Genomic DNA, 461,373 nt, shown 5'->3' with positions numbered 1-461,373 from the left:
TTGCCAGTGAAGCCGGTGTACCCTTCGAGGCCGTCCCGCTTGAGGGTCTGGTCGAGGCCGATGTCGTGATCTCGATCACATCGACTTTCGCGCCCACCATCATGGCCGATCACATCGCCCCCGGCACACATATCGCCTGCATGGGCACCGACACCAAAGGCAAACAAGAGGTCGAAGCCAGCCTTCTGGCGCGCGCCACCGTCTTTACCGACGAGGTTGCGCAATCCATCTCCATCGGCGAGGCGCAACATGCGATTGCGAGCGGTCTGATCGCGCAAAGCGATGTGCATGAGCTTGGTGCAGTCATCAACGGCACCCACCCGGGCCGCACGCGTGCAGACGAAATCACCCTTTTCGATGGCACTGGCGTAGGCCTGCAGGATTTGGCCGTTGCAGCCTCGATCGTCGATCTGGCGGTTGAAAAAGGTGTCGCAACAATCGTCGATTTCTAGCGCACGCCCGGGCCTTCCCTACCCATCAAAGCTGATCCGAAACACGGCACCCGGCGCATCAAGCAGCCGGATGCTGGCCCCCTGCGTCTCAAGCATCTGTCGCACAATCGGCAGGCCCATGCCCGTGCCGCCTGCATCCCGCCGTGTGGTGAAGAACGGATCAAAAATGCGGTCGCGATTACCGGCACTGATCCCCGCGCCATCGTCCTGCACCACGATATGCGTAGCTTGATAGTCAAAGCTGATCGTTTTGGCCCCATGCGCCAAAGCATTGCCGACCAGATGTGTGGCGACAACATCCATGACATCCCGTGGGAGGGGCACCAACCCGTCAGTCAAAACGACTGCCGGTCCGATATCCCCGACAACATCGCTCAAAAGACATTCCCCGGGCGCAATCACATCCTGCGCCCGCGCCAGCGCGCGCTGCCCGTCCAGAAGCGCCTCTATCCGTGCGGTATTTTCGCGAATACCGCGCAGCAGTTGCACACGATCCGCGGCCTCCAGATCAGGGTCTTCCAACAGTTCGGCAGCGCCTTGAATAACGGTGAGCGGCGACTTGAGTTCATGGGTCACATGATCCGCATAACTGCGCAGCACGGTCTCCCGCCCCCGCAGTACCGCGGTCATTTCAAGCACGGCCTCGCCCAATTGCGAAAACTCCGGCGTGCCGAAGTGCGTGGGAGCATCACTGGCGCCCTCATTGCGGGCATAGGCCGTCAGGGCGCGCACGGGTTGCAAAACCAACCGCCAGAGCAGCACCCCAAGGATCACCGTTGCAACAAAGGCCATCAAACCGATCATCCATGAGGTCTCGGCCCAGCCCAGAACACCGCCCGCAACGCGAAAATAGCCGATCCCGATCAGCGGCAGAAAAAATACCGCCGCCAGCGTCCCGCCCAGCACGAAGGCCAGCGGAGGCCGCCACTTGCGGATTACGCGCCGCGGCATGCACCCATCCTGATCCCCACGCCATGCACGGTCTCGATCGCATCAGGGCAACCGGCCTGCCCCAATTTGCTGCGCAGATTCCGCAAATGGCTATCCATTGTCCGGTCGCTGACATTCACGTTGGTGCCGTAGATCGCGTCCACCAACTGCGGCCGCGACATCACGTGATCAGGGCGTGCAATCAGACGTTCCAGCAGGTCCATTTCCCGCGCAGTCAGCAGAACCGTGTCATCGCCCACATGGCACAAATGCCGCGCGGGATCGACGCTCAGGATACCGCGCCGCAGGACAGTTTGCGCGACAACCTCACCCTGTGTGCGCTTGAGGATCGCACGCACCCGCGCCACCAGCTCACGCGGTGAAAACGGCTTTGCGACATAGTCATCGGCCCCCAGTTCAAGGCCGACAACGCGGTCGATCTCGTCCACATGGGCGGTCAGAAAGAGGATCGGCACCTGAGATGTCTTGCGCAACGTGCGGCACACCTCGAGCCCGTCCATTTCAGGCATCCCGATATCAAGAACAATCAGATCAGGGCGCAGGCTTTCGGCTTTTTCCAGCGCAGCACGTCCATCTGGCGCTTCGGCCACACCAAAGCCCGCCTGCGTCAATCCGATCCGCACAACAGCACGGATTTGGGCGTCATCATCGGCAACCAAGATCATTGTTCAATCTCCATGGTCGCCAAACTACGGTGCAAGCGTGCGTTGCGGTAGCCCCATTCACGCCAATCCTCGCGCTGGGACAGAAAGGGGCGATAGCTAAAGCAAAGCTCTGTGCCAGTTTCCAGATCATGCTTGAGGATTGACGGAACAGCCCCTTCACTCAATCCGCAAAGATAGTAATCAGGGCCGCGGTCATCTGCGAGGTTATGGCGTGCGATCAGGCCATCAATGTTCACCAGATTGCACAAGTAAATCGCAAGCAGGCCCAAACCAAAGGCCCTTTTCAGGAACCATCCAACGGTGCGTCGCCCGACGGTCTGCATGATGATCAAGACAAGCCCCAGCGCCACAACAACCATCCAGACAAAGGCGGCAAACCGCAGGCGCGTCAGGCCATAAACATCAACATAAAGATCCAGTCGCAGGATCGAGGAAATCACCAGCACGACATTCTGCGCGATCCAGAGATACAACAACCGCCGCACCAGCGCCCCGCTGCCCAGATAGGGTTGCGCCAAGAGCGCGAAAACACCCGCAAGCAATGCCGTCAACATCAAAGGATATGCCCCGCGATGGGCATATTGCGCGTAGGTCATGCCCTCTGGCAAAGCGACACCACCCCAAAGATAACCCATATCCAGCGACGTCTGGATCAGGAAGATCACATTGAAGACGACCAACGCGCGACTGACCGAGCGTTCACTCAGAAACGCGGACCGCAGGGCGCGCATCTGGCTCGGGTGAGCACGGGTCAAGTGCGGCATGATTTGGGTCAACCGCAGCAAGGGCCAGATGGCAAATGCAATCAACAGCCAGAAAACAACACGCGCGAACTCCGGCAGGACATCAAATTCAGTGCTTGCAAAGGTCAACAGCCATTGGTCCAAAAGTGGGTTCGCCGCAACAAAAAGAAAAAGAAACAAGGCCCCGGCCAAGACAGGCAAGGCCCAGTCGAAAAGCGCACCGCGAAAACCACCCCGCGCGGTGGACGGTAGGCGCATGGCAAAGGCGTCCCGGATGGACTGAACCGCCCCAACGCCGGGCAGCCGTGCAACGGCGCGCCAAAGGGAGGCGCCATGCAAGTCTTCCGCGACGATCATCACCGCGAAGGTACTCAGCCCCAGCAAACCGACCATCACTGTCCCGAACTGGACCACTTCCACCAAAGGGGCGACCGCAACAATCAGGACTCCCAACGCCGCGAACGCACGCCGCTTTGTCAGCCTACGCGCCACTGTCAAAGCAACCGCGCCCCCTATTAAGAGCATCCAAAGGGCCAGGCCAAACCCGGGCCGGAGATCCCAGACCAGCACATCGCCCAACAGCAATGCTGCAATCAGAACCGGCCCTGCGCGGAGCCCGCGTGGCGGGTCCTCGTCATCCAGCCACCACGCATCTTTCGCAATCCGATACGGCACACCGCGCACAACCATAGTCTTTCCTTTCTGCTCTTGTCAGAAAGGACCTACGGGTGCGCCGTGCAAAGCTGACTGTGCAATTGTGCAGGTTTTGTGCAGAGCGTCCTAGACCGCAGCAGCAGCACGAATCGCGCGGATGTTTTCGCCATAAGGTGCCGGATTGATGACCGACCCGCCGCGGAACACCGCAGAGCCCGCGACCAGAACATCAGCACCCGCAGCAGCGACCAAAGGTGCTGTTGTCGGATCAACGCCCCCGTCAATCTCGATATGGATCGGACGGTCACCGATCATGGCGCGCAATTCGCGCACCTTTTCAACCTGACTGTGAATGAACTTCTGCCCGCCGAAACCGGGGTTCACGGTCATCACACAGACCAGATCGACCATGTCCAGCAGCATTTCAACCGAAGACGCAGGCGTGCCGGGGTTCAGCGCCACACCCGCCTTTGCACCCGCACCACGAATGGCTTGCAAGGTCCGGTGAATATGCGGCCCAGCCTCGACATGTGCGGTGATCACATCGGCACCGGCATTGGCAAATCCTTCGATATAGGGATCAACAGGCGCAATCATCAAATGCACGTCCATCACGCCCTTGATATGCGGACGGATCGCGGCACAGGTGGCCGGACCAAAGGTGATGTTGGGGACAAAATGCCCGTCCATGACATCGACATGCACCCAATCGGCACCCTGCGCTTCAATTGCCTCACACTCCGCGCAAAAATTGGCGAAATCAGCCGAGAGAATGGACGGGGCGATCTTGATTGTGCGGTCAAAGCTCATGGGGGCACCTCGTTTGATTGGGTTGGGGACGCCATAGCGTGGCGCTGACGGTTTGTCACGCCAATCACGTACGATTCGGTCTAACTCATGCAGCCCATGGCGGACCACGAAACAGAGATTGCATGAAAGTCCCAGAATCCCTTGATTATTTCGGCCAAAATCACGCGTCTTTTCATGCTGCACCGCAGCAATGACTGTGCTAATTTGATTTCATGACCCAAACACTTTTACATGCTGACATCCTGGCCACCGGCACGCAAATCCGCCTGACGCGGGCGACATTGGCGCCGACACGCCCCAGAACACTGCATGATCACGACTTTTACGAACTTTTCTGGGTGCAAAACGGCAAGGTCCGCCATCATCTCGCCAGTGGGGCCGAGACGCTCGGCGAAGGTGACGTTGTCTTTCTACAGCCGGGACAGCCCCATGCCCTGCAGGGGCGGGGCGAACATGCGCTTGTGGTGTCCCTCAGCATCCATCCCGATACGATCAAAGCGCTGGTTGCGCGGCATCCCGGCGTGGATGGGCATTTGTTCTGGGCGCCCCACGGCCCTGTGCAAACGCACCGTGATATCCGGCAACTGGCGACATTAAACCATGCTGCCGTTCAATTGGAAAACAGCCCCTGCGACACGCTCGCCGCCGAAGCGTTCTTGCTGCCGCTCTGTGCCGATCTGACAGCGAACACCCTTGACACGCAGATCCCCGACTGGCTGGCAACCGCTTGCAACGCCGCCAAATCGCCAGAGGTCTTTCGCGACGGATCAGCAGGATTGGTCGCGATTACGGGCAAAGCGCACCCGCATGTCAGCCGGATGATGCGCAAATATCTGGGGCAGACACCGTCCGACTACATCAATCACATCCGGATGGAACATGCCGCCCGCGCCCTGACCACGGACAGCGAAGCGATCAGCGAAATCGCTGCGGATTGTGGCATCCCCAACATGTCGCATTTCCATAAACTGTTTCGCGCAGCCCACGGGCTGACCCCTTTGCAGTATCGGCAAAAATACCAAAAACAGGTCGTACAACCGGCCTGAGCCGCCGCGACGTCAGGTCAGACAATATAATATTTGACCAAGCGGTCAAAACTTGCCAAGACAGTGCCAAAGTGCCACCTTCACGAGGCACCGCAGGAGGCCACCTTGCAAACCACCTATTCCCCCACGCTTGCGACATCGCAACTGCCGCAAGTCCATGAACCCCGCAACGACGGCATGCCGCTTGATCTGGATTGGGTCATGGCGGTGCAGGCCAATACTTCGGCCATCGAACGGCGGGCACAAACCCTGCCCGGGCGGCGCAGCGTCAAGAAGGATTATCAAGCGGCATGGCTCTGCAAGGCGATCAGCCTGATGGACCTGACCACACTGTCCGGCGATGACAGCGAAGGCCGCGTGCGGCGTCTTTGCGCCAAAGCGCGCCAGCCTGTTGCGCAACCCATCCTTGAGGCCTTGGGCATGGAAGGCCTGACCACGGGTGCGGTTTGCGTCTACCACGATATGGTCGCAACGGCAGTCGATGCGCTGCAAGGCACGAATATTCCAGTTGCGGCAGTCTCGACCGGCTTTCCAGCCGGCCTCTCGCCCTTCCATTTGCGCATTGCCGAGATCGGCGAAAGCGTTGCCGCGGGCGCGCAGGAAATCGACATCGTGATCAGCCGCCGCCATGTGCTGACCGGCAACTGGCAGGCGCTTTATGATGAAATGAAGGAAATGCGCGCTGCCTGTGGTGATGCACATGTCAAAGCCATTCTGGCCACCGGCGAATTAGGCACACTGCGCAACGTGGCGCGCGCTTCTCTCGTTTGCATGATGGCGGGCGCCGATTTCATCAAGACATCAACCGGCAAAGAGCCGGTGAATGCTACTCTGCCCGTGACCCTCACCATGATCCGTGCGATCCGCGATTATCAGGATCTTACCGGCATCAAAGTCGGCTATAAACCCGCCGGCGGCATCAGCAAGGCCAAGGATGCCTTGGTTTATCTGAGCATGATCAAGGACGAACTGGGTGACCGCTGGCTGCAACCTGATCTTTTCCGCTTTGGCGCCTCTAGCCTTCTGGGCGACATAGAACGGCAACTCGAACATCACGTCACAGGCGCCTATTCCGCCCAGTGGCGGCACGCGATTGGATAAGCCATGACCATTAAAGAAATATTCGACACCATGGATTACGGCCCCGCCCCCGAAAGCAGTGCCGAGGCGCTGGCGTGGCTGGCCGATCATGGCGGCATCGCGGGCCATTACATCAACGGCAAATGGGGCGCCATGCGCGACGACTTTGCCACGAACAATCCGGCCACCGGCGAAAGACTGGCAGGAGTCACCAAGGGCACTACCGAAGAAATCGCCCTTGCCGTCACCGCCGCGCGCAAGGCACAGCCCGCTTGGGCCAAATCCGGCCACAAACGCGCCCGTGTCCTCTATGCCATCGCGCGTCTGATGCAAAAACATGCCCGCCTTCTCGCGGTGATGGAAACGCTCGACAATGGCAAACCGATCCGCGAAAGCCGCGACATCGACGTGCCCTTGGCAATCCGGCATTTCTATCATCATGCGGGCTTTGCCCAGCTGATGAAATCCGAACTCCCCGACCGCGAGGCCCTAGGGGTGTGCGGGCAGATCATCCCGTGGAATTTCCCGCTGCTGATGCTGGCTTGGAAAATCGCACCCGCATTGGCGATGGGCAACACGGTCGTGTTGAAACCCGCCGAATACACCCCGCTCACCGCGATGGTTTTCGCCGACATTTGCACGCAAGCAGGTGTGCCGCCGGGTGTCGTGAACATCGTCACCGGTGACGGCGAAACCGGGGCGGCGCTGGTCGCCGCCGATGTCGATAAAATCGCTTTCACCGGATCAACCGAAGTCGGCCGCAAAATCCGCGAGGCAACCGCTGGATCAGGCAAGGCACTCAGCCTCGAACTGGGCGGCAAATCCCCTTACATCGTATTCGAGGATGCCGACATTGACAGCGCCGTTGAAGGCCTCGTCGATGCAATCTGGTTCAATCAGGGACAAGTCTGCTGCGCTGGTTCGCGCCTGTTGGTGCAAGAGGGCATCGCAGAGCGCTTCTACACAAAACTGAAGGCCCGCATGGACGGGCTGCGCATCGGCGATCCACTGGACAAATGCATCGATGTGGGCGCCATCGTTGACCCTGTACAACTGGTGCAAATCACTAAAATGGTCAGCGCCAATACAGAAGGTGAGACCTATCAGGTCAAGGCACCCGAAGGCTGCTTTTACCCGCCAACGCTGATCACCGGCCTGTCGCCAGCTTCAACGCTAATGCAGGAAGAAATCTTTGGCCCTGTTCTGGCCGCGACAACCTTCCGCACCCCTTCCGAAGCCGTCGAGATCGCCAATAACACGCGCTACGGTCTGGCGGCCTCGGTCTGGTCGGAAAACATCAACCTTGCCCTTGATATCGCACCCAAACTCGCTGCAGGCATCGTATGGGTCAACGGCACCAATATGATGGATGCCGCCGCAGGGTTTGGCGGTGTCCGGGAAAGCGGTTTCGGGCGCGAAGGCGGATGGGAAGGGCTGGCAGGGTATACCAAACCGACAGGCACGGCCAAAGCGCTGAAGAAGATCGAAGCCTTCACAACCGAAGACGGCCACCCCGCCGACCCGCTTGATCGCACGGCCAAGCTCTATATCGGTGGCAAACAGGCGCGGCCCGATGGCGGCTATTCCACCCCCGTTTACAGCCCCCGTGGCAAATTGCTCGGCCACGCATCGCTGGCCAATCGCAAAGACATCCGCAACGCTGTTGAGGCCTGCAATGCCGCCAAAGGCTGGTCCAGGACGACAGGGCACCTCCGCGCGCAGATCCTCTATTATATCGCCGAAAACCTGTCCGCACGCGCAGAGGAATTTGCGACGCGGATCAACCAGATGACTGGCGGGCGCGGTGGCGCAGACGAAGTGGAAAGCGCAATCCGTATGCTCTTTACCTATGCCGCATGGGCCGACAAGTATGACGGCCAGGTGCATGGGGTCCCGATCCGCGGCGTCGCTCTGGCGATGAAAGAACCTGTTGGCAACATCGGGGTCCTCTGCGATGACGCAGCACCGCTTGGCGGGTTGATCAGCGCGATGGCGCCTGCGATCGCGATGGGCAACCGCGTGATCCTTGCGGCAAGCGAACCTTACCCGCTGGCCGCAACAGACTTTTATCAGGTTCTGGAAACCTCTGATGTTCCTGCCGGCGTGGTCAATATCCTCACCGGAAGCCACGCCGAGCTTGCCCCCACATTGGCCAAGCATCTAGATATCGACGCGGTCTGGTCATTCTCAAGCAGCGACCTGAGCGCTGTGATCGAACAGGCCAGCGCAGGCAATCTCAAACGCACATGGGTGAACAACGGCAATGCTCTGATGCCATCGGCGCGTGACTATCTTGCCGCCAGCACCGAGGTGAAAAACATCTGGATCCCTTACGGCGAATAAAGACCTCCGGTCATTATTGGCCCGAAAATATCCTGGGGGAGACGCGGCACGCGGCGGGGGCAAAGCCCCCGACAACGCCTACTTTACAGGGCGGTTTTTGTTCTTGTCGCGCCACGTGCCAAGCCAGCGGCTGAACCTGCCTTTTCGCTCTGCGACCTCGGCCTGCACCTCATCGAACTGATGTTCCGCTGCATCAAGCAACGGATCAACCGAGCGTTCGCGGAACTGCCGCCACATGGCGCGGATGAACAGAACCGCCGCCATCAATGCGATAAAGAAGAAGATATTGAACCACGGAATGATCGTCACGTTCGGGTTGTCGATGGGCCGGATTGCCACGGCATTGGGAAAGGCCGAGAAATACTCGTTGCGCCAGCCGTAGTGGGTCATCACGGCCCATTGCGGGTCTTGCGCCGTCGAACTGAGGTCATCTGCCTCGGTTTGCAGGTTTGCGGTATCGAATTTGAAATAGAACGGCCAGCCCCAACCCGTATCCTCGTTGCGATAAACCATCACCTCGGTTGTATCGCGCGGAACGAACCCCAGCAGCCATGTCCGCATTTTGACAGTCTGGATAAACTGCACATCACGATTGATCAGTGTTGCGGACTGGTCATCGGGCCTTGCCCAGAAAATACGGGTCCAGTCGTTCAGGTCCTGCCGTTCCTGATAGGTATTCACGACACGCACAACATCATGTTGCGGCAGCGTGTAATGCAACAGGCCACCAATCAGCAAAAAGACGATTACCCGGAAAGTGATCTTTATCTTGCGCATAACACGTCCTTCAGTTGGCGTTTATCATATAAACGATCGCCCCGATTGCGAGCGTTGGAACCACATAGACCAGCCCGATCAGCTTGGGGCGGATGGACGCATCATAGGCCTTGAGCCCCTCGGTGACAAAAGCATCGCGGGCTTCACGATCCCCGTCAGGATTTTCGGCATCGAATTCATCCTCAAGCCGCTCTTTACGAACCGAGCGTGAGTAGAGCGAGACCGAGAAATAAATCACGGTCAGCCCGATGAAACCGAAAACGACCAGTTTAATAAATCCCATTACCCTCTCCCTCGTCTAATCGCGCCCCATGGACCGACCCGCGCCACCAAATCTGACCGCGAAACGCGCGGCAACGCAGGCGTCGGATCTGTATGGCCGTACAGTGCTGCGCGCGCGCCTGCCTTATCGACTTGGTACTCATGCTCAAGAAAATCAACGACATAGGCCTGCTTTTCCTCGGGCCATTGGGCATAGGCGGCATAGAACGCCTCTTTATGGCAAATAAACAATTGACGGATATCCAGTGGCGTCAGCTCGGCCAAGAGCCTGTTCACAAGATCCGCATCAACATGCGACTTGGCGCGCAGTGTGTAGAAATAGGCTGGATGGTCCGATGTAATCGTGGGCCACGGCCCGTCCTCTTCGGCCCAGCGCAAGAGTGCAGCAAGCCCCTGCCATTCCTGCGGCAGTTGCGCGGCATAGTGTCGTCCTAAACGGCGCAGGTCATGGCGCGTGGCCCCCGTCAGGTCTTCTTTCATTTGGGCCGCCACAGAAGCCACGATGAAATCCATTTTCTGATGCAGGATGGCAGCCGCATCGATGCCGCGTGCCTTGATGATCGGCTCGACCAGATCATTAAGCGACAGAAACCTGGCAATGGCGGATCGATCCCAAAGATCAAAGGTGTAGGGGATCGGCAGATCGCCCACCGCGTCTTTTGCGCCGGCCACGATTGCCGCAGGATGCTCCACGCCGCGAAAGATATAAATCCCGCCAAAATGCGCTGTCCAGAAATTCTCCTGTCCGAACGACATCCTGCGCAACGACACAGGGTTGCGCACCACATCGCCGGTTTTCTTTGCCATGCCGATCATGTCGGCAATCAGCACGTCATCATACCAGCCATCAGGTGCGGTCTTGAAACGGTCAATCATCGCGCCCAGCTTGGCCGCGGCTGCGACGGTGCCGCTGGTGGTGTCGGCCTCGATTGTGATTTTGCGAATGTCAAAAAGCTTGGCAGGTGTGTCGGCCATATAAACCGAATTCACCAGCTCCCCAGCCACCGCATCACGTGCCGTCAGCGCAAAAAGCTCGGCGCGGTTTTCTTCGATGAACTGCCGCAGGATACCACGCGAGGTCGAGAATTTCGCATTCAGAAGCGGTGCTGTCGCCTGTTCGGTTGTCAGCAGAATGAACTGGCGATTGACACCTTTGTGGTTGAGGTAAAGGTCGTCACCAAATTCATCGCCGATCTCTGGCGAGTAACCGGAAATATCAATATGGAACACGTTTTGCGCTGTTTGACGGCCTGTGAGGTGTTTCAGCGCACGATTGTAGCGTTCGACCAGCACCGGTGAGTCCACGCGGATCAGGTTGCCGAACATCAATCCCTTTTCGATCAATAGCTCCATGCTACCACGTCTCCTTGACCCATTTGCGGGGCAGGCCTGCCACCGACAAAATCATGATCGGCGCCCAGATGAGTGCGGCCATCAGGCCAATGCGACCAAAAAACCCGATGCTCGCCAAGAGGCCCGCATCTGCAAACTGTGCCAATGGTACCCCTTGCCAAAGATAGAGCAGCGCAAAGAACGCCGCAGACAACGCAAACAGAACCAGCGTCGAAAGCAAGGCATTCATCATCAACGGCACAACGCCTTCGGGCAACACGCGTGCGAGCAAACGCGGCACCACAAATGCCGCACCCGCCAGAACAAGCACCGGCAGGAAAAGCCCTTCTGACAGGAGCTCAGCCATATGTCCTGACCGCAATCCCGGACGTGATCCGGGACTTCTTGCTGTCTTTCAGGCTGAAGCCCCGGATCAAGTCCGGAGCTGCGTCATGCGTCATGATCCCTTCCCCTCCAGATACCGCTTCTTGGCAATCTCCTGCCGCCCGAAATCACGTACCATCGCGTCAATCGCAACCTCGTCTGATTTATCCGCATAGCGGAATTCGCTGTCGGCGTAGCGGTTGATCTCTTGAATCACCATGTCCACCGTGATCGGCTGGCGTAGCTCTGAAATCATGCCCTTTTTGGTATCATAATCCTTGAACAGGAACAGGTCAGGCTCTTCCATCCATTCGTCGGGCAATTCGAAATCCATGGCGCGGACTTTCACCGCGTCCGTGATGTTCTTGATCGCGCGACCCGTGAACCGCTCATCCGCCTCCTGGATCCCTTTAAGATAGGTCCCCAGTTTCGCAATCGTATCCAGATCGCCAACCTGCGCATGCACCCGCTCGAACACCCGTTGCAGTCCTTCCTCATGCGGGCGGGAATGGCTTTCAAAACTGGCCGCAACGGCTTTCTTGATCTCTTGCGCGCTGAAAACCTCATGCGCCCCGACAGGTATGTTGTGGTTCTTGCCCATCAGCAGGTAAAGGATATCAATGTAATCCTCGCGCGTCTGTGGCCCATCGACCAGAAACCGCGCACCGGCACGCTGACGCAGGGCGTCATCCACGTTCTCGGGATAGTTCGAAAACATCCCGAAGGTGCAATTGCCACGCACAACCGTATTGGCGCCGGCAAAGCTCTCCATCAGAACGGCCGTAATTTCCAACTGCCCCGCCGAGGATTGCCGGTCGCCCCGCTTGCCTGCCAGTTGGTCGATGTCGTCAATTGTTCCGAAACCGATCACCCCGGGATCAAGCACATTATTGATAAACGCCTTGGCATTCTGGCCCGATTTGCCCTGATAACTGTCGATATTGTCCGTGCTCAGGTTCTGATAGCGAAACGGGTAACCCGCATTCTGGCAATACTCATGCATCAACCCCGCCATCATCTGGATCAGCGTGGTCTTGCCGGTACCGGGCTTTCCGTCGCCCATAAAGGTAAAGATGAACCCACCCAGTTCCGCAAAGGGGTTCAGTCTGCGGTCAAAATCATAGGCCATCAGCATCTTGGACAGCTTCATCGCCTGATATTTGGCGATGTGATTGCCCACGACCTCATTCGGCTTCTTGAAGGTCATGGTCAGGGTAGAGCCCTTGGCCTTGCGCGCAGGGGTAAATCCCTGCACCACAAAATCATCCGCTTCCACGCGCCAAGAGGCGGCATTGAACGACGCCAAACGCCCCGCGGTTGAAGCACGCAGCGCAACCCTTTCCATCAACTGCTCGGCATAGGCAAGCACAGTGGCAATCAGCGTCGCCTCATCCTTGGCGAACTGGCCCAGCTTCTGATCCAGCTCCCAAATCGCTCCATGCAACGCCAATGGCGCGTTATCCGTCAGAATTTCTTCCACGGACCCCACATCGACACTTTGCTCACTCGCTTGTGTGGCCAAGAGAAACGATGAGGCATTGGCAAATGTGTAAAGCGCAACCAGAGATTCCGCTGTCAGGTACTCGGTAAATTCAGAAGACCTTTGCTGCGGCAAACGGCCCTCAAGATTGATGCGCTTCAATTCGGTCAGTGCCGTCTGATCCGAAAAGGCATCTGCTACAGTCAGAGCAATCGACAGCGCACGGCGCAGTGCATGCGCCACCGCCGCCTGTGCAGGTGAGGTTAATGGGTCATCGTCATCACTCTCGGCGATCCGGTCCAACAGACGCACCCCGCCCGAAGGTGCAGATGTGCGCGACAGCAATCCCGGCGTCGTTGAGCGAAACCGACGGCGGGTCGCCGCCACATCCGGTGACTTTTCCGGTGCCTCAAGCGACAGGCGCGCCTTGGCCAATCGCGGTGCATGATCGAGATGCATCAGCATTTCCGCAGCGGGGATATAGTGCTTGCGGATATCGTCTTCACGCAGCTCCATTTGATCACTTGATTGGCTCATCGTTTCCTCTTTGTCGTTTTCGGCACTTCCCGCGCCGCATCGTAAGGTGGGTCTTGCCCCACCCTATCTGTAACTCAACACACGTCCCGTATCGCTGACGACGAATTTGCGTACGTCGCGAAACCCTGCAGGATTGCGCTCTGCCAAAGCCTGATAGGGACGTTCGGGCATGATCAAAGACCGCTCCATCCGGCTTGCTCCAGTTTCGGCACCACCACCTTCAAAGGGATCAAGGGCAAAAATCTGCCTCTCAACAGAGCCGAACCACCCCGATTTCACATTCTCGACGCGGTCCGACAGCAGTTCTTCTTCGGTCCAGACCAAGGCCCAATCCTCACCGGCGGGCGCGTTGGCGTCACGCAAGACGTCCCGCAAGGGCCCAGACTGGCGCGTAAACGCATTGCTGTACATCGGCCCGATGTGAAACCGGCGCAAACGGGTGGGGTGCAGGTCGTCAAAATCCTCGTCAAACCCTTTGGCAATCGTCAGCAGCTTGAGATGCGCCAAGGACTGCGCCATCAGATGCGCCTGCGCTTCGGGCCAGCGCTGTTCATCCTTCGGCAGACCGGTCCGTCCCGTATCCTCCAATTCCATCAGGTAGATCGTGGGCAGGTTCACCTGACTGTCATAGACCGCCCAATGCACCAGAAACCGCCGCCTGTCCGCTTCGTTTCCCCGCCACAAGCATTGCGGATCATTGCGCGCCCAGAACTGATCGCCGCGCGACAGTTCTTCGTAGTAGAGGCGCTGCGACAACGCATATTGCAGCTTCGTGGGGATCTCCTGCTCGCTCAGGATCACTCGCACCATCTGGTCTTTCAGATCACCCACGCCCGGCTGCGATGTCAGGTGACGTTCCGCTTGCAACGCATCATTCGCCATCTCCAGCAGCTCCTGATACACAGGAAACCCGCTTTCATGCCGGTCAAAGGTCAGCTTGCCGGAATGCGCAAAGCGACCCGCAAAATGGTACTTGTGCGCCAGCGCCGTGAAGGTCCAATTCAGGCCGATCAGATAGCGCGCCATCACCTCGATCTCTTTGCGATCAAAGCGCCCTTCGGTTTCCATGGTCGCGGCGACCTTGGTCAGGTGGCTGGTGATCTTGGCGAACTTGTCGAAATACCGGCGCGTGACGCGGGTATCTTCCAGTTTCATGTGATCGGCTTGGAGGTCAGGGGCGGTCATATCAGGACGCGTGGGTTTCACCCACCCTACGCCCCATACTGATTGCTGTCGTGCTTCTTCACGATCTCCTGGAACCGGCGCACGAAACGCTCGTCCGCTTTCGCTTTCGCCTCCAGCACCTCGCGGGCAAAGACCATGTGGTCTTCGTGGGCTTCCAGCATATCGGCCATCCGCGCGTTGGTGGCAGACCCGATGGCCGCCATGGCTGACTGCGCTTCCTGATCCGTCTTCACGCCGATTTCGTTGATCTTGTGTGCCACATCCTGCTGCTGCGCGGTTTTCAACGATTTCGACAACGCATCATAAAGCACAACACGCTGTTTGGTGTCTGTCTGGAGCTTGTTGATCAGCACCATCTGTGTGGCCGCCTGGTTCTGCAAACTGTCGATCCAGGTTTTGCCCTTTTCGATATAGCGCTCAAGCGTCTGGCTTTTGGCCAACTGCACCTGTTCGTTCTGCACCATTTCATTGTATTTGCCGTTCAACGCCGCCAACTCGGTTTCGAGTTTCGTGCGCGCCGCAGCATCCTGTTCCACAGAAATTTTGTTTTCCAACGTGATGATCTGGGGGTCCATCGCGAGGATATCCGCGCGCAATGCTTCCAGTTCACCAACCGTAGCTTCGCGCTCTTCCAGCGTCCCGCTCAAGTTTTTCTCAACACTGACCTTTTGCTCATTAAGCACCGCCAACTGCCCTTCCAGCAGCTTCATGATCACATCGGACTTGCTGATCAGATCCTGCAGTTTGTCATCAATCGAGGCCGTGCGCATTCGCTCCTGACGCATACTATCGGCTTTCGCCTTGCTGAAAATGCCGACAAAGCTCTCCATGCCGGTCTTGGAGCGCATTTCGTCAAAGTCCTTGGAAAAGGCTGTGGTGACGTCATCAAGCCCCATGATCAGTTCGGCAATGTTGGCATTCATCAGCTCGGTATGGGCATGGACGTCTTCAAGACTGGCATTTTCGATATCAACCGAAATGTCGGTGCCTTCCGCCATCTTGTTGCGCGCAATTTCGATCCGGCTGGTCAGTTCGGAAATTTTGCTTTGTGCCTCGGCAACCTGTGCCTGAGATTCCTTAATCTGAGTCTCGAAATTGGCCATAAAACGTCCCTCATTTATTCTTTTATAACAGAGACGTAAGTATTGTGGCCCCTGCGTTCAATATCACGCCGCGCGCAAGCGCACCGGCTCGAACGCGAGTTTGGACGTCAATGACAATAAAGAAAAGGGCTTATGCGTCGTCAAAAACTGGCGGGCGATCGTTGGCAACAGCCTCTTCGCCCAACAGTTCTTCGGCCGAAATGATCTTTGGTGGCAGCTCAATGCCACGGCCGAAATTCTCCGGGTCAACACGCTGCGACTCTTCGGGCGAGCGGATAAGAACCTTCATCGGGGCCTCGATCTGGTCATAAAGATGGATCACATCCTGATTGAACATCCGGATACATCCGGCGGAGCCAGAATTCCCGATCGATTCCAGATCGTTCGTGCCATGAATACGGTAATGCGTATCACGCGACCCGCGAAAAAGGTACAGCGCGCGCGCACCCAGCGGGCTGCGCAGCCCGCCTGGAATACCCGCAGCGAAATCACCGTAAACTTCCGGTTCTGTCCGCAACATGTTCTGGGTGGGCGTCCAACTCGGCCACTTGCGCATGAATTGCATCGTCGCCGAGCCGCGAATTGATCGCCCCGCGCGGCCCACACCGACCGGATAGCGCGTTGCTGTGCCATCATCGCGGACATGATAAAGGAACTTGGCGTAAGGATCGACATCCAGCGTGTTGGGTTCGGCCTCACCGTTGTACCAGCCGGTCATCCGGCGATTCACCCCTTGTAGGTATTCAGACGGAATACCGGGAAGGATATAACCCGAATCCTCGATTGGGCCGTAGCCCTCGACAAATGACACCGGCGCCACGGGCTCGATCTCCATTTCCGGAACGCGCGGTGCACAGGCTGCCGCCGTGCTTGCCATTGCCATCGCCGTGAATGAGCGGCGGGTGATTTTCGTCACTGATGTCATTACTTTACCCAGAAATTTCCGAATCCCCTGATAGCACTCTCCGGCATGATGACAAAACCGACCTCAGGCGATAAATCGCACATCTTTGTAAAAACGTGATATTTGACACGGTCGCGGTCCGGTTCTTACCCCGTTCTTGAGGAAATAACGCACTAGCTGACAAAATCCCCTAGCGCCAAACCCTTCAATATCTCATCTGCAGCCATTGCTTTCTTGCCTGCTCTCTGGGCCTCGGTCACTTCGATCGCCCCGCTCCCGCAGGCAATCCGAAATCCGCCAAGCACCTGTCCGGGTACACCCTCACCGTCAGCAAGCCGCGCACCGAGCAGTTTGATACGTTCACCTTCCACTTCGTACCATGCGCCCGGAAAGGGGGATAATCCGCGGATCAGCCGGTCAATTTGCGCTGCGGGTTGTGTCCAGTCTACCCGTGCCTCTGTCTTGTCGATCTTCGCAGCATAGGTCACGCCTGCTTCCGGCTGGGCCTGCGGGGTCAACTGATCCAGCTGCGCGAGCGCCTGAACAATCAGCGCCGCACCCATTTGCGACAGCCTGTCATGCAGCGCACCGGTGGTTTCCTCGACACCGATCGCAGTTTCGTCACGCAGCAAGACGGGGCCAGTATCAAGACCTGCTTCCATTTGCATAATGCAAACGCCCGTCTTGGCATCACCTGCCATAATCGCACGATGAATAGGCGCAGCCCCCCGCCAACGCGGCAAAAGCGAGGCGTGGATGTTCAGGCACCCTGCCTTGGGCGCGTCCAAAATCACCTGCGGCAAGATCAAACCATAGGCCACGACCACAGCAATATCTGCATCCAGTGCAGCAAAATCGGCCTGCTCGGCTGCACCCTTCAATGACACAGGGTGGCGCACCTCCAGCCCCAAAGCCTCGGCGCGCAACTGAACAGGTGAGGGGCGGTCCTTTTTGCCCCGCCCCGCCGGACGCGGAGGCTGGCAGTAGACAGCCGCAATCTCGTGACCCGCATCAACAAGTGCATCCAGAACCGGCACCGAGAAATCGGGTGTACCCATAAAAATTATACGCATGACCACCGTCTTTCCATGTCCAGTCAAACTTCCGCGCGGCGCGCATCCCGACATCAGCGCCGCTGCAATTTCGCTGCTTTCTTTATCAGCATATCCCGTTTCACCCGGGTCAGGTGGTCAAAGAACATCTTACCCGCCAAGTGGTCAATCTGATGCTGTACAGACGTCGCCCAAAGACCGACAAAGTCCTGTTCTTCCCATGCGCCGTCTTTATTCATAAACCGCACCGTCACGGCGCGCGGTCGCGTCACTTTGGCCCAAACACCAGGCAGGTTGGGTGACCCTTCTTCATGCACGCGCGGTTCGATACTACTGTGCAAGACCGAAGGATTGGCCATGCGGATCGCCTGACCCCGTCCTTCAGAGGCATCTACGACAGCCAAAGCCATATCAATGCCCAACTGGGGCGCCGCCAAGCCCACACCCGGCATATTGTCCATGGCAATGATCATTTCATCCCAGATCGCGCGCACCTCGTCGGTGATGTCCGCCACAGGTGTCGCGGGGTTACGCAGTGCCGGATGCGGCCAAATGACAAAAGGACGATGTGTCATTGCAGCACGCCCGTTTCTGTAACCAATAGGCCGTTCAGATGGTCAAGCTCATGACAAATGCAAATCGCCTGCACACCTTCAAACCGTCCGTGATGCGCCACGCCATCCAGATCCTGCCAACGTAATTCCACCCAAAGCGGACGACTGACATCAAAACTTTTACCGGGGATCGAAAGGCAAGCCTCGGTCCCGACGGCCTTATCTTCGGACTGATTTGCGATTTCCGGATTAATGAAGATCATTGGCGACGGGTCTGCATCTTTCCAATCTGTATCGACGACAAAGACCCGTGTGCTGACACCCACCTGCGGCGCGGCCAATCCGCGACCGGGAGCGGCATACATCGTCTCGAACATATCGCGCACCAGCGTGGCCAGTTGATCATCGAACTGCTGCACAGGTACCGCCGTTTCCAACAAAACCGGATCACCCTCAAATCGCAGCTCAAGCACCGCCACGCGTCAGCCCCGCGCCATTTCGCGTTTCAGTTTCTGCATCTTGCGCGTGATCATTTGCCGTTTCAGCGGACGCAGATAATCAATGAATAATTTACCATCCAGATGGTCGATCTCATGCTGCACACAGGTCGCCCAGAGCCCGTCAAACCGCTCGCGTCTTGACTTGCCATCAAGACCCATCCACGACACTTCAACCTCAGCAGGGCGCTCGACCTCTGCGTATTGCTCGGGGATCGACAGACAGCCCTCCTCATAGACGTTGCGCGCGTCCGACGTCCAAACCACTTCCGGGTTGATCAACACCATCGGCTCTGGCGTTGCATCATCCTCTTTGGCGCAATCCATGACCAACATCCGGTCCATGACCGCGACCTGCGGCGCGGCAAGCCCGATACCGGGCGCGTCATACATTGTTTCCAGCATGTCATCGGCGAGACGACGCAATTCGTCGTTCACCGAAGTCACAGGTGTAGCGACCTTTTTCAGGCGCGGATCGGGATGGATAAGAATTTTTTTCAGTGCCATGGCGGTGATCTAATGCGTCGCGCCGCCCATCGCAAGCACAGCACGAATTTTGGCTTGCACCCCGTTTCGCAACACCGCAATTTGCCGTTGAAAATTCAGGAGCAGCCCATGTCATTCAACACGCCCGTCGACCGTCGCGGAACCAACAGTACCAAGTGGGACCTGATGGAAAGGCTTTATGGCGTTTCGCCAAAGGACGGGCTGGCAATGTGGACGGCAGATTCGGACTATGCCACAGCGCCTTGTGTGATAGAGGCGCTGAAGGCGGCCGCTGAACATGGCGTCTTTGGCTATACATTCGCAGATGACGCCTACTTCAGTGCGATCCAGTGGTGGATGCAAACCCGTCATGGCTGGTCCATCGACAAAGACTGGATTCTGACGACCCAGGGGCTCGGCAACGCGATTGCGCTCTGCCTTGACGTCTGGACAGAACCGGGTGACGCCGCCGTCATCTTCAGCCCCGTGTATCACGAATTCGCACATAAGGTGAATAAAGCCGGCAGGGTCGTTACCGAATGCCCGCTGGTCCGTCAGGGCGATACCTATATGCTGGATCTGGACGATGCCCAAGCGCGGCTGACCGGGCGCGAAAAAATGCTGATCTGGTGTTCACCACAAAACCCCTCGGGGCGCGTTTGGACAGCAGATGAACTGCGCGCGGTCTCTGCCTTTGCACGCAAAAACGGGCTGCTGCTTGTCAGTGACGAGATCCATCATGATCTTGTCTACGCTGGACATTGCTTTGTGCCCACGGCTGTCGCAGCGCCGGACGACACAGACAATACCATCTATCTGACTGCGGCATCGAAAACGTTCAACATTGCGGGTCAGCGGACAGGCAATATGATCATTCCTGATCCAACATTGCGTAGTGCCATGCAAAAGCGCCTTGCGATGCTCGACTACAACCCTTCCGCACTTGGCGTGGCCATGATCACCGCCGCATATTCTGTGGAAGGTGCGGCATGGGCAGACGCGCAGATCGACCATTTGCAAAAAAACCGCGAGATTTTCGACGCAGGTATCAATGCAATCCCCGGGGTCTGGTCGATGCCGCTGCAATCTACCTATTTGGGGTGGGTCAGTTTCGAAGACACCGGCATGAGCCATGAAGAGGTCTCAGCGCGTATCAGGGACACAGCCAAAATCGCCGTGTCCCAAGGGCCCACTTTCGGTGCTGGCGGTGAAAGCTTCATGCGCTTCAACCTTGCCACGCAAACGGCCATTGTCGAAGAGGCAGTCCGCAGGATGCAGGCCGCTTTCGCAGACCTGCAGTAGCGTTAACGCCCGATCAAACCGGCCGGAACAAAATCCGGGCGCACAAAATCGGCGGCAGGGCCGGAGGCAACGGGGGTGGCCCATTTGAACTCGAACACCCTTTCGTTCTCTTCATCGACAGAAGACACGACAAGACAGGTGTAAAGGTGCTTTGGTCCGTCATAGATATCGACATGCCCGCGCAACCGCTCGGACCCTTCAAGATCCAAGGCAAAGCCACCATCCCAGAACCTGCGGATCCGGTAACTTTGGTCGCCATCCTGCACCGACAAACGATCTTTGCGCTTCAATGCAGCTTTGCGCGCCTCTTCCAGACCCTGACGAACCGCATCAGGCAAAAACGTAAACATAACATGTCCCTCCAGACATGTCAGAAGATGACCCCAGAAAGTTAAAATTCAAATGACAAAATCCGCCGCAGTGCAGAAAGGCCTTAATTTCAGGCTTTCACACGTGGTCGCAACACATGCGGCTTGGCCGCATCATAGAGCGCAGAGTCCGGAAACCCGTGCGAATCGGACAAGGCGGGCCCCACAAGAATCAGCGCGGTCCGTGTGATCTTGGCTGCACGCACCTTTTCGCGCACATCCGTCAACGTGCCACGAATGATCATCTGATCAGGCCAACCCACGCGGTAAATCACTGCAACCGGACAATCCTCGCCATAAAACGGGACCAGTTGCCGCTCGATTTCGCGCAAGGCCCGAATACCCAGATGGATCGCCAGCGTCGCACCGGTCCGCGCAAAATTCTCAAGCGTCTCACCTGCCGGCATGCCTGTCGATTTCATCGACATGCGGGTCAGGATGATGGATTGCGCCACTTCCGGCACGGTCAATTCCGTGCCCAGAGCAGCGGCGGCCGCAGCATAAGCAGGCACACCAGGGATAATCTGATAGTCGATACCGTCCGCCTTCAGGCGACGGATCTGCTCGGCAATCGCACCATAAAGCGACGGATCACCCGAATGCACACGCGCGACATTCTGGCCCTTGGCATGCGCTTGCAAGATCACGCCGTGGGTATCATCCAAAGTCATAGGCGCGGTATCCATCACCAAGGCATCGTCGGGCGCACAGGCGACCACTTCGGCAGGCACCAAAGAACCTGCATAAAGACAGACGGGGCATTCCCCGATGATCCGTGCCGCTTTCAGCGTCAGCAACTCCGGATCGCCCGGTCCTGCACCAATAAAAAATACGGTCATTGCAAGACCCTCATCTTTCCATGTCCAATCAAACTTCCGCGCGGCGCGCATCGGGACGGCGGGTGGGGCGCATTTGGCGCCAGCCAAAAAGCGTCATCCCGCCAGATCCCCGTCAATCTTGCGCGCATATCCGCGCGGCGTATACATCCGTGGCCCTTCGCCAAGAGCCGCCAGCTTTGAATGCGACGAGCCCACCAAAACAACCGTCAACATATCCACCTCATCCACCTGCAACTCATCCAAACGGCGATAGCGCACATGTTCCTCCGGCCGCCCCAAGGACGAGGCCAACATCACCGGCGTTTCAGGCGGGCGGTGCTGCAAAAGGATCTCGCGTGCCTCCGCCAAAAGCGTCCGACGGCGCATCGACACCGGATTGTAGAACGCGATCACAAAATCGCCCATCGCTGCGGCTTTCAGCCGCTTCACAATATCTTCGCGCGGTGTCAGCAAATCGGACAGCGATATCGCACAGAAGTCATGGCCCAAAGGTGCACCGGCGCGCGCTGCCGCCCCTTGCAACGCACTCACACCGGGCGAGCAAACAACCTCGACACGGCGCGCCGCATCCGACACCCCCATCTGGTCGGGTCCGCGATCCAACAGTTCGAACACAAGTGCCGCCATCGCATAAATGCCAGCGTCACCCGAACAGACCAGCGCCACGTTCTTGCCCTGCCCTGCCTGTTCCAGCGCATAGCGGCAGCGATCCTCTTCCCCACCCAACGGAAAATCCGACCGCGCCTTGCCCACGGCCAAGGGCCCCAGCAAATCAATATAAAGCCCGTAGCCCACAAGCTCTTCGGCCTCAGACACCAATCGCGATACCTCGGGCGTGCGCCATGCTGCCTGACCGGGTCCGATGCCGACGACGGACAAGCGACCCCGCGCACGGCCCGCCAGTTCCACCACAGGCTCCGGCGTCACAACAAGCGCACAGGTCGCATTCGCTGTCTTGCGCTTGGTCACCAGAAATTCGCCCTGCGCACCGGCCTGCGCCAGTGCGGCGGCCTCGGCCACGCCATGCGTGCCGACTTCGGCAAACACAACGTCGGACGGATGCGCCAGACGCGGCGTTTCCGCCTCCAGTGCTTCGGCCTCAAACAGCCGCATCGGCACACCCAGATCATTTGCCAAAGCAATAATCGCAGGCTCATCGCCTTTCAGCGTGATCGTATTGACCGAATGCACAGCCTCGTGCGCAATCCCCGCCTCTTGCAGGACATCCCTGACCAAGTCCGCCAATTCCGCAGGCGGGCAATTACGCGCACAACCCACACCCAAAGCCACCCGCTGTGGGGCGAACTGCAAATGGTCTTCCCCCAGATCATCCTGATGCGCCATCGTACAAGACAAGCGCAACCCGTCACCCTTTGGCAAATCGGCAAGCCACGGCGCGTCGCCCGTCACCTGCGCACCACCACCGGCCAGCAACCCCGCCATCGCGGCCTTGGCATCGCCACGGTTCACCAAACGCCAGCCCGCAGGTGGCTCATCCAGTGCAATCCCGAGGGCCACATCACCCGCGGTTGTCACCGCTGATACGGCGTTCAGCGCCTGCGCAATCGACGCCGACAGCCTGTTGGCACCCCGATGCCCGCCCAAAAGCGGCACAACAACAGCCCCGTCATCGGACACGGAAATCACCGGCGGTTCGGTCGTCTTATCCGCCAGAAGCGGGGCGACCGCCCGGATCAGAATACCCGAGGCACAAACCCCCACAATCGGCACACCCGCCGCAAACAGATCGCGCGCATGATCCAGTGCATTGGCAAAGAAAGCATCCGCTTGATCAACGCGGCCCTCGCGCCCATGGACCTGGGCACCAAGCACAGCGGCGACCTTGTGGGCTGTCGGCTCACCAGAGCGCGAAAGCGCCAATACGACGGGTTTTACAGCCACGGATCGGCCCCTTTTGTCAGCAAAATCATTGAAAAATACGGTGCCTTTTCCGGCGCATCCGCCAGCGGCAAAACCACCTCTTCCGGCAGCGTTGCACGCTCCACATAAACCGCACCTTCGGTCAGGCCGAGGGCATCAATCACACCCTTGATCTTGGCCAGATGCCGCCCGACCTTCATGATCACAACGCTTTCCGCACCTTCGATACGCGCGCGCAGTTCGTCCTCTGGCAAAGGTCCGGGCAGCACTGTCAAACGCTCGTTCCTCGCCGCCAGTGGCATTCGCGCACGCGCGGCACAGGCAGTAACCGAGGTCACGCCAGGCACAATCTCAACGCGGTACCTTTCTGCAAGTCGGGCAAAGAGATACATGAAAGACCCGTAAAAGAACGGATCGCCTTCACACAGGCACACAACATCACGCCCCGCATCAAGGGCCGCCGCAATCTCTGCCGCTCCCTTGTCATAGGCGGCCTGTGCTGGGGCACGTTCCACCGACATGGGCACATCCATGACGATCTCTTGTGCATCAGGCGCGATCAAATCCGCAGCAATCGCCCGTGCGAAACTCGCAGCCCCTGCAAGTGTGGGATAGGCCACGACGTCTGCACCCTCAATCAGCCGCGCGGCGCGCAGTGTCATCAAATCAGGCGCACCCGGCCCGACCCCCACACCATACAAAATCCCTGTCATCGCTTCACAAGGCTCCACTGGGTGACCGGCATCGACGGACGCCAGCCCGTCAGACGGCCCACAGGCTCTGCGCGGTGGACCTGCAGTTTCACCAGATCACCGCCATGATCTTTGTGCAGCGCAATCAGCTCTGCCTCGCTTTCCAGCGTCACGGCATTGGCCACCAACCGGCCCAAGGGACGCAAAGCCGCCCAAGCCGCATTAAAGGTCTCGCGGCTCAGACCGCCGCCGATAAAAATAGCGTCCGGTGCGTCCAGCCCAATCAGCGCCGCGGGCACGGACCCTTCCACCAAAACCAATTTCGGCACGCCCAGCGCCAGCGCATTGGCGGCAGCCATGGCGCGCCGGTCCGCACGCGGTTCAATCCCGATCGCACGGGCATAGCGTGCAGCGCGCATCCATTCGATTGCCACCGATCCACAGCCTGTGCCGATGTCCCACAAGAGCGCCCCGCGCATCGGCATCAGCTTGGCGACCGTGGCGGCGCGCACCTCCTGCTTGGTCATCGTGCCGTCAGACAGGAACAGATCATCCGCCAGCCCCGGCACACGCGGCAGGAGCGCTGCATCAGGTGCCGCGACACATTCAACAGCAAGCGTATTGAACGCGGGCACGGTGTGACCCCAACTTTCGGCCAACCCGTCAAAGCGGGCCTCATCCTTGCCACCCATCGCGGCAAGCACCGTCATGCGGGATTTGCCAAAGCCGCGCTCGGTCAGGAAACGGGCGATCTGGGCGGGGGTTTCGGCCCCTGTCGTCAGCACCAGCAATTGCGCATCAGGCTGGATAAAGGCGATCATCTGCTCGACCGGACGACCATGCACCGTGAGCGTCTCAACATCCGGCAGGGACCAGCCCATGCGCGCCGCCGCCAACTGAAAGGCAGAAAGCTGCGGGTGGTATACGATCTCGGCCGGATTTATCGCACGTCCGATCCGCGCGCCCACCGAAAACCAGAGCGGATCACCGGTCGCAAGGATCACAACACGCCTGCCGCGCAGGTTTTCAATCGTCGAAATCAGCGCATCAAAGGGGTGCGGCCATGCCAGACGCTCTGCAGTAACCGTTTCCGTCAGCGTATGGTGCCGGTCACCGCCAATGATCACCTCGGCGGCCTCGACCACGGCGCGGGTTGCAGGGACAAGCCCCTCCATCCCGTCTTCGCCAATCCCCACGATATGAAGCCAGGGATCAGTCATCGCTTGGCGCCCTCTGGCGGCGGCTTCGCGCGGAGGGCCCGCAGGGGCTGACAAGCGCATGGTTATACATCTTCCGGTAGCCCCGCTGCCAAAGCATTTACTGCTGCCGAAGCCATCGCGGAACCACCGCGCCGCCCGCGCAGGACGACATAGTCACAACCGCGCGGGTTTGCGGCCAGCTCTGCTTTGCTTTCAGCGGCACCGACGAAACCCACCGGAAAACCAAGGATAACCGCAGGTTTCGGCCAGCCAGCATCAAGCAGCTCAAGCAAATGGAAAAGCGCCGTCGGCGCGTTACCGATAGCGACCACTGCACCCGCGATGCGGTCGCGCCACAGCTCCACCGCAGCAGCAGAGCGTGTATTCCCGATATGCTGCGCCAAACCCAGCACCGCGGGATCGTTCAGCGTGACGATCACCTCATTGTTTGCGGGCAGGTAGCGGCGGATGATCCCCGCACCCACCATTTCGCAATCGCAGAGCACCGGCGCACCAGCGGCAAGCGCTGCGCGCCCGGCATCCGCAGCATCTTGCGAAAAAGCCAGCCGGTCCGCGACCTCGATCATACCACAGGCATGGATCAGCCGCGTGATCAGTGGCTGCATCGCAGGCGCGAACCTCTCAAGCCGCGCCTCATCGCGGACCGTTGCAAAGCTTTGCGCGTAGATCGCGGAAGGGTCTTTTTCGTAGGGGCGCAAATTGCTGTCTTTCGCTTGCCGTGAACCTTAGGTCCTGGCTTTGGATTTGCGCGCGCTTTCGGGACCATGCGGATGCTTCGCATGAGGATAAGGCGCATGGTGGTGATCATGTTCGTGATGGTGGTGGTGATCGTGGTCATGATCGTGATCGTGGTCGTGATGATGGTGGTGGTGATCATGTTGATGATCCGCAGCCACAAGGCGGCACATACCGGTGCAGAAGGTGTCACACAGGCTGCAATCGGCCACGTTCGATCCGGGCGCGCTGGCACCTTGGCCTTCGACATGATGGTGGTGGCTTTCCTGCACGGCCCCGACCTCGCCCTCGAAGCCCAGAACAGCGGTGCGGTATTTGCACATCACACAGGTGGACGGCGGCACAGCGCCAAAGGCAGGGTGCGCGCGGTCCTCGGCGCTGATTTTGTGGCTTTTGCCCTCTTCGAGCGCCAGCACCTGGCTGCGATAGCCGCAGATGCCGCAGTTGGGCGGCGGCGTCGCACTGACCTGTTCCATGATCCGTTCAGCAAAAGTCTCCAGCACCTTGGGGTGATCACCCAGATATCCCGCTTTGACAAACTGGATGCCGGGGTGTTCGGCCGCCACCTGATCTGTGAAGCCGTAAATCCGGTCGATCAGGATGCCCGAAAAGAGGAAATACGGAAACACAATGACGCGCTTGTAAGGCAGGCGCGCCACATGTTGCAGGCAGGGTTCGACCAATGGGAAAGTCACGCCGGAATAGCCCACTTCGCACCAGCCAAAGCCCAAACCCTCTTGCAGCATCCGCGCGATCTTGGCCACATTCCCGTTGGCATCAGGATCTGATGCACCGCGCCCGATCACAACAAGACAGGTTTCGGTCAGGGGCAGCGCGCCATGGTCCGCGTTGGCTTGATCAACAGCGTCCTGAATACGGCCTGCAGCGGCCGCGATCATCTTGGGATCAACGCCCAATTCGCGCCCGTATTGCACCGCGATCCCGTGTTTGGCTGCATAAGTATTCAGAACCGTGGGAATATCGTTCTTGGCATGCATCGCGGCAAAGAGCATGCCCGGCACGGCCAAGATGCGCGCGCACCCGGCCTCGCGCAGCTTGTCCAGACCGTCACGGATCACAGGGTTGGCAAATTCCAGATAGCCATACTCGGTCATCCAGTCATCCGGCAGATATGCGGGCAGTTTGTCCGCCAGGGTCGCGAACTCGTCAACGGCGGATTGACTGCGCGATCCGTGGCCGCAGATCATGACGCCGGTTTTCATGCGCTTTCCTCTTCCAGCTCTTCCAGCTCTTCGTCCTCTGGCTCTGCGTCTTCTTTCTTCTTTTTCAACTCACCCCAAAGGGCCACCAGACCTGCCAGCGCAATAGCCGCACCTGCAACCCAATGACCATGACCCGCGACCTCGGCCCAGTGACCCGGATGCGCAAAAGCCGATGTTCCGGCAAAAAGAAAGAAAAGTATCAGCAGTCCCCGCATGGGCATCCTCCGTTTCTGTCATCACAAGAGGCCCCGACAGGCGGGTCTTGACGATGTGATGTCCGGCTCCCGTTTTGGGTCAACCGTTCCATCCCCAACCTCTCTGGCCGCAGCGCGGCTTCGTCGGCATCTGTATAGACAGTGCGTCACGCAGGAGCAAACGCTTAAGCGACGCAATCATGCCTTGTGGCGGCAGGCCACAACACCCTCCTGTGCACTCATGCACCAAGCATGCGCCCTGACGGACCTTTGTTTTATGGCGCAGGCGGGCTAGGTCGAGGCTCAACAACGAAAGGATGATAAGATGGGTCAGCTTGTAGATGGCGTTTGGCATGACGTCTGGTACGATACCAAGAAATCCGGTGGCGCATTCGAGCGCAAGGAAGCTCAGTTTCGCAACTGGATCACAGCAGACGGATCAGCGGGCCCTTCCGGCGAGGGCGGCTTTGCAGCACAAAGCGGTCGCTATCACCTCTATGTGTCATACGCCTGCCCCTGGGCGCATCGCACGCTGGTCTTTCGGCAGTTGAAGGACCTGACCGACCATATCAGCATTTCTGCTGTGCATCCTGACATGCTTTCTGATGGCTGGACCTTCGAAACCGATGAGGACGGCGCCACAGGAGATACGCTTTATGGCGTGCCCTTCGCACGCGATATCTATCTCAAGGCGCTGCCCGATATGAACGGCCGCGTCACCGTCCCCATTCTGTGGGATAAAGAACGCGAAACGATTGTCTCCAACGAAAGCTCAGAGATTATCCGGATGCTGAATTCTGCTTTTGACCACATCACGGGCAATACCGATGATTACTGGCCGGAAGAACTGCGCGACGCCATCGCTCCGGTCAATGACCGGATTTATGACACCTTGAACAACGGCGTCTACAAATCCGGCTTTGCGACAACGCAAGCGGCCTATGACAAAGCGGTCTATCCGCTCTTTGACACGCTCGACTGGCTCGAGGAGCGTCTTGGCGAAAACCGCTACCTGATGGGTGATCGCCTGACAGAAGCGGACTGGCGCCTCTGGACTACGCTGGTGCGGTTTGATCCGGTCTATCATTTGCATTTCAAATGCAATCGCAAGCGGATCGCGGATTATCCGAACCTTTCAGGGTTCATGCGCGAGTTGTACCAGATGCCGGTAGTAGCCGAGACCGTGAATATGGCACATATCGTGCGGCATTATCACTATAGTCACGACACGATTAACCCGCACCGTATTCTGCCAATCAATCCTACACTGGATTACGACGCGCCGCATGATCGAGGGCAGTAGTGCCATAGTGGTGGACGATCGCCGCAAGGTCCTGCGGCGGCGTTGCGGTTTTGACGAAGGCGCGCGCGTTGGCGGCGTAGTTGAAGATTGACCCATCTGAAAAGAAGGTGGTGTCGGTCACAAAAACGATATTTGCGCGCGGTTGCCGAAAACGGACCAGATCGGCGACCGCCAATGCACTGCCCTCGGCAGGCATCAGATCCAGTACGATCACGTCGAAAATTTCCCGGGAGATCAGGTTCAACGCCCTTGCCGCCCTTTGAACAAGGGTGACATCTACCTCAAGCCGCTCAAGATGCCGCTGCCAAACGCCTCCGAGATTTTCATTTCGTTGGACAATCAGTGCGCGCATAATTACTCCCCGTTCGAGACAGTTTTAGGAATTAAGTTGATGGTTTTTTAACCCTGGTAGGACAGCACTGTGCCCAATGTGTTAACGAAGTGTTAACGTGAAGACGGCACCTATCCTAAAAGGCAGGCTTACGCGCATTCGCTTGAAAGCGAGGCGAAAATCCGCTTGAAGAACCGCAAAAATATTGGGCCAAAAAGCATGACAACCTGGATCACGATCTGCGACACCTGCAAACAAGAGGGCTGGGACGCGGGCGACATGGCCCAAACCGACGGGGAAGTGCTGGCTGAATTGATCGAGACTGCAGCGAGCGGTATAGAAGCGGTCAAAACACGGCGCGTATCATGCTTGATGGGCTGCAAGAACGCTTGCAACGTCGCAATCCAGGGTGAAGGCAAGTTGAACTACACTTTGGGCACATTCACCCCGTCGCGCGAGGCGGCAGAAGGTATTGTCGCCTACGCTGCAGCCCACGCGGAGTCGGACACGGGGCAAGTGCCCTATCGGACATGGCCGCAGGCGGTGAAGGGCCATTTCGTCACCCGTCACCCGCCATTGCCAAAAGAATGATAGAGAAGCGCGATCATGGGGGCGGCATCGATGCCGCCATTGCGGCCTACGGTGGTGACCGTGCCGGCTGGCTGGATCTTTCAACGGGCATCAATCCGGTGCCATATCCCATGCCTGCCCTCCCGCATGACGCATGGACAGCACTGCCGGACGAGGCTGCCTTCGACCGGCTTTACGCGCTCGCGCGGCGCTTCTGGAACGTTCCCGAGGATGCCGCAATCCTCGGTGCGGCTGGCGCCTCAGCCATTATTGCAGCGCTGCCCCGTGTCATTCCGACAGGCGCGGTCTGTATCCCCGGCCCCACGTATAACGAACATGGCGCAGCTTTTGCCGCAGCAGGGTGGCGTTTGGGTCAAGACCCAAGCCACGCTTTGGTCGCGGTACACCCCAACAATCCCGACGGACACATCTGGCAGGCCAGCGATCTGGATGCCGCTTATACGATCATTGACGAGAGTTTCTGCGACATCATACCCGATCAGTCGCTGATCCATCTGGCAGCACGCCCCGGCACGGTTGTAGTCAAGAGCTTCGGCAAGTTCTGGGGGCTTGCCGGTTTACGCCTTGGCTTCGCCATCGGCGATCCTGTCATCATTGCCAAACTGCGCGACCTGCTGGGACCGTGGCAGATATCCGGCCCCGCCCTCGCCATCGGCGCCGAAGCGCTCTCCGATCCTGCATGGGCTGATGAAACCCGCATCAGACTGGCAGATGACACAACACGGATGGACAGGCTGATGACACAAACGGGGGCGGCGTTGGTTGGCGGCACCTCGCTCTTCCGGCTCTACCAAGTGGATGAGGCCACAACCCTTCAAACCAGACTTGCCAGAGGCCACGTCTGGTCGCGAACATTCCCTTATGCCCCTGACTGGTTGCGCCTCGGATTGCCCGCACCAGACCGCTGGGAACAACTGGAAGCCGCACTTTGACCCTTATCCTTGGCATGATCCTTGATGCGCTTTTGGGAGAGCCGCGCTGGCTCTGGTCACGCATACCGCACCCCGCAGTCTTGATGGGGCGCGTGATCGGGTGGTGCGATGCGCGCTTCAACACAGGCGAACACAAAAAACAGTCAGGTTTCCTTACAATGCTTGCGCTCTGCGCCATGGCCGCGATGCTGGGATGGATCATCGAGAGTGTGCCAGGATCTCTGCTCGATGTGATCATCGTCGCGATTTTGCTGGCGCAACGCTCGCTTGTTGATCACGTACAAGCCGTCGCAGACGCCCTGCGCCTGTCCCTTGGCGACGCCCGCCGTAGCGTTGCGATGATCGTCGGACGCGACACGAAGGATATGGATGCCCCCAGCGTCGCCCGCTCGGCCATTGAAAGTGCCGCGGAAAACCTCTCTGACGGGGTGACCGCACCCATTTTCTGGTTTGCCGTCGCGGGCCTGCCCGGCCTGCTGATCTATAAAATCACCAATACGGCCGACAGCATGATCGGCTACCGCACCCCCCGACACGAGGATTTCGGCTGGGCTGCGGCCAGGCTTGATGACCTCCTTAACCTGATCCCTGCAAGGCTGACCGCCCTGATGATCTGGGCTGTCACATCGCGGCCCAACTTAGGCGCGATCCTGCGCGAAGCCCCGTTGCACCGCTCGCCCAATGCAGGCTGGCCCGAAGCGGCAATGGCGCATGGTCTCAATATCGCGCTCAGCGGTCCGCGCAGCTATGACGGCATCATGCAGCCATACCCCTTTGTGAATGCAGAAGGGGAACGTTCGCTGGGACCGGATGATATTGATCGCGCGGTTCAGACACTCTGGCGTACATGGGCACTGACCCTCGCACTGGCATTCATTGCCGCCCTCGCGTTGTCCTGATCGGCAATATTCCCACCTGCGCAAGGGGCTAGCCTTGCGCTGCACAACCGCACTGATACGCTGCAGGCATATTCTTGCCACGGAGATTTCAATGCGCAGCGCCATTTTCGCTCTATCCATTCTCGCAAGCACCGCCAGCGCGCAAACCTGCGGCGGTCCGGTGGGTCCCTTTTTCGAAGGTGTCAAAGCTGAAGCACGCGCGACAGGCATCCCGGCCCAAACCGTCGATGCGTTCTTCGAGGGCGCGCAACTGGATCAGGCCGTGATCAACGCCGACCGTGCGCAAGGCGTGTTCCAACGTGATTTCATCAGCTTTTCGCGAGCATTGATCAGCCAGAACCGGATCGACAACGGGCGCATCTATGGGCAAAGGCTGGACAGTACCTTCGACACAATCGAAGCACGTTTCGGCATCCCGCGCGGCGTGCTCTTGGCCTTCTGGGCTTTCGAGACCGACTACGGGCAGGTGCAGGGATCGTTCAACACCCGCAACGCGCTGCTGACACTGGCACATGATTGCCGCAGACCAGAGCTTTTCCGCCCCCAACTGATCGCTGCAATTGAACTCTACCGCCGCGGCGGCATGAACCCGGCGTCAACCACTGGGGCATGGGCCGGCGAAATCGGGCAACTCCAGAAACTGCCGCGCGAAATCATCCGCCAAGGTATGGACGGCGACGGAGACGGGATTGTCGATCTCAAAGGCTCATCGGCAGATGCGCTGATGACAGGCGCAAATGTGCTGTCATCCTTGGGCTGGCGGCCGAATGAACCCTGGCTGCAAGAGATTGTTGTCCCCGAAAACCTCGACTGGGCGCAAACCGGACTGAACCACAAGGCCAGCGTGCGCGACTGGGCCGCGCGCGGCGTGCGGGCCCGCGAAGGCGCGCTTGGGCCTGCAAACCTTCAGGCCTCGGTGCTGCTCCCTATGGGACGCGATGGCCCTGCCTTCCTCGCCTACCCGAATTTCGAGGTCTACTTCGACTGGAACAAAAGCTTCGTCTACGTCACCACGGCTGCTTATTTCGCAACACGGCTTGGCGGCGCGGCGGTCTATGATGCGGGCAACCCGACACCGGCGCTGAGCGGCCAGCAAATGCAGCAACTCCAGCAAAAGCTCACCCAGCGCGGCCATGACGTGGGCGGCATTGACGGCATCCTGGGCGCGATGACACGGGCCGCCGTGCAAGCCGAACAAATTCGCCTCGGCCTACCTGCCGACGCTTGGCCCACAATCGACCTCTTGAACCGGCTATAAAGGCACTTTTGTTATTACTGGCCCCTTAAATATCCCCGCCGGAGGCTCCGGCTCAGGCCACCATCGCCGCCGCTTTTTTCAGGTCCACCGACACAAGCTGCGACACGCCTTGTTCGCCCATGGTCACACCGAACAACCGGTCCATCCGGCTCATCGTCACCGCATGGTGGGTGATGATCAGGAAACGGGTCTCGGTGCGGCGTGTCATCTCGTCCAAGAGATCACAGAAGCGCGTGACGTTGGCGTCATCAAGCGGCGCGTCCACCTCGTCCAGCACGCAGATCGGCGCAGGGTTCGCAAGGAACACCGCAAAGATCAGCGCCAATGCTGTCAAAGTCTGCTCGCCACCCGACAACAGTGACAGCGTGCTCAGCTTCTTGCCCGGCGGTTGACACATAATCTCAAGCCCCGCCTCAAGCGGATCATCGGATTCAACCAGAACCAGTTTCGCCTCTCCGCCGCCGAACAAATGGGTGAACAGCAAACCGAAGTTCTCGTTCACCTGCTCGAAGGCTGTCAGCAACCGCTCACGGCCTTCACGGTTCAGGCTCGCAATGCCCGAGCGCAGCGCCGCAATCGCGGCCTCCAGATCGGCCTTTTCGCTGACCAAAGCGTCGTGCTCGACCTGCACCTCTTTGGCATCTTCCTCGGCCCGCAGGTTCACCGCACCCAACGCATCACGTTGCCGCTTCAGCGCATTCACCTGCCCCTCGACCATCTCGGACGCGGGCATCTGATCCACATCCATCTCAAGCGTCTCAAGAAGCTTCTGGGGCGTGACCTCCTGCGCTTCCATGATCCGCTCGGCGGCATAGGCTACAGTCTCTTTAGCTGCATCAGACCGCGCTTCTGATCGCGCGCGGGCCTCGCGGGCCTCGGAAGCCAAACGTTCGGCGTCACGCTCATGATGGCCGGCATCACGAAGGGCGCTATCAGCCTCGGCCAGCTTGTCTGCCGCGGCCTTGCGCCGTGTCTCCGCCTCATCAATCGCATCCGCCAGTTCGGCACGCTTGGCGGCAATTTCCTCTGGTGCTGCACTGGCCTCAACCAGTGACGCCTCGGATTCTTCCTTGCGCTGCGCCAGCTCCGCCGTCCGTTTGTTGGCGGTTTCCAGACGATGCTTCCAGCCGCTGATCTCTTTGGTGATCTCCTGACTGCGCTTGAGGCGCATTTCACCTTCGCGGCGCACCTCGTCATGGGAAGAGCGGCGCGACATCATCGTGATCCGCGCGGCCTCGACCGTCATCTTGATGTCTTCAACCGACGCACGTGCCGCATCCAGATCGCCCAGATCCTGCGCCGCCTTCTCGGCCTCCGCCAACGCGCGCCGCGCCGTCAGCGCCTCTTCCTCATTGCGTTTCACCGCCAACCCGAGGCTTTCCAGCTTGCCCTGTGACAGGTTGCGCTCGGCCTCGGCGCGACTGGCCGCACGGTTGGCATCTGCGACAGCTTGGTCTGCATTGCGACGGGCCTGCCGTGCGGCATGATCCGCTTCGGTCTGTTGCTTCAACAATGCAGTCAGGCTTTCATGCGCCTGTGCCGCTCCATGGGCCGTCGCAGACACCTCTTCGAGATCCCGCTTCAACTCGGTCAACCGGTTCAGCTGTTGCAATCGCAGTGCTGCTGCTGAAGGCGCATCTTCCGCACCCGCGCGGAACCCGTCCCACCGCCATAGGTCACCCTCAACCGATACCAACCGCTGACCGGGTTTCAGATCGGCCTGCAAACGCGGCCCGTCAGCTGCATCCACCAGACCGACCTGCGACATGCGCCGCGCCAAGACGGCGGGGACCGTGACATAGTTTGTAAGCGCCTTCACACCTTCCGGCAGCGTTTGCGGCGCCGCATATCCGGGCAGCAAAGCCCAGCCAGATTTGGCATCTGAAGCCACTTCCGGCGCACGCAGATCATCCGCCAATGCAGCGCCCAGCGCCTTTTCATAGCCGCCCTGCACGCGCAGCAGGTCAAGCACCTGCCCTCCCTCTGCCGTGTCGCGTTCGACAAGTTTCGCCAGCGCAGCCACCTCGGCACGCAGCGCATTCGCCTCGCCCTCGGCCTCGGAGCGCAAGGCACGCGCATCACTTTCGCGCGCCTGCGTTGCGGCCCGCGCGCTTTCCGCTTCGTTCAACGCAACATCGGCGGCCTCTGCCGCTGCAACGGCCGTTTTCTCTGCTGCACCCGCAGTGGCGAAATCGGCCTCGGCCTTCGCCAATGCCGCCTCTGCCTCTTTCATGGCCGCCTTTGCGCGCGCCGCCTCGTCTTCGTGCTTGCGCAACGTTGTGCGGTTATCATCCAGCAGGCGCTGCGCAGATTGATGACGCGCCGCAAGCCGCGCCACATCTTCGGTCAGTTGCGACAGATCGGCCTCGCGTTGTTGCAAAACACCTGCCGCTTCACGCGCTGCATCTTGTGCATCTTTCAGGCGGTCCTCATGGCCTTCGCCTGCCTTCTCAATTTCGCGCGCTTCCCATTCCAGCCGCGCGATCGTTTCGCCCGCATCCTTGTTCAGCCCGCTTTCGCGTTCCATATCGCGGGTCAGCTGATCAATGCGGCCACGCAGCGTCTCGATCATGTCCAGTGCGCGCTGTTCCTGATCCTTCAGGGTATCGCGCTGTACCTGCAATCGCTGCAACACAGCCGCCGCAATCGCCTCTTCCTCGCGCAAAGGCGGCAAGGCCTCCTCGGCACGCGCACGGGTCTTGGCGGCTTCGCGCGCAGCTTTTTCGGCTTGTGCCGCTGCGGTTGTGCGTTCGCGCAACTGTTCGGCCGCGGCCAAGAGCGCCTCATCCGCCTCTTTCCAGCGGCGGAACAGCAACATCCCCTCGGCACGGCGCAGTTTGTCACCAATCTCGCGATACCGCGCAGCCTGCTTGGCCTGCCGCGCCAATTGGCCCAACTGGGCCGCCAGCTGGTCGATCACGTCATCCACACGTGTCAGGTTTGATTCTGCCCCCTTCAGCTTCAACTCGGCTTCATGGCGACGCTGGTACAGGCCCGAAATCCCCGCCGCCTCTTCGAGAATACGGCGGCGCGACTTGGGTTTGGCGTTGATCAGTTCCGAAATCTGCCCCTGCCGCACCAAAGCCGGCGAATGGGCACCGGTCGAGGCATCGGCGAAGAGCATCTGCACATCGCGGGCGCGCACGTCCTTGGCACCCACCTTATAGGCCGATCCCGCATCACGGGTGATCCGGCGGATGATCTCAAGGTTGTCATTATCGTTAAACGCGGCAGGTGCCAGACGCTCACCGTTATCAATGACCAAGGAGACTTCCGCGAAATTGCGCGCAGGCCGCGTGGCGGCGCCTGCAAAGATCACGTCTTCCATCCCGCCGCCGCGCATCGCAGTGGGGCGGTTTTCACCCATGACCCAGCGCAGCGCCTCAAGCAAATTCGACTTGCCACAGCCGTTGGGACCCACGACACCGGTCAAACCATCCGCGATGATCAGATCGGTGGGGTCCACAAAGCTTTTAAAGCCATTCAGTCTGAGTTTGCTAAAGCGCAACGATTCTTGCCTGTATGATTCCTCGACCAGCGAAAGCATCGCCTCGCAAGACTGCACGAGTCAACGCCCCCAACCCCGCATGTGCCATGTTCCGCCATGTTATCCACAACATATTGCGGCTTTTTACAGGTTTTTGCGCGTTTCCATGCCTGCGTAGGGTACCGCGCGACCGGGTGGTCGATGAGATGCTGTCCTTGCCAATGCATCCAATTGCCTTACCTTCACGTAAGAAAATCCATATAAACCGGAAGATCGTGACCTAGGGGAAACCAATGCGCAATATCACTTTTCTTGTCGTCGGTCTGGCGGCGGGCACGTTTGTAGGCACAGTGCTCAATGGCAGTGACTTGATCGCGAGTAGTGCGCACAGCGGGCACCAAATGGGTTCCGCGCCATATGATACGCTCAGCGACGATCGCAAGAATATCTGGCCCGCCGATCTGCCAGCGCCGACTGTCGCACTTGATCTGCAGCCCGATCCTGCCTCTGGACATAACCTCTTTGTCACCCTCGACGGCTTTGAGATGACACCCGAAGATGTCAACAAGGCGGTTGAGCCAGGAACAGGCCACGGGCACCTCTTTATCAACGGGGAAAACGTGGGTCGCCTATACGCACCGATGCGCCATTTGGTGAACCTGCCCAAGGGCGAAGTGACCGTTCACATGTATCTGGGCGGCAATGATCACAAGGTCTGGGTCGTGGATGGAGAACCTTTGTTCGTCGAAGAGACATTTGTGATCGAATAGCCCTCTTGCAACTCGTGCGAGGTAACGCAAGAAAGGGGTCCGTCACACGCGTTATGGAATGGACCCCGATATGCCCGCCAAGATACCAGCCACAGTTGTCACAGGTTTCCTCGGAGCCGGCAAAACGACCCTGATCCGCCACATGCTGCAAAACGCACAGGGCAAGCGGATCGCGCTGATCATCAACGAGTTTGGCGATCTTGGCGTCGATGGTGATATCCTCAAGGGCTGTGGCGATGAGGTCTGTTCCGAGGATGATATCGTTGAGCTGTCCAATGGTTGTATCTGCTGCACCGTGGCCGATGATTTCATTCCCACCATGGAAGCTTTGCTCGCGCGGGAAAACAAACCAGATCACATCGTGATCGAAACCTCCGGCCTTGCCCTGCCACAACCGCTTGTGCGCGCGTTCAATTGGCCCGGCATTTCGACGAAAGTCACCGTGGATGGCGTTGTGACCGTTGTGGATGGCCGCGCCGTCCACGACGGCCAGTTTGCCCATAACGTCGCCGCCGTGGATGCCCAGCGCGCGCTGGACGAAAACCTTGATCACGAAACACCCCTGTCGGAACTCTTTGAAGATCAGGTCGCCTGCGCCGATATGATCGTAGTGAACAAGATCGACCTGCTGGACCCAGCCGAGGCTGATGCGCTGACCGCGCAGCTGAAATCAGAGGCGCGTGACGGCGTACAGGTCATCAAAGCCTCGATGGGCGCTTTGCCTGTTGATGTGCTCTTGGGGCAAGGGATCGGGGCCGAGGCCGATCTGGCTGCGCGCCATGAAATCCATCACCATCACCACCATGACGACGAAGAAGACGATCACGATCACGATCACGCGCATGAGCACGGCCACGATGAATTCGAAAGCTTCATCGTCAGCCGCGGCGAAATCGCCGATCCAAGCGCCTTTGCAGCACAAGTTGCCGATGTGATCCGCGCCAACAACATTCTGCGCCTGAAGGGCTTTGTCGCTGTCGCAGGCAAACCCATGCGCCTGACCTTGCAGGCCGTGGGCCCCCGTGTGGACACCTATTTCGACCAACCCTTTGGTACCGCCCTGCGCGAAACGCGGCTCGTCGTGATCGGCGAAGCTGGCCTCGACCGAGCCACGATCACCGCCGCCCTGCAAGCATGATCATCGTTGCGCGAACAGACCCCCACCATCCACAGGCCACCGCTTTGCTCAAGCAAAGCCACGCCTTGATGCAAAGCCTGTTCCCACCCGAGGACAACTTTTACCTCGATATCGACGATCTGGTAGCCCCCAACATCCACTTCTACACCGCACGGATGGGCGATGATATTCTGGGCACAGGCGCTCTGATGGTGAAAGCGGACTACGGCGAGGTCAAATCCATGTTCGTGTCCGAAACCGCGCGGGGCAAAGGCATCGCCGCCGCATTGCTCCGCCAGATCGAAGACACCGCCCGCGACGAGGGCCTGCGCATGCTCAAACTCGAAACAGGCAACGTTCTAAAGGCCGCGCACAGGCTCTACGCGCGGCATGGTTTTGTTGAATGCAGTGTCTTCGGCGATTACGCCAGCGCCAAAAGCTCGATCTTCATGGAGAAAGCGCTGTGACCTCAGCCTTTCTTCTTCTCTGCCGCCGCCTTTTTCATGCGCGCCAGCAAAGCGGCCTTGTCTTCGCGTGCACCAAAGGGCTTTTTGCCCGATCCATGTGCATTATGCTCTTCGTGCTTGGGGGCTTTCTTGCCCATTTTCGGCGCTCCTGCGGCTTTGTAATCCATGATCTCTCTTTCACGTTTGCGCGCGCTTTAGCACGGGGGCAAAACGAATGCACCTGCTAGCAGCAACACCCGGTGCAATCAGCGACGGCAGCGAACCGGTCGATCTGGGACAAACCCCTGCCGATGTGGTGATCATCTCCGCAGCCGACACAGAACTCGCCGCGCTGGCCGAGGCCCGCGCCGAGATGGCAAATCCTCCCGGCTTGCGACTGGCGAACATGATGCATCTGACGCACCCGATGTCGGTCGATTTGCATCTGGATGATTGCGCCACAAAATCAGGACTGGTGATCGCGCGTATTCTGGGTGGCGCAGGCTATTGGAAATACGGCCTCACCCAATACGCTGCCCGTCTGCGCGAAGCGGGTATCCCCTTTGCGGCCCTTCCTGGTGACGACAAACCCGACCCTGAATTGCGCGAACTCTCGACCATCAGCCCGGAAGACTATGACACGCTGTGGTCATACCTAGTCGAAGGCGGCCCCGAAAACACCACCAACCTTCTCGCCTATGCCAAAGCAATGCTGGATGGCGGCGAAAAACCCAATCCGCCGCGGCCGCTTCTGCGCGCAGGCGTCTATTGGCCGGGCGCCGGGATCGCTGATCTGGCTGCAGCACAATCCGGCTGGACAACAGGCGGACCTATCGTGCCGATCATCTTCTACCGCGCGCTGGTCCAAGGCGGCGGTCTGAATCCGATCAACCGTCTGACGCGCAGCCTGGCACGCGCAGGGCTGAACCCGCTGCCCATTTTCGTAGCAAGCCTCAAAGACCCCGTCAGCACCGCCACGCTTAACCAGATCTTCGACGCAGCAGCGCCGGACGTGATCCTGAATTGCACCGCCTTTGCCGTGGGCAGCCCGCATGACGGTGATGACAGCCCCGAAAATCCGCTCCTCAGCAACAACGCACCCATCTTTCAGGTCATCCTCTCCGGTGCCGCCGAGGCGTCATGGGCCGAAGGTCTCCATGGTCTCACCGCCCGCGATATCGCTATGAACGTCGCCTTGCCAGAGGTCGACGGGCGCATCCTCTCCCGCGCTGTCAGCTTCAAAGGCGAGGCCTTCTTTGATGAGGCCACCGAATGCCCCATCGCCACCTATCAGGCCCGCGGCGACCGGATTGATTTTGTCACGCAACTGGCCAAAAACTGGGCCCGCCTGCGCCACACACCCGCCGCGACAAAAAAAACCGCACTGGTCCTCGCCAACTATCCCAACAAAGACGGCCGGCTCGCCAATGGTGTTGGCCTCGACACGCCTGCGGCCACAGTTCACGTGCTGAACTTGATGAAAGACAAGGGCCACACCGTCACGCCGCCCACCGACAGTGCAGCACTCATGGCGCAAATCATGGCAGGCCCTACCAATTGGCTGACCGACCGCGCGGACAAGGAAGGGGGCGAAATCCTCCCTCTCGACACCTACCTGACTTACTTTGAGGCCCTGCCATGGGACATCAAAGAACAGATCACAGCGCGCTGGGGCAAACCCGAAGATGACCCCTTTATCATCTTGCCGAAAATACTCCCGCCGGAGGCTCCGACAGAGCCCGCGAAAACAGGGTTTGCCCTCAGCATCCACCGTTTCGGCAACGCCCTCGTCGGCCTGCAACCGGCGCGGGGCTATAACATCGACCCCACCGACACCTACCACTCCCCTGATCTTGTTCCGCCGCACAACTATCTGGCCTTCTATTTCTGGCTGCGCCACTACTGGGGTGCGGATGCCATCGTGCACATGGGCAAACACGGCAACCTCGAATGGCTGCCGGGCAAAGCCGTAGCCCTTTCCGAGACCTGCTGGCCTGAGGCAGTCTTTGGCCCGACGCCACATATCTATCCCTTTATCGTGAACGACCCCGGCGAAGGCACCCAAGCCAAACGGCGCGCATCGGCCGTGATCATTGACCACCTGACCCCACCGCTGACGCGCGCGGAAAGCTATGGGCCCTTGCGCGATCTCGAAGCACTGGTTGACGAGTACTATGAAGCGGCAGGCGTCGATCCCCGCCGCATAGACCACCTCCGCCGTGAAATCCTGTCACTCTCTGATGTGACCGGCCTGGCCAAGGACGCGGGCTTCACCGGCGACCAGGACGGCGATCTGGGGAAACTTGACGCCTATCTCTGCGAACTCAAAGAGGCACAAATCCGCGACGGGCTGCATATTTTCGGGCAATCCCCGACAGGCCAACAAGAACGCGATCTCGCGATTGCCCTGGCCCGCGTCCCGCGTGGCGATGGCAAAGGCAAAGACGCGTCCCTCTTGCGCGCACTGGCCGCAGATCTCGCACTCGGCATCGACCCGCTCGATTGCGATATGGCAGATGCACCACCGCAAAAACCAGTCACGCTGTCCGATTGCACCACATGGCGCACAAACGGCGATACGGTCGAAAAACTCGAGAACCTCTCCCAACGCCTCGTCTCCCGCGAAGAGCGCCCGCCAGGGCCGATGAGCGCGGCGGTGCTGGGCGAAATCCACAACCATATCCTGCCCACGGTGCAGGCCTGCGGCGCTGCTGAAGGCGCGGCCCTTCTGCGCGCACTGGATGGCCATTTCGTCGCCCCCGGTCCATCCGGCGCACCGACACGCGGCCGCATGGATGTGCTGCCGACGGGGCGGAACTTCTACTCGGTCGACAGCCGCGCCGTGCCAACGCCAACCGCTTGGGCCTTGGGCTGGAAGTCTGCAAACCTGCTGATCGAAAAACACCTGCAAGACCACGGCGACTGGCCCCGCAGCCTGCTGGTCACCGCATGGGGCACCGCCAATATGCGGACAGGTGGCGACGATATCGCCCAAGCGCTGGCACTCATGGGTGTCAAACCCACATGGGACAGTGCCAACCGTCGTGTCACGGGGTTCGAGGTGCTACCCCAATCCGTCTTGGGCCGCCCCCGCGTGGACGTGACCTTGCGTATCTCCGGTTTCTTCCGCGATGCCTTCCCGCAACTGATCGCGCTCGTCGATAGCGCCGCACGTGCGGTGCAAGACATGGATGAACCCGTTGATCTGAACCCTGCCGCCGCGCGCGCAAAAGCGGGCGAAGACCAGACCCGCGTTTTCGGCTCAAAACCCGGTGCCTATGGGGCTGGCCTGCAGGCACTGATCGACGAACGCATCTGGGCGGATAAATCGGATTTCGCCGAGGCCTATCTGGAATGGGGCAGCTACGCCTACGGCAAAGGCGCTGAGGGCCGCAAGGACCGAAAAGCCTTTGAGGCGCGGCTGACACAAGCCGAAGCAGTCGTGCAGAATCAGGACAACCGCGAACACGATATCCTGGACAGTGACGATTATTACCAGTTCGAAGGCGGGGCCGCCGCCGCCATTAGCACGCTGCAAGGGCAGGAGCGGCCGATCTACCACAACGACCACTCGCGCCCTGAGCGGCCCGTCATCCGCACACTGGAGGACGAAATCGGCCGCGTCGTGCGCAGCCGCGTGGTAAACCCCAAATGGATCGACGGCGTGAAACGGCACGGCTACAAAGGTGCATTCGAGATCGCGGCAACTGTGGACTACCTCTTCGCCTTTGCCGCCACCACGGGTGCGGTGCGCAACCACCATTTCGATCTGGTCGAAGAGGCCTTTATCAAGGACGAGGCCACGCGGGATTTCATCGCCGATGCCAATGCACCAGCGCTGAAGGAAATCGCGCAGCGCCTGCAAGAGGCGATTGACCGCAACCTCTGGCAACCCAAATCCAACTCCGCCCGTGCGCGCATCGCAGGATTATTGTAGGGTGGCTGAAACCCACGGATCGAAAGTGAATACCATGACGGATGATAAAGACCGCCACGCGATGAAAATGGCCAAGAAGAAGGCCGCGCGCGACAAGATCATGGCGACAAAGACCGACAAGAAAGGGCTGGTTATCGTCCATACCGGCAAAGGCAAAGGCAAATCCTCTGCCGCGTTCGGCATGATCTTCCGCTGTATCGCCCATGACATGAAATGCGCGGTCGTCCAGTTCATCAAAGGCGGTATGTCCACCGGCGAACGCGACCTGATCCTTGCTAAATTCAGCGACACCTGCGCGTTCCACACCATGGGCGAAGGCTTCACCTGGGAAACGCAGGACAAATCCCGCGACACCGAAATGGCACAGGCCGCCTGGGCCAAAGCCAAAGAGCTGATCCTGGACGAGACAAATCACATGGTCCTGCTCGATGAAATCAACATCGCGATCCGCTATGATTACGTGAGCGCCGCCGAGGTTGTCGCCTTCCTGCGCGACCATAAACCGGAAATGACCCATGTGGTCCTGACGGGCCGCAACGCCCACGAAGACCTGATTGAACTGGCTGATCTTGTGACTGAAATGGAACTGGTCAAACACCCTTTCCGGTCGGGCATCAAGGCGCAAATTGGTGTGGAATACTAAGGCGTTCAGTGCCGGAGGCTGTCAGATGCACCATGTAATCAAACTGAGCGACAGCGACTACATCGCAAGTGGCAGTGAGCGTGATGTCTATCAGCATCCCTCCGACCCCACAAAACTTCTCAAGGTGCTGCGTGACATCTCAAACCAACGCATTCGGTTTACGTTCCGCGACATCTCGACATGGCTCTTGCCTGATGCCCGCCTGCGTCTGATCCGTAAGGAGTACGATGAATACCTGCGCATTCGTTTGCGCTTCCCTGAACCACAAATGCGCCTGCCTATTACTCATCTATATGGTCTCGCACCGACAAACCGCGGTTTGGCCTGCGTCGCAGAGCGCGTCTCGGGCGCGCAAGGCGGGGTGGGTGAGACCATGAAGACCTTGCTACAGCAAGGGCGGTTCGAAGAAGAAGAGCTTCGCCTTTTCAATACTTTTGTGACCCAGTGCTTTACACTCGGCATCCGCGCCGGTGATCTAAAACCTCATAACCTTGTCTTTGGCTATCGCGAGGCGGGATATGAGTGTGTGTTGGTCGACGGGTTCGGTGACATACACGCTCTGCCCGTTCGCTCGATGGGGCGCTGGGCAAACGCGTTGGGGCTTCATGACAGCTTCAAGATATTGGCCAAGCGGACCGGTTTGGTATGGGATCGCAAGAACCGCAGCTTCCAACGCGCCGCAGGTGAATGATGTCACCGCCGCGACCCGCCCATCTCAACCACGATCATTGCCGGAGTACTTTATGCCCAAACACCGCGTCCTGACTGAATTCGGCATGGGTACCAGCCTGCGCCGGCAAGACTATACCCAAGCTGCGCGCCGTGGATTGCAGGACGCGCTGTGGCACAACTCGATCAATATGGCCGAGCTCTTCGGTTTTCCCAAAGAAGCGATGCTCATCGATGTAGAGATTGGCGTGCAAGAACCCGATCAAGTTGACACCGCAAGTCTGCTGGACATCTTCCCTTACGGCCAGCCCACGATCACCGTCCACCACGGTGGCCTTGATATCCCCCGCCCCGACGGCAAGCCGACGGTCATTGCCAATGTCGCCATCAATGTCTCATTCGAAATGGAGCGGACCTGATGGAGCAACGGATCATCATCGAAATGGGCATGGGCAACGACCTGCACGGGATGGACTATCAAAAGGCCGCTGCCCGCGCGATCGAAGACGCGATCCGGCATTCCACTCTGCCGATATTCGACAGCATCAACCTGCCCCACGGCGAAATGCGGGTGCAGGTCACCGTTGCTGTGCAAGAGCCTGACAAAATCGACCCGGAGGCCCTGACCTCCGGCCTGCCGCGTGGCCGCGCGCATGTCAGCGTTGTCAAAGGCGGGCTGAATATACCCAACCCCGAAACAGGTGACACCGCCGTGATCGCCACAGCGGCAGTCGAGGCCTTTTTGCCGTCTCAAGCGGGCAAATGGGTACAAGACTAGATGGAGCTGACGCAGGCTCATCGGGACGCCTTGCAGGATATCCTGCTCTGGCGGCGTGATGTCCGGCACTTTCTACCCGATCCGGTCCCGCAGGAAGTGCTGGACCGGCTGCGAAAGGCGATGGATTTTGCGCCTTCGGTGGGAAATGCGCGGCCCTGGCGGGTACTCCACGTGAAATCGACTGATCTGCGCGCGGCCGTGATCCGCAATTTCGAGGCCGCGAATGCACAGGCCGCCGCAGCCTATAAAGACGATCAGCGCGCCGCCTATAACCGGCTGAAACTTGCAGGGCTCCGCGAAGCGCCGGTCCATCTCGCCATCTTTACGGAAAGAGACCCCAAAGCAGGGCACGGTCTGGGGCGCCAGACCATGCCAGAGATGCTCGCCTATTCTACGGTAGCCGCCATCCACACCCTTTGGCTTGCCGCCCGCGCCGAGAACCTTGGCGTCGGCTGGGTTTCGATCCTCGATCCGCAGGCTGTGGCGCATAGCCTGCATGCGCCCGACAACTGGGATCTGACCGCCTATCTCTGCCTTGGCAAAGCCGCCTCGGATGATGACACACCGCTGCTGCATCGCAACGCGTGGCAAACCAACGCAGAAACCATCTGGCAGGATGTCTAGGCCTTCTGCGCCGCAGCCCTGACAGCACTGAGCGTCGCGGCGGTTGTCAGCGCCTCCTCATCGACCTGACACTCGATGATAGCCACGGTGCCTGCGGCTTGGGCGCGCGCAAAGGCTTCGGCAAAATCCTCTGACCGCGTGACCTTCTCACCGTGCCCGCCATAGGCGCGCGCGAATGCGGCAAAATAAGGGTTGGCAAGTGCAGTCCCCGACACCCGCCCCGGATATGTCTTTTCCTGATGCATGCGGATCGTGCCGTAGCGGCCGTTGTTCATCACCACGACAATCGGCTTTGCGCCATGCTGAACGGCGGTCGACATCTCGTTGCAGGTCATCTGGAAACAGCCGTCACCCGCAAGGCAAACGACAGTGCGGTCCGGATGCGCCAACGACGCGGAAATCGCTGCCGGAAACCCGTATCCCATCGACCCGGAAGTCGGGGCAAGCTGTGTGCCATATTGCTTGTAAACGAAATAACGGTGCAGCCATGCAGCATAGTTCCCTGCCCCGTTTGTGATCATCGCATCATCTGGCAGATGCTCGGACAACCATTTGATCACCGCCTCTTGCTTCAGCGCGCCGGGGCTTTCCTGCGGGGTCAGCCAGTGGTCATAATCAGCCCGCGCAGCGCTGCTCCAGCCGGACCAATCGCCCGCATGTTCGGCATTTGCCAACTGGCGCAGCACCGCAGGCGCGGTGGCGTTGATTGCGATGTCAGGGGTGTAAACCCGCCCCAGTTCATCCGCGTCGGCATGTACATGCACAATCCGCTTGGCCGGATTGGCGGGGTCAACCAGCGTATAGCCTTGCGTTTCGATATCGCCGAACCGCGTTCCAAGCAGGATCAGCGTATCCGCATCGCGCACCCGCTGTGCAAGTTTCGGATTGATCCCGACGTTCAGATCACCAGCATAATTGGCATGGTGGTTATCCATATAATCCTGGCGCCGGAAGCCTGCTGCGACCGGGACATTCTGGCGCTCGGCAAAGGCCTGCAGATCGGCTTGGGCCTGTGCAGACCAGTGCGGGCCACCCACGACGACGAGCGGGCGTTCGGCCTGTGCCAAAGCGTGCAGGATCGTTTGCGCCGTGCTCTCTGGCAGCGGATTTGCGATCACCTCGGGGATATGCAGATCGGGCACATCGGCGCTGGCGCTGAGCATGTTCTCCGGCAGGGCCAACACCACAGGACCGGGGCGGCCCGACATGGCGACACGGAACGCGCGGCCGATATATTCCGGCAGGCGGTCGGTGTCGTTCACCTGTGCGACCCATTTCGCCAGACCGCCAAAAAATGACTTATAATCAACCTCTTGAAAAGTCTCGCGATCCGTCTGCCTATTGTCGATCTGGCCGACAAACATGACCATCGGCGTGCTGTCCTGCATCGCGATATGGATGCCTGCAGAGGCATTGGTCGCCCCCGGTCCACGGGTAACAAAACAGACGCCGGGCTTGCCGGTCATTTTGCCGTAGGCCTCGGCCATCATTGCGGCACCACCTTCCTGACGGCAGACGATGTTGGGAATGCCGCTGTCGTACAGGCCATCCAGGGCCGCAAGAAAGCTCTCGCCCGGCACCGAGAATACCCGCTCTACGCCGAGCTTAACCAGTTGATCGCTCAATATTTTTCCGCCATGCCGGACCATGATGTTCTCCCAGATTTTGCGGACAGCATGTGCCATGCACATAGCCTGTGCAAGGGCTACTGTTGCGCTTTGCAACCTGCGCTCTATCTGTCCTGAAACCGTTGAAAGGATTACAAATGACAACTCTTCTTGGCATTTCAGGCTCGCTCCGCAAGGCATCGACCAACACGCTTTTGGTCCAGAACGCAGCGGAGATTTTTGGCGCCGATACATTCACCCTCGCCGACATCGATTTTCCCCTCTTCAACGGCGACGTGGAAGCGGCAGACGGTATCCCTGCGAAGGTCCAGACCCTTTCCGATCAGATCGCTGCGGCGGATGCGGTCATCATCTCCACGCCCGAATACAACAAGGCACCCTCGGGCGCCTTGAAGAACGCGCTGGATTGGGTCAGCCGGACCGAGGGCAATCCTTGGAACAACAAACCTCTTGCCATCATGTCAGCCGCTGCAGGCCGCGCGGGCGGCGAGCGTACGCAGTTTGCGCTTCGCCTAATGATGATGCCGTTCCGGCCCGACATCTTGCAGGGACCAGAGGTGCTCGTCGCGAGTTCTGGCAAGGAATTCGATGAAAACGGCAAGTTGACGGGCGAGATTTATATCAAACTCCTGACCGAGTTGATGGATGCGCTGAAGGCCCGTATTTGATGTACAGAAGCTGTACACACCCTGTACACAACCTGTACGTACAACCGTATGGCGGGTAAAAGGCCCAAAGCGAGAAACTGGAGACATAGATGGCACGTGGCGCAGGTGGATCTGATGGCGGGACCGGCAGCTTTCTGATCGGGCTGATCATGATGGTGGGCGGTGGCTATCTGTTGCTGAATGGCATTGTGGTGCGGCCAAACTTCGGGCTGGGCAGCCGCGTTTTCGGGATCGGCGGCGTGCCGATCACTTCAGGCATGATCCTGATCCCGTTCATGTTCGGGATCGGGATGATCTTTTACAACGCCAAGAACTGGCTGGGTTGGGGCATCGCAGGCGCGGCACTTGTGGCGCTAATCTTCGGTGTGATCGCGAATATGACCCTGCAACTTGCACAGATGAGCGCGTTTGATCTGATCGTGATACTGGTGCTGCTGGTCGGCGGGATCGGGCTCTTTTTGCGGTCGCTCCGGGCAGGCTGAACGCGCCGCCTTGTCCAATTCAGCGTCGTGCCGTAGGCCTCAGGCGCAGAAATCGGACACCTGGCCAGACCAACTGGTGAGTTTTTCTGGCCAACCGCAATTTGCAAGATGATGGCAGAGCCATCGCCGTTGGCATCAGAGGCTTCCTGCAGAAAAGCAGCGCGCGCGCCAAAAACTCTGCCATCCTTGTCCCTTGTTCTTGCATTATTCGGCTGCGATCTGTTTCGGCCCTGTCTTGGCTGCAGGGGAGAGCAAGCGCATCAGAAGGCCAGGCGTCTTTGCGGAATTGGTCGCGGCTTTTTCGGCGCGCCGTTCTTTACGCATATAAGTATGATAAAGCGCAGGCACGCCGATCAGCGTGAGAACAGACGCAAAGCCGAGCCCTGCCATGATTGCCACCGCCATTGAGGCAAAGAAGGCATCTGTGAGCAGTGGCACCATGCCAAGGATTGTTGTGGCCGCCGCAAGGACAACCGGACGCAGACGACTGACAGAGGCGGTCACAATCGCTTCCGATTGCGCAAGCCCTTCCTCAGATTTCTGGTTGTCGATTTCTTCTACGAGCACGATGGCGTTCTTGATCAGCATGCCCGATAGGCTCAGAAGACCCAAGAGCGCTGTAAAGCTGAAGGGTAGGTTCGTGAACAAGAGGCCAAAACCAACACCGGTGACGCCCATCGGCACGACTGTCCAGATGACGGCGGTCTGGCGCAACTTGCCGAACAGCAGGATTGTGATCAACAGCATCGTGCCAAAAGCCAGCGGCATCTGCCTGCCGAGGCTTTCCTGCGCCGTGCTGGAACTTTCGAACTCTCCCCCCCACTCCATCCGGTAACCGGGCGGCAGCGGCATGTCCTCGATCGCGTTACGCACCTGTGCAAATGCTTCAGGAGCAAGCACACCCGGAATGGTAAAGGCCTGCACACTGATGGTGGGCGTGCGGTCACGGCGCGCGATCACGGTATCGCGGGCAATCACATTGAAGCCGTCAAGCACCTGATCCAGCGTTGTGTAGCCGTTGATGCTGGGCGCATAGATCGGTTGATCAAGAAGGTATTCGCCGCCCAGTTGTTCATGGCGTGGCGTGCGGATCAAGATAGGCAACTGGCGGTCGGCTTCGCGGAAGGTGCCAACCTGCAGTCCATCAGTGGCAAGTGCGATAACCTGAGACACGGATTGACGCGTGATCCCCAGCGCCTGCGCGCGGTCCGTCGCAAAGATAGGTTGCGTTGTCAGTTCGCGTTCACGCCAGTCGATACGTTCCGTGACCAGAAGGTCGGTCTGCTTTTTCAGAATATCCTGGGCTTCATCTGCCAGTCCACGCAGGACCATCGGATCCGGACCTGATAGGCGCAATTCGACATCTGCGCTTACGGGGGGACCATAGATGATCTGCTGCACCCGCGTTTCGGCCCAAGGGATCGTGCGGGCCGTGAAGTCTGTCAGACCTGCTGCAAGTTCGGGAAAGACGTCAGAACTGGTCATGCGGATGACCAATTGACCGTATGAGGGTGATGGGTCCGCAGTGGGATATGTCAGCAGGAAACGGGTCATGCTGGCGCCAACCGTCGTGGTGACAGCTTCGACCTGCGGCTGTTCCAGCAACCACGCCTCGACCTGTGCAAGGTCGTCGCGGGCGGTTTCAATCGCGGTGCCTTGCGCGGCTTTGTAGTTGAGATAGAAAATCGGCGTCGTGGCGGGCGGAAAGAACTGTTGCTTGACCATGCCCATCGCGCCTAGGCCTGCCACCATCGCCCCGATCAATGCCATGATCACCAACCAGCGGGCACGAAGCGCGCCGCGCACAACCTTGCCGTAACTACGGAAAAAGACCGTGTCGTAAGGATCTTTGGCCTCCGGGTTGGTGTCGGTAACAAAGAAGTAGCTGCCCAGAAGCGGTGTGACTGTGACCGCCAGCAACCATGACAGCAGTAGCGAAATTCCGATGACCGCAAAGAGCGAAAACAGGAACTCGCCTGAGCTGTCAGGGCTAAGTCCGATACCGGCGAACGCCATGATACCGATGATGGTTGCACCCAGCAGCGGGACTTGCGTCCGTGCGGCGACCTCTGTTGCCGCCGCAACCGCCTTGCGGCCCCGTTTCATCTGGATTTGCATGCCTTCAGCCACAACAATGGCATTGTCCACAAGCATGCCCATGGCGATGATGAGCGCGCCCAGACTGATCCGCTCGACCTTGATGTCGAAGAGATACATGAAGAAGAATGTAAAGCTGACGGTCAACAGCAGCGAGCCCCCCACGACAACCGCCGCGCGCCATCCCATGAAGAGCGCCAGTACACCGATGACAACAGCTACAGACATGGCAAGGTTGGCCAGAAAATCCGAGTTTGCGGTGTCGACAACGCGGTGCTGTTCATAAATCGGCGCGAGCGTAACACCCACAGGCAAGAGTGTCGCGATCTCGTCGATCCGGTCTTCCACCCGCTGACCGACTGCGACGATGTTCTCGGAGTTGAGCCCCGAAACACCGATTGTAAAGGCTTCGGCACCGTTGTGGCGGATCATCTGGCGTGGCGCATCAATGCGGGCACGATAGACCTCGGCGACATCGGTCAGGTTCAGGATTTCGCCCTGCACCCCGAAGGTCAGCGCGCTGATCTCCGAGACGCTATCATCGGGTGCGGGTGCGTCGACACGCAAATCCTGCCGCCCGTTTGACGCGGTGCCGGTTGGTACCACCTCATCAGCGGCGGAAACAGCGCCGACAATCACATCAGGTGAAACACCCAGAGCTGTAAGGATTTCGCCTGATGGCTCGATAAAGATCGCCTCTTCCGGCAGACCGCGGAGTTCGGCATTGGCCACGCCGTCAACCGTGAGCAGTTCCCGCCGCAAGAAGGTGGCGATATCCCAAATGGTTGCATCGTCATAACCCGGCGCGGTGACAGCGTAGAGCAGGCCATAAACGTCGCCAAAACTGTCGTTGACGCTCGATGGCACCGCTCCGGCAGGCAGTTTGCTCTGTGCATCGGCCACACGGTCGCGCAGATCGTCCCAGACCTGGGCCAGTTCATCGCCGCCGAAGGTATCACGGATCGTCACCTCAACCACCGACAGTCCCGGTGTGTTGCTGGAGGTGACGAAGTCAACCTCGTTCATCTGCTGGATTTCGGACTCCAGCACCTCGGATACTTCGATCGCCACCTCGGCCGCTGTCGCACCCGGGTAGGCGGTGGTGATAATGGCAGATTTCAGGGTAAAAACCGGATCTTCCAGCTTGCCGACGCCAAAGTATCCTGCGGCCCCGCCGACCAAGCAAAAGAGGATCAAGATCCAGGTATAGAGTGGCCGTTCGATAGATAGACGCGCAATCTGCATAGCTTAGAGCCCTTCCACGGTGAGGCCGACGAACCGTTTCACTGCGGCTCCGTCCGGAACCAGATGCGCCCCGATGGTGACGATCTCGGTCTCTGCGGGAAGGCCGGTGACGATGAACTCTGCCCCATTTGTCGAGGCCACAGACACCGGGACATGCCTTGCGGTGAATATCGGGCCATTTCCGTCAAGCGCGACGACGACAGTCTGCCCGTCCGCCCGTGTTGTAATTGCAGTTTGCGGAACAATGATGCCGTTTGTCGGGCGGTCAATGCTGGCGTGCACCCGGATCGTCCGCCCGGGTAGCAGCAACTGATCCGCTGCCAGTTCGGCAGCGAGAGAAAGTGTATAGCTTTGGCCGATCTGCGCCGTTTCGGCCCGATACTCGCGAAACGCTAATGGGATCGGATCACTCAACCCTGCAAGATGACCTTCAAAGGTCACAACGCTGGGGTCCCCGATCTGCGCCAGAAGCCTTTCCGGCAGTTCAAACTCGACACGCGTCTCGGACATATTGTGCAGGCGCAGGATAGGCTGACCCGGCTGGATGGTGGTGAATTCAGTGCCCAGCCGGTCTGCGACGATCCCTTTGAATGGGGCGATGATGGCCGCATCGTCAAGAGCGGCCTCGGCTTCGCGCAAAGCAACATCTGCAAGGTCACGCGCCGTTTGCAGGTTTTCGGCCTGCACCTCGGACGTAACGTTTCGCGTGGCCAGTTGCTGTGCGCGGATCAGGTCGCGTTCCGCTTGCGCAAGTGCCAGCCGGCTTCGTTCGACGGCACGCGCGAACGGGGCAATGTCGAGTCGGGCCAACACCGTACCCTCTTCGATGGAAGCACCCTCTGGGGCTTCGAGGGTTTCTATATAGCCGCCGACTTCGAATGAGAGATCAACAGTCTCCAGCGCCGCGACCTGTCCGAAGAACTGGCGTGTTACGCTTTGCGATGCCGCGCCGACCACCTCTGTCTGAACAAATACCGGTGTGTCTTGACTTTGTGCCTGTGCAGTTTGGCAAACGGCGACAAAGCACGCTATGGCAATTGCCCATGCTTTCATCCAACCTTGTTTCATCGCCGAACGCTCCTATTATCTACCTACCGTTCGGTAGATAGGCATAACTCAGACCAGGTCAACTAGAAATGGAAAAAAACAAAGATCGCGACGCAAAGGGCCGCATTATAGATTTGGCGACCGACCTGTTTTTGCAAAACGGCTTCGCGGGAACGTCGATGAGCGCGATCGCGAAAGCGTCGGGCATGACCAAAGCGAGTCTTTATTATCATTTCGCTAACAAGGAAGATCTGTTCATTGCCTGCGTGACCGATGGCTATCAACACGCGCTGAGCTCTCTTGAAGCAATTGTCGCGGACGACCAGGCAAGTCCGGAGGAAAAGCTGTCACAGGCGTTCGACACGTTATACGACACGGTGATTAATTCGGCGGTCGGGCGCATGTCGCCTCTCATTGCCGAAGTATCGCGCGCGTTTCCGCAGGTGGCGCGGTCTTTTCGTGAAGAATATATCCTGCCGCATGAGGCCTTGGTGGCCCAGATCCTTGCCCAAGGGACAAAGGCGGGTGTCTTCAAGCCGATAGACAAGAAGCTGATGTCACATCTGTTTATAGGGCCGATTGTCACGCTTTCGCTTTCGCGGGAGATGTTTGCGAAATTTGACGATCTGGATGAACATTTTCCTGTTGATGAACTCAAGGCAGGTCATCTGGAGGCGATCAAGGCATTGATTGTGATCAAGTAATTTTGGTCTCACGGCAGTGTCATTCCCTATCCGGAAAAGAACGGCCGTGCGCGCGGACCCTGAAGGCACGCCACCCTACATCCATTACACCAAGTGTAGGGCGGCGCTGTTGGCCCTCGTCAATACCCGAGCGCGCACCCGTCTTTGCGCGGGTCACTTCCGCCCTCAAGCACACCATCCTCATGAAGCAGAATTGCCTGTGAGCCGCCGATCGCCGTCTCTGGCCGCACCACGTTGTGGCCCATTGCGGCAAGTTCGGCTTTGACCGCGTCGCTGTAGCCATCCTCGACCCGCAATTCCGCGCCTTCCGCAAAACTGCGCGGCGCGTCCATGGCGGCCTGTGGCGACAGGCCGAAATCGGTGACGTTGGTGACGAAACGTGCGTGTCCGGTGGACTGGTACTGCCCACCCATGACACCGAAGGGCATGTGAACCTTGCCGTCTTTCTTCAGCATGGCAGGGATGATCGTGTGCATCGGGCGTTTGCCGCCGCCGACCTCGTTGGGGTGGCCCTGTTCCAGCGTGAATCCCGCGCCGCGGTTCTGGAACAGCACGCCGAATTTATCGGATGCGATGCCCGCCCCGAAGGAATGGAACACCGAATAGATCAGCGACACACACATGCGGTCCTTGTCGACCACGGTGATGTAGATGGTGTCTTTGTGCACTGCCTCGGCCCCTGGCAAACCTGCTGGCATCGCCTTTTTGGGGTCGATCAGGGCGGCCAGTTTCGCCGCTGTGTCGGGTGACGTCATATAGTCGAGCCGCGTCATATATTCCGGATCGGACAGGAACCGGTTGCGGGTGTCGTAGGCGAGTTTGGTTGCTTCGGCCTCAATATGGACGCGCTCGGCGCCCCACGGGTCCATGCCTGCGATGTCGAAATGCTTCAGGATATTCAGCAGCAGGATCGCGGTCGCGCCCTGCCCGTTTGGTGGATGCTCGTAAAGATCGAGCCCGCCATAGCCACCCGTGATCGGGTCGGTGTAGTCACATGCCGTATTCGCGAAATCATCCAGCGTATGCGTGCCGCCCAGCGCATTGAGCGAGGCGACCATGTCTTCGGCGACCTCTCCCTCGTAGAACCCCGCGCGCCCGTCCATGGCAATGCGGCGTAGCACCTCTGCCTGTTCCGGTGCACGGAAGATCTGCCCTGCCTTGGGGGCTTCGCCGTTCAACAGATAGAGGTCGCGGGCATGGCCAGAAAGGTTATCCACCGATTGCGCCCAGTCAGAGGCCACGCGTTCAGCCACCGGAACGCCGGCCTCGGCATAGTGGATGGACGGGGCGAGAACGGCCTTGAGGCCCAGTTTGCCCCAGTCCTTGGACAGACGGCAAAAGGCATCAACCGCGCCCGGGATGCTGACCGCATCGGCGGAATAGGGTGCGATCACGTCACCTTTGGCACGCAGTTTGTCGGCATCTATTCCCGCAGGCGCACGGCCTGATCCGTTCAGCGCCACAACGCGGTCTTCGCCCGGCGGTGTCAACAGCACAAAACAATCCCCGCCGATACCAGTCATCTGCGGCTCACACAGGCCCAGCAGCACTGCCCCCGCAATCGCAGCGTCCATGGCATTGCCACCTGATTCCATCATTTGCACGGCAACTTTCGCGGCCAGCGGATGCGACGTTGCGCACATACCATTGGTTGCAAAAACCGCCGAGCGGCCGGGGTGGTGAAAATTGCGCATGGGGAGGTCCTTCCTGATATTGCGGTGAACCTAGCCCGATCGCTGCGACGCGCAACGCAAATGTTCAGGCTTTTCCTTTCGGCGACACAGGCGTAGCGTCTATTGCGTTGGAGGGAGTAAGATCATGCGTGATGTTTTCATCAAAGGTGCCGCCCGCACACCGATGGGCGGGTTTCAGGGAATTTTTTCTGATGTGGATGCACCCACTTTGGGGGGCGCCGCGATCAAGGCCGCACTTGCGGGCGCCGGCAAACCACATGTTGATGAGGTCCTGATGGGCTGCGTCTTGCCTGCAGGTCTGGGACAGGCCCCTGCACGGCAGGCAGGGTTTCTGGCGGGGCTGGATGACAGCGTACCGGCCACGACCGTCAACAAGATGTGCGGTTCCGGTATGAAAACAGCGATGATGGCGTTCGACCAGATCGCCCTTGGCGGCGCCGACACGATGGTTGCAGGCGGCATGGAAAGCATGACCAACGCACCATATCTGATGTCGAAACTGCGCGGCGGGGCGCGGATCGGGCACCAGAGTGTGCAGGACAGCATGTTCCTCGACGGGCTCGAGGATGCCTATGACAAGGGCCGTTTGATGGGCACATTTGCCGAGGATTGCGCCGAGAAATATCAATTCACCCGTGACGCGCAGGATCACTATGCGATCGCATCCCTGTCCAACGCGCTCGATGCCGAAAGGTCTGGCGCGTTTGACAATGAAATCGCCCCCGTCACCGTGCATAGCCGCAATGGTGAAGATGTCTTCACCCGTGATGAACAACCGGGCAAGGCACGGCCCGAAAAGATCCCGTCGCTGAAACCTGCATTCCGCCCTGACGGGACGGTGACGGCCGCCAATGCATCGAGCATTTCCGATGGCGCGGCGGCCTTGGTTCTGTCGGCTGACAACAGTGGCGCGCGTGCGCGGATCGTGGGCCATGCCAGCCATGCGCAAGCACCGGGGTGGTTTACGACGGCGCCCGTGCCTGCCGCGCAAAAGCTCTTGGCCAGGATCGGCTGGGACGTTGATGATGTCGACCTGTGGGAGGTCAACGAGGCTTTTGCCGTTGTGCCGATGGCGTTCATGCATGAGATGCATATCCCGCGTGACATTGTGAATGTGAATGGCGGGGCCTGTGCCTTGGGCCATCCGATTGGGGCATCCGGTACGCGCATTATCGTGACCTTGCTGAATGCACTGGAAACACGTGGGCTCAAACGGGGTGTCGCCGCCATCTGCATCGGTGGTGGCGAAGGCACGGCGATTGCCATTGAGCGGGTTTAGAAAGACATGAAAGATACGGCGATGCGCGTGAATTATGATGACCTGACCAAAACGATTGCCGCGCTGACCGAAGGCGAGGATGACGTGATTTCCTTGATGGCGACAGTTGCCTGCGAGGTGCATCACAGCGATGACCGTTTCGACTGGACCGGTTTTTATCGGGTGACCGGCCCCGAGATGCTCAAGATCGGGCCGTATCAGGGCGGGCACGGCTGTCTGGTGATCCCGTTTTCGCGGGGTGTTTGCGGAGCCGCCGCGCGCACGGGTGAAGTACAGCTTGTGCCGGATGTTGATGCCTTTCCCGGCCACATTGCCTGTGCCAGCAGTACACGCTCGGAGCTGGTGCTGCCGGTCCATGACCGCAACGGTGCGTTGCTGGGTGTTTTTGATATTGATAGCGATCAACCCGATGCCTTTGATCAGGCGGATATCGCGGGCATGCAGGCTATCCTCAATCTCGCCTTTGCAAAATAGCGCGCCGCTGGCAGTATCCGCAGCATTCAGCACAAAAACTATTATGCAAATGCTAAGGACCACGGTATATGAATATTTATGTCATTTTTTCACGGTGCGATCATGCGGGATGAAAATGTCACCGTTTCATCGCTTGGAGCGGACATAAGGTCATTGCGCAAGTCACGGCGGATTACGCTGGCTGATCTTGCTGCAACTTTGGGCCGTTCCGTTGGCTGGCTCAGCCAGGTCGAGCGCGATTTATCCTATCCGGACCGCGCCGATTTAGCCCGCATCGCAAAAGCGCTCGATGTCTCGATATCCAGCTTTTTCAAGGTTGCCATCCCCCCGGAAGAAGAAGGGCATATTGTGCGGTCGCATGCGCGCCGCCCGATCGGCAGCCGGACCGAAGGCTTGACCGAGGCGCTGTTGTCACCCGATCTGACCGATGATTTTGAAGTCATCCATTCCGCATTCGCCCCCCACTCATTCTTGCCCGAACCCCTGAGCCGGCCGACCCAAGAGGTCTGCTATATCATCAAAGGCAAGTTTGAGATTGCGCTTGATGGCCAGCACTTCCAGCTTGGGGCCGGCGATAGCTTCCGTTTGCGCGGACAGCAGTTCCAGTGGTGGAACAAACATGACACCCCCTGCGAGATCGTCTGGGTGATCTCGCCGCCGGTTTATTGAGGGGATCGCGATGGCGCTGCATCAACGCTTCGATAGTCGTGCCTTCGCTTTTATGCCCTACATCCTATGCCGCCGACTGGCGCAAATCATCACAAGAGTGCCGCAGTTTGCGTTGACCGGCCTGCGTGGTTGGCGCCTGCTGGACATATGTTTTCCGCCGATGCCGGCGATGATGACTCTTTCACGGACCATGGCCCACATGCCCCCGACCAGAGAAGGTAAACGATATGGCTGATTTCCCGACAACTGCACGTGTTGTGATTATTGGTGGCGGTGTTGTGGGGGTCTCGACCCTCTATCATCTGGCCAAGAAGGGCTGGACCGATTGTGTTCTGCTGGAAAAGAACGAGTTGACGGCGGGATCGACATGGCATGCCGCAGGAAACTGTCCGTCTTTCAGCACTTCATGGGCAGTGATGAATATGCAACGCTATTCGCTGGGCCTTTATAAGGGGCTCGCCGAAGAGGTGGATTATCCGATGAATTACCACGTCACCGGATCCATCCGGTTGGCACATTCCAAGGAACGCATGCAGGAGTTTGCCCGCGCGATGGGCATGGGCAACTATCAGGGACTGAACCTGCGGCTGATGACGCCGGATGACGCGAAAGAGATGTATCCGTTTCTGGAAACCCATGATCTGGAAGGCGCGCTTTATGATCCGGACGACGGAGATATTGATCCCGCGCAATTGACGCAGGCCTTGGCCAAGGGCGCGCGCCAGATGGGTGCCAGGATCGAACGGTTCTGTAGTGCAACGGGTGTCACCCAGCATGCGAATGGCACATGGACCGTGCATACCGAAAAGGGTGATATCGACTGCGAAAAGGTCGTGAATGCCGCAGGCTATTATGCCCAGCGCGTCGGCGAATGGTTCAAACCCTATGGCGGGCGCACCGTGCCAATGGTGACAATGTCGCACCAGTTCTTCCTGACCGAGGAAATTCCCGAACTGAAGGCTTGGACCGAGAAAATGGGCCACAAGGTTCCTTTGCTGCGCGATGTGGATAGTTCCTACTATCTGCGGCAGGACAAGAACGGGCTGAACCTTGGCCCCTATGAGCGCAACTGCAAGGCACATTGGGTGACACCCGATGATCCGCAGCCAGAAGATTTCAGCTTTCAGCTTTATCCCGATGATCTGGAACGACTGGAATGGTATATCGAGGATGCGATGGCCCGCGTGCCGATCCTTGGCACCGCAGGCGTGGGCCGCGTGATCAACGGGCCGATCCCCTATGCGCCCGACGGGCTGCCGCTGCTGGGGCCGATGCCCGGCGTCAAGAATGCGTTCGAGGCTTGCGTCTTTACCTTCGGCATTACCCAAGGCGGGGGCGCGGGCAAGGTCGCTGCGGAATGGATCGTGGACGGTCAGACCGAATGGGATATGTGGGCCTGCGATCCGCGCCGCTATACCGATTACACGGATCAGGATTACTGCCACCAGAAGGCGATGGAGATTTACGGCCACGAATACGGCATGCATTTCCCCCACAAGATGTGGCCTGCAGGGCGCGACAAGAAACTGTCGCCGGTGCATGACAAGGTGCTGGAACTCGGCGGGCAGATGGGTGCCTATAACGGCTGGGAGCGCGCCAACTGGTTTGCCAAGGATGGCGATGACACCTCGCTTGAGGCAACCGAAACATGGGAGCGCGCAGGCCCATGGCAGCCGCGCGTGAAGGAAGAATGCGAAGCCGTCCGCGACGGTGTAGGCGTCCTGGACCTGCCGGGTTTTTCGCGGTTCAATCTGGCGGGTGACGGTGCCGCCGAATGGCTGCGCGGCCGGATCGCAGGCGGTTTGCCAAAGGTGGGGCGCATGAACCTTGCCTATTTCGCTGATGATCGCGGGCGGATCCTGACCGAGATGTCGGTCATGCGGCATGGCGAGGACCAGTTCACGCTGATTACGGCGGCCACGGCGCAATGGCATGATTTTGATGTGCTGAAGGATGCGCTGGATGCGGGGCTGTCTCTGACGGATCACACGACCGAATATTCCACGCTAATCGTGACAGGACCGAAGGCGCGAGACTTGTTTGAGAGCATCGGAACCGAGGCGGATTTGTCGGCAGGGTGGTTGAGCCATCAGGCGGCAAAAGTTGCTGGTGTTGATTGTGCGCTGGCGCGGGTCAGTTTTGCGGGCGAACTGGGTTGGGAAATCCATGCGGCCATTGCCGACATGCCCGCACTTTATGACGCGGTGCTGGGCGCTGGTGCGGTACCCTTTGGCATGTTCGCGCTGAACGCGCTGCGGCTGGAAAAGGGTTATCGCGCGTGGAAAGGTGATCTGAGCACAGATTATTCGCTGCTTGAAGGCGGGTTGGAGCGGTTTATCAACTTCGACAAACCGCAGGATTTCACTGGCAAGGCGGCCCTTCTGGCGGAAAAGCAGGCGGGTGTGAAAAAGCGTTTCGTCACGCTGACGCTGGATGAGCCCGGCCCTGCGGATGCGCCCTACATGTCCACAATCTGGGTGGGCGATGAGGTAGCGGGTGAAACCACATCGGGTGGTTGGGGATACCGCGTGGATAAATCCATCGCGCTTGGCATGCTGCGCGCGGATGCCGCTGTGCCGGGGGCTAAGGTTCACGTTGATATCTATGGCGAACGTTATATAGCGACGATTCAAGAGGATCGGCCTCTTTGGGATCCGGAAAACAGCCGGATCAGGGCGTGATCTTGCCCATCGGACCTATAACATTCGGAGACGCATTTCGTGACAGATATCATCCTTCTTGACGGCGGCATGGGACAGGAGCTTGTCCATCGTGCCGGAGACCGGCCCACACCGCTTTGGTCCACGCAGGTGATGATTGATCACCCCGGACTGGTGGCGCAGGTGCATGCCGATTATCGCGCCGCAGGTGCGACGGTCCATACCACCAACACCTATGCCGTTCTGCGCGACAGGCTCGAAGGGACCGGCATGGAAGATCACTTTGCCAACCTGCAAAAGGCCGCACTTGACGAGGCGCAAGGTATGGGTGTTCTGGCAGGGTCTATCGGACCGTTGCGCGCGTCTTATCGTCCTGATCTGATGCCTGCGCATGAAGAGGCAGTCGCGATTTACACCGAGGTTGCCAATATGCTGGCACCGCATGTCGACATTCTTATTTGTGAAACCGTTGCTTCTGTTGCCCACGCCCGTGCGATCCTTGAAGCCACGGTTGCGACCGGCAAACCTGTCTGGCTTGCCCTGACAGTGGATGAAAACGATGGCACAAAGCTGCGCTCGGGTGAGCCTGTGGCAGATGTCTTTGCCGTGGCGGGGGATGCAAGTGCAATTCTGGCGAATTGTTCGTCGCCCGAGGCGATTAGCACCACAATGGGAATTCTCGCGACATCCGGTAAACCCTTCGGCGGCTATGCCAACGGGTTTACCAAGATCAGCGAAGGGTTCCTGGGTGATAAACCCACAGTGGATGCGCTGACCGCGCGCAAGGACCTTGGGCCTGAGGAATACGCAGGTTTCGTGATGGGCTGGATTGATCAGGGCGCCACGATTGTCGGGGGCTGCTGCGAGGTCGGGCCTGCGCATATCGCGAAGCTGGCAGAAAAGATCAAAGCCGCCGGACATCAAATTACCACACCATAACAGCCGCTTGAGCGGAAAATAGGAAAAAATGCCATGACAAACCTTCCAAATCATGCCCGTGTGGTCATTATCGGGGGGGGCGTCATTGGCTGTTCTGTCGCCTATCATCTGACCCAATTGGGGTGGAAGGATGTGGTGCTGCTGGAACGCAAACAGCTGACCTCTGGCACCACATGGCATGCCGCGGGATTGATCGCGCAGCTGCGCGCGACGGCGAATATGACCAAGCTCGCGAAATACAGCCAGGAGCTTTATGGCAATCTGGAGGATGAAACAGGGGTCGCGACCGGCTTCAAGCGCGTGGGGTCGATCACGGTCGCGCTGACCGAGGAGCGGCGCGAAGAGCTGTCCCGCTCTGCGGGGATGGCACGGGCATTCGGGGTGGAGATCGAGGAAATCTCGCCCAGCGAGATCAAGGCCCGCTATGAACATTTGAATATCGACGGTGTTACCGGTGGCGTGTACCTGCCTAAAGACGGTCAAGGCGACCCTGCCAATATCGCGCTGGCGCTGGCCAAGGGCGCACGGATGAAGGGCGCTGTAATCGCCGAACGCACCAAGGTGAACAAGATCAACAAGACGGGGCGCCGCGTGCAATCTGTTGACTGGGTGAGCGGTGACGCGCGGGGCACGATGACCTGCGACATGATCGTGAATTGCGCGGGGATGTGGGGCCATGAGGTGGGGCGCATGGCGGGGGTAAACGTGCCGCTGCATGCTTGCGAGCATTTCTATATCGTGACCGAGGCGATTGCGGGGCTGACCCAGATGCCCGTGCTGCGCGTCCCCGATGAATGTGCCTATTACAAGGAAGACGCAGGCAAAATCCTGCTGGGCGCGTTCGAGCCGAACGCGAAGCCCTGGGCGATGGACGGTATTCCGGCAGATTTCGAGTTCGACCAACTGCCCGAGGATTTCGACCACTTTGAGCCGATCCTTGAGGCTGCCGTTGCGCGGATGCCAATGCTGGCAGAGGCAGGCATACATACGTTTTTCAATGGCCCGGAGAGCTTTACGCCGGACGATGCCTATCATCTGGGACTGGCGCCCGAGATGGATAACGTCTGGGTGGCGGCGGGCTTTAATTCGATCGGTATTCAGTCTGCCGGTGGTGCCGGTATGGCGCTGGCGCAGTGGATGGACGCGGGCGAGAAACCATTTGATCTGGGCGATGTGGATATCGGCCGGATGCAGCCGTTTCAGGGGAACAAGACCTATCTGTTTGAGCGGTCGAAGGAAACGCTGGGCCTTCTTTATGCCGACCATTTCCCGTTCCGCCAGAAGGCCACCGCGCGCGGTGTGCGGCGTACACCGTTCCACCAGCATCTGCTGGATCAGGGTGCTGTCATGGGTGAGCTTGCAGGCTGGGAGCGGGCGAACTGGTTCGCCGCGCCGGGGCAGGCCCCGGCCTACGAATACTCTTGGAAGCGGCAGACTTTCTTTGGCAATGTCGCCGCTGAGCTGGATGCGATCCGGACCAATGTGGGGATGTATGACATGTCCTCATTCGGGAAAATCCGTGTTGAGGGGCGCGATGCAACGGCGTTTCTGAACCACATCGGCGGCGGCCAGTATGACGTGCCGGTGGGCAAGATTGTTTATACGCAGTTTCTGAATTCCCGTGCCGGGATCGAGGCCGATGTAACGGTAACCCGTCTGTCCGAAACCGCCTATCTGGTGGTCACCCCCGCCGCGACGCGTCTGGCGGATCAGACGTGGATGCAGCGCCATATGGGTGATTTCAACGTGGTCATCACCGATGTCACAGCAGGCGAAGGCGTGCTGGCCGTCATGGGGCCGAACAGCCGGAAACTGCTTGAGGCGGTGTCACCAAATGACTTTGGCAATGGCGCCAACCCCTTTGGCACCGCGCAAGAGATCGAGATTGGCATGGGTCTGGCCCGCGCCCATCGCGTCACCTATGTGGGTGAGCTGGGTTGGGAGATCTATGTCTCGACCGACATGGCGGGCCATGTGTTCGAGGTGCTGCAAGCGGCGGGACAGGACATGGGGCTGAAACTTTGCGGGATGCATATGATGGATGCGGCGCGCATGGAAAAAGGATTCCGCCATTTCGGTCACGATATTACGGCTGAGGATCACGTGCTTGAAGCCGGGTTAGGTTTTGCCGTGAAAACCGACAAAGCTGACTTCATCGGCCGCGACGCCGTGATGCGCAAACGTGACGCAGGGTTGGAGCGGCGACTAATCCAGTTCAGACTAAGCGATCCCGAGCCGCTCTTATATCACAACGAACCCATTTTACGGGATGGCAAGGTTGTGGGGCATCTGAGCTCTGGCGGCTATGGCCACCATGTGGGGGCCGCACTTGGGATGGGATATGTGCCATGCGTGGGCGAGAGCGTGGCCGATGTACTGGCCAGCACCTACGAGATTGATGTGATGGGGGTGCGGGTGCAGGCGGAGGCGCAATTGAAGCCGTTTTATGACCCCGCATCCGAGAGAGTGAAAGCCTGACCACCAAGGTGGCCAGACTTTCGCAAAGCAATTAGCCCATCAACTGGCCCGCTTCGGGCACCCAGCGGAACTCGGCACCGTTGGAGCCTGTGTCGACATAACCGACAGCAGGGAACGGCATGTGATAGCCGATGGCCGGGATACGATCGGCGTTGATCATGCCAAGCACGTTGCGGCGTGATGCGGCGGCAGCCTCTTTATCGGCATCAAAGCGCACTTCCCAGTCAGGGCGTGCCAGCGACCAGACCGGGTGGTTGGCAAGGTCGGCGAAAATCACGAGGCCAGCGCCTGCGCTATCAAGGCGGTACACCATATGGCCCGGCGTGTGACCGAACGCGGCCATGCCTGTGATACCGCTGACGACATCGCCGCCATCACCAAGGAAGGTCATGTTTTCGGCCAGCGGGCGGACGTTCGCCTCGAAGCCTTCGTTTTCGGCGCCAGCCCAGTGGTCGAACTCCATCTGGCCTGTCACGTAACGTGCGTTAACGAAGGTTGGTGCGCCATCGTTCATCAGGCCACCGATATGATCGCCGTGCATGTGGGTCAGGACGACAACATCGACCTGGTCGGCGGTGTAGCCTGCACCCTCAAGGGCTGCGACGGTGGCGGCGGCGTTCAGGCCTGTATCGAAAAGCACGACTTCGCTGCCTGTATTCACCAGTGTGGGTGTGAAAAAGAACTGTGATGCCTCGGTCGACAGGAAGTTGTCGCGGCTGACGGTGGCGAATTCTTCTTCCGACACGTTCATGCCGAAGATGCCCTGAGGCGCTTCGCGGGGCGTGGTGCCGCCCAGGATTGTTGTCACCTCGAAATCGCCGATCATAAAGCGGCGGTGTGTGGCGAAACTTGCACCCATCATCGGGGCTTCGGCGCGGGCAGCTCCGGCGGCAAGGCCTGCGAAAGGCAAGGCCGTGCCGGCGGCAAGCAGGTTGCGGCGTGTCAGCTTAGTCATCGTGTCTCTCCTATTGGTGACGCTTGGTCAGGTGGTGCAAAATGAAATAGGACGCTATTTCCCTTTGTCACTCACGTCAGCGTGATCAGGAGAGCTATTTGATCACTCGCTACCCGCCAGTGGGCCCAATGCGTTCAAACCCTTCAGGATATCAATAGCATAGGCCAGTTGATAATCATCCTCGCGCAGAGCTGCCGCAGCCTCGGCGCGCGCGCGATCTTCTTCGATCTGGCGGATTTCGTCCTCTGTCAGGCTGTCATTCTCCAAAGAACCGCGCAAGCCTGCTTCGGTCCGTGGTGTACCTGCTTCTGCCTCTTCTTCATCCACGGGGCGTGGACGGGGCTGTTCCACAATGATGTCCGGAGAAATTCCGAGCGACTGGATGGAACGGCCCGACGGTGTGTAATAGCGCGCAGTTGTCAGGCGCATCGCCCCGTCCTGGCTGAGGGGAACAACCGTCTGGACAGACCCTTTGCCGAAGGAATTGGTGCCAACGATGATGGCGCGGCGGTGGTCTTGCAACGCACCTGCCACGATTTCCGACGCAGAGGCAGACCCGCCATTGATCAGGACAACAATCGGTTTGCCTTCGGCCAGATCACCGGGTGTGGCATTGAACCGGTCCCCGTCAGACGCCTGCCGCCCGCGTGTGGAGACGATTTCGCCCGCGTCAAGGAAAGCGTCAGAGACATAGACCGCCTGGCTGAGCAGACCACCGGGGTTGTTGCGCAGATCAACGACAAAGCCGTCAATATTGTCGATGCCGCCAGCCTCGGCCACCTGCTCTTCGATCCCTTCCGCCAGGTTCGGGAAGGTCTGTTCGTTGAAGGTCGTGACCCGCAAGACAACGGCATTGCCCTCAGTGCGGCTGCGTACGGCGGTCAGTTTGATCGTGTCACGGATGATCGAGACGTCAAAAGGCTCGGCCTCGCCTTCGCGCACGATGGTGACGATAATCTCGGCGCCAACAGGGCCGCGCATCATTTGCACCGCTTCGTCCAAGGTCAGGCCCAGCACGCTTTCCCCGTCAACGGCAGTGATGAAATCACCCGCTTCGATCCCTGCGGCCTCGGCCGGCGTGCCATCCATCGGGGAAACCACTTTCACCCAACCCTCTTCCTGGGTGACTTCGATCCCCAGACCGCCGAATTCGCCCGAGGTGTTCACGCGCATCCGTTGCGCCGCTTCGGGGGACAGATAGCTGGAGTGCGGATCAAGCGATGTCAGCATCCCGTTGATCGCCGCCTCGATCAGTTCACGGTCGTCAACTTCTTCCACGTAGTTCGCGCGGATCCGCTCGAAAATATCGCCAAAGAGATCAAGCTGTTCATAAACGCTGGTGTTCTGATCCGCTTCTTGCGCCACAAGTGGCCCCGCAACCTGCGTTGTCACAACCAGTCCCAAGACAGCGCCACCAGCGGCAGCTAACATCAGCTTTTTCATCTTCATTCCTTACCTACTCGACCGCAAACCATGCGGCGAGGTTAACCGGAGTTTGCCCCTCTCTTACCTCAAGATAAAGGGCAGAGCCCGGCTGCCCAGTCGCAATCCCAATATTTTCAGTCAATTTCCTGTCATTTGCCGCCAAAAGCCCGATCGGCGCGCCCGCCGGAAGCACCTGACCCGCCACGCCGAAGACCTCGGCAAATCCTGCCATGACGAACATGATGTCGGCGGCTGGTTCCAGAATCACCACCGTTCCATAGTCCAGAAGCGGGCCCTGGAACAAAATCGTGGACGGTGCGGGGGCGGTCACCAAGGCACGTGGTTCGGTACCGATACGCAAACCGGGCCGTCCCGTGCCGTCGTCGGGCAGGATGATGCCGGCAACCGGCAAAGGCAGGTTTCCTTGGGCGGTCAGTATCTCGGTGCCATTCGGACGCGCTTCGGCCAGTCCTGCGGCGAATTCCCCCAAGGTCTGGGTGCTGGCCACCAAGAGCGCGGTTTGCACCGGATCGTCCTCGAAACGGCTAGGCAGATCGGTGCGTTCTGACACCGCCTGTCCGAGCGCCGCACGGGCGGCCTGTGCGCCCTGCAATCCTTCGGTCAAAGTCTGCGCGGCGGCATCCTGGGCCTGCCGTGCCTCTTGGGTCTGCGCCAGAAGTGTATTGAGCCGCGCGACCTCGGCGCGCAACCCCGGTGTCACATCGGCCACGAGCATGCCAGCGCGCACGGTGTTCAGCGGCCCGTCCGGATGTGCGCGCAAGACAGGTTGCGGCGTGTTGCTGATGGCGGACAGCACCCCCAGAAGCTGGGCAAATTCGGCGCGGCGCAGATCGAGTTCTTCGGTCAGGATAGCTTCTTGCAGGGCAATGTCGCGTTGTTCCTGCCGCATGGCTGCCAACCCCGCCTCATAGGCCTGTACGGTTTCGGTCAGCGCCGCGATCCGGTCGCGTGCGCTGTCGGCAGCCTGCAATTGCGCTTGGGCTGCCTGCAATTGGGCGGCAGCCTCGACCGCGTTTTGTTGCGCAACGGCCCCCGAGGCGAAACAGAGTAGTGCAGCAATCAGGCGGATCATGTTACGATCAAACTCCGCCCTGTCATTTCGGGGGGCAATTCCAACCCCATCAGATCAAGCACCGTGGGCGCAAGGTCGGCCAGCCTGCCGTCACGCAGTGACACGCCCTCTGGCCCACCGACCAAGGCTACCGGCACAGGGTTCAGCGTATGCGCGGTATGCGGCCCGCCGGTTTCAGGATCAATCATCGTTTCACAATTGCCGTGGTCTGCGGTGACGATCATGGCACCGCCTGCGGCCTTAAGCGCGGTCAGGACCTGTCCCAGACCCTCATCAACCGCCTCACAAGCCTTGATCGCTGCACCCAGATCACCGGTATGCCCCACCATATCGGGGTTGGCATAATTGGTGACAATCAGGTCATAGCCGTCCTCGATGGCCCTGACGAAATGCTCCGTCACCTCGGCGGCCGACATCTCCGGCTGCAAATCGTAGGTCGCGACCTTTGGCGAGGGTGCCATATAGCGGTCCTCACCCTTCTCCGGCACCTCGATCCCGCCGTTGAGGAAAAAGGTCACATGCGGGTATTTCTCGGTCTCGGCCAGCCGGAACTGGCGCAGCCCGTGTTTGGCAACCCATGCACCAAGGGTATTCTGGATATCGCGTTTGGGAAAAACGGTATCAAACCACGCGTCATGGCGGTCCGAATAGGTTACCATACCGAGCAACGCAGCCAAAGGCGGCTGTACGCGGTCGAAGCCGTCGAAATCGGGATCGGCAATCGCCGCCAGAATTTCGCGGGCACGGTCGGAGCGGAAGTTGAGACAGAAGAACCCGTCATCCTTTCCGATCCCTGCGTAGTCGCCGATCACGGTGGCGGGGATGAATTCATCTGTCTTGCCCGCCGCATAGGCCGCCTCAATCGCGGCCAGTGGTGTGGCGGCAGACCCGCCCGCGCCGTTGATCATCGCATCATAGGCTGTCTCGACCCGCTCCCAGCGGTTATCGCGGTCCATCGCGAAATAGCGGCCAATGACCGTGGCAATCCTTGCGTTTTCAGGCAGGTTTTCAGTCAGCGTTTGCATAAACCCCTTGGCCGAAGATGGCGCCACATCACGCCCGTCTGTGATCGCATGAATGATGACCGGCACACCGGCACCGGTGATCGCCTTGGCGGCAGCAATGATATGGTCGAGATGCCCGTGGACACCGCCGTCGGACACGACCCCCATCAGATGCGCGGCGCCTCCGCTGGCTTTCAGCTTCTCGATGAAACGCACCAGCGCATCCGCCGTGAAAAACGATCCATCCTCGATCGACAGCTCAATCTGGCCCAGATCCATCGCAACCACGCGGCCCGCGCCGATATTGGTATGGCCCACTTCGGAATTGCCCATCTGCCCGCCGGGCAGGCCAGCATCACGGCCATGGGTCAGAAGCTGGGCATGGGGCCCTCGCATGATCTCGTCAAAATGGGGGGTATGCGCCTGCCTGGGCGCGTTGCCTTCAACCGCGTCACGCAGGCCCCAGCCATCAAGAATACACAGAACAACGGGTTTGGGGATGGGCATAGCAACGCTCCTATATTGGTTGATTGCTGTCTATCGCAGCATTGCAATCAGGGGAACCACCACACCTCATCATCTTGCCCGAAATACTCCCGCCGGAGGCTCCTAGGCCCGATGATAAGGACCGCCCGCCAGAATAGAGGCAGCACGGTAGAGCTGTTCGGCCAGCATCACGCGCACGAGCATATGGGGCCAGACCATTTTGCCAAAACTCAATGACGCATCGGCGCGGTCACGCAAAGCGGGGTCAATCCCGTCGGCCCCGCCAATCACGAAACTGACGTCCTGCCGCCCTTGGTCGCGCCATGTGGCGAGAAGGGCTGCAAAGTCCGGCGAGCCCATGAGTTTGCCGCGTTCATCCAGGGTACAGATCAAGGCACCATCGGGCACCGCACGTTCCAGCAGGGCTGCCTCGCCGGCCATGCCGCCGCCCTTTTTGTCTTCGACTTCGATCAGTTGCGCAGGCCCAAGGGCCAGCGCCCGCCCCGTCCGGTCGAACCGGGTGAGGTAGTCATCATAAAGGTCGCGCTCGGGCCCTTTGCGCAAACGGCCCACAGCGCAAATCTGGACCCGCATCAGACGGCGGTGGCCGTCCCCGGCTGCCACATCTTTTCAAGCTGATAGAATTCGCGCACTTCCGGACGGAAGATATGCACGATGATATCACCTGTGTCGATGAGCACCCAATCGCCGGTGTCTTTGCCTTCGGTCTTGGAGATGATCCCGAATTCCTGCTTCAGACGATCCGCAAGCTTTTCAGCCATCGCAGTCACTTGGCGCGTCGAACGGCCCGATGCGATGACCATATAGTCGCCGATCTCGGACTTGCCGCGCAGATTGATCTGCACGATGTCTTCGCCTTTATCATCATCCAGGGATTTGAGAACAGCCGCCAGGAGCGTTTCGCTGGTCACATTTTGTGGGGTCGTCATTGCTGCGACTCCGGATTTGGCTGATGTATCAGCCGCTGTAGAAAGAGACAGTTCATTGTCCTCCTTAAAGCACGTCGTCATGGCCCCGACGCAGGGCATGACCTAAAACTAGCAACGGTTCGGCGGTTTTTCAACATTTCTGAACCGAAAGCGCGCGTGTCGCGGATTTACAGTGCAGATGCAAGCAAGATCAGCCTCGCGGATCAATAAACGCCTTGCCATCGGGCATTGCCAGCACCTGAGGCAGGCGCAGCATGGCCTCCGACAACGGTACGATACCAGCTACATCCGTTTTCCATGCGCCACTGACAAAGCGCTCCTGGATTTCCACAAAGCCCGCACGCACACGGTCCGCCCCCACCTGCTTGATCCAGCGGGTCAGCCAGAAGCCCTCGATTTTCTTGTTCATAAAGATCAGCTGGCCCAGTTCCGTCAGGCAGGGGGCCTCGCCCGACAGCTTGCCATAGTTCACCCATGTGCTGTGTTTGGGCATCGCAAAGAACAGATCAGCCGTGAATTGGTCGCCCACCGCATCAAGCAAAATCGCGGGGGGCAGCGCGCGGAAGGCCGTTCTGGCCTGATCAAGCGCGTCCGGTTGGGTGGACACAATCACGGAATGTGCGCCAATGTCGCGCAGTTCAGCCGCCTGTTCAGCGCGCCGGACGACTGCGATTGGCGCAACGCCATTATCCCTCGCCAGCGCAATCAGGTATTTGCCAAGCTGCGATCCGGCAGCGTTCAGTACAAAGCTTTCCGCGCGGCTTTCCTTGACCAGATCAAACATCGCAATCGCGGTCAGCGGATTGACCAACTGGCATGCGGCATCGACTTCGGCCAGATCTGGGCGGCAGGGCACGAGGCTCGTTACATCGGCCAGCGCATATTCCGCCCATGTGCCGGACCCACCGGCAAAGAAGCTGACGCGCTTGCCGATCAGGGGCGTGTTGCCGGCCACAACCTCGCCCACAGCCTCAAAACCTGCGGGCGCCCCTTTGACGCGCGGTTGGCCGTACTCGCCTTTGATGAAGTGGATATCGGACGGGTTCACCGCCGCCAGATGCACTTTGATGAGCGCTTGGCCTGCGGCGGGCTGTGGTAGGGGTACGTCCTGATAGGCTAGAAAAGGCGACAGGTCACTGATGTTTGGCCCCGTCTGTGTACCCGCATAGCCATCGTGCAATTGCACAAGCGCTTTCATGGATGTCGGAAGTGTCATGGCAGGCCTCTACAGATCGAACGTTGCGAATACAGGCGCGTGATCGCTGGGTTTCTCCCAGCCACGCGCATCGCGCAGCACGCGGCTGCTATGGGCCGCGTTCTTGATATCCGGCGTGGCCCAGATGTGATCAAGCCTGCGGCCTTTGTCGGCCTCGTCCCAATCTTTGGCGCGATAGGACCACCAACTATAGAGCAGGCCTTCGGGGATATCGTTGCGTGTCACGTCCGACCACGCGCCCGCGTCCATCACATCGGCGAAATGTTCCACTTCGATCGGCGTGTGGCTCACGACCTTGAGCAATTTCTTGTGATCCCACACATCATCTTCGCGCGGCGCGATGTTCAGGTCACCGACAAGGATGGATTTTACCGGTTTCTGCGCATGATAGGCATCCCGCATGTCTGTCAGGTAATCGAGCTTCTGGCCGAATTTCTCGTTCACGGTACGGTCCGCCACATCACCGCCTGCGGGCACATAATGGTTATGGATCGTCACGCCGTTTTCCAGCTTGGCCGCGACATGCCGCGCATGACCGAGCCCCGCGTAATCCTCGGCCCCTGCCTCGTCCATGGGGATTTTGGAAAAGATCGCCACGCCGTTATAGCCCTTCTGGCCGCGCGCAACCATGTGCGTGTAGCCCAGCGCCTGAAACTGCTCTAGCGGGATCTTGTCCACAGGGCTTTTGCATTCTTGCAGGCAAAGCACATCAGGTGCCTCGTCGCGCATTAGGCGGGCGACGATGTCTTCGCGCAGACGCACAGAGTTGATGTTCCAAGTGGCAAGGGTAAAGGGCATAAGGCAGGCTTTCCGTTCGGTGTTTCTGGTGAGCGTGTAGGGCTTACACGAGCAATGGGGCCGGGCGGATAAAGCCCGTCGTCAGCCCCCTACGATTGAGAATGGCCGGTGTGCGGCGCGCAACGGCTGCGGGGTGGTTCGGGTCAAGCGCGCCAAGCCGCACGAGGATCGCCGCAATGGCGCAATCGCGCCCACGCTGAGAGCCATCCATGATCTTGACGGCAACGCCCAGTCTCTTTTCCGGGATGATCGCAATGAACACACCTTCGGCACCGGTCTTGATCGCGACTTTATGGTCCATCGCCCGCATCAGATCCGTACAGGTCCGCGTTTCACCCGCAACAAATTCAGGGAACGTCGCCATCGCCTGCGTCAGCCGCGCCGCGGCGGTGCTGCGCACATCCGACCGGTCCTGCGCGCTGGCAAAAAACGCCATCGCGCGGGCAAGGCCATGCACGGTGCAGGCATGGTTCGGCGCGGAACACCCGTCAATCCCGTACATCGGGCTGGTTTCGCCCGTCACATCCTCGAAGGCGGCTTTGACGGCCTGCTGCACGGGGTGGTCAATCAGTTCGTAATCCGGACCGGCGTTGAGGTATTTTGTCAGCGTAAGAAACCCTGCGTGTTTGCCGGAACATTCGTTGTGGATTTGGCAAGGCGCTGTGCCCGAGCAGATCAATTCATTTCGGGCCGCCTCGTCCATTGGCAATGCCGGACCGCAGCGAAAATCATCATCCGTCAGGTCCAGATCCTTGAGCCATTTGCCAACCAGATCCGTATGGATCGCGGCCGCGTTATGCGATGCTGATGCAATCGCCAATTGCTGCCCCGTCAGATTTGCCGCAGCCCCGCTTTCCACCAAAGGCAGGGCCTGAATCATTTTGCAGGAAGAACGCGGATAGATCATCGCCGTTGGATCACCCCAGCTTTCGACAATCTGGCCGGTATCATCACACACAACTGCGTGACCCTGATGGACGCATTCAAGCAGATCTCCCCGCCAGACTTCGACCAGATCAACAGGATTTGCCATTTTCTTGCCCTTTTAAATTGTATATTTCGTTTTTATCGCGCAGAGCGCACCTGTATCGGGGCTTTCCCCCGCAGGCAATTTTTTGCTAGGCGTAGTGGTATCGAGTTGAACAAGGTCTCGCCAGTCGAAAAGGTGCCGTCAGATGCGCCGCAGGCACGGGTGGGGCATCCAGAGGCAAGGACAGCGTGGAGGCTGCAGAATGATTTTGAATATTTCACGCGCAATTGGCGTAGCATTGGCTTTGGTGACGGCGGGTGCCGCCGTTGCACAGGAAGAAAGCGATAACCGCGTTTCAGCGAATACCGACTGGAGCGTTTTTGTGGAAAGCGATCCGAACGAATGCTGGGCCGTCTCGGCCCCCAAGGAAACGCTGAATACACGTGACGGCAATGCGGTCGACGTGCGCCGCGGCGACATCCGGTTGATTGTCTTCTACCGCCCATCCGAGAATGTGAACGGGCAGGTCATGTTTACCGGCGGCTATCCGTTTGCCGACGAATCAACGGCGAGCGTGCAGATCGGTGACACGACATTCCAGATGTTCACCCAAGGCGAAACCGCATGGCCGGCAACCCCTGCCGATGACGCCCGTTTCGTCGAGGCGATGAAGCGCGGGGCGAATGCGGTGATCACGGCGCGGTCGGGTCGTGGCACACAAACACAAGATACATTTAGCCTTTTGGGCTTTACTGCTGCGGTGGAAGAAGCCGCTAGCCGCTGCGCGGGCTAGGCGTTTCACAATAATTTGCGCAAAGGCGGTTTCCTTGTGGAGGCCGCCTTTTTCTCTTATATGCCCCTAAATCCCTGATTGAGAGTGAACCCATGGACGCCAAGGCCCCCATTACGCAGGACGTGCTGACAATTCCGCGCAAGCTGCCAGACGGACCGCGCAACCTGATTGGTTTGTCGCGTGACCAGATGCGGGATGCACTGATTGCGGCCGGCACGCCGGAAAAGCAGGCCAAGATGCGGGTCGGCCAGATCTGGCAGTGGGTTTACTATTGGGGTGTGCGTGATTTTGCGCAGATGACCAATCTGGCGAAAGACTACCGCGCGATGTTGGCCGATACCTTTGTGATTGAATTGCCCGAAGTTGTGACGCGGCAAGTGTCGGATGACGGCACCCGCAAATATCTGGTGCGGATCGCAGGCGGACATGAGGTTGAGGTGGTATATATCCCTGAAACCGACCGCGGGACTTTGTGTATTTCCAGTCAGGTTGGCTGCACGCTGACCTGTTCGTTCTGTCACACGGGCACGCAGAAACTCGTGCGCAACCTGACCGCAGCCGAGATTGTCGGGCAGATCATGGTCGCTCGTGACGATCTGGGCGAATGGCCCGAGCAAGGTGCGCCGAAGGATGAAACGCGGCTTCTGTCGAACATCGTCCTTATGGGGATGGGCGAGCCGCTTTATAACTTTGAAAATGTGCGCGACGCCATGAAGATCGCGATGGACCCCGAGGGGATATCCCTGTCGCGGCGACGGATCACGCTCTCGACATCCGGTGTGGTGCCCGAAATTGCACGCACCGCGCAGGAGATCGGATGCCAGCTCGCGATTTCATTCCATGCGACAACCGATGAGGTGCGGGACCGTCTTGTCCCGATCAACAAGCGCTGGCCGATTGCGGATTTGCTGGATGCGTTGCGGGACTATCCCAAGGTATCGAACTCCGAGCGCATCACCTTTGAATATGTGATGCTGGACGGTGTGAATGACAGTGACGAAGATGCGCAACGCCTGATCAAACTGATCAAGGGCATCCCAGCCAAGATCAACCTGATCCCGTTCAATGAATGGCCCGGCGCACCCTACAAGCGGTCGTCGAACAACCGGATCCGCAAGTTTGCGGATATTATCTATAAGGCTGGCTATGCCTCACCCATTCGCACACCGCGGGGCGAGGATATCATGGCCGCCTGTGGCCAGCTGAAGTCGGCGACAGAACGCGCGCGCAAATCCAAAGCGCAGATCGCACAAGAGACCGGACTTTAATCATCTCTTCACCATGTGACGGCATGGTGAGGGCATGGAGACTGTCACCATATATCTGGGCCCGACGATGGTCGCGGCTCTGCGCCGGATCGGGGAAGCCGAGGATCTCTCGGCCGGACACATCGTGCGCGACGCCATAAAGCATGATTTGTACCGCAGGACCCGCGCGAAGACGGCTCGCAGAGCGGATGAGCGGCTCGTCGCGCCCTCGCGGGCGCTTCTCGCGGATGATCTGGCATATGCGACAGGTTGGGATGATTTACAGGAGCGTCTGTCGCGCAAGGGCTATCAGCTGCGTGAAGCAGGTGGCGGATTGGCCCTGCATGATGCCGCAGGTGCGCGGGTCTGCAAAGGGTCTGATCTGGGGTATAGTTATGGCCGCCTGATCCGGCGTTTCGATGCCCCGTTTCCGGGACATCGCCACAGGTATCTGCACGCAAAAATGCGTTAACGGCCGGGAATCACACCGCGCTTTTGGCCGTTGCCTTCCCAATTCTCCAAAGCGGCCACGGCATCTTCAGCCGTCTCCACAAAACGGAACAGTTTCAAATCATCCGCCGAAATCGTGCCCGCCTCGGCGAGGGCATCCCAGTTGATAATCTTTTCCCAAAAGCTTTGCCCAAAGAGCAAAAACGGCACCTGCGCCATGCGCCCCGTCTGGATCAATGTGAGCGCCTCGAACATCTCGTCCAGCGTGCCAAATCCCCCCGGAAACACGCAGACTGCTGACGCGCGCATCAGGAAATGCATTTTGCGAATCCCGAAATAGTGGAAGTTGAAACAAAGTTCAGGCGTCACATAGGCATTTGGCGCTTGTTCATGGGGCAGCACAATGTTCAGACCGATCGACCGCCCGCCCGCGTCTTGCGCGCCGCGATTGCCTGCCTCCATCACACCCGGACCGCCGCCTGTGACGATCACATTTTCGGTACCGCCTGATTTCAGCGATTTTTCTGTCATCATCTGCGCAAACCGGCGTGCCTCTTCGTAGTATTTCGACAAATCCGCGAGGGTTTGCGTACGCGCCGTATCTTTCTTGGCCGGTTCGGGAATGCGCGCACCACCAAACAAAACAATGGTCGAATCGACCTTGGCCTCGGTCATCAGTAATTCAGGTTTGAGCAGTTCAAGCTGCAGGCGGACAGGGCGTAATTCCTCACGCAGCATAAAATCGTCGTCCGCAAAGGCCAGCGCATATGAGGGCGCACGGGTTTGCGGCGTGTCGGGAGTATGGCTTGCGGCGTCGCGGTCCTGCTGGCTGTCTCGGAACGGGTGCTGCCGGTGGTCTTTCATCATTTGCTTTGTCCTGCCTGCATTTTGCACAAGCTTGCCTGACTGAGCCGGGTTTGCAAGGTCGCCTTGAGCGTTGATTGATCCCGCAACCCCCGCTAGAAGCCTGTGAAATCAATTTACGGAGAAACCCATGTCCAATGCTGCCCTTGAGACTGCAATCGAAGCCGCGTGGGATGCCCGCGATACGATCACCTCTCACACAACCGGTGAAACCCGTGAGGCAATCGAGGAAACGCTGAATGCGCTGGACAGTGGCAAACTGCGTGTCGCCGAGCGTCAGGATGATGGCAGCTGGCATGTCAACCAATGGGCCAAGAAAGCCGTGCTGCTGGGCTTCCGCATCAAGGATATGGAGCCACAGTCCGGTGGCCCCCAAGGCGGCGGCTGGTGGGATAAGGTCGACAGCAAATTCAAAGGCTGGGGTGCCGACGACTGGAAGACTGCCGGTTTCCGTGCGGTCCCGAATTGTGTCGTGCGCAAGTCCGCCTTTATCGCGCCCGGTGTTGTGCTGATGCCATCTTTCGTAAACCTCGGCGCCTATGTCGACGAAGGGACAATGGTCGATACATGGGCAACTGTCGGCTCATGTGCGCAGATCGGCAAGAACGTGCACCTGTCCGGTGGCGTGGGCATTGGCGGCGTGTTGGAACCCATGCAGGCCGGTCCGACAATCATCGAGGATAACTGCTTCATCGGCGCGCGCTCCGAGGTGGTGGAAGGCTGCATCGTGCGCGAAGGATCGGTTCTTGGCATGGGTGTGTTCATCGGCCAGTCCACCAAGATTGTGGACCGCGAGACCGGAGAAGTCATGTATGGCGAAGTGCCCCCCTACTCGGTTGTTGTCGCAGGCTCGATGCCGTCCAAGAACAACGTCAGCCTTTACTGCGCCGTGATCGTCAAGCGGGTGGACGAACGGACACGTTCCAAGACCGGCATCAATGAACTGCTGCGCGACTAGATGATTATCAGCCGGTATCTGGCGCGCAAGCGCGTGGCGGCGGGCATTCGTCCGTCGTTCCGGCAGGCGTGGTTACCCGTGCTCGCCGATACAGCAGCCATTGGTCTGGTGCTTTCGCTGATCTTTCTGCCCGTCGTCTCTGCAACACTGGTGATGGAGTTGTCGCTTGTCTGGCGTATGGTCGTGCTGTTCGTCGTGATCTACATGCCGTTGCAGATCGTGGTCATCTTCTCGACCGTATGGGCAGTCCGGTCGCGCTATGAAGAGAAAGACGACAAATGAGCAAGAAAGAAAGCCGCCAGCAGGTCTATACATTGCTCGTCGAGGTCGGCCGCAATGCGGGTGACGGTCTTCCTGATGGCGCCACCGGCGCGGCACTGATGTGCTATGCCAGCGGCGTGGATGAAGCAGAAGCCGTCCGCGAAACAGTGGCGATCCTCAAGCAGGCCGACCTCGCCCCGCTGGATGTGTCCGGCTATGGGACGTTGGACGAACGGTTGGCCGAAGGCCATGATATATCCGATGATGAAAGGGCCTTGATGGCCCGCGCGCTGGAAGAAAACAGCGTGATTGTCGCCCAAATGACCCCGTTCTTCGACAAGGCCTAGACGGTACACAGCAGCGCCGAGCGCAGCAGGATCAGAATAACCACGACTTGCAGCAACACCTGGGCGGCGAAGAAATCCCCGTTTCCTGACAGAACAGCCAAAAGCCGTTCACGCGCGCCGATCAGAAGCGCAAAAAACGTGCCCAGAATCGCCAGCCCGATGATCATCCCGGCCTGAAAGCCGATAATACCTGTCAGACATGCCTGTGTAGAAATGCTGCGTTCCGCAGTGAAGTAGAGGCCTGCGCCAGCGACGCCCGCTTGCCCAAGACCAAGCAGAAAAAGTGGCACTGCCATGGGAAGGTTTGAGCGGCGCAAAAACGCCGATGTATGCCAAGCCACAAGCCCGAACAAAAGAAAGAGCCAGAGCGGGACGGGGGCAACTGCTATGTAAATCATCAAAAAAGGGCCTGTTTGAGATCAAAAACTGTCAAGCAGACACCCTGCCTCCGGAACCGCTTTGTGGTTTTGGCCGACGCGGACTAGATACATGGGACGCATGCTCCGATCTATCTTAGGCTAACATGAAAACGATTTTGCAACAGACCTTGCCCGATGCCCACGAAGGCGACCCGCGCCTGCCGGGAACGATGCCCTGTGCGGCGAACGACTGGCTGCGCGTCGATGCATCCTATGCTGCGCAAATGGCCTATCGCGCCCAGCTTCTTGCGACACGACCGGAGGCTGTTCTCTACGAGAACGACCGGACCAGCGAAACCGGGCAAGAGGTTCTGTCCGAGGCTTTGGATATCCTGCCTGATCTGGGGTTTCGGGTGAGGGATGATCAGGTGATTTGCCCCGATGGGCGGCATGTATCGCTGGACCGCCATGCCCCGCTGCAGACGCTCGGGCATCTGGTGCAGGAAGATATCTGCATCCTGGAAAAACAGGGTGACGAGCATGTGATGACAAGCGCCGTTCTGTGCTTTCCTGCGAACTGGCGGTTGGCCGAAAAGATCAACCGTCCGCTGACGGGCATTCACGTCCCTGTGCCTGAATATGACGACAATATCGCGGCCCGCGTGCAACGCCTGTTCGACGGTGTACAGGTGGGACGTCCGCTCTGGCGTTTCAACAAATTGCGTTATGTCGATCCGGACTTGCATCAGCCCTACAAACGCGAGACCAACGATGTGATGCCCTTTACGCGGTCAGAGCGGCAATGCATCTTGCGGCTGCCGCGCACGCAGGCGGTTGTCTTCACGATCCATACCTATGTGGCCCGCAACGCCCGATAGGTCTTGCGGGGCTGCAAAAGCAGAGCCCCGCGCCGTAATCATTTGCGTGTTGCCGCCCAGTGTTCGCTGTTTGCGCAAAGTGTCGAGCGCTTGTGCGACGGGTCGTCCTTCATCCGCATCGCGGACCGTGAGGCAAGAAATGCCAGTACAGCGACAAAACCTAACTTACCGAAAGCGAGCATAGCCATTAGTGAACCCATTGTTCATCTCCATGAATTGGTGTGTCGTTTGGTATTGCTTTAACTACGATGCCAATTGATGTGCGGATCTGAAAAATCTATTGTTTTCAATAGTATACATACGCATACCCGCGAAATTCCTCGCAAGTTCAAGCGTTTGGGGTGGTCATGTCATCTTGTCGCAGGGTCAGTAAAAGAGAAGCAGGGCCGCCGCGAAATAGAGCGCGAGGCCGATCCAGCCAAAGCTGGCGGCAAAAACCGCCAAGGCAAAAAGCACGCCAAGAAGCACCGCCATTTCCCTGTAACTCTTGCCGCGCGGTTGGGTTTCCATACGCGCAACCTCGTCGTGCAGGTCGCGCTGCAGGATGCGCGCAGTCACGTGAGCTGTCACGCGAAAGCCCGTCTTACGGGCCTTGGCCAAATGTAGCTGAAGCTCCTCCATGACCGTTTTTAACAAGGCTGGGGGCAGGTTCCAAGTGATCCTTCACCAACCAATCGCAATTTGCATCCCGCAGCGCTTCCCGCTAGCCATACGACAAAGAGGAGTCCCCCATTATGCCCGTCGATCCCGTTGCCCTGACTGCCGATCTTGTCCGCTGCCCATCGGTCACGCCTGAGGAAGGCGGCGCGCTGGTGTTGCTGGAAAAGGTGCTGACGAAAGGTGGCTTTACCTGCACGCGGGTGGACCGTGGCGGGGTTTGCAATCTTTATGCGCGTTGGGGGCGGCAAGGGGCCAATCGGACCTTCGGTTTTAACGGCCATACAGATGTTGTGCCTTTGGGGGATGAGGCGGCATGGACAATGCCGCCCTTTGGCGCCGAGATCAAAGACGGTTTTCTCTATGGGCGCGGTGCCACGGATATGAAATCGGGCGTCGCCGCCTTTGCTGCTGCAGCGCTTGATTTCGTCGCTGACACGCCACCGGACGGGGCGATCGTGCTGGCCATCACCGGCGATGAAGAAGGCGACGCGCTTGATGGCACGACCGCATTGCTGGACTGGATGGCGGCCAACAACGAGACGATGTCGGTCTGTCTGGTGGGCGAACCCACCTGCCCCGATGTGATGGGCGAGGCGATGAAAATCGGGCGGCGCGGGTCCATGGCCGCTTTCTTTACGGTCACGGGTGTGCAGGGTCATGCGGCCTATCCGCACCGCGCCAAAAACCCGATGCCCGCGATGGCGCGCCTGATGGATGTGCTTTCCAGCCGCGTGCTGGATGAGGGGACCGCGCATTTTGATCCCTCATCACTCCAAGTGCTCACGATCGACACCGGCAACCCCGCGACCAATGTCATCCCCGCCCAAAGCAAGGCCACGGTCAACATCCGTTTCAATGACACGCACACGAGTGCTGCGCTGACGGCCTGGATGCAGGAAGAGGCAGATCAGGTCGCCGCTGAATTTGGCGTGAAGATAGCCATGCGGGTGAAGGTTTCGGGGGAAAGCTTTCTCACGCCACCCGGTGAACTCTCTGACCTGATTGCGGGCGCGGTCGAGGCTGAAACAGGGCGCAAGCCGGAACTCTCCACCTCGGGTGGCACATCGGATGCACGGTTTGTCAAAGATCACTGCCCAGTTGTGGAGTTCGGGCTGGTGGGCAAGACGATGCATCAGGTGGATGAACGGGTTGAGGTGGCGCAGATTTCGCAGCTCAAGGCGATTTATACCCGTATCCTGAACGACTATTTTGCGTAAACCTTCGGCGTGACTGGCGCTGACCCAAATCTCTTGTAAGAGATTTGACCAATTCCTTGCGAAGGAATTGGCTGTTTTCCTTTTGCCATGCTAGGCCATGATCATGACACGCATTCCTTCCAAATCCGAAATCCTTGCATGGATCTCCGAGCACCCCACCAAAGCTGCCAAACGCGATATCGCGAAGGCCTTTGATATCAAAGGTGCGGCCCGCATTGACCTGAAGCGCGTGCTGCGCGAGCTGGAGGACGAGGGCAAGCTGACCAAGCGGCGCAGCTCATACCGCGATGCCGAAGAACTGGCCCCTGTCGCCGTGCTTGAAGTGATCGAGGCGGATGCCGACGGCGATCTTTTCGCGCGACCCTTGGAGTGGAAAGGCGAAGGGGCCGAACCGCGCATCCTGATGCTCATGCGCTCCAGTGATCCTGCCCTTGGGCCGGGTGACCGTATTCTGGGTCGCCTGACCGTCGATAAAACCGAAGACCACAGCCACACCGCCCGCATGATCCGCCGGATTGGCACCAATCCTTTGCGCATCCTGGGTGTGTTTCGTCAGGCCTCGGAAGGGGGGCGTGTCCTGCCTATTGATAAGGGCGCAGACAAACAGTGGACCGTCGCCGCTGGTGCGACGGGTGGCGCCAAGGACGGCGAGTTGGTCGAGGCCGAGCAAGCCGGACCCAAAGGCCGCATGGGCCTGCCCAAAGCGCGGATCGTGGCACGTCTGGGTGATCCGACAGCGCCCCGTGCCGTGTCTTTGATTGCGATCCACCAGCACGGCATTCCGGATCATTTCCCCGATGAGGCCGTGGCCGAGGCTGATGCGGCAACACCTGCGGGGTTGGACGGACGCAAGGATCTGCGTGATCTGCCACTCATCACCATTGATCCGTGGGACGCGCGTGACCGCGATGATGCCTGCTATGTTCAGCCCGACCCTGACCCGAAAAACGAGGGGGGTTTCATCATCTGGGTCGCGATTGCGGATGTTGCCCATTACGTCACCCCCGGTTCAGAACTGGACCGTGAAGCGCGCAAGCGGGGCAATTCCACCTATTTCCCCGACCGTGTTGTGCCGATGCTGCCCGACCGGCTCTCGGGGGATCTCTGCTCGCTGCATGAAGGGGTGGAGCGGGCCTGTCTGGCTGTGGCGATGCGGATTGATTCGGCGGGCAACAAGATTGACCATGCCTTTTATCGCGGGCTGATGAATTCGAAAGCCTCGCTGAATTATGAAGAGGTGCAGGCCGGCGTTGACGGGCAACCGAACGACAAAGTCGCCCCGATCCTCGAGCCGATTATCAAGCCGCTTTATGGCGCCTTTGCAGCCCTAATGAAGGCACGCGCCCAACGGCAGCCGCTGGATCTCGACCTGCCCGAACGCCAGATCATTCTGGATGATGCGGGTAAGGTCAGTTCGGTGCAGTTCAAAGAGCGTCTTGATGCGCACCGGCTGATTGAAGAATTCATGGTGCTGGCCAATGTCGCCGCTGCCGAGACGCTGATCGCCAAGAAATCGCCGCTGCTCTTCCGTGTCCACGAAGAACCAAGCCCCGAAAAGCTTGATGCCCTGCGCGAGGTCGCGACGGCCTCAGGCCTTGTGCTGGCCAAGGGACAGGTGTTGAAAACCTCGCACTTGAACAAGCTTTTGGCAGGCGCTGAAGGCACCGAAAATGACGAGCTGATCAATATGGCGACGCTGCGGTCGATGACGCAGGCCTATTATTCGCCCGATAACTTCGGGCATTTCGGCCTTGCGCTGCGGTCCTATGCGCATTTCACATCGCCAATTCGCCGCTATTCGGATCTGATTGTGCACCGTGCGCTGATCAAGGCCCACGGATGGGGTGAAGACGGGTTGAGCCCCTGGGATATCGAGCATCTTTCAGAGACAGCCCAGATCATCAGCGATACCGAGCGCCGCTCCATGACGGCGGAACGTGATACGACAGACCGGTATCTGGCGGCGTTTCTGTCGGACCGTATCGGCGCGGAACTGGGCGGACGGATCAGCGGAATTGCCAAGTTCGGTGTCTTTGTGAAGCTGGATGAAACCGGTGCAGACGCCATGATCCCGATCCGGACCTTGGGACGCGAGTATTTCCATTATGACGCAGACACCCAGACGCTGATGGGCGCGGATACCGGCATGGTGATCGGACTGGGCCAGCGTGTGACGGTCAAGCTGGCAGAAGCGGCCCCTGTGACCGGCGGGCTGATTGTCGAATTGCTGACGCTCGATGACCGCAACGTGCCGCGGGGCCCGTCCAAGGGGCGGGGCAAACCGCCGCGGCGCAAGATGGGGTCGGCCCGCAAGAAAGCGGCCAAAACAGCGCGCAAGGTCAAGCGGACGCGGAAGTAGCCTTGCGCAGATGATAGGTCAGGCCGTGGTGCACCAAAAGCCGCAGGCGCGCGGGTGCGATATCATCGGCGGACCGAAACACCACAGCGCGATTGCCTTCGATCTGCTCCAAACCCCCGAACGTCGCGGCATAGGTGCTGATGATATCCGTGCCGCAATGCGCGAAGATGGCCACACCACCGCCTTTTGCCAACCCGACCCGGAGGGTTGAGCCTGATCTTGTCTCAGGCGTCAGATAGGACGGTTGCCCCCACTTCAGGCTCTCTTCCACCTGCCCCACCTCTGGCGTGGCGTCAGCGACCTCAAAGATCAGATCGCGTAACGATAGGGCCATATCCCGTTCGATCGCAGGAAATGCCGCAAAGACGCGCGCCACCTTGTCGTCGGAGAATGGATATTTCATAGCTCTATCCCCTTCATGGCCCGCTCATCGAAATCATACCGGCAAAAAGCCGCGCCGTGAACAAGAGTTGATTTGGGTCCGCCGGTATTTGCTTTATCACTGTTGAAAAACGAGGAGAGCAAAAATGCACCGCAGGCACTTTATCGCAACAGGTTTGTCCGCTTTGGTTTTGCCACAGATGGCCAGCGCAAACGCCGCAGGTTTTCCGAACTGGATCGCGGGCTTTCGCAGTCGTGCGCGCAATGCAGGGATTTCTGATCGCACCTTTGACGCGGCCTTTGCCAATGTGAGCTATCTGCCCGACAGTATCGAACGCGACCGGAATCAGGCCGAATTCGTGCGCCCTCTGGCTGATTATATGGCCTCAGCTGTGTCCGAGACCCGCGTCACCACAGGGCGCGAAATGGTGCGGCGCTATTCCAATGTGCTGGCCCAGATCGAGGCACGGTTTGATGTGGAGCCCTCGGTCGTCACTGCCGTTTGGGGTATGGAAAGCAACTATGGGTCGCGGCGCGGCGACACGCCCTTGATCTCGACCCTTGCGACACTGGCCTATGACGGGCGGCGCGGGGCATTCTTTGAAAGCCAGCTTATCGCGGCTTTGAAGATTTTGCAGAACGGTGATGTGGCACCAGCCAATATGACAGGGTCCTGGGCCGGTGCGATGGGGCATACGCAGTTTATTCCCACGTCCTATGAGGCTTATGCCGTGGATTTCACCGGCGATGGGCGGCGCGACATCTGGGCGGATGATCCGACTGATGCGCTTGCCTCGACAGCGGCCTATTTCCGGCGCTTCAACTGGCGCAAAGGCCAGCCTTGGGGGGTCGAGGTACGCCTGCCGCAGGGGTTTGACTTTGAACAAACGGGGCGGGCCGTGACGCGCAGCCCTGCTGATTGGGCGCGCGGTGGTGTCGTGGGTGTCGATGGGCGGGCGGTGCCGAACTACGGCGATGCGACCCTGAGCACGCCAACCGGCGCGGGTGGTCCTGCCTTCATGCTGTTCCGCAACTATGATGTGATCAGCCGCTACAACAATGCCGAGGCCTATATCATCGGTGTCGGCCACCTGTCTGACCGTATTCGCGGCGCGGGGCCGTTTCAGGCGGCCTTTCCAGCCGATGAGCGCCGCTTGCGTCGTGCCGAGCGGCGTGAGTTGCAGCAGCGGCTGACAGATGCGGGATTCTCGACAGGGGGTGTTGACGGGCGGATCGGCCCGAACAGCCGTGCCGCGATCCGCGCCTATCAGCGCGCCGTTGGCCTGCCCGCTGACGGGCATCCGTCTTTTGCGTTATTGCAAAGGCTGCGCTGAGCAGGTCCCACCCTGCATGCATGTGGTGAGCGCATCCAGAACGGCCTGCGTGGGTTCCTCAAAGATGCGCCCGCCGCAAGGGCCGGCCTCAATGGTCAGCGGCGGATCGGTTGCTTCGACGAAATAGACGGCATCAACGCCGCTTTGGGCCGTCCCGCACCACGGACCGGCACAGCCGATTTGGAGCATCAGATCCGTGACATAATCGATCGTAAAGCCGTCAGGCGACAGGCCGTGCCCAATGAAACGTGCGGGGATCGGCTCTGGCGTGTGCATCTGTTTTTCCATCACCGCAGGCGGCAAATGTGCTTCGTTGAATGACAATTGCCCGTAAAGCACGAAATAGGTTTCGGGTGCATCCGCGAGCTGCTGGAACGTCATCACAGGATCGGGACGCATACAGCTCAGCGCGTGGGCCTGAGCGCCCAAAGAGGCAAGGGCCGCGGCAAGAAGTAAGGGTTTCATCTGGGTGATCCTCTGTTTGGCTTCAGGCTTTGACGTATTGTACTTTCAAATCCTTCAGAAAACCTTTGGCAGCTTCAGAGTTTCGGGCCGAATTCCGCCAGGACCTGCTCGTAAACCGCGCGCTTGAAAGGCACGATGCTTTCCACCAGTTGATCAGGGGCCATCCATTGCCACGCGGTGAATTCGGGGGTTTCGGTGTCCAGATTGATCTGGTGATCCATCCCGTGAAACCGCATCAGGTACCATTTCTGCTCTTGCCCGCGATAGCGGCCCTTCCAGATGTTTGGCACCAGATCAAGGGGCAGGTCATAGCGGATCAGGCCCGCACTCTCGGCCTCGATCGTGACGAGTTTTGGCGCAATGCTGGTTTCTTCCTCCAGCTCGCGCAGGGCCGCGTCACGACAGTTTTCGCCTTTGTCCACGCCACCTTGGGGCATTTGCCATGCGTCGGTATCACGGTCTTTGCGCTGTGCAACAAAAACATGTCCGCGCGGATTGGCCAGCATGATGCCGACGCAAGGACGATAGGGCAGGTCTGCAATCTCTTCAGGGGTCATAAACGGGCCTTGGTGTTTCATGGGGCGTGCCTTTTTGGTTTGGCCCAAGATTAGGGTCATTGCCAGCGGTTATGCGATAACAAGCCGCGTTTCATGGCGGATGCGGGCAGCAATCCAGCGCAAATGGTCAGGGCGAAACGCCACACACCCTGCCGTGGGTCGCCCGGGACCACGCCAGGCGTGCAGGAAGATCGCCGAACCGCGCCCCTTGACCGCATAGGGCCAGTTCCAGTCGGTCAGGATCACCAGATCATACATCGGATCAGCACGGCGCAGGCGTTCATGGCTGTGCGGATACGGCGCGCGGACCATGAGGTTATAGTCCTCATGTTTGGGATCATCCGACCACAGATCAGAGGGGCCAATCGGCAGCGCCCAATCCGCAGGCCGCGCCATGCGGTCAGGGCGGTAGAGCATCCCCACAAGGCGATGCGTGCCGCGCGGTGTCGCGCCATCGCCCTCTTTCTTGCGGGCCGTCAGCCCGCCGCGCCCGATGGTACAGGGAAATCGGCGGTTCAGAAACCGCAGGTGCGTGGGGGTCAGGACTAGGTCGGTTTGTTTCATGCCCGAGAGATAGCGAAGGAAAGAAGACGTGTCAGCAGACGAAAACCTCTTTGTCGAAGGCACCCTGTTTGACGCTGGCCTTGCGCAAAGCTAGGAACCGAACAGGCGACATGCGACTGACGGCTTGGCTGTTATTTCTCAAGAGACTGTAAATGGATAATCTGACGACCGGACAGTGCCTGTGTGGTGCTGTGAAATTCCGCATATCGGGAGAATTCGAAAGCTTTTTTCTGTGTCATTGCGGGCGTTGCCGCAAGGATACAGGGTCAGCCCATGCAGCCAACCTGTTTTCGTCCACGGCAAAGATAACGTGGTTGTCAGGCGAGGAAAACGTTAAGGAATTTAGACTTGGCGGAACGCAACACAGAAAGTGCTTTTGCACGAATTGTGGCTCTGCGCTGCCATTTTCTCAGGCGAATGATGGCGTGCTTGTCGTGCCAGCAGGGTCACTTGATAGCCCGACCGGCATACGACCCAATGCGCATATATGCTTTGCCGATCGCGCCCGCTGGGACGATGATCTTGCCGCCCTCGAAAGGATCGACGGGCTGCCCGGCTGAAAAATTGATCCGCTGGAGCACCTTATCGATTAACTGAATGACAAAGTGGCAAACGCGGGATTTGGCCTGTCTGATCGACATCGGAGAGTTACAACAAATGCCCCGATTTCGCGGCTTTTGTGGCAAGATAGGCGTGGTTATGCGCGTTCCCGCCCACCTTGAGCGGCACGCGTTCGGTGACTTCGATGCCGCAGTGTTCCATCCGCGCGACCTTGGCGGGGTTGTTGGTCAGCAACCGCACAGCCTTGAACCCCATCCGTTTGAGAATTTCCGCGCCGATCCGGAAGTCACGTTCATCGTCCTCAAAACCAAGGCGATGGTTTGCCTCGACCGTATCAAAACCCTGGTCCTGCAGAGAATAGGCGCGCATTTTGTTGGCAAGACCAATGCCGCGCCCCTCTTGGTTCAGGTAGAGCAGTACCCCTGCCCCCTCCGCCCCCATCTGCGCCAGCGCACCGCGCAGTTGCGGGCCGCAGTCGCATTTCAGTGACCCAAGCAGATCACCGGTGAAACAGGCCGAATGCAGGCGCGAGAGCACAGGTTTGCTGCGGTCAGGTGTGCCGATTTCGACGGCATAATGTTCTTCGGCCCCGTCATCGGGGCGGAAGATGTGCAGGCGTCCGGCCTCGGAGACCTCAAGCGGAAGCCTGGCCGAGATGATCGGATGCAGGGGGCTGAGGCCTGTGTCGAGGGCCGCATCACCAGGGATCAGCGTCAGATTGTTCTGGCTGGCAAAAGCCGCTGCATTTTCCAATGGCAAGACGACAGCGGCGGGCAGGAGGCGCGCAGCTTTGACCAGCGCAATGGCGGCGCGGTGCAACTCGGCCGGACCGTCGCGCAGGGTTTTCAGCGGGCCTTTCATGGGCGCGCGCAGATCGTCAGCGGGGTCTGCAATAGCGCGGACCCAGTTGATCGTCGCGTCGGGTGGCAAAAGAATCCGCGCGATATCGCCGTCATAGGCGCGCGCCTTGAGGGTCTCGGCCCGTCGCCCTGTTACGGCCAGTACCGCCGGTCCACCCAAGGCGCGCAGATCGGCCAGACGGGCCGCATCCAGAGTTTCGGCAGCCAGCACCAGCGCGCTGCCTTCCAGCACAACGGGCACGCCCATGCGCAGGTCAGCGCGGGCGCGCGCCAGTCGTTCAGTAATGTCGGGGCCAAATGCCATCTGCGTCCGCCTGTGATTTGTTTCAACAAATAGCCGTTTGCGCCGGAAAGTGAAACATTTGCACGAAAAATCACACGTCCGTGTGAAAGGGTGAAGGGATTGGTTGTCCCGGACGTATCAAGAACACAAATCTAATTGCGTAACCAAGGAGGATGTCATGGGACAGCTCAAAAAGATTCTATTGGTCGATGATGACGATGACCTGCGCGAAGCGCTGGGCGAACAACTGTTGATGACCGAAGATTTTGACGTCTTTGAGGCAGACGATGGTGCCAACGCGATGATCAAGGCCAAAGAGGGCCTTTATGACTTGATGATCCTCGATGTGGGTCTGCCGGATACCGACGGGCGCGAACTTTGCCGCCTGATGCGCAAGCAGGGCGTGAAATGCCCGATCATCATGCTGACCGCGCAGGACAGTGATGCCGACACCATTCTGGGCCTTGACGCGGGCGCGAACGACTATGTCAGTAAGCCATTCAAATTCCCCGTACTTCTGGCCCGTATCCGCAGCCAGTTGCGCACGCACGAACAGTCCGAAGATGCTGTTTTCCAGCTTGGGCCATATACATTCAAACCCGCCCAAAAGCTGCTTGTAACAGAGGACGACAAGAAGGTTCGCTTGACTGAAAAAGAGACAAATATTCTGAAATACCTGTACCGTGCGACGGACGGTGTTGTCGCCCGCGACGTGCTTTTGCATGAGGTTTGGGGCTATAATGCGGGCGTGACAACGCACACATTAGAGACACATATTTACCGTCTTCGCCAAAAAATAGAACCAGATCCGTCAAATGCGCGCCTTCTTGTGACCGAATCCGGGGGCTATAGATTGGTTGCGTAGTACTCCGACCCGGTGATTTTGGTCCTTTCCCTCCCCTAATCACCGGGTCCCAGGTTCCCGCCGGAGATCGGGTTATATCTCCACCTCCCTGTTGGACTTGCCCGGGCTTCGTGCCCGGGCGTTTTTTTTGGCGGTGGCAATTTTCAACACGCGCCTTACCTTTTGTTGTGAACAACAGGAGACGAAACATGAAATCCGCCAAGCATTTTCTCGAAGAAGCCAACGCACATGTTGTGCGCATCACCGCCGAACAGGCGATTGCAAAACATGTCGAGGGCAAAGCCACCTTTATCGACGTGCGCGATAGCGCTGATATCGCAGAATCAGGCACGATTGCCGGTGCGCACCGCGTGCCGCGCGGGTTTATTGAGTTTGCAGCTGATCCGGAGATGCAGTTCCACAACCCGATTTTCGACAAAGACGCCGAGCTTTGCCTTGTCTGTGGCGCAGGCGGACAGGCCGCATTGGCCGGCAAGACGCTCAAGGACATGGGATACAAGAACGTGATCAACGTCGGCGGTATCGGCGACTGGAAAGAGGCCGGTGGCCCGACCGAAGACTAGGCCAGCGCCTGATCCCAATCGGCGATGAGGTCGCCGATATCCTCGATCCCGACGGATACGCGGATCAGGTTCTCAGGAATACCGGTGTGCGGTTCAATCGTGTGCCGGTGTTCCACCAGACTCTCGACGCCCCCCAGCGATGTCGCGCGCAAGAAGAGTTCCAGTTTCCCGACAACGCGCAGAGCGTCCTCCCGCCCCCCTTTGACAAGCACCGACATGAGGCTGCCAAAGCCGCCGGTCATCTGTTGGCAGGCAATGTCGTGGCCTGTGTGCGAGGGTAGACCGGGGTAGAATACACCTTCAACGGCGGTATGGGCCAGCAGGTGTTCCGCCAGCATCTGGGCATTCTGTGACATACGCTCAACCCGCAAAGGCAGCGTGCGCATGGCCCGCGTCAGTAGCCACGCCTCGAACGGCCCAAGGATCGCACCCGCCATTTTACGATCGGCACGGATCATGCCCCAGATCGGCGCGTCTTTGGCGCGGGTCGAAAGGACACCTGCCAGAACGTCGGAATGGCCGTTGATACCCTTGGTCGCGGAATGCATGACGATATCAGCCCCGAAATCGAGCGCGCGTGTCAGGATGGGCGTGGCGGCTGTGGCATCGACAACCAGTGTCGCATCGCTGGCGTCAGCGACCGCACGGATATCCACGGTTTTCAGCCAAGGGTTCGAGGGTGTTTCAACAAAAACCAGATCAGCAGCTTGCGACTGACAGGTGGTCACCAGCGCCTCGGCCTCCACTTCGATCAGGGTGATATCGCGCCGCGTGCAAAAATCCCTGATCCACGCGGTCGTGCCCCAATAGATCCCTGATTGGACAATCGCCGTCCCGCTATTGGGTAAGGTCCGGAACACCGCCGCAATTGCAGCCATACCTGACGGGAACAGGAGTGTCTCTTCCGCCCCTTCCAGTCTGCGCAAGACCTCTTCAGCCTGACGTAGATTGTCCGAATCCGCCCGCGAATAGATATTGTCGGGACGGACCAGCGCATAGTCAGCGCCACGCAGGTAGGTAGTGGACGGCTGCAGCGCAGGCACAACACCGCCAGATTGAAGATCAATGGCTCCGGCGGCATGCGCTGCGATTGTGGCGGGCTTTTTTGTACTATCCATTTCGCTATGTGGCGCAGAGCGACAGGCGAATGCAAGAGGTGCTTGTCAGCCGTCTGCGGCTCATTGCGCTATGGGCAAGGCGCGACAATGTAAGTGCCATCACCGCGCGCATAGGCGCATTGCTGTGTCGCGTCGTTTTGCGCAACGATTGTCCCCGCAGCAGCACCCGCCAGTGCGGCAATCAACCGCCAGTCGCGGTTGGCATCAAACATATCAGCAGTGATCAACCCAGCAGCGGCGCCGCCGGTCATGCCGACAATCGTCCGTTGCTCGGTTGTCAGGTTCTCGCAGGCGGGCACCGTCAGAAAGGTCACACCAGCGAGTGTCATCGCAATAATCTGTTTCATGGCTTTGCTCCTTTTTGCCTTGCGACCTTGCGCGCCTGTGCGGCGCCCGCAGATCGCGCGACCTTTCTAGCCATGTGTTCCGGATCGGAATTGATATTACGCAATTGCTCCGGCGTGTTGCCCGGGATCAGAACCCTAGGTGACAAAGGCGTCGCGGCCATAACCTTGCAGGAAGAGCAGCGCTGTCAGATCACCGTGATTGATGCGGATATTGCATTCGGCCTGCACGGCCGGTTTGGCATGCAAGGCGACACCGGTGCCCGCCAGTTTCAGCATCCCAAGGTCATTGGCCCCGTCGCCGACCGCCAACACATCTGCGGCTGTCAGACCGAGGCGCGAGGTGATTTCCTGCAAGGCGGTCACCTTGGCCGCTTTTCCCAGAATCGGCCGCCCGACATCGCCTGTCAGCTTGCCGTTCTCGGACAACAAGGTATTGGCGCGATTCTCGTCAAACCCGAGTGTTGCCGCAACACGCGCCGTGAAAGCCGTGAAACCACCCGACACCAGTGCCGCATAGGCCCCGTGCGCTTTCATGGTCTGCACCAGTTCATAACCACCGGGCATATGCGTGATACGCTCATCCAGAACCTGCTCGATGATCTCGACAGGCAGGTCCTTAAGCAGGCCGACACGCTCGATCAGTGCCTCTTCGAAATCAAGTTCGCCATTCATGGCGCGGGCGGTGATATCTGCCACGCGCGCGCCGACCCCCGCCTCGGCGGCGAGTTCGTCGATACATTCCTGCCGGATCATCGTGCTGTCCATATCGGCCAGCAGCATCTTTTTGCGCCGCCCCTCATGGGGCTGGATCACCAGATCGACGCAGGCGGCTTGCAGGTCGGCCCAGACCTCCCACTGGTTGTCCGGCACGGTCGGAATCGCAAATTCAGCGGCCTCGTCAATGGCCAGCCAATTCACATCCCCGCCGCCCCATGCGTTGCGCAGGCTATCAACCAGCGCCCCATCCAGATTGCGTTCTGTGGGTGTTGTAATCAGTGTGACAACCTGCATGGCGGACCTCATGGCAATATTGCCCAAGGTCTAGCGCCACAGCAGGCAGGGTGCACCCCTAAAAGTCGAAAAGTTCGCTGAGGAAGCTTTCGCGCTTTTTCCTGGGGCGGTAATCGTCATGGCCGCCACGCGTATCACGCGGTGGGGGCGGTGGTGTCGCGGCAACAGCGGAGCGTTCAATGATTTTGTCCAGCTCGCCGCGATCAAGCCAAACACCACGGCATTCGGGGCAGTAATCAATCTCGACACCGCTGCGGTCAGAGATAACGAGCGTTGCGCCGTCAATGGGACATTTCATAAGGCGATCCTTTCTACATTGCTGCAAGGTAGATATGTGCCGCTTGCGGCCATGCAACTGGTGCGGCGGAAGGCCGCGCAGGTTTCCGATGGGCGACAGCAGTGTCGCAAAAATCGTCTCATCCGCCGAATTCGGTTCATTTCGCTCTTGCCGCAGCGCGTGACCCAATCTATCTGCGGCGGTGGGACACCCTTCCCCAACGAAGGGCGCATATCTGTGAGGATACCAGCAATGGTTATGACCAAACCGGCAACGCGGCCGGCTAATCCGCGTTTTTCTTCCGGCCCCTGTGCCAAACCCCCCGTCTGGAAATTGGATGCATTGCGTGACGCGCCTTTGGGCCGTTCACACCGTGCGGGCGTCGGCAAAGCCAAGCTTGCCGAGGCGATTGACCTGACGCGCGAAATTCTGGGCGTTCCTGCGGATTACCGCATCGGCATCGTGCCCGCCTCTGACACCGGCGCCTTTGAAATGGCGATGTGGTCGCTCTTGGGCGAACGCCCTGCCGAAATGGTGGCATGGGAAAGCTTTGGTGCGGGCTGGGTGACCGATGTGGTCAAGCAGCTGAAAATCGAGGCGACTGTTCATACCGCCGAATACGGCGAGATCGTCGACATGGCGGCGCTGAATTACGACAATGACGTCTGCTTTACATGGAACGGCACGACCTCTGGTGTGCGTGTCACCTCTGGCGATGTGATCCCTGCAGATCGTGCGGGTCTGACGCTTTGTGATGCGACCTCGGCCGCATTTGCACAGGATCTGCCTTGGAACAAGCTCGATGTAACGACATTCTCCTGGCAGAAGGTGATGGGTGGCGAAGCGGCCCACGGGATGCTGGTTCTGAGCCCCCGCGCCGTTGAACGTTTGGAAAACTACACCCCCGCATGGCCCCTGCCCAAGATTTTCCGCATGACGAAGGGGGGCAAACTGATCGAAGGCATTTTCCGTGGCGAGACCATCAACACGCCCTCCATGCTGGCCGTTGAGGATTATCTGGTTGCGCTGAAATGGGGCCGCTCGATCGGTGGTCTGGATGCGCTGATACACCGCGCCAATGCGAACGCGCGGGCCATCTGGAATTTCTGCGCGGACAAGCCGTGGATCGCGAATCTGGCGGTTGATCCGGCGACACGGTCGAACACATCCGTCTGTCTGAAGTTCACCGATGACCGGATCAAGGATGGCGCGGCATTCGCCAAAGCTGTGGCCAAACGGCTTGAGGCCGAGAATATCGCGCTTGATATCGGTGCCTACCGCGATGCCCCTGCCGGTCTGCGGATCTGGTGCGGTGCGACGGTGGAAACCTCGGACATCGAGGCGATGCTGCCGTGGCTGGAATGGACGTTCGAGACCGAGATCGCCAATCAATAAAGCAACGCCGCCCCGGATTTAATCCGGGGCCTCCCCCTTATCGCAAGAGGTCCCGGATCAGGTCCGGGACTGCGTTTCAAACAAATCAAGGAGCGGCACGATGGCCCCCAAAGTACTTATCTCTGACAAACTCTCTGATGCAGCTGTGCAGATCTTCAAAGATCGCGGCATTGACGTGGATTTTCAGCCCGACCTTGGCAAAGACAAGGACAAATTGCTGGAAGTGATCGGCCAATATGACGGTCTGGCGATCCGTTCCGCCACAAAGGCGACCGAAAAAATCATCGCAGCCGCGACCAACCTTAAGGTGATTGGCCGCGCGGGTATCGGTGTGGACAACGTCGATATTCCGGCGGCTTCCAAGAAGGGTATCATCGTGATGAACACACCCTTCGGCAACTCGATCACCACGGCCGAGCATGCGATTTCCATGATGATGGCCGTTGCGCGCCAGATCCCGGAAGCCAACGCCTCGACCCACGCTGGCAAATGGGAAAAGTCGCGCTTTATGGGTGTCGAGCTGACCAGCAAGACGCTGGGTGTGATCGGTGCGGGCAACATCGGTTCTATCGTGATCGACCGCGCGCTGGGCCTGCGCATGAAGGTTATCGCCTATGATCCGTTCCTGTCCGAAGAACGCGCCACTGAAATCGGTGTCGAGAAGGTCGAGCTGGATGAGCTTCTGGCCCGGTCCGATTTCATCACGATGCACGTGCCGCTGACCGACCAGACCAAGAATATCCTGTCGAAAGAAAACATCGCGAAGCTGAAAAAAGGTGTGCGGATCGTTAACTGTGCCCGCGGCGGTCTGGTGGACGAAGAGGCGCTGGCCGAGGCGTTGAAAGCCGGTCACGTCGCTGGTGCCGCCTTTGACGTCTTCGCGGTGGAACCTGCGACCGAAAGCCCGCTGTTCAACCTGCCCAACGTCGTTGTCACCCCGCACCTCGGGGCCGCGACCACCGAGGCGCAGGAAAACGTGGCGCTGCAAGTGGCCGAGCAGATGTCGGACTATCTGCTGACGGGTGCCGTGCAGAACGCACTGAACATGCCGTCAGTGACAGCCGAAGAAGCCAAGATCATGGGTCCGTGGATCAAGCTGACCGAGCATCTGGGTAACTTCATCGGCCAGATGACGGATGAGCCGATCAAGGCGATCAACATCCTGTTTGACGGTCAGGCCTCCGAGATGAACCTCAAGGCGCTGACAGCGGCAACGATTGCAGGGATCATGATGAAGGCGAACCCTGACACCAATATGGTCAGCGCCCCTGTGATCGCCAAAGAGCGCGGCATCAAGGTCTCGACCACCAAGCAGGACCAGTCCGGCGCGTTTGAAGGCTATGTCAAAGTCACCGTTGTCACCGAAAAGCGCGAGCGTTCGGTTGCGGGGACTGTCTTCAGCGATGGCAAGCCACGTTTCATTCAGATCAAAGGCATCAACATCGACGCCGAGATCGGTGAACACATGGTTTATACCACCAATGAGGACGTGCCGGGCATCATCGGTCTGCTGGGGTCGACGCTTGGCGCGCATAACGTGAACATTGCGAACTTTACCTTGGGCCGTGCGGCCGCAAAAGGCGAGGCTATTGCCCTGTTGTATCTTGATGAACCTGTCCCGGCCGCGGCGGTCAAAGCGCTCGAGGACACAGGATCGTTCCAGCAGGTCAAGCCGCTGACGTTCAACGTCTGATCGGTATGATGATGACCCCCATTTACGCGATCGGTGACATCCACGGCCAGAAACAGATGCTTGATCACGCGCTTGCGCTGATTGCGGCAGACGGTGGCGACGATGCGCAGATCGTGTTCATGGGAGATTACACAGATCGCGGCCCGGACAGCCGGGCCGTGATCGAGACCCTGATGGCGGGCCGTGATGCGGGGCGCAACTGGGTCTTTCTCAAAGGCAATCATGACCGTTTCTTTACGCGGTTTGTCCGGCAAGGGCTGCAGCATGATCCGCGCGTTGCTTCCGGTATCAGCTGGCTGAACACCCGTCTGGGTGGCACTGCAACGCTTGCATCATATGGCGTAAAGGCCGAGATGCGTTTTACAACTGATCGCAAAAGCGGGCTTGAGTTTCTCAAGTCCTGTCTGGGTCCGGACGGCAAAACGGATATCGCCGGATTGCAAGAGCTGGCGCAGCGCGCGGTGCCCACGGCGCATCTGGATTTTCTGGACGGCCTGCCGCTTTGGTACGAGACCGAGGAGCTGCTTTTCGTCCATGCAGGTATCCGCCCGGGTTTGCCCATTGCAGCACAAGACCCCGAGGACCTTTTGTGGATCAGATCACCATTTCTGGAAAGCACCGAGGATTTTGGCAAGCTCGTCGTACACGGGCACACCGCGCTCGACTATCCGCAGCATTTTGGCAACCGTGTCGATCTGGATGGTGGTGCGGGCTATCATCGCCCGCTGTTTCCGGCTGTGTTTGAGGGGCGTGACTGCTGGATCTTGACAGGCCATGGCCGTGTTGCGCTCACACCCTGACCGAACATGCGCATTGGCCCGGCGCCACGCTGCCTATTCGCCCTTTTGCCGCAGCCCCAACTGCCGTAGACCATCGTCATGCCCATTGAATTTACCAGCCTTGACGCGATCCTGAACCACGGGTTTGACACCGTGATCGACGTGCGTTCACCCGCCGAGTTTGCCGAGGATCATATTCCGGGCGCAATCAACCTGCCGGCCCTGTCAAATGAACAGCGTGCGCAGGTTGGTACAATTTACAAGCAGATCAGCGCATTTGATGGCCGCAAGATCGGGGCGGGCATGGTGATCCGCAATGTGGCAGATCACATCGATGGGCCGCTGATGGACAAAGACGGGTCTTGGCGCCCGCTGGTCTATTGCTGGCGCGGCGGGCAGAGGTCAGGGGTGTTCTCGTCCCTTCTGTCCGAGATCGGCTGGCGGTCGCAAACCGTCAAAGGCGGCTATACGGCGTTCCGGCGCTTGGTAAAGGCCGGTCTCTATGACGTTCCTTTGGCGCATCGTTTTATCCTGCTGGACGGCTATACCGGCACCGCTAAAACCGAGATTTTGCCGCGCCTCGTCGCACGTGGCGTGCAGGTCATTGATCTGGAGGGGCTCGCAAAGCATCGCGGGTCGCTTTTGGGGGGCATGCCCGGGGGGCAGCCGTCACAAAAGGCGTTCGAGACGCGGCTGGCCACGGCACTGAACGCGTTGGACCCTGCCCGCCCCGTGGTGATCGAGGCCGAAAGCAGCAAGATCGGGCGGATCGTGCTGCCTGCTTCTGTGTGGTCCGCGATGCTGGAGGGACCACGGATTGTGATCAAGGCCCCGATGGGCGCGCGTGCGGGTTATCTGGCAAAGGCCTACCGTGAGGTGATTGAAGATCCTGATGTGGTGGCCGCGAAACTTGCACCGCTGCGCCGTTTGCGTGGTCATGCCACGGTTGACCGCTGGATTGCGCTGTCGCAAGCGGGGGCTTTGGTCGATCTGTCACATGCGCTGATGGTCGATCACTATGATCCGTCATATGCTAAATCGCGCCGCATTGATGAGCGCGAGGTTCTGGCCGAAGTGACCGCCGAAACGCTGGATGACGCTGGCCAGGAACGTGCCGCAGATGCCATTGCAGCCGCTGTTACTGCGTTCTGAAGACCTGATCTGCGGTGATTTCGCCGATGATGCTGGCGGTGTAGCCCGCTTTCTGGAGCTTCTTGAGCGCCGCATCGGCTGACGCGGGCGCGACGGCGGCCAGCAATCCGCCTGCAGTCTGCGGATCAAACAGCAATTCGATGACAGGCCCCTCGATCGGGCCAGCACCGATGCGATTATCCGCGAACAGCGATGATCGCACACCTGATGCTGACAGCGCCAAGGCGCCTTGCATCAACGGAATCGCATCAAGGTCCAGCAGCACACCCACGCCCGACGCATCACAGATCCCGCGCAAGTGCCCCGCAAGGCCAAAGCCGGTGATATCAGTCATCGCGTGGGCTTTGCCCAAGATCACCGAGGCTGCGGCCTGATCCTGTGTCATGAGGTCAAGACAGGCCATCACGTCGGCACCATTCGCCTTGCCCTGCATGTCAGCGGCCATCACCGTGCCACTGCCGATAGGTTTGGTCAGGATCAGTTTGTCGCCCGGTTTTGCGCCGGCCAGCGTAATCGGCATTTTCGTCAGACCGGTGATCGTGAACCCGATGGTCAGTTCATCACCGAGTGACGAATGCCCCCCGATGATCTTGGCGCCTGCTTTGGCGAAGACCTCAGACGCGGTCGACATGATCTCTGTCATCGTCCGTTCCTGCAAGGCGGCCGACATGCGCGGCAGGATCAGGCTTGCGGTGGCGGCCTGCGGTTTCGCCCCCATCGCCCAGATATCGCCCAGCGCGTGGACCGCCGCGATGCGGGTCATCACCACCGGATCATGTGTCAGCGCGCGCAGGTGATCGGTGCTCATGACCTGGCCGGGCTGCACTTCGGCGGCATCATCGCCGAAATGATCCGCCAAGACGTGCTGCAAGGCGACCCGCCCCACCTTGGCCCCGCAACCGCCGCACATGGGCTTGTCACCCAGCGCCTCTTTCACACCCAGCGCCGTCTTGCGCGGCAGATCAGGGGCCGCCATCGGTGCCAGTGTTTCGAACTGGTCCATGAATTTGCGGTCGATATAATCTTTGAGCTTCCACAACAGCGGGCCTTCGCGCGCAGTGCCAAACTTTTCGGCCAGCGCCGATTTTGCGCCCAGCGAGATCAGTTTGAGGTAGTCGCGTTGCGGCCTGTAGGGGCGCAGGGTGTCACCGGACAGGGCGGCGCGCAGGTTCGCAAACAGGATCGGCGCCTGACGCACCGCATAGACTCCTGCTTTGGGGCGGGGGTTGTCACGCAGATGCGCGCAGTCCCCGACCGCGAAAATTGCTGGATCGCTGGATTGCAGATTGGCATCCACCGTGATGAAACCCTCATGCAGATCAAGGCCCGTTTGCGCGATCCAGTCGTGCGGCTTTGCGCCTGCTGCCCCTGTCGTGAAATCACTGCGGATCGTGCGGCCGTCACGCAGCACAAGACCTTCTGCAAAGATCTCGGTCACCTCGGCGTCTTCGGTGATTTCGATGTTGTTCGCAGTCAGCGCCGCAATCATTTTCTGGCGCGCCTTATAGCCCAGCGCGGTCAGGACGCGGCTGCGGTCAAGCAAGCGGACCGACGGGGATTTATCGCGCAAGGCATGGGACATGGCCATGGCCAGTTCGGCACCTGCAACGCCGCCTCCGATGATTGCGATATGCGGGGCATTGGCAGAAGCGCGGAAGCTGTCCCAGCGCGATGCGAAGGTGCCCAGCGGCTTGGCGGGGATCGCATGCGCCGTAAAGCCGGGCAAATCGGGCATCGCAGAGGTGATACCGATATCGACCGAGACCACATCATAGGCGATGGGCGGACGGCCTGAAACCGCAACGGTTTGCGCATCCTTGTCGATGCCAGTGGCGTAGCCGTCGATGATCCGCGCACCAGCAAAGCGGGCCAGTTTCACCAGATCAATATCAAGCTCATCTCGGGTGTAATGCCCTGCAACAAACCCCGGCAGCATTCCCGAATAGGGCGCAGTTGGTCCGGGATTAATAACCGTTACCCGCACACCCGGCAAAGGATTCATGCCCCATTTGCGCAGCACAAGCGCATGGGTATGACCGCCGCCAATCAGCACGAGGTCGCGGGTCAGGGGGATACTGTTCATACCTTGTTGTAGCGGGGTCGCTGTCAGGGGGAAAGCCACTGTCCTTGCCAATGACGATCACGTGAGAAACCGGCACGGCGATGGTCAGTCCCGAGGTGGACAGCGTCGATGGTCGTGACATGGCATTGCAGTACGGCGAAGGTCTCCGGATCGGGCGATTTGACATAGTCGAGCGCTGTCGTGATCGGCTGACCAGGGGGCGGTGTGACACCGTAGGATTGCCGGGCATGATCGGGGATTTTCTCCCAAAGTGCACGGGTCTGCGCGCCCGAGAGGATCGTCACTTCGGCCTGTAGCCTGATTTGCAGGTTCTGCTTGGCATCCCAGATATGCAGCGCTGCGCGGGGCAAGGCCCGCAGGCTCTTGATCTTGTCGGAATAGAGATCCGTATGGACAGTGACGGCCCCCGCCGCGCGATCAGCAGACCGCAGCACAACTGTGCGCGCCTCCGGCCACCCTTCGGGTGACACAGTTGCAAAGGTCGGGCGGCGCGCAGGATGCTTGGCATCAGCAACACCGCGGCCCAACGTGCCCCAGAGTTTGTCCCAGATGCCGTCTGTGGTTTCGAACCAGTCACTCATAGCCCGTCATCTCCAAGTATCCGATACCCTCATGGCTGCCCGTGACTGTGACAGGGCCTTCCCAATACGGCACGCTTGTTGCCATCCACGCGTTCTCATTGATCGCGGCAACGGTCACATCGACACCCTGGGCAGGCAGTTCCACACGCCAGCGCACGGGCACATCGCTGTCATTCGTGGCAAGGGGTGTCGCGACCAATGCGCCGTCAGTATAGGGCGTTGTCTGCCCGTCAGGCGTCATCCAGGTGGCAGAGGTAAAGTTCTGGCCATCGGTCTGTTGCAGGCGGAACCCCATCATTTTGTTGCCATCGTCGAATGACAGCGAGAACCAGTCCCAGCCCGTCTGGTTTTCCGCCAATGGCTGTGATGACCATTCACGGTCAAGCCATGCGTTCCCTGTCACCGCGACATCGCCCTCGGGCAGTTGCAGGGTGCCTTCGATGGCAAAGAACGGTTGCGAATAATAGTAGGACGCCTGCCCTGCGGCAGATTTCACCGAATAGCCGCCTTCTCCGTGAAAAATCAGCGGGCCTTGGGCCGTGAGCGCCATGTCATAGGCAAAATCGGCTGCACTTGCAGTCATGTGCAGGGTGTTCCAGTCGCCTGTCAGTGCCCAGTCGTCGATCCAAGCCTCAAATGGGTCCGCCGTCACCCCTGCCTGTCCGATCCCGCCGCGGGCCAGCCGTTCGGCCACATAGTGATTATCGGGTGTCGTGACCGCCGCGTGTCCCATCCACAATTGCGGTGCGGTCCAGCCATCGCCCGCCCCGGGCGCGAGGGCAGAGCGGAACAGGGTCCATTGCAGCCCGTAAGGCGTGCCGTCCGCCGCTTCAAGATTGGCGGTCAGATACCACCATTCGATTCGGTAATCGTTATGCGCGCCGTGATCGGTAGGAAAATTGAATTGCGGTTCAGGTTGCGGAACAGAAAAGCCTTCGGCCTCTGTGCCCAGACCGGCAAAGCCTTGTGCCAGCGCCGGCATGGGCAGGCAGAGAGCAAGGAAAAGCGCTTTAACGTTCATTGGAAAATACCTTGAGCAAATCCGCAGGGGGTGTCCGCGCCAGCCTGCGGGCAGGCCAGAGAGCGGCAAGCCCTGCCGCCAGCAACGCGAAAACCCCCATGCGGGCATAGTCCAGCGGGAATAGATACATCGGCAGCTTCCATCCAAAGGCCGCCACATTCACCACCGCGAGCAAAGCCCACGCAAGCGCAAGGCCCAGTGGCAAGGCAACGACAGCCGTAAGCAGGGCGAGCATGATCGCACGGACAAGTTCAAGCCGCCCGAGTTGCTGACGTGTCATGCCCATGGCCCATGCAGGGGCCAGTTGCGGGACGCGCATGCTGGCAAGCGTCAGAAGGCTCATCAGGATGGCGAATCCGGCGACCGCAAGGGTGAGGATGTTCAGGGCGGTTGTGACGGTAAAGGTGCGTTCGAAAATCGCCAGCGAGATTGCCTTGATGCCTGCTTGGTTGACGGTTTGGGTCGCGGCAATGCCTGTTGCGGCTTCCAGCGCGTCAACAAAATCCGGCACTGCTTCGGGGTCCATCCGCAGGCCAAAGTTTTGGGGTGCGATGTCGGGGTAGAGGGTGGCGAAAACCTCTTCGCCGATCACCGCCTGCCCGATCGGGTTGCCATAGTCGCCGTAGACACCTGCGATGGCAAAGGCGGTGTCTTGCAGCGTGATTTCATCGCCTACCATCAGGTTCGCGCGGCGCGAGAGTTGTTCGTTGATCAGCACCGTTTGCCCTGAGAAGGTACTGCCCCACGGATCGCGCGTTTGCTGCAGGAACACCCAATTGTCACGGTAGGTGGCATGGTCGCGCGCGCCGTAGACCTCGGTCGGTTGACCCGCCACTTCGGTGTCAGCGCTTTGGATCGGCAGGATGATGTCGGTGCGGGGCGTGGCAAAAGTGATCAGGGCCGCGGTTTGCGCGTCGCTTTCGGTGCGCACGTAAAGCTCGGACGCCAGTCTTTGATCGAGGAAATCAGTGAAGGTCAGGCGGAAGCTCGACACCATGGTCGAGACACCGACATTGGCAGCCATCGCAAGCAGCAGCGCCATCAGCGCAAGCGACAGGCCCGGCAATTGCTGGCGTGTATCAGCCCAGAACCACTGGGCGGTGACGGATCGGGCAAGTCTGCTTGCGAGTGCAAGGAGCCGGTCAAGGATGATAGGCAAGGCAAGCGCCGCCCCGATCAAAAGCGCACCCAGCAAGAGAAAGCCGCCGATCATGCCGGTTGCGGTGAACATCAACACGCCCGAGAGCATCAGCAAAATCGCGGCCGCGATGCCCTGCAAGACCGCGCGCCGCCCTGCAGCCATCGCTAACGCACGGGGCTGGGCCGCCGCAAGCAAGGGCATTTGCGACATCTGATAAAGCGCACCACCCGCAGCAAGCGCCGTGCCGCCCAGTGCAATCGCCATACCGGAAAGCCACCATGACGGGCGCAGTTGCAGCGTGCCGGAAACATCGGCCCCGTAAAGCCCGCGCAATGTGGCCGCAACATCGGGCAGTAGCAGGGCTGCGATCACATAGCCAAGCGCCACGCCGATGACGCCTGCAATCAGGGCAAAGAGCATGAGTTCCGCGCCTAAGAGCAGGATCAGGCGGCGCAGCGGTAGCCCCAAGGCACGCAGGGTGCGCACCACAGGGCGGCGCTGTTCGAAGGCGAGGCCAATCGCGCCGTTGACGATAAAGATGCCGACAGCAAAAGAGAGCAGACCAAAGGCCGTCAGGTTCAGGTGAAAGCTATCGGTCAGCCGTGCGATATCGCTCCCGCCCTGGGCGGGCTGCAGGGTCAGTTTGGGGGCAATGGCATCAAGTGGGGGACGCCCGATAGGTTGACCGCGCAGGACGATCAGACTGTCAATCTGGTCTGGTTTGGACAGCAGGCGCTGTGCCACGCCGATATCTGTGACAGCAGTGTTGGGGGCCACATCCGGTGTGACGACGATGTTGAGGCCTGCAAGTTGTTCCGCGACCTCGTAATTGGCGAAAAGCTGGCCCTCACCTGTGAGGAAAGACGTAAGGTCTGTTCCTTCCTGCAACGATACCGGCCCCACCCCGCCCGGCGCTGTCAGTGGCTCAACCCCGATGATCCGCACGCCATCAAGCCGCCCCTGCACCACGGGGCTGACCAGCCAACCTGCACGTCGCAGGGCGACATAGGTCTCCTGGGTCATCGGTTGCCCGTCTCGGCGCACAAGCCTGTCGTATTGCCCCTCACCCAAAGTCGCAGCGGCGGCGTCATAGCTGGCACGCGCCTCGGCGTTGACAGCTTGCACGCCGGACCAGAGTGCTGTGGCCAGCGCCAGCCCCGCCAGCAACGTGAAAAGCTGCAACGGATTGCGCCACCAATGTGACAGAAGCGCGTGAAGGGTCGTTGTGGTCATGCCACGCGGCCCGCCCGCAGATGCAGGCGCCGCGACACGCGCGCGGCAAGGCCTTCGGAATGGGTGACCATCAAAAGGCCTGCGCCTGTTTCGGCGACAAGTTCGAGCATCAGGTCAAGAACGGTGCTGGCAGTGGCCTCATCGAGGTTGCCGGTGGGTTCATCGGCCAGCACGACACGGGGTTTCGTGGCCAATGTGCGGGCAATCGCCACGCGCTGCTGCTGGCCACCCGAAAGCTGTTCGGGGTATTTGGCAAGGTGGGGTGTCAGCCCCATACGTGCGGCCAATGCAGCGTCCCAATCTGGGTCATGACGGCCAGCCAGACGTGCCTGAAAGGCGATGTTATCGGACACACGCAGGCTGGGGATCAGGTTGAACTGCTGGAACACCACGCCGACGGTGCCCCGCCTCAGGGCGGCGCGACCGGCATCATCGAGGGCGGCCATATCACGCCCTTCATGCAGGATTTTGCCGCTGTCGGGTGTATCAAGACCGCCGATCAGGTGCAGCAACGTGCTTTTGCCGCTCCCGGATTCGCCTGTCAGCGCCAGTGTCTCGCCTGATGCCAGCGTCAGGTCGATACCGCGCAGCACGTCAAAAGGACCATCAGCGGTGTGGTAGGTTTTATGAATATCTTGAACGGTCAGTAACATGTTTTTCGCGCCTCTGGGCTAGAGGTAACGCACCTGCCGCAGAAGGAAACGCCTATTGCGTCGATTCGGTCTGCTGCGGTGCCTGTGCGATCAGTTCGACGCGATTGCCCACAGGGTCAGACACGAAAAACCGTGTGACATCCGGCAGTGCCGTGTCCCACTTCACGGCAAGGCCCGCAGTTTCCATCCGACCGGCCAAGGCTGCGATATCGTCAACCACAAAGGCAGGGTGTGCCTTTGTGGCGGGGTGGAAATCAGGATCAACGCCAAAATGACATTCCAAAGCGCCCGTCCGCGCCCAGAACCCACCACGCCCTTGCAGTGCGGCGGGTTTCGCGACCTCTGTCATGCCAAGCAGGTCGCAATAAAAAGCACGCATGGCATTTTCAGCGCCTGCAGGCAGCGCCAACTGGATGTGATCAAGTGCGACGATCATTTTACCTCCCTCATGACGCCAGCGCGAAACCTTTACGCTCACACAGAAGCAGGACTTTCGGACTGATGCACCAGATTTGCCGTGACGTTCTGCTGTTTCTTTTTCTCCGCAACGATACGATCATTCCAACTGAAAGAGAAAGGGGCTGACATGACCGAGATCGTAATATTGGGTGGGGCGCGGACGGCAATCGGGACCTTTGGCGGGTCTCTCGCAGGAACGCCCCCAATTGAACTGGGCACGATTGCAGCCAAAGCCGCGCTTGAACGTGCCGGTGTTGACGCCGGCCAAGTGGGGCATGTGGCGTTCGGACATGTGATCAATACCGAACCGAAGGACATGTATCTCAGCCGTGTCGCTGCCATGAATGCAGGGATCCCTGAGACAACACCGGCGATGAACGTGAACCGCCTCTGCGGATCGGGCGTGCAGGCTATTGTGTCGGTCATGCAGTCGCTGATGCTGGGGGATGCCGATTTTGGCCTTGCTGGCGGGTCCGAGAACATGAGCCGGTCACCCTTTATCATCTCTGATCAGCGCTGGGGTGCCAAGATGGGCGATATCCGCACACGGGATATGATGTTGGGGGCGCTGAACTGTCCTTTTGGCACAGGTCACATGGGTGTCACGGCCGAGAATGTCGCGGGCGAACATCATGTCACCCGCGCAGAGCAGGACGCATTCGCCTTGCTCAGTCAGGAACGCGCCGCCGCCGCAATTGCGGCAGGATATTTTGACAGCCAGATTGCCCCCGTTCCCGTCAAACAGCGCCGCGAGATCGTGGATTTCATGACGGACGAACACCCCAAGGCCACGACATTGGAGGCGCTGTCCGGACTGCGCCCTGTGTTCCAGAAAGACGGATCGGTCACGGCTGGCAATGCCTCGGGCCTGAACGACGGGGCGGCGGCGATTGTGCTGGCGACAGCCGACGCGGCGGAAAAAGCAGGTCTTACGCCGAAATTCCGTATCATCGGGTATGCCCATGCCGGTGTGCGGCCAGAGGTTATGGGCATCGGTCCTGTGCCCGCCGTGACCAATCTATTGACGAAAACAAAGCTGACAGTGGACGATTTCGATGTGATTGAATCGAACGAGGCCTTTGCATCGCAGGCTTTGGCGGTATCCAAGGAGCTTGGCTTTGATCCGGCCCGCGTGAACCCCAATGGTGGCGCGATTGCGCTGGGCCACCCAGTGGGGGCGACGGGTGCAATCATCACAGTGAAAGCAATGTTTGAGCTGGAACGTACCGGCGGCAAGCGCGCACTGATCACGATGTGCATTGGCGGCGGTCAGGGGATTGCGCTGGCGATCGAGCGGATCTGACGGGCAGTCAGAAACCGATCGGTTTTTGTATTTCAGCGAGGGCGGCACCGATGCTCATCGCCGCCAGCGCAGAACTGCGCGGGTTGTCGGGCAGCCCCTTGCCCGCGATCTGGAAATGGAAGGTGCCGAAGGCCCCCTGCACCGAAATTTCGTGAATATTCTCGGTCACAGTAGGGTCGGCGATCAATTCCACCTGCGTCTTATCAAATCCGATTCCCGCAAGGGCGACAGCGGCGGCGACATTGGCGTTCTTGGGATAGGCAAGTGCGGCCTCGCGCGCGGTCCCGTTGAAATGGGGCTTTGGCGCGGCGATCGCATCCAGATCAATCGCAGCTTCGGCGGGTGATCCGCGCCAGCCTTTTGGCGGCTTGCGACCGGTGTAGCTGACCTGAGAAATCGTGCCGACCGCTGCGCTGCGCAGCGCATCCAGCCCGCCGATGGCGCCACTCACCAGATGCAGACGCGCGCCGCCTTCGGTGGCCGCATCGCGCAAGGATCGTTCAATCTGCAGGTCGGCCAAAGCACCAAGCGAGATGGTCATCACGTCAATGCCCAGCGCCAGGGCGACAGGACCGTGTACAGCAAGTGCCTGATGCCCGCCGCAGTCAATCACCAGATCAGGGCGCGATGGCAGATCATTCAGGTCAGAGATAAACGGCGGCGTGGAATCCCCGATCTCTTTGCCGGGGCGCACGATGGTGGCGATCTCGGTGATGTTCAGCGCGGGCAGTTGCGCGCGCACGTAGCGCGCAATCGCACCCTGCCCGATGATGGCAACGGTGCGCAGCATCAGGTTGGGTAATCGCGCAGGAACACCCATTTGTCGCCTTCTGAGAGGTCTGGATCAAATGCATAGCCGCCGCTGCCAAAGTCTTTCAGGCCTTCGGCCTCGGTCACACGGTTTTCAATCACGAACCGCGCCATCGCACCGCGGGCGCGTTTGGCGAAAAAGCTGACAATGCGCGGTTTGTCGTCTTTGACTTCCATAAAGACCGGCGTGATCACCCGCAATTTCAGGGCCTTGCGGTCCGCTGCGCCGAAGTATTCCTGACTGGCGCAGTTCACCAGCGTATCGGTGCCCAGGATCTCGGCCTGAGCGTTCAGCGCCTTGGCAATGGTATCGCCCCAATAGTCATAAAGCGATTTGCCGCGCCGTGTTTTCAACCGGCTGCCCATTTCGAGCCGGTAGGGCTGGATCGCATCAAGCGGCCGTAACAGACCATAGAGGCCGGACAGAATGCGCAGGTGGTCTTGCGCCCATGCCAGATCATCCTCGGTCAATGTCTTGGCTTCCAGGCCCTGATAGGTATCGCCGTTAAACGCCAGTGCCGCAGGTTTCGTGGCGCTTGCTTCCGGTTCTGCCGCGAAAGCATTGAAACGGTCACGGTTCAGACGGGCCAGATCGTCCGAAATGCTCATCAGACTTTTGAGCTCTTTCAGCGTCAGGTTCTTGGCGGTCTTGGACAGGCGCACTGCGTCTTCCTGAAAATCAGGTGCAGTGGCGGGAATATCAACAGGCTCCATGTCGAGCGATTTGGCAGGGGAAACGACAACAAGCATCTGGGTATCCTTTCGATCTTGCACAGGGATGTAACATGACCAGCCACATTGACCACCCCTCTGGTGTCCGCACACCTCTGGGGCTATGTCTTGGCCAAACAAAAGGGAGTGCGCCATGAAACTTTGCCGGATCAGAACAGCAGACGGGATCAAACCAGCAGCAATGGATGCTGCGGGCGCTTTGCGTGATTTGTCAGGACACATTGACGATGTGACCGCTGCTCAGATTGCACCGGACGCGCTGCGCGCCCTTGCCGCCATTGATCTTGACGACTGCCCTGTCATTGCCGGCAAACCAGCCCCGTTTCTAAGCGATGTGCGGCGCGTCTTCTGCATCGGGCTCAACTATTACGACCACGCCGCAGAGATGAATATGGCGATCCCCGATCACCCGATCCTGTTCATGAAGGCCTGCGAGGTCACAGGCGCGCATGATCCGATCATCATTCCCAAAGGGGCGACCAAGACCGACTGGGAATTGGAACTGGGCGTTGCCATCGGCAGCCGTGCTCAACACGTAACAGAGGAAGCCGCACTGGACCACGTCGCGGGGTATTTCGTCGGCAATGACGTGTCGGAACGGGCGTTCCAGCTTGAGTTCGGCGGTCAGTGGATGAAAGGCAAATCCGCAGACAGCTTTGCCCCGATCGGCCCTTACCTTGTGACCAAGGACGCGGTTCCGGATGTGCAGAACCTTTCAATGTCGCTGGAAATCAACGGCGAGCAGATGCAGAAAGGGTCAACCAAGACGATGATCTTTTCGGTGGCGCAGATCGTAGCGCATGTCAGCCAGTTCGTCACCCTGCAGCCCGGCGACCTTATTCTGACAGGGACACCGCCCGGTGTCGGCGTTGGTCATAAACCACCCCGCTTTATGAAAGCGGGCGATATCCTGACGGCAGAAATTGAAGGGCTCGGCGCACTGCGGCAAGAAGCCGTCGCATTCAAAGGCTAGTTGAGCTGGACCTGTAACGGGTACTGGCCATCCTCGAACGGACCAAACAGATCATCCAGATCAGGGTGGTCTACCGGTTCGCCCGAATAATCCGCGACAAGGTTCTGTTCCGAGACGTAGGCCACATAAAAGCTCTGCTCGTTCTCGGCCAAGAGATGATAGTAGGGCTGGTCCTTTTTGGGCCGGCTGTCCTCTGGAATGGCATTGTACCATTCGTCAGTGTTCGAAAACATGGCGTCCACGTCAAAGATCACACCCCGGAAAGGGTGCTTTCTGTGGCGTACAATCTGGCCAAGATGATATTTCGCGCGCGTTTTGAACATGGTCTTCCTATTTGTCTCCTTATAAGTCTGCCGCACGCGAAAAGTCCACGCTTGCAGCCAAGATTTAAAGGAAACAGTTTGTGAACCTCGTCCTGACAGTCCTGAATATCACCGCGCCGGTCTTTCTTTTGGCAGCTGTCGGATTCGTCTGGGTCAAACTGGGGTTTGAGTACAGCGTCACTTTTGTCACCCGCATGGCGATGACGCTGGCGGTGCCCTGCCTGATCTTTGTGGCGTTGATGAACATAGACGCCGCACCGCAGGCGATTGCCACGCTTTCTGTGGCCGCATTCATGGCCTATCTGGTTGTGATGGCGGGTTGTTTCATTCTTGTGAAAGCAGCGCGGCTCGACACGCAAACCTATCTGGCACCGCTGATTTTCGGCAATACAGGCAACCTTGGCCTGCCGCTGGCGCTCTTTGCTTTTGGCGAGACAGGGTTGGGCTATGCGGTGGTCGTCTTTGCGGTGATGGCAATCTTGTCTTTCACGATCGGGATCTGGATGGTGGCCGGTGCAGGATCATTCAAACGCGTTTTGCAGGAACCCTTGGTGGGTGCGACCCTGCTGGGCGCGCTGTTCTTGTGGCAGGGGTGGGAAACACCGGTTTTCCTGACCAATACGCTGGAATTGATCGGGCAGATGGCGATCCCGATGATGCTGATCACACTTGGGGTCGCAGTGGCGCGATTGGAAACAAAGGCGATGGGACAGGCTGTCCTGCTTTCGGTCGTCAAACTGGTAATTTGCGGCGGTGCTGGCTGGGGGGCTGCGGTCTGGTTCGGGCTTGATCCGGTTGCCGCTGGCGTGCTGATTGTGCAACTGGCCACGCCGGTGGCTGTCACGTCCTACCTTCTGGCCGAAAAATACGGGGCTAACGCCCAGCCTGTGGCGGGTCTCGTTGTAGCCTCAACCCTGCTTTCAGTGATCGCTTTGCCGCTGATCCTCGCATTTGTGATCTGAACCGTCACCACTAGGGGATTCCCACATCGCCCGTTCCGCGCTATGCTGCGAAAAAACAAAGATAAGCGAGAGGCAGATGAGCAGGATCTTTCGCGCAATGGCATGTGTGATGCTTCTGGCAAGTTGCAGCAGCGGATCGGGTTATAACTCGGCCCCGCGCAACCTTGATGATGCATGCAGTATCGTGTCCGAGCGCCCAGAATACCTTCGTGCTTTCAATGCGGTGGAACGTAAATACGGCGTTCCGGTGCCTGCGTTGATGGCGATGATTTATCAGGAAAGCAAATTTATCGGCAACAACCGCACGCCGCACCGCTATGCGCTGGGTGTGATTCCCGTGGGGCGGCAATCCTCGGCCTTTGGCTATAGTCAGGCCCTGGATGGCACATGGGAAGAATACGTGCGCGGACCAGGCGGACGCGGCGCGCGACGGGATGATATCTTTGACGCCACGGACTTCATGGGATGGTACATGACCAAGACCGTCGAAGAGACGGGCGTGCCGATCTATGACACCCGCAATCAGTATTTGGCCTATCACGATGGACGGACCGGTTTCCTGCGTGGCACGTGGCGTTCCAAAAGCTGGTTGATCCGGATTGCCGGTGAAGTCGAAGCGCGTGCCGTCATGTATGACCAACAGCTGCGGTCCTGCCGCAAGCGCTAAAACACAAAAGGCGGCTCTGCCCAGAGCCGCCTTTTCTTGATCTTGTCATCAGGGATCAGTTTCCGCGACTGCGTATTTCCGCGTTGATGTTGAACAGGATATCCCGGATCACGCTGCCCGAGATCAGATCATTCAGGATCACCGTGGTCTCGGTTCCGAATTCGTCGGTGACAATCCACTGCCGCAGTTCAACCGGATTGGCAGTAAAGACCAGTTGGATACTGCCATAGTTGGGGTTGTCGGGGTCTTGCGCAGTGACAGTTGTCGTCGTTCCGTCCGAAACCACATTTGTCACCATATCGGCGCGTTCAAGATCTACGTTATTCTGCAAAATGATGCTGAGCGGCGTCTGGTTCAACGGATAGCGGTCCGGTCCTGTGTTCGAGCGCGGATCAAAGATCGCGACCTGCCCACCACCTGCCATCACCAGAGAGTCGGACGGCGCGTTATACTCAAACCGGATACGTCCCGGGCGTTTGATATAGATCTGGCCGGTACTCAGCGTGCCGTCGGGATTGATCTGGGTAAAGCCGCCTTGTGCCGTCTGAAGCTGGTTCAGATAGGCCGAGATTTGCGCCAGACTGAGCTGCTGGGCCGAAACGGCACCGGCATAGAGCGTGAGCGCCAGAACGGCGATGAAGGAGAGGATACGTTTGTTCATGTCTCTTACCTATGTGTCTGGGTGACGAAATGCACCCTTTGGATAGGCGATACAACAGCATGTGATGTGCTGCTAAGCGATAACATGCCATATGTTTCCTGATAGCGATTTGCGGGTTTTGCCTTGAAGCCAAATCCGAAAGCCGCACCAGAAATGAAAAATGCGCCGTAGAACGGCGCATCTTTGCTAGTCTGAAATCTTCCCAAAGGGATCAGCGGATCCAAACCTCGACACGTGTGTACTCGGACCCTGCGACCTGCCCGTCAATGCAGGTGGCCGGAGACACATTCCCGAAGCCATATGAAGTGACGGTGTAGTTGTTCGCAGCAATTGTATTTGCCGCAACATCAGCGAGTAGCGCCGCAAAAGATGCCGCCGCTTCTTCGGAAGCTGCAATCGCTGCTGCGCTCCCGTTGCTGCTCTCTCCGAAGCCAACAAAAAGGATCTCGCGGCCTTCATTTCCGGGCTGTTCCAGAAAATCAATCAGGTCAATCAGCATCGCGCGGTTCCACGCACCCTCTGCGCCGCTGGCAGGGCCGCCCGTCATCGTGGAGGACAGGCGGTCGGCATCAAACAGCGCCTGGAACATTTCGGCGGCGGCGGCGCGCTGCACGTCGTCAAGTGCTGCCCCGAGCAGGCCACTGATCCGCGCGTTCTTCTCGGCGCTGTTCAATGCCACAGCACTGAAGTTGATGAACCCTTCATTCTCGACCAGACCCTGCGCAACATCGCTCGCGGCAAAGTCGAACACCTCTGCCGGCAAAGCTGTGTTGGGGGTGGCGTTATATGTCGCCATAATGGGCTGGATCAGGGCATAGTCGCCTGAAACAATGTTGAACGGTGTCGGCGCGACAGCAATGCCGCAAGAACCGGTCACATCCACGACAAAGTTCTGGTTGGCATTTGACGTGGTCACAACACCCACACTCCCGGGGAATTGACCGATTGAACCAGCAACACCGGCCTCATCCGACATTGTCAGTACGTTGCCTGCAACCTCGCGTCCGGCGGGCTCCATGACAAGACGCTGGAAGGCGGACCCCGCCTCGGAACTCGGCGGAAGCTGGAGCGGCAGAATACTGACGTCTGCGCCGCCGATCTGGGACCAGTTCGTGACCTCGCCTGCAAAAATCCGTGCAAGGTCGTTTACGGAAAGCGCTGTGATCCCCGCATTCGGCGCCACAACAACAGAGAACGATTTGAGGCCGAGCAACTGATGTGACAATGCCGTGCCCGTCGCCCATGCCGAGGGTGTGTTGTAAACACGGCTTGCTGTGCCGTTGAGGGAAACGCTGTCCACGCGAATATCGGCTACTTCATCGGAGGCACTGACCGCCAAGGACGCTTTGTCGCCTGTCGTGCTGTCCTCCAGGATCAATTCACCAACAGACGTCAGTTCGGCGCTCGTGCTGCCTGCATTTGTTACCGCAAAAGCCCCTGTTATGGTCCGGTGCAATGTACCGTAACTTGCTGTGGCGAACCCGACGGAGAGTGCATCAACAGCACCGGCAATGGCAGGAACGGCATTTCCGACAACGCCCTGAAAGGCCGCTTCCGTCAGACCAAAGTCGTTCGATGCGATGACATCAAGGCATGCATCCCCGTAGCACACGACTTCTGCCGCAGGCACGGCCACGCGGCCAACCGTTGTTTCAACCTGAACCATCACACCGTTGAAGCCGACAATCTGACCCTGCACATTGATGAATTCATCCAAGGAACGTAGCTCAACCGACTGCGCAAAAAGCGCCACCGGCGCAACAGTACAGAACAAGGTCGTGGCAAATCGTGAAATCATTTTTTTAAAGCTCCAGCAAAGCGTCAGCGGATATATCTTGGGACAAGACCATGCAAAACGGGCGAAACTAGGGAAATGCCGACAATAAATGGTTAATTGAACCGGTTTGCGCAACAATGAGAACGCCCTTTATTTAAGGGCCTTCTGCAATTGCAATGAATTAGCGCAGTCAGCCTTTCCACAGTCTCGCCACATTCTGGGTAGTTTGCACTCACAGCATAATAACGCAAGGCGCGGAATCGCGCTTTGTCGGCCAGTGACCGTTTCTAAAGGGGTTTTTGGCCCGCATCCTCTTCACCGAGTTCGCATGGCGGCTGCGTATTGCGCTGCAATGCAGCAAAATCAAACAGCTTGGGGTCGAGCAAATGGGACGGGCGCGCATTCATCAAGGCGCGGAACATGACCTGCCTGCGGCCCGGGCTGTTCTTTTCCCAGCCATCAAGGATCTGCTTGACCTGTTGGCGCTGTAACCCGTCTTGCGACCCGCAAAGATCACAAGGGATAATCGGATAATTCATTGCAGCCGCAAATTTTTCACAATCGGCCTCGGCCACATGCGCCAGAGGGCGGTAGAGGAACAGATCACCTTCTTCGTTCACCAGTTTCGGCGGCATTGTTGCCAGACGGCCACCGTGGAACAGGTTCATAAAGAAAGTTTCCAGAATATCGTCGCGGTGATGACCCAGCACAACTGCAGAACAACCTTCTTCGCGCGCGATGCGGTAGAGGTTGCCACGGCGCAGCCGTGAACAAAGCGCACAGAATGTGCGACCCTGCGGGACTTTATCCATCACGATGGAATAGGTGTCCTGATACTCGATCCGGTGGGGCACACCCATCTTTTCGAGAAACGCCGGCAGGACAGTCGCAGGAAATCCGGGCTGGCCCTGATCAAGATTGCAGGCCACAAGTTCAACAGGCAACAGGCCACGCCATTTCAGCTCATAGAGCACTGCCAGGAGTGTATAGCTGTCCTTGCCACCTGAGAGGCAGACCAGCCACTTCGCATCGCGCTCGATCATGCCGTATTGCTCAATCGCCTCGCGCGTATACCGGACAATCCGCTTGCGCAGCTTCTTGAACTCGGTTGTGGTCGGGGCGCCGTAAAACAGCGGGTGGATTTCAGACTCATCTAGCATGTTTTCGATATGCCAGAACGCCGGTGGTCTGCCTAGAGGCATCCGAAACCCATTGGCCTGCGTATCAGAAATAAGTCATTGGAGAATATCATGCGCCTGATCCTTGCCGCCGCCTTCGCCCTGCTCGCCGCCTGCACTGGCAAACCGTCCTTTGATGACCCCAGCCTCAGCGACCGCAAATTGAACCTTGAAGAATTCTTTGACGGCGAACTGGTGGCCTACGGGCAGTTTCAGGACATCCTCGGCACGGTACGGCGCAGTTTTGTTGTGAATATCGCGGGTGACTGGGATGGTGAGCGGCTGAGATTGGTTGAGGATTTTGTCTATGAAGACGGGTCGACCGAGCAACGGATATGGACGCTGACCAAGACCGGGCCGGATAGCTGGGTCGGCACGGCCCCGGGCGTGATCGGGCAGGCGACAGGAGAGGAACAAGGCGACCGCTTCAACTGGAAATACGAGATTGATCTGCCGGTGCCGTCAGCCACAGGCGAGACAGAAACCTTGCGTGTGACCTTTGACGACTGGATGTGGCTGCTGGCGGAGGACCGGTTGCTGAACCTCGCCTACGTCAAACGCTACGGGCTGGATATCGGCACGGTTACGATTTCGTTTGAAAGGGAGTAGCAAAGAAATTTCGTCGAAATTTCTTTGGGTCCTGTAGATTTTTCGTCGAAAAATCTTCAGTCCGGCACGTTATCGATCCCCGACCCACCCCAAGGGTGGCAGCGCAGGATGCGCCGCACGGTCAGATAGCTACCTTTAAGCGCCCCATGCTTTTCGAGCGCTTCCAGCGCATAGGCCGAGCAGGTGGGATGATAGCGGCAACTCATCCCGACCCATGGCGACAGCACAAGCCTGTAGGCGCGGACCGGCAGCGAAACGATATAGGCAAGCGGGCTCATCCGTGGACCTTTTTCATGGCGCGGCGCAGATCTGCGACCAACTTGTCGAAAGGTAGGGTCGCGGTCAGGTCTTTACGACCCACCAGAACATAATCCCAGCCATCACGGCCCATTTCCGGCAAAACAATCCGCGCCACTTCACGCAAACGCCGTTTGGCACGGTTGCGGGCAACGGCGTTGCCGACTTTCTTGGAACAGGTATAGCCGACACGGATACCCGCCGCTTCTCCCTCGGCGCGTTTGCGCCCCTGAAGTTGGATGCCGGGGGTACCTTGCCTGTGGGCGTGTGACGCGCGCACAAAGTCCGCACGCTTGGTCAATACGCAAACAGAAACCGCCGGAGTGCCTGATACAGGCGCAACCGGCGGTTTCAAATCGGTCAAAACGGCTGTCGCGCTTACGCGCTCAGCTTCGCGCGGCCTTTGGCACGGCGATTGTTCAGGATCTTGCGACCAGCCTTTGTGGCCATGCGTGCGCGGAATCCGTGACGGTTCTTGCGAACCCGGTTTGATGGTTGGAACGTGCGCTTCATAGCGTGCTCTCCGGTTTACGGCCAAACCCAAAAGGATTCGAGGCCTGTCTACAATTCAGACCCGTCCTTTAGAGGGGGGGTGGCATCATGTCAACGCAACAGGCGGGATGAAACTGCAACATTTCGCAGATTTATGCGTTGCCAATTGTTTCAATCCTCACAGAGCACACCCCGAAACTGAAACATCAGGGGGGCTTTGCATCAATGGGCTGTGAAGTGGGTACCCTGATCAAGCGGATCAGTCCATTTAACACAACAGCCAAGCAGCCCCTCAGGACAGAATGTGATGACCGATATGCCAGATGCCCCCGCCAACCCGCTTCTCAAGAAGCTGCCTTTGATTGTGATTATTGTTGTGGCAATTCTCGGCGCTTATTTTTTGCGCGACTACCTGACCTTCGAGGCCTTGGCTGAAAACCGCGAGACGCTTCTGGCGTTCCGGGATGCCAACTATGTCTTGACCGTGCTGGTGTTTATTGCCGCTTACGTTGTGATCGTGGCCTTCTCCCTGCCCGGCGCGACCATCGCGACACTCACCGGCGGATTTCTCTTTGCGACCTTCCCGGGTGCCTTGTTCAATATGACCGCAGCCACAATCGGCGCAACGGCGATCTTTTTAGCCGCGCGCTGGGGGTTTGGTGAAAGCCTTGGCAAGAAACTGGAAACCTCGCAAGGTACGGTAAAAAAGATCAAGGACGGGATTGATGAAAACCAGTGGTCGATGCTGTTTCTGATCCGCCTTGTGCCTGCTGTGCCGTTCTTTCTGGCCAATCTGATCCCTTCTTTCCTCGAAGTACCGCTGCATCGCTTTGTGATCTCGACTTTCCTCGGCATTATCCCCGGCTCTGTCGTCTATACGTCTGTCGGTGCGGGTCTGGGTGAGGTCTTTGCCCGTGGCGAGACACCGAACCTTGGCATCATCTTTGAACCCCAGATTATTTTCCCGATCATCGGTCTTTGCGTACTGGCCGCACTGCCGATCCTGATCAATGCCTTGCGCGGCAAGAAAGGTCTTTAAGACATGAACCGGATCAAAACAGATATTTGCATCATTGGCGCTGGATCAGGTGGGCTGTCGATTGCGGCGGGTGCTGTGCAGATGGGCGCAAAAGTAGTCCTGCTTGAAGGCCATAAGATGGGCGGCGATTGCCTGAATTATGGCTGCGTGCCGTCCAAGGCGCTCATCGCCTCGGCCAAACAGGCCTATGCGATGTCGCACGGCGCGTCCCTTGGCGTGGCTGAGGTGGAACCTCAGGTCGATTATGCCGCAGCCAAGGACCACGTCGCTGACGTGATCGCCACCATCGCGCCTGTGGACAGCGTTGAACGTTTCGAGGGACTGGGCGTGCAGGTCATTTCAGAGTTCGGCAAATTCATTTCACGCACAGAGGTGCAGGCAGGTGACACCATCATCGAAGCACGCCGATTTGTGGTTGCCACAGGCTCTGGCCCCTTTGTCCCGCCGATCCCCGGGATTGAGGATGTCACCTATTACACCAACGAGAATATCTTTGATCTGCGCGTAAAGCCCAAGCACCTGCTGATCATCGGCGGCGGCCCTATCGGCATGGAAATGGCGCAGGCACACCGGCGTCTGGGCTGCAATGTAACCGTCATTGAAGGGGCCAAGGCCTTTGGCAAGGACGATCCCGAAATGGCGGCGATTGTCCTGGAAAACCTGCGTGCCGAAGGGGTGAATATCGTTGAGGAGGCGCAGGCCGAAAAGATCACCGGCAAGGACGGTACGATCACAGTCCACACCCCCAAGGGAGATTTCACCGGATCACATCTGCTGATGGCGGTGGGGCGCAAGGTGAACACCGAAAAGCTTGATCTGGATGCCGGCGGGATCGCCCATGATCGCGCAGGGCTCAAGGTCGGACCTGATTTGCGCTCTGTCACCAACAAAAAGGTCTATGCCGCGGGCGATGTGGCAGGTGGGCTGCAATTTACACATGTCGCGGGCTATCATGCAGGGGTTCTGATCCGTTCGATGCTTTTTGGTCTGCCCTCCAAGCAACGCACCGATCACATCCCCTGGGCCACCTACACGGACCCTGAACTGGCCCAAGTTGGCCTGACCGAGGCGCAGGCGAAAAAGAAGTTCGGGCCTGCACTAGAGGTCGTGCGTTTTGACTTCCATCATAACGACCGCCTGATTGCGGAACGCAAAACCAAGGGTCTGATCAAGGTGATGGTTGTCAAAGGGCGCCCTGTCGGGGCTTCGATTGCAGGGCATATGGCGGGTGAGTTGATCGGCATGTGGGCCATGGCCATTGCCAACAAGATGAAGATGTCGGCGATTGCCAATACCGTTCTGCCCTATCCGACGGTCAGTGAGGTTAACAAACGCGCTGCGGGTGCCTATTTTAGCCCGAGACTTTTTGATAACCCCACGGTAAAGCGTGTCGTAGGCTTTGTGCAGCGTTGGCTGCCATAGGCCGCTAAAACGAGGCAATATGACCAACTCTCTTTCAGGTCGCTTTCTGATCCTCACGGTGATCTTCGTGATGCTGGCCGAGGTCTTTATTTTCGTCCCCTCGGTCGCGCGGTTCCGCGAGGATTACCTGCTTGCGCGGCTTGAACGCGCGCAGATCGCATCGCTGGCACTGGAAGCTGATGACATGATCAGCCCAGCACTCGAGAGCGAGTTGCTGCGCAATGCCGAGGTCTACAACGTGGTGCTGCGGCGCGATGAAATCCGGCAACTGGCACTCTCGTCGCCGATCCCCTCGCCCATCACAGCGACCTATGACATGCGCGACCCCAGCGCGATGACCTTGATCGCAGATGCCCTGCGCACGCTGGTGGATCCCGAAGACCGGATCGTGCGCGTCATTGGTAATCCGGTACGCGACGGCGGGCTCTTGATCGAAGTCACAATGGACGAAATGCCCCTGCGCAATGCGCTGTTGGAGTACGGGCGCAATATCCTGTTCCTCTCGGCATTTATCTCGATCATCACGGCAAGCCTTCTGTTTCTTTCGGTGCAGATACTCTTGGTGCGCCCGATCAAAGGGGTCGTGAGCCAAATGCAAGCCTATGCCAAGGCCCCCGAGGATGCGCGCCAAATCATCACACCGCGTGCGAGCGTGACCGAGCTGCGCAACGCCGAAGAGGCCTTGCGGACAATGCAAACGCAGATGACCAGCTCGCTCAAACAGAAGGAGCGTTTGGCCCAGCTTGGCGGCGCTGTGGCGAAGGTGAGCCATGATCTGCGCAATATCCTGACATCAGCACAGCTTTTCACTGATCGCATCGAATCGTCCGATGACCCGCTGGTCAAACGCATGGCGCCAAAACTGGTGGGCTCGATTACACGTGCGGTGAACCTGTGCGAAACAACGCTGGCCTTCGGACGGGTTGATGAGCCTGCGCCGCGCCTGTCACGCGTTAATCTGGCGCAAATCGTCGGCGATGTGATTGATAGCGAAAGACTGGCTGCCGCCGATTACCCGCTGTCTTTTGCCGAAGATATCCCCGCCACCATGACACTGCGCGCCGACGGCGAGCAGCTTTACCGCGCGATTTTCAATCTTGTGCGCAATGCCCGTCAGGCCATCATGGCCACCGGCGAACCGGGTGAAATCGGGCTGCAGGCAATCGAGGATGATCTGACATGGTGTCTGACCATTACAGACACAGGGCCAGGCCTGCCCAAGAAAGCGCAGGAACATCTGTTCCAGCCGTTTCAGGGGGGTGTGCGCAAAGGCGGCTCGGGTCTGGGGCTCGTTATCGCGGCCGATCTGGTGCGCGGCCACGGCGGGCGGCTTGAGCTGAAATCAACAAACGCCCAAGGGACGACCTTTCTCATTCAACTGCCAAAAGAGGACATGGCGCTCGCACCGGCAGCAGAATGAGAAAGAATGTGAATTGGGCCTTGCATCGCAGGTAATCCCCGTCTAAATCCCCGATACGCGGATTGGTAGCTCAGTTGGATAGAGTACTTGACTACGAATCAAGGGGTCGGGGGTTCGAATCCTCCCCAGTCCGCCATTTCAATCAAACAGATGTCTCATTGTGCGTCTTGGGCTTGGTTTCCGCGTCCGGAATATCTCTGGCTAGCGGTCCGAAGCCATTGAAGACAGGTCAATTCCCCGCACAGGCTGCGTAGGCGTGCCGTTCGATTGGACTTTGGCCGAAACGGGCAAAAGGGTACGATAGCGTGCTGCTGTCGCACGCGCATTGACACATCGCTTGCCGGCAGACTACAACTTATACGTTATCAGTATCACTGTTCGTTCAATCCAGTGTCATTCTGTTACAACTGCAAGATACGGTGATCGTGCGCGCTGCTGCGCAATCTGGCGCGATTCGTACCCGTAATTAGTTGCCTTCGTTTCCGCGTTGCGTCCCAAAAAGCGACATTCCGCACTCATGGCGGGCTGTATACTTCAGGGTACTGAAAAACAAATGGTTTACAAAGGCTTATAAAACCTCAAAAAATTTAATGGAAACTAAGTTTCAAAATAAAAATGCTTGACGAAATAAAGTTGCGCGCTCAATACAGCCTAGACAGCGAAAGGCTGCACCTTGGTGCTGGAACTCGCTCTATGAATGTGGCGCGTTTTGACAGCGCAAGAAGGCAAAGGCGGTTCTTGGTGATGATAAAGTCCATCCTGGTTCCCGTACGTGGTGATGGCATGGTCGCAACCGTACTTGCACATGCAGCCGAGCTTGCCAGACAGCATCAAGCACAGGTCAATGTCGTGCATTGCCGTGCCCAAGCCAAAGATCTGATGCCTGCGGGCATCCCCCTGAATGACTTTGCGCGCAAGGTCATGATGGAGCAGGCCGTAGAGCTTGCAAACCGTCAGGAAGACCACCTGCGCGGCATCTTGCATCGCTTGGCCCGCGAATTCGGACTGAGCGAGAATGGCGAGGTAGAGGGCTCTGTTATCTGTACTTTCACCGAAGAGCAGGGACGCATGGCAGATGTGGTCAAACATGCTGGCCGGTTGTCGGACCTCATTGTTCTGCCGAAGCCCCAGCGTGAACGAAATCTTGGCGAAAGCTCTTTGAAAGCCGCACTTTATGGCGCTGGACGGCCCGTTCTGATTTGCCCGGGGCAACTCCAGCCGGATGAAACCTTCGCCCGGCACGTGGCAATCGGCTGGAATGGATCACTGCCGGCAGCACGTGCGGTCGCGTCCTCTCTCGACATCGTTCACGCAGCCGAGAAGGTCACCATTTTGACAGGTGGCAAGGTGCAGACGCATGGCCCGAGCGTGGACGAATTGGTGGATTACTACGCATTGCGCGGCATCACCGCCGAGATCGTACGCTTTGAGGGGAAAGACCCTGCGACCGAGTTGCTCAAGACCAGCAAGAACATCGGAGCGAGCCTGCTGGTCATCGGCGCCTATAGCCATAGCCATGAGACAGAGATGCTCTTCGGGGGCAACACCGAGCGCATCGTGGACAAGGCAGACATGCCGATCCTGATGGCGCATTGAAACAGTCTTGGGCCGCGCAACGGCCCAGGATGGCGGGGCAAGACCCCCCAAGCGAAATAAAAACCGCGCAGCAAGCGCAAACTGCATGTCCGGAAGTCCGGACCCTACACGGAGGAACATAACATGAAACTTACGAAAAGGCTTTTTCTGGGATTGGCCGTCGGTGGCACCCTTGCAACGCTTCCCATTTCTGCCCTCGCACAGGATTGGCAGCCAACGCGCCCGATTGATTTCACGATCATGGCTGGCCCTGGTGGTGGCGCAGACCAGATCGCGCGCTTCGTGCAGTCTGTTGTCGAGGCAAACGATATGACAAACCGCCCTCTGATCCCGACCAACCGTGGCGGCGGTTCCGGCGCGGAAGCACTGTTGCATCTGAATGACGCGCGTGATCCCGATCATACGCTGATGGTGACGCTGAACTCTTTCTACACAACGCCGATCCGCCAAGAGGCTCTGGGCATCGATATCGAAACATTCACACCGATTACGATGATGGGCGTCGATCCCTTCGTGCTCTGGGTACACAAGGATTCGGGCATCACGGACTTTGACGGATTTCTTGCGAAAGTACGTGAGATGGACGGCGAGTATGTAATGGGCGGCACGGGTGCCGGTCAGGAAGACTCGATCGTGATTGCCTATATGTCCGGCGTCTACGACCTCGACATCAAGTACATCCCTTACGATGGCGGTGGCGCTGTGGCCAAAGATCTTGCCGGTCAGCAGATCATGGCGACCGTGAACAACCCTGCAGAAGCAAAGGGTTTCTATGAGGCTGGCGATTTCGTGCCGCTCCTTGCCTTCTCGGACACACGTATGGACGCCTACCCTGATGTGCCAACAATCAAGGAATTGGGGCACGACTTTTCTTACTATAACCAGCGGGCCATTGTCGGTGCGCCCGGCATGTCGGACGAAGCTGCGGCCTATTACCGGGACATCTTCGGTCAGGTCTACGCAAGCGACGCGTGGCAGGACTACCTTGTCTCTGAAAGCCTGTCGCCCCTGCCGATGGACGAAGCAGAAACCCGCGCCTACTGGGCAACGCAGGTTGCAAACCATCGTCAGCTTTTGTCCGAAATTGACGGCTAAGCCACACTAACGGAAAGGGGGCAGACATGCGCCAAGGTGAGATATCGCTCGCAGGGTTTCTTGCCCTCTTTTCACTCTACCTGATGTGGAAGAGCGCCGAACTTCCCATCGGTTATATTCGCGGCCAAGGGCCGGGTGGCGGGTTCTGGCCTTTCTGGTTGTCTGTGGGCATGCTTCTGAGCTGCTGTGCCATCGCCTGGAACTGGTGGCGCGGCAAAAGCCCGGCATCCGTATCGGATGAACCTCTTATGGACCGTTTCGGATGGCGGACAGTCATCCTTGTCGGCGGCGGAGTCGCTGGATTTGTTGCCATGATTTCCGTGGTGTCGATGTACGGTGCGGTCGGGCTTTTCCTTGTCTACTACCTGCGTTTTCTGGGCAGGCATTCGTGGCTTCTCACACTGGCGATGGCGATTGTCCTGCCCATTGCGCTGTTCTTTTTCTTCGAAGGCGCGATGCAGATCTCGATGCCACAGGGCATGCCATTCACCCAGCCATTCTTCGATGTGATGTACGACATCATTTACTGACGCACCCGCGAACCGAGGACCATCATGGAAGTTTTCTCATCTCTTGCCGACGGCATTTTGCTGGCGCTCATGCCGATCAATCTGATGTTGATCCTGATTGGTGTGACCGTCGGGCTCTTTATCGGCGCGATGCCCGGCTTGGGATCGGTGAACGGCGTAGCAATCCTTTTGCCAATCACGTTTCTGGTGCCGCCAAGCTCGGCCATCATCTTTCTTGCGGCCATCTATTATGGCGCGATGTACGGGGGTGCGATTTCATCGGTGACACTGGGGATACCCGGGGCATCCACCGCAGTGGCCACAACATTTGACGGGCGCCCGTTGGCGCTTCAGGGGCGTGCCAGTCTGGCCCTGGTCACTGCGGCGCTGGCGTCCTTTGTGGGCGGCACTGTTGCCACCGTCCTGTTCACACTCTTTGCTCCGCTTCTTGCGACAATGGCCCTTTCGTTCGGTCCACCGGAAATTTTCGCCCTGATGCTGCTGGCATTTGCCACTTTTGTAGGGCTTGGCGGCGATGATATTCCCAAGACGATCTTCTCTATCTGTTTTGGACTGGTCCTGGCGACTGTCGGCTTCGACACAATCTCAGGCGAACCGCGGCTGGTCCTTTTTGACATACAGGGGTTCTTGCGCGGGATCGGCTTTATCGTTCTGGCCATCGGTGTCTACGGCATCGGGGAAATGATCTGGACGATCGAACAAACGCGCGGTGAAGTGACAACAACAAACCCCAAGATGACCGCCAAAGGTATGATGGCGGACTCCAAGGAAGCGACGAAAAAGGGCTGGAAAGGGACGTTGATCGGCTCGTTCCTCGGCTTCTTTGTCGGTGTCTTGCCAGCAGCCGGTGCCACGCCCGGTTCGCTGATGTCCTACGGTGTTGCCAAGATGCTATCACGGACCCCGGAAGAATACGGCAAGGGCTCCCCCGATGGGGTTGCTGCTCCCGAGGCCGCCAACAACTCGGCATCAACGGGCTCTATGCTGCCGATGCTGACACTGGGCATTCCCGGCTCGCCGACGACAGCGATCCTGCTGGGCGGGATGGTGATTTGGGGTCTTACACCGGGTCCGCGCCTTTTCCTTGACCAGAGCGAGTTTGTCTGGGGCCTGATCGGGTCCTTCTATATCTCGAATCTGGCGGCGGTTCTGATCAACCTTGCATTCATTCCACTGTTTGTGTGGATGCTGCGGATGCCGTTCACCATCCTCGCCCCGCTGATCTTTGTGCTGTCCATCGTTGGTGGCTTTGCAGCGTCACGCAGCATGCATGACCTGTGGCTTATCGTGATCTTCGGACTTGGCGCGTTCTTTATGCGCAAGTTCGACTATCCCCTCGCGCCCGCCGTTCTGGCGATTGTGCTGGGGCCGATTGCAGAACCAACATTGCGTCAATCCTTGCTTTTGTCGTCAGGCGACCCGATGATCTTCCTGAACAGACCAATCGCAGGGCCAATCACGGTGATCGCAATCTTCCTGATCCTCTTGCCCGCGTTTAAGCTGTTGCGCCGCAAAAAGCGGGTCGCCGCAAACTGACCGATGTACAAAATCTGACAACAGATCGCGTCCATCCAAACACCAAACGACATGAAAGACACGCTATGCAAAGACTTGAAGACCTGATCCAGCCGCACCCCGATACGGCCAATGCCATCGGTGCACCCGGCCGCGACTGGATGACCTATGCTGACCTGCGGGCGCTTACCCAAGACGTGCGTGCGGCATTGCGCAAAGCAGGTATCGGCGCGCGTGACCGTGTTGCAATCGTCTTGCCCAACGGCCCTGAAATGGCGGCTGCTTTTGTCACGGTCGCGCAGTCGGCGACCACGGCCCCGCTGAATCCCGCCTACAAAGAGGACGAATTCGCGTTCTATCTTGAGGACCTCAAAGCGCGCGCCATCATCGTGGAGGCAGGCTATGACGGACCTGCGCGCGCGGCCGCGAACCGTTTCAACATGACGGTGATCGAACTGACCGCGACCGAACCGGCGGGCACCTTCACGCTTGCGACCGATGTGACAGGCGATGTGTCGGATGCGGTCCCCACAGCCGATGATGTGGCCCTTATCCTGCACACATCGGGCACCACATCGCGCCCCAAAATCGTGCCATTGCTGCAATCGAATGTCGCGGCCTCTGCCGAGAACATCCGTGCGTCACTTGCTCTGACGCCGGAGGATTGTTGCCTCAACGTGATGCCGCTGTTCCACATTCACGGTCTGATTGCGGCTGTCAGCGCGTCGCTTGCCGCCGGGGCATCGATCAGCTGTGCACCGGGTTTTGATGCGCTCAAGTTCTATGGCTGGCTCGAAGAGGTCGATCCCACGTGGTACACCGCCGTGCCGACGATGCATCAGGCTATTCTGGCACGCGCGCCGCGCAATGCGGAGATCATCAAGAACGCGCGCTTGCGCTTCTTGCGGTCATCTTCCTCGTCCCTACCCGGTCCTGTGATGACCCAACTGGCCGAGACCTTTGGCGCGCCCGTCGTCGAGGCCTACGGCATGACAGAGGCCGCGCATCAGATGTGCTGCAATCCGATTGAACCGGGCCGTCAGAAACCCGGCGCTGTCGGTCTGCCCGCCGGTCCCGAAGTACGCATTGCCCATGAAGTGGAAAACCGCCTGATTGATGGCGTGGGCGAGATTGCGATCTCCGGCCCCAACGTGACACCGGGCTATGAGGCAAACCCCGAAGCGAACGAGAAGAACTTCTTTGAAGCCGAGGGCAAGCGCTGGTTCCGGACCGGCGATCAGGGCATGTTTGATGAGGACGGTTACCTGTCGCTCACCGGTCGCCTGAAGGAAATCATCAACCGTGGCGGTGAAAAGATCAGCCCGCTGGAGGTTGACGGCGTCCTGTCCGATCACCCCGCCGTCGGGCAATGTGTGACCTTTGCTGTCCCGCACGCCAAACTCGGCGAAGACGTTGCGGCCGCCGTCGTGCTGAAAGAGGGGCAAAGCGCCACGGACCGCGAGATCCGCGATTTCGCAAGCGAACGGCTGGCGGCCTTCAAGGTTCCGCGCAATATCCTGATCCTGGATGAGATCCCGAAGGGTGCGACCGGAAAGCTCCAGCGTATCGGCCTCGCCGAGAAACTGGGCCTGGGATAAGGAGCGCACCATGAAGATCTGTATTTTCGGGGCCGGTGCAATCGGCGGCTATATGGGTGCAAAGCTCGCGCAGGCCGGGGCAGATGTCAGCCTTGTGGCGCGCGGCCCGCATCTTAAGGCGATGCGGGAAGACGGGTTGCGTCTGATTGAGGAAAGTGGCGAAACCACGGTGAAGGTCACAGCTTCGGACGACGCGGCCGATCTTGGGCCACAGGACTATGTGATTGTCACGCTGAAGGCCCACTCCGTCCCGCCGGTGGTGCCAAAAATGCAGCCGCTGATCGGTGAGAACACGACCATTGTATCGGGCGTGAACGGTGTGCCTTGGTGGTATTTCCACAAAATCGGCGGTCCGCTTGAAGGCACGCGGCTGGAAACAGTCGATCCCGGCAACGCACAATGGGACGGCTTTGGTCCGGACCGTGTGCTGGGCTGTGTCGTCTACCCTGCCGCCGAGGTCATCGCACCGGGTGTTGTCAAACACATCGAAGGCAACCGCTTTTCCTTGGGGGAACCTGACGGATCAAAGTCCGAACGCGCGCTTACCCTTTCCAAGGCGCTGGCAGATGCGGGGCTCAGGGCGCCTGTCCGGCCGAAGATCAGGGACGAAATCTGGGTCAAGCTCTGGGGCAATCTGTCGTTCAATCCGATCTCTGCGCTGACCCATGCGACGCTTGATGTTCTGTGCACAGACCCCGGCACGCGCGAGGTTGCCCGCAACATGATGCTTGAAGCGCAGGCGATTGCCGAAAAGCTGGGCGTCAAATTCCCGATTGATGTCGACCGTCGCATCCAGGGCGGTGCCGATGTGGGAGCGCACCGCACATCCATGCTGCAGGATCTGGACCAAGGACGCCCGATGGAAATCGACGCGCTTGTAGGCTCGGTGAAAGAACTTGGGCGCGTCACCGAAACGCCGACACCAACGATTGACACGGTGCTGGCTCTGGTCGCATTGCGTGGCAGGGTAGCTGGCCTTTACGGCGTTTAAGGCAAAGGTTTTGTTGAATTTGATAACGCCGCAGCGGGAAACCCGTTGCGGCGTTATGTGTTATCTGCCGCACAAATGGTGCAGCCCGCAGGATCAGATAGCGATTGCCGCACCATCAGCGCGCGGATCACTTGCACATTCCATCAGGCCGGAAGGGTGCATCACCACCGCCCCGGCGTGACCTGCCAGATCAGAGAACGGCGCGATCATCTCAACCTCATGACCTGCCGCGGTCAGGGCCGCGACAAGTTCGGGATCAAAACGGTCCTCGAGCTTCAGGCTGGTTGTCGCATCACCCCACGTGCGGCCCAAAAGCCACCTTGGCGCTGTCACTGCCGCCTGCAAATCCTGTCCGAATAGCACATAGCGCGTAAAGACTGCCGCCTGTGTCTGTGGCTGGCCTTCGCCACCCATCGTACCGTAGGCCATAACACGGCCATCCGCCAATTGCGCCAAAGCGGGGTTCAATGTGTGGAACGGACGGCGGTAGGGACCCAGTTGGTTGGGCCCCTCCTGCAACGAAAAGCCTGCGCCACGGTTCTGGAAATAGACGCCGGTATCAGGGCATGTCAGGCCTGATCCGAATTCCCAAAAGACCGATTGGATAAAGCTGACAACGCAGCCCTCGCGATCGGCGGCCCCCATCCAGATCGTATCGCCTGCTTTGGCCTCATGCGGCCAAGGCAAGGCGACCTCCGGATTGACCTGTTTCGCCAGCGCATCCAGATCGTCCGCTTGCAGCCAGTCCTGAGCGGGTGTTGCCATATAGTCGGGATCACCCAGTTCCGCATTGCGCTTGATAAAGGCCAGCTTTGTAGCCTCGATCAGACCATGCAGATGCGCGAAACTCTCGGCCGTCTCGACGTTTAAACGGTCAAAGAGCGCAAGGATCATCAAGGATGAAACCCCTTGGGTCGGTGCGATCATGTTATAAAGCTGGCCTGCTTTCACCTGAACTTTCAGCGGCGTGACCTGTTCGGCTGTAAAGCGGTTAAAATCGTCCAGCCGCAGCGGGCTGCCAGCGTTTTCCAGAAATGCCGCGTGGGTTGCGGCAATGTCGCCGCGGTAAAAATCATCAAGGCCCACATCGGCGAGGCGCTCCAAGGTTTGACCAAGTGCCGTCTGGCGCAAACGATACCCCGGTTCCGGTGGCGCGCCATCCACAAGGAAGGTCTCGTCAAAGCCTTCGACACCTTTCAGGGTCGCCAGCTTGTCGGCGGTTGTGAGAGACTGGTTTGCTGTCACTGCGACACCCTCGCGTGCCAGCGCAATCGCGGGTGCGAGAAGTTGTGACAGGGGCAGACGCCGGTCTGCCGGCACAAGGTCCAGCGCTTTTGCCCAACCCTCAATCGTGCCCGGCACGGTTAATGCCGCCTGTGCGCCACGGCTGGGGATCGCATCCGTTGCCCCGCGCGCGGCGTACCATTCCGGCGTTGCAAGCCCCGCTGCACGACCACAACCCGATATGCCCACGGGGGCCTGGCCAGGTCGGTGGATCACCCAGAACCCATCGCCGCCAATCCCGTTCATATGCGGATAGGCCACGGCCACGGCAGCCGCTGCAGCGACCATCGCTTCAATCGCTGTCCCGCCCGCTTCCAGTATATCTCGGCCCGCCAGTGCCGCGGCACGGTGCGGCGCGCTCACCGCGCCGTTATATCCCATCGCTGATCTCAGCATCTTACCCCCCTATTGCCTCTTGCTGCCAAAGTGCCTGTCGCAACAAGCAGAAGACAAGCACTAATCCGCTCCCTGCAAACCGATAGCGCTATCCCTTCCGGCCTTACGCGGCGACGCAATCGGCAAAATACTCGACAGTCCCATCAAGGCCGGTGATTTGAACCAAGCCATGGATGTCCGTCTCAAACCCCGGACAATCACGGGCGAATTCGCGATTGAATTTGAGGTATTCGACAATCTTGCTGTTGAACACCTCACCCGGAATAAGCAGCGGAATACCGGGCGGGTAAGGCGTGATCAGGCTCGTTGTGATCCTCCCCTCAAGCGCGTCGATCGGTACACGCTGCGTCGTGCGCTGCGCGATATGCGCAAAGGCGTCCGAAGGTGTCATGGCGGGGGTCAGATCGCTCAGATACATATCCGTTGACAGGATCGCGACGTCGTATTTCGCATAGAGCTTGTGCACATGTTCGCAAAGATCGCGCAGGCCCATCTGTTCATAGCGCGGATGTTTCGCGCAGAACTCCGGCATCGTGCGCCACATCGGTTGGTTCTTGCGGTAGTCGTCCTTGAACTGCTGCAACGCGGCCAACAGCGTGTTCCAACGCCCCTTGGTGATGCCGATGGTGAACATGATGAAGAAACTGTAAAGGCCGGTTTTTTCCACCACGACCCCATGTTCGGCCAGATATTTGGTCACGATCGATGCGGGGATACCCGCCTCTTCGAAACGCCCATCAAGGTTCAGGCCCGGTGTGATGATCGTGGCCTTGATCGGGTCCAGCATGTTAAAGCCCGGGGCCATATCCCCAAACCCGTGCCAAGCGTCTTCACCGTCAGAGGCCTGCACTCCTTCTTCATCGGTGCGCTTGAGCACCCAATCTTTGGCGCGGCCGATCCCCTCTTCCTCGAGCGCATCAGGGCCCCAGACCTTGAACCACCAGTCATCAGCGCCAAACTCGTCATCGACCTTGCGCATGGCACGGCGGAAATCGAGCGCTTCCTGTATGCTTTCCTCGACCAGGGCCGTGCCGCCTGGCGGTTCCATCATGGCCGCGGCCACATCACAGCTTGCAATGATGCTATACTGCGGGCTGGTGCTGGTGTGCATCAGGTAGGCTTCGTTAAAGAGGTGGCGATCCAGTTTGGTGTCTTGCGAATCCTGCACCAGCACATGGCTGGCCTGACTGATCCCTGCCAAGAGTTTGTGGATCGACTGGGTGGCATAGGTCACCGAATGCCGTGGCCGTTCCCGTTTGCGCCCCATCGAATGGAAGTTGCCGTAGAACGGATGGAAGGCCGCATGGGGCAACCATGCCTCATCGAAATGCAGGTTCTCGATATAGCCGTCCAGCCGGTCCTTGATCGTCTCGGTGTTGTACAGCACACCGTCATAGGTTGACTGGGTCAGCGTCATGATACGCGGCTTGACGGTATCGGCGTCGATATGCGCCAGCAACGGGTTGGCGCGGATCTTGTCGCGGATGGCTCCGATCTCGAACTCGCTGCGCTGGATCGGGCCGATGATCCCGAAATGGTTCCGCGTGGGTTTCAGAAAGATCGGGATCGCACCGGTCATGATGATGCTATGCAAAATGGATTTGTGACAGTTGCGGTCGACCACAACAACATCGCCGGGGGCAACCGTGTGATGCCAGACCATCTTGTTGCTGGTGCTGGTTCCGTTGGTGACAAAGAAACAGTGATCGGCGTTGAAGATACGGGCGGCGTTGCGTTCCGACGCGCCGATTGCACCATTGTGGTCCAACAACTGGCCCAGTTCCTCGACCGAATTGCAAACGTCGGCACGCAGCATGTTTTCACCGTAAAACTGGTGATACATCTGGCCAATCGGGCTTTTGAGAAAAGCAACGCCTCCCGAATGGCCCGGGCAGTGCCACGAATAAGAGCCGTCATCCGCATAATCCAACAAAGCCTTGAAGAAGGGCGGCTGGATGCCTTCGAGATAGGTTTTCGCCTCGCGAATAATGTGTCGCGCGACGAATTCGGGCGTATCCTCGAACATATGGATGAAGCCGTGCAGTTCGCGCAGAATATCGTTGGGCAGATGGCGTGCGGTTTTGGTTTCACCGTAGATGAAGATCGGCACATCCGCGTTTTTCCAGCGCACCTCTTCAATAAAGGCGCGCAGGTTGACGACCACGGGGTCAATGTCGGGGCCCGCGCTGAACTCTTCATCATCAATCGACAAAAGGAAGGCGCTGGCGCGGGATTGCTGCTGTGCGAACTGGGACAGGTCACCGTAGTTTGTAACGCCGACGACCTCGACACCCTCGTTTTCGATGGCCTGTGCCATCGCGCGAATACCCACCCCAGAGTTGTTATCCGACCGGAAATCCTCGTCGATAATGAAAATGGGGAAACGAAACTTCATGATGCTTTCCTAGCTCCAGACTTGGTGGATGACGCCCTCTTGAGAATCGACACAAGCAGCGTTTCGAACCACGATCGTTGCCCACTTATGGGGCTACTTTCGGGCTGATGTCCATGGTGGCCTATATACTTCCCGCTGGCAGTCACCTGCGCCGCAGGCTAGACATATCATGCATCCTTGAGCAGGCCGGAGAGCATATATCACCTTCGCGGTCGCCTGGATATGACGTCAGGACATACGAAGGATCGCAATATGACTGCCCAGAACAAGACACCGGCAACGACGACCACAAATATCATGACGTGGCTGCAGGAGCACCCCGAGATCGAGAGTGTTTTTGTCTGTGTTTGCGATCTGAACGGCACGATGCGCGGCAAGCGGCTGCCGATTGAAAAGGCGCGTGCGTCGCTTGACGGTGGGCTGCGGATGCCGCTGTCGATCCTGAGTATGGATGTCTGGGGCGAGGATATCGAGAACAACGAACTTGTTTTTGAAACAGGCGATTCAGACGGGATCTGCGAACACACCGGCCGCCCGCTTGTCCTGATCAACTGGACCAGCCAGCCCTCTGCCTTGGCAATGTTCTGGATGCATACCGATGACGGCAAACCGTTTCTGGGCGATCCGCGCCATGCCTTGGCCAATATCGTTGACCGCTACAAGGCACTGGGCCTGACGCCCGTCGTGGCAACCGAGCTTGAGTTCTACCTGTGTGATCCCAGCGAAGAGCGCCCGCAGCCACCTTGTTCTCCTGTTACCGGCAAGCGGCTTGATTCAGACGGCGCCTTATCCCTCGATGAATTGCAGCATTTCGACAGCTTCCTGAACGATGTCTATCAGGCCTGCCAAGAACAGGGCATTCCCGCAGATGCCGCAATCTCGGAAAACGGAGCGGGGCAATTCGAAATCAACATGATGCATGTCAACGATCCGCTTCAGGCCGCTGACGATGCCGTGCTGTTCAAGCGGTTGGTCCGCGGGATTGCGCGCAAGCACGGTTTGGCCGCGACATTCATGGCCAAACCCTACGGCGAACGGTCCGGCAGCGGCTTTCACGTGCATTTCAGCCTTGTCGATGAAAACGGCGTCAACCTGTTCGACAACGGTGGCGCGGAAGGCACGCCGCTGATGCTGAATGCCGTCGCGGGGCTATTGGAGACGATGCAGGAAAACACCCTGACATTTGCGCCGCATGAAAATTCCTACCGGCGCTTGCTACCGGGGGCACATGCCCCGACCAGCGTGGCTTGGGGCTATGAAAACCGTACTGCGGCAATCCGCATTCCCGGCGGCAACCACAAAGCGCGCCGGATCGAACACAGGGTCGCGGGGGCCGATGCGAACCCGTATCTGGTGGTTGGCAGTATCCTTGGCGGAGCACTGATCGGGATCGAAGAAAAAATGGAACCTGCCCAGCCCATCGAGGGCGATGCATATAGTCTCAAACTTGACCATCTGCCCCTTGATTGGGCGACAGCGATTCAGGCGTTCAACCGCGGCAAGCACGTGCAGAATATTTTTTCCAAGCGCCTTCAAACCATGCTGGTGGAATGCAAGACGCAGGAACTCAAACGGTTCGCGCGCCACGTCACAGACTTCGAATTCCACAGCTATCTGGAAACCGTCTGACGACGGTTGAAAGCCCGCTCCCGCCTGACCCCGTTCAGCTTGCCTTTGCTTCGGCTTCCAGCGCGAAGCACGCCGCATAACCGGTCTCTGTCGCGACCTGATGGGGCGCATCAACCTTGCAGCGGTCCATGGCCAGCGGGCAACGTGGGTGGAAGGCACAGCCAGGTGGCGGATTGATCGGGTTCGGGATTTCACCGTCGACAGGTTTGCGCCGCCGTCCCGACAGCGCCAGATCAGGCACCGCATCCAAGAGCATCTGCGTATAGGGGTGCTGCGGGGACGAGAAAAGCGTCTTCCCATCGGCCACTTCGACCAGACGACCCAGATAAAGCACACCAATCCGGCTCGCCATGTGCCGCACGACCGAAAGGTCATGGCTGATGAAAAGATAGGTCAGGCCCATTTCGTCCTGAAGGTCCTTCATCAGGTTCAAAATCTGCGCCTGCACAGACACATCCAGCGCCGAGGTCGGTTCGTCACAGACGATGAATTCCGGTTTGGACGACAGCGCGCGTGCAATCGCGATCCGCTGGCGCTGGCCGCCGGAAAACTCATGGGGAAACTTCTCGGCGTCTTTGGCGGACAGGCCCACCGTATCCAGCAATTCACCCACACGGTTCGTCACGTCAGCCCCTTTGAGCAGGCCAAACGTATGGATCGGCTCGGCGATGATATCACCAACGCGCCAGCGCGGGTTCAGGCTTGCGAAAGGGTCTTGAAAGATCATCTGGAACCGGCGGCGCAGATCGCGCATCTCGGTCCCTGTCGTCCCTGTCATTTTGTGCCCGTCAAATTCAATCGTGCCTTCGGAGGCCGCCAGCAGGCCGACAACCAACTTGGCAATCGTCGATTTCCCCGACCCGCTTTCGCCCACCAGCGCAAAGGTTTCGCCACGCTTGATCTCGAAGCTCACGTCGGCCACCGCCGTCAGGAACTGCTTTTCATCGCGTTCCAGCATCCGGTTCAGGAAAGGTTTCGAGATATCGAAATACCGTGTCAGGTGTTCGATCTTCAGCAGCGCATCAGCCATTCGCTTGCTCCTTTGCAGGTGTGTCGATGGCATCATACAGCCAGCAGGCAACCTTGCGCCCGTCTGCATCGCGCAGGACAGGTGCGGGACGTTCTTTGAAACAGCGATCAAACGCCTTTTCGCAGCGCGGATTAAAGGCGCAGCCCTGCGGGATAGCATTCAGGCGGGGCATCGCACCCGGGATCTGCACCAGCCGTGCGTCGGTTTGCGTCAGCGTCGGGATCGAACCCATCAGCCCTGCGGTATAGGGATGTTCAGGTGCGGTGATGACCTGCCGCACAGGTCCGATCTCGGCGATCCGGCCGGCATAGAGCACCGCCACACGGTCGGCGGTTTCGGCGATCACGCCCATATCATGGGTGATCAACATCACAGCGGCACCCCGTTCCGCGCAGATTTCCTTGATCAGGTCGATGATCTGGCTTTGTACCGAGACATCAAGCGCCGTTGTGGGTTCGTCCGCAATGACCAGCTCCGGCTCGGCGCAAAGCGCAAGGGCAATGACAACGCGCTGGCGCATGCCGCCCGAAAAATGATGCGGATAATCGTCGATGCGCCGCGCCGCCGCAGGAATACCCACACGGTCAAGCAAGGCAATGGCCTTTTTGCGTGCCTCACTTTCGGAAATATCCGCATGGGTGCGGATCGTCTCGATCAACTGCTGGGCGACGGTATAAAGCGGGTTCAGGCTTGTCAGCGGGTCCTGAAACACCATGCCAATCCGTTTGCCGCGGATACGGCGCATGGCTTCGGCGCCCAGATTGTCGATCCGTTCGCCTTTCAGCAGGATTTCACCACCGGCAATGCGCCCCGGTGGTTCCAGAAGACCGATAATCGCGGCACCGGTCAAGGATTTACCAGCACCGGATTCGCCCACCACCCCCAGCACCTCGCCGGGCATGATATCAAAAGACACATCGTCAATCGCGGTCAGGACGCCGCGACGTGTCGGGAATTCGACCCGCAGGTTACGGACGGAAAGCAAAGCATCGGTCATATTTGTCACCTTAGCCGTGGGTTCAGCGCGTCGCGCAGCCAGTCACCCAAAAGGTTGACCGACAAAGCGAGCAGCAAGAGGGCGATAGCCGGGAACAGCAAAATCCACCATTCGCCAGAGAAAAGATACTGCTGGCCAATCCGGATCAGCGTACCAAGGCTCGGCTGTGTCGGCGGCACACCGACGCCCAGAAAGGACAGTGTTGCTTCGGCGATAATCGCAAGCGCCAGACCGATCGTCGCAATCACGAGCACCGGTCCCATCACATTGGGCAGGATATGGCGCAAGACGATGCGTGCAGGGTGTACGCCGATGACGCGGGCGGCCTGCACGTATTCCTTGGATTTCTCAACCATGGCGGCACCACGCACCACACGGGCATATTGCACCCAGTCCGACAGACCGATCGAGACGATCAATACCCAGATCGCAACCTCTTCACGCATTGAAGGCGGGATAAAGCCGCGCGCCACACCAAAGATCAGCAATGCAATCAGGATGGACGGAAATGACAACTGCACATCTGCAATACGCATGATCAGGCTATCGACCCAGCCACCGCGCCACCCGGCCAAAAGCCCGAGCCCGATGCCCAGCACCAAGGCAAACACCACGGCAGAGAAGCCCACAAAAAGCGAGATCCGCGCGCCATATAGGATCGTCGAGAAGATGTCGCGGCCCTGATTGTCGGTGCCCATCAAATAGGTATTGCCGGTGAACTGGTTCGGCTCACCGGGCGGGGTGAAACCGTCCATCAGGTTCAGCGACGCCGAATTGAACGGATCATGGGGTGCAATCCATGGTGCAAAGACGGCCCCCAGCACGATAATCAACGCGATTATTGCGGCAACAATCGCGACCGGTGAATTACGGAAGGACCAAGCGATATCACTGTCCCACATGCGAGCAAGGCGGTTCATGTCAGTAAATCCTTAATGCCGTGTCGCCGCGCGATCGACGCGCAGCCGCGGATCGACCGCATAATAAAGTAGATCAACGATCAGGTTGATGATGACGAACACGAGCGCAATCATCATCAGATAGGCCGCCATTACGGGCACATCGACAAAGCGGACCGAGTTGATGAACAGCGCACCCACGCCCGGCCACTGGAAAACAGTCTCTGTGATGATGGCAAAAGCGATGATCGATCCCAGCTGCAAACCGGTGATCGTAATCACCGGCACCATGGTGTTCTTGAGGGCATGGCCAAAGTTGACCGCGCGATTGCTCAGGCCACGTGCCCGCGCGAATTTGATATAGTCGGTGCGGAGCACTTCGAGCATCTCGGCGCGGACAAGGCGCATGATCAGCGTCATCTGATAAAGCCCCAGCGTGATCGCGGGCAGGATCAAAGAAGCGCGGCCCGTGGGTGTCAGAAAACCGGTCGTCCAGCCGCCGATCTCAACCGTTTCACCACGTCCGAAACTGGGCAGCCATTGCAGTTCGACCGCGAAAACCCAGATCAGCAGCACACCGATCAGAAAAGTAGGCAGCGACACACCGATCAAGGACACGGTCATGATCGTGTTTGACACCCAACCGTTGCGTCGCAGTGCTGTGTAAACGCCAAAGCCGACACCAAAGACAAAGGCCAGCACCCCCGACACCAGCGCAAGTTCCAGCGTTGCCGGCAAGCGCGACAGGATCAGTTCCATCACAGGCTGTTGCAGCCGGTAGGAAATGCCAAAATCGCCTTGGGCCGCGCGGGTCACGAATGTCGCGAACTGGCTCAGGAACGGATCGTTCAAACCCAACTGGTCGCGCAACGCTTCGCGGTCGGCGATTGACGCTTCCTGTCCGACCATCGAATTGATCGGGTCACCGACAAAACGAAACAGGGCAAATGACACCAAAGCCACGACAAGCATCACCAAGACGGATTGCAGGATACGGCGGATGATATAGGCCAACATTCTGGAACAGCCCCTTCATTGATGTGCGAATAGGTCAGCCCCATTGACACAAATACAAATTGCCCGCGTGGCGCTAAACCACGCGGGCAAAAGGTTCAAGACGTATTAGTTGTTGAAAGTGACAGTCGTCATCTTCGGCTGGTTTTCAGGATGCACATCAAGATTGATGTCGTCACGCATCGCATAGGCCAGCATCTGGTTGTGTACGTTCAGGAAAACGCGGTCTTCCATCACCTGATCCCAGATTTCCGCGATCGTCGCATCGCGCGCTTCCAGATCGGTCATGGTCGCCAGAGCCTCGATTTTCGCATCAACCTCGGGGTTGGAATAACGCGATCCGTTATATGCGCCATAGGCGTCTTCACGGGTGTGAACGAGGAAGTTGAAGATATATGCGCTGTCAAATGTCGGCACGCCCCAGCCCAGCAGATAGAAATCGGTTTCCCAGTTTTCGATCAGCGGGAAGTGCAGGCTGCGTGTCTGTGACACCAGATTGGCGCGGATGTTCGCGCGGCCCAGCATACCGACCATCGCCTGACAGATCGCTTCGTCGTTCAGATAACGGTCATTCGGGCAGTTCAGGTCAACCGAGAACCCGTCAGGATAACCCGCTTCCACCACAAGCTGCGCGGCGCGTTCCACATCCGGTGAACCGTAGGCGTTCATCTCTTCGGTCCAGCCGTTCACGAATGGCGGCAACGGGGCCGCTGATGGCTGTGACTGGCCGCGCATCACGACCTGCTGGATCGCGTCGCGATCCAGAACGAGGGCCATCGCTTCGCGGATTTCTGGCTTTTTGAAAGGGTTGTCGGCGGCATCAGAGGACCGCAGTGTGTCCGACACCATGTCATAGGCGAAAAAGATGTTGCGGTTTTCAGGGCCAGTTGTGATCTTGACGCCATCAGTCTGCTCAAGACGTGCAATATCCTGCACGGGCACATCCTGTACCACATCGACTTCGCCCGAAAGCAGAGCGGCAACGCGGGTCGCAGCCTCTGAAATCGGGGTGTAGACGATCTCGGTCACGGCCGGGGTTTCGTCCCAGTGGCCGTCAAACGCAGCCATGACGGTACGCACTTCGGGATCACGCGATACCAGCGTGTAGGGGCCGGTCCCGTTGGTGTTGCGCACGGCAAAGTTTTCTTCACCGGCAGCAAAGTTCTGCGGCTCAACGACGTCGTTTGCCTCGGCCCAACCTTGATCCATGATGAATGTGTTTGTCAGGTTCTGTACATACAGCGGCGATGGACCGGTCATTTTCACGTGGACGGTATAGTCATCCACCATCGACACGCTTTCAACGGCACTGTGCAGCGCCTTGAAGCCCGAGCTTTCGGCGCGGACACGGTTCAGCGAGAATACAACATCTTCGGCGTTGAACTCGGAACCATCATGGAACGTCACACCTTCGCGCAGCGTGAAAATCCAGACAGAAGGGTCTTCTTCGCTGATGCGCCAGTCTGTTGCCAGACGCGGGGTCAGCGAACCGTCCGTTGCACGCCCTACAAGCGTTTCATAGATGTGGTGCAGCAATGTCGATGTGGGGCCTTCGTTCTGGGAATGCGGATCAAGCGTCAGCGCATCAGCGACACGTGCCCAGCGCAGTGTCTCGGCGTTGGCAGACACCGAGGTCATTGCGAGGGCGAGGGCGGACACCGAAAGCATTTTTCGCGCATGCGCGAAACTTTGATCCTTGGTAAATATCGACATAGAAGTCTCCTGCTGGTTAAGACGATGATTTGATTTTTTGCTGTCACGCACTGTGCAGGGTAAAACCCCGAAGTGCCAGAGCATGCTGTTTTGTGCTCGATTTTTTCGGGACAGACAACACCTTGGTTTTGGAAAAACACCACTGATTGTGCCCTCACAGTGCGGCAGCTGCCACATTGTCCTGCACCCACCTGCCATGATGCGGAAGCGCGGTTCGATAAAACGATGCGAGCTGCCCTCTCGTTGAATTCTGCGTCTTGTCAGCTACGTCCTTTATCAGGAAAAGGTAATTTCATGACAAAACATAAAGAAAAGAAGACCATTGAGGATGCCACCAGTCTTGCTCCACGGCTGATATACGAGGTGATCCGCCGCGAGGGCGAAGAGGAACTGCAAAGGCCTGCGAAGTCACTGATCTGGTCCGGCATTGCGGCAGGCCTGATGATCAGCTTTTCCGTTCTTGGCGAAGCGATCCTGCGGACCTATTTGCCCGACATGCCCAGCCGTCACTTGATCGAGAACCTTGGGTATAGCTTCGGGTTCTTGCTCGTGATCCTAGGGCGCTTGCAATTGTTCACCGAGAACACAATCACAACCGTGTTCCCGTTGGTTGCAAAACCGACACTCCATATGCTGACCAATGTGCTGAAGCTTTGGGGCATTGTCTTGGCGGCAAATGTGGTGGGTGCGCTGGCGGCGGCCAGCCTGTTCGCGTTCACTCCCGCTATTCCATCGGATCTGCTTCCGGCGATCGCAGCGCTGTCCGAACATGCGCTTGGGTATGATCCGGCAACAGCGTTTATGCGCGCCATTCCGGCGGGTATTCTGGTAGCGGCTCTCGTGTGGATGATCCCGCAGTCAACGCATTCTGTCTTTTGGCTAATTGTGGCGATCACTTGGTTGATCGCGGCAGGGGATTTCGCGCATATCGTGGCCGGATCGGTCGAGATGTGGTTCTTGCTGGTCACTGGCGCAACAACGGCAGGGGACGCTGTCTTTGCGTTTTTCTTGCCCGTCCTTGCAGGCAACATCGTGGGCGGCACATTGGTCTTTACCATGCTGGCATGGGGCCAGGTGCAGGAAGAAATCGACGAGAACCCGAAAGAGTGAAAGGCACCCGCGTCATGCAGTACCGTACCCGAGAGGGGGGAATTGCATGGCGCTGATACTTGCAAAAGGCGCAATGATCTTTGCCAAAATACCTGAAAATCTTGAATTTTGCGTAACAAAGCCTATCTGTATCTTAGGCTGCGCCGAGATTGATTGGCGCGAAACGACGCAAGAAAGAGGGGCGGAATGCCACAGCAAGACCGACCTGGAGCGCCTGCGACGCATGAATATGCCGTCCGCAAGTGTGGCCGCGCCGTAGCCTTCTAATCCCTTGAAATCCGCGCAAGGCATCGCCAGTCACTGGCCCTGTCGCCGCGTCTGATCCGTTCCAGGCCCCCGCGCTGACGGACGTTCCATCATTATCAAGACACGTACGAAGAAAGGAATTTCTCATGCTATTTTCAGTAAACGATCTTTTTGGATTTTTGGCCCAAGCCGAGGACTTTAAGGCCTCTGTGATTGATGCCTTCATTGATCGGAAGACGATGAAAATCAAACACCTCGCCATTGATACGGGGGGTTTATTGTCCAATCACACCGTCGTGGTTTCAGCCGACAAAATTGGCAAGATCGACCCGGACGACCGTTTGGTGACGCTGCAACTGACCAAAGCTGACGTGGAAAATCTGGAAGTCATTGAAAAGGTGGGCCTTGATGACGGGCTGCAATTCAGTGACATCCCCTCGTTGATCCTTGGACCGTCAAGCAAGGACGTCGCTGCTACGTTTCTGGAAAAGAACGCACCGGACGGTAGGCTGTTTTCAGCGCGCAATGTCTCGGGCTCTGTCGCCTGTCACGGGGCAGAGAACCTTGGCAAGGTGATCGGCCTTCTGGCTGGTTCGGCGGACCTGACCGTCAGTCACCTTGCCGTTGATACAGGCGTGGTATTGCCCGAAACACAGCGTGTCCTGCCAATCAATCTGGTGGAAACTGTCGGCAACGCCGATACCAAAACAGTGCTTACGATTGATGCAGCGACGCTGGATGCCAGTCCGCAGCTTGAAAATACCGCCGCCCTTGACCGGCACTGGGCCGACAAGGTTGCGACATACTACGGTGTCTTCTAGTCCAATCCGTTCTGCCGCGCGATATAATCGACAAGATGCGGCACATAATCCTCTGGCCCGCTGCCACCGGCGGCGCTGGCCAGAGCGAAACTGTTTTTCACGGCATTTCCGACAGGATTGGAAAGCGCGACACTATCCGCCATCGCCTCAAGATAGCGCAAATCCTTTAGCGCATTGGTCAGTGTGAACTTATGCGCCTCGCGGTTGCCCTCAACCGCGTAGCCCATGAAGGTTTGATAGAAACCGCAGTCCATCCGGCTTCCGCGAATGACGGAATCGAACTGATCGACCGAAATGCCAACCTTGCGCGAGAGCGCCAGCGCCTCGGAATAAAGTGCGGCATAGCCAAGCGAGACAAAGTTGTTGAGAAGCTTCATCTTGTGCCCTGCCCCACATGGCCCGATGTGCACAATGGCGCCAGCCCAGCTTGCCATGACAGGTTCGAGCCGCGCGAAAATCCCGGCATCCGCCCCGACCATTGTGGCCAATTCCCCCTGCTCGGCCTGCACGGGCGTGCCGCCAAGTGGCGCATCGGCCATGTGGCACCCGACCTCTGCCAGTTTTTGCGCCAATACGATTGTCGATGTCGGATCAGATGTCGAACAATCGACGATGATGCTGCCGGGCTTTAGCTCTGGCAAGAGCGCGCCAACGATCTCTTCCACTTGCGGCGATCCGGGGGCACAGATGTGGATGACCGAACACGTCGCCGCCATACCCGCAAGGTCGCTGACCTCAACCGCGCCAAGGGCTGTCAGACTCTCGATCGGGGTCCGGTTGCGGTGGGCGATCACCGTGACAGGATAGTCCGCCGCGAGCAGGTTCTTGGCAATCCCGTGCCCCATCAGGCCAACACCAACAACACCGATTGTTTCGTTTGTCATTTGGCCAGCACTCCTTTGATTTATCTGTCGTAATTTACCATCACGCTGTCTCTGCCCAGCCTAGGGTTTTCACGACACGAAAGCCAGATGTGTACAGTCTATGGCTTATGCCAGAACGTGCGCCGGACTACGTTATAAAAAGGAGTGCCTTGTGCCTGAAAATTTGAACCTATCGGCGCGTTGAACTAATTTTTGCCACAGTTTTTGTGTCCTTTGTACGCAACCCGTTTCATTGTGTTATTTTTCAGAGCATTCCACGCTTTCAGAAGAGACTTTTCATGGCCGATATTCCCAATAATGCCTCAACCTCAGCAACGCTGACAATTGGAGGCAGCCTTACAAGTGCGATCGACAGTAACGGCGATCGCGATTGGGTGCGTATTGATCTTGGACCGGGGCACTATGCAGCAATCAATTTGACTGGCATTGGTCTGAATGATCCAATCTTGCGGGTCTATGACGCAGACGGGAATTTGGTTGCCATTAATGATGATGTTTCTGAGGGTTTCGACATTGACTCGCGTGTGACCATCGGAAGCGCAGAGGGTGGCACGTTCTACATTGAAGCCGGTGCATTCGACGATTCCGGCACAGGTAGCTATCAGTTGACAGCCACGGAGACGACGCCGGTGGATCCACTTGATTCCGGTCTGGCCCGTGGTGATGACGTTATTACCGTCTACTTTGTAGAAGATGGCAACAGGGCAAATTTTGATGTCAGCCGACTGGGCAGCTCGGAAGTCGTTTCAGATGGCTGGACTCAATCCGAACGTGACGCTGTCATGGCGGCATTGGGTGTCATTTCGAATTATGTTGACCTGAGGTTTGTTTTGTCGACCGAGTCCAACGCAGATTTCCAGATGGTTTTGGATGATAATGAATTAGGCTCTCCTGGGCTTCTTGGTTATTTTTATCTGCCGGGAAACGCAAATTATACGGGCGCTTCCATGGGTGTTTTCAACGCCAACGGCTTTGGCTGGTCGGACGGCCTGACTGCTGGCGGGCTCGGGTTTTCGACGGTGATTCATGAAGCCCTTCACGGCTTGGGGCTCGATCATCCACATGATGGTGACATCGTCTTGGCCGGGCTTGGCGACCAGAGAGCTGGCAACTTCCCATTTGGCATCTACGGCGATTTTGAGCTTAACCAAACCGTCTATACGATCATGTCATATAATGGCGGTTGGAACGGCGCATCACCAACGACAAATTCCTATGGCGATGCCGCAAGCCCGATGGCGCTCGATATCGCGATGTTGCAAGAGCTCTATGGCGCAAACACCACCCACAACAACGGCAACAACACCTATGAACTGGCCAGCGCGAACGCAGTCGGGACAGGTTGGGTTGCGATCTGGGATACAGGCGGGGTTGATACAATCACATATAGCGGGACCCGCGATACCGTGATTGATCTGCGGCCTGCGACACTGGAGTATGAAGTTGGCGGCGGCGGTTTCATCTCAAACGCCTCGGGTATCCAAGGCGGCTTTACCATCGCAAACGGTGTTGTGATCGAAAACGCAACAAGCGGCAGCGGCAATGATATTCTCGTCGGAAACGACGCGGACAATGTTCTGACCGGAAACGGCGGCAACGACCTTTTGATTGGTGGTCACGGTCAAGACACGCTGAATGGCGGTGCTGGCAACGACGACATATCCGGTGGGACCGGCAGTGACGTGATTGATGCAGGTGCCAACAACGACGCAGTCGACGGAAACTCTGGCAACGACACGATCTCGACAAGCGGCGGGACAAACACGATTTACGGCAGTTCCGGGAATGACCAGATCACTGGCGGCACGGGTGCCGACACAGTCTATGCCGGCAGCGGCAACGATCAGATCACAGGTGGTGGCGGCAATGACGCGCTCTTTGGTGGCCGTGGCAATGACACCATCCAAGGCGGTGGCGGTGCGGACGACATCACAGGCGGTCTGGGTCAGGACACGATGACCGGCGGGAGTGGCGCCGATGTCTTCATCTTTAATGCGATCAGCGACAGCTGGGACAACAACCGAGACACCATTACAGATTTTGACACCGAAGCAGACCTCATTGATCTCAGCATGATTGACGCCAATCTGTCGCTTGGCGGTGATCAGGCATTTACCTTCAACTCTGGTGGCGCGCCGACAAATGCGGCTGGCGAGATTTGGGCGACAATGTCCGGCAGCGACACCATCATCTTTGTTGATCAGGACGGCGACGGAATTGCGGATATGGGTATCACGCTTGAAGAAACTACCGGCGTGACTGCAGGTGACTTCATCCTCTAAATAGCGGCCCTGATGCCCTCCGGCACAGTGTTCAGCCCGCCTGCTCTGCCATCCGCTCTTCGCGCTGCCGCCGCATGACGGCGCGTTTGGTGGTCAAGGACGCCGCAATCGTCCCGATGGTGACGATCCCGATCAGAATGGTGGAGAGCGCGTTGATTTCGGGGCTCACCCCCAGGCGGATCGAACTGAACACTTTGATCGGCAGCGTTGTCGCCGATGGCCCCGCGACAAATGATGCAATCACCAGATCATCAAGGGACAAGGTCAGCGCCAGCAACCAGCCCGAAATAACGGCAGGCGCGATGATGGGCAGGGTGACAAGGCGGAACGCCTCGAACGGGGTGCAGCCCAGATCAAGGGCCGCCTCTTCGACCGAACGGTCAAAGCTGACCAGACGCGAACTGACCACCACCGAGACATAGCACATCGCAAATGTCCCGTGGGCGAGGATAATCGTGAACATGCCACGATCCAGTCCGATCGAGATAAAGAGCAGGAGCAGCGAAAGACCTGTAATCACTTCCGGCATCACGAGCGGCGCATACATCATGCCAGAAAACAGGGTGCGCCCGTAGAAACGGCCGCCGCGCACAAGCACATAGGCCCCCATTGTGCCAAGGATCGTAGCAATAATGGATGAAAAGAACCCGACCTGGAACGTCACCCAGGCCGCGTCAAGAAACGACTCATTGCGCAACAACTCGCCATACCACTTGGTCGAAAAGCCGCCCCAGACGGTGACCAGACGGCTTTCGTTGAAGCTGTAGATGATCACAACGATCATCGGGATGTAGAGGAACGCAAAACCCAGTGTCAGCGATGTCGCGTTGAACCATGTCAGCCGTCTCATGTGTCGGCCTCCATCATCTTTTGCTCGTTGCGCTGGTAGAGCACGATCGGGATGATCAGGATCAGCAGCAGGATGACAGCCACGGCACCAGCCACCGGCCAATCGCGGTTGGCGAAGAATTCCTCATAGAGCACCTTGCCGATCATCAGCGTGTCAGAGCCACCCAACAGCGAGGGGATCACGAATTCGCCCAGCGCAGGGATAAAGACAAGGAAACAGCCCGCGATAATACCCGCCTTGGACAGGGGCACGGTGATGCGCCAGAACGCCTCGGTCCGTGAACAGCCCAGGTCTTCGGCGGCCTCTAGCAGCGATCCGTCAAGTTTAATCAACGTCGCATAGATCGGCAGGATCATGAAAGGCACATAGGTGTAAACGATCCCGATATAGACCGCGATGTTCGTGTTCAGGATCGTCAGCGGTTCGTTAATGATACCGATCCACATCAGAAATTGGTTCAGCATGCCTTCCTGGCTCAGAATGCCGATCAGCGAATAGACGCGGATCAGAAAGCTGGTCCAGAACGGCAGGATCACCAGAAGCATCAGGGTCGGCTGCCATTCCTTGGGCGCGTTGGCCATGCCATAGGCAATAGGAAAGCCGATCAGCAGACAGATCGTCGTCGAGATAAACGCGATCTGCAAACTGGAAAGATAGCTTTTCCAGTAAAGATCATCCGTCGCAAGAAACTCGTAATTCTCGAAATCCAGTTGCGACAGAAAATCACGAAAGCCCGCCCAGCCTTCGGACAGCTCCAGCGTTGGTGTGTAGGGCGGGATAGAAAGGGCCACATCCGACAGCGAGATCTTGAAGACGATCAGGAAGGGCACAAGAAAGAGAAGGAGCAGCCACCCGTAGGGAACCGCAATCAAAGAGAAACGACGCATGTTCATCGCGCGCTCCCTCAGCTTTCCAACACGATGCCGGCTGTATCGGTCCAAGACAGCCAGACCTCATCATCCCAGGTAAACGGACGGCTTGACCGCCGGCGGGAGTTGGCGGTCTGCGCCTTGATGATCGTGCCATCCGGCAGCGCCACATGATAGGTCGACAGGTTACCCAGATAGGCGATGTCGAGCACCTTGCCGTGGACAATGTTGTTCCGGTCGGTCGGCCGTTCTGCGGAAATCGCAATCTTTTCGGGGCGGATCGCAAAGCTGACCTTGCCATCGGCAATCGGTTTCGACGGTGTGCCAATGATCGGGCTATGCCCTTCGGACCATGCAATCGACACCGTGTCGCCCTGCTTCGTCGCATAGCCTTCGATAATGTTCACATCGCCGATGAAATCCGCAACATAGGTGCTGTTCGGGGCCTCATAAATGCGGTCGGGGGTATCAACCTGCTTGAGCTTGCCATGGTCCATCACCGCCACACGCGACGCAACAGTCATCGCCTCTTCCTGATCGTGGGTGACCACCACAAAGGTCGTGCCGGTTTTTTCCTGAATATCCATCAACTCGAACTGCGTGTCCTGTCGCAACTTCTTGTCGAGTGCGGACAGCGGCTCATCCAGTAGCAAGAGCTTGGGGCCCTTGGCCAAAGCGCGGGCAAGAGCCACGCGCTGGCGTTGACCACCGGAGATTTGCTCGGGTTTGCGGGCGCCGAATTTCTCGATCTGCACCAGCTTCAGCATCTGCTTGACGCGCGCGTCTATCTCGTCTTTTGGCATCTTCGAGCGGCGCAAGCCGAAGGCGATGTTTTCGTAAACAGTCAAATGGGGAAACAGCGCATAGGACTGGAACATCATGTTCACGCTGCGCTTGTTTGGCGGGATCGGCGAAATGTCCTGCCCGTCCAACATGATCGTGCCGGATGTCGGCGTCTCGAACCCTGCCAGCATCCGCATCATTGTGGTCTTGCCGCAGCCCGAGGGGCCAAGCAGGGCAAAGAACTCACGCTCGAAAATATCGATGCTCAGATCATCAATCGCGGTGAAGTCGCCAAAGCGTTTCGACACATTGCGAAACTGGATCAACGGCTTTGCGTCAGGGTCGTTCCAAGGCTCAAATGCGGTTTGTGGCATAGGGATCGGGGCCTCAGATACTTGTATGTTGCAAAAGCCCCGGCCCGTGTTCCGGGCCGGGGTAGGTCTATCTTATGTGCCGGATTTTACCCGTGTCCACATCCGTGTGAGCGAACGCTGCGAGCGCGCATCAAAAGGTGTGGTGGTATAAAGCGTCTCAAGCGTTGCGGCATCCGGATAGATGGCTGGATCACCGATCACGTCTTCCACCAAGAGCTCTTGCGAGGCGATGTTACCATTGGCGTAGTAGACGTAGTTGGACGCATCCGCCATGTTCTGGGCATCCAGAATAAAGTTCAGGAATGCGTGCGCGCCTTCAGGGTTCGGTGCATCCACAGGGATCGCCATCTGGTCAAACCACATCAAGGCACCCTCGACAGGGGCGTTGTAGGCAATCTCGATGCCATTGTCGGCCTCTGCTGCGCGGTCGCGTGATTGCAGGATATCACCGGACCAACCGAAAGCCACACAGATGTCGCCGTTCGCCAGAGCCGAGATATATTCCGAGCTGTGATATTTCTGAACATAGGGGCGGACAGCGGCCAGAACCGCCTCTGCCTTGGCAAGAGACTCATCGTCTTTCGCGTCAGGGTCTTCGCCAAGATACTGCAATGCAGCCGGAACCATCTCGGTCGGCGCGTCAAGGAAATGCACACCACAGTCAGCCAGCTTTTCCATGTTCGCAGGATCGAACACCAAAGCCAGCGAATTGATCGGCGCGTCTTCGCCCAAACGTGCGGTCACTTCACCAACGTTCACACCAATGCCCGTTGTGCCCCACATGTAGTTGATCGAATACTCGCCGCCCGGATCGTAGGTATTGGTGCGTGCGCTGACCACATCCCAGAGGTTGCCGATGTTGCTCAGCTGCGATTTATCGAGTGGCTGAAACGCGCCTGCTGCGATCTGGCGCTGCAGGAATGTCGCGGAGGGAACGACAACGTCATAGCCTGACCCACCAGCCAGAAGTTTCGTTTCCAGAACTTCGTTGCTGTCAAACACGTCATAGATCAGATCGAAACCGGTCTCTTCCTCGAACTTGGTCAACAGATCTTCGTCGATGTAGTCCGACCAGTTATAGACGCGCACTTCCTGGGCCCAGCCCGCCTGCGCTGCAAGCACGGCGGCCGCAAGAAGAGCGTATGTATTCGTTTTAGGCATGTAATCCTCCGTTAGGAATCCTATTCACTGGCAAGCAGCTTTGATGAAATCATAAGCGTTTGCAATCCCGTCTCATAAATTTGATAGGTTTTGACAACTTAAAGGGTTTATGAAAACAAGGATGCTTGGAACGCAGGCACAAAAATGACCGTACTGATCAGCAAAAAGCCGGAACACGAAACGATCTACCTGCGCGTCAAAGAGATGATTCTCTTTGGCGAGGTCGTTCCCGGACAGCCAGTCACGATACACGGACTGGCGGATTTGATCGGCACCGGTGTCACCCCTGCGCGCGAGGCAATCCGGCGATTGACAGCGGAAGGCGCCCTTGTCACGCTCGAGAATAGGCGCATCGCTGTACCCGCCATGACCACCCGCAGATTGCAGCAGATCGAACTGGTCAGACTGACCGTAGAACCAGAGCTTGCCGAAGCAGCGGTCGCTTATGTTTCACAGAATGATATCAATGAATTAGAACGTCTCGACAGTCTCGTTGATGACGCCATTAAGGGCGGTGATATCCGAGGGTATCTGGAAGCAAATTACCGCTTCCATTTCCATCTCTATCACCTTGCCGACGCCGGTATTCTGCGTAGAATCGCAGAGAGTCTCTGGCTTCGTGTGGGGCCGTCGCTGCGGGTGGTCTGCGGGCGATATGGCACCGCAAATCTCGTGGATCACCATCGTGCGGCAATCCAGGCATTGCGTCAGGGCGATGCACAGAAAACACGCGAAGCCATGACACAGGATATCCGGCAAGGCATGGGGTTCATCCAACAAACAGCGACCGACTGAACGCACAAAATTCAAGCATCGCCATCGAGGTGGCGATTGACTATCACGGCACTTTTGATCAAATTATCGAGCAGCGGCCAAAGCGACCGCTCTCGCGCCTTAGGAGGCACCAATGTCATCAGCGAATAGCGCCAACTGGCAAGATTCTCTTTCCGAAGAGTTCACGGCCTACAGCAAAGGCGCCAAAATCGACGGGGTGGAATGTATCATCCCCGACCTCGTCGGCACATCACGCGGCAAAACCATGCCTGCGACCAAATTCCGGCCCGATATCGAAATGGCACTCCCGATCTCGCTCTTTTACCAGACGGTTTCGGGCGATTACGTCGATATGGATATCGAAAACCAGTGGCTGGAAAAGGACACGATCCTCAGACCGGATATGTCAACCGCATGCGCAGTGCCCTGGGCGGATGACGTATCGCTGCAGGTGATTTGCGATATGTACAACCGCGACGGCACACCGCTTTCTGTCGCACCGCGCTCGATTCTGAAGAAGGTGATGGCCGCTTACGCCGAAAAAGGCTGGAAGCCCGTCATCGCGCCCGAGTTGGAGTTTTACCTCACAACACCCAACCTCGACCCGAATGATCCGATTGAGACACCCGTTGGCCGGACGGGGCGCAAGGTACCAAGCCGTCAGGTCTATTCCATGGTGGCCGTTGATGAATACGGGCCCGTGATTGACACCATTTACACCTACGCCGAACAGCAGGGCCTGCCAATTGACACGCTGATCCAGGAGGGCGGCGCCGGCCAGATCGAGATCAACCTGATTCACGGCGATCCTTTGCACGTGGCCGATCAAGTGTTCTATTTCAAACGCACGATCCGCGAAGCGGCACTGAAGAACAACGTCTTTGCCACATTCATGGCCAAACCCAAACGGGATGAGCCGGGAAGCGCGATGCATGTGCATCAAAGCGTGGTGGATATCGAAACAGGCAAAAACATCTTCTCTGCCGAAGATGGCAGTGCCACAGATTTGTTCCGTTGGTTCACCGGTGGGTCACAGACCTATCTGATGCAGGTCATGCCGTTGATGGCACCTTACGTGAACTCCTTCCGCCGTCTGACGGTGGACGGGCAAAGCGCGCCTGCAAACCTTGAATGGGCCACCGATAACCGCACAACGGGGCTGCGCGTACCACATTCGCGGCCTGAGTCGCGGCGACTTGAAAACCGTGTCATCGGGATGGACTGCAACCCCTACATCGCAATCGCGGCATCTTTGGCTTCTGGCTATCTTGGCATGGTCAACAAGATCGAACCACGCGCAGAAGCCACTCAGGAAGTCTGGGAAAGCGACCTTCCCCTGCCCTCAAGCCTGCGCGAGGCGCTTGATTATTTCGAGGACGCGACAGAAATCCGCAGTTTCTTGGGCGAGGATTTCTGCCGCCTTTATGAGCAAATCAAAGTCGCCGAAAACGAGGAATACCAACGCGAGATTTCGCCTTGGGAACGCCGCCACCTACTTTTGAACGTCTAGCCCAGAGGTCCCCATGAACGTCATTACAAACTACCCCCCGACCGCTGAACTTCAGGCGCTCGATTCCGCGCACCACCTGCACCCCTTTAGTCATGCCAACGCGCTTGCCGAAAGCAAACCGCGCGTGATTACGTCGGCCAAAGGCGTCTGGCTGAAAGACAGCGACGGTCATGAGATCATTGACGGCATGGCGGGCCTGTGGTGCGTCAACATCGGCTATGGTCGGGACGAACTGGCCGAGGTCGCGGCGCGCCAGATGAAGGAGCTGCCCTTCTACAACACCTTCTTCAAAACAACCCATATCCCTGCGATCATGCTGGCCAAGAAGCTCGCTGAACTTGCCCCGGGCGATCTGAACCAGGTCTTCTTTGCCAATGGCGGGTCTGATGCGAATGACACGAACATTCGCCTTGTGCGGACCTATTGGGCCGAGAAAGGCGAACCCCAGCGCGATGTGATTATCTCGCGTTGGAACGCCTATCACGGCTCGACCATAGGCGGCGCGTCGTTGGGGGGCATGAAAGGGATGCACGGTCAGGGTGGCCTGCCAATCCCCGGCATTGAATTCATCGACCAGCCCCATTGGTGGGCCGAAGGCGGCGATATGACGCCCGAGGAATTCGGGCTGGAGCGCGCGCGCCAGTTGGAAGCGAAGATCAAGGAAATCGGGCCCGAACGTGTTGCGGCTTTCATCGCCGAACCAATTCAGGGTGCGGGCGGCGTGATCGTGCCGCCCGAAACCTATTGGCCGGAAATCCAGCGGATCGTCAAAAAATACGATATCCTGCTGATCGCGGATGAGGTGATCTGCGGCTTCGGGCGCACCGGCAACTGGTTCGGCTCGCAAACAGTCGGGATTTCGCCTGATATCATGACAATCGCCAAGGGTCTCAGCTCTGGCTACATCCCGATTGGCGGTTCCATCGTGTCCGATCGTGTGGCCGAGGTGCTGCGGGATACGGAGTTCAACCACGGCTACACCTACTCGGGTCACCCCGTGGCCTGTGCAGTGGCGCTGGAAAACCTGCGGATCCTCGAAGAGGAAGGCATAATCGAAAACGTGCGCGATGTGACAGCACCTTACCTGCGTGAAAAATGGGAAGCGCTGGCCGATCATCCTCTGGTCGGTGAGGCCAAGATAGTGGGCATGATGGCGTCGCTTGCACTGACACCCGATAAATCCACCCGCGCCGTCTTTGCCGCCGAGACAGGAACCGCCGGTTTCATCTGCCGCGACCGCTGTTTTGCAAACAACATCATCATGCGCAGTGTCGGCGACCGGATGATAATCTCGCCGCCTTTGTCGATCACATGCGACGAGATCGACATCCTGATTGCGCGCGCGCGCAAGTCACTGGACGAGGCCTATGAGAAACTGAAAGCTGACGATCTGCTGAAAGCGGGCTGATGGACCTGCTGAGCGTCAACGACCGCGCGGGTGAATACCCGCGTTCCTACTATGCCGACAGTGCGGCGCATCTGGACAGATTTCCCGCCGCAGCGGGTGATCTGGACTGTGATGTCTGCGTGGTGGGTGGCGGCTTCACGGGGCTATCAACCGCCTATCATCTGGCCCAGCGCGGCTATGATGTGGTGCTGCTGGAAGCACAACGCGTGGGCTTTGGCGCCTCCGGTCGCAACGGTGGTCAGGTCGCGCGCGGTCAGCGGCGCGATCAGGAAGACCTTGAGGCGATGGTGGGCGATACCCACGCCCGCGCCTTATGGGATATCGGCTGTCAGGCGACGGATCTGGTGCGTGAACTTTGCAGCAAGGACGAGGTCCACACAGAATTTCACCCCGGCATCGTGCACACGGTCCACCGCGCGCGCGATCATGCCCACAACCACGCCTATGTCGCGCATATGCAGGACAAATACGGCGACGACAAAATCAGCCTGCTGTCACCCGAGGAATGCCGCGAGATTGTGAACTCGCCCGCCTATCATGGCGGCACGCTTGATATAGGCGCGGGGCATGTGAACCCGCTGGAGTTGGCTTTGGGCCTCGCGCGGCTTGCCACCAAAGCAGGCGCGCGGATATTCGAGGGTGCCAAGGTCACTGCGATTGACGAAGGTGATCCTGCTTGCGTCAAGACGGACGACGCAAACATCAAGGCGCTTTTTGTTGTGATGGGTTGCAACGGCTATCTGGGCACGCTGCAAAAGCACGTGGCCGCCCGCGTCATGCCGATCAACAATTTCATCGTCTCGACCAAACCGATGACGCCCGAGGCGCAGAACCGGATTATCCGCAACAACTATGCCGTCGCCGATAGCAAATTCGTGGTGAACTACTTTCGCTTCTCCGAGGATCACCGGCTCTTGTTCGGTGGCACCGAAAGCTATGGCTATAGGTTTCCCAAAGACATTGCGGGGGCCGTCCGCAAACCGCTGGCCGAGATTTTCCCCCAACTCAAAGACGTCGAGATTGACCATGCATGGGGTGGCACACTGGGCATCACCATGAACCGGATGCCGCATTTTGAACGGATTGGCGGGAATATCCTGACGATGTCAGGATTTTCAGGATCGGGTGTCGCGCTCGCGACGCTCTCGGGGCAGATCGCTGCGGAAACCATCGCAGGTCAGGCGGAACGGTTCGACATCATGGCACGTGTGCCGACATATCCGTTCCCCGGCGGGCCAAAATTCCGATCGCCTTTGCTGGTTTTAGCGATGTTGTGGTATAGCTTGCGCGATAAATTGTAGTTTCAATCACGTTGCCATGAGGTAAGGGCAACCAGACTTGCGTTGCGGGCGACCGAAAGGTTCAATGCAAAAGGGCGCAGAGGCGCTTTTTGCCAATTTGCACGGTCTGGCACGTATCCCGCGTCATGTGCCAACCGATACTTTGATGAGTAATTTTTAACAGTCTTATTGAATATCTAAGTTTAGGCCCAATTATGGCCCCAATTTCACCCGATTGCCTAATTATCAGGCAAGAAGTAATGGTGATAAGGTAGCATGGTATGAAAAGCATTTCGAAATCAATGGATCCTGACGAAGCAGCGCTGGCCTTCTTTGGTCAAGACGACGAAGCATTTTTGGAGATGCTGAAAAAGCTCACGGCCAACGATCCGCGCTTGACCGATGTCTTTCAACGGACCCGCAAGCGGTTCCTGGACTCACAAAACTCCTGAGAATTCCCGACGGCGTGCATTGGATTTGACGCTCAGGAGGCGGCATGACAGCGCATTGGTCGCTCACAACTGCTTCAATCGGTCCAAAAACCCTGAAAACCGCTTGACCTTTCCCCCCCTGACAGGTTGAACCACCCACAGACTTTTCTAGGAAAAATGGGTGGTTTTCAGATGGACGACCAGAACAAGAACCTCATCTTGGCAACGGTGCTAAGCTTTGCCGTGATCGTGGCATGGACCACACTGTTCCCGCCCGAGGATCTGCCCGTTGATCCTGCGACCGAAAGCGCCCAGCTGCTCGAAGATGCGACCTTGCCCGCGTCTGATCCAGTGGCACCCACCGCCATGACGCCAACCGATGCGCCAGAGGCAGCCGCCGAGGCCCCACGTGTACCGATTGAAACCGATGAACTGAGCGGTTCCATCTCCCTTTTGGGTGGTCGGATCGATGATCTGGCGCTGACGCAATACCGCGAAACACTTGATGAGGACGCACCGATTGTACGTCTGCTGAAACCTGTTGGCGAAGCGGGTGCCTATTTCGCGTCCTTCGGCTGGACCGCAACCGACGGCATCGATGCAAGCGCGGTTCCTGGACCAGACACAGTCTGGTCACTGGAAAGCGGTGATACACTGACGCCAACCACCCCCGTGACCATCGCGTGGGACAACGGCGCAGGCCAGATTTTCCGCACCGAAATTTCGGTCGATGACGCCTATATGTTCAGCTTTGCCCAAAGCGTCGAGAACACGTCAGACGCAGCCGTTTCCGCGCGGCCCTATGGCATTCTGCGCCGCCACGGAGAGCCTGCAGATCTGAAAAACTTCTTCATCCTGCACGAAGGCATGGTGCGGATGACCGATGGTGAGCTCGAGGAAACCGGCTATAGCGATATTACAGAGTATGCCGTTGATCCGCGCGAACGCACACAGGCCGAGCGTCTGGATGTCACCTCATCCGGCTGGATCGGATATACCGACCACTACTGGATGACCACGCTGATCCCTGAACAGGGTGTGCCGTTCCGCTCCACCTCCAAGTACTTCGATGTCCGCGACCTCTATCAGGTCGAGGCTGTGATGCCGATTGAAACGGTTGCTGCCGGTGAAACCACCACCGTCACGACCCGTCTCTTTGCAGGTGCCAAGGAATGGGACGAAATCCGCCACTATCAGGACGAAGAAGGCGTTGACGGCTTTCTGGATAGCATTGACTGGGGCTGGTTCTTTTTCCTGACCAAGCCGATCTTTGCACTGCTGCACTACCTGAACATCGTGATTGGCAACATGGGTTGGTCGATTCTCGCGCTGACCGTGATCCTGAAAATCATCGTGCTGCCGCTTGCCTATAAATCCTATGTCTCGATGGCAAAGATGAAAGAGCTTCAGCCGGAGATGGAGAAGCTGAAAGAGCGCGCAGGCGACGACAAGCAGGCCATGCAGCAAGGCATGATGAAGCTCTACAAAGACAATAAGGTAAACCCTGCCGCAGGCTGTTTGCCGATCCTGTTGCAGATCCCGATCTTCTTCTCGCTCTACAAGGTGATCTTTGTCACGATCGAACTGCGCCACGCGCCATGGATCGGCTGGATCCGCGACCTGTCAGCGCCTGATCCGTCATCCCTCCTGAACCTCTTCGGCTTGCTGCCCTTTGCAGCGCCCGAACCCGGTTCAATCCTTGCGCTGATATTTATCGGTATCCTGCCAATCCTGCTGGGTGTGTCGATGTGGTTGCAGCAAAAGCTGAACCCGGCCCCGACAGACCCCACACAGCAGATGATCTTTGCGTGGATGCCATGGGTCTTCATGTTCATGCTGGGCCACTTTGCGTCCGGTCTGGTCCTGTACTGGATTGCCAACAACATCATCACCTTTACCCAGCAGTATGCGATTATGCGGAGCCACGGCGCCAAGCCGGATGTCTTTGGCAACATCAAGGCCAGCATCAAGAAAAAGGCTGCATCGGAAGACGCGAAGAAAGAGGGCAAGTAGATGGCACGTGTCGCCGCGTTGTGGCGGCACCCCATCAAAAGCCACGGGCGTGAACCGCTTGAGCAAGTCACGCTCATCTCTGGTCAGACGCTGCCTTGGGATCGCGTCTGGGCGGTCACGCATGAGGCCACAAGGTTTGATGCCGATGCACCCGAATGGGCGCCTTGCGCCAATTTCATGATTGGCACAGGCACGCCTGGCCTTGCCGGTATTTGGGCGATGCTTGATGATGTGGCGGGCAAGATCACTCTGCGCCATGACGCGTTGGGTGAGGTCAGCTTTGATCCGGATGACCCCTCGGATGCGGCGAAATTCCTTGACTGGGTGCGCCCCCTCTGCCCGCCCGACAAACGCCAGCCGACGGGGCTTGCCAAAGTGCCCGCGCGCGGAATGACGGACACGGATTATCCCTCGGTCTCGATCATGACGACGGCCAGCCATGAGGCTGTGGCGGACAGGTTGGGACACCCGCTTGAGGTGGAACGCTGGCGCGGCAATATCTGGCTGGATGGCACCGCTGCATGGGAAGAAATGACGTGGGTCGGCAAGGATGTGCAAATCGGCGAAGCCGTCTTGCAGGTCGTTGAACCTATTGAACGCTGCAAGCATACGATGGCCAACCCGCGCACAGGCGAACGTGACGTTGATACGCTCTCGGCTTTGCGCGATGGTTGGAACCATCAGGATTTTGGCGTCTATGCCAAGGTCATCAAGGGCGGTAAGATCGCCCTCAACGATACGGCAAAGGTAATCTGAAATGGAAATGCGCTTTCCCGAAGTGGAAGAGCCTGACGCACAAACGCTCGAAAAGGGCCGCCTGCTTTTTGCGGGCGAAACAGAGTTCGTCAAAGGCGTTGTCGCGATGGACGGCCTGCCCCCTGCGGACCGGATCGAGGTCTGCTTTGCTGGCCGCTCGAACGTTGGCAAATCATCCCTGATCAACGCGCTGACAGGGCGCAAAGGGCTGGCGCGTGCATCCAACACGCCGGGGCGGACCCAGGAAATCAACTACTTCACGGCAGGCGACATCTATGTCGTCGACCTGCCCGGCTATGGTTTTGCCAATGCGCCTGTGGCGGTTGTTGAAAAGTGGCAGCGCCTGCTCAAGCAATACCTCTCGGGTCGTCAGACCCTGCGCCGCGTCTTTGTGCTGATTGACGCGCGGCACGGGGCCAAAGCGGTGGATGAAGAGATCATGTCACTGCTGGATAGCTCGGCTGTGACCTTTCAGGTTGTCATGACCAAGGTTGACAAACTGCGCGGTGACGCGCTGCAAACCTCGCTTGACAAGACCCGCGCCGCATTGGCCAAACACCCCGCGGCATTTCCTGAACTGATCCTGACGTCGTCCGAAAAGGGTGATGGTATTGCGACGCTGCGCGCCGTCATTGCGGGAATAGAATGAATACAAGGAAACAAGATATGAACCGTGACTGGATCGCAACCGCGCGAACTCTGTCAGAGGCACTCCCTTATCTACAGCGCTATTCCGGCGCAGTTGTCGTGATCAAATTCGGCGGCAACGCCATGGGCGACGCAAATGCGATGGCCGAATTTGCCCGCGATATCGTCTTGATGCGGCAGGTTGGCATGAACCCCGTTGTCGTGCATGGCGGCGGCCCCATGATCAACGAAATGCTGGATAAACTGGGGATCAAATCCGAATTCGTGCGCGGCAAACGTGTCACGGATAAGGACACGGTCGAAGTGGTCGAGATGGTGCTGACCGGTCTGGTGAACAAGCGGATCGTGCAGGCCATCATGGATGAAGGCGGGCGGGCCGTCGGCCTTTCGGGCAAGGACGATGACCTGATGGTCGCCGAGGCGGACGATCCCGAACTTGGCTTTGTCGGCAGGCCGATCGAAATGAATGTGCAGGTGTTGCGCGACCTGTTTTCTGCCGGGATTATTCCGGTGGTTGCACCCGTTGCCACAGGCATGGACTTCAACGAGACCTTCAACGTCAACGGCGACACTGCGGCCGGTGCCATTGCCGGTGCACTGAAAGCGGACCGCCTGCTTCTTCTGACGGACGTGGCAGGTGTTAAGGACGCCGAAGGTAATGTGATCACCCAGATCACCCCTGAACAGGTCCGCGCGATGATTGCTGACGGTACGATTTCCGGCGGCATGATCCCGAAAACGGAAACCGCCCTTGATGCGATTGAAAAGGGCGTGCGTGCTGTTGTGATCCTTGATGGCCGGCTGCCAAACGCCAGCCTGTTGGAACTTTTCACCGAACATGGCGCCGGTTCCATCATTCGCGCACCCCGCGATTAAATGTCGAAGCACGTGGGCATTGCGGCTGACTTGGGCGCATTGCTCGCACCCCATGGGCTGCAGCCCTTGGGCGACTGCCTTGACGGGGACAGCACGATTACCTTGATCGGCCCCGATGAACCTGCCTTCTGGCCCATCTTTGCGGCCTGTCCTGAATACAAAGACGGGCAGCCTGACCCGATGGACCGCTGGTCTACCCGCATCATCGGTGAATTGGCCGTGACGCTTGACGCAGAACCGCTCTTCCCGTTCGGCGGCCCACCCTATGCGCCGTTCTTTACATGGGCCAAACAAACGGGGCGGTTCTGGACATCACCGATCGGATTTCTGGTGCATGACACGGCAGGGCTCTTCACGTCTTTCCGTGGTGCGTTACGCTGGAAAAAGCCAGCGGAAATTGGCAGCAACCAAAAGCCCTGCCTGACATGCGCACAACCCTGCGCCTCCGCCTGCCCTGTGGGCGCGTTTATCGACGGCTATGATGTTGCCGCCTGCAAAGCCCACGTCGCCTCAGAAGCTGGTGCGACCTGCCGCGCCGGAGGATGTCTTGCGCGCCGTGCCTGCCCCGTGGGCCGGGGCACCCGCCTGCCCGCCCAATCCGCGTTCCATATGGAGGCCTTCCTGTGACCCTGCGCCTGATCCTGATCCGCCATGCGAAATCAAGCTGGAGCGATCCATTCGCCGATGATCATGCGCGTGTGCTGAACGCGCGCGGACGTGCATCAGCCGAGGCGATTGGCGCATGGATGGCGGCAGAGGGCTATCTGCCCGATGTGGTGCTTTGCTCTGATGCGATAAGAACCCGAGAGACAGCGGCACTCATCCTGCCTTCACTGGACCCGCAGCCCAAGCTGGAGTTGACCGGCACGATCTATCACGCATCGCCCGATACGATCCTTGATTTGCTGCACCGGCAAACAGCCCAGAACGTCGCCGTCATCGGCCACAACCCCGGCATCGGCATGCTGGCCAATATTCTGGTCAGGGTTCCACCGAAACATCACCGGTTCAGCGACTATCCGACATGCGCCACCACGGTGATTGATTTCGACGGAGAGAGCTGGATGCAGGCCAAAGCCCGAACCGGGTATTGCAAAGCCTTTGTCGTGCCGCGCGATCTGATCGGGACTTCGGCGCAGGATATTGAATGAAAAAGCCCCGGCGCTGACCGGGGCTTCTTCTGATCGAATTTGATTGGTTCTAGTGACCCAAAATCTGGCTCAGGAACAACTGGGTCCGGTCTGATTGCGGGTTGTTGAAGAACTCTTCAGGTTCGTTCTGTTCCACGATCTGGCCCTGGTCCATAAAGATCACGCGGTTGGCGACCTGACGGGCAAAGCCCATCTCGTGGGTCACGCAGAGCATGGTCATGCCCTCTTCGGCCAACTCGATCATGGTGTCGAGCACCTCTTTGATCATCTCGGGGTCAAGCGCCGATGTCGGTTCGTCAAATAGCATGATGCGCGGGCGCATGCACAGCGAACGGGCAATCGCCACACGCTGCTGCTGACCACCGGACAACTGGCCTGGGTACTTGTCGGCCTGCTCGGGGATTTTGACCTTCTCAAGGAAGTGCATCGCGGTTTCTTCGGCTTCCTTCTTGGGCGTTTTGCGTACCCAGATCGGGGCCAGCGTGCAGTTCTCGAGGATCGTCAGGTGCGGGAAGAGGTTGAAGTGCTGGAAACACATACCGACCTCTGACCGGATCTTGTCGATATTCTTGAGATCCGAGGACAGCACGGTACCATCCACGGTGATCTTGCCCTGCTGGTGCTCTTCCAACGCGTTGATGCAGCGGATCAGCGTCGACTTACCGGACCCCGAGGGGCCACAGATGACGATCCGCTCGCCGCGATAGACCGTCAGGTCGATGTCGCGCAGCACGTGGAAGGAACCATACCATTTGTTCATGCCTTCAATGGTAATCGCCAGTTCGTCCGAGACTTTGAGTTGTTTTGCTTCGGCCATAGTTTCAGCCTCCTATCGGTGGTCGGTTGCGAGCCTGCGCTCCAACCATTGTGAGTATTGTGAAATGCCGTAGCACACGACGAAGAACAGAACCGAGGCCGCCATGAACAGCTCCCAGTAAACCCCGTTCCAGTCGGTGGACGACAGGATCGGACCGCGGATCATACCAACGAGATCGAACATCGAAATGACCGATACCAGCGTGGTGTCCTTGAACAGACCCACGGCCACGTTCACGATGCCCGGGATCGAGATTTTGAGCGCCTGCGGCAGGATGATCAGACGCATCGCCTGCGCATAATCAAGCCCGAGACTGTCAGCGGCCTCGTACTGGCCCTTCGGCAAAGCGGCCAAGCCCCCGCGGATCACCTCGGCGATATAGGCGGCCGAGAACATAGTGATCATGATGATCACCCGCAGGATAAGGTCAAACGTTGTCCCCGGTGGCAGGAAGTAGGCCAGAACCACGTTTGCCACGAAGAGCAGGGTGATCAGCGGCACGCCACGGATGAACTCGATGAAGATCACGCAGATCCACTTGATGATCGGCATGTCTGACTGACGGCCCAGCGCCAGCACGATACCCAAGGGCAGCGAGAGCGACACACAAACCACGCCCAGCGTCATGTTGAGCATAAAGCCCCCCATGTCGCGCGACTGCACGGCCTCAAGGAACGGCTCGGCAGGCGCGATAGCACCGACAATGTATCCACCGATAAACCACGCGATAAACGCGGCAATCACGCCACCGAAAAAGCCCATCGCAAAGCTGTCTTTGACGAAGCGTGCATACACAAGGTACCCGATGATAATGCCCAGCAGTGCAAAGAGTGGGGTATAGATCGTGCCACCCCAGATCAGCCAGTAGGCCAGGAACGGATAGATCGCTGTGAAGAGCAGCAATTTACGCGGCAGGTCGAAGAACATGACCGGTGCAGCCGCGACAAACAGCAAAAGGAAGGCCAGTCCCGGACGCCAGTAGAATTCAGACGGGTAACTGAACCCGAACAGAAGCTGGTTCCAGCGCTCCGTGATAACCGAGAAACAGGCACCCGTGGCGCCATCAAGGATTTCACGACACTCTGCCAGAGAGTTTGTGTTCCAGATGCCATTTGCCATCCAGGGGAATGCGCCTGTCACCAGCTGATAGATCACATAAAGCGATACCAGCGTCAGGATACTGTTGGGGATGCTCGAGAACAGGTTCTCGCGCATCCATTTGACCACACCTGCCTCGCTTGCGGGCGGGGGCAACTGCGGCAGGGTTTCGGTGCGAACAAAAGCGACTGAGGTGTTATCTGACATATCAGCGCTCCTTCAGCTTAACAGAGTTGTTGTAGACGTTCATCACGGCCGAGATCAGCAGTGAGATCGTCAGATAGAACAGCATCAGCAGCAGAATACATTCGATCGCACGGCCGGTCTGGTTCAGGGTGATCCCGCCCAGCGTGGACGTGACATCCATATACCCCACAGCAATCGCCAAAGAGCTGTTCTTTGTGATGTTCAGATACTGCGAAATCAGCGGCGGGATGATGACCCGCAAAGCCTGCGGCAGAATCACAAGGTTCATGATCCGTCCGGGACGCAGACCAAGCGAAGCTGCCGCCTCTGTCTGGCCCTTGGAAATCGCCTGAATACCGGCACGCACGTTTTCCGCGATAAAGGCACCGGTGTAGATCGCCAGAGCAAACCAAAGCGCGATCAAAGACCCACGCAGGTGAAGCCCGCCTTGGAAGTTGAAGCCTTGCAGCGAGGGGTAGTCCAGGGTGATCGGACGACCGAGGATGAAGTAGGCAAGGATCACGGGAACAAAAAACAGCGCCACGGATGGCCACAGCATCGGCAAGAGCTGGCCCGTGTCATAGAGTTTTTTGGTCGCGTATCTGCGATAAGCAAAGATCCCGATGATCGAAGCGATAAAGACCCCGATGACGATCCAGCCACTTGCACCGTCAATCACCGGCGCGGGTGAATAGACGCCGCGGTTGGTAAAGGCGAACGCGTCAAAGAGCATCCCCGCGGTTGCATCGTCACCCCGGAAATCACGGGGCGCCGGCATGCTAACGGTCATGATCGAGAAGATAATGATGATCCAGATCAGAACGGGAATGTTCCGGAAGATCTCGACATAGAACGCCATCAGCTTGCGCACGACCCAGTTGTTCGACAAGCGCAGAACACCGGCGATCACACCAAAGATGGTCGCGGTCACACAGGCGAGAAAGGCGACAATCAGGGTGTTGATAATCCCCACAACCGCAGCCCGCAGGTGCGATGACTGGCTGTCATATTCGACGACGGTCTGGTTGATGTCATATCCTGCAGGATCGCCCAGAAAGCCGAACGAAATGTTGAGACCCTGCGCGGCAAGGTTGCTCACCAGATTGATGCCCAGATAGGCCATGAAGCCGATCAGGAGCACGAGAGCGATGAATTGAAAAGTGTAGGATCGATAACGCGTGTCGTTGATAAGCATCGACAAGCGGAACGAACCCTGTGGTGGGTCTGTGACCGACGTCATTATGTATTCCCCGTTGCTTCGGTGCTTTTTGATTTGGTTGCTTAAGCAACTCGTTTGCGCCGATTTTTATGGTCGTCTTGGTGAAAGGGCGCGGTTTGCACCGCGCCCTTTGATCTTATCCGAAGTCCTTAGCGGAATGGAGGCGTGTACAGCAGACCACCATCTGTCCACTGCGCGTTCAGACCGCGTGCCAGACCGATTGGTGTGTTCTCACCGATGTTGCGCTCGAACAGCTCACCGTAGTTACCACCAGCAGCGATTGCATTCTTCGCCCAGTCTGCTTCCAGACCCAGCATTGCGCCCAGTTCACCTTCGGTGCCCAGCAGACGGTTGATTTCCGGGTTGCCTGTTGGTGCAGCTGCCAGCTCTTCGATGTTGGCAGATGTGACGCCCAGTTCTTCAGCGGCGATCAGCGCGTTGAGTGTCCAACGCACAACGTCACCCCAGTCGTTGTCGCCATGGCGCACAAGCGGACCAAGAGGCTCTTTCGAGATGATCTCTGGCAGGATGATGTGATCCTGTGGGTTCTCGAATGCAGCACGTGTCGCAGCCAGACCGGATGCGTCAGTTGTGTAAACGTCGCATGCACCAGCGAGGTACTGCTGCTGACCTTCAGCGTTTGTTTCGATTGGCACTGGCTCATAGCTGATGTTGTTGGCGCGGAAGTAGTCGGCCAGGTTCAGCTCGGTTGTTGTGCCAGTCTGGATGCAGACAGTCGCACCGTCGAGTTCTTTCGCGGAAGACACGCCAAGATCACGTGGTGCAATGAAGCCCTGACCGTCGTAGTAGTTGATGCCAACGAATTCGAACTTCAGGTCCACGTCGCGGCTGAATGTCCATGTTGTGTTGCGTGCCAGCATGTCGATCTCGCCGGAAGCCAGCGCTGTGAAGCGTGTCTTACCAGTTGTTGGAACGAATTCGACTGCATTCGGATCACCCAAAACAGCAGCAGCAACAGCGCGGCAAACGCCTACGTCAAAGCCGTCCCACACGCCGTTCGCGTCTGGTGAAGCGAAGCCGATCAGGCCAGTTGTGACGCCACAGTTCAGTGTGCCGCGCTCTTTCACGTCATCAAGCGTTGCCGCCGAAGCCATGCTTGCAGCAAAACCTGCAACAGTGAGTGCGCCGTAAAATGCGGTTTTTTTCATTTTTACCTCTTCCTGAGTTTCTGCCCCATAATCAGAGCAGCCAATTTTTATCCCGTCCCGATAGACAGTCATGATCGATGAGCCGGTCGAGCCAACTCAATGAAAAGAGAGTTTGGGTATTCTGGCCTAGAGTCAAGGGCAGCAGCCGAAAAACACGGGGCAGATGCCACTAAATGAGGCACTTTTCGGTGTGATCGGTGCAAACACTGGCTTTCCCTTAGGTCAGTGAAAACCTGTAAAACCGTGCAGCATCCTCAAAGGCCTGCCGTTTGATCGCTTCCGCGGCGGTGGCCTCTTCGTCTTCACCCCACTGCGAAACCTGCCAGTGTTCATCTATGCGTGAAAGTAACCATGCCTTTTCAACCGCAATGGCCTCGCGCGTCACCCCGAGTGCGAGGATCAAAGAGCCTGAGAGGCTGATCAGATCGTGCACAGCGGCCAGTGCGAACTCATCGAATGCTGCAAGCTCATTTCTCAGCTTGCCAAGCGCCTCGGGCGGTTGCGCGACATGCATCACCCCTTCCCCGACAGCAAGCCGCACACCCAGCGCATCCGCCGCCCAGTCCAGCATCGGATCCCACGCCTCGGCCTGTTTCCGTATCAGGCCCTCAGGCCCGGCAGCGCGGTAACACAGCAGATCGCTGTCACCATATTCTGCAAGCAAGCCCACGACTTCGTCGCGCTGGGTGCGAACCTTATCAATGGCGGCGTTCGCACCACGGGTTACCGGCATGGTGCGTGGATCAATCACCTTTTCCTGCGCGTCCCATTCCTCTGCAATCGCATCGGCCATCGTGCGGGTCGGCACAGTGAGCGGCGCTTTCGCCGGTGTCCGGACCGGACGCCCGTCAAGCAGCACCGTGAAGCCGCCCTCACAAGCCTCGGCCTGCGCCTTTTTCCAAAATCGCTTCGGTTTCCAGTCACTCATCGGTCAGACACCTATCAGTTGATCCACAGCACCGGCCAGCGCTGCGAAATCGTCAATCATTGCATCGGGTTGCAGGGTCTCTGCGGGATGATAGCCCCAAGTGACCCCGATCTTTTTGATGCCCGCCGCGCGCGCCATATCCATGTCGAACGTCGTATCACCCAGCATGACGGCCTTTTGCGGCACAACACCGGTTTCATTCAGCGCCGTCAGAATCATCGAAGGATTCGGTTTGGACGGATGATGGTCCGCCACCTGTTCGGAATGGAACACCCCCGTCAGCCCGTGCCGTTCGAGCACCTTATCAAGTCCCCGTCGTGACTTGCCTGTCGCCACCGCCAAAAGCGTGTGATCCTGTGCTCGCAACACATCCAGCGCATCAAGCGCTCCGGGAAACAATGGGCCCATCTCTTGGTTCTGGGTGCGCAGCGACATGAAGGCGTCTTTATAGGCCTCTACCATCCGTGCGCGGCGGGTCGCGTCGATATCGGCGCAAAGGGTTTGAAATGCTTCTGCCAACGACAACCCGACAATCGACAAAACCGTTGCGCGTTCTGGCAAAGCCAGCCCTTCGGACTGAAACGCCAGCGCCATCGCCGCCAGGATCTCGGCCTGACTGTCGACAAGTGTTCCGTCGACGTCAAAAATCACCAGTCGCAGTTCACTCATCAGGCATATTGAACGGATCAACGGGCGCGTGGCCGACAACCCAGCCCACGAAATCCCAGGTGTTTTGCATATGCTCTGGCAAAGGCGCTGTGATGTGTAGAATTGCACCTGTCGCAGGGTGTTCGATCGTCAGGCTGCGCGCATGCAGGTGCAGCTTGCGCCCGATCTCGCTCCCCATTCCAGCGCCCCAGCCGTCACCGAGGTTTTCCTGACCTGACCCGCCATATTTGCCATCACCGATGATCGGATGGCCGATCTCGGCCATATGCGCGCGCAACTGATGTGTGCGGCCCGTGATCGGGACCAAAGCACACCACGACGCGCGGCTGGCCAGCGTATCCATCACCGCGTAGTCACTGACCGCACGTTTCGCGCCTTCGACGCTGTCCAGATCACGCGGATGCACGCAGCGCATCTTTTCGTTCTCGCCACCGCGGCCATGACCTGCGGCTTTCACCAATCCGTATTTGATCGTGCCCGCACGAGGATGCGGGACACCCGCGACGGCGGCCCAGTAGATCTTGCGCGTCTCGCGGTGCTTGAGGTTCTCGGTCAACTGCTTGGCCATCATGCGGGTACGGGCCAGCAGCAGAACACCGGATGTATCCTTGTCCAGACGGTGCACAAGACGCGGCTTTTCGTCGTAATCAAACATCAAAGCCTCGGCCAATCCGTCCACATGGCGTGCCGTGTTTGTCCCGCCTTGGGTGGCCAAACCATGCGGCTTGTTGATGGCAATGATATGCTCGTCCTTGTAGATCACGCAGGACTGGATCAGCTTGGCATCGGCCTTGGTCACGCCACGCTTGGCAAGGTTGGCCGCCGCAGCGGCCTCTTCCTCGGTCGGCAAAGGTGGGATTCGTACCTTTTGCCCGATATCCAGACGCGTGTTCGATTTCACCCGCCCGCCATCAACACGCAACTCGCCTTTGCGGCACATCTTTTCGATCCGCCCTTGGGTCAGATGCGGGAACAGGCGGCGCAGATAGCGGTCCAGCCGCTGGTCACCATCGTCAGGGCCGATCACCCGCGTTTGTACGCCACTCATGTCGTCATTCCTTTGGCAAGCCACAGACCCAGCCCGCAGGCCATCAAGGACAGAACCACCGAGCCCGCGATATAGGCACCTGCGGCGGTGAAACGTCCCTCTTCAAACAGACGCAATGCGTCCAACGTAAAAGCCGAGAAGGTGGTGAAGCCACCCAAGAGCCCCGTCATCACAAACGGCAACCAATGCTGCAACCCGCGGTCCGCCAGATGCACCCAGATCACGCCAATGGCAAAGGACCCGATTACATTGACCGTCAGCGTGCCCAATGGAAACGCCACGGTCAAACCGACCACATAGCGCAGCACAGAGCCGATCGCCCCACCGAGGGCCACAGAGATTACCGGTGTCATCATGCCGCCCCCATGGGCCTTTGTGCCAGCCTTGTCAATTCTTGCCCCGTTTGGCACGCAGGCCCGCAAAGAAATCAACGCGCTTTTTCAACTCGCGCTCGAACCCGCGATCCACGGGGATGTAGTAGACGCCGCGCTTCATGGTTTCGGGGAAATAGTTCTGGCCACTAAACCCGTCCTCGGCATCATGGTCATAGGCATAGCCCGCGCCAAAACCCTGTTCCTTCATCAACCGCGTGGGCGCGTTCAGGATATGGGCGGGCGGTGGCTCTGATCCGGTCTGTTTGGCGGCAGCGACAGCACCCTTATAGGCCACATAGGTTGCATTCGATTTAGGTGCGAGGGCCAGATAGGTCACCGCCTGCGCAAGCGCCAACTCGCCCTCGGGCGATCCAAGCCTTTCATAGGTTTCCCACGATTGCAGGCAAATGGCCTGCGCCTGTGGGTCGGCAAGTCCGATATCCTCGACCGCCATGCGCGTGATACGGCGCGCAAGAAACCGCGGGTCCTCGCCACCCGCCAGCATACGGGCGAACCAGTATAGTGCCGCATCAGGGTCCGAGCCGCGCACGGATTTATGGAGCGCGCTGATCAGGTTGTAATGCTCGTCACCGGATTTGTCGTATTTTGCGGCACGTTTCATCAGGCGTTTGGTCAGGTCATCGCGGCCCAGTTTGGCATCCGTTTTCCATGCGGCGACCTGTTCAATCAGATTGAGCAAGGCGCGACCATCACCATCGGCCATATTCAAAAGCGCCTCACGGGCGTGGCCATCAAGCGGCAAAGCGCGGCCGAGTTCCTTTTCGGCCCGCTGCGCGAGCAGTTCGAGGTCTTTGAGGTCAAGACGGGTGAGGATGAAAACCTGGCTTCGGCTCAGAACAGCGGCGTTCAACTCGAAACTGGGGTTTTCGGTCGTGGCACCCACCAGCAGGATGGTCCCGTCTTCCATATACGGCAGAAACCCGTCTTGCTGGGCTTTGTTGAAACGATGGATTTCATCGACAAACAGCAGGGTGCCCTTGCCGTTCTGGCGGCGCATCTTGGCAGCCTCGAACACCTTGCGCAGTTCCGGCACACCGGTGAAAATCGCGCTGATCTGGACGAAATGCAGGTCGGTCTCGGCCGCCAGCAAGCGGGCGATCGTCGTTTTACCCACACCGGGTGGTCCCCAGAAAATCAGCGAAGACAGCGAACCAGAGGCAAGCATTGTGCCCAGTGGCGCATCAGGGCCGAGAACCTGCTGCTGGCCGATGACCTCGGACAGGTTTTTAGGCCGCAAACGATCCGCCAGCGGGCGGGGGCCCGCGGGGGTATCGGTGGGGGTGCTGTCAAAAAGATCGGCCATGGCAGAAACATAAGCTTTGTTCAAAAAAGCGAAAGCCCCGCCAGAATGGCAGGGCTTTGCGAAACTCAGGTGATGCAGGGGAAATTAATCCTCAGCGGCCTCGTATTCGGCCAGACGGGCCTTATCAGCCGCACCTTTTGCGTCAACGTCGCGGTCAACGAATTCGATGATCGCCATTGGAGCCATGTCACCGTAACGGAAACCCGCTTTGATGATGCGGACATAACCGCCCTGACGTTCGGCGTAGCGTGGCCCAAGCACTTCGAACAGTTTTGCAGTGTGCATTTCCTGCTTCAGCTGTGCGTTGGCCTGACGGCGCGCGTGCAGATCGCCGCGCTTGCCAAGTGTGACCAGCTTTTCAACGATACGGCGCAGTTCTTTCGCCTTGGGCAATGTTGTCTTGATTTGCTCATGCTCAATGAGCGAGCCAGCCATGTTCGCGAACAGCGCCTTGCGGTGCTCGTGTGTGCGGTTCAGGCGGCGGTAACCTCGTGCGTGACGCATGTGATAGTCTCCATTTTGTTTTAGGATGGGCCGATGCGATGCGTGTCGCTGGCTCCGTTAGTGGGGCGGAATTGCCCAGGATGTTCCCCGCCAGTGCGGGCATTTTTGGGTGGGCCCGTAAGCCCACCCGAATTCTTAGAACTGGTCTTCGAACTTCTTGGCCAGATCTTCGATGTTGTCCGGTGGCCAGTCCTCAACGTCCATGCCAAGGTGCAGACCCATTCCTGACAACACTTCTTTGATCTCGTTCAAAGATTTGCGGCCAAAGTTCGGTGTGCGCAGCATTTCTGCTTCGGTCTTCTGGATCAGATCGCCAATGTACACGATGTTGTCGTTCTTGAGGCAGTTTGCCGAACGGACGGACAGTTCCAGCTCGTCCACTTTCTTGAGCAGAAGCGGGTTGAACTCGAGACCGTCGTCGTCAGCGCCAGCAGTTGCTGATTCAGGCTCGTCAAAGTTGACGAAGATCGACAGCTGGTCCTGCAGGATGCGGGCCGCGTAAGCGACTGCATCATCAGGTGTCAGCGACCCGTCTGTTTCGACCTTCATAGTCAGCTTGTCATAGTCCAGAACCTGACCTTCGCGGGTTGGCTGCACGTCATAGCTGACTTTCTTCACAGGCGAGTAGATCGCATCAACGGCCATCATGCCGATCGGTGCATCTTCTGGCTTGTTCTTGTCTGCCGCAACATAGCCCTTACCGGTATTCACGGTCAGTTCCATGTAAAGGTCAGCGCCTTCGTCAAGGTGGCAGATCACATGATCCTTGTTCAGGATCTCGATGCCCGCAGTCTCGGAAATATCCGCAGCAGTCACGACGCCCGGGCCTTTGGCCTGAACGGACAGACGCTTTGGCCCTTCCACTTCCATGCGGATCGCAACACCTTTGAGGTTCAATACGATGTCGGTGACGTCTTCACGCACACCGGAAACGCTTGAGAACTCGTGCAGAACGTTGTCGATCTGAACAGCAGTAATCGCAGCGCCCTGAAGGGAGCTCATCAAAATGCGGCGCAGGGCGTTGCCCAATGTCAAACCAAAGCCACGCTCGAGTGGTTCTGCAATGACGGTTGCCTGACGCGCAGGATCGTTGCCTGGCTTAACTTCTAATTGAGTCGGCTTAATCAACTCAGCCCAGTTCTTGTGGATCATATGTCCCTCCATACTAGTCTGCCTTCATGTCCAAAAAGGCAAACGCCCGAGGTTAAAATGACGGATTGGGGCCGTGCGAAATCATGCACGACCCCAAGGCGTTTGGGTGTAATTAGACGCGGCGACGCTTTGGTGGGCGGCAACCGTTGTGGGCCATTGGGGTCACGTCACGGATCGATGTGATGTTGAAACCAACTGCGGCCAATGCGCGAAGCGCGGATTCACGACCGGAACCAGGACCCTGCACTTCGACTTCCAGCGTCTTCACGCCGTGATCTTGTGCTTTCTTGCCTGCATCCTCAGCAGCCATCTGGGCCGCGTAGGGTGTGGATTTCCGTGAACCTTTGAAACCCATCGTGCCAGCAGACGACCAAGAAATGGCGTTGCCCTGCACGTCGGAGATCAGGATCTTTGTGTTGTTGAAAGAAGAGTTCACATGCGCAACACCGGCTGCGATGTTCTTGGAAACCTTCTTCTTGGTGCGTTTTGTATCACGTGCCATTGATCAAGCTTCCTTATTTCTTCTTACCAGCAATGGCCTTTGCAGGACCCTTGCGTGTACGTGCGTTGGTGGATGTCCGCTGACCGCGAACCGGCAGGTTACGACGGTGGCGCAGGCCACGGTAGCAACCAAGGTCCATCAGGCGCTTGATGTTCATCTGTGTCTCGCGACGCAGGTCACCTTCCACTGTCAGGTTGGCGTCGATGTATTCACGGATCGACAGCACTTCTGCATCAGAAAGCTGGTTTACACGACGCGCGCGATCAATGTTGGTCGCTGCGCAGATTTCTTCGGCTTTGGCAGAACCAATACCGGTGATGTAAGTAAGGGCGATTGGAACCCGCTTTGCAGTCGGGATGTTTACGCCGGCAATACGTGCCACGTTGCTATTCCTTTTCGTTGCGGGTCCGTCGTTCCAGACCCTTTTTTCACAACGGAAGCCCGGACCTTTGGGGCGCCGGGCTGCGTCATATGGAGGTGCCTTGTGATCTTTGGGGGCGACCCATTAACCACAAAATGATTCCCGTTTGGGATGGCGCTGTTTAGGGGGCATTTGCCAAGGCGTCAAGGCGCTGGGGCGGCACAAAAGACGATTTGCGCATTCCGCCCCGTACCATAGCAAAATATCAGGATTTTTCAGCGTCTCGCAGTGCCGAAGCGATGCTGGTCGCCACATCTTCCATGCTGGCCAGACCATCCACAGACTTCAGGTCACCCTTGGCATAGTAGTAGCCAACCAGCGGGCTGGTTTGCTTGTAATAGGCCATCAAACGGGTGCGGAGACTGTCTGCGTTGTCATCGGCACGGCGCTGGAAATTCGTGCCCCCACAGTTGGTGCATTTACCATCCGCCGGGATCGGCTTGGTGTTGTCATTATAGACTTCACCACAATCAGCACAGGTCGAGCGTGCGGTGATGCGATCAACAAGCGCCTCGTCATCGACTTGCATCTCGATCACGCAATCAAGGTTCTCACCCATCTCGACCAGCAGATTTCCCAACGCATCAGCCTGCGCCAATGTGCGCGGGAAGCCGTCAAAGATATAGCCGCCCTTGCCGTCGTCACTCTCAAGCTGTTCGCGGATCAGGCCGATCACGATTTCATCGGTGACAAGATCGCCACGGTCCATCACGGCCGCAACAGTCTTGCCCATCTCGGTCCCGCTGGTGCGGGCGGCGCGCAGCATATCGCCAGTGCTCAGCTGCACCATATTGCGTTCTTCAACAAGCTTGCGTGCCTGTGTTCCCTTACCCGCCCCCGGCGGTCCCAGCAGAATGATATTCATCGGCGTGATGGCCCTTTACGTTTTGCGCTACGCTTGCCACGCAATTGAGACTTCTCAATCAGGCCTTCGTATTGATGTGCCACCAAGTGTGACTGGATTTGCTGGATCGTGTCCATACCCACAGACACAATAATCAGGATTGATGTGCCACCAAAGTAGAACGGGATCGACAATTCCGCGCGGATAATCTCGGGCAAGAGTGCCACGAGCGCCAGATAGCCGGAACCCAGCACCAGAATCCGCGTAACGACATAGTCCAGATACTCTTCGGTTTTCTTGCCGGGGCGGATGCCGGGCACAAAGCCGTTCTGGTTCTTCAGGTTTTCGGCGACGTCCTCGGTCTTGAAGGCAACTTCACGGGTGTAGAAATACGTAAAGAAGATGATCATGCCGCCAAAGAAGATCAGATAGAGCGGCTGGCCAGGACCGAAGAGCGCCAGGATGGTCGACATCAAGGGGCCGGATGATCCGCCGCTGAATGTGCTGATCGTGGTTGGCAGCAAAAGCAGCGCGGATGCAAAGATCGCAGGGATCACGCCAGCGGGGTTCACCTTGATCGGCAGGTGGCTGGTTGAACCGTCATAAACCTTCATGCCGCGCTGCTGGCGCGGGTACTGGATGTGGATCTTGCGCAGCGACCGCTCCATGAAAACCACAAAGGTCAGAACCACGATCAACATCAGGATAATCCCGACGATGACCAGCGGGCTGATCGCACCGGAACGACCCTGCGACAGGAATTGCGCAAGTGCGGCAGGGATTTCGGCAATAATACCAACGAAGATGATCAAGGAGATACCGTTGCCGATGCCGCGTGCGGTAATCTGCTCGCCCAGCCACATCAGGAACATACAGCCACCAACGATGGTGATGACCGTCGAAGCCTGGAAGAACGGGCCCGGATCAGCCGCAAGACCACCCGCCTCAAGGCTGACAGCAAGGCCGTAGGCCTGTGCAGTGGCCAGAACGACAGTGAAGTAACGGGTATATTGGTTCAGTTTGCGGCGGCCCTGCTCACCCTCTTTTTTGAGGTTCTTGAGCGGCTCCCACATAGATCCCAAAAGCTGCATCACGATCGAGGCAGAGATGTAGGGCATAATGCCGAGCGTAAAGATCGCCATGCGTGACAGGGCACCACCGGTGAACATCGACAGGATGCCGCCAATGCCCGACTGCGCGTCTTCCATGAACTGCTGCAAGGCGATGCCATCAATGCCGGGAACCGGAATGAACGTGCCAAGACGGTAGATAATCAGCAAACCAATCGTAAACAGGATGCGCTGACGCAGTTCAGTTGCTTTGCCGAAGGCGCTCCAACTGACGTTGGCTGCCATTTGCTCTGCTGCAGAAGCCATATGGGTCTCTTTTCAATAGAAACGCCGCGATACCGTTTCCCGGATCGCGGCGTTTGGGAAAACTTGAAGAGCTATGTAAGCGACGGTGACGCCGCTCACAAGGTCTTACTCAGCCGCAGCCGGTGCTGTGACAGTCAATGTGCCGCCAGCCTTTTCAACCGCCTCAACAGCGCCCTTGGAGGCACCGGTGACAGCAATCGTTGCTTTGGCTTTGAAATCGCCTTTGGCAAGAACGCGGATACCGTCCTTCTTGCGACGCACCAGACCGGACGCGATCAGCGCATCTTCGGTGATGTCGGCTTTGACGTCGATCTTGCCTTCGTCGATGAATTTCTGGATCAGACCAAGGTTGATGACAGCGAAAGTCTTGCGGTTCGGCTTGTTGAAGCCGCGCTTTGGCAGACGCTGGTAGAGTGGCATCTGGCCGCCCTCATAGCCTTTGATAGCTACACCGGAACGCGATTTTTGACCTTTGATACCACGGCCACCGGTCTTACCTTTGCCGGAACCTGGACCACGGCCAATACGCTTTTTGCCTTTGGTGGCGCCCGGGTTGTCTGAGAGTTCGTTCAGTTTCATGTCGCTTCTCCTTTTGCCGGAATTGGCCCCCAGCGACGGGAGCGGCCAAACACGGCGTTACATCTGAGTCGGAGGCGGATGCCTGCCGACTGGTGGCGTATAGACGGGGGGATGGGTGGCGTCAAGAATGGGATGTTGGTTGAAGGCGACACACGCCGGGATACAGCAAATCGCGGCAAAAACAGAAGTTGTAAAACCCATAGGTGCGCATCAGTTCTGTCGCTGACTACGCCGCAAAACAAACGCCCCGCAGTTCCCTGCGAGGCGCATTCATTTCAAACCGTAAGGTGGAACTTGATCCACCTTACCTCAATTCAACGTTCCGCTTTGCCAAAGGCCGCTTCGCGGGCAACGTCGTCGATCAGCAAACGGTTCGTGCCGATATCGGCCAACTCGCGGTCCGACATGCGGTTCAATTGGGTTCTGACTTTATAATAAACCGCCTTCTGCGCGCGTGCCTCTTTCAAAGCTGCCAATTGGGCAGAAATGCGTGCGGATATACGTGCACCGATTTGGGCGGGGGCGAATGTGTTGGTCGTAATAGACATGACTTTCGTCCTTTCAATTGCGTGTTGTGGCACCACGACGGCGATGCTTCTCAACAAATAGCTAGGACGCAGGCTTCTATTGTGCAACTGCAGCATCGGAAATGCCGCCATGCAGCATTTGCATGTCAAAGTTTTCATTCTGCCCAAAGAAAAAGCCCCCGGTTTCCCGAGGGCTTCAATCTGTCAGCACCGTAGGTCGAGGCCTGCCCCGACACTACGTGAAAGCTTATCCACGCTCTTCGATGATCTCGACGAGGTGCGGAATGCTGTTCACCATACCGCGCACGGAAGGGGTATCTTCCAGTTCGCGCGTGCGGTTCATTTTGTTCAGGCCCAGACCGATCAGCGTTGCACGCTGTTTTTCGGGGCGGCGGATCGGGGAGCCGATCTGCTTGACGACGATTGTTTTAGCCATCTGTCAGTTCTCCTTACGCGTCAGCTTCAGCAGGTGCTTCAGCCGCTGGGGCTTCGTCACGCTTGGGCAGAATATCAGCAACCTTCTTGCCACGACGCTGGGCGACGTTGCGCGGGGACTGCTCTTTGCTCAGACCGTTCATGGTGGCACGGATCATGTTGTAAGGGTTCTGCGAACCGATCGACTTGGATACAACATCCTGCACGCCCAGCATTTCGAACACAGCACGCATCGGACCACCGGCGATGATACCGGTACCCACAGGGGCTGTGCGCATCACAACTTTACCAGCGCCGTGACGGCCCTCGATATCGTGGTGCAGCGTACGGCCATCGCGCAGTGCAACGCGGATCATCTGGCGCTTGGCTTGCTCTGTGGCTTTGCGGATCGCCTCAGGAACTTCCTTGGCTTTCCCTTTGCCAAAGCCGACACGGCCTTTTTGGTCGCCAACAACAACGAGTGCTGCGAAGCCAAAGCGCTTACCGCCTTTAACTGTTTTCGAGACCCGGTTGATTGCGACCAGACGGTCTGCAAACTCTGGGGCCTGCTCTTCACGGTTGCGGCCGCGGCCGCGGTTTTCACGTTCTGCCATTGATGGCGTCCTTTATTTTTTTGCCCCTTGGGGCGTTGTCCAATCGCGGGTCGCCCAAGGCGCCGGATCATCGAGCGTGGGTTGCACCCATACTACAGGGGGTTGGTAGGGTGGGCAAAACCCACCCACACCGTTAGATCTTCAGACCGCCTTCACGGGCTGCCTCGGCCAAAGCCTTGATCTTGCCGTGAAAGAGGAAACCGCCACGGTCGAAGTATGCAACTTCTACGCCAGCCTTCTTTGCGCGCTCTGCAATTGCAGCGCCCACTTTTGCGGCGGCTTCGATGTTGTTCTTGCCAACGACACCAAGGTCCTTTTCGAGCGAAGACGCTGAGGCGAGTGTTACGCCGTTGACGTCGTCGATCAGCTGGGCGCTGATGTTTTTGTTCGAGCGGTGTACCGAAAGACGTGCACGGCCTTGGTTGGCTGTGACGCTGCGAAGTTTGTTCCGAACGCGCATGCGGCGCTTCAGAAACAGTTGTCTCTTGCTGTTTGCCATAATCGCGTTCCTTACTTCTTCTTACCTTCTTTGCGGAAGATATATTCGCCTTTGTACTTGATCCCTTTGCCCTTGTAGGGCTCGGGCTTACGCCAAGCACGAATATTCGCCGCAACCTGACCAACCTGCTGCTCGTCGATACCTTCGACAACAATCTCAGTCGGCTTTGCAGATGTCACTGTGACGCCCTCAGGCACCTCAAATTTGACATCGTGGCTGTAGCCCAATGACAGGTTCAGGACATTGCCCTGCATCTGTGCACGGTAACCAACACCCGACAGCTCAAGCTCTTTCTTGAAGCCTTCGGAAACGCCGGTGGCCAAGTTTGCAACCATTGTGCGGCTCATGCCCCACTGCTGGCGCGCGCGCTTGGATTTGCCGCGTGGTTCTACAGTCACAACGTTGCCATCAACGGTGATGGTGACATCGTCTGTCGCCTTGAAAGTCCGGGTCCCTTTGGGGCCTTTCATCTCAACGGTCTGACCTGACACAGAGGCAGTGACGCCTGCGGGCAGCTCAACCGGTTTTTTACCAATACGAGACATAATATCCCCTTAGAATACAGTGCAGAGCACTTCGCCGCCAATATTGGCAGCCCGTGCTTTGGCATCCGACATCACACCCTGAGAGGTGGAGACAATCGACACACCCAGGCCCTGACGGACGGATGGGATGTCATTGGCGCCCAGGTAAACGCGACGGCCAGGCTTGGAAACCCGCTTCACTTCGCGAATGACAGGGTCACCCTCGTAATACTTCAATTCGATTCGGAAAGCAGGGTGGCCGTCTTTGCCATCCTTCTTTTCGTAACCGCGGATGTAGCCTTCGTCGGAAAGCACATCCAACACCCAACCACGCAGTTTGGACGCAGGTGTTTCCACCGACGCTTTACCGCGCATCTGGCCGTTGCGGATACGTGTGAGCATATCACCGATAGGATCATTCATAATATGTGCTCCTTACCAGCTAGACTTGACCATGCCGGGGATTTCGCCATTGGAACCAAGGTCCCGCAGCGCGATCCGGCTGATCTTGAGTTTGCGGTAATAGGCGTGTGGACGCCCGGTCAGCTGGCAACGGTTGTGCAAACGCGTTGCAGAAGAGTTCCGTGGCAGTTTCGCAAGTTCAAGAGTTGCCTTGAACCGCTCTTCTACAGCGATCTCTTTGTTGTTGATGATTGCCTTCAAGGCGGCACGCTTTTCGGCATACTGCTTGACCAGCTTTTCACGCTTCACTTCGCGTGCGATCATGGATTTCTTAGCCATCTCTAAATCTCCCTGGCGCTTAGCTGTTGAACGGCATGTTGAAGTGCTTCAACAGTGCCTTTGCTTCAGCGTCAGTGTTCGCTGTTGTGCAGATCACGATGTCCATGCCCCAGTTCTCATCGATCTTGTCGAAGTTGATTTCTGGGAAGATCAGGTGCTCTTTGATGCCGGTGGCATAGTTGCCGCGGCCATCGAAGGATTTGCCGGATACGCCGCGGAAGTCGCGGATACGTGGCATTGCAACAGTGATCAGACGATCAAGGAATTCGTACATACGGTCGCCGCGCAAAGTTACCTTTGCACCCAGCGGCATGTCTTCACGAACGCGGAAACCAGCGATGGATTTCTTGGCGTGTGTTGTCATGGCCTTCTGGCCGGCGATGGTTGTCAGATCTTCCTGCGCGGTTTTTGCTTTCTTGCTGTCACGGACAGCTTCTGCACCGCAGCCGATGTTCAGGACAATCTTGTCCAGCTTCGGGATCTGCATCTCGTTTTTGTAACCGAACTCTTCTTTCATCGCCGCACGAATTTTAGCGATGTAGAGGTCCTTGAGACGGGGGCTATAGTTTGCAGCGTCAAGCATTAGATCACATCCCCTGTTGTCTTGGCGAAACGCACCTTGTTGTCGCCATCCATACGGAAGCCAACACGGGTTGCTTTGCCATTCTTGTCAACGATTGCGAGGTTGGACAGCTGGATCGGCATCGCCTTTGGCGTGCGGCCACCCTGTGTCGCTTGCGTTTGCTTCTGGTGACGCACAGCAATGTTGATGCCATCAACAACAGCTTTGCCCGACTTGGGGTCAACAGAGCTGATTGTGCCCTTCTTGCCCTTGTCCTTACCGGCAAGCACGATCACGCTATCACCTTTACGGAGTTTCGCAGCCATGGTTACAGCACCTCCGGAGCGAGTGAGATGATTTTCATGAAGTTCTTTGCGCGCAGCTCGCGAACAACCGGGCCAAAGATACGTGTACCGATCGGCTCGTTGTTGTTGTTGAGGATGACAGCAGCGTTGCTGTCAAAACGGATGGCTGTGCCATCGTCGCGGCGTACTTCTTTGGCGGTGCGTACGACGACGGCCTTACGGACGTCACCCTTCTTTACGCGACCGCGTGGAATGGCCTCTTTCACCGAAACAACAATGATGTCTCCAACACTGGCGTAACGACGGTGAGAACCACCCAGAACCTTGATGCACTGAACACGGCGAGCGCCGCTGTTGTCAGCAACATCCAGATTGGTCTGCATCTGGATCATTTGGTTTCCTTTTCCGACCTATGAGCAAGTCCCGATTTCCGTCCGGGGGCCCAGGGTTTCGTTTGAACCGGGTGCTATTGCTTAAGAAGCAATAACCTCCCAGCGTTTGGTTTTCGATTTTGGCGCACATTCCTGAATGCGGACGGTATCACCAACGTTGAAAGCGTTATTTTCGTCATGCGCCCGGTACTTCTTGGACTTACGAACGGTTTTCTGAAGCAGCGGGTGCTTGAAACGGCGCTCGACCGATACAGTCACGGTCTGGGCGTTCTGGTTGCTTGTCACAACCCCTTGCAGGATACGCTTAGGCATTGATTAAGCCTCCTTGGCGGCCGCTGCGGCCTTTTCGTTCAGAATTGTTTTGACCTTGGCAGCGTTGCGGCGGGCCGCACGGATGCCTGCTGTGTTTTCCAACTGACCAGTGGCCTGCTGAAAGCGCAGATTGAAGGACTCTTTTTTGAGGTTCACCAGCTCTTCACGGAGCTGATCGGGCGTTTTGGCCCGCAGTTCATTGGCGTTCATGCCATTTTCCTTTTTCAACATCATCGGCAGGCCGTACGAAACGTCACCCGATTCCCGATGGAGTGGGGGTAGAAGTGCGCCGTTTAGACCCCATCCGCATATAAAGCAACCCCTTGTTGGCAAAGAGTTGCGCCACCTGTCACGCCGCAGTCCCGGACTTGATCCGCGACCGCCTGTTGGCGGCTATGTTGGAGGTCCCGGATCAAGTCCGGGACTGCGCTATATCTGTTTCAGTACTCGCACTACCACACTGCCTGCGCTAAGACACCTGTATGACAGAAATTACATCCCTCTTCGCGACCCGCCTGTATCACGCCAAACTCTCCGAGCATGGCGCGCCCGTTGATCCCGCCGAGCTCGAGAACTCCTGCCTTGTTATCGCGGATGATGACGAAGCCGGCCAGGACTGGTGCGAAGAGCACGGGTATCCCGGCTATACCTCTTATGCCTCACTCAGCGACCTGCCGTGGCGGTTCCCGATCTTCAAAGATCTCGTCGCCGTTCTCGATGCCCATGTCGCGGCCTTTGCCAAAGACCTCGCCTTCGATCTGGGCGACAAGAAACTGCAACTCGAAGACATCTGGATCAACATCCTGCCCGAAGGTGGCATCCACACCGGCCATATCCACCCCCATTCGGTGATCAGCGGCACGACCTACGTCGCGATGCCCGACGGCGCGAGTGCGATCAAATTCGAAGACCCCCGCCTTGCCATGATGATGGCGGCACCCACACGCATGAAAGACGCGCGTGATGAACTGCGGACGTTTTTTTATGCGAAGCCCGAAGTGGGTGATGTTCTGCTCTGGGAAAGCTGGCTGCGCCACGAGGTGCCGATGAATATGTCCGAGGAAGAGCGGATATCGGTGAGCTTTAATTATACATGGGGGTGAACCTTTCTGGGGGATTGATCCGGAGCGCTACGGAGAACGGGCTTTGAAGGAAGCAGTTTTCGCCACAAATGCGGCGAGGATTGTCGCAGAAAGGTGACGTCGGCTCAGAAGTGGGAATCTACGTTTGATTGTTTTGCCCAGGCGCTGAGGTGCGGAGGCGTTTTGCTTGAAATATTGGGAGTAATGAGATTATCTAGAAGTTGCTTCTCTGCAATCTTTGAGGTTTCTGATTTGAAGCAGACATACTTACAAGCAGCGGGCACTCCACTAAAAGCAATTCGGGAGCTATTAGCGCTCTACCGCTTCGCTGGGCGCGACTTGGACAAGAGAGTCGCGGACATTGTGAGCTCGACCCGCTCGGGCATCGAGGAGATGGAAATATTCAGTGGGCAGAGCATTGTGGGCAAAATGTTACTGGAAATTGGGCCGGGTCAGACCAAACCTTTTTATTACGCTCTTGGCCCGCAAAACGACTATACAGCAATTGATCTGGAAATTGCACCAGAAGGGCTGAGCTTCAACGAATTCCTACGTATTTTCCGCGAGAATGGCATGCTACGCGCTGTTAAGTCGCTTGGGCGCCAGGCGCTCGGCATTGATCGCAAACTCGGCAACGCTCTCCGTGCGGAGTTTGGCGGAGCACCCAAAGGGCTTTTCGTACAAGGGGACGCATCAAAGACAGACTTTGATGACGACACATTCGACTATGTGATGTCGATATCCGTGTTTGAACATCTGCAAGACCCCATCGCCGTTATGAACGAGATAACACGCACATTGAAACCGGGCGGAACTGTCTTCACTGTGACCCATCTGTACACATCCATCACTGGCGCACATGATCCGAGACTATTTGTCGATATCGAGGCACTCCCACCTTGGGCACATTTAGATCCAGATCATCAGTCAAGAGTCGCACCCAACTCTTATCTCAATAGACTGAGGGTTTCCGACTACTTGGAATTATTTGAACAAGGCTGGCCAGGTGCCACTCATCGCATCGTTGGCGGTCTGCATGATAAGAAACGCGCGCTGATGGCTCAACTACCGCATTTAGTCAGAGAGGAATACAGCGAAGAAGAGCTCCTCTCAGATGTGATTATCTCACTGTGGATGAAGCCTATGCCTGCACAGTAGGCCAATCGAGGTTTTCTAGGACGCACTACAATCCGCGTACAATCGACGCGGCAACCCGACACTCTCACGCACACGCTTGCCTAGTTGGGATCAATGCCAAAAAAACCTTCACATCACAAAAAGCCCCCGCCGATCTCTCGGCAGGGGCTTCTTTTTTCTCACCGTAGGTCGGGGTTCACCCCGACACCACTTACCAATCTTCGCGAACCACGGTCCGTGTCTTGATCGGCAGCTTCATCGCAGCAAGGCGCAGGGCCTCACGGGCAACGACTTCAGTCACGCCGTCGATTTCGAACATCACGCGGCCTGGTTTGACCTTACATGCCCAAAAATCGATGGAACCTTTACCTTTACCCATACGCACTTCGATAGGCTTCGAGGTAACAGGCAGATCCGGGAAAATACGGATCCAGACACGGCCCTGACGCTTCATGTGACGCGTCATGGCACGACGTGCAGCTTCGATCTGGCGCGCAGTGATACGCTCAGGTTCGATCGCCTTCAGGCCGTAGGTGCCAAAGTTCAGGTCAGACCCGCCCTTTGCTTCACCACGAATGCGGCCTTTGTGCAGCTTGCGGTGTTTTGTACGCTTTGGTTGCAGCATATCATCAGCTCCTTAGCGACGTGGGCCGCGAGGGACAGCGCCCTCTTGCAGCTCAGCATGTTTACGGTCGTGCGCTGACGGATCGTGCTCCATGATCTCACCTTTGTAGATGAAGACCTTGATGCCGATGATCCCATAAGGCGTCATTGCCTCATACAGTGCATAGTCGATGTCGGCGCGCAGCGTGTGCAGCGGCACACGACCTTCGCGGTACCATTCTGTCCGTGCAATTTCAGCACCGCCCAGACGACCGGCAAGGTTGACCCGGATACCGAGGGCACCCATACGCATGGCGTTCTGAACCGCACGCTTCATTGCGCGACGGAAAGACACACGACGCTCAAGCTGCTGACCGATGCTTTCGGCAACCAGTGCCGCGTCAAGCTCGGGCTTGCGGACTTCAACGATGTTCAGGTGCAGCTCGGAGGCAGTCAGCGCGGCAAGTTTCTTGCGCAGACCTTCGATGTCTGCACCTTTCTTGCCGATGATCACACCGGGACGTGCAGCGTGGATCGTGACGCGGCACTTTTTGTGCGGACGCTCGATGATCACGCGGCTGACGCCGGACTGTGCGCATTCTTTCTTGATGAAAGCCTTGATCTTGAGGTCTTCCAACAGAAGGTCGCCATAGTCTTTGGTGTCAGCGTACCAGCGGCTATCCCAGGTGCGGTTGACCTGAAGACGCATACCGATCGGGTTTACTTTGTTACCCATTATGATTGCTCCTCAACTTGACGCACCTTGATGGTGATCTCTGCAAACGGCTTGATGATCTTACCAAAGCGACCACGGGCCCGAGGGCGACCGCGCTTCATGGTAAGGTTCTTGCCGACATAGGCCTCTGCGACGACCAGTTCATCGACGTCAAGGTTGTGGTTGTTCTCTGCGTTGGCGATGGCCGACTGAAGGCACTTCTTCACATCGTCCGAAATCCGCTTTTTCGAGAAAGTCAGGTCGGTCAGCGCCTGCTCGACTTTCTTGCCGCGGATCAGGCCAGCAACGAGGTTCAGCTTTTGCGGGGACGTCCGGAGCATGCGCAGTTTTGCCATTGCTTCGTTATCGGCCACGCGGCGGGGATTCTTATCCTTGCTCATGGCTTATTTCCGCTTCGCTTTTTTGTCAGCAGCGTGACCGTAATAGGTGCGGGTTGGTGAATATTCACCGAACTTCTGACCGATCATGTCTTCTGTGACGTTAACAGGGATGTGCTTCTTGCCATTGTACACACCAAAGGTGAGACCAACGAACTGAGGCAGGATTGTCGAACGACGCGACCAGATCTTGATCACTTCGTTGCGGCCGCTTTCGCGCGATGCTTCTGCCTTTTTCAAGACGTAGGCATCCACAAAGGGGCCTTTCCATACGGAACGAGCCATAATTAACGACCCTTCTTCTTGGCGTGACGCGAGCGGATGATAAGGCTCTGCGACGCTTTGTTCTTGTTACGGGTACGCTTGCCCTTGGTGTCTTTACCCCAAGGCGTAACCGGTGTCCGACCACCAGATGTCCGGCCTTCACCACCACCGTGCGGGTGGTCGATCGGGTTCATCGCAACACCACGCACAGACGGGCGGATGCCCTTGTGACGCATACGGCCTGCTTTACCGAAGTTCTGGTTCGAGTGGTCCGCGTTGGACACAGCACCGACAGTGGCCATGCATTCCTGACGTACCAGGCGCAATTCACCGGATGACAAACGGACCTGCGCGTAGCCACCGTCACGACCCACAAACTGGGCGTAGGTACCGGCTGCACGGGCGATCTGGCCGCCTTTGCCTGCTTTCATTTCGATGTTGTGAACGATCGTACCGATGGGCATGCCGCTGAAGGGCATTGCGTTGCCTGGCTTGATGTCAGCCTTGGCGGATGCGATCACCTTGTCACCAATCGCGAGGCGCTGGGGGGCAAGGATGTAATTCTGTGTACCGTCTTCGTACTGGATCAGCGCGATAAATGCGGTGCGGTTCGGGTCATATTCGATCCGTGCGACAACAGCAGTCATATCCAGCTTGTTGCGCTTGAAATCGACGATGCGGTAAAGACGCTTTGCGCCCCCACCAATACGACGCATGGTGATCCGTCCGGTGTTGTTCCGGCCGCCCGATTTCGTCAGACCCTCAGTGAGAGACTTGACAGGACGTCCTTTCCAAAGCTCCGAACGGTCGATCAGCACCAGCCCACGCTGGCCCGGCGTCGTCGGTTTGTACGACTTGAGTGCCATGTTAGCTTCTTCCGTTTGCTTGGCGGGCCCCTTGCGGAACCCTGATGTGAGAGGCCCCCGTAGGTGCCCGATTTAGAGATGTCGGGGAGAACCCCGACCTACGTAGGCCGGGATTCTCCCCGGCGTTCCGCAACATCACAAAGACCCCGGAACGAATCCCGAGGTCAGGTGATTGAGGGCGTATAGCGGGGAGGGGTGAGGGTGGCAAGGGGTCCGAAGGCGTTAACGTATTGATATGATCAATTGCGCGACAGAGACGTGGCCGATGCCAACCCACGGGCCGGCGCTGGCCCTTGCGCTTGGTGTGGCCGTCAGAGTGCCGGGGCGGGCCCCGGCCTACGTAGGTCGGGGCCTGCCCCGACTCCCTGCCACGCAAACAAAAAAGGCCCCCGCACTGCGGGGGCCTTTCCAACTTCATCGCGAACCGATCTTACAGACCGGTGCTCACGTCGATTGTGTTGCCTTCTTCCAGCGTCACATAGGCTTTTTTCACGTCTTTGCGTGTGCCCAGCGAGCCGCGGAAGCGCTTCACTTTACCTTTGGTGATCGATGTGTTGACCGCTTTGACCTTTACACCAAAGAGGCTTTCAACAGCTTCCTTGATCATCGGTTTGTTCGCGTCGATGGCCACTTCGAAAACAACGGCATTGGCCTCAGACGCCATCGTTGCTTTCTCGGTGATGATCGGCTTGCGGATCACGTCGTAGTGTTCTGCCTTGGCGTTCATGACAAACGGGCCTCCAGAGCTTCGACACCTGCTTTGGTCAGGACGAGTGTGTCCGACTTCAGGATATCGTAAACGTTCGCGCCCATGGATGGCAGAACGTTAATGGTTGTGATGTTGGCGGCGGCCTTGGCGAAGTTTGCGTTCACTTCGGCACCGTCGATGATCAGCGCGCGCTTCCAGCCCAGATTGCCGACCATTTTGGCCAGCGCACCGGTCTTGGCGTCTTTGACGTCGATGGTGTCAACGATCACCAGCTCGCCTGCGGCCACTTTCGCGGACAGGGCGTGCTTGAGACCAAGCTTGCGGAACTTCTTTGTCAGGTCATGCGCGTGGCTGCGGGGTGTTGGCCCCTTGTAGGTACCACCGGAACGGAAGATCGGCGCGCCGCGCGAGCCGTGACGTGCGCCACCGGTGCCCTTTTGGCGATAGATCTTCTTGGTGGAATAGCTCACCTCGGAACGACCCAGCACATCGTGAGTACCTGCCATTGCCTTGTTGCGCTGCCAGCGAACGACGCGGTGCAAGATGTCCTTGCGCGGCTCAAGACCGAAGATCTCGTCGTTCAGTTCGACGGAACCAGCTGCCTTGCCGTCCAGTTTGATTGCATCAGCCTTCATTATTTCTCACCTTCTTCTGGTGCGGCATCTTCTGCCGGGGCTTCATTTGCAGCTTCTGCTTCAGCAGCTTCCAGCGCGGCCTGTTCTGCCTCGGCAGCGGCCTTTGCGGCAGCAGCTTCTTCAGCAGCAGCGGCGGCAGCAGCTTCTTCAGCCAGACGCTTGGCTTCTTCATCCATGGACTGCAGGCCAGCAGGGTAGATCACGTTCTCGGGTGTCGGCTTTTTGACCGCATCCTTGATTGTGACCCAGCCACCTTTGGAACCGGGAACAGCGCCCTTGACCATGATGACGCCACGCTCGGCATCGGTTTTCACAACTTGCAAGTTCTGTGTCGTCACGCGGGCAGAACCCATGTGGCCGGCCATCTTCTTGCCTTTGAAAACCTTGCCCGGATCCTGACACTGACCGGTCGAGCCGTGCGAACGGTGGGACACGGACACACCGTGTGTCGCGCGCAAACCGCCAAAGTTGTGACGCTTCATTGCACCGGCAAAACCTTTACCGATAGATGTGCCGGACACGTCAACATACTGACCTTCGAAGTAATGGTTCGCCGTCAGTGTTTCACCGACGTTGATCATGTTCTCGGGGGCAACGCGGAACTCGGCAACCTTGCGCTTGGGTTCTACCTTGGCCGCAGCAAAGTGGCCGCGCATCGCTTTGGATGTGCGCTTGGCTTTGGCATTGCCTGCACCCAGCTGGACAGCTGTATAGCCATTGGTCTCAGCAGTACGCTGAGCAACAACTTGCAGGTTTTCCAATGCAAGAACGGTAACAGGGATCTGCTTGCCGTCTTCCATGAACAGTCGGGTCATGCCGACTTTCTTTGCGATAAGTCCTGTACGGAGCATATGATCTACTCCTTATACAGAAATCTGGACGTCAACGCCGGCAGCCAGGTCGAGCTTCATCAGCGCGTCCACGGTCTGTGGTGTTGGGTCGATGATGTCGAGAAGGCGCTTGTGCGTGCGGATCTCGAACTGATCGCGGGATTTCTTGTCAACGTGGGGGCCACGCAGAACTGTGAACTTTTCGATCTTGTTTGGAAGTGGGATCGGTCCACGCACAGACGCGCCAGTGCGCTTTGCTGTGCTGACGATTTCTGCGGTGCTTGCATCAAGGACGCGGAAATCAAACGCCTTCAGGCGAATACGGATGTTTTGGCTGGCTGCCATGTCATCACCCTTTGATTAGGGCCTAGATCGGAGAGGAGGACCATGGCTCATCCAGAGCCCTCATCGCGTCTTTTATGTCCAATATATAAAGGGCACGCAAAGCGCACCCCTGTTGGATAGCGGGCGTATAGGGGGAGTCGGGGGGTGTGTAAAGGGGGTTTGCGTCGATTGATCAAGAACTGACGCGGTGCGTGTTCGGCAAATATTGGGCCAATGTCTATTAAGAACCCAATCTGCTGCCCGAGGTGCAATCCGGCCATCGTCCGACCTGGAGGGCTTTGCGGCGTCAGGGGCCGGGGTCGTGCAAAAAAGCAAGGTGAGTTACCTCTGAAAGGGTTACAAAATCGCCCTCATGGGGGAGGTCGGGCGATGGCCGGACTGCGCCGGCCGGTTGTTCTTTAAGGGTGCTTTGGGGTGAAACGAAGACGGCAACTATGTCCGCTTAGCGATCATCTTAATGAATCAACACAAAAGGCCGCCCCAAGTGGAGCGGCCTCTCGTTTGTTCTGTCCGATGTGTCGGGGCGGGCCCCGACCTACGGTTTACTCGACGATCTTCGATACAACACCGGCGCCGACGGTGCGGCCGCCTTCGCGGATCGCAAAGCGCAGGCCGTCTTCCATCGCGATCGGTGCGATCAGCTCGACGTTGAACTTCAGGTTGTCGCCCGGCATCACCATTTCGGTGCCTTCGGGCAGAACAACTGTGCCGGTCACGTCAGTGGTCCGGAAGTAGAACTGTGGACGGTAGTTCGCGAAGAATGGTGTGTGACGGCCACCCTCTTCCTTGGTCAGAATATAGGCTTCTGCCTCGAACTTTGTGTGCGGGTTCACAGAGCCCGGCTTACACAGAACCTGTCCACGCTCAACACCTTCACGGTCCACACCGCGCAGCAGTGCGCCGATGTTGTCGCCGGCTTCACCACGGTCCAAGAGCTTGCGGAACATCTCGACGCCTGTGCAGGTCGTCTTTGTGGTGTCGCGGATACCAACGATGCTGATTTCGTCGCCGACGTTGATCACGCCACGCTCGATACGGCCGGTCACAACAGTACCACGGCCGGAAATCGAGAACACGTCCTCGATCGGCATCAGGAACGGCAGGTCAACCGCACGGGCAGGTGTCGGGATATATGTGTCGACAGCTTCCATCAGGGCACGGATCGAGCTTTCGCCGATCTCGGGATCGCGCTCTTCCAGTGCGGCCAGAGCCGAACCGGGGATCACAGGAATGTCGTCGCCGGGGTACTCGTAAGAGGACAGCAGTTCACGGATTTCCATCTCGACCAGCTCGAGCAGTTCTGCGTCGTCAACCTGGTCAACCTTGTTCATGTAAACGACCATGTAGGGGATACCCACCTGACGGCCGAGCAGGATGTGCTCGCGGGTCTGTGGCATCGGGCCGTCGGCTGCGTTCACAACCAGGATCGCGCCGTCCATCTGGGCGGCACCGGTGATCATGTTCTTCACATAGTCAGCGTGGCCGGGGCAGTCGACGTGGGCGTAGTGGCGTGTCTCTGTCTCGTACTCGACGTGTGCGGTCGAGATTGTGATACCACGGGCCTTCTCTTCGGGCGCGCCGTCAATCTGGTCGTAGGCTTTGAAGTCACCGAAATACTTGGTGATCGCAGCGGTCAGGGTGGTCTTGCCGTGGTCAACGTGGCCGATTGTGCCAATGTTTACGTGCGGCTTATTACGTTCAAACTTTGCCTTTGCCATGGTGTGGCTCCTTCAAATTTAGGTTTGGGCGGCGGGGCAGGCCCCGCCCTACGGGGTGGTGGGTAGGGCGGGGTTCACCCCGCCATCCCGATTAAGCGTATTTTGCCTGGATCTCTTCAGAGATGTTGCTCGGCACTGGATCGTAGTGGTCAAACTGCATCGTAAACTGCGCGCGGCCCGAAGACATGGAACGCAGTGTGTTGATGTAGCCGAACATATTCGCCAGAGGCACCATCGCGTCGATGACAATCGCGTTGCCGCGTGTGTCCTGACCCTGCACCATGCCGCGGCGTGATGTCAGGTCACCGATGATCCCGCCAGTGTACTCCTCGGGCGTTACCACCTCGACCTTCATGATCGGTTCGAGCAGTTTCGCACCGGCTTTGCGCATGCCTTCACGCATACACATACGGGCCGCGATTTCGAACGCCATGATGGAGGAGTCAACGTCGTGGAACTTACCGTCGATCAAAGCCACCTTGAAGTCGATCACAGGGAAGCCGGCCAGCGGGCCGTTATCCATGACAGACAGGATGCCTTTTTCAACACCGGGGATGTATTCCTTTGGAACAGCACCACCGACGATGCGGCTCTCGAAAGAGTAGCCTTCGCCGGGCTCTGTCGGAGAGATGATCATCTTCACTTCAGCGTACTGACCGGAACCACCAGACTGCTTCTTGTGCGTATAGGTGTGCTCGACTTCGTGGCCGATGGTCTCACGGTAGGCCACTTGTGGCGCACCGATGTTCGCTTCGACTTTGAATTCGCGCTTCATGCGGTCGACAAGAATGTCGAGGTGCAATTCGCCCATGCCCTTCATGATGGTCTGACCGGATTCCAGATCGGTTTCGACACGGAAGGATGGATCTTCTGCTGCCAGACGCGCCAGAGCGATACCCATCTTTTCCTGGTCGGCCTTTGTTTTGGGCTCGACCGCAATCTCGATCACCGGATCGGGGAAGGTCATTGTTTCGAGAACAACAGGATCGGCTGCATCACAAAGTGTATCACCGGTTGTTGTGTTCTTCAGACCACCCAGTGCGATAATGTCACCTGCCCAGGCTTCGCTGATCTCTTCGCGGTTGTTGGAGTGCATCATCATCATACGGCCAACACGCTCTTTGTTACCCTTGGTAGAGTTGAGCATGGTGTCACCCTTCATCAGCTTACCGGAATAGATCCGTGTAAACGTCAAAGAGCCCACAAACGGGTCGTTCATGATTTTGAACGCCAGACCGGAGAACGCCATGTTGTCATCCGCACGACGCGGGATGTTGCGTGTCTCTGTCTCGTCGCCGGGTTTGAAGCCCATGTAGTCAACGACATCCATCGGGCTTGGCAGATAATCGACAACTGCGTTCAGCAGAGGCTGGACACCTTTGTTCTTGAAGGCAGAACCACCCAGCACAGGAACGAATGCCATCGCCAGCGTACCCTTGCGGAGCAGCTTGCGCAGTGTTGGCACGTCAGGCTCGTTGCCTTCGAGGTATTCCATCATCGCGTCGTCGTCCATTTCGACGGCGGCTTCGATCATCTTGCCACGCCACTCGTCAGCCATGTCCTTGAGGCTGTCGCGGATCGGAGCCTTGACCCAGGACGCGCCCAAGTCTTCACCCTGCCAAAGCCACTCTTCCATGGTGACAAGGTCGATCAGGCCTTCGAGATCGTTCTCGGCACCGATTGGAATACCGACGGGCACAGCTTTTGCACCGGTACGGTCTTCGATCATGCGCACGCAGTTGAAGAAGTCGGCGCCGATCTTGTCCATCTTGTTGACGAAAACCATGCGCGGAACTTTGTAGCGGTCAGCCTGACGCCAAACGGTTTCTGTCTGCGGCTCAACACCGGCGTTGGCGTCAAGAACACAAACCGCACCATCAAGCACGGCCAAAGAACGCTCGACTTCGATGGTGAAGTCAACGTGGCCGGGGGTGTCGATGATGTTCAGGCGGTGCTTGGGGCTGTCAGGCTCAACGCCGTTTTCTGTGCGCTCCCAGAACGTGGTTGTCGCAGCAGAGGTGATCGTGATGCCACGTTCCTGCTCTTGCTCCATCCAGTCCATTGTGGCGGCGCCATCGTGCACTTCGCCGATGTTGTGTGATTTACCGGTGTAATACAGGATGCGCTCGGAACAGGTGGTCTTACCTGCGTCGATGTGCGCCATGATCCCGAAGTTACGGTAAAGTTCGAGGGGGTAATCGCGTGCCATTGTGGTACTATCCTCTTACCAGCGGTAGTGGCTGAACGCTTTGTTCGCGTCGGCCATCTTGTGGGTGTCTTCACGCTTCTTGACGGCTGTGCCGCGGCCGTTGACCGCATCCATCAGCTCGCCTGCAAGGCGCTCTTCCATTGTGTTTTCGTTGCGCTTTTTCGCAGCAGCGATCAGCCAGCGGATCGCAAGCGCTTCGCGGCGCTCGGGGCGCACTTCAACAGGCACCTGATATGTCGCACCACCAACGCGGCGTGAACGCACTTCGACGGCTGGCTTGATGTTATCAAGGCTCTCGTGGAAGACTTCCACAGGGGATTTCTTCAGCTTGTCTTCAACGCGGTCAAAGGCGTTATAGACGATACGTTCGGCGACGGATTTCTTACCGTCAACCATCAGGTTGTTCATGAACTTGGTCAGAACGATATCACCAAACTTTGCGTCTGGCAGAACTTCGCGTTTTTCAGCGGCGTGACGACGTGACATGTGTCGGTCTCTCTCTTGTTTCTCTACGCAGTCCCGGACTTGATCCGAGACCTCTTGGCGGTTGACGTGGAGGTCCCGGATCAAGTCCGGGACTGCGTCATAACTTACTTAGGACGCTTCGCGCCGTACTTCGAACGACGCTGCTTACGGTCTTTGACACCTTGTGTATCAAGCACACCGCGCAGAATGTGGTAACGCACACCTGGAAGGTCTTTTACACGGCCGCCGCGGATCAGAACCACAGAGTGTTCCTGAAGGTTGTGGCTTTCACCGGGGATGTAAGAGATGACCTCAAAGCCGTTTGTCAGGCGCACTTTGGCAACCTTACGCATCGCCGAGTTCGGCTTCTTTGGTGTCGTTGTATAAACACGTGTGCAGACGCCGCGCTTCTGCGGGCAGCCTTCCATGTGCTGAGATTTGGATCGTGTGACTTTTGGCTGGCGCGGCTTGCGGATCAGCTGCTGAATCGTTGGCATCGTTTGATGTTCCCATCTATTCACATTTTGCGTCCGGCAAACGCGGGTTTCAAAACATGCTTTCACTTCGGAAAGCACAAAAATTCCGCAGTCGAACCCTTACCGGAGGTTCGGTGCGGTGAGCTCCAGAGGAACAAAGCTATAAAAGCGCTCGGTTCTTGGCCACTACGTGGTATGATATCGGAACGACGGAGGATTGCCCCCAGCCCGGATGAGCGGCGTATAGGGGGAGTCTCTTGGCCTGTCAACAGCGCCACGACAGCCACGCGACTTCTGTGTCGCATGCCTGCAATTTCGCCCCTGCTATCGCATATCATGCGGGCTTTATTGCCTAGCAGATCACACCTTGTCCAAGTCATGCTCCAAGGCGCGCCTGTCGTGCCGTCCAGTACAAGCCCCCTTTGTAGGAGACCCTCACATGACACGGATCACACTCAGTCTTATGACGCTTGCCACCCTCGCCGCCTGCGCGGCGACAACCGTCGCGCCCACTGACCCAACCGTCTCGGCCCGCGATGTCGATATCGCGATGTTCGAGGCAGAGCGTATCGCCGATCTGCCATTCACCCCCCTGTCCGACCTGCCATCAGGCGGTGTCACCTACCGTGGTCACGTCGGGGCTGATGTTACGGGGGACGCGCAGGGCAGCATTCTGGGCGATATGACAATGCTGGTCGATTTCGGCGACAGTGATATTTCTGGCAGCGTTACCAATATCAACCTGATTGACCCGAACGGCACCCCCAACCAACGGTTCGGCGGCAGCCTTGGCATAACCGGCACCGAAACAAGTGGTGACCTCGATGCCTTTGCATCCGGTCAGATCTCGGGTGTTGATAACGACGGATTCGCGGTGGAAAGCCAGATGGTACTGACACTCGACGGTGCCGTACGCGATGATTTCAGTGAAGGAGACGCCGTCTTTGGGTCTGCGACGGGCTTTGCGACAGGCGATTTCAACATGGACGTGAATGGCGTGTTCTTCGGCACCGCGAACTAGGGCAACCTATCTGATCCGGTCCGGAACCATCCGGTTCCGGATCCGCAGCTTGGTTTCGCGGTAAAGCGTAAAAAGCCCCGTCGCGACAACAACGACACCGCCCGTCAGCGCCAGCGCATTGGGCCATTCGCCGAACACAAGCACCCCGAGGACGAGCGCCACCAGAAGGCTGGTGTACCGGAACGGCGCAACAAACGCGATATCCCCGAACCGCATGGCACTGACCGAGGCGATATACCCGAAGATCAGGAAACCTGTCGCGCCCGCCAGCTGCAAGCCAGAGAGCGTGGTAAAGGGCTGCCATTCCACAAAGAGAGAGCCAACGCCGCCAAGCCCCGTCACACCGACCGCCGCGACAAGGGCGACGAAGACGGAAGGCACATTACGTGACATCCTGCGCACCGCGATATCACGCAATGTAACACAGGCCACCGCCGCGAGGGCATAAAGGCTGTAAGCGCTGAAATCCGCGCCACCCGGCTGGATAATCAAAAGAACACCGCAAAAACCGACGATAATGGCCGAAAGCCTGCGCCAGCCCAAAGGCTCGCGCAAAAAAAGCGCCGCCGCCAAAGCAACCGAGAGCGGTAGGACCTGCAAAATCGCGCTGACATTTGCGATGGGCATGTTGAAAAGCGCGGTCAGAAAAAAATAGGTGCCGCCGATCTCGCCCACGGTCCGCAGGATCACAAGGCCCCAATCCCGCGCGGGGAATGTATAGCGAAGCTGCCCCAGCACCTTGCACATAAAGACAAGGAATACGATCGCCCCCAACCCGCGGATGAAGATGGCCTGAAACAACGGAATTTCATCCGCCAACGACTTCATGAAAGCATCGTTGAGCGTATAAGCGCACATCGCTCCCATCATCAGAAGCGCGCCGCGAATATTGTCTGACACCACCAGCATGGTGCTGGCGTATCAGCGCGTTTGAAACCTGACCAGCGTTATCGCAGCACGTGCACCGCACATTTTGCGTGGCGCACAACTTTGGCCGCAGTCGACCCCAGCAAATAGTCCTGCATGCCCGGCTGATGGCTGGCGATGATAATGAGATCAACAGCGTTCTTTTCAGCAAAATCCAGGATGGTGCGGGATGCATGCCCATCCACAACAACTGCGGTCGCGTTGTCGACATCCGCCACCAAAGACTTGAGGGTCTCGACCATCTCGGCCTTCGCTCCCTCCAGATGGCCCGGAGGAAGGTACTGCGTCGCATATTGCGGAAGCTGCTCGATGACATGCAGACAGGTGATTGCGCCGCCCTCTCCGCACAGAGCCTTGGCGATTTCCATCGCCCCCTGCGCGTTGCGGTCCGCTTCGAACGAGACGGGAACAAGGATCTTCTTGTACATAGGATTTTCCTTTTGTTGCTCGCCCGAGCCTATCAGAGCGCAGCGGCGCACTCCTTGATCTGGGTCACGCATAAAAGGAAATACCAAGGCAGCGGGCCGGCCACTGCCTTGGATAAATGCTAGTGCTGTTCCGGTACAAGAATCTCGCGTTTGCCGACGTGGTTGGCGGAACTGACCACGCCTTCCTCTTCCATCTGCTCCACCAGACGCGCCGCCTTGTTATAGCCGATCGCCAGTTTGCGCTGGATATAAGAGGTCGAGCATTTGCGGTCCTTGATCACAATCGCCACCGCCGTGTCATAAAGCGCGTTCTCGCTGTCCGATCCGTCACCAAGACCCAGCACCAGATCAATGCTGCTTTCCTGATCATCAGACGGGCCATCAACAACACCTGACATATACTCGGGCGGGCCAAAGCCTTTAAGGTGGTTCACGATCTCTTCGACTTCCTCGTCGCTCACGAAGGGGCCATGCACGCGGGTGATTTTCGATCCGCCCGCCATATAAAGCATGTCACCCATGCCCAAGAGCTGCTCTGCTCCCATTTCACCCAAAATCGTGCGGCTGTCGATTTTCGAGGTCACTTGGAAGGAAATCCGCGTCGGGAAGTTCGCCTTGATCGTACCGGTGATCACATCGACCGACGGACGCTGTGTCGCCATGATCAGGTGAATACCCGAGGCGCGCGCCATCTGTGCCAGACGCTGGATGCAGGCTTCGATCTCTTTACCGGCGACCATCATCAGATCGGCCATCTCGTCCACGATCACAACGATGTAAGGCAGCACTTCGGGCTGGAATTCCTCGGTCTCGAAAATCGGATCGCCGGTTTCATCGTCAAATCCGGTCTGCACCGTGCGGCTGAACATTTCACCCTTAGCCAGCGCGTCCTTCACGCGGCCATTGAAACCATCAATGTTGCGCACACCCATCTTGGACATCTTGCGATAGCGTTCTTCCATCTCGCCCACGACCCATTTCAGGGCAACCACCGCCTTTTTGGGGTCGGTCACAACAGGTGAGAGCAGATGCGGGATGCCGTCATAGACGCTGAGTTCGAGCATCTTGGGATCAATCATGATCATCCGGCATTCTTCGGGGCTCAGCTTGTAGAGCAACGACAGGATCATCGTGTTGATCGCCACCGATTTCCCCGAACCCGTTGTACCGGCAATCAGCAGGTGAGGCATCTTGGCAAGGTTTGCGATAATCGGCTCACCGCCAATATCCTTGCCCAGCGCCAGCGGCAGTTTCTGGTTGCCGTCCCCGAAATCACGGTGCGACAGGATTTCACGTAGCACCACCTTTTCGCGGTTCTCGTTGGGCAGTTCGATCCCGATCACCGACCGGCCTGGCACGGTGGAAACACGGGCAGAGAGGGCAGACATAGAGCGCGCGATATCATCGGACAGACCAATGACGCGGCTGGCCTTCAGACCCGGCGCAGGCTCAAGCTCGTACATGGTCACAACAGGACCGGGACGGACCGAGACGATTTCACCCTTCACGCCATAATCATCCAGCACGCTTTCCAGCATACGTGCGTTTTCCTCCAAGGCTTCATCGCTCAGGTGATGGCGCTGGATTTCGATCGGGTTTGTCAACAGACCCAGCGGCGGATGCTCATAGGTCGCATATTTATCGTCAAACTTCAGTGCAGGTTGCGCTTCGGCCTGTGCCTGACGCGAGGGTTGCGGCGGGCGCTTGGGCGGGTGCTGAACAACGCTGCGTGGCTCTGGCGCGGGCGGTGTGGGCACGCGCACCTCTGGAATTGGCATATGCGGCGCGGCCATCCGTTCCGTATCATCCGCACGGTCCAGCACCAGATCATCATCACTTTCCAACAGGGCTTCTTCTTGCGGCGGTGTAAAGACCAGTGGCTGCGGCCCCCGCCCTGCGGTCAGCGAAGGCTCGATCCGGACACCCGTCGGGGATGGCGGCACGGCACGGTTCTTGATCGCATCAGCGATGCGCGCACTCACACGGTCAGCACCGCCTGCGGCAGGCACACCGTGCGCAACAGGTTCCCGCGTCACCAATTCAGGTTCCGGCATCGGGTCATTGCGTTTCAACAGACCGGACAGGAAACCACCCTGCGGCTCTGGCGCAGTGGCACGGGCCGGAGCAGCAAGCGGTGGTGCCGGTGGCATTTTTGGTACCGTCACAGGTGGCTGTGATGTGGGCATGACGGGGTTCGCGCGCACAACGGCTGCGGCGCGCGCGCGCGCATCGTCGGCCAGTGGGGGCACCGAGAAGGGATCGTCCAAGGCAGGTTCCTGCGCGCGGGCCGCGCGGATTTCATGCATTTGTTCGCGACGCGCTTGTACGGTCGCGGTCATGCCTTGTGCGGCCTGTGCGGAAAGTGCCGCCCCTTTGCCAAGGGCACGCAGCACCATCGCATAAAGCATCACCGTGCCCAGAAAGGCAAAGCGCCCACCGGTTTTCAATTCGGGGCGCGTAAATCCAAGCACAAACGCCATGAGCGCGAGCAGCGCCACACCGGTCAGGAACGACAGAAGTTTCACGCCGAAGATCGCACCAAAGGGCACGATCGTCAGAATAACACCCAGAACGGTATCGCCGAAAAGACCGCCCAGACCAAAGTTGGCAGGCCAATCCACACCCGGCGTCAGCGTTGCGGCATGCACCGAGGCCAGCACAATCGCAACCGGTGCAAAGATCACGCGGCCAATGGCGCGTTCCTGGCCGTGATGCAGAACAAAACGCAGACCCCATGTCAGCAAGATCACAGGCATGACCCAAGTGCCCAGACCGATCACCATCATCAGCGGTGCAGCCACCGACGCACCAAAATGGCCAAGCCAGTTTTGCACGGGTGCATCCGTTGCAGAAATCCAGCTTGGATCATCCGGAGAATAGCTGCCCACCATCACGGCAATCAGCAGACCGACACAGATCAGGCCAATGCCCAAAAGCTCTTTGCTGCGTTTCTCGATCGCGGCCTGCGTGGTGCTGTCCAAAAGCGGGTCGCGCCGCCGGGATTGGTAAGATGCCATTACTCTTGTTCCTCAACCATATAAACAGTCGCGGATCAGGGTCAGACCGCGCTGCATTTCTTGTGTTGGGGCCACCATGGCGACCCGAATGTATGTCTTGCCGGGGTTTTCCCCGTTTGTCTCTCTGCTCAGATATGCACCGGGCAGCACCCGCACGCCGGTTTCCTGCCACAGCTTGACGGCGGATGTTTCGCCGTCTTCGGTCGGCAACCACAAAAAGAACCCCGCCTGCGGGGACTGATAGCCGTCAACATGGCCCAGAATATCATCCGCGATCTCGTACTTGCGGTGATAGAGGGCGCGGTTTTCGATCACATGCGCCTCATCGTTCCACGCAGCAGCCGCAACCGCCTGCAAAGGTTCGGGCAAGGGCGCACCCGCGAAGGCACGCAACAAACGGATGCGCTCCATCGACTTTGGCCCGCCCGCGCAAAAACCGGACCGCAGGCCCGGCAGGTTCGAGCGCTTGGACAGCGAGTGAAAGATCACAACGCGCTCGGGGTCAGCACCCATCTGCGTGGCGATCTGCAAGGCACCGGGGGGTGGCGTGTCGCGGTAAATCTCGGAATAGCACTCATCGGCGAAAATGATGAAATCATGCTTTTCAGCCAGCGTGATCAGATTGCGCCAATAGTCCTCATCCGCGACCGCGCCTTGGGGGTTGGCGGGCGAACAGATATAGGCAATTGCCGTGCGGTCCAGAATATCGACAGGCAAAGCGTGGAAGTCAGGCAAATGGCCTGTTTCTTTGACCGCAGGGACATAGACCGCCTCGGCACCCACAGACAGAGCCGCCACCGCATAGACCTGATAAAACGGGTTAGGCGTCAGGATCACTGGCTTGCCGTTCTTGTCTTCGCGGCAAAGCGCCATCGCGGCGTTATACAGCCCCTCGCGGGTGCCGTTCAGCGTCAGAATTTGTTGATGCGGGATATCCAGATCATAACGCCGCTTGAGAAAACCGCTGATCGCATCCAGCAAGGCGGGTGTGCCGTAGTTGTCCGGATACTTCCCGAAACCTGCCAGATTGTCCGCAATGATATCGCCGACAAAGCCGGGGAACGCATGGCGCGGCTCGCCAATCGTCATGTTGATTGTCTCGGCACCGCGCGTCGGCACGTCTAACAGAGCACGCAAGCGTGGCCACGTCGCTGCCGGAAGGTCCGAAAACCGCTCAGGAAATACCATAACTGCCTCAATTTACGGGATCATTTCGCCCCGCTTTTTTCCAAACTAACGCGGCAGCGGGCGTTCTGTCCAGAAGAAGGGATCAAACGGCGCAGAATTTGTGGCTTTTCGGTCAGTTGGGGGGGTGAAACCCGAGAACTCTTTAACTACCCCAAAGCCCGCTCTGCCGCCGCCGCCAGCCGCAACAGCGCCGCCTCGGTTCCGTTTCGTCCGTTGAACATGATCCCGCAGGACGGCACGCCCGTTGGCAGTGTCACAGAACACACATCCATCAGGTTCGCGATACGTGTATTCCGCAGCGCCAGCAGGTTCTCGGTCTTGTAATAGTCGTCGTCGGACAATAGCCGCGCGGCATCGGGTGGCAGGATCGCGGCGGTGGGCATGATCACCGCGTCGAATTGCGCTGTCTCTGCGGCATATTGCTTGCGGATGTCGCGCAGCAGGTTCCATCCGGCGCAATAATCCGGCCCGCTGACGGTCTTGCCGCCGCGTACCCGTTCAAGGATTTGCGGGAACATCTTTTCGGGATGCGCCTCGACCCGATCGCGCCACCAGCCATAGCTGTCGGCAGCGTAAAGATTGCCCGCCACGTTGAATGCATCGAAAAGCTGCGAAAAATAGCGGTGTTCGATCACGGCGCCTGCCGCCTGCAACCGTGCGACAGCACCGTCAAACGCCGCGCGCGGGGCGTCGCGGACATCGTCGGGCGCTATGGTATCCAGTACCATCAGGCGCACGCCCTCAAGACTGCTCCCCGCAAGATCAACGGCACGACTGCCCTCGAGCGCGGCCAGCAAAAGCCCCGCATCCTCAACCGACCGGCACAATGGACCAACGGTATCAAAGGTCAGGCAGAGCGGCACGACACCCTCAAGCGACAGGCGCGCGTGCGTCGTCTTGAGCCCCACCAGATCATTCCACGCCGAAGGAATGCGGACCGATCCCCCTGTATCAGAGCCGATACCGGCGGCAGCCAGTCCAAAGGCAACCGAAGCCGCAGCCCCTGACGAAGACCCCCCCGGCACGGCATCAGGATCATTCACGCAAGGTGGCGTCGCGGTGATCGGGTTCAGCCCGAGGCCGGAGAACGCGATTTCGGACATATGTGTCTTGCCAAGGCAGACCAGCCCTGCCGCCGTGGCGTTTTGCAACACCTCGGCATCCGTGTCCGGCACGCGGCCTTCCATCAGTGCCGTTCCCGCCTCGGTCGCCACACCTGCGGTATCAAACAGATCTTTCCAGGACACCGGCACACCATCCAGCGCACTGCGACGCATCCCTGCCCTCGCGCGCTCCGATGCCGCTTTGGCCTCGGCGCGGGCGCGATCATGCGTCACACGGGCGTAGATGCGGTCGCGGTGCTCGTGCGCATCAATTGCGTCCAGATAGACCTCGGCCAAGGCTATCGGATCAATTTCGCCCGCACCAATTGCACGGCCCAGATCCGCCGCTGTCATCCATCGCCAGTCTTGCATATTATTCTCCTGTTCGAAGCCACGGTAGCGGCCAAGCAGCGCATGGACAATCCCGTCCTGACACGCATATTGCACGGTATGAAAACAGATCTCATCATTGTGGGCGGCGGGCTCAACGGGCCGGCCCTGGCGCTGGCAACAGCGCAGGCGGGGTTTACCGTCACCATTGTCGACAGCCTTCCGTTGGATACCCGCAAACGGATTGATTTCGACGGACGCAGCTATGCGCTTGCGCTAGCATCCAAGCGGCTTTTGAGCGGCATCGGCATCTGGCCGCAAATCGCCGACAACGCCCAACCGATGCTGGAAATCAAGGTCACCGACGGGCGTGCCGGCGAAGGGCCGTCCCCCTGGATGATGCATTTTGACCATGCCGAGATCGAAGAAGGCCCCATGGGCTTTATGGTCGAAGACCGCCACCTGCGGCGCGCGTTTCTTGATGCCATGGCAAAAGATGACCGGATTACGCATCTGTCCGGCGAAACCGTTGTTGCGCAATCTGTCGATGCAGGCGGGGTGCAGGTCACATTGGCCTCCGGCACGCAGATCAGTGGCAAGGTGCTTATCGGGTCGGACGGGCGCAAAAGCGGCACCGCCGAACGCGCAGGCATCAAGCGCACAGGCTGGGGGTACGGCCAAACCGCCGTCGTCTGCGCGGTCAAGCATGAACAGCCCCACGGCGGTATCGCGCATCAGTTCTTTATGCCCGCAGGCCCTTTGGCGATCCTCCCCCTGACAAAAGACCGCAGTTCGATTGTCTGGAGCGAAAGCGATGCGCGCGCGCAGGCGCTGATGGCGATGAATGACGCGGAGTTTCTCGACGCCCTCCGCCCCGCCTTTGGCAGCTTTCTCGGGCAGATCAGCCTGACCGGTGCGCGTTTCAGCTATCCTTTGGGGCTGACGCTGGCCAACAGTTTCATCGCAGAGCGCACCGCACTGATCGGCGACGCCGCCCACGGTGTGCACCCCATTGCGGGCCAAGGCCTGAACGCCGGTCTGCGCGATGTGGCGGCTTTGGCCGAGGTGTTGGAGAGTGCGCGCGCACGCGGTGAAGACATCGGCGGCGCGCAAACACTGGCGCGCTATCAGACATGGCGGCGGTTCGATACGGCAACGCTGGCGCTGGCCACCGACACGTTCAACCGGCTCTTTTCAAACGACAACCCGATCTTGCGCGCCGCGCGCGATATCGGCATGGGTCTGGTAAACGCCGCACCGGGATTGCGGCGCAGCTTCATCCGCGAAGCGGCAGGGCTGACCGGTGATTTACCGCGACTGATGCGTGGGTGAGTGTTGGACTAGAGGCGTTGCAAGCAAACGAGCGGTCTTGTTGGCATGTGCAAAGATAGCATTACAATTGAGTAAAGGTAGCGTATTTTGATGTTTCTATTGCACCACACACCATAGAAATCGTAGCTCTTGGCCAAATGAGACTTGGTCAGCCTGGCTGCCGCCGCTCTGGCGGCGTAAGGGCTTGTGTGTGAATAGCCAGTCTGCAGCAAGGTACGAGCGCATCTGATGCTTACAGTTATCATCCCCAGTTATAACGAAGAAATCCGTATCGCGTCATGTATTGATGCTATAGCCGCGCAATCCGGGTTACCCAACGGCCATGCTATCCAGGTTATCGTTGCGGCCAACGGGTGTCACGATCGTACAGTGCAACGCGCCAATGAAAGGGCCGCCGCGTTACGGGAAAAGGGATTTGATCTTGTTGTGCTGGATATAGCGCAAGGAAACAAAATGAACGCCCTGAACGAGGCCGAAAAAGTCGCCGCCTATGACACGCGCGTTTACTTGGATGCGGACGTCATTCTCAGTAACACTGTTCTTGTGGAGCTCACGGACATTCTCTCGGCCGAAGAGCCGCGTTATGCGAGCGGTACAGTCCGCATCCCTCGCCCCACGAGCATCATCAGTCGGGCTTATGCGAAAGTATGGACGAACCTGCCATTCGTTCGCGATGGTGTGCCGGGCATCGGACTATATGCAACTAACGCCAATGGACGTGCACGTTGGGACGAATTTCCTGCAATATACTCTGATGACCGATTCGTGCGCCTCCAGTTTGCGCCACATGAACGGTTCAAGACGCAAGCGACGTATGAATGGCCATTGCCCGAAGGTTTCAGCAATCTGGTGCATGTGCGGCACCGATGGAGCGAGGGCAACATGGAGCTGGCTGAAAAATACCCGGAACTGATGAAGAACGACAGCCAGCGTAACAAAACAGCCAGCAATATACTGAGCTTGTTTGCAGCACCTTTTTCATCAGCTATCTTTGTACTGGTTTTTTTCGTAAGCAATGTCCGGGCAAGCCGCACCAAGAATGGCGATACCTTTATCTGGCGGCGCGGTCGGGATTGATCAGGGCATTCTACACGAACCTAACGACCTGCCGGTGTTTGTCGCAGTAGCTGGATCGCATTGGCTGCAATCATAGCAATCCCTCCCAGTTCCATGATCCAATTCATCCTGACATTTGCGATTTCATACCCTATGAAACGGTCAAAGTGGTGAAAACCTGCCGCACGGATAATGATGAAAGTGCAAAGGAACCCAAGACCAGTCAAAGCAAGCCAGTTTTGCACAAATGAGCGCCGCATCATGACAGCCAGGCCAACCGAAAACAGCACACCAGTCATAGCCACAAAACCAATGAAAATGAGCTGGACGGACGCCCGATCTTCATACCAGCCTTGAGCTAATGCAAGGCAACGCCCAGCGGCGGTCAATGCTGATTGCAGATCAAGCTGCTTGTTGATTGATAGTGCCAACAAAAGAACGCCGAGCAGGAACCAGAACACGCGCAGTCTACCCTTCTGGTTCGTCATCACGACGAAAGACATCCCACCTGCCACGACATAAGACAAAACGGTAAACCAACCCATCACGGTAGGATCGCCTATCTGTGGTGACCAGCTTGTGGCGATGCAGGCTGTAAGCTCCGCAAGTGTCATATGAGTCCTATTAAAAAGCACGTTCCGTCAACAACGCATTACCACAGACCGTCGGCTAATACCGTTTGATAATTAGCTTGAACAGCTCTCGTCAGCCAGGCCAATATCGCTGCATTCTCTACCAAATCTGTTACATGACCGCTCGGACTTCTGAAGAATTGCATGAACCATGCTGTCGCTGGTCATTTTCGAGTTCAAACCAAAAACAGCCCCTGCGCGCGAAACGACACTTTTCTAGGCGGACGCCTAATAATTCAATGAAATCAGGTACATAAAAATGAGCTTCTACCAAGAAGAAAGCTTGGTATATCTCGTCGGAGGTCTCAAACAGGCCAAAACAGGCGAAGGGGCTTGATCAACCCGCATAACTGCAACATCTTTATTGCCACAAAGCATGCCTGAGAGATCGCCAAAAAATATCTTGGTGTGTCCGGCCATATTGGATTCGCAGGCCTTTGCCTGCTGCTCAAGAGTGAGAAAACTGTGTTGCGTAAAACAAGTCTCTTTCTTGCTATTTTCACTTTGCTTTTGGGTGCTGGCTACGGCTTGGTTGTCGCAAAGTTCAAAATCTTCCCCTACGCTGCCCTGAACTCGGCATGGGACGCTGTGATGGGCGATAACGCCAACATGCTACAAACCGGACCCTGGACCATTGGAATTTACGAAGGCACTGACCCGCTTGACATTAGACCAACAGAGGGCGCAAGAAACCCGGTTCTTACAGAAGATGACGTCACCGATATCAAGGCAGCTTTCGTCGCTGACCCGTTCCTCCTGCGGGAAGATGATCAGTACTACATGTTTTTTGAGATCCTGAACCAGGCAAACAATCAGGGTGACATCGGATATGCCAAAAGCACTGATGGGCTCGATTGGGAATACGGCCAAGTCATTCTGGATGAAGACTTTCATCTTTCGTACCCAAACGTGTTCAAGTGGAACGATGAGCATTACATGGTTCCGGAGAGCCATGAGGTCTCTTCTGTCCGCTTATATAAGGCGTCAGATTTCCCAGTCGCTTGGGAATATGTCGGCGACCTGTTGGCAGGCTATTTGTTTGTTGACCCGACTGTCTTCTACTTTGACGACATGTGGTGGATGTTTTCCACAACGCCACGCAACGATGTTCTTAATATCCACTTCTCCGAGCAGCTCGAAAGCGGGTGGACCCCGCACACCATGAACCCGATCATCAGAGACGATGCGAACATTTCCCGGCCCGGTGGCGGTGTCATCATACGTAACGGTCGGCCAATCCGCTTTGCGCAGGATGCTGATCCAGAATACGGGATACAGGTACGAGCGTTCGAGATCACAGACCTCTCACCTACAAGTTATGCCGAAGTCCTGATTGCCGATGATCCCGTGCTAGCGCCATCTGGCGAGGGGTGGAATGCTGCCGGCATGCATCATGTTTCGATTATTCAGGCACCCGGAAGGCATTTGGCTGCAGTCGATGGTCGGGACAGGTAGGGTTTTAAAAGGAGATTTAGGCGCATTATCAAGGTGACTTCACAATACTGAAGAGATGATGGTGAAAGAGCCCAGAGCACCAACAAAACTATGATCGCACATGCGATTGATCACTCATTGCGGTCTTCTAGTCATCCGTTTTCTGCAAGCCGGAGAGCTCAAAAAGGCGGACCGAAGGCCTCTATATGCTTAAGAAAGAAAATTGATAAACTTGGCGTTGAGACGATCTGACTTCTGCACCTGTCCAACATCATTGAATGTTGATGTCTAAAAGCTTGCTTATGGCGCTGCGCTTTAGATACATGGTGAGACTAGTTCACGCTTTAGTTAGAGGTTCTTAGTTATGGTAAGAAAAAGTTTCGCCAGTTTCGTACTTTCTGCTGGTTTGGCGCTGTTATTCTCGTGGCCAGCAGAAAGTCATGCCCAAGAAAGGCCTTTGAACCAGCGCGTGATACAATCAGGGCACAGCCTCACTGACGGGATTTTCGAACCTCTGCGGGCGATGGTGCGGTATGCAGGTAGTCCGACAGTTGTCATTGATAAATCCACAATTCCAGGAAGCCCCATGGAAATGCGTTGGGAACAGGCTCCAGGCTACGGCCAACCTGATGCAAAAAGTGATATCGCAAATTACGACACCCTTGTGCTGACCGAACGCGTCCCGCTCTCGAGTACACTCCCATGGCATAATTCAATCGAGCAATCGCTTTTGTGGTTCGAAAATTCATGGGAAAACGGCAACCAAGGAAAGGGTGCTGAGACGATCCTCTACGCAACATGGGTGGACATTGATAGCGGCCCAAACACTCAGTTTCCTTGGAATGATCCTGAAAAGTTCACACCATTTCGCGAACGTCTAGATCTAGAGATGGTCCGCTGGCAAAGCATGTTGGACTATACAAACGAGAATCGGCCAGCCGGTTCGCCAGAAATGCGAATGATCCCCGGTCCGCTCTTAATGGCTGCGATATATGACGAGATTGAGGCAGGCAATGCCCCCGGCTTGGATGATTTTTCTGATCTTTTTGAAGACATGATTCATCTCAATGCGCTCGGAAACTACTATATTGCGCTGGCCCATTTTGCGGTGATCTATGGCCGCGACCCGCGCGGAATGCAGAACATGGGGGGCGCAACCCCCGAACAAGCAAGGTTTATGCAAGATCTCGTTTGGAAGGTGCTTTCTGAATAATTCTCTGCCACTGCCCTGCAACAGGGTTTTGAACTTGAAGCGACGCAGCAGGGTTCCCAAATGTTGTGTTCTCTAAGAGTCCGTATTCGTTGAGCAGACCGACGAATCTGAGCCCTGACTGCCAGTAAAGTGCCATATTTCAACAGGTTGATGTCGCCTGGAGCGAGATTTCGCGCGTGCCTATGACGGTGCAACCGACGCGGCTTCCTTATACCTAGGTTTCGACCATCAGGGTGTCTGGAATTTCATGGTTCAAAAAACCGCTCAGACACCAGATTGCTGTTATTTTAGGAATTGGATACGCGCCTAGGCGCTGCCGCCTAGGTCAAATTGTATCCCAGCGAGTTCTTTCCGCGTGTGGGCTTCATAGTCACTCACCTGCCCATAGTGCCAAGCTAGATGGTGCGTTTTTGGCCTCTTGCGGCACGGATTGTCCGCTATGCCCTACGCAATGACTGTGCAACGCGCAGGCGGCTATCACTGGTCAATTGTTCAGCCATATCATCGCGGCCATTCAACGGCTGCATGCACAGCCAGCTTCAATATTACCGCAAGGCCAAGGAACGCTAAGCGAAGACAACTCGTCTCGACCGTCCAATCGATCCCCAATCTGGGGAATACTCTATCGATCCAATCTTGGAGGCCGAAAGTCACGCTCGGACGGCACAACACGAGGCCTAAACACCCAACGAGCTATGTTGGCAGGCTTGATTGCGGCGTGAGGCCAGAAAACGAACATCTGCCATGAGATGTGACCCAGCCCACCAAATTAGGCCACTGATGCTACAATTAATCTGCCTTTTGCACTAACGCTGCATGTGGGCGGCCAAGTGGTTAGCTCGAAATGGTCACATGCAGGGAGTAAACCTGCTTGTGACATCAAGAAAACTGACATAATTTTGCCTATTGTTGCTGGTATTTGTAATGCTTCTGTTCCCGAGGCTGTTTGGTAGTTCTGTTGCCCCTATCACGAGATGATATCGATTTCGCCGAAACTGACATCGCCATTGTCGGAATGGCTGCGCATTTACCTGGTGCAGATACGGTTGCGGCCTATTGGGACAATCTGAAAAACGGCATCGAATCGATCCGCCATTACAGCAAGGAAGAATTGCTGGCGGCGGGCGAGGCCGCGCATCGTCTGAACAGGCCCGATTACGTGCCTGCTGCGGCACCGCTTTCCGGTTACCAGAATTTTGACACCGAGTTCTTCGGCCTCTCCGCCAAAGAAGCCGCCATCATGGACCCGCAGCACCGCCGTTTCCTTGAGGTGGCGTGGGAGGCCATGGAAAACGCAGGCCATATGCCGGAAAACGCGAAAGGCCCGATTGGTGTTTTTGCGGGCTGCGGCATGGGCAGCTATTTCTATTTCAACATCTGCTCGAACCCCAAACTGGTCGACAATGTGGGGATGTTCCTGCTGCGTCACACCGGCAACGACAAGGATTTCCTGACTACACGGCTGAGCCATATTTTCGACCTCAAAGGCCCGAGTGTGAACGTGCAGACCGCTTGCTCCACCTCTCTGGTTGCGACCCATTACGCCACGCAGGCCCTGCTGTCGGGTGAATGTGACATGGCGCTGGCGGGCGGTGTCACGATCGAACTGCCACAGGACCGCGGGTATATCTACAAAGAGGGCGAGGTGCTGTCGCCTGACGGCCATTGCCACGCTTTTGACCATCGCGCGCAAGGCACGGTTTTCGGGTCGGGCGCGGGTGTAGTGGTCCTGCGCCGTCTGAAAGATGCGATTGCCGACGGTGATCATATCTGGGCTGTCATCAAGGGTTCGGCGATCAACAACGATGGCGCGGCCAAGGCCGGCTATCTTGCCCCCTCTGTAGACGGACAGGCCGAGGCGATTGCAGAGGCGCAGATGATTGCCGAGACGCCCGCCGACACCATCGACTATATCGAATGCCACGGCACCGGCACCTATCTGGGTGACCCGATCGAGGTTGCCGCACTCACGCAGGCCTTTCAGGAAACCACGGACGAGGTGGGGTTCTGCCGGATCGGTTCGGTGAAAACCAACATCGGCCATCTGGATACGGCGGCGGGCGTGGCCAGTCTGATCAAGACCTCGCTCGCGCTGCATCACAAACTGATTCCTGCATCGCTGGGTTATGAAAAGCCCAATCCTGCGATTGATTTCGAAACCTCGCCTTTTCGCGTGAATGACAGGCTGACCGATTGGGTCAGCCATAAAGGGCCAAGGCGCGCCGGTGTGAATTCGCTGGGTGTGGGCGGGACCAACGCCCATGTCGTGTTGCAGGAAGCGCCGGAATTGCCGCCGTCGGATGCGTCGGATTGGCCGTTTCAGATTCTCACGGTCTCGGGGCGTAACAAGGCCGCACTTGATGCCAATTGCGCCGCGCTAGCCGCGCACCTGCGCGCAAACCCTGACCAGCCGCTTGCTGACGTGGCATGGACCCTGCAAAAGGGGCGTCGCGCGTTTGAGCGCCGCCGCGTGATTGTGGCCGAGACCCATGAAGACGCCGCAGCCCAGCTGGAAGCAAACGACCCCCGCCGCGCGTTCAGCCATACGGTCGTGGGTGAAGACCCCGATTATGTTTTCATGTTCCCCGGTGGTGGCGCGCAATATGCGGGCATGGCGCGGGACCTTTACGAGACCGAGCCTGTCTTTGCGGAATGGATGGATCAGGGTCTGGCCATCCTGCAACCCAAGCTGGATTACGATATCCGCGCGCTTTGGCTGCCCGAGCCCGGGCAGGAAGCCGCCGCTGATGCCAAGCTGACCCAACCTTCCGTGCAATTGCCGCTGATCATGATCGTGGAATATGCGCTGGCGCAACTCTGGATGAGCTGGGGTGTGCAGCCTGCCGCCCTGACAGGTCATTCGATGGGTGAGAACACCGCCGCCTGTGTCGCCGGTGTCATGTCTTTCGAGGACTGCATCGGACTGGTGCATTTGCGCGGCAAGCTATTTGATACCGTTCCTGCGGGCGGCATGTTGTCGATTGCACTGCCTGCGGATCAGTTGGAACCCTTCCTGGGCGATGATCTGGATTTGGGCGCTGTGAACGCCCCTTCACTCAGCGTCGCCACTGGTCCGCAATCAGCGCTCGATGATCTTGAGGCGCGGCTGAAGGCCAAGGATATCGACTGCCAGCGCATTCCGATTGATATCGCTGCACATTCGCGGATGCTTGACCCGATCCTGAAGGATTTCGGCGATTACCTGCGGTCAATTGAGCTGCATGCCCCGAAGATCCCGTTCACGTCCAATCGCACGGGTGCATTCATCACCGATGAACAGGCGCAGGACCCCGAATACTGGGTCGGCCATCTGCGCGGCACGGTGCGCTTTGCCGATTGCCTGACCACGCTGGCCGAAAAAGACGACCGCGTCTTTATCGAAGTCGGCCCCGGCAAGGCGATGTCGTCGCTGGCGGGCCAGCATGGCAAGGTGACTGCAAATCAGGTGATTTCGAGCCTGCGCCACCCCAAGGACGATATCGCGGATGATGCTTATTTCATGGCGATGCTGGGCCGTGTCTGGGCCGTTGGCGGCACATTTGACTGGGGCCAGATCTGGGGCGATGCGCGGCGTTTGCGCGTCCCGCTCCCAACCTATGCGTTCCAGCATGCCGCCTATTTCATCGAACCCGGCACAGCGACGACAGATGAGGCCAGCGAGTGGCTGACCCGCAACACGCCGCCCGATGAATGGGGTTATCGCCCTGCATGGCTGCCGCGCTATGCGGCCTGCGACGTGGACGTCACCGGTGATCTGTCCGAGGCCGAAGAACAGATATGGCTGGTCTTTGCCGATGATGCGGGCCTGTGCGCCGCCGCCGCTGAAAGGTTGCGCGACGCTGGGCATGATGTGGTCACAGTACGCCCCGGTGATACTTTTGCGCGTGATGGCGCGGGGGGATATTTCCTTGCCCCTGAACGTGGGCGCGAAGGCTATGATCTACTGATTGCCGATCTCAACACCCGCGATCTGATCCCGACCCGTATTCTGCACGGCTGGATGATTACGGCGGATGAAAGTTTCCGCCCCGGTTCAAGCTTCTTCCACCGCGTGCAGGAACAGGGGTTCTATAGCCTGTTCTTCCTTGCCCAAGCGATTGGTGGCGAGGATTTGGCAGGCGATATTCATATGATCGTGCTGTCAAACGGGGCCGCCCAGCACAAGGGCGAGGCCCTGCCGCACCCGGAAAAAGCCACGCTTGCTGGCCCTGCGCGTGTCATCCCGCGTGAGTTCCCACATCTGACGGTGGCGACGCTTGATCTGGAATTGCCGCAGGCCGAGGGACGCAAGAAGCGCCGGATGGCCAAAGCCGATACCGACCGTTTGGTGGGCCATATCCTTGAGGACGCGCTGGCCGATCCGGGCAATGGCACCGCATTGGTGCGCGGGGGAAAGCGGTTCGCGCTCACCTATAAACCTGCGGCGCTGACCGATTTGCCTGATGACGGCCCATTGCCTGTGTTGAAAGACAAAGGTGTCTATCTGATCACCGGTGGTTTTGGTGGCATCGGCCTGACGCTGGCCGAGGCACTGATCAAACGCTGTGGTGCGCGGATTGCGCTTCTGTCGCGGAGTGCTTTGCCGCCGCGTGACGCGTGGGAGACGACGCTGAGAAATACCCCGCCAACCGCGTCACTTGCACGGCGCATCAAGGCGGTGCAGGCGCTTGAGGCGTTGGGCGGTGAGATCCTGTCGGTCGCGGCGGATGTGAGCAACGTCGAGGATATCCGCGACGCCCGCGCGCAGGTTGAGGCGGCGTTCGGGCCGATCAACGGGGTGATCCATGCCGCTGGCCACATCGACGACGCGCCGATTATGGCCAAGGATGTGACCAGCATCGAAGATGTCTTTGCCCCGAAAATCCACGGCACCCAAGTGCTGGACGAGGTGTTCCCTGACGGCGATCTGGACTGGCTTGTGCTTTTCGCCTCAAGTTCAACTGCTACGGCACCCATCGGGCAGGTCGATTATGTGGCGGCGAACGAATACCTGAACGCCTATGCCAAATCGCGCAGCGGCGGTACGACGATGGTGCGCGCGATCAACTGGGGCATCTGGGCCGATGTGGGTATGGCGGCCGATGCGATGGAAGAACGCACCGGTGCCGCAGCCCCTGCCGAGGTGACGGATGTCAGCGCGCCCATGCTGGATCAGGCGACATTTGATCGTGCGGGCGCGCGTGTCTTTACCGCGTCCTACACAGTGGCGGACCGCTGGTTTCTGGATGAGCACCGCACCAAGGCAGGTGACGCGCTCGTGCCGGGTACCGGATATCTGGAAATGGCCGCCGAGGCCCTGCAAAGCATGGGTGAAACGGCCGCCTTTGAAATCCGTGACCTCTATTTCCTGCGCCCCTTTGCGGTGGGTGATAGCGGATCTGTGAACCTGCGCCTGACCTTGCCGCGCAGTGAAGCAGGCTATGAGTTTTTGGTCGAAAGCGGCACGGATGGTGCCTTTGCCCAGAACGCACAGGCCAGTCTGCAAATCCTGCCCATGGGCGCGCCTGCGCCGCTGGATATTGCCGCCATCGCCGCGCGCTGTGCGCCGCCGATTGAAGCGGGTGAACTGGGCTGGATTGCGTCACCGCAAGAGGCGCATCTGAAATTCGGTCCGCGCTGGCGGGTCCTGCAATCCACGGCCCTTGGCGATGATGAGGGGCTTGCCACGCTCGCGCTGCCGCAAGCCGCGGCGGGGGATGCAGAGGCAGGTTATTTGCTGCATCCCGGCATGTTGGATCTGGCCACGGGCTGGGCTATGAAGCTGATCAAGGGCTATACCGCGCAGCACCTTTGGGTGCCGGTGTCCTATCGGTCGGTCAAGGTCTATGCCCCGCTGCCTGCACAGGTGGTCAGCTGGGTGCGCAACGCGCGCGACAACACGTCAGACAGCGACATCGCCAGCTTTGACATCACGCTTGCCGCTCCGGACGGGACGGTCTGTGTGGACATCACCGGATTTACGATCCGCCAGATGGCCGAGATGACAGGCTTTGGCGCGCAAGATCCTGCCCCTGCAACGGCGGGGCAGGATGATGTGGTACGACCCTTGTCACCTGCCGAAGAACGGCTGCGCCATAACCTGTCGCAAGGTATCCGTGCAGAGGAAGGGGCGGACCTGTTCTTGCGTGCGCTCATCAGCCCGCATCAACAGGTGATCCTGTCGTCGCTTGATCTGGAGGCGCTGATTGCGCAGGCGGGCCAAAGTGATGACGATGATGCCGAAGACGGGCAGAAATTCTCGCGTCCGCAACTCGATAGTGACTATGTCGCCCCCGAAGGTCCGATCGAAGAGCGGCTGGCCGGTTTCTGGCAGGACCTTCTGGGTGTCGATCAGATCGGCGCCGAGGACAGTTTCTTTGATCTTGGTGGCCATTCCCTGATTGCGGTCCGGCTCTTTGCGCAAATCCGCAAGGCGTTTTCCGTTGATTTCCCGATTTCCGTGCTGTTCGAGGCCCCGACAATCCGCAAATGTGCGGCGCTGATTGCCGCACGCGGTGTGACGGTTGAGGGCGGAGATGCGCCAGCCGACGCCCCCAAAACGCATACGCGGCGCTTTACCCATCTGGTGCCGATGCATCAGGGCGAAGGCGGGCGGAAGCCGCCGTTCTTTCTTGTGGCGGGGATGTTCGGTAACGTTTTGAACCTGCGCCATCTGGCCCATCTGATCGGCAGCGACCGTCCGTTCTACGGTTTGCAGGCGCGCGGCCTATTGGGTGACGAAGAACCGCACCGCACGATTGAGGCCGCTGCCACTGATTACATTGCCGAGATGCGGCAGGTGCAGCCGCATGGTCCCTATCACTTGGGCGGTTTTTCCGGTGGCGGCATTACGGCCTTTGAAATTGCCCACCAGCTGCGCGCGCAGGGTGAAGAGGTTGCTGCACTTGTGTTACTGGATACGCCGCTACCGGTCCGCCCAATCATGGATCGCGGCGATCGTTTACGCACGAAATTGCAGGATATCCAGCGCGGCGGTCCGATGTATCTGGTGAACTGGTTCAAGTCGCGGGTCGCATGGGAGATCGCGAAACGAAAAGGCCGCGAAGAGACCGCCGAGGAAGGTCAGCAATTTCATAATCTGGCGATTCAGGATGCGTTCCTGGAAAGCGTCGGCGCCTATCAGGTCAAACCCTGGGATGGGACGATGGCACTGTTCCGCCCGCCCTTGGTGCCGAAATGGACTGTTGGCAACCGGCTCATTAGTTCGGAACGCACCTATCTTTATCCTGACAATGACTGGACCAGGTTTGTTCCGGGTCTGGAAGTGTTCGAAGTCCCTGGTGACCATGACAGCATGGTGCTTGAACCCAATGTGCGCGTGCTGGCTGCCCGCATCCGCCGCTATCTTGAAAGGCCGGCGGGAGTTGCAAACACTTATAGGGAAGCCGCTGAATAGATGTCTGATCCAAGCATCCTGACAATCGTGCTGAATTATAAGACAGCACAGATGACGCTGGAAGCGGCAGACGCCGCGCGGGTGGCGATGCAGGGTTTGCCGGGCGAGATTGTGATCGTCGATAATGACAGTCAGGACGGATCATTCGAGACGATGGCGGCGCATGTCGTCTCTGCGGGCTGGGACAGGACCCGTGTGATCCAGTCGGGCCGCAACGGCGGCTTTGGCGCGGGCAATAACGTTGGTATTCGTGCGGGGCTGTCGGATGGCGGCAGGCCGGATTACGTCTATATCCTGAACTCGGACGCCTTTCCCAAGCCCGATGCGATCCGTGTGCTGTATGACCATCTGAACACAACCCCGAGTACCGGTTTCGCCGGTAGCTTTATCGCCGGTGAAGACGGTGTGCAGCACACCACGACCTTTCGTTTCCCTTCGGTCTGGAGCGAATTGGAAGGGTCCATCCATTTCGGCCCTGTCAGCAAGGTGTTGAAATCCTATCGGGTGCCCAGAGAGTTGACCGAGACAGCCCCTGTCGATTGGCTGGCCGGTGCCAGCATGATGATCCGGCAGGACGTGCTGGATGAAATCGGGTTGTTTGACGAGACATTCTTTTTGTATTTCGAGGAAACCGATCTGTGCCGCCGTGTGCAAAAGGCGGGGCATCAGGGCATGTTCCTTGCCGATAGCGTGGTCACACATCTGGGATCGGTTTCAACCGGAATGAAGGAATGGAAGCGCGTGCCGGACTACTGGTTCGATTCGCGCTGGTATTACTTCGCCAAGAATCACGGGCGTGCTTATGCCACCTGTGCCACGATCATGCATTTGACGGGCGGCGGCCTGCACTGGCTGCGCTGTAAATTGACTGGAAAAGGACATGGCGCGGCCCCGCATTTCCTGCGGACAATGGCTGCGCATGACTTTGCCGCAATATTCAAACCCATGCGCGGACAGCCCCTTCAGGGGCGTCTGCAAACCGGAGAAGAGTGACATGTCCACATTTCGCGCGGTCATCATCGGAAACGAATCCCTTGCCATTCAATGCGGCGAGATGCTGCGTGATGCGGGCCATACGCTTGTTGCCGTTGTGACGCGTAACACGGATGTGGCCGCATGGGCGCGGGATGCGGGCCTGCCGGTTGTGTCCTCTGACGATGATCTGGTGCCGGCCCTGTCGGACCTATCTTTTGACTGGCTCTTATCCATCGCCAACCTTGATATGATCCCCGATGCCGTGCTGGCCCTGCCCGCGCGCGGGGTGGCAAATTTCCATGATGGCCCATTGCCACGCTATGCGGGTTTGAATGCACCGGTTTGGGCGCTCTTGGCGGGTGAGGCCGAGTACGGCATCAGCTGGCATTTGATCGAAGGCGGCGTGGATGAAGGCAGGCTGCTGGCGCAAAGCTTTTTTGATGTGGCCCCCGATGAAAACGTTCTGACGCTGAATGCAAAATGCTATGCCGCCGCGATCGACAGTTTCGCCACGGTGATCGACAAGCTGGCCAGTGACGCCCCCGTCGTGACAGCACAAGACCTGACGCAGCGCACCTATTTCGCCAAGAATGACAGGCCAGCCAACGCCGCACGTCTGGATTTCACCCAAACTGCGCGCAAGATCACGACGCTGGTGCATGCGCTGGACCACGGTGACTATTGGAACCCGCTGACCTGCCCCAAGATCGCGACGGATGCAGGTGTGTTTCTTGTTGCCAAGGCAGTTGCCGAAAAAACCACGTCTGATGCGGCACCCGGCACGGTGATGGCCGTGGGCGATGACAGTCTCACCGTTGCAACTGGCACCGCGCCTGTCACCCTGCGGGGGTTGCGCGATGCGGTGGGGCGCGCTGTCGCTGTCGCAGATGTTGCGCAAGTTGGCGATGTGCTGCCAAAGCTGACACCCGAAGAAGGCGCGGCGCTGACCGCAGCGCTCAAAGCCACACTGAAACACGAGGGGACATGGCGCAAAGCGCTTGCGGCGATGACCCCTGCCAACCTGCCGCTGATCGACATGGGCGCGGGTGAAGGCGAGGTTATCAGCCTGCCGTTGACGGGCGATGCCGCTGATTTGGCTCGCGCGCTTGGGGCGTTTGGGGCCGCGTTGTCAGATGATCCTGTCACGCTGGCGCTCGGTGTCGTACATGACTACCCCGGCTATCTGAATGACTGGGTGCCCGTTGGCGCGGACGATGATTTTGATTCAGCCGCCGCCCGTGGCCCATTTGCCGCCGATCTTTGTGCCCGAATTCCCGGTGGCGTGGCGATGCCTGCCTTGGGGCTGTCGTCACAAGGCCACATCAACGGGACCGCCCTGACAGTGGCGGGGAACACGCTCTACGCCGATACGGGCAAGATGAGCGCGGCAACCGCCCGACTGATGGCCGCGCGCCTTGATCATATGGCAGCACAGATCGCCAAGGGCGAGGCCCCCACGATCCTGTCCGAGGCAGAGCGGCAGACCGTTCTTTATGACTGGAACGCGACCGCCACGGACTACCCTGCCGACCTGTGCATCCATCAGGCCTTCGAGGCGCAGGTCGCCCGCACCCCCGATGCCGAGGCACTGGCCTTTGAGGGCGAAAGCCTGACCTATGCGGAACTGAACACCCGCGCCAATGCGCTGGCTCATGTGCTGCGCGCCAAAGGCGTTGGCCCTGACGCGATTGTTGGTCTACACCTGCGGCGTTCCTCCGCGCTTTTGATCGGGGCCTTGGCTATCATGAAAGCGGGCGGTGCCTATCTGCCGATGGACCCTGCCTATCCCGCCGACCGGACAGCCCATTTTATCGCAGACAGCGGCACGAAGGTGATCGTGACCGACAGCGCCCTTGCCGCCGATCTGCCACCATCCGATGCCGAAACCGTGCTGGTTGATGCCTTGCCCGCAGGTACCGAGACGGGCAATCCTGACAGCGGCGTCACCGGCGCGCATCTGGCCTATATGATCTATACCTCAGGCTCGACCGGTAAGCCGAAAGGCGTGATGGTCGAACACCGCAATGTTGCGAATTTCTTTACCGGCATGGACGACCGCATTGCGCATGATCCGCCCGGTGTATGGATGGCGGTCACATCGCTGTCGTTTGATATTTCGGTGCTGGAGCTGTTCTGGACCCTCGCGCGGGGGTTCAAGCTTGTAATCTCGGGCGACGAAAGCCGTGCACTGGTCGCAGGGGAAGGCAGCGCGCCGGGTGTCGGCATGGATTTCAGTCTGTTTTACTGGGGCAATGATGACGGGATCGGGCGCGACAAGTACAGGTCGCTTCTGGAAGGCGCGCAATTCGCCGACAAAAACGGATTCTGTGCGGTCTGGACGCCTGAACGCCATTTCCACGCTTTTGGTGGGCCTTACCCGAACCCGTCTGTGACGGGTGCCGCCGTTGCTGCCGTGACCCAAAATCTCGCGGTGCGGGCGGGGTCTTGCGTGGCACCTCTGCATCACACGGCACGGATCGCCGAAGAATGGGCGGTGATTGATAACCTGACAAACGGGCGCACCGGGCTTGCCATTGCCTCTGGCTGGCAGCCCGATGATTTTGTGCTGCGGCCCGAAAACACGCCGCCCAAGAACAAACCCGCGATGTTTGATGCGATCCGCGATTTGCGCAAACTTTGGGCCGGTGAAACCGTGGAATTCCCGCGTGCGAACGGCGAAATGCACGGTGTCGTCACGCAGCCGCGCCCTGTTTCAAAGAAACTCAATGTTTGGGTCACGACCGCTGGCAACCCCGAAACGTGGAAAGAGGCGGGGACCAACGGTTGCAACGTGCTGACCCATCTCTTGGGGCAGAGCGTGGGCGAAGTGGCCGAAAAGATCGTGATCTATCATGATGCATTGCGCGCGGCGGGCCACAACCCCGACGATTTCACCGTCACCTTGATGCTGCACAGCTTCCTGTCCGACACCCGCGACCACGCCCGCGAAATCGCGCGTGAGCCGATGAAGGACTACCTGCGTGCGGCTGCTGGTCTGATCAAGCAATATGCGTGGGCCTTTCCCGCGTTCAAGAAACCCAAGGGTGTCGAAAACCCGATGCAGATTGATCTCGGCTCGCTCGACGAAGACGAGATGGACGGCATTCTGGAATTCGCCTTCGAGCGCTATTTCAACGACAGCGGGCTGTTCGGCACGGTCGAGGATGCGATTGAACGCGTCAAAGAGGTCAAGGCCATTGGCGTCACCGAGGTGGCCTGCCTGATTGATTACGGCATTGACGTGGACCTTGTGCTGGAGGGGTTGAAGCCGCTGGCAAAGGTTGTGGCGGCCAGCAATCAGGAGGTCGCACAGGGCGATTATTCCATCGCGGCCCAGATTGCCCGCCATAAAGTCACCCATCTGCAATGCACCCCCTCCATGGCGCAAATGCTGACGATGAACGACGAGGCGCGCGCAGCCCTGTCGGGGATCAAACACATGATGGTCGGGGGCGAGGCCCTGCCGAGTGCGCTGGCCGATGAGCTGCGCCAGATCACAGGCGGGCATGTCGAAAACATGTATGGGCCGACAGAAACGACGATCTGGTCAACCACCCAGACCGCGCAAGCGGGACAGGGTGCGGTGCCCATCGGAACACCTATCGCAAATACGCAGGTTTATGTGCTGGATGATGCCATGCAGCCTGTGCCGATTGGTGTGCCGGGCGAGCTCTATATCGGCGGCGCAGGTGTGACGCGTGGCTATTTCCAGCGTGATGAACTGACTGCCGAACGCTTCCTGCCCAACCCCTTTGCCGAAGGGCGGATGTATCGCACCGGTGATCTGGCGCGCTGGCGGCCTGATGGGCGGCTTGATTTTCTGGGGCGCGCTGATTTTCAGGTCAAACTGCGAGGGTACCGCGTGGAACTGGGCGAAATCGAAAGCGTGATCGATCGGCATGAGGCGGTTCAGCAATCCGTGGTCGTGGCGCGCGAAGACACGCCTGGGGTGGTGCAACTGGTTGGCTATCTGTTGGCCGATGGCAAGGTGGACGAGGCCGCGTTGCGCAAAGAGATGCTGCAATCCCTGCCGGACTACATGGTGCCGCGCCATTTCATGACGCTGGATGCCTTTCCCTTGACGCCCAACAAGAAGATCGACCGCAAGGCGTTGCCGGCGCCCACCCTTGGGCAGGCCCCCGCTGCACCTGCGCCGGTCGCGGCACCTGCGGTGTCTCCGGCCCCCGTTGATTTGGGATCAGAGGCCGAGATCAGCGACAGGATCGCCGCGATCTGGTCTGCGACACTTGGTGTGCCGCAAATCGGGGCGAAAGACAGCTTCTTTGATCTTGGCGGGCATTCCCTGCTGGCAGTGCAGGTTCACCGTGAAATTCGCGCGTCGATGGGTGTGCAGAAACTGTCGATCACCGATATTTTCCGCGCGCCCACCTTGGGTGCGTTGGCAAAGATCGTGGCACAAAAGGTCGGCGCAAAGCCCGCACCACCGCAACCCGCTGCCGAAACGCCGCCGCCAGCGGTGGCACCTGCGGCTGCACAACCCACCGGCGACCCCCTCCAAGACGCGATGGCCCGCCGCCGTGAAATGCGTGAGCGCAGGCGCAATCGCTGATGGAAGGCGTAAGGGCGGCTCTGCGGCAAATGCTTGGCCCCCATGCCGGGATCGGTGTAACTGATCCGGCCCAAGACGCCGCGCTTTGGGATGAAGAGGCCGCCGCAGTCGCCCGCGCCGTCCCGAAACGCCGCACCGAATTTGCCGCAGGGCGCTGTGCCGCGCGTGCTGCAATGGCCGAGATCGGGTTTGCGCCCGCCGCGATCCCGCAGGGTCCTGATCGCGCACCCATCTGGCCATCTGGGGTGTCAGGATCGATCGCCCATTGCGACGCCTGCTGCGTATCCGTTGTCGCCTTGAAGGAAGACCATCAAACGCTTGGCGTCGATATTGAACCGGCTACGCCACTCGCCCCCGATCTGTTCGCGGTCATCTGCACCACGGCAGAGCGCGCGTGGCTTGCGGGTGAACCTGATCCGGGCCTTGCCGCAAAGATGATCTTCAGTGCCAAAGAAGCTGTTTATAAGGCCCAATACCCGCTGACCGGCAAGGTCATCGGGTTTGACGCGGTGACGCTTGATATGACCGACGGCGCATTTCGTGTTGTTGGTGATCCCACCCTTGCAAACATGAAAGGTGCGATCTTGATCGAAGGCGGTCTGATCCTATCTGTTGCCTATGTTTAAACGTATCGCGTTATTTGTTATTGCACCCGCCCTCGCTGTCTTGGCCGCACTTGGCCTCTATGCGCGCGATCCTGCGCCACTTGATAAAGACACCTTTGAAGCGCTTTACGCAGAACCCGCCCCAAAGCCTGATGGCCTGCGGCAGGTCTTCCACATCGGCCATAGTCTTGTGGGCCGTGATATGCCTGCGATGCTCGCCCAATTGGCGGGTGAGGGGCATGACTATACTAGCCAGTTGGGATGGGGCGCGACGCTGAAATCGCACTGGGAACCGGATGTTGCGATCAACGGTTTCGCCGAGGAAAACGCGCATGAAAAATACCGTGATGCACACGAAGCGGTGGAGTCCGGCGATTATGATGCGCTTGTTTTGACCGAGATGGTCGAGATCAAGGATGCGATCAGGTATTTTGACAGCCCAACCTATGTTTATCGCTGGACCGACATGGCCCAGGCCCGCGGTCTGCCAGTCTATCTCTATGAGACATGGCACCAGTTGAATGATGAGACCGGTTGGCTGACACGTCTTGATCAGGATTTGGGTCTATACTGGGAAGATGCCATTCTGCGACCGGCACTTGCACGGGCCGAGACCCCGCAACCGGTGTACCTTATCCCCGGTGGTCAGGTCATGGCCGCTTTCGCGCGCGCCTTGGAAGCACAGGGACCGGTGGGGCCTTTGGCCAGCCATGAAGATCTGTTCAGCGATGACATCCACTTCAACGACTATGGCGCCTATCTGATGGCGCTGACGCATTATGCGGTGCTCTATCAGCAAAGCCCTGTCGGGCTGCCGCACCAGCTATTGCGCGCAGATGGCACAGCTGCGGATGATCCGGGCGCAGAGGCCGCGCGTCTGATGCAAAACGTCGTCTGGGATGTCGTGACATCCCTGCCCCGCACGGGGGTGCGAAGCTGACCTGATCTATTTATATTCGATCAGCACCATGTCCTTGTTGCGAAACCGTCGCCAGAAATAAGTCAGCATGCCGATGACATTGGGCACTTTGGACAGGCTGAGGAAAACAGCCTGATGGCGGGCCTTGTCCGCAGCCAACCCTTCGGCTTGCAAACCGCGGACGGTGCGGACGTAGGACAAAAGATAGAGCAAGGCGACCGGCACCAGCAGCCACGGTGCAAAGATGAAACCCACACAGGCAACAAGCGGAAGGATTGCGCCGAAAACCAAAATGCGGATGCGGGTGCGCCGTGCATATTCAGGGTGCAACCTGCTCACTTGGGTAAAGGCGTGCCCCGCGCGCACCGCCCTCTGCCACCACTGTCCAAAGCGCATCATATCCGCATCGTGTTTCGTCATCTTCTCAGGCAGACGATGCAACCGCCATCCTGCTTTACCGACACGGATGCAGAACTCTTCATCCTCTCCGGCAATGATTCCGGGGTTGAAACCGTTGACCTCAAGAAAGACGGCCGAACGGACGAGCATATCACCACCGCAAACGTCAATATCACCCGCAGGTCTGTGCCATTCGAAATCGGCCAGTCCGTTGTAGACGCTGGCATCGGGGTATAACTCTGAACGCCAACCGGTGACGATGCCCATGTCATCATGTGCGGCAAGTGCTGCAAGTCCGCGCTCGATCCAGCCCGGTTCAACCATGCAATCACCGTCAATGAACTGGACAAATTCCGGCACGGGATCGAGGGCCGCAAAACCCGCGTTGCGCGCCCTTGCGGCGGTGAAAGGCACGCTGAGGTCCAGTTCGACCACCTGTGCGCCGGCATCGCGTGCGGCCTGCAGGCTGTTATCGGTTGACCCGCTATCCACATAAACGATGCGCGGCACGACCCCCTGCAGCGATGCAAGGCTGGCCACCAGGCGCGCACCCTCGTTGCGCCCAATCACGACCACGGCAATGTCGGCTGTGTCTGTCATGCGCTGTGCGTTCCGGTGGTTTGCGAAAGTGGTGTCATCGGTGTCTCCATGCCCGCGCAATCTGGCGATAGTAGGGCACCTTAGCCGTCAGGGAAAAACCTGCGCAGCTTTGCTGCATTCTGTGTCTGATCATGGGCTTTTGCAACGCGCGCACGGCCTGTCGCGCCCATTGCTGCCAGTGTTGCCGTATCCGCCGAGAGCGCCTGTGCCACCGCGGCTTGCAGGGCTTGCACATCGCCTGCTTTGACGATCCAGCCGACTTCTTCATCCACCAGTTCGGGTATTCCCGTGATCCGCGTGGTGACCACCGCACGCCCCATTGCGAGGCTTTCCATCAAGACGATGGGCAGGCCTTCGGCGAAACTGGGCAAGGCAAAAATGCGCGCGCCCTGAATTGCGGCGCGGACTTCATCACCGGTGCCCCAACCGGCCAGTGTCACATGGTTCTCGAGGCCCAATTCTGCAACACGCTTTTCGATGGATGTGCGGTCTTCACCATCGCCGATAAAGACCAGTTCGAGGGTCGGAAAGTCTTTGACCAGAGGCGCCACCGCCTCGACCAGCAGGGCCTGCGCTTTTGCCGGACACAGGCGGCCGACACAGACAATGCGCGCGTTTTCCGGTGGCGGGGTCAGTTCGAATTCGTCGAGATCAATCCCGCAGCGCACCACATGCACTTTGTCCGCACCGGTTCCGCCCGTCGCTGTCAGGATCACATCACGCGCATAATCGGTGATCGCGGCCACAAAGGCGGCATGTGCCACTTTCATCGGCAGGCCATTGGCAGCCGGATCGTCGAATTCATCTGGACCATGGGCTGTGAAACTGTAGCTGGGTCCGCCCATCCGGCGCGCAAGCAATGCCACCGCCGCCGAATTGGTCGAGAAATGCGCATGCACGTGATGGATATTTTTTGCTTTGGCGGCCTGCTTGAAAAAAACGGCCTCGACCAGATAGGCCACGTTCCGGAGCCCCGTGCTGCCTGGACGTGTGGCCAGATGCAGCATTGTCTTTGCCGCGCGGACAAAACCGATCGGGTTGGTGACGATCTCGGTCACGGTCCGCCCCGCCAGCGCCAAGGCGCCCTGTTTGAGGATGTAGGTCGTCTTGCCAACCTCGTCACGGTCACGCGGATCGACGGGTACTTCGGCCCAGTCGCGGATCGCAAAGCGGGCAACTGGCACGCCAGCCGCCTCATGCGCGTGAATCTCGCGCCGGACAAAGGTGGTCGACGTGATGGGATAGGTGTTCATCAGATAGGCAATGCCCATATCAGAGCAGCCCGCGCAGATAGGCACCATATTCTGTCTTGGCATAGCGATCTGCCAGCGCAATCAGTTCCGCATCAGTGATCCAGCCAGCGCCATAGGCGATCTCTTCAGGGCATCCGGTTTGCATCCCTTGCCGGCTTTGCAGGGTGCGCACGAAATTGGCGGCATCAAGCAGGCTGCCGTGGGTGCCGGTATCAAGCCACGCATAGCCGCGCCCCATGGTCTCGACCTTCAGCGTGCCCTCGGCCAGATAGCTTTCCAGCAAGCTCACGATTTCCAGCTCTCCACGCGCGCTGGGCTTGATGGTGCGTGCGCGTTCAGGGGCGGTGCCATCGAGGAAATAAAGCCCTGTCACCGCGTAGTTGGAAGGCGGCACATCCGGCTTTTCGATGATCCGGGTCACACGCCCGGTTTCATCCATCCCAACCACGCCATATCGCTGGGGATCAGCCACGCGGTAGCCAAAGACCGTGCCACCATCCGTCTGCGCATCCGCGCTGGCGAGCAGTTCCGGCAGGCCGTGGCCGAAAAAGATGTTGTCCCCCAGAACCATGGCCGAGGGGCATCCGTCGAGAAAACCCTCGGCAATCAGATAGGCCTGTGCCAGACCGTCGGGGCTTTGCTGGACCAGCCATGTGATCTCTACGCCCCATTGCGTGCCATCGCCAAGCAGGTGCTGGAACTGCGCCTGATCCTGCGGTGTCGTGATGATCCCGATCTCGCGGATACCGGTCAGCATCAGCACTGAAAGCGGGTAATAGATCATCGGCTTGTCGTAGATCGGCATCAGTTGCTTGGACAGACCTTGCGTGATCGGCCAAAGCCGCGAACCGGTGCCGCCTGCGAGGATTAGTCCTTTTCGTGTGCTCATAACTTTGTCCTACGCGATAAGGTCTGTTGCGTCAGCATTCTTGCCAGTGCGCTGCGCCAATCAGGGCGTGCGATGCCAAATGTGTCGAGGGTGCCGGTGCAATCCAGCCGTGAATTGGCGGGGCGTTTGGCGGGGGTCGGATAGTCTGCGGTTGTGATATCGGTGACAGTCACATCGCGGTCTGCGATGTCAAAGATCGCGCGCGCGAAGTCGGCCCATGACACATCGGGTGCGCCGCTGAAATGATAGATGCCGCTGGCCCTCTGTCCTGCGGCCAAGGTCTTGGCGATGGTCAAGCAGGCAGCGGCGATGGCATCGGCGGGTGTCGGGCCGCCGATCTGGTCGGCCACGACTGTCAGCGCATCGCGTGTCTCTGAGAGCCGCAACATGGTGGTGACGAAATTTTTGCCGTCCGCATCAAAGACCCATGCCGTGCGGAGGATGGCAAAGGTACCACCAGCGGCGGCAACACCTTTCTCGCCCGTCAGCTTGGTCCGCCCGTAAGCACCAAGCGGGCCGGTCGGGTCGGTGGGTCGCCACGCAGCACCTGCGCTGCCGTCAAAGACATAGTCGGTCGAGATATGCACGAAGGGGATATTCTTGGCGGCACAGGCCTGCGCCATTGCGGTGGGGGCATCAGCGTTAACGATCCGGGCTGTCGCTTCGTCGGCCTCGGCGGCATCTACGGCGGTATAGGCGGCCGCGTTGATGACAGCATCGGCGTCACTGGCAGCAATCATCGCGGCACAGGCGGCAGGGTTCGTCAGGTCGGCGGCATCGCGCCCGAGCGCGGTGATCTCGACCTCCGCAGCAGGGCCCTCGGCGATCAGCGCGCGGGCGACTTGGCCGGTTCTGCCGAAAACCAATACCTTCATGCCTTGCCCAATCGCGCGCCAACACCTTCACGGTCCAGAAGTGGCTGCCACCAGTCAGGATTATCAAGATACCATGCGACAGTTCTGGCCAGACCTTCTTCGAGCGTGACGGATGGCCGCCAGCCAAGTTCCGTGCGGATGCGTGTGGGGTCAATCGCATAGCGCAGGTCATGGCCCGGACGGTCGGTGACATAAGTGATCAGATCGGCATGAGGGACGGCCTCGGGGCGGTGTTGGTCGAGCAGGGCGCAAATCATCGTCACAAGATCAATATTCCGCGCCTCGTTCTCGCCGCCGATGTTATAGCTGCGGCCCACTTGTCCGCGCGTCAGCACCGTCAGCAAAGCATCGGCATGATCTTCGACATAAAGCCAGTCGCGCACGTTTTCGCCTTTGCCATACACCGGGATCGGTTTGCCGTGCAGCGCGTTCAGGATCACGACAGGGATGAGCTTTTCGGGGAAATGATAGGGGCCGTAATTGTTGGAACAATTGGTCAGGACAACAGGCAGGCCATAGGTTTCCGCCCAAGCGCGCACCAGATGGTCGCTGGCGGCTTTGGAAGCGGAATAGGGGCTGCGCGGATCATAGGGTGTGTCTTCGGTGAATTGCCCGTCGGCACCAAGCGAGCCGTAAACCTCATCCGTAGAGATGTGGTGAAAGCGGAATGTATCGGGTCTGCCTTCTGCGTCCCAATAGCTGCGCGCGGCCTCGAGCAGTGTGTAGGTGCCGGTGATATTGGTCTGGATAAATGCACCTGGCCCGTCGATTGAACGGTCTACATGGGATTCCGCGGCAAGATGCATGATCGCGTCGGGGCGGTGCCGGGCCAGAATATTGTCCACCGCCGCACGGTCACAGATATCGGCCTGTTCGAACGCATAAAGCGGGCTGTCCGCGACACTGGCGACATTGGCCAGACAAGCGGCATAGGTCAGCGCATCCAGATTGACAACGCTATGCCCCTCCGCCACCGCCTGCCGCACGACGGCCGACCCGATAAAACCTGCGCCACCGGTGACAAGAATTTTCATGTCGCATCCTTATAGGTGAAGGGTGATGTAAAGCCGGCAAAGCTGGGCGCCGCTGCATCTTTGTCGGAGAGCACGGCGTCTTGCACATCTATCCCCCAATCAATCGCGAGATCGGGATCGTCAAAGCGGACAGACCCTTCTGTAGCGGGCGCATAGGTCGCCGAGCACTTATAGGCGACAATACAATCGGCTGTGCGGGTGACAAAACCGTGCAGGAAGCCTTCGGGAATGAACAACTGATTACCTTTCTCAGCGGACAATGCGCACCCGACCCACTGGCCATAGGTGGGAGAACCCTTGCGGATATCGACAGCTACGTCCCAGATCGCGCCTTGCAAAACGCGGATAAGTTTCGCTTGCGCAGAAGGTGGCGCTTGAAAATGCAAGCCGCGAACGGTGCCGATATCGCGGCTATAGGACTGGTTATCCTGCACAAACTGGGTGGTGATCCCGTGCTGGGCCAGCGTGTCTGCGTTATAGGTTTCGCTAAAATGGCCACGGCTGTCGACAAAGCGGCGTGGGGTGATCTCCATGACGGTAGGTAGATTGGTTTCATTTAACATGTAGCAGATTTCCAAAACTCATACTGTGCACTTTGCAAAAGACGTCTTTGTCGGCAGGCACGTTTACAACAATGATCCGCACCATACTACGCTGTACTCCAGAGTATAGGAGCGCGAAACGCGAACGTCCAAAGCAATGAGCTGCCTCAACACCTGAAGGTGCCCACACCGCCAAGGCGCCAGCTAATCCAGACAAAATTCCGAAGATTCTCTGCTTAGCAAACACTGGATTTCCTTTTCTGGCATGCAGCAAGTCACTGAATGCGTGCTTCTGGTATCGAGAGCGCACGGCAATGCTCCATAGCCCGCAGCGAGAACAACGTGGTCAATAGATGCGTTTCGCTTGAAACAACTCAATGGCCGCCTTGTAGCTATCGACGGTCTGAGTCGCCACAGCTTCTGGGCTGTAGCGTTCGGTACAATCCATCCAGGCTTGACGACCAAGGCGGGCGGCAAGTTCCGGATCCTCAAGCAAGCGCTGGCAGGCCGCGACCATCGCATCAACATCCTGACTAGGGACCAGGAGCCCGTTGCGTTCGGTCTGGATAACCTCACCAATACCCCCCACAGCTGTTGCGACTGTTGGGCAACCCAAAGACATCGCCTCAAGCAACATATAGCCCATAGTCTCAAACTGCGTGGCAATGAGCGTCAGGTAATGACTTGTCCGTACCGCCATAAGATCTGAATGGCTCATTTGACCGCGGTAATCGACGCGTTTTCGGAGTTCCTCTGGGAACTTTTGCCTAAAGAACTCTTCAAAGTGCAAAGTTCCACTCCCGGATTGAACGCCGTGATCCGGTCCAATGAATGTCAGGGTCAGATCAGGGTTTAGCTCGGCCAATCTGGCAAAGGTCTCCAACGCCAAATCCCCGCCCTTGAGGCTATCGAACCGTCCAACGAAAAGCATCTTGTTCCGGTCGCATTGGTCGATCTGCCAAATCTCGTCTTCATTTGCCGCTATGATTGGGTTTGGAATAGCCACACTATTTTCTAACGAAAGATCATAGTGCTGCATGACGGCCTGTAGTGTGGCAGCACTTGGCGCAGTTATGTAAGTGGCCGCCTGGATCGCCAATCCTTCACGCGTGACGCGGCCGTTGTTAAAAGCCATCGCAGTGTCGGGGTCATCAAAAACTCCCGTTAAGAAGAACGGTCCGTGCAAACGGACAATTACAGGCACTATGTTCCTCTGTGAGATTTGAAGGCTCATTCCAAAGGACTCTTCAATCTCGAGAACCTCAACACCTTTTTCCCTGACCAGTTGACTCAACGCCGCGCTAATTCGGGCGGCATGCCATACGCCCCCTGCCGGTATAGAAGTAAACCTAATCTTCAACTTGAGCCAAATCCGCAAAAGCAAAGAGGGCTGAATCTGTTCGAGGTCGATAGTAAACGGGTCCGGCTCATGCACTCCTGGGCTCAGGATATACACTTCATGGCCAGATGCCCGCAGCATTGAAACGAGTTGCTCCGTGTATGTCACGATACCAGATGCTACACGCCCGGGTGGCCATGATGAGACGTAGATCGCGATCTTCAACGGATGATCTGGTTCTATATCCGTATCCAATGCCTCAACAAACGGTATCTTGCCCATTTTCCTCTTTCTGAACCTAAGTCAAAATACTTAAAAAGTTGCTGGTTCCCGTTCGACTTCGTCCAGAACACCCATTTGAGAAGACTAGCATGGTCTGGTGGGCCCTGCCAGTTTCGCTCGCTGCATGTTTGGGATTATATTAACGAGGCCTCGAGAAGTCGTGTTCCAAGGTGGATCTTGGCGGACAAGTAATGGAACGTTTCTTGGCAGGTAATCAGAAAAGACACATATGAGCGACATTCCTTTTATTCAAAGGACAAGAGAGGCCTTGCGACGATTCAGTCTGCGCTCGCCTCACGACGCAACGACTTGCCACAATTCAGCCAGCCCCCAACCGACAGCGGCACCAACTGCGACAAGGGGCATCAGTCTGATTTCAGACCACCAAGACACCCAACGCTCGGTCCGCCCCTTCACCAAGAGTACGAAGGTCTCTGGAATCCGGTGCAAAGCAACAACAAACAAAGCTCCTGTCGTCGACCCGAACACAAATATCGCAACAGCGAGACCGACCCAGATTGAAGCCGCACGAATTAGACTCAACATGGTCATTTCCCGAAAACGGCGTTCCGCGCTAAATGCCTCTCGAAGCAGACCCGGACCGATCAGAATCAGGCCCAGCGCCAAAATCTGGATCATCCCTGCAACATTTGCATAGCGATCATCATAGACGATTTCGACCAAGGTAGGCGCGAAAGTCAGGAACGCCCCGGCTGCGAACATCGCAAGTCCATCGAACAACAAACGGTAGCTATAATAGCGCGTCTGCAGTTGCGCGGCATCACCGTCCTTTTGAAGCGCAGTGAAGACCTGTAAACCCATCTGCCCATGAACAGCGTTAAGAAACAACCCAACCAGATCTACGATCTGGCGAGCAATATAGTAAAAGCCAAAGGAACTTGCCGACATCGCAAAACCAAGGATTAAGCGATCAGCAACGGACACGACAGCGCCCAAAGCAGAGTGGCTGATGATCCATTTCCCGCGGACCATAATCAACTGAAAATCTGACAAGCTCCAATTCAGACGCATCTTCGGACCTGTGAACATGGTATAGCTTAGGATGACAACAACGACCGAACTCGCAAGATTACCCAAAACCAGCGCCCAGACATTATGCAACCAGAGCGCAAAAACAATTGTCACCACAACAGTAAAGGCCGTGATGAACAACGTCTCAAAGCTGATCTGGCGAAACTTCATCTCTCGCTCGTAGATAAATTTTGCCGGAGATGCGAAACCTGCAATTATTCCGGCCCCGCCAATCGCCGCAACAGCATAAGGCAGTGCCTTATCAGCATAGCTTGAGTTCGGCGGAAAATACCCTGCCTCCTGCATCAAGCTCAGTCCAATCGCAAGCAAACCGCAGACGAGAAAGATAAGTATTCCACGAAGGATTTGGGCGGTCCAGCAAGACCGCAGGAAACCATCATCCAGGTCGTCTTCCTTGGTCAGAATAAGCGAACGCACGCCAATATCCGTGAATTGTTCGAGGATGAAGATGAACATCAAAACAACCGCGAATACACCGAAAATCTCTGGAGACAAAATCCGCGTCAGAACAATCGTAGAGAGTATTCTACTAATGACCTGCACGGAAAAGACCATCGTTGATAGGGCAGCCGATGCAAATATCTTGCGTGTCAGCTCATCGCAATCGGACAGCCGGCGTGACAAGAACCGGCTCAGCCTAGACATTGCACTGCCAATGCGAACACCCGCTCAATTCTCACTCCGGCAGTTGCCGAACGATATGTCTTGTGGGAAATATCGCTGTTACCTTTTGCCAAGACTGTCATCCCTACTGAAAACTCATTCAAACTTATTTTGACGGCATAACCTTTAAGAGCCGAAAACCGAAAACCACCTGCAAACACAACAGGGTGTGTATCATGATATTGCGCGCGTTTGACCTCGTCGATCCCAGAGATGTGCAACAAAAAAATATGCAAGAAGCGAGAATACCTGCGAAAAAAGCGAAAGCGAGGAGCGCTCCCTCTGAGTCCTTTCCATTTGCACAAATAAGCAATGAAGCAACTTCAAGAGGGACATTTCCGTAGAAGGCATGGTAGGCTGACGACGCTCAACTGTCCTCACCGATTGATAATATGCCCAATATTCTTGCCTACGCAGTGCTCTTAATGTGGCCATTGGTTATGATCGGGCTGTTTAAGAAACTGACACCCGATCGTGCGCTGATCTGGTCGTTCTTGGGCGCGTTCATGTTGTTACCAACAGGTGCATACATCGACCTCCCGGTCATCCCTAGTCTGGACAAGTTTTCGATTCCAAGCCTTGTCGGTCTGTTGCTTTGTATGACGATGGTAAAGCAGCGCATACGACTACTGCCGTCCTCTGCAGTCGCATCCATTCTCATGATCTTATTTGTCTTTAGCCCGTTCGCGACCTTGATCAGTAACCGCGAACCGATCATCTTCGGGGAAGTTTTTATTCCCGGCATGTCAATACGCGACGCAGTCTCGACTTCGATTGGCAATGCGATCACGCTGATCCCCTTTATTCTTGCATTCAATTTGTTGTCGACACATCCGGCTAGAATCAATTTCTTGAGCGCTTACCTTATTGGTGCGCTGGTCTACTCGATACCTATGCTGCTGGAAGTCAGATTGTCGCCACAGCTTAGTAATTGGATTTACGGTTTTTACGGGTTTGGTGAAGAGAGATTTAGCCAACAAATGCGTTTTGGAGGCTTCCGCCCTGTAGTCTTCATGGGGCATGGCCTTTTAACCGCATTTTTTGCCCTGATAGCACTCTTATCAACCGCTGTACTATGGCGGGTATCATCCTCCAAAACCCGAACGCTCTATGCCATAGCGATCGTATATCTGCTTGTTATTCTGCTCCTTTGTAAAACAGTCGGCGTGATGGTTCTCGCCGCCTTGTTTCTTCCCGTCATTCTATTTGCGAGCCGCACAATGCAAAGCTGGGCTATCTTGGCTTGCACGATCTTTGTGTTGAGCTATCCAATACTGCGTTCAGCAGACTACGTTCCGACCGATACAATGGTCAGCTTGGCAGCTTTGGTCCATGAAGATCGTGCACAATCACTTCAGTTCCGCTTTGATAACGAAACGGTCCTCTTGGATCATGCGGCAGATCGCGCTGTCTTTGGTTGGGGGTCTTGGGGGCGGAACCTCATATACGACGCCTTTACTGGCCGCGCTATCACAATTACCGACGGCGAATGGATTATTGTTATAGGCATAATGGGATGGGCTGGTTACATTGCCGTCTTCGGCTTGCTTACACTGCCACTATTCCGGTTGTGGTGGCACCGCCGACAACTGGCTTCCGACGAACAAACCGTCATATACGGCACATCTTTGTTGCTGGCAGTCAACCTGCTCGAATTGCTGCCGAACTCATCCATCACAACAATGACTTGGTTGCTGACTGGACTACTCTTGGCCAGTTCACTTCAGACCAATCATGCCGAAAATGAAGCGCCTGCGACGGAAAGCAGCAACGAGGCACGGAACAATCGACCAAAATATACGCGGCGCGCCCCCGAGCAACGGCCGTACAACAGGCATACGCTCAAGCAAGTAGAAAGAGTGCGGCCTGAAACGGACCGTCTCCGACGATAGGCCGCACAGCGGCAACGGTACAAAAGGATCAGAACCCGAATCGCGTAAGCCGGTAGATCACCTTACGATACACTGCCGGCGGCAACCAATCCTCGAGGATGGCGTGGCGCCGAGATCTACGGTCTTCTTGATCTTCCGACCCTGGCCGCGGTTTGAAAATTGTGGAGTGCGATTTTCGTGTCGGATCCCAAGTCGCAGTATAATAATACAGGGCGATTGACTGTCGGGGTTCACCATCGGGATGGTTCACTTTTTCTGGGTTACCGTGAAATGTGTTGGAACCCGTTGAAAAGCAGCACATCCGGTTAAAGATCGGGACAAAACTTTTCACCTTGGCGCTCATGTCGTTCTCCCAAATCTCAAAAGAACCACCCCACTCTTCGCGCCAGTCGTCGTTTAGATAAATGAGGACATTCAACCGTCGTTCGACGGACATCTGTTTGTGCAGATTAAAGTCCGCATGGATGTCTAGATGTCCGCCATTGCTCACCCGGTGAATACCAGCACCAATGAAATACGGGTCTGGTATCAGGCCCTTGATCCCTGTCATTTCCTCCAAAAAAAGCAAGAAGGGGCGTGAATTAAGGGCATGGAACAGCTCTCGTGAGAACGCGGGCAACCGGTCAGGGTTATACTGGGTTTTCAGGTTTTCCTGCGCCCGCTCAAAGGTGCTGCTATCTTTGTTTTCTTCCAAAGACTGCAAATCCCCTTGAACCCTCCGCAGCACTTGTTCCGGAAAAAAGTTATCGATGCAGATGTGGTTGTAGGGTTTTCCGCTTTGGTATTCTTTCGCAAGAGGCGCAGCGGCGGCCCGTGCAGCATCCACTTCTATGCTAAGCGTTTCTGGATCAAGATTGTAGACCGACATGTCTTATTCCCTGTTATCTTAAATGCCACCGGACAAATCAAAGCACGCGTTTTGAAAATGTGCGTCACTGTTTTTCGGTGTACTAGCTCTCATACATACGCAAACGCTAATTCAGGAATAATGATATATCCAGCCCCTGAGCGCGCTTTACAAGTCATGCTTATGCCAAGGAAATGTGGGCTTTTTATGGTGCTTTCGCGTCTTTGAATGTCGCGACTTTGATGGATGGCGAACATATGTCAGACCATGCATCGCATCGTGACCACGTCCTTCCGAGGATATTTGATTCGAACTCAAATTACTATTCGCGTACGCTTAGGATCATACGGCAGTAAACCCGCGTAAACTGATGATGATCCGTCAGCGAAAGAAAGTGTAACAAGTAACCTCGATGGCTTTAGTGCGTGACCAGATCCCCACATCGACTTTCGGAGCCTATCTGAACACAGGCGTCTTCTGGCTGGTTTTCACCTTCATCGCTGGACTGATCTTCTTTCATGAAGGTTTCAATGCCTTGCTGACCGCCTGGCGACTTCCGGAATATAGCCACGGTCCACTCATCCCGGTCTTGTCGCTCTTGCTCTTCCTGCGGCAGCTTAAGGGCATCCCTGTCAACCTTGCCCCGGTTGCCGACCGTGGGCCCGGAATTGCGCTCATGCTCCTTGCGATCACGCTTGGCGTGCTCGGCAAGCTGAGCCAGATCAATGAAGTCGTCGCCTATGCGATCATCCTTTGGGTTGGCGCGCTTCTGCTGATTTCCTGGGGGTGGCAGCAAGGCAGGCATTTCTGGCCGCCTGTGTTGCATCTGGTCTATATGCTGCCGCTGCCGGGTGTCATTTATTACAAGGTATCGACGTCGCTTCAGGTCTTCTCTTCAGAGTTGGGCGTCTGGATGCTGCGACTTCTCAGCGTTCCTGTCTTTCTGGAAGGCAACATTATTGATCTGGCGGTCTATAAACTTCACGTCGCCGAGGCCTGTTCCGGCCTGCGCTACCTGTTCCCAATCATGTCGTTTTCCTATGTTTTTGCGGTGCTGTTCAAAGGGTCCCTCTGGCACAAGGCGGTCCTGTTGCTGGCGGCGGTACCCATAACAATTGTGATGAACTCGGTCAGAATTGCGTTTGCGGGATGGTTGGTGAACTACGTTGGCCTCGAATACCTTGAAGGCTTCACGCATTTCTTCGAAGGCTGGATCATCTTCATGATCTGCGTGGTCCTGCTGTTTCTTCTCGCCTGGTTGATGTTGCGCTTTTCGGGCTCGCGCATGAGCCTTGTCAACGCGCTCGACCTCGACACCTCTGGCTGGACAGCACAGGCCGCCCGTATCCGTTTCATCGCACCCTCACGCGCTCTGGTCTTCTCGGCTCTCTTGCTTGGCGCGGGGGCAATCGCGTGGGAGGCACGACCACAAACCGCAACGACCACCGTTGATCGTGAACCCTTTACTGTCTTCCCCGCGCGTTTGGGCGCATGGGACGGCGATATCCCGGAAGTGCTTGCGCCCGATGTCGCCGAGAACCTGGCGGCGGATGATTACCTGTCGGTCCATTTCACCAGCGGCGCCCAGATTGCACCGGTGCAACTCTTCATCGCATGGTATGAAGACCAAACCCAAGGCGGCATCCATTCGCCCGAAATATGCTTGCCCGGCGCTGGTTGGGAGATCGCAAAACTGGATCGTGTCGACATCGCGCCGCAAATGGGCTTTGCCGCGCCCTACAATCTGAACCGCGCCATCATTCAAAGAGACCAGACGCGGATGCTGGTCTATTACTGGTTCGAACAACACGGGCGGCACACCGCCTGGGACTTTGCCGCGAAAATGTACCTGCTGTGGGACAGCATCATGATCGGCCGCACGGATGGCGCGCTCGTGCGCCTGACAACCCCGATCATGTCGGGTGAGACCGAGGCCGACGCAGAAGCCCGCTTGCAAGACATGTTCCGCGAAACGGTAAATGTTCTGCCGCGATTTGTGCCTGGATTAGAGACATGACCGAGACACCCCAGAACAATGGCCGCTTGCTCATCTACGCTCCTGTGTCAGTCTATGGAACGACCGAGGGCTGGTTTATCGAGAAACAGGCGGCGAATGGTCTAAGGCTTTGGGCAGAGAACTTTGACCAAGTCACAGTGATGATGCCCCATCAAGACGGGCCTGCGCCGGTTGGCTGGATCCCGGCCGCGAATATCGGACCAAACCTGGCACGCGTGAACATTGTACCCTTGCCGACAGCATGGGTGCTTTCCAGATTTGCCAAGGTCTACTACAGCACGCGCGATACCATCCGCCAGGAAATCCAGGGCGCCGATTATCTGTCCTTCGCCATTGGCGGCCTTGTCGGCGACTGGGGCGCGGTGGCGTGCCTTCAGGCTCATGCCATGGGCCGCCGGTTCGCCGTGTGGACAGACCGCGTCGAGTCTGAAGTCGTGAGGGTTGAATCGCTCTCTCGGGCTGGCTCCTTCAAAAGCCGTATCAAGAAGCGGGTCATTCATCGGCCCATGGCAATGCTGGAGCGGTACGTGATCAAACGCGCGACCATTGGACTATTCCATGGTCAGCAAACCTATGACGCCTATGCACCTTTCAGCAAAAAACCCGTCATTGTGCATGATATCCACGTCAATCGGGATGCGCATATCACAGATGATGCTTTCAACGCCAAAATTGCCAGCGCGCGGTCCGATCCACTCAACATAGTCTATGTTGGGAGGGCAACTGCTATGAAGGGCCCCCTGCATTGGGCATCCGCCTTAAAAGAGTTGTCAGTTGCAGGTATTGATTTTAAAGCACACTGGTTGGGCGACGGACCGATGCTTGCAGACTTGAGAGCACAGTTGGAAGCCGACAGCCTTATGGATCGGGTTACCTTGCATGGATTTGTCGATGATCCGGCGCAAGTCACTGCGAGACTGCAGGCCGCGCATATTTTCCTGTTTTGCCACACGACACCGGAATCACCGCGCTGTCTGATCGAGAGCTTGATCGCAGGCACGCCAATCATCGGATATGACGGATCCTATGCAGCGGATCTCATCAATAACGCTGGTGGCGGACATCTGGTTCCGATTGGGGACATTGAAGGACTTGGAAAGCGTCTAGTTCAACTGGCGAACGATCGTGACCAACTCGTAGAGCTGAATAAACGGGCACGCGAAGACGGCAAACCTTTTGACGATGAAACCGTATTTGCGCACCGTTCCGAGGTGATAAAGCGGTTCTTGAGTCGACAACAAGAATAACGGTCGCAAGCAACCTTGTTTCGAAATACACCACAATCAGGCCGGACATGAGGGAATGTGTTCGCCTTCGCATGGAAAAACCTCTCAATCCATAAAAAGCGAGGCGAAATCGCCATATTTCCTTACTTTCCGCTTGCACTCACCCGCGCCAAAAGCGCTATAGTGTGAATGATATGTTAATAGGTATCGTCACGCGTTTTTGACGGTGAATGGTGGATCAGATGATCAAGAATTTTCTAGCTGGCGTTATTACAGCAGTTGCGCTCACAGCAACGGCCGCAAGTGCCGCGACGCTGAGCTTGCACGGTACAGGTCAGACACATGTTGTCACGAACAACGACGTCTTGGGCTCTTTGAACAACACAACAATCGACATGATTGATGGTTACGAAAAGGACGCATCAAACGGTCTTTTCCTCGATATTGTGAGTGGTGTGGCGCAAATCACATACACTTATCTCGGCGCCGAAGCTGGCAACAGCAATTATGCCGCCGTCATGGGGACAGAGGTATTCGACAACCGCGGCCCCACTTACACCGCGACAAATGCAACCGTGACCGTCACGCAGGCCGTCAGCGGTTTCCTCGACTTTGCATTCGGAACCTATGCCCCGAGCTGGGCGACGGGTCTGTTCAACAACGATGGCGTCGCCGATGAGGCAACGCGCCACTATGCAATGGGCTTTGTGGCGATCAGCGCGAATGCCTTCTATGTGCTTTTCGACGATATCGCACGTGGTGACCGTGACTTTGACGATATCGCAGTGCGCATTGATGTCGCAGCGGTCCCGTTGCCTGCAGGTAGCTTGCTCTTGCTGTCGGCACTTGGTGGCGCATTGGTGCTACGCCGTCGCAAGGCCGTCGCCGCCTAGGCACAGGCATACCATTGGAAAAGAAAAAGCCGGCTCTCAGCCGGCTTTTTTATTATACTGATCCACCAGCCGCGGGATCAGTAATAGGCATCGACGTTACCTGACTCCTTGTCCATGTACCGGCACTTGTTCAGCAGCACACCCATGACATTTGTCTGTGACGCCAGATCGCGTTCACAGACGTCGATTTCCCCGATCGAGGTGGCTTCAGCGGCGGCAACCAACAGGACGCAATCCACCTGACCCATAAAGGCCATCGTATCGTCACTGCTTAACATCGGCGGCATATCAAAGATTGTCAGATCCGGTGCGAACTGCTCTTCAATATCAGCCAGAGCACGGCCCACGGACGAACTCTGCAAAAGCTCTGCAGGATTGCGCGTGCGTGTATAATTCAGACCGAAGGCCACGTTTGGGCGCGGACGTTTCGCGATGTCGGCAAACGCTGCCTCTCCGCCCAGCACGGCTGAAAAACCGGTCTCGCCGGACAGGCCAAAGATAGAAGCCATCGACGGACGCCGCATGTCCATTTCCGCAACGACTGTGAAAATCTCCGGCTGTTTCGCCAAAGAGAAGGCAAGGTTCATCGAGACTGTCGTCTTCCCGCAATCCGCGCTTGGCGACGTAATCGCAAGACGACGCCATCCGTTGATCCGCATCTCCTGCAACACCTTGGTACGGAGTTTATCAAAAGCCATGACGCCCTGATCCGATTGCGGCCCTGTCTCGAACGTCACGACGCGATGTTTTGCCATTTGCTTGGCCGGCGGTGCAAAGGTGGCAAGCGGTTGCCAGATTGCAGCACGGTCAGCCATCGCGACATCATGTTCTTTGTTCAGCGCCCGGCGCCTGCTGGCGATGTAGGAATGCCGTTGGCTCGCCTTTGCGTCGCCTGTAATTTCCTCGCGGGCAGCACGTGCTTTTGCGATTGCGGCTTGTATCTTGTCCATCTTTTCTCGCCCTACCCTAGTCCAAACCGACGCGACGCAGCACTTCGTCAAAGATTGGCTGCAGTGGCTGGACATTCTCGTCAATGTACCAGATCGCGGCAGGAACCCCGAGGAAAACGACGGCCAGAGCAGCAAGAATAAGAAGCCGGCGCCGCCAGATCTGACCACGTGTGCGGATATACGGCATCGTCATGAAAGGCGTAATCTGCAGACCATTCACAATATCAGCAGGGCGCCGGACCGCAGTATTCAGAAGCTCGAGCAACACGATCAACCCGAATCCCATTCCAAGGCCTGCCGCGACGCCAGTCGCCGCAATCAACCGTCTGTTTGGTCGTGACGGACTTGTTGGCGCAATAGCTTGCTCAATGACCGTGATGCGCTGCCCTTTGGACAAAGCCTCGATTGTATCACCCACTTCCGCGATCGCACGGTTTTGCACGGCACGGTCATATTGCGTCCGCAGGTTTTCAAAATTCCGTTCAAGCGTTGCCAGCGTCAGCGCATTACCGGGTGTCGCTGCGATAGACGCCGACAACTCCTCAAGATTCTGTTCAATGAGCGCCTTTTGCTCATCAATAAAGGCGATCTGACCCTCAAGATCCGCAAGCTGCAATGCGAAAGGGGTCAAAGGCGCGCCTTCAGTATCAAGTGTCCCGTTGCCCGCGGCAGCCTGTTGGGCTGCGACAATTCTTTCCAATGCAGCGACTTGCGCCTGCAAAATTCCGATGCGCGGATTGTCAGGCGAAAGCAGTGCCGAAGCGCGCGTCAGTTCATCCAGCAACTCCTGTAGTTCCGCTTCCTCAGGGGTGCGCGCGGCAACGCCGAGCAGGCCGACTTCTCCGGTCTGTTCAAAGAGCTGCACCAGGCGGTCGCGACGTTCACGCAGTTGTATCCGCTCTCGGTCAAGCTCCAGAATACGCTCCTGCGCCGCTGCTTGCTGTGATCTGCGGAACTCGAGGCTGTCCGGCAACGCTTCCAGATTGGCCTCTTGGAAAGCAAGAATCTGGCCACGCATCTGGGACAGTTCCTGCTCCAACTGCTCTGTCTCTTGCGCAAAGAAGTCGAGTGTCTGGCCCGAAACCGTCGTGCGCATCTCGATGTTCTCTTGCAGAATCAAGGTGACGATTTCGTTTACAACCGCAGCCGCGCGGTCTGGAAGCGGATCGTCGAAGCTGACCGTCACGATAATCGCCGCCGATCTGCCACCAAGATCAACGTTGATCCGCGCGCTCATGTCCTCCACTTTTTCATCAGGACGCAAACGGTCTTCGGTACCATCGGTTTCGGTGTAGACACCAAGGCGGTTCGCCATGTCGAGCAGGTTATCCCGCGTGAAAATACGCTGTTGGATGATTTGCAACTGTTCGGCGGCATCAGTGCGCACAGTGGATGCGGCAAGTTCATCCGGGATCTGTTGTGACTCGACAACCAAACGGGCTTCGGCCACGTAAATCGGTTTCTGGGTCAGCGCCACCGTCAGCCCCGCTGCTGTCCCGAGAGCCAGCAGGATCAGGACATACGGAAAGCGTCTCCAAAAGATTGCCAGATAAAATTTAAGATCCATCGTTTACCATTCACATTCGAGGCCAGATTACAAAAGCCGCTACCCCGCGGACACCCCACCGCCGAAAAAGACACCATCGTTCAGCACTTGTTTCACCGTCACCTCATTCACCTTATATTTGTCTTCCGTATACGCATAGAGCAGCGAAAAGTCACAAAGCTGGTTGATCAAACGGGGCACGCCACGCGTCTCTGTGTAGATCCGCTTGCAAGCGCCCGGGCTAAAGATCTGTTCCTTGGCGCCGGCTACTTTCAGGCGGTGATGTATGTATTCCGCCACTGTCTCGGCGTCGAGGGTGGGCAGATGGAAGCTTGAGGCAACCCGCTGTGCAAATTGTGTCAGATTGGGGTGGCGGACATTGTCGCGCAACTCAGGCTGACCAACGAGAACCAGCTGCAAAAGCTCGTCCTTGTTGGCGTTGATATTCGTGAACATCCGCAGTTCTTCAAGTGACTCTCGGTTGAGGTTCTGCGCCTCGTCAAAAATCAAGGCAACGCGATGACCTTTGGCATAGGTCTCAATCAGGAATTCTTCGAACTGCCCGAAAAGCGCGACATAGTCTGCACCTGGCGGTACGGGCTGATCAAGCGATTGCAGCACCCAGCGCAAAAGCTCGTCTCGCGTGCCATGGGCGTTCGAGATCAGACCAACCACAAGCTCATCACCAAGTGATTTCAGCAAGTGGTGCAAAAGCGTGGTCTTGCCGGCACCAACCTCGCCTGTGATCAGCGTGATCGGTGACCGCGTGACCAAACCAAACTCGAACATTGCATAGGCCCGTTCATGTACCGGGGACCAATAAATGAAGTCAGGGTCCGGCACCAAGCTAAAGGGGCGTTCGCTCAACCCAAAATGGTTAAGGTAGATACTTATGGCTTGGTTCATTCAGACCCCGAAACAAAGTCACTCTCGTTTCAACTACATCCGAAACAAACACGATTCGGAACTTGATGATGTCTAAAGGAAAAGCTGTTTTCAAACCACCAGAACCCTCAGACTCTGGCAAACTGTCCTAGGGTAACGCGATTCTAGCAACCCATTGGTTCGCACCTCGAAACAATGGTAAAACTTTTGCCAGAACAGCGATCAATTTGTGAACACAATACTGAGAACTAAGGCGAAAAACGTTCTTTTTTGGGGTCAAAATATAAAGGACAGGTTCACGCGATCTTTGTTTAATGCTACGTTAATCGAGCCAGCGCACCTGAGGGCTACCAGTAGAATTTTCGGTAATCCGGTGCTGCAGAATGTGTTGTATTTTCTGGCGAGTGAATTTGGTGAACGAGTGAGCAATTACATGTCGACAGACTATTCTGACGTAAGAAAACATGCGAAATCACGTCCGATCGGGCCATCGCTTCCGATCAAGGGCCCTTACGAGCTCGGGCTGAAGCGCTTGTTTGACGTGATGTGCGTTGTCGCTTCAATCCCTTTCATTTTACCACTTATTGGTGTTCTCGCGCTGATGGTTAAGCGCGACGGAGGCCCCGCGTTCTATTGCCAGGATCGCGTCGGAATGAATGGCCGCATCTACCGTATCTGGAAATTGCGCACGATGGTGGTAGACGCGGAATCCAAGCTGCAAGATCATCTGTCCAAGCACCCTGAAGCGGCGGCGGAATGGACGCTGACGCAGAAACTCAAGCGCGATCCTCGGATCACGAAAATCGGGGCGCTTTTGCGCAAGAGCTCTGTTGATGAACTTCCACAGTTGTGGAACGTCCTGATCGGCGACATGAGCCTTGTCGGCCCACGTCCGATGCTACCGGAGCAACAGACAATGTATCCCGGGCTTGCCTATTATTCCCAGCGCCCGGGCATTACTGGCAGTTGGCAGGTATCCGATCGCAACGAGTGTACGTTTGCCGACCGCGCCCGCTTTGATACTGACTATATCGCCAATATGTCGTTTGCGAACGACATGAAGCTGCTGTTGGCGACGGTCCGTGTTGTGGTAAGAGGGACTGGATATTAATCCAAAGTCTCTCAAGCCGAGGCGACACACTAGGTAGCCAATGCAACATTTTCTGCGCGTTTGTCTGATTTGCCTCAGTATATCTGCGCTCTCTGCCTGCAAGACAAACGAAGAAAAAGCCAACGCATTTTACCAGTCGGGTCTTGCGCTGCTTGACGCCGGCGACCTAGAGCGCGCGGCGATCCAGTTCCTCAACGTTTTTCAACATGACGGTTTCCACGAGGACGCGCGGCGCAAGCTCGCGGAAATACGGCTCGAACAAGGAGATATCGGCGCGGCTTACAGCCAGTATCTCCGTCTGATAGAGCAATACCCCGATACCCCTGACGTCCGTATTCTTCTGGCCAGAATTGCCATTGATGCCAGCAACTGGGACGAGGCGCGACGCCATGGTCAAGCTGCTGTCGCACTTGCACCGGAGGACCCACAGGCGCAGGCTATTGCGGTGGCACTGGCCTATCGCGACGCCTCGCAAATCAACGACACCGCAGCGCTTGCACAGGCCGCGACCCGCGCGCGGACACTTCTGGATGCAAATCCCGAAGATGAAGTTGCGCGGCGTGTGGTCATCGACAATCTGATGCGGAGCGACACACCAGGCGACGCCTTGCCGGAAATCGACCGCGCCCTTGCCAGAGATCCCGAAAACTATGCCTATCATACGGCCCGCTTGCAGGTTTTAACGCAAGTGAATGATATGCCGGATATCGGCCTGCAACTCCGACAGATGGTTGCGCTGTTTCCGGATGACGCCAATCTGACACAGGCCCTGATCGGCTGGTATATCGTGCAGGATGATGTGGCAGGCGCGGAACAATACCTGCGTGAACTCGCAGGCGCGGATACGGCCCCGATTGAAGGCCATATCGCTGTCGTCCAGTTCCTGCAAAACACGCAAGGGCCGGACGTTGCGCAGCAAGAGCTTGACCGCCTTGCAACCGCCAATGCAGGCACCCTGAATGCGGATGTTTATATCACCCTCTCCGCGGCGATACGTTTTGAAGCGGGCGAAAGGGATGCTGCAATCGCCACTTTTGAAGAGGTACTCGCAAGGGCAGAACCGTCGGATCAGACGCGGCAGATCCGCAATACATATGCCCGGCTTCTGATCGCCACCGGAGATGAAGGCGCTGCGCGCGCGCAGGTGGACATGATCCTTTCGGAAGATGAAACGAACGTCGATGCGCTGAAGCTGCGTGCCATATGGTTGATCGCAGATGATCGCGCCGGTGAAGCGGTGCTTGCCTTGCGTCAGGCCCTGAGCCAGCAACCGCGCGACGCGGAAACACTGACGTTGATGGCGCAGGCCCACCAGCGTGAGGGCAATCGCGCTCTTGCCGGCGAACGACTTGCCCTCGCGGTCGATGTCACGAACAGCGCGCCGGCTGAAGCGATCCGTTATGCCAACTTCCTGCTTGAAGACGGACGGACAGCCGCCGCGCGTTCGGTCCTGACGGATGCACGCGCCGCAAATCCGAACGACGTTGCTGTCATGACCAGCCTGGCCGGTATCCTCCTCCGCGAAGGCGCCTGGATCGAAGCCCAAGGCGTTGCCAATACGCTCAGGGCGATTGAAAACGCGGAAGCGCAGAAAGCCGCCACATCGCTGCAAGCTGCGCTTTTGCTGGGCCAGAACAGAATTGAAGACAGCCTTGCCTTTCTCCAAGCCGAGATAGAGCAGGGGAACGGGGATGTTGAAGCCGTCACACAACTGGTCCAGATCCATCTTCTGGCGGGGAACCTTGCCACAGCACGCAGCACACTCAATGAGGCTCTGACCCGTTTTCCCGAAGAAAACAGCCTGCAAATGCTCAGCGCCAGCCTTTTTGCCATGGACGGCGATTTCGAAACCTCCGAGGCAGCATTCCGCCGGATAATCGCCGCCTCGCCGCAATCCGAGGCCCCATTCCTGCGCCTCTACAACCTTCTTGTCGCCACGGACCAACCCGCGAAAGCAGATGCTGTGTTGGAGGCCGGTCTTGATGCGCTTCCAAACTCGGTCAATCTTCGCTGGCTCAGCGCCACGCGGTATGAGGAACGTGGAGACATTGATGCCGCCATCGCGATCTATGAAGAGATGTATGCGGCAAATTCAGATGCGGTGGTGATCGCCAACAATCTCGCATCCCTGATCGCAACCCATAAGAACGACGAATCCAGCCTTGCCCGCGCTGCAGCGATCGCGAAACGCTTGCGTGATCTTGAGGTACCGGCTTTTCAGGACACTTATGGCTGGATCGCCTATCGTCAGGGCAATCTGGAAGAGGCCCTGACCTATCTGGCACCCGCCGCAGCCGGTTTACCTGATGATCCGCTTGTCCAGTACCACCTTGGTATGACCTACGCAGAGCTTGGCCAAGCCGAGAACGCGACGACCTATTTGACGCGCGCATTGATGCTTGCTGGTGATCAATCCCTTCCCCAGTTCGACATTGCACGCGCAAAACTGACCGAATTGGGTCAATAGCGTAAAAATCGCAGTTTTAGCCATGTTTTGCCGCGTTTTTACGTTGGGGAATTGGAATACTTGGGTTAACATTTTCTTCGTAGCGGGAGGGTGTTGCCCGCATTGTTGTACTGTAAAAAGAGGTCGCGTTATGTCCCGTATTGTTACCCTTCTTGGGTCGCTCCTGGCCCTGGTCCTATTTTCCACGATCACACTTGCGCAGGAATACAGGGTTCAGCCCGGTGATTCTCTGCGGATCGAAGTGGCCGAAGATGCCAGCTTGAACCGTGTGGTGCTGGTGGCGCCTGACGGACGTATCGCACTGCCCGGCACCGGAAACATTCGCGCAAGCGGGCTTACCACAACACAAATCCAATCTGCTTTGACCAGCCGTTTGGCCGCAAGTTTTGTCAGCCCTCCAAACGTCTTTGTGGGCATTGAGGGGCTCGCACCCGAACGTGAGCCGCGGACCATCGGTATCTTTGTTGTCGGCGAAGGCGTGACTGTTGGCCGGATCGAGATTGAGCCAGGCACAAACCTGATGCAGGCAATCGCACAGTTCGGCGGCTTTACAAACTTCGCTGCGGTCAAGCGCATCCAGTTGCGCCGCGGCAGCGACGTTTACACCATCAACTACAACAGCATCCTCGACGGTAGCAGCGAAAACGGCGCCGTGCGGATGCGCGATGGTGATGTCATCGTCATTCCACAGCGCAAGCTGTTCGAATAAGTACCCAGACCCCAAGCTTCCGCTCGGGGGCGGATAAATATGAAACGTGTAATAAGCCTTGCTCTCCTGACCTGCCTTTGTCCTCTTGCGGCGTCCACGCAAGAGGCCGAACCTGGCGGTGTGTTCTTCACATTCGACTGGGGTCAGACCTTTATCGGTTCGACCGACCGTGACCTGGAAACGACCGAGGCCGAAGACGGGTTCGAGAGCGTCACCGACCTGAGTTTCGGTGCGGTCACCGAAACACGGACACAGCGCCTGTCGTTCGATCTGGACACGACATTCAGCCTCACCGAGGATGAATTCGCAGATGAAGGGCTTGTTGCACGTTTGGCCTACACCCGGAACAGCGCGGACGCCTCATTCGATTTCGCGCTGGAAGGACGTCGCGAAGACATCGCGTTCCTGCGCGACGCCTCAGATTTCATCAATGATGAAGGCGTGATCGTCCTGCCGGATGATTTTGATGATCTGACCGGGACCGGTTTCCGCAATGAAACAACGGTATCAGTTGGGTTTACTTGGGGCGATACCGCGCCGGTGGGCTATAGCCTGAGCGGCAGTCAGACAAGACTGCGCTACGAAGATGCAAGCGCCACGCTGTTGGATAATGACAGCAGCACGATTGCACTTGGCCTGCGACTGAACATCAATGAAGTCGTCACCAGCAATATCGGGCTTTCCTATACACAGTCGGAAGACATCGGCGAACCAGCGACAGAGACCACAACGCTGTCCGGCGCGCTGACCTTTGCACGCCCGCTCGGGGCGCTGACAACAGGTATCAGCGTTTCACGTGATGAAGAGGATGAGACCTTCTGGGCTGCCACAGTCGCCCGCGATTATGCATTGCCCAATGGCAGCCTACGGGGCGAACTGGGCGTGGTAGAAGATGAATTTGGTGATATACGTGTGACCGGTGGAATTGCCTTTAGCTATCCGCTTCCCGCAGCCGAAATCACCCTCAGCGCGGACCACAGCCTCGACCCGGGCGATGACCGCGCCACAACGACGTTCAGCGCCAACTATCTTCAAGAACTCAGCCCCGTCACCAGCATGCAGGTTGGTTTTGACTTTGGCCAGACAAGCGATCCTGACGGAGGCGATGTCCTTGCAACCGGCAGCCTTTCGGCAAGCTATGGCTACAGCATCAACGAATTCTGGCAGCTCAACGTCGGTGCAAGCTTTGATTTCCGCGAGGATGACGGAGTCCGCACAGACAGTACGTCAATCTTCTTGGCGCTCGATCGGCAGTTTTCCTTCCGGCCGTAAGGCCCTCATCGGCTGATTCCTGCCCTTTCGGGGACAACTGGCGCAGTGCGCTTGGCAACCTCGTTTTACCTCCTATAGCTTCACGCGAACCAAGGCTGCCCAGCAGTTGGGCCGCGTGAAGTTAATGGAATATTAGTATTTACCCTACAGACTGGTCAGAATTCGAACAAAGTTTTGACACGAAGCCAGCCTAGGCTGATGGGATCGTAGGGCGAAAATACCGCCAAGCAGAAAAGAGCCACTGATGTTCATCTTGTATATCATACTCGGAATAGCCTCTGGAATGCTGGCAACGACCGTTGCATTGCTCTCGGGTGCCGGCATCTTTCTGGCAATTCTCGCGTATATTGTTGGTGGAATGATCGGCTTTGTTGCAGGTCTGGTCTGGGTCAACACCCCCCAGCAAGAACGCTCCGAAAAGCACGCAGCCGCACAACGTAGCTAACGCGCTTTCTATCCTGACAACCTACTGAACAAGGCTTGCTTTATCGTTGGTCGGTATGGCTATGACTGCAGATGATGTATCGCTGGCTTTCTGCACGCGACGGCAACATCTGCTAGTCCTCCAGCGGACGCGCCTCATCGACCAGCATGACAGGTATCCCGTTGCGGATCGGGAATGCGACCTTGCCAGCCTCGCTGACAAGCTCCTGCTTGTCCGCATCATAGCGCAACGTCCCTTGAGTCAACGGGCATACCAGCGCCTCGAGCATCTTGGGGTCGAATGCTGTTCCACTCATTGCATCACCTCTTCACCTGATCCACCACGCAATGCGAATTCGATCAAAGTCATGAGCGTTTCGCGCCGTGTGGTCAAGGACGGCGCTTCAAGCAGGGCTTGTTTATCCTCGGGCGCAAATGGGCAAAGCATCGAAAGTGAATTGATCAACAACTCGTCCTCGGCCTCGCCAAGGCTTTCCCAATCGGTCGATAGCCCCTGATCCACAAGATAACGCCCCAGAGCCTCCATAAAGGCCTCGCGGTCGAAACTGTCATCGCGTTCAACCGGCCCGAGATCGCGTTCAAATCCCTGCCAGCTGACGTTGCAGCGGCGGTAGGGCGTGAACCCTTCGACTTCCTGCGTAATCCGGAACCGCGAAATGCCCGCGAGGGTAATCATATAGCGACCGTCCTCGGTCTCGGAGAACGCCGTCACACGGCCAGCGCAGCCAATACTGTGCAGCTTCCCGCCTTTGCCGGGCGCATCATAAGGCTGCACCATCCCTATCAACCGCGAGGGTGTTTTCAGCACATCATCCAGCATCGCCAGATAACGGGGTTCAAACAAATGCAACGGCAGACGCGCGCGCGGCAACAGCAATGCCCCCGGCAAAGGAAAGACCGGAATTGTGTCAGGCAGATCATATGATGATGTCATGACCATTAAACTAGGCCGAAGCCGTGGTCAGGCAAATATCATCGAAGAAAGTTTTCGCCGCCCGTTCAATACAATCGGATCCTTGGCATCTCGTGCATCGAAAATCTTGAATAGCTGGGCCTTGGCCGCCCCGTCATTCCATTCCCGATCACGGCGAAAGAGTTCCAGCAGCGTATTCACAGACTCTTCCACCTGACCGCTGGCATGCAGCGCAGTCGCCAGATCGAAACGTGCCTGATGGTTGTCGGGATCCGCCTCAACCGCCGCCTGCAATTCCGCCACAGGCCCCGCATTCGCGGCCTCACGCGCGAGCGTGATCTGCGCATGAACGGCCTCAAGCAGCGGATCGGTAGAGATTTCGGCAGGTGCGCCATTCAGGATCGCCTCGGCCTGATCAATATCGTCCAATGCCAGATGCGCCCGCACAAGCCCCGCATAGGCGGGCGCATTGTTCGGCTCTTCCTGCAGGATTGCGGCAAAAGTCTCGGCCGCATCCGTTACCGCACCTTCCGCCAGCATCTGCTCTGCCGCCTCAATGGCCGCACTCAGGCCCTCCGCCTCGGGATCACCGGCAAGGGCTGCGATCTTGTCGACAAAGGCGTTGATCTCGGAGGGCGGCAAAGCGCCTTGAAACCCGTCGACAGGACGGCCCTGATAGAAGGCATAAACCGTCGGGATCGACTGCACCTGCAACTGGCCCGCATAGGCCTGATGCGCGTCCACGTCGATTTTCACAAGCTTGACCCGCCCTTTGGCATTGGTCACCGCCGCTTCAATCGCGGGGCCCAGCGTCTTGCACGGGCCGCACCATGGCGCCCAGAAGTCCACAATCACCGGCACGGTCTGCGATGCTTCGATCACGTCCTTGGCAAAGCTTGCGTCGGTTCCGTCCTTGATCAGATCAGCGGGGGCACCTGCATTTGCATTTGCGTCCAATTCCAGCATGGCCTGTCTCCTTCAACTTTCTGTTAGCCCCTATATGTGCGCTCGGGGCCATAAGTCCAAGGGGCAATGCCGCTTTACCAAACCAAGCACTGCGCTTAGCTTGGCGATATGACAAAAACCATCCTTACGTTCGGCGATAGCAACACCTACGGCACGCCTCCCGCGCATGCGCGGGGTGAGAACCGGCGCTTCGGGCCCGAAACCCGCTGGCCCACGGTGATGCTCTCCGAGCTCGGGGAAGGCTGGGCGCTGATCGAAGACGGCCTGCCCGGACGCACGACCAGCCGCGCAGACCCTGTGATGGGCGCGCATATGGATGGGCAGCTGGGGCTGCGGATCGCATTGGAAAGCCAGGGACCGATTGATCTGTTGACCATCATGCTGGGTACGAATGACCTTAAAACTCATCACGGCGCAAGCGTGGATCAGGTGGTCGCGGGGCTCGCAGGGCTGGTTGGCATCGCCCGCTCCGAGCCATACCAGACGCGACATAACGGCTTTGACATTCTGCTGATCGCCCCGGCGGTCGTACTCGAACAAGGAACATATCGTGACGGGCTCTTGGGTGCGCAGACGAAATCCCGCGATCTGCCCTTTGCAATTGCGCAACTGGCCGATCACTGGGGTCTGCCGTTTCTGGATGCGGGCATGCATATCAGGCCCAGTCCAATTGACGGGCTGCATTTCGAAGCACAGGACCACATCACGCTGGGGCGTGCGATAGCCGCGAAAGTCGCAAGCCTGTGACGCATCCGAAACTTGGCGCCATTGCCGTTGTGCAGCACGAAGGCCGGTTCCTTCTGGTGCAACGCAAAAAGGAACCCAACGCCAATACATGGGGTTTTCCGGGCGGTCATGTGGAGCTGGGCGAAACAGCGCGTGACGCCGCTATCCGTGAACTGGCCGAAGAAACCGGCGTCGTCGCGACCGCGCAGGGTTACCTGACCAACCTCGATGTCATCACACGCGATGCGGACGGTGCGGTGCTGTTCCATTACCTCCTGGCGGTGGTTGTCTGTTCGTATGACTACGGGACGCCCATCGCCGCCGATGATGCGCTTGATGCAGGCTGGTTTACAGCGGATCAGGCGAAGGCACTTCCACAAAGCCCGAACCTGCAATACGTGATAGACCTGTGCTGCAGGTAAGGTGGGTTTCAACCCACCCTATTCAACAACACCAACCATCGGTCCAAGCTGGAACCCGAAATCACTGCGCCCTTGGGCGCGCGAATAAAGCCGCGATACCTTGCCGTCGAAATAGAGCGCGTTCGGCATAGCCAGATAGTCTTTGAAGAAAGACCCGAACTCGTAAAAGGTGACACTATTGTTGGAAATCGCAAATACTGCCGTCGCCCCATCGGCACTTGTGCCAACCCCGTTACGCACAAACCGTGATGTGCTGTCGGGCAGGAACCGCGGATGTAGCACACCGTCAATCACGAGCATCGGCCCTGATTGGGTGGCATCCCGACAGGCCGGCGCATTTGCGACATAGGCGAGCGTTTCATAGACCTGCGCCGAAGTATCCGTGATGCAAAACACCCCGTTGGGCAGCAAACCAAAATTGCCCGGCCCCGCATTCGGAATCACGCGCATCGTCTCGATACCGCCTTCGACGTAATGACCCACAGGCGAGCGGTCATCATGGTACATCCCCGCGTTCATCGCAAAGGCAAGGCTGCCGACCGACGGCAGATCCTCCAGCGCGCCAAAGCTACCGATCACGCCACCCTCCGCATCCTTGTAGAAGAGACGCAAATCCTCTTGCGTCGCATCCACCGTGCAGACCGTATAGCTGTTCCCCAGATAATCGACGTCCTCGCAACTCACAGCCGCTGCCGGCAGCGCCCAAAAGAGCAATGCCACAGCGAGCCAGCGCATCAGTCGTCCAGATCCTGCCGCACGTGATCTTTGGCCAGCAAAGCGCGGGTCGCATCGATCTGGTCAAACGTGCCGTCGATCTCGAACCGCAGTTCAGGCGCGAATTTCATCGTGCCCCCTTTGACGACCAGATGGCGGATCTCATGCTTGTTGCGCCGCAGCGCCGCCAGCGCCTCTTCTTTGCCCTGCCCACCAAGGGGCAACACAAAGGCCGTCGCAATCCGCAGATCGGATGTCATGCGCACCTCGCCCACGGTAATGGACATGCGCGCCAGTTCTTCGTCATGCACGTCACCACGTTGCAGGACCTCGGATAGGGTGCGGCGGATCACCTCGCCCACGCGCAACATGCGCTGGGTGGGGGCCTTGCCGTCTCTGTTTGCATTGTTTGCCATAGCCCTCACTTAATCCCTGATCGGTCCCTTGCCAAGCAAGCCTTTGCGTCCACGGCAATCCGCCGCTAAGAGAAGGCACAGATAAAGGAAAACGCACCATGACAGACACACCAGGCATCGTGATCACAGGCGCATCGGGCCGCATGGGCCAGATGCTCATCAAAACCGTGCTGGCCTCGGACAAATGCCGCCTTGTGGGTGTGCTGGAACGGACAGGGCATGACTGGATCGGTCAGGATATCGGGACCGCCACAGGCGGTCAGCCAGTCGGCGTTGCGGTCACCGACGACGCGGTCGAGGTGTTTGCCAAGGCACAAGCCGTGATCGACTTTACCGCCCCCGCCGCCACCGTCGGCTTTGCAGGTCTGGCCGCACAGGCGCGCGCGGTGCATGTGATCGGTACAACAGGGCTGTCCGATGATGATCTCAAAGCCATCAACGCCGCCGCGCGCCATGCCGTCATCGTGCGGGCGGGGAATATGTCATTGGGTGTGAACCTCTTGGTGCAGCTGACCAAAAAGGTCGCTGCCGCACTGGACGAAGACTTTGACATCGAAATCATCGAAGCCCACCACAACCAGAAGGTCGACGCCCCCTCCGGCACGGCCCTGATGCTGGGCGAGGCCGCAGCCCATGGGCGTGGCGTCGCGCTGAAAGACGTCAGCGACAGCGGACGCGACGGGATCACCGGCGCACGTAAACGCGGCGACATCGGCTTTAGCGCCATTCGCGGCGGCGATATCGTGGGCGAACATGATGTGCTCTTTGCCGCTGCCGGTGAACGGATCGTACTCCGCCACATCGCAACGGACCGCGCGATCTTCGCACGCGGCGCGCTGAAAGCCGCACTCTGGGGCCAGGACAAAGACCCCGGTGAATACGATATGATGGATGTTCTGGGCATCTAACCGACAACAAAGGGCAAACCTTCCATGACCAACAAACGCATTGTGCTTTCCTCTGATCACGCTGCCATCGGCATGCGCCAAACCATCGCCGACCATATCACGGCGCTGGGGTACGAAGCCGTCGATATCGGCCCGACCACCCCTGAAAGCACGCCCTACCCGCAACATGGCGAAGCCGCCGCGCGGCATGTCGCCTCTGGTGATTGCGCGCTGGGGATTATTCTGTGCGGCACCGGCCAAGGCATCATGATGGCCGCCAACAAGGTCAAAGGCGTGCGCTGCGGGGTGTGTTCCGATGCGTTTTCCGCGCGCATGATCCGGCAGCACAACGATGCCAACATGCTCTCGCTCGGGGCGCGCGTGATCGGCGACGCCCTTGCGCTTGATATCGTCGATGCCTTCCTGAATGCCGATTTCGAAGGTGGCCGCCACGCAACCCGCGTGGACATGATCAAGGCACTTGAGGACGGCTAGGAACAGGCAGAATTTCGCGCATCTCTGCAGCCTTCAGGCAGCGCAAGTGAACCAGTCATCCGCGCGCTACGTATCAAGGATATTCCACAAAGCGGAGGATCCGGTGAAACATGCGATTTTGACATTGGTACTCGCCACCGCTGCGGCGCCAGCTGTTGCGGACAGTTATGTGCCCATCAAGGACCAGGCGACGTTCGTATCGCTCGTTGAGGGCCGTGAACTCAGCAATTTTTTCTACGGTGTCAGCCTGAGCGTGTCACCGGACGGAAGCATTGCGGGCTCGGCCATCGGATGGGACATCGTCGGCAACTGGACGTGGGAAGACGGCTATTTCTGCCGTGAGCTGAGCTGGGGCGGCGATCCGATCCCCTACAACTGCCAATTGGTCGAAGCACGCGGCGATGACCGGTTGCGCTTTACGGTCGATCAGGGCGCGGGCGACAGTGCTTCATTCCGCTTGCGGTAATCTAGCCCAGATCACGTGATCCATAGCGCAGGATCACGGGCACGATCAGCTCTTCCTCATCAATCAAATGGCGGTCAAGCAGGCCCTCCAGCTTGGCCAGTTCGGTCTGGAAATGCCCTGCCGCGGTTTGCAGCTTGTTGCGGTTTGCTGTCAGGCCTAGCACCTCATTCGCGCGTCCCACAAAATCGGCCAGAAATTCGTCCAGATCGTGGTGGTCCTTATCAAGAATGGCAAATCCCTTCGCGATCCGCGCGTCTTTCTTCACCAGCTTCGGGAAATAATATTTGTCCTCAATCGTGTGGTGTTCATGCAGCCCGTTCACCAGCATACCGCCATAGCGCGATGTCAGCCCCGCGAAACGACCCGCCTCGATCTTGCGATCCAAAAGCGCCTCTGTCCCGCTACGCAACTCGCCCAAGAGCTTGCGAAACATCAAATGGCGGTCCAGCCAGAACCGGATCAACCCGTCAAAACCGGGGTCCAGTTCCCAACCGTCACGCGGATATTCGGCCAGAAGGACGCGCAAGGCATCCGGCAAGGCATCACGTTCGGCAAGTGCAAGTTTCTTCATAAAGAGGCCTTTCCAACCATCAGGTCACCTTTGGGCATAAACTGCCGGGTAATACCAACACAAGCGCCCCGAACGTCCATCAAGAGAATCATCGGTCCGCCTTAGAAAATTACGTGTTAGATCATGCCTCAAGTCACAATTGTGCGCGTTTCCTGTTTGTCCCCAAGTAGAACCCGCTGTCGCTGGGTCAACTGCCGATTAACCTTGCCATTTGCCGTTTGGAGTCAAAAGATGGTGTCAGAGGCGTAGCTGATACGCTCACACTTCAACGATTGCGTCGCCAAGATGCAACTTCAGGGAGAAAATGATGACACTGAAATCCAGACTTTTCGTAACAACAGCCGCGGTGCTGTTTGCGACCTCAGGCGTAGTCTTTGCAGATGCGCACGCCACACACCCCGTGACCGGCGAAGCGCTCGCCTCTGACCAGACATTCACGTACCGCGTGGGTGATGAAAGCCCGTCGATTGATCCCGGTCTCGTCGAGGACGTGGATGGGGCCGCAGTGGTGCGCGACCTTTTTGAAGGTCTCTACAATCAGGATGCCGCAGGCAATCTGGTCCCCGGTGTCGCACTCAGCCACGAGGTCAGCGACGATGGCCTCGTCTACACATTCACGCTGCGCGATAATGCAATGTGGTCGAACGGCGACACAGTCACGGCCGGTGATTTCGTCTACGCATGGCAGCGCGCCGCATCGCCCGCACTGGCATCGCCCTACAGCTGGTACATCGAGCTGATGTCGATCGAGAACGGTGCCGCCGTGATTGCAGGTGACATGGAGCCATCCGCACTTGGCGTCACAGCCATTGACGACACAACGCTCGAAGTCCGCCTGTCCCAACCTCTGCCATATTTCCCGCAAATGCTGACACATGGTACGACCTTCCCCGTCCACCAGGCGACCGTCGAAGAATTCGGCAACGACTGGGTTCTGCCGGAAAACATGGTATCCAACGGGGCCTATGTCCTGACCGAATTTGTCCCGCAAGAGCGCCTCGTCCGCGAGCGTAACCCGATGTATTGGGACAACGACAACACCATCATCGAACGTGTGGTCAAACTGGTTGTGCCCGATGAAAACGTCGCTTTGACACGCTATCTCGCTGGTGAGTTGGACTTGACCGACGTGCCCGCTGGCCAGTTCCCGCGCCTTTCGGAGCAATACCCGGATCAGGCCGTTTCCGTGCCAATGGCATGTTCCTACTATTACATGTTCAACCTGCGCGACGGTGCATCGCCTGAAATTCAGGACCCCAACGTACGCAAGGCCCTGAGCCTCGCCATCGACCGCGATATCATCGTGAACAATGTACTCGCCGGTGGTCAGAAAGCCGCCTACACCTTCACACACTGGGCGACTGCCGGCTTCGAGACACCCGACATCCCGATGGCGACAATGACCCAAGCCGAGCGGAACGCCATGGCGGTCGAACTCTTAACCGAGGCAGGCTACGGCTCTGACAATCCGCTCAGCATTGATCTGGTGTACAACACCAACGATTCCCACCGTTCTGTTGCAATCGCGATCAGCCAGATGTGGAAGCAGACACTGGGTGTCGACACCACGCTGGCCAATCAGGAATGGCAGACTTTCCTCGAAGCCCGCTCGAACGGTGATTTCGAAGTCGCGCGCGGCGGTTGGTGTGCAGACTATAACGAGGCCTCGACCTTCCTTGACCTGATGCAGTCGGAATCGGGCTATAATGACAGCAAATACGTGAACCCCGAGGTTGACGCGCTGCTGGCCGAGGCAAAGACATCCGCGAACCCTCAGGCCAACTATGACCGTGTCGAGGAATTCATCGCGCAGGATACGCCGATCATTCCTATCTACCACTATGCCGCAGTCGATATGTTTGCGGAGAACCTCGAAGGCTGGCCCTACGAGAATTTTGAACAGACATGGTACTCCAAGGATCTCTACAAGATCGCCGAGTAATCACTTGACGTGATGGACCGCGCCCCACCCTTACGGGGCGCGGTTTTCCCATTCTGTGAGGACCCCTGACATGCTGAGCTTCGTCTTCCGCCGCCTTGCTGTGGCAGTGCCGACCCTGTTGATCTTGGTCGTCCTGTCTTTTGTCCTGATGTACGCAGCGCCCGGTGGCCCGTTCAACTCCGAACGGCCGCTACCACCCGAGGTGCTTGCCAATATCGAGGCGAAATACGGGCTGGATCAGCCGTTCTGGAAGCAGATCGTCAATTACGTGGTCAGCGTGGTCACGCAATTCGATTTCGGGCCCTCTTTCCAATACAAGGACCGCAGCGTGAACGACGTGATCGCACAAGGCTTCCCGGTCACGCTGACCTACGGGTTCTGGTCCTTTGTCGTGGCTGTCACCGTGGGCGTGTCACTGGGGGTTGCCGCCGCAATCAAACAGAACTCCTGGGTCGATTACTTCGCCGTTGGCGTCTCCATCGGCGCGCAGGTCCTGCCGAATTTCGTGATGGCCCCGCTTTTGCTGCTCGTCTTCACACTCTGGCTGGGATGGTTGCCCGGCGGTGGCTGGAACGGCGGCCAGTGGCAATTCCTGATCATGCCCGTGATCGCACTCTCCACCTCTTATATGGCCTCGATTGCGCGGATCACACGGTCCTCGATGCTTGAGGTGCTGAATACCAATTTCATCCGCACCGCCCGCGCCAAGGGCCTGCCGATGCGCCGCGTCATCTGGAAACACGCGATGAAGCCCACAATGCTGCCGGTGCTGTCCTATCTGGGGCCAGCCTTCGTCGGCATGATCACCGGCTCGGTCATCATTGATGTGTTCTTCTCCACCGGCGGCATTGGCCAGTTTTTCGTGAACTCTGCCTTCAACCGTGACTATTCTGTCATCATGGGGATCACCATTCTGGTGGGCACCCTGACAATCCTGTTCAATCTTCTGGTCGACATCCTCTACGCGTGGATCGACCCCAAGATCCGCTACTAAGGGGGCTGCGTGATGTTACCCAACAGAGCAGCCGTCGAAGGCATCGCCGAAAACATGCATCTTGCCGAAGTCAAAGGCCGGTCCCTCTGGGCCGATGCGCGCACACGGTTCTTACGCAACCGCGCCGCTGTCATATCGCTGATCATGCTGTGTGCGGTGGCAGGCTTTGCGCTCTTCGGGGGGCTTATCGCCCAATACAAGGGTGATTTCGTCAACTTCAGCCTGATCGGCAGCAACGCATACCTTGGCGTCCCGTCCCTTGAAACAGGGCACTATTTCGGTACCGACAGCAACGGGCGCGACCTGTTCGCACGCACCGTGCAGGGGACCGGTATTTCACTGATGGTCGGTGTCGTGGGGGCCTTGGTCGCCGTCATCGTCGGGACGCTTTATGGGGCGACCGCAGGCTACTATGGCGGGCGCATTGACGGGATCATGATGCGGATCGTTGATGTGCTGATGTCGATCCCTTTCATGTTTGTGCTGATCCTGATGCTGGTGATCTTCGGCCGCTCGATCTTTATGCTTTTCCTGGGGATCGGCCTGATCTCCTGGCTTGATATGGCGCGGATCGCACGCGGCCAGACACTCACCATCAAGAACAAGGAATTCGTGGAAGTCGCTGTCGCCACCGGTGTGCGCCCGCTCAAGATCATCCTGCGCCACATTGTGCCGAACCTCTTGGGCATCGTGATCGTCTACGCCACCCTGCTGGTGCCCAATATGATCATCTTCGAAAGCTTCATCAGCTTTCTGGGCCTCGGCGTCCAGGAACCTGCCACCTCGCTGGGTGCTTTGATCAACGAAGGCTCGCGCACCATGCAGTTCGGCTATTACTGGCAGATCGCCTTCCCGCTTTTCTTTTTCATCGTGACCATCTTCGCCTTCTTCTTTGTCGGCGACGGCCTGCGCGACGCGCTTGACCCCAAGGACCGCTAGATATGAGCCTGTTGGAAATCGAGGACCTCAAAGTCACCTTCACCACGGCCGATGGCGACGTGAACGCGGTGAACGGCGTCAGCTTCCATGTCGACAAGGGCGAAACGCTTGCGATTGTCGGCGAGAGCGGGTCCGGCAAAAGCCAGACCGCCTTTGCCACGATGGGGCTTTTGGCCAAGAACGGACGCGCCACGGGGAAGGCCCGCTTTGACGGTCAGGACCTGCTGCAAATGTCGCAGCGCGAATTCAATGCGATCCGCAGCAAGGACATCGCGATGATCTTTCAAGACCCGATGACGTCGCTCAACCCCTATCTCAAGATCAGCGACCAGATGGCCGAGGTGCTGATGCTGCACAAAGGCATCGGCAAATCCCAAGCGGTGAAGGAATCCGCGCAAATGCTTGACGCCGTGCGCATCCCTGATGCCGCCGCGCGGATCACCATGTATCCGCATGAATTTTCGGGCGGGATGCGTCAGCGGATCATGATCGCCATGTCGCTTCTGTGCCAACCCCGCCTTTTGATCGCGGATGAACCGACAACGGCACTTGATGTAACTGTGCAGGCACAAATCATGCAGCTCCTGGGCGATATCCGTCAGGATTTCGGGACCGCTGTGATCCTGATTACCCATGACTTAGGTGTCGTCGCAGGGTTTTGCGACCGCACGCTGGTGATGTACGGCGGGCAGGTCATGGAAGAGGGCACCACCGATGATATTTTCGCCACCCCAGCCCACCCCTATACCAGCGGGCTGCTCAAGGCCGTGCCGCGTCTGGATCGCGATGATGGCGACCTTCTGACCATCGCGGGCGAGCCGCCGGACATGTCAAACCTGCCCAAAGGCTGCCCCTTTTCGCCACGCTGCGCGGTCAGCCTTGATCGCTGCCGCAGCCAGCGCCCCGCGATGGAAACCATCGGCAACCGCCGCCGTGCCTGTCACCTTCCCGCAAGCGAGGTCGCATAATGGCCCCCCTTCTGTCAGTCCGTAACCTCTCGGTCACTTTCGATGTCGCAAAGCCCGGTGCATGGCCATGGACACCACCGCGCAAACTGCGCGCGGTTTCCGAAGTATCGTTCGACCTGAAACCGGGCGAATGCCTTGGCATCGTCGGCGAAAGCGGCTCGGGCAAATCCACACTGGCGCGCGCCATCGTCGGCACGATCCCGTCATCTGACGGGAACATCTTTTTCGAAGGTGCGGACCTTGCCAATATGGACACGCGCGAACGCCGCGTGCACCGCCGCGATGTGCAGATGATCTTTCAGGACCCGCTTGCCGCGCTGAACCCGCGCATGACCGTGGGTGAAATCATTGCTGAGCCACTGATCACGCACGAACCCAACACACCGCGCGCCGAGGTCAAAAAACGCGTTGGCGAATTGATGGAACGTGTGGGGCTTCTGCCCAATCTGATCAACCGTTATCCCCATGAATTCTCGGGCGGGCAATGCCAGCGCATCGGGATCGCCCGCGCGCTGATCCTGAAACCGAAACTGATCATCTGCGACGAACCCGTCTCGGCGCTTGATGTGTCGGTGCAGGCGCAGGTCATCAACCTGTTGATGGAATTGCAACGCGACATGGGGTTGTCGATGATCTTCATCGCGCACGACCTGAGCGTGGTAAAACACATCAGTGACCGCACGCTGGTGCTCTATCTAGGCCGCGTGATGGAGATGGCAGAGAGTCGCAAACTCACGACCTTGCCGGAACATCCCTACAGTCAGGCGCTGATCGCGTCCGTACCGATCCCCGACCCTGTGCTGGAGCGCGCACGCCCGCGCCCTGTCCTTGAGGGCGAATTGCCATCGCCGCTGTCACCACCTTCGGGCTGCGTTTTCCGCACCCGCTGCCCCAAGGCGCAAGCCTCCTGCGCGGGCACGCGACCCATGCTTGAAGACATCGGTGACAACCATTTCGTGGCCTGCCCGTTTCATGCCGCAGAACAGGTCCTTGCCGCAGAGGCATAGCAAAGATTTTTAGCTAAAAATCTTTTGTCAGAACAATTTTCGCAGAAAATTGTTCGCTCCTGCCCCTAGTAGTCGCGCTCGTAAAACAGCCCGATGCTGGTATCACCCGCCTGATTCACGCTGCCTTTGGCCGTCACCTCCGAGGTGACATCAAGGTTCAGGTTAATCTCTGTTTCACCGGTACTTGTGACCGTCACATCGGTATAGACGTTTTCCGACACATAGGCCCCCGCCCGCACGGCGGCATTGCCCTCATCGTCGGTGGTCACATCAAAATCATCAAGCCCGACCCGTTGGCGGAAACTGTCAAGCGCACCACCCCCGCGCCCTGCCAAAGTACTGATGGCCGAGGCAAGTTGCACAGCCTGCAACGGGCTGATACTTTCCAGATCGCGTCCGAAAATCAGCTGCGATAGCACCTCGTCCTGCGGCAATTCCGGCACCGACAGGAAACTGACCTCGGGCGCATCGGCCGGGCCCTCGACAACGATACTGATCACTGTGCCGGTATCCGTTTCCGTGGTCGCCACAAGGCGCAGGAACGGGGCAAAGTCGCCCTGGAGCGTCGCCGTCCCCTCATCAAGTTCAAAGCGCTGCTGCAGGATATCGATCCGCCCGCGGATCAGTTCGAACCGCCCCACTGGGATCACATCATTGCTGGTGCCGCCAATTGTCAGGCTCCCGCCCAATTCCGCATCAAGACCACGGCCGCGGATAAAGATACGCGATGGGGCATTGATGACGATATCCAGCGGAAACGCCGGCCCACTGCTGCCCGAACCGGTATTCTGTGAACCATTGCCATTGACCACACCCGCCCGCTGCAACGTGCGTCGGACTGCGGCAGAGGCATCGACATGCCGGACATCGGGCAAATCGCCCAGTGAACTGATCGACGACGACGGCACCTGCACATTTGTCTCGCCAAGCTGCAATCGCCCCGAAATCCTTGCGCCGCCGCGTAGCGGGCCGTTGAGGTTTATCGCACCCGCGACACGCGACGAATAAAGCTCGGGGTCCTGCAAAACCACATCGTTCAACGCGACCGTAATGTCGGCCTGATTGGGCCCCGTCAGCGCAACAGGCCCGCTAATCGTAATACTGCCGCCACTTTCCACACGGGTCCGCAAGTCAATCTGCGCGCTGCCATTCGCCATGTTTATACCACCCGCAATATCCGTCAGCGCCTCACCCAGGTTCGGGGCGGCCAAACGCCCGTCCGAAAATGTAATCTGCCCTCCCAAAGACGACAGGGCGGGTGGTCCGTTCACACTCAGATCGAAATTCGCAAGCCCGCTGAGACGCCGCGGATCAATCGCTGTATTTGCCAAGGCCAAAGGCGCGCTGCCATCGACTTCAATCGCGAGCGTGCCATTCTGACTCACATCCCCCACAATCTGCGCATTCAACCCGCCCGGGCCGGTGCCTGTGGCATCAATGCCCCATGTGCCGTTTTCATCCAGAGAGGCTGATCCGCGTGCACGGATCGGTCCGCTGATCTGATCAGTCAGAATGCCCACGTCGCGCAAACTGGCGTTGAACCGGCCCTGACCAAAACCTGCCGCCCCGTTCAGCGCGCCCACAACCGACAGTTCGCGGGTGGACACCTCTAATGTCCGCACCGCCAGAACCTCATCCGCGAATGACACAGTCGCATTAATCCGGCCCGTCCCCGCCAAAAGCGCGTCAACCGTCGGGTTGCCAATGCGCAGGTCTTCACTGCGCAGGTTCACTTGGGTATCAAAGCGGCTGAGATCAGGCAGCAGGCTTCCTGATGCTGTCAGATCAACGCTGCCTGCCACCGGTTGACCGATCAGCGTGGCAAATGCTGTAAGGCTCTCGACCTGCAGGTCCAGATCACCGGAGACTTCGCGTCCATTCTCTGGCGAAGCCACTGTTGCGGTCAGCCCCACATCTGTCCCCGGCCCCAAAGCGCGCAGCGTCACATCGGTTGCATCCATCGGCGCAGGCACAGCGGTCAGGTCCACGGTCACCGGCCCGCTCAGGCTGGGATCAAGCAAGTCGGCATCATTGATCCGGAACGCAAGGTCCGCCGTGTTGGCGCCCGTCAGCGACACATCTGCATCACCGCGCAGCGACATCGCCGGCGTCCGGACCAGCAGATCGCCGATCCCGAACCGTCCGTCACCTACGTGCGAAAGCGCGGCTGTAAAACTGCCTTCACCCGCCAGCAGGGGGTCAATGCGGGCCACACCCGTCACCAGATCGCGTGTCTGTGCGCGCAGATCAACGTCAAACCGCTGTCCATCTGCAAGAAGGACACCGCTTCCCTCAACTGACAAAGCACCGGCCAAGGGCCGCCCGGCCAATCCGGCATAGCGTGTCAGATCGCTGATCTCGGCCTCAATCGCAGCATTTAGTGTCTGCCCTGTTTCGGCTGGATTAACAGTCCCGCTGGTGTCAAATGTCGCCGCAGGGCCCGTGCCGTTGAGTGCAAATTCGATTGTACCATCCGCACGCTGTGTGACGTCACCCGCCACGGCAGCGGGTCCTGACAGGTCAGGCAGAACGAGGGCCACGTCGCGCAGGCTGGCATTGATACGTGCATCCGCACCCTCGCTGGTCAATGCGGCATTGGCCCGGATGCTGGCCGCATCGGTATTCACGCGCAAGTCCTCAAGCCGCGTGCCTGCGGTATCCCGCACCGCCGTCGCCGCGAATGTCCCCGTGCCGGCCAAAATCCGGTCAGCCTCGGGAATACCGATCGACAGATCACTGGTTTCCCCAGACACCACGAAATTGAACAGACCATCCAGCGGCGTCATATTCGCCAGCACAGCCAGTTCGGCCCCGCCCCCGATATCGCGCCCCGCAAGCGTGGAGAACCGCCCCAACCCCGCGATACCGACATTCATTGTGGCATTGGTACGGAAACCGGCATCAGGCCCCTCGATCGTCGCCTGCGCCTGTGCGTCCAGCCCAGCACCGCTCAGGGTGAGCCGCGTGATCTCAATCGGCGCGCCTTCTACGCGCGACGCGTTGAATTCGCCACCTATCTCGTCACCAAAGGCCCGCGCGGCACCGGCATCATCCAATTGCAGGCCTGTCGCGCCATAGGCAAGATCAGCGGTGAAAAGCCCCTGTTGCGTCCCTTCACCAGAGCGTAACAAACCCCCGCCCTGCAGGCGCAGCGTGTCAATCGACAGCCCGGGACGGTCCAGCCCCTGCACTGTGATATCTGCGCGCCAAGTGTCCGCGACCCCAGCGTCGTAGCTGATCGCCAAATCCATGCCATTCACAAAGGTACGCGGGCCACTGAGAGGCAAAAGAACCGGATCATTCCCCAAAGCGGTGATGCCCCCGTTCAGATCAATCACCGCGGGCCAGCCCCCGCTGCCGATCTGCACCGAACCATTCAACGCCACACGTCCCGCATCCAGCGCAAGTTGCTGCACATCAATGCGCCCGTCTGCCGCCTGGAACACCTGCGCAGAGAGGCTGGCGTCATTGCCAAAGAACCCCTGGTATTCGGGTAAAAACAGCGGGCTGATATCACCACCAATATCGAGCGAAATCCGCCGCGCGTCCCCGGCGCTGGTCAGCGCGAAGTTGCCCGTAAGGCGGTCCTGTCCATCCGTCGCAATCGCCAGTGTCGCCGCGTAGTCATCCAGCGGGGCCGCACCCGCGACCTCCAGTTTGACGGCGGGTCTGCCGGGCAGATCAATCAACCGCGCCACAATGCCGTCTGGTCCCTCGTCAAGGTTCAGGAACAGATCGAGCAGGCGGGTTTCGTTCACAAAACTGCCGTTGATCTCGAAAATACCGGATTTATCGCCCAAGCGCTCGGCGTTGAGCGTCACAGTCCCTTCGCCATCAGCCAGCTGCGCAGATCCGTTCAGCGACACCGTGATTGGCTCGCCCAGAAACGCCTCGCCCAACTCGACGCTGTCGATACGCAGCTGATCAAGGGACACGCTGACCGGCAATTCCGGCAAGGAAAACGGCTGCGCTTCGGGCGCGGGGCCCGTGTTTTCTGACAGGGGCGGGCGTGATACGATAATCCGCGCGGCGCTCAACTCGCTGACATCGATGACACCGCGCAGCAGGGCTGTTCGTCTCCAGTTCAGCACGATGTCTTCCAGCGTCAGCCAAACACCATCGGCATCCGCAATCGTCAGCACGTCAATGGTTGCCTCGGAACTCAGCGCGCCCTCGAAGCCCTGAATATTCACCTGACGGCTGACACCGGACAGGTTTTCCTCGATCAAACCCGCCAGATAGCCCTCGCCGTCATCCTCTTGTGCGGAGGCCGTGAAAGGGGCAGCGCAGAGCGCACATATGCTTAAGAACCGTTTCAAAACGCTTGTCCGATACCGATGTAAACCTGCAAATCCTCGCCTGCGTTGTCGCCGCTGGCCTGTGTGCCCAGATCCAGACGGATCGGCCCGATCCCTGTATTATAGCGCAGGCCAACCCCTGCGCCCGCATGCCATTCTGCATCTTCGAAGGGCGAGGCCGCAGCACCCACCTGACCAAAATCATAAAACCCGACAAGGGAAATATTCTCGCGGATCGCATAACGCGCTTCAAGCTGCGTCCCGAGGAAGGATGCCCCCCCCGTCGTCACAGTCTCAAGACCTTCCACTGTTTCAACGCCCAGTGATTGATAGGCCTGTCCGCGGACCGTACCACCACCGCCCGAGTAGAACAGAAAATCTGCAGGCGCTTCGGTCAGGTCGGCACCCAGAACGCTCCCCAGTTGCACGCGCCCGGCCAGTGTCAGCCTTTCTTCTTCGCCCAAGGTCACATAACCCCGTGCATCACCATAAAGCCGCGCACCGCTGATTTCACCGTCAGTGCTGATAAAAGGCGTGGCGCTGACATCAAGATAGTAGCCGTTTGACGCATTCGAGGGTTCATCGCGACGATCCAGTGTCGCGTCCAAGGGCAGCGTGAACAACGTATATTCGCGGGTCTCCAGTGCGGTTTCTTCACGTGCCCGCAATATCCCGACACCCGCGCGCACAGTCAGATCATCGCTCAGGATCCGTGAAAAGCCGGCTTCAACGCTGATCTTGTCAATCAGGAATTCCGGTTCATCCTGCCGCGAAATTTCGCCACTCAGATAATAGTCGGTGTCAGGGCCAAAGGTTGCCGGACGCGTGAACGTGCCGCCCAAACGGTAATCAATGCCGCCCGTCTCACCAGTGATCCCGGACACCTCTGCATCCACGCGGATACGTTCCGCCCCACCCAGCAAATTCCGGTGCAGCCAGAACGAGGACAGCGTGACACCTTCAATCGACGAAAGCTCGATCCCGAAACCGATCCTGCGCGGATTGGCTTCGGACACTCGCGCATTGATCGGCAAAGTATCGTTCGGGCCGATCTGGTCCGCCTCGGAAAGCGCGACACTTGCAAAACTACCGGTTCGGCGCAGACGCCGCTCGGCCGCGTCCATTTCTTGCGGCGAGAACACTTCACCTTCCGGTAATCCCGCTATTTCACGGACACGGTCATCATCGACGTTGCGATTGCCCGAAACCGAAAGCGGCCCGAACCGCAAACGCGGACCGGTATCAAGGACAACATCGACATCCAGCTTCGCATCCGCATGGCGCGCGACAATGCGCTGGTCCACGACACGCGCCTTGGCATATCCCAGATCACGCCAACTGTTGATCCCGTCCCGCACCACATCCCCGATCACAGCCGATTCCGCGGTGCGACGCGGCCCAAGATCATCAAGCAGCGTGGTCGCGGGCGGGAGCGGGGCAATCTGCACATCACCAAAGGTAAACCGGTCACCGGGATCAACCGTGATAACAACCTGACTGATTGCATCAGGCGCATCCAGCGGTGCGATATTCGCAGCCTCGCGTCCGTCAACAGTGATCGAGATTGTCCCACCGTAATACCCCGATCCATAAAGCGCCGTCAGCAGGCGGCGGTAGTCTGCACGGGCGGCGGCGATATAGTCTTGCGGCGCTGACCCTGCTTCCAGTGCAACCAACAGCGAAGCGTCGTTCAATGCGGTTTCGGCGGCATCCGTCACCAGCCGCACGTCTTGCGCAGAAGCGGAACTGGCACAAAAAAGCACAATCGCACAGGAACGTTTCAACATGTTTCTACCGCGCCTCCAACGTCGGATCGGCTCTTCTTTCCAGTCGTCTTGGGTGGCCTAAAGGTGTCAGGCTCAATTTACCAATCACATCGGGATGATAGGATGTTTTCCATCCGCGTCGAGCGACTTCTGGCAAGACAGACCTTACGCAAAGGGGTTTTCAGGGTAGGTCACCCCCGCCAGATAGAGCCCCTGTGGCGGGCAAACAGGACCGCAGGCTGCACGGTCTTTTGCCGCCAATGCCGCCCCAACATCGTCGGGCGTCCAGGCGCCTGCACCAACGCGTTCAAGCGTGCCCACAAAGCTGCGCACCTGATTGTGCAGGAACGACCGTGCCCGCACATGGAACCGGTATTCGGTGCCATGATCATGCGGCACCACCTCGATCCGCAGTTCATCCAATGTCTTCACCGGACTTTTCGCCTGACAGATCGAGGAGCGGAAGGTCGTAAAGTCATGTTGGCCCAGCAATTGATCCGCCCCCGCCTGCATCGCGGCTGCATCCAGCGGATGGTTGACCCGCCACATCTGCCCCGCCTCAAACGTCAGCGGCGCGCGCCGCGACATCAGGCGAAAGAGATACCGCCGTTCCAGTGCATCAAACCGCGCGTGCCAATCGTCGGCTACCTGCGCACAGGCGACGATCGCCACTGGCGCGGGCTTCAGATGGAAATTCAACGCTTCGGAGAGGCGGAACGGATCCCAATCCTTTTCCAGATCACAATGCGCCACCTGCCCTGTGGCATTGACCCCGGCATCGGTGCGCCCGGCGGCGGCAATGGTGTGGTCGCGCGGCTCCAGCTTGGCCAAAGCCGCTTCAATAGCGCCCTGAACGGAAGGCTGATCACTCTGCCGCTGCCACCCTGCAAAGGGTGCGCCATGATATTCAACAAGAAGGGCATAACGGGGCATTGGACCGGATTAGGGGGAGCATCGGGCAAAATCAATCCCTACACATCCTGTCACAGCGTCCCTATCTTCAATCAAAGCACGGAAAGGGCCGATTTTGGTTATCGCAACAATCGCAGATCAGATCACTCGTACCATCGAGGGCGTGAGCCATACACTGACCGCCCCTTTCAGCGATCCGGTGATCCGCCTTGGCGTCACAGGCCTGTCGCGCGCGGGCAAAACGGTTTTCATCACCTCGCTGGTCGCCAACCTGATGGACCGTGGCCGCATGCCCCAGCTTGAGGCCGCCGCATCCGGCGCCATCCGCACCGCCTATCTGCAACCCCAGCCTGACGATACCGTGCCGCGCTTTGCCTATGAAACCTATCTGGCCCAACTAACCGCACCCGACCCCAGCTGGCCGCAAGGCACCCGCCAGATCAGCGAACTGCGGCTTTCCCTGCGCGTCCAGCCCAGCGGTCTGTTATCGGGCCTTTCCGGCCCGCACACTGTGCATATCGACATCGTCGATTATCCCGGCGAATGGCTGCTGGATCTTGGCCTGCTTGATCAATCCTACGCGGAGTGGTCACAAGCAGCGCTCGACCGCGCCAGGGGTCGGCCCGGGGGTGACGATTATGTTGCTTTGGTTGCAGGTGTAGACCCCACAGTCCCGCTTGATGAACCCGAAGCGCAGGTGCTGGCCGAACGCTTTACCGCCCACCTCAAAGAGGCCCGCGAAGCAGGCTTTTCCGATTGCTCACCCGGTCGTTTCCTGCTTCCCGGTGATCTTGCCGGATCGCCTGTCCTGACCTTCGCCCCCCTGCCCGACGCGCGCTATCCGCGCGGATCACTGGGCCGCGAATTCGAGCGGCGCTTTGAAAGCTACAAACGCAATATCGTGCGCCCGTTCTTTCAGGACCATTTCGCCAAAATCGACCGCCAGATCGTGCTGGTCGATGTGCTGGGCGCAATCCATGCAGGGCCCGCCGCCCTTGACGACCTGCGCAATGCCATGGCGCGCATCCTCGGGGCCTTCCGCCCCGGGCGCAACGCCTTCCTGACCCGCATTTTCCAAGGCCGTCGCGTCGAAAAGATCCTTTTCGCCGCCACCAAAGCCGACCACCTGCACCACAGCCAACACCCGCAACTGACCGCGATCACCCAAGCGCTCCTGCGCGAGGCCAAAGACCGCGCCGATTTCGCAGGCGCGCAGACCGCCGCGATGTCGATTGCCGCCCTGCGTACGACCGTGGAAGAAACGGTTGATCACAAGGACGGCCCGCTTGACGTAGTGCGCGGCCGCCTGCGCGACACCAATAAACAAGCCGCCTTCTATCCCGGCAAGCTGCCCGATGATCCCGCGCATCTGCTGACCCCCGCACAGCAAGGGTCGGACAAATGGCTGGACGCGGATTACAGCATCATGAACTTTGCCCCCGCGCCCCTGACCCGTAAACCCGGCGACGGACCACCCCATATCCGGCTGGACAAAGCCGCGCAGTTCCTATTCGGAGACCGGCTATGACCCGTGGCCCAGTACTGATCGACCTCGAAGGCACTGAAGCCGCACAACCCGACATGGCCCCTGCCGTACCCGATGAGCCGCAAGGTGCCGCAATGCAACAGGTCGCGGCGATCGCGGCGCGCCGCCCCTCGCGTCTCGCAAGGTGGTTCTGGTCTGTCACAATCGCCCTGACGGGCTTTGTGGTGTCACTGGCCGCATGGGATTACATCAACGCGCTCCTCGCGCGCTCGCCCATTCTGGGCGGCATCGCCACCGCACTCGTCGCACTCCTCCTCGCCGTCCTCGCCATCATCGCCCTGCGCGAACTGGCCGCCTTCGGTCGCTTGCGCAAACTCGACCAGATCCAGCATCAGGCACAAGCGGCCTTGCTGTCACACGATCTGAAACAGGCACGCGGCGTCATCGCTTCACTGGAAAAGCTCTATGGCAACCGCGAGGACACCGCTTGGGGACGCGCCGAACTGACGTCCCGCCGCGATGAAGTGCTTGATGCCGACGGCTTGCTTGGCCTGGCTGAGACCACACTTCTCACCCCGCTTGACGCCCGCGCCCAGCGCGAAGTCGAGGCCGCCGCAAGGCAGGTCGCGACTGTCACCGCAATCGTCCCCATCGCCTTGGCCGATCTTTTCACGGCCCTCACCGCAAATCTGCGCATGATCCGGCGGATCGCAGAAATCTATGGCGGCCGCGCAGGGACCTTGGGCAGCTGGCGGCTGACGCGCACCGTGCTGACCCATCTGGTCGCAACCGGTGCCGTCGCTGTGGGTGATGATCTGATCAGCTCGGTTGCCGGCGGCGGGGTGCTGTCAAAGGTCTCTCGGCGCTTTGGCGAGGGCGTTATCAACGGCGCACTCACCGCTCGCGTTGGCGTTGCTGCGATTGAAGTTTGCCGCCCCCTGCCATTCCATGCCGCCAGGAAACCTTCGGTCAGCGGCCTTGTCAGCCGTGCCATGAGCGGACTCTTTAATCGGGGCGCTTAGAGGCCGCGACAGGCAAACGCAGATGCACGGCCAGCCCGCCGAGTGTTTCATCCTTGGACAGCAGGATCTTGCCGCCGTAGGCATGGATCAAGTCATGCGCAATCGCGAGCCCGAGACCGGTACCGGGCTTGGATGTATCAAGCCGCTGCCCGCTCTGGGTGGCCTTGGCGATCTCTTCCTTGGGAATACCAGGGCCGTCATCCGCAATGGTGATCATGATCTGGCCGTCTTTCGTCAGGTCCGCTTTTAGCCGCACCTCAGAGGCGGCCCACTTCAGCGCATTGTCCAGAAGGTTGCCCATCACCTCTTCAAAATCGCTCTGGTCCATACGCACGCGCATTCCGGGATCAAAACTGGCGGTGAATGTCTTGCCTTCGTTTTGTGCAAGCGCATTAAAGGCACGCTGCATGCGGCCCAGGGCGACATCCAGCGGCGTCGCAACAGCCATCGTGCTGTCAGTGCCATCCGCGCGCATCCGCGCAAAGGACCGTTTGAGCTGCGCATCCAGCCGATCCAACGCATCCACGGCTTCATGCACATCATGGCCGTTCATAATGAGCATATCCAACTCGTTGCGCATAATGGCCGACGGGGTCTTGATGGCATGGGCGAGGTCTGCAGCCTGCCTGCGTGAGCGGCGCATGATATCGCGGTTGCGCTCCATCAGGGTGTTGATGTCATTCACCAACGGGGCAACCTCGACCGGATAGTCGGCGACTTTCATCCCGCCGTCCTGTTCCCATTTGCCGGAAACGTCCTGCCGCAGCTTGTTGAGAGGCCGCAAGACTAGTGCAACCTGTGTCAACGCACCCAAGACGCCCATGAAGGCAACAAAAGCAAAAGCCGTCAAAAGCGTGCGCCGCAGGTCCATCTGCTCTTCATCAAAACTCCGCAGCGACGAGGCCACCTGAACATGCCAAAGCGCGCCATCACGAACGGGGATCCATTGACCTATACCAAACAGGGCTTCGTTATTGGGGCCCAGAAACTCACGCCGCTGGGCAACCTCCGAGCGCCCGACTGCGGCGGGCAAACGCGCCTCTCCCAACGATGGCGACGCATAAATCCTGCCATCCTCGGTCTCGACCTGCCAGTACTGACCCGACAGCGGGACCTGATACACCAGATCACCGATCGCGCGGTCCAGACCATCGGTGGTGTCGCTATTGTTTGTAACCGCAACGACAGCCTGCGAATGGCGTGTTTCCAGCACATCAAGAAAACGGGCTTGGGCCTGTGATGCCATATAGGATGACAGGCCCGCCAAACCCAAAACGATGATCGCGACCGCCCAAAGGATGCCGCCTGTCACTGCGCGGGCGCGTAAGGATGTCATGCGGTTGCTTTGATAACGTAGCCCCTACCGCGCACAGTCTCGATCAGGTTGCTCCCCAGTTTCTTGCGGAGACGGTTCACAAAGACAGCGATCGTGTTGGAATCACGGTCACCTTCATGCTGATAGATATGATCGGACAGCTCCGTCCGTGACACAAGCCGACCCGAGTTGTGGAACAGATAGGACAGCACCGCGATTTCCTGTGACGTCAGATTGGTTGGCACGCCTTGAACGGTAACCTGATTGTTACGAGTATCAAAGGTCACGTCATCCTTTGTGAAAACCGGCGTCGCTTTGCCTGCCTTGCGGCGGATCAGGGCACGCACCCGCGCCGAAAGTTCCGCCATATGGAACGGCTTGGTCAGATAATCATCCGCACCCGCATCAAGACCATCCACGCGGTCCGTCCAGTCGTTGCGCGCTGTCAGGATCAGAATCGCGGTATCATTGCCGCCGCTGCGCAAATTCTTCAGCACCGTCAGACCATCCCGAATGGGCAGGCCGAGGTCCAGAATGATCACGTCATAGGGTTCAGTTTCACCAAGATACTGCGCTTCGGCACCGTCGACTGCCACGTCAACGGTGAGCCCCTCGGACACCAGTGTTTTCTTGAGTTGGCTGGCGAGCACAGGCTCGTCTTCGGCAATGAGAATACGCATACTCCTTGCGTAATTCCGCGAGGTGGCAAAATTTGGGCGAATATGAGTCACCGGACACAGTCTTTTGTGGCAGTCAAACGCGGCGGTTTCGCGGAACAAAAGGCCGTGCCAACCCCCTCGGCACGTCGCATCAATCCACCGATTGTGTTCTTCGTTTGACAGCCATGACATAGACGCTCAATTTGTCGCTCATTATGCTCGTCAAACACCCAACCATCACCGAAACCCGCGATCACTTCAGGTGGCGCATCCCCGATAATTACAACATCGGCGTCGACATTTGCGACAGGCATTCCGACCTGACACCTGACCGCTGCGCGATCATTGATATTGACGCCGATGGCAACGCCACGGAACACAGTTTTGCGGCACTGCGCGACCGCTCCAACCAGCTTGCCAATGCCCTGTCACAAATGGCCACTGTGGGCGACCGGATCGCGGTGCTGTTGCCGCAGTGTTTTGAAACGGCGGTGGCGCATGCGGCGATCACCAAAATGGGCTGCGTTTCCCTGCCGCTTTTTACACTTTTCGGGCCTGATGCACTGCGCCACAGACTGCGGGATTCAGGCACCACGACGATCATCACCAACAGTGAAAATACGCAAAAGATCCTGAATCTGATGCCCCAACTGCCCGATCTGCGCACGGTGATCAGCGTTGATGGCAAGAACACGCAGACCACAGACTTTCAGACACTCTGCGACGCGCAATCCACCGATTTTACCCCGCATCCAACCAAGGCAGATGACCCTGCCATCCTGATCTATACCTCAGGCACGACTGGCGCACCCAAAGGGGCCCTGCATGCCCACCGCGTTCTTCTGGGGCATCTGCCCGGTGTGGAAATGAGCCATGATTTCTTTCCCCAGCCCGGCGACAAGATCTGGACACCCGCCGATTGGGCATGGATCGGCGGTTTGCTTGATGTGCTGATGCCCGCGCTGCACCATGGCGTGCCGGTCGTGGCCTGCCGGTTCCGCAAATTCACCGCGCAAGCCGCATTTGACCTGATCCGCACCCACGGTATTCAGAACGCATTCCTGCCGCCAACCGCGCTCAAACTTATGCGCCTTGATACACCCGCCGAACCTGTTCCCATGCGCTCGGTCGCCTCGGGCGGCGAAACCTTGGGCAAGGAGCTTATCGCGTGGGGCCAGCAGGTCTTTGGCACCACCATCAACGAATTCTACGGGCAGACCGAGTGCAACATGATCGTCTCATCCTGCGCGGCCCTTGCGCCGGCAGAACCGGGCGTCATGGGCTTTGCCGTGCCGGGCCACAGAGTTGACGTTGTGAACGAAGAAACCCGCACGCTTTGCACCACCGGCGAAGAGGGCAGCATCGCCGTGCGTGCACCTGATCCGGTGATGTTTCTGCACTATTGGAACAACCCTGACGCCACGGCCCGGAAATTCATTGATATTGCAGGCGAAAAATGGCTGCTGACCGGTGATCGGGGCCGCAAGACACCCACAGGCCGCCTGCAATTCATCGGCCGCGACGATGACATCATCAGTTCCGGCGGCTACCGCATCGGTCCCGCCGAGATCGAAGACTGCCTGCTGACCCATCCTGCGGTGCAGTTGGCGGGCGTTGTCGGCAAACCTGATGCGATCCGCGGATCAGCGGTAGCTGCCTATATTCAACTTGCCGCAGGCTTTGACGCGTCAGATGCTCTGGCCGCCGAGATCGCAGAACACGTCAAAACCAGACTTGCCGCCTATGAATTCCCCCGCGTCGTCCGCTTCATCCATGATATGCCCATGACCACGACCGGCAAGATTATCCGCGCCACCTTGCGGGCGCGTGCAGCAGAGGAAGCCGAAAATGAGCAATGATGTTGTTCTTTATCACGCCGAAAATGGCATCGCGACGGTCACGTTGAACCGCCCGGACCAGCGCAATGCCATCAACCCGGAGGTCTGCGACGGTATCCGCGCGGCATTCGACAAGGTCGAGGCGGACCCCGATGTACGTGTTGCGATCCTGAACGGCACAGGTGCGCTTTTCTGCGCGGGTATGGACCTCAAGGCCTTTGCGGCGGGCGCAGGCGATGTGATCCTCTTTGGTCAGTACGGCTTTGGCGGTTTCGTAAAGCGCGCCCGCACAAAGCCCGTCATTGCCGCCGTGGAAGGGGCCGCACTCGCCGGTGGGTTTGAAATGATGTTGGCCTGCGATCTGGTTGTTGCCGGGGCATCGACACAGTTTGCGTTGCCCGAAGTGCGGATCGGGCTGATCCCCGGTGCGGGCGGCGCCGTGCGCCTGCCGGTGACGATCCCGCGGGTGCGGGCCAATGAAATCCTGCTGACAGGGGCCGCTTTCGGCGCGCAAGAGGCCGCCGACTGGGGGCTCATCAATCGTATCACCCCCGATGGTACCGCCTTGCAGACCGCCCAGACCATCGCCGCCCAGATCGCCGCAAACGCCCCGCTGGCGGTGCGCCACACGCTGGCCATCGCCACCAGGGCACTGGCGGAGAATGATGCTGCCCATTGGCCCGCCAATGACGAGATCATCCATCAAATCGGGCAGACCGCCGACGCCGCCGAAGGCGCGCGCGCGTTCATTGAAAAGCGCGCACCGGTCTGGCAGGGCAAATAGAGCGCCTTCAAAGGACGTATGCGGGCGAGGCTATCTGCATTCGGCGCTTGGAAGCGCTGAAAACACGCATATAGTGGCAGCCGCATGAGAACAGATAACGCGATCAGCGATCCCACATCACAGACGACTGGCCACGCACAAGGTGAGCGCAGGCAGATTACGGCTGTTTTCATGGATATTGTCGGGTTCAGCAGCATCGCCAGCAGCGCTGATCCCGAGGATCTCGAACACTGGCTGGAAGAGTTCTACGGTCAGGCGCGCCGTATTATCGAGGCACAAGGCGGCGAGGTCACAGAATATCTGGGGGACGGTGTTGTCGCACTCTTCGGTCTCGCCCGCGCTGACGAACTCGCCGCGTCGAGGGCTGTCAGTGCCGCGATGACCGCCCTTGAGGAGATCAACGCCGGAGCAAGCCAAGGCATCACAACGCGGCTGCGCATCGGAGTGGCGACGGGTGATGCCGCTGTGCGCATCGACAGAGGGCGCGAAAACCTGCCGCGCGCGACCGGCATGGTCACCACGCTTGCGCGGCGGGTCCAGCAACAGGCCGCCCCAGGCACGGTGTTGATCTCGGCCAGCACCAAGGCCCTGCTCCGCGGCGCTATCGCAACAGAAGAAATCGGCAACCAGACCCTCAAAGGCTTCGCCGAGGCGCAGACCCTGTTCCGGCCACTTGCAAACCAAACGCCGGCTGTCACAACTTTCGCGCCCTTCGTCGGGCGTAAAGACACACGCGCGCAGATCAGTCTGAGCAGTGATCCCGTTCTGGTGCTGGGGCAGGCCGGAATTGGTAAATCCGCACTTGCGCGGCATCTGGCGCAAGAGGCGCCCGCAGCGACAACCTTTGCCGCCGATGGCGTCAAGACACCGAGCAGCTATCAGCCCTTCGCGCAGTGGCTCTTGCACAAGACCGGCAGCACCCTGCCGGATTTCACGGATATCGCCACGGTTTTCCCGGCCCTCGAAGACGAAACCCAACGCGCGCTTGCACTGGTTTTGGGGTTGCCCGAGGGCCAGAGCCTTTTGATTGATCGCAGCAATGTGGCGCTCAAGGCGCTGATCGAAGACAGCCTCTGGCAAGCGATTTGTGCAGCACAACCCGAAGGGCTGCTTGTTTTTGAGGACCTGCATTGGCTGGACAACGCCAGTTTCGGCGTCCTGCGGCATATTGTGGAAAACGCCGGCGATCATGATCATCAAATCCTGATGACCAGCCGCGACGATAGCAAAATCGGCAAGCACCTCGACCAGTCCCGGATCACGGTGATTACCCTCGCCCCACTCTCCGACGCGGAGGCCGCCGATATGCTCGATGCCATTGCAGATGTACCGCCCTCACACAGCCAAAAGGCCTTTGTGATTTCACAATCCGCAGGGATCCCTTTGTTCATCGAGCATTTGTCCAAGCGGAACGCTGTCGACGACAACCTATCCGCAGATGTTCCGGGCTCTCTGAAGGACCTGTTGGCGGATCAGATTGATGCGACAGGACCAACCAAAGCCGTATTGCAGTGCGCAGCGGTCATCGGGCAAACCTTTACCCTGGACACGCTCGAGGCCATCGCATCAGATCACGCACCCCTTGATATGCATCTGGAAGAGGCCTGCAGAAAAGGTGTGCTCAAAAAACTTGATGTTGCCAAATGGGGGTTTGCGCATGCGCTCTTGCACCAAGCGGCCTATGACAGCCTCTTGCGGAACAAGCGCATCGCCTATCACGCCAGGATTGCAGCACATCTCAAGCAAGACCATGTCGATGCAGTGATGCGCAATCCGGCCCTGCTGACGACCCATCTCAGCCGCGCCGAACAACATATTCCGGCGATCGAGAATTATCTTTCGGTCAGCCGCTGGGCACTGTCCCAGGGGGCCTTTGACGATGCCGAAGCGCATGTGCTGGCCGCCATTGCTCTGTGCGCGAAAGCACCTGCAAACGTCGACGTCCGCACGCTCGAAATCGCCTGCTATTCGGCGCTGGGATCAATCCGGATGCAGACGCAGGGATTTACCGCTGACTCGGTAAAGGCAGCCTTTGAAACCGTCGCAAAGCTGGCAAGCGGCAAGGATGCACATTCCTCTGCGAACGGTCCCGCCCTTTACGGCAGCTTCACCCATGCCATTGTGTCGGGCGACAAGAAGGCCGCCACGCGGTTTGCCGATATGTTGCGCAAAGCGGCGAACAAAGCGCCGCCGGACAGGCCCGAAAACGAATTGCGGCTGGCCTCTTTGAATACAGATACGGCCTTGCATTTCTACACCGGCAACTTCGCAAGAGCGTTGACCACGTTCAAATCGCTGCGCAAGCATTACGACATCAACACCCATGGCGCGATGATCGCCAGCTATGGCGCTGATACATTCGCTGCGGCACATATGTTTGATTGCGTGGCACGCGCCATTTGCGGGCAAACGCATCTGATCACGGAAATGATCATGGAAACGGATGCCCATCAACGGCAGCTGAATATCCCCGTGATGCAACCCTGGGCCCAGATCTGGGGCGCCGTGTCGTTGTACTATGCAGGCCAGCAGGACGCCGCCATTCAACGTGTGCGGCGCGGGATCGCGATTGCCACCAAACAGGATTCAACCTTCTGGCAGGTCACCGGCACGGCGTGGTTGCACGTAATGCAACCCGCTGAGAGCGCCAGCGCCGAGGGGCTCGCGCAGTTCGCGCAGGCGATCAGCACCTATGAAGCAATGGGCGCGCATATCTGGCTCCCTTATTTCCGGGCGCATTACGCGCTGGCACAGGCTGAGCACGGCGATATCACCGCAGCCTATGAGACCGCATTGCAGGCTGTGCGCGAAAACGGGCATGACGGCCTGCATAGCTGGTATCCAGAGGTGCTCCGGCTGCATGCTCTTGTCTGCGATATTGAAGGCGGCACAGCCGGTGCTGCGCGTTTTCGCCAAGAGGCCGCGGCCATTGCCAGCAAACAGGGTGCTGCGCTTTGGTTGCTGCGCACGCGGATCGACCAATTGGGCGCGGGCGAAATAGATGCCGGGGTTCTGGCTGAGGCGGTTGGCCAGCTTCACCGTCGTGCGGCACCGCCTGAAAAGCAGGCAGCGCTTGCGCTGTTGTCGCGGACATGACCCCTGAGAAATTACTCAGCTACAAGCTCCCTCTTTTTGCGGGCATGAAACCTGCCGACTTTGGCAACATCCCTTTGGGCGTCAGTGAACAGCATCTTGCGCCATGGCAAACGATCATAGATCAGGACGATGCGTCCTATGATCTGTACTTTTTGCTGTCCGGTTCGCTTCTGGCTGTTTTCTGGACACCGCAAGGACGCGAAATCGTCTTTTCGCGCTTTCCTGTCGGGTCCTATTTCGGAGAGTTGGCGGCCTTCGACGGCATCCCGCGCTCGCTCGCAGTTGTCGCAAAAACCGAGGCCACGGTCCTGACAATGACGCGCAGCAGCTTCTTGCAGCTTTTCAACGAAGTGCCCCTGCTGCGGGACCGGATGACGAAAAACCTTGTGGACAGGATACGCACCCTGACCGAGCGCAATATGGAGATGACAACCCTCTCGGTTGACCAGCGGGTCAGAAAATACCTGCTGCGGCTGGCCGCAGAGGAAGCCAAACTGTTCAAAGGGGCCGTTATCGAACACGCGCCGACACATGCAGAGATTGCGGGCTCTGTCGGGGCCAACCGCGAAATGGTCAGCCGCGCGATCAGCAAGTTGGTCAAGGGCGGTGTGATCAGATCAGCACGTCAGAAGTTCGAAATCCTTGATCCTGCGGCGCTGTCGGACGACCTCGCCTAGTTTTAATGCAAATTTCATGAAATTGGGCCAAGTCTCTGTTGTGATGACACGAAAGTGGTCATGCAAAAGGAGACGAAGATGAACAGTTTGACGCGTATTTTTGGCATCCTGGGCGGTGAAGTGACGCTGATGTTGGCTGGCGGCGGCGTAGGCTTAGTGTTTCTCATCTTCAGCTGATTTCTCTTGGCGTGACAGTGAATTCTGCACCTACCGGTGTAGCCTTGCTGCATCCATTGTTTGATGCTGCGCCAGATTTTTCAAAAATTCGCTTGGGGAAAATACAACCCTCGGGATAAACAACCGCTATTCGAATCCGAATCAAGGAGACTGCAATGTATCGAAAGGACCGACTTTTTACGTGGTGTTAGAAACCACATTGCAGCGCTGTCGCGCGTCTACGCCCGACAGGAATTTCTCCAGAACAAGATTCAAGATCGGATACGTCCATGCATCCCCCGTTTTATGTTGCCGATCACAAGATCGGCCCCGATGTCTATCATCATACAGATCATAAACCCGTCATCCGGCGGACCGCCCCCGCAAGGCTTGCGCTGACCGCAACGGGCTCGGGTTGGCCGCCTGTGCCGATGGCGACAGGCGCGTTCAGCGATAATGGCGCGCTGTATCTGCCCAGCGGGGCCATGCTCGCGCCGCACCCCGCTTTGCAGATCGTGCCACCCCCGCAACGCACGCTGCGCGATTTTATTGGCCGGCTGCTCATCCGGACTGGCCAGCGCATGATCATGGAAAACCGCGTCTGAGGGAATTGACCCTCAGCGCGGAACGCTTACCTGTAGTATGATATTGTAAGACACAGGATCGCCCATGTTCTTTCGCTCCGCCGCAACATTTTTGTTGTCATGCATTGCATTTCCGGCAGCGGCCGTCTGTGTCGGTGACAGCTATCTGGATCAATTGACCCCGCAACAGGAAGCGCAGTTGTCGGCAGCGGTGGCCGATATGCCCTATTCAGAAGGGCTGATCTGGACTGCAACAAAGGACACGACCGAGATCACCGTCGTCGGCACGATGCACATCTATGATCCGCGCCTGGAAGAGTTGCGTGCGCAACTGGCCGAAAGGGTCGCGACGGCCGATCTTGTCCTGCTCGAGGCAACGCCGAAAGAAGAAGCGCAACTGGAAGAACTGATCACGCGCGAACCCGACCGCCTGTTCCTTGTTGATGGGCCAACCCTGCCAGAACTTGTCGATGAAGACACATGGCAGCTGATTCTGGCCGCCGCCGGCGAACGCGGGATACCATCCTTCATGGCCGCAAAAATGCAACCCTGGTACCTGTCGATGACCCTTGCGGTGCCATCCTGTGCGATGGCCGACATGATGGCGGGCGCGCGCGGCCTCGACCAGATGATCATTGAGGATGCACAGGCAGCAGGCGTGCCCATGCAAGCGGTCGAACCCTACACGACACTGTTTGATCTGTTCGGTGACAACAACATGGACGAGCAAATCAGTATGCTCCGGATCAGCATGCTGGTGCCCGAGCTGCAACAGCAGATGTTCGTTGCGATGCTCGACAGTTACTTTTCGCAAGAAATCGGCCAGCTTTGGGAGATGTCACGGCTCGCCTTGTCCGATGTGCCCGGCATGGACCCCGACGAAGGGAACGCCATGTTCGACGAAATGGAAGAATCAATGCTGAATATCCGCAACCGGAACTGGATTCCGGTCATCACGGATGCCGCCAAAGGCCGCGACGACATAGTCGTGGCGGTTGGCGCAGGTCATTTGATCGGTGAACAGGGTGTGCTGCAGCTTCTGGAAAACGAGGGCTGGACCATCACAAGGGCGGAATAAGGAAAGCGAAGGAATTTCGCGAAATTCCTTCTATCCCGTCAATAATTTTCACGAAAATTATTGACCTTAAACATCCCCGTAATCGGACAACCCCTTGCGCCCCAGATCGGTCAAATCGTAAACCCCGCGCGACACACGTGTGAACCAGCCATAATGGTCCGCCGCCATGATCTGCGTGGCTTGTGGGACTTCGGCCCATTCCTTGACCTTCGCGCCTTTTGACGGCCCATGGACGGCCAGAAAACGCGCACAGCGCAGCGCATCCTGCCGATAGCCGGTGATAATTCCGTGCCGTGTTGCACCCCCGTCATTGGGATCACCCTGCAACCGCTCAAAGGCGCGCAAAAGCCGTGTTTTCTTCTTTTTCGACAGCCGTGTGGCATAGGGCCCGGGGTCAGCCAGCACCTCGACATGCCCGTCACGCAAACGCACGGTCAGCACGCCCAAACCCGCACGCCGCGCCAGTTTGACATTCGCCTTCAGTGCCTTGTCCTTGCCACCTGCTGGCACGGCCAGATAGACGTGATCGGTGGTCAGCAAGCGTTCAATTCCTTGATGGAAAAGCGCCAGCGAAAACCCCAGCTTGAGCTCCACCACCACCAGTTCATCACCGCGCCGCCCGACGACATCGGCAGGCCCGACCTCGCCTTTCACCTCATAGCCCTGGCGTTGCAGATAGGCCTTGATGGGGGGGTATAAATCGGCCTCTCGTGGCATGGGTGCTCCTTTCGGCATAGCCAATTGGAAAAACCCGCCGATGACAAGACCCGCCAATGACCGTTCAAACCGAGACGATGGGGTGACAGCCCCAGTGGACACTTCTATATACGGGCCAAACCCTGCTCCGATAGAAAGTGACGCACATGACAACGCTCGTATTTGGCCATAAATCCCCAGACACCGACAGCACAGGCTCGCCCCTGATCTGGGAATGGTTTCTGAACCACACCGACATCGACGCGAAAGCGGCCCTGCTGGGCGAGCCCAACACGGAAGCCAAATTCGTGGCCGAGCGTTGGGGGTTCGAGCTTCCCGAGATCATTGCCGACGTGGATGACAACCAGTCCTGCGTGATCGTGGACACCAACAATCCCGCCGAACTGCCCGCAAACATCAACAACGCCGATGTGCTGGCCATCATTGACCACCACAAACTGGCCGGCGGTCTGGAAACCAAGAACCCGATCAACATCACTGTGCGTCCCTTGGCCTGCACCGCGACGATCATGCACCAGATGATGGGTGATCACGCCAGCCACATGCCACAGGGCATCAAGGGATTGATGCTGTCATGCATCCTTTCCGACACGCTGGCCTTCCGGTCACCCACGACAACCGAGGTGGACAAGGATCTGGCCGAGGCGCTTGCCAAGGACCTTGGGGTCGATATCGATACCTACGCCGGTGAAATGTTTGCAGCAAAATCCGATGTCTCTGCATTCTCCGACGCCGAACTGCTGCGCATGGACAGCAAGGAATATGCCGTCGACGGCAAGAAATTCCGTGTCTCCGTGCTCGAGACCACAGCGCCCGACATCGTGCTCGACCGCAAGGCATCACTGATGGAAACCATGCCGAAGGTCGCGGAAGAGGACGGCGTCGATCAGGTCCTGCTTTTCGTCGTGGATATTCTCAAGGAAGAGGCCACCATGCTGATCCCCAACGATCTGACCAAGACAGTCGCCGAGAAATCCTTTGACGCAAAAGTCGAAAGCGACAGCGTGGTCCTGCCCGGCATCATGAGCCGGAAAAAGCAGATTATCCCCGCGCTCAAGGTCTAAGCCGGCCGCGCAAACGTATGTACAGGTTGTGTACCGGATGTGTACAGGATCTGTACGCCTTCCATACCGTTCACAAAGGTTAACGCATGACCCAGATCATCGACCAATTCGCCGACATCTCGGGGCAGTATGACGCCGCCTTTGTGGACCTGTGGGGGTGCATGCATAACGGCGTCACAGCCCTGCCGGACGCCGTGGCTGCCATGCAGAAATACCGGGCGGCGGGCGGGATTGTTGTGCTTGTCACGAATTCCCCGCGCCCATGGGATTCTGTGGCGCGCCAGATCAACGGTCTGGGCGTTCCTGATGACGCATGGGACGCGATTGCCACCTCTGGCGACAGTGCACGCGCGGCAATGTTTCGCGGGATCGTGGGTGAAAAGATCTGGTTCATGGGCGAAAGCCCCCGTGACGATGACTTCTTCCAGCCCCTGCAGATCATTGAAAACCCTGTGAATATCCAGAAGGTCCCGCTTGATCAGGCCGAAGGCATAGTCTGTTGCGGCCCCTTTGATCCGCTGGCCGATGTCGATGTGAACCGTCCCGAATTTCTCTATGCGAAAACAAAGGGGCTGAAACTGCTTTGCGCTAACCCCGATATCATTGTGGATCGCGGCGAAGTCCGTGAATGGTGCGCCGGTGCGCTGGCCGCGCTCTATACCGAAATGGGCGGCGAGAGCCTCTATTTCGGCAAACCCCATCCGCCGATCTATGACCTCGCGCGCCGCAGGCTCGCTGCGTTAACGAATGCGCCATCAGATCCGCGTATTATCGGGATCGGTGACGGGATCGGCACGGATATCCTGGGGGGACTGCAAGAAGATATCGACACGCTCTTTATCTCGGGCGGATTGGCAGCGGCAGAGACAAAGACGGACCGCCAGCCTGACCCTGAGGCATTGGGGGCCTATTTGAACGAGGCGCAGATCAGCACGACCTACACTATCGGGCAGTTGCGGTAGCAGGAATCGCTTGATCTTTCTGCATCGGCAAAGTAATAAAATTTCAATATCGACGCGATACTGGATTTTTTGTTACTTAATGGAGCCTGATATGCTGGATAACGCCCCCCGCGGAACGATCTGCATCGAAGATATCGAAATCGGTATGACCCGATCGCTCCGCAAGGTGATCACGGATCGCGATATCGAAATGTTTGCAGAGGTGTCGACCGATAGAAACCCTGTGCACCTTGATGAAGACTATGCGCAGGACACCATCTTTGGCGGGCGTATCGCCCATGGGATGCTGACGGCGGGACTGGTCAGCGCCGTGATCGGGGAACAACTGCCGGGGCATGGCACGGTTTATCTGGGGCAAAGCCTGAAATTCCTCGCCCCGGTGCGCCCTGGCGACATGGTACTGGCCGAAGTTGAAGTCACAGATATCGACCACTCCAAACGGCGCGTCACCATGAACACGCGCTGCATTGTGAACGACAAAAAGGTGCTGGTCGGCGATGCCACTGTTCTCGCACCCAGCCGGAAATTCGACTAGCGCTGTTCAAGCCTGACGGCTTTCCACGCGCGTGAGCCCGCAAGGGCTGACAAGCGGTGCTTGCACGGCCCTGCGTGGTCCGCTACCCAAAGCCATGCGCATCATTCGTGACACCGTTTTCATTGATCCTGCTGACCGTGGCACCGCCGCGGCGATCGGCAATTTTGACGGTGTGCACATCGGCCACCAGGCTGTCATCGACCTCACGCGCAAAGCCGCCAAAGAGGCGAACGCGCCCCTCGGCATCATGACGTTCGAGCCACACCCGCGCAGCTATTTTTCCCGCGATCCCAACCCTTTCCGCCTGATGAATGCAGAAGCGCGCGCAAACCGTCTGGCGAAACTGGGTGTTGAAAAACTCTATGAAGTACCCTTCAACGCAGCCCTTGCCGCCCTCACCCCCCGTGCGTTTGCGCAAACGGTCATCGCCGATCAACTGGGGCTCAAACATGTGGTTGTCGGTGCCGACTTCTGCTTTGGCAAAGACCGCGCGGGCACGGTGGCAGACCTTCAGAAATTCGGCGATGAAATGGGCTTTGGCGTGACTGTCGCACCCATCGTGGCCATCGACCACGCCAATGTCTCCTCCACCGCAATTCGGCAAGCCCTGAGCGAAGGCAAACCGCGCGAGGCCGCCGCAATGCTGGGCCACTGGCACCGCATCGTAGGCGAGGTCATTCGTGGCGACCAACGCGGCCGTGATCTGGGGTATCCCACCGCCAACATGTCGATCACCGGCCTGCACCCGCCGAAATTCGGCGTTTATGCTGTGAAAGTTGACGTCCTTGATGGCCCGCACAAAGGCACCTACAACGGCGCAGCCTCAATTGGCGTGCGCCCGATGTTCGGCGAGAATGTTCCGAATTGCGAAACTTATATCTTTGACTTCAAAGGCGATCTTTACGGGTCCACCCTTTCAGTTGCCTTGGTTGATTTCCTGCGGCCCGAGTTGAAATTCGACAGCCTCGAAGCGCTCATCACCCAGATGGATGCCGATTGTGTCACCGCCAGAGAGATCCTTGCCGATGTCCGTTGATATTCCCCGCGACGGCCTGACGCCGCGGTTCTGGGAAACCAAACCGATGTCGAAACTGAACAAACAGGAATGGGAAGCGCTCTGCGACGGGTGCGGCAAATGCTGCCTGAACAAGCTCGAAGATGACGACGGCACCGTGGCGATGACCCGCATCGCCTGCCGTCTGCTTGATGGTGAAAGCTGTTTGTGCAGCAACTATGCCAAACGCCATCAATTTGTCCCTGAATGTATTGTACTGACCCCGAAAACCATCGTCGAAAATCTGTACTGGCTGCCCCTCACCTGCGGCTACCGCTTGGTCCATGAGGGCCGCCCGCTGTACGACTGGCACCCGCTGATCTCGGGCGATCCGGAATCTGTGCATAGGGCTGGCGTATCGGTCAGAGGCATGACCATTCCCGAATTTCAGGTCGACGAAGACGATTGGGAAGACCACATTATCGAGGAGCCACTCTAGATGTTTTTTGCTTCAGACAACGCAGGCCCCGTCCATCCCAAGGTGATGGAGGCGCTGGTCGCCGCCAATACCGGCTATGCCATGGGATATGGCGCGGACCCGATCATGGAGACCGTGCGCGCGCAGATCCGCGAAGCGTTTGAAGCACCCGAAGCTGCCGTTTACCTAATCATCAACGGCACGGCGGCGAACTCTGTGTTGCTTGCCTCAATGACACAGCCTTGGCAGACGGTATTCTGCACCGAATGCGCGCATATCCACGAGGACGAATGCAACGCGCCGGAGTTCTACACTCAGGCCAAGCTGACCTTGGTGCCAACGGCGGACGGCAAAATGGCCCCGGATGCCCTGCGCAGCAAAATCCTTGGCGAAGAAAACCGTGGCGTGCACGGCCCGCAACGCGGCCCGCTGTCGATTACGCAAGTCACTGAAAAGGGGACGATCTACACGCTTGAAGAAATTCAGGCGCTCACCGCAACCGCCCGCGAATTCAGGATGCAAACCCACCTTGATGGTGCGCGTTTCGCCAATGCGATGACCGCGCTCGACTGTTCGCCTGCGGACATGACATGGAAAGCCGGCGTTGATACCGTCAGCTTTGGCGGCACCAAGAACGGCGCAATGGGGGTTGAGGCCTGTATCATTTTCAACCCCGAAATCGCATGGGAATTCGAACTGCGGCGCAAGCGTGGCGGACACCTGCTGTCCAAGCACCGTTATCTTTCAGCCCAGATGCAGGCCTATCTTCAGGATGACCTCTGGCTTGATATGGCCCGCTCCGCCAACGCCCGCTGTGCCCAACTGGCCGCAGGGCTGCGCCAGCATGATGCCGTCGAACTCCTGTTCGAGCCGCAGGCCAACATGATCTTCTTCCAGATGCCCCGCAGCGACCACAAACGCATGCTTGATGCAGGGGCGGTCTACTATGTGATGAATGGCGACCCCGAGGCAGGCGACCCCGACGCACCGCTGATCGGGCGTCTGGTCTGTGACTGGGCCATGACCGAAGCGGACGTTAACCAGTTTCTTGATCTGCTGCACGGATAATCGCAGCGATCTGCGCAACATGTGTCAGGGCAATCATATGCCCCGCTTCTTCAATAACATGATCAGTCGCCTGAGGAATCCGCGCGACAAGGGCGTCGTGAATTGCCTTGATGACAGGTTGCGTTTGCCCGCCGCGGATCAGCGTAACAGGGATGTCCAAAGCACCCAGCCGTGCTGCCGAGGTGACGCCGTCCGCGTCTTCCTCAATCGCGGCACCGCCAGCGACGACCAGATGGATGCGCCGGATCAGATAGTCTTTCTGGCGCTCTGACAGTGCGGCCCAATCGCTATCAGACCATTGCGCGTTGAACATCTCTGCCGCACATGGCTCATCCCCCATCAGCATGGCAGTGATGAATGGACGAAACGCTTTCATATGCGCGGTAAACGCGGCGGTGCCCTTTGCCGCGGCAAAGAACACAGGCTCAATCAGGGTAAGTCTTGAAACGCACTCAGGGCTTTCAATGGCCAGTCGCAGGGCGGCTGTCGCGCCGAAGGAATGGCCGATCACATGACTGGGGCCGTCACAACACTGCCGCGCGGCCTCGGCGACCAGCGATTGGTATTCCGTCTTGCCATCCCATTTGTCACTGCGCCCATGTCCGGGCATATCCAGCAAAGTTGCACGGGCATTTAACGCCTTCGCCAAAGGCAGCATCGCCTGATGGCGGCCCAACATGCAATGGATCATCACAGCAGGATCACCGGACCCCACCGTGACACTGTGGATGGAATGCCCAAAGGCATCCGGCATCAGAGCTTGCCGGCCAGATACGCATCCAGATCGTCAAGCCGGTCTTCACCCCAGAACCGCTCACCGCTGTCGGTGATAAAGAACGGCGCGCCAAAGGCCCCCGCGTTGACTGCATCTTCAAGGTTTTTGCCAAAGGTATCCGCACTGGTCAGCATATCTTTGTCCGCCAAATCAGGATCAAGCCCGCATTTCTCCAGACAGGCGCGGACAACATCATCCTGGCTGATATCGCGCTCCTCTGCCCAGCAAGCCGCGCCAAAAGCCGTGACAAGTTCGGCTACATCTGCGCCTACGTTTTGTGCTGCGATAATGGCATAGGCCGAAGGCGCTCCGTTGGTCGGCCAGAACATCGGTTTCAGATTCAGCGGCACCCCCAAACGCTTGGACCGCCGCGCCAGATCTTGCAGGCGGTATTCCTGACGGTTCGGGTGGCGATCCTTGGGTGGCACACCGCCGGTGCGCGCAAAGAGCGCCATAATGTCCAGCGGCTTGTAAGTGAGCGTCGCGCCATGTTTTTGGGCGATATCGCGTGGCCGCGTTCCGCTAAGGTAAGTAAACGGCGACAGCGTTGCGAAGTAATAGTCGATATGTGGCATTTTGCGGCTCCTGTCGCAGGTCAATTCTTTGCGAGACGGTAAGCTTGTGTTACGCGGTGTCAACGCCACGAATCTGTTACATACCTGTAACTGCCTTCTGCCAGAGGACCACGCCCATGCCGACCATGATTGAACCCAAGCTGATTGCCGGCAACGCCAATCAGCCCTTGGCCACTGCCATCGCCCGCCGCATGTCGATGCATCGTGGCATGGATGTCAGCCTCTGTGATGCGCGGGTCGAACGGTTCAACGACGGCGAAATATTTGTTGAGGTCTTCGAGAACGTCCGCGGCGAGGATATGTTTATCATTCAACCCACCTCGAACCCCGCCAACGACAACCTGATGGAGTTGCTGATCATCGCCGATGCGCTGCGCCGGTCATCAGCGGCGCGCATTACGGCTGTGATCCCGTATTTCGGATATGCCCGTCAGGATCGCCGCTCCAAGGCGCGCACGCCGATCACCGCGAAGCTGGTGTCGAATATGATTGTAGAAGCCGGTATCGAACGCGTTCTCACCCTGGATTTGCATGCCACGCAAATTCAGGGTTTTTTCGATATTCCGGTGGATAACCTCTATGCCTCACCGATTTACGCGCTGGATGCGATGCACAATTTCCGCGGTCAGATGGACGATGTGATGGTGGTATCCCCTGACGTGGGTGGCGTGGCCCGCGCGCGTGATCTGGCACAGCGTATCGGCGCACCTTTGTCGATCGTGGACAAACGCCGCGGCAAACCCGGTGAAGTGGCTGAAATGACTGTGATTGGTGATGTCAAAGACAAGGTCTGCGTGATCGTTGACGACATCGTTGATACCGCAGGTACGCTTTGCAAAGCCGCCGAGGTGCTGATGGAGAATGGCGCGAAAGAGGTGCACTCCTATATTACCCACGGTGTGCTGTCGGGTCCTGCGGTAGAACGTGTGTCGAAATCGGTGATGAAATCGCTGGTGATCACCGACACGATACGGGCGACCGACGCGGTGAAAGCCTGCCCGAACATCCGGATTGTGCCGACAGCGCCGATGTTTGCCCAAGCGATCCTGAACACATGGAACGGCACCTCGGTCTCGTCGCTGTTCGATCACAAGACACTGGGGCCCATCTACGAGGGGCTTTACGCGGCGGAATAAGACTCGCGCTAGTAAAGTTCCCACCCATCATCACTCGGCAATTCGCCAAATGACGTCCAGGCAACGCGGACACGCGCGACCTGGGTATCTGACCACGTCCGAAAAACGATAGTAAATCCTGTCTCGGTGATCTCTTCGGCCTGCACATCAGCGCGGATGTTGGTGTTGTTGGAGATGTCCCACATTGACATAGAAACCTGCACATGGGGCGGCGTAGCGTAGGCATTTGAGAATTGAACTGCGGCGCGGGACTGTCTCGGGCCTTCGCCGCGCCACATCTGCCCGTCATCCTCAAAATCGGAAAAGAGCACCACATCTCCATGGTCTATGCCGACTTTACCACCCTCAAAGCGCCGCATTGCTATTCCTGCGATTGCCAAACCGATACTAACACTTGGTTAATCATTCATTGATAACTCAACCTTAAGGTTTTGGAAACTATCGTTGGGATCATGCCATGTCACACCATTTTGTAACGCATTTGGGGTGCTGCGCGCTGCTCGCACTCGTCATGGCATGTGGCGGCGGATCAGGGGCTATGCCTGATACCGGTGACGGCGGGGGTGATGATGGTGATGATAGTGGCGGCGGTGACAATGGTGGCGGCGGTGGCCCGCCACCGAGCCCTTTCCTTGCACCGACAGAACAACAGGCGCTCTATTTTCGCAACGACATGCCTGACGAGTTGTCTTTGGTGCAGGCCACGCACAATGACGGCGGCCGGACCCCCTTTGTGGATCTGCCTACGGGAGCGATCGCATATAGCGGGTTTATGGAAGTTCTCTTCACCAGCACCCCCAATGCCAACATTGCAAGCGCTGCAACCCTGACTGTCGATATGGGGACAGGCGCAACAACTGGCAGCGCGAATGAGTTTATGGGCTACGTCTACAACAGCGAGACCGACACAACCGAACTGGCACTTTACGCTGGCGAGGTCAGCTTCCTAGGTGCGACCCTGACCTCGGCGAGCAATGGCAATGCCAATATTGATCTCGAAATCGACGGTGCATTTGACAATGGGGGGCAGCAGTTCACGATCACGGGCAATATCGACGGTCCAGTCTATGGGCCGGATGCCAGCGGTATCTATGCTTCGGGCAGCTATTTCGGCCTGGGTCAGGACATTACGCTGACGGTGGACGGTGAGCCGGTTTATGGATCAGCAACGCTTTGGGCACTGTCGGACTAGGCCGCACTCAGCGCAAGAGATATGTTTGCCAATTTTGGGGAAGGTCGGGTCGGCATAAGCTCTGATGAGCTTATGCCTGATTTTTTAGTTCTTGGCGGTCAGACCGATGTGGCCACCAATGGCCACCATATCGGACAACAGCTTGGCTGCGTCATCAACCGGGCCAGGTTCGTTCTTGAAGTTGTCCTGCGCCTTGCGATGCGCCGCTTTGGCTTCTTCGACCATTGCGTCAAAGACCTCTTGCGTCACTTCTGCCTGTGGCAGGGCGCGCTCGGCCAGAACGGATACACCGGTTGCTGTGATCTCGGCGAAACCACCGGACACAACATAGGTGTCGGACCCACCACCGTGCACCACGGTCAGAACCCCGGGGCGCAGTGTCGTGATCGTCGGCGCATGGTTTGCCATGGCTGTCAGATCACCGTCTGCACCGGGGATGCGGACCTCGGTCGCCTCGACCGACGCCAAGCGGCGTTCGGGCGAGACCAGATCGAATTGTAGGTTTGCCATGTCGGCTTCTCCTTCAGCCCAGAATTAAGCGGCGTCCGCAGCCATTTTCTCGGCTTTGGCTTTCACTTCTTCAATGCCGCCAACCATGTAGAAGGCGCCCTCTGGGAAGTGGTCATATTCGCCAGCCACAACAGCCTTGAACGACGCGATCGTGTCTTCCAGCGGTACCTGAACACCTGGCGAGCCTGTAAAGACCTGTGCCACGTCGAACGGCTGCGACAGGAAACGCTCGATCTTACGGGCGCGGGCAACGGTCAGTTTGTCTTCTTCTGACAGCTCGTCCATGCCGAGGATCGCGATGATATCCTGAAGCGATTTGTAGCGCTGCAACATCTGCTGCACGTCGGCCGCCACAGCATAGTGCTCTTCACCAACGATCGCTGGGTCCAGCAGGCGTGATGTGGAATCGAGCGGGTCAACCGCAGGGTAGATACCCTTTTCCGAAATCGCACGGTTCAGAACCGTTGTCGCATCAAGGTGCGCAAAGGATGTCGCTGGTGCGGGGTCGGTCAAGTCGTCCGCAGGGACGTAAATTGCCTGAACGGACGTGATCGAACCGTTCTTTGTCGATGTGATGCGTTCCTGCATCGCACCCATGTCGGTCGCCAGTGTTGGCTGGTAGCCCACAGCGGATGGAATACGACCCAGAAGCGCGGACACCTCGGAACCCGCCTGCGTGAAGCGGAAGATGTTGTCCACGAAGAACAGAACGTCTGTACCGGACTGGTCGCGGAACGCTTCTGCCATTGTCAGACCGGACAGGGCAACACGCATACGCGCACCTGGAGGCTCGTTCATCTGACCGTACACCAGAGCCACTTTGGACTTGGTCAGGTCGTCAATGTCGATAACCTTGGAGTCGATGAATTCGTAGTAAAGGTCGTTGCCTTCACGTGTACGCTCACCCACACCGGCGAAAACCGAGTAACCGGAGTGCACTTTGGCGATGTTGTTGATCAGTTCCTGAATAAGAACAGTTTTACCAACACCGGCACCACCGAACAGACCGATCTTACCACCCTTTGCGTAGGGTGCGAGAAGGTCGATCACCTTGATGCCTGTGACCAGAACCTCGGAAGCTGTCGACTGCTGCTCAAACGTTGGCGCATCAGCGTGGATCGAGCGGCGCTCTTTCTCACCGATCGGGCCTTTTTCGTCGATCGGCTCGCCGATGACGTTCATGATGCGGCCCAGAGTTGCGTCGCCCACGGGCACTGTGATTGTGTTGTCCTGGTCAACCACTTCCTGACCGCGCACCAGACCCTCGGTACTGTCCATCGCGATGGTCCGCACAGTGTTTTCACCAAGGTGCTGTGCCACTTCCAACACCAGCGGCTTGCCGTTGTTGTCTGTGATCAGTGCGTTCAAAATCTCGGGCAGGTGGTCGTCGAACTGCACGTCGACGACAGCGCCGATGACCTGCGTGATCTTGCCTTTTGCATTTGCCATTTTCGTCTTCTCCGGGGTCTAGAGCGCTTCCGCGCCCGAAATAATTTCAATCAGCTCGTTGGTGATCACAGCCTGACGCGAGCGGTTAAACTCGATGGTCAGCTTGTCGATCATCTCGCCGGCGTTGCGTGTCGCGTTGTCCATCGCCGACATACGTGCGCCCTGCTCGGACGCGGCGTTCTCCAGCAGTGCGCTGAAGATTGCCGTCGCCACACCACGTGGCAGCAGGTCGGCGAGGATTTCTTCCTCACCGGGCTCATAGTCGTAGAGTGTCGCATCAGCATCTTCAGCCTGCTCGAATTTGGCAGGGATGATTTGCTGTGCAGTCGGGTGCTGCGATACAACATTTTCAAAGCGCGCAAAGAAGATCGTCGCGACATCGAATTCCTCGGCGTCGAAACGGCCAAGCACGTCCTTGGCGATACCCTGCGCGTCGGGATAACCAACACGTTTGACATCTGTCAGATCAACGTGACCGACAAAGAGGCTGCCGAAATCACGCTTCATCGCGTCGCGGCCTTTTTTGCCGACAGTGATAATTTTCACTGTCTTGCCTTCAGCCAGCAGCTTCTGTGCATGGGTCTTAGCCAGCTTTGCGATGTTGCCGTTAAAGCCACCGCACAGCCCGCGTTCTGCAGTCATGACAACCAACAACTGCACCTGGTCGCTGCCCGTACCGGACAGCAACTTTGGTGCCGTGTCTGATCCGCCAACCGAAGCGGCAAGCCCGGCCATTACGGCGTTAAACCGTTCGGTGTAAGGGCGCGACGCCTCGGCTGCATCCTGGGCGCGGCGCAGTTTTGCAGCCGCGACCATCTGCATGGCCTTTGTGATCTTGCGGGTCGATTTGACCGACTCGATCCTGTTTTTCAGGTCCTTAAGACTTGGCAAAGCAAAGCCTCCTTTGTCTCAAAGATTACGCGAAGTCTTTTGCAAAAGCGTCGATTGCCGCTTTGATCTTCTCTTCGGCGTCGCCTTTGATCTTCGGGTCTTCCTTGGTGATCATGTCGAGCACGTCGGATGCGTTTGTGCGCAGGTGCTTCAGCAGGCCTGCTTCAAAACGGCCAACATCCTTGACGGCAATCTTGTCGAGGTAGCCTTTGGTGCCTGCGTAGATAACACAAACGATCTCTGCGTTGGTCAGCGGCGCATACTGTGGCTGCTTCATCAACTCGGTCAGGCGGGCACCACGGTTCAGCAACTGCTGTGTCGCGGCGTCAAGGTCGGAACCGAACTGCGCAAAGGCGGCCATTTCGCGGTACTGTGCAAGCTCAAGCTTAACAGGACCAGCAACCGACTTCATCGAGTTGGTCTGCGCGGATGAACCCACACGCGAAACCGAAAGACCCGTGTTCACCGCAGGGCGAATACCTTGGTAGAACAGTTCTGTTTCAAGGAAGATCTGACCGTCGGTGATCGAAATCACGTTGGTCGGAATAAACGCGGACACGTCACCACCTTGGGTTTCGATGATCGGCAGCGCGGTCAAAGAACCCGCACCATTGTCTTCGTTCAGCTTGGCAGAACGCTCAAGCAGGCGGGAGTGAAGGTAGAAAACGTCACCCGGGTAGGCTTCACGCCCTGGTGGGCGGCGCAGCAGCAGGGACATCTGACGGTAGGAGACAGCCTGCTTGGAAAGGTCATCGTAGATAATCAGCGCGTGGCGGCCGTTGTCACGGAAGTGCTCGGCCATCGCGGTTGCCGCATATGGTGCAAGGAACTGCATCGGTGCAGGGTCGGACGCAGTCGCAGCCACAACGATCGAATACTCAATCGCGCCGCTTTCTTCGAGCTTCTTCACCAGCTGGGCAACTGTCGAACGCTTCTGACCGACAGCGACGTACACGCAGTACAGCTTGTCGTACTCTTTTTCGGCAGCGTCGTTATAGGACTTCTGGTTGAGGATCGTGTCGAGTGCCACAGCAGTTTTACCTGTCTGGCGGTCACCAATGATCAATTCGCGCTGGCCACGGCCAATCGGGATCATCGCGTCAACGGATTTCAGACCTGTTGCCATCGGCTCGTGAACCGATTTGCGCGGGATGATGCCGGGTGCCTTTGAGTCAGCAACCGCGCGCGCCTTTGTCTTGATCGGGCCTTTGCCGTCCAGAGGGTTGCCAAGGCCGTCAACAACGCGACCCAGCAGTTCGTCACCAACCGGCACGTCCACGATGGATTTTGTGCGCTTAACTGTGTCACCTTCTTTGATGTCACGGTCGGAGCCGAAGATAACAACACCAACGTTGTCGGATTCGAGGTTCAAGGCCATCCCGCGGATACCGCCGGGGAATTCAACCATTTCACCGGCCTGCACGTTGTCGAGGCCGTAAACACGGGCGATACCGTCGCCCACGCTCAGCACACGACCGACTTCGGCAACTTCGGCCTCTTGACCGAAGTTTTTGATCTGGTCCTTCAGGATCGCAGAAATTTCAGACGCTTGGATCGCCATTTATCCGACCTCTTTCATTTTACTCTGGAGTGCGTTGAGCTTGGAGGCGATCGACGTGTCGATCATCTTGGAGCCCACTTTGACAATAAGACCGCCGATGATTGATTCATCGACGGTTTCTTTGATGGTGATAGATTTGCCCACTTGGGCTTTCAGCGTTTTAGCCAGTTTCTCAGCCTGCGCCTTGGTCAGCGCCTTGGCTGTCGTAACCTCAGCAGTCACTTCGCCACGCTCTTCTGACAGCATGTCCTGCAAAACAGCGATCAGCTGTGGCAGGACAAACAAGCGACGCTTGGACGCCAGAAGCGCTAGCACGTTGCTTGTGGTGTCAGAGAGTTTCATCTTCTTGGCGATCGCAACGATTGCACCAGACTGTTGTTCGCGGCTGTAAAGCGGTGATGTCAACAATGTACGCAGATCGGCGCTTTCGGCCATCGCCGCTTCCAATGAAGCAACATCTGATTCGAGTGCCTTGATCACCTTGCCTTCTTTGGCGAGGTCAAACACGGCGGTTGCATAGCGCGTGGCGATGCCTGTCGAAATACCAGCAGTTTCGGACACGTGGAGCCTTCCGATATCTTGGGCCCAGACCCGCGGGCCCCGTCGGTGACAGGACGCGAATGAGCAACTTCCTTAGCCCTCACGAAAACGAGAGAGCAGCAAAATCCTGCGCGATGTAGCAGAGCCCCTATGACGTCGCAAGCACCCTGCGACAAGAATCCGCTACTCGAAGGGGCATATGGTGCTGTTATCTGCATTGAACAGCAATTTCAGACCAAAACTTAGGCTTTCTCCATTTCTTCTTCGAGAAAATACAAGAAAGCGCAGCCCCTTTCGGGTGCCACGCTTTTTGCTTTCTTCATGTTGCATGCGTCAAAATGCGCAAAGCCGGATTCGCCGCTAAAGCACTAGGCCGCGGTTCCGGCCAAAGTGGCCCAGATGCTTCCGGTAAAGACCTGCAGCTCGGAATCACTCTTCACCCATGCCATCCACCCTTCGCGCGGCGTGACAAACAACCAGCCACCGCCTCGCCATGCAGCGATCCTGCCCGCCTGTCCCGCCCAACCACCTGAAGGCGACGCACCAAGCACCCATGCCTGCCCTTCATTGGCTGATGCGGGTGGGGTCGTGGCGCCCGTACTTTCGACCGTTAGCTGGACGATCATATCGAGCAACTCGATGGCTTCGTTATGTGTCACGTGTTTTTGTGCCTGCGCCGGCATGATGAACGGCAACTCGAGGTTCGGGGTAGTATCTGGCATGTGGTCCTGCGCCTTCCGCTGGGAATGAATTGACGCGCAGTATTTCCGACGATGTCTCACAAGAGCCTTACAGGACCGTGCGGTGCCGAAACCCCCGCCTTCAGTGACGTTGAACCTGGGTCTGCAAGTCCCTAAAAGGGAACGGTATGATTTGGAGACACGCATGCGCGTATTGGTGACCGGCGGTGCAGGGTATATCGGCAGCCACACATTGCTTGAACTTATGGCGCAAGGCCATGAAGTCTGCGTGCTGGACAACTACAGCAACGCGACACCCGAAGTATTGAACCGTGTCCGGGCTTTGTCGAACGGTTTGGTCCATGATTATGTCGGCGATGTACGTGATGCCGCTAAGCTCGACGAGGTCATGCAGGATTTTCAGCCCGAGGCCGTGATCCATTTTGCAGGCCTCAAGGCAGTTGGCGAAAGTCAGGAGAAACCGCTGCTCTATTATGACGTCAACGTCTCTGGTACGCTGGCTTTGCTGCATGCGATGGACCGGGCAGATTGCAAACGCCTGATCTTTTCATCTTCAGCGACGGTCTATGGCGAACCCGTCTATCTTCCTTATGATGAGGCGCATCCGACAAATCCCACATCTGTCTATGGCAAGACCAAGCTGATGGCCGAGCAGATCCTGACGGATTGGGCTGCTGCCGATCCCGCGCGCGCGGCAGTGTTGCTGCGTTATTTCAATCCGGTCGGGGCACATGCTTCGGCACAGATCGGCGAAGACCCCAAGGATATTCCCAATAACCTGATGCCCTTTATCGCGCAGGTCGCGGTGGGCAAACGCGCCGCGTTGCAAATTTTCGGGGATGATTACGACACCCCGGACGGCACAGGCCTGCGCGACTATATCCATGTGGTCGATCTTGCCCGCGCCCATGTCGCGGCCATTGCCTATGCCGAAGAGGCAACAGGTGCGCGACCATTCAATATCGGCACCGGCCAAAGCTACAGCGTGCGCGACATGGTTGCTGCATTCGAGCGGGCCTGCGGCGCGCCGATAAAAACCCGACAGGTCGGGCGCCGTGAAGGCGACATTGCAGCGATGCAAGCCGATGCAAGCCGTGCCAATGCCGAACTGGGATGGAAAGCGACGCATGATCTTGATGACATGACCAGCAGCACATGGGCATGGCAATCTGCCAATCCGGACGGGTACGAAGGGTCTTAAATGAAATGTGCCCTGCGTCACAAACGCAAGGCACACTGAAGACGAACCGTTAAACCCTCACCACTGGAAAAATTCCCCACAGACAACCTAGCGCATAGGCAGTATTTCTTCTGTGCGTTTTGTCACACAAGCCACTCACAAGCGCTCTGAATATCGGGCTCCATACTTCTCAATCATGTGGGAGTTTTCCTCAAATCCCATACGTTATTGAGGAAATTAAGCGGTAAAGTTCACGCCTACGCCCTAATTCCGCCGCAGCTAAACCGCCAAAAAAAATCAACTTCACAAAACATACAGATGACACGTGGTTCCGGGGGGTACCTTTCATGTCTCTACTAACCTTTTCCGGTCACGTCGCCGATCCCGGTGACGTGGGCCACTCTCATATCACTGACCTGGTGGTCATGGAGATTGGCGGAGCAGCCCAGCTTTATAGCACAACACGCTATGACGGCGTCCTACGGCAGTGGAGCATCGAAAGTGGCGCAATCGCCATTGAAGAAACCCAGCCCTATTTCGGCGGAGCCGTTCTTGGTGGTGCGGCCAGCATTAGCCTGATTGCAGAAGGAGCGAACGCAAGTGTCTTGGTCGGTGGCGGTTTTAACGGCGCGCTTCAGACTATCGGGATTGCCACGGATGGTGGCTTTGCGACCGCCACTCCGTTGGTCAGCCTACCAGCGACATACAACGGCTTTCAGCACGGCGTCACACTCGCGCTGCCGGACGGAACGCAAACTGTCTTTGGCGCTCTTGCGGGCCAGACCGGCCTTGCCCGCATCACCTTCGACGCCGATGGCACCCTGCGCGATCATAGTATCCACTATGACGTGGACGCGTCCTCGACTGCACGCATTCCGGCGGTCACGCTTGCGACGGTCGAGGGTCAGACCTTTGTTCTCACAACAAGCGAGGCCCAGAACGGCCTGACGGCGCGGGAAGTTGATTCGACAGGGGCCATCGTTGGCGAAACAACCATCGGTTCAGACGACGGTCTTTGGATCAGCGCGCCCACAGCCCTTGAAACCACCACCGTCGGGGATGCGACATTCGTCATACTCGCCGCAGCCGGATCAAGCAGCCTCAGCGTGGTAGAGCTTGGCGCCGATGGCAGCATGATCGTGCGTGACCATGTGCTTGACGGACGCGATACGCGCTTTGGCGGCGTAACCTCCCTTGAGGTCATCCATACGGACGGCAAAACCTATGTCATTGCAGGCGGCGCCGATGACGGGGTTTCGGTTTTCCTGCTGCTCTCGGGCGGATTGCTGGTTCATCGTGCAACGATCGAAGACACCGTTGATTTCGGGCTTGATAACGTCAGCGCGCTGGCAGCAAGGGATCGCGTCGGAGGAATCGACATCTTTGTGGCCAGCAGCAGCGAACCCGGCGTCACGCAACTGGCCTTTGATACCGGTGTCAGGGGCGTTGATCTGACCGCCACTCTGGCAGGAGGACCGCTGGCCGGCACCGACGGCAATGATATCCTGCAAGGACACGACGGTGACGATGCCATATCCGGGGGGGAAGGTGACGATATTCTGCGCGATGGCGCAGGCGCCGACATCATGTCAGGCGGCAGCGGAGCAGATGTCTTTATTCTGGGCGCTGATGGCCGGACCGACACGATTACGGACTTCACTGTGGGCGAAGACAGCATTGATTTATCGCTCTGGCCCATGCTGCGTGACATCAGCCAGCTTTTCATCACGATCCGTAGCGACGGCATGGCCATCAGCTATGGTGATGAAATGCTGATCGTGCAGAGCTCGAACGGGGGCCCCATTGATTACCGCACTCTGACCACCGCCGATCTGATCGGGGCGACGCGCCTGCCTGTCGGGATCATGCCCGGCTACCCCGGACCGGCAACACCTTTGCCGGACTTGGGTACACTGCCGCCGGATCCCCCCGCCGATCAGAGCGGCGAGAATAGCATCCTGACCTCGCTTCAGATCGTCGGTACAGGTAATCTGGATCAACTGCGCGACACGTTGAACGATGCAGCAGGTAGTGGCCCCCTTGGGCTCACGATTGAAGGAACTGACGCTGCCGAAACGTTTCTTGGCAGCAACCGGTTTGATGTGATCTTCGCGGGTGGTGGCGACGATACTGTGAGCGGAGGGCAAGGCGATGACACAATCCTGGGCCGTGCCGGCGATGACATCCTCAATGGCGGTGACGGCGCAGATACGCTTTTTGGTGGTACAGGCGACGACCGGCTCGACGGTGCCAACGGGCAGGACTGGCTGAAGGGCGGCGCTGGCGCCGATACCTTTATCTTCAACAGCGGTGTCGACGTCATTGCTGATTTCGAACAGGGCATCGACCGGATTATCCTCGACCCGGACCTCTGGACCGGACTGACCTCGGCCGCCGACCTGCTTTTCATCTATGGCACCTTTGCGGACGGGCGCGTGACGATTGATTTTGATGACGGAAATATCCTGCATATCGACGGGATCATCGACCCCGCCCTGCTTGGAGACGACATCATATTATTCTGAACGCGTTCAGTTTCCGCTGACGACTGATGCCAGATTATTTGTCAGACCAAAGAGCGTCAGTGCAGGGCCAAGCGCGCTTTCAGTGCCGTAGATCAGATCGTCCCCCTCAAGCATGAAGTTCCCTGCCGAGAACAGGCCATCGGCCGAGGTGAGGTCGATCGTAAAGACAACACGCTCTTGCGGGGGGCCAGCGATACCGTCTTTCACGGCGCTTTGGGCGTATTCCCGCAGGATCAGAATGCCTTCTGGGTTTGCGCTGCCGGCATTGACGCCACCGATGAAGGCCAGCGCCTCAAGCGCTGAAAACTCGATTTCGGGGAAATCAAAGATCGACTGGGCACCGGTTGCGCCAAGAGCGATAAACTGCCGTTTGTCGTCTTCGACAAAAATACGGTCACCACCGCGCACGGCGATATTGGCACCAGGGTCGCTCAGAAGCCGCTCGAACGGAATACCATAGGTCCGGCTGCCACGAACCAGACGCACCTGAGGGGAGTTCAGATCAGGGCGCGGACCACCCGCCTGCGAGAACAGATCGAGGATCTTGAAGTTGCGGTTCGGCAGGGGATAAAGACCAGGGGCTGAAACCCCGGCAGCAAGGTTTGCCGTATTCGTCTGCCCCGGTTCAACAGTTAACTGGACCTGCGCTGATGGTACGGTGCGGATCAGCTCTTCTTCGATCCGCTCGCGGGCTGTAGTGGGGGCCATACCGGCCACACGCAGGCTCCCGATGTAGGGAACAAAGATGCTACCGTCAGCGCTTACGATTTCAGGCTGCAACGGCGTCACACCAGCCGCACCGAAAATTGAGTTTTCTTCGGCATCCCAGATCGTCACCTGAACGGTGTCACCCGCTGCAATCATCATCGAAGCGGGCTGTTCTTGCGCAACAGGCCAAGGCAATGCCCCCTGGCCTGTGACCGGCCAGCCCTGCAGGACAGGCAGCGTATCGCGGTTTACTTCATAGACGGCAAAGTCATATGCGGGCTCTTCGCCCTCAGCGGCGGTATTCGCCTTGGAGGCTGCAAGTACCTCCGACTGAAAACCTGCGCCGCGAGGCAAACCACAACTGGCAAGCGCGCAACATGCGACGAGGGCGGCGAATTTTTGAACGATCAAACCAAAATCCTTTCGGGCAACCCGCATATCCTACACTGCCAGAACTATATGGAACAGCATCTAAGACGGCAAAATGTCAGATAATACGTGGTCCTGACAAGAGGATCAGAAATCGATCGCCAATCCCTTTTTCTCCCAATCACCATAGCGGACCGGCTCGGGCCCGTCGCGCCCGCCCAATTCAGTGGGCAGCACTTGAGCGCCCGCTTTCTTGCGGCGCTCTTCAGCTTCGGCCAAGGCGCGTTGCGCGGCTGGTGGCAAGTCTTTGGTATCTTCGGTCATGGCAGGCGCCTCCTTGTCGATATCCCATGATTGATATACGCGCAGAAGAGCAAGCTTCAAGTGAGACCAGAGATGACCCAGACCGGCCTGCCGGCGCGCCGTACCGCCCATCATCTGCTGATGCAGATCACGACCGAAGGCCGCCTGATGGCTGAATTGATCGCTGGCGGAGCCTTGGCGCGGCTAGAAAACGATGACCGCGCCCGCGCCCAGCGCCTTGCGACCGAGGCCCTGCGCGGCCTTGACCGTGCGGACCGGATGCTGAAGCCGTATCTGAAGAAAACGCCGCCCGATCATGTGATGAATGCCCTGCGCCTTGGCGTGATCGAATTATGCAACGGCGAGGCCGCCCACGGCGTCGTCAACGCCTATGTCGAAATCGTTGCCCGCAACAAACGCACGCAGTCCATGAAGGGTCTGACCAACGCCGTCCTGCGCAAAATCGCCGAGGAAGGTCCCGAGGGCTGGGCCAAGCGCGCCGTGCCGCTCACACCGAGCTGGCTGCGGCAACCGCTGGTGGCCGCGTGGGGGCGCGACGCAGTGGCCGGCATGGAGGCCGCACATTTTGCAGGTGCACCGCTAGATCTGACGGCCAAAGGTGACGTGGAAGCGGTTGCCGCCGCTGTCGGCGGAACAGTTCTGCCAACTGGCTCTGTCCGTGTACCAAACGCGGGACAGGTCTCATCCCTAGCAGGATTTGCCAGCGGAGACTGGTGGGTACAGGATGCGGCAGCGGCCATGCCCGTGAAGCTGCTGGGCGATGTCAAAGGGTTGAGAGTGCTCGACCTTTGCGCCGCGCCGGGTGGCAAGACCATGCAACTGGCCGCTTTGGGCGCAGATGTCACCGCCTTGGATATCTCGGACAAGCGGATGGCGCGGGTCAGCGAAAACCTTGCACGCGTGGGCTTGTCGGCCAACTGCGTGGTCAGCGATGCCTTTGAATTTAACGAGGGCGGATTTGATGCCGTGCTTCTGGATGCCCCCTGCTCGGCAACCGGCACCATCCGGCGGCATCCTGATCTGCCCTATGCGAAGGACGGTTCTGAATTTGGCGCGCTGATTGACCAGCAGGAAACACTCATTGATCACGCCCTGACGCTGGTAAAACCTGGCGGGCGGCTGGTGTTTTGCACCTGTTCGCTGCTGCCTGATGAAGGCGAAGTGCAGGCCGAAGAGGCACTGGCACGGCACGAAGGTCTGACCATTGACGTAGACGCGCTGCGCATCGAAGGGGTTGATCCTGACTGGATCACAGCAGAAGGCGGCCTGCGTCTGCGCCCCGATTTCTGGCCCGATCGCGGCGGGATGGACGGGTTCTATATGGCGGTGATGCGAAAGCCTGCGTGACTTAGCGACAACCATTTCCTATGGTCTGGACAAAATAGTCCCGCAAGAGTGCAAACCGAGGCTGCAGGAATTGGCGCAACTCACAAAATGGCAGCAACGCCGCAGGCGCATGATGCACAGGTTTCATGCGCGCCGCGCCGCGCGTACTGCTGTTGCGACGGCATTTGTAACCCTGCCGGAACCACACACGATCGGCATTGTCGCGCGCGGCCAGCAACTTATTGCGGGTAAATTTCTCTTCTCCGGCCTGTTTGTCGAAGGGAAAGAACACAGCATCTGGGATATCGCCGACGCCTACCCCGAGGTGTCGGATGAGATCCAAGGATGCGGCTGGTTGGATGATCTGGCGGCGGTCGGGGACGAGGCTGCACGCGCCTTGGCGCGGACATGGGTGCTGGGATGGATCGACCGCTACGGTGACGGCCGCAGTGACGGCTGGACACCCGGGGTGACAGGGCGCAGGCTGATGCGGTTGATCAACCACGGCCCGTTTGTGCTGCGGGGGCAGGACAAGACAACGTCCTACCGTTTCTTCCAAAGCCTTGCGCGTCAGGCACTTTTCCTGTCACGCCGCTGGAATGCCACCGAACCGGGTGTGCGCCGCTTCGAGGCACTGGCAGGCATCATCTATGCCAGCCTCTCTCTCAAGAGTATCAACCACTATACCGCGCCCGCGTTGCAGGCCTTGGCCAAGGATTGCGACAGCGAGATCAGCGCAGACGGCGCGATTGCAACCCGCAAACCCCAGGACCTGCTTGATATCCTGAGCCTGCTGAACTGGACAGCCCAGTCATTGAAAGACGTGGATCACGCCTGCCCACCAGAGCTGAGCAACGCCATTGCACGCATCACGCCCACCTTGCGGGCCCTGCGTCATGCTGATGGCGGCTTGGCGCGATTTCACGGCGGTGGAAATGGCGTGGACGGACGGCTGGACGCCGCCTTGGTCGCGTCAGGTATCAAGACACCACCCACAGGTGAACGGCATATGGGGTACGCGCGCCTTGCGGCGGGCCGGACCACCCTGATCGCTGACGCCGCCGCGCCACCGCAAGGCGCTGCTTCGGCTGACGGGCATGCCAGTACCCTGGCGTTCGAACTGACATCTGGGCGCAGGCCGATGATCGTCAACTGCGGGTCCGGTGCCCGTTTCGGAGAGGAATGGCGCAGGGCTAGCCGCGCCACACCCAGCCATTCCACAATGATGATCGAGGGCGTGTCGTCATCGCATCTTGGGCTCAGAGGGCGCGGGATTGCCGGTGCGGAGCTATTGACCGAACTGCCGACGCGGGTGGACTGCATCCTTTCGGAAACAGGACAAACCCGCAAACTGGAGCTATCGCACAACGGCTATCAACCGTCACACGGGCTTACCCATGCGCGGACCCTGCAACTTTCGATGGATGGCCGTACGCTTGAAGGCGAAGACATGCTGACGACGCTTGGCCCCGAAGATGAAGCGGCCTTTGATGCCGCACGGGCGCGCAGCATCCTGCCCTATGTGCTGCGGTTTCATCTTCATCCGGATGTTGAAGCGGCGATAGATATTGCAGGGACCGCTGTGTCTCTGACGCTGAAATCCGGCGAGGTTTGGGTTTTGCGCCATGACGGAGCGGCGAAACTTGGCCTGACGGCATCGGTTTATCTGCAAAATCACGAATTAAAGCCCATTGCCACACAACAGGTGGTTTTATCTGGCTACGCAATGGCCTATGCGACGCGTGTCCGTTGGTCCTTGGCCAAAACGCAAGATACGCCCGCTGCTGTGCGCGATTTTGTGCAGGCCGATCCACTGGACGCCGTTGATTAGCCTTCAAAGGACCCACATGACCGATCTTGTCCCACTGCGCCGCGCCCTTCTTTCTGTCTCTGACAAAACCGGGTTGATTGATCTTGGCCAGGCGCTTGCTGCGCGTGGTGTTGAACTCTTGTCTACCGGCGGGTCCGCCAAGGCGCTGCGGGATGCGGGACTTGAGGTGCGCGATGTCGCGGATGTCACCGGTTTTCCAGAAATGATGGACGGACGGGTCAAGACCCTGCACCCTGTGGTCCACGGCGGTCTTCTCGCACGCCGCGATCTTGAGGCGCACCGCGATGCGATGGTGGAACATAACATCGGGCCGATCGACCTGCTGGTGGTGAATCTCTATCCCTTTGAAGAAACCGTCGCCAAAGGTGCCGATTTCGACACCTGCATCGAGAACATCGACATCGGTGGCCCCGCGATGATCCGCTCGGCGGCCAAGAACCACGCGTTCGTGACGGTCGTGACGGATGTGGAAGATTACGCTGCGCTTTTGGCGGAGCTTGACGCCAACGAAGGCCAGACCACGCTGGCCCTGCGCCAGCGTCTGGCACAAACTGCTTACGCCCGCACTGCCGCCTATGACACTGCCGTCAGCACTTGGATGGCAGGTGCGATTGGCGAGGATACACCACGTCGCCGGTCATTTAGCGGCACATTCAAACAAACCATGCGCTACGGCGAAAACAGCCACCAGTCGGCGGCGTTTTACACCGATGGCACCGACCGCCCCGGCGTCGCCACAGCCGTGCAGCATCAGGGCAAAGAGCTGTCGTATAACAACATCAACGACACCGACGCCGCCTTTGAACTTGTCGCGGAATTTGATCCAGCCGAGGGCCCTGCCGTCGCGATCATCAAACACGCTAACCCCTGCGGTGTGGCACGGGGTGCGACGTTGCTTGAGGCCTACCAGCACGCCTTTGACTGCGACCGCACCAGCGCGTTCGGCGGCATTGTCGCGCTTAACCAGCCACTGGATGAAGACACCGCGAAAGCCATTGTCGAGATCTTCACCGAGGTCGTGATTGCGCCCGGTGCCTCTGATGCGGCGAAGGCTGTGTTTGCGGCCAAAAAGAACCTGCGTCTGCTGACCACAGATGGTCTGCCCGATGTGAAAGCGCCGATCACCACCTATCGTCAGGTTGCTGGCGGCATGTTGGTGCAGGACAAGGACACCGGATACGTCGGCATGGATGATCTGAAGGTCGTGACCAAGGTTGCGCCGACCGAGGAACAAATGGCCGATCTGCTATTTGCGTGGAAAGTCGCCAAGCACGTGAAATCCAACGCCATCGTTTATGTGAAAGACAAAGCCACCGTGGGTGTCGGCGCAGGCCAGATGTCACGTCTGGACAGCGCGCTGATCGCCGCCAAAAAGGCCGACCGGATGGCCGAGGCGATGGGTCTGGACACGCCGCTGACCAAAGGCTCTGCCGTGGCGTCCGATGCGTTCTTCCCCTTTGCTGACGGCCTGATGGAGGCTGCTGCCGCTGGCGCGACCTGTGTCATCCAGCCCGGTGGCTCCATGCGTGACGACGAAGTGATCGCAGCCGCCGATGAGGCCGGCATCGCGATGGTCTTTACCGGCATGCGCCACTTCCGCCACTAGAGGACCGCCATGCGCCTGATGTTTTTCACTGCCCTGTGGATTTTCCTGCTGGATCAGGTGATCAAATTCTACGTGTTGTTCAATGTCTTCGGGCTGCGGTGGGAACAGGTCACAGTGCCCTCGGATCAACTGCCCTATCCGCAGGCGGTGGATGTCTTCCCACCGTTCCTTGTGCTGCGGATGGCATGGAACCGTGGCGTGAATTTCGGGCTTTTTGCCGAACATGACATGCGCTGGGTGCTGATCGGCGTGGCCTTCGCGATTACGGCAGGCGTGATCTGGTGGCTGAACAAGATCGGCGGGACCAAATGGGTCTATATCTCGGGCGGCTTGCTGATTGGCGGCGCGATGGGCAATGTGATTGACCGCTTCTTTTACGGGGCTGTGGCGGATTTTCTGAACATGTCGTGCTGCGGGATCAACAATCCCTATGCGTTCAACGTGGCTGACATCTGCATCTTCCTTGGTGCTATCGGGCTGGCCTTTCTTGCGGATGACAAAAAGAAATCGGCGTGACCTTGCGCTTGGCTTGGGCTAAACAAATCTGACCAACACCGAGGGACTATTCATGCGTGCGCTTTCTTTCTCTGTTCTGGCCCTGATTTTGGTCACAGCCTGTGGCAACACGGATCGTCCCCTGCGCGATTTGCGCTCTGCCAGCGGCGGGCCCGACGAATTCGCCGTGATCCCGTTTGATCCGCTGGAAATTCCAGAAACGCGCGCTTTGCCGAACCCGACACCTGGTGGGGCCAACCGCGCTGATCCTACACCAAATGCCGATGCGATCCGCGCATTGGGCGGATCACCTGCTGCAGTGGTTGCCGGTGGTGTCCCCGCCGGTGATGCAGCCCTTGTGACGCAGACAAACAGATACGGTGTAGACCCCGCGATCCGCGCACAGCTTGCGGCCGACGATGACGCGACTTTGCGCCGTGCACGCCGGACAAACCTTTTCAATCCCCTAGGGCGCGACCGGTACTTCCCCGCATATGCGCGACAGGCCCTCGACGCACCTGCCGAACTGGCACGTCTGGACGCGCTTGGCGTTGCGGTCCCGCAGGTGCCTGCCGAAGCAGTTGAGGCAAGAGAGCGTGCTTCCGCTGGGTTGCTTGGGCAATTCGGCATTCGCGAAGACTGTGTTTTCACAACCATCGGGTCACCGGACGGACGGATCCGTCGTGTCTGCGAATCTGACGAAGCCGAGTAGGCTAACCTCACATCTGCGTATGGTGACTTGAACCATGGGCAAAGCGGCGTAGGTTTCCTTGTGATCAATTTCTGAAGGGGTGCCTATGAAACGTCTATTCGCTGTTCTGGTGATGGCGCTATCCGCCACGGCTGCGCAAGCCGAAGAAGTCACGACATATACGCTCGAAAACGGCATGGAAGTGGTTGTGATCGAAGACCACCGCGCGCCTGTTGTCGTGCACATGCTCTGGTACAAAGTCGGGTCCGCGGATGAACCTGTTGGTGCCTCCGGTGTGGCGCACTTCCTTGAGCATTTGCTGTTCAAAGCAACTGATGTGCTTGAATCGGGTGAGTTTTCGGCAACGGTGGCGGCCAATGGTGGGCGCGACAACGCCTTCACCAGCTATGACTACACCGCCTATTTCCAACGTGTGGCCGCCGACCGTCTTGAGCTGATGATGCAGATGGAAAGCAACCGGATGAACAACCTGCGGATCACCGCCGAGGATGTCGAAACCGAGCGTCAGGTCGTTCTTGAAGAGCGCAACCAGCGCACCGAGAACAACCCCAACGCACTCGCACGCGAGCAGTTCCGCGCAGCCCTGTTCCAGAACCACCGCTACGGTGTGCCGATCATTGGCTGGAAACACGAGATGGAAGAGCTTGATCTGCAAGACGCGCTTGGGTTTTACGATCTCTACTATTCACCCAACAACGCAATTCTTGTAGTCGCCGGTGACGTTGAACCCGAAGAGGTTCTTGCACTGGCAAGACAGTATTACGGCGTGATCCCTGCCGAAGACCAACTGCCTGTCCGTGAACGCCCGCAAGAACCGCCGCAGCGTGCCGAACGCCGGATCACCTACGTCGATGCGCGTGTCAGCCAGCCCTATCTGGTGCGCATGTATCTGGCCCCCGAACGCGACCCCGGTGCACAGCGCGAAGCTGCTGCCTTGGTCTATCTGGCCGAGCTTTTGGGCGGTTCGCCCTTTACCTCGGCTTTGGGACAAGCCCTGCAATTCGACACGCAGACAGCCATCTACACCAACGCCTCTTACAATGGGTCCACTTTGGATGACGGCGTATTTTCATTTTCAGTTGTCCCCGCCGATGGCGTTTCCCTGTCCGAGGCAGAGGCTGCGATGGACGAGGTCGTAAACGCCTTTCTGGAAGCCGAGATCGACCCTGCGCGCATGGAAAGTATCCGCACGCAGCTCCGCGCATCCGAAATATATGCGCTTGATGACGTGCAAGGGCTGGCGCAACGCTATGGCGCGGCCCTGTCGCAGAGCCTGACGGTCGCCGATGTGCAGGAGTGGCCGGAAATCCTGCAGTCCGTCACCGAAGAAGACATCAAAGCGGTCGCCGCCAAAGTGCTGAACCGTGATCAATCCGTGACCGGTTGGGTCGTGGCAAACCAGGAGGAGGCACGCTGATGCTGCGTATTCTGATTGCATTTTGCCTGACCATCATCGCCACAACCGCGCGGGCAGAGCTGGACATCCAGCAGGTCACATCACCCGGCGGGATCAATGCGTGGGTGGTCGAAGAACCCGCAATCCCGTTTGTCGCGTTGGAAATCCGTATTCGGGGTGGCGGCACGCTTGACCTGCCCGGAAAACGCGGCGCGACAAATCTGATGGCCGCACTTCTGGAGGAAGGCTCCGGCGATATGACAGCGCAGGAATTCCAGACCACGCTGGAAGACCTTGCCGCCAGTTTCACGTTCCGCGCCTTTGACGACAGCATGCAAATCTCGGCGCGCTTTCTGACCGAAAACAAAGAAGAAGCTATCGCCTTGTTGCGGCAGGCACTGATCGCGCCGCGCTTTGACCAGGACGCGCTGGACCGTGTGCGCGCACAGGTCATTGCGGGCATTAACAGCGATGCCAAAAGCCCCAATGCGATTGCAAGTTCAACATTCTACGCGAACGCCTTTGGCGACCATCCTTACGGGTCCAGCATTGACGGGACGATCGACTCCGTAACCGCCCTGACGCGTGACGACATGTTCGAAGCACATCGCAATGCGTTGGTACTCGACCGGCTCTTTGTATCCGTTGTGGGCGACACGACCGCCGAAACCGTGGGCGCTATGCTTGATGACCTTTTGGGTGATCTGCCCGCAGAGGGCCCAGCTTTGCCCGATGACGTTGCCTTTGGTCTGGATGGGGGCATCACGGTTGTTGAGTTTGAAACCCCCCAATCTGTCGCCTTCTTCGGACAGGCAGGTCTGAAACGCGACGACGAAGACTTCTTCGCCGCTTTCGTGCTGAACCATATTCTGGGTGCAGGCGGCTTTGAATCCCGCCTGATGACCGAAGTGCGTGAAAAGCGCGGCCTGACCTATGGCATCGGCACGTCCCTTGTGCCCAAATACCATGCGGAAATGATCCTCGGAACTGTCGCCTCCTCGAACGAGACGATTGCCGAAGCAATAGAAGTGACCCGCAGCGAATGGGAACGGATGGCGCGCGAGGGTGTGACGCCGGAAGAACTGGCGGTTGCCAAGACCTATCTGACGGGCGAATACCCTCTGCGATTTGATGGAAATGCCGATATTGCGAGCATTATGGCTGGAATGCAGATGATCGGCCTGACGCCGGATTATGTGGTGGACCGCAACAGTTTTGTTGAGGCAGTCACGCTGGAAGACGTGAACCGTGTTGCCGCCGAATTGCTGCAACCAGAAGGGCTGCACTTTGTTGTGGTTGGTCAGCCCGAGGGGCTTGAATCGACGCAGTAGCCCCTCTGCCACCCTGTTTTCCACTCGCAGAATCGCGGTGGGCCATGCTACAGATTGTGGCATGGCCACCGCAGACCCCCAAATACAGCCGCGCCCCGTGATCCGGCAACTTGATGACGCTGCAATCAACCGGATTGCGGCGGGCGAAGTGCTGGAACGCCCCGCATCGGCCGTCAAAGAACTAGTCGAAAACAGCGTCGATGCAGGCGCCACCCGTATTGAGGTGGTGATCGCCGATGGCGGCAAGACCCTGATCCGCGTCACAGACAACGGCTGCGGTATGACTGGGGCAGACCTTCCCTTGGCGCTTTCACGGCATGCAACATCCAAGATCGACGGCTCTGACCTTCTCAACATCCGCTCTTTCGGTTTTCGTGGCGAAGCGCTGCCATCGTTGGGTGCAACAGGTCGTCTGACAATCACATCGTGCGCGAAAGGTGCAGATGCGGCCATGATTGCTGTCGCGGGCGGCAAGACAGAGGGCGTGAAACCGGCGGCACTTTCCGCAGGGACCGTCATTGAACTACGTGATCTGTTCTACGCCACCCCTGCACGGCTGAAGTTCCTGCGCACCGACAGGGCAGAGGCGCAGGCAGTGACTGATGTCGTCAAGCGGCTGGCAATGGCCGAACCTTTCATCACCTTCATTCTGCGCGATGCCTCAAACGGGGATAACCGCACCGTGTTTCGTGCCGATGCTGAAACTGGCGATCTTTTTGATGCGCTGCACGGACGGTTGCAGGTGGTCTTGGGCAAGGATTTTGCCGAAAACGCCCTGCGGATCGACACCCAGCGCGATGGTTTTCACCTGACAGGTTATGCCGCGCTCCCGACCTATTCGCGCGGGGCAGCGGTGGCGCAGTTCCTTTTCGTCAACGGCCGCCCTGTGCGGGACAAGATGCTGCTGGGCGCGTTGCGCGCGGCCTACATGGACGTGCTGTCGCGCGACAGGCATCCGGTGGCGGCGTTGTTCGTGGACTGCGACCCGACATTGGTGGACGTGAACGTCCACCCAGCAAAGTCCGAGGTCCGTTTCCGTGATCCGGGGACCGTGCGCGGCTTGATCGTATCCGGCCTGCGGCATGCCTTGGCCGACGCAGGGCACCGCGCCTCCACAACCGTGGCAAACGCGACGCTGGGCGCGATGACACCGCAACCTGCCACGCCACGGGTTTACCAGATGGACCGGCCCAGTTTCAGCGCACGGTCAATGACGTTTCAGGCACAAGCACCCGGGTTTGGGGAGCAACCCTCTGCACGGTTTGAACCGGTGTTGGCGGATGAACCCGATCACCTGCCCCTTGGTGCTGCCCGCGCGCAGGTGCATGAAAACTATATCATTGCGCAAACCGAAAAGGGCATTGTCATCGTAGATCAACATGCCGCGCACGAACGGCTGGTCTATGAAAAGCTCAAAACACAGATGGCTGAAAACGGCGTTGCGGCGCAGGCTCTGCTGATCCCCGAAGTGGTCGAGCTTTCAGCGAACGAAGCGGCGCATTTGCTGGAAATCGCCGATGATCTGGCCAAATTCGGCCTGACCATTGAACCCTTTGGCGGCAATGCTGTGGCTGTGCGCGAGACGCCCGCAATTCTGGGCGAGGTAAACGCCGCAGCAATGATCCGCGATATTCTGGATGAACTTGCCGACCAAGGCGACAGCGCGTCGGTCCAAGCACGGATCGAGGCAATCCTCAGCCGCGTCGCCTGTCACGGCTCGATCCGCTCTGGCAGGCGCATGCAGGCGGCGGAAATGAACGCGCTTCTCCGTGAAATGGAGGCGACGCCACTATCAGGGCAATGCAACCACGGCCGACCCACCTATGTTGAACTCAAACTGGCCGATATCGAACGGCTTTTCGGGCGCACATGATCCAGATTGGCGAGAATATCTACGACCTCAGCGATCCCATGGTGCTTGGCGTGATCCTTGGAGGGGCAATTTTGCTCCTCGTACTGATCCTCTTGATCATGACGGTGCGCCGTGCAGGAAAATCCACAGAGGCCGTCCAGTTTGTCGCGTCACAGGTCGGGCGCTTGTCGCAGGATGTCCATTCGTTGGGGCAGGGTCAGCAACAGCTTGCAGGCAACATCAGCATCGTCAGCGAGGCGCAGGCCAATGCGCAGGTGCACGTCGTGCAGACGATGGAGGCGCGTCTGGCCGAAGTGCAGGCACAGATGGCCGAACGGCTGGCTGAAAACGCGATGAGATCGGCGCGCGCCTTGACCGAAATGCAGGAGCGCATGAAGGACACGCTGACCGGATCGTCCGAAAAGACCACCAAAAGCCTGACAGAGTTGCAAGAACGGCTGGCCACAATCGACAAGGCGCAGACCAATATTGAAAAGCTGTCGGGCGACGTGCTGTCCTTGCAGGATATCCTGTCAAACAAGCAGACACGCGGCGCGTTCGGCGAGATCCAGTTGCAGGATATCGTGTCCAAGGCCCTGCCATCGGACAGCTACACTTGGCAGGCGACCCTTTCAAACGGCAGCAGACCCGATTGCCTCATCCACTTGCCCAATCCGCCCGGCCCTATTGTTGTCGACGCGAAATTTCCGCTTGAGGCCTACGAGGCTTTGATGGCGGCAGAGACAAAGCCGGAACGCGAACGCGCGCTGACCACCTTTGGACAGGCGATCAGAACGCACATCAAAAAGATATCCGAGAGCTATCTGATTGAAGGCGAAACCGCCGACGGTGCCTTGATGTTCCTGCCGTCCGAGGCCGTCTATGCCGAACTCCACAGCCGCCTCCCCCATGTGGTGCGCGAAGGTTTCACCGCGCGCGTCTGGATCGTCTCACCAACCACCTGCATGGCGACCCTGAACACGATGCGCGCCATCCTGAAAGACGCGCGAATGCGCGAGCAGACAGGGGCGATCCGCAAGGAACTGGCGTTGCTTGGGGGCGATGTCGACCGTCTGGTGACGCGCGTGGGCAACCTCGACCGGCACTTCGGGCAGGCGGCAAAAGATATCGAAGATATCAAGATATCAGCCGAAAAGGCGGGCAAACGTGCGCACCGTCTGGATCATTTCGACTTTGAAGAGATCGCACCGGACCCTGAGACGAAAGTCGTGCCCATTATGCCACCGAAGGTCTAGCTCATGTCGCAACGTGTTTTCATCACCGCTGGCGCAGGTGGCATCGGCAAAGTGATTGCCGAGACCTATGCCGCACAAGGTGCGCAGGTATTCGTCTGCGATCAGGACCGCACAGCGATTGATAACCTCGCAGAGGAGATCAACGGGACGTGCGTTGACGTGACCGATGAAGCGGCACTGGACGCTTGGCTGCAGGACGGGATTACCAGATTTGGCGGTTGCGATGTCCTGATCAATAATGCGGGTATTGCAGGACAAGCTGACCCCGTTGAGGCACTTGATCTTGCACAGTGGCGGACATGCCTTGCGGTGAACCTCGATGCGCAGATGATCACCTGCCGCGCGATCGCCCCTGTGATGAAACGCCAGAAATCTGGCGTGATTATCAATCTGTCCTCGACCTCCGGCCTGTTCGGTGCGCCGTTTCGTGCGCCTTATGCTGCGGCAAAATGGGCGGTGATCGGCTTTACCAAGACCATCGCAACCGAATTGGGACCATACGGCATCCGCTGCAATGCGATCTGTCCGGGTGCTGTCAGTGGTGATCGTATGGACAGGGTGCTTGCCGCCGAAGCGCAGGCGCGTGGCGTGACACCGCAAGATGTCTATCAGGAATATGCATCCGGCAGTTCCCTGCGCCGGTTCGCAGAACCTGCGGAAATCGCGCAGCTTTGTCTTTACCTTTCCTCTGATGCAGCGAAATTTATATCAGGTCAGGCAATCGCGGTTGATGGCAACACCGAGACTTATCATTCCGTCTAGGGACCGGACCCAATAAAGGAAAAGGCGCCCCAAAACCAATTGGGGCGCCTTCCAATAAATATTGCTGCCGCGATTAGATCCCGATGAAACGCTGCGCGATGCGGGGAACCAACCCGTTGAACCGGAGCGGCGCATCTGTTGCTGCAAGACAGATGCAATCCATACCTTCCTCAGCGACTGGCGTGTGGTGCAAATCTTCGTTGGCCACCTCAACGTCACCCGCGCCAAAACGGTCTTCTTCGTCCGTAAAGGCCCCCTGCAGCACAAGCGTCAGCTCTGTCCCGCGGTGTCCATGATCCGGAACGGCCGTACCTGCCGGAATCCGCAACAAGCGCACGCTGGCATCTTTTGATGTTTTCAGTACCAACTGGCTTACACCGCCACCAACTTTGCGCCACTTCAGACTGTCGATATCGCCTGAGACATAGTCCTGAAGAGGGCCTGGGAACACGCTGTCTTTTGTACGCCGCGGTGCCGGCTGGTCCGCAAACTTGCCACTGTCAATCAAGGCGAGTGTCGCGGCCAGTGCATCCTCGGCCACATCAACAGGCGCCGTATCCATCATGACTTCACCGCCGACAGCTTCATACCCGGCCAGGGCCGCGCGACAATCGTCACACATGCTGATGTGCGTCGCCACGACCAGATTAAACGCCTCCGGCAGCGTTCCGGCGGCATAGCCCATCAAGAGAGGCTCGGTCAGGTGATGTTTTATCTTTGTCATGTCGTTCATCATTTCATTGCGTGGCGCAGCCGATCCAGCGCCAACCTAATCCGCGATTTGATTGTACCCAGTGGCAATCCCGTCTCTGCGGCGATTTGACTATGGGTTAGCTCGCCAAAGTAGGCGCGCTCAATCAGTTTCCTTTGTTCTTCGGGCAAAGTGGCCAAGGCCTGCCCGAGCTGTTCCGTTTCCTGCTGCAAGCCGATGGCATCGGCCTGATCTGGTTCCGCTTCAGGGCCCCATGGCAGATCTTCGGGTTCAGGCCGGCGCTGTTTGCGCAGAATGTCGATCTTGCGATTTCGGGCGATTGTAAAAATCCATGTGGATACACTCGCCTTGGTCGGATCGAACATATGGGCCTTGTTCCAAAGGGTCGCCATGACCTCCTGTGTGCATTCTTCTGCCAGATCCGGGCTGGCCCCCGATTTCATTAAAAACGATTTCACGCGAGGTGCAAAATAGCCGAACAGTTCGGCGAATGCCGCACGGTCCTGGTTATCACGCACCGCATAGACCTGGACGACCCAAGCCATACGTTTCGTCGTTTGTTCGGTATTCACCTTTGATGTCTCCGCTGCGCGCTTTAGATGTGCCTTCGCACCATCATATGTGCTTGGCACAGGCAACGCATCCGCTTTTCTCAAGGTGGTTGTTTCCGTTAACATATGGGTATTACGCGCCCGATCACGGAGTGGATCACAACATTGATGTTTTTTTGTGATGATCCATGTAAGTAGTAGGGACGTAACAACAATAAGAAACGATCAAGCGAAGCTGGAGCCCCCCACACATGCCATTCGAAGCCGGGACGATCGCGCCCAAGAAAATTGCGGTCATTGGTGCCGGTATTTCAGGAATGGGCGCTGCACATGCGCTCGCACAAAACCACCAAGTTGTGTTGTATGAAGCAGAGGGGCGTCTTGGCGGCCATGCACGCACACGGATGGCGGGCAAAAACGGCGATCAGGCTGTGGATACGGGCTTTATCGTTTTCAACTATGCCAATTACCCGCATCTGACAAAGCTGTTCGGCGACCTCGATGTGCCGGTCACAAAAAGCAACATGAGCTTTGGCGCATCGTTCAGCGGAGGCCGCATGGAATATGGCCTTGCCAGCATGAACGCGCTTTTCGCCCAGCGCAGCAATATCGCAAGCCCGCGCTTTTTACGCATGGTCCGCGATATTCTGAAATTCAACGCCAAAGGCCTCGAGGCGAGTCAGGATGAGACGCTGACGATCGGCCAGTTGCTGAAAAAACTGAAACTCAGCGATTATTTCCGCGATCATTATCTGCTGCCATTTTCGGGCGCGATCTGGTCCACCCCGAAAGAAAAGATTCTCGATTTTCCTGCCTATGCAATGATGAAGTTTTTCGACAATCACGCACTGCTGAGCGCAACGGGCCAGCACCAGTGGTACACGGTTGACGGCGGTTCACGTGAGTATGTCACGCGGCTTGGGGCGGATATGCTGAAACGCGGTGTTGAGACACGTCTCGGCGCGCCGATTGATGCAGTACGCCGCACGCAGGCAGGTGCCGAAGTCAAAACACATGGCGCGGAATGGGAAGCCTTTGACGAGGTAGTCTTTGCAACCCATTCCGACGATACGCTGGCGATGCTGTCGGACGCCACAGCCGTTGAGCAATCTGTGCTCGGTGCGGTGCGGTATCAACCCAACAAGGTGGTTCTGCACTCTGATACATCCATCATGCCGAAGCGCCGTCAGGTCTGGTCATCGTGGATCTATTCCGAGGATGCCCAGCGCACCGATACCGAGATCAACTTGACCTATTGGATGAATTCGCTGCAGCCTTGGCTGAAAGCCGAGGAGATGATGGTCACTTTAAACAGCAACCGTCCGATCAAGGAAGAACTGATCTGGGACGAAGTTACACTGCGACACCCCGTATATGATCTTGAGGCGATCGCCGCCCAGCAGGCGGCGGCCGCGATGAATGGCGCAAACCGGACGTGGTTTTGCGGTGCATGGATGAAGAACGGGTTCCATGAAGATGGCCTGTCCAGCGCTTTGGACGTCGTGGGTTCGCTCAACGCGCGTGCGCGGATGAACGTCGCGGCCGAGTGACAGCCACCGTTCAACATATCGCAGCAGAGACCTACCACGGACGGCGGGGGGCGGTAAAAAACGCCTTTCGCTATTCGATCGATTATGTGTTGCTGGACGCAGAGGCCGAGGTGGCAACCCCGACCCTGTTTTCGCGCAATGCAGGCAACCTGATGTCACTGCATGACAGCGATCACGGTGGCGCGCCCAAGGCTGGTGCGGGGCCTGCGTGGGTGCGGAATGTGCTTGCGGCATACGATGTCACGGATGCTGTACGGATTGAGCTGCTCACCCAGCCCCGCGTTCTGGGTCATGTGTTCAACCCTGTTTCCTTCTGGCTTTGCTATGATGCGGATGACGCGCTGACCACAGTGATTGCCGAGGTGACAAATACCTTTGGCGACCGCCATTCCTACTTGTGTCGTCATGAGGATGGCCGTGCGATCACCAAGGATGAAACACTGTCGGCACAAAAACTGATGCATGTGTCCCCGTTCCAGCCAATCGAGGGCGGCTATACGTTTCGCTTTGATATCCAGCCTGATGCGATCGGAATCTGGATCGACTATTCGCGCGGCAACGGCGGGCTGATTGCCACGCTGACGGGGCCGCGCAAACCCATCAGTAACACAGCGATCATTAAGGCGGCGCTCCGGCGGCCCTTCGGGTCTCGTCGCGTGCTGGCGCTCATCCATTGGCAGGCAGTGAAACTCTGGTGGAAAGGTGCGACGTTCCGGTCGCAACCCGAACCACCCGCAGATGAGGTGAGCCGGTGAGGGCGCTGACCGAACGCCTTCCCGCCTATTCGCTTTTCGCTGCCGTGCTTGCTGGTGCGGGCCTGCCGATCTATATCTACGCGCCGAAATATTATGCCGACACTTACGGTGTTAGCCTTGCCGCGCTCGGCACGCTCCTTTTTGCAATGCGTCTTTTCGACATGATCCAGGACCCTGTTCTGGGCTGGATCAGCGAACGGCTGACCCGCGCCAAAAAGCTGGTGATTACGCTGACCGCGGGTGTCATGGCGCTCTCGATGATAGGGCTTTTTGCGGTGGCGCCGCCGATCAATCCACTGTGGTGGTTCGCTATCACGGTGACAGGGCTCTTTACGGCGTTCAGCTTTCTCACCATCAACTTCTACGCCCAAGGTGTCAGCAAAGCCGGCAGCGGCCCACAGGGCCATGTGCGGCTGGCCGCCTGGCGGGAAAGCGGGGCTTTGATCGGTGTCTGCATAGCCGCCGTCGTGCCCACCGTGTTGATCGGCGTAGTGGCCGATCCTTTCGCGGCCTTCGCCTACGGCTTTACCGCGCTTACTGTGGCCGCCGCCATCTTTATGTGGCCCGAGTGGAAAGAAAGGGTCAGTCAGGAACCATCGCAGATCGGTGAAATCATCCGCGACAAAACGGCACGCAAGTTGCTTGTTCTGGCTCTGGTAAATGCCACCCCTCTGGCTGTCTCTTCGACACTTTTTCTCTTTTATGTCGAGAGCAAACTGGGTGCGGTAGGCTGGGAAGGGCCCCTTCTGGTTCTGTTTTTCCTCGCCGCTGCAATTTCGTCACCTGTTTGGTCCGCCCTCGCGCGGCGCTTCTCGCCAAAGCCGGTCTTGCTGGCCGCCATGGTGCTTGCCGTCGCTTCATTTGGTTACACGCTCACTTTATCGCCCGGTGATGTGATCCCTTTCGCGGTTATCTGCGTACTAAGTGGAGCAAGCATCGGCGCAGACCTTACTTTGCTGCCCGCAATGTTTGCGAAACGTATGGCTGCCATCTCGCCCAATGGCGGACAGGGATTTGGCCTTTGGAATTTGGTGAACAAGTTCACGCTTGCCTTCGCCGCGGTGGTTTTGCTGCCGCTACTTGAACGATCCGGTTTTCAGGCCGGGGCAACCGATTTGCCCGCTGAAGCCATCACGATGCTGACGGTGCTCTACGCACTGGTGCCATCGCTATTGAAAATTTTGGCAATCGGTTTGCTGGTTGCCACAAGACTTGAGGACTAAACGATGTCGTTTATGACCTACATCCTGATCGGCGCTGCGTTGATGGCTATCGCCGTATTTCTGCGAGAGCGTTACGTGTCGTTCTGGGCGCAGAAATCCGATGATTACGCAGATGGCCCGATTTTTGATATTCGCGAACGGTTCAACGGGCCGATTGTCTGCGAAGGTGTGATCTATGGGCCGACCGGTCGTGTGTCTTCCCGTTTTGTGGCGGACTTCGAGGCCTCTTGGAACGGCAATGTCGGGACCATGAAAGAGGTTTTTCATTACGACAGCGGGCAGGTGCAAGAGCGCGAATGGACACTCACCCTTGGCAATGACGGGTCAATCAAGGCTGATGCGCCTGATCTGGTTGGGTCCGGTCATGGCGCGCAGAAAGGCTCAGCGGTTTCCCTGAACTACCGTATCAAGCTGACCGAAGAGGCAGGCGGCCATGCGCTTGATGTGACAGACTGGATGTATCTGATGTCCAACGGGTCAATCATGAACCGCAGCCAGTTCCGCAAGTTCGGGATCAAAGTGGCCGAGCTCGTCGCGACGATGCGCCCCAAAGACAAAGCCTACGCAGGAGAATAACCGTGAAAAACTGGCAAGGAAAACGATACTGGCTTGTAGGCGCAAGCGAGGGGCTGGGGCGTGAAGTCGCGTTCAGCCTTAGCCGCGCAGGGGCCGAGGTGATCGTGTCTGCCAGATCAGAGGACCGGTTGAAAGAACTGGTCGCGGAGCTTCCCGGAAAAGCCTCTTACATCGCTGTAGATGTCGCCGACCGCGCGGCGGTTGAGGCCGCTGCGAAAGAAGCGGGCGAGATTGATGGTGTTGTCTATCTCGCAGGCGTCTACTGGCCGATGAAGGCGCAGGAATGGGACAACGAGAAAGCGGACATGATGGGCGAGGTCAATTTCCTTGGCGCCTCCCGTGTCGTGGGGGCCGTCATCAAGGATATGGTCGCGAAAGGGGCGGGGCACATCGTACTTGTTGGTTCGCTGTCCGGTTTCCGTGGTCTGCCCGGTGCGATTGGTTACTCGGCGTCTAAGGCCGGGCTGATGTCTTTGGCGGAATCAATGCAGGCCGATCTGCGCACATCGCCAATTGAGGTGCAGCTGATCAACCCCGGTTTCATCAAGACACGCCTGACAGACAAGAACGATTTCACCATGCCGTTCATTATGTCGGCAGAAGATGCCGCCAAGGAGGTGTTCGAGCATATGAACACCGAAAACTTCAAGAAAAGCTTTCCCATGCTGTTTTCATGGGTCTTCCGTCTGTCGCAGTTCATGCCGGACTGGATGTATTACCGGCTCTTTGGCGCGAAATAGCGCCTGCTATCGCGGCATCGGATTTGTGGCGGTCTTGTAGGGTTTCCAGTTCCTGATCTCTGGATAATACCGCTGGCGCCAGTCCTTGACGCGCGGGTTCATGACCTTGCGCCATGCAGGCGGGACCAGCGCGATCATCGTCATCAGCGGATAACCATAGGGCAGTTGCGGCGCCTCATCGTCATCGTAGGTTTGCAGCAACGGAAACCGCCTGTTGGGTTTGTAGTGGTGATCGGAGTGTCGCTGCAGATTGATCAACAGCCAGTTGGAGGCCTGCTGCGATGCATTCCATGAATGCCTTGGCAGCACGTGTTCATATTTGCCATTGCCCAGGTGTTTCCGTGTGAGCCCGTAGTGTTCCACATAGTCGACCAGTTCCAATTGAAAGACCGCCCAGAACGCCTGGGTTGCGAACAGGAAAACGCCCCACCAGCCACCAATGCCCCATGCAAGCAGGACAAAACCGGCCTCAAGCGCCCAATACCGCCAGAATGGGTTTGACCGATGATACCAGGGCAATTCCTTGCGCGCCAACATCGCCTTCTCGGCTTTGAAGGATGACACGAGCGATTGATAGAGAACACGCGGAAAGAAACGGTAGAAGCTTTCGCCATAGCGCGCGGTCACCGGATCGCGTGGCGTGCCGATATAGCGGTGGTGGACCAGCAGATGCTCTGACCGGAAATGCGCATAAAGCACCGATGATAAAAGGATATCGGCCAGCCAACGCTCCAGTTTGGGTTTCTGGTGCATCAATTCATGCGCATAGGTGATCCCGATTGTGCCGGACAGAATGCCAAGTGCTGCAAAAAGCAACCATTGCTCGACCGGTCTAAGGTGGTTGGATTGCACCACATAGACCATGATCCCGAAGATTGTGATCAGCTGGAACGGCGTCCAGAGAAGTGTGATCAGCCGATACCAGAACAGCTGTCCTTCCGGCGTTTCAACGTCGGGGTTTTGCGTGTTTTTCCCGACGACGTAATCGAGAAAGGTGAATAGATACCACGTCGACAGGGGCAAAAGCGCGATCACCCACCCGCCATAAACCGCCGCCAGAACAGCGAGCGGCACCAAGCCAAGCGACAGCCAGAAAGGGAGCGCGCTGGAAAGGTTACCGATCTTTGATGTTTCAGGAATGCTTGTCATATCATGTCCGAAAGCGTTGCAGTCACAACAATAGGTTCAGCGGCCTTACTTCTCAATCGTCGCGTAGCGTCATATGGGCAAGATCAAACACCTTGCGCATCACCGTCGGTAACGCAGTCGGGTTAAATTTCCCTTGTGACAGGAATTCCCCGCGCGCAGGTTTTGTGCCCAAGGCCACCTTTGCCGTCATGATCTTCAACCGCAAATGAAAATGCGTGAAGGTATGCCGCGCCTCTTCGCCCAATGCTGTCCATTCTGCCTCAAACGGCGGTTCTGGTGCGGGATCATCGCTCCAATCCGACCCCGGCCAGCCCAGCATGCCACCCAACAGGCCCTTTTCCGGACGGGTCTCCAAAAGCCATGCGCCGTCTTCGCGGCGCGCAACATAGACGATGCCAAACCGGGTTGGCGTCTTTTTCTTAGGTGTTTTCTTGGGCAGGTCCGCTGCGGTACCGGCAATGCGCGCAGCGCAGTCATCACGCCACGGGCAGATCCCGCATGCCGGACTGCGCGGCGTGCAAATCGTAGCGCCAAGATCCATCACAGCCTGTGCATAATCACCGGGGCGTGTTTGGGGCGTCAGTTCTGCGGCACGCGCAGTCAGTTCCGCCTTGGAACCCGGCAGGGGCGCGTGAATATCGTACAGGCGCGCCATGACACGCTCGACATTGCCATCGACGACGGTCTCGGGCCGGTCAAAGGCAATCGCGGCAACAGCCGCCGCTGTGTAGGGGCCGATGCCGGGCAGTTTTAGCAGCGCGTCGTAGGTATCGGGGAATACGCCGTCATAATCGGCAACCACTGCTCGGGCACATTTCAGCAAATTGCGGGCGCGGGCATAATACCCCAAACCCGCCCAAGCGGCCATGACATCGGCGTCATCAGCAGCGGCCAGATCGCCCACTCCGGGCCAGATTGTCATGAATTTGCGGTGATAATCACGCACCGCGGCCACGGTTGTCTGTTGCAACATGACCTCGGACATCCAGACAGCATAAGGATCAGGCAGGACACCCGCCTTACGATCAGCAGGCGGCACACGCCACGGCATTTCGCGTGCATGGATGTCATACCATGCCAAAAGCTCTGCACTAAGGTCACGCAATGTTTATTACCCGTTTCAAACCGCCCCGCAGACTTGGCGCGTCTTTCATCTTAGAGTAGGGCTTAGACATGAAAGAACCACGTCCTACCAGCACCACGCGCGGATTTTCCCGCGCGGCGACGTTGATGCAAGGCAAAGTGCGCAAAGCCAGCGAGGATCGCGGCTTTGCTGTGACCCGCCTTTTGACGCATTGGTCCGAGGTGGTGGGACAAGCGACAGCCGCAATCGCCACGCCTGTGAACGTCAGCTACGGCAAGGGTGGCATGGGTGCGACGCTGACTTTGCTGACAACAGGGGCGCAGGCCCCCATGCTGGAAATGCAAAAAGAGCAGATTCGCGAAAAGGTCAATGCCTGCTACGGCTACCGCGCTATTTCGCGGGTCCGGATCACGCAGACAGCGCCAACGGGCTTTGCCGAAGGGCGCGTGGCCTTTGGGCACGCACCAAAAGTCAGGAAAACACCGGACCCGGCCGTGGAATCAGCCGCGAAGGCCCTATCTGAAAAAGTGGAAAACGAAAAATTGCGTGCGGCGCTGACCGCGCTGGGCGCAAACGTCTTAACGAAACAAAACTCGCATCAGAGGTAGATATGAAACGTAGAACTCTTTTGACCGCAGGTGGCAGTGCTTTGGTCGCGCTGGGCGCTGGTTGGACACTGACACGGCCTGACCCTGCAACTGGGCTCTTGCCGGGGGCGGCCATGGCGCAAAGCGCCGATGGTGCACTGCCTGAAGTGATCGAAATGGTTCTGGGTAATCCCGATGCACCGGTTGAGGTGATCGAATATGCCTCTTACACCTGCCCGCACTGTGCGACGTTCCACGCCAACCAGTATCAGGCGCTGAAGGAAAACTATATCGACACAGGCCGGATCCGTTTTGTCTACCGCGAAGTCTATTTCGACCGTCCGGGCCTTTGGGCTTCTATGATTGCACGCTGCAACAACACGCCTGAGTTCTTCTTTGCCTTCTCGGAACTGCTTTACACAGAGCAACGCAACTGGCTCGCGTCTGGTGATCCGGCCACAATCGTTGAAGAGTTGCGCCGCTTGGCCAAGACGGCAGGCATGGATGATGCGGCACTTGATGCCTGCCTCAGCGATGCGGCCAAGGCCGAGGCTTTGTTCACATGGTATCAGGAAAATGCCGACCGTGACGGGATCACAGGCACGCCAAGCTTCCTGATCGACGGTCAGAAGTATTCCAACATGGCCTATGATGAATTCGCTGCTATTCTGGACGGAAAGCTGGGCTAGATCAGCCCGCGCATGAACTGAAAGAATTGCAATGCAGCCTCTTGCGGGCCTGAAAGTTGTGGAACTGGCGCGGGTCCTTGCGGGCCCGCTTGCCGGACAGACACTTGCCGACCTTGGTGCTGAAGTTATCAAGGTCGAAAGCCCCCAAGGCGATGACACGCGCCAATGGGGTCCTCCCTTTGTCGATCACGAGGGCGAACAGGCCGCCGCCTATTTTCATTGCTGCAATCGCGGCAAGAAATCGGTGGTCATTGATTTCCGCACCCCCGAAGGCCAAGCGCAAGTGCGCCGTCTTGTGGCGGACGCCGATATCCTGATCGAGAACTTCAAGGTGGGTGGGCTGGCCAAATACGGGCTCGACTACGCCAGCCTTTCCGCGCTTAACCCCCGTCTGATCTATTGCTCGATCACCGGTTTTGGCCAGACCGGGCCCTACGCCAAACGCGCAGGCTATGACTACATCATTCAGGGCATGTCAGGCCTGATGTCCGTCACAGGCCCCCCTGACGGGCAGCCGCAGAAAGTGGGCGTCGCGGTGACGGATATTTTCACCGGCATCTATGCCTGCACAGGAATCCTTGCGGCCGTGAACCAGCGGCAAACGACGGGCAAGGGCCAGCATATTGACATGGCGCTGATGGATGTGGCCACCGCTGTGATGACCAATCAGGCGATGAACTATCTGGCAACGGGAAACGCGCCCCAGCGTATGGGCAATGCGCACCCCAATATCGTGCCCTATCAGGTCTTTGACTGCGCCGACGGGCATATCATCGTCGCCAGCGGGAACGACGGGCAGTACCAGCATTTCTGTGTACTTCTGGGCCTGCCGGAATTGGCGCCGCATCCCGACTATGCGACCAATGCAGCGCGTTTGAAGAACCGCGATGCGCTAACGGCACTGTTGACAGCGAAAACGCAGACATGGACCAAGGCAGATCTCTTGGCTGCCTGCGAAACACATGGTGTCCCCGCAGGACCCATAAATGATTTGGAAGAAACCTTCGCCGATCCCCAAGTAATCCACCGCGGCATGCGTGTTGATCTGGACGGGGTGCCCTCTGTACGTCTGCCGATCACATTCTCGGATGCCGATGTGACGCCAAGGACCGCGTCACCGAAACTGGGTGCCGATCAGGACCTGCTGGATTAAAGCCCCAGGCGGTCAAAACCCGCATCAATCGGCGCCCAATCCACCAGCTGCAGACGCACCGGAAGGGTCAGCACTTTCATGCGAAAACTGGCGGGCAGGCGCACGGCGTCTTTCTCGGTTGTGACAAGCTGTGCTTTGCGCGCCTCTGCCTCTATCTCAAGGCGCTTCATCAAAGCCTCGGTCAAGGGTTGATGATCGCCCAGCGCCTCGGCGCGGACCAAAGTCGCGCCCATATCGCGGAGCGTGACAAAAAACTTCTCGGGGTGCCCGATCCCAGCAAAGGCGAGGAGTTTCAGATCACGCCATGGCATGCCGGTCGGCAGCGGAGCCAGATGGCCCACAAGATGCGGCACATCAAAATGCCACTGCGCGCCAAAGCGGTCTTGTGCCGCAGGTGGCCCGATGGACAGCACCAGATCAGCCCGCTTGAGACCCGACGCCACAGTTTCGCGCAAGGGCCCTGCAGGAATAACACGGCCATTGCCGAACCCCCGCATCGCATCGACGACAATGATCGAGAGGTCTTTGGCCACATCGGGGTTCTGGAACCCGTCGTCCAGCAGGATGACATCCGCGCCCGCCTCTTGTGCGGCACGCACACCAGCGGCGCGGTCTTTGGCCACCCACGTGGGCGCAAAGGCAGCCAGAAGCAGCGGCTCATCCCCTGTCTGATCCGCTTTATGGTCGCGCTCACTGACACGCACGGGGCCTTCAAGGCTGCCACCATAGCCCCGTGACACGACATGTGGGGTGCGGCCGCGATCTATAAGGCGCGCGATCAAAGCGATGGTCGTCGGTGTCTTGCCCGTTCCTCCGGCATTGATATTGCCAATACAAATGACCGGCACGTTGGCCTTCACCTTGGCGGGCCGGCGCAGGCGGCGTGCGGTGCCAGCGGCGTAAAGTGCAGCCAAGGGCGCCAATGCGCGCGCGATTAACGTGGGGTGATCAGGTGGGGTGAACCAGAAGGACGGTGCGCGCATCTATGAAACCAACTCTTCCAGACGCAGCTGGATAAATGTTGCGATACGGTTGGTCACCGTTGCCCCGCGCGATGTCACATCCCAGGCCGCATGCGCAAGCTCTGCCGTCTTGTCAGCTGCAAGCAACGTTTCCACCGCCAGTCCGAGATCATCACCAGAACGCAGCAAACGGGACGCGCCTGCCGCATTCAACCGTGCTGCATGACGTTGAAACGGAGCCACTTGAGGGCCGTACAGGACAGCAGACCCCAGAGCTGCCGCCTCAAAGGGATCGCGACACCCTTTGCCGTCCAGCGTTCCCCCCAGATAGGTGATCGGCGCGATGCGGTACCACAGGCCAAGCTCCTCTTCGGTGTCGACCACATAGACCTGCGTAATTTCGGATGGTTCCGGCTCGTCCGACCGCAAAGCGACATTAAAGCCCTTCCCACGCATTTGTTCCACAATGTCATAGGCCGCCGTCGCATCCTGCGGGACGACAATCAGCAAGAGACGATGTGCGCGTCTGCTTGCGGCGTGATGGGCCTTTGCAATGTAACCGGTTTCGCAGGCCGGTGTAGCCGCCGCGAGCCAGACAGAGCGTGTCCCGATGGATTTGGAGATTTCGCTCCGCTCGGTTTCGCTACAGGGCAATGTTGGCGCGCAGTCTTCCATTGCACCCGTGACCAAGACGTTATCTGCAGGCGTGCCTGCATAGATCAGCCGGTCCGCTGCTGCCTGATCAAGTGCAAGAACAGCCTCGAACTGCGACAACATAGAGCGCCGCGCACCGGGCACCCATTTGCCGGCTATGTCATCAAGACCTTCGGCCGTCGCATCGACAAAGATGGCCGGTACCTTGGCATTATCCAGTTCTGACAGGAGTATTGGATCAAGATCACCCTTCACCCATATGCTCATGGCTGGTTGCCAATGGGCAATGAAGGCGCGGATATCTTTACGCCCTTGCGGCTCTGGCAAGGCGCGTTGGGCATATTCCGGCACCCAGTGCAGCAGCGTTGCCACCACATGGATGGGATCGCCATCTTCGGCCAGCTTCCGGTCAAGCGTTTCTATCGCCATCAACTGGTCAGGACGGCTGCATCGCGCCCAGATGATCGTACCCGCAGGGCGGGGTGGCTGTTCGGCCAGTGGCTTTTTGCGGTCATGTGACCCCAAGCCTGCCAGATAGGCTGCGATTGCGAGGGATCTTGCCATTTTCTGACCGGTGGCCTTGCCCTAGCTATCGAGTTCTTCAGTCGGCGACGCCGCTGTTTCTTCGTCCCGCAAGCGGTGGATATGCGCAATGAAGTACCGCATATGCGCATTGTCTACAGTGCGCTGTGCCGCACCTTTCCACGCATTATAGGCCGCTTCATAATTTGGGTACATTCCGACGATATCAATGGCATCCACATCCTTGAATGCGTTCTTGGTCGGATCAATCAGCTCGCCGCCAAAAACGAGGTGCAGGCGTTGTGTCATGGGTAAACCTTTGCGAAAAAATCTGTCGGAGACAGTCTAGGCCTTTGGCGCGGATGGCTCAAGCCGCGCAAGCAGATCACCATGAAGCCGTGGACCGGCGGCAAGAACACCGGGGACCTGAGGGTGGGTGTTGTTGAAGCGGAGCGGCGCACCGTGTTGGTCGGAAATCGTGGCGCCTGCCTCTTGCACGATCAGTGCCCCCGCTGCGATATCCCATTCCCAACTGGGGCGCAGGGTGATCATCCCGTCGAAACTGCCTTCGGCCGCAAGGCAAAGCCTGTAGGCAAGCGATGACCTGAACGCGCGCTTGATCGGGGGGAGCGTCCCGTCTTTCCAGAACCGCGCATCGAAATTCGGCCTTGCGCCAAGGATTGTTGCATCATCAATTGGGGGGTCAGAGGCATGGATCGACGCATCATTCAGCGTCGCACCGCCACCTATTTCGGCGGCAAACATCATATCGCGCATCGGCAGATAGATTGCGGCGGCAACGGGTTTGCCGTTCTCGGTCACAGCAAGCGAATGTGCCCAATCCTTGCTGCCTTCAATAAAGGCGCGGGTGCCGTCGATGGGATCAATGATAAACTGGCGCTCCGTCTCGAGGCGGGCTGCATTGTCCTCGGTTTCCTCCGACAGCCAGCCATATTCGGGTCGCTCTGCTTGCAGGAAATTCTCCAGCATCGCGTTCACGGCAAGATCCGCCGCCGTCACCGGCCCTGCGCCATGCGGTTTATCGGTCACATCGGGATTTTGCTGAAAATACCGCTTGGCAATGTCGCCCGACTGGCGCGCTGCTTGCACAAGCAGTGCAAGATCAGGCTCCGGCAAGCGTCAATCCTTCAACCAGCAACGAGGGAACGACGCGCGACAGATGCTCGCGGCCGTCATTGGCAGGCTGGATCGTCAACAACATCTCGCGCAGATTACCGGCAACGGTACATTCGTTGACGGGATAGGCGATTTCACCGTTCTCGACCCAGAAACCAGCCGCACCGCGTGAATAATCGCCAGTGTTCGGATTGATGGTTGAACCGATCATCGAGGTCACCAAAAGCCCTGTGCCCATCTCGCGGATCAGATCATCGCGTGATTTCTGACCTTGGGTCAGTGCCACATTTGTCAGACTCGGGGATGGCGGCGATCCGGTGCCACGCGCGGCATTTGCCGTGCTTGGCATCCCAAGCTTGCGGCCTGTCGCCAGATCGAGCGTCCAGCCCGTCAGGACGCCGTCATCGACAATCGCACGCCGGGATGTCGCCAAACCTTCAGCATCAAAGAGCTTTGATCCGGTGACACGCACGCGATGCGGATCCTCAATAATCGACAAGCCCTTGGGAAGGACCTGTTGGCCAATGGCATCGCGCAACCAGCTTGAACCGCGGGCAATCATGGATCCGTTGCTGGCCTGCAGAAGGCTCCCAATCAGGGTGCTGGCGACACGTTCATCAAAGAGCACCGGATAGGCTCCGGTGCGGGGACGCTTCGCGCCCGCCCGTTCCACCGCACGTTCCGCCGCGATGCGTCCGATTTCTTCGGCGTCACGCAGATCGGCCTGAAACACGCGGCTGTCATAGTCATAATCGCGCTCCATCCCTGTGCCGGTGCCGCTGATCGCCACACAGGACAGGCCACGATCACTGCGCGCATAGCCCGCAGAAAACCCGTTCGTTGCAGCCAGATGGATGCGGCGGCGCCCGTAACCTGCCGAGGCGGATTGTACTTGTGAAACGCCTGCATTGCGCAGGGCAGCGGCCTCGGCACGCGTAGCATCCTCTTGCAGCGCGGCAGGGTCCGGCTCGTCGCTGGGGTCAAAGAGTTCCAGCGCCTCGGTCGCAGTGTTGCTTGCCAGTTGTGACGGATCAGCAAGGCCTGCATGGGGGTCTTCGGGGGCTTCCCTGGCCATCGCCACGGCACGTTCCGCCATCTGGATCAGCGTCTCGGGTTTCGTGTCGGATGACGACACACAGGCCTGCCGGTTCCCGACAAAGACGCGCAGACCAATGTCGATGCCCTCGGACCGTTCGGCCTGTTCCAGCGCACCGTCACGGACAGTAATCGATATCGACGTGCCATCCACGGCAATCGCATCGGCGGCATCTGCACCAGCGCGCTTGGCGGCTTGCAATATCTGATCGGAAAGGTCTGAAAGAGATTGGGTCATCGTGTGTCCTTTGCTTGCTCAAAGACCTAGTGCGCCAAGGTCTGACCCGCAAGACCAAGGGTGGTGCAAATGAAAAAGGGCGCAAGTGTCGCCACCTGCGCCCCCTTTACAAAAAAGATCAATTAACGGACGCGATTGCCGTTCACGTTGACCTGACCGTTTGGCAACACCTCGACAGAGGTTTCCATCTGGTCGTCACCGGTTGAGCGGGCAAACATGCCCACCATCATGCGTGCGCCCATGACATCCTGTTCGGGGACCAGCCCCATAGCGACAAGATTGTCGAGCAGCGCGTTGAAGCCCGTAATCTCGATCGTTGCTGACCCTTCAGGGCGCGGCAGCGGCGCAAAGCTGTCCATGTCGCTGTTATCGAAGGTAAAGGTGCCGTCACCCACCAAAGCGGCACCTGCGGCGTTCACATTCAGACGGTCCAGCGTCACTGATTCAAGCTCATAGGGCATTTCCGCGCTGTTCATCGCATCCTGCTGTTCCGGATCGAACATATCAAACAACGCCTTGCCACGGCCGCTGAGTGCGATTTGGATCGTCGCCGGATCGCGGGGCAGAACGTTGCCCGGATCAAAAATATCCCAGATCGCATCACTGATCGACAGGTCGACAAGATCGAAACCAAAGGCAAAATCCGAGGCTTCTTCGGAAGCGGCTGTCGGGAACAGAACATTCACCCCGTATTGCGCCAGGCTCAATTCAATCGGAAGCGGGAATTCACCGGAAACGATATTCACCGCAATATCATTGGTCAGCGATGTGTAGCCAACTGTGCTGTTGTTCAATTCACCCGTCAGGTTTGACGACCCGACCGTGATTGACCCTGCGGCCTGATCGCCCTCTGCATTGATATCGAAAACAAAGTCCGAGCGGTCGATCGTATAACCCCCTGCAACGGCAAAACCGTCGACCATCAGCGTATCAGGATCGTCAAAATCCGCATCTGCAGGCACCGACATTTCAGCCTGCGCCGCAATGCTCATCATTTTGCCGCCCGCGGTGACATATTCGCCATTGCCGCCGGGGATCTGGAAATCAACCAGAAGGTCGACCGACCCGATTGTCCCGTCATATGAGATTTCGCGCAGATCGCCGGTTTCGGTCTGATAGCTCATGTCGATGTCGTTCAGCGTCACCTGTGCGTCACCGTTAAAGGTGATATCACCATCCACGACATCCTGCAGGGCAATAGCGTACTGATCGGCGGTGATCGCATAATTCATGGCGTCAGGGTCACCGCTGACGATCATGTCCATATTTTCCTGGGTGATGGCCAAGGTTACGACAACACCATCTTCGCCGGTGATGACCATGGGATAGCTATCATCCATCGTCACCCGCACGGTGCCATCAGACTGTTCGTTGAAGGTGATCGTTCCAACGGAAATCTCGGCGGTGACGTCATCGTCCGTGGTCCGCAAAGACAGGTCGCGGATCGTCACGACGCCGCTTGAGGTCTCTTCCGCACCGATAGTGAGGCTGTCTTCTCCGTAAAGGCTCATCTGTGCCTTCCAGTCTTCCCAGACCTGTGCGGCGGTGACGTCGGCCTGCGCTGCGCTGCCAGCGATCAATGCGGCGATGCAAACAGCGCTACGCATTCCTGTCGGATATGTCATGGATGATCCCTTTCGATATATCTTTGTCCCACCGGAGCCGGCTTTGAAATATACCGGCGATGGGCTTTACTATTAAGACAATAACTAGCTATCCCAAAAGCAATCTGAAAGGGACTTGTGTGAAAAACATCAATTTAGTCGGGAAAACCGTACTTATCACCGGGGCCAGCCGCGGCATCGGCGCAGCTGCCGCCTTTGCTTTTGCCGAAGCAGGCGCGAACGTCGCACTGGTTGCCCGCAGCACCGACGAGATTGCCGAAATTGCCGGAAAGATCGGGGAGAAAGCACTTGCGATCCCTTGCGATGTCTCGCGCTATTCCGATGTCGCTTCGGCCGTTGCCGCAACCGCGCGCACTTTCGGCGGGTTGGATGTTCTGATCAACAACGCAGGCGTGGTTGAGCCCATCGGCCACCTGCAAGACACCGATCCCGAGGCGTGGTCGCGCACCATCGACATCAACCTCAAAGGCGTGATGCACGGGATGCATGCGGCGATGCCCGGCATGATTGCCCAAGGCCACGGCACGATTATCAACATCTCGTCCGGTGCCGCCCATGGCCCGGTCGAGGGCTGGTCCGCCTACTGTAGCTCCAAGGCTGCCGTCTATATGCTCACGCGTGCCGCAGACAAGGAGTCCCGCGAGAAGGGCCTGCGGATCCTGGGGCTTTCGCCCGGAACCGTTGCCACGCAAATGCAGCGCGAAATCAAGGCGTCAGGCATCAATCCGGTCAGCCAGCTTGACTGGTCCGTCCATATCCCGCCCGAGTGGCCCGCACAGGCGCTGTTGTGGATGTGTACACCCGAGGCCGACGATTTCTTGGGCGATGACGTCAGCCTGCGTGACGAGGATATCCGCAAAAAGGTCGGGCTTGTATGATCCGCTGTGACAAGGATGGTGACACATGGATCGTCACCATTGACCGCCCCGACAAAGCAGGCGCGTTGACACGTGATATGCTGATCCGGTTGGCCGAGATTGCAGAGGCGGCACAGGATGCGAAACTCTTCATTCTGACGGGCACGGGTGGTGTCTTTAGCGCAGGTGCAGATTTGGAGGCCGCGCGCGCTGGACTTGCCACCGATCCGGTCTGGGAACGGCTCTCGGGCGCGATCGCATCCTTGCCGTGCCTCACCATCGCAGCCTTGAACGGCACAGTGGCAGGCGGCGCATTTGGCATGGTGCTCGCCTGCGATCTGCGGATCGCCGTTGCAGGGGCAAAGTTCTTTTATCCGGTGATGAAGCTGGGCTTTCTGCCGCAACCCTCTGATCCCCCGCGCCTGACACGGCTTGTCGGGCCCGCCCGCGCCAAGATGATTCTGATGGCAGGCCAAAAGATCGAGGCGGAACGGGCGCTCCAATGGGGATTGGTGGACCAGATCGCAGCCCCTGACGCGCTGCTTGAAACCGCACAGAACCTTGGGGCAGATGCGCTCTCTGCCGCGCCGGAACATATTGCAGCAATCAAACGCATGACAGTAGAAGCGGTAAAACGATAGAGGGCGGGCGCGGATGGAACCAAACGGATTGATGGAGCAAGCCCAGAACGCCTTTGATCAGGCACTGGTCCTGGCACAAGGCTGGCTGCTTTCACCTGCGGCGTGGTCGCAATTTGCGCTTTTGATCGGGGCCTACCTTCTGGCGCGGATCGCGAGCGGGATTGTAACGCCGCGCCTGCGCACATTGCTCACATCGGATGCGGCCAACCGATCCATCCTCTCCAAGGCGCGCCGCTTCCTGCTCATCTTCCTGCCGCTCACCTTGCCGCTCTTGGCCTATGGGTTTACCGCCGTCGGCGAAAGCGTGACACGGTCCCTCTTCGGGTCCGGTGAAGTCATCGCATTCGGCAAGCGCGTCTTCCTTTTCCTTGCCGCCCGTGCGCTGGCCAAAGACATCGTCACGGACGCCTTTCTACGCGTACTGGCACGCTATATCCTGGTCCCTGTCGCGGCGCTCTATGCGCTTGGTTTTCTTGATGAAGTCACGATGGCGCTTGACGCGGCGCGGGTGACACTTGGCAATATCAGTTTCTCTGCGCTTTCCATCGTCCGCGGGGTTATTGTCGGCAGCCTTCTGTTCTGGCTGGGCCAATGGTCAAACGCGCAGTCATCCTCTTACATCACACAACAACCCATGCGGCCCGCGATCCGGCAACTGGCGATCAAGACTTCTGAATTTGCGATTTTCACAGTCGCCTTCCTGATCCTGATGAACGTGATGGGGATCAACCTGAGTTCCTTGGCGATCATCGGTGGTGCCATAGGTGTGGGTCTTGGATTCGGCCTGCAAAAAATCGCATCCAACTTTATCTCTGGCGTGATCCTGATGGTCGAGGGTCAAGCCACCGTTGGCGATTATGTCGAACTGGACGGCGGCGAAGCCGGAACCATCATCAAGATGGGGGCACGCGCAACGATCCTTGAAACGTTTGATGGCCGCTGGATTGTTGTCCCGAACGAGGATTTCATCACCACGCGTGTGGTCAATTACTCAGACTCCGGGTCGGCAAACCGGCTCGAGGTGGCATTTTCCGTAAGCTACGACACCGACATCAACCGTGTCCCCGCCATCATCGAGGCCGCCGTCTCAAAGCACCCCGGTGTCCTGCAAGATCCCGAAGGCCCTGACTGCGAATTGCGCGGGTTTGGCGACAGCGGCGTGGATTTTGGGGTGGAATTCTGGGTCGAAGGCATTGACGACGGCAAGAACAAATATGCCTCTGACGTGTTGTTCCTGATCTGGAATGCGCTCAAGGAAAACGACATCGAAATCCCCTATCCGCACCGTGTGGTGGAATTCAAAGGACCCATGCCAGCGTGACCGATGCAATGGTCATTGGTGCGGGGCCCGCCGGGCTGATGGCTGCCGAGCAACTGGGCAGGGCCGGCGTTTCGGTCACCGTCGCCGATGCCATGCCATCGGTGGGGCGGAAATTCCTGATGGCGGGCAAATCAGGATTGAACATCACAAAGGCTGAACAACGTGCCACTTTTCTTGCAGCCTATGGCAGTTCACCCCCTCTTGCGCTGACCAAGGCCCTTGACGATTTCGGCCCGGATCAGGTGATAGCTTGGGCGGAGGGTCTGGGGCAAACCGTCTTTACCGGATCAACAGGGCGCGTGTTTCCCACCGTCATGAAAGCCTCACCCTTGTTGCGTGCTTGGCTGGCGCGGTTGCGTGACTATGGCGTGCGCATTGAAACGCGGTGGCGCTGGGACGGCTGGCAAGGTGACGCTTTGCGCTTTGAGACACTCGATGGCACAGTCACGGTCACGCCAAAGGTGACCGTCCTTGCGACAGGTGGCGCCAGTTGGGCACGCCTTGGGGCCAACGGCGCTTGGGCGGCACATCTGCAGGATCAGGTCGCGCCCTTTGCCCCTGCGAATATGGGCTTTGTGGTGGACTGGTCGCCCCATATGGCCCCCTATCTGGGCACGCCGGTCAAATCGGTTGGCTTGACGGCTGGCAACCAGAGCACACGCGGCGAGTTTGTCATCTCAGAACGCGGTATCGAAGGTGGGGGCATCTATATGGTGTCCAAAGCCATGCGCGAGGGGGCACCGCTGACCATTGACTTGCTGCCCGACTGGCCAGCGGACAAGATCCGTGCAGCACTTGAGAAACCACGCGGCAAGGCAAGCTTGTCCAACCACCTGCGCAAAGTGCTCAGGTTCTCTCCGGTGCAAACTGCCTTGCTGATGGAATGTGGGCGGCCGTTACCAGATGATCTTGCGCCAGTTATCAAGGCGCTCCCCATCGCGCACCAAGGGCCACGGCCCATGGACGAAGCGATTTCTACTGCTGGCGGCGTGCGGTTCAGCGCACTCACCGATGATCTGATGCTGAAACAGCGCTTTGGTGTATTCTGCGCAGGCGAAATGCTGGATTGGGAGGCGCCAACAGGGGGCTACCTGATTACCGCGTGCCTTGCGACCGGCCAGCGCGCTGGTGCCGCCGCAGTCAAACTCTGCTGCGCGTGAGTGCGCGACAGGTCTGGCACCACGACGACCACCGTGCAGCGCCGTCACAGAATCCAAACCGGTCTTTGCCGAAATAGCGTTGGCCTATGAGGCTTTGACAGCCGCGCCAAGGCTCCGCGAAACCTTGCAACCTGCCCCTTTGTTGAACATTGCGCGATTCACTGGGGGTACATTTCCATTCAAACTGAAATCCACGTCCCTCGCCTTGCCCTGCGGGACCGAAAGACCAATCGGACCGTTGCATTTTTGCACCGAAACCGCATGAATTATTTTGTCAGCGGTAATCCGAGCATCGGTCAATTGAATGCTGGAAATCTTCAATCTTCCAAAGTCATTATATTTTCTCATTTCCAATCAAAGGGTTATATTAATTCACACCCTCTGCAAAGGCAAATCCCCTACCGAAGCCCGGAAACAGATCTCAAGCCTTCAACTTTTGCATCTAGGATTCGCATGAAAACCCTGATTCATTGCGAAAATGTGGGTCGGTCACGCTTTGGCCGGTAGGCCCCTTGCACAAATGGAGTAACACTATGCGCATTACAACAACACTTGCCGCTGCAGCAGCTCTCGCAGTATCCGGCGTCGCCGCTTCTGCTGGTGGCATGGCTGAAGAAGTCATGGAAGCACCAGTCGTCGTAGCTGAGCCAGCACCAGCACCAGCAGCTTCTTCAATCAGCCCAACATACATCGTTCTGGGTGTACTTGCTGCACTTCTGATCGCAGCAGCAGCTGATCAATAAATCAGGATCTACGATCTTGAATGAAAGGCAGGCCGATGGCCTGCCTTTTTTCGTGTCAGCGCCTTGCCATCATCGCGAGCCGGATCAATGTCCGCTCCATCAGGGCATTCTGTGGCGCGGTACTTGCCGAGCGTAATTGCAGGTCGACATCCGTTAGCGCTGTCAGAGCCTTTTCCAGACGGTCACGCCCCCACTGGCCTGCCTGCCGGACGATCTTGTCACGTCGTGGACCAAAAACAGGGGGCCGCAGCCGCCCGGCACCTGCCGCTGGTCCGCCAGGATCAGAAGCCACCACATGCAGCCTGCGAAAATGGCGCATTGCCCCAATGCAAAGCGTCACAGGCGTGACGCCCTGCGCATAGAGATTGCGCAAAAGCGGGCCAAGTTGATCAGCCTGACCTGTGGCCACGATGTCTAGCACATCGTCAACGTCCACCTCGGCAGATTGCGGTGCATTGGCCGTGATGTCGGCGATGCTCAGCGGGCTTTCATCGCCACGCTTGTAAAGGCTCACCTTTTCGATCGTTTGTCTGAAATCACCCGGTTCAAGGCTGTTGGCGAGCGCCAGCAGCGCATCCATCACATCACGGTCGGGCGGGGCGACACCGGCATCTTTGAGCGCCAGCTCTACGTCTGCCATCGTTGGCGGGTCGTCATAGAGCCCGATGGACACCGCGTTGCTATATCCTTCGACAACCTTGCGCAGGGCGGATTTCGCGGTCAGCTGGGCCGCCGTAATCACAACCTGTGCATCACCGGGCTGCCAGTCGGCCAAGGCTGCGGCGATAACCTTTGACAGACCATCCGTGGCGTCCTCCACAAAGGCCACCCTGTGCCCCGGAAAGAACCCCTGCGCCTTGATCGCATCATCCAGCATCGCAGGATCCTTGCGCAAATCAGAGGCATTGATCCGTGTCAGGCGCATTTCCTCTTCGCCCTGCGGGCCGACCAAGGCATTGATCACCTGCTGGCGTTTATCGGCCACCCGCATCGGATCGGCCCCAAAGATCAAAAGCGCCATATGGGACGGGTCCGGCTGCCGGAAGTAGTTATTCGCTGCAGCCCCCGTCAGCTTCATAAGTCAAGCTCGGCGGCACGGATCAGCACGCGGCTGACAATCAGTTCAGCAAGGATCACCGACACCCGCGCTTCGGCGTCATCGCGCGTGGCTTGCGTTGCGTTGGTTGATCCTGTGGCCGAGTAACTGGTAAAGGCCTCGACTTCGCCACCGTCAATCTGACGACCATCCTCCAGCGCGATCAATGTCCATGTCGCCACGCCAACAATGTTAAAGCGCGATGTGTCACCCTCTGATGTAATCGCTGCCGCCCGCTGGCTGGAGCGTACCGTTGTCTTCAGCGCATATTCCGGTGCCACACTGCGCCCGAGCCGTTTCTCCAGCTGTTCACGCAGGCGAAAGCCCGCAACACTTGCATCCGTCTCAAAGGCAACACGCCCCCGCAACCCCGTATCTGCGCCATAGATCGGCGCAAATCCGCAGCCCGCCAGACCCAGAAGGCCAAGCAGGACAGTGCGGCGGGGTGTCAGGCTAGATGACAATGTTCACGATCCTTCCGGGTACGACGATAAGCTTTTTCGGTGCGGCACCGCCGAGGGCATTTTGCACGACATCAAGGGCCAGGGCTTGCACCTCAACATCCTCTTTGCTGGCATCTGCAGCCACCTGAATTTCAGCGCGCCGCTTGCCGTTGATCTGGATCGGCATTGTCACTGTGTCCTCGACCAGCATCGCCTCATCCGCAACGGGCCAAGGGGCGTTGGCGATCAGACCCTCACCGCCCAGCATGGACCAGATTTCTTCAGAAAGATGCGGCGTCATGGGCGACATCAGTTGCGCCAGCACAAGCGCGGCTTCGCGTTTAGCAGCGCCACCAGCCTTGGATTTAGCCAGCACGTTGGTGAAGGCATAAAGCTTTGCAATCGCTGCATTAAATCCGAAGGTTTCGACACCCATTGTCACATCATGGATTGCCTTGTGCATGGCGCGCAGCAGGTCTTCGTCGCCTTCACCGGCCGTATTATCCATGCCCGCAATTTCGGACGTCACACGATAAACGCGGCCCAAGTGCTTATAGGTTGCCTCAGCGCCCGATGCCGTCCACTCCACATCCCGCTCTGGCGGGCTGTCGGACAGAACGAACCAGCGCGCGGTGTCCGCGCCGTATTTGGCCAAGATATCATCGGGGTCGACCACGTTCTTTTTCGACTTCGACATTTTCGCCGAAGGAATGATTTCAACCGCTGTGCCATCGGCCAGTTTCCCGTCGGTCACATCCTCGGGCAGGTGATAGACAGGGCGGCCTTTGTCGTCGCGCGTCTGGTAAATCTCATGCGTCACCATGCCTTGCGTAAAGAGCGCATCAAAGGGTTCCTTCGCGCTTTCAGGCAGGTGGCCGGTCATATGCATCGCGCGGGCAAAGAAGCGGCTGTAGAGCAGGTGCAAAATCGCATGCTCGATCCCGCCGATATATTGGTCGACGTTCATCCAATAGGCAGCGTCTTCCATGTTCGTTGGCGTGTCCGCATCCGGTGCTGTGAAACGCGCGAAGTACCATGAGGAGTCAACGAAAGTATCCATCGTATCGGTTTCGCGCAGCGCAGGTTTGCCACAAGACGGGCAAGCGCAATCGCGCCATGTCGGGTGACGGTCGAGCGGGTTGCCGGGAACATCGAAGGTCACATCATACGGCAGCTCAACAGGCAGGTTCTCTTTCGCCTCGGGCACCACGCCACAGTCGTCACAGTGGACCACAGGGATCGGGCAGCCCCAGTAGCGCTGGCGGGACAGGCCCCAGTCGCGCAGGCGGAATTTGGTCACACCCTCACCGATGCCATTGGCCTCGCAGAAGGCAATGGCAGCAGCGATGCCCGCATCACCGGTTTGCTCGGTCTCGCCTGCAAATCCACGGATGTAGATAACGGGTTCCGTTTTGGGCGGCACATAGGCGTCGCCACCGTCTTCGGGCAATGTAATGCCTTCGTCTTTGACGGGCGCATAGGTGCTGATCACGGGCAACCCGTATTTGCGCGCGAAATCAAGGTCGCGTTGATCATGTGCGGGGCAGCCGAAGATCGCGCCCGTGCCGTAATCCATCAGGATGAAGTTTGCGATATAGACGGGCAGATCATCATGGCCTTCCAGCGGGTGCTTGACCCGCAGGCCGGTGTCATAGCCCAGCTTTTCCGCCTTCTCGATCGCCTCGGCGGTGGTGCCACCCTTGCGGCACTCGGCACAGAACGCGGCGATCTTGTCGTCTTTCGCTTCCAGCTCTTTCGCCAGCGGATGATCGGGGGAAATGCCGACAAAAGACGCGCCCATCAACGTGTCAGGGCGGGTGGTATACACCTCAATCTCGCCACCGCCATCGGTGCGCGTGAAAGCAAACTGCAAGCCGCGCGATTTGCCGATCCAGTTGGCCTGCATCAGTTTTACCTTGGCGGGCCAGTTATCCAGCGTGTCCAACGCCTCAAGCAACTCTTCCGAATAATCGCTGATCTTGAAGAACCATTGCACCAACTCGCGGCGTTCGACCTCGGCACCGGAGCGCCAGCCTTTGCCGTCGATCACCTGTTCGTTCGCCAACACGGTCATATCGACGGGATCCCAGTTCACCACAGCTTTCTTGCGGTAAATCAGGCCTTTGGACAGAAAATCAATGAACAACGCCTGCTGCTGGCCGTAATATTCGGGATCACAGGTCGCGAATTCACGGGACCAGTCGATCGACAGGCCCAGCGGTTTCATCTGCGCTTTCATGTCGGCGATATTGCCGTAGGTCCAGTCTTTCGGATGCCCACCCGACGCCATAGCGGCGTTCTCCGCAGGCATTCCGAAGGCATCCCAGCCCATGGGATGCAGAATGTTATGGCCTGTGGCCAGCTTATACCGCGCGATCACGTCACCCATGGTGTAGTTGCGCACGTGGCCCATGTGGATGCGACCCGAGGGATACGGGAACATCTCAAGCACATAGTACTTGGGTTTGTCGGCACTGCGCGCGGCCTTGAAGGTCTCGGCGGCGGCCCATGTGTCCTGCCATTTCGCCTCGATCTCGGCGGGTGCGTAAGTGGTCATCTGGTTGGTCTTTCTTAAAGCGAAACGCCGGGCGTATGGGCCCGGCGCTATTCATAATCGGGCTGGTGGCCGATGGCTATAGCGCGCCGTCAGCAATCCGCAACTGGCGGGCACGTGACAGGATGGCATCTTCCACCGCGCGCTGGGTTTCCGCGGCAACGGGTCCGTTGCGGGTCAGAAGGCTCACGTTCAAAGAACGCGCATCCATTGCAGGGTCACTGACCTGAATTGTCGCGCGGTAGGCGCGGCCGCTGCCGGGGGGCGTGCCAAAGCCTGTGGTGATCACGCCGGTGAAGGGGTCAGCGGTTTCGACGGGCAGGAAGCTGAGCACATCAAGCGACGCCGCCCAGAGATAGCGGTTCACAGCCACGTTTTCAGCGCCGCGCGGTGTCGGCGGCGGGCCGCTGCTACAGGCCACAAGGGCGCCAAGGGCCAATACCGCAAGCGCTTTGCGCCACATGCCGGAAAACAAAGTCAAACCACTCTCCCCTTTGATCGGGACAACCACATTGCCAAAATATGTAGCGAAGGGGGGGCGCGGTCACAAGCAGTTATCACCGCACAAAAAGAAAGAGCGACCCCAAAGGGGCCGCTCTCGCTATTTCAGGTCGTTCTGCTTCGATTAGAAGGAGAAGGACACTTCAACAGTTGTACCAACTTGGTAGTCTGGACCACCAACTTCGTCGTCGTCGATTGCGCCGCCTGTTTCTGCGTCAGCATAAGAAACCAGCACGGATGCACCGCCGCCGAGGTCATATGTACCGGCTACGTAGTAGTCTGTACCTTCGTTGGATACGCCGTTGGTGAAGCCAGTGTCGTCAGACTGGTCGTACATACCGGCCAGAACTGTGAAGCCGTTGCCCAGGTCATACGAACCGTCGAGGCCAACTTTGTTCACGCCTTGGTCGTAATCGTAGTCAAGAGTAACTGCGATTGGGCCGTCTGCGTATGCAACTGTTGCACCGTAGTTGTCTTCGTCGCCGCCGTCATCTTCAGCCACATAGTACACTGTACCTGTGATTGGACCGAAGGGGTAAGAGACCTGGATACCAGTCGAATTCTCGTCGGCTGTCTCGTTCGAAGCGTATGCTACAGTGATGTTTGCGCCAGCTACAGCAGCACCAACAGAGATGCCGAAGATCTCATCGTCGGTGAAGTCGCCGTTGAAGTCAGAGAAGTAAGTGCCAAACTCTGTTTCTTCCTGGTACGCAACCGCGAAGCTGAACATACCCAGATCGCCGGATGCACCGAAGGACATCTGGTCATAGAATTCATCTGTGTCATCAGTTACCAGCGCACCATCGGCGTTGCCCAGAGCAAGCGAGATCGAAGCGTCGATGCCAGCTACAGACACGTCGCCGCGCAGTACGTTTTCGCCGTCAGCTTCGGAGAAAGCGTCTGCTTCCATGTCGCCAGCAGCAGACCACTGTGTGATCGCAGCAAATTCTGTGTCACCGAGGTACAGACCTGCGTTGTCAGATGTCAAAGACAGCAGAACGCCGTCGGAGTTGATTGCCTGACCGTTGGTTTCGTCGACAATGTCGAATTCCCAAGACGCAGCTGCAGTTACGCCGTTGTCGAGCGCAGCTGTACCAGTAACGTTCAGGTCACCTTCCCAGTAGAAACCGTGGTTGTCGCCGATTTGAGTGGCAGGAGAACCAGTACCAGTCGTGAGACCAGCTGGAATATCACCGTCGTCGTTGAAGCCCAGTGTGAAATCACCGCTGAACGATACGCCAGCGTGTCCATCAGCAACGGCTGCGCCGGCAAATGCGACGATAGCTGTTGTTGTAAGAAGTATCCACTGCACGATCTCGGTGTTTTTTTCACTGCTGCACCACATTTCACACTCGTCCTAGCACGTGTCTGAACTTAGCACTGCAGTGAAGGAGTATTGAAGTTGCGATCATTGTCTAAGCTGTTTCGTCAGTCCACTGCTGCAGCCACCAACCAACGTGCTGCACTTACACTGGAAGCGTTTTTCGACCTCAAGTACTATGCCTTCGTCCGTGCCACCAAGCGCCGAAGTACGCACGACTTGTATCTATTCAACAAGCACTTCCGGCCTACACTTGGCACAAAGCTGTTGTCGAACATTACAAGTGAAGACATTGATGCTTGGATGCTGCAGCAGATCGAACACGGATACAAAGCTGGCACTGTGAACAAACACGCAGCAATGTTGAACCGTATGCTGAACATTGCTGCACATTGGGGCTATGTAGAGAAGAACGCATTCAAAGGCGCTGCTATACGCAAGCTGCAAACTGGTGACTATGTACAACGCTTTCTAACACGTGCTGAGATCAGTCGTTTGCTCAGTGCCTGCAAGCAAAGCACCCATCCGTTCCTCTACCTATTCGTCAAACTGCTGCTGCTAACTGGTGCACGTAAGAGTGAACTGCGCTTGGCAACTTGGAAAGACATTGATGTAAACAGCAAAGAGTTATTCGTTGCCATCAGTAAAACAGGTCGCAGCCGTACTGTGCAGCTTAGTGATGCTGCGCTTAAAGTGTTAGAACAAGTACGTGAACGCAGCGTTGCACTTGGATTGGACACAGCACGTGACAGTTGGTTGTTCGCAAACCCACGCACTCGCAAGCCCTACACCAGCTTTCACATTGCGTTCTTCGCAGCACGTAAACAGGCTGGATTAGATGCTGTACGCATACACGATCTACGCCACACCTATGCCAGCCTTCTTATAAACAATGGTGCCAGCATATATGAAGTGCAGCAGCTGTTGGGCCATTACCACATTTCAATGACCGAGCGTTATGCACAGCTGTTCCCCAACACGCTCAATGACCGTGTCAACATCATTGCCAGCACCATTGACTTGGATAGTATTTGATACCTACATCACTATGCCAGTCAGTCATTCTGTCAATGCTGTGTTGATTGCGTAAAAGACTGGCATAACCGCTATAAACAGCACACACAGCTTGATCACGCTGTTGATGCATACACACACAGCCAAAGCTCAGACCTGCGCTTGTAGCTGCTGCTAGGTGTCAATACAGCTACGATAAGTTGTCTGGCTTAGGCTCGTTAAATGGCTTGGGCTTTGGCTTCTTCTTGGGCTGTGCTGAACGTGCTGGACAAGACCTGGTTGCCGCAACACGCTTGGGCTTGATTACCTCTGCAACTCGCACATCACACCACCAGTGCTGCTGTAGTACCAGCTTGATTTGATAAGTACTCCACTGCTTTCTTTGGCGTAGCAGGATTTTCGCACAGCCAATCTGCCTCACAGTGTGCATTGATATGCTTATGGCATTGTTCGCTGAGTTGGATAAATCTTTGTCCCAGTGCTGTGTGCCGCTGTGTTTGCTGCAGTCGTGTACCATAATGCTGCAGCTTGCTGGCACATATGGCCACAGCCCCCACGCTTGCATCCGTGCCCTTAAAGCGCAGTGTGCGCAAATAGCATTCGCTCCTGCCAAGCCAATCCCTGCTAAATTCACTCTCACTGTGCACAGCACCTATTTCTTGCAGCAGCTTGTACACCTCCATCAATACCGTTTTCATCACTGTATTTTCCTCTCGTTGATAAATAACTGAGTGTTCAAGTAAGTAAGCCCACAACTTATTTATCAGCTTGATGCAGCTACAAACGAGATCAAGGTTAGCACGCCGACTGTAATAGTGCCGCAAATCCGTTCTGATGTGTGACGGTAAGCAAAACAAACTGCTCGTTGTTTGTCCTCTTCACACTACCCTGTGCTTTGTGCAGGATGCTTTAAATGCTCCCAGTTTTATGGAGAGACGTTTGTGAAGTTGTAATAGTTGAGTAGGAACGCCTACTAAAGTGAGTTGGAATGTCATTAAACCAACAAAGTCGCCGCGCTGCTTCTGGCTGGCACGCAGCAATGACTTGTGTAAGACAGCACGTAATAGGTGATAGCAAAACCTACCTACCTCGTAACAGAGTTGTGTTAGCCCAGTTGTAAACCCCTCAGCAAAAGCTGAACTTGTAACAGGTTATGCCCTAACAGGGCTATGACTTGTTCCTAGCAAAAGCCATTTAGATATATTTCATCAAAACCCAAACTAATCATATACGAAGTAAAACTGCTGACACTGTTGATACGCTGAAGCGCAGCGTAAGCGTTGAGACAGTGAAGCGATTGGTTAACAGCGAAGCTGTTGAACAACGAACAACAAAATAACGCCACAAACAAATGTCATAGAATATGTATTCTACGATATTCACTGTTAAGCTGTTGATAATGAACAGCTATGACTGATCACATTGATTGGTTGCTCAAGCCAAATATCAGACCTTAACGTAAGCGTTAGTTGAAGCTGATATTGGAGGCAAAATGGCACAGGCAGCAACACTCAACGATGCTCAGATCAAACGCGCACTGCGCTTCTGTCAAACACGCAAGCATACTGTTCGTGACTGCACCATCCTGCTGTTCAGCCTATACACAGGTCTACGTGCAAAGGAATTGGCAGCACTGCGTATTGGTGATGTGTATGATGCTGAAGGCAAACCACGCACACAGTTCACACTTGCAGCAGCACAAACAAAAGGTGGTCGCACACGCACTGTGTTCGTCAACCGTCAACTCACTCAGCAGCTTGCAATCTATGCACAGTCACGCAGCACTTTAGATGCTGCTGCAGCACTGTTTACAAGTCAAAAAGGTGGTCACTTTTCAGCTAACACAATGTGCCAGCTGTTCCTCAACATCTACAAGCAGTGTGGTCTATCAGATGCCAGCAGTCACAGTGGTCGCAGAACATTTATTACACGCTTGGCAAACAAAGGTATTGGCGTACGTGTGCTGGCAGCATTGGCTGGACATTCAAGCATAGCAGTCACGCAACGATATATTGATGTCAACGATGCACAGTTGGCCAATGCTGTAGAGCTATTGTAATGGCCGCAGCTTCAACACTTGCACTCAACAAGCAGCTAAAGCGTGAACTTGCACAGCAGGCTTGGTTGCGCGAGAACTTGCCACGCAGTCGTCAACAGCAGCAGTCACAGCGTCGTATATTCGTATTGCGTACGCAGCTGGCGCTTCAACTGTCACGCACAGTCAAGATGTAGCTGAGATCGCAGTCTCAGCCTAGCTAGCACTCAGATCGTGTCATCACTGCACAGCGTGTCTGATTGCAACTGTGCGCAGCTATCTGCCAAACATATTGCCAGCACTGCGTAAGTCCATTGCCACACCCTCAAGCACTGTCCCAGTGCCATCCAGCACACCACGTGTCGTGCCACAGCTTGCCAAAGCCAGCACTGCACAGATAATCAAAGCTGCTCTTGTCATCGTTGCCTCAGTCATATTGTTCTGCTGCGCACAGTTTACACTGTGTTCAAACAAAAAGAACGACGCCTAAGCGCCGTTCTCTCTAGTCAGTACTTCAGCTTCAATTAGAAGGAGAAGGATACTTCTACAGTTGTACCAACCTGATAGTCTGGACCGCCGACTTCGTCGTCGCCAAGTGCGCCAGCTGTTTCAGCGTCAGCATAAGTAACGAGCAGTTCTGCGCCGCCACCGAGGTCATACATACCAGCAACGTAGTAGTCTGTGCCGTCACCAGTACCTTCGCTTTCGTCGTACATACCAGCACCGATTGTGAAGCCGTTGCCCAGGTCGTATGTGCCGTCAAGGCCAAGCTTGTTCACGCCTTGGTCGTAATCGTAGTCAAGAGTAACTGCGATTGGGCCGTCTGCGTATGCAACTGTTGCACCGTAGTTGTCTTCGTCAGAACCATCGTCCTCAGATACATAGTACACTGTACCTGTTACTGGGCCGAACGGGTAAGAAACTTGGATACCTGTTGAGTTTTCGTCAGCTGTTTCGTTCGAAGCATATGCAACTTTGAAGTTTGCACCAGCAACTGCTGCGCCAACAGAAATACCGAAGATTTCAGAGTCGTTGAAGTCACCGTTTCCAGCAAAGTAACCAGCTGCAGGTCCATCATTCTCTTCCTGATATGCAACTGCAAAGCTCAACATACCCAAATCGCCGGATGCACCGAAGGACATCTGTGCGTAGTCCTCATCAGTGTCTTCGTTTACAAGACCGCCATCTGCGTTGCCGAGAGCAAGCGAGATCGAGGCGTCGATGCCAGCAACGGAAACGTCGCCACGCAGCACATTTTCGCCATCAGCTTCGGAAAAGCCATCTGCTTCCATATCGCCAGCAGCGGACCACTGTGTTTCAGCAGCGAAAGATGTGTCACCCAGGTACAGACCTGCGTTGTCTGTTGTCAAAGACAGCAGAACGCCGTCGGAAACGATTGGCTGACCGTTGGATTCGTCAACGATGTCGAATTCCCAAGAAGCAGATGCAGTTACGCCGTTGTCGAGCGCAGCTGTACCAGTGACGTTCAGGTCACCTTCCCAGTAGAAACCGTCGTTGTCGCCGATTACGTCAGTTGGAAAGCTTGTCGCGCCCGCATCTGCGTCATCATTGTCGTCGTTGAAGCCCAGTGTGAAATCACCGCTGAACGTTACGCCAGCGTGTCCATCAGCAACGGCTGCGCCGGCAAATGCGACGATAGCTGTTGTTGTAAGAAGGATGCTTTTCATGGATTTTTTCCCTCGTGTTATGCATTCCCAAGAATGCCAGTTGTACTAGCATTGGCGTCTAACTGCGCCCTGATGCCCTGACACTCAAGTGAAATAGGGGGTGTTTTGGGCTCTTTGCCGGAAATGATGCATCTATGACACACAATTTTTTCAATCATGACATCCGCTCCAATACGCCCTATTTCAGGCCGAAATCTATCGTGAACCTTATTTTTTGGAGTCTTCCATGCCTCTTGCAGAAATTCAGGCCCGTGTCGCGAGCGCTTGTGAGGCCGCTGGCCGAAATCCGGCAGATGTGCGGCTGATTGCCGTGTCCAAAGTGCAGCCGAACGAGAGAGTCGCCGCAGTTCTGGATCAGGGGCATCGAATCTTCGGGGAAAACAAGGTGCAGGAAGCGGCATCAAAGTGGCCTGCGTTCCGCGAACAATATGAGGGCATTGAACTTCATCTGATTGGCCCGCTGCAAACCAACAAGGTCAAACAGGCGATGCAGCTGGCCGATGCGATCCATACGGTCGATCGCGCAAAGCTGGCCAATGCCATCGCGCGGCACGCACAAGAGCTTGGCACCTGTCCCGATCTGTTTGTGCAGGTCAACACCGGCGAAGAGCCGCAGAAGGCAGGGGTTCTGCCAAATGAGGCGGATGCTTTCATCGCCGAGGTCCGCGCCCTTGATCTGCCGCTGAAAGGGTTGATGTGCATTCCGCCCGTTGACGAAGAGCCATCCCTGCATTTTGCCCTGCTCGGCAAGATCGCGGCACGCAACGGTCTTGCGGGCCTGTCGATGGGCATGAGCAGCGACTTTGAAAGCGCCATCGCCCTGGGTGCCACACATATCCGCGTCGGTTCGGCCATTTTTGGCGAGCGTGTCTACGCGTGAGCGACGATTACGCCCCGCCCCAAGACCCTTTGACGATCCTGCATGACGACCATCAGGTTCTTTTGGTCGACAAGCCAAGCGGGCTCTTGTCGGTTCCCGGCAAGGGGCCGCATCTGGCAGATTGTCTTTTGACACGTGTCCAGGCGGCATTTCCCATGGCGTTGCTGGTGCACCGGCTTGATCGCGACACCTCGGGGGTGATGATTTTTGCGCTGACGCCGCACGCCCAGCGGCACCTCGGGCTGCAATTCGAAAAACGACAGACCAAGAAAACCTACATCGCACGGGTCTGGGGCGAGATGGCGGAAAAGACAGGGACCGTGGATTTGCCCCTGATCGTCGATTGGCCGAACCGCCCCAAGCAGATGGTGGATCACGAGACCGGGAAACAGGCGGTCACCGATTGGCGCGTTGTGCGCGCAAAGGACGGGGAAACGCGGGTCAAGCTGATGCCGCGCACGGGCCGGTCACATCAGTTGCGCGTCCATATGCAGGCACTGGGGCATCCGATCCTGGGTGATCCGTTCTATGCAACAGGAGAGGCGCGGGATTATCCGCGCCTCATGTTGCATTCCGAGACGTTGCAGTTCCGCCACCCTGACGGGGGTCAGGGTATGCGCATTACAGCCAAGTGTCCGTTCTAGCCTGCGATAAACTGCGCAACGGCATCCACTTCGGACTGTGCGATTTCATGGCCGCCGGGGTGCCAATGCACGGTCACATCAGCGCCCTGCGCCGCGAGATAGTCCACCAAAGCCTGCGTCAGCGGCGCGGGACAAATCGGATCACGCTTGCCTGCGGTGATCAAGATGCGGCGGCCCTTTAGCCCCGGTTGGGCTTTGGGCTCCCAAGGGATGAGCGGGTGCATCAGGATAAGCGTATCGACAAGATCAGCTTGCGCGAGCGCGACCGAGGCCAGAATATTGGCCCCGTTGGAATAGCCCAGACCAATCGTATCCGCTGCGCCCGTCTTTTTCTTTTCCGACCGGATAAAATCAGCCATCGCAGCGGTACGCGCCGCCAGATCATCCATGTCATAGACGCCCTCACCGGTGCGCCGGAAATAGCGTAGTGCGCCATGCTCCGAAACATCACCACGCGGAGAGCAGATATGCGCGCCGGGCTTCAACTGTTCAGCGAACCCGTGAAACTGGCCTTCGTTCCCGCCCGTGCCGTGGAATGTCAGGAACAGCGGTGCGCCCGCTGCTCCTTCTGTGCGTTTTGCAACATAGCTCATATCAGTCGCCCAGCGGCTGAAGCAGACTTTCCAGACGGGCACGCAAATGCTCGTGCTGGCTTGGCAGTTTGAGCGCCTCACCCAAGTGCGCGGTGTCTTCGTCGCGGTCAAAGCCGGGCTCGTTGGTGGCAACTTCGAACAGCACACCACCAGGTGTGCGGAAATAGATCGCATAGAAATAGTCGCGATCAATCACAGGGGTCACTTGGTATCCGGTATCAAGCAGTGCCTCGCGGACTTCGATCTGGCGCGCACGGTTGTCGACAGCAAAGGCAAGGTGGTGGACCGAGCCTGCGCCCTGTGCTGCATGTCCTGCCGTGGGGATTTCTTCGATATCAATGATGTTCGCATCATTCCCGCCCGGCACGATAAAGCGGGTCACGTTGTCTTGGGTATCAAGCTTTTCATAGCCCATGAACTGCAACAACTCGCTGCTCATCGCGGCCTGTTGGAGGCGCATATCGGCAGAGTGGAACCCACGGATACCCATCTCTTCGCTCACGCCATTGCCGGTCCAAGGCGTGCGGTCATCGTCGCTTTCGACCAAGGCAAACTGATCACCGTCGGGGCCATCGAACAAAACACGCTTTTCACCGAAACGGGTGTCCTGCGCAACGCCGGCAACCTCGAAGGTTGCGAAACGGTCAAGCCACGCCTGCGACGTCCCTGTCGGGATACTGAATGCGGTGCGCCCCACTTCGCCGACACCCTTGCGGCCACGGCCTGCGTTGGGGAAGGGAAAGTAGGTCATGACGGTACCGGGAGTTCCTGCTTCGTCACCATAATAGAGGTGATACACATCAGGTGCGTCAAAGTTCACGGTCTTCTTCACCCGGCGCAAACCAAGCACGTTGGTAAAGAAGGCATTGTTCTCACGGGCGTCACTGGCCAGTGAGGTGACGTGGTGCAGGCCTTTAATCTGGTTGATCATCTCGCTCTCCTATCTTGCTGACAGGTTACATAGCGGATTCGATCATGCACTAAACATCCACAGGCGCACCTATTTGGTGCGCCTGTGCACATGATGCTATTCAGCGGCCCAGCCCGAGATGGCTTTGACCTCGAGGAATTCCTCGATCCCCCAGACGCCGCCTTCGCGCGCGCGCCCGGACATTTTCATACCGCCAAAGGGCGAACCAGCACCTCGGGACTGGCCGTTCATCTCAACCATGCCCGAGCGCAGGGCGCGGGCCATGCGGTTGCGCTTTGCGCCATCCTGCGACTGGACATAGTTGGTTAGACCATAGGGCGTATCATTGGCGATCCGCACGGCATCCGCTTCATCCTCGAACGGGATGATCGACAGGACAGGACCAAAGATTTCCTCCTGCGCAATGCGCATGTCATTGGTCACATCGGCAAAGACCGTCGGACGCACATAAAATCCACGGTTCATGCCCTCAGGCAGACCCGGACCACCGGCCACAAGGCGTGCACCTTCGTTAATGCCCACTTCGATCATTTCCTGAATTTTCGTCCATTGGCTCTTGTTCACCACTGGGCCGATATGCCGCCCCGGTTCTGACGCGGGGCCAACGGTGATGCTCTTGGCAGCCTCCGCCGCCAATTCAACCGCTTGGTCGTAGATCGACCGCTCGACCAACATACGGGTTGGCGCGTTACAGGATTGGCCGGAGTTGCTCATGCAATGAATGACACCGCGCTTGACGGCCTTTTCATCGGCATCGGCAAAGATCACGTTCGCGCCCTTTCCACCAAGTTCGAGCGTGACGCGTTTCAGCGTCTCGGCTGCGGCGGCAGAGATCGCCTTGCCGGCACGGGTCGAGCCTGTGAAGCTGATCATCGCGACATCTTCGTGGCGTGAAAGCTGGCTGCCAACGCCAGCGCCGTCGCCGTTGACAAGATTGAACACACCGGCAGGCACACCTGCGTCATGGACGAATTCGGCAAACAACAGCGAAGAGAGCGGCGATTCCTCGGATGGTTTCAAAACCATTGTACAACCGGCCAGAAGCGCCGGGATCACCTTGAGCGTGACCTGGTTCATCGGCCAGTTCCACGGTGTGATCAGGCCCACCACACCGATCGGTTCCATTGCGATGCGGTCATTGGGGGCATGCGGCCCAAGGGGGCGGATCCACTCGATTTCCTTGACCGCCTCAAGGGCGTTTTTCAAGTGCCACGGCAGGCAAGGGGCCTGACTGCTGCGCGACATATCAATGGGTGCGCCCATTTCCATGCTGATCGCCTGGGCCATTTCCTCGACCCGCGCCTCATATTGGGCAAGAATTGCTTCGACATAAGAAGCACGCACTTCGGGATCTGTCGCAGCCCATGCAGGAAACGCAGCCTTGGCCGCAGCAACAGCCGCATCGGTATCTGCCTGATCGCCAAGCGAAATGATCGCGCAGGGATCTTCCGTAGAAGGATCAATCACGTTGTAATCGCGGGGCTGCACCGGTGGCACCCACGCCCCGTTGATATAGAAGTTGCGGTTCTCGATCATTGGATCTCTCCCTGACAAATGCTCTTGAAACTTGTGACACCGGCACGCAACGGGCGCAAGCGGCGGTGGCAGTCAGTGCCAAGGATACCTATATAGCCACCAGTGCACTTCAATAGAGGAACGACACAATGAGTCTCCGCATCAATGACACTATTCCCGATCTGACCGTCGAAACCGACCAAGGCACCCTTTCGCTGCATGACTGGATCGGCGATAGCTGGGCGATCCTGTTTTCGCACCCCAAGGATTTCACACCTGTTTGCACCACCGAATTCGGCGCTGTCGCGCAGTTGGCCGATGAATGGGCCAAGCGTGGCACCAAAGTGATGGGCATCAGCGTCGACGGCGTTGAGGATCACAAAAAGTGGAAAAGCGATATCGAGACCTTCGCAAACGCCAAGGCAGGTTTCCCGATCATCGCCGATGAGGACCTGACCGTCGCAAAGGCTTTCGACATGTTGCCCGCCGACGCCTATCTGCCGGACGGGCGCACACCTGCGGACAGTGCCACAGTCCGCGTGGTGTTTATCATTGGGCCGGACAAGAAGCTGAAGCTGTCGATGACCTACCCGATGAACGTTGGCCGCAACTTTGCCGAAGTGCTGCGCGCGCTTGACGGGCTACAGACGGCTGCGGGACAGGGTGTTGCAATGCCTGCAAACTGGAATGTCGGCGATGACGTGATTATTCCAGCGACGGTCAGCGATGAAGACGCGAAAGCAAAGTTTGGTGATTTCACGACCGTCTTCCCGTATCTGCGGACGACAAAGCTGAAGGGCTAGGCCCGTTCACAGCCCAAAAAGAAGGCCCCGGTTATTTTACCGGGGCCTTTTTCATGTCCAGGCAACGATCTAGTAGGAATAACTGACCGCGACACCGATGAACGGAAAGACCGGCACATCCTCAAGATCTGCGTTCAACTCTGCGATATCGGCCTGTACAGTGCCAGTGTTGTCGTCAGACGATACCTCTAACGAAGACACGATCACACCGATATCACCGGACACCGACCAGCCCGGGGCCACTTCGGTGCTGAAACCGGTGGTGATAAGTGGCGCCACTTCGTTCTTGAAATTGATTTCCCCGTCATAGGTTGTGAGATCATCCGTGACCGTGCCGGTCACCTCACTGTTGGAAAAGAAAAGCCCGCCTGACAGCCGCCACGCGTTTGCCAGAGGGTAATAGTCGGCAAGGACGGCAACGCCGCACAGATCCACTTCGCCATCAACGGTCGCATCGTCGATATCGAATTCATCATCGAAACTGAAACCGCCCATGACCATCCCACGGACGCCAACCTGCGGATTGACAGCATATTCACCCTCAAGAGACAGGCCGAAATTGGTCACACCCACACCAAAAGAAACACCGTCAAAATTCTGCGCCACAGCGCCCGTGGCAACCGTACCAAAGACGGTCGCTGCCAATATCGCCTTAAAATTCATGAGCTATCCTTTCTTGTCTGTAGTCAGGGGCGTCATTGTCCCTTCGAACAGGATAGCCCGCGACTGACGCAAGGGAAGCTTGGGGAAAGTCCATCGCACAATTTGCGTGGCAATGCAGCATTCAAGTCATAAAAAAGCGCCCGGCACTTAGGCCGGGCGCTACTTTTTTCATCAGTCTGATCAGGCCAGAGCTTACTCGGCCACTTCTTCTTTCGTGATCTCCTGACCGGTTTCCTGATCAACCATCTTCATGGCCAAACGGACCTTGCCGCGATCATCGAAACCAAGCAGTTTGACCCAGACTTCCTGACCTTCCTTAAGGACATCGGAAGGATGGTTCAGGCGGCGGTTCTCGATCTGGGACACGTGCACCAGACCGTCGCGCTTGCCAAAGAAGTTCACGAAAGCGCCAAAGTCGACCAGTTTCACAACTGTGCCTTTGTAGATCACGCCTTCTTCCGGCTCTGCCACGATCGAATAGATCATGTCGTAGGCTTTCTTGATCGCCTCGGCATCGTTGGATGCCAGCTTGATCACACCGTCGTCGTTGATATCGACCTTGGCACCGGATGTTTCCACGATCTCGCGGATGACCTTACCACCGGACCCGATCACTTCACGGATCTTGTCGGTCGGGATCTGCATGGTTTCGATCTTGGGTGCGTGCACGCTGAATTCCTGCGCGCCGGTGATGGCTTTGCCCATCTCGCCCAGAATATGCAAACGGCCTGCCTTCGCCTGCTCAAGCGCCTTTTTCATGATCTCTGGCGTGATGCCGGCGATCTTGATGTCCATCTGCAAGGAGGTGATCCCGTTCTCGGTACCCGCAACCTTGAAGTCCATGTCGCCGAGGTGGTCTTCGTCGCCAAGGATGTCGGACAAAATGGCGTAAGATCCGTCTTCTTCCATCACCAGACCCATGGCCACACCGGCAACCGGTGCCTTCAGTGGCACGCCTGCGTCCATCATGGACAAAGAGCCACCACAGACGGATGCCATCGAGGATGACCCGTTGGATTCAGTGATCTCAGACACCACGCGAATGGTGTATGGGAAATCCGTTGGCGCAGGCAGAACCGCCTGCAGCGCACGCCATGCCAGCTTGCCATGACCGATCTCGCGACGGCCGGGGCCAGCAACGCGGCCGACTTCACCAACAGAGTATGGTGGGAAGTTGTAGTGCAGCATGAAGTTGGATTTATACATGCCGGTCAGCGCGTCGATCATCTGTTCGTCGTCGCCGGTGCCCAGCGTGGTCACTACCAGACCCTGGGTTTCGCCACGTGTGAACAGGGCAGAACCGTGGGTGCGTGGCAGGATGCCTGTCTCGGACACGATCGGGCGGATCGTATCAAGCGCACGGCCATCAATCCGCTTGCCGTTCTTGACAACATCACCGCGCAGAACGCTGGACTCCAGCTTTTTCAGCGCCGCGCCAAGGTTGCTATCTTCCTGCTGCTCTTCGGTCAGCGCATTGATGATCTCTTGCTTGGCATTGGCAACAGCGGCAGTGCGCTCTTGCTTGTCGGTGATCGCATAGGCGGCGCGCATCTTGTCTTCACCAGCGGCTTTCACAGCGGCTGACAGCTCCGAATAATCCTCGGGCTGGAAGTCGAACGGCTCTTTTGCGCATTCTTCGGCCAGATCAATAATCAGGTCGATGACCGGCTGGATCTGCTCGTGTGCGAATGTCACCGCACCCAGCATTTCATCCTCGGACAGTTCGTAAGCTTCGGACTCAACCATCATTACGGCGTCTTTGGTGCCGGCAACAACAAGGTCGAGACGCTGATCGGGGTTCATGCGCAGGTTATGCATGTCGTCGATTTCAGGGTTCAGGATGTATTCGCCATCCTCATACCCGACGCGACAAGCCGCAATCGGGCCCATGAAAGGCGCGCCCGAGATGGTCAGCGCCGCAGAGGCTGCGATCATCGCGACCATGTCGGGGTCGTTGACCATATCGTGCGACAGCACGGTGCACATCACCAGAACTTCGTTCTTGAAGCCGGGGACGAACAGCGGGCGGATCGGACGGTCGATCAGGCGGGATGTCAGCGTCTCTTTTTCGGTTGGACGCGCTTCGCGCTTGAAAAAGCCGCCAGGCACTTTGCCGGCAGCATAGTATTTCTCTTGGTAATGCACAGTCAGCGGGAAAAAATCCTGCCCCGGCTTTTGTTGTTTGGCGAATGTCACGTTGGCCATGACAGAGGTTTCGCCCAGTGTCGCGATGACAGAGCCATCGGCCTGGCGGGCAACCTTACCCGTTTCCAGTGTCAGCGTTTCTTCGCCCCACTGAATTGATTTCTTCACTTCATTAAACATGATGTCTTCCTAGTTGGCCTGTTTGGCCTTTTGCGTAGGGGGCGTATTCCCCCTCATCCCAATATCTTCTTTGGTCAGGCGCTGGAATGCGGGCGCCAGTCTCTCAAGATTGTTGGGCCTTATCGCAGATTGCAGCGTTTGGGAAGGGGGAAGGGTTTGTGCCCGTAACCGACTCGCGACCTGCAGCGCATCATTGGGAGAAATTTCAAAACAAAGAAATTTCTTTGCCTAAGGGAATGTCATTTGCTACGCTTTGTTGTAATTGTCTGGTTTTTGAAGAAAAGGTTGATCTATCATGAAGTTTGTCCCTCACGCTGCAGCGATTTCACTTGTTGCAACGCAGTCAATGGCAGGCGGCCTGGCCGACTCTATTGTTGAAACACCCGTAGCAGAGCCCGAAGCGATGGCAGCACCGGCAGGCAGCTCGGATTAGATCATCCCTGCACTTATCATAGGTGCCTTGATTGCAGTCGCAGTGTCGAGTGGCGATGATGACAATGGCGGTGAAACATCAGAGGAGCCTCCAGTCGAAGCTCCGATAGAGCCACCGATCGAAGCGCCAGTAGAGCCACCAATCCAAACACCGGTACCGGGATAGGCCGGGTTTACCGAGAGCTACTTGCTTTCGCATCAAACTCATTTTCGCCTGCGAGACTAGGGCGGTGGACATGGTGATTTCTATTGCCGGAAGTCTATGCATGGAGTCTGAATGAATGTTGGTTGTAGGTCGCCCACAAGTATTGCTCAACCTGAACCCACTCGTCGTTGTCGTTGATGAAGTTTTCGATGCTGATCTTGCCAAGCACATTGTTGCAAAGGGTGATGGTATGTTTCAGCGCGGCGCAGTCGTCAACGAGAGTGGTGGTGCAAAGATAAGTGAAGGCCGAACCAATTATTACGCGCGAGTCGACCAATGGGCTGACCCGCTGGTAACGCAACTTGTCAGCGAGATTTCTACGTTGGTACGTTTGCCACCAGAAAACACTGAACCCTGCAAGCTGTTGCGCTATCAAGGTGAGCAGAGATTTGATGCTCATTCTGACGCATTTGATCAAAGCCCTGGTGGACGCCAGTTCCTCGCGGAAGGTGGCCAACGCCTGTTCACAACGATTTGCTATCTAAACGATGTAGATGAAGGTGGTGAAACAGAGTTTCCGCACCTGAAAATCAAGGTGAAACCAAAACTCGGGCGGGTGCTGATCTTTGGGAACACGCGGCTTGGCACGGCGTCGCCACACCCCCATTCACTCCATGCGGGGCGATCTGTCGCAAGCGGTGAAAAATACGCAATGTCGATCTGGTGGCGACAACTGGCATACCACGTGCAACGCGATTATCCGCCAGAAGATGGCGAAACACGAACCTTCTAACAGCTGTTGCTGAAACAAAAAACGCCCACCAAGAGGTGGGCGTTTTCTGTAATCTCTTCTCGACCGTGTCGCCTTAGCGACGCAGGCCCAGACGCTCGATCAGGCTCTGGTAGCGTGCTTCATCTTTGGACTTGGTGTAGTCCAGAAGCTTGCGGCGCAGCGCGACCATTTTCAGCAGACCACGGCGACCGTGGTTGTCTTTTTTGTGGGTCTTGAAGTGCTCTGTCAGCGTCGCGATGCGGCTGGACAGGATAGCAACCTGTACTTCGGGCGAACCTGTATCGCCTTCTTTGGTCGCAAATTCCTTCATGATCCGTGCTTTTTCTTCAGCAGTAATCGACATCGGGGTCTCCTTTATATCAAGGGTGAATGGCACAATCCGGGATGTCGTCCAGAAGGGCCCGTGGAGGGTCTGTGCAAGGCAATCCCTGCGCAGATGCGTCGCAATAAGAGGATTCTGCGAAAAAGGAAAGCGATTTGTTACGCGGCAATCAGTGCGATCCGTGTCACATCCAGTTCTGCCAGATCTGGGAAAGTGGCAACAACCAAACCGTCGGCAAGAAGAGCAAGCCCATCTTCCGTTTCCGCAGTCTCAAGCTTTGGCACTGCACCCTCATAAGTAATCTCGATCACGTCCTCTGACGCATCGAAATCTTCAACGATTACGTCGTTTCCAGACAGAAGTGCAAAGGTATCAGCACCCGTCCCGCCATGCAGATTGTCGCCCGCACCGCCCATCAAGGTATCGTCACCCGCGCCACCATTCAGGTAATCGGCATCCTCATCGCCCCGATCATAAAGAATATCGTCGCCAGACCCGCCATGCAGCGTGTCCGCACCAGCGCCACCGACCAAGCGATCATTGCCCAAAGAGCCGAGCAACGCATCATCACCCGCGCCACCCATCAATACATCGTCACCATCGCCGCCATTCAGCGCATCGTCACCCGCACCACCGGCCAGAACATCATCGCCAACATGCCCGCTCAGCAGGTCATTGCCATCACCACCGACAAGCACATCGTCACCGCGACCGCCCTGCAGTGTGTCATCCCCCGCACCGCTGGCCAGATAGTCGTTGCCATCTTCGCCATGGAGATAGTCGTTGCCCACACCCGTCAGGACGATATCGTCCAGTGATCCAGAGAAAATCACAGTGTCTTCGTCGCTTGGCGCAAGAAGGTTGTCGACCGGCGCGATATCAACGCTGGGATCATCCTGATCGGATACCCCGTCCTGCGTCTCATCCGTCTCATCATTGTCGAGCATCATGACGGCCGTCATGGTGACCCCCATCAGTCCAATCAGAGCAAGCATTCTAAAAAACCTGTCATCAACGAGTCGCCCCCGACCCTCGGACGCTCTGATACCATGAGGTACATGCCGAGACGTGCAGATTCTGAATGATTGGTTAACGCGGCAGGGACCTCACCTGACGTCCCAAAAGATCGGCTGCTGTGCGTAGCTGATGTAAAGCGGATGCTTGGGGTGGCCGTGCTTGCTCAGCCCCAGCGTATAGAGCGGCTTGTCCAGCTTACGCAAAAGCGCCTCGGTCTGGCGGCCGCGTCCGAGGTGCGCGCCATGCGTGCCCCATGCAGCGATGATCTTATCCGCCCACTGTGCACCATCCCGAATGGCAGCATCATTCTCAGGCCCGACCGGATCGACCGCCTTGCGCATCGCAAAGGGATCGGTGTCGCGCCAAGCGAAGATATTTGTCACCTGAAACGCGCCAAAGCCCAGCGCACGGGCGCGCCGCTCGCAGCGCTCGACGGTCGGGTCGTTTTGCACCTCGGTGGCCTTCGATGGGTTCAGCATCACAAACAGGACCCGTTTGCCCTTTGCATCCCACGTGCGTGTCAGCGCATAACGGTAGCGTTCGCAATCCGAATAGGTCGCGACTGACGGAGCGTCATCTTTGATATGCGTCCGCGTGATCACCGGATCAGGTGACAAACACGCGTGATGGCTGGATTTCTCCGCCGCGATAGGTGCCCACGGCAATCGCCTTACCTTCGTAAGAGGCCCAGACTTCTTCACCGAATTCGACACCCGTCGCGATCACGGACGCAGGGTTGCCATTGCGCAGCTTGGCCACGCTCTCTGCAAGGCAACGCACCTCTTGCAGATCACTTAGCCCCACTTCCAGAGGTTGCACGAAGTCATCGAGTTCGGGCGTTTTGGCCAATGCATCGACCTGTTCCAAAGTCACCCCGTCTTTGGCCTGAAACGGACCAGACCAGATCCGGCGCAGTGATTTGACATGGGCCTTGCAGCCCAGCGCCTCACCCAGATCACGTGCGATGGAACGGACGTAGCCGCCTTTGCCACAGGTCATTTCCAGCACAACGTGATCGGCATCGAGACGGTCGATCAGCAAGAGCTCTTCCACCCATAAAGGACGCGCTGCAAGGTCCATTTCCTCGCCATCGCGGGCCTTCTTATAGGCGCGCTCACCATCTACTTTCACGGCGGAAAACTGCGGCGGGACCTGCATGATATCACCAACAAAGCTGTTCAAGGCTTCCTTGATCGCCGCGTCATCAGGGCGCAAATCAGAGGTCGCGATCACCTCTCCCTCGGCATCATCGGTGTTTGTGGCCTGACCAAGCCGCACGGTAAACGTATACGCCTTCAGCGCATCGGTGATGTAGGGCACGGTTTTGGTCGCTTCGCCCAACGCCACGGCCAGAACGCCCGTCGCCTCGGGATCGAGCGTGCCTGCATGACCGGCCTTTTTGGCATCCAGCGCCCAGCGCACCTTATTGACGACCGCGGTGGAGGTAATGCCGGCGGGTTTGTTCACCACCAGCCAACCCGAAATATCGCGACCCTTGCGTCTGCGTGCCATGTCTTTGCCTCTTGTCAGAATGTGCGCTTGCTAGAGTGAAGCCTGCGGCGGGTCAATCTAGAGTGTCAGGATGACAGAGCCCGCACGATCACCGCGCGCGATCATATCATGCGCGATGGCGCATTGGTCCAGGGCAAGCGTGTCCGAGATACGGATGTTCAACGCATTACGTGCGAGCAAATCGTTCAGTTGATCCGTGGTCTTTTCCCGCTCCTCGGGCGTCAGCAGGTAAACCAACACAAGCTTGATGTTCACGGCTTTGAACATCAGCGGATAAAAGGGGATCACAGGCGTCATGTCCTTGGCCGATCCATAAGTGGACACCGTCCCGTTTTCAGCGATGACCTCGGCGATGGTCGCGGCGTTCTTGCCGAACTCGACTTCGGCGATATGGTCAATCGGACGACCGCCGGTGGCCTCCAATATCTGCGCGGCCAGATCCGGGTCCGCATAGTCAAACACATGGGCCGCACCCGCATCGCGTACCGATTGCGTCGCCTCCTGGCCCCGCGCCGTTGCGATCACTTCGGCGCCAGAGGCCGCCGCCACCTGCACAGCAAGATGACCAACGCTACCGGCACCGCCACTGACAAGCACCCTTTTGCCCGAGACAGGACCTTGCCCCAGCACCGCGTGAACCGCCGTCAGGCCCGGAATGCCAAGTGTTGCCCCTTCGGCGAAAGACACGTTCTGGGGCAATGGCACCGCTTGCGCGGCAGGGAGGGCGATATAATCCGCAGCCGTGCCAAAAGCGCGCTGCCACTGTCCGTTCCAGATCCAGACCCGCTGCCCAATCCGGTCAGGCGAGACGCCTTCGCCCACCGCCTCGATAACACCAGCGCCATCGCTATGGGGGATGATCTTGGGAAAGGGCGGCTTGGTCACACCGGGGCGGCCGCCTGCACGGGCGCGAATGTCAGAGGGGTTGACGCCAGAGGTCTGCAACCGCACCAGAACCTCGCCCGCTGCGGGATCTGGCGTCGGAAGATCCTCTAGAGTCAGGACATCGGCGGCCGGTCCGAAGGCAGTATAGGTGATCGCGCGCATGTTGCTTGTCCCTCTTTTAGTTTAACCGGCTTCTAGCACCTCTAGAAACGCCTCGCCAAACCTTTCGGCGTATTTGTCCCCGATCAGACGGGTCAGGTTATCCATGTCGGCACTGCGCATCTGCGCGACTTTGGCCAGCATTGCCGCCGAACAGCTCATCGGTTTGTCCACGCCGTGCGGGCCACGGGTGAGCTGGGCCTGCGCCTGCATCAGACGGTCGTAGACAGCGCCCTCGTCACGTCCTGCAAGCTTGCGACGCATGGGGTGTACCTCCTCGACCGTGCCTGCGATGACTGACAGGAAATCCTGACCATAGGTCGCCAGCTTCTTGGCCCCCACACCACCGATATGGGCCATCTCATCAAGGGTCATGGGCCGTTTTTCGGCCATTTCGATCAAAGTACGGTCGTTGAAAATAATATAGGCGGGGACATTGGCCTGTTCGGCAAGGTACCGGCGTTTGGCCTTCAGCGCAGACAGAAGTGGCGCATCTTCTTCACTCACGAGCATACGCACTTGCGGGCCGGATCCGCGCGCCGCCTTGATCGTGTCGCGGCGCAATTGGATCGTGGCTTCGCCGCGCAGGATGGGCCGTGCATGTTCGGTCATCCGCAGCGCACCGTGCCTTTCCCGATCAGGGCGCAGCAGGTCATGCCCCATCATCTGCCGGAAAATCGCCTGCCACTGGCGTTTGTCATAGTCTTTGCCAACACCGAAGGTAGGCAGGCTGTCATGTCCCCGCTGCATGATCTTGTCGGTGGGCGTCCCCAGCAAGATATCAATCAGATGGCCCGCGCCGAACCATTCCTCGGTGCGCAGTGCGGCCGACAGCGCCATGCGCACGGCGGTGGTGCCATCGAAAACCTCGGCGGGTTTATCGCAAAGGTCGCAGTTACCGCAGGGTTCTGGGTTTTCGCCGAAATATTCCAGCAGGTTCTGCCGCCTACAGCGCAGCGCCTCGGCCAGACCAAGCAAAGCATTCAACCGCCCGTGGTCTGCGGCACGGCGTTCGGGCGGGGCCAGCCCCTCGTCGATCTGCTGGCGGCGGTAGCGGATATCATCGGGCCCAAAAAGCGTGAGCGTCTCGGCAGGGTCGCCATCCCGTCCTGCACGCCCGATTTCCTGATAATAAGCCTCGATTGACTTGGGTAGATCGGCATGGGCGACCCAGCGGATATCTGGTTTGTCGATCCCCATGCCAAAGGCCACAGTCGCGCAGACGATCAGGCCATCCTCTTGCTGAAAGCGGCGTTCGACAATCCGGCGATCCTCGGCCTCCATCCCGCCGTGATAATGGCAGGTGCTGTGGCCTGCATCGCCCAGCGCTTTCGCCAGCGTTTCGGTTTTCGCACGGGTGCCGCAATAGACGATCCCTGACTGGCCCTTGCGCGCCGCGGCAAAGTTCAGGATCTGGTTGCGCGGCCCGTCCTTGACGGCAAAGGCAAGATGGATATTGGGCCGGTCAAACCCGCGCAGGAAAGTGGCGGGTTGCTTACCAGCAAAAAGCTTCTCGACAATCTCTTCACGGGTTTCGGCATCTGCCGTCGCGGTGAACGCGGCCAGCGGCACGTCCAGCAGGCGCTTGAGTTCGCCAATGCGGAGATAATCAGGGCGGAAATCATGGCCCCATTGGCTCACACAGTGCGCCTCATCCACCGCGATCAGGCCGACACCGGCGCGGCGCAGCATATTCATGGTCCCGACCGCTGCCAGCCGTTCGGGCGCCATATAAAGCAGTTTGAGCGTGCCCGCTTCCAGCGCTTCCCAAACGGCATCGGTTTCTTCGGGGGTATTGCCAGAGGTCAGCGCACCCGCCTCGACCCCTGCTTCGCGCAACCCGCGGACCTGATCACGCATCAGTGCAATCAAAGGCGAGATCACGACAGTGACACCGCCACGCACCAAGGCAGGCAATTGGAAACAAAGAGATTTACCGCCACCTGTCGGCATGATTGCCAGCGTGTCCTGACCAGCGACAACCGCTTCGACAATCTCCTGTTGGCCCGGCCGGAAGGCATCAAAGCCAAAGATGTCACTCAGAAGCGCTGTGGTGGACACTGAAAACCCTGCTTGTGCAATTTCTGCTGCTCTTGAGAGTCACAATCCCACGCTAAGAATCGGTTCACAAGAGGTGAGCATGCGGCAAAACGCAAAAGGCCGGCACCTTTCGGGTGCCGGCCTCTGATTGGGAGGAGTATGTGTCGTTTAGTCGACGATGTCGTAAGTACGCTCTGCCACTGTCTGGCCGTCGACCTTCAGCAGGGCGATGACGTTTTCAGCGTTGCGCAGTGGTGCGTTCACACGTACGTCAGCGTTTGCACCCATGTTCACAGCTTCTGTGCCAAGCAGTGCACCGATCTGGCCACCGGAGAAGTCATATACTTCTACAACGCCTGCCGCTTCGGAGCGGACAATACCCAGATCCAGGATTGACGACGCTTCAAGGCGCTCGTTCAGCTGGAAATAGCTGTCTGCGGAAGCGATGGAAGCAGTACCGGCGATTGTTGCGGCGATCAGTGCGATTTTCTTGATGGACATGATAGAGTTCCTTTCAGTTTCGGTTGCGGCGGGAATGCCGCGGTTCATTTCGTGCCGCTTCAGTGCGGCGTTTCGATGAGTTGAAGATTGGTTGGGAACGGCGATTTGAAAAGGCCGCCAGCGTTCACGAAAATGGTGATCAATGTGATCGTAATTTGTGCTTGAAAATGGAAAAACCGTTCTACTGACGCTCTAGTGTGCACTGACGCACCAATTGGAATCCAAATCTGTGCGTGAATTTCCACCTCGCGCCAGAAAACCGGATCAGTTTTATTTCTCCCGTTCACAGATTTCAGTCGGGCGCATTTCCGTGATCGACAATTATTTCATCTGTCTCTCGGGTACGTGACTGAAAACACTCCGTTTCTCGGGATTTGCGGCCCGTTCACCGCGCCCATCTGATGCCGATTCTAAGGGTTTGAATCGTTGCCAACGCCCGTCACACACCGTAACCCTGTGAGTTCAGGAGAGACTTGATGGGCGAAATCATATTAGTCCGGCACGGGCAGGCAAATTCAGCGGCAACAGACGAAGAAAGCTATGACCGGCTCTCTTCTTTGGGGCATCAACAGGCGAAATGGTTGGGGGAATACCTGTCAGGGCGCGAAGGCGCTTTCGACAAGGTGATTTCCGGGAGCCTGCGACGCCATCAGGAAACCGCAGCAGGCATCGGCTATACCAGCCCGCTGATTGATCCGCGTCTGAACGAGATGGATTACTTCAATCTGGGGCAGGCGCTTGAGGATGTGCACGGTGTGCCATTTCCGGGACCGGATGAATTTGCAGCGCATGTCCCGCAAGTCATGGAAGCATGGCATAATGCCGAGATCATGGGGAACGAGACTTTTGCCTCATTCGAGAGCCGCGTGACCTCTGTGCTGCAAGAGGCCGCCAAACCCGGTGTCCGCGTGCTTTGCATCACATCGGGCGGGGTCATCGGGATGATCATGCGGCATTTGCTTGATTTGAACCCGACGCGGATGGCGCATGTCCTGCTGCCGATCATGAATAGCTCGCTCCATCGCATTAACGTCATACCGCAGGGGCCGATTTTGGCCAGTTTCAACGCCATCCCGCATCTGGACCGGGATGACCGCCTGCATGCACGCACACATTACTAAAGGATCATCCCATGTTGAGACTTCACTACGCCCCCAGAACCATTTCGGTGGCTGTCGCGATCATCCTGGAAGAGTGCGGTACCCCGCACGAAAAGATCCGTGTCGACTTTGCCAGCGGGGAACAAACAAAGCATGATTATCTGAAAATGAATCCAAAGGGGCGCGTCCCCACGTTGGAAACACCTGACGGCATCCTGACCGAGACCCCTGCCATTCTGGAATACATCGCCCCGCAACTGGTGCCGGAGGACGCATTCGCCGCCGCCAAGATGCGCGAACTGATGTCTTATCTGAATGGTACAATGCACCCACATCACGCCCATGGCCTGCGCGGTGAACGGTGGGCGGATGAACCCAGCTCCTTTGCGGATATGAAGCGCAAAGTACCCCAACGCATGGCAGAGTGCGCCGCCCATCTGGAGGAGTACCTGCCAAGCCTGCCCTTTGAGAGCGGCAAGCTGGATGTTTTGTCTGATGCCTACCTTTATGTTGTCCTCAGCTGGCTCCCGGGTGACGGTGTGGATATCGCACATTATCCACGGCTGGTGGCGTTTCAGCACGAAATGAACACACATGCCTCTGTGCAGGCCGTCTTTGAAAAGGGGCTCCTGTGATGACCCATCTATGGGTACGCGTGGAAAGCCGCGACAACGAGGAACGCGTCGGGATCACCCCGCAGGGTGCTGCCAAGCTGATTGCGGCAGGGTTTCGGGTGACCGTGGAAGAGAGCAGCCAGCGTATTCTGCCACTGGCTGACTATGTTGCAGCAGGGTGCGCGGTCGCACCCGAGTTCTCTTGGCCCGATGCACCCGACGACGCGATCATCTTTGGACTGAAGGAATTGCCCAGCGATGGATCGCCTCTGCGCCATCGCCACGTCATGTTCGGCCACGCCTATAAAGGGCAGCCTGCGGGCCAGGTTTTGCTCGATCGCTTCAAGTCGGGCGGTGGCGCGCTTTATGATCTGGAATATCTCACGCTTGAGGACGGACGGCGCGTTGCCGCGTTCGGCTATTGGGCTGGCTATGCGGGGGCGGCGGTGTCTCTGATGTGCTGGATTGCGCAACAGCATGGCCGTATCGCGGGACCGGTCAACGCCTATCCCAGTGCAAACCACCTGCTGGCCGACCTGCAAGAGGCTTTGATGGCCTTGGGCACCGAGCGCCCCACCGCGATGATTATTGGCGCCTTGGGCCGTGTCGGCAGCGGGGCCGCCGATCTGTGTACCGCCATGGGTGTGGCAACGACGAAATGGGATATGGCGGAAACCGCCTCGGGTGGGCCGTTTCCCGAAGTGCTGCGCCACGACATCTTTCTCAACTGTATTCTGGCACGCCCCGGTACGCCGGTTTTTGTCCCGGCAAGCGCCAAGACCGCCCCGCGCACCCTGTCTGTGATTGGCGATGTGGCCTGCGACCCGGACAGCTATTTTTCTCCGATCAAGGTCTATGACCGCACAACGACATGGGATGCACCAGCGCTGCGTGTGCATGACAACCCGGTGCTGGATGTCACAGCGATTGACAACCTGCCTTCGATGTTACCGGCAGAAAGCAGCGCGGATTTCGCCGACCAGCTTTTGCCGCATCTGATGACGCTACCCCAGATAGATGAAGGCGTCTGGGGCAGAGCGCAGGCGTGGTTTGAAAGGGCTGTGCGCTGATCAGGTAGGTGGATCAGGATCCACCTTACGCGGGCCGGTAGAGATCATCCTCGGCTTCTGACGGATCCATACCAAGGGCCGCCATCCCCGCCTCCAGATGATCGGCCAGATGCGGCGACCCTTTCAGATAGCTGGCTGTCGGTGTTGTCGCCTCTTGCGCAGCCGTGGCAAGTGCCTCGGCCAGTTCTTCAGCCTCGAAGCTGCCGCGCCCGATCCAGAAGACTGCGACCAGTCCTGTCTTTTCATCGTCATTGAGCTGATCGACAAATCCGTCAAATTCATTCTCGGCGCGATCCAACTCGCGCGCCAGAATGATGACTTCTGCAATTTTATCTGCCGTAATTGGTAACATTGGCGCATCTCCTTTGGGTCAACCATGCAGAATGCACACAAGGGCGACCTTGATCTGGCGCAAGCCGTGTCGCGTTCCCGCCCGACTATTTCTTGTCGCGGGCGGCTTTCTCTTCCTTGGTCAGCTTATTGTTCCAAACATTGTTGCTCAGACCAAGCTCGGCCGCCAAAGGTTTGGTTTTGCCACGACTGACTTTCCCGCCTTTGTTCAGGAACTCCTGAATAAGGGCATCATCAGTGGTTTCTTTGGGGACATGTTTCATGCGTTCAGGCTAGCCGAGCAGACGCAACGGAGCAACGATTGCTTTTGACGCAGGCCCGCAAAGAAAAAACCCCGCCATCACAGTGGACGGCGGGGGAAAAGTTAGTGCTCGCGTGCCCATCCAGTATTGGACAGGCTTGCCGCAGGCACCGGCGGTATCAACTTTGGTAAAACTTAGTGTTTCGCCATCTCTGAGCGGATCTGCTGGCGCAGCAGATCAATGGGCACTTTCTGCCCGTCGCGTTTAAATTGCCAATAGGTCCAGCCGTTGCAGCTTGGTGCGCCTTCAAGGAAGGCACCGACCTGATGGATAGATCCTTTGATGTCGTCACCGATCAACGTGCCGTCAGCACGGACCTTGGCTTTGTGACGGCCATTCATGCTCCACAATTCCTCGCCGGGGCGCAGCATGCCGCGCTCGACCAACACGCCGAAGGCAACACGCGGTTCGGCACGTTTCGAGGTCGAGACCTCCAGCGCTTCCTTGTCGAATTTGCGGGTATTCTTGATGCGCTTCTCGGCCACCTTGCGGTAGGCCTCTTCGCGCTCGATCCCGATGAAATCGCGGCCCAGCATTTTTGCGACCGCGCCCGTGGTGCCAGTCCCGAAGAAGGGGTCAAGGACCACATCCCCGGGGTTCGTGGTGGCAACAAGAACGCGGTGCAACAGGGACTGCGGTTTTTGCGTGGGATGCGCCTTTTCGCCTTCGTCATTCTTCAGCCGCTCATGACCGGTGCAGATGGGCAGAACCCAGTCCGACCGCATCTGGACGCCCTCGTTAAGCGCCTTGAGTGCTTCGTAATTGAAGGTGTACTTGCTGGCCTCTTCTTTGGAGGCCCAGATAAGGGTTTCATGGGCGTTGGTCAGGCGCTTGCCCCGAAAGTTCGGCATCGGGTTGGATTTGCGCCAGACAACATCATTGAGAATCCAGAAACCCTGGTTCTGCAACTCGGCGCCCATGCGGAAAACATTGTGATAGCTGCCAATGACCCAGATCGCGCCATTTGGCTTCAGCAGACGGCGGGCGGCAGCCAGCCATGCTTTGGTGAACTGGTCATAGACCTTGAAGCTGTCGAACTGGTCCCATGCGTCATCGACGGCATCGACCTTCGAATTGTCGGGGCGGTGCAGATCGCCCTTGAGCTGTAGGTTATATGGGGGATCCGCAAAAATCAGATCAACAGACCCTGCAGGCAGGCTGTTCATCACCTCGATGCAATCACCATCAATAATCGTATTGAGCGGGAGCGCTTGCGCACCCTTCGTTTTCGTTTTGATCGTCATAACTTGCCTCTAAGCCCCGGCGGGTGTTCCCGCTCTTTGGTTGAGCCCAATGTGAGTCAGAGGCGATTCCGTGTCAAAATCTTTATTGATTCAGTCACTTACGTTTTTATCTTGATACAAGATATTGTGTATCGGCCTGAATGAACGCCTATGGTGTTCAGACACGCCAAACTGCTCAAGCCCCAATTTATGTTGGGCTGTGGGGTATCCGGCGTTGTTTTCCCACCCGTAGTGGGGGTGCTGTTGCGCCAATGCCACCATGTGTCTGTCGCGCCACACTTTGGCGACGACAGAAGCGGCCGCGATACTCAAACTACGTGCGTCGCCTTTGACGATTGTCTCGCAAGGGATCACCAAATCACGCGGCACCATATTGCCGTCGATCAGCGCATAGTCGGCGGTTTGCCGCAGGCCCGCGACCGCGCGGACCATCGCGATATGAGAGGCGCGCAAAATGTTATGGATATCAATCTCGGCCACTGTTGCCTCGGCGATAGACACGTCCGCCACCACCAGCAATTCATCATAGAGCGCGTCACGCTTCTTCGCGGTCAGTTTCTTACTGTCATTCAATCCGGCGGGAATGTTTGCAGGATCAAGAATCACTGCCGCCGCAACGACTGGCCCCGCCAGCGGACCGCGCCCGACCTCATCGACGCCAGCGATCTGCAAAAAGCCGCGCGCCTGTGCGGCTTGTTCAAAACTAAAATCAGGTTTGGTCATAAGGTCAGTGACCAGAACAAAGCTGTCACTTCAAGGAAAAAGGGGCAGAGAGCCATGTCCAACCTCTCTGCCCCATACTGGGCGTCGCCTTATCACGCACTAAGCGGCGTACTTGTTACTGGCAGATCACCCAAGGTGGTGCGGCAACTGGGGCAAGCAGCCGCACACCTGCCCGACTTAGTTGTGTCGGTCAGTCCGGTAGCCTTGCTCGCGCAGGCAAAGGGGATCAAAGCCGTTGCGTGGCCCGTTGCTGGTCCAGACGCGGACGGCGCAGCGCTCGGGCAGGCGGCTTGCAAAACGGTAGTTGTTCTCAAGGCAGCGCTTGCCAAACATGCGTTGGGTTCCAAAGCGCGTCTCGACATGGCGCATACAGGCATAGGGCAAGGTGCGACGGTTCTGGCGGCTGCGTTCTTCCTGCCGGCTCAGGTCAGACCAACCGTTGTTGCGGTTGATCCCGTTCCATTGCTGCGTATTGCGCGCGGGGGTGGCGGGCTCTGCACGACGATTATTCTGCTCGATCGCAGAGCCAATCACCGCAGCAGCAGCCAATCCAATCAGCAGTTTTCCGACATCTTCGCGGTCCAGCCCTTGGGCATAGGCGGGGGTCATGGTCGCAAAGGTCAGCGACAGCGCAGTGATGGCAGCAGTCATTGATTTCAACATGGTGATTCCTTTCGGTTCAAATGCCTATCGAGCGGCGATGAACCGAAAGTGCGGCAGCGGTCGCTTGCCAAACAATAACGAGGGATGGTTATAGGATTGCCATCGCGATAACATTGGGCGTTATTGAATATCACAACTGCTTTGGATCAGGTGGGGGCATGAAACACATTTCTTTCTCATTCATGGCGCTCATGCTGAGCACGACCCTCGCGCAGGCGGCCTGCTATGCCGATTACAAGGCCAAGCAGGACGATCCACTGCGGCTGCACTATGGTGTGGCCGAGGTGCGGGGCGACTGCTCGGTCGGATCGGCCGAAAGCCAACTGCGTGATCGGTTGGCCGGTAACGGTTGGCAGCTTTTGAATGTGCTGGGTGTCTTTGATGACGCCGGCCTTGATGAAAGAAAGGACAGCGCAGGTGAGTTCTTCCTCCGCTACTGAAGCGCGCGAAATCGGCAACAAGATCGTTATCGCAGGGATCGCGGCCATTGTTCTGATTCTGGCAATTGCCGCCGTGCTGCTGTTTATCAACCTGCCGGATGCCAATGCATTCAATATGCGCGTCGAACGGCTTTTTATTGAGAACGACAACCTGACCAGCAACGCCGAAATCAAGCTGCTGGAAATCCTCGCAGGATCCGGCACGGCATTCTCCGATACGCTGGCCTCTTACCGCTTTGTGATCTTCGTTCTGCTGGTCTTTGCGACGGCGCTCTTGATTGCTGCTGTCGCCTTCCTTGTCATGCTGATTGCCCTGAACCGCCGGATGGGCCGCATTGAGCGACAAGGGATCGAGGTGAACTCTCTCACAATCAGCCGCGATCAAAAGGCGGTGTATCTGAATGATTTTGAATTCAAACTGACCGATGCCGCGATTGAAACGCTTTCGGTGCTGGCCGAAGCACGCATGGACGACGAAGTTCTGACAGGGGCCGAAATCGAAGGTGTGATCTCGGGACGTGATGCCGCCGATTGCGATGAGGCCGCAGGTGCAACACGCATCAAGCGCCTGCGCGACACATTGGGCAACCAGATGATGAGCGAACTTCTGGTCAAGAACATCGCCCGCAAAGGCTATGTGCTGGCAATCGACAAAGACGTCATTCGCATGATCTAGCGGCGCAGGGTATCACCCGCCGCAAGGATGGGTTCCAGCGCAATAACGGGGCCGTCCGGCACGTCCTCACCGGCATTGAGCGCCGCGATAATCCGCGCGGCTTTCTGGCCAATCTCGCGGCGGCAGGCATCCATCGTGGCCAATTGCCGTGGCAGACCCTCCAAGAGCTCGACCCCGTTGAAACCGGCCAGACCTACCTGGCCTGGCACATCAATACCTTGCTCCAGCAGATAAAGCAGACCACCCGCACCGATCATGTCATTCGAGTAATAAAGGAAGTCCAGATCCGGCGTGCGTTCGATCATCTTGGCCGTCATCTCGCGCCCTTTGGCAAGGGCTGAGCCGCCGGAATAGAATTCCTGATCCGCGATCTCGATGCCTGCCTTTGCAAGCGTCCGCGTGAACCCCTCGAACCGCTTGCGCGCGCGGTGATCGAGCGGCATCTTTGTGCCCATAAAGCCGATCCGCTTGTAACCGGCGGCAATGATCTCTTCCGCCATCTTGCGCCCTGCGCGGCGGTGGGAAATGCCGACACAATGGTCGATCGGTTCGCCATCGGTATCCATGATTTCGACCACAGGGATACCCGCCTGCCGCAGCATGGCTTGCGACGCCTCGGAATGCTCGAGCCCGGCAATAATCACACCCGAAGGCCGCCACGAGAGCATCTCAAAGAGAACTTTCTCTTCTTTTTCGGGCAGATAGTCGGTCACGCCGACCACCGGTTGCAGATCGGTACCCTCCAGCGTCTCGGAAATCCCCGAGAGCACCTCTGGAAAAACCATGTTGCCCAGTGATGGAATAATCACCGCGACCAGATTAACGCGCTGCGATGCAAGCGCGCCTGCGATCTTGTTGGGGACATAGCCCAGCAATTTCGCGGCATCCTGTACTTTCTGCCGTGTCGCGGCGCTGACGTCCCCTTTGTTACGCAGGACGCGGCTTACGGTCATTTCACTTACCCCGGATGCTTCGGACACATCGCGCAAGGTCAGTGGGCGTCTTGGTTTGTTCGTCAAATGAAGGGTCCCGTCCGTGGTTTCGTCTATTGTTAGCGGGGCTTTGCGACAAAAGCCAGAACCGCATGACAGTTGACCAATTTGGTAAAGCGATGCATTCACCACATCGGATGGTCCCGTGGCTCAACTGGATAGAGCAGCCCCCTCCTAAGGGGCAGGTTGCAGGTTCGAATCCTGCCGGGGTCACCATTAATCACGCGATTACCTGTGTTTGCGGAACAGCTTTTTGTTCAGTGCCACGAACCGGTCAATTGGCCATGTCCAGAATGACGGGTCTTTGGCCCGCAGGTAGACATAGCCAAGCCAGCTGGCCAACGCAGCACCAATGACATCGACAATCAGGTCGCCCATTGTGTCCTGCAGCCCTGATTTCTGCATGTTCAGCCCGAACCACTGGTCCATTGCATATTCAAAGATTTCCCAACACGCACCGACGGTTACCGCCAGACCGAACGCCATCAGACACATCGCCCATGGTGGCGCGGCAAAGCGGTCGCCCTCGAACATCATCAGCACAAAGATGAACCCGACCAAACCAAAGCCGATGGCGGACGAGCCGTGCAGTGCGATGTCCCACCACCAGAACCGCTCATAAAAATCAAAGGCTTCACCCATAAAGATCGAGGCGATCACAAAGATGGTGACGGCGGTGACGAAAGGCAGTGGCAAGGTGATGTCGAGCCTGCGGGCCAGGAAAAGCGGCGCCAATGCCAATGCCAGCGTTGCAAGAGCGACAAATGTGAGTGACCAGCGCCCTTCATACGCCGCCGCCGCCGCTGCCAGAATCAAGAGTGCCCACAGGCCCCGGACCAGATATCCTTGTTGGCGCAGTTCCACTCTCACACAGGCGACCTCTGTTTATATTGCATTTCCTACATATATGACGCTCATGTCACACTCCCGCAAGAACCGCACTCTCCGACTGGCCAGCTACAACATCCGCAAGGCGCGCGGTCTTGATGGCCGTCGTGATCCCGGGCGTGTGCTTGACGTGATCAATGCACTGGACGCGGATGTGATCACCCTGCAGGAGGCCGACCGCAGGCTTGGCGACAGGCCGACAGCGGTCCCGAGAAACCTGATTGCGCAGGCGACCGATTTTGATGTCGTCCCACTGGCCGCCAATGACGTCAGCCTTGGCTGGCACGGCAACGCCGTTCTGGTCCGGCGTGGCATCGCGGTGAAAACCGCCAGCCGGATTGAATTGCCGGGTGCCGAGCCGCGCGGCGCTGTGTCTGTCTCACTTGAGAACGGTTTCACAATCGTCGGGGTGCATCTGGGATTGCTGCGCCAGTCCCGCCGCCGCCAGTTGCGCGCCATCGTGGCAGGGTTAGGCCCGAGCCAGAAGGTGGCCATCATCGGTGATATGAACGAATGGGCTGTGACACGCGGCTTTGAGGCGCTGGAAGAGGGCTTTGACCTTCATAGCCCTGGCCGGAGTTTTCACGCCGCCCGTCCGATTGCAGCACTGGACAGGCTGGCGCTCTCGCATGGTCTGACGCTCAGCGATGTAGGGGTCGATGAGAGCCCGCTTGCGCGGATGGCCTCGGACCATCTGCCGATCTGGGCCGATATTTCCTGAAGCTTCAACACCGTCCTATTTCGAGAACATCACCGGCAGCTTGGCATCGCGGAGGAGGTGCCGCGTCGCGGCGCCGATCACGAAATCATAGGCCCGGGAATGTCCGAATGCGCCCGTGGCGATCATATCCGCGCCCATCTCAAAGGCTTCATGCGCAAGGATATCGGGCACTTTTTCACCGTCTTTTTCCCGATGCACAATCTCGACACTGGGTCCATGGCGGCTGAGTGCGGTAGCAAGATCAATGGCGGCATGATCTGCCAGAGTATTGCTGGGAGGTTTGCCGACGCGCAGAACACGCACACTTGCACCCGCACCAACCAAGTTCATCATATCATGTACCGCCCGTGTCGCCTCGCGGGTATCACTCCACCCCAACAAGACAGTCTGACCCAGCTTGTCGGCTGTGTAGCCACGCGGAATGACAAGCACGGGGCGCCCGCTCTCTTTGATCACCCGCTCTTGCAGGCTGTTGATCAGCGGCCGTTCTTCACCGTCCTCTTCTTGCGCCATCACGATCAGATCGACAAAGCGCGCATTGGCGATGATGCTATCGGCCAGAAATCCGTTCTCGCTGCTGACTTGCCGCCACTCGTTGGGGAAATCTTCGGATTTCGCGAAGCTGTCAAAGATGTCTTTCACCTCTTTGGCATGCGCCTTTTGGCTGGCAAGAAAACTCTGATAGCTCACCTCGGGGATATGGACCGCAATGCCGGGGTAAACCACCAGCGATTCCGTGACATAAAGCCCGATAACATGGGCATTGTCCCGCCGTGCAAGAACCGCGGCGGACCGCAAGAGTTCTGCCGCCGAGGCTGTGCTGGTCAGGCAAACAAGGATGGTGCGCAGGGTCATAAGATATCCTCCGGTTCAGCTGCCGCATCGGGAACATCCGGCGCGACAGGCTACGATCGTTTTTGGAACGCGTTGATGCGTCACGACCGTTCTAGCGGGGGCAATGCGTGATGGTTTTGACATTGCTCAATCGCAGCAGGTCATGCGGTATCTGTTTCGATTGTGCAGAAAAAACCGAGGTCCGCGTCTTTATTCGCGGCCTCGGCAGTCATGGGGGAACTCAGGACTAGTCGCTGTCGCCCTGCGCAATCGCACGCAAACCAACGGGTTTCAGAATAACAACAGTGTTCACATGGTCGATCGCGATGATCTGCGACTTGCGCAATTGCGTGAACGTGCGGCTGATGGTTTCCGTGGTCAGGCCCAGAAAATCCGCGATATCGGCCCGGGTCATGGGCAAGGCGATTTGTGTATACTCTCCAAGCGGTTCGCCCACACGTGCCGAAAGCACCATCAGGAAAGACGCCAGCTTTTCAATCGAGGACTTGCGGCCCAGCATCATGAAATGGTCCTGCATGCCGCTGATTTCACGCAAAGCGGCCCGCAATAGGCGCAGATGGAGTTCTGGATCACCCTTGGCGCTCTCAAGATCCGAGCGGCGGTGCACGATCAGTGTTGTCGGCACAAGCGCGTCGCAGTCTGTGTGATAGCGTCCGTTGCTCGGGAAACCGACGGTGTCGCCGGGATACCCAAAGGCGATGACCTGCCGCCGGCCATCCTCCATGATCCGTGTCAGACGCAAAATCCCGCTGGCCACTTCATAAATCAAGTCAGCGGGGTCATCTTCAAGAAACAGATGCTTGCCCGGCTTGATTGTTATCGTTGCTTGTCTTGCAATGGATGGCTTACGGGATGGAATGACGATCATCTCGTCATTGATGCTTGGCGCAGAGGTCACATACATGGCAGCTTCCTTTTTTTGCGGTCCAGGAAACCTATTGAGCCTTCGTATCGCCCATACCTGAGCGATCGTATCAAATTGTATCAATTTGTATCAAAGCCACAAATAGGCTAGGTTCAAACCTGCCGAGTCCCTACTCTCCAGTTGTATTGAGGAACGGAGGCCGTTCATGAAAAACGCTGTCATCTTGGTCGTCGACGATGATCCAAAGATCAGAACCCTGCTGCGGCGTTGCTTTGAAGGCGAGGGCAGCGAGGTGCGCGAGGCGGGCGATAAAGCAGCGACGCTAAAGGCGCTTGCGGCGGGTCAGGTTGATCTTGTGACGCTGGATCTTGATCTGGGTTCAGATGACGGTTTGGACGTGGCCAAGGCCATTCGTCAGGCTTCCGCTGTTCCGATCATTATGGTGACGGCAAAGAGTGACGTGATTGACCGTGTCGTCGGTCTCGAGATTGGCGCAGACGACTATATTTCAAAGCCGTTTCATCTGCGCGAGGTGGTTGCACGCGTCAAATCAATCCTGCGTCGGTCACACCGCACAGCCCAGCCCACCCTGACGCCGCCCGATAGCCCGTGTTGGGTATTCGACGACATGGTCGCCATGCCCGCAGAGATGAAGCTCTTGGACCGCAACCATGACTTGGTCGACCTCACAAGCGGCGAGTTTACGTTGTTAGAGGTCTTTTTGCGCCGCCCGAAACGCGTACTTTCGCGCGAACAACTGATGGATCTGACAGGCGGACAAAGCTATGCGCCGCTTGACCGCACCATCGACAACCAGATTGCCCGTCTGCGCAAGAAGATCGAACGCAACCCCGCATCGCCACGGCTGATCTCGACAATCCGCGGCATCGGATATTCGTTCACATGCGACGTCCGGGACTGTGACAATCATCCACCATCGAATAGTGCTGAAAGCGCCTTGGCCAGATCCGACTGACGGTAGGGTTTGCGCAGGATCTGCAGATTTGTCTCGGCGTGCTTGGCGTTCAGGATATCTTCGCCATAGCCTGACGTCAGCAGAATACGGATGTGCGGATAGGTCGCCACGATGTGCCGTGCGAGCGCGAGGCCATCCAGTTCCCCTGGCATCACCAGATCGGTAAACACCGCGTCTATCGTGTCTTTCTGGCGCAGTATTTCGGCAGCGTCATCGCCAGAACCGCATTCTTCAACAACATAGCCCAACTCCTTGAGCCGCGCGACAGTCAGACGGCGTACCTGTGGGTTGTCTTCAACCACCAAAACAGATTGCCCGTTAGCCTCGTGGCGGCTGATGCTTTCTCCGGCGGTTTGGCGCATAACTGGGGCTTCACCAAGGATCGGGAAATACAGAGCGACTGTCGTTCCCAGCCCTATCTCGCTGTAGATCGCAACATGGCCAGCGCATTGCCGCACAAAGCCATAGACCATTGCAAGCCCAAGTCCGGTTCCGCGCCCGATGGGTTTGGTCGTAAAGAACGGCTCAAACGCTTTTTGTTGCGTGTCCGGCCCCATACCGATGCCGGTATCTGTTACCGAAATGCGGACATAGTGACCCTGCGCGACGTCGAGTTCCTGCGCGACGTAAGTGTCATCAATCAGGACCGTCTCTGTGCGGATAATCAACTTGCCGCCATCAGGCATAGCATCACGGGCGTTCAGTGCGATGTTGATCAGTGCTGATTGCAACTGCGTGGTATCCGCGAGGACAATCGGCAAGGGGTCGCAGCGCTCGAAGATGATTTCGTACTTTGGATCAAAGGTGCGCTGGATGAGGGCCGTGGCCGCATCACAGGCCTCATTCACGTCGATAGGGTCGCAATGGGTAATTGTCGTGCGTGCAAATGCACTGATCCCCGCGGTCAGTTCTGCACCCAAATGCGCCGCCTCGACCGCATCAGACAGGATCGCCTTATTGTCCTCGCCGTCGATCCTTGCCTCCAACAGCTCGAGATTGCCAATAATGACGGTCAGGATATTGCTGAAATCGTGACTGATCCCGCTGGTCATCTGGCCGATCGCATCAACGCGGGCAGAGCGCGCCAAGGCATCCTCGGCAGCCTTGCGTTTGCTCTGATCGTGCAGGATTGCGATAAAGTAGGTCTGTCCTGCCTGCTCGGCCTTCCCGATGGACAAATGCAACGGAAAGGCGGTGCCATCGCGCCGCAGCCCTTCGACGGCACGCCCCAACCCGATAACCCGCGCAATGCCGGTATTCAGATAGTTTTCCATAAAGCCATTGTGCCGATCCGCGAGTGCTTGCGGCATCAGGATATTGACGCTTTCGCCGATCAATTCCGCCGGATCATGGCCAAAGAGGCGTCCGACGGCGGGATTGGCCTGCATGATCACGCCTTCAGCATTACTGACCAGAACCGCATCGGGCATTGCATCAAGCAGGGCCATGAACAAAAGCGCATCGCGTTTGTAATCGCTCATCAGGGTCTGCCTTTCCACACGGAGTGTTCACGCAGAGTGACCCCTATTATTGAGAAAAATCAACTGCACCCCGCGCCATGCCCATAAATTGCCCGAAACTCACGGGAGAAATGGCGATGAAACCACATAAAACATGGATCGTATTGGCGGATTCCAAACATGTGCGGATTGCAGTCAATGATGGCCCCGGAAAAGGGATTTACGGCCATAGCACCGAAGGACTGGAAGCCCCGCCGATCACCGAGTTGTCCGATGCCCCGGGAATGACAAACGCACCCGTTGGACCAAACCGTGGCAATATCTCTGACCCCGATCTCAAAGGGCTCGCAGCGGCAGCTTTTGCCGATGATATCGTTGCTTATCTGGAGGCCGCGCTTGGTCATGGCGAATTTGAGCGTCTTGTTCTCGTGGCCTCTCCCGCCATGCTGGGGATCCTGCGCAAGGCACTGACGCCGAAAGTCAAATCTGCTTTGCGCGCCGAGGTGCCCAAAGACCTGACACATATCCCGCTGACTGACCTACCTGATCATCTGAATGACATCATGCTGGTTTAGGCAGTGATCCCCGCGCCCGCCAAGGTTGATACATGTCAACGCTAATTTTGTCGCAACGCGCTAAAATACGCACAGTTAGAAACAAGGGGGACAGATGATGTCGAAATCAGAAAATGAGACTGCCGCGGACGATGCCCTTCTCACAATGGGTAAGGCATGGATGAAACAATTCGAGGATGCGGGCCTCTATCCCTTGGGATTGATGCATACCGGATGGTTTGACAAGGTTGCCGAAATCAACAGCGAGGTGGCGAATTTCGTCGCGGACCGGATCCGCGAAGATGCCAAGACCCAAGGCGAGCTGTTGAAATGCAAGTCTGCCGAAGAATTGCAGAAGGTGCAAATGAAGTTCCTCGAAAAGACCTATGCTCAATACACCCTTGAGACAGGCAAGCTGATCAAGATGGGGATGGATATGATGCCAATCGTCGAAGGCCAGACCAAGCACACCCCCGTTTAGACGGAATTCGTAGCCGGCAGAGCGAAAATAACCCCGCTCAGCCTGACTGAACGGGGTTATTTCTTGGGAGGATCAAGCCCGTGCACGTGGCCAGGATCAGGACACTAGAGCTTGTTCAACGGCACTTTGAGCATCTCGTTGCCGTCCTGATCTCTCGGCACTTCGCCCGCACGCATGTTCACCTGTAGCGACGGAATAATCAGGCGGGGCATATCCAGCGTCGCGTCGCGTTCTGTGCGGAACTTGATGAACTCGTCGCGCGTCTTGCCGCGGCCTACGTGGATATTATGGGCCTTCTCCTCGGCGACTGTGGTTTCCCACTTAATATCGCGGCCATTGGGGCCGTAGTCATGGCACATGAAAAGACGCATGTCGTCAGGCAGGGCCAGCACCTTCTGGATGCTGTCATAAAGCGTGCCTGCGTCACCACCGGGGAAATCGGCACGTGCAGACCCGCCGTCGGGCATGAAGAGCGTGTCACCGACAAAACAAGCGTCACCGATGACATGCACCATACAGGCAGGCGTATGCCCCGGCGTGGCAATGACAAAGGCCTGCATATTCCCGATCTGATAGGTGTCGCCTTCTTTGAACAGAGCATCAAACTGCGATCCGTCGCGCTGGAATTCTGTGCCTGCGTTAAAGATCTTGCCAAAAGTGTCCTGCACAACTGTGATCTTCTCACCGACACCGATCTTGCCACCCAGCTTTTCCTGAATATAGGGGGCTGCGCTTAGGTGGTCGGCGTGCACATGGGTCTCGATGATCCAGTCCAGCTTCAGGTCGCGGCGCTGCACCTCGGCGATCAGCGCATCGGCGCTGTCATAGGTTAGGCGGCCTGCGGCATAGTCGATATCCAGCACGCTATCAATGATCGCGCAATGATCACCGTCAGGTTCCGACACGACATAGCTGATCGTATTTGTTGCCTCGTCAAAGAAGGGCGAAACATGGGGTTTGATCGTCATATCAACAGGATAAGGCATCAGTTTCTCCTCATAAAATACATTACGATATCGGAATATATAGATGGCTCAGCGCCTTCATTGATCGAAATCAATCCTACCCCATACATTTGCGGCAGGTGACGGCGTAGGGCACGGCATCCAGACGTTCCGGAGAGATGTCACCGCCGCATTTGGCGCAAATGCCATAGGTGCCCTTCGCGATGCGTTTCAACGCATCATTCAAGAGCCCCACCTCTTTCTGATTGCTCAGTCCAAGGCTGCTCAGGACTTCGTCGTCTTCAAGATCAATAGCCTGATCTTCAAGATCGGCCGGAAGGGGTTGATCAAGATCGTCGGAAATCTTCTGCATATGCGCAGTCAGCTCTGCAATCCGGTTTTCGATCTGTGCTTTGCGTTCTTCAAAAGCCACGTGCCTGTCCTTCCATAACTTTGGGATGGGGCGCACTCATTCCGCCCGTAATCCAGATGCCCCAGCTATGTCAGCTTCGCCCCCAACGTGCTTTGATTTTGATCAATACCAGCCCCGTGCGTTCCGGTACCAGTGGTTCGTAAACCCAGTGAAAAGGAAATTTGTGATGAGCCGGATGATCCATGTCTTTGAACGCACGACCCATGAGGCACATGAATGGGTGAACGATCTGGCCGGACGCACCGGTTGGACCAATGAACGCGAGGTCCTTCGCTTGCTGCGTACCGTACTCACCAAAATTCGCGATCACCTTCCGGTCGATGAAATGGCACAGTTTTCGGCGCAGCTTCCGATGCTTGTGCGTGGTATGTTCTTTGAAGGCTGGCAGCCAAAGCTGACGCCGGTTCAGGAGCGTCACGCAGAAGATTTCATCGCGGCAGTCGATGCGCAGGTCGGTGATGTGATCGACTATCAGGGACCAAGCGATATCAAGGCCGTTTTCAACGTGATCAATGCCCATATCTCGCGGGGCGAGGTGGAGGATGTCCGCGCTTGCCTGCCACAGGAGTTACGCGATTTGTGGCCCGCCCCCTAGGGCCACCATCCTTATAAGCTTCACCCCACCCGTGCGGCGACCCATGGCAGCGCCTGCGGCAAGAGCGCTTCCAGCACCTGCTGGAAGCTGCGCGTGATTGTATCGGCCCGATCATCAGCAACCGCGAGAGTCGTGGCAAAGCGCTGTGTGCCCAACACCCTTTGATCGCGGTCACGCAACACAGTCAGCTCGAACGACACCCGCGCCACAAAACTGCCATCCGCTTGCCGGTCAACCCCGAAGGCATCAATCCGCGTCAGCAGCACCGCATCAGGCACAGGCCCAGCGCCTTGTGCGCCCACAAAGCCGACCTGCCCACTGGACGCGATTGACTGGATCAGGACCGTCTGGAACATCTTCGGCACGGTATCGGCCCAGCGCGCATCAGGCAGATAAGTGACAGAGAGCGGGTCCTGCTTGATCAATATCCGGTCAGTGGCAATCGCGGCAGGGGCGCTTGGCTCAAGGACCAGCAACGTCCGCGATGATCGCCTTGTCTGACCAGCCATGCTGACAGGCTGCAAAGCATAGGTATCGCGCGGGGTGGCCGCATCATTGAGAACCCCGAGTGCCGTGCAACCGGGCAAGGCAAGTGTCGCCAACGTAAAGGTCCGTCTTGTCAGGGTCATCGGTCTTACCTCCGGTATTCGGGAACGCGGTTATCCAGCACAAAACCCGCGGGGTCCTGGTTGATACGCCGTATAAGATCATTCAGGGCACGGACAGCGGCGCGCGCTTCGCCACCCAGCGCGCCAAAGTCGCGCATGCCGGGGCTGATTGCAGCAATCGCGCTACGGGCCTCGGCAACGCCGGCGCGCAGATCAGCCATGATCGCGGGCACGTCATCAGTCACCGTGGCCACAGTTTCCGCCAAATCAGTGAGCGCGGCACGGGTCTCGGCCAAGGCGGGGCCCAGATCATCCACCATCAAACCATCGGCACGCACAAAGGCCTGATCGGCACTTGCAAGGGCAGTATCCGCATTGCCCAGCGTCGTGCGCAAATCATCGGCCAACGGGGCGAAATCCTCTGTGACCAGCGTATTGATCGCTGCAATCGCGGCGTTGGCCTGATCAATGGCAGGCCCAAGATTTTCGATGGCTGCATTCGCATTGCCAAAGGTTTCGGTGATGGCGGCAAAAGACCCGTCAGCGGCGTCTAGCGTCGCCCTTGCGCTGTTTCCCACACCGTCGAATTCAGCGACAAAGCCTGTGACCTGCGCGGTCGCGGCGCGCAAAGTCTCTGAAATATCAGAGAAATCCGTCAGCGCCTGTTCCAATCCATCGGTGGCATTATCAACGTTTTCCAGAATACTGCGCACGCGTTCCTGATTTTCCGTGCCCGTCAGCTGCTCAAGCTGCGAGACAATTCTGGAGGCATCCGCGATCAGATCGGGCGCGCTGCTGACAAGAGACTGAAAGGTCGATTGCCGCGACGGGATAATCGGGACCTCGTTGCCATCCAGCGGGATGACCGGCGCACCAGGTGCACCGCCTGACAGCGCAATATAGGCCACGCCCGTCACACCCTGTGATTCCAGCCGCGCAATGGTATCGACGGCAACCGGCGTGGTGGAATCAATTTCCACCGCAACATAGGCTTTGCTGGGGTCATCTTCCCAGATACGAATGCCCGTCACCCTGCCGACAGAAACCCCGTTGAACAACACCTCTGCGGATTGGTCCAGACCCGACACATTGTCAAAAAGCACGCCATATTGCGCGTACTGCCGGTCGATCTGGACGCTGGCCAACCACAGGAAGAACCCCAGACCGCCCAGAATTCCCAGCAAGGTAAACAGGCCGATAATGATAAAATTCGCACGGGTTTCCATCAGATGGTTTCCTTTTGTGCCAAAGCGGCGCGGGCGCGCGGGCCTTTGAAGTAGGCCTGCACCCACGGGTGATCAACGTTCTGCATTTCTGACATTGTCCCCGTGGCCAGCACGCGGCCTTCGGCCAGAACAGCAATACGGTCACAGATTGCATGCAGGCTATCAAGGTCATGTGTGACCAGAAACACCGTCAAACCCAATGCGCGGCGCAATTGCGCAATCAGCGTATCAAAGGCCGCAGCACCAATAGGGTCAAGTCCGGCCGTCGGTTCATCCAGAAAGACAATCTCGGGATCAAGTGCAATCGCGCGCGCAAAGCCCGCCCGCTTGCGCATCCCGCCGGAAAGCTCGGAGGGCATCTTTTGCAACGCATCTTCGGGCAAGCCCACCATGCGCACCTTGATCGCGGCCAGTGCCGCGCGGGTTTCGGGCGACAGCGCAAGCTGTTCGCGCATCGGCGCCTCGACGTTTTGCTGCACATTCAGCGATGAAAACAGCGCGCCATCCTGAAACATCACACCCCAGCGACGGCGCAGGCGGCGGTAGTCTTCTGCACTGGTATCACGGACGTTTTCGCCAAAGACGGTAATCTGGCCCTCAACTGGTTTCAAAAGCCCCACAACCGCACGGAGCAACACCGATTTGCCGGTCCCTGATCCGCCTACGATCCCGATGATCTCGCCCTGACGCACATCAAGATCGAGGCCGTCATGGACCGTATGCTTGCCGAAACGGGTGACAAGGCCGCGAACACTGATGATAGGTGCCTCGTCCATCAGATCCCCAAAACGGCAAAAAAGATCGAAAACAGCGCATCCGCGGCGATCACAAGGAAGATCGCCAGCACCACAGAGGTCGAGGTCAGATGACCTAAGGATTCCGCGTTGCCCTTGACCTGCATCCCTTCAAAGCAGCCCACAATTGCGATAATCAACGCAAAGAACGGCGCTTTGATCAGCCCCACGAACAGGTGCTCAACACCGGTATTGCTGACCAATCTGGACTGGAACACGCCAGGAGAAACGCCAAGTTCAATCCATGACATGAGCGCGCCGCCGAACAGGCCCGCAAAGTTCGCGATGATCCCCAGAACCGGTAACATGATGGTCAAGGCGATCACGCGAGGCACGACCAACACCTCAACCGGATCAAGCCCGAGGGTGCGCATTGCGTCGATCTCTTCGCGCATTTTCATAGACCCAATCGCAGCGGTAAAAGCTGAACCGGAACGTCCCGCCACGATAATCGCTGTGAGCAGAATACCGAGCTCACGCAAAATCGAGATCGCGATCAGATCAACGACGAACACCTCCGCTCCGAACTGGCGCAGTTGTGCAGCCCCCTGAAAGGCCAGCACGACACCGATCAGGAAGGCCATCAACGACACAATCGGAACAGCGTTCAGCCCCACCTGCTGCATGTGGTGCACAATGGCGGTCCACCTGATCCGCCCCGGCCGCACGATCAACCCTGCAACCGTCGCAACAACGCGGCCAAGAAACCCGACAATCGCCATTGTCTTTTGAAACGCGCTGACCGTTGACCGCCCCACCTGTTCGAGCCTGTCGGCGACCGACTTTTTCGGTGCAACGGGTATGTCTGTTTCCGGCATATTCTGGCGCAAGGTCTCGATCAGATCGCTTTGCAGGGATGTCGCGCCCGTGATTTTTGGCGTCCCACCAGCATCCTGTATCCGGCGTTCCAGCGTCACAACGGCCCAGGCACCCGCCGTATCCAGCCGTGTGACACCGCTCAGGTCGATCGTTTCCGCCTGACCATGCTGTGCCAGCAGCCCTTCCACTGATCCGATCAGAAAATCACCCTCCAGCACAAGGACACCATCCACAAAGTTCATTTGCGGGGCGGTGGTGTTGTCGGCTGGGCGCGATCCGCGAGTGTTCATTTCCACCTTCTATGTCGGCACGATCCAAGGTGTGTTGATCAAGGTCAAAGACCGCAATCACCAGTTGTTGATAAACATCAATCACACACCTGCATCCACGGCTAGTGTGCGCGTTGCAGACACACATGGAAAGAGGCACAATATGAAACTTATGCCATTGCTGATGATCTTGTTTCTGGCCAGTTGCGCACGGGAAGGGACTTACCCCCTTTCAGGTGAGGAATGCGGACCAGACGATCCTGTTCTGACGCTTGATGCCGCGGATTGCATGGCGCCAATCTCGGGTTAACCCCGTTGCACCCGTCATTGCTCATCGCGCTTGGCGCGCTGTTTCTCAGCGGGTTGGTTGCCGATCTGATTTCACGCAAGACAGGGTTTCCGCGCGTCACCTTGTTCTTGTTCATTGGATTGGGCGCGGGAGGTGCTGGCTTTGACATGATCCCGCCTGCGTTGCAGGAGTGGTACGACGCTTTGTCTGTCATCGCCTTGACGATGGTCGCCTTCCTTTTGGGTGGAGGGCTGCACCGCGATACACTGCGCCAGCACGGACGGGCGATCATGATCATTTCGCTGGCCATTGTGTTGGGCACGCTGGTTGTCGTCACGATTGGCCTGACCGCCATGGGCATGCCGTTGGGGCTTGCCCTGCCGCTGGCAGCAATTGCCACCGCAACAGCACCCGCGGCGACCAATGATGTGATCACCCAGTCCGGTGTAAACAACGGCTTTACACAAACCATACGCGGCATTGTCGCCATTGATGATGTCTGGGGGCTTCTGACCTTCAGCCTGGTGCTTGTGGCCGTGGGCCAACTGCAGGGCGATCACGGCCTAGAGGGTCTCTTGCTGGCTGGCCGGGAAGCAGGTGGTGCCATCGCGCTTGGCTTTGCTATCGGCGTACCTGCGGCGATGGTGACGGGGCGTCTGCGTGATGGCGAGCCGCTCCAGATCGAGGCGCTCAGCCTTGTGTTTCTCTGCGCCGGCCTGTCGCTCTGGCTTGAGGTGTCATTCCTGATCACAGGCATGGTCGTGGGGGCGGTTATCGTCAATCTTGCGACGCATCACACCAAAGCCTTCAACGAAATCAGCCATATCCAATGGCCCTTCGTTGTGCTGTTCTTCATTCTCGCCGGTGCCGAACTTGACATGGACGTTGCCCGCACCCTTGGCGCGATCGGGCTTGGCTTTGTCGTCTTGCGAACCCTTTCGCGGATCATCAGTGGCTGGGTCGGTGCACGGCTGGCCCATGTACCTCAGAATGAAGTGCCTTGGTACGGTGTCGCGTTGCTACCACAGGCCGGCGTTGCAATCGGTATGGCGCTGATTGCCGCGCAACGGTTTCCGGCATGGGGCGCGGAAATCATTGCACTGACAATCGGAACAACAGTGGTTTTTGAAATCTTCGGACCTATCGCAACCCTGATTGCGATCAAGCGTGCGCAGCAAGACAAGGGTAGCTGAGCCTAGAGTGCTTTCCGCTGGATGGCATCATCTGCGCGATGCAAATATCCAATCAGATTGGCCAAGGTGACAACGCCCATCAGTTTGTGATCATCAACCACCATGAACTTGCGTACACCGGTCTGGGAAATCAGCTCTAGCAAGGCACGGACCGCCATATCCGAAGGAATCGTGACCGCAACATCAAGGCCGGCAAACACATCGCCAACGCGCGTATTGGTCCAATGATCGCGGTCGATGGCTGACAGTACGTCTTTGTCGATCTGCCCGATCAGCACCCCGTCAGCAACAACCGGAACAAAGCTGACACGATGTTTCAACATGACCTGATTGACGAACTCCGACAAAGTCAACTCGGGCGAGACAACGACGGGATCCCGGATCATGACGGCGGAGACTGTCTTGCCTGAAAACGTGCTTTGCATCAGCTGGTTCTGATAGGCGGACCGTGCCGCAGCCAGCACAAAAAAACCGATCAGCACGTACCAGAGCCCTGAGGGTCCCGCACCCAGAAAGACGGTGTAGGCCCCCAAGGCAATCAGACCATAGGCCAGAATCCTGCCCGATGTCGCTGCGGTCCGTGTCGCGCTGAGCAGATCACCGCGCCGCGCCCAAAGATAGGCCCGCAAGACGCGGCCGCCATCCATCGGAAATGCTGGCAGCATGTTGAACACAGCAATCACGATGTTCACTGTGCCAAGATATGCCAGAACGCTTGGCAAGGCAGGCGAGATCATGACCGCCTGCGATGCCCCCGCCAACATCCAGAAGAGTACACCCAGAACAATGCTCATCGCAGGGCCAGCAATCGCGACGCGAAACTCGACCTTTGCAGAGGGCACTTCGGTCTCAAGCTCGGCCACGCCACCGAACAGGAACAGGGTGATCCCCCTGATCCGCACACCATAGCTGCGGGCAACGACCGAATGTGCCAGCTCATGCAGCAAGAGAGAGGTAAAAAACCCGAGCATCGCAAGAACGGCTAGTAGGATATAGTTCGTGTCAGCCAAACCCGGCAGCGCGACGGGAAAGTACTGGGTCGCAAGCGACCATGTGATGAGAGCAGCAATCAAAAACCAGCTTGGGTCCAGCTTTATCTCAAAGCCGCCCACATTGAATAGCCTGATCGCGGATGTGAACATTCAGGAACCTCGCTTTCGTCATCAGCGTATCGCGCCCCGCCAAGAGCGCGATTGAGTAATGTCAAATCAACTGCTGAGCGTCAGAATAGCACGCACGGGCTGCACGGCACGCCTTGGACTATTGCGCCACATACCCGCCATCAATCGGGATCGCTGTACCGGTGATAAACCCCGCACGCGGTGACGCCAGCCACACGATCAGATCCGCTATTTCCTGAGGGGTTCCGATACGTCCCATCGGATGCAGGGGTGCCATCATCTGGGTCGCGGTTTGCGCGCCAGATGTGGCCTGTTCCGCCAGCGAATCCAGCATTCTGGTATCGACGCCACCGGGGCAGATCGCGTTCACGCGGATGCCGGATGCCGCGTATTCAATTGCTGCGTTCTTGGTCAATCCGATGACGCCGTGCTTGGACGCGACATAGGGCGACAGCCCCGAAAAACCGATGAGCCCCGCAACCGAGGACAGGTTCACAATTGCACCGCCCCCGGTTTCGAGCATTGCGGCAATCTCGGCCTGCAGACACAGGTAAGTGCCCTTCAGGTTTACATTGATAATCGCATCGAAGTTTTCCTCTGATTGCGCGGCAAAGGGTGCAATCTTGCCCTCGATCCCTGCATTGTTCACTGCGCAATCAAGCCTGCCATAGGCCGCAACTGTCTTGGCGATCAGATCGGAAACGTCAGCTTTTTTTGAAACGTCAGCCGCAACAAAAAGCGCCGTCCCGCCCGCTTTTTCAATCATTCTAACGGTCTCTGCCCCGCCCTCCTGATTGACGTCAGACACAACGACCTTTGCGCCCTCTGCGGCGAATGTCTTGGCCGTGGCGCGCCCGATTCCGGCACCGCCGCCCGTGACCAAAGCTATTTTACCAGTCACCAGTCCCATATCCGGTCTCCCTTAAAGATGGACGTTCCGTGAGAAAAATCAGTTTGTGGAGCTGCATCAGGATTTCGTTGAAATTCCCATTAGCCTGTAAAGCGGGCATATGCCGAAAACGGCAGTGGCCCCCAGAATGACACCGATTGCGATCATTCCGTATGTGATGGCAGCGCTCGCGCCCAAACCCATGAAATTGATCAATGGTGCCGCAATCAGAGCCGCACCAACGACAAGACGAAGCAGACGGTCGATCGTACCTACATTCGAAAACATATGACGTTCCTTTGCTTTCTACGGCGCGCCGGAACAGCCCGCCGTTTCCTGCGCCCATTCTAGGTTGGGCAAGGCTGCACCAATTGATTTTGATCAATGTTTGTTGGGGCGAGTCTTGGCAGTATCGCCCATGTCAGGATCAAACCATATGGGCCAAGAAGCACCAGAAATCGTCTTTCGGACCCAAGGTGTCACGAAGGTCTATCAGACCGGCGACGTGAAGGTATTTGCCCTCGCGGGCGTTGATCTTGAACTCTACACAGGTGAAATGGCCGTCCTTCTGGGGCCGTCGGGCAGTGGCAAATCAACCTTGCTCAACATACTTGGCGGTCTGGATCACGCGACAGCGGGGCGCGTCTGGTTTCGTGATACCGAGCTTACCGATATGCCCGACCGCGCGCTGACCCGCTATCGCCGCGATCACGTGGGCTTTGTGTTCCAGTTCTACAATCTGGTGCCCAGCCTGACCGCACGCGAAAACGTCCAGCTTGTTACCGATGTCTCGCCCGACCCGATGCCCGCCGAAGAGGCGCTGGCGCTTGTCGGGCTGGCCAACCGGATGGACCATTTCCCCTCCGAGATGTCAGGCGGCGAACAACAGCGGGTCGCCATTGCCCGCGCCATCGCCAAACGCCCCGAGATTTTGCTTTGCGATGAACCGACAGGGGCGCTGGACAGTGCCACCGGCGTGCAGGTCCTCGAAGTCTTGCAGGACATCAACGCCCGATTTGGCACGACAACAGTCATCATTACCCATAACGCAGAAATCCAGCGCATGGCGCACCGTGTCATCCAGTTTGCGGACGGGAAAATCAGCAGCGTCCACACAAACGAAACGCGCCTTGCCCCGTCAGAGATCGTCTGGTGATGCAAGCGATCGACCGCAAACTGCTCCGCGATTTTTCGCGCCTCTGGAAACAGGCACTCGCCATCGCCCTGGTGCTGGCCTGCGGCGTGGCGATCCTGCTGACCGCGTTGGGGATGTACAAATCGCTCAGCGATACCCGCGACACCTATTACGAGCGCAACCGTTTTGCCGATGTCTTTAGCGCTGTGCAACGCGCGCCCGAAAGACTGGTGACAGAACTCGCCGCGATTGAGGGGGTTTGGGCGGTTGAGACGCGCACCGTTGGCAGCGCCGTTCTGGATGTGCCCGGAAGCATGGTCAGCGTGACAGGGAAAATCCTGTCACTACCGCCAGATGGGGCGCCGCGACTGAACGTGCCAATTCTCAAGACAGGTCGGTTACCCGATCCCACATCAACCGATGAAGTGATGGTGAACCATAATTTTGCACTGGCGAACGGCTTTCAGCTTGGCGATTTCTTTTATGCCAATCTCAACGGCCAGAAGCGGCAACTGACGATCACCGGCACCGCACAGTCACCCGAATTTATCTACACGATCGGTCCCGGTGCTTTGATGCCCGACAATGCCACTTTCGGCATTTTGTGGATGTCACAGGTGGCCGTGGCCGCTGCCTTTGATATGACGGGGGCGTTCAACGACGTCGCGCTGAAACTCAGCAAGGGCGCGCGCGAGGAGAACGTGATCGACGCCGTTGACCGGCTGCTTGAACCTTACGGATCATTGGGCGCTTACGGGCGGGATCTGCAAGCCTCGCACAGCTTTATCGACAGCGAAATCAAACAGCTGCAGAATATGGCAACGGTGCTGCCGCCGATCTTCTTCGGGATATCTGCATTTCTGGTCAGCATGGTCATGGGGCGGATCATTGCGCTTGAACGCAGCCAGATCGGCCTGCTCAAGGCGGTGGGCTATTCCAACCTTGAGGTTTGTTTGCACTACCTGATGCTCGCGGTGCTGATTGCGGTGGTCGGCATTGGAATTGGCTGGCTTGTGGGCGGATGGCTGGCACGCCAGATGGCGTTGCTCTACGCCGAATATTTCGACTTTCCGTTCTTGATCTTCAGCACATCGCTTTGGGTCTATGCGGCGTCTGGCATGGCGGCGATGCTGACAACAACGCTGGGGGCCGCGCAGGCCGCCATCAAGGCCGCGCGTCTTGCCCCCGCCATTGCAATGCAGCCCCCCGTGCCGCCGCAATTCAAACGCTCCTGGATCGACCGCGCGATGGCGACGATGCGCCTGTCGCAACCGACGATCATGATCCTGCGCGCGTTGATCCGCTGGCCTGTGCGCAGCGGGCTGACGATGCTGGGGCTTGCGCTGGCGGTCTCGACCGTGGTGTCGCCCTCGTTCTTCACCTATTCCCTGAACAAGATTGTCGACAGCGCGTTTTATGAAAGCGCGCGGCAGGATGGTATGCTGATCCTGTCGCATGACATGCCTGAAATTGTTCTGGCTACAGCCGCCGACCTGCCAGCGGTTTTGCAGGCAGAAGGGCAACAATACCACCCTGTGATCCTGAGTAACGGCAACCACGAAAAGCGGACGGTCATACAAGCCGGTCGCCCCGACAGCGACCTCAGCCGCGTCATCGACAAAGACGGCAAACAGATCGCAGTGCCGCCGGGCGGGGTGGTGTTGACCGAACGGCTTGCCACGCAACTGGATGTCAGGATCGGGGATACGGTTGATGTCAAGTTTCTTGGCGGACGGCAGGAAACGCACGCTCTGCGCGTGACCGATATCATCGCGCAGTACTTTGGCCTGGGCGCCTATATGGATCTGGAATACGTCAACGCGCTATTGCGACAATCACCGCGCATTTCCCTGATCAATGTGTCACTGGACGATACCGAGATCATAGACCTGCACCGCAGGCTCAAGGATATTCCCAGTCTTGCCGGGATCGTCATGATGACAGATACGCGGCGCTCTTTTTCCGAAACGATCGAACAGAATATCGGCGTCGTGAATACAATCTACATTGTGATTGCCCTGCTCATCACCATCGGCGTCACCTACAACGGGGCACGGATTCAGCTGTCTGAACGGTCCCGCGAACTGGCCAGCCTGCGCATCCTTGGCTTTACCCGCTCCGAGGTGTCTTACATCCTGATCGGCGAAACCATGTTGCTGTCGGTTCTGGCGCAGCCCTTGGGCTGGTGGATCGGGACGCTGATTACGGCCAGCATGTTCAACAGCTTTTCCAGCGACCTTTATAACATGCCGCTTGTCATACATCCGGCGATCTATGCCAAGGCAAGCTTTGTTGTTCTGCTGGCCAGCTTTGGTTCTGTGATGCTGGTACGGCGCAGGCTGGACAAACAAAACCTCGTTTCTGCAATGAAAGTAAGGGAGTAACCAATGTCGTGGAAACCGCGTACCATCGGACTGGTCGGCCTTGGTGCCGCAGTCATGCTCGGGATGGGTTATGTCGCCCTGCAGGAAGACCCTGTGCCAGTCGATCTGCACACCATCACCCGCGGCCCTTTGGCGGTGACGATCAACGCTGATGGCGTCACACGGATCAAGGATATCTACGATGTATCCAGCCCCATCAACGGCACTGCGCTACGGTCCCCCGTGGACATAGGTGACCGGGTGACCGGCGGCCAGACTGTGGTTGCCGTTGTGCAGCCTGCAACGCCTGGCTTGCTGGACAGCCGCAGCCTGCTTCAGGCGCAAGCGACCGTGCAAGAAGCCGAGGCCGCGCTGGATGTTGCCGAAGCGGATCTGGCACGTGCACAAGAGGATCGCTCGCTGGCGCAGACACAGTACGACAGGACACAAATACTGGTTGAACGCGGCGTGGCCTCGCTGACGCGGTTGGAGGACGCACTCCAAAAACTTGCTGTCGCCCAAACCACGGTTGAGGCCGCCGAGGCGCGGATTGATATGGCCGAGAGCACGCTTGCCCGCGCCGCAACCATGCTGCAAAGCCCGCAATCAGCGGCAGAGGTGGATGCAAGTTGCTGTCTTGAGATTTACGCCCCCGCCGATGGCGTGGTCCTGAGCATAGAGAGCATCAGCGAACATCCCGTGGCTACCGGTGCCCCGCTCTTGCGGATCGGTGATCCTGCCCAGCTTGAGATCGTCGCCGATTTGTTATCCTCCGACGCGGTCCGCCTGCAAACCGGCGCAATTGCGACTGTCGAACGCTGGGGGGGCGATAATGCGCTTGCGGCAACGCTGACCCGTATTTCACCGGCCGCCGAAACCAAGATCTCTGCATTGGGCATAGACGAGCAACGTCTTGATGTCATTTTCGACATCACGACACCCGCTGTAGAAAGGGCGGGGCTGGGGGATGGTTTTGCCGTGTTTCTGCGCATCATCGAATGGCAGACAGATGACGCTGTCCAGGTTCCTCTGAGCGCGCTTTTCAAACGGCGCGGCGACTGGGCCGTATTTCGCGCCGAAGACGGGACTGTCACGGAGCAAATCATCTCTATCGGGCGGCAGAATGCACAATTTGCCGAAGTTCTCGAAGGGCTGGATCCCGGGATGCATGTCGTGACACATCCGAATGATCAACTGATGACAGGGGCAGAAATCGTCCAGCGCAGCAGCCTTGAATAAAGGGCACGGTGCAATACTACGCCGTGCCCTCAAATCAATGTGTAATCCCTAGTGCGACAACAGCACTGCGTAGTCTTGCTGCGCAATCATCGTTTCTGTGGTCCCCCCAAAGAACCGCTCGTTCCAACGGCTGCGCCCATAAGCGCCCATCACGACCAGATCGGCAGTGGTTTCCTGCGCACGGAACAGGATCGCCTCTGCAACAGTTTTGCTACCGGTCACGTATTCCTGCACGGTGACAGTACACCCATGGTGGCTGAGCCACATGGCCAGATCGGCACCGGGGCTTTCCCCGTCGCCCCAGCGCGAAGGGTCGGCATCAAAGGTTGCAATCGTCACCTCTTTGGCGGTCTTCAAGAGTGGCAGGGCCGCGCGTACCGCCCGTGCTGCCGGAAGGCTATTATCCCATGCGAGCAGCACATTTTCAGGTGCGAGCGCCTTACTGCCTTTCTCAACATTCAACATCAGCGGACCGGGCGCCTTGAAAAGCAGACCATAGACAATGTCATTGAAGGCTGTTTCATCATCCCGCAAGGAATTCAGCGCAATACTGACATCGGCAAACAACGACCTGACGGCGACAATATCATGCAATGCCGTGGGTTCGGCGCAAAGCGTTGCTACCTCGCCCGTCAGGCTTTCTCGCGTCAGGTAGGCGCGCATTTCTTCCTGACGCACAGCCAGCCTTTTGTTCATTTCGTCACGCTCGCCAAGCCATCCTTCGGGAATGACGGGTATTCCATAAGGCGTTGCGGCGATCGCATAGGTCATGATCGGCACCGCACTGACATGCAATACGCTCAGGCGTCCACCATGCGCTTCGGCGGCATCAACGATAGACGCAAGATCGGCAGGGGTGCCTTCGGGACCTTGCAGGGCAAAAAATGTGGCGTTTTTCATGACGGACCTCTTGTGAAAGTTGTCTTACCCTAGGCCAAGCCAGCAATGCGGGATTGAGATTAGTCAATCCCGAAGAGCCCGTCGCATGCATAACAAGACCAACGCAGATGAGACGGTGAAATGGTTGATACAGAACTCTATAAGGCGCTTGGTGTTAGCCCCGACGCCTCGGCGGATGAGATCAAACGCGCCTATCGCAAGATGGCGCGCAAATACCATCCGGATGTAAATTCCTCGCCCGAAGCCGATGCAAAATTCAAAGCGGCAGCTGCGGCCAATGATGTGCTCAGCGATCCGGAAAAGCGCGCGGCCTATGACCGCTATGGCGCATCATGGGACCAGCCACGACCAGAGCAGACCACACGACAGGATGATCGCTGGCAAGGCGGCTTTGCCTTTGACGAACGCGATGTGAACCCTGACATGTTCCGCGATTTCTTTGGCGATCGGTTTGGCCGTGGAGCCATGCCGCGCGACCAGCATGCAGCGATCGAAATCTCGCTTGAGGATGCGATCACCGGAGCAAAAAAGGCCCTGACGCTGCAGTCACCGCAGATCGACAGAACCGGCCATGTGACGATGCAAACCCGCCGGATTGATCTGACAATCCCCAAAGGCGTGTTGCCCGGCCAGAACCTCCGTCTGAAGGGCAAGGGGGCAGAGGGAGCCGACCTGCTGATTGAGGTCAATTTTCGACCCCATCCCATCTATACGATCGAAGGCCGCGATCTTTACGTGACCCTGCCTGTCACGCCCTGGGAGGCGGCGCTGGGTGGGAAAGTGCCCATGCCAACCCCGACAGGCACAGTTGACCTCACAATTCCGCCCGATGCCCGGCAAGGCCAGAAGTTACGGCTAAAAGGCCGCGGCATGCCCGCCGCGCAAAAAGGCGACCTCTACGCGATCCTGCAAATCGTGAACCCGTCTAAAGTGTCACCAAAGGCCCGTGACCTTTATCAGCAGTTGGCCGAGGCACAGCCCTACAATCCCCGGTCGAAACTAGGAGTATAGTGCAATGAAAAAAGCTAGTCCTCGCGGCACACATGTTGAAGTCGTCGAAACGCTGTCCTTGTCAGAACTGACGATGTTCTGCGACACGAACGCAGACTGGGTGGTCAAACTCGTCGAACATGGTGTTGTCGCACCAGTCGCAGAGACGACCCCCGAGTGGGAATTCGCACCCAAGCATATCGCCCGCGCCCGCAAAGCCGCACGCCTGATGCGGGATCTGGGGCTGAACGTAGCGGGCGTGGCTCTTGTTCTGGATCTGATTGAGGAACGCGACAGGCTTGCCCGCAGGCTGGCGATGATGGGGGGATAGGAGAGCCCCGCATCAAGACCCGTCACTTACTAGGCAGCCAAAGACGGATTGGCGGCGGCCAGATATTCGTTCAGCACCTCGTCATATTCGGGGTCCTGTGACGCGATATGCAGAATAGCGCGCAGCATCCCTGCCTTGGCGCCGCAATCGAAACGCTCACCCGAGAAGCGCAAGCCTGCCAAGCCGACCGTGCCTGCGCCCGTATTGATCGCATCCGTCAACTGGATTTCATTGCCGGCACCGGGCGGCTGTGTTGCCAGAACATCGAAGATTGACGGATCAAGCACATAGCGCCCGACAACCGCATCAAGCGATGGCGCATCCTCGGGTGCTGGCTTTTCCACCATACCATCGGCCTTAAGCAGATTGGCGTCTTGTCCTGTGACCGATAGGATACCGTATTTATTGGTTTCTTCAGCGACGACCGGCATTGTCGCTACCAGATGGCCGCTGGCGCCCGCCGTGTAGGCCTCGATCATTTCGCCAATGCAGCCTTTGCCGAGGATCAGATCATCAGGCAGGATCACAGCGACCGGACCCGGCAAGATGTGCGCGCGAGCGCAAAGCACCGCGTGGCCAAGACCGAGCGGTTCATGCTGCATTGTGAACACCACATCGTCCTCGATCTCGCAAAACGCGGCCTCGCGCAGTTCTGTCGCAAGTGCGGCCTTGCCACGCGCTTTCAACTCTGTGCGCAGGCGGACATCGTCCATGACGTGCCGTTCAATAGCTGACTTGGAAGGATGACTGACAAAGACCATCCGCTCGATACCCGCATCACGTGCCTCGTCAATCGCATATTGGATCAATGGCGTGTCCAGCACCGGCAGCAGTTCCTTGGGTGTCGCCTTGGTGGCAGGCAAGAACCGTGTCCCCAATCCGGCAACGGGAAAGATGGCAGTACGAACAGGTGACTTGGTCATGATGTAGGTATCCTTTCACAAATACGGGTGCCCTACATAAATGCTGCAACTGCAGAAAATGTCAAAAAACGACAATGATATGTCGTTATTAAATCATTCTCTGCCTAAACTTTAATGCGTTTGTCGGTTTGGCGGGTGTTTACTAGGCAAGAGACACGCATTTCTTTGAGGAATTCCAAAGGTTTTGGCTATTTTGCACCCGCAGCATTGACTTTTGGCCCTCAAAAGCCACCATAAACGACATGACTGTAACGTAAGCGACATAAATGCCGGTTCATCCGGTCTTCGATGCACGCGGCCAGATATGGCTGCGTCCGCAATTCGCTTTCAACTTCAGAGGTCACCAATGAAAGATCACGCTACGACGGGACAACCATTTCAACCGGTTGCGCTACCCTATAAAAAGGTCGCCGTTGTTGGGGCAGGGTCTTGGGGCACAGCCCTTGCGGTGGTTCTGGCGCGCGCCGGATGCGCCACGACGATCTGTGGCCGTGACCCCGCCATCATTGATGAAATCAACACAAAGGGCACGACCGAACGCTTTTTGCCGGGTGTAGCGCTACCCGAAGGTTTGCGCGGCACAACGGATATGCCCAAAGCCTTGGAACAGGCGGAAGCTGTGCTTGTGGTTGTCCCGTCGCGCAGTGTGCGCAGCGTGGCCCGCCAAGTGGCCGAGCACGCGCCGAAAGATACGCCTGTCGCCGTTTGCGCCAAAGGGATCGAAGCCGAAACTGGCCTGTTGATGACACAGGTCGCCGAAGAGGAACTGGGCGGGCGCTGCGTCGGTTGCGTCTCTGGTCCGACCTTTGCGCTGGAAACAGCCCTCGGGCACCCCACAGCCGCCACCGTCGCCTTTCCGTTTACTTATGGTGACAGGTTGCGCCCGCATGAAAGCCCCGCGGTTCGCCTTGCCCTGTCACTTTCGACCGAAAGCTTCCGGTCCTATGTCTCGGACGATCTGGTCGGCGTGGAAATCGGCGGTGCGGTGAAAAATATTATTGCCATCGCCTGCGGGCTGATGACCGGCGCAGGCTTTGCCGAAAACACCCGTGCGGCACTGATTACCCGCGGACTCGATGAAATGAAGGCGCTGGCCGAAGCCCTGGGCGGACGACGTGAAACCGTGACCGGATTATCGGGGATCGGGGATTTGTCGCTGACATGTTCCAGCCCCACTTCGCGCAACATGGCACTTGGCCTGCAACTGGGGCAGGGCATCCCGCGCGGCGACTGCTTTGAGGGCCGCCCTGTCGTTGTCGAAGGCGAGATCAACGCGAAATCGGTCACCGACCTTGCGCGCAGCGTGAACGTGGCCATGCCAATCTGCGAAACCGTGCGGTCTATCCTGCACGACGGCGCAGACCTTGGCACCGCCTTCGCAAACCTGTGGGCCCGCCCGATCGAGGCAGAGCCGCGCACGATGGACCTCTCATTCAACCACCCCGCAACTGACAAAGATATTGCAACGCTTGCAGAAAGGATCTCATGACCCGTCACGAGAAATTCCACACAACCGACATCGCAGACAAGAAATTTGTCCTCGCCACCGATCTTGATGGAACATTCCTCGGCGGGTCTGACGACCAGCGCGCGGGCCTCTATAACTGGATTGCGGCCAATCGCGCGCATGTCGGATTGATCTTTGTGACAGGGCGCGATCCGGGGTTCATCCATGACATCACCCGCAAAGGGGACGTGCCGCGCCCAGATTATGTGATCGCCGATGTCGGCACCACGATTGCAACGATGGATCACAACAATCTGGTGTCCCCGATTGCCGAACTGGAAGCCGAGATCGCCGCCGCATGGGGCGACGCGGGCACCAAAGCGCGGTTTACCCTGAATGGCACACGCGGTCTGAGGCTCCAGTCAACGCTGTTCCGCTACCGGCTCAGCTATGACATGGACCCTGCCAAATTCGATGAAGCTGCGATTGATGCAATTGCCGAACTTGGTCTTGATACCATCGTGTCGGATAACCGCTTCTTTGACGTGCTGCCTAAGGGCGTCAGCAAAGGGCCATCGCTTTTGCGCCTGTTGACGCACCTGAACATCGACAACCGGCGCGTTCTGGTGGCAGGCGATACGATGAATGATCTGTCCATGCTGAAAATGGGCCTGCCTGCCGTCGCGGTTGGGGGATCGGAGCCGTCCCTGATTGACGAGATTAAGGACCTTGCGCATTGCTACGCCGCAGAAGCGGAGGGTGCCGCAGGCATCGCCGAAGCGATTTTGCACCACAACCTGTTTGCCGCGTAGAGAAAGGAGCATCACATGTCTTCCGAAATGGTTATCGTCTACCATCGCCAGCCCTATGAAGAGGTCGAGGAAAACGGGCAGATCGTGCTGCGCGAAAACAAGAGCCCCAACGGGATCGTCCCCACGCTGAAGAGCTTTTTTGGTGAGGTCGATCACGGTGCATGGATCGCTTGGAAACTGGCCGAAGACCCTGCCAACCCCGATTTCGAGCAGCGGATCGAGATTGATGACGACTATGGCCGCTATGCTGTCTCACGACTGGCTTTGTCTGAAGAGCAGGTGCGCGAATTCTATCACGTCACCTCGAAAGAGGCGTTCTGGCCGATCCTCCACGGTTTCAAGGAACGCTACAATTACGACCCTGTCGATTGGGCGAATTTCCAGGATGTGAACCGCCGTTTCGCCGAAGCGGCCGCCGAAGAAGCAGCAGAAGGCGCTTTAGTCTGGGTGCATGACTATAACCTGTGGCTTGTGCCCGGCTATCTGCGCACCATGCGCCCCGACGTGCGGATCGCGTTCTTCCACCACACGCCGTTTCCATCGGCGGATATCTTTAACATGCTGCCTTGGCGCAAGGAGATCGTGAACAGCCTGCTGGCCTGTGATGACATCGGTTTTCACATCCCGCGCTACGCCAGCAACTTTGTCTCGGTTGCCACCAGTCTGTTCGACGTGGATGTGACAACGCGGACGCAAGTCCCCGACAAATGGATATTCGAGGGCACTGCGCTGGCCGAACGCGCATGGGCAAGCAAGCTGAACCTTGATGGCCATGAGGTGGCAGTCAGCGTGACACCTGTGGGCGTGGATATCGGCTATATCGACGAGATTGCTCATGCCCCTGAAACGGTGTCCCAAACCGCGAAGATCAAAAAGGAAATCGGTGACGAGAAACTGATCCTCTCGGTCGGGCGCACCGACTACACCAAAGGCGGGATCGAGCAACTGGCCAGCTTTGAGCGTGTTTTGGAATATAACCCTGACCTGCGGGGCAAAATCCGGCTGATGCATGTATCGGTCGCGGCCAACCGCAATATGCAGGCTTATGAGGAAATTCAGAGCGAGATCGAGCAGATCGCAGGCCGGGTCAATGGCCGCTTCGGGACACTGGAATGGCAGCCTGTCACACTGATTTCACGCGCCGTACCGTTCACGCAGCTGATTTCATACTATCAGGCCGCCGATGTCGCATGGATCACGCCACTGGCGGACGGCATGAATCTGGTGGCGAAGGAATTTATCGCATCTCGGATCGACAACAGCGGTGTGCTGGTGCTGTCCGAATTCGCAGGGGCCGCTGTGGAACTGGCCGATGCGGTGATCACAAACCCGTTCTCGAACCGCGCGATGGACCTGACAATCGTCAGCGCCCTGAAAATGCCGGAACAAGAGCGCCGCATGCGTATGGAGAACCTGCGCGCCGCCGTCCTGAAAACAGACGTGCGCAAATGGACCCCCGGCACGCTTGAACTGAAATCAAAGCCGGCGATCGTTTCGGCAGCCTAGTTTTTGAGAAGAGAAATTGCTTTGTCGGCAAAGGATCTCCGGCGATTGGGCGCTTATAAGTGCCCAGCGGTCGATACTTTGCCGACAAACTGCCGTGAGCGGCAGCACGACGGGTACACCGAATGCAACGAACACGAATATAGCGAAATATCCGTGCCCCCCTCTCAAAAATAGTGACACCCCGCCATTTTGAATGCGCGTTTCCACCCTAAAGGCCAGATTGACAGCGCGCTTTTTGACGCAAAGGATAGGCCCATAGCGTTTGCAGTTTGCCCGTTTGCAAGCGACCCATCTCCCGAACGGTGCAAAATGTTTCGTTCCGAACCAGATCGGAGTGAGATAATGAATATAAGGAAGTTCAAGTCCTGGGGCCAATTGCAGACCGTACTGACGGTCGCCGAGGTTGGCTCTTATCGTGCCGCTGCGCAATCTCTCGGCGTGACCAGCAGTACAGTGGCACGCCATGTCGATACGATCTCGGAAGAGCTCGGTCATCCGATCTTTTTGCCTGCAGGCAATCGTTGGGAACTCACCGAGATCGGCGAAGAGCTTGTTGCGATCGCCGAAGCCACGCAATCCAGTCTGGGTTTCATGCTCAAGGATATCGAGAATAGCGACAATTTCTTTGGCGCGCTGCAGATCAACACACTCTCTTTTATCAACAGCGATTTTCTTGCCCCCGCAATGAACCTCTGGCGCGAAAAATTCCCGCAGGCCAAGATCATGATTGAGGCAAATGACGAAACAACCGCAATCGAACGCGGCGAGGCCGATGTCGCACTTCGGCTCTCGCGTCCCGACACACCGGGCGTCGCGCGGTTCAAGGTGGCCAATTGCAGGGTTGGGATTTTTGCGTCCGAAGACGGTGATCAGAACGGATGGGTTGGGCTGCCTCTAAGCCTTGAAGGCTTGCCAGAGATGCAACTCGCGCGGCAATATTTCGGGACCTGCCCGATCATACGGATGGATTCCTACCGTGCGATTGCAAATACCGCCCAAGCAACCGGCCTTTCTTGTGTTCTGCCCACCTGTATGGCCCGCGCGTTCCCGGAACTACGTCAGGTTCATTCAGATGAAGCGCAAACCTTTGTGGACCGTGAAATGTGGTTCCTCTTCTATGAAACCCGCAAGAATGATCCGGCGATCAAAGCCGCGAAATGCTGGGTGAAGGATATATTTCCCTCACCGAACAAGTGTCTTTGCGGCAAGTGTGACTGACAGAGCGCGCACGCGCGGTTGATCACCCGTCCTCCGGGCCTTCGCTGATAATGCAGAGCACGTTTGATCTGCTATCAATGTCCCCCACGCCAGCCAAAGCCGCCGCAACGCCCGCAGCGCCCGACGGTGTGGTCCTAATGCCCTGTTCCGCCAAAGCCGCCACAGCTGCCTCTGCTTCACCTTCCGTGATGGTCGTAAAATCATCCGCATCACGTGCCAGAATGCCCAGCGCCAACATTGAGGGCGTCTTGCAGTCCAAACGCCCCATGTTGGAGACAGGGCCCTGGGTGGTGACCAAGGCCTCCGCCTTCATGCTTGCGATCAGCGCAGGCGCTGCCTCGGGCTCAACCACAATCATGCGTGGCCCGTCGCCCCAGTATGCACGCAGACTCTCAGCCAGCGCTGCTGCCAACCCGCCAACACCCGCCTGCAAGAATACATGGGTCGGCGTGCCCTCATAGGCCTGTGCTATTTCAAGGCCCATTTGGGTGTAACCTTCCATCACGTGAAACGGCAATCTGGTGTAACCCGGCCACGACCCGTCTGAAAGAAGTTGCAAGTCGCCTTCCTCGGCTGCAACAGACGCGGCCGCCATGCTTTCCTCGTAGTTGGCACCGGCGCGCACGACCTCTGCGCCTTTCGCGCGCAAACGTGCGGCAAAACCTTCGGGGACGGTATCGGCCAGGTAAATCACCGCACGCGCACCAAAAACGGCCGCGCCTGCAGCAAGCGAAAGCCCGTGATTGCCTGCGCTGGCAGCAACATAGCTGCGCCCGTTCAGTGCGTTGCACCAATCAACACCCGTATCGCGCACCACATCGGCCGCATCACGGGCAATAACATGGGCCGCGCCCAGCGCCTTGAAGCTACCCAGCCCCATCCGCGTGCGCTCGTCCTTCAAAACAACGCGGGCAGCACCAGTGATGCGGGCAAGGCCCTCACAATCCAACAGAGGTGTCGCATGATGGGCGGGGCATTGATCAAGCAAGCGGGTGACGGCCTCGGTGTCAAAAGCATCACCTGGTGCCGGATCGGCCAAACCATGTCCACGCACCGTATTTTTGTAGATTTCAGCCATGGGACACCTTTTGCTCAGAATTCCGCGTCACGGTTACTCTGACCGCCACAGGTGCTTTTAGCAAATCTGAACCAAGAATCCGAGGTCTGGTCTTTGACCGCCATTCAAAGCTACGGTTCCGCCCGACATCCCCTGAGACGAGTATGCACCCATGAAACCTGATCAGCCCGCCTTTACGCGCCCAAGCGATGCCGACGCCCGCCGCACCAAGCCTGCGGTGATCTGCTATCCGACTGATGCGCTTGCACCGCCGGACCATGCGGCGATGCAGACCCGCCGTGCCAGCGCCACCCATCGCGACACCTGCGTGATCCCGCCCCGCGACGCGCGCTGCACGACCGTCCCTGCGGGCGGATTCTTTCGGATTACATGCCCGGACGGCGCGCAGGTCGGCGATCTGAACCTATGGTCCGCCACTGACCTGACCGAACATTTCTATTCCGGCAAAACGCGCGCCTTGCATGGCACACATCTGTCCACCGGCGACAGGCTTTGGTCGCGCTTTCCGAACATGCGCCCGATGGCGACCATCACAGAGGACACGCTGGATTGGTACGGTTGGGATGCCGACGGCGGATCTGTACATGACGTGATCGGCACACGCTGCGATCCCTACACCGGACGGTTGTTGTCGGGGTCCGACTATCACTACTGTTGCCATTCCAACCTGACCCGCGCACTGGCAGACCACACAGGCATGTCACTGGCCGAGGCAGAGCCCTATGTGCACGACGTCCTGAACGTCTTTATGTGCACCGGTTTCACCAACGACACGCATCAGTACTTTATGAAGGCCAGTCCTGTGCGGAAGGGCGACTATCTGGAATTCTTTGCAGAGATTGACCTGATCGTCGGCCTCTCTGCCTGCCCGGGCGGTGATTGCGGGGACGAGCATACCTCGGACAAGGCCGCGTGCTATCCGCTGGTGATTGATGTCTTTGAAAGTGCAGACCCCTTCACATCACCGGCGCCTAACGCCTACGACCGCAGTCACGGGCGCTAAGATATATAACGCACCAGTCGCGAGAGCATGCTCATACAGGCGTCCAACTGGTCAATCTCAAGGTATTCATCAGGCTTATGGGCCTGCTGGATTGAACCGGGACCGCAGACCACCACATGGCTGCCCAGCGCCTGAAAAAGCCCTGCCTCGGTGCCAAAAGCCACCAGATCGGCGCCGTTCGCGCCTGTCAGTTCGGCGACCAATTCGCGCGCGGCGTTCACGGCCATCGGCTCAAGTCCCGCGATTTCGCCCACAGTGGTCAGGGTGATGCTGGCGTCAGGGCTGACAGCCTGCATGGCGGGCAGTAAGGTATCCGCGCAATAGCGGGCCATGCTGGATTTGACGAAATCGGCGTCGCTGTTCTGCACGGGCCGCATTTCCCATTCAACCTCGGCTTTGCCGGCGATCACGTTATGGGCCACGCCGCCCGAAATACGGCCAACATTGATCGTTGTCCAAGGCGGCTCGAACTTGCTGTCCGCTGGTGCGCGCGCAATCAGGTCCTCGCGCAACTCCATCAGCCGCGTGACATAGCGCACAGCATATTCGGCCGCATTTACACCCAGATCAGGGGCGGAACCGTGGCCCTCAAGCCCTGTGAAATGCGCCGTGTATTCGCAGCAGCCTTTATGCCCCTCGATCACCCGCATTTCTGTGGGTTCGCCGATGATCGTAATGTCAGGCACCAAACCAAGATCGCGCATGACACCGACAAGCGATTGCGCGCCCAGACAACCGGTTTCCTCGTCATAGGTAAAGGCGAAGTGGAGCGGACGCGTCAGCTTGTCTGCATCAACAGTTTCCGCAATGGCCAGCGTGGCCGCGATAAACCCCTTCATGTCGCAGGTACCGCGCCCGTAAAGGCGGCCGTCACCTTCGTGCAAGGCGAACGGGTCCGTGGCCCAGTCCTGATCTGCGACAGGGACCACATCGGTATGACCAGATAACAGGATACCGCCACGCGCGTCCGGCCCAAGCGTCGCAAAGAGGTTCGCTTTGCTGCCGGTATCATCATGATCCAGAAAAACGCGCGCGCCCTGACGTTCCATATGCTCCGCCATCCACGAAATCATCGCCAGATTGCTGTCGGCCGAGATCGTGGGAAAGCCGATAAGGTGCTGCAGGATGCTCTGGGCACGCTGCGTGATGTCCGTCACGCGTGGCGAAGAAAGAGGGACAACCACGCGCGCCTAGTCCTTGAGGTACATCTTGCGTGGCCGGTCACAGAAACAGGCCGCCGGTCCGTCCTCTGTAATAAGAATGGATTCCGTGATCTCCAGACCCCAATCATCCATCCACAGACCGGGCATAAAGTGAAATGTCATGCCCGGCTCAAGGATCGTTTCGTCTTCTTCGCGCAATGAAATCGTCCGTTCGCCCCAATCCGGGGGATAGCTCAGCCCGATGGGATAGCCGCAGCGCGCGCCGCGTTCGATACCGGCGCGTTCCAGCGGGGCGGCGAGGGCTATCGCGATATCCTGTGCGCGATTGCCTGCACGGGCGGCATCAAGGCCGGCCTCTAGCCCTTCTACAAGAGCGGCTTCGGCGCGCTTGAGAAAATCAGGCGGTGTCCCAAGAAAAACAGAGCGGCAAAACGGGATGTGATAGCGGCGATAACATCCCGCCAGTTCAAAAAAGGTGCCCTCACCACGTTTGAAAGGCTGGCTGTCCCACGTCAGATGCGGGGCGGCGGCATTTGTGCCTGAGGGCAAAAGCGGCACAATCGCAGGGTAGTCGCCCCAATCGTCACCAACGCCACGGATCACATCGCCATAGATTTCCGCCACCAGATCATTCTTGCGCATCCCGGGTTCGATCCGCTCGATCACCCCGTCCATGACGTTTTCGGCAATGCGCGCCGCTTTTTGCATAAAGGCGATCTCTTCGTCGGATTTCACCGCACGCTGCCAGTTCACAAGTGCTGTCGCATCCAGAATTTGCGCATTGGGCAGTTCTGCGCAAAGCGTGGTGTAGGCTTTGGCCGAGAAATAGTAATTGTCCATCTCGACACCGATACGCGCCTTCGCATGGCCCATCTCGGTCAGCAGGCGCGCAAGGTCCTGCATGGGATGGCGGACCGTGGATTGCACAAAATGGTCGGCATAACCAAAGATCCGGTCGTCCTGCATCCAGACCGTGCGGAGCGCACCATTGGCGTCCTGCCTGCGCCCCCACCAGATTGGATCAGCGTCATGAAAGACCACGACACCCTGATGGACATAGAACGACCAGCCGTCATAGCCGGTGATCCACGCCATGTTCGAAGGATCCTCGACGAACAGGACATCCAGTCCGGCAGCGGCCATCGCTGCGCGTGTCTTGTTCAGGCGGCGGGCGTATTCCTTGGCGCTGAACGCGGGGTCTGGGTGTGTCATTTGCGGTGTTCCTCTCGCCATATGCGCGGTGCAACTGCACAAGAGGCTACAGCGACGTCTGCGCCCCGCCTCGCGTTTCGCGACATCGCATGTGACAAGAGCGTCATCGGGTTACAGGTAAACTGCTATCCCTCCAAAACCGGATTCATAAAACGCCATGATTCTTGGCATCGCGTGGGGCAGATTGCCTCATTTACAGCGCTGAACGCTATATAAAAAAGGAGTTTTTTGTCCAAAAAGAGACCGCTCAGGAAATCTGCTTGCAAACCACCAACGCTTTTACGTTAGTATGTGCCCAACGCAGAGATAAAAAATGTTGCGACACAAGGGGAGCCAAATTTGGCCGATACAAAACAAAACGACTCTTTCGTCGAATTCGAAAGAGTGCAGAAGAGTTATGACGGCGAAACGCTCGTCGTGAAAGACCTCAACCTTCAAATGCCAAAAGGCGAGTTCCTGACAATGCTCGGGCCTTCGGGTTCGGGCAAGACGACTTGTCTGATGATGCTGGCCGGTTTTGAGACGGCGACGCACGGGGATATCCGGCTTGATGGTAAATCCATCAACGATATCCCCCCGCACAAACGCGGCATCGGCATGGTGTTCCAGAACTATGCGCTGTTCCCGCATATGACCATCGCCGAGAACCTCGCCTTTCCGCTGGAAGTCCGCAAAATGGGCAAGTCCGAGCGGGAACAGAAGGTCAAACGCGCATTGGACATGGTTGAAATGGGTGCATTCGGCAACCGCCGTCCGGCCCAGCTTTCGGGTGGCCAGCAACAGCGCGTCGCCTTGGCCCGAGCGCTGGTTTTCGAACCTGAACTGGTGCTGATGGACGAACCGCTTGGCGCGCTGGACAAACAGCTGCGTGAAAAGATGCAGTTCGAGATTACCGATCTGGCCCATAACCTTGGGATCACCACGGTTTATGTAACCCACGACCAGACAGAGGCGCTGACCATGTCAGACCGCGTTGCCGTGTTCGATGATGGCCGTATCCAGCAGCTTGCCCCACCCGACGAGCTTTACGAGCAACCTCAAAACAGCTTTGTGGCGCAGTTTATCGGTGAGAATAATACGCTCAGCGGCAAGGTGACCAAGATCGACAACGCAAAAAATACCTGCGTTGTCCAGCTTGATAGCGGCGAGGAAATCGACGCGGTACCTGTGAACGTCAATGCGGTGGGTGAACGCACAACAGTGTCGATCCGCCCCGAACGCGTTGAAACCAACAAAGAACGCTTGTCTCCGGACGCGCATACGCTGAAGGCCGAAGTGCTTGAGTTCATCTATATGGGTGACATCTTCCGCACGCGCCTGCGTGTTGCAGGGTCGACCGAATTTGTCATGAAGACACGGAACGCCCCCGACCAACCACGTCTTCGCCCCGGCGAGCAGATCGAAATTGGTTGGTTGCCAGAAGATTGCCGTGCTTTGGACGCGTAGAGCGGCCTTAAGCACAATCAGATTGGCCGCGCTAGCCCTGGTATGCGCGGTCATCATCGAAAAACCAGGTTTAACGGGAGAATAGAATGAAGTTTACGAAACCAATTCTGACGACAATGGCCCTGGGCCTGTCCGCCACGACATCACTTGCTGACGGTCATATGGCTTCGGACATGACACTGGTCAGCTGGGGTGGTGCATACCAGTCGTCGCAGATCAACGCATATGCTGACCCATATGTCGCGATGAACCCAGGTGTTACCATCACATGGGACGAAAGCTCTGCCGAAGCTGTGGCCAAGCTGCGTGCCATGAACGAAGCCGGTTCGATCACATGGGATGTGGTTGATGTTGTTGCCGCTGACGCGCTGCGTCTGTGCGACGAAGGTCTTGCGATGGAAATCGACCCTGACGAGATCCTTGCGCCAGCGCCGGACGGGACATCTGCTTCTGACGACTTCGGTGACCTGCTGGTTGGCGACTGCTTTATCCCGCAGATCGTCTATTCCACAACATTCGGCTACCGCACAGACATGGTGCCAGCCGGTGTAGAAGCGCCAAACGACATCTGCGACGTGTTCGACCTGGAAACATATCCTGGTATGCGCGCGCTGGAACAGCGCCCCATCAACAACGTTGAGTGGGCTCTGCTGTGTGACGGTGTTGCAAAAGAAGACGTCTATGACGTTCTGGCAACCGAAGAAGGCCAGGAGCAGGCGCTTGCCAAGCTCGACACGATCCGTGACAGCGTGATCTGGTGGTCCGCCGGTGCAGACACACCACAGCTTCTGGCTGATGGCGAAGTCTTCATGGGCTCCACATACAACGGCCGTCTGTTTGCTGCGATCGAAGAGCAGGGCCAGCCAATCGGCATGATGTGGGACGCGCAAGTGTTCGACCTTGACGGCTGGATCATCCCAGAGGGTCTGTCCGACGAGCGTCTCGCGCGCGCTTTGGACTTCATCTACTTTGCGACTGACACACAGCGCCTTGCTGATCAGGCCAAGTACATCTCTTACGGTCCTGCACGTTTGTCTTCTGCGCCACTGGTTGGCCAGCACGCAACACTGGGTATCGAGATGGCGCAGCACATGCCAACAGACCCGGCGAACGCTGCTAACACCTTCCTGTACAACTATGAGTTCTGGGCTGACTACCGCGACGATATCGACGCGAAGTTCCAAGCCTGGCTTGCACAGTAAGCACTTTCGGAAAGGGGCGGTTTCGCCCCTTTCCATTTCTATGAATACTGAAAATTGCGTTAAACGATTGGGGACGACATGAGTGATACAACCGGCTCGGGACCAATGCTTGCTGCTGACGGCAGGCCTCTCAAAGAAAGCCTGGGACGCGCACTTCGCCGCCAAAAACTTCGGGCGCTGGCACTGATCGCCCCGCTTCTATTTTTTGTTCTTCTGACCTTTGTGATCCCGATCGTTTCCATGCTGATCCGGTCGGTCGATAACAAGATCGTCGAGAACACGCTGCCCGGCACGGTGCCTGCACTTGCTGCATGGGATAGCACGACGCAGGATTTGCCGTCCGAAGACGTCTATCAGAACATGTTCTTCGACCTCTTCAACGCCTCTGAGGCCCGCAGGCACACCCGCCTGGGCAGCCGCCTGAACTATGAAACCACCGGCCTTGCCTCGCTGTTCCGCACATCCGGGCGGAACATGGATTCCATCGGCGAAGTCTTTCAGGACGCGATCGAAGATGTGGATCCGCGCTTTGAGGAAGGCGCCTTCTGGTTCGAAATGATGAACGGTGCTGGCGGTGATGCTATGCTTGAAATGCGGCGCGCACGTTGGGAAAACCTGACCGAGCAAGACATGTCCGCCGACATCGGCTTTATGCCATCGCAGGCCATCATCGAGATACTGCCAACAACCGCAGCCGCCTATACCGATTGGGCGATCTGGACTGTGATCGACGAAGAAGAAGTCGTGTCCGAGGAAGACCCGTGGGAGGCCGTTTATGCCGCACTTGCCATTGATCTGCGTAACCCTGCGACAGGGCCGGCACTGGCAGCATATAAAGGGCCGGGCGCCGAGGCGCTGCAAACACTTGCTGCCGCTGACCTGCCGGATCTGACCTTTGCACAGGCATTCCTTGATCTTGATGAAGACTGGGCCGACAAAGAGGTCTGGGAGACAATTGTTGTTTATAGCCCGAACTACACCGCCGGTTACTTTCTCAACGCCGTTGACGCGCAGCTGACACCCGAAGGCGTGTCCATGCGCCCTGACAATCAGCAGCTTTACATCCAGCTTTTCATCCGCACATTGCAAATGTCGCTGATCATCACAGGCAGCTGTATCCTGCTGGGCTATCCGATTGCGTGGCTGCTGGCCAACCTGCCGGTGCGGACCGCCAACGTGCTGATGATCCTTGTGCTGCTGCCTTTCTGGACCTCGCTTCTGGTGCGGACGTCCGCGTGGAAGGTTCTGTTGCAACAACAAGGTGTGATCAACGAAATCCTTGTATGGCTCGGCTTTGTGGATGACGCAAACCGTCTGATCCTGATGAACAACTCGACCGGTACCATCATTGCGATGACGCATATTTTGCTGCCGTTCATGATCTTGCCACTCTACTCGGTGATGAAAACGATCCCGCCATCCTATCTGCGGGCTGCGAAATCACTGGGCGCCACCAATTGGACAGCCTTCTGGCGGGTATACTTCCCGCAGTCTGTTCCGGGTATTGGCGCGGGGTCGATCCTCGTGTTCATTCTGGCGATTGGCTACTACATCACGCCCGAGATCGTGGGGGGTACCGATGGTGTCTTTATCTCCAACCGGATCGCCTATCACATTTCAAGCTCGTTGAACTGGGGCCTTGCAGCCGCATTGGGTACAATCCTTCTTGTGCTCGTTATGGCGCTCTACTGGTGCTACGACCGCATCGTCGGCATCGATAACGTAAAGCTGGGGGGCTAAAACTATGGCAAAGAAGATGCTTATAGCAGAAAAGCGTCCGGACCTGCTCCGGTTCACCATGCCCCTGACGGCACTCCTGGCCGCCATGTTCGGCTTCGTCGGCGGCAATATGGCAGCACAGCCGATGCTGGGTGCGCTGATTGGTGCGCTGGTCGGTTGTGCGATTGCATTTGTGGCAGAAACGAACCTCATGCGGCGAACACAGGTGCGCTGGGGTGTCATCGCGGTGCTCGCAATTGCCGGTCTTGTCTTTGGCAACGTCGGCACAGCTGTTTCTGGTGCGATCATCGGGGCCGTTCTGAGCTGGACAGCTTATTGGCTGGCGACGGGCGCTTACGGCATGACTGTACCAATCTACTACACCCCTGCACAGACGCTGTGGCATAATACGTTCAAATTCATCTGCGGCCTGATCTTCTTCTTCCTGGTGGCACCACTGATCCCTGTGATGTGGCTCAGCTTCAACGCAGAGGATTTCTTCACCTTCACACCGGAGATGCTGAACTTCCAGGCCGAGGGCTATAGCCTCAAGCACTACCGTGATTTCCTTGGCACGGATGAGTGGATGGTGCCGCTGAAGAACTCTTTGATCATTGCGCCGATTGCGACGATCATTTCGGTGACATTGGGAACGCTGGCCGCGATTGGCCTGTCGCAAAGCCACGTTCCCGGTCGCCAGGCGATCATGGCAATCCTGATTTCGCCGATGATTGTCCCGCTGATCATTTCGGCAACGGGTATGTTCTTCTTCTACGCGCCTTTGGGCAACTGGCTGGAAGCAACACTTGGCCTGTCGCAATCATTCGTGGGCTTTGTCAAAGTGATCCTCGCACATGCCGTGCTCGGTATTCCTTTCGTGATCATTACGGTGACTGCAACCTTGGTTGGCTTTGACCGTTCGCTGACGCGGGCTGCGGCATCTATGGGGGCCAACCCTGTGACCACCTTCTTTCAGGTGCAAATGCCGCTTATTCTGCCCGGTGTGATCTCCGGTGGTCTGTTCGCCTTCATTACGTCGTTTGACGAAGTGGTTGTCGTGCTCTTCGTGGGTTCTGCCCAGCAGCAGACACTGCCATGGCAGATGTTCACCGGCCTGCGCGAGCAGATTTCGCCAACAATCCTTGCCGCAGCGACAATCCTGGTCATCGTGTCCATCATGCTTCTGACGACGGTCGAACTCTTGCGCCGCCGGTCCGAGCGGTTGCGCGGTCTGTCCCCCGCATAAGGGGGCTTGCCACAGCCCGTATTTTGCGGGCAAATGACCTTGAGGGTCGGCGATGGCGTCGCCGACCCCTTTTTATTTGACACGTTTCATCCTGAACGCCGGGACTTCACTTTGCCGCCTTTGCGTCAGATGAGTTCACTCTTCACGCATGGGCCGCTGATCACGGAGCCATGCTATGGATCGCCCAGAATTCTACCGTTTCCATCAGGGGGAAAAGACCCTTCCCTTCGCCCCTTCCGAATATGACGCCCGCCTTGCGCTGCTGCGCGCCGATATGGCCAGGACCGGTGTCGAGGCCTGCGTTTTTAGCTCGATGCACAACATCGCCTACTACTCGGGCTTTCTCTATTGCTCCTTCGGGCGCCCCTATGCGCTTGTCGTCACACCCACGGAATCCGTCACCATCAGCGCAGGCATTGACGCCGCCCAGCCCTGGCGGCGCAGCCATGGTGACAACATCACCTATACCGATTGGCAACGGAACAACTACTGGCGCGCGGTACTGTCCGTGACCGGCAGCGGCAAGGCGATCGGCTATGAAGGCGATCACATGTCGCTCGCGCAGTTTGATCTGCTGAAATCCTTCCTGTCGCCTTCAGAGACGGTGGATATCGCCCCGATGACGATGCGCCAGCGCATGCATAAATCCGCCGCCGAAATCGCCCTGATCCGGCAATGTGCACAGATCGCCGATGTGGGCGGCTATGCGATCAAGGACGCGGTCAAGGCAGGTACGCGCGAGATTGATGTCGCCATGGCAGGGCGCGACGCGATGGAGCGCGAGATTGCCAAGGTCTTTCCCGATGCGGAATACCGCGACACTTGGGTCTGGTTCCAGTCCGGCATCAACACCGACGGCGCGCATAACCCTGTCACATCACGCAAGCTTGAGACTGGCGATATCCTTAGCCTGAACACCTTCCCGATGGTCAGCGGTTATTACACAGCGCTTGAACGCACGATGTTCGTGGAAACGGTCGATCCTGCCAGCCTGAGAATCTGGGAAGCCAATGTCGCGGCACATGAATACGGGATGAGCCTGCTGAAACCGGGCGCCAGCTGCGCGGAAGTCACTGAAAAGATTAACATCTTCTTCGCCGAACGTGACCTCCTGCAATACCGGACCTTTGGCTACGGTCACTCATTCGGTATATTGTCGCATTACTACGGCCGTGAAGCCGGACTTGAACTGCGCGAAGATATCGACACGGTGCTGGAACCCGGCATGGTGATCTCGATGGAACCGATGCTGACAATCCCTGAAGGCACACCAGGTGCAGGCGGGTACCGTGAGCACGATATTCTGGTAATCACCGAAGACGGCAACGAGGATATCACAGGATATCCCTACGGCCCCGACTTCAACGTGGTGGCCTAGTCGTCGAAGGGTAGCTTGGACTTGCGTCCCATGCCGGTGTAGGCCTCAAAGCCTGCATCAAGCGCGAGGTCGCAAGAATAGATATTGCGCAGGTCCGCCATGCGGGGCTGCGCCATCCGACCAGCCATATCGCGCAGATCAAGGGCGCGGAATTCGTTCCACTCGGTTAGCATGACCACGGCATCCGCGCCATCTGTGGCCGCATAAGGATCGTCAAACCATGCCACGTTCGGCAACAGCGATTCAGCCTCACGGAAAGCCTGAGGATCAACGACACGCACATTCGCACCACGCCCGACAAGCACAGGCACAATCGTCAGCGCGGGCGCATCGCGCATATCATCCGTGTCGGGTTTGAACGTCAGGCCCAGCACGGCAATCGTCTTGTTCTGAAGCTTGCCATCACACAGGTCGATGATCTTTTCGATCATCAGGCGTTTGACCTCTTCGTTCACTTTGATGACCGTTTCCACGATCTGCAGAGGCGAGGAATTGTCCTGCCCGATCCGCGCCAGCGCCATCGTATCCTTTGGGAAACAGGACCCGCCATAGCCCGGCCCCGCTTGCAGGAACTTGGGACCAATGCGGCTGTCAAAGCCCATGCCGTTGGCTACGTCCTTTACATCAGCGCCGGTTCTTTCGCAGAGCATCGCGATTTCGTTGATGAAGGTCACTTTTGTCGCCAAGAATGCGTTGGCGGCGTATTTGATCATCTCTGCTGTTTCAAGATCTGTGGTCAGCAACGGGTAATCTCGCAGCGCAAGCGGGCGGTAGACCTCTTTCATCACCTCACTCGCGCGTTCTGATTCAACACCGACCACCACGCGGTCAGGGTGCATGAAGTCATCAATCGCAGCCCCTTCGCGCAAGAATTCAGGGTTCGAGACAACGTCGCACGCCAGATCGGGCCGGACCTCCTTCAAGAGTTCCGCCACCTTGCGGTTCGTCCCGACAGGCACGGTTGATTTTATCACGATGACCGCAGGTTTGGTCAAAACCTCGGCCACTTCTTTGACAGCACCGAACACGAAACTCAGGTCCGCATGGCCATCACCGCGTCTGCTGGGGGTGCCGACGGCGATGAAAACCGTGTCGGCGTCTTGCGTCGCGTCCCGAAGGTCATCTGTGAATGACAGCCGGTTTGCCGCCATGTTGCGGGCCATCAAACGATCGAGACCCGGCTCGAATATCGGGGTTTTGCCTGCGCGCAAAAGTGCGAGCTTATCCTGATTTTTGTCGACGCAGACCACCTCATGCCCAAAGTCCGAGAAACAGACGCCAGACACCAGACCAACATAACCGGTGCCAATCATTGCAATTTTCATCGTCTTCTCTCTTCTTTAGCAGTGGCGCATGTCTCTCATGAAACGCCAAATTCACTTACCGTAATAGTCGCGATACCATGCAACGAACGCGCTGACACCCTCTGCAACATCGGTTTGCGGCGCATATCCGGTCAGGTGTTGCAGCAAGGCATTGTCAGCAAAGGTTTCGTGCACGTCACCCTTTTGCATATCCATGAAATTCTTTTCCAGCGGCATCCCCAGCGCATCCTCGATCGCGGCAATGAATTCCATCAAAGGCACCTTCGTCCCGTTGCCGATATTGACCACACGGAACGGGGCGGCGGGGCTGAGGCTATCGCCCTCGGCAATGTCATCGGGCGTGGCAGGTTCGACAGGCGGCGTATCAATCAAGAGCCGGATACCGCGCACAAGATCAGTCACATAGGTGAAATCACGCGCCATTTCGCCGTTATTGTAGACGTCGATGGCCTCTCCATCTAATCCGGCTTTGACGAATTTGAAGAGTGCCAGATCGGGCCGCCCCCAAGGACCATAAACGGTGAAAAACCTAAACATCGTGGTCGGGATCTTCCACAAATGCGCATAGGCGTGTCCCATATGCTCATTTGCGCGCTTGCTGGCAGCGTAGATCGTCAGCGGCGTATCGGCGCGCTGCGATTCATTGAACGGCATGTCTGTGTTGGCCCCGTAAACCGATGAGGTCGAGGCCATCAGCAAGTGCTCAACCTGATGGATGCGCGCACATTCAGTCACGTTGAACGTGCCCATGACGTTCGTTTCCATATAGGACCGCGGGTTTGCGAGCGAATAGCGCACGCCGGCCTGTCCTGCGAGGTGGACGATAATATCCGGCCTGGCCTCATCACAGGTTTTCGCCAGAAGATCATAGTCTTCCAGCAGCCCCTCAACACATGAGAAATGCGGGTTTTGCAGCAATATCTGATGACGGCGGCGTTTGAGCTGCACATCGTAGTAATCGGTCATGCCGTCATAGCCGACCACGCGAAACCCTTCGTCCAGCAAAAGTTGCGCAAGGTGAAACCCGATAAATCCGGCCGTTCCCGTAATAAAGACAGTGCGCATAGTATGAACCTTGATGAAAACGGCAGTGTTGCGCCGTTTTCATCGAATGTACGGTTCAGGTCAATCCAGCTAGAGCAAACCGTTGGGCAAAGGTTGCTCATTCGCTGTGTTCACGCGGCGGAACCACAGCGTCACCATCGTCGAGGTGATCACGATGAACAGTGAATAGAGCACCGGCACGGCCATGATCGCTTGCTGCTCTGTAGCAGGAAAAGTGAAGGCGATGATCGCAATCGCAAGCGGACCGTTCTGGATACCTGTCTCAAGCGCCACCGTGCGCGCATTCCGCGGATGCAACCGCAACAGGATCGAGAATCCGTAGCCCAGCGCAAAACCAAAGAGGCCCAGCACGATGGACCCGAAATAGGTGGCCCATGTCGTTGTCAGCAGGAATTCCCAGTTGCGGGGAATCCACGATACGATCAGGAAAAGAATGAAGAAGATCGCCAGCATCGAGCCCATAAATTCGGTCACCGCACCCACGTTGGCGTTCAGTTTGCGCAGCACCATCCCGATGGCGACCGGCACCAGAAGAAGGACCAGTGTCGCAATGATGTTTTCGCGCGGAATATCCAGATCAAGCGCACCCGCATAAAGCACCAGCACCAGTGGGATCAGGATCACCCCGAAAACAGTGGACGTGACGGTCATGAGTACGGAAAGCGCCAGATTACCTTTCGAGAAGTAGGTAAAGATGTTCGAGGTCGTCCCGCCCGGCATACAGGCCATGATCAGGATACCAATCTTGATCGTGTCCGACACAGGCAAGGTTGTCGCCAGGATAAAGCCGATCAGCGGCATGAACCCGTATTGGGACACAACGCCGATCATCAAGCCGTATGGCCGCTTCAACGCCAGCGTAAAGTCACGCGGGGTCAGGGATGCACCCATGCCCAGCATGATCACGAAAATCATCAACGCCAGAATGGCTTGTTCAAGTGGTCCAACCATTATGCGTTCTCCACTTTGGCATGCTCTTCGGCGCGCAGGTCCTTGCGCAGGATCTTTCCGACGTTCGATTTTGGCAGCTCGTCCCGGAATTCGACCGCCTTGGGCACTTTGTACCCGGTCAGATGTTCCTTGCAGTAGGCACGCACGGCATCTTTGGTCAGTGTATCGTCACGCTTGACGATAAATGCCTTCACAGCTTCACCCGAGGCACCATCAGGCACGCCGATCACCGCGACTTCTTCGATGCCCGGATGGGCCGCCAGCGTGTCCTCGATCTCGTTCGGATAAACATTGAAGCCCGAGACAAGGATCATATCCTTCTTGCGGTCGACAATGCGGAAATAACCGTCTTCGTCCATCACGCCGATATCGCCGGTCAGCAGCCAGCCGTTCTGAATGGTCTTGGCGGTCTCTTCGGGCTTTTTCCAATAGCCCTTCATGATCTGTGGGCCGCGGGCAATCAATTCACCCGGCGCGCCTTGCGGCACATCAACACCGTCCTCATCCACGCATTTCAATTCGGTCGATGGCAAAGGCACACCGATCGAGTTGACGCGGCTTTTGCCAAAAGGGTTAAACGTCAGGATCGGCGAGGATTCAGTCAGCCCATATCCTTCCAGCAGCGGCTTGCCGGTCAGCTTTTCCCATCGTTCAGCCACAACCCCCTGCGTTGCCATACCGCCAGCGGATGCAAATTTCAGGTGCTTTGGTGGTGTATCAAGAAACCAGATTTCCCCAGTCAGACCGTTAAACAACGTATTCACGCCACTCAGCCATGTGATCTTGTAGTTCTCGAACGCGCGCTTGAGGTTGCTGAGCGGGCGGGGGTTCGGGATCAGAATATTGTGCGCGCCCTGCGAAAACATGCCCAGAAAATTCACGGTAAAGGCAAAGACATGATAGAGCGGGAGTGCAGTCAGGGCGACTTCCTTACCCTTTTCGAACTGCTCAATCAGCTCCATCGTCTGTTCCATATTCATCAGAATATTACTGTGCGTCAGCATCGCACCCTTGGACACACCGGTGGTGCCGCCGGTGTACTGCAGGCAGGCGACGTCGTCGGGGTCGATTGTCTGGCGATAGCTTTCCAGCGCATTGTGCGTCTGCGCATGTTTTGCGCGGCCCGCCTTAACGGCCTCTGGCAGCCGGATGTGGGGGATTGTGATCGGGGTGATTGTCTTGTCCCAGTATTTCTGGACCAGACCCACGATACCACGGGGCATTGCCGGAAAGTATTCGGCAACGCGGGTCACGATGACATTCGGAATCGGATGCCCTTGCATCGCTTCGACCAGCTTTTCGGCGAACATATCGACCACGATGATGGCGGAGGGTTCGGCATCGGCGAACTGTTTCGCCATTTCCTCGGGCGTATAGAGGGGGTTCACGTTGACCAGAACACACCCGGCCTTGAACACCGCCATGGCCGCAATCGGATAGGCGAGGCAGTTCGGCACCTGGATGGCAACACGGTCTCCGGTGTCCAGACCCGCAATTTCGCGCAAGTAAACCGCCAGCGCGTCAGACATCTCATCCGCTTGGCGGTAGCTTAACGTCCCGTTCATACCGTTGGGCAGGCAGGTGGTGAAGGCGGGGCGGTCGCCGTAAAGAGCGGCAGTCGCGCTGATGAACTCACCGATTGTCCTGAACTCGGGCGCGTCGATCGTCTTGCGTACGGACGGGCCGTAAAAGGCCGTCCAAGGGCGTGTCGGGTCTGTCACTGGCTTCCTCCGAAAAGCGTTCGGGAGAGATTATCCGGTCCTGTGATTTTGTGAAGCAAAAGCAGCGGTTCGGTGGTATGTGACCCTGCGTCTAAAACGCTCGGCCTACACTAGAGCGCCAAATCGCAGGTGCGGCTGTTGGATTGCACGTGTTTCGCATTGAGCAGATCGTTCTCACCGACCTTGAAACGCGCCTGCGCCTCAGAGAATCCTTCGTCGAGCCAGCGTTGCATCAAACGCCGTTCGAGTTCCTCAATCGGTGCGTCGATCCAGATAGAGCTGGTCCAGAATTGTGCCAATTGACCCCAGGGATCACCCTCAAGCATCAGATAATTGCCCTCAAAGAGCACGTATTCCACATCATTTGACAGGACTGCCGCACCGGCAATCGCAATATCCCGCGACCGGTCAAAGACAGGGTACACAACGTCCGTACCGTCATGCGCAATTCGCTGCACCAGATTGCAGAAACCCGCGCCATCAAAGGTTTCTGGCGCACCTTTCCTCGCCCGCAAACCGCGCGCATCCAGGATAGCGTTATCTAGATGAAACCCGTCCATCGGCACCACCGCAGACGTCCTGTCCGCAGCGGTCAACAACCGGTGCAGAGCCTCGGCCACGGTAGATTTCCCAGAACCGGGCGGCCCTGCGATCGCAATCAGTTTGCGCCCGTCAGGCAGGTGCAAAACATGCTCGAGCGCCTGCTTGGCAAGTGTCTCAGGCGGCAATTTCATCAGGTGTCATCGCTCCGGTCATCAGCGCGACAGCATCGGACATTGAAACCTCGGACGGCTTGACCACACACAGGCGTTTGCCAAGACGATGAATATGGATGCGGTCCGCGACCTCGAACACATGCGGCATGTTATGGCTGATCAGGATGATCGGAATGCCACGCGCTTTCACGTCCTTGATCAGCTCAAGCACCTTGCGGCTTTCCTTTACGCCCAACGCAGCCGTTGGTTCATCCAGAATGATCACCTTTGATCCAAACGCGGCGGCACGCGCCACGGCGACACCTTGGCGCTGGCCACCAGACAGTGTTTCAACCGCCTGATTGATGTTCTGGATCGTCATCAAGCCCAGTTCCGAAAGCTTTTCACGGGCGATTTTCTCCATACGGGGGCGGTCAAGCTGGCGCAGCCATTTGCCCATGAACCCCGGTTTGCGCAGTTCGCGCCCCATGAACATATTGTCCGCAATGGAAAGGGCAGGTGACATCGCAAGCGTCTGATAGACGGTCTCAACACCTTCTTCGCGCGCTTCGGTAGGTGAATTGAACTGCACCTTGCGGCCATCCAAAAATATCTCGCCCTCATCGGGAACAACAGCGCCCGACACGGATTTGATCAGTGATGATTTCCCCGCACCGTTATCGCCAATCACTGCAAGGATTTCACCAGGGTAGAGATCGAAATCGCAATAATCCAATGCCGTGACCTTGCCATAGCGTTTGACGAGCCCGCGTCCTTTTAAAACCGGTTCCATTATGCCGATACCCTTCTGATCCATTGGTCCACGGTGACAGCGCCGATGATCAGCACGCCGATAAGAAGATAAGTCCACTGCGCGTCTGCCCCCGCAAGGCGCAGGCCAAGCGTAAAGACACCCACAATCAGCGCACCAAAGAGCGGCCCAAGGATCGACCCGCGCCCCCCGAAGAGCGAGATGCCACCGATCACAACGGCCGTGATGCTCTCAATATTCAGAAGCTGACCCGATGTCGGGCTGACAGACCCGATCCGGCCAATCAAGGCCCAGCCTGCAATCGCACAGATAAAACCGGTGACGGCATAGACCGAAATAAGCGTATAGCGGACATTCACACCGGAAAGCTGCGCTGCTTCGGGGTCATCGCCCACGGCATAGACGTGGCGGCCCCAAGCCGTTTGGCTAAGCACATATGTCAGCACGGCAAAAATAAGGATCATGGCGATCACACCATAGGTAAAGGTGGCGCCGCCGCTGCCATTCGCATCCGCGCCGACCTTAAAGGTTGTACCAAGGAACTGGAGCAAGGGCGCTTCAGCCTCGATATCCTGACTACGGATTGTCTCGTTCGCGGAATAAAGGAAGTTGGCTGCCAGAACGATCTGCCACATCCCCAAGGTTACAATAAAGGGCGGTAATTTCATCACCGCAACAAGCCATCCGTTGATCGTGCCGATCAATGTGCCGAAGGCAAGGCCGATGACAATCGCAGCCTCGACCGGAACACCGTATCGAAAGGTGAACTGCCCCATGATCACGCTCGACAGAACAGCGATTGCGCCGACGCTCAGGTCGATACCTGCCGTGAGGATGATCAGAGATTGCGCCGCCGCGACGATGCCCACGATCTGCACCTGTTGCAAAATCAGCGTCAACGCGAAGGGTGAAAAGAAGGTTGAACCCAAAAGCAACCCGAACACCGCAATTGAAGCGACAAGCACAAACAACGGCACAAGCGCGGGATTGACGTGCAGCAAGTGCTGTAAACTGTGCATGAACCCTTTGCGGTTATCTACGAACGCGGCAACTGTTTCAGTGCGCTCCGTTTTGACAACAGATTCATAGTTATCGGAATCGTTTGGCATTATGCTCCCCAACGTGGCAACGGCGTGAACGGCAAATTCAGCTTCTTAGAGAAAAGGGCAAACACGTTGCCCTCTTCAAAGTTTAACAAAGATGTGTCAGGGATTTAACCCCAGCAAAGCTCCATGCCTTCGGCAACCGAGATGCTGTCAACGCCTTCCGCTGGCTGGTCGGTGACCAGAGCAACGCCGGTGTCAAAGAAGTTCTTGCCTGGTGTGTTTTCAGGCAATGTGCCATCGGCTGCATATGCCGCAATCGCTTCGATCCCTTTGGACGCCATCAACAGTGGATACTGCTGCGATGTCGCACCGATCACACCGTCAGCGACGTTCTGCACACCAGGGCAGCCACCGTCGACAGACACGATCAGCACGTCATTTTCACGACCGATAGAACGCAGCGCTTCATAGGCACCAGCGGCGGCTGGTTCGTTGATTGTGTAGACGACGTTGATCATCGGATCGACAGCGAGAAGGTTTTCCATCGCACGACGGCCGCCTTCTTCGTTACCTGCGGTGACGTCGTTGCCAACGATGCGCGGATCGGTTTCGTCGCCCCATCTGTTCGGGTCGCCCAGATCGATACCAAAGCCCTGCAAGAAGCCTTGGTCGCGCAGCACACCAACAGTTGGCTGGCTGACAGCAAGGTCAAGCATGGCGATTTTCGCGTTTGCGGCTTCATCACCAAGTGTCGCTGCAGCCCACTGGCCGATCAGTTCACCGGCAAGGAAGTTGTCGGTCGCGAATGTCGCGTCAGCGGCATCAATCGGATCAAGCGGTGTATCGAGCGCGATAACCAACAGGCCTGCTTCACGTGCCTGGGTCACAGCACCAACGATGGATGATGTGTCGGACGCTGTCAGCAAAATACCGGATGCGCCGTTTGCGATGCAGGTCTCGATCGCAGCAACCTGTGTTTCGTGGTCACCGTCAACACGCCCTGCAAAAGAGCTCAGCGTCATGCCCGCAGCTTCGGCAGCAGCCTCGGCACCTTCGCGCATCTTAACAAAGAAAGGGTTGGTGTCTGTCTTTGTAATCAGGCACGCGGATGGTCCGTGTGCGTCGGCAAAAGCTGCGCCGCTGCTGGCAATAGCAATTGCACCGCCCAAAAGGGCTGTCTTTGTGGATTTAAACATAATGGTCCTCCCATGACCTTTGTAGTCGTTCCCGTGAGACCGGAAACTGAAGCTTTTCCGACGGACTGTCAATAACTAACTTCCAGAGAGTTATTTAATATGCTATTGCTTGGCGAAACCAAAGAATAGTTGGGTGCGATGGACAGAATTCAGGAACCGGACAGGGACGAATCGGACGACGCGACATTTGAGCGCGGCACCAATCAAGGCGGCATGCGCGAACGAAACGAGCGCGTTGTCCTCAGCCTCTTGCGCCGAAATTCCGACATGGCGAAAGCCGACATTGCGCGCCGCACTGGTTTGTCAGCCCAAACCGTTGCCCGCCTGATCGGATCACTTGAGGCCGATGGCCTTATTCTGCGCGGCACGCCTTCACGTGGCCGAATCGGGCAACCGTCTGTGCCTCTCTCGCTCAACCCTTCAGGTGTTGTCTTTCTAGGCATGAAGGTGGGCCGTCGCTCGGTCGAGATGGTTGTAATCGATTTTCTCGGGCAAATCATCGATCGCGAAAAACAGATCTATGACTACCCTGATTTCGATAAGGTTCTGCAATTTGCCAAAACGTCTTCAAAATCACTACGCGCCCGGCTTCCTGCACGCCTGAAACCACGGATCGCAGGCCTAGGCATTGCAATGCCCTTTTTTCTCTGGAGCTGGCCTGAGCATATCGGGGTAGAAGCAGAACGCATGGCCAATTGGGAATACCGCGATTTGGAGACAGAGATCGCCGAAGCGCTCGGGATGCCTGTCTTCTTGCAGAACGACGGAACCGCGGCCTGTAGCGCCGAGATGGTGTTCGGTGAAAATCCGCTGCCTGCAAATACGCTCTGCTTCTTCATCGCCTTCTTCATTGGCGGTGGTCTGGTGCTGCGCAACACGCTTTACACAGGGTCAACCGGCAATGCCGCCAGTTTCGGGCCCCTGAACATCCCTGACCGCAATGGTGTTTCACGCCCGATGATCGAGCTTGCCTCTTTGGCAAAGCTGGAAGAGGCGCTTGTCCAGAACGGCGTTGATGCGCAACAAATGTGGGTTGATCCGGAAAACTGGGACTTCCCCGAAGACATCGTCGCCGAATGGACCGCGCAATGCGCGCACGCCATCGCGCATGCGATCCAGTCGACGCAGGCGATCGTTGATCTTGAACTGGTTATGATTGATGGATGGATGCCGCGTGCGCTCTGCGCCGAGGTAACCGCACAAACCAGAGCGCATCTCGCGACGTTGGATATGACCGGTATGGACAGACCCGATATCGCAACAGGCACGCGCGGCCCTGATGCCCGCGTTCTTGGCGCGGCAAGCCTGCCACTTAGCCACCGTTTTCTTGTGCAATAGCTACGACGTACACGCGGAAAGACCCAGGCGGCGAGTTTGCATAAATCCGCAAATATCAGGGATAAAGTGGTGAGCCGTGATGGGTTCGAACCATCGACCTACTGATTAAAAGTCAGTTGCTCTACCAACTGAGCTAACGGCCCACTGAGGGCGGTATCTAGAAAGCCACGGGGGTGCGGTCAACCCCCAAATTCCCCTGACTGCTGGATAACTTGTCTGCCTTGGCATATATCGCCGCCATGACCGCAAACGACTCATCATATTTGCCCTTTATGAAGATGCACGGGCTGGGAAACGACTTTGTTGTCGTGGACGAACGGGGAATCACCCCGCGCGTGGATGGGGCTATCGCTGTGGCAATCGCAGACCGCCATCGCGGCGTGGGGTTTGACCAGCTTGCCGTGCTGTCCGACACGACCGAAGCCGATGTGCGGCTGACATTCTGGAACAGCGACGGATCACTGGCAGGGGCCTGCGGCAACGCCACGCGCTGTATAGCACGGTATCTGATGGATCAGAGCGGCACAGACGCGCTGACCCTGCAAACAGAGCGCGGTATCTTGCAGGCACTGGATGCAGGCAATGGCCTGACGTCGGTAAACATGGGGCACCCCCAGCTTGACTGGCAGGATGTGCCGCTGGCGCGCGCAATGGACACGCTTGAACTGCCCATCGATGGTGCACCCACAGCAACCGGCATGGGGAACCCGCATTGCACATTCTTTGTAGCGGATGCCGAGGCCGTTGATCTGGCCACCCGAGGGGCCGCAATCGAACATCACCCGCTGTATCCTCAACGTACCAACGTACAATTCGCCAGCGTGATCGGCCCCGATCACCTGCGGATGCGCGTTTGGGAACGCGGCGTCGGTGTGACGCTGGCCTCTGGCTCTTCCTCTTGTGCCACAGCTGTCGCTGCCGCGCGGCGCGGGCTGACAGGGCGGTCTGTCAGAATCGACCTGGATGGCGGCAGCCTGCATGTCGACTGGCGTGATGATGGCGTGTGGATGACGGGTCCGACTGCACATGTCTTTGACGGCGTCTGGCGGCTCTGATGGTGAAAACAGCACCGATATTTTCCAACCATGGTTGCCGCCTGAACGCCTATGAGACCGAGGCGATGAAGCAACTGGCGACAGCGGCAGGCGTGGATAACGCCATCGTGGTGAACACCTGCGCCGTGACAGCAGAGGCCGTGCGCAAAGCGCGTCAGGACATCCGCAAGCTGCGCCGCGATCACCCTGATGCCAAGCTGATCGTCACAGGATGTGCCGCGCAGACAGAACCCGACACTTTCGCCAGAATGGCCGAGGTCGATGTCGTCATCGGCAATACCGAAAAGATGGACCCCGCCACATGGGCAGGCATGGCCCCCGATCTGATCGGGCAGACCGAACCTGTGCAGGTTGACGACATCATGTCGGTCACGGAAACCGCAGGCCACCTGATTGACGGCTTCGGCACCCGCAGCCGTGCCTATGTGCAGGTCCAGAACGGGTGTGACCACCGCTGCACGTTCTGCATCATTCCTTATGGCCGCGGCAATTCCCGCTCGGTCCCCGCTGGCGTTGTGGTGGATCAGATCAAGCGGCTGGTGGATACGGGATACAATGAAGTCGTGCTGACAGGCGTCGATCTGACCAGTTGGGGCGCCGATCTTCCTGCCACGCCGAAACTGGGCGATCTGGTGATGCGCATCCTCAAACTGGTGCCGGACCTGCCGCGACTGCGGATCAGCTCGATCGACAGTATCGAAGTGGATGAGAACCTCATGCAGGCCATCGCCACCGAACCGCGCCTGATGCCGCATTTGCACCTGTCCTTGCAGCATGGCGACGATATGATCCTGAAACGGATGAAACGCCGCCACTTGCGCGACGATGCCATCGCTTTTTGCCAGGAGGCGCGGAAACTGCGCCCCGACATGACCTATGGCGCCGACATCATCGCAGGCTTCCCGACCGAGACGGACGCGATGTTTGCCAATTCTCTGGCGCTTGTCGCAGAATGCGATCTGACATGGCTGCATGTCTTTCCCTACTCCCCGCGCCCCGGCACGCCTGCTGCGAGGATGCCGCAGGTGAATGGCAAGCTGATCAAAACCCGCGCTGCCGCCTTGCGCGCGGCAGGTGAAGCGCAAGTCGCGCGGCATTTGGCCGCCCAACAGGGCAAGACCCATCAGGTGCTGATGGAGAATGCGCGGATGGGTCGCACCGCGCAGTTCACTGAAGTGGTGTTCGACACTGACCAGCCCGAAAGCCAGATCGTGCAGGCGCAGATCACCGGATTTGCAGGCACGCAGCTGACCGCATGACAACGCTGCCGATCCTTTGGAGCTTTCGGCGCTGCCCCTACGCGATGCGCGCCCGCCTCGCGATCCAGTCAAGCGGTGTGCAGGTTGCATTGCAGGAAATCCTGCTACGAGAGAAGCCCGCGCCTTTTCTGGCTGCCTCACCCAAAGGCACGGTGCCTGTGGTGCAGGACGGGGACCAAGTGATCGAGGAAAGCCGCGATGTCATGCTCTGGGCATTGGGCCGCAATGACCCCGAGGGCTGGCTTGATATGCCGCGCGAGGGCCACGCCCTGATTGACCAAAATGACGGTCCGTTCAAAAGCGCCCTGGATCATACAAAATACGCCGTCCGCTTTCCCGACCGCAGTGAAGAGGAAGAGCGCGCCAAGGCGATGGCATTTCTTACGGAATTGAACGACCGCCTTGCACAGTCTCCGTTCCTAATGGGCGACAGGCGTACTTTGGCTGATATGGCAATTCTGCCCTTTGTGCGCCAGTTCGCGAACACAGACCGCGCATGGTTTGATGCGCAAGGCTTGGGGCCTTTGACCACCTGGCTTGATGATTTTCTGGACTCCGAACGGTTCCGCGCCGTCATGACGAAATATCCGCCTTGGCAAGAGGGGCAGGATCAGGTCTTGTTTCCCTGACCCAGATAAGGACGACTCCCATGCAGTTGCTGATCTCTCCCGCTTCTCCTTTTGTGCGCAAAGCGCGCGTGCTGATCCGCGAAACAGGGCTGGTGGATACAGTCGAAGAGGTGGTCGTTTCGACCTCTGCTTTTAACTCGGCGCCCGAGGTGATTGCTGCTAATCCGATGGGCAAAATACCCGCACTGATCCGCGCCGATGGTCCGGCGATCTATGACAGCCGTGTCATCACACGCTTTCTGAATGATCTGGCTGGTGCAAACCTTTATCCGCAAAGCAGCATCTGGGAAATTCTCACGCTCGAGGCCACAGCCGACGCGATCATGGATGCAACTGTGTCGATGGCTTATGAAACACGGCTACGCCCTGCGGACCAACAATCGCCTGACTGGGTTGAAGCTCAATGGGCCAAAGCCGCCCGTGGCATCGCCGCAATCAATAGCCGCTGGATGAGTCACCTGACCGGCCCGCTCAATATCGGGCAGATCGCGGTTGCCTGTGCGCTATCCTATATTGATCTGCGACATGATGCGCGTGGCTGGCGCAACGGAAACGAAGCGCTGGCAAGCTGGCATGCAGAATTCAGTAAACGCGACAGCATGGTTGCGACAAAGGCTGAGTAACAGCGCTAGAAATCGAAGCTGACGCCAAAATTGACGGCATTTGTGAAAATGTCGGTTTCAAGCGTGCCGCCACTATCAAGATCAGCACGGTTGGATGAGAATGTGCCTTTGTATTCGCCGAATACGGACCATTGGTCGTTGATGGGCATGGCGGCACCGGCTACCAGCGTCGCGGCGGGACCCGTCAGTTGGTAGCCGTTTGTCTCGGAACTGCCGTTGACGACCTCGACATGCGGCACGGCCAAACCGATCCCACCGCCAACATAGGGCGTCACATCGCCAAGTACGTCATTCCAACGCCGATACGCATTGAGCGTCAGAGTATTCAGACCGTCAGTAAATTCCAGCACCTCGTAACCGGGTGCTGCGATACCGTTGGCGGGGTAGACCTTGTTGTGTGCGAAATCCAGTCCGTACCCGAATGTCGGCGACTGCCAGCGTGTTGCACGCACCCCGTAGTAAATCGGCGCCTCGGACGACCGCCCTTCCCAATCCTGGGAAAAGTCATCCGCCCCAATCAATGGATCACGAATCGAAATATCAGACGCTGGCGCGGTCTGCGCGCCTCCATAAAAGCTCAACTGCACATCCGCTATCGCGAGGGCAGGTGCAATGACAGCACAAAGGCAATATGACAGGGCACGGCGCATAGCAGCTTGTCCGAAATGAGTGGCACCTAACTCGGGTAGAGACCTGCCACAAAGCTGACAATAAAACACTAACGCCCAGAGGCGTGTTGCTGCGCGCATGTGGCGTCACTGACACAAATAGCCGTATTTTATCGGAAATTCCCGCCACACTATTGCCACAGTTGGGCGAATTCCATCATTTCCGCCAGAAGTTTAGGCTGTTTTGCCTGAATGGGCCACAGGTGATTCTTTCCGCCTGTTTAACGAAGTGTTCGCTGTTAGCGCATAACAGGACTGTCTTATGGGCCTGCGCCCGATTGTCCGCTGGACCTTGAATGGTTTGATAGTTAAACAGCGCTCAAATTGACTGACCGACCCGTCGGTCTATTTTCTCGTGCGGGCGTAGAGCCCATCAAAAGAATCGGAGATGCATCCAGTGTCACATGCAGATGATCATCAGGGCACACGCCGCGACTTTCTTTATTACGCAACCGCTGGTGCGGGTGTTGTGGTAACGGGCGCCGCAGTTTGGCCACTGGTAAACCAGATGAACCCTTCCGCCGATGTTTTGGCGCTCGCCTCGATCCGCGTTGATGTCAGCGCGGTCGCCCCAGGCACCCAGATCACAGTGCTTTGGCAAGGTAAACCGGTCTTTATCCGGTCCCGTACCGAAGAAGAAATCGCCGAAGCGCGCGCCGTCGAACTGTCGGACCTTCCGGACCAGAGCGCCGAGAACGCGAACCTGCCTGACGGAACGCCAGCCACTGACGAAAACCGCGCACTGACAGAAGATGGTGTTTGGCTGGTCCAGATGGGTGTTTGTACACACCTTGGCTGTGTGCCTTTGGGTGACGCAGGTGATTTTGGCGGCTGGTTCTGCCCGTGCCACGGATCACACTACGATACTTCCGGCCGGATTCGCCGTGGCCCAGCGCCAAGCAATCTGCCCGTTCCTGTCGCGTCCTTCGTGGACGAAACAACTATTCAACTCGGTTAAGGAGAGAAACCCATGGGCGGAATTCCCCACGACCATTACGAGCCAAAGTCTGGCGGCGAAAAGTGGCTTCACAAGCGCCTGCCGATCGTTGGCTTGATGTATGACACCCTGATGATCCCCACACCCAAGAACCTCAACTGGATGTGGATCTGGGGTATCGTTCTTGTTTTCACTCTCGTGCTGCAGATCGTCACCGGTATCGTGCTAGTGATGCATTATGTGCCGCACGTTGATATGGCCTTTGCGTCGGTCGAGCACATCATGCGCGACGTCAACGGCGGCCATATGATCCGCTATTTCCACCAGAACGGCGCATCGCTGTTCTTTGTGGCCGTTTACGCGCACATCTTCCGTTCGCTGTACTACGGTTCATACAAATCACCACGCGAGGTGACATGGATCGTGGGCATGTTGATGTATGTCCTGATGATGGGCACGGCCTTTATGGGTTACGTGCTGCCATGGGGCCAGATGTCGTTCCACGGTACAGCCGTTATCACAGGCCTGTTCGGCGCGATCCCGTTTGTGGGTGAAAGCATTCAGATCTGGCTCTTGGGTACACCAAACGGTGCGATTGCGCAGCCGGCGCTGAACCGCTTCTTCTCGCTGCACTATCTGCTGCCCTTCATCCTGTTGGGTCTGACAATCGTGCACGTCTGGGCGTTCCACACCACCGGCAACAACAACCCGACCGGTGTCGAGGTGCGTCGCACATCCAAAGAAGATGCTGCCAAAGATACGCTGCCATTCTGGCCGTACTTCGTGATCAAGGACCTGTTTGCGCTGGCCATTATTTTGGCCGTGTTCATGGCAGTCGTCGGCTTTATGCCGAACTACCTTGGCCACCCGGACAACTACATCCCGGCAAACCCGCTGGCGACACCATCGCACATCGTGCCTGAATGGTACTTCCTGCCATTCTACGCCGTACTGCGTGCGTTCGACCAGGACGTGTGGCTGGTGATTGCGGTCAACTGGATCACATTCGGCATCATCGACGCCAAGTTCTTTGGTGTGATCGCGATGTTCGGCGCGATCGTTGTGATGGCGCTGGCCCCGTGGCTGGATACATCGTCGGTCCGCTCGGGTCGCTACCGTCCGATGTTCAAGTGGTGGTTCTGGCTCTTTGCCGTTAACTTCGTCCTGCTGATGTGGGTCGGTGCGCGCCCTGCTGAGGGTATCTATCCCTACATCGCGCTGATCGGTTCGACATATTGGTTCGCCTACTTCCTGGTGATCCTGCCGCTCTTGGGCGTGATCGAAAAGCCGAACACACCACCAGCAACCATCGAAGACGACTTCAATGCGCACTACGCGCCGAAAGGTGACGGCGCCAAGCCTGTTGCCAGCCCGGCCGAGTGAGAAAGGACGAATAGTCATGTTCCGCAAACTATCACTCACCGCAGCAATGGCGCTTGCCCTCACCGCAGGGCAGGCCACCGCCGCTGAACTTGAAATTGAAGTCACCGACTATGATTTCTCGTTCGAAGGCCCATTCGGCAGCTATGACCAGATGCAACTTCAGCGTGGTCTTCAGGTCTACACTGAAATCTGTGCCGCCTGCCACGGGCTGGAATTCGTCGCTTTCCGCAACCTGTCTGACGAAGGCGGCCCCGGGCTTCCTGAAGACCAGATGCGGGCCTACGCCGAGTTCTACGAAGTTTTCGATCAGTCCCTGTTTGATGGCGAGGGCGATTTCCGCCCGGCAACGCCAGCAGACAAGTTCCCTGAATCGAGCCTTTCCAACGCACCTGACCTCAGCCTGATGGCAAAGGCGCGTGCGGGCTTTAGCGGCCCGTACGGTACAGGCATCAGCCAGTTCGTAAACGGCATGGGCGGCGCGGAATACATCGCGTCATTGATGACCGGCTACCACGAAGAGCCTGAGTGCGCACTGGAAGGCGAGCCGATGGACGGCTTCTACAATGTCGCCTTCGCAGCTGGCGGTTTCCCTGAAAGCTGCAAAGACGAACATGGCAAGCACAAGGTGCCCGGGTCATGGATTGCAATGTCACAGCCTCTTTGGGGCGATGACGTTGACTATGCAGATGGTTCTTCCACCGAACTTGAAGCGGTCGCGCAGGATGTTGCAGCATTCCTGATGTGGACAGCCGAACCAAAGCTGGTTGCGCGCAAGCAGGCTGGTCTGACCGGCGTCCTGTTCCTGACGGTTCTGTCTGTGTTGTTGTACCTGACAAACAAGCGTCTTTGGGCACCGCATAAGCACAAAGACTAAGTCAACCGGCACAAGAAACACAAAGGCCCGCCAAATTGGCGGGCCTTTTGCATTTTGTAAGGTGGATCCTGATCCACCTTACCCCAGATAAGCCCTGAGCGCGGCTGGCGGATTATCAAACAACGCATCGGTCGCAACGGGCGCATGTACCTTGCCTGCATCCACCAGAGCAACCATATCCGCGATGCGCCGTGCATCAGCCGGATCATGCGTGACCATCACGACTGTCTTTCCTGCCGCAACCAGTTTGGATTTCACCAGATCAAGCATTTCATCCTTGAGTGCGGGGCCAAGCGCGGAAAAGGGCTCGTCAAGCAGAACGACAGGCCGATCCGCCACAAGCACGCGCGCCAGCGCCACGCGGCTTTGCTGCCCGCCCGATAATGCGGCGGGTTTGCGTACTTCCATACCCGCCAATCCGACCTCAGCGAGGGCCGCAGTAACCTGTTCTTGCTGTGCGACGGTCAACCGCAGGTCCGGCCGCAGCCCCAAACCGACATTCTGCGCCACGGTCAAATGTGGAAACAGGTTGTTGTCCTGAAAGAGCATACTGACAGGCCGCTTACCTGGCTCTTCATCCGTCACATCGATACCGTCAAGGTTCACGCGACCTGACACAGGCGCAAGAAACCCCGCCAGCCCCGCCAAGAGCGTCGACTTGCCCGCACCGGACGGCCCGATCAAAGCCACCACTTTTCCACGCGCGAACACAACATCCGCACACAAGGAAAACGCACCCTGCTGCAGGACCAGGTTTTCACATCTCAACACGTCCACGCCCCCATCGGTCACAGATCCAGAACAGCGCAAAACTCAGCACCACCAGCAACAGCGCCGCACTTGCCGCTGTCTCCATCCGGTATGCACCCATCAAACGATACATCGCCAGCGGCAAGGTCTCTTGTTCTTGGCCCGCAAACAAGGCGATCACGCCCAGATCACCCATCGACAAGGCCGCCGCCAAACCCGCCGCAAACCCCAGCGGACGCCGCAGACGGGGCAGAACAACCCATCGTAGCCACGTCCATCCGCGCATATCCAGCGCGAGCCCTAAACGGCCATAGCTTTGGTTGATCTGGTCAACAGTCGGGGCAATGGCGCGGAGCGCGAAAGGCAAAGCGAGTGTCGCGTTCACCAGCATGGTCACCAGCAACGCAACATCAGCCGGACGGACAAAGGGAAACACGATCAGGAATGCACCCGTCCCGACGACCAATCCAGACGCCGCGAGCGGCATCACACCAACCACAGACACCATGGCGCCGCCACGCAAAGCCAGCGCAAGGGCCATCAAGACACAAAGCGCCGCCGAGCCGATGGCGACACAGAGCGACCGCAATGCCGCAGCCCAGACCGTTGCAGGCATGTCGGGGAACGCAGGCAGCCCGCGGACCACAATCATCCCCAAGGGCAGCAGCAGAAAAAGTGCGGCCACGGCGATTACAGCATAGTCCACCACAGGCCGCGGCAAATCCCAACGCTGCACGACACGGTCCATGCCGGCACCCATCGGATCATTCCCTGTCACCCCCCACGCCAGAGCGGCGGCCACCACACAGAGCCCGAACTGGATGCAGGCCAGCAATGCGGCCCGTCCCAGATCGAAATCGAACCGGACCGCCTGATAGATCGCCAGTTCAACTGTCGTTGCCCGCGGCCCGCCGCCCATCGTCAGGGCAACCGCAAAACTGGTCAGACAAATGAGAAAGATAACCAGAAACGTACCTGGCACCACTGAACGAAGCATTGGCCATTCGAGCAACCGGCCAACCGGTGCATTCAGCGATGCCGCAAGGCGAAACCGCTCGGCGGGGATGGAGAGCCAGCCTTGCAAAATAAACCGCACCGCCAAGGGCATGTTAAAGAACACGTGGGCCAGCACCACACCGTGTAAACCGAAAATCGAAACAGGCTGAAACCCCAGCCAGACCAGGCCATCATTCAAAAGACCGCCACGGCCAAAAATCGCCAGAAGACCAAGCACCGCGACAATAACCGGCAGAAGGAATGGTGCCCCGAGCAGGGTAATCAGCAAATCCCGCCCGTAGAAACCACGCCGTGCCAAAGCCCGCGCTACGGGAACGGCCAGCAGGACACTCAGCAGCGCAGACAGAAACGCCTGCACAAGCGTAAACCTGACCGCGGCCCAATCCGCAGGGGCGAGGCCACCCACCCATTCGGCACGCCAGCCAACAGCCGCCAGCGTGCCAAGGGTGAGCGCAAGCACCAGCGCCGCAACTGCGACGCCGGGCCAGCGCGGTGTTACTGGGACAAGGCTGTGCGCCATTCGTCCAGGGCCGCATCACGCATGGCGGCTGCATCTTCCGGTGACAACAAGAGTGATGTTTCAGGCGTCATCAAAGTCTCGAACCCGTCAGGCAGGCCCGCCGCCGGAATGACCGCCGGATACATCCAGTTCGTTGTGGGAATCACGCTTTGAAACGCATCCGACACCATGAAAGCAAGGAACTGATCCGCCAGTTCCGGCTGATCGGTGCCTGCGACTTTGCCCGCCACTTCGACTTGCATGTAGTGCCCTTCATCAAAGGACCATGCGACCTTGCTGTCATCTTCCTCGGCAATCAGGTGGTAGGCAGGCGAGGTCGTGTAGGACAAAACCGCATCAGCCTGACCGTCAAGGAACATGCCGTAAGCTTCGGACCAACCCGGTGTGACAGTTATGATGTTGTCGGCCAGATCGGCCCAGAGCGTTGCAGCTCCATCGCCGTAAGCGGCCTTCACCCACATCAACAGACCCAGACCGGGCGTGGATGAGCGGGGGTCCTGAATGACAATCTGGATGTCACTGTCGGCCAAAGCACGCAGGGATGCCGGCGCATCCGCACCTGCATTTCCGACGAAGGCGAAATAGCCCCAGTCGAACGGCAGGAAATCCGCATCATTCCATGCAACAGGCAGATCAAGGTCCGCAGCAACGCCATGCGGCGCAAATAGCCCCGTCTCGCGCGCAGCGGCTGTCAGGTTTGTATCCAGCCCCAAGACGATATCGGCCTCTGTGCGCGGCCCTTCCAGTTGCAGACGGGCCAGCAGTGAAGCCCCGTCACCTGCACCCACGAACTGCAGATCACAGGCGCATTGCGCCTCGAAAGCGGCTTCAACCGCAGGGCCGGGGCCCCATTCGCTGGTAAAGCTGTCGTAAGTCATGACTTGCAGCACAGGCGTTTCGGCGAGTGCGGCCGAAGCACAAAGAGCAAGTCCCGCGACAACTGGCAGATAGGTGGTGTTTTTCATCGTATCCTCCAAATGCGACGGGCGGATTGGGGGATAGCGGGATTGCCATACCTTCCCTCCGCCGGTCTTAACCGGTTCAGGTTCAACGGGTCCGCGTGCTACGCATCTCAGCCATGATAGGCCCCCCGAGGTACGCCCTAGGTATTGCGGAATAGACCGAAGGACAAGGGAAACCTCTTGAGCCTGATTGTCACCCCAGCTAGACCCCATGTGCAAAGGGAGATGCCCATGTCGATTAACAGCTTCGGACATTTGTTTCGTTTCACTACTTGGGGTGAAAGCCATGGGCCTGCCTTGGGTGCCACGGTTGACGGCTGCCCGCCCGGCGTGCCGCTTGAGGCGCCGATGATCCAGCAGTGGATGGATAAACGCCGCCCCGGTCTGAACAAGAACACAACCCAGCGGAATGAACCCGATGCGGTGAAAATCCTGTCCGGCGTCTATGAGGGTAAGACCACAGGTACGCCGATCCAGTTGATGATCGAAAACACCGACCAGCGGTCAAAAGACTATGGCGATATCCTGAACACGTTCCGTCCCGGTCATGCGGATATCACCTATCACCAGAAATACGGGCTGCGCGATCCACGCGGTGGCGGGCGGTCTTCGGCGCGCGAAACCGCGTCGCGCGTGGCTGCGGGCGGTGTGGCGCGCGAGGCGATCAAGGCGATTGCGCCGAACGTAGAGATCAAGGGCTATATGACCCAGATGGGCACCAAAGCGATTGATCGCAGCAAGGTCGACTGGGACCAGATCGACCAGAATGATTTCTTCTGTCCCGACGCCGAAGCAGCCGCCGAGTGGAACGACTATCTGGCATGGCTGCGCAAGGACGATCACAACTCGGTCGGCGCGATTATCGAGGTTGTCGCGCGTGGCGTGCCTGCGGGCATCGGCGCGCCTGTTTACGCCAAGTTAGACACTGATCTGGCCGCTGCGATGATGTCGATCAATGCCGTGAAAGGCGTGGAAATCGGTGAAGGGATGGCTGCCGCTGCGCTTACCGGACGCGACAACGCTGACGAGATTTTCATGGGGCCGAACGGGCCGGAATATTCCTCGAACCACGCAGGCGGTATTCTGGGCGGGATCAGCACAGGGCAGGACATTGTCGTGCGCTTTGCCGTGAAACCAACCTCTTCGATCCTGTCGCCGCGCAAATCCATCCGCATGGATGGCACCCCGACCGAGGTCGTGACAAAAGGACGGCATGATCCTTGTGTGGGTATCCGCGCAGTCCCTGTCGGTGAAGCGATGATGGCTTGTGTGATCCTTGATCATCTGCTGCTGGATCGTGGTCAAACCGGCGGCGTGCGCGGGCAGATCGGGTAAGGTGGATCTTGATCCACCTTACTGTTTGGACAGCTGAACCGCCAAAATACCACCTGCGATAATCGCAACGCCCAGCACATCCAGCACGCCGATCTTTTCGCCCAGAATGATCGCAGCGGTCGCAACCCCCAGAAACGGGTTGAGAAAGTGAAAGGTCGAGGCCCTGACCGCGCCAATCCGGCCCACCAGCAAGAACCAAACCAGCGTCGCACCCAATCCTGGCACGATTGTTGTGTAGATAAACGCGACCCCCAACTGCCAGTTCCACGTGACATCCCAGGTTTCAATTGTGAGGGCTGGAACCCACAGAAACGCACTCCCCACCAGCATCTGTAGACCGACGATCATCAGGACATTTCCGCCTGACGACGCGCCCAAGACAGCCATAGTGGCAATAGTCAGCGACACAACCCCGATCACACAAAGGACAACCCCGAAGAGATCGACGCCACCTTGCAGCCGCGCTCCCATGATCAGAACAACGCCGACAACACCGGCAATCAGGCCGATGATGCCCAGAGGCCGCACTTTATTGCCGAAAACCAGCCATCCCGACAAAGCCACCAGCAACGGCATGGTCGAGGCAATGATGGCCGCCAAAGACGCAGGAATCGTCTGCATGGCAACAAAATTGAGACCCAGATACAACGCGTTCTGACAGACACCAAAGATCACCACGCCTGTCCACTGCCGCCGGCTCAGCCGCGCGGACTGGCCAAGCAGAAACGCGATGCCCACACCGATCACACCTGAAATCAGAAACCGGAGTGCCAGCGCACTAAGCGGCGGCGCATACTCGACAATCACGCGGGCAGAGGTGAATGCCGACGACCACATCAGCGCGAACGCCAGCCCCATCGCGATTGCTTTGATGTCCATGTGATCCCCTTTGGTGCCGAGTTACGCCGAGCGCGCGGCTGATTGCAAGGCTGGACTGTTGTCGCGCCGCACTGTGTATCCCGAAACGAAAAAGGTCGCCTTCACCGGCGACCTTTCCCAAACTCTGCATCCGGCCCGAGGGCCTGCGATGGCTTAGCCGTTGACGCTGTCTTTCAGCGCTTTGGCGATTGTCATTTTGACAACCTTGTCGGCTTCTTTCTTGATCTGCTCACCCGTGGCAGGGTTGCGGACCATACGCTCTGGGCGCTCGCGGCAATAGATCTTGCCAACACCTGGAAGTGTCACAGCACCGCCGCCGGAAACTTCTTTGGTGATGATGTCTGTCACAGCATCAAGCGCAGCACCGGCTGCTTTTTTGTCCATGCCTGTTTCTTCTGCAAGTGCAGCAACCAGCTGCGCCTTTGTCATTGGTTTTGTCGCCATTTTACTGGTCTCCCTCATTCGCCCCAGCAGTAGGGCCTATTACCCGCACATTTAACGGTATGTTGTGGGACACCACAATGATTAGTGTACCATTACAAGTGAAAAAGAGCAGGTTTTCGCACTTTTTGGCTGTTTAGAGGAAAGCTGTCTCTTCAAAACTGCGCAATTTGCGGCTGTGAATGCGCTCCAGCGGCATTTCGCGCAACCGTTCCATCGCACGAATACCTATCATCAGATGGGCCGCAACCTGTGTTTTATAGAACTCCGACGCCATCCCGGGCAGTTTCAACTCACCATGCAGCGGCTTGTCGCTGACGCAAAGCAGCGTGCCATAGGGGACGCGAAACCGGAACCCGTTGGCGGCAATAGTGGCACTTTCCATATCCAGCGCAATCGCACGCGATTGGGAAAGCCGTTGCACGGGGCCAGCTTGTTCGCGCAATTCCCAGTTCCGGTTGTCGATGGTGGCAACGGTGCCTGTGCGCATGATCCGCTTCAACTCATAACCTTCAAGCTTGGTCACATCCGCTACTGCCGTTTCCAGCGCAATCTGGATTTCTGCCAAAGCAGGGATCGGGACCCAGACAGGCAGATCATCATCCAGCACGTGGTCTTCGCGCAGGTAAGCATGTGCCAGCACGAAATCACCCAAGCGTTGCGAATTGCGCAGCCCGGCGCAGTGCCCGACCATCAACCACGCATGGGGCCGCAGCACGGCGATATGATCGGTCGCGGTTTTCGCGTTCGAAGGCCCCACACCGATATTGACCAACGTGATCCCCGCACCGTTCTTGCGTTTGAGGTGATAGGTCGGCATTTGCGGCAATTTCGCGGGCATAGGAACAGGCGCATCGGCATCGAATATCTCGACATTCCCGGTACTGACAAAGCTGGTATAGCCGCTGTCGGGGTCCGCCAGCATCTGGCGCGCGAAGGATTCAAACTCCTCAACGTAGAACTGGTAGTTGGTAAAGAGCACGTGGTTCTGGAAATGCTCGGGCGCAGTCGCCGTATAATGTGCTAGACGCGCCAGTGAGTAATCAACTCGCTGCGCCGTGAAAGGCGCCAAAGGGTGCGCCCCGTCAGGGTACTGAAAACCCGAGCCGTTCACGATGCTGTCATGTGTCGTGCTCAGGTCCGGTACATCAAATGCATCGCGCAGATTGAATTCCATCGACCCGTCATGGGGCACCGTGAGCCCCGGATCATTTGCCGCGGCAAAATGCACCGGCATTTCTGTGCCGGATGCGCCGATAATCACAGGTACACCGTGACTGGCCAGCAAAAGCCCGATTTGTTGTTCAAGATAGGATGCGAACAGGTCGGGGCGTGTAACCGTTGTGGCATAAACCCCCGGTTCGGCCACATGCCCGAAAGACAACCGCGAATCCATCTTGGCGTGTGTTGTCGTCGTCAGGCGGATTTCAGGGTAGTAGGCCCGCACCCGTGTGTCAGGCTGGCCATGCCGCAGCGCGGTGGCGAAATTCTCGGACAGGAATTTCACTGCCGTGTCATAAAGCTCTTGCAGCCTGACAACGGCCAGTTTCGCGTCAGTAAATGCCTCTGGCGCGGGGACTTCAGGTGTCCGGATTGACACCTCTTGTGCAACATTCATGCGTTTTCCTCAAATATATCTGTAATTTCAAACTTATCGACATCCACCAGCCCCAGATCAGAGATCCGTAACGAGGGGATGACGACAAGCGCCAGCAGCGAGTGCTGCATATAGGCGTTATTCAATGTGCACCCGCAAGTGGCCATCGCAGCAACCATCTGGTCGGCTTTGGCGGCTACTTCGGCAGCAGGGCAATCGGACATCAGGCCGGCAATAGGCAGTTCCACCAGCGCCAGTTCCTCACCATCTTTCCAGACGGTCACGCCGCCGCCGACCTCACCCAGTCGGTTCGCGGCGGCAGCCATCATTGCACGGTCCGTGCCCACGACGATCATATGGTGACTGTCATGTGCCACGGTCGAGGCCATGGCCATTTTGCCCGTGTATCCGAACCCCGACACAAAGCCGTTTACGACCTTTCCGGTGCCTTGGTGCCGTTCGACAAGGGCGATCTGATAGGTATCGCCTTCACCCTCAACCAACCCGTCAACGACAGGCAATTCGGCGGTTAGCGCTTCGGTCGGTGCCTGGTTTTCGACGACGCCGATGACCTTGGCTTTGACCTTGTTCTTGCCCTGAGGCGCATGAATGGCAAAGTCTGCATCCCCGAGAACCTTGCCCATATGCACTGTCTTGCGTGCATCATCGGGCCAGTCGTAATGCGGACAGGTCACGGTAATCTTGCCGTCACGCGCGACGGTCTGACCGCGCGCGATCACCTCTTCAATCGGCAATGTCACCAGATCAGAGGTCAGGATCATATCCGCCCGACGCCCCGGCGCGATCGAGCCAAGCTCGCGCTCCAGCCCGAAATGGGTGGCCGTGTTGATCGTGGCCATTTGCAGCGCGATTACCGGATCACAGCCACAAGCGATGGCATGGCGCACCACGCGGTTCATATGGCCGTCATTCACCAACGTGCCGGAATGGCAGTCATCGGTGCAGAGGATGAAATTGCGCGGATCAAGCCCCTTTTCGGTCACAGCGGTAATCTGGCTTTCCACATCATACCACGCCGACCCCAGCCGCATCATCGACCGCATCCCGTTGCGCGCGCGGGCAATCGCGTCGGCCTCCGCGGTGCCTTCGTGATCATCGGCGGCACCGCCCGCGACATAGGCCGAAAACGCCACCCCCTTGTCAGGGCTGGCATAGTGTCCACCTACGGTCTTGCCCGCATTCATCGTCGCGGCCATTTCCGCCAGCATCTGCGGATCGCCGTTGATCACACCGGGGAAATTCATCATCTCGCCCAAGCCGATGATGCCGGGCCACGCCATCGCCTCGGCCACATCATCTGCGGAAATCTCGAATCCTGTGGTCTCAAGCCCAGGTGCAGAGGGCGCACAGGATGGCATCTGTGTGTAAATGTTGACGGGCTGCATCAGCGCCTCGTCATGCATCATGCGGACACCGCGCAGCCCCAGCACATTGGCGATCTCATGCGGATCGGTGAACATGGTGGTCGTGCCATGGGGGATCACAGCGGCTGCAAATTCGGCGGGCGTCAGCATCCCGCTTTCGATATGCATGTGTCCGTCGCAGAGGCCGGGAATCAGATAGCGGCCTTCCGCCTCGATCACGCGGGTGTCGGGACCAATACAATGCGACGCGTCAGGGCCGACGTAGGCAAAGCGTCCCTCGGCCACAGCAACCTGCCAACCATCAAGAATTTCGCGGGTTTGTACGTTGACCAGCCTGCCGCCGCGAATGACCAGATCGGCCTTATCGCGGCCTGCTGCGACGGCCACCAAGCGGGGGGCAACCTCGGCCCATGATTTGAAATGCGTTTCCATCCCCAATGGTTTCACCGATTTCAGGGACGTTCAAGAGGGATCAGAGGTTCTGAAGCGGCAGCGGCTTTTGATCGGGGTTCAGACGCACCATCGCAAGGTTCAGAGCAGCAGCCACAGTGACCCACGCGAGATAGGGCACAAAGGCCAGCCCCGCCCAGAAATCCAGCTGGAAATGGGTGATCGTAGCGCCAAGAACGGCAATCCACAGACAGACCATGATCGGGATCGAGCCCTTCAGGTTGCGCGCCCCGAAGAACACCGGCGTCCAAAGCGCGTTGAACGCGATCTGTATTGCCCAGAATGCCATCGCATAGGCGTTGCCATCCAGCACGGCAACGCGGGCGCCCGCGAAAGAGATCAGCAAATAAATCGAGGTCCAGGCAACCGGAAAGGCCCAGTTGGGCGGTGTCCACGACGGTTTGTTCAGGCTTTTATACCATTCACCGGTCGGGAAAAGCGCACCCGTCGCGCCTGCGCCAAAGGTCGCCGCCAAAAAGAGGCAAAAAAGCAGAAAATCCATTGCAGGGCCCTTTCAAGGTACCCAACACACTTAGGCCATCGGACGGTCAGTTCCAATGCCTGCTTCGCGCACTTTCAACTCGGCCAAGATATCGAGCACCGATGATGCCCGCTTTTGGTCAGGCTTGGCGCGGCTGGCGGCATCAACCAGAAATGCGACTTCCGGCAGGGGTTTCGCATAGATCACTGCCGATTTCGGCATGATCAGTGATATGCCCGTCCGCGCTCCGGCTTGCATCAACCAGCCCAGCTTTTGCGCGCCCGAGGTTCTTGCGCGCATCGAGATACTGTCAAAGCCCTGCCTGCGCAGTTGTTTGCCGATACCTGCGTAAATCAGGCGCGCAGCCCAGATACCTGTACGGGCTTGCAGCGGCAGTACGTCAATCCCCGCCTCGGACCGCAGATAAAGCCTGTCCGCCTCGGCCAGAAGACGTTTCACCATACGCCGCACGTCATTCGTTGGCAGGGTTTCGCGGGTAAAGTTCACGGGATCAATGCCCGCCTCGGCCAGCCAATCCAGCGGCAGATAAATCCGCCCCATCCGCGCGTCTTCGCCCACATCGCGCGCGATATTCGTCAACTGCATTGCAACGCCCAGATCACAGGCCCGCGCCAACGCATCGGGATCACGGACGCGCATCAACACGCACATCATCGCGCCCACGGCACTGGCCACGCGGGCGGAATAATCGCGCACACCGCTCAGCGTGTCATAACGCCGCTCGGCTGCGTCCCATGCGAGCCCCTCCAAAAGGGCCTCGGGCAGGGCGCGGGGCATCTCAAAATCTTCGATAATCGCGGCAAAGGCGCGGTCCTCGGGGGCGTTGTGGGGTTTGCCGGCAAAGGCCGCGTCCAGACGGTCTTGCAGGCGGAACACGGCACCTGCCTGATACTCGCCCTCGTCGACTTCGTCATCGGCCAGACGGCAAAAGGCATAAAGTGCCAGCGCAGGGTCACGCACCTTGGCGGGTAAAAGTTTGCTCGCGGCATGAAACGACAATGATCCATGACGGATCGCCTCGCGGCAATGTTCAAGATCATCGGCGCGGATCATTCCGCAGCAACCTTGAGTTCAGGCACAACCGGCGCATCAGGCACCAGTTTCGCCAGCACTTCGGCACTGGAAATCACGCCCGGCACACCTGCACCCGGATGGGTGCCCGCACCGACAAGGAACAGGCCCTTGGCCTCTTCGCTGATATTATGAGGGCGGAACCACGCAGATTGCAGAATGCGCGGCTCAATCGAAAAGCCGGACCCGTTGGGCGACAGATAGCGGTCGCGGAAATCCTCGGGCGTGAGCACCATTTCGGTGGTGATATGTTCTGCAAAGCTGGGGATTGTCTTTTCAACCTCGGCCATGACCTTGGCTTTGTAATTCTCGGCCTCTTTGGCCCAATCAACAGGGTCATCAAAGCCCAGATGCGGGACAGGCGATAGCACATAAAACGTGTCATCCCCCACCGGAGCGACGCTGGGATCTGTCTTGGAGGGACGGTGGATATAAAGGCTCATATCGTCGGCGAGTTTGCCTTTGATAAAGATATCCTTCAGCAGCCCCTCATAACGTGGCGCGTTGGTGATGGTGTGATGGCCCACATCGGGCCACATCTTGGCAGTGCCTTTGGTGCCGAAATACCAAACGAAAAGCCCCATAGACCAGCGCCGCGATTTCAGTTTTTGGTCTGTCCAGCGTTTGCGCGGCGCATTGCGCAACAGACGCTGATAGGTGTGGCCTGCATCGGCGTTGCTGACCACAAGATCAGCGGCGATTTCCTGACCGTCTGACAAACGCACACCTTTGGCGGCACCGTCTTTGATCAGGATTTCATCCACCTCGGCCCCTTGGCGCACCTGCCCGCCTTGCGACCGGATCACGCCGACCATCGCCTGCGCAATCGCCTGTACGCCGCCCATGGCGTAATGCACGCCGAATTCCTTTTCCAGATACGCCACCAGCGCATACATCGACGTCACATGCCGCGGATCACCCCCGATAAACAGCGGGTGAAACGACAAGGCCATGCGCAAACGCGGGTCTTTCACGCGGGCCTTTGCCAGCCCAAGGATGGACCGGTCCGCGCGCAGTACCGCAAATTGCGGCAGCACCTTGATGGTTTCCCAAAGCCTGTGCATCGGCTTGGCGACCATTCCCTCAAACCCTACTTTGTAGCAGGCCTCGCTATCCTTCAAAAACCGCTTGTAGCCTTTCACGTCACGCGGGCTGAGCCGCGCGACCTCGGCCAGCATCGCGTCGGTGTCCTGACGGGCGGTAAAGGTGGATCCATCCTGCCAGCGCACCTCGTAGAACGGGTCCATCGGGCGCAGGTCGATATCTTTGTGAAAATCACGTCCGCAAGCGGTCCAAAGCGCCTCGTAGACTTGCGGCACAGTAATAATCGTCGGGCCCAGGTCGAATCGGTGGCCATCTTGTGTCACAGAGGACCCCCGCCCGCCGGGCTTATCCAGCCGGTCCAGCACGGTAACGGCATAGCCTTTGGCCCCAAGGCGCATGGCCGCAGCGAGGCCGCCAAGCCCCGCACCGATCACAATTGCTGCGTTTGAATCGCTCTGTTGGTCTATCATCATGGCTCAACTCTAGTAGTGTAAACACAAGTTGACAATTATTATGTCAACATCTTCCCAAAACGGACCACATATGTCAGGATTAGTTGACACGATCAGAGGTCTTCACCGTGACTCAAACCGTCAGCCTGTCATTCTTCCGCTTCAGTGGGCCCATTGCCCGTGCTTGGGCGTTGACGATGATGGGCGGCGCAAGACTGCCTCTGGCACGAACGCCCGACATCGGATTCTGGAAGCTCTGCGGATCAGGCACCGGCGAAGGTTTTACCCCCGTCCCCAACACCGCTGTTTACGCGATCCTTGCCACGTGGCCCGATGCGGAAACGGCCCAAGCACGCACACAATCAGGCATTTTCGCGACTTACCAGAAACGTGCCGCCGAGGATTGGACCGTCTTTCTCCAAACGCAGACATCGCGCGGCGCATGGGCGGGCCAATCACCTTTCGAACCGACGATGGCACAAACCACCGGCCCGCTTGCTGCACTCACGCGCGCAACCATCAAACCCAGCATCCTGACCAGATTTTGGGGCCGTGTGCCGAACATTTCGGAAATGATCGGCAAAGATCCCAACGTTGCCTTCAAGATCGGCATCGGCGAAGTGCCGATGCTACATCAGGTGACCTTCTCGATCTGGCCTTCCGAAAAAGCGATGGCCAGCTTTGCCCGTACCGGCCCGCACGCCGAAGCAATCCGCGCCGTGCGCGAAGAAGGCTGGTTTCGCGAAGAACTCTACGCCCGTTTTGCCGTCCATTCGGATCGCGGCACCTGGAACGGCACCTCCCCCTTAGCCAAACTTGAGGCCGCATAATGCAACCATTCCCCTTTTCCGCCATCGTCGGCCAAGACGAGATGAAACAGGCGATGATCCTCACTGCGATTGATGCCAGCATCGGCGGGGTCCTTGTCTTTGGTGATCGCGGCACAGGCAAATCCACCGCCGTGCGTGCGCTGGCCGCCCTGCTGCCGCCGATCAACGCGATCAAAGGATGCCCGATCAATGCAGCCACCGCCAAGGACGTGCCCGACTGGGCAGGCCTGAAAACAAAACGCGCCCATGAGATGCCAACGCCGGTCGTTGACCTGCCGCTTGGCGCGACCGAAGACCGCGTGACCGGTGCGCTTGATATCGAAAAGGCGCTGACCAAAGGCGAGAAAGCGTTTCAACCCGGCCTGCTGGCGCGCGCCAATCGTGGCTATCTTTATATTGATGAGGTGAACCTGCTTGAGGATCACATTGTGGATCTTCTGCTCGACGTCGCCCAATCCGGTGAAAACGTTGTCGAACGTGAGGGCCTGTCAATCCGCCACCCCGCCCGCTTTGTGCTGGTCGGGTCCGGCAACCCCGAAGAGGGCGAATTGCGTCCGCAGCTTTTGGACCGTTTCGGTTTGTCGGTTGAGGTCGCATCACCCAAAGATGTTGCTACCCGTGTCGATGTCATCAAGCGACGCGATGCATTCGAGAACGACAATGCCGCATTCATGCTGCGCTGGCAGGCGGAAGACGCAGCGATCCGCGAACGTATCCTGACCGCGCGCAAAGCGCTGGCGAAGCTCAAAACGCCCGAAAAAACGCTGGTCGACGTAGCCGAACTTTGCCTCGCGCTGGGCTCGGACGGTTTGCGCGGTGAACTGACCTTGCTCAAAGCCGCCCGCGCCTATGCCGCGTGGCGTGACGATACCGCATTGACCCGTGCCCACGTAAAGGCCGTTGCCCCCATGGCGCTACGCCACCGCCTGCGCCGCGATCCACTGGACGAAGCAGGCAGTGGCACACGCGTCGCCCGCACCGTGGAAGAAGTCCTTGGCTAGGGAAAGCTGGCATCACGCAACGCGCGCGTTGCAATTGCTCGCGCTTGATCCGGGTCTTGGCGGGATCTGCATTCGTGCGCGTTCTGGCCCCGTTCGTGCGCGCCTGATGGAAATGATTTCACCTGACGCCCGCCGCCTGCACCCCGCCATATCTGACGAGGCGCTCTTTGGCGGTTTGGACCTTTCGGCGACTTTGGCCAGTGGCCGGATGATCCGCGAAAAAGGGCTGCTTGAAACGCCATGCACCTTGGTGCTTACAATGGCTGAACGCGCCACAACAGGGCTGGCGGCGCGGCTCGCGGTCGCGCTGGACCGCAGCACCAATCACAACCTGATTGCACTGGATGAAGGCGCAGAGCCCGACGAATGCCTGAACCCCAAACTGGCCGAGCGGCTGGCCTTTCATGTCGATCTGTCCGAGTGCGCCCTGCAAGATATCATTCCTACAACGCCCACAGCCCCGATCGCATTGCGTGACGTCAGAATGCCCACCGACCTGCTCGAGCAAGTCACGCGCATCGCCTGCGACCTCGGGATTGATAGCATGCGTGCGCCACTATTCGCCCTGCGCGCCACCCGTGCCAATGCCGCTCTGATGGGCCGCACACAGATCACGTCCGAGGATGTTGAAATTGCTTGCGCGCTGACCTTGGCACACCGCGCAACGCGGGTGCCGGAGCCTGAATCGCAGGACGAAGAGCCACCTGCACCGCCCCCCGACCAGAACAACGAAAACCAAGGCCCCGAAGACAGCCTTGATCTGCCTGATGAGCTTTTGCTTGAGGCCGTCCGTGCCATGCTGCCGGATAACCTGCTTGAGCAACTGGCCGCGCAAAAGGCGCGGGCGGGGCGTGGTAACGGGACGGGGGCCGCACGCAAGGGCAACCGGCGCGGCCGACCTTTGCCATCACGCGCGGGGCATATCAGCGATGGTGCACGGATTGATATTATCGGCACGTTGCGCGCCGCGGCCCCTTGGCAAACGATCCGGCGCAACGCGACGGGCCGCGACGGTCTGCACATCCGCCCCGCAGATATCCGTATCAAACGGTTCGAGGAAAAATCCGACCGCCTGTTGATCTTTACGGTTGATGCCTCTGGGTCCTCCGCCCTCACCCGTCTGGCCGAGGCAAAGGGTGCGGTGGAACTGCTGCTGGCCGCAGCCTATGCGCGCCGCGATCACGTGGCACTTGTCGCCTTTCGCGGGACCGAAGCCGAGCTGTTGCTGCCACCCACCCGTTCACTGGTGCAAACCAAACGGCGCCTGGCGGCCCTGCCCGGCGGCGGCGGCACACCGCTGGCCGCTGGTATGGTCACCGCTTTTGAACAAGCTGTCCAGGCCACCCGCCGTGGCATGACACCGACGATTGCAATCCTGACCGACGGGCGGGCGAATATCGCGCTGGATGGGCGTGCAGACCGCAAACAGGCGGCCACTGATGCCCAGCAAATCGCCCGCGTTCTGCGTGCAAATGGCGTTGATGCGATTGTGATCGACACCGGCAACCGGCCCGAACCTGCGTTGCGCAACCTTGCGCAGACGCTTGATGCGGCCTATCTGCCCTTGCCGCGCGCCGATGCCCAGCGCCTTTCCAAATCCGTCGCCACTGCGTTGGGCGATTGATGCGGTGGCCCGAGGATGCCGAAGGCTGGCCTCTGACGGTATATTCGCGGCAGGTTCTGCACCGTCCGCACCGTTGGCATATTCAGGAACACGGGATCGGACCCACAATCCTGCTGATCCATGGCGCAGGGGGGGCAACGCAGAGTTTCCGTGGCTTGTTTCCTATTCTTGCGCGCACCCACCATGTTGTGGCGGTTGATTTGCCCGGTCAGGGGTTTACCCAAATGGGAGCGCAACAACGCTGCGGGCTGGATCACGTGGCAGCGGACCTGCTTGCACTGGCACGCAACCAAGGCTGGTCGCCTGATATCGTTGTCGGTCACTCCGCAGGTGCGGCTATTGCGCTGCGCATGTGGGAACTGGGACTGCAGCCCGCCAAGGGAATCGTGGGGATCAACGCCGCTCTTGGGAATTTCAAAGGGGTCGCTGGCTGGCTCTTTCCGATAATGGCCAAGGCCTTGGCCGTTTCACCTTTTGCGGCGCGTCTCTTTACCAAAACAACAACGCGAAACAGTGTCCGTCAGCTTATCGAAGGTACCGGCTCAACGCTCGATGAGCGGGGGATTGATCTTTATTACCGGCTGGCCACTGACAAGGGCCACGTCGATGCAACGCTTTCGATGATGGCACAATGGTCCCTCGATGGGCTGATGGCACGGCTTGGCAGGATTGACGTGCCGGTCCATCTGATCGCGGCACTTGGCGACAAGGCTGTACCACCCGAGGTCAGCCGCAGTGCTGTCCGACAGCTTCCTCAGGCAAGATTGACGGAACTTGCCGGACTAGGGCATCTCGCGCATGAGGAAGATCCCGAAACGATCGCGAACTTGATCACCGACATGTAAAAGGCCGCCGGGTTTCCCCGACGGCCTTTTTTCATTCAGAACAACGGTTGCCCGCTGTGAAGGCTCTTACTCAGCCGCAAATGTCGCGAGGTAAGCGTAAAGGTCGTAGGCCTGACCTTCTTCGCGCACCTGATAAGCCATCTTGCCGCGTGCACGACGGTTGTCGAGCGTTTCGCGCAGCCAGCCTGTCGGATCCTGAACGTAACCGACAAAGGCTTCCTCAGTCCAAGGTGTACCAGCTTCGCCCAGTTCGATCAGCGCATCACTGTAACGGAAATCTTCAACCGATCCCATCGTGCGACCGGCAATTCCGTAAAGGTTTGGACCAGTACGTGCATTGCGACCTGCAAGAACCTCGCCGGATGCGTCTGCGACAACATGGCATGCAACGCACTGACGGTTGAATTGCTCTTCGCCAGCTGCGGCGTCACCGACAGTCGCGGCGTGGCCGTCAGCAAAGGCGGGTGCGGAAAGAACAGCAAATGCTGCTGCGATAGTAAAACGTTTCATGATCGTATTCCTCTTCGATCTAGTTCTGTGACCGTTCGCCCCAGTCGGCGCTTAATGTAACGCGGGAAACCAAAGGGTCCACCCCCGCATGCAAAAGAATCCGTGATACGCGTTATGCCACCGCATGCGCGAGCGCACATTGGCGCCACAACACCTTTAACGCATTGATAAGATGATCGATATCTGCATCTGTATGCAGCGGTGATGGTGTAAACCGAAGCCGCTCGGTCCCCTTCGGAACGGTCGGATAGTTGATCGGCTGCACATAAATATCCCATTCGCGCATCAGGTAATCGGCCAACATGCGCGTCTTGACAGGATCACCGATCATCACCGGCACGATATGGCTGTCGTTCTCCATATGCGGAATCCCCTCACGATCGAGCGCCGCACGCAGGCGCGCCACCTGACGCCGTTGTTGGGCGCGTTCTATCTCTGATTCCTTGAGATACGCGATCGAGGTGCGCGCAGCTGCAGCGACCGCTGGCGGCAGTGCTGTGGTAAAGATGAAGCCCGAGGCGAAGCTACGAATAAAGTCACACAACGCCGCCGATCCGGTGATATATCCACCGACAACACCATATGCCTTGCCCAATGTCCCTTCGATCAGGGTAATCCGGTCTGCTAGCCCCTCACGTTCGCTGACACCGCCACCGCGCGGGCCATACATGCCAACGGCATGGACCTCATCCAGATAGGTCATCGCACCGTATTTTTCGGCCACTTCGACGATCTCTTTGATCGGGGCAATATCACCGTCCATGGAATAGACGCTCTCAAAGGCAACGATCTTGGGCACATCAGCTGGCAGACAGCGCAGCTTCATTTCCAGATCATGCACGTCGTTGTGCTTCCAGATCACCTTGTTGGCGCGGGAATGGCGGATGCCTTCGATCATGGAGGCATGGTTGCCCGCATCCGACAGGATCACGCAGTCCTTCAAACGGCTGCCCAAGGTGCTTAGCGCGGCCCAGTTTGACACATAGCCAGAGGTGAAAAGCAGTGCCGCCTCTTTGCCGTGCAGATCGGCCAGCTCACGCTCCAGCAAGAGGTGGTCGTGGTTCGTGCCCGAGATATTGCGCGTGCCGCCTGCGCCGGTGCCGGTGCGCTCGACTGCTTCGCACATCGCGCCGATGACCGTCGGATGTTGACCCATGCCCAGATAGTCGTTCGAACACCAGACTGTCACATCACGCACGCCATCTTCGGCGTGGTTGGCCGCGCGCGGGAATTTCCCGCATTTGCGTTCAAGTTCGGCAAAGTACCGATAGTTGCCGTCCTGCTTGAGTTGGGACAGCTGTGCATTGAAAAGTGCGTCAAAATCCATCGGTCTTATCTTTCTTCTTTGGACATCGTTTTTTGCGCCGGAAGCATCCAGCGCCAGAGTTTTGCATCAGGCAGCGGAACCACCATCAACCAGTGTTCAAGCAGGGCAAGCCCTGCCATTGCGGTAAGCAGGGCATAGCCTGCGACAGTCACCTCTGATCCGGCGGACCAGAGCCGCTCGGCGCAGACGGCGAGCAGCGCGGTCAGAATGGTGATCGCAGCTGGGAACGCGAGTGTCACCGGACCGCGCCGGAAATAGGTTTTCAGATGGTTGAGCCTCAGCGGCACGAATTCCGTATTGATCCGCGGCACGCCAAAATAGAGGTTCAGCTTTGCCAGAATGCGCGCGATGAACAGCACGAGGTAGATCGCAAGCGCGATCCGGTTCGGGGCACCTTCCGATGCGATCACCAGACCCCAAAGGCCAAGGGTCAGCGCCAGTTCGTGGTAGGCCACAGTTGAGAATGCACGAAAGAACCGATCCCGCCCGGCAAGACCGGGGGGGCAATCATCGCGCATGGGACCAGTGATTACACCCGCAAGAAACGCAAGTTCGATCCAACCCCAAATCGCCAAAGCCCCCGCAAAGCCGATGTAGACGCCAACGACGCTGGCATCATGCAAAGACACTGCCACGGCCCAGATACCGACCGCCAGCAATGGCAGGCCCATGAAAGTGGTTATGCCGTGGCGATCCAAACGGTCCGCCCGCCGCACCGCCACCAAAATCGCACCGGTGGCGAACCACCAGGCGAAAATAGCGATCAGCGATGCGATCCAGGGCGATGTCATCAGTATGCAGGCTCCAGTCGCGGGCTGTCAGGAACAGCATTCTTGTGAACCGGAATTGTCAGCAGGCTGACGAAGGCGTAACCGGCCTTGGCCGATCCGGCCATCCGCTTGACCCAGCCGCCGATCCCGCCTTGCTTGCGGCCTGCAGCAATCTGCACGTTCGCATCCTGCATCCGGTTCAGGGTCGGTTCCCAACGGGGGTGGTTGATGTCCAATGTCATCGGGAATACCTGTGTCGAGATTTCCGAGGTCTTGCGGAACACCTCCTGGCCGTACCACTTGGGATCAACGCCCAGCGCCTTGTGGAATTCGGGGCGCTGGTGGTCGCGCACCCACATGGTCGAGAAGACAGCCGTCAGGAAGAATTTGATCCACATGCGGTTCGCCCAGCTTTGCGTCAGCTTGGGGTCGGTTTTCAGCAGCAGGGCAAAGGCCTCACCATGCGAAAACTCGTCGTTGCACCATTCACGGAACCATTTGAAAATGGGGTGGAAGCGGTGCTCGGGGTGGGCTTCAAGGTGACGGAAGATCGTGATGTAGCGCGCATAACCGATCTTTTCGGAAAGATAAGTCGCGTAGTAGATGAACTTGGGCCGGAAATAGGTGTATTTCTTGGCCTGCGTCAGAAAGCCAAGGTTCACGGCAATGCCTGCTTCGCGCAGCGCGTCGTTGATGAAACCGGCATGGCGGGCCTCATCGCGGGCCATCAGCTGAAACAGCTCGGTGATATCCTTGTTGGATCCGCGCCGCTTCATTTCCTTATAAAGCACACAGCCCGAGAATTCAGCCGTGCAGGACGAGATCAGAAAGTCGATGAACTCGGCCTTCAGCTTCGGCTCCATCCCGTCCCAATCCACATGGTCCCAGTCTTCGTTTTTCTTGAAGTGGCCCTTGTTGGGGTCAGCCTTCATCTGGCCGATCAACACGTCCCAGTCTTCGCGGACCGAGGAGACATCAATCGCATCCATCTCATCGAAATCGGTGGTGTAGAAACGCGGCGTCAGCAGCGTGTTGGACATCGCCACTTTTGTCGCTTCTTCATTGGTGAGCGGCGGCAGCGCTTCTTGTGCGGCAATCGCCTCTTCGGCAGTGGCGGCAGTGGATGAATGCATGTTCATGACATCACCTCTTCGCTAAAGGAAAATTCGCAAAGCTCCATGAACTCGAAATCGCCGGTGGCGCGGGTCCAAAGCTGTTCCAGTTTGCTGGCGCGGGTAATGACCGCAGTGCGCTTTTCTTCGATCATCTCGCCAAAGGCGGCCATAATCTCTGGTCCCTGTACCTGCACGGTGTCACCCGGATAGATGACTGCGCCATTATCCAGACGCACATGCGCCGACAGCTCTTCGAACCGGTGCGAGATCGTGACCGTACATGGCGCGGTCTCTTTCTCTCTTGTAAATAGTCCCATGTGAGTTCCCTTTCACATTCAACGCAGGGGGCTAACCTGCGTTCGGTTTCAATCCAGCAGTCTTGCGAAGGCTGCTACGTTATCTTTGCCATAACCAATCAATTCGACCCGCAGGTCCGTGGTCTCGTCGATAATGGCGATATTACCGTTTTCACGGCGTACAACGGTGATCGGTGCGGTTTGCGAGGCGTTATTCACAAAGCGCGACCGTTCCACGACGCGGCCGATCACACCTAGAAAACCGCCTTTGTGATCAGCAGAAGAGGCAAGCAATTCACCCTCTGGGGTTCTGACTTCGTAAATGCCGCTCCGGTTGCCCTCCATCACAATCTCAAGTGATTGGACGACGGGCGCTTCGACCAGCACACCCCGGTTCGGTACGTCAAACCATTGCGCATAGGCCACCAGGGCAAGGGCCGCCGCCATCAGGCCAAACATGGCCTGCACCAGAAAACGCGGGACCATATCGCGGTCGCGGTGGCGCATTTGTTGTTCAAGTTGTGACATGAGCTTTACTCCGCTGCGACGGCGTTGCCGTCTTGTTGCGACACACGCGCGATGCGTGGCTCGGAAATCCGGGTCTCGGCTGCTTCGGCAAAGATCCGGGCGACATTCTGGGCGTCAGGGATGCAGCGCAGCGCCGGCTGCGTGCGCGCCATCCGCCAAGGGCGGACGTGCGGCCATGACATCAGATAGGAAATGCGGGTTTCGCCAATCAACTCGAACGCCAATGTGCCGTGACCCGATGGTTTCAGGTCCAGCTTGGCGGTCCCGATCCATGTGTAGGGCAGGTTCAGCGTCATGGTCAGCGCCGCGCCAATCCGCATGGCCACGCGCTTGTTCGTCAGCGTGTAAACGCTGGAGCGTGCCTGCACATAGGCGATCCCGTAAAGGATACCGCAGGCGATCAGGCCGGAAACGATGAACGGGATACCATGCATTAATGCGATGCCGAAAGGTGCATCCGCGGCCGAAACACCCACCCGCCAGAAGGCGAGCAATGCGAAATAGGCCGCAACCCAGCGCACCCCCAGTGCTTCGCGCGCCAAGAGCCGCGGATCAGGGGCACCCTGCCACAAGATATGTTCCCCTTCGGGCAGCTGCTCTGGCAGGCCCCTGATGGGTTCAAAGTTAAAATCGTCGTGGCTCATGGTAGGTTCCCTTTCGTAGCCAGGGCGGCCCCGGTGGCGAACCGGGAACGCAGCGTGTTTTCATCGGACCGGATCAGGAGGCGTACATCGTGCCACCGGCGTAGTACGCCATGATCTTGTCTTCCTCGAGCAGGGTGACCTGCTCCATGCTTTTGGTCGTTGGCACGTTGTCCCAGTTGCTTGCGTAGAGCGATTTGACCGTCACGCGGTCAGTTCCGATCTTGGCAAGGTTCATCGGGATCAGACGTGTTTTGCCTGTGCCTTCTGGGTTCAGATCAACCGTCAGAAAGCGGACCATCTGCTCGGGCACGTCGACCCACATATCGGTGACACGTCCGACGACTTCACCATCACCACCGACAACGGCCTTGCCGCGCGGATCACGACCGGCAGACACCTTGAAGTCAGGCAGCATCGACATCGGCTTGATCTTGACATGGCCGTGCGCGTCCAGTTCCGGTGCATCGCGGCGTGGTGCCCAGGCAGCAGGACCGACACCATCAATCATCGGATCACCAGTTGGAATCCACGGCGAACCGGTCGAGGCAGAGGACTGCGCCAAGGCAAGATCAGTCCGCATTTTGCTGTCTTCGAATGCGCGTGAAGGCACTGTCAATTCACCGCGGCCATCGCGCAGTTTGAAGGTCTTTTCCTTCGGCAAAGGAAACAGGCTTTCGTTCGCAGGCACACCATCGGCGTCGTCCCGCAAAGGATAACCTTCACGCATGTTTTCGGTTTGCAGGTAATAGACAAGCCCCGCAAAGAAGATCCAGAAGAGCCATATCGCTGCGCTCGCCAGATCGAAGTCTCCAAAAAATTCTACACCAACCATTGGTTTTTCCTTTCGGTGGTTAGGTCGGGAAATCTGCCAATCCCAGCTTGGCAGACCCCCCGGTGGTTATGGGCCGCAACCGCACAAGCGGCCCCAGCACAATCAGGGTTAGGAATAAGAGGCCAATTTCGGTATGATAAACGACCGAATAGCCGGTGGCAGGCGTGGCGAGCGCCTCTCCCAAGGTGCCGTTCCCAGCGGCATGGTTCACGAGGTCACGCACAGTGCCCCCGATAAAGATGGACAGCCCCGCGCCGGTGGCTTGTGCAGCCCCCCATGCGCCAAGGGCCAAACCACGACCGGCTTTGCCGATTGTGGGCATTGTCATGGCAGCGGTCAGGGTCGAGACGCCGAAAAGGCCGCCTCCAAACCCGATCAGGGCCGCGCCGATATAAAATAGCAATGGCGACCCGATGGGTGCCGAAAAGATGACAGCGCAAAACGCCAGAATTCCCGCAAGAATACCGCGTGCGCACATCCGGTAAGGGTCAACGCCTTTTGCCAGCCAGCGCGCCGCAAAACCGAAACCGACCAGCGCGCCCAGCGCCCACATCGCTGTCAGCAGCGTGGTTGCGGACACTGACAACCCGAGGATCTCACCACCATAGGGCTCAAGCAGCACATCCTGCATGTTGAAGGCCATCGTACCAATAAAGACAACGGCAAGCAGACGCCCCGCATCACCACCGGCGGCCAGATCATTCCACGCATCACGAAACGTCGGTGCCGCCTCTTCACGCTGTGCCTTTGTCATGGGGCTCACGCGTTCCTGCTTCCACAGGGCAATCAGGTTCAACAGCAGGGTCAGAACCGCTGTGCCCTGGACCACCTGCACCAAACGCAGCGCAGAGTAATCGCGCAAGAGCGCACCAATCAGGATGGCCGAAAATGCCATGCCCAGCAGGTTCATCACATAAAGCAGTGCCACGACCTTGGGCCGCGTTTCTTCCGTCGCGCGGTCAGCGGCCAGCGCCAGACCCGCCGTCTGGGTCATATGCATGCCGATCCCGGTCAGCAAAAACGCAAGACCCGCACCCACATAGCCCGCAATCGGGAAATCGAGCGTGCGGTCGCCCGACAGCACAAGCAAGGCCATCGGCATGATCGCAAGACCGCCGAACTGCCACATGGTGCCGAACCAAAGATAGGGAATACGCTTCCACCCGATGGCGGATTTATAGTTATCCGATTTATGCCCCACGAGCGCACGGAACGGCGCCACCAGCACAGGGATCGCGATCATTGCGGCAACCAGCGTTGCGCCAATCCCCAATTCGACAATCATCACACGGTTCAACGTGCCCAACAGCATCACCGCCGCCATGCCGACCGACACCTGAAACAGCGACAGGCGGAGCAACTGGCCCAGCGGCAGATCATCACTCACCGCATCGCTGAACGGCAAAAGATCAACCGAAATCTTTTTGAGGGATGATGCCTTGAAGATCATGGTTTTGGACCCTCGAATGACAATGCTGTGGAAATATAAAAGCCTGATTTGACCCGTTCGATCTCCTTCAGGCGCCCCTTTACGCTTGATGTGCGCAAGGCATCTGCAACGCCGACGACGGTTTGCGGAACCATCACAGGGCTGCGGTCTGCACGCGGGAACATCTTGCCGACACGCCACATGGCCATCAGGGCCGGGGTGCGTGGGGCGATGGTAAAGACAAACTTGCCCTCCAGACGCGGGCTGGCCTTGGCAAGCAGTCCGGCGATGTCCAAGGCGCTGTAGTAGATCATCGAATCCATCGCGAGGATGTAGTCAAACACACCTGTCGTGCTGTCGAGCATATCGCCGGCAACCCATGTGATATTGCCCGCCAGATTGGCCGGCATACGCTGTTCCGCGATCCCCACCAAAGCAGGCGAAATATCAACGGCCACCACATCCGCGCCCCGCTGGGCCAGCTCGACCGCCATCGTACCTGTGCCACACCCTGCATCCAGTACCCGCGCACCGCGCAGATCGTTGGGCAGTTGCGCCAGCATCAGGGCACGCATCTGGTCACGCCCCGCACGCACAGTCGCACGCACACCGGAAACGGGCGCATCTGATGTCAGCTGCTCCCAGACCTTGGTGGCCGTGCGGTCGAAATAGTGTTCGACCCTGTCACGTGTGGTGGCGTAGTTGGTCATTAATCAAAACCCAACAATTCAAAGATTTCACGATCCGGCAGGCATTCGGGCGCCAGCGGCAAAGTCCCGTTCCACAGCGTTTCAGCAAGACGCATGTATTCCTTGCGCACCTGCACGACGTCTTCGTCGTCTGGCATTTCAAAGAGGGTCTTTTTCTTCAGACGGCTGCGACGGATCGCATCAAGATCGGGCATATGTGCAAGGCGGTTAAAGCCCACCACATCGCAATAGCGATCCACCTCATCGGTGTCCTTGCTGCGGTTTGCGACGCAACCCGCCAGGCGGACCTTATAGTTGGATGATTTCGCCTGCACCGCCGCGATGATCCGGTTCATCGCATAGATGCTGTCAAAATCATTCGCGGTCACGATCAACGCACGATCGGCGTGTTGCAGCGGGGCTGCAAAACCACCGCAAACCACGTCGCCCAACACGTCAAAGATCACGACATCGGTGTCTTCCAGCAGGTGGTGCTGCTTGAGCAGTTTCACCGTCTGGCCGACAACATACCCACCACAGCCTGTACCGGCAGGGGGGCCACCGGCCTCGACGCATTTCACACCGTTGAAACCCTCAAAGATGAAATCTTCGGGGCGCAGTTCCTCGGCATGGAAATCAACATCCTTGAGAATATCAATCACCGTCGGGACAAGGCTCCCTGTCAGGGTGAATGTGCTGTCATGCTTGGGGTCACAGCCGATCTGCAACACGCGCTTTCCATGCATGGAAAATGCCGCCGACAGGTTGGATGATGTGGTCGATTTCCCGATCCCGCCCTTGCCGTAGACTGCAAATACCTTTGCGCCTTCGATCTTGGCATCTTCGGGCTGATGCACCTGAACGGACCCTTCGCCATCCTGGCCGCGTAGGTTTGGTACTTCGTCTCTCGGGCTCATATCAGAGTCCTTCCTGTTATATTCATTGTGAAAGCGGTCATTCTGCTGCGACCCCCTCCATGCGATCTTCAAGGGCGTCCGCTGCGTCCTGCAGGGCGGCCAATGTGTCTTCGTCGGGTGACCAATAGGCGCGGTCAGATGCCTCAAGCAGGCGGTTTGCCATCCGCATCGAGGCTTGCGGGTTCAGTGCCGCCAAACGGTTGCGCATCGCCTCATCCAAAACGAATGTCTCGGACAGGCGCTGATAAACCCAAGGCTCAACTTCACCGGTGGTTGCGGACCAGCCCATCGTATTGGTCACATGGGCCTCAATCTGGCGCACGCCTTCATGGCCGTGGTTCAGCAGGGCCTCATAGAATTTGGGGTTCAGACTGCGGCTGCGTGTTTCAAGGGCGACCTGATCCTGAAGGGTCCGCACCTTGGCGGCCCCTTTGGTCTGATCGCCGATATAGACAGGGGCGCTTTGGCCACCTTTGGCACGTTTCACAGCACGGGAAATACCGCCCAGCGTATCGAAATAATGGTCAACGGTGGTAACGCCCAGTTCGACCGATTCAAGGTTCTGATAGGCCAGATCCACGTCTTTCAGCGCCTTTTGCAGCAAAGCGGGGTTCTGTGCGGCTTTGCCGTTCACGCCATAGGCAAAGGATTTGCGCGCCTCATAGGCATCGGCCAATTCATCCTCGTCCCCAAAGGCAGAGCTATCTACCAACTGGTTGACGTTCGACCCATAGGCACCCTCGGCATTGCTGAAGACACGCAAAGCCGCAGTCTCCAGATCAGATCCCATCTCTTCCGCATAAGCCAGCGCATGGGCGCGAATGAAGTTCTGTGCCAGCGGTTCATCGGCTTGCGCGCATTTCAGCGCGGCTTCGGCCAACATCTTGGTCTGCAAAGGCAGCAGATCGCGGAAGATGCCCGACAGTGTCATGACCACGTCAATGCGCGGGCGTCCCAATGTGGACAGCGGGATCAGATCGGCACCGGCAAGGCGGCCAAAATTGTCAAACCGTGGTACAGCACCCATCAAAGACAGTGCCTGTGCGATCGGTCCGCCATCGGATTTGATGTTATCCGAGCCCCAAAGCACCAAGGCAACGGTTCCGGGAACGCTGGCGTGTGTTGCCAGCAAGAGATCGGCCTGCTTGGCACCCTCGGCCATCGCGAATGCGGTGGGCATGCGGAACGGATCGAATGCGTGGATATTCCGGCCGGTTGGCACAATCTGGGGCGAGCGGATCAAATCACCACCGGGCACAGGCGCAATAAAATGGCCCGACAGCGCGCGCATCAGCGCAGGCAGTTCGTGATCTTCTTTCAGTAATTCCACCGCACGATCTGCTGCCTCACCTTCAGGCATCATCGCAACCATCTCGGCGCGTGCGGCGTCCGACAATGGCTTGCCCACAACATGCAGGCCTTCGGTAATCAGCGACCCTTCGGTTTCCAAGAGCTTGAGCCACAGACCATCAATGTCACCTGCGTTCATATCAACGGCATGGGCCTGATCACGGATCAGTTGTTCCAGATCGGCGCGCTGGTTGTCCTCGGCTGGCATTTCACGCCAACGGGTCAGGCTGTCCTTGAGATCAGCCAGGCCTTTATACAAACCGGCCGTGGTCAAAGGTGGCGTCAAATGCGTCACAACAATCGCATTGGACCGGCGCTTGGCCAGTGTCGCCTCGGACGGGTTATTCGCAGCATAAAGGTAGATATTCGGCATCTCGCCGATCAGACGGTCCGGCCAGTCATCAGCCCCCAGACCCGCCTGCTTGCCCGGCATGAATTCAAGCGCGCCATGCATCCCGAAATGCAGCAGGGCATCGGCTTTGAAAGTATTGCGCAGCCATAGATAGAAGGTGACAAACGCGTGCGTCGGGGCAAAGCCTTTCTCGAACAAAAGGCGCATAGGGTCGCCCTCATACCCGAAGGCAGGCTGCACGCCGACAAAAACATTCCCGAAATGATGCCCCAGCACGTAGACGCCGCGTCCGTCGGACTGGATTTTCCCCGGCGCAGGACCCCAAACCGTTTCAACCTCGGCCAGATGCGGGCTAGTGCGCACGATGGTGTCGGCATCAATATGGGCGGCAACATTGGCCTGCTGGCCGTATTGGGCGCTATTGCCCTGCAAGATCATGGCGCGCAGATCATCAACCGTGTCGGGCACGTCAACGCTATAGCCGTCAGTTTTCATCTTGTTCAACGTGTTGAACAGACTTTCAAACACGCCCAGATAGGCCGCCGTGCCAACGGCACCGGCATTCGGCGGGAAACCGAACAGCACAACGCCAACTTTCTTTTCGGCATTTTCCTTGCGCCGCAGCAGCGCCAAGCGCCGCGTCTTTTCAACGAGGTTTGCAATCCGCTCGTGGCAGGGGGCCATCGCCTTGCAATCTGATTGCACGGCACAATTGACCGAACAGCCATGACAACCACCGACACCATGACGACCGGCAAAAACAGTCGGGTTTGTCGCGCCGTCTATCTCGGGCAGGGCGACCAGCATTGTCGTTTCAATCGGGCCAAGACCCTGACCGCTTTGCGCCCACTGCCCAAGCGTCTGGAATTCCAGCGGTTGGGCCGCGATATAGGGCACGTTCAACGCACCCAGTACAGCAACGGCTGTGTCACTGTCGTTATAGGCAGGCCCACCAATCAGCGAGAAACCGGTGAGTGACACCAGCGCATCAATGTTGCCCTGAAAATAATCTTCAATCGCCGGACGCCCGTCGAGACCCCCAGCAAAAGCAGGGATGACACGGACACCCTTGGCCTCGAACGCACGAATAACCGCATCATAGTGGGCGCAGTCAGAGGCAAGGATATAGGACCGCAGCATCAGCAAACCGACCGTTGCAACCGGGGTCGCAGGCCGCGGCAGGTCAGCAAGGTCAGTGACAATCTTATGATCCGGCAGATCAGGGTGATAGAGCCCGACATCAGGGTACTCGATCGGCAGAGCCGCCCGCGCGCCGCGCCAGTCGGCACGGTTCGCATAACGACCAATCAGGAAGCGGATCATCTGCTCGACATTGTCGTCAGAACCACCAAGCCAGTATTGCATCGCGAGGAACCAGGCGCGCAGATCCTGGGCCTTGCCAGGGATCAGTTTCAGGATCCTGGGCAGGCGGCGCAGCGTCTTCATCTGCTTGGCACCACTATCGGCGGTCGGCTTGGACGAGCCACGTAACTTCTTCAAAAGCGCCATGGCACCGCTGGCAGGCTTGGACATGTCCAAGTCACCCATACGGGTCAGTTTGACGATCTCGCCGTCGGCAATGACACCCAGCATCGCATCGCATGCCGCGCGGCGGGCCTCCATCGCGGGCAGAATCGCCTTCACATGTTCTTCGAGGAAGAGAAGGTTTGCGATGATGATATCACCCTGCGCAACAGCATCGCGGGCGCGGGTCAATGCATCGGGTGATTCAGACCATTCAGCGGCTGAAAACACCTGCACGTCGAGCCCCGGAAAATCAGGTGCCAAGCGTGCCGACACGCGCAAGGCCGGTCCCGCTGCGTGGGCATCCAGCGTGACAATCACCACGCGGTAGGGCTTATGCATCACTTCATCGCGCATAATGGGCCTTTGCCTCATAGAGCGTATCAAGGCTGATTTCGTGAAGGCCCTTTTCCAAAGCGAAGGTTTCGGTGTTCCGGCGGGCCTTGCCGCGCACAAAGAACGGGATCTTTTTCAACTCGCGTTCCGCATCCGACAGCCAGATCACATTGTCGCCCTGCGGCTCTGCGGGCACGTCCACGGTTTCTTCGACCTTGGCTTTCGCCTTGCCGCCGTGGTGGCTCGCGCCGGCATCATCGTGGAATTCGAAATCGTCGCGGAACATCGTCAAGAGATGCTCTTCCAGACCCATCACCAGCGGATGGATCAGCGTATCAAAGATGACATTTGCGCCCTCGAAACCGACTTGCGGGGAGTAGCGGGCGGGAAAATCCTGCACGTGGACGGGCGCGGAAATGACGGCACAGGGAATGCCCAGACGCTTGCCGATATGGCGCTCCATCTGGGTGCCAAGGATCATTTCAGGGCTCAGCGCCTCAATCGCCGCCTCGACCTCGAGGTAATCATCGGTGATCAGGGCGTCGACGCCGTATTCCTTGGCCAGCGCCCGAATAGGACGCGCCATTTCGCGGTTGTAACAACCCATACCGACAACTTCGAAACCCATCTCGTCGCGGGCGATCCGCGCATGGGCGGCAACGTGGGTACCGTCGCCAAAGATAAAGACGCGCTTGCCGGTCAGATAGGTACTATCGACCGAGCGCGACCACCACGGCATCCGCAGGCGGCTTTCATCAACGGCAACGGATTTGCCAGTGATGGCGACCACTTCCTTGATAAAGTCGCGTGTCGCGCCAACACCGATTGGCACAACCTTGGTGAACGGCTGGTTATGGTTCTTTTCCAAAAACCGCGCCGCTGCCTCACCGGTCTCGGGCGACAGCAACACATTGAAATGCGCCGCTGGGAGGCGTGCAATATCAGATGGTGTTGCGTTCAAAGGGGCAACGACATTCACGTTGATCCCCATTTCAGACAAAAGCCCGGTCAGTTCTTCCACATCATCGCGGGCACGAAAGCCCAGCGCAGTCGGACCCAAGATGTTGCACGTCACACGCGCCGTGCGCTCTTGTGGCTGGGCCAGCGTTTTGACGATCTGGTAGAACGTCTCATCCGCGCCAAAGTTTTCCTTGCGGCTATAGCTTGGCAATTCGAGCGGAATGACGGGAATGGATAGGCCCATCGTCTCGGCCAGACCCGCCGGATCATCCTGAATCAATTCCGCAGTGCAGGACGCACCCACAATAATCGCCTCTGGCTGGAACCGGTCAACGGCATCCTGACAGGATGCTTTGAACAGGGTCGCGGTATCGGCACCCAGATCTCGCGCCTGAAAAGTGGTATAGCTGACAGGCGGGCGGTGATTGCGGCGTTCGATCATCGTGAACAGCAGATCGGCATAGGTATCGCCCTGCGGGGCGTGCAGCACATAGTGCAAGCCCTTCATCGCGGTGGCGACGCGCATCGCGCCAACATGGGGCGGGCCTTCATATGTCCAGACGGTCAGTTTCATTCGGCGGCCTCCATCTGGAGAACGGCCTTGCGCCGCAGCGGACGCGAGAAGAGACCGGCCAAATCACCCGCCTGTTCGTAGAAATGGACGGGCGTAAAGACCAGTTCGATCGCCCATTTGGTCGACAGCCCCTCGGCCTCAAGCGGGTTGGCAAGGCCAAGGCCGCAAACCGTGAGGTCAGGACGCGCGGCACGGGCGCGTGCCAGTTGTTTATCAACATCCTGCCCTTCGGAAATCTGCGGACCGGCAGGCAACAGATCAAGATCGGGGCCATGCAGGGCATCGTGAATATAGGGGCTGCCCACTTCGATCGCGGTCATGCCGCATTCGCGGGTCAGGAAGCGTGCAAGCGGAATTTCCAGCTGGCTGTCAGGGAAGAAGAACACCGATTTGCCGCGCAATGCCTCGGCGGCTTGCGCAATCGCTTTGCGCGCACGGGCGCGGGGGGCGGCGGTGACGGCTTCAAACGTCTCGGCGCTAACGCCAAACTCTGTGGCAATCGTGCGCAACCACGCGGTCGTACCTTCATCACCAAAGGGGAAGGGGGCGGCCAGATGGCGTGCGCCACGACGTTCCAGTGCCGCATGCGTATCACCAAGGAACGGCTGGGTCAGCGCAAACACCGTGTTTTCGCCGACCGCAGTCGTGTCATCAATCCGGCGCGCTGGGAGCAGGCGGATCGGGCCGATACCCATATCGGTGAGAAGCGACACCATCTGATCTTCGACAACATCAGGCAGCGCACCGACAACAAGCAGCTCGCGCGCTTTTGTGTCCTTCAGAACCGGCACCATTGAGGCAAGGCAGGCGTCTTCACCTTCGGTAAAAGTCGTCTCGATGCCGGAACCGGAATAATTCAGCACCCGCACATGCGGCGCATGCACCTGGCTGAGACGTTCTGCCGCACGCGCCAGATCGATTTTGATCACTTCAGAGGGACAAGACCCGACCAAAAACAACTGGCGGATGTCAGGACGACGCGCCAAGAGGCGGGCAACCTCGCGATCAAGCTCTTTGTGGGCGTCGGCCATACCGGCCAAATCCTGCTCTTCGAGAATCGCAGTGCCGAATCTGGGTTCGGCAAAAATCATCACGCCAGCCGCCGATTGCAGCAGATGCGCGCAGGTCCGTGACCCGACTACAAGAAAGAACGCGTCCTGCATCTTGCGATGCAACCAGATGATGCCGGTCAAACCGCAAAACACCTCGCGCTGGCCCCGCTCTTTGAGGATCGGCGCGGTCCGGCAGCCGCCGTTTGCGGGGGTGAGAGGTACGTTCATGCCCGTGCCTCCGCATCCAACCGCGCAAGGCGCAGTTTCCAGACGAATTGGGCGGCGTTGATGACGTAGGCCGCATACGCCGCAAGCGCCAGATATATCAGACCGCTTGGCGATAGCGCGCTTGAGTAGAGCGCGAAAATATAAAGCAAATGCAATGCGATAACCGCAAAGCTGAACACATCTTCCCAGAAGAACGCCGGTGCAAAAAGGTACTGTCCAAAGACGACTTTTTCCCAGATCGCACCGGTCACCATGATCAACAGCAAAAAGCCGGTTTTGATGACGATTGAAAGCGTGGCAACGTCATAGCCCGCCCCGGTGATCAGGTAGCGCAGCACCAGGACAAGCGAGGCAAGAAATACGAGGAACTGGAGTGGCGCCAAAATACCCTGAACAAGGGTCCATTTGGTGGCGTCACGGCGGGCCCGCTCTGCATCAGAATACAGCCGCCTGCCGAGTGTTTGCACACTTGCTGTATTCGTGTCGGCAATGGCCATGTTAAGTTTCCCTGACAGTGTCTTGTGTCAAGAATAGGTGTCATTCGCCCCATGTGTCAACTTTAAGTTACACACTGTGACCGAATGTAGCTGACAGCCTGCTTTGCCCCGAAATTGCGTGTAAGTACCAATTTTACATAAGACTTTTCAAATCTTTCACGGACAAGACTGCCATATATGTCAATTTACTTTGACATTCTGGACGTCACACCTGACAATGACGCAATTGCTGTATAGAACGCCTCCGCGCAGTACTTCAGCTAAAGGACAAGCGAATGGCCGATCGTCATAAGTTTGGCGTCAAGAAAGAGCCGGTAGTGCCTCAGGTGCCACGGGGCGCTGTCGGCCGCCGTGTCGCTGAAGCTGTGACCGAAGATATTTCGCGCCATCTTGATCCTGTCCTCTTCGAGGATTTGAAGGATGCCGCACTTAGCCAGAACCCCGAAGCCAGCAGACGTGCGATCAGATCTGCGCTTGCCGACGGCATACGTCCGGAGGACCTCGCCGACTTTTATATTCCGGCCCTTGCGCGTGATATGGGTGACCTGTGGTGCGTGGATCAGCTTAGTTTTGCAGGGGTAACGATAGGTGTATCGCGGTTGCAGGCCATGATGCGCGCATTGGGGCCCAACTGGGCAAGCGATAGCGCGACGCAGAACGAAAACGCATCAATTCTTTTGATTGTACCGCAAGAGGTGTATCACACGCTTGGCGCGATTGTTCTTAGCAGCCAACTGCGGCGCAAGGGCTTTTCTGTGAAGCTGATTTTGGGCGGCAAACCGGAAGATATTGCCAATCGGCTGTCACGTACTAGGTTTGAGGCCGTATTTATATCATCATCCGCTGGTGAAACGCTTGAATCGTTGCGCCATATCATTGATGTTATTAAAACTTCGTGCGAGGAACCTTGTCCTATTGTGGTCGGCGGCTCCATTCTCGACGTTGAGAAGACTGATGACGTAACGGCGCTGACAGGGGCTGACTATGCCACAAAAAGACCAGATGAGGCCCTAAGACTTTGCGGCCTACAACAAACCGAGCAGAACAAAGCGCACGCCAAGGGCGGGACCTAAGCCATGAAAAAGGTCCTCACTTACAGGCGTCATCCATGACTTCCCGCGGAACCAAATACTGGAACAGCGGTGCGATCCCTTTGATTGCCCCCGAAATTCTTGGCGATATCATTGCCGAAGTCGCAGACGTTGGCGTGGTCATTTCGGGAACCGGCACCATCCTTTCTGTTCTTGTAAATCCTTCCAATGATGCCTTCCGCCAGCTGGAGAATTGGGAAAACAAGGACATTCGCACAACGCTGACAATCGAAAGCGTATCGAAATTTGACAGCCGTTTGTCCGAATTTCTTGATGGCAAGTCACGGGTCCGGCCGGTCGAGCTGAACCATACCGACGGTGATAATCGGTGGGAATCACCCGTCAAATACAGTTTCCACCGCATCGGGCCTGATGGCGCGATTCTGCTTTTGGGTCGCGATTTACGCCCCATCGCTGAGATGCAGCAGCAATTGGTCGAAGCACAGCTTTCGCTCGAGCGCGACTATGAAACCCAGCGCGAATATGACACCCGCTTTCGCGTGCTGATGGAGAGCACGTCTGAAGCAATCGTTTTTGTATCGGTTGCCACCGGTGAAATCACCGAGGCGAACTCGGCAGCCGTCGCATTGATCGACCGCCCGCTTGAAAACCTTATCGGCAATCAGCTTTCAGGCTGTTTTGAGGGGCGCAAACGCGGGGATATGGTTGATGCACTGGCATCTCAGGCAATCTCAGGCGTAAAAAAGACCATTCTTGCCGATCTGCGCGGTAACGGGTCGTCAGTACAAATATTTCCGACGCTTTTTCGCGCTGCGGGTGAACGCATTCTGCTCTGCAGACTCGTTCCCGAAGGTGAAGGCAGCGCACTCGCGGACGATCTGAACCACAATCTCCATGCACTCTACGCTGACGGACCCGAGGCGATCGTGTTTACCGCCGAAAACGGTGACGTGCTTTCTGCCAATGATGCATTCCTCGATCTCATTGATGTGGCCCATGATATCAACGTGCGTGGCCGGAGTTTTTCCGACTATTTGCAACGCGGCAGCGTTGATTTCAAAGTGATGGCTGAGAACGCGCAGCGCGCCGGGCGGATGCGCAACTATGCAACAAAACTGGCTGGCGAATATGGCAGCCCCCGTGCGATGGATATTTCTGTGACGCGGTTAATGGCCGGTCAGCAGACGATCTTTGCGTTTGTGCTGCGCGATGCAAGTCGCGGTGAGACTGCCCAAACGCGCGCGCATCCCGGCAGCGACGAAAGCATGCGATCCGTTGCCGAGCTGGTGGGTAGTGCGACCCTGAAAGACATTGTATCGGAAACGACCAATGTTGTTGAGAAGATGTGTATCGAAACAGCCGTTGAGTTGACGATGAACAACCGCGTCGCCGCAGCCGAGATGCTGGGTCTGTCACGCCAGTCGCTTTACGTGAAACTCCGGAAATTCGGCCTTTTGAGCCGCGACGGCGAAGCCGAAGATTAACGCGGGCTGCGCTTGGCCAGAATACGTTGCAGCGTCCGCCTGTGCATGGACAATCGGCGTGCGGTCTCAGACACATTGCGATCGCAAAGCTCGTAGACCCGCTGGATATGTTCCCAACGCACACGATCTGCACTCATCGGGTTTTCCGGCGGTGGTGGCAACTCATCCTGCAAAGCAAGTAAAGCATTGGTCACGTCAGTCGCATCTGCCGGCTTTGACAGATAGTCCGTCGCACCAATCTTGACCGCAGCAACCGCAGTGGCGATTGCACCATACCCGGTCAGCACCACAATACGCGCATCCGGCCGGCGGGCGCGCAATGTTTCTACCACATCAAGGCCGTTGCCGTCTTCCAGTCGCAAATCGACAACAGCATAGGCCGGCGGCCGCGCTGTCGAAATCGCCTTTCCTGCCGCGACAGAGCCAGCCATCTCGACATCAAAGCCGCGCTTTTCCATTGCTTTAGCCAGACGCCGCAGAAATGCTTCGTCGTCGTCTACCAACAGTAAGCTTTTGTCTTCACCCAAATCCAAGGCCACGGTGTTCATTCGCTTCCCTATGCATGCTTCTGCAGTTGAGATAGGCTAGATCAGAGCGTCGTCAAATCACTGGTACTTATCCCCTGAATTCATTGCACGACGGAAGGGAATGACAATTCGCGCAGGGCAACTCCAAGCACATTGAACCTCTGAGCAATCGGCTTATCCTCCCTAACTTAACCTGATATTGGATCGCGGATTATGTCGGCCACAGAGAATTTGCTGATCAGAGGACAAGAACGCACCGATTGGGTCCGCCTTCGGACGCTTGTTACCCTGCGCTGGTTTGCCGTTGCGGGGCAGGCCATCGCAATTCTTGTGGCCGTGCGCGTTTACGACATCGAAATCGCGGTCGGGCAGGCGGCACTTGTTGTGACCGTCGCAGTCATTGCGAACCTTGTCTCCTTTTTCGCCTACCCATCGAACAAGCGCCTTTCGGATTTTGAGGCAACGCTCTGGCTCGTCTTCGACCTGATCCAGCTAAGCCTGTTGCTCTATCTGACCGGTGGCTTGAACAACCCTTTTGCAATGCTTGTGCTGGCGCCGGTGACAATTTCGGCCACCGTTCTTCACCTGCGCAGCACGATCTTTCTGGGGCTGGCCGCCATCACGATCATCACGATTATCAGCCGCTATAACCTGCCGCTGATCACATCAGACGGCGTTGTTTTGGTGCTTCCCGTCCTGTTCCAGTTCGGATTTTGGGTCGCACTTCTGATCAGCCTCGTTTTCTTGGCCTTCTATGCACGGCAGGTCACATCAGAAATGAACGCAATGAACGAGGCCTTGCTGGCAACCCAGCTGGCCTTGTCACGCGAACAGAAGCTCACCGACCTTGGCGGTGTTGTCGCCGCAACCGCACATGAATTGGGGACCCCGCTTGCGACAATCAAACTTGTCAGCAGCGAGTTGAAAGAAGAACTGGCCGACCGCCCCGATCTGCTGGATGATGCCGAGCTGATCAGCTCTCAGGCGGACCGGTGCCGCGATATTCTGCGCTCGATGGGACGGGTCGGGAAAGATGATCTTCATCTGCGCAACGCTCCCATCGAAATTGTTGTCAGAGAAGCAGCCGAACCGCACCGGAACCGCGGCAAGGACGTTGAATTCAATATCTTCCCGCTTGATGGCGCGAATCTGACACAACCCAATATCCAAAGGCGCCCGGAAATCATCCACGGTTTGCGCAACCTGATCCAGAACGCTGTCGATTTTTCGGAATCTCACGTCACCATAGACGTGACGTGGTCTGATACTCAGATCAACATCAAGATCTCGGACGATGGCCGTGGTTTTCCGCAGTCCGTCATCGGGCGCATCGGCGACCCCTACGTGCGCCGACGGCGTTTTTCAGAAGATGGTGCGCGCAGGCCCGGCTATGAGGGAATGGGCCTGGGACTGTTTATCGCCAAGACGTTGCTGGAACGGTCGGGTGCCACGCTTTCATTTTCCAATAGCCGCCGCCCCGGTCACGCCAGTTGGACGGGCCACCCCACAGGCGGTGCTGTGGTCGAGGTCAGCTGGCCCAGCGATGCGCTGCTTTTGCGTGGACAGGCCAATGATACCCCTCTGGGCAAGAACCAACCAATCCCGAGTTGGCCCTGACATTGTTTCCATAATTAACACCACATTAACTTTCCTGACGGATGCTCGCGCCAAGCAGTGACAGGATCGGACGGAAAATGACAATCAATTTGGTCGAGTATGGGTCCATCTTGGTTGCGGCTGTTCTTGGCGCTATGGTCATCGTGTCTGTTTTGCGCGCCAGCGGTGCATTCGGCACCACGACGCAAATGAATACCCAATCCCATCCGGATGAGGGTGCTGTTTTTCTGTTTCATGACAACGATCTCGTTGATGCGACAACACAGGCTTGGGCTTTAATTAACAATAGCCCTCGTAACCTTACCGACATGGATGCGATGCTCTTGGCGCTTCAAGCTGAGTTTCCCACGCTCAGAGAGCGGCTATCGGACCTGAATGCTGTGCAATTCCACATTCGCAGTGAAAGCGATCGCTCGGTCTTTGTCGCGGTCCAGCGCGTCAACCAACAGTTGCGAATTTCGCTCAAAGGCGACGAAACCCCTGCGTATCAGGCAGCCACCGACCGGCTCCGCCATGTCGCACGCGACAAACAGGCTTCGCTCATGCAAAGCATCGCCGCTTATTCCCCGCAACTGATCTGGCAAGAAGACAGCAAGGGACATCTGCTCTGGGCAAATGCCGCTTATACAAACCTGCTGAAACGCCATACGCAGATGGCGCTGTTCCAGCCGGAAAAGGGCGGTGTCGAAACCCGTGATCGCAGGGTATCCGTCAAACTCACAGGTGATCGCAGAGAGCGGTGGTTTGATATTTCCACCGTCAAACACGCAGACGGCTATCTGCACTTTGCCAATGACGCCACCGATGTGGTGCGGGCGGACACAGCACGCACCGAATTCGTCAAAACCCTTGGCAAAACCTTTGCGGAATTGTCCATCGGCATCGCTATCTTTGACAACAACAGACAGTTGACCATGTTCAATCCGGCACTGCTCGACATGACCACCCTTCCAGTCGATTTTCTGAGCGCAAGCCCGACAATCGACACGGTGCTCGACCGGTTGCGGGAAATGCGCATGATGCCGGAACCCAAAGACTACGTGTCGTGGCGCGAACAATTTACAGCCGTTGAAACAGCAGCCAAAGAAGGCACCTACAGCAAGAACTGGTCCCTTCCGGACGGGCAGACATACCGCGTAACCGGACGGCCCTATCCTGACGGCGCTTTTGCGCTTTTGTTCGAAGATATCAGCGCCGAGGTCTCGCTCACGCGGCGGTTCCGGCTGGATATCGAAACAGGGCAGGCTGTCCTTGATACGCTTACAGACGCTATTGCGGTGTTTTCTTCGGCGGGCACTTTAGTGATGTCCAATCAGGCCTACGCCAATCTCTGGGCCAGCAACACGGACCACATTCTGGAACACCGTGTTCTCCAGTCTGAAATGCGCATCTGGAAGAATCAGTGCATTCCGTCCCCCATTTGGAACAATCTGCGTGATTTCATTCAGCAACTCGGTGCCCGCCAACCATGGGAAGATGATGTGTTGCTGGATGACGGACGGCAGCTCTATTGCCATGCCAATCCGATTTCGGGCGGCATGACGATGCTGCGTTTCTCGGTCGCGCGCCCGAAACGACCCGAGTTTACAAAGCTGATGGCCGCCGATCCCGCGATACAGTTGATGAAGCGCTGATTTCTGCTTGCAGGCACCGCGCAACCCCATAATGTCGGTGCATGGCCCGCACCCTGTTTGAGTTTTCCCTCGCCGATGAAGGCGCAACCGGCGCATTGGCCTCGCAAATTGCAGCACGGCTTTTGCCTGGCGATACGCTTTTGCTGACAGGTGAGATCGGGGCCGGAAAATCCGCTTTTGCGCGCGGCGTCATCCGCGCCCGACTTGGCCGGATGGAAGAC

The 461,373-nt window shown here is 57.9% G+C and carries 450 protein-coding genes, 3 tRNA genes, 1 pseudogene and 1 riboswitch (2 of these 455 cut by a window edge); of the genes and pseudogenes, 202 read left to right on the top strand and 252 right to left on the bottom strand.

Annotation, left to right across the window (positions count from 1 at the left end):
- On the top strand, window positions 1-452 hold the 3' portion of the coding sequence (bhcD, locus tag C7964_RS02785; RefSeq protein ID WP_110278145.1) for an iminosuccinate reductase BhcD. It extends 514 nt beyond the left edge of the window; 452 of the gene's 966 nt are visible here — the last part of the coding sequence; its start codon lies beyond the left edge, outside the window; the stop codon is at window positions 450-452.
- Window positions 453-470: 18 nt separating this feature from the next.
- Here bhcD and C7964_RS02780 read toward each other — a convergent pair whose 3' ends face one another.
- From C7964_RS02780 to rpe, 4 genes are all read right to left on the bottom strand, one after another.
- Window positions 471-1,403: a sensor histidine kinase gene (locus C7964_RS02780; protein WP_110278144.1), complete on the bottom strand. Its 933-nt coding sequence runs from the start codon at window positions 1,401-1,403 to the stop codon at window positions 471-473.
- On the bottom strand, window positions 1,388-2,068 hold the full coding sequence (locus C7964_RS02775; RefSeq protein ID WP_110278143.1) for a response regulator transcription factor: 681 nt from the start codon (window positions 2,066-2,068) through the stop codon (window positions 1,388-1,390). The genes C7964_RS02780 and C7964_RS02775 overlap by 16 nt, the downstream gene beginning before the upstream one ends.
- The gene (locus C7964_RS02770) at window positions 2,065-3,501 is read right to left on the bottom strand and encodes a DUF4153 domain-containing protein (RefSeq protein WP_110278142.1); all 1,437 of its coding nucleotides are present in this window, start codon (window positions 3,499-3,501) and stop codon (window positions 2,065-2,067) included. The genes C7964_RS02775 and C7964_RS02770 overlap by 4 nt, the downstream gene beginning before the upstream one ends.
- A 90-nt stretch (window positions 3,502-3,591) precedes the next feature.
- Entirely contained in the window at window positions 3,592-4,275 is a 684-nt protein-coding gene (gene rpe, locus C7964_RS02765; protein ID WP_110278141.1) for a ribulose-phosphate 3-epimerase, read from the bottom strand.
- 212 nt (window positions 4,276-4,487) lie between these two features.
- Between rpe and C7964_RS02760 the strand changes: the two genes are divergently transcribed.
- The 3 genes from C7964_RS02760 (at window position 4,488) to C7964_RS02750 (ending at window position 8,744) form a co-directional block, all read left to right on the top strand.
- Window positions 4,488-5,321, top strand: a complete 834-nt coding sequence (locus C7964_RS02760; RefSeq protein WP_110278140.1) for a helix-turn-helix transcriptional regulator — start codon at window positions 4,488-4,490, stop codon at window positions 5,319-5,321.
- Window positions 5,322-5,498: 177 nt separating this feature from the next.
- Window positions 5,499-6,422: a deoxyribose-phosphate aldolase gene (gene deoC / locus C7964_RS02755; RefSeq protein WP_286163773.1), complete on the top strand. Its 924-nt coding sequence runs from the start codon at window positions 5,499-5,501 to the stop codon at window positions 6,420-6,422.
- Window positions 6,423-6,425: 3 nt separating this feature from the next.
- Window positions 6,426-8,744 (top strand): aldehyde dehydrogenase family protein, encoded by a 2,319-nt coding sequence (locus C7964_RS02750; protein WP_110278138.1) that lies wholly within the window; start codon window positions 6,426-6,428, stop codon window positions 8,742-8,744.
- A gap of 78 nt (window positions 8,745-8,822) precedes the next feature.
- Here the strand turns inward: C7964_RS02750 and C7964_RS02745 are convergent, their stop codons facing one another.
- From C7964_RS02745 to def (C7964_RS02690), 12 genes are all read right to left on the bottom strand, one after another.
- Complete coding sequence (locus C7964_RS02745; protein WP_110278137.1) at window positions 8,823-9,521, bottom strand: DUF1523 family protein; 699 nt, start codon at window positions 9,519-9,521, stop codon at window positions 8,823-8,825.
- Window positions 9,522-9,531: 10 nt separating this feature from the next.
- The gene (locus C7964_RS02740; RefSeq protein WP_110278136.1) at window positions 9,532-9,804 is read right to left on the bottom strand and encodes a hypothetical protein; all 273 of its coding nucleotides are present in this window, start codon (window positions 9,802-9,804) and stop codon (window positions 9,532-9,534) included.
- Window positions 9,804-11,156, bottom strand: coding sequence for a DUF6638 family protein (locus C7964_RS02735; RefSeq protein ID WP_110278135.1), 1,353 nt, complete (start codon window positions 11,154-11,156; stop codon window positions 9,804-9,806). The genes C7964_RS02740 and C7964_RS02735 overlap by 1 nt, the downstream gene beginning before the upstream one ends.
- 1 nt (window position 11,157) lies before the next feature.
- Complete coding sequence (locus C7964_RS02730; RefSeq protein ID WP_110278134.1) at window positions 11,158-11,502, bottom strand: hypothetical protein; 345 nt, start codon at window positions 11,500-11,502, stop codon at window positions 11,158-11,160.
- Between the two features lie 90 nt (window positions 11,503-11,592).
- A complete protein-coding gene (locus tag C7964_RS02725) occupies window positions 11,593-13,536 on the bottom strand; it encodes an AAA family ATPase (protein WP_110278133.1) in 1,944 nt (647 codons plus the stop codon).
- 63 nt (window positions 13,537-13,599) lie between these two features.
- Window positions 13,600-14,721, bottom strand: a complete 1,122-nt coding sequence (locus C7964_RS02720) for a hypothetical protein (protein WP_110278540.1) — start codon at window positions 14,719-14,721, stop codon at window positions 13,600-13,602.
- 26 nt (window positions 14,722-14,747) lie between these two features.
- Window positions 14,748-15,824 (bottom strand): coiled-coil domain-containing protein, encoded by a 1,077-nt coding sequence (locus tag C7964_RS02715; RefSeq protein WP_110278132.1) that lies wholly within the window; start codon window positions 15,822-15,824, stop codon window positions 14,748-14,750.
- Between the two features lie 130 nt (window positions 15,825-15,954).
- A complete protein-coding gene (locus tag C7964_RS02710; protein ID WP_286163721.1) occupies window positions 15,955-16,749 on the bottom strand; it encodes a L,D-transpeptidase in 795 nt (264 codons plus the stop codon).
- A gap of 152 nt (window positions 16,750-16,901) precedes the next feature.
- Window positions 16,902-17,801 carry a methionyl-tRNA formyltransferase gene (gene fmt / locus C7964_RS02705; RefSeq protein ID WP_110278131.1) on the bottom strand — a complete coding sequence of 300 codons (900 nt, stop codon included), beginning with the start codon at window positions 17,799-17,801 and terminating at the stop codon, window positions 16,902-16,904.
- A gap of 53 nt (window positions 17,802-17,854) precedes the next feature.
- Entirely contained in the window at window positions 17,855-18,355 is a 501-nt protein-coding gene (def, locus tag C7964_RS02700) for a peptide deformylase (RefSeq protein WP_110278130.1), read from the bottom strand.
- Entirely contained in the window at window positions 18,352-18,813 is a 462-nt protein-coding gene (gene def, locus C7964_RS02695; RefSeq protein WP_110278129.1) for a peptide deformylase, read from the bottom strand. Before def (C7964_RS02695) ends, def (C7964_RS02700) begins: the two co-directional genes overlap by 4 nt.
- Before the next feature lie 3 nt (window positions 18,814-18,816).
- On the bottom strand, window positions 18,817-19,338 hold the full coding sequence (gene def / locus C7964_RS02690) for a peptide deformylase (RefSeq protein ID WP_110278128.1): 522 nt from the start codon (window positions 19,336-19,338) through the stop codon (window positions 18,817-18,819).
- A 108-nt stretch (window positions 19,339-19,446) separates the two neighbouring features.
- On the opposite strand from def (C7964_RS02690), the gene C7964_RS02685 reads away from it, so the two are divergent.
- Window positions 19,447-20,619, top strand: a complete 1,173-nt coding sequence (locus tag C7964_RS02685) for a MalY/PatB family protein (protein ID WP_110278127.1) — start codon at window positions 19,447-19,449, stop codon at window positions 20,617-20,619.
- Between the two features lie 2 nt (window positions 20,620-20,621).
- On the opposite strand, the gene C7964_RS02680 is transcribed toward C7964_RS02685, so the two are convergent.
- From C7964_RS02680 to C7964_RS02645, 8 genes are all read right to left on the bottom strand, one after another.
- A complete protein-coding gene (locus C7964_RS02680) occupies window positions 20,622-20,969 on the bottom strand; it encodes a hypothetical protein (protein WP_110278126.1) in 348 nt (115 codons plus the stop codon).
- 89 nt (window positions 20,970-21,058) lie between these two features.
- Entirely contained in the window at window positions 21,059-21,826 is a 768-nt protein-coding gene (cobM, locus tag C7964_RS02675; protein WP_110278538.1) for a precorrin-4 C(11)-methyltransferase, read from the bottom strand.
- Window positions 21,827-21,919: 93 nt separating this feature from the next.
- Window positions 21,920-23,728: a precorrin-3B C(17)-methyltransferase gene (gene cobJ, locus C7964_RS02670; RefSeq protein WP_110278125.1), complete on the bottom strand. Its 1,809-nt coding sequence runs from the start codon at window positions 23,726-23,728 to the stop codon at window positions 21,920-21,922.
- Window positions 23,719-24,420 (bottom strand): precorrin-2 C(20)-methyltransferase, encoded by a 702-nt coding sequence (gene cobI, locus C7964_RS02665; protein WP_110278124.1) that lies wholly within the window; start codon window positions 24,418-24,420, stop codon window positions 23,719-23,721. The genes cobJ and cobI overlap by 10 nt, the downstream gene beginning before the upstream one ends.
- Window positions 24,417-25,619 (bottom strand): precorrin-6y C5,15-methyltransferase (decarboxylating) subunit CbiE, encoded by a 1,203-nt coding sequence (cbiE, locus tag C7964_RS02660; protein WP_110278537.1) that lies wholly within the window; start codon window positions 25,617-25,619, stop codon window positions 24,417-24,419. The genes cobI and cbiE overlap by 4 nt, the downstream gene beginning before the upstream one ends.
- Window positions 25,620-25,681: 62 nt before the next feature.
- A complete protein-coding gene (locus C7964_RS02655) occupies window positions 25,682-26,317 on the bottom strand; it encodes a precorrin-8X methylmutase (protein ID WP_110278123.1) in 636 nt (211 codons plus the stop codon).
- 27 nt (window positions 26,318-26,344) lie between these two features.
- A complete protein-coding gene (locus C7964_RS02650) occupies window positions 26,345-27,577 on the bottom strand; it encodes a sirohydrochlorin chelatase (RefSeq protein ID WP_110278122.1) in 1,233 nt (410 codons plus the stop codon).
- The gene (locus C7964_RS02645; protein ID WP_110278121.1) at window positions 27,574-27,792 is read right to left on the bottom strand and encodes a DUF6732 family protein; all 219 of its coding nucleotides are present in this window, start codon (window positions 27,790-27,792) and stop codon (window positions 27,574-27,576) included. Before C7964_RS02645 ends, C7964_RS02650 begins: the two co-directional genes overlap by 4 nt.
- Window positions 27,793-28,096: 304 nt before the next feature.
- Between C7964_RS02645 and C7964_RS02640 the strand changes: the two genes are divergently transcribed.
- Window positions 28,097-29,074: a glutathione S-transferase family protein gene (locus C7964_RS02640; protein ID WP_110278120.1), complete on the top strand. Its 978-nt coding sequence runs from the start codon at window positions 28,097-28,099 to the stop codon at window positions 29,072-29,074.
- Here the strand turns inward: C7964_RS02640 and C7964_RS02635 are convergent.
- Entirely contained in the window at window positions 29,034-29,426 is a 393-nt protein-coding gene (locus C7964_RS02635) for a response regulator (RefSeq protein ID WP_110278119.1), read from the bottom strand. The two genes, C7964_RS02640 and C7964_RS02635, sit on opposite strands and share 41 nt — an antisense overlap.
- A 198-nt stretch (window positions 29,427-29,624) precedes the next feature.
- Between C7964_RS02635 and C7964_RS02630 the strand changes: the two genes are divergently transcribed.
- The 4 genes from C7964_RS02630 to C7964_RS02615 all read left to right on the top strand — a co-directional run bounded on the left by C7964_RS02630 (window position 29,625) and on the right by C7964_RS02615 (window position 33,085).
- Window positions 29,625-29,996, top strand: coding sequence for a DUF1636 family protein (locus C7964_RS02630; protein WP_110278536.1), 372 nt, complete (start codon window positions 29,625-29,627; stop codon window positions 29,994-29,996).
- The gene (locus tag C7964_RS02625) at window positions 29,993-30,928 is read left to right on the top strand and encodes a threonine-phosphate decarboxylase (protein ID WP_110278118.1); all 936 of its coding nucleotides are present in this window, start codon (window positions 29,993-29,995) and stop codon (window positions 30,926-30,928) included. Before C7964_RS02630 ends, C7964_RS02625 begins: the two co-directional genes overlap by 4 nt.
- Window positions 30,925-31,827: an adenosylcobinamide-phosphate synthase CbiB gene (gene cbiB, locus C7964_RS02620; RefSeq protein ID WP_110278117.1), complete on the top strand. Its 903-nt coding sequence runs from the start codon at window positions 30,925-30,927 to the stop codon at window positions 31,825-31,827. The genes C7964_RS02625 and cbiB overlap by 4 nt, the downstream gene beginning before the upstream one ends.
- A 91-nt stretch (window positions 31,828-31,918) precedes the next feature.
- Window positions 31,919-33,085, top strand: coding sequence for a lytic murein transglycosylase (locus C7964_RS02615; RefSeq protein ID WP_110278116.1), 1,167 nt, complete (start codon window positions 31,919-31,921; stop codon window positions 33,083-33,085).
- 52 nt (window positions 33,086-33,137) lie between these two features.
- On the opposite strand, the gene smc is transcribed toward C7964_RS02615, so the two are convergent.
- Window positions 33,138-36,593 (bottom strand): chromosome segregation protein SMC, encoded by a 3,456-nt coding sequence (smc, locus tag C7964_RS02610; RefSeq protein ID WP_110278535.1) that lies wholly within the window; start codon window positions 36,591-36,593, stop codon window positions 33,138-33,140.
- A 272-nt stretch (window positions 36,594-36,865) separates the two neighbouring features.
- Between smc and C7964_RS02605 the strand changes: the two genes are divergently transcribed.
- The 3 genes from C7964_RS02605 to C7964_RS02595 all read left to right on the top strand — a co-directional run bounded on the left by C7964_RS02605 (window position 36,866) and on the right by C7964_RS02595 (window position 38,926).
- On the top strand, window positions 36,866-37,342 hold the full coding sequence (locus C7964_RS02605) for a hypothetical protein (protein ID WP_110278115.1): 477 nt from the start codon (window positions 36,866-36,868) through the stop codon (window positions 37,340-37,342).
- 70 nt (window positions 37,343-37,412) lie between these two features.
- Window positions 37,413-38,480: a cobalamin biosynthesis protein CobW gene (gene cobW, locus C7964_RS02600; protein WP_110278534.1), complete on the top strand. Its 1,068-nt coding sequence runs from the start codon at window positions 37,413-37,415 to the stop codon at window positions 38,478-38,480.
- Window positions 38,477-38,926, top strand: coding sequence for a GNAT family N-acetyltransferase (locus C7964_RS02595; RefSeq protein ID WP_110278114.1), 450 nt, complete (start codon window positions 38,477-38,479; stop codon window positions 38,924-38,926). Before cobW ends, C7964_RS02595 begins: the two co-directional genes overlap by 4 nt.
- A 2-nt stretch (window positions 38,927-38,928) precedes the next feature.
- Here C7964_RS02595 and C7964_RS19865 read toward each other — a convergent pair whose 3' ends face one another.
- Window positions 38,929-39,093, bottom strand: a complete 165-nt coding sequence (locus C7964_RS19865; protein ID WP_055295866.1) for a hypothetical protein — start codon at window positions 39,091-39,093, stop codon at window positions 38,929-38,931.
- A gap of 47 nt (window positions 39,094-39,140) precedes the next feature.
- On the opposite strand from C7964_RS19865, the gene cobN reads away from it, so the two are divergent.
- The 6 genes from cobN to bluB are packed head-to-tail and all read left to right on the top strand — an operon-like array spanning window position 39,141 to window position 45,556.
- Entirely contained in the window at window positions 39,141-42,842 is a 3,702-nt protein-coding gene (cobN, locus tag C7964_RS02590; RefSeq protein WP_110278113.1) for a cobaltochelatase subunit CobN, read from the top strand.
- A 34-nt stretch (window positions 42,843-42,876) separates the two neighbouring features.
- Window positions 42,877-43,485: a cob(I)yrinic acid a,c-diamide adenosyltransferase gene (cobO, locus tag C7964_RS02585; protein WP_110278533.1), complete on the top strand. Its 609-nt coding sequence runs from the start codon at window positions 42,877-42,879 to the stop codon at window positions 43,483-43,485.
- A 25-nt stretch (window positions 43,486-43,510) separates the two neighbouring features.
- Window positions 43,511-44,176, top strand: a complete 666-nt coding sequence (locus C7964_RS02580; RefSeq protein WP_110278112.1) for a YrbL family protein — start codon at window positions 43,511-43,513, stop codon at window positions 44,174-44,176.
- Window positions 44,177-44,228: 52 nt separating this feature from the next.
- On the top strand, window positions 44,229-44,573 hold the full coding sequence (locus C7964_RS02575) for a Lin0512 family protein (RefSeq protein WP_110278111.1): 345 nt from the start codon (window positions 44,229-44,231) through the stop codon (window positions 44,571-44,573).
- Window positions 44,573-44,932 (top strand): Lin0512 family protein, encoded by a 360-nt coding sequence (locus C7964_RS02570; protein WP_110278110.1) that lies wholly within the window; start codon window positions 44,573-44,575, stop codon window positions 44,930-44,932. Before C7964_RS02575 ends, C7964_RS02570 begins: the two co-directional genes overlap by 1 nt.
- Window positions 44,933-45,556, top strand: coding sequence for a 5,6-dimethylbenzimidazole synthase (gene bluB / locus C7964_RS02565; RefSeq protein ID WP_110278109.1), 624 nt, complete (start codon window positions 44,933-44,935; stop codon window positions 45,554-45,556).
- On the opposite strand, the gene C7964_RS02560 is transcribed toward bluB, so the two are convergent.
- Window positions 45,553-47,205, bottom strand: a complete 1,653-nt coding sequence (locus tag C7964_RS02560) for a thiamine pyrophosphate-binding protein (RefSeq protein WP_110278532.1) — start codon at window positions 47,203-47,205, stop codon at window positions 45,553-45,555. The genes bluB and C7964_RS02560 overlap by 4 nt on opposite strands.
- A 116-nt stretch (window positions 47,206-47,321) precedes the next feature.
- Between C7964_RS02560 and C7964_RS02555 the strand changes: the two genes are divergently transcribed.
- Both C7964_RS02555 and C7964_RS02550 read left to right on the top strand, forming a co-directional pair.
- The gene (locus C7964_RS02555) at window positions 47,322-47,852 is read left to right on the top strand and encodes an NADPH-dependent FMN reductase (protein WP_110278108.1); all 531 of its coding nucleotides are present in this window, start codon (window positions 47,322-47,324) and stop codon (window positions 47,850-47,852) included.
- 89 nt (window positions 47,853-47,941) lie between these two features.
- The gene (locus C7964_RS02550; RefSeq protein WP_110278107.1) at window positions 47,942-48,334 is read left to right on the top strand and encodes a hypothetical protein; all 393 of its coding nucleotides are present in this window, start codon (window positions 47,942-47,944) and stop codon (window positions 48,332-48,334) included.
- A 204-nt stretch (window positions 48,335-48,538) separates the two neighbouring features.
- Here C7964_RS02550 and C7964_RS02545 read toward each other — a convergent pair whose 3' ends face one another.
- Window positions 48,539-51,676: an efflux RND transporter permease subunit gene (locus tag C7964_RS02545; RefSeq protein ID WP_110278106.1), complete on the bottom strand. Its 3,138-nt coding sequence runs from the start codon at window positions 51,674-51,676 to the stop codon at window positions 48,539-48,541.
- Between the two features lie 3 nt (window positions 51,677-51,679).
- The gene (locus C7964_RS02540; protein ID WP_110278105.1) at window positions 51,680-52,744 is read right to left on the bottom strand and encodes an efflux RND transporter periplasmic adaptor subunit; all 1,065 of its coding nucleotides are present in this window, start codon (window positions 52,742-52,744) and stop codon (window positions 51,680-51,682) included.
- Between the two features lie 113 nt (window positions 52,745-52,857).
- On the opposite strand from C7964_RS02540, the gene C7964_RS02535 reads away from it, so the two are divergent.
- Complete coding sequence (locus tag C7964_RS02535) at window positions 52,858-53,427, top strand: TetR/AcrR family transcriptional regulator (protein WP_181417093.1); 570 nt, start codon at window positions 52,858-52,860, stop codon at window positions 53,425-53,427.
- 119 nt (window positions 53,428-53,546) lie between these two features.
- Here C7964_RS02535 and C7964_RS02530 read toward each other — a convergent pair whose 3' ends face one another.
- Window positions 53,547-55,121, bottom strand: a complete 1,575-nt coding sequence (locus C7964_RS02530; protein ID WP_110278103.1) for a gamma-glutamyltransferase family protein — start codon at window positions 55,119-55,121, stop codon at window positions 53,547-53,549.
- Between the two features lie 124 nt (window positions 55,122-55,245).
- On the opposite strand from C7964_RS02530, the gene C7964_RS02525 reads away from it, so the two are divergent.
- The 7 genes from C7964_RS02525 to C7964_RS02495 all read left to right on the top strand — a co-directional run bounded on the left by C7964_RS02525 (window position 55,246) and on the right by C7964_RS02495 (window position 63,620).
- The gene (locus C7964_RS02525) at window positions 55,246-56,400 is read left to right on the top strand and encodes an acetyl-CoA C-acyltransferase (RefSeq protein ID WP_110278102.1); all 1,155 of its coding nucleotides are present in this window, start codon (window positions 55,246-55,248) and stop codon (window positions 56,398-56,400) included.
- A 21-nt stretch (window positions 56,401-56,421) separates the two neighbouring features.
- Window positions 56,422-56,874 carry a free L-methionine (R)-S-oxide reductase MsrC gene (gene msrC, locus C7964_RS02520; RefSeq protein ID WP_110278531.1) on the top strand — a complete coding sequence of 151 codons (453 nt, stop codon included), beginning with the start codon at window positions 56,422-56,424 and terminating at the stop codon, window positions 56,872-56,874.
- 78 nt (window positions 56,875-56,952) lie between these two features.
- Window positions 56,953-57,543 carry a helix-turn-helix domain-containing protein gene (locus C7964_RS02515; RefSeq protein ID WP_286163719.1) on the top strand — a complete coding sequence of 197 codons (591 nt, stop codon included), beginning with the start codon at window positions 56,953-56,955 and terminating at the stop codon, window positions 57,541-57,543.
- Window positions 57,544-57,553: 10 nt separating this feature from the next.
- Window positions 57,554-57,778, top strand: coding sequence for a hypothetical protein (locus C7964_RS02510; protein ID WP_110278101.1), 225 nt, complete (start codon window positions 57,554-57,556; stop codon window positions 57,776-57,778).
- A complete protein-coding gene (locus C7964_RS02505) occupies window positions 57,771-60,224 on the top strand; it encodes a GcvT family protein (RefSeq protein WP_110278100.1) in 2,454 nt (817 codons plus the stop codon). Before C7964_RS02510 ends, C7964_RS02505 begins: the two co-directional genes overlap by 8 nt.
- Before the next feature lie 39 nt (window positions 60,225-60,263).
- Window positions 60,264-61,142 carry a homocysteine S-methyltransferase family protein gene (locus tag C7964_RS02500; protein ID WP_110278099.1) on the top strand — a complete coding sequence of 293 codons (879 nt, stop codon included), beginning with the start codon at window positions 60,264-60,266 and terminating at the stop codon, window positions 61,140-61,142.
- A 33-nt stretch (window positions 61,143-61,175) separates the two neighbouring features.
- Window positions 61,176-63,620, top strand: a complete 2,445-nt coding sequence (locus tag C7964_RS02495; RefSeq protein WP_110278098.1) for a GcvT family protein — start codon at window positions 61,176-61,178, stop codon at window positions 63,618-63,620.
- A gap of 31 nt (window positions 63,621-63,651) precedes the next feature.
- On the opposite strand, the gene C7964_RS02490 is transcribed toward C7964_RS02495, so the two are convergent.
- The 9 genes from C7964_RS02490 to C7964_RS02450 form a co-directional block, all read right to left on the bottom strand.
- Window positions 63,652-64,575, bottom strand: a complete 924-nt coding sequence (locus tag C7964_RS02490) for an MBL fold metallo-hydrolase (protein WP_110278097.1) — start codon at window positions 64,573-64,575, stop codon at window positions 63,652-63,654.
- Window positions 64,576-64,677: 102 nt separating this feature from the next.
- On the bottom strand, window positions 64,678-66,018 hold the full coding sequence (locus tag C7964_RS02485) for a S41 family peptidase (RefSeq protein ID WP_110278096.1): 1,341 nt from the start codon (window positions 66,016-66,018) through the stop codon (window positions 64,678-64,680).
- Between the two features lie 13 nt (window positions 66,019-66,031).
- On the bottom strand, window positions 66,032-67,093 hold the full coding sequence (locus tag C7964_RS02480; RefSeq protein WP_110278095.1) for a murein hydrolase activator EnvC family protein: 1,062 nt from the start codon (window positions 67,091-67,093) through the stop codon (window positions 66,032-66,034).
- Window positions 67,090-68,604, bottom strand: a complete 1,515-nt coding sequence (gene gpmI, locus C7964_RS02475; protein ID WP_110278094.1) for a 2,3-bisphosphoglycerate-independent phosphoglycerate mutase — start codon at window positions 68,602-68,604, stop codon at window positions 67,090-67,092. The genes C7964_RS02480 and gpmI overlap by 4 nt, the downstream gene beginning before the upstream one ends.
- A 102-nt stretch (window positions 68,605-68,706) precedes the next feature.
- Window positions 68,707-69,177 (bottom strand): 23S rRNA (pseudouridine(1915)-N(3))-methyltransferase RlmH, encoded by a 471-nt coding sequence (gene rlmH / locus C7964_RS02470; protein WP_110278093.1) that lies wholly within the window; start codon window positions 69,175-69,177, stop codon window positions 68,707-68,709.
- The gene (rsfS, locus tag C7964_RS02465; RefSeq protein WP_110278092.1) at window positions 69,177-69,533 is read right to left on the bottom strand and encodes a ribosome silencing factor; all 357 of its coding nucleotides are present in this window, start codon (window positions 69,531-69,533) and stop codon (window positions 69,177-69,179) included. Before rsfS ends, rlmH begins: the two co-directional genes overlap by 1 nt.
- A 190-nt stretch (window positions 69,534-69,723) precedes the next feature.
- Window positions 69,724-70,749, bottom strand: coding sequence for an alcohol dehydrogenase catalytic domain-containing protein (locus tag C7964_RS02460; RefSeq protein WP_110278091.1), 1,026 nt, complete (start codon window positions 70,747-70,749; stop codon window positions 69,724-69,726).
- Between the two features lie 9 nt (window positions 70,750-70,758).
- Window positions 70,759-71,547 carry an exodeoxyribonuclease III gene (locus C7964_RS02455; protein ID WP_110278090.1) on the bottom strand — a complete coding sequence of 263 codons (789 nt, stop codon included), beginning with the start codon at window positions 71,545-71,547 and terminating at the stop codon, window positions 70,759-70,761.
- Window positions 71,548-71,590: 43 nt separating this feature from the next.
- A complete protein-coding gene (locus C7964_RS02450) occupies window positions 71,591-72,580 on the bottom strand; it encodes an asparaginase (RefSeq protein ID WP_110278089.1) in 990 nt (329 codons plus the stop codon).
- Window positions 72,581-72,779: 199 nt separating this feature from the next.
- Here C7964_RS02450 and C7964_RS02445 point away from each other — a divergent pair, with 199 nt between their 5' ends.
- The 3 genes from C7964_RS02445 (at window position 72,780) to C7964_RS02435 (ending at window position 75,029) form a co-directional block, all read left to right on the top strand.
- Complete coding sequence (locus C7964_RS02445) at window positions 72,780-73,310, top strand: invasion associated locus B family protein (protein ID WP_110278088.1); 531 nt, start codon at window positions 72,780-72,782, stop codon at window positions 73,308-73,310.
- Between the two features lie 92 nt (window positions 73,311-73,402).
- A complete protein-coding gene (rlmN, locus tag C7964_RS02440; protein ID WP_110278087.1) occupies window positions 73,403-74,578 on the top strand; it encodes a dual-specificity RNA methyltransferase RlmN in 1,176 nt (391 codons plus the stop codon).
- A gap of 34 nt (window positions 74,579-74,612) precedes the next feature.
- The gene (locus tag C7964_RS02435) at window positions 74,613-75,029 is read left to right on the top strand and encodes a hypothetical protein (protein WP_110278086.1); all 417 of its coding nucleotides are present in this window, start codon (window positions 74,613-74,615) and stop codon (window positions 75,027-75,029) included.
- Here C7964_RS02435 and C7964_RS02430 read toward each other — a convergent pair.
- The gene (locus C7964_RS02430) at window positions 75,026-75,871 is read right to left on the bottom strand and encodes an LOG family protein (RefSeq protein WP_502693553.1); all 846 of its coding nucleotides are present in this window, start codon (window positions 75,869-75,871) and stop codon (window positions 75,026-75,028) included. The genes C7964_RS02435 and C7964_RS02430 overlap by 4 nt on opposite strands.
- A gap of 130 nt (window positions 75,872-76,001) precedes the next feature.
- Between C7964_RS02430 and dapD the strand changes: the two genes are divergently transcribed.
- From dapD to C7964_RS02415, 3 genes are read left to right on the top strand one after another with little or no spacing between them, the layout of a single operon-like run.
- On the top strand, window positions 76,002-76,829 hold the full coding sequence (gene dapD / locus C7964_RS02425) for a 2,3,4,5-tetrahydropyridine-2,6-dicarboxylate N-succinyltransferase (protein WP_110278084.1): 828 nt from the start codon (window positions 76,002-76,004) through the stop codon (window positions 76,827-76,829).
- Window positions 76,830-77,111, top strand: a complete 282-nt coding sequence (locus tag C7964_RS02420) for a hypothetical protein (protein ID WP_110278083.1) — start codon at window positions 76,830-76,832, stop codon at window positions 77,109-77,111.
- Window positions 77,108-77,437: a DUF8846 family protein gene (locus C7964_RS02415; RefSeq protein WP_110278082.1), complete on the top strand. Its 330-nt coding sequence runs from the start codon at window positions 77,108-77,110 to the stop codon at window positions 77,435-77,437. Before C7964_RS02420 ends, C7964_RS02415 begins: the two co-directional genes overlap by 4 nt.
- Here the strand turns inward: C7964_RS02415 and C7964_RS02410 are convergent.
- Window positions 77,434-77,835, bottom strand: a complete 402-nt coding sequence (locus C7964_RS02410; protein ID WP_110278081.1) for a hypothetical protein — start codon at window positions 77,833-77,835, stop codon at window positions 77,434-77,436. The two genes, C7964_RS02415 and C7964_RS02410, sit on opposite strands and share 4 nt — an antisense overlap.
- Before the next feature lie 125 nt (window positions 77,836-77,960).
- Here C7964_RS02410 and C7964_RS02405 point away from each other — a divergent pair, with 125 nt between their 5' ends.
- Window positions 77,961-78,674, top strand: coding sequence for a heme-dependent oxidative N-demethylase family protein (locus tag C7964_RS02405; protein ID WP_110278080.1), 714 nt, complete (start codon window positions 77,961-77,963; stop codon window positions 78,672-78,674).
- Window positions 78,675-79,040: 366 nt separating this feature from the next.
- Here C7964_RS02405 and C7964_RS02400 read toward each other — a convergent pair whose 3' ends face one another.
- A complete protein-coding gene (locus tag C7964_RS02400; RefSeq protein WP_146214816.1) occupies window positions 79,041-79,274 on the bottom strand; it encodes a hypothetical protein in 234 nt (77 codons plus the stop codon).
- Window positions 79,275-79,408: 134 nt separating this feature from the next.
- Here C7964_RS02400 and dapE point away from each other — a divergent pair, with 134 nt between their 5' ends.
- The gene (gene dapE, locus C7964_RS02395; protein ID WP_110278078.1) at window positions 79,409-80,551 is read left to right on the top strand and encodes a succinyl-diaminopimelate desuccinylase; all 1,143 of its coding nucleotides are present in this window, start codon (window positions 79,409-79,411) and stop codon (window positions 80,549-80,551) included.
- A 103-nt stretch (window positions 80,552-80,654) separates the two neighbouring features.
- Entirely contained in the window at window positions 80,655-82,910 is a 2,256-nt protein-coding gene (gene rnr, locus C7964_RS02390; protein ID WP_110278529.1) for a ribonuclease R, read from the top strand.
- Here rnr and C7964_RS02385 read toward each other — a convergent pair.
- Window positions 82,891-83,313: a DUF1801 domain-containing protein gene (locus C7964_RS02385; protein ID WP_110278077.1), complete on the bottom strand. Its 423-nt coding sequence runs from the start codon at window positions 83,311-83,313 to the stop codon at window positions 82,891-82,893. The genes rnr and C7964_RS02385 overlap by 20 nt on opposite strands.
- Before the next feature lie 124 nt (window positions 83,314-83,437).
- Here C7964_RS02385 and C7964_RS02380 point away from each other — a divergent pair, with 124 nt between their 5' ends.
- On the top strand, window positions 83,438-84,625 hold the full coding sequence (locus C7964_RS02380; protein WP_110278076.1) for a lytic murein transglycosylase: 1,188 nt from the start codon (window positions 83,438-83,440) through the stop codon (window positions 84,623-84,625).
- On the opposite strand, the gene C7964_RS02375 is transcribed toward C7964_RS02380, so the two are convergent.
- The 3 genes from C7964_RS02375 to C7964_RS02365 form a co-directional block, all read right to left on the bottom strand.
- Window positions 84,605-85,090: a hypothetical protein gene (locus tag C7964_RS02375; protein WP_110278075.1), complete on the bottom strand. Its 486-nt coding sequence runs from the start codon at window positions 85,088-85,090 to the stop codon at window positions 84,605-84,607. The genes C7964_RS02380 and C7964_RS02375 overlap by 21 nt on opposite strands.
- A gap of 74 nt (window positions 85,091-85,164) precedes the next feature.
- The gene (locus C7964_RS02370) at window positions 85,165-85,668 is read right to left on the bottom strand and encodes an RNA pyrophosphohydrolase (protein WP_286163716.1); all 504 of its coding nucleotides are present in this window, start codon (window positions 85,666-85,668) and stop codon (window positions 85,165-85,167) included.
- A 48-nt stretch (window positions 85,669-85,716) separates the two neighbouring features.
- Window positions 85,717-86,211 carry a L,D-transpeptidase family protein gene (locus C7964_RS02365; protein WP_110278074.1) on the bottom strand — a complete coding sequence of 165 codons (495 nt, stop codon included), beginning with the start codon at window positions 86,209-86,211 and terminating at the stop codon, window positions 85,717-85,719.
- Window positions 86,212-86,363: 152 nt separating this feature from the next.
- Here C7964_RS02365 and C7964_RS02360 point away from each other — a divergent pair, with 152 nt between their 5' ends.
- The gene (locus tag C7964_RS02360) at window positions 86,364-86,771 is read left to right on the top strand and encodes a GFA family protein (RefSeq protein WP_110278073.1); all 408 of its coding nucleotides are present in this window, start codon (window positions 86,364-86,366) and stop codon (window positions 86,769-86,771) included.
- 88 nt (window positions 86,772-86,859) lie between these two features.
- Here the strand turns inward: C7964_RS02360 and ribA are convergent, their stop codons facing one another.
- Window positions 86,860-87,936, bottom strand: a complete 1,077-nt coding sequence (gene ribA, locus C7964_RS02355; RefSeq protein ID WP_110278072.1) for a GTP cyclohydrolase II — start codon at window positions 87,934-87,936, stop codon at window positions 86,860-86,862.
- Window positions 87,937-88,093: 157 nt separating this feature from the next.
- Here ribA and C7964_RS02350 point away from each other — a divergent pair, with 157 nt between their 5' ends.
- Both C7964_RS02350 and C7964_RS02345 read left to right on the top strand, forming a co-directional pair.
- Entirely contained in the window at window positions 88,094-88,780 is a 687-nt protein-coding gene (locus tag C7964_RS02350; protein WP_055295822.1) for a response regulator transcription factor, read from the top strand.
- Between the two features lie 188 nt (window positions 88,781-88,968).
- Window positions 88,969-89,343 carry a rhodanese-like domain-containing protein gene (locus C7964_RS02345; RefSeq protein WP_110278071.1) on the top strand — a complete coding sequence of 125 codons (375 nt, stop codon included), beginning with the start codon at window positions 88,969-88,971 and terminating at the stop codon, window positions 89,341-89,343.
- On the opposite strand, the gene C7964_RS02340 is transcribed toward C7964_RS02345, so the two are convergent.
- The 4 genes from C7964_RS02340 to C7964_RS02325 form a co-directional block, all read right to left on the bottom strand.
- The gene (locus tag C7964_RS02340; RefSeq protein ID WP_110278070.1) at window positions 89,340-90,461 is read right to left on the bottom strand and encodes a trans-sulfuration enzyme family protein; all 1,122 of its coding nucleotides are present in this window, start codon (window positions 90,459-90,461) and stop codon (window positions 89,340-89,342) included. The two genes, C7964_RS02345 and C7964_RS02340, sit on opposite strands and share 4 nt — an antisense overlap.
- A gap of 68 nt (window positions 90,462-90,529) precedes the next feature.
- Entirely contained in the window at window positions 90,530-90,808 is a 279-nt protein-coding gene (locus C7964_RS02335; RefSeq protein ID WP_110278069.1) for a YMGG-like glycine zipper-containing protein, read from the bottom strand.
- A 135-nt stretch (window positions 90,809-90,943) separates the two neighbouring features.
- On the bottom strand, window positions 90,944-91,819 hold the full coding sequence (gene serB, locus C7964_RS02330; RefSeq protein ID WP_110278068.1) for a phosphoserine phosphatase SerB: 876 nt from the start codon (window positions 91,817-91,819) through the stop codon (window positions 90,944-90,946).
- Between the two features lie 58 nt (window positions 91,820-91,877).
- A complete protein-coding gene (locus C7964_RS02325) occupies window positions 91,878-92,117 on the bottom strand; it encodes a TFIIB-type zinc ribbon-containing protein (protein ID WP_110278067.1) in 240 nt (79 codons plus the stop codon).
- A 231-nt stretch (window positions 92,118-92,348) separates the two neighbouring features.
- On the opposite strand from C7964_RS02325, the gene C7964_RS02320 reads away from it, so the two are divergent.
- The 4 genes from C7964_RS02320 to mnmH all read left to right on the top strand — a co-directional run bounded on the left by C7964_RS02320 (window position 92,349) and on the right by mnmH (window position 97,115).
- Window positions 92,349-93,491: a phosphoserine transaminase gene (locus C7964_RS02320; protein ID WP_110278066.1), complete on the top strand. Its 1,143-nt coding sequence runs from the start codon at window positions 92,349-92,351 to the stop codon at window positions 93,489-93,491.
- 100 nt (window positions 93,492-93,591) lie between these two features.
- On the top strand, window positions 93,592-95,184 hold the full coding sequence (gene serA, locus C7964_RS02315; protein WP_110278065.1) for a phosphoglycerate dehydrogenase: 1,593 nt from the start codon (window positions 93,592-93,594) through the stop codon (window positions 95,182-95,184).
- Between the two features lie 11 nt (window positions 95,185-95,195).
- A complete protein-coding gene (locus C7964_RS02310; protein ID WP_110278527.1) occupies window positions 95,196-95,984 on the top strand; it encodes a metallophosphoesterase family protein in 789 nt (262 codons plus the stop codon).
- Between the two features lie 78 nt (window positions 95,985-96,062).
- Complete coding sequence (gene mnmH / locus C7964_RS02305; protein WP_110278064.1) at window positions 96,063-97,115, top strand: tRNA 2-selenouridine(34) synthase MnmH; 1,053 nt, start codon at window positions 96,063-96,065, stop codon at window positions 97,113-97,115.
- Here the strand turns inward: mnmH and selD are convergent.
- Genes selD through C7964_RS02275 form a run of 6 tightly spaced genes read right to left on the bottom strand, consistent with a single transcriptional unit; the run spans window position 97,102 to window position 104,263 of the window.
- A complete protein-coding gene (selD, locus tag C7964_RS02300; RefSeq protein WP_110278063.1) occupies window positions 97,102-99,198 on the bottom strand; it encodes a selenide, water dikinase SelD in 2,097 nt (698 codons plus the stop codon). The two genes, mnmH and selD, sit on opposite strands and share 14 nt — an antisense overlap.
- Before the next feature lie 23 nt (window positions 99,199-99,221).
- Window positions 99,222-99,779, bottom strand: coding sequence for a pyridoxamine 5'-phosphate oxidase family protein (locus C7964_RS02295; RefSeq protein ID WP_110278062.1), 558 nt, complete (start codon window positions 99,777-99,779; stop codon window positions 99,222-99,224).
- A complete protein-coding gene (locus tag C7964_RS02290; protein WP_110278061.1) occupies window positions 99,772-100,800 on the bottom strand; it encodes a lipocalin-like domain-containing protein in 1,029 nt (342 codons plus the stop codon). Before C7964_RS02290 ends, C7964_RS02295 begins: the two co-directional genes overlap by 8 nt.
- Window positions 100,790-103,174 carry an ABC transporter permease gene (locus C7964_RS02285; protein WP_110278060.1) on the bottom strand — a complete coding sequence of 795 codons (2,385 nt, stop codon included), beginning with the start codon at window positions 103,172-103,174 and terminating at the stop codon, window positions 100,790-100,792. The genes C7964_RS02290 and C7964_RS02285 overlap by 11 nt, the downstream gene beginning before the upstream one ends.
- The gene (locus tag C7964_RS02280; protein WP_110278059.1) at window positions 103,171-103,827 is read right to left on the bottom strand and encodes an ABC transporter ATP-binding protein; all 657 of its coding nucleotides are present in this window, start codon (window positions 103,825-103,827) and stop codon (window positions 103,171-103,173) included. The genes C7964_RS02285 and C7964_RS02280 overlap by 4 nt, the downstream gene beginning before the upstream one ends.
- A gap of 52 nt (window positions 103,828-103,879) precedes the next feature.
- Entirely contained in the window at window positions 103,880-104,263 is a 384-nt protein-coding gene (locus tag C7964_RS02275) for a VOC family protein (protein ID WP_110278058.1), read from the bottom strand.
- Between the two features lie 150 nt (window positions 104,264-104,413).
- Between C7964_RS02275 and C7964_RS02270 the strand changes: the two genes are divergently transcribed.
- A complete protein-coding gene (locus tag C7964_RS02270) occupies window positions 104,414-105,589 on the top strand; it encodes an acetyl-CoA C-acyltransferase family protein (protein ID WP_110278057.1) in 1,176 nt (391 codons plus the stop codon).
- Between the two features lie 7 nt (window positions 105,590-105,596).
- On the opposite strand, the gene C7964_RS02265 is transcribed toward C7964_RS02270, so the two are convergent.
- On the bottom strand, window positions 105,597-106,409 hold the full coding sequence (locus C7964_RS02265; protein ID WP_286163715.1) for an aspartate dehydrogenase: 813 nt from the start codon (window positions 106,407-106,409) through the stop codon (window positions 105,597-105,599).
- Window positions 106,379-107,149 (bottom strand): peroxide stress protein YaaA, encoded by a 771-nt coding sequence (gene yaaA, locus C7964_RS02260; RefSeq protein WP_110278055.1) that lies wholly within the window; start codon window positions 107,147-107,149, stop codon window positions 106,379-106,381. Before yaaA ends, C7964_RS02265 begins: the two co-directional genes overlap by 31 nt.
- A gap of 115 nt (window positions 107,150-107,264) precedes the next feature.
- Here yaaA and C7964_RS02255 point away from each other — a divergent pair, with 115 nt between their 5' ends.
- A complete protein-coding gene (locus C7964_RS02255; RefSeq protein WP_110278054.1) occupies window positions 107,265-108,104 on the top strand; it encodes a fumarylacetoacetate hydrolase family protein in 840 nt (279 codons plus the stop codon).
- Here the strand turns inward: C7964_RS02255 and hspQ are convergent.
- Entirely contained in the window at window positions 108,101-108,427 is a 327-nt protein-coding gene (gene hspQ / locus C7964_RS02250; protein ID WP_076660810.1) for a heat shock protein HspQ, read from the bottom strand. The genes C7964_RS02255 and hspQ overlap by 4 nt on opposite strands.
- Window positions 108,428-108,507: 80 nt before the next feature.
- Here hspQ and C7964_RS02245 point away from each other — a divergent pair, with 80 nt between their 5' ends.
- Together C7964_RS02245 and C7964_RS02240 are read left to right on the top strand one after the other, a co-directional pair.
- On the top strand, window positions 108,508-109,389 hold the full coding sequence (locus tag C7964_RS02245; RefSeq protein ID WP_110278053.1) for an AEC family transporter: 882 nt from the start codon (window positions 108,508-108,510) through the stop codon (window positions 109,387-109,389).
- Between the two features lie 76 nt (window positions 109,390-109,465).
- Window positions 109,466-110,056 carry a transglycosylase SLT domain-containing protein gene (locus tag C7964_RS02240; protein WP_110278052.1) on the top strand — a complete coding sequence of 197 codons (591 nt, stop codon included), beginning with the start codon at window positions 109,466-109,468 and terminating at the stop codon, window positions 110,054-110,056.
- A 55-nt stretch (window positions 110,057-110,111) separates the two neighbouring features.
- Here C7964_RS02240 and C7964_RS02235 read toward each other — a convergent pair whose 3' ends face one another.
- From C7964_RS02235 to ttcA, 3 genes are all read right to left on the bottom strand, one after another.
- Complete coding sequence (locus C7964_RS02235; RefSeq protein ID WP_110278051.1) at window positions 110,112-110,717, bottom strand: LolA family protein; 606 nt, start codon at window positions 110,715-110,717, stop codon at window positions 110,112-110,114.
- Between the two features lie 211 nt (window positions 110,718-110,928).
- Window positions 110,929-112,515: a PstS family phosphate ABC transporter substrate-binding protein gene (locus C7964_RS02230; protein WP_110278050.1), complete on the bottom strand. Its 1,587-nt coding sequence runs from the start codon at window positions 112,513-112,515 to the stop codon at window positions 110,929-110,931.
- A gap of 266 nt (window positions 112,516-112,781) precedes the next feature.
- Window positions 112,782-113,654: a tRNA 2-thiocytidine(32) synthetase TtcA gene (ttcA, locus tag C7964_RS02225; RefSeq protein ID WP_110278525.1), complete on the bottom strand. Its 873-nt coding sequence runs from the start codon at window positions 113,652-113,654 to the stop codon at window positions 112,782-112,784.
- Window positions 113,655-113,744: 90 nt separating this feature from the next.
- Here ttcA and C7964_RS02220 point away from each other — a divergent pair, with 90 nt between their 5' ends.
- Window positions 113,745-114,281 (top strand): DUF3833 family protein, encoded by a 537-nt coding sequence (locus C7964_RS02220; protein WP_110278526.1) that lies wholly within the window; start codon window positions 113,745-113,747, stop codon window positions 114,279-114,281.
- A 56-nt stretch (window positions 114,282-114,337) separates the two neighbouring features.
- On the opposite strand, the gene yidD is transcribed toward C7964_RS02220, so the two are convergent.
- From yidD to rpmH, 3 genes are read right to left on the bottom strand one after another with little or no spacing between them, the layout of a single operon-like run.
- Window positions 114,338-114,559, bottom strand: a complete 222-nt coding sequence (yidD, locus tag C7964_RS02215; RefSeq protein WP_110278049.1) for a membrane protein insertion efficiency factor YidD — start codon at window positions 114,557-114,559, stop codon at window positions 114,338-114,340.
- The gene (rnpA, locus tag C7964_RS02210) at window positions 114,556-114,942 is read right to left on the bottom strand and encodes a ribonuclease P protein component (RefSeq protein WP_110278048.1); all 387 of its coding nucleotides are present in this window, start codon (window positions 114,940-114,942) and stop codon (window positions 114,556-114,558) included. The genes yidD and rnpA overlap by 4 nt, the downstream gene beginning before the upstream one ends.
- Window positions 114,943-114,956: 14 nt before the next feature.
- Window positions 114,957-115,091 (bottom strand): 50S ribosomal protein L34, encoded by a 135-nt coding sequence (rpmH, locus tag C7964_RS02205; RefSeq protein ID WP_008231458.1) that lies wholly within the window; start codon window positions 115,089-115,091, stop codon window positions 114,957-114,959.
- Between the two features lie 286 nt (window positions 115,092-115,377).
- On the opposite strand from rpmH, the gene C7964_RS02200 reads away from it, so the two are divergent.
- The 10 genes from C7964_RS02200 (at window position 115,378) to C7964_RS02155 (ending at window position 126,276) form a co-directional block, all read left to right on the top strand.
- Window positions 115,378-116,109, top strand: a complete 732-nt coding sequence (locus C7964_RS02200) for a TVP38/TMEM64 family protein (protein ID WP_110278047.1) — start codon at window positions 115,378-115,380, stop codon at window positions 116,107-116,109.
- A 3-nt stretch (window positions 116,110-116,112) separates the two neighbouring features.
- Complete coding sequence (locus tag C7964_RS02195; RefSeq protein ID WP_110278046.1) at window positions 116,113-117,531, top strand: dihydrolipoyl dehydrogenase family protein; 1,419 nt, start codon at window positions 116,113-116,115, stop codon at window positions 117,529-117,531.
- A gap of 19 nt (window positions 117,532-117,550) precedes the next feature.
- The gene (locus C7964_RS02190) at window positions 117,551-118,951 is read left to right on the top strand and encodes a sensor histidine kinase (protein WP_110278045.1); all 1,401 of its coding nucleotides are present in this window, start codon (window positions 117,551-117,553) and stop codon (window positions 118,949-118,951) included.
- A gap of 59 nt (window positions 118,952-119,010) precedes the next feature.
- Window positions 119,011-119,087 (top strand) — tRNA-Arg (locus C7964_RS02185).
- 608 nt (window positions 119,088-119,695) lie between these two features.
- Window positions 119,696-120,547: a universal stress protein gene (locus C7964_RS02180; RefSeq protein ID WP_110278524.1), complete on the top strand. Its 852-nt coding sequence runs from the start codon at window positions 119,696-119,698 to the stop codon at window positions 120,545-120,547.
- Between the two features lie 123 nt (window positions 120,548-120,670).
- Window positions 120,671-121,642: a Bug family tripartite tricarboxylate transporter substrate binding protein gene (locus C7964_RS02175; RefSeq protein WP_110278044.1), complete on the top strand. Its 972-nt coding sequence runs from the start codon at window positions 120,671-120,673 to the stop codon at window positions 121,640-121,642.
- Between the two features lie 26 nt (window positions 121,643-121,668).
- Window positions 121,669-122,172 (top strand): tripartite tricarboxylate transporter TctB family protein, encoded by a 504-nt coding sequence (locus C7964_RS02170; protein WP_110278043.1) that lies wholly within the window; start codon window positions 121,669-121,671, stop codon window positions 122,170-122,172.
- A gap of 24 nt (window positions 122,173-122,196) precedes the next feature.
- Window positions 122,197-123,708, top strand: coding sequence for a tripartite tricarboxylate transporter permease (locus tag C7964_RS02165; RefSeq protein ID WP_110278042.1), 1,512 nt, complete (start codon window positions 122,197-122,199; stop codon window positions 123,706-123,708).
- 65 nt (window positions 123,709-123,773) lie between these two features.
- Window positions 123,774-125,285: an acyl--CoA ligase gene (locus C7964_RS02160; RefSeq protein WP_110278041.1), complete on the top strand. Its 1,512-nt coding sequence runs from the start codon at window positions 123,774-123,776 to the stop codon at window positions 125,283-125,285.
- Window positions 125,286-125,295: 10 nt separating this feature from the next.
- Window positions 125,296-126,276, top strand: coding sequence for a 2-dehydropantoate 2-reductase (locus C7964_RS02155; protein WP_110278040.1), 981 nt, complete (start codon window positions 125,296-125,298; stop codon window positions 126,274-126,276).
- Window positions 126,277-126,369: 93 nt separating this feature from the next.
- On the opposite strand, the gene C7964_RS02150 is transcribed toward C7964_RS02155, so the two are convergent.
- A complete protein-coding gene (locus C7964_RS02150) occupies window positions 126,370-127,956 on the bottom strand; it encodes a gamma-glutamyltransferase family protein (protein WP_110278039.1) in 1,587 nt (528 codons plus the stop codon).
- A 103-nt stretch (window positions 127,957-128,059) separates the two neighbouring features.
- On the bottom strand, window positions 128,060-130,351 hold the full coding sequence (locus tag C7964_RS02145) for an arginine/lysine/ornithine decarboxylase (RefSeq protein WP_110278038.1): 2,292 nt from the start codon (window positions 130,349-130,351) through the stop codon (window positions 128,060-128,062).
- 252 nt (window positions 130,352-130,603) lie between these two features.
- On the opposite strand from C7964_RS02145, the gene C7964_RS02140 reads away from it, so the two are divergent.
- The gene (locus C7964_RS02140; RefSeq protein WP_181417091.1) at window positions 130,604-131,980 is read left to right on the top strand and encodes a glutamine synthetase family protein; all 1,377 of its coding nucleotides are present in this window, start codon (window positions 130,604-130,606) and stop codon (window positions 131,978-131,980) included.
- A gap of 34 nt (window positions 131,981-132,014) precedes the next feature.
- On the opposite strand, the gene C7964_RS02135 is transcribed toward C7964_RS02140, so the two are convergent.
- From C7964_RS02135 to C7964_RS02115, 5 genes are all read right to left on the bottom strand, one after another.
- Entirely contained in the window at window positions 132,015-133,010 is a 996-nt protein-coding gene (locus tag C7964_RS02135; protein WP_110278037.1) for an ABC transporter ATP-binding protein, read from the bottom strand.
- The gene (locus C7964_RS02130) at window positions 133,003-134,007 is read right to left on the bottom strand and encodes an ABC transporter ATP-binding protein (protein WP_110278036.1); all 1,005 of its coding nucleotides are present in this window, start codon (window positions 134,005-134,007) and stop codon (window positions 133,003-133,005) included. Before C7964_RS02130 ends, C7964_RS02135 begins: the two co-directional genes overlap by 8 nt.
- A gap of 5 nt (window positions 134,008-134,012) precedes the next feature.
- Window positions 134,013-134,927, bottom strand: a complete 915-nt coding sequence (locus C7964_RS02125) for an ABC transporter permease (protein ID WP_110278035.1) — start codon at window positions 134,925-134,927, stop codon at window positions 134,013-134,015.
- A gap of 12 nt (window positions 134,928-134,939) precedes the next feature.
- Entirely contained in the window at window positions 134,940-135,923 is a 984-nt protein-coding gene (locus tag C7964_RS02120) for an ABC transporter permease (protein ID WP_110278034.1), read from the bottom strand.
- A gap of 105 nt (window positions 135,924-136,028) precedes the next feature.
- Complete coding sequence (locus C7964_RS02115; protein WP_353652411.1) at window positions 136,029-137,633, bottom strand: ABC transporter substrate-binding protein; 1,605 nt, start codon at window positions 137,631-137,633, stop codon at window positions 136,029-136,031.
- A gap of 294 nt (window positions 137,634-137,927) precedes the next feature.
- Between C7964_RS02115 and C7964_RS02110 the strand changes: the two genes are divergently transcribed.
- From C7964_RS02110 to C7964_RS02100, 3 genes are all read left to right on the top strand, one after another.
- On the top strand, window positions 137,928-138,743 hold the full coding sequence (locus C7964_RS02110; RefSeq protein WP_110278033.1) for a formate/nitrite transporter family protein: 816 nt from the start codon (window positions 137,928-137,930) through the stop codon (window positions 138,741-138,743).
- Between the two features lie 46 nt (window positions 138,744-138,789).
- Window positions 138,790-139,002 carry a hypothetical protein gene (locus tag C7964_RS02105; RefSeq protein WP_110278032.1) on the top strand — a complete coding sequence of 71 codons (213 nt, stop codon included), beginning with the start codon at window positions 138,790-138,792 and terminating at the stop codon, window positions 139,000-139,002.
- 133 nt (window positions 139,003-139,135) lie between these two features.
- On the top strand, window positions 139,136-139,810 hold the full coding sequence (locus C7964_RS02100) for a hypothetical protein (protein ID WP_110278031.1): 675 nt from the start codon (window positions 139,136-139,138) through the stop codon (window positions 139,808-139,810).
- Here C7964_RS02100 and C7964_RS20190 read toward each other — a convergent pair.
- On the bottom strand, window positions 139,807-140,244 hold the full coding sequence (locus C7964_RS20190) for an NAD-binding protein (RefSeq protein WP_286163771.1): 438 nt from the start codon (window positions 140,242-140,244) through the stop codon (window positions 139,807-139,809). The two genes, C7964_RS02100 and C7964_RS20190, sit on opposite strands and share 4 nt — an antisense overlap.
- Window positions 140,221-140,736: pseudogene (locus tag C7964_RS20185) on the bottom strand (NAD(P)-dependent oxidoreductase); the annotation flags it as partial. The gene C7964_RS20190 and the pseudogene C7964_RS20185, both read right to left, overlap by 24 nt.
- A gap of 236 nt (window positions 140,737-140,972) precedes the next feature.
- On the opposite strand from C7964_RS20185, the gene C7964_RS02090 reads away from it, so the two are divergent.
- On the top strand, window positions 140,973-142,976 hold the full coding sequence (locus C7964_RS02090) for a M10 family metallopeptidase (protein ID WP_110278030.1): 2,004 nt from the start codon (window positions 140,973-140,975) through the stop codon (window positions 142,974-142,976).
- A 31-nt stretch (window positions 142,977-143,007) separates the two neighbouring features.
- Here the strand turns inward: C7964_RS02090 and C7964_RS02085 are convergent, their stop codons facing one another.
- The 4 genes from C7964_RS02085 to C7964_RS02070 form a co-directional block, all read right to left on the bottom strand.
- The gene (locus C7964_RS02085) at window positions 143,008-143,826 is read right to left on the bottom strand and encodes an ABC transporter permease (protein ID WP_110278029.1); all 819 of its coding nucleotides are present in this window, start codon (window positions 143,824-143,826) and stop codon (window positions 143,008-143,010) included.
- Window positions 143,823-144,713, bottom strand: coding sequence for an ABC transporter permease subunit (locus tag C7964_RS02080; RefSeq protein ID WP_110278521.1), 891 nt, complete (start codon window positions 144,711-144,713; stop codon window positions 143,823-143,825). Before C7964_RS02080 ends, C7964_RS02085 begins: the two co-directional genes overlap by 4 nt.
- 17 nt (window positions 144,714-144,730) lie before the next feature.
- Window positions 144,731-145,852 (bottom strand): ABC transporter ATP-binding protein, encoded by a 1,122-nt coding sequence (locus C7964_RS02075; protein ID WP_110278028.1) that lies wholly within the window; start codon window positions 145,850-145,852, stop codon window positions 144,731-144,733.
- 72 nt (window positions 145,853-145,924) lie between these two features.
- Window positions 145,925-147,013: a polyamine ABC transporter substrate-binding protein gene (locus C7964_RS02070; protein WP_110278027.1), complete on the bottom strand. Its 1,089-nt coding sequence runs from the start codon at window positions 147,011-147,013 to the stop codon at window positions 145,925-145,927.
- 144 nt (window positions 147,014-147,157) lie between these two features.
- On the opposite strand from C7964_RS02070, the gene C7964_RS02065 reads away from it, so the two are divergent.
- The 11 genes from C7964_RS02065 to C7964_RS02020 all read left to right on the top strand — a co-directional run bounded on the left by C7964_RS02065 (window position 147,158) and on the right by C7964_RS02020 (window position 157,860).
- The gene (locus tag C7964_RS02065) at window positions 147,158-147,808 is read left to right on the top strand and encodes a GntR family transcriptional regulator (protein ID WP_110278026.1); all 651 of its coding nucleotides are present in this window, start codon (window positions 147,158-147,160) and stop codon (window positions 147,806-147,808) included.
- A gap of 112 nt (window positions 147,809-147,920) precedes the next feature.
- The gene (locus C7964_RS02060) at window positions 147,921-149,297 is read left to right on the top strand and encodes a glutamine synthetase family protein (protein WP_110278025.1); all 1,377 of its coding nucleotides are present in this window, start codon (window positions 147,921-147,923) and stop codon (window positions 149,295-149,297) included.
- Between the two features lie 13 nt (window positions 149,298-149,310).
- Window positions 149,311-150,705: an aspartate aminotransferase family protein gene (locus tag C7964_RS02055; protein WP_110278024.1), complete on the top strand. Its 1,395-nt coding sequence runs from the start codon at window positions 149,311-149,313 to the stop codon at window positions 150,703-150,705.
- Window positions 150,705-152,006, top strand: a complete 1,302-nt coding sequence (locus tag C7964_RS02050) for an NAD(P)/FAD-dependent oxidoreductase (protein ID WP_110278023.1) — start codon at window positions 150,705-150,707, stop codon at window positions 152,004-152,006. The genes C7964_RS02055 and C7964_RS02050 overlap by 1 nt, the downstream gene beginning before the upstream one ends.
- Window positions 152,007-152,266: 260 nt before the next feature.
- Window positions 152,267-152,437 (top strand): hypothetical protein, encoded by a 171-nt coding sequence (locus C7964_RS19860; protein WP_181417090.1) that lies wholly within the window; start codon window positions 152,267-152,269, stop codon window positions 152,435-152,437.
- A 171-nt stretch (window positions 152,438-152,608) separates the two neighbouring features.
- Entirely contained in the window at window positions 152,609-154,429 is a 1,821-nt protein-coding gene (gene yidC / locus C7964_RS02045) for a membrane protein insertase YidC (protein WP_110278520.1), read from the top strand.
- Complete coding sequence (locus C7964_RS02040) at window positions 154,430-155,185, top strand: MOSC domain-containing protein (RefSeq protein ID WP_110278022.1); 756 nt, start codon at window positions 154,430-154,432, stop codon at window positions 155,183-155,185.
- A gap of 1 nt (window position 155,186) precedes the next feature.
- The gene (gene yihA / locus C7964_RS02035) at window positions 155,187-155,834 is read left to right on the top strand and encodes a ribosome biogenesis GTP-binding protein YihA/YsxC (protein ID WP_055295625.1); all 648 of its coding nucleotides are present in this window, start codon (window positions 155,187-155,189) and stop codon (window positions 155,832-155,834) included.
- A gap of 17 nt (window positions 155,835-155,851) precedes the next feature.
- A complete protein-coding gene (argB, locus tag C7964_RS02030) occupies window positions 155,852-156,709 on the top strand; it encodes an acetylglutamate kinase (RefSeq protein WP_181417089.1) in 858 nt (285 codons plus the stop codon).
- Window positions 156,710-157,336, top strand: coding sequence for a ferredoxin (locus C7964_RS02025; protein ID WP_110278020.1), 627 nt, complete (start codon window positions 156,710-156,712; stop codon window positions 157,334-157,336).
- Entirely contained in the window at window positions 157,333-157,860 is a 528-nt protein-coding gene (locus C7964_RS02020) for a SixA phosphatase family protein (protein ID WP_110278019.1), read from the top strand. Before C7964_RS02025 ends, C7964_RS02020 begins: the two co-directional genes overlap by 4 nt.
- Window positions 157,861-157,909: 49 nt before the next feature.
- On the opposite strand, the gene C7964_RS02015 is transcribed toward C7964_RS02020, so the two are convergent.
- The 28 genes from C7964_RS02015 to rpmC form a co-directional block, all read right to left on the bottom strand.
- Complete coding sequence (locus C7964_RS02015) at window positions 157,910-158,677, bottom strand: amino acid ABC transporter ATP-binding protein (RefSeq protein WP_110278018.1); 768 nt, start codon at window positions 158,675-158,677, stop codon at window positions 157,910-157,912.
- A gap of 12 nt (window positions 158,678-158,689) precedes the next feature.
- On the bottom strand, window positions 158,690-159,982 hold the full coding sequence (locus tag C7964_RS02010) for an amino acid ABC transporter permease (RefSeq protein ID WP_110278017.1): 1,293 nt from the start codon (window positions 159,980-159,982) through the stop codon (window positions 158,690-158,692).
- Window position 159,983: 1 nt separating this feature from the next.
- The gene (locus C7964_RS02005; RefSeq protein ID WP_110278016.1) at window positions 159,984-161,201 is read right to left on the bottom strand and encodes an amino acid ABC transporter permease; all 1,218 of its coding nucleotides are present in this window, start codon (window positions 161,199-161,201) and stop codon (window positions 159,984-159,986) included.
- Between the two features lie 128 nt (window positions 161,202-161,329).
- Complete coding sequence (locus C7964_RS02000) at window positions 161,330-162,349, bottom strand: amino acid ABC transporter substrate-binding protein (protein WP_110278015.1); 1,020 nt, start codon at window positions 162,347-162,349, stop codon at window positions 161,330-161,332.
- Between the two features lie 217 nt (window positions 162,350-162,566).
- Window positions 162,567-163,277 carry an ATP12 family chaperone protein gene (locus C7964_RS01995; RefSeq protein ID WP_110278014.1) on the bottom strand — a complete coding sequence of 237 codons (711 nt, stop codon included), beginning with the start codon at window positions 163,275-163,277 and terminating at the stop codon, window positions 162,567-162,569.
- 3 nt (window positions 163,278-163,280) lie between these two features.
- Entirely contained in the window at window positions 163,281-163,946 is a 666-nt protein-coding gene (locus C7964_RS01990) for an HAD-IA family hydrolase (protein ID WP_110278013.1), read from the bottom strand.
- Complete coding sequence (locus C7964_RS01985; RefSeq protein WP_110278012.1) at window positions 163,939-164,994, bottom strand: RluA family pseudouridine synthase; 1,056 nt, start codon at window positions 164,992-164,994, stop codon at window positions 163,939-163,941. The genes C7964_RS01990 and C7964_RS01985 overlap by 8 nt, the downstream gene beginning before the upstream one ends.
- Window positions 164,991-165,350: a fluoride efflux transporter CrcB gene (crcB, locus tag C7964_RS01980; protein ID WP_110278011.1), complete on the bottom strand. Its 360-nt coding sequence runs from the start codon at window positions 165,348-165,350 to the stop codon at window positions 164,991-164,993. The genes C7964_RS01985 and crcB overlap by 4 nt, the downstream gene beginning before the upstream one ends.
- Window positions 165,351-165,381: 31 nt before the next feature.
- Window positions 165,382-166,692, bottom strand: coding sequence for a replication-associated recombination protein A (locus C7964_RS01975; RefSeq protein WP_110278010.1), 1,311 nt, complete (start codon window positions 166,690-166,692; stop codon window positions 165,382-165,384).
- An 84-nt stretch (window positions 166,693-166,776) separates the two neighbouring features.
- Window positions 166,777-167,196 carry a 50S ribosomal protein L17 gene (rplQ, locus tag C7964_RS01970; protein ID WP_076660710.1) on the bottom strand — a complete coding sequence of 140 codons (420 nt, stop codon included), beginning with the start codon at window positions 167,194-167,196 and terminating at the stop codon, window positions 166,777-166,779.
- A 135-nt stretch (window positions 167,197-167,331) separates the two neighbouring features.
- Entirely contained in the window at window positions 167,332-168,348 is a 1,017-nt protein-coding gene (locus tag C7964_RS01965) for a DNA-directed RNA polymerase subunit alpha (protein ID WP_055295946.1), read from the bottom strand.
- Window positions 168,349-168,460: 112 nt separating this feature from the next.
- Window positions 168,461-168,850 (bottom strand): 30S ribosomal protein S11, encoded by a 390-nt coding sequence (gene rpsK, locus C7964_RS01960; RefSeq protein WP_008236527.1) that lies wholly within the window; start codon window positions 168,848-168,850, stop codon window positions 168,461-168,463.
- Window positions 168,851-168,863: 13 nt separating this feature from the next.
- Window positions 168,864-169,232: a 30S ribosomal protein S13 gene (rpsM, locus tag C7964_RS01955; protein WP_110278008.1), complete on the bottom strand. Its 369-nt coding sequence runs from the start codon at window positions 169,230-169,232 to the stop codon at window positions 168,864-168,866.
- Window positions 169,233-169,476: 244 nt separating this feature from the next.
- On the bottom strand, window positions 169,477-170,136 hold the full coding sequence (locus C7964_RS01950; protein WP_110278007.1) for an adenylate kinase: 660 nt from the start codon (window positions 170,134-170,136) through the stop codon (window positions 169,477-169,479).
- A complete protein-coding gene (gene secY, locus C7964_RS01945; protein ID WP_181417088.1) occupies window positions 170,133-171,491 on the bottom strand; it encodes a preprotein translocase subunit SecY in 1,359 nt (452 codons plus the stop codon). Before secY ends, C7964_RS01950 begins: the two co-directional genes overlap by 4 nt.
- 105 nt (window positions 171,492-171,596) lie before the next feature.
- The gene (gene rplO / locus C7964_RS01940; RefSeq protein WP_110278006.1) at window positions 171,597-172,070 is read right to left on the bottom strand and encodes a 50S ribosomal protein L15; all 474 of its coding nucleotides are present in this window, start codon (window positions 172,068-172,070) and stop codon (window positions 171,597-171,599) included.
- Between the two features lie 314 nt (window positions 172,071-172,384).
- Window positions 172,385-172,618, bottom strand: coding sequence for a DUF1127 domain-containing protein (locus C7964_RS01935; protein ID WP_286163705.1), 234 nt, complete (start codon window positions 172,616-172,618; stop codon window positions 172,385-172,387).
- Between the two features lie 226 nt (window positions 172,619-172,844).
- The gene (gene rpmD / locus C7964_RS01930) at window positions 172,845-173,033 is read right to left on the bottom strand and encodes a 50S ribosomal protein L30 (RefSeq protein ID WP_019953326.1); all 189 of its coding nucleotides are present in this window, start codon (window positions 173,031-173,033) and stop codon (window positions 172,845-172,847) included.
- 13 nt (window positions 173,034-173,046) lie between these two features.
- Complete coding sequence (gene rpsE / locus C7964_RS01925) at window positions 173,047-173,625, bottom strand: 30S ribosomal protein S5 (protein WP_055295591.1); 579 nt, start codon at window positions 173,623-173,625, stop codon at window positions 173,047-173,049.
- A gap of 133 nt (window positions 173,626-173,758) precedes the next feature.
- On the bottom strand, window positions 173,759-174,124 hold the full coding sequence (gene rplR, locus C7964_RS01920; RefSeq protein WP_055295590.1) for a 50S ribosomal protein L18: 366 nt from the start codon (window positions 174,122-174,124) through the stop codon (window positions 173,759-173,761).
- An 11-nt stretch (window positions 174,125-174,135) separates the two neighbouring features.
- Window positions 174,136-174,669 (bottom strand): 50S ribosomal protein L6, encoded by a 534-nt coding sequence (gene rplF / locus C7964_RS01915; RefSeq protein ID WP_110278005.1) that lies wholly within the window; start codon window positions 174,667-174,669, stop codon window positions 174,136-174,138.
- A 9-nt stretch (window positions 174,670-174,678) separates the two neighbouring features.
- Window positions 174,679-175,071: a 30S ribosomal protein S8 gene (rpsH, locus tag C7964_RS01910; protein ID WP_110278004.1), complete on the bottom strand. Its 393-nt coding sequence runs from the start codon at window positions 175,069-175,071 to the stop codon at window positions 174,679-174,681.
- 12 nt (window positions 175,072-175,083) lie between these two features.
- Complete coding sequence (gene rpsN, locus C7964_RS01905) at window positions 175,084-175,389, bottom strand: 30S ribosomal protein S14 (RefSeq protein WP_055295584.1); 306 nt, start codon at window positions 175,387-175,389, stop codon at window positions 175,084-175,086.
- A 19-nt stretch (window positions 175,390-175,408) separates the two neighbouring features.
- Window positions 175,409-175,972: a 50S ribosomal protein L5 gene (gene rplE / locus C7964_RS01900; RefSeq protein ID WP_110278003.1), complete on the bottom strand. Its 564-nt coding sequence runs from the start codon at window positions 175,970-175,972 to the stop codon at window positions 175,409-175,411.
- On the bottom strand, window positions 175,972-176,277 hold the full coding sequence (gene rplX / locus C7964_RS01895) for a 50S ribosomal protein L24 (protein WP_110278002.1): 306 nt from the start codon (window positions 176,275-176,277) through the stop codon (window positions 175,972-175,974). The genes rplE and rplX overlap by 1 nt, the downstream gene beginning before the upstream one ends.
- A gap of 2 nt (window positions 176,278-176,279) precedes the next feature.
- Window positions 176,280-176,648 carry a 50S ribosomal protein L14 gene (gene rplN, locus C7964_RS01890; protein WP_008236500.1) on the bottom strand — a complete coding sequence of 123 codons (369 nt, stop codon included), beginning with the start codon at window positions 176,646-176,648 and terminating at the stop codon, window positions 176,280-176,282.
- A gap of 81 nt (window positions 176,649-176,729) precedes the next feature.
- On the bottom strand, window positions 176,730-176,960 hold the full coding sequence (rpsQ, locus tag C7964_RS01885; RefSeq protein WP_045997902.1) for a 30S ribosomal protein S17: 231 nt from the start codon (window positions 176,958-176,960) through the stop codon (window positions 176,730-176,732).
- 3 nt (window positions 176,961-176,963) lie between these two features.
- Window positions 176,964-177,170, bottom strand: coding sequence for a 50S ribosomal protein L29 (rpmC, locus tag C7964_RS01880; RefSeq protein ID WP_110278001.1), 207 nt, complete (start codon window positions 177,168-177,170; stop codon window positions 176,964-176,966).
- 272 nt (window positions 177,171-177,442) lie between these two features.
- Between rpmC and C7964_RS01875 the strand changes: the two genes are divergently transcribed.
- Window positions 177,443-178,063: a TIGR02466 family protein gene (locus C7964_RS01875; RefSeq protein ID WP_110278000.1), complete on the top strand. Its 621-nt coding sequence runs from the start codon at window positions 177,443-177,445 to the stop codon at window positions 178,061-178,063.
- A 231-nt stretch (window positions 178,064-178,294) separates the two neighbouring features.
- Window positions 178,295-179,200, top strand: coding sequence for a class I SAM-dependent methyltransferase (locus tag C7964_RS01870; protein ID WP_181417087.1), 906 nt, complete (start codon window positions 178,295-178,297; stop codon window positions 179,198-179,200).
- A 190-nt stretch (window positions 179,201-179,390) separates the two neighbouring features.
- On the opposite strand, the gene rplP is transcribed toward C7964_RS01870, so the two are convergent.
- The 13 genes from rplP to rpsL form a co-directional block, all read right to left on the bottom strand.
- Complete coding sequence (rplP, locus tag C7964_RS01865; RefSeq protein WP_055295572.1) at window positions 179,391-179,804, bottom strand: 50S ribosomal protein L16; 414 nt, start codon at window positions 179,802-179,804, stop codon at window positions 179,391-179,393.
- A 12-nt stretch (window positions 179,805-179,816) separates the two neighbouring features.
- Window positions 179,817-180,518, bottom strand: a complete 702-nt coding sequence (gene rpsC, locus C7964_RS01860; RefSeq protein ID WP_055295570.1) for a 30S ribosomal protein S3 — start codon at window positions 180,516-180,518, stop codon at window positions 179,817-179,819.
- Window positions 180,518-180,898, bottom strand: a complete 381-nt coding sequence (gene rplV / locus C7964_RS01855) for a 50S ribosomal protein L22 (protein ID WP_008236481.1) — start codon at window positions 180,896-180,898, stop codon at window positions 180,518-180,520. Before rplV ends, rpsC begins: the two co-directional genes overlap by 1 nt.
- Window positions 180,899-180,901: 3 nt before the next feature.
- The gene (rpsS, locus tag C7964_RS01850; protein ID WP_055295568.1) at window positions 180,902-181,180 is read right to left on the bottom strand and encodes a 30S ribosomal protein S19; all 279 of its coding nucleotides are present in this window, start codon (window positions 181,178-181,180) and stop codon (window positions 180,902-180,904) included.
- A 2-nt stretch (window positions 181,181-181,182) separates the two neighbouring features.
- Window positions 181,183-182,025: a 50S ribosomal protein L2 gene (rplB, locus tag C7964_RS01845; RefSeq protein WP_110277998.1), complete on the bottom strand. Its 843-nt coding sequence runs from the start codon at window positions 182,023-182,025 to the stop codon at window positions 181,183-181,185.
- 430 nt (window positions 182,026-182,455) lie between these two features.
- A complete protein-coding gene (locus C7964_RS01840) occupies window positions 182,456-182,752 on the bottom strand; it encodes a 50S ribosomal protein L23 (RefSeq protein ID WP_008236551.1) in 297 nt (98 codons plus the stop codon).
- Window positions 182,749-183,369 (bottom strand): 50S ribosomal protein L4, encoded by a 621-nt coding sequence (gene rplD, locus C7964_RS01835; protein WP_110277997.1) that lies wholly within the window; start codon window positions 183,367-183,369, stop codon window positions 182,749-182,751. Before rplD ends, C7964_RS01840 begins: the two co-directional genes overlap by 4 nt.
- Window positions 183,369-184,220: a 50S ribosomal protein L3 gene (rplC, locus tag C7964_RS01830; protein ID WP_110277996.1), complete on the bottom strand. Its 852-nt coding sequence runs from the start codon at window positions 184,218-184,220 to the stop codon at window positions 183,369-183,371. Before rplC ends, rplD begins: the two co-directional genes overlap by 1 nt.
- Window positions 184,221-184,232: 12 nt before the next feature.
- Window positions 184,233-184,544: a 30S ribosomal protein S10 gene (gene rpsJ / locus C7964_RS01825; RefSeq protein ID WP_055295556.1), complete on the bottom strand. Its 312-nt coding sequence runs from the start codon at window positions 184,542-184,544 to the stop codon at window positions 184,233-184,235.
- A 542-nt stretch (window positions 184,545-185,086) separates the two neighbouring features.
- Window positions 185,087-186,262 carry an elongation factor Tu gene (gene tuf, locus C7964_RS01820; protein WP_110277995.1) on the bottom strand — a complete coding sequence of 392 codons (1,176 nt, stop codon included), beginning with the start codon at window positions 186,260-186,262 and terminating at the stop codon, window positions 185,087-185,089.
- Between the two features lie 91 nt (window positions 186,263-186,353).
- A complete protein-coding gene (fusA, locus tag C7964_RS01815) occupies window positions 186,354-188,471 on the bottom strand; it encodes an elongation factor G (RefSeq protein ID WP_110277994.1) in 2,118 nt (705 codons plus the stop codon).
- A 15-nt stretch (window positions 188,472-188,486) separates the two neighbouring features.
- Window positions 188,487-188,957 carry a 30S ribosomal protein S7 gene (rpsG, locus tag C7964_RS01810; protein WP_055294780.1) on the bottom strand — a complete coding sequence of 157 codons (471 nt, stop codon included), beginning with the start codon at window positions 188,955-188,957 and terminating at the stop codon, window positions 188,487-188,489.
- 104 nt (window positions 188,958-189,061) lie between these two features.
- Window positions 189,062-189,433, bottom strand: coding sequence for a 30S ribosomal protein S12 (rpsL, locus tag C7964_RS01805; RefSeq protein WP_055294782.1), 372 nt, complete (start codon window positions 189,431-189,433; stop codon window positions 189,062-189,064).
- Between the two features lie 418 nt (window positions 189,434-189,851).
- On the opposite strand from rpsL, the gene C7964_RS01800 reads away from it, so the two are divergent.
- Window positions 189,852-190,433, top strand: a complete 582-nt coding sequence (locus C7964_RS01800; RefSeq protein ID WP_110277993.1) for a hypothetical protein — start codon at window positions 189,852-189,854, stop codon at window positions 190,431-190,433.
- 6 nt (window positions 190,434-190,439) lie between these two features.
- On the opposite strand, the gene C7964_RS01795 is transcribed toward C7964_RS01800, so the two are convergent.
- The 5 genes from C7964_RS01795 to C7964_RS01775 form a co-directional block, all read right to left on the bottom strand.
- Window positions 190,440-191,342, bottom strand: coding sequence for a DMT family transporter (locus C7964_RS01795; RefSeq protein ID WP_110277992.1), 903 nt, complete (start codon window positions 191,340-191,342; stop codon window positions 190,440-190,442).
- 38 nt (window positions 191,343-191,380) lie between these two features.
- On the bottom strand, window positions 191,381-191,788 hold the full coding sequence (locus C7964_RS01790; protein ID WP_110277991.1) for a universal stress protein: 408 nt from the start codon (window positions 191,786-191,788) through the stop codon (window positions 191,381-191,383).
- Between the two features lie 119 nt (window positions 191,789-191,907).
- On the bottom strand, window positions 191,908-194,805 hold the full coding sequence (locus tag C7964_RS01785; RefSeq protein WP_110277990.1) for a DNA translocase FtsK: 2,898 nt from the start codon (window positions 194,803-194,805) through the stop codon (window positions 191,908-191,910).
- A gap of 12 nt (window positions 194,806-194,817) precedes the next feature.
- On the bottom strand, window positions 194,818-195,993 hold the full coding sequence (locus C7964_RS01780; protein WP_110277989.1) for an aminotransferase class I/II-fold pyridoxal phosphate-dependent enzyme: 1,176 nt from the start codon (window positions 195,991-195,993) through the stop codon (window positions 194,818-194,820).
- A gap of 146 nt (window positions 195,994-196,139) precedes the next feature.
- A complete protein-coding gene (locus C7964_RS01775) occupies window positions 196,140-197,468 on the bottom strand; it encodes an amidase (RefSeq protein WP_110277988.1) in 1,329 nt (442 codons plus the stop codon).
- 42 nt (window positions 197,469-197,510) lie between these two features.
- Between C7964_RS01775 and C7964_RS01770 the strand changes: the two genes are divergently transcribed.
- Window positions 197,511-198,758 carry a UbiH/UbiF/VisC/COQ6 family ubiquinone biosynthesis hydroxylase gene (locus C7964_RS01770; RefSeq protein WP_110277987.1) on the top strand — a complete coding sequence of 416 codons (1,248 nt, stop codon included), beginning with the start codon at window positions 197,511-197,513 and terminating at the stop codon, window positions 198,756-198,758.
- 228 nt (window positions 198,759-198,986) lie between these two features.
- Entirely contained in the window at window positions 198,987-199,835 is an 849-nt protein-coding gene (locus C7964_RS01765) for a glycosyltransferase family 2 protein (protein ID WP_110277986.1), read from the top strand.
- Window positions 199,836-199,855: 20 nt separating this feature from the next.
- Here the strand turns inward: C7964_RS01765 and C7964_RS01760 are convergent, their stop codons facing one another.
- Complete coding sequence (locus C7964_RS01760; protein WP_110277985.1) at window positions 199,856-200,428, bottom strand: isopropylmalate isomerase; 573 nt, start codon at window positions 200,426-200,428, stop codon at window positions 199,856-199,858.
- A gap of 483 nt (window positions 200,429-200,911) precedes the next feature.
- Here C7964_RS01760 and C7964_RS01755 point away from each other — a divergent pair, with 483 nt between their 5' ends.
- The 7 genes from C7964_RS01755 (at window position 200,912) to C7964_RS01725 (ending at window position 217,579) form a co-directional block, all read left to right on the top strand.
- Window positions 200,912-201,901 (top strand): glucosamine inositolphosphorylceramide transferase family protein, encoded by a 990-nt coding sequence (locus tag C7964_RS01755; RefSeq protein WP_146214814.1) that lies wholly within the window; start codon window positions 200,912-200,914, stop codon window positions 201,899-201,901.
- Between the two features lie 343 nt (window positions 201,902-202,244).
- Window positions 202,245-203,093, top strand: a complete 849-nt coding sequence (locus C7964_RS01750) for a hypothetical protein (protein WP_146214813.1) — start codon at window positions 202,245-202,247, stop codon at window positions 203,091-203,093.
- 955 nt (window positions 203,094-204,048) lie between these two features.
- On the top strand, window positions 204,049-210,489 hold the full coding sequence (locus C7964_RS01745; RefSeq protein ID WP_110278517.1) for a type I polyketide synthase: 6,441 nt from the start codon (window positions 204,049-204,051) through the stop codon (window positions 210,487-210,489).
- Window positions 210,490-211,482 (top strand): glycosyltransferase family 2 protein, encoded by a 993-nt coding sequence (locus tag C7964_RS01740; protein WP_110277982.1) that lies wholly within the window; start codon window positions 210,490-210,492, stop codon window positions 211,480-211,482. It abuts the gene before it with no gap.
- A 1-nt stretch (window position 211,483) separates the two neighbouring features.
- Window positions 211,484-216,034: a MupA/Atu3671 family FMN-dependent luciferase-like monooxygenase gene (locus C7964_RS01735; RefSeq protein WP_110277981.1), complete on the top strand. Its 4,551-nt coding sequence runs from the start codon at window positions 211,484-211,486 to the stop codon at window positions 216,032-216,034.
- Window positions 216,034-216,660 (top strand): 4'-phosphopantetheinyl transferase family protein, encoded by a 627-nt coding sequence (locus tag C7964_RS01730; RefSeq protein ID WP_110277980.1) that lies wholly within the window; start codon window positions 216,034-216,036, stop codon window positions 216,658-216,660. Before C7964_RS01735 ends, C7964_RS01730 begins: the two co-directional genes overlap by 1 nt.
- Window positions 216,653-217,579 (top strand): hypothetical protein, encoded by a 927-nt coding sequence (locus C7964_RS01725; protein WP_110277979.1) that lies wholly within the window; start codon window positions 216,653-216,655, stop codon window positions 217,577-217,579. The genes C7964_RS01730 and C7964_RS01725 overlap by 8 nt, the downstream gene beginning before the upstream one ends.
- Before the next feature lie 6 nt (window positions 217,580-217,585).
- Here C7964_RS01725 and C7964_RS01720 read toward each other — a convergent pair whose 3' ends face one another.
- From C7964_RS01720 to C7964_RS01685, 8 genes are all read right to left on the bottom strand, one after another.
- Window positions 217,586-218,557, bottom strand: a complete 972-nt coding sequence (locus C7964_RS01720) for a glycosyltransferase family 2 protein (protein ID WP_110277978.1) — start codon at window positions 218,555-218,557, stop codon at window positions 217,586-217,588.
- An 80-nt stretch (window positions 218,558-218,637) separates the two neighbouring features.
- Window positions 218,638-219,873: a glycosyltransferase family 4 protein gene (locus C7964_RS01715; protein WP_110277977.1), complete on the bottom strand. Its 1,236-nt coding sequence runs from the start codon at window positions 219,871-219,873 to the stop codon at window positions 218,638-218,640.
- Window positions 219,830-220,699 (bottom strand): glucose-1-phosphate thymidylyltransferase RfbA, encoded by an 870-nt coding sequence (gene rfbA / locus C7964_RS01710; RefSeq protein ID WP_110277976.1) that lies wholly within the window; start codon window positions 220,697-220,699, stop codon window positions 219,830-219,832. The genes C7964_RS01715 and rfbA overlap by 44 nt, the downstream gene beginning before the upstream one ends.
- Entirely contained in the window at window positions 220,696-221,574 is an 879-nt protein-coding gene (gene rfbD, locus C7964_RS01705; protein ID WP_110277975.1) for a dTDP-4-dehydrorhamnose reductase, read from the bottom strand. The genes rfbA and rfbD overlap by 4 nt, the downstream gene beginning before the upstream one ends.
- Entirely contained in the window at window positions 221,571-222,608 is a 1,038-nt protein-coding gene (gene rfbB, locus C7964_RS01700; protein ID WP_110277974.1) for a dTDP-glucose 4,6-dehydratase, read from the bottom strand. The genes rfbD and rfbB overlap by 4 nt, the downstream gene beginning before the upstream one ends.
- Complete coding sequence (rfbC, locus tag C7964_RS01695; RefSeq protein ID WP_110278516.1) at window positions 222,605-223,171, bottom strand: dTDP-4-dehydrorhamnose 3,5-epimerase; 567 nt, start codon at window positions 223,169-223,171, stop codon at window positions 222,605-222,607. Before rfbC ends, rfbB begins: the two co-directional genes overlap by 4 nt.
- Window positions 223,172-223,496: 325 nt before the next feature.
- Complete coding sequence (locus C7964_RS01690) at window positions 223,497-224,771, bottom strand: glycosyltransferase family 4 protein (RefSeq protein WP_110277973.1); 1,275 nt, start codon at window positions 224,769-224,771, stop codon at window positions 223,497-223,499.
- 294 nt (window positions 224,772-225,065) lie between these two features.
- A complete protein-coding gene (locus C7964_RS01685) occupies window positions 225,066-226,469 on the bottom strand; it encodes an oligosaccharide flippase family protein (protein ID WP_110277972.1) in 1,404 nt (467 codons plus the stop codon).
- Window positions 226,470-226,879: 410 nt separating this feature from the next.
- Between C7964_RS01685 and C7964_RS01680 the strand changes: the two genes are divergently transcribed.
- The gene (locus C7964_RS01680) at window positions 226,880-228,379 is read left to right on the top strand and encodes a hypothetical protein (protein ID WP_110277971.1); all 1,500 of its coding nucleotides are present in this window, start codon (window positions 226,880-226,882) and stop codon (window positions 228,377-228,379) included.
- Window positions 228,380-228,407: 28 nt separating this feature from the next.
- Here the strand turns inward: C7964_RS01680 and C7964_RS01675 are convergent, their stop codons facing one another.
- Window positions 228,408-229,247: a 2OG-Fe(II) oxygenase gene (locus tag C7964_RS01675; protein WP_110277970.1), complete on the bottom strand. Its 840-nt coding sequence runs from the start codon at window positions 229,245-229,247 to the stop codon at window positions 228,408-228,410.
- Window positions 229,248-229,638: 391 nt separating this feature from the next.
- Between C7964_RS01675 and xrtD the strand changes: the two genes are divergently transcribed.
- The 3 genes from xrtD to C7964_RS01660 all read left to right on the top strand — a co-directional run bounded on the left by xrtD (window position 229,639) and on the right by C7964_RS01660 (window position 233,362).
- Window positions 229,639-231,243, top strand: coding sequence for a VPLPA-CTERM-specific exosortase XrtD (gene xrtD, locus C7964_RS01670; RefSeq protein WP_110277969.1), 1,605 nt, complete (start codon window positions 229,639-229,641; stop codon window positions 231,241-231,243).
- A complete protein-coding gene (locus tag C7964_RS01665) occupies window positions 231,240-232,490 on the top strand; it encodes a glycosyltransferase (RefSeq protein WP_110277968.1) in 1,251 nt (416 codons plus the stop codon). The genes xrtD and C7964_RS01665 overlap by 4 nt, the downstream gene beginning before the upstream one ends.
- A 221-nt stretch (window positions 232,491-232,711) precedes the next feature.
- The gene (locus tag C7964_RS01660) at window positions 232,712-233,362 is read left to right on the top strand and encodes a VPLPA-CTERM sorting domain-containing protein (RefSeq protein ID WP_110277967.1); all 651 of its coding nucleotides are present in this window, start codon (window positions 232,712-232,714) and stop codon (window positions 233,360-233,362) included.
- A 77-nt stretch (window positions 233,363-233,439) separates the two neighbouring features.
- On the opposite strand, the gene C7964_RS01655 is transcribed toward C7964_RS01660, so the two are convergent.
- From C7964_RS01655 to C7964_RS01645, 3 genes are read right to left on the bottom strand one after another with little or no spacing between them, the layout of a single operon-like run.
- Entirely contained in the window at window positions 233,440-234,312 is an 873-nt protein-coding gene (locus C7964_RS01655) for a CpsD/CapB family tyrosine-protein kinase (protein WP_181417086.1), read from the bottom strand.
- 16 nt (window positions 234,313-234,328) lie between these two features.
- Window positions 234,329-235,879, bottom strand: coding sequence for a GumC family protein (locus C7964_RS01650; protein ID WP_110277965.1), 1,551 nt, complete (start codon window positions 235,877-235,879; stop codon window positions 234,329-234,331).
- Window positions 235,880-235,918: 39 nt separating this feature from the next.
- A complete protein-coding gene (locus C7964_RS01645) occupies window positions 235,919-236,647 on the bottom strand; it encodes an ExeA family protein (protein WP_286163698.1) in 729 nt (242 codons plus the stop codon).
- A 469-nt stretch (window positions 236,648-237,116) separates the two neighbouring features.
- On the opposite strand from C7964_RS01645, the gene C7964_RS01640 reads away from it, so the two are divergent.
- From C7964_RS01640 to C7964_RS01620, 5 genes are all read left to right on the top strand, one after another.
- On the top strand, window positions 237,117-237,854 hold the full coding sequence (locus C7964_RS01640; protein WP_286163697.1) for a sugar transferase: 738 nt from the start codon (window positions 237,117-237,119) through the stop codon (window positions 237,852-237,854).
- A 40-nt stretch (window positions 237,855-237,894) separates the two neighbouring features.
- On the top strand, window positions 237,895-240,321 hold the full coding sequence (locus C7964_RS01635) for a tetratricopeptide repeat protein (protein ID WP_110277962.1): 2,427 nt from the start codon (window positions 237,895-237,897) through the stop codon (window positions 240,319-240,321).
- Window positions 240,322-240,451: 130 nt separating this feature from the next.
- Window positions 240,452-241,030, top strand: coding sequence for a polysaccharide biosynthesis/export family protein (locus C7964_RS01630; protein WP_110277961.1), 579 nt, complete (start codon window positions 240,452-240,454; stop codon window positions 241,028-241,030).
- Between the two features lie 39 nt (window positions 241,031-241,069).
- Entirely contained in the window at window positions 241,070-242,302 is a 1,233-nt protein-coding gene (locus C7964_RS01625; protein WP_110277960.1) for a hypothetical protein, read from the top strand.
- A 244-nt stretch (window positions 242,303-242,546) separates the two neighbouring features.
- Window positions 242,547-242,747 (top strand): hypothetical protein, encoded by a 201-nt coding sequence (locus tag C7964_RS01620; RefSeq protein ID WP_110277959.1) that lies wholly within the window; start codon window positions 242,547-242,549, stop codon window positions 242,745-242,747.
- Window positions 242,748-242,859: 112 nt separating this feature from the next.
- Here C7964_RS01620 and C7964_RS01615 read toward each other — a convergent pair whose 3' ends face one another.
- Genes C7964_RS01615 through C7964_RS01605 form a run of 3 tightly spaced genes read right to left on the bottom strand, consistent with a single transcriptional unit; the run spans window position 242,860 to window position 244,625 of the window.
- Window positions 242,860-243,042 (bottom strand): Trm112 family protein, encoded by a 183-nt coding sequence (locus C7964_RS01615; RefSeq protein ID WP_110277958.1) that lies wholly within the window; start codon window positions 243,040-243,042, stop codon window positions 242,860-242,862.
- Window positions 243,039-243,680 (bottom strand): LON peptidase substrate-binding domain-containing protein, encoded by a 642-nt coding sequence (locus C7964_RS01610; protein ID WP_110278515.1) that lies wholly within the window; start codon window positions 243,678-243,680, stop codon window positions 243,039-243,041. Before C7964_RS01610 ends, C7964_RS01615 begins: the two co-directional genes overlap by 4 nt.
- Window positions 243,681-243,707: 27 nt before the next feature.
- Entirely contained in the window at window positions 243,708-244,625 is a 918-nt protein-coding gene (locus C7964_RS01605) for a thioredoxin family protein (RefSeq protein WP_110277957.1), read from the bottom strand.
- 108 nt (window positions 244,626-244,733) lie between these two features.
- Between C7964_RS01605 and C7964_RS01600 the strand changes: the two genes are divergently transcribed.
- Together C7964_RS01600 and C7964_RS01595 are read left to right on the top strand one after the other, a co-directional pair.
- On the top strand, window positions 244,734-245,372 hold the full coding sequence (locus C7964_RS01600) for a GDSL-type esterase/lipase family protein (RefSeq protein ID WP_110277956.1): 639 nt from the start codon (window positions 244,734-244,736) through the stop codon (window positions 245,370-245,372).
- On the top strand, window positions 245,369-245,773 hold the full coding sequence (locus C7964_RS01595) for an NUDIX hydrolase (RefSeq protein WP_110277955.1): 405 nt from the start codon (window positions 245,369-245,371) through the stop codon (window positions 245,771-245,773). Before C7964_RS01600 ends, C7964_RS01595 begins: the two co-directional genes overlap by 4 nt.
- A gap of 18 nt (window positions 245,774-245,791) precedes the next feature.
- On the opposite strand, the gene C7964_RS01590 is transcribed toward C7964_RS01595, so the two are convergent.
- Complete coding sequence (locus C7964_RS01590) at window positions 245,792-246,508, bottom strand: phosphodiester glycosidase family protein (RefSeq protein WP_110277954.1); 717 nt, start codon at window positions 246,506-246,508, stop codon at window positions 245,792-245,794.
- On the bottom strand, window positions 246,508-246,903 hold the full coding sequence (rbfA, locus tag C7964_RS01585; protein WP_110277953.1) for a 30S ribosome-binding factor RbfA: 396 nt from the start codon (window positions 246,901-246,903) through the stop codon (window positions 246,508-246,510). The genes C7964_RS01590 and rbfA overlap by 1 nt, the downstream gene beginning before the upstream one ends.
- 98 nt (window positions 246,904-247,001) lie before the next feature.
- Here rbfA and dapB point away from each other — a divergent pair, with 98 nt between their 5' ends.
- From dapB to C7964_RS01570, 3 genes are all read left to right on the top strand, one after another.
- Window positions 247,002-247,811: a 4-hydroxy-tetrahydrodipicolinate reductase gene (dapB, locus tag C7964_RS01580; protein WP_110277952.1), complete on the top strand. Its 810-nt coding sequence runs from the start codon at window positions 247,002-247,004 to the stop codon at window positions 247,809-247,811.
- Window positions 247,812-247,835: 24 nt separating this feature from the next.
- On the top strand, window positions 247,836-248,285 hold the full coding sequence (gene rpiB / locus C7964_RS01575; RefSeq protein WP_110277951.1) for a ribose 5-phosphate isomerase B: 450 nt from the start codon (window positions 247,836-247,838) through the stop codon (window positions 248,283-248,285).
- Window positions 248,286-248,388: 103 nt separating this feature from the next.
- Entirely contained in the window at window positions 248,389-248,751 is a 363-nt protein-coding gene (locus tag C7964_RS01570; RefSeq protein WP_110277950.1) for a dihydrodipicolinate reductase, read from the top strand.
- Between the two features lies 1 nt (window position 248,752).
- Here C7964_RS01570 and C7964_RS01565 read toward each other — a convergent pair whose 3' ends face one another.
- Window positions 248,753-249,322, bottom strand: coding sequence for a hemerythrin domain-containing protein (locus C7964_RS01565; protein WP_110277949.1), 570 nt, complete (start codon window positions 249,320-249,322; stop codon window positions 248,753-248,755).
- Window positions 249,323-249,629: 307 nt separating this feature from the next.
- On the opposite strand from C7964_RS01565, the gene C7964_RS01560 reads away from it, so the two are divergent.
- The 5 genes from C7964_RS01560 to C7964_RS01540 all read left to right on the top strand — a co-directional run bounded on the left by C7964_RS01560 (window position 249,630) and on the right by C7964_RS01540 (window position 255,172).
- On the top strand, window positions 249,630-251,264 hold the full coding sequence (locus C7964_RS01560) for a peptide ABC transporter substrate-binding protein (RefSeq protein WP_110278514.1): 1,635 nt from the start codon (window positions 249,630-249,632) through the stop codon (window positions 251,262-251,264).
- Window positions 251,265-251,334: 70 nt separating this feature from the next.
- The gene (gene oppB / locus C7964_RS01555; RefSeq protein ID WP_110277948.1) at window positions 251,335-252,258 is read left to right on the top strand and encodes an oligopeptide ABC transporter permease OppB; all 924 of its coding nucleotides are present in this window, start codon (window positions 251,335-251,337) and stop codon (window positions 252,256-252,258) included.
- A 12-nt stretch (window positions 252,259-252,270) separates the two neighbouring features.
- Entirely contained in the window at window positions 252,271-253,197 is a 927-nt protein-coding gene (locus C7964_RS01550) for an ABC transporter permease subunit (RefSeq protein ID WP_110277947.1), read from the top strand.
- A 2-nt stretch (window positions 253,198-253,199) separates the two neighbouring features.
- Window positions 253,200-254,165 (top strand): oligopeptide/dipeptide ABC transporter ATP-binding protein, encoded by a 966-nt coding sequence (locus tag C7964_RS01545; RefSeq protein ID WP_110277946.1) that lies wholly within the window; start codon window positions 253,200-253,202, stop codon window positions 254,163-254,165.
- Window positions 254,165-255,172, top strand: a complete 1,008-nt coding sequence (locus C7964_RS01540; protein ID WP_110277945.1) for an oligopeptide/dipeptide ABC transporter ATP-binding protein — start codon at window positions 254,165-254,167, stop codon at window positions 255,170-255,172. Before C7964_RS01545 ends, C7964_RS01540 begins: the two co-directional genes overlap by 1 nt.
- Before the next feature lie 65 nt (window positions 255,173-255,237).
- Here C7964_RS01540 and C7964_RS01535 read toward each other — a convergent pair whose 3' ends face one another.
- The 3 genes from C7964_RS01535 to truA all read right to left on the bottom strand — a co-directional run bounded on the left by C7964_RS01535 (window position 255,238) and on the right by truA (window position 262,169).
- Window positions 255,238-259,491 (bottom strand): translocation/assembly module TamB domain-containing protein, encoded by a 4,254-nt coding sequence (locus C7964_RS01535; protein ID WP_286163694.1) that lies wholly within the window; start codon window positions 259,489-259,491, stop codon window positions 255,238-255,240.
- On the bottom strand, window positions 259,488-261,257 hold the full coding sequence (locus C7964_RS01530; protein ID WP_110277944.1) for an autotransporter assembly complex protein TamA: 1,770 nt from the start codon (window positions 261,255-261,257) through the stop codon (window positions 259,488-259,490). The genes C7964_RS01535 and C7964_RS01530 overlap by 4 nt, the downstream gene beginning before the upstream one ends.
- Before the next feature lie 144 nt (window positions 261,258-261,401).
- Window positions 261,402-262,169, bottom strand: coding sequence for a tRNA pseudouridine(38-40) synthase TruA (gene truA / locus C7964_RS01525; RefSeq protein WP_110277943.1), 768 nt, complete (start codon window positions 262,167-262,169; stop codon window positions 261,402-261,404).
- 94 nt (window positions 262,170-262,263) lie between these two features.
- Here truA and C7964_RS01520 point away from each other — a divergent pair, with 94 nt between their 5' ends.
- On the top strand, window positions 262,264-263,676 hold the full coding sequence (locus tag C7964_RS01520; protein ID WP_110277942.1) for a YcjX family GTP-binding protein: 1,413 nt from the start codon (window positions 262,264-262,266) through the stop codon (window positions 263,674-263,676).
- Window positions 263,673-264,656, top strand: a complete 984-nt coding sequence (locus tag C7964_RS01515) for a YcjF family protein (RefSeq protein ID WP_110277941.1) — start codon at window positions 263,673-263,675, stop codon at window positions 264,654-264,656. Before C7964_RS01520 ends, C7964_RS01515 begins: the two co-directional genes overlap by 4 nt.
- Here the strand turns inward: C7964_RS01515 and C7964_RS01510 are convergent.
- Window positions 264,640-265,992, bottom strand: coding sequence for a sensor histidine kinase (locus tag C7964_RS01510; RefSeq protein WP_110277940.1), 1,353 nt, complete (start codon window positions 265,990-265,992; stop codon window positions 264,640-264,642). The genes C7964_RS01515 and C7964_RS01510 overlap by 17 nt on opposite strands.
- Window positions 265,989-266,651: a response regulator transcription factor gene (locus C7964_RS01505; RefSeq protein ID WP_110277939.1), complete on the bottom strand. Its 663-nt coding sequence runs from the start codon at window positions 266,649-266,651 to the stop codon at window positions 265,989-265,991. The genes C7964_RS01510 and C7964_RS01505 overlap by 4 nt, the downstream gene beginning before the upstream one ends.
- A gap of 194 nt (window positions 266,652-266,845) precedes the next feature.
- Here C7964_RS01505 and C7964_RS01500 point away from each other — a divergent pair, with 194 nt between their 5' ends.
- The 6 genes from C7964_RS01500 (at window position 266,846) to C7964_RS01475 (ending at window position 274,843) form a co-directional block, all read left to right on the top strand.
- On the top strand, window positions 266,846-268,489 hold the full coding sequence (locus C7964_RS01500; RefSeq protein ID WP_110277938.1) for an AMP-binding protein: 1,644 nt from the start codon (window positions 266,846-266,848) through the stop codon (window positions 268,487-268,489).
- Window positions 268,479-269,252: a crotonase/enoyl-CoA hydratase family protein gene (locus C7964_RS01495; RefSeq protein WP_110277937.1), complete on the top strand. Its 774-nt coding sequence runs from the start codon at window positions 268,479-268,481 to the stop codon at window positions 269,250-269,252. Before C7964_RS01500 ends, C7964_RS01495 begins: the two co-directional genes overlap by 11 nt.
- A gap of 84 nt (window positions 269,253-269,336) precedes the next feature.
- Window positions 269,337-272,348, top strand: coding sequence for an ATP-binding protein (locus tag C7964_RS01490; RefSeq protein WP_110277936.1), 3,012 nt, complete (start codon window positions 269,337-269,339; stop codon window positions 272,346-272,348).
- On the top strand, window positions 272,345-273,025 hold the full coding sequence (locus C7964_RS01485; RefSeq protein WP_110277935.1) for a Crp/Fnr family transcriptional regulator: 681 nt from the start codon (window positions 272,345-272,347) through the stop codon (window positions 273,023-273,025). Before C7964_RS01490 ends, C7964_RS01485 begins: the two co-directional genes overlap by 4 nt.
- A 446-nt stretch (window positions 273,026-273,471) precedes the next feature.
- On the top strand, window positions 273,472-273,786 hold the full coding sequence (locus C7964_RS01480) for a hypothetical protein (RefSeq protein WP_110277934.1): 315 nt from the start codon (window positions 273,472-273,474) through the stop codon (window positions 273,784-273,786).
- Between the two features lie 64 nt (window positions 273,787-273,850).
- Window positions 273,851-274,843, top strand: a complete 993-nt coding sequence (locus C7964_RS01475; protein WP_110277933.1) for a TraB/GumN family protein — start codon at window positions 273,851-273,853, stop codon at window positions 274,841-274,843.
- Window positions 274,844-274,909: 66 nt separating this feature from the next.
- On the opposite strand, the gene C7964_RS01470 is transcribed toward C7964_RS01475, so the two are convergent.
- Window positions 274,910-275,560, bottom strand: a complete 651-nt coding sequence (locus C7964_RS01470) for a DUF2161 domain-containing phosphodiesterase (protein WP_110277932.1) — start codon at window positions 275,558-275,560, stop codon at window positions 274,910-274,912.
- Window positions 275,561-275,706: 146 nt separating this feature from the next.
- Here C7964_RS01470 and C7964_RS01465 point away from each other — a divergent pair, with 146 nt between their 5' ends.
- From C7964_RS01465 to C7964_RS01440, 6 genes are all read left to right on the top strand, one after another.
- Complete coding sequence (locus C7964_RS01465; protein WP_110277931.1) at window positions 275,707-276,624, top strand: manganese-dependent inorganic pyrophosphatase; 918 nt, start codon at window positions 275,707-275,709, stop codon at window positions 276,622-276,624.
- Window positions 276,625-276,710: 86 nt separating this feature from the next.
- Window positions 276,711-277,586, top strand: coding sequence for a TIGR01459 family HAD-type hydrolase (locus tag C7964_RS01460; protein ID WP_110277930.1), 876 nt, complete (start codon window positions 276,711-276,713; stop codon window positions 277,584-277,586).
- A 91-nt stretch (window positions 277,587-277,677) separates the two neighbouring features.
- Window positions 277,678-278,121, top strand: a complete 444-nt coding sequence (locus C7964_RS01455; RefSeq protein WP_055294950.1) for a MaoC family dehydratase — start codon at window positions 277,678-277,680, stop codon at window positions 278,119-278,121.
- Between the two features lie 94 nt (window positions 278,122-278,215).
- Complete coding sequence (locus tag C7964_RS01450) at window positions 278,216-279,157, top strand: bifunctional riboflavin kinase/FAD synthetase (RefSeq protein WP_110277929.1); 942 nt, start codon at window positions 278,216-278,218, stop codon at window positions 279,155-279,157.
- Window positions 279,147-279,614, top strand: a complete 468-nt coding sequence (locus tag C7964_RS01445) for a YcgN family cysteine cluster protein (protein WP_110277928.1) — start codon at window positions 279,147-279,149, stop codon at window positions 279,612-279,614. The genes C7964_RS01450 and C7964_RS01445 overlap by 11 nt, the downstream gene beginning before the upstream one ends.
- Window positions 279,615-280,661, top strand: a complete 1,047-nt coding sequence (locus C7964_RS01440; RefSeq protein ID WP_110277927.1) for a threonine aldolase family protein — start codon at window positions 279,615-279,617, stop codon at window positions 280,659-280,661. It abuts the gene before it with no gap.
- Here C7964_RS01440 and C7964_RS01435 read toward each other — a convergent pair.
- The gene (locus tag C7964_RS01435) at window positions 280,630-281,415 is read right to left on the bottom strand and encodes an alpha/beta fold hydrolase (protein ID WP_110277926.1); all 786 of its coding nucleotides are present in this window, start codon (window positions 281,413-281,415) and stop codon (window positions 280,630-280,632) included. The two genes, C7964_RS01440 and C7964_RS01435, sit on opposite strands and share 32 nt — an antisense overlap.
- On the bottom strand, window positions 281,415-282,011 hold the full coding sequence (locus C7964_RS01430; protein ID WP_110277925.1) for a 2-hydroxychromene-2-carboxylate isomerase: 597 nt from the start codon (window positions 282,009-282,011) through the stop codon (window positions 281,415-281,417). Before C7964_RS01430 ends, C7964_RS01435 begins: the two co-directional genes overlap by 1 nt.
- Window positions 282,012-282,127: 116 nt before the next feature.
- On the opposite strand from C7964_RS01430, the gene C7964_RS01425 reads away from it, so the two are divergent.
- On the top strand, window positions 282,128-283,147 hold the full coding sequence (locus C7964_RS01425; RefSeq protein WP_110277924.1) for a ribose-phosphate pyrophosphokinase: 1,020 nt from the start codon (window positions 282,128-282,130) through the stop codon (window positions 283,145-283,147).
- Window positions 283,148-283,155: 8 nt separating this feature from the next.
- Here the strand turns inward: C7964_RS01425 and C7964_RS01420 are convergent, their stop codons facing one another.
- Window positions 283,156-283,506: an H-type lectin domain-containing protein gene (locus C7964_RS01420; RefSeq protein ID WP_110277923.1), complete on the bottom strand. Its 351-nt coding sequence runs from the start codon at window positions 283,504-283,506 to the stop codon at window positions 283,156-283,158.
- Between the two features lie 98 nt (window positions 283,507-283,604).
- On the opposite strand from C7964_RS01420, the gene C7964_RS01415 reads away from it, so the two are divergent.
- Window positions 283,605-284,339 carry a hypothetical protein gene (locus C7964_RS01415; protein ID WP_146214812.1) on the top strand — a complete coding sequence of 245 codons (735 nt, stop codon included), beginning with the start codon at window positions 283,605-283,607 and terminating at the stop codon, window positions 284,337-284,339.
- 84 nt (window positions 284,340-284,423) lie between these two features.
- Here the strand turns inward: C7964_RS01415 and C7964_RS01410 are convergent, their stop codons facing one another.
- From C7964_RS01410 to C7964_RS01385, 6 genes are all read right to left on the bottom strand, one after another.
- Complete coding sequence (locus tag C7964_RS01410) at window positions 284,424-284,849, bottom strand: F0F1 ATP synthase subunit epsilon (protein ID WP_110277921.1); 426 nt, start codon at window positions 284,847-284,849, stop codon at window positions 284,424-284,426.
- Between the two features lie 24 nt (window positions 284,850-284,873).
- Window positions 284,874-286,298, bottom strand: a complete 1,425-nt coding sequence (atpD, locus tag C7964_RS01405) for a F0F1 ATP synthase subunit beta (RefSeq protein ID WP_110277920.1) — start codon at window positions 286,296-286,298, stop codon at window positions 284,874-284,876.
- Window positions 286,299-286,316: 18 nt separating this feature from the next.
- Window positions 286,317-287,189: a F0F1 ATP synthase subunit gamma gene (locus C7964_RS01400; RefSeq protein WP_110277919.1), complete on the bottom strand. Its 873-nt coding sequence runs from the start codon at window positions 287,187-287,189 to the stop codon at window positions 286,317-286,319.
- 25 nt (window positions 287,190-287,214) lie between these two features.
- Window positions 287,215-288,750 carry a F0F1 ATP synthase subunit alpha gene (gene atpA / locus C7964_RS01395; protein ID WP_110277918.1) on the bottom strand — a complete coding sequence of 512 codons (1,536 nt, stop codon included), beginning with the start codon at window positions 288,748-288,750 and terminating at the stop codon, window positions 287,215-287,217.
- The gene (locus C7964_RS01390) at window positions 288,751-289,311 is read right to left on the bottom strand and encodes a F0F1 ATP synthase subunit delta (RefSeq protein ID WP_110277917.1); all 561 of its coding nucleotides are present in this window, start codon (window positions 289,309-289,311) and stop codon (window positions 288,751-288,753) included. It lies immediately after the preceding gene.
- A gap of 347 nt (window positions 289,312-289,658) precedes the next feature.
- Window positions 289,659-290,012: a DUF2793 domain-containing protein gene (locus C7964_RS01385; RefSeq protein WP_110277916.1), complete on the bottom strand. Its 354-nt coding sequence runs from the start codon at window positions 290,010-290,012 to the stop codon at window positions 289,659-289,661.
- Window positions 290,013-290,175: 163 nt separating this feature from the next.
- Between C7964_RS01385 and galE the strand changes: the two genes are divergently transcribed.
- Together galE and C7964_RS01375 are read left to right on the top strand one after the other, a co-directional pair.
- Window positions 290,176-291,192 (top strand): UDP-glucose 4-epimerase GalE, encoded by a 1,017-nt coding sequence (galE, locus tag C7964_RS01380; protein ID WP_110277915.1) that lies wholly within the window; start codon window positions 290,176-290,178, stop codon window positions 291,190-291,192.
- Between the two features lie 326 nt (window positions 291,193-291,518).
- Window positions 291,519-293,696, top strand: a complete 2,178-nt coding sequence (locus C7964_RS01375) for a calcium-binding protein (RefSeq protein ID WP_110277914.1) — start codon at window positions 291,519-291,521, stop codon at window positions 293,694-293,696.
- 6 nt (window positions 293,697-293,702) lie between these two features.
- Here the strand turns inward: C7964_RS01375 and C7964_RS01370 are convergent, their stop codons facing one another.
- A complete protein-coding gene (locus C7964_RS01370; RefSeq protein ID WP_286163692.1) occupies window positions 293,703-294,815 on the bottom strand; it encodes a polysaccharide biosynthesis/export family protein in 1,113 nt (370 codons plus the stop codon).
- A 105-nt stretch (window positions 294,816-294,920) separates the two neighbouring features.
- Window positions 294,921-295,097 carry a DUF1674 domain-containing protein gene (locus C7964_RS01365; protein WP_110278512.1) on the bottom strand — a complete coding sequence of 59 codons (177 nt, stop codon included), beginning with the start codon at window positions 295,095-295,097 and terminating at the stop codon, window positions 294,921-294,923.
- Between the two features lie 72 nt (window positions 295,098-295,169).
- Between C7964_RS01365 and C7964_RS01360 the strand changes: the two genes are divergently transcribed.
- The 10 genes from C7964_RS01360 to C7964_RS01315 all read left to right on the top strand — a co-directional run bounded on the left by C7964_RS01360 (window position 295,170) and on the right by C7964_RS01315 (window position 307,664).
- Window positions 295,170-296,444, top strand: coding sequence for an RsmB/NOP family class I SAM-dependent RNA methyltransferase (locus C7964_RS01360; protein ID WP_110277912.1), 1,275 nt, complete (start codon window positions 295,170-295,172; stop codon window positions 296,442-296,444).
- Between the two features lie 70 nt (window positions 296,445-296,514).
- Window positions 296,515-298,254 carry a heparinase II/III family protein gene (locus C7964_RS01355; protein ID WP_110277911.1) on the top strand — a complete coding sequence of 580 codons (1,740 nt, stop codon included), beginning with the start codon at window positions 296,515-296,517 and terminating at the stop codon, window positions 298,252-298,254.
- A 16-nt stretch (window positions 298,255-298,270) separates the two neighbouring features.
- The gene (gene purH, locus C7964_RS01350) at window positions 298,271-299,860 is read left to right on the top strand and encodes a bifunctional phosphoribosylaminoimidazolecarboxamide formyltransferase/IMP cyclohydrolase (RefSeq protein ID WP_110277910.1); all 1,590 of its coding nucleotides are present in this window, start codon (window positions 298,271-298,273) and stop codon (window positions 299,858-299,860) included.
- Window positions 299,861-299,869: 9 nt separating this feature from the next.
- Window positions 299,870-300,376, top strand: coding sequence for a signal peptidase II (locus tag C7964_RS01345; RefSeq protein WP_181417085.1), 507 nt, complete (start codon window positions 299,870-299,872; stop codon window positions 300,374-300,376).
- Between the two features lie 52 nt (window positions 300,377-300,428).
- On the top strand, window positions 300,429-301,067 hold the full coding sequence (locus C7964_RS01340) for a DUF3035 domain-containing protein (RefSeq protein ID WP_110277909.1): 639 nt from the start codon (window positions 300,429-300,431) through the stop codon (window positions 301,065-301,067).
- Window positions 301,068-301,152: 85 nt separating this feature from the next.
- A complete protein-coding gene (locus C7964_RS01335; protein ID WP_110277908.1) occupies window positions 301,153-302,484 on the top strand; it encodes a M16 family metallopeptidase in 1,332 nt (443 codons plus the stop codon).
- A complete protein-coding gene (locus tag C7964_RS01330) occupies window positions 302,484-303,794 on the top strand; it encodes a M16 family metallopeptidase (RefSeq protein ID WP_110277907.1) in 1,311 nt (436 codons plus the stop codon). Before C7964_RS01335 ends, C7964_RS01330 begins: the two co-directional genes overlap by 1 nt.
- A gap of 61 nt (window positions 303,795-303,855) precedes the next feature.
- On the top strand, window positions 303,856-305,667 hold the full coding sequence (gene mutL / locus C7964_RS01325) for a DNA mismatch repair endonuclease MutL (protein ID WP_110277906.1): 1,812 nt from the start codon (window positions 303,856-303,858) through the stop codon (window positions 305,665-305,667).
- Window positions 305,664-306,902: a DNA recombination protein RmuC gene (locus tag C7964_RS01320; RefSeq protein WP_110277905.1), complete on the top strand. Its 1,239-nt coding sequence runs from the start codon at window positions 305,664-305,666 to the stop codon at window positions 306,900-306,902. The genes mutL and C7964_RS01320 overlap by 4 nt, the downstream gene beginning before the upstream one ends.
- Window positions 306,903-306,905: 3 nt before the next feature.
- Window positions 306,906-307,664 carry an SDR family oxidoreductase gene (locus tag C7964_RS01315; RefSeq protein WP_110277904.1) on the top strand — a complete coding sequence of 253 codons (759 nt, stop codon included), beginning with the start codon at window positions 306,906-306,908 and terminating at the stop codon, window positions 307,662-307,664.
- Window positions 307,665-307,737: 73 nt separating this feature from the next.
- Here the strand turns inward: C7964_RS01315 and C7964_RS01310 are convergent, their stop codons facing one another.
- Together C7964_RS01310 and C7964_RS01305 are read right to left on the bottom strand one after the other, a co-directional pair.
- Complete coding sequence (locus C7964_RS01310; protein WP_181417084.1) at window positions 307,738-308,388, bottom strand: ChrR family anti-sigma-E factor; 651 nt, start codon at window positions 308,386-308,388, stop codon at window positions 307,738-307,740.
- 8 nt (window positions 308,389-308,396) lie between these two features.
- Entirely contained in the window at window positions 308,397-308,921 is a 525-nt protein-coding gene (locus C7964_RS01305) for a sigma-70 family RNA polymerase sigma factor (protein ID WP_242654421.1), read from the bottom strand.
- A 257-nt stretch (window positions 308,922-309,178) separates the two neighbouring features.
- Here C7964_RS01305 and C7964_RS01300 point away from each other — a divergent pair, with 257 nt between their 5' ends.
- From C7964_RS01300 to C7964_RS01280, 5 genes are read left to right on the top strand one after another with little or no spacing between them, the layout of a single operon-like run.
- The gene (locus tag C7964_RS01300; RefSeq protein WP_110277901.1) at window positions 309,179-310,477 is read left to right on the top strand and encodes an NAD(P)/FAD-dependent oxidoreductase; all 1,299 of its coding nucleotides are present in this window, start codon (window positions 309,179-309,181) and stop codon (window positions 310,475-310,477) included.
- On the top strand, window positions 310,474-311,232 hold the full coding sequence (locus C7964_RS01295) for a DUF1365 domain-containing protein (protein WP_110277900.1): 759 nt from the start codon (window positions 310,474-310,476) through the stop codon (window positions 311,230-311,232). The genes C7964_RS01300 and C7964_RS01295 overlap by 4 nt, the downstream gene beginning before the upstream one ends.
- Window positions 311,229-312,455 carry an MFS transporter gene (locus C7964_RS01290; RefSeq protein WP_110277899.1) on the top strand — a complete coding sequence of 409 codons (1,227 nt, stop codon included), beginning with the start codon at window positions 311,229-311,231 and terminating at the stop codon, window positions 312,453-312,455. Before C7964_RS01295 ends, C7964_RS01290 begins: the two co-directional genes overlap by 4 nt.
- Before the next feature lie 3 nt (window positions 312,456-312,458).
- Window positions 312,459-313,031 (top strand): DUF3833 family protein, encoded by a 573-nt coding sequence (locus C7964_RS01285; protein ID WP_110277898.1) that lies wholly within the window; start codon window positions 312,459-312,461, stop codon window positions 313,029-313,031.
- Between the two features lie 2 nt (window positions 313,032-313,033).
- Complete coding sequence (locus C7964_RS01280; RefSeq protein ID WP_110277897.1) at window positions 313,034-313,771, top strand: SDR family NAD(P)-dependent oxidoreductase; 738 nt, start codon at window positions 313,034-313,036, stop codon at window positions 313,769-313,771.
- A gap of 6 nt (window positions 313,772-313,777) precedes the next feature.
- Here C7964_RS01280 and C7964_RS01275 read toward each other — a convergent pair whose 3' ends face one another.
- Window positions 313,778-314,920 (bottom strand): alkane 1-monooxygenase, encoded by a 1,143-nt coding sequence (locus tag C7964_RS01275; RefSeq protein WP_110277896.1) that lies wholly within the window; start codon window positions 314,918-314,920, stop codon window positions 313,778-313,780.
- Window positions 314,921-314,972: 52 nt separating this feature from the next.
- A complete protein-coding gene (locus C7964_RS01270) occupies window positions 314,973-315,971 on the bottom strand; it encodes an A/G-specific adenine glycosylase (protein ID WP_110278510.1) in 999 nt (332 codons plus the stop codon).
- Window positions 315,972-316,093: 122 nt separating this feature from the next.
- Between C7964_RS01270 and C7964_RS01265 the strand changes: the two genes are divergently transcribed.
- Genes C7964_RS01265 through C7964_RS01255 form a run of 3 tightly spaced genes read left to right on the top strand, consistent with a single transcriptional unit; the run spans window position 316,094 to window position 318,433 of the window.
- The gene (locus tag C7964_RS01265; RefSeq protein WP_110277895.1) at window positions 316,094-316,612 is read left to right on the top strand and encodes a DUF721 domain-containing protein; all 519 of its coding nucleotides are present in this window, start codon (window positions 316,094-316,096) and stop codon (window positions 316,610-316,612) included.
- Window positions 316,613-316,614: 2 nt separating this feature from the next.
- Window positions 316,615-317,280, top strand: coding sequence for a DsbA family protein (locus tag C7964_RS01260; RefSeq protein ID WP_110277894.1), 666 nt, complete (start codon window positions 316,615-316,617; stop codon window positions 317,278-317,280).
- Window positions 317,281-317,311: 31 nt separating this feature from the next.
- Window positions 317,312-318,433, top strand: a complete 1,122-nt coding sequence (locus C7964_RS01255) for a CaiB/BaiF CoA transferase family protein (RefSeq protein WP_110277893.1) — start codon at window positions 317,312-317,314, stop codon at window positions 318,431-318,433.
- On the opposite strand, the gene lpxK is transcribed toward C7964_RS01255, so the two are convergent.
- From lpxK to C7964_RS01225, 6 genes are all read right to left on the bottom strand, one after another.
- Window positions 318,430-319,416: a tetraacyldisaccharide 4'-kinase gene (gene lpxK, locus C7964_RS01250; RefSeq protein ID WP_110277892.1), complete on the bottom strand. Its 987-nt coding sequence runs from the start codon at window positions 319,414-319,416 to the stop codon at window positions 318,430-318,432. The two genes, C7964_RS01255 and lpxK, sit on opposite strands and share 4 nt — an antisense overlap.
- Window positions 319,417-320,613, bottom strand: coding sequence for a 3-deoxy-D-manno-octulosonic acid transferase (locus tag C7964_RS01245; RefSeq protein ID WP_110277891.1), 1,197 nt, complete (start codon window positions 320,611-320,613; stop codon window positions 319,417-319,419).
- Window positions 320,614-320,634: 21 nt separating this feature from the next.
- Window positions 320,635-320,880 carry a DUF4170 domain-containing protein gene (locus C7964_RS01240; protein WP_110277890.1) on the bottom strand — a complete coding sequence of 82 codons (246 nt, stop codon included), beginning with the start codon at window positions 320,878-320,880 and terminating at the stop codon, window positions 320,635-320,637.
- 36 nt (window positions 320,881-320,916) lie between these two features.
- Window positions 320,917-321,708, bottom strand: coding sequence for a 3'(2'),5'-bisphosphate nucleotidase CysQ (locus tag C7964_RS01235; RefSeq protein ID WP_110277889.1), 792 nt, complete (start codon window positions 321,706-321,708; stop codon window positions 320,917-320,919).
- Window positions 321,695-323,041, bottom strand: a complete 1,347-nt coding sequence (locus C7964_RS01230; protein WP_110277888.1) for a TldD/PmbA family protein — start codon at window positions 323,039-323,041, stop codon at window positions 321,695-321,697. Before C7964_RS01230 ends, C7964_RS01235 begins: the two co-directional genes overlap by 14 nt.
- A gap of 122 nt (window positions 323,042-323,163) precedes the next feature.
- A complete protein-coding gene (locus C7964_RS01225) occupies window positions 323,164-324,666 on the bottom strand; it encodes a DUF2125 domain-containing protein (RefSeq protein ID WP_286163691.1) in 1,503 nt (500 codons plus the stop codon).
- Window positions 324,667-324,794: 128 nt separating this feature from the next.
- On the opposite strand from C7964_RS01225, the gene C7964_RS01220 reads away from it, so the two are divergent.
- The 5 genes from C7964_RS01220 (at window position 324,795) to C7964_RS01200 (ending at window position 329,388) form a co-directional block, all read left to right on the top strand.
- On the top strand, window positions 324,795-325,544 hold the full coding sequence (locus tag C7964_RS01220) for an SDR family oxidoreductase (protein ID WP_110278508.1): 750 nt from the start codon (window positions 324,795-324,797) through the stop codon (window positions 325,542-325,544).
- Window positions 325,541-326,164 carry an enoyl-CoA hydratase/isomerase family protein gene (locus tag C7964_RS01215; RefSeq protein ID WP_110277887.1) on the top strand — a complete coding sequence of 208 codons (624 nt, stop codon included), beginning with the start codon at window positions 325,541-325,543 and terminating at the stop codon, window positions 326,162-326,164. The genes C7964_RS01220 and C7964_RS01215 overlap by 4 nt, the downstream gene beginning before the upstream one ends.
- Before the next feature lie 13 nt (window positions 326,165-326,177).
- Entirely contained in the window at window positions 326,178-327,485 is a 1,308-nt protein-coding gene (locus C7964_RS01210; RefSeq protein WP_110277886.1) for a mechanosensitive ion channel family protein, read from the top strand.
- Complete coding sequence (locus tag C7964_RS01205) at window positions 327,482-328,645, top strand: TIGR03862 family flavoprotein (RefSeq protein WP_110277885.1); 1,164 nt, start codon at window positions 327,482-327,484, stop codon at window positions 328,643-328,645. Before C7964_RS01210 ends, C7964_RS01205 begins: the two co-directional genes overlap by 4 nt.
- A 533-nt stretch (window positions 328,646-329,178) precedes the next feature.
- The gene (locus tag C7964_RS01200) at window positions 329,179-329,388 is read left to right on the top strand and encodes a hypothetical protein (RefSeq protein WP_110277884.1); all 210 of its coding nucleotides are present in this window, start codon (window positions 329,179-329,181) and stop codon (window positions 329,386-329,388) included.
- A gap of 55 nt (window positions 329,389-329,443) precedes the next feature.
- Here the strand turns inward: C7964_RS01200 and holA are convergent, their stop codons facing one another.
- The 5 genes from holA to C7964_RS01175 form a co-directional block, all read right to left on the bottom strand.
- A complete protein-coding gene (gene holA / locus C7964_RS01195; protein ID WP_110277883.1) occupies window positions 329,444-330,466 on the bottom strand; it encodes a DNA polymerase III subunit delta in 1,023 nt (340 codons plus the stop codon).
- Window positions 330,463-330,948, bottom strand: a complete 486-nt coding sequence (gene lptE, locus C7964_RS01190; protein WP_286163690.1) for an LPS assembly lipoprotein LptE — start codon at window positions 330,946-330,948, stop codon at window positions 330,463-330,465. Before lptE ends, holA begins: the two co-directional genes overlap by 4 nt.
- Window positions 330,938-333,484, bottom strand: a complete 2,547-nt coding sequence (leuS, locus tag C7964_RS01185; RefSeq protein WP_110277882.1) for a leucine--tRNA ligase — start codon at window positions 333,482-333,484, stop codon at window positions 330,938-330,940. Before leuS ends, lptE begins: the two co-directional genes overlap by 11 nt.
- A 76-nt stretch (window positions 333,485-333,560) precedes the next feature.
- Window positions 333,561-333,962, bottom strand: a complete 402-nt coding sequence (locus C7964_RS01180; RefSeq protein WP_400084180.1) for a DUF3576 domain-containing protein — start codon at window positions 333,960-333,962, stop codon at window positions 333,561-333,563.
- 144 nt (window positions 333,963-334,106) lie between these two features.
- Entirely contained in the window at window positions 334,107-335,327 is a 1,221-nt protein-coding gene (locus tag C7964_RS01175) for a porin (RefSeq protein WP_286163689.1), read from the bottom strand.
- A 66-nt stretch (window positions 335,328-335,393) separates the two neighbouring features.
- On the opposite strand from C7964_RS01175, the gene C7964_RS01170 reads away from it, so the two are divergent.
- The gene (locus C7964_RS01170; RefSeq protein ID WP_110277880.1) at window positions 335,394-336,338 is read left to right on the top strand and encodes a tyrosine-type recombinase/integrase; all 945 of its coding nucleotides are present in this window, start codon (window positions 335,394-335,396) and stop codon (window positions 336,336-336,338) included.
- 302 nt (window positions 336,339-336,640) lie between these two features.
- On the opposite strand, the gene C7964_RS01165 is transcribed toward C7964_RS01170, so the two are convergent.
- Entirely contained in the window at window positions 336,641-337,015 is a 375-nt protein-coding gene (locus C7964_RS01165) for a DUF6626 family protein (protein WP_181417082.1), read from the bottom strand.
- Window positions 337,016-337,809: 794 nt separating this feature from the next.
- On the opposite strand from C7964_RS01165, the gene C7964_RS01160 reads away from it, so the two are divergent.
- Complete coding sequence (locus C7964_RS01160; RefSeq protein WP_110277879.1) at window positions 337,810-338,376, top strand: tyrosine-type recombinase/integrase; 567 nt, start codon at window positions 337,810-337,812, stop codon at window positions 338,374-338,376.
- Between the two features lie 252 nt (window positions 338,377-338,628).
- On the opposite strand, the gene C7964_RS19855 is transcribed toward C7964_RS01160, so the two are convergent.
- Both C7964_RS19855 and C7964_RS01155 read right to left on the bottom strand, forming a co-directional pair.
- Window positions 338,629-338,772, bottom strand: a complete 144-nt coding sequence (locus tag C7964_RS19855; RefSeq protein WP_181417081.1) for a hypothetical protein — start codon at window positions 338,770-338,772, stop codon at window positions 338,629-338,631.
- A 104-nt stretch (window positions 338,773-338,876) separates the two neighbouring features.
- Window positions 338,877-340,040, bottom strand: a complete 1,164-nt coding sequence (locus tag C7964_RS01155) for a porin (RefSeq protein WP_110277878.1) — start codon at window positions 340,038-340,040, stop codon at window positions 338,877-338,879.
- A 226-nt stretch (window positions 340,041-340,266) separates the two neighbouring features.
- Here C7964_RS01155 and C7964_RS01150 point away from each other — a divergent pair, with 226 nt between their 5' ends.
- Window positions 340,267-340,920: a YggS family pyridoxal phosphate-dependent enzyme gene (locus tag C7964_RS01150; protein WP_110277877.1), complete on the top strand. Its 654-nt coding sequence runs from the start codon at window positions 340,267-340,269 to the stop codon at window positions 340,918-340,920.
- Complete coding sequence (locus C7964_RS01145) at window positions 340,917-341,564, top strand: RluA family pseudouridine synthase (protein ID WP_110277876.1); 648 nt, start codon at window positions 340,917-340,919, stop codon at window positions 341,562-341,564. The genes C7964_RS01150 and C7964_RS01145 overlap by 4 nt, the downstream gene beginning before the upstream one ends.
- Here C7964_RS01145 and C7964_RS01140 read toward each other — a convergent pair.
- The 3 genes from C7964_RS01140 to C7964_RS01130 form a co-directional block, all read right to left on the bottom strand.
- Window positions 341,561-342,157 (bottom strand): alpha/beta hydrolase, encoded by a 597-nt coding sequence (locus C7964_RS01140; protein WP_110277875.1) that lies wholly within the window; start codon window positions 342,155-342,157, stop codon window positions 341,561-341,563. The two genes, C7964_RS01145 and C7964_RS01140, sit on opposite strands and share 4 nt — an antisense overlap.
- 1 nt (window position 342,158) lies before the next feature.
- Window positions 342,159-343,088 (bottom strand): VOC family protein, encoded by a 930-nt coding sequence (locus tag C7964_RS01135; RefSeq protein ID WP_110277874.1) that lies wholly within the window; start codon window positions 343,086-343,088, stop codon window positions 342,159-342,161.
- Between the two features lie 96 nt (window positions 343,089-343,184).
- Window positions 343,185-344,624 (bottom strand): aldehyde dehydrogenase family protein, encoded by a 1,440-nt coding sequence (locus C7964_RS01130; RefSeq protein WP_110277873.1) that lies wholly within the window; start codon window positions 344,622-344,624, stop codon window positions 343,185-343,187.
- Between the two features lie 128 nt (window positions 344,625-344,752).
- On the opposite strand from C7964_RS01130, the gene C7964_RS01125 reads away from it, so the two are divergent.
- Window positions 344,753-345,406 (top strand): peroxiredoxin, encoded by a 654-nt coding sequence (locus C7964_RS01125; protein ID WP_110277872.1) that lies wholly within the window; start codon window positions 344,753-344,755, stop codon window positions 345,404-345,406.
- A 69-nt stretch (window positions 345,407-345,475) separates the two neighbouring features.
- Here C7964_RS01125 and C7964_RS01120 read toward each other — a convergent pair whose 3' ends face one another.
- The gene (locus C7964_RS01120; RefSeq protein WP_110277871.1) at window positions 345,476-346,069 is read right to left on the bottom strand and encodes a hypothetical protein; all 594 of its coding nucleotides are present in this window, start codon (window positions 346,067-346,069) and stop codon (window positions 345,476-345,478) included.
- A 192-nt stretch (window positions 346,070-346,261) separates the two neighbouring features.
- Entirely contained in the window at window positions 346,262-348,394 is a 2,133-nt protein-coding gene (pnp, locus tag C7964_RS01115) for a polyribonucleotide nucleotidyltransferase (protein WP_110277870.1), read from the bottom strand.
- Between the two features lie 295 nt (window positions 348,395-348,689).
- On the opposite strand from pnp, the gene C7964_RS19850 reads away from it, so the two are divergent.
- Together C7964_RS19850 and C7964_RS01110 are read left to right on the top strand one after the other, a co-directional pair.
- Entirely contained in the window at window positions 348,690-348,827 is a 138-nt protein-coding gene (locus C7964_RS19850; RefSeq protein WP_181417080.1) for a hypothetical protein, read from the top strand.
- A 280-nt stretch (window positions 348,828-349,107) separates the two neighbouring features.
- Window positions 349,108-349,764, top strand: a complete 657-nt coding sequence (locus C7964_RS01110; protein WP_110277869.1) for a 2OG-Fe(II) oxygenase — start codon at window positions 349,108-349,110, stop codon at window positions 349,762-349,764.
- 73 nt (window positions 349,765-349,837) lie between these two features.
- Here C7964_RS01110 and rpsO read toward each other — a convergent pair whose 3' ends face one another.
- The 7 genes from rpsO to C7964_RS01075 form a co-directional block, all read right to left on the bottom strand.
- Window positions 349,838-350,107 carry a 30S ribosomal protein S15 gene (rpsO, locus tag C7964_RS01105; RefSeq protein ID WP_055295077.1) on the bottom strand — a complete coding sequence of 90 codons (270 nt, stop codon included), beginning with the start codon at window positions 350,105-350,107 and terminating at the stop codon, window positions 349,838-349,840.
- Window positions 350,108-350,244: 137 nt separating this feature from the next.
- Entirely contained in the window at window positions 350,245-351,081 is an 837-nt protein-coding gene (locus C7964_RS01100; protein WP_286163686.1) for a calcium-binding protein, read from the bottom strand.
- A 111-nt stretch (window positions 351,082-351,192) separates the two neighbouring features.
- Window positions 351,193-351,705, bottom strand: coding sequence for a DUF1643 domain-containing protein (locus tag C7964_RS01095; RefSeq protein WP_110278504.1), 513 nt, complete (start codon window positions 351,703-351,705; stop codon window positions 351,193-351,195).
- A gap of 4 nt (window positions 351,706-351,709) precedes the next feature.
- A complete protein-coding gene (gene truB / locus C7964_RS01090) occupies window positions 351,710-352,615 on the bottom strand; it encodes a tRNA pseudouridine(55) synthase TruB (RefSeq protein WP_110277868.1) in 906 nt (301 codons plus the stop codon).
- 57 nt (window positions 352,616-352,672) lie between these two features.
- Complete coding sequence (locus tag C7964_RS01085; protein WP_110277867.1) at window positions 352,673-353,662, bottom strand: NADPH:quinone reductase; 990 nt, start codon at window positions 353,660-353,662, stop codon at window positions 352,673-352,675.
- A 21-nt stretch (window positions 353,663-353,683) separates the two neighbouring features.
- Window positions 353,684-355,720: a DNA helicase RecQ gene (recQ, locus tag C7964_RS01080; protein ID WP_110277866.1), complete on the bottom strand. Its 2,037-nt coding sequence runs from the start codon at window positions 355,718-355,720 to the stop codon at window positions 353,684-353,686.
- A gap of 147 nt (window positions 355,721-355,867) precedes the next feature.
- Complete coding sequence (locus C7964_RS01075; protein ID WP_110277865.1) at window positions 355,868-356,200, bottom strand: hypothetical protein; 333 nt, start codon at window positions 356,198-356,200, stop codon at window positions 355,868-355,870.
- A 476-nt stretch (window positions 356,201-356,676) separates the two neighbouring features.
- On the opposite strand from C7964_RS01075, the gene C7964_RS01070 reads away from it, so the two are divergent.
- Genes C7964_RS01070 through C7964_RS01060 form a run of 3 tightly spaced genes read left to right on the top strand, consistent with a single transcriptional unit; the run spans window position 356,677 to window position 358,984 of the window.
- Entirely contained in the window at window positions 356,677-357,321 is a 645-nt protein-coding gene (locus C7964_RS01070; RefSeq protein ID WP_110277864.1) for a histidine phosphatase family protein, read from the top strand.
- An 11-nt stretch (window positions 357,322-357,332) separates the two neighbouring features.
- Window positions 357,333-357,935 (top strand): glutathione S-transferase family protein, encoded by a 603-nt coding sequence (locus tag C7964_RS01065; protein ID WP_110277863.1) that lies wholly within the window; start codon window positions 357,333-357,335, stop codon window positions 357,933-357,935.
- Window positions 357,935-358,984 carry a saccharopine dehydrogenase gene (locus C7964_RS01060; RefSeq protein WP_181417079.1) on the top strand — a complete coding sequence of 350 codons (1,050 nt, stop codon included), beginning with the start codon at window positions 357,935-357,937 and terminating at the stop codon, window positions 358,982-358,984. Before C7964_RS01065 ends, C7964_RS01060 begins: the two co-directional genes overlap by 1 nt.
- A 25-nt stretch (window positions 358,985-359,009) precedes the next feature.
- Here C7964_RS01060 and C7964_RS01055 read toward each other — a convergent pair whose 3' ends face one another.
- The 5 genes from C7964_RS01055 to C7964_RS01040 all read right to left on the bottom strand — a co-directional run bounded on the left by C7964_RS01055 (window position 359,010) and on the right by C7964_RS01040 (window position 362,267).
- Window positions 359,010-359,336: a DUF3775 domain-containing protein gene (locus C7964_RS01055; RefSeq protein ID WP_110277861.1), complete on the bottom strand. Its 327-nt coding sequence runs from the start codon at window positions 359,334-359,336 to the stop codon at window positions 359,010-359,012.
- An 85-nt stretch (window positions 359,337-359,421) separates the two neighbouring features.
- Window positions 359,422-359,598 carry a hypothetical protein gene (locus C7964_RS19845; protein WP_055295088.1) on the bottom strand — a complete coding sequence of 59 codons (177 nt, stop codon included), beginning with the start codon at window positions 359,596-359,598 and terminating at the stop codon, window positions 359,422-359,424.
- Between the two features lie 173 nt (window positions 359,599-359,771).
- Window positions 359,772-360,881 (bottom strand): site-specific DNA-methyltransferase, encoded by a 1,110-nt coding sequence (locus tag C7964_RS01050; RefSeq protein WP_110277860.1) that lies wholly within the window; start codon window positions 360,879-360,881, stop codon window positions 359,772-359,774.
- 90 nt (window positions 360,882-360,971) lie between these two features.
- A complete protein-coding gene (rnhB, locus tag C7964_RS01045) occupies window positions 360,972-361,604 on the bottom strand; it encodes a ribonuclease HII (protein ID WP_110277859.1) in 633 nt (210 codons plus the stop codon).
- 177 nt (window positions 361,605-361,781) lie between these two features.
- Window positions 361,782-362,267 (bottom strand): hypothetical protein, encoded by a 486-nt coding sequence (locus C7964_RS01040; protein WP_110277858.1) that lies wholly within the window; start codon window positions 362,265-362,267, stop codon window positions 361,782-361,784.
- A gap of 158 nt (window positions 362,268-362,425) precedes the next feature.
- On the opposite strand from C7964_RS01040, the gene C7964_RS01035 reads away from it, so the two are divergent.
- Window positions 362,426-362,707 (top strand): hypothetical protein, encoded by a 282-nt coding sequence (locus C7964_RS01035; protein ID WP_110278503.1) that lies wholly within the window; start codon window positions 362,426-362,428, stop codon window positions 362,705-362,707.
- Window positions 362,685-363,383 (top strand): winged helix-turn-helix domain-containing protein, encoded by a 699-nt coding sequence (locus C7964_RS01030; RefSeq protein WP_400084897.1) that lies wholly within the window; start codon window positions 362,685-362,687, stop codon window positions 363,381-363,383. Before C7964_RS01035 ends, C7964_RS01030 begins: the two co-directional genes overlap by 23 nt.
- Here C7964_RS01030 and C7964_RS01025 read toward each other — a convergent pair.
- Window positions 363,380-364,336 (bottom strand): LacI family DNA-binding transcriptional regulator, encoded by a 957-nt coding sequence (locus C7964_RS01025; RefSeq protein ID WP_502693547.1) that lies wholly within the window; start codon window positions 364,334-364,336, stop codon window positions 363,380-363,382. The genes C7964_RS01030 and C7964_RS01025 overlap by 4 nt on opposite strands.
- 178 nt (window positions 364,337-364,514) lie before the next feature.
- Between C7964_RS01025 and C7964_RS01020 the strand changes: the two genes are divergently transcribed.
- Window positions 364,515-364,591 (top strand) — tRNA-Arg (locus C7964_RS01020).
- 12 nt (window positions 364,592-364,603) lie between these two features.
- Here the strand turns inward: C7964_RS01020 and C7964_RS01015 are convergent.
- Window positions 364,604-365,245 carry a DUF2238 domain-containing protein gene (locus tag C7964_RS01015; RefSeq protein WP_286163683.1) on the bottom strand — a complete coding sequence of 214 codons (642 nt, stop codon included), beginning with the start codon at window positions 365,243-365,245 and terminating at the stop codon, window positions 364,604-364,606.
- A 46-nt stretch (window positions 365,246-365,291) separates the two neighbouring features.
- Between C7964_RS01015 and C7964_RS01010 the strand changes: the two genes are divergently transcribed.
- The gene (locus tag C7964_RS01010) at window positions 365,292-365,984 is read left to right on the top strand and encodes an endonuclease/exonuclease/phosphatase family protein (protein ID WP_110278500.1); all 693 of its coding nucleotides are present in this window, start codon (window positions 365,292-365,294) and stop codon (window positions 365,982-365,984) included.
- A 15-nt stretch (window positions 365,985-365,999) separates the two neighbouring features.
- Here C7964_RS01010 and C7964_RS01005 read toward each other — a convergent pair whose 3' ends face one another.
- Both C7964_RS01005 and C7964_RS01000 read right to left on the bottom strand, forming a co-directional pair.
- Entirely contained in the window at window positions 366,000-366,839 is an 840-nt protein-coding gene (locus C7964_RS01005; protein WP_110277856.1) for a universal stress protein, read from the bottom strand.
- Between the two features lie 226 nt (window positions 366,840-367,065).
- Window positions 367,066-367,743 (bottom strand): helix-turn-helix domain-containing protein, encoded by a 678-nt coding sequence (locus C7964_RS01000; protein ID WP_286163682.1) that lies wholly within the window; start codon window positions 367,741-367,743, stop codon window positions 367,066-367,068.
- Between the two features lie 166 nt (window positions 367,744-367,909).
- Between C7964_RS01000 and C7964_RS00995 the strand changes: the two genes are divergently transcribed.
- On the top strand, window positions 367,910-368,680 hold the full coding sequence (locus C7964_RS00995) for a response regulator (protein WP_110277855.1): 771 nt from the start codon (window positions 367,910-367,912) through the stop codon (window positions 368,678-368,680).
- Here C7964_RS00995 and C7964_RS00990 read toward each other — a convergent pair.
- Window positions 368,632-370,161 (bottom strand): PAS domain S-box protein, encoded by a 1,530-nt coding sequence (locus tag C7964_RS00990; protein ID WP_110277854.1) that lies wholly within the window; start codon window positions 370,159-370,161, stop codon window positions 368,632-368,634. The two genes, C7964_RS00995 and C7964_RS00990, sit on opposite strands and share 49 nt — an antisense overlap.
- A gap of 116 nt (window positions 370,162-370,277) precedes the next feature.
- Here C7964_RS00990 and C7964_RS00985 point away from each other — a divergent pair, with 116 nt between their 5' ends.
- Window positions 370,278-370,715 (top strand): host attachment protein, encoded by a 438-nt coding sequence (locus C7964_RS00985; RefSeq protein WP_181417077.1) that lies wholly within the window; start codon window positions 370,278-370,280, stop codon window positions 370,713-370,715.
- A gap of 97 nt (window positions 370,716-370,812) precedes the next feature.
- Complete coding sequence (locus C7964_RS00980; RefSeq protein ID WP_220000155.1) at window positions 370,813-371,175, top strand: hypothetical protein; 363 nt, start codon at window positions 370,813-370,815, stop codon at window positions 371,173-371,175.
- Window positions 371,176-371,279: 104 nt separating this feature from the next.
- Here C7964_RS00980 and C7964_RS00975 read toward each other — a convergent pair whose 3' ends face one another.
- Both C7964_RS00975 and C7964_RS00970 read right to left on the bottom strand, forming a co-directional pair.
- Window positions 371,280-372,164 (bottom strand): MBL fold metallo-hydrolase, encoded by an 885-nt coding sequence (locus tag C7964_RS00975; RefSeq protein ID WP_220000159.1) that lies wholly within the window; start codon window positions 372,162-372,164, stop codon window positions 371,280-371,282.
- Window positions 372,165-372,237: 73 nt separating this feature from the next.
- A complete protein-coding gene (locus tag C7964_RS00970) occupies window positions 372,238-372,552 on the bottom strand; it encodes a TraR/DksA family transcriptional regulator (protein WP_242654428.1) in 315 nt (104 codons plus the stop codon).
- Window positions 372,553-372,718: 166 nt separating this feature from the next.
- Between C7964_RS00970 and C7964_RS00965 the strand changes: the two genes are divergently transcribed.
- Window positions 372,719-373,147, top strand: a complete 429-nt coding sequence (locus C7964_RS00965; protein WP_286163681.1) for a DUF2267 domain-containing protein — start codon at window positions 372,719-372,721, stop codon at window positions 373,145-373,147.
- A gap of 20 nt (window positions 373,148-373,167) precedes the next feature.
- On the opposite strand, the gene C7964_RS00960 is transcribed toward C7964_RS00965, so the two are convergent.
- Genes C7964_RS00960 through C7964_RS00945 form a run of 4 tightly spaced genes read right to left on the bottom strand, consistent with a single transcriptional unit; the run spans window position 373,168 to window position 376,884 of the window.
- Complete coding sequence (locus tag C7964_RS00960) at window positions 373,168-373,776, bottom strand: ABC-type transport auxiliary lipoprotein family protein (RefSeq protein ID WP_110277849.1); 609 nt, start codon at window positions 373,774-373,776, stop codon at window positions 373,168-373,170.
- A 5-nt stretch (window positions 373,777-373,781) separates the two neighbouring features.
- Entirely contained in the window at window positions 373,782-374,981 is a 1,200-nt protein-coding gene (locus C7964_RS00955) for an MlaD family protein (RefSeq protein ID WP_110277848.1), read from the bottom strand.
- The gene (locus tag C7964_RS00950; RefSeq protein WP_110277847.1) at window positions 374,981-375,757 is read right to left on the bottom strand and encodes an ABC transporter ATP-binding protein; all 777 of its coding nucleotides are present in this window, start codon (window positions 375,755-375,757) and stop codon (window positions 374,981-374,983) included. The genes C7964_RS00955 and C7964_RS00950 overlap by 1 nt, the downstream gene beginning before the upstream one ends.
- On the bottom strand, window positions 375,757-376,884 hold the full coding sequence (locus C7964_RS00945; protein ID WP_110277846.1) for an ABC transporter permease: 1,128 nt from the start codon (window positions 376,882-376,884) through the stop codon (window positions 375,757-375,759). Before C7964_RS00945 ends, C7964_RS00950 begins: the two co-directional genes overlap by 1 nt.
- Before the next feature lie 142 nt (window positions 376,885-377,026).
- Between C7964_RS00945 and C7964_RS19840 the strand changes: the two genes are divergently transcribed.
- Window positions 377,027-377,173, top strand: a complete 147-nt coding sequence (locus C7964_RS19840; RefSeq protein WP_181417076.1) for a hypothetical protein — start codon at window positions 377,027-377,029, stop codon at window positions 377,171-377,173.
- A gap of 17 nt (window positions 377,174-377,190) precedes the next feature.
- Window positions 377,191-378,345: a cation:proton antiporter gene (locus C7964_RS00940; protein ID WP_286163680.1), complete on the top strand. Its 1,155-nt coding sequence runs from the start codon at window positions 377,191-377,193 to the stop codon at window positions 378,343-378,345.
- A gap of 2 nt (window positions 378,346-378,347) precedes the next feature.
- Here the strand turns inward: C7964_RS00940 and C7964_RS00935 are convergent, their stop codons facing one another.
- The 3 genes from C7964_RS00935 to C7964_RS00925 form a co-directional block, all read right to left on the bottom strand.
- The gene (locus tag C7964_RS00935) at window positions 378,348-379,487 is read right to left on the bottom strand and encodes a site-2 protease family protein (RefSeq protein ID WP_110277844.1); all 1,140 of its coding nucleotides are present in this window, start codon (window positions 379,485-379,487) and stop codon (window positions 378,348-378,350) included.
- Window positions 379,488-379,605: 118 nt separating this feature from the next.
- Window positions 379,606-380,376, bottom strand: a complete 771-nt coding sequence (locus tag C7964_RS00930) for an SDR family oxidoreductase (RefSeq protein WP_110277843.1) — start codon at window positions 380,374-380,376, stop codon at window positions 379,606-379,608.
- 57 nt (window positions 380,377-380,433) lie between these two features.
- Complete coding sequence (locus C7964_RS00925) at window positions 380,434-380,643, bottom strand: YgaP family membrane protein (protein WP_110277842.1); 210 nt, start codon at window positions 380,641-380,643, stop codon at window positions 380,434-380,436.
- Between the two features lie 148 nt (window positions 380,644-380,791).
- On the opposite strand from C7964_RS00925, the gene C7964_RS00920 reads away from it, so the two are divergent.
- From C7964_RS00920 to C7964_RS00910, 3 genes are read left to right on the top strand one after another with little or no spacing between them, the layout of a single operon-like run.
- Window positions 380,792-381,511 carry an ABC transporter ATP-binding protein gene (locus tag C7964_RS00920; protein WP_110277841.1) on the top strand — a complete coding sequence of 240 codons (720 nt, stop codon included), beginning with the start codon at window positions 380,792-380,794 and terminating at the stop codon, window positions 381,509-381,511.
- On the top strand, window positions 381,511-383,874 hold the full coding sequence (locus C7964_RS00915) for an ABC transporter permease (RefSeq protein ID WP_110277840.1): 2,364 nt from the start codon (window positions 381,511-381,513) through the stop codon (window positions 383,872-383,874). The genes C7964_RS00920 and C7964_RS00915 overlap by 1 nt, the downstream gene beginning before the upstream one ends.
- A 3-nt stretch (window positions 383,875-383,877) precedes the next feature.
- A complete protein-coding gene (locus C7964_RS00910; RefSeq protein ID WP_110277839.1) occupies window positions 383,878-385,092 on the top strand; it encodes an efflux RND transporter periplasmic adaptor subunit in 1,215 nt (404 codons plus the stop codon).
- A 48-nt stretch (window positions 385,093-385,140) separates the two neighbouring features.
- On the opposite strand, the gene C7964_RS00905 is transcribed toward C7964_RS00910, so the two are convergent.
- Window positions 385,141-385,992: a universal stress protein gene (locus tag C7964_RS00905; RefSeq protein WP_110277838.1), complete on the bottom strand. Its 852-nt coding sequence runs from the start codon at window positions 385,990-385,992 to the stop codon at window positions 385,141-385,143.
- 120 nt (window positions 385,993-386,112) lie between these two features.
- Between C7964_RS00905 and C7964_RS00900 the strand changes: the two genes are divergently transcribed.
- Together C7964_RS00900 and C7964_RS00895 are read left to right on the top strand one after the other, a co-directional pair.
- A complete protein-coding gene (locus tag C7964_RS00900; RefSeq protein WP_110277837.1) occupies window positions 386,113-387,003 on the top strand; it encodes a DnaJ C-terminal domain-containing protein in 891 nt (296 codons plus the stop codon).
- 4 nt (window positions 387,004-387,007) lie between these two features.
- Window positions 387,008-387,313 (top strand): chaperone modulator CbpM, encoded by a 306-nt coding sequence (locus tag C7964_RS00895; RefSeq protein ID WP_110277836.1) that lies wholly within the window; start codon window positions 387,008-387,010, stop codon window positions 387,311-387,313.
- 29 nt (window positions 387,314-387,342) lie between these two features.
- Here the strand turns inward: C7964_RS00895 and C7964_RS00890 are convergent, their stop codons facing one another.
- Entirely contained in the window at window positions 387,343-388,236 is an 894-nt protein-coding gene (locus C7964_RS00890) for a UTP--glucose-1-phosphate uridylyltransferase (protein ID WP_110277835.1), read from the bottom strand.
- Between the two features lie 346 nt (window positions 388,237-388,582).
- Here C7964_RS00890 and C7964_RS00885 point away from each other — a divergent pair, with 346 nt between their 5' ends.
- The 4 genes from C7964_RS00885 to C7964_RS00870 all read left to right on the top strand — a co-directional run bounded on the left by C7964_RS00885 (window position 388,583) and on the right by C7964_RS00870 (window position 393,219).
- A complete protein-coding gene (locus C7964_RS00885) occupies window positions 388,583-389,725 on the top strand; it encodes an NAD(P)H-dependent glycerol-3-phosphate dehydrogenase (RefSeq protein WP_110277834.1) in 1,143 nt (380 codons plus the stop codon).
- A complete protein-coding gene (locus tag C7964_RS00880; protein WP_110277833.1) occupies window positions 389,722-390,495 on the top strand; it encodes an HAD-IIB family hydrolase in 774 nt (257 codons plus the stop codon). The genes C7964_RS00885 and C7964_RS00880 overlap by 4 nt, the downstream gene beginning before the upstream one ends.
- A 15-nt stretch (window positions 390,496-390,510) precedes the next feature.
- Window positions 390,511-392,001: a glucosylglycerol-phosphate synthase gene (ggpS, locus tag C7964_RS00875; RefSeq protein ID WP_110277832.1), complete on the top strand. Its 1,491-nt coding sequence runs from the start codon at window positions 390,511-390,513 to the stop codon at window positions 391,999-392,001.
- 342 nt (window positions 392,002-392,343) lie between these two features.
- Window positions 392,344-393,219: a LysR family transcriptional regulator gene (locus tag C7964_RS00870; protein ID WP_181417075.1), complete on the top strand. Its 876-nt coding sequence runs from the start codon at window positions 392,344-392,346 to the stop codon at window positions 393,217-393,219.
- A gap of 22 nt (window positions 393,220-393,241) precedes the next feature.
- On the opposite strand, the gene C7964_RS00865 is transcribed toward C7964_RS00870, so the two are convergent.
- The gene (locus C7964_RS00865) at window positions 393,242-394,297 is read right to left on the bottom strand and encodes a pyridoxal-phosphate dependent enzyme (protein WP_110277830.1); all 1,056 of its coding nucleotides are present in this window, start codon (window positions 394,295-394,297) and stop codon (window positions 393,242-393,244) included.
- A gap of 151 nt (window positions 394,298-394,448) precedes the next feature.
- On the opposite strand from C7964_RS00865, the gene C7964_RS00860 reads away from it, so the two are divergent.
- The gene (locus C7964_RS00860; protein ID WP_110277829.1) at window positions 394,449-395,300 is read left to right on the top strand and encodes an urea carboxylase-associated family protein; all 852 of its coding nucleotides are present in this window, start codon (window positions 394,449-394,451) and stop codon (window positions 395,298-395,300) included.
- On the opposite strand, the gene argE is transcribed toward C7964_RS00860, so the two are convergent.
- Together argE and C7964_RS00850 are read right to left on the bottom strand one after the other, a co-directional pair.
- Complete coding sequence (gene argE / locus C7964_RS00855) at window positions 395,297-396,484, bottom strand: acetylornithine deacetylase (protein WP_286163678.1); 1,188 nt, start codon at window positions 396,482-396,484, stop codon at window positions 395,297-395,299. The two genes, C7964_RS00860 and argE, sit on opposite strands and share 4 nt — an antisense overlap.
- 6 nt (window positions 396,485-396,490) lie before the next feature.
- Window positions 396,491-397,675: a M24 family metallopeptidase gene (locus C7964_RS00850; protein ID WP_110277828.1), complete on the bottom strand. Its 1,185-nt coding sequence runs from the start codon at window positions 397,673-397,675 to the stop codon at window positions 396,491-396,493.
- 339 nt (window positions 397,676-398,014) lie between these two features.
- Here C7964_RS00850 and C7964_RS00845 point away from each other — a divergent pair, with 339 nt between their 5' ends.
- From C7964_RS00845 to C7964_RS00825, 5 genes are all read left to right on the top strand, one after another.
- Window positions 398,015-399,121: an ABC transporter ATP-binding protein gene (locus C7964_RS00845; RefSeq protein WP_110277827.1), complete on the top strand. Its 1,107-nt coding sequence runs from the start codon at window positions 398,015-398,017 to the stop codon at window positions 399,119-399,121.
- Between the two features lie 86 nt (window positions 399,122-399,207).
- Window positions 399,208-400,323: an extracellular solute-binding protein gene (locus C7964_RS00840; protein ID WP_110277826.1), complete on the top strand. Its 1,116-nt coding sequence runs from the start codon at window positions 399,208-399,210 to the stop codon at window positions 400,321-400,323.
- A 78-nt stretch (window positions 400,324-400,401) separates the two neighbouring features.
- A complete protein-coding gene (locus C7964_RS00835) occupies window positions 400,402-402,063 on the top strand; it encodes an ABC transporter permease (protein WP_110277825.1) in 1,662 nt (553 codons plus the stop codon).
- 16 nt (window positions 402,064-402,079) lie between these two features.
- On the top strand, window positions 402,080-403,288 hold the full coding sequence (locus C7964_RS00830; RefSeq protein ID WP_286163676.1) for an ABC transporter permease: 1,209 nt from the start codon (window positions 402,080-402,082) through the stop codon (window positions 403,286-403,288).
- 175 nt (window positions 403,289-403,463) lie between these two features.
- Window positions 403,464-404,666 carry an aminopeptidase P family protein gene (locus C7964_RS00825; protein WP_110277823.1) on the top strand — a complete coding sequence of 401 codons (1,203 nt, stop codon included), beginning with the start codon at window positions 403,464-403,466 and terminating at the stop codon, window positions 404,664-404,666.
- Here the strand turns inward: C7964_RS00825 and C7964_RS00820 are convergent.
- The 8 genes from C7964_RS00820 to C7964_RS00785 all read right to left on the bottom strand — a co-directional run bounded on the left by C7964_RS00820 (window position 404,663) and on the right by C7964_RS00785 (window position 413,437).
- A complete protein-coding gene (locus C7964_RS00820; protein ID WP_110277822.1) occupies window positions 404,663-405,991 on the bottom strand; it encodes a UDP-glucose dehydrogenase family protein in 1,329 nt (442 codons plus the stop codon). The two genes, C7964_RS00825 and C7964_RS00820, sit on opposite strands and share 4 nt — an antisense overlap.
- A 51-nt stretch (window positions 405,992-406,042) precedes the next feature.
- The gene (locus C7964_RS00815; protein WP_110277821.1) at window positions 406,043-407,056 is read right to left on the bottom strand and encodes an NAD-dependent epimerase/dehydratase family protein; all 1,014 of its coding nucleotides are present in this window, start codon (window positions 407,054-407,056) and stop codon (window positions 406,043-406,045) included.
- Window positions 407,057-407,125: 69 nt separating this feature from the next.
- Window positions 407,126-408,007 carry a bile acid:sodium symporter family protein gene (locus tag C7964_RS00810; protein ID WP_055295156.1) on the bottom strand — a complete coding sequence of 294 codons (882 nt, stop codon included), beginning with the start codon at window positions 408,005-408,007 and terminating at the stop codon, window positions 407,126-407,128.
- Complete coding sequence (locus C7964_RS00805) at window positions 408,007-409,728, bottom strand: AMP-binding protein (RefSeq protein WP_181417074.1); 1,722 nt, start codon at window positions 409,726-409,728, stop codon at window positions 408,007-408,009. The genes C7964_RS00810 and C7964_RS00805 overlap by 1 nt, the downstream gene beginning before the upstream one ends.
- A 110-nt stretch (window positions 409,729-409,838) precedes the next feature.
- Window positions 409,839-410,462, bottom strand: a complete 624-nt coding sequence (locus C7964_RS00800) for a nucleoside/nucleotide kinase family protein (protein ID WP_110277820.1) — start codon at window positions 410,460-410,462, stop codon at window positions 409,839-409,841.
- On the bottom strand, window positions 410,446-411,216 hold the full coding sequence (locus C7964_RS00795; RefSeq protein WP_220000154.1) for an ATP-binding cassette domain-containing protein: 771 nt from the start codon (window positions 411,214-411,216) through the stop codon (window positions 410,446-410,448). Before C7964_RS00795 ends, C7964_RS00800 begins: the two co-directional genes overlap by 17 nt.
- A complete protein-coding gene (locus C7964_RS00790; protein ID WP_110277818.1) occupies window positions 411,216-412,304 on the bottom strand; it encodes an ABC transporter permease in 1,089 nt (362 codons plus the stop codon). The genes C7964_RS00795 and C7964_RS00790 overlap by 1 nt, the downstream gene beginning before the upstream one ends.
- Before the next feature lie 104 nt (window positions 412,305-412,408).
- The gene (locus tag C7964_RS00785) at window positions 412,409-413,437 is read right to left on the bottom strand and encodes a sugar ABC transporter substrate-binding protein (RefSeq protein ID WP_110277817.1); all 1,029 of its coding nucleotides are present in this window, start codon (window positions 413,435-413,437) and stop codon (window positions 412,409-412,411) included.
- A gap of 138 nt (window positions 413,438-413,575) precedes the next feature.
- Here C7964_RS00785 and C7964_RS00780 point away from each other — a divergent pair, with 138 nt between their 5' ends.
- Window positions 413,576-414,775 (top strand): ROK family transcriptional regulator, encoded by a 1,200-nt coding sequence (locus C7964_RS00780; RefSeq protein WP_110277816.1) that lies wholly within the window; start codon window positions 413,576-413,578, stop codon window positions 414,773-414,775.
- Window positions 414,776-414,842: 67 nt separating this feature from the next.
- On the opposite strand, the gene C7964_RS00775 is transcribed toward C7964_RS00780, so the two are convergent.
- Window positions 414,843-414,918 (bottom strand) — tRNA-Lys (locus tag C7964_RS00775).
- Window positions 414,919-415,014: 96 nt separating this feature from the next.
- Between C7964_RS00775 and dapF the strand changes: the two genes are divergently transcribed.
- The 4 genes from dapF to C7964_RS00755 are packed head-to-tail and all read left to right on the top strand — an operon-like array spanning window position 415,015 to window position 418,341.
- Window positions 415,015-415,830 carry a diaminopimelate epimerase gene (gene dapF, locus C7964_RS00770; protein ID WP_110278496.1) on the top strand — a complete coding sequence of 272 codons (816 nt, stop codon included), beginning with the start codon at window positions 415,015-415,017 and terminating at the stop codon, window positions 415,828-415,830.
- Entirely contained in the window at window positions 415,830-417,089 is a 1,260-nt protein-coding gene (gene mtaB, locus C7964_RS00765) for a tRNA (N(6)-L-threonylcarbamoyladenosine(37)-C(2))-methylthiotransferase MtaB (protein WP_110277815.1), read from the top strand. The genes dapF and mtaB overlap by 1 nt, the downstream gene beginning before the upstream one ends.
- Window positions 417,086-417,718 (top strand): glutathione S-transferase, encoded by a 633-nt coding sequence (locus tag C7964_RS00760; protein ID WP_110277814.1) that lies wholly within the window; start codon window positions 417,086-417,088, stop codon window positions 417,716-417,718. Before mtaB ends, C7964_RS00760 begins: the two co-directional genes overlap by 4 nt.
- A gap of 20 nt (window positions 417,719-417,738) precedes the next feature.
- Window positions 417,739-418,341 (top strand): glutathione S-transferase, encoded by a 603-nt coding sequence (locus C7964_RS00755; protein WP_110277813.1) that lies wholly within the window; start codon window positions 417,739-417,741, stop codon window positions 418,339-418,341.
- Between the two features lie 5 nt (window positions 418,342-418,346).
- Here the strand turns inward: C7964_RS00755 and C7964_RS00750 are convergent, their stop codons facing one another.
- Window positions 418,347-418,991 (bottom strand): outer membrane protein, encoded by a 645-nt coding sequence (locus C7964_RS00750; protein ID WP_110277812.1) that lies wholly within the window; start codon window positions 418,989-418,991, stop codon window positions 418,347-418,349.
- A gap of 415 nt (window positions 418,992-419,406) precedes the next feature.
- Here C7964_RS00750 and petA point away from each other — a divergent pair, with 415 nt between their 5' ends.
- From petA to C7964_RS00735, 3 genes are read left to right on the top strand one after another with little or no spacing between them, the layout of a single operon-like run.
- Entirely contained in the window at window positions 419,407-419,967 is a 561-nt protein-coding gene (petA, locus tag C7964_RS00745; RefSeq protein ID WP_110278495.1) for a ubiquinol-cytochrome c reductase iron-sulfur subunit, read from the top strand.
- A gap of 12 nt (window positions 419,968-419,979) precedes the next feature.
- The gene (locus C7964_RS00740; RefSeq protein ID WP_110277811.1) at window positions 419,980-421,329 is read left to right on the top strand and encodes a cytochrome b; all 1,350 of its coding nucleotides are present in this window, start codon (window positions 419,980-419,982) and stop codon (window positions 421,327-421,329) included.
- A gap of 16 nt (window positions 421,330-421,345) precedes the next feature.
- The gene (locus tag C7964_RS00735; protein ID WP_181417073.1) at window positions 421,346-422,203 is read left to right on the top strand and encodes a cytochrome c1; all 858 of its coding nucleotides are present in this window, start codon (window positions 421,346-421,348) and stop codon (window positions 422,201-422,203) included.
- Window positions 422,204-422,281: 78 nt separating this feature from the next.
- On the opposite strand, the gene thiQ is transcribed toward C7964_RS00735, so the two are convergent.
- Genes thiQ through thiB form a run of 3 tightly spaced genes read right to left on the bottom strand, consistent with a single transcriptional unit; the run spans window position 422,282 to window position 425,455 of the window.
- Window positions 422,282-422,974, bottom strand: coding sequence for a thiamine ABC transporter ATP-binding protein (gene thiQ, locus C7964_RS00730; protein ID WP_110278493.1), 693 nt, complete (start codon window positions 422,972-422,974; stop codon window positions 422,282-422,284).
- Window positions 422,961-424,490 (bottom strand): thiamine/thiamine pyrophosphate ABC transporter permease ThiP, encoded by a 1,530-nt coding sequence (locus C7964_RS00725; protein WP_110277810.1) that lies wholly within the window; start codon window positions 424,488-424,490, stop codon window positions 422,961-422,963. Before C7964_RS00725 ends, thiQ begins: the two co-directional genes overlap by 14 nt.
- Window positions 424,466-425,455, bottom strand: a complete 990-nt coding sequence (gene thiB / locus C7964_RS00720) for a thiamine ABC transporter substrate binding subunit (RefSeq protein WP_110277809.1) — start codon at window positions 425,453-425,455, stop codon at window positions 424,466-424,468. Before thiB ends, C7964_RS00725 begins: the two co-directional genes overlap by 25 nt.
- 36 nt (window positions 425,456-425,491) lie before the next feature.
- Window positions 425,492-425,593, bottom strand: a riboswitch (TPP riboswitch).
- A gap of 90 nt (window positions 425,594-425,683) precedes the next feature.
- Between thiB and aroC the strand changes: the two genes are divergently transcribed.
- Complete coding sequence (gene aroC / locus C7964_RS00715) at window positions 425,684-426,787, top strand: chorismate synthase (protein WP_110277808.1); 1,104 nt, start codon at window positions 425,684-425,686, stop codon at window positions 426,785-426,787.
- An 18-nt stretch (window positions 426,788-426,805) separates the two neighbouring features.
- Here the strand turns inward: aroC and C7964_RS00710 are convergent, their stop codons facing one another.
- The 7 genes from C7964_RS00710 to C7964_RS00680 all read right to left on the bottom strand — a co-directional run bounded on the left by C7964_RS00710 (window position 426,806) and on the right by C7964_RS00680 (window position 434,629).
- Complete coding sequence (locus C7964_RS00710; protein ID WP_110277807.1) at window positions 426,806-427,666, bottom strand: DMT family transporter; 861 nt, start codon at window positions 427,664-427,666, stop codon at window positions 426,806-426,808.
- A gap of 153 nt (window positions 427,667-427,819) precedes the next feature.
- On the bottom strand, window positions 427,820-428,110 hold the full coding sequence (locus C7964_RS00705; protein WP_055295176.1) for an HU family DNA-binding protein: 291 nt from the start codon (window positions 428,108-428,110) through the stop codon (window positions 427,820-427,822).
- Window positions 428,111-428,243: 133 nt separating this feature from the next.
- Window positions 428,244-429,725 (bottom strand): AMP nucleosidase, encoded by a 1,482-nt coding sequence (locus C7964_RS00700; RefSeq protein ID WP_110277806.1) that lies wholly within the window; start codon window positions 429,723-429,725, stop codon window positions 428,244-428,246.
- The gene (gene ade / locus C7964_RS00695) at window positions 429,722-431,521 is read right to left on the bottom strand and encodes an adenine deaminase (RefSeq protein ID WP_110277805.1); all 1,800 of its coding nucleotides are present in this window, start codon (window positions 431,519-431,521) and stop codon (window positions 429,722-429,724) included. Before ade ends, C7964_RS00700 begins: the two co-directional genes overlap by 4 nt.
- A 40-nt stretch (window positions 431,522-431,561) precedes the next feature.
- On the bottom strand, window positions 431,562-432,041 hold the full coding sequence (tspO, locus tag C7964_RS00690) for a tryptophan-rich sensory protein TspO (RefSeq protein ID WP_110277804.1): 480 nt from the start codon (window positions 432,039-432,041) through the stop codon (window positions 431,562-431,564).
- A 30-nt stretch (window positions 432,042-432,071) separates the two neighbouring features.
- On the bottom strand, window positions 432,072-433,094 hold the full coding sequence (gene crtB, locus C7964_RS00685; RefSeq protein WP_110277803.1) for a 15-cis-phytoene synthase: 1,023 nt from the start codon (window positions 433,092-433,094) through the stop codon (window positions 432,072-432,074).
- Window positions 433,091-434,629 (bottom strand): phytoene desaturase, encoded by a 1,539-nt coding sequence (locus tag C7964_RS00680; protein WP_110277802.1) that lies wholly within the window; start codon window positions 434,627-434,629, stop codon window positions 433,091-433,093. Before C7964_RS00680 ends, crtB begins: the two co-directional genes overlap by 4 nt.
- 107 nt (window positions 434,630-434,736) lie before the next feature.
- Here C7964_RS00680 and crtA point away from each other — a divergent pair, with 107 nt between their 5' ends.
- Genes crtA through bchO form a run of 4 tightly spaced genes read left to right on the top strand, consistent with a single transcriptional unit; the run spans window position 434,737 to window position 438,908 of the window.
- A complete protein-coding gene (gene crtA, locus C7964_RS00675) occupies window positions 434,737-435,438 on the top strand; it encodes a spheroidene monooxygenase (protein WP_110278492.1) in 702 nt (233 codons plus the stop codon).
- Window positions 435,435-436,439 (top strand): magnesium chelatase ATPase subunit I, encoded by a 1,005-nt coding sequence (gene bchI, locus C7964_RS00670; protein ID WP_110277801.1) that lies wholly within the window; start codon window positions 435,435-435,437, stop codon window positions 436,437-436,439. The genes crtA and bchI overlap by 4 nt, the downstream gene beginning before the upstream one ends.
- A complete protein-coding gene (locus C7964_RS00665; RefSeq protein WP_110277800.1) occupies window positions 436,432-438,063 on the top strand; it encodes a magnesium chelatase subunit D in 1,632 nt (543 codons plus the stop codon). Before bchI ends, C7964_RS00665 begins: the two co-directional genes overlap by 8 nt.
- The gene (gene bchO, locus C7964_RS00660; protein ID WP_110277799.1) at window positions 438,063-438,908 is read left to right on the top strand and encodes an alpha/beta fold hydrolase BchO; all 846 of its coding nucleotides are present in this window, start codon (window positions 438,063-438,065) and stop codon (window positions 438,906-438,908) included. Before C7964_RS00665 ends, bchO begins: the two co-directional genes overlap by 1 nt.
- Window positions 438,909-438,974: 66 nt before the next feature.
- Here the strand turns inward: bchO and C7964_RS00655 are convergent, their stop codons facing one another.
- The 15 genes from C7964_RS00655 to bchF all read right to left on the bottom strand — a co-directional run bounded on the left by C7964_RS00655 (window position 438,975) and on the right by bchF (window position 454,838).
- A complete protein-coding gene (locus tag C7964_RS00655) occupies window positions 438,975-439,418 on the bottom strand; it encodes a c-type cytochrome (protein WP_110277798.1) in 444 nt (147 codons plus the stop codon).
- 112 nt (window positions 439,419-439,530) lie between these two features.
- Window positions 439,531-440,745: a 5-aminolevulinate synthase gene (hemA, locus tag C7964_RS00650; RefSeq protein WP_110277797.1), complete on the bottom strand. Its 1,215-nt coding sequence runs from the start codon at window positions 440,743-440,745 to the stop codon at window positions 439,531-439,533.
- A 5-nt stretch (window positions 440,746-440,750) separates the two neighbouring features.
- The gene (gene puhE / locus C7964_RS00645; protein WP_110277796.1) at window positions 440,751-441,536 is read right to left on the bottom strand and encodes a putative photosynthetic complex assembly protein PuhE; all 786 of its coding nucleotides are present in this window, start codon (window positions 441,534-441,536) and stop codon (window positions 440,751-440,753) included.
- Window positions 441,536-442,654, bottom strand: coding sequence for a magnesium-protoporphyrin IX monomethyl ester (oxidative) cyclase (gene acsF, locus C7964_RS00640; protein WP_110277795.1), 1,119 nt, complete (start codon window positions 442,652-442,654; stop codon window positions 441,536-441,538). Before acsF ends, puhE begins: the two co-directional genes overlap by 1 nt.
- Window positions 442,651-442,947, bottom strand: coding sequence for an O2-dependent cyclase accessory protein (locus C7964_RS00635; RefSeq protein ID WP_110277794.1), 297 nt, complete (start codon window positions 442,945-442,947; stop codon window positions 442,651-442,653). Before C7964_RS00635 ends, acsF begins: the two co-directional genes overlap by 4 nt.
- A 48-nt stretch (window positions 442,948-442,995) precedes the next feature.
- Window positions 442,996-443,454: a photosynthetic complex assembly protein PuhC gene (puhC, locus tag C7964_RS00630; protein ID WP_110277793.1), complete on the bottom strand. Its 459-nt coding sequence runs from the start codon at window positions 443,452-443,454 to the stop codon at window positions 442,996-442,998.
- Between the two features lie 5 nt (window positions 443,455-443,459).
- On the bottom strand, window positions 443,460-444,098 hold the full coding sequence (puhB, locus tag C7964_RS00625) for a photosynthetic complex putative assembly protein PuhB (RefSeq protein ID WP_110277792.1): 639 nt from the start codon (window positions 444,096-444,098) through the stop codon (window positions 443,460-443,462).
- Between the two features lie 73 nt (window positions 444,099-444,171).
- Window positions 444,172-444,930 carry a photosynthetic reaction center subunit H gene (gene puhA, locus C7964_RS00620; protein ID WP_076660305.1) on the bottom strand — a complete coding sequence of 253 codons (759 nt, stop codon included), beginning with the start codon at window positions 444,928-444,930 and terminating at the stop codon, window positions 444,172-444,174.
- 19 nt (window positions 444,931-444,949) lie between these two features.
- Entirely contained in the window at window positions 444,950-446,380 is a 1,431-nt protein-coding gene (locus C7964_RS00615) for a PucC family protein (RefSeq protein ID WP_110277791.1), read from the bottom strand.
- Window positions 446,377-447,069: a magnesium protoporphyrin IX methyltransferase gene (gene bchM / locus C7964_RS00610; RefSeq protein ID WP_110277790.1), complete on the bottom strand. Its 693-nt coding sequence runs from the start codon at window positions 447,067-447,069 to the stop codon at window positions 446,377-446,379. Before bchM ends, C7964_RS00615 begins: the two co-directional genes overlap by 4 nt.
- On the bottom strand, window positions 447,069-447,965 hold the full coding sequence (gene bchL, locus C7964_RS00605) for a ferredoxin:protochlorophyllide reductase (ATP-dependent) iron-sulfur ATP-binding protein (protein ID WP_110277789.1): 897 nt from the start codon (window positions 447,963-447,965) through the stop codon (window positions 447,069-447,071). Before bchL ends, bchM begins: the two co-directional genes overlap by 1 nt.
- A gap of 37 nt (window positions 447,966-448,002) precedes the next feature.
- Window positions 448,003-451,548: a magnesium chelatase subunit H gene (locus tag C7964_RS00600; RefSeq protein ID WP_110277788.1), complete on the bottom strand. Its 3,546-nt coding sequence runs from the start codon at window positions 451,546-451,548 to the stop codon at window positions 448,003-448,005.
- Entirely contained in the window at window positions 451,538-453,061 is a 1,524-nt protein-coding gene (bchB, locus tag C7964_RS00595; protein WP_110277787.1) for a ferredoxin:protochlorophyllide reductase (ATP-dependent) subunit B, read from the bottom strand. Before bchB ends, C7964_RS00600 begins: the two co-directional genes overlap by 11 nt.
- On the bottom strand, window positions 453,058-454,341 hold the full coding sequence (locus C7964_RS00590) for a ferredoxin:protochlorophyllide reductase (ATP-dependent) subunit N (protein WP_110277786.1): 1,284 nt from the start codon (window positions 454,339-454,341) through the stop codon (window positions 453,058-453,060). Before C7964_RS00590 ends, bchB begins: the two co-directional genes overlap by 4 nt.
- Complete coding sequence (gene bchF / locus C7964_RS00585) at window positions 454,338-454,838, bottom strand: 2-vinyl bacteriochlorophyllide hydratase (RefSeq protein ID WP_110277785.1); 501 nt, start codon at window positions 454,836-454,838, stop codon at window positions 454,338-454,340. The genes C7964_RS00590 and bchF overlap by 4 nt, the downstream gene beginning before the upstream one ends.
- Before the next feature lie 275 nt (window positions 454,839-455,113).
- Here bchF and C7964_RS00580 point away from each other — a divergent pair, with 275 nt between their 5' ends.
- A complete protein-coding gene (locus C7964_RS00580) occupies window positions 455,114-455,911 on the top strand; it encodes a cobalamin B12-binding domain-containing protein (RefSeq protein WP_110277784.1) in 798 nt (265 codons plus the stop codon).
- Window positions 455,912-455,946: 35 nt separating this feature from the next.
- Window positions 455,947-457,374 (top strand): transcriptional regulator PpsR, encoded by a 1,428-nt coding sequence (gene ppsR, locus C7964_RS00575; RefSeq protein WP_110277783.1) that lies wholly within the window; start codon window positions 455,947-455,949, stop codon window positions 457,372-457,374.
- On the opposite strand, the gene C7964_RS00570 is transcribed toward ppsR, so the two are convergent.
- Window positions 457,371-457,922 carry an ActR/PrrA/RegA family redox response regulator transcription factor gene (locus C7964_RS00570; RefSeq protein ID WP_055295221.1) on the bottom strand — a complete coding sequence of 184 codons (552 nt, stop codon included), beginning with the start codon at window positions 457,920-457,922 and terminating at the stop codon, window positions 457,371-457,373. The genes ppsR and C7964_RS00570 overlap by 4 nt on opposite strands.
- Window positions 457,923-458,114: 192 nt before the next feature.
- Here C7964_RS00570 and regB point away from each other — a divergent pair, with 192 nt between their 5' ends.
- The 3 genes from regB to tsaE form a co-directional block, all read left to right on the top strand.
- Window positions 458,115-459,518, top strand: coding sequence for a sensor histidine kinase RegB (gene regB, locus C7964_RS00565; RefSeq protein ID WP_110277782.1), 1,404 nt, complete (start codon window positions 458,115-458,117; stop codon window positions 459,516-459,518).
- Window positions 459,519-459,595: 77 nt separating this feature from the next.
- Entirely contained in the window at window positions 459,596-461,152 is a 1,557-nt protein-coding gene (locus C7964_RS00560) for a PAS-domain containing protein (RefSeq protein WP_110277781.1), read from the top strand.
- Window positions 461,153-461,193: 41 nt separating this feature from the next.
- Window positions 461,194-461,373: the beginning of a tRNA (adenosine(37)-N6)-threonylcarbamoyltransferase complex ATPase subunit type 1 TsaE gene (gene tsaE / locus C7964_RS00555; RefSeq protein WP_110277780.1), read on the top strand. The gene runs 285 nt beyond the window's last position; the window shows 180 of its 465 coding nt (coding positions 1-180); it begins with the start codon at window positions 461,194-461,196; the stop codon falls past the right edge of the window.

The sequence above is a fragment of the Loktanella sp. PT4BL genome, from assembly GCF_003201935.1.
Classification (GTDB): domain Bacteria; phylum Pseudomonadota; class Alphaproteobacteria; order Rhodobacterales; family Rhodobacteraceae; genus Yoonia.
Note: the sequence above shows the minus strand (reverse complement) of the source record. Positions and strands in the feature narration are given on the sequence as shown.

Coding starts and splice junctions, on each gene's coding strand:
- C7964_RS02780 (WP_110278144.1), bottom strand. CDS start 1,403: ATGCCGCGGCGCGTAATCCGCAAGTGGCGGCCTCCGCTGGCCTTCGTG.
- C7964_RS02775 (WP_110278143.1), bottom strand. CDS start 2,068: ATGATCTTGGTTGCCGATGATGACGCCCAAATCCGTGCTGTTGTGCGG.
- C7964_RS02770 (WP_110278142.1), bottom strand. CDS start 3,501: ATGGTTGTGCGCGGTGTGCCGTATCGGATTGCGAAAGATGCGTGGTGG.
- rpe (WP_110278141.1), bottom strand. CDS start 4,275: ATGAGCTTTGACCGCACAATCAAGATCGCCCCGTCCATTCTCTCGGCT.
- C7964_RS02760 (WP_110278140.1), top strand. CDS start 4,488: ATGACCCAAACACTTTTACATGCTGACATCCTGGCCACCGGCACGCAA.
- deoC (WP_286163773.1), top strand. CDS start 5,499: ATGCCGCTTGATCTGGATTGGGTCATGGCGGTGCAGGCCAATACTTCG.
- C7964_RS02750 (WP_110278138.1), top strand. CDS start 6,426: ATGACCATTAAAGAAATATTCGACACCATGGATTACGGCCCCGCCCCC.
- C7964_RS02745 (WP_110278137.1), bottom strand. CDS start 9,521: ATGCGCAAGATAAAGATCACTTTCCGGGTAATCGTCTTTTTGCTGATT.
- C7964_RS02740 (WP_110278136.1), bottom strand. CDS start 9,804: ATGGGATTTATTAAACTGGTCGTTTTCGGTTTCATCGGGCTGACCGTG.
- C7964_RS02735 (WP_110278135.1), bottom strand. CDS start 11,156: ATGGAGCTATTGATCGAAAAGGGATTGATGTTCGGCAACCTGATCCGC.
- C7964_RS02730 (WP_110278134.1), bottom strand. CDS start 11,502: ATGGCTGAGCTCCTGTCAGAAGGGCTTTTCCTGCCGGTGCTTGTTCTG.
- C7964_RS02725 (WP_110278133.1), bottom strand. CDS start 13,536: ATGAGCCAATCAAGTGATCAAATGGAGCTGCGTGAAGACGATATCCGC.
- C7964_RS02720 (WP_110278540.1), bottom strand. CDS start 14,721: ATGACCGCCCCTGACCTCCAAGCCGATCACATGAAACTGGAAGATACC.
- C7964_RS02715 (WP_110278132.1), bottom strand. CDS start 15,824: ATGGCCAATTTCGAGACTCAGATTAAGGAATCTCAGGCACAGGTTGCC.
- C7964_RS02710 (WP_286163721.1), bottom strand. CDS start 16,749: ATGACATCAGTGACGAAAATCACCCGCCGCTCATTCACGGCGATGGCA.
- fmt (WP_110278131.1), bottom strand. CDS start 17,801: ATGCGTATAATTTTTATGGGTACACCCGATTTCTCGGTGCCGGTTCTG.
- def (WP_110278130.1), bottom strand. CDS start 18,355: ATGACACATCGTCCTTTTGTCATTTGGCCGCATCCGGCACTGCGTAAC.
- def (WP_110278128.1), bottom strand. CDS start 19,338: ATGGCACTGAAAAAAATTCTTATCCATCCCGATCCGCGCCTGAAAAAG.
- C7964_RS02685 (WP_110278127.1), top strand. CDS start 19,447: ATGTCATTCAACACGCCCGTCGACCGTCGCGGAACCAACAGTACCAAG.
- C7964_RS02680 (WP_110278126.1), bottom strand. CDS start 20,969: ATGTTTACGTTTTTGCCTGATGCGGTTCGTCAGGGTCTGGAAGAGGCG.
- cobM (WP_110278538.1), bottom strand. CDS start 21,826: ATGACCGTATTTTTTATTGGTGCAGGACCGGGCGATCCGGAGTTGCTG.
- cobI (WP_110278124.1), bottom strand. CDS start 24,420: ATGACAGGGATTTTGTATGGTGTGGGGGTCGGGCCGGGTGCGCCTGAT.
- cbiE (WP_110278537.1), bottom strand. CDS start 25,619: ATGACTGATCCCTGGCTTCATATCGTGGGGATTGGCGAAGACGGGATG.
- C7964_RS02650 (WP_110278122.1), bottom strand. CDS start 27,577: ATGAAAACCGGCGTCATGATCTGCGGCCACGGATCGCGCAGTCAATCC.
- C7964_RS02645 (WP_110278121.1), bottom strand. CDS start 27,792: ATGCGGGGACTGCTGATACTTTTCTTTCTTTTTGCCGGAACATCGGCT.
- C7964_RS02640 (WP_110278120.1), top strand. CDS start 28,097: ATGGGTCAGCTTGTAGATGGCGTTTGGCATGACGTCTGGTACGATACC.
- C7964_RS02635 (WP_110278119.1), bottom strand. CDS start 29,426: ATGCGCGCACTGATTGTCCAACGAAATGAAAATCTCGGAGGCGTTTGG.
- C7964_RS02630 (WP_110278536.1), top strand. CDS start 29,625: ATGACAACCTGGATCACGATCTGCGACACCTGCAAACAAGAGGGCTGG.
- C7964_RS02625 (WP_110278118.1), top strand. CDS start 29,993: ATGATAGAGAAGCGCGATCATGGGGGCGGCATCGATGCCGCCATTGCG.
- C7964_RS02615 (WP_110278116.1), top strand. CDS start 31,919: ATGCGCAGCGCCATTTTCGCTCTATCCATTCTCGCAAGCACCGCCAGC.
- C7964_RS02605 (WP_110278115.1), top strand. CDS start 36,866: ATGCGCAATATCACTTTTCTTGTCGTCGGTCTGGCGGCGGGCACGTTT.
- cobW (WP_110278534.1), top strand. CDS start 37,413: ATGCCCGCCAAGATACCAGCCACAGTTGTCACAGGTTTCCTCGGAGCC.
- C7964_RS02595 (WP_110278114.1), top strand. CDS start 38,477: ATGATCATCGTTGCGCGAACAGACCCCCACCATCCACAGGCCACCGCT.
- C7964_RS19865 (WP_055295866.1), bottom strand. CDS start 39,093: ATGGATTACAAAGCCGCAGGAGCGCCGAAAATGGGCAAGAAAGCCCCC.
- cobN (WP_110278113.1), top strand. CDS start 39,141: ATGCACCTGCTAGCAGCAACACCCGGTGCAATCAGCGACGGCAGCGAA.
- cobO (WP_110278533.1), top strand. CDS start 42,877: ATGACGGATGATAAAGACCGCCACGCGATGAAAATGGCCAAGAAGAAG.
- C7964_RS02580 (WP_110278112.1), top strand. CDS start 43,511: ATGCACCATGTAATCAAACTGAGCGACAGCGACTACATCGCAAGTGGC.
- C7964_RS02575 (WP_110278111.1), top strand. CDS start 44,229: ATGCCCAAACACCGCGTCCTGACTGAATTCGGCATGGGTACCAGCCTG.
- C7964_RS02570 (WP_110278110.1), top strand. CDS start 44,573: ATGGAGCAACGGATCATCATCGAAATGGGCATGGGCAACGACCTGCAC.
- bluB (WP_110278109.1), top strand. CDS start 44,933: ATGGAGCTGACGCAGGCTCATCGGGACGCCTTGCAGGATATCCTGCTC.
- C7964_RS02560 (WP_110278532.1), bottom strand. CDS start 47,205: ATGGTCCGGCATGGCGGAAAAATATTGAGCGATCAACTGGTTAAGCTC.
- C7964_RS02555 (WP_110278108.1), top strand. CDS start 47,322: ATGACAACTCTTCTTGGCATTTCAGGCTCGCTCCGCAAGGCATCGACC.
- C7964_RS02550 (WP_110278107.1), top strand. CDS start 47,942: ATGGCACGTGGCGCAGGTGGATCTGATGGCGGGACCGGCAGCTTTCTG.
- C7964_RS02545 (WP_110278106.1), bottom strand. CDS start 51,676: ATGCAGATTGCGCGTCTATCTATCGAACGGCCACTCTATACCTGGATC.
- C7964_RS02540 (WP_110278105.1), bottom strand. CDS start 52,744: ATGAAACAAGGTTGGATGAAAGCATGGGCAATTGCCATAGCGTGCTTT.
- C7964_RS02530 (WP_110278103.1), bottom strand. CDS start 55,121: ATGCGCAATTTTCACCACCCCGGCCGCTCGGCGGTTTTTGCAACCAAT.
- C7964_RS02525 (WP_110278102.1), top strand. CDS start 55,246: ATGCGTGATGTTTTCATCAAAGGTGCCGCCCGCACACCGATGGGCGGG.
- msrC (WP_110278531.1), top strand. CDS start 56,422: ATGCGCGTGAATTATGATGACCTGACCAAAACGATTGCCGCGCTGACC.
- C7964_RS02515 (WP_286163719.1), top strand. CDS start 56,953: ATGTCATTTTTTCACGGTGCGATCATGCGGGATGAAAATGTCACCGTT.
- C7964_RS02510 (WP_110278101.1), top strand. CDS start 57,554: ATGGCGCTGCATCAACGCTTCGATAGTCGTGCCTTCGCTTTTATGCCC.
- C7964_RS02505 (WP_110278100.1), top strand. CDS start 57,771: ATGGCTGATTTCCCGACAACTGCACGTGTTGTGATTATTGGTGGCGGT.
- C7964_RS02495 (WP_110278098.1), top strand. CDS start 61,176: ATGACAAACCTTCCAAATCATGCCCGTGTGGTCATTATCGGGGGGGGC.
- C7964_RS02490 (WP_110278097.1), bottom strand. CDS start 64,575: ATGACTAAGCTGACACGCCGCAACCTGCTTGCCGCCGGCACGGCCTTG.
- C7964_RS02485 (WP_110278096.1), bottom strand. CDS start 66,018: ATGAAAAAGCTGATGTTAGCTGCCGCTGGTGGCGCTGTCTTGGGACTG.
- C7964_RS02480 (WP_110278095.1), bottom strand. CDS start 67,093: ATGATCCGCCTGATTGCTGCACTACTCTGTTTCGCCTCGGGGGCCGTT.
- gpmI (WP_110278094.1), bottom strand. CDS start 68,604: ATGCCCATCCCCAAACCCGTTGTTCTGTGTATTCTTGATGGCTGGGGC.
- rlmH (WP_110278093.1), bottom strand. CDS start 69,177: ATGCGGGTCCAGATTTGCGCTGTGGGCCGTTTGCGCAAAGGGCCCGAG.
- rsfS (WP_110278092.1), bottom strand. CDS start 69,533: ATGACGACCCCACAAAATGTGACCAGCGAAACGCTCCTGGCGGCTGTT.
- C7964_RS02460 (WP_110278091.1), bottom strand. CDS start 70,749: ATGACACTTCCGACATCCATGAAAGCGCTTGTGCAATTGCACGATGGC.
- C7964_RS02455 (WP_110278090.1), bottom strand. CDS start 71,547: ATGCCCTTTACCCTTGCCACTTGGAACATCAACTCTGTGCGTCTGCGC.
- C7964_RS02450 (WP_110278089.1), bottom strand. CDS start 72,580: ATGGCAAATCCTGTTGATCTGGTCGAAGTCTGGCGGGGAGATCTGCTT.
- C7964_RS02445 (WP_110278088.1), top strand. CDS start 72,780: ATGATTTTGAATATTTCACGCGCAATTGGCGTAGCATTGGCTTTGGTG.
- rlmN (WP_110278087.1), top strand. CDS start 73,403: ATGGACGCCAAGGCCCCCATTACGCAGGACGTGCTGACAATTCCGCGC.
- C7964_RS02435 (WP_110278086.1), top strand. CDS start 74,613: ATGGAGACTGTCACCATATATCTGGGCCCGACGATGGTCGCGGCTCTG.
- C7964_RS02430 (WP_502693553.1), bottom strand. CDS start 75,871: ATGAAAGACCACCGGCAGCACCCGTTCCGAGACAGCCAGCAGGACCGC.
- dapD (WP_110278084.1), top strand. CDS start 76,002: ATGTCCAATGCTGCCCTTGAGACTGCAATCGAAGCCGCGTGGGATGCC.
- C7964_RS02420 (WP_110278083.1), top strand. CDS start 76,830: ATGATTATCAGCCGGTATCTGGCGCGCAAGCGCGTGGCGGCGGGCATT.
- C7964_RS02415 (WP_110278082.1), top strand. CDS start 77,108: ATGAGCAAGAAAGAAAGCCGCCAGCAGGTCTATACATTGCTCGTCGAG.
- C7964_RS02410 (WP_110278081.1), bottom strand. CDS start 77,835: ATGATTTACATAGCAGTTGCCCCCGTCCCGCTCTGGCTCTTTCTTTTG.
- C7964_RS02405 (WP_110278080.1), top strand. CDS start 77,961: ATGAAAACGATTTTGCAACAGACCTTGCCCGATGCCCACGAAGGCGAC.
- dapE (WP_110278078.1), top strand. CDS start 79,409: ATGCCCGTCGATCCCGTTGCCCTGACTGCCGATCTTGTCCGCTGCCCA.
- rnr (WP_110278529.1), top strand. CDS start 80,655: ATGACACGCATTCCTTCCAAATCCGAAATCCTTGCATGGATCTCCGAG.
- C7964_RS02385 (WP_110278077.1), bottom strand. CDS start 83,313: ATGAAATATCCATTCTCCGACGACAAGGTGGCGCGCGTCTTTGCGGCA.
- C7964_RS02380 (WP_110278076.1), top strand. CDS start 83,438: ATGCACCGCAGGCACTTTATCGCAACAGGTTTGTCCGCTTTGGTTTTG.
- C7964_RS02375 (WP_110278075.1), bottom strand. CDS start 85,090: ATGAAACCCTTACTTCTTGCCGCGGCCCTTGCCTCTTTGGGCGCTCAG.
- C7964_RS02370 (WP_286163716.1), bottom strand. CDS start 85,668: ATGAAACACCAAGGCCCGTTTATGACCCCTGAAGAGATTGCAGACCTG.
- C7964_RS02365 (WP_110278074.1), bottom strand. CDS start 86,211: ATGAAACAAACCGACCTAGTCCTGACCCCCACGCACCTGCGGTTTCTG.
- C7964_RS02360 (WP_110278073.1), top strand. CDS start 86,364: ATGGATAATCTGACGACCGGACAGTGCCTGTGTGGTGCTGTGAAATTC.
- ribA (WP_110278072.1), bottom strand. CDS start 87,936: ATGGCATTTGGCCCCGACATTACTGAACGACTGGCGCGCGCCCGCGCT.
- C7964_RS02350 (WP_055295822.1), top strand. CDS start 88,094: ATGGGACAGCTCAAAAAGATTCTATTGGTCGATGATGACGATGACCTG.
- C7964_RS02345 (WP_110278071.1), top strand. CDS start 88,969: ATGAAATCCGCCAAGCATTTTCTCGAAGAAGCCAACGCACATGTTGTG.
- C7964_RS02340 (WP_110278070.1), bottom strand. CDS start 90,461: ATGGATAGTACAAAAAAGCCCGCCACAATCGCAGCGCATGCCGCCGGA.
- C7964_RS02335 (WP_110278069.1), bottom strand. CDS start 90,808: ATGAAACAGATTATTGCGATGACACTCGCTGGTGTGACCTTTCTGACG.
- serB (WP_110278068.1), bottom strand. CDS start 91,819: ATGCAGGTTGTCACACTGATTACAACACCCACAGAACGCAATCTGGAT.
- C7964_RS02325 (WP_110278067.1), bottom strand. CDS start 92,117: ATGAAATGTCCCATTGACGGCGCAACGCTCGTTATCTCTGACCGCAGC.
- C7964_RS02320 (WP_110278066.1), top strand. CDS start 92,349: ATGGTTATGACCAAACCGGCAACGCGGCCGGCTAATCCGCGTTTTTCT.
- serA (WP_110278065.1), top strand. CDS start 93,592: ATGGCCCCCAAAGTACTTATCTCTGACAAACTCTCTGATGCAGCTGTG.
- C7964_RS02310 (WP_110278527.1), top strand. CDS start 95,196: ATGACCCCCATTTACGCGATCGGTGACATCCACGGCCAGAAACAGATG.
- mnmH (WP_110278064.1), top strand. CDS start 96,063: ATGCCCATTGAATTTACCAGCCTTGACGCGATCCTGAACCACGGGTTT.
- selD (WP_110278063.1), bottom strand. CDS start 99,198: ATGAACAGTATCCCCCTGACCCGCGACCTCGTGCTGATTGGCGGCGGT.
- C7964_RS02295 (WP_110278062.1), bottom strand. CDS start 99,779: ATGAGTGACTGGTTCGAAACCACAGACGGCATCTGGGACAAACTCTGG.
- C7964_RS02290 (WP_110278061.1), bottom strand. CDS start 100,800: ATGAACGTTAAAGCGCTTTTCCTTGCTCTCTGCCTGCCCATGCCGGCG.
- C7964_RS02285 (WP_110278060.1), bottom strand. CDS start 103,174: ATGACCACAACGACCCTTCACGCGCTTCTGTCACATTGGTGGCGCAAT.
- C7964_RS02280 (WP_110278059.1), bottom strand. CDS start 103,827: ATGTTACTGACCGTTCAAGATATTCATAAAACCTACCACACCGCTGAT.
- C7964_RS02275 (WP_110278058.1), bottom strand. CDS start 104,263: ATGATCGTCGCACTTGATCACATCCAGTTGGCGCTGCCTGCAGGCGCT.
- C7964_RS02270 (WP_110278057.1), top strand. CDS start 104,414: ATGACCGAGATCGTAATATTGGGTGGGGCGCGGACGGCAATCGGGACC.
- C7964_RS02265 (WP_286163715.1), bottom strand. CDS start 106,409: ATGGGTGTTCCTGCGCGATTACCCAACCTGATGCTGCGCACCGTTGCC.
- yaaA (WP_110278055.1), bottom strand. CDS start 107,149: ATGCTTGTTGTCGTTTCCCCTGCCAAATCGCTCGACATGGAGCCTGTT.
- C7964_RS02255 (WP_110278054.1), top strand. CDS start 107,265: ATGAAACTTTGCCGGATCAGAACAGCAGACGGGATCAAACCAGCAGCA.
- hspQ (WP_076660810.1), bottom strand. CDS start 108,427: ATGTTCAAAACGCGCGCGAAATATCATCTTGGCCAGATTGTACGCCAC.
- C7964_RS02240 (WP_110278052.1), top strand. CDS start 109,466: ATGAGCAGGATCTTTCGCGCAATGGCATGTGTGATGCTTCTGGCAAGT.
- C7964_RS02235 (WP_110278051.1), bottom strand. CDS start 110,717: ATGAACAAACGTATCCTCTCCTTCATCGCCGTTCTGGCGCTCACGCTC.
- C7964_RS02230 (WP_110278050.1), bottom strand. CDS start 112,515: ATGATTTCACGATTTGCCACGACCTTGTTCTGTACTGTTGCGCCGGTG.
- ttcA (WP_110278525.1), bottom strand. CDS start 113,654: ATGCTAGATGAGTCTGAAATCCACCCGCTGTTTTACGGCGCCCCGACC.
- C7964_RS02220 (WP_110278526.1), top strand. CDS start 113,745: ATGCGCCTGATCCTTGCCGCCGCCTTCGCCCTGCTCGCCGCCTGCACT.
- yidD (WP_110278049.1), bottom strand. CDS start 114,559: ATGAGCCCGCTTGCCTATATCGTTTCGCTGCCGGTCCGCGCCTACAGG.
- rpmH (WP_008231458.1), bottom strand. CDS start 115,091: ATGAAGCGCACGTTCCAACCATCAAACCGGGTTCGCAAGAACCGTCAC.
- C7964_RS02200 (WP_110278047.1), top strand. CDS start 115,378: ATGACCGATATGCCAGATGCCCCCGCCAACCCGCTTCTCAAGAAGCTG.
- C7964_RS02195 (WP_110278046.1), top strand. CDS start 116,113: ATGAACCGGATCAAAACAGATATTTGCATCATTGGCGCTGGATCAGGT.
- C7964_RS02190 (WP_110278045.1), top strand. CDS start 117,551: ATGACCAACTCTCTTTCAGGTCGCTTTCTGATCCTCACGGTGATCTTC.
- C7964_RS02180 (WP_110278524.1), top strand. CDS start 119,696: ATGATAAAGTCCATCCTGGTTCCCGTACGTGGTGATGGCATGGTCGCA.
- C7964_RS02175 (WP_110278044.1), top strand. CDS start 120,671: ATGAAACTTACGAAAAGGCTTTTTCTGGGATTGGCCGTCGGTGGCACC.
- C7964_RS02170 (WP_110278043.1), top strand. CDS start 121,669: ATGCGCCAAGGTGAGATATCGCTCGCAGGGTTTCTTGCCCTCTTTTCA.
- C7964_RS02165 (WP_110278042.1), top strand. CDS start 122,197: ATGGAAGTTTTCTCATCTCTTGCCGACGGCATTTTGCTGGCGCTCATG.
- C7964_RS02160 (WP_110278041.1), top strand. CDS start 123,774: ATGCAAAGACTTGAAGACCTGATCCAGCCGCACCCCGATACGGCCAAT.
- C7964_RS02155 (WP_110278040.1), top strand. CDS start 125,296: ATGAAGATCTGTATTTTCGGGGCCGGTGCAATCGGCGGCTATATGGGT.
- C7964_RS02150 (WP_110278039.1), bottom strand. CDS start 127,956: ATGCTGAGATCAGCGATGGGATATAACGGCGCGGTGAGCGCGCCGCAC.
- C7964_RS02145 (WP_110278038.1), bottom strand. CDS start 130,351: ATGAAGTTTCGTTTCCCCATTTTCATTATCGACGAGGATTTCCGGTCG.
- C7964_RS02140 (WP_181417091.1), top strand. CDS start 130,604: ATGACTGCCCAGAACAAGACACCGGCAACGACGACCACAAATATCATG.
- C7964_RS02135 (WP_110278037.1), bottom strand. CDS start 133,010: ATGGCTGATGCGCTGCTGAAGATCGAACACCTGACACGGTATTTCGAT.
- C7964_RS02130 (WP_110278036.1), bottom strand. CDS start 134,007: ATGACCGATGCTTTGCTTTCCGTCCGTAACCTGCGGGTCGAATTCCCG.
- C7964_RS02125 (WP_110278035.1), bottom strand. CDS start 134,927: ATGAACCGCCTTGCTCGCATGTGGGACAGTGATATCGCTTGGTCCTTC.
- C7964_RS02120 (WP_110278034.1), bottom strand. CDS start 135,923: ATGTTGGCCTATATCATCCGCCGTATCCTGCAATCCGTCTTGGTGATG.
- C7964_RS02115 (WP_353652411.1), bottom strand. CDS start 137,633: ATGTCGATATTTACCAAGGATCAAAGTTTCGCGCATGCGCGAAAAATG.
- C7964_RS02110 (WP_110278033.1), top strand. CDS start 137,928: ATGACAAAACATAAAGAAAAGAAGACCATTGAGGATGCCACCAGTCTT.
- C7964_RS02105 (WP_110278032.1), top strand. CDS start 138,790: ATGGCGCTGATACTTGCAAAAGGCGCAATGATCTTTGCCAAAATACCT.
- C7964_RS02100 (WP_110278031.1), top strand. CDS start 139,136: ATGCTATTTTCAGTAAACGATCTTTTTGGATTTTTGGCCCAAGCCGAG.
- C7964_RS20190 (WP_286163771.1), bottom strand. CDS start 140,244: ATGGCAAGCTGGGCTGGCGCCATTGTGCACATCGGGCCATGTGGGGCA.
- C7964_RS02090 (WP_110278030.1), top strand. CDS start 140,973: ATGGCCGATATTCCCAATAATGCCTCAACCTCAGCAACGCTGACAATT.
- C7964_RS02085 (WP_110278029.1), bottom strand. CDS start 143,826: ATGAGACGGCTGACATGGTTCAACGCGACATCGCTGACACTGGGTTTT.
- C7964_RS02080 (WP_110278521.1), bottom strand. CDS start 144,713: ATGCGTCGTTTCTCTTTGATTGCGGTTCCCTACGGGTGGCTGCTCCTT.
- C7964_RS02075 (WP_110278028.1), bottom strand. CDS start 145,852: ATGCCACAAACCGCATTTGAGCCTTGGAACGACCCTGACGCAAAGCCG.
- C7964_RS02070 (WP_110278027.1), bottom strand. CDS start 147,013: ATGCCTAAAACGAATACATACGCTCTTCTTGCGGCCGCCGTGCTTGCA.
- C7964_RS02065 (WP_110278026.1), top strand. CDS start 147,158: ATGACCGTACTGATCAGCAAAAAGCCGGAACACGAAACGATCTACCTG.
- C7964_RS02060 (WP_110278025.1), top strand. CDS start 147,921: ATGTCATCAGCGAATAGCGCCAACTGGCAAGATTCTCTTTCCGAAGAG.
- C7964_RS02055 (WP_110278024.1), top strand. CDS start 149,311: ATGAACGTCATTACAAACTACCCCCCGACCGCTGAACTTCAGGCGCTC.
- C7964_RS02050 (WP_110278023.1), top strand. CDS start 150,705: ATGGACCTGCTGAGCGTCAACGACCGCGCGGGTGAATACCCGCGTTCC.
- C7964_RS19860 (WP_181417090.1), top strand. CDS start 152,267: ATGAAAAGCATTTCGAAATCAATGGATCCTGACGAAGCAGCGCTGGCC.
- yidC (WP_110278520.1), top strand. CDS start 152,609: ATGGACGACCAGAACAAGAACCTCATCTTGGCAACGGTGCTAAGCTTT.
- C7964_RS02040 (WP_110278022.1), top strand. CDS start 154,430: ATGGCACGTGTCGCCGCGTTGTGGCGGCACCCCATCAAAAGCCACGGG.
- yihA (WP_055295625.1), top strand. CDS start 155,187: ATGGAAATGCGCTTTCCCGAAGTGGAAGAGCCTGACGCACAAACGCTC.
- argB (WP_181417089.1), top strand. CDS start 155,852: ATGAACCGTGACTGGATCGCAACCGCGCGAACTCTGTCAGAGGCACTC.
- C7964_RS02025 (WP_110278020.1), top strand. CDS start 156,710: ATGTCGAAGCACGTGGGCATTGCGGCTGACTTGGGCGCATTGCTCGCA.
- C7964_RS02015 (WP_110278018.1), bottom strand. CDS start 158,677: ATGGCCGAAGCAAAACAACTCAAAGTCTCGGACGAACTGGCGATTACC.
- C7964_RS02010 (WP_110278017.1), bottom strand. CDS start 159,982: ATGTCAGATAACACCTCAGTCGCTTTTGTTCGCACCGAAACCCTGCCG.
- C7964_RS02005 (WP_110278016.1), bottom strand. CDS start 161,201: ATGACGTCGGTCACAGACCCACCACAGGGTTCGTTCCGCTTGTCGATG.
- C7964_RS02000 (WP_110278015.1), bottom strand. CDS start 162,349: ATGAAAAAAACCGCATTTTACGGCGCACTCACTGTTGCAGGTTTTGCT.
- C7964_RS01995 (WP_110278014.1), bottom strand. CDS start 163,277: ATGAGTGACTGGAAACCGAAGCGATTTTGGAAAAAGGCGCAGGCCGAG.
- C7964_RS01990 (WP_110278013.1), bottom strand. CDS start 163,946: ATGAGTGAACTGCGACTGGTGATTTTTGACGTCGACGGAACACTTGTC.
- C7964_RS01985 (WP_110278012.1), bottom strand. CDS start 164,994: ATGAGTGGCGTACAAACGCGGGTGATCGGCCCTGACGATGGTGACCAG.
- crcB (WP_110278011.1), bottom strand. CDS start 165,350: ATGATGACACCGGTAATCTCTGTGGCCCTCGGTGGGGCGATCGGCTCT.
- C7964_RS01975 (WP_110278010.1), bottom strand. CDS start 166,692: ATGGCCGATCTTTTTGACAGCACCCCCACCGATACCCCCGCGGGCCCC.
- rplQ (WP_076660710.1), bottom strand. CDS start 167,196: ATGCGTCACGCACGAGGTTACCGCCGCCTGAACCGCACACACGAGCAC.
- C7964_RS01965 (WP_055295946.1), bottom strand. CDS start 168,348: ATGATCCACAAGAACTGGGCTGAGTTGATTAAGCCGACTCAATTAGAA.
- rpsK (WP_008236527.1), bottom strand. CDS start 168,850: ATGGCACGTGATACAAAACGCACCAAGAAGAAGGTTTCCAAGAACATC.
- C7964_RS01950 (WP_110278007.1), bottom strand. CDS start 170,136: ATGAATATCATTCTGCTGGGACCGCCGGGGGCGGGTAAGGGAACACAG.
- secY (WP_181417088.1), bottom strand. CDS start 171,491: ATGGCTTCTGCAGCAGAGCAAATGGCAGCCAACGTCAGTTGGAGCGCC.
- rplO (WP_110278006.1), bottom strand. CDS start 172,070: ATGAAACTGAACGAACTCTCAGACAACCCGGGCGCCACCAAAGGCAAA.
- C7964_RS01935 (WP_286163705.1), bottom strand. CDS start 172,618: ATGTCTATTACGACCAACACATTCGCCCCCGCCCAAATCGGTGCACGT.
- rpmD (WP_019953326.1), bottom strand. CDS start 173,033: ATGGCTAAAACAATCGTCGTCAAGCAGATCGGCTCCCCGATCCGCCGC.
- rpsE (WP_055295591.1), bottom strand. CDS start 173,625: ATGGCAGAACGTGAAAACCGCGGCCGCGGCCGCAACCGTGAAGAGCAG.
- rplR (WP_055295590.1), bottom strand. CDS start 174,124: ATGGCAAACAGCAAGAGACAACTGTTTCTGAAGCGCCGCATGCGCGTT.
- rplF (WP_110278005.1), bottom strand. CDS start 174,669: ATGTCTCGTATTGGTAAAAAACCGGTTGAGCTGCCCGCAGGCGTCACT.
- rpsH (WP_110278004.1), bottom strand. CDS start 175,071: ATGAATGATCCTATCGGTGATATGCTCACACGTATCCGCAACGGCCAG.
- rpsN (WP_055295584.1), bottom strand. CDS start 175,389: ATGGCTAAGAAATCCATGATCGCACGCGAAGTGAAGCGTGAAAAGCTG.
- rplE (WP_110278003.1), bottom strand. CDS start 175,972: ATGCTTGACGCTGCAAACTATAGCCCCCGTCTCAAGGACCTCTACATC.
- rplX (WP_110278002.1), bottom strand. CDS start 176,277: ATGGCTGCGAAACTCCGTAAAGGTGATAGCGTGATCGTGCTTGCCGGT.
- rplN (WP_008236500.1), bottom strand. CDS start 176,648: ATGATCCAGATGCAGACCAATCTGGATGTTGCTGACAACAGCGGCGCT.
- rpsQ (WP_045997902.1), bottom strand. CDS start 176,960: ATGCCTAAGCGTATCCTGCAAGGGGTTGTGACAAGCAACCAGAACGCC.
- rpmC (WP_110278001.1), bottom strand. CDS start 177,170: ATGAACGCCAATGAACTGCGGGCCAAAACGCCCGATCAGCTCCGTGAA.
- C7964_RS01875 (WP_110278000.1), top strand. CDS start 177,443: ATGACAGAAATTACATCCCTCTTCGCGACCCGCCTGTATCACGCCAAA.
- rplP (WP_055295572.1), bottom strand. CDS start 179,804: ATGCTGCAACCAAAGCGTACAAAACACCGCAAGCTGCACAAAGGCCGC.
- rpsC (WP_055295570.1), bottom strand. CDS start 180,518: ATGGGTAACAAAGTAAACCCGATCGGTATGCGTCTTCAGGTCAACCGC.
- rplV (WP_008236481.1), bottom strand. CDS start 180,898: ATGAGCAAGGATAAGAATCCCCGCCGCGTGGCCGATAACGAAGCAATG.
- rpsS (WP_055295568.1), bottom strand. CDS start 181,180: ATGGCTCGTTCCGTATGGAAAGGCCCCTTTGTGGATGCCTACGTCTTG.
- rplB (WP_110277998.1), bottom strand. CDS start 182,025: ATGGCACTCAAGTCGTACAAACCGACGACGCCGGGCCAGCGTGGGCTG.
- C7964_RS01840 (WP_008236551.1), bottom strand. CDS start 182,752: ATGAACGCCAAGGCAGAACACTACGACGTGATCCGCAAGCCGATCATC.
- rplD (WP_110277997.1), bottom strand. CDS start 183,369: ATGAAGGCTGATGCAATCAAACTGGACGGCAAGGCAGCTGGTTCCGTC.
- rplC (WP_110277996.1), bottom strand. CDS start 184,220: ATGCTCCGTACAGGACTTATCGCAAAGAAAGTCGGCATGACCCGACTG.
- rpsJ (WP_055295556.1), bottom strand. CDS start 184,544: ATGGCAGCCAGCCAAAACATCCGTATTCGCCTGAAGGCGTTTGATTTC.
- tuf (WP_110277995.1), bottom strand. CDS start 186,262: ATGGCAAAGGCAAAGTTTGAACGTAATAAGCCGCACGTAAACATTGGC.
- fusA (WP_110277994.1), bottom strand. CDS start 188,471: ATGGCACGCGATTACCCCCTCGAACTTTACCGTAACTTCGGGATCATG.
- rpsG (WP_055294780.1), bottom strand. CDS start 188,957: ATGTCACGTCGTCACGCCGCTGAAAAACGCGAAGTTCTGCCAGACGCA.
- rpsL (WP_055294782.1), bottom strand. CDS start 189,433: ATGCCAACGATTCAGCAGCTGATCCGCAAGCCGCGCCAGCCAAAAGTC.
- C7964_RS01800 (WP_110277993.1), top strand. CDS start 189,852: ATGACACGGATCACACTCAGTCTTATGACGCTTGCCACCCTCGCCGCC.
- C7964_RS01795 (WP_110277992.1), bottom strand. CDS start 191,342: ATGCTGGTGGTGTCAGACAATATTCGCGGCGCGCTTCTGATGATGGGA.
- C7964_RS01790 (WP_110277991.1), bottom strand. CDS start 191,788: ATGTACAAGAAGATCCTTGTTCCCGTCTCGTTCGAAGCGGACCGCAAC.
- C7964_RS01785 (WP_110277990.1), bottom strand. CDS start 194,805: ATGGCATCTTACCAATCCCGGCGGCGCGACCCGCTTTTGGACAGCACC.
- C7964_RS01780 (WP_110277989.1), bottom strand. CDS start 195,993: ATGGTATTTCCTGAGCGGTTTTCGGACCTTCCGGCAGCGACGTGGCCA.
- C7964_RS01775 (WP_110277988.1), bottom strand. CDS start 197,468: ATGCAAGACTGGCGATGGATGACAGCGGCGGATCTGGGCCGTGCAATT.
- C7964_RS01770 (WP_110277987.1), top strand. CDS start 197,511: ATGGACAATCCCGTCCTGACACGCATATTGCACGGTATGAAAACAGAT.
- C7964_RS01765 (WP_110277986.1), top strand. CDS start 198,987: ATGCTTACAGTTATCATCCCCAGTTATAACGAAGAAATCCGTATCGCG.
- C7964_RS01760 (WP_110277985.1), bottom strand. CDS start 200,428: ATGACACTTGCGGAGCTTACAGCCTGCATCGCCACAAGCTGGTCACCA.
- C7964_RS01750 (WP_146214813.1), top strand. CDS start 202,245: ATGGTAAGAAAAAGTTTCGCCAGTTTCGTACTTTCTGCTGGTTTGGCG.
- C7964_RS01740 (WP_110277982.1), top strand. CDS start 210,490: ATGTCTGATCCAAGCATCCTGACAATCGTGCTGAATTATAAGACAGCA.
- C7964_RS01735 (WP_110277981.1), top strand. CDS start 211,484: ATGTCCACATTTCGCGCGGTCATCATCGGAAACGAATCCCTTGCCATT.
- C7964_RS01730 (WP_110277980.1), top strand. CDS start 216,034: ATGGAAGGCGTAAGGGCGGCTCTGCGGCAAATGCTTGGCCCCCATGCC.
- C7964_RS01725 (WP_110277979.1), top strand. CDS start 216,653: ATGTTTAAACGTATCGCGTTATTTGTTATTGCACCCGCCCTCGCTGTC.
- C7964_RS01720 (WP_110277978.1), bottom strand. CDS start 218,557: ATGACAGACACAGCCGACATTGCCGTGGTCGTGATTGGGCGCAACGAG.
- C7964_RS01715 (WP_110277977.1), bottom strand. CDS start 219,873: ATGCCAAGACAGAATATGGTGCCTATCTGCGCGGGCTGCTCTGATATG.
- rfbA (WP_110277976.1), bottom strand. CDS start 220,699: ATGAGCACACGAAAAGGACTAATCCTCGCAGGCGGCACCGGTTCGCGG.
- rfbD (WP_110277975.1), bottom strand. CDS start 221,574: ATGAAGGTATTGGTTTTCGGCAGAACCGGCCAAGTCGCCCGCGCGCTG.
- rfbB (WP_110277974.1), bottom strand. CDS start 222,608: ATGAAAATTCTTGTCACCGGTGGCGCAGGTTTTATCGGGTCGGCCGTC.
- rfbC (WP_110278516.1), bottom strand. CDS start 223,171: ATGTTAAATGAAACCAATCTACCTACCGTCATGGAGATCACCCCACGC.
- C7964_RS01690 (WP_110277973.1), bottom strand. CDS start 224,771: ATGGGCAAGATACCGTTTGTTGAGGCATTGGATACGGATATAGAACCA.
- C7964_RS01685 (WP_110277972.1), bottom strand. CDS start 226,469: ATGTCTAGGCTGAGCCGGTTCTTGTCACGCCGGCTGTCCGATTGCGAT.
- C7964_RS01680 (WP_110277971.1), top strand. CDS start 226,880: ATGCCCAATATTCTTGCCTACGCAGTGCTCTTAATGTGGCCATTGGTT.
- C7964_RS01675 (WP_110277970.1), bottom strand. CDS start 229,247: ATGTCGGTCTACAATCTTGATCCAGAAACGCTTAGCATAGAAGTGGAT.
- xrtD (WP_110277969.1), top strand. CDS start 229,639: ATGGCTTTAGTGCGTGACCAGATCCCCACATCGACTTTCGGAGCCTAT.
- C7964_RS01665 (WP_110277968.1), top strand. CDS start 231,240: ATGACCGAGACACCCCAGAACAATGGCCGCTTGCTCATCTACGCTCCT.
- C7964_RS01660 (WP_110277967.1), top strand. CDS start 232,712: ATGATCAAGAATTTTCTAGCTGGCGTTATTACAGCAGTTGCGCTCACA.
- C7964_RS01655 (WP_181417086.1), bottom strand. CDS start 234,312: ATGGACAAGATACAAGCCGCAATCGCAAAAGCACGTGCTGCCCGCGAG.
- C7964_RS01650 (WP_110277965.1), bottom strand. CDS start 235,879: ATGGATCTTAAATTTTATCTGGCAATCTTTTGGAGACGCTTTCCGTAT.
- C7964_RS01645 (WP_286163698.1), bottom strand. CDS start 236,647: ATGTTCGAGTTTGGTTTGGTCACGCGGTCACCGATCACGCTGATCACA.
- C7964_RS01635 (WP_110277962.1), top strand. CDS start 237,895: ATGCAACATTTTCTGCGCGTTTGTCTGATTTGCCTCAGTATATCTGCG.
- C7964_RS01630 (WP_110277961.1), top strand. CDS start 240,452: ATGTCCCGTATTGTTACCCTTCTTGGGTCGCTCCTGGCCCTGGTCCTA.
- C7964_RS01625 (WP_110277960.1), top strand. CDS start 241,070: ATGAAACGTGTAATAAGCCTTGCTCTCCTGACCTGCCTTTGTCCTCTT.
- C7964_RS01620 (WP_110277959.1), top strand. CDS start 242,547: ATGTTCATCTTGTATATCATACTCGGAATAGCCTCTGGAATGCTGGCA.
- C7964_RS01615 (WP_110277958.1), bottom strand. CDS start 243,042: ATGAGTGGAACAGCATTCGACCCCAAGATGCTCGAGGCGCTGGTATGC.
- C7964_RS01610 (WP_110278515.1), bottom strand. CDS start 243,680: ATGACATCATCATATGATCTGCCTGACACAATTCCGGTCTTTCCTTTG.
- C7964_RS01605 (WP_110277957.1), bottom strand. CDS start 244,625: ATGCTGGAATTGGACGCAAATGCAAATGCAGGTGCCCCCGCTGATCTG.
- C7964_RS01600 (WP_110277956.1), top strand. CDS start 244,734: ATGACAAAAACCATCCTTACGTTCGGCGATAGCAACACCTACGGCACG.
- C7964_RS01590 (WP_110277954.1), bottom strand. CDS start 246,508: ATGCGCTGGCTCGCTGTGGCATTGCTCTTTTGGGCGCTGCCGGCAGCG.
- rbfA (WP_110277953.1), bottom strand. CDS start 246,903: ATGGCAAACAATGCAAACAGAGACGGCAAGGCCCCCACCCAGCGCATG.
- dapB (WP_110277952.1), top strand. CDS start 247,002: ATGACAGACACACCAGGCATCGTGATCACAGGCGCATCGGGCCGCATG.
- rpiB (WP_110277951.1), top strand. CDS start 247,836: ATGACCAACAAACGCATTGTGCTTTCCTCTGATCACGCTGCCATCGGC.
- C7964_RS01565 (WP_110277949.1), bottom strand. CDS start 249,322: ATGAAGAAACTTGCACTTGCCGAACGTGATGCCTTGCCGGATGCCTTG.
- C7964_RS01560 (WP_110278514.1), top strand. CDS start 249,630: ATGACACTGAAATCCAGACTTTTCGTAACAACAGCCGCGGTGCTGTTT.
- oppB (WP_110277948.1), top strand. CDS start 251,335: ATGCTGAGCTTCGTCTTCCGCCGCCTTGCTGTGGCAGTGCCGACCCTG.
- C7964_RS01550 (WP_110277947.1), top strand. CDS start 252,271: ATGTTACCCAACAGAGCAGCCGTCGAAGGCATCGCCGAAAACATGCAT.
- C7964_RS01545 (WP_110277946.1), top strand. CDS start 253,200: ATGAGCCTGTTGGAAATCGAGGACCTCAAAGTCACCTTCACCACGGCC.
- C7964_RS01540 (WP_110277945.1), top strand. CDS start 254,165: ATGGCCCCCCTTCTGTCAGTCCGTAACCTCTCGGTCACTTTCGATGTC.
- C7964_RS01530 (WP_110277944.1), bottom strand. CDS start 261,257: ATGTTGAAACGTTCCTGTGCGATTGTGCTTTTTTGTGCCAGTTCCGCT.
- truA (WP_110277943.1), bottom strand. CDS start 262,169: ATGCCCCGTTATGCCCTTCTTGTTGAATATCATGGCGCACCCTTTGCA.
- C7964_RS01515 (WP_110277941.1), top strand. CDS start 263,673: ATGACCCGTGGCCCAGTACTGATCGACCTCGAAGGCACTGAAGCCGCA.
- C7964_RS01510 (WP_110277940.1), bottom strand. CDS start 265,992: ATGACATCCTTACGCGCCCGCGCAGTGACAGGCGGCATCCTTTGGGCG.
- C7964_RS01505 (WP_110277939.1), bottom strand. CDS start 266,651: ATGCGTATTCTCATTGCCGAAGACGAGCCTGTGCTCGCCAGCCAACTC.
- C7964_RS01500 (WP_110277938.1), top strand. CDS start 266,846: ATGCTCGTCAAACACCCAACCATCACCGAAACCCGCGATCACTTCAGG.
- C7964_RS01495 (WP_110277937.1), top strand. CDS start 268,479: ATGAGCAATGATGTTGTTCTTTATCACGCCGAAAATGGCATCGCGACG.
- C7964_RS01490 (WP_110277936.1), top strand. CDS start 269,337: ATGAGAACAGATAACGCGATCAGCGATCCCACATCACAGACGACTGGC.
- C7964_RS01485 (WP_110277935.1), top strand. CDS start 272,345: ATGACCCCTGAGAAATTACTCAGCTACAAGCTCCCTCTTTTTGCGGGC.
- C7964_RS01480 (WP_110277934.1), top strand. CDS start 273,472: ATGCATCCCCCGTTTTATGTTGCCGATCACAAGATCGGCCCCGATGTC.
- C7964_RS01475 (WP_110277933.1), top strand. CDS start 273,851: ATGTTCTTTCGCTCCGCCGCAACATTTTTGTTGTCATGCATTGCATTT.
- C7964_RS01470 (WP_110277932.1), bottom strand. CDS start 275,560: ATGCCACGAGAGGCCGATTTATACCCCCCCATCAAGGCCTATCTGCAA.
- C7964_RS01465 (WP_110277931.1), top strand. CDS start 275,707: ATGACAACGCTCGTATTTGGCCATAAATCCCCAGACACCGACAGCACA.
- C7964_RS01460 (WP_110277930.1), top strand. CDS start 276,711: ATGACCCAGATCATCGACCAATTCGCCGACATCTCGGGGCAGTATGAC.
- C7964_RS01455 (WP_055294950.1), top strand. CDS start 277,678: ATGCTGGATAACGCCCCCCGCGGAACGATCTGCATCGAAGATATCGAA.
- C7964_RS01450 (WP_110277929.1), top strand. CDS start 278,216: ATGCGCATCATTCGTGACACCGTTTTCATTGATCCTGCTGACCGTGGC.
- C7964_RS01445 (WP_110277928.1), top strand. CDS start 279,147: ATGTCCGTTGATATTCCCCGCGACGGCCTGACGCCGCGGTTCTGGGAA.
- C7964_RS01440 (WP_110277927.1), top strand. CDS start 279,615: ATGTTTTTTGCTTCAGACAACGCAGGCCCCGTCCATCCCAAGGTGATG.
- C7964_RS01435 (WP_110277926.1), bottom strand. CDS start 281,415: ATGCCGGATGCCTTTGGGCATTCCATCCACAGTGTCACGGTGGGGTCC.
- C7964_RS01430 (WP_110277925.1), bottom strand. CDS start 282,011: ATGCCACATATCGACTATTACTTCGCAACGCTGTCGCCGTTTACTTAC.
- C7964_RS01425 (WP_110277924.1), top strand. CDS start 282,128: ATGCCGACCATGATTGAACCCAAGCTGATTGCCGGCAACGCCAATCAG.
- C7964_RS01420 (WP_110277923.1), bottom strand. CDS start 283,506: ATGCGGCGCTTTGAGGGTGGTAAAGTCGGCATAGACCATGGAGATGTG.
- C7964_RS01415 (WP_146214812.1), top strand. CDS start 283,605: ATGTCACACCATTTTGTAACGCATTTGGGGTGCTGCGCGCTGCTCGCA.
- C7964_RS01410 (WP_110277921.1), bottom strand. CDS start 284,849: ATGGCAAACCTACAATTCGATCTGGTCTCGCCCGAACGCCGCTTGGCG.
- atpD (WP_110277920.1), bottom strand. CDS start 286,298: ATGGCAAATGCAAAAGGCAAGATCACGCAGGTCATCGGCGCTGTCGTC.
- atpA (WP_110277918.1), bottom strand. CDS start 288,750: ATGGCGATCCAAGCGTCTGAAATTTCTGCGATCCTGAAGGACCAGATC.
- C7964_RS01385 (WP_110277916.1), bottom strand. CDS start 290,012: ATGCCAGATACTACCCCGAACCTCGAGTTGCCGTTCATCATGCCGGCG.
- galE (WP_110277915.1), top strand. CDS start 290,176: ATGCGCGTATTGGTGACCGGCGGTGCAGGGTATATCGGCAGCCACACA.
- C7964_RS01375 (WP_110277914.1), top strand. CDS start 291,519: ATGTCTCTACTAACCTTTTCCGGTCACGTCGCCGATCCCGGTGACGTG.
- C7964_RS01365 (WP_110278512.1), bottom strand. CDS start 295,097: ATGACCGAAGATACCAAAGACTTGCCACCAGCCGCGCAACGCGCCTTG.
- C7964_RS01360 (WP_110277912.1), top strand. CDS start 295,170: ATGACCCAGACCGGCCTGCCGGCGCGCCGTACCGCCCATCATCTGCTG.
- purH (WP_110277910.1), top strand. CDS start 298,271: ATGACCGATCTTGTCCCACTGCGCCGCGCCCTTCTTTCTGTCTCTGAC.
- C7964_RS01345 (WP_181417085.1), top strand. CDS start 299,870: ATGCGCCTGATGTTTTTCACTGCCCTGTGGATTTTCCTGCTGGATCAG.
- C7964_RS01340 (WP_110277909.1), top strand. CDS start 300,429: ATGCGTGCGCTTTCTTTCTCTGTTCTGGCCCTGATTTTGGTCACAGCC.
- C7964_RS01335 (WP_110277908.1), top strand. CDS start 301,153: ATGAAACGTCTATTCGCTGTTCTGGTGATGGCGCTATCCGCCACGGCT.
- C7964_RS01330 (WP_110277907.1), top strand. CDS start 302,484: ATGCTGCGTATTCTGATTGCATTTTGCCTGACCATCATCGCCACAACC.
- mutL (WP_110277906.1), top strand. CDS start 303,856: ATGGCCACCGCAGACCCCCAAATACAGCCGCGCCCCGTGATCCGGCAA.
- C7964_RS01320 (WP_110277905.1), top strand. CDS start 305,664: ATGATCCAGATTGGCGAGAATATCTACGACCTCAGCGATCCCATGGTG.
- C7964_RS01315 (WP_110277904.1), top strand. CDS start 306,906: ATGTCGCAACGTGTTTTCATCACCGCTGGCGCAGGTGGCATCGGCAAA.
- C7964_RS01310 (WP_181417084.1), bottom strand. CDS start 308,388: ATGACAAAGATAAAACATCACCTGACCGAGCCTCTCTTGATGGGCTAT.
- C7964_RS01305 (WP_242654421.1), bottom strand. CDS start 308,921: ATGGCTTGGGTCGTCCAGGTCTATGCGGTGCGTGATAACCAGGACCGT.
- C7964_RS01300 (WP_110277901.1), top strand. CDS start 309,179: ATGCCATTCGAAGCCGGGACGATCGCGCCCAAGAAAATTGCGGTCATT.
- C7964_RS01285 (WP_110277898.1), top strand. CDS start 312,459: ATGTCGTTTATGACCTACATCCTGATCGGCGCTGCGTTGATGGCTATC.
- C7964_RS01275 (WP_110277896.1), bottom strand. CDS start 314,920: ATGACAAGCATTCCTGAAACATCAAAGATCGGTAACCTTTCCAGCGCG.
- C7964_RS01270 (WP_110278510.1), bottom strand. CDS start 315,971: ATGCCGTGGCGTGTGCCGCCTGCTGATCGTAAGGCGGGTGTCCTGCCT.
- C7964_RS01265 (WP_110277895.1), top strand. CDS start 316,094: ATGAAAGAACCACGTCCTACCAGCACCACGCGCGGATTTTCCCGCGCG.
- C7964_RS01260 (WP_110277894.1), top strand. CDS start 316,615: ATGAAACGTAGAACTCTTTTGACCGCAGGTGGCAGTGCTTTGGTCGCG.
- C7964_RS01255 (WP_110277893.1), top strand. CDS start 317,312: ATGCAGCCTCTTGCGGGCCTGAAAGTTGTGGAACTGGCGCGGGTCCTT.
- lpxK (WP_110277892.1), bottom strand. CDS start 319,416: ATGCGCGCACCGTCCTTCTGGTTCACCCCACCTGATCACCCCACGTTA.
- C7964_RS01245 (WP_110277891.1), bottom strand. CDS start 320,613: ATGGCAAGATCCCTCGCAATCGCAGCCTATCTGGCAGGCTTGGGGTCA.
- C7964_RS01240 (WP_110277890.1), bottom strand. CDS start 320,880: ATGACACAACGCCTGCACCTCGTTTTTGGCGGCGAGCTGATTGATCCG.
- C7964_RS01230 (WP_110277888.1), bottom strand. CDS start 323,041: ATGACCCAATCTCTTTCAGACCTTTCCGATCAGATATTGCAAGCCGCC.
- C7964_RS01225 (WP_286163691.1), bottom strand. CDS start 324,666: ATGACATATCCGACAGGAATGCGTAGCGCTGTTTGCATCGCCGCATTG.
- C7964_RS01215 (WP_110277887.1), top strand. CDS start 325,541: ATGATCCGCTGTGACAAGGATGGTGACACATGGATCGTCACCATTGAC.
- C7964_RS01210 (WP_110277886.1), top strand. CDS start 326,178: ATGGAACCAAACGGATTGATGGAGCAAGCCCAGAACGCCTTTGATCAG.
- C7964_RS01200 (WP_110277884.1), top strand. CDS start 329,179: ATGCGCATTACAACAACACTTGCCGCTGCAGCAGCTCTCGCAGTATCC.
- holA (WP_110277883.1), bottom strand. CDS start 330,466: ATGAAGCTGACGGGGGCTGCAGCGAATAACTACTTCCGGCAGCCGGAC.
- leuS (WP_110277882.1), bottom strand. CDS start 333,484: ATGACCACTTACGCACCCGCCGAGATCGAGGCGAAATGGCAGGACACA.
- C7964_RS01175 (WP_286163689.1), bottom strand. CDS start 335,327: ATGTGGTGCAGCAGTGAAAAAAACACCGAGATCGTGCAGTGGATACTT.
- C7964_RS01165 (WP_181417082.1), bottom strand. CDS start 337,015: ATGAAAACGGTATTGATGGAGGTGTACAAGCTGCTGCAAGAAATAGGT.
- C7964_RS01160 (WP_110277879.1), top strand. CDS start 337,810: ATGGCACAGGCAGCAACACTCAACGATGCTCAGATCAAACGCGCACTG.
- C7964_RS19855 (WP_181417081.1), bottom strand. CDS start 338,772: ATGACAAGAGCAGCTTTGATTATCTGTGCAGTGCTGGCTTTGGCAAGC.
- C7964_RS01155 (WP_110277878.1), bottom strand. CDS start 340,040: ATGAAAAGCATCCTTCTTACAACAACAGCTATCGTCGCATTTGCCGGC.
- C7964_RS01150 (WP_110277877.1), top strand. CDS start 340,267: ATGCCTCTTGCAGAAATTCAGGCCCGTGTCGCGAGCGCTTGTGAGGCC.
- C7964_RS01140 (WP_110277875.1), bottom strand. CDS start 342,157: ATGAGCTATGTTGCAAAACGCACAGAAGGAGCAGCGGGCGCACCGCTG.
- C7964_RS01135 (WP_110277874.1), bottom strand. CDS start 343,088: ATGATCAACCAGATTAAAGGCCTGCACCACGTCACCTCACTGGCCAGT.
- C7964_RS01130 (WP_110277873.1), bottom strand. CDS start 344,624: ATGATCGAGAACCGCAACTTCTATATCAACGGGGCGTGGGTGCCACCG.
- C7964_RS01125 (WP_110277872.1), top strand. CDS start 344,753: ATGAGTCTCCGCATCAATGACACTATTCCCGATCTGACCGTCGAAACC.
- C7964_RS01120 (WP_110277871.1), bottom strand. CDS start 346,069: ATGAATTTTAAGGCGATATTGGCAGCGACCGTCTTTGGTACGGTTGCC.
- pnp (WP_110277870.1), bottom strand. CDS start 348,394: ATGTTTAATGAAGTGAAGAAATCAATTCAGTGGGGCGAAGAAACGCTG.
- C7964_RS19850 (WP_181417080.1), top strand. CDS start 348,690: ATGAAGTTTGTCCCTCACGCTGCAGCGATTTCACTTGTTGCAACGCAG.
- C7964_RS01110 (WP_110277869.1), top strand. CDS start 349,108: ATGTTGGTTGTAGGTCGCCCACAAGTATTGCTCAACCTGAACCCACTC.
- rpsO (WP_055295077.1), bottom strand. CDS start 350,107: ATGTCGATTACTGCTGAAGAAAAAGCACGGATCATGAAGGAATTTGCG.
- C7964_RS01100 (WP_286163686.1), bottom strand. CDS start 351,081: ATGCTTGCTCTGATTGGACTGATGGGGGTCACCATGACGGCCGTCATG.
- truB (WP_110277868.1), bottom strand. CDS start 352,615: ATGGCACGCAGACGCAAGGGTCGCGATATTTCGGGTTGGCTGGTGGTG.
- C7964_RS01085 (WP_110277867.1), bottom strand. CDS start 353,662: ATGCGCGCGATCACCTATACTGCCTTCGGACCGGCCGCCGATGTCCTG.
- C7964_RS01075 (WP_110277865.1), bottom strand. CDS start 356,200: ATGTCCATCAAGAAAATCGCACTGATCGCCGCAACAATCGCCGGTACT.
- C7964_RS01070 (WP_110277864.1), top strand. CDS start 356,677: ATGGGCGAAATCATATTAGTCCGGCACGGGCAGGCAAATTCAGCGGCA.
- C7964_RS01065 (WP_110277863.1), top strand. CDS start 357,333: ATGTTGAGACTTCACTACGCCCCCAGAACCATTTCGGTGGCTGTCGCG.
- C7964_RS01060 (WP_181417079.1), top strand. CDS start 357,935: ATGACCCATCTATGGGTACGCGTGGAAAGCCGCGACAACGAGGAACGC.
- C7964_RS01055 (WP_110277861.1), bottom strand. CDS start 359,336: ATGTTACCAATTACGGCAGATAAAATTGCAGAAGTCATCATTCTGGCG.
- C7964_RS19845 (WP_055295088.1), bottom strand. CDS start 359,598: ATGAAACATGTCCCCAAAGAAACCACTGATGATGCCCTTATTCAGGAG.
- C7964_RS01050 (WP_110277860.1), bottom strand. CDS start 360,881: ATGACGATCAAAACGAAAACGAAGGGTGCGCAAGCGCTCCCGCTCAAT.
- rnhB (WP_110277859.1), bottom strand. CDS start 361,604: ATGACCAAACCTGATTTTAGTTTTGAACAAGCCGCACAGGCGCGCGGC.
- C7964_RS01040 (WP_110277858.1), bottom strand. CDS start 362,267: ATGTTGAAATCAATGACTGCTGCCATCACTGCGCTGTCGCTGACCTTT.
- C7964_RS01035 (WP_110278503.1), top strand. CDS start 362,426: ATGAAACACATTTCTTTCTCATTCATGGCGCTCATGCTGAGCACGACC.
- C7964_RS01025 (WP_502693547.1), bottom strand. CDS start 364,336: ATGACCGTAAGCCGCGTCCTGCGTAACAAAGGGGACGTCAGCGCCGCG.
- C7964_RS01010 (WP_110278500.1), top strand. CDS start 365,292: ATGTCACACTCCCGCAAGAACCGCACTCTCCGACTGGCCAGCTACAAC.
- C7964_RS01005 (WP_110277856.1), bottom strand. CDS start 366,839: ATGACCCTGCGCACCATCCTTGTTTGCCTGACCAGCACAGCCTCGGCG.
- C7964_RS01000 (WP_286163682.1), bottom strand. CDS start 367,743: ATGTATGTGACCTCTGCGCCAAGCATCAATGACGAGATGATCGTCATT.
- C7964_RS00995 (WP_110277855.1), top strand. CDS start 367,910: ATGAAAAACGCTGTCATCTTGGTCGTCGACGATGATCCAAAGATCAGA.
- C7964_RS00990 (WP_110277854.1), bottom strand. CDS start 370,161: ATGAGCGATTACAAACGCGATGCGCTTTTGTTCATGGCCCTGCTTGAT.
- C7964_RS00985 (WP_181417077.1), top strand. CDS start 370,278: ATGAAACCACATAAAACATGGATCGTATTGGCGGATTCCAAACATGTG.
- C7964_RS00980 (WP_220000155.1), top strand. CDS start 370,813: ATGTCGAAATCAGAAAATGAGACTGCCGCGGACGATGCCCTTCTCACA.
- C7964_RS00965 (WP_286163681.1), top strand. CDS start 372,719: ATGAGCCGGATGATCCATGTCTTTGAACGCACGACCCATGAGGCACAT.
- C7964_RS00960 (WP_110277849.1), bottom strand. CDS start 373,776: ATGACCCTGACAAGACGGACCTTTACGTTGGCGACACTTGCCTTGCCC.
- C7964_RS00955 (WP_110277848.1), bottom strand. CDS start 374,981: ATGGAAACCCGTGCGAATTTTATCATTATCGGCCTGTTTACCTTGCTG.
- C7964_RS00950 (WP_110277847.1), bottom strand. CDS start 375,757: ATGGACGAGGCACCTATCATCAGTGTTCGCGGCCTTGTCACCCGTTTC.
- C7964_RS00945 (WP_110277846.1), bottom strand. CDS start 376,884: ATGAACACTCGCGGATCGCGCCCAGCCGACAACACCACCGCCCCGCAA.
- C7964_RS19840 (WP_181417076.1), top strand. CDS start 377,027: ATGAAACTTATGCCATTGCTGATGATCTTGTTTCTGGCCAGTTGCGCA.
- C7964_RS00935 (WP_110277844.1), bottom strand. CDS start 379,487: ATGTTCACATCCGCGATCAGGCTATTCAATGTGGGCGGCTTTGAGATA.
- C7964_RS00930 (WP_110277843.1), bottom strand. CDS start 380,376: ATGGGACTGGTGACTGGTAAAATAGCTTTGGTCACGGGCGGCGGTGCC.
- C7964_RS00925 (WP_110277842.1), bottom strand. CDS start 380,643: ATGTTTTCGAATGTAGGTACGATCGACCGTCTGCTTCGTCTTGTCGTT.
- C7964_RS00920 (WP_110277841.1), top strand. CDS start 380,792: ATGGGCCAAGAAGCACCAGAAATCGTCTTTCGGACCCAAGGTGTCACG.
- C7964_RS00915 (WP_110277840.1), top strand. CDS start 381,511: ATGCAAGCGATCGACCGCAAACTGCTCCGCGATTTTTCGCGCCTCTGG.
- C7964_RS00910 (WP_110277839.1), top strand. CDS start 383,878: ATGTCGTGGAAACCGCGTACCATCGGACTGGTCGGCCTTGGTGCCGCA.
- C7964_RS00905 (WP_110277838.1), bottom strand. CDS start 385,992: ATGAAAAACGCCACATTTTTTGCCCTGCAAGGTCCCGAAGGCACCCCT.
- C7964_RS00900 (WP_110277837.1), top strand. CDS start 386,113: ATGGTTGATACAGAACTCTATAAGGCGCTTGGTGTTAGCCCCGACGCC.
- C7964_RS00895 (WP_110277836.1), top strand. CDS start 387,008: ATGAAAAAAGCTAGTCCTCGCGGCACACATGTTGAAGTCGTCGAAACG.
- C7964_RS00890 (WP_110277835.1), bottom strand. CDS start 388,236: ATGACCAAGTCACCTGTTCGTACTGCCATCTTTCCCGTTGCCGGATTG.
- C7964_RS00885 (WP_110277834.1), top strand. CDS start 388,583: ATGAAAGATCACGCTACGACGGGACAACCATTTCAACCGGTTGCGCTA.
- C7964_RS00880 (WP_110277833.1), top strand. CDS start 389,722: ATGACCCGTCACGAGAAATTCCACACAACCGACATCGCAGACAAGAAA.
- ggpS (WP_110277832.1), top strand. CDS start 390,511: ATGTCTTCCGAAATGGTTATCGTCTACCATCGCCAGCCCTATGAAGAG.
- C7964_RS00870 (WP_181417075.1), top strand. CDS start 392,344: ATGAATATAAGGAAGTTCAAGTCCTGGGGCCAATTGCAGACCGTACTG.
- C7964_RS00865 (WP_110277830.1), bottom strand. CDS start 394,297: ATGGCTGAAATCTACAAAAATACGGTGCGTGGACATGGTTTGGCCGAT.
- C7964_RS00860 (WP_110277829.1), top strand. CDS start 394,449: ATGAAACCTGATCAGCCCGCCTTTACGCGCCCAAGCGATGCCGACGCC.
- C7964_RS00850 (WP_110277828.1), bottom strand. CDS start 397,675: ATGACACACCCAGACCCCGCGTTCAGCGCCAAGGAATACGCCCGCCGC.
- C7964_RS00840 (WP_110277826.1), top strand. CDS start 399,208: ATGAAGTTTACGAAACCAATTCTGACGACAATGGCCCTGGGCCTGTCC.
- C7964_RS00835 (WP_110277825.1), top strand. CDS start 400,402: ATGAGTGATACAACCGGCTCGGGACCAATGCTTGCTGCTGACGGCAGG.
- C7964_RS00830 (WP_286163676.1), top strand. CDS start 402,080: ATGCTTATAGCAGAAAAGCGTCCGGACCTGCTCCGGTTCACCATGCCC.
- C7964_RS00825 (WP_110277823.1), top strand. CDS start 403,464: ATGGATCGCCCAGAATTCTACCGTTTCCATCAGGGGGAAAAGACCCTT.
- C7964_RS00820 (WP_110277822.1), bottom strand. CDS start 405,991: ATGAAAATTGCAATGATTGGCACCGGTTATGTTGGTCTGGTGTCTGGC.
- C7964_RS00815 (WP_110277821.1), bottom strand. CDS start 407,056: ATGCGCACTGTCTTTATTACGGGAACGGCCGGATTTATCGGGTTTCAC.
- C7964_RS00810 (WP_055295156.1), bottom strand. CDS start 408,007: ATGGTTGGACCACTTGAACAAGCCATTCTGGCGTTGATGATTTTCGTG.
- C7964_RS00800 (WP_110277820.1), bottom strand. CDS start 410,462: ATGAAATTGCCGCCTGAGACACTTGCCAAGCAGGCGCTCGAGCATGTT.
- C7964_RS00795 (WP_220000154.1), bottom strand. CDS start 411,216: ATGGAACCGGTTTTAAAAGGACGCGGGCTCGTCAAACGCTATGGCAAG.
- C7964_RS00790 (WP_110277818.1), bottom strand. CDS start 412,304: ATGCCAAACGATTCCGATAACTATGAATCTGTTGTCAAAACGGAGCGC.
- C7964_RS00785 (WP_110277817.1), bottom strand. CDS start 413,437: ATGTTTAAATCCACAAAGACAGCCCTTTTGGGCGGTGCAATTGCTATT.
- C7964_RS00780 (WP_110277816.1), top strand. CDS start 413,576: ATGGACAGAATTCAGGAACCGGACAGGGACGAATCGGACGACGCGACA.
- dapF (WP_110278496.1), top strand. CDS start 415,015: ATGACCGCAAACGACTCATCATATTTGCCCTTTATGAAGATGCACGGG.
- mtaB (WP_110277815.1), top strand. CDS start 415,830: ATGGTGAAAACAGCACCGATATTTTCCAACCATGGTTGCCGCCTGAAC.
- C7964_RS00760 (WP_110277814.1), top strand. CDS start 417,086: ATGACAACGCTGCCGATCCTTTGGAGCTTTCGGCGCTGCCCCTACGCG.
- C7964_RS00755 (WP_110277813.1), top strand. CDS start 417,739: ATGCAGTTGCTGATCTCTCCCGCTTCTCCTTTTGTGCGCAAAGCGCGC.
- C7964_RS00750 (WP_110277812.1), bottom strand. CDS start 418,991: ATGCGCCGTGCCCTGTCATATTGCCTTTGTGCTGTCATTGCACCTGCC.
- C7964_RS00740 (WP_110277811.1), top strand. CDS start 419,980: ATGGGCGGAATTCCCCACGACCATTACGAGCCAAAGTCTGGCGGCGAA.
- C7964_RS00735 (WP_181417073.1), top strand. CDS start 421,346: ATGTTCCGCAAACTATCACTCACCGCAGCAATGGCGCTTGCCCTCACC.
- C7964_RS00725 (WP_110277810.1), bottom strand. CDS start 424,490: ATGGCGCACAGCCTTGTCCCAGTAACACCGCGCTGGCCCGGCGTCGCA.
- thiB (WP_110277809.1), bottom strand. CDS start 425,455: ATGAAAAACACCACCTATCTGCCAGTTGTCGCGGGACTTGCTCTTTGT.
- aroC (WP_110277808.1), top strand. CDS start 425,684: ATGTCGATTAACAGCTTCGGACATTTGTTTCGTTTCACTACTTGGGGT.
- C7964_RS00710 (WP_110277807.1), bottom strand. CDS start 427,666: ATGGACATCAAAGCAATCGCGATGGGGCTGGCGTTCGCGCTGATGTGG.
- C7964_RS00705 (WP_055295176.1), bottom strand. CDS start 428,110: ATGGCGACAAAACCAATGACAAAGGCGCAGCTGGTTGCTGCACTTGCA.
- C7964_RS00700 (WP_110277806.1), bottom strand. CDS start 429,725: ATGAATGTTGCACAAGAGGTGTCAATCCGGACACCTGAAGTCCCCGCG.
- ade (WP_110277805.1), bottom strand. CDS start 431,521: ATGGAAACGCATTTCAAATCATGGGCCGAGGTTGCCCCCCGCTTGGTG.
- tspO (WP_110277804.1), bottom strand. CDS start 432,041: ATGGATTTTCTGCTTTTTTGCCTCTTTTTGGCGGCGACCTTTGGCGCA.
- crtB (WP_110277803.1), bottom strand. CDS start 433,094: ATGATCCGCGCCGATGATCTTGAACATTGCCGCGAGGCGATCCGTCAT.
- C7964_RS00680 (WP_110277802.1), bottom strand. CDS start 434,629: ATGATGATAGACCAACAGAGCGATTCAAACGCAGCAATTGTGATCGGT.
- bchO (WP_110277799.1), top strand. CDS start 438,063: ATGCGGTGGCCCGAGGATGCCGAAGGCTGGCCTCTGACGGTATATTCG.
- C7964_RS00655 (WP_110277798.1), bottom strand. CDS start 439,418: ATGAAACGTTTTACTATCGCAGCAGCATTTGCTGTTCTTTCCGCACCC.
- hemA (WP_110277797.1), bottom strand. CDS start 440,745: ATGGATTTTGACGCACTTTTCAATGCACAGCTGTCCCAACTCAAGCAG.
- puhE (WP_110277796.1), bottom strand. CDS start 441,536: ATGACATCGCCCTGGATCGCATCGCTGATCGCTATTTTCGCCTGGTGG.
- acsF (WP_110277795.1), bottom strand. CDS start 442,654: ATGAACATGCATTCATCCACTGCCGCCACTGCCGAAGAGGCGATTGCC.
- C7964_RS00635 (WP_110277794.1), bottom strand. CDS start 442,947: ATGGGACTATTTACAAGAGAGAAAGAGACCGCGCCATGTACGGTCACG.
- puhC (WP_110277793.1), bottom strand. CDS start 443,454: ATGTCACAACTTGAACAACAAATGCGCCACCGCGACCGCGATATGGTC.
- puhB (WP_110277792.1), bottom strand. CDS start 444,098: ATGAGCCACGACGATTTTAACTTTGAACCCATCAGGGGCCTGCCAGAG.
- puhA (WP_076660305.1), bottom strand. CDS start 444,930: ATGGTTGGTGTAGAATTTTTTGGAGACTTCGATCTGGCGAGCGCAGCG.
- C7964_RS00615 (WP_110277791.1), bottom strand. CDS start 446,380: ATGATCTTCAAGGCATCATCCCTCAAAAAGATTTCGGTTGATCTTTTG.
- bchM (WP_110277790.1), bottom strand. CDS start 447,069: ATGACCAACTACGCCACCACACGTGACAGGGTCGAACACTATTTCGAC.
- bchL (WP_110277789.1), bottom strand. CDS start 447,965: ATGAGCCCGAGAGACGAAGTACCAAACCTACGCGGCCAGGATGGCGAA.
- C7964_RS00600 (WP_110277788.1), bottom strand. CDS start 451,548: ATGCGCGATGAAGTGATGCATAAGCCCTACCGCGTGGTGATTGTCACG.
- bchB (WP_110277787.1), bottom strand. CDS start 453,061: ATGAAACTGACCGTCTGGACATATGAAGGCCCGCCCCATGTTGGCGCG.
- C7964_RS00590 (WP_110277786.1), bottom strand. CDS start 454,341: ATGAACGTACCTCTCACCCCCGCAAACGGCGGCTGCCGGACCGCGCCG.
- bchF (WP_110277785.1), bottom strand. CDS start 454,838: ATGGCCATTGCCGACACGAATACAGCAAGTGTGCAAACACTCGGCAGG.
- C7964_RS00580 (WP_110277784.1), top strand. CDS start 455,114: ATGGCCGATCGTCATAAGTTTGGCGTCAAGAAAGAGCCGGTAGTGCCT.
- ppsR (WP_110277783.1), top strand. CDS start 455,947: ATGACTTCCCGCGGAACCAAATACTGGAACAGCGGTGCGATCCCTTTG.
- C7964_RS00570 (WP_055295221.1), bottom strand. CDS start 457,922: ATGAACACCGTGGCCTTGGATTTGGGTGAAGACAAAAGCTTACTGTTG.
- regB (WP_110277782.1), top strand. CDS start 458,115: ATGTCGGCCACAGAGAATTTGCTGATCAGAGGACAAGAACGCACCGAT.
- C7964_RS00560 (WP_110277781.1), top strand. CDS start 459,596: ATGACAATCAATTTGGTCGAGTATGGGTCCATCTTGGTTGCGGCTGTT.